This window comes from Candidatus Vicinibacter proximus (assembly GCA_016713905.1).
In the GTDB taxonomy this organism is placed as follows: Bacteria; Bacteroidota; Bacteroidia; order Chitinophagales; family Saprospiraceae; genus Vicinibacter; species Vicinibacter proximus.
The window spans coordinates 1038085-1499457 of record JADJOE010000003.1; the positions used below are offsets into that span (position 1 = coordinate 1038085).

General features: G+C 36.1%; 369 protein-coding genes, 13 tRNA genes, 1 other RNA gene and 2 pseudogenes (2 of these 385 cut by a window edge). 149 read left to right on the plus strand and 236 right to left on the minus strand.

Annotated elements, in window-relative coordinates:
• The 8 genes in view from IPJ83_12615 to sppA are tightly spaced (at most 52 nt apart) and all read left to right on the plus strand, a layout consistent with a single transcriptional unit that may run on beyond the window.
• A protein-coding gene (locus IPJ83_12615) for a TlpA family protein disulfide reductase (GenBank protein ID MBK7881390.1) crosses the window boundary here: on the plus strand, positions 1-384 show its 3' end. 972 nt of this gene lie to the left of the window's left edge; 384 of the gene's 1356 nt are visible here — the last part of the coding sequence; its start codon lies beyond the left edge, outside the window; the stop codon is at positions 382-384.
• Positions 381-1166 carry an SDR family NAD(P)-dependent oxidoreductase gene (locus IPJ83_12620; GenBank protein ID MBK7881391.1) on the plus strand — a complete coding sequence of 262 codons (786 nt, stop codon included), beginning with the start codon at positions 381-383 and terminating at the stop codon, positions 1164-1166. The genes IPJ83_12615 and IPJ83_12620 overlap by 4 nt, the downstream gene beginning before the upstream one ends.
• 52 nt (positions 1167-1218) lie before the next feature.
• Entirely contained in the window at positions 1219-3048 is a 1830-nt protein-coding gene (locus IPJ83_12625) for a UbiD family decarboxylase (protein ID MBK7881392.1), read from the plus strand.
• Positions 3041-4393, plus strand: coding sequence for a hypothetical protein (locus IPJ83_12630; protein ID MBK7881393.1), 1353 nt, complete (start codon positions 3041-3043; stop codon positions 4391-4393). The genes IPJ83_12625 and IPJ83_12630 overlap by 8 nt, the downstream gene beginning before the upstream one ends.
• Positions 4394-4403: 10 nt before the next feature.
• Positions 4404-5954 carry a M28 family peptidase gene (locus tag IPJ83_12635; GenBank protein MBK7881394.1) on the plus strand — a complete coding sequence of 517 codons (1551 nt, stop codon included), beginning with the start codon at positions 4404-4406 and terminating at the stop codon, positions 5952-5954.
• Positions 5936-6445 (plus strand): 2-amino-4-hydroxy-6-hydroxymethyldihydropteridine diphosphokinase, encoded by a 510-nt coding sequence (gene folK, locus IPJ83_12640; protein MBK7881395.1) that lies wholly within the window; start codon positions 5936-5938, stop codon positions 6443-6445. The genes IPJ83_12635 and folK overlap by 19 nt, the downstream gene beginning before the upstream one ends.
• Complete coding sequence (locus tag IPJ83_12645) at positions 6445-7095, plus strand: deoxynucleoside kinase (protein ID MBK7881396.1); 651 nt, start codon at positions 6445-6447, stop codon at positions 7093-7095. The genes folK and IPJ83_12645 overlap by 1 nt, the downstream gene beginning before the upstream one ends.
• Positions 7096-7105: 10 nt before the next feature.
• Positions 7106-8893: a signal peptide peptidase SppA gene (gene sppA / locus IPJ83_12650; protein MBK7881397.1), complete on the plus strand. Its 1788-nt coding sequence runs from the start codon at positions 7106-7108 to the stop codon at positions 8891-8893.
• A gap of 36 nt (positions 8894-8929) precedes the next feature.
• Here sppA and trxB read toward each other — a convergent pair whose 3' ends face one another.
• Together trxB and IPJ83_12660 are read right to left on the minus strand one after the other, a co-directional pair.
• Entirely contained in the window at positions 8930-9862 is a 933-nt protein-coding gene (trxB, locus tag IPJ83_12655; protein ID MBK7881398.1) for a thioredoxin-disulfide reductase, read from the minus strand.
• A gap of 38 nt (positions 9863-9900) precedes the next feature.
• Positions 9901-10398, minus strand: a complete 498-nt coding sequence (locus tag IPJ83_12660; protein MBK7881399.1) for a shikimate kinase — start codon at positions 10396-10398, stop codon at positions 9901-9903.
• A 46-nt stretch (positions 10399-10444) separates the two neighbouring features.
• Here IPJ83_12660 and IPJ83_12665 point away from each other — a divergent pair, with 46 nt between their 5' ends.
• Complete coding sequence (locus IPJ83_12665) at positions 10445-10927, plus strand: DUF1573 domain-containing protein (protein MBK7881400.1); 483 nt, start codon at positions 10445-10447, stop codon at positions 10925-10927.
• 61 nt (positions 10928-10988) lie between these two features.
• Complete coding sequence (yajC, locus tag IPJ83_12670; GenBank protein MBK7881401.1) at positions 10989-11279, plus strand: preprotein translocase subunit YajC; 291 nt, start codon at positions 10989-10991, stop codon at positions 11277-11279.
• Between the two features lie 69 nt (positions 11280-11348).
• Here yajC and IPJ83_12675 read toward each other — a convergent pair whose 3' ends face one another.
• The 7 genes from IPJ83_12675 to IPJ83_12705 all read right to left on the minus strand — a co-directional run bounded on the left by IPJ83_12675 (position 11349) and on the right by IPJ83_12705 (position 20259).
• Positions 11349-12278 carry a hypothetical protein gene (locus IPJ83_12675; protein MBK7881402.1) on the minus strand — a complete coding sequence of 310 codons (930 nt, stop codon included), beginning with the start codon at positions 12276-12278 and terminating at the stop codon, positions 11349-11351.
• A 98-nt stretch (positions 12279-12376) separates the two neighbouring features.
• Positions 12377-13525, minus strand: coding sequence for a CHASE2 domain-containing protein (locus IPJ83_12680; protein MBK7881403.1), 1149 nt, complete (start codon positions 13523-13525; stop codon positions 12377-12379).
• A gap of 126 nt (positions 13526-13651) precedes the next feature.
• Entirely contained in the window at positions 13652-15115 is a 1464-nt protein-coding gene (locus IPJ83_12685) for a hypothetical protein (protein ID MBK7881404.1), read from the minus strand.
• A gap of 118 nt (positions 15116-15233) precedes the next feature.
• Positions 15234-16064, minus strand: coding sequence for a tetratricopeptide repeat protein (locus tag IPJ83_12690; GenBank protein ID MBK7881405.1), 831 nt, complete (start codon positions 16062-16064; stop codon positions 15234-15236).
• Between the two features lie 5 nt (positions 16065-16069).
• A complete protein-coding gene (locus tag IPJ83_12695) occupies positions 16070-16657 on the minus strand; it encodes a sigma-70 family RNA polymerase sigma factor (GenBank protein MBK7881406.1) in 588 nt (195 codons plus the stop codon).
• A 20-nt stretch (positions 16658-16677) separates the two neighbouring features.
• The gene (locus IPJ83_12700; protein ID MBK7881407.1) at positions 16678-18222 is read right to left on the minus strand and encodes a hypothetical protein; all 1545 of its coding nucleotides are present in this window, start codon (positions 18220-18222) and stop codon (positions 16678-16680) included.
• 9 nt (positions 18223-18231) lie between these two features.
• Positions 18232-20259 (minus strand): caspase family protein, encoded by a 2028-nt coding sequence (locus IPJ83_12705; protein MBK7881408.1) that lies wholly within the window; start codon positions 20257-20259, stop codon positions 18232-18234.
• Between the two features lie 587 nt (positions 20260-20846).
• Between IPJ83_12705 and IPJ83_12710 the strand changes: the two genes are divergently transcribed.
• From IPJ83_12710 to IPJ83_12800, 19 genes are all read left to right on the plus strand, one after another.
• Entirely contained in the window at positions 20847-21455 is a 609-nt protein-coding gene (locus tag IPJ83_12710) for a hypothetical protein (protein MBK7881409.1), read from the plus strand.
• 82 nt (positions 21456-21537) lie between these two features.
• Positions 21538-22143: a hypothetical protein gene (locus IPJ83_12715; protein MBK7881410.1), complete on the plus strand. Its 606-nt coding sequence runs from the start codon at positions 21538-21540 to the stop codon at positions 22141-22143.
• Positions 22144-22208: 65 nt separating this feature from the next.
• Positions 22209-23918 (plus strand): tetratricopeptide repeat protein, encoded by a 1710-nt coding sequence (locus tag IPJ83_12720; GenBank protein ID MBK7881411.1) that lies wholly within the window; start codon positions 22209-22211, stop codon positions 23916-23918.
• A gap of 199 nt (positions 23919-24117) precedes the next feature.
• Positions 24118-26565, plus strand: coding sequence for a caspase family protein (locus IPJ83_12725; protein MBK7881412.1), 2448 nt, complete (start codon positions 24118-24120; stop codon positions 26563-26565).
• A 3-nt stretch (positions 26566-26568) separates the two neighbouring features.
• A complete protein-coding gene (locus IPJ83_12730) occupies positions 26569-27657 on the plus strand; it encodes a caspase family protein (protein ID MBK7881413.1) in 1089 nt (362 codons plus the stop codon).
• The gene (locus tag IPJ83_12735) at positions 27639-29234 is read left to right on the plus strand and encodes a tetratricopeptide repeat protein (protein MBK7881414.1); all 1596 of its coding nucleotides are present in this window, start codon (positions 27639-27641) and stop codon (positions 29232-29234) included. Before IPJ83_12730 ends, IPJ83_12735 begins: the two co-directional genes overlap by 19 nt.
• Before the next feature lie 18 nt (positions 29235-29252).
• Positions 29253-32297: a tetratricopeptide repeat protein gene (locus IPJ83_12740; GenBank protein ID MBK7881415.1), complete on the plus strand. Its 3045-nt coding sequence runs from the start codon at positions 29253-29255 to the stop codon at positions 32295-32297.
• Between the two features lie 33 nt (positions 32298-32330).
• Positions 32331-34628 (plus strand): caspase family protein, encoded by a 2298-nt coding sequence (locus tag IPJ83_12745; GenBank protein ID MBK7881416.1) that lies wholly within the window; start codon positions 32331-32333, stop codon positions 34626-34628.
• Between the two features lie 9 nt (positions 34629-34637).
• The gene (locus IPJ83_12750; protein ID MBK7881417.1) at positions 34638-36803 is read left to right on the plus strand and encodes a caspase family protein; all 2166 of its coding nucleotides are present in this window, start codon (positions 34638-34640) and stop codon (positions 36801-36803) included.
• A 12-nt stretch (positions 36804-36815) separates the two neighbouring features.
• The gene (locus IPJ83_12755; protein ID MBK7881418.1) at positions 36816-38978 is read left to right on the plus strand and encodes a caspase family protein; all 2163 of its coding nucleotides are present in this window, start codon (positions 36816-36818) and stop codon (positions 38976-38978) included.
• Between the two features lie 66 nt (positions 38979-39044).
• On the plus strand, positions 39045-41528 hold the full coding sequence (locus IPJ83_12760) for a tetratricopeptide repeat protein (GenBank protein ID MBK7881419.1): 2484 nt from the start codon (positions 39045-39047) through the stop codon (positions 41526-41528).
• Between the two features lie 158 nt (positions 41529-41686).
• Positions 41687-44683: a CHAT domain-containing protein gene (locus IPJ83_12765; protein ID MBK7881420.1), complete on the plus strand. Its 2997-nt coding sequence runs from the start codon at positions 41687-41689 to the stop codon at positions 44681-44683.
• Positions 44684-44824: 141 nt separating this feature from the next.
• A complete protein-coding gene (locus tag IPJ83_12770) occupies positions 44825-45196 on the plus strand; it encodes a hypothetical protein (protein ID MBK7881421.1) in 372 nt (123 codons plus the stop codon).
• Between the two features lie 200 nt (positions 45197-45396).
• The gene (locus tag IPJ83_12775) at positions 45397-47067 is read left to right on the plus strand and encodes a caspase family protein (protein ID MBK7881422.1); all 1671 of its coding nucleotides are present in this window, start codon (positions 45397-45399) and stop codon (positions 47065-47067) included.
• A complete protein-coding gene (locus IPJ83_12780; protein MBK7881423.1) occupies positions 47064-47390 on the plus strand; it encodes a hypothetical protein in 327 nt (108 codons plus the stop codon). Before IPJ83_12775 ends, IPJ83_12780 begins: the two co-directional genes overlap by 4 nt.
• Before the next feature lie 281 nt (positions 47391-47671).
• The gene (locus tag IPJ83_12785; GenBank protein ID MBK7881424.1) at positions 47672-49306 is read left to right on the plus strand and encodes a hypothetical protein; all 1635 of its coding nucleotides are present in this window, start codon (positions 47672-47674) and stop codon (positions 49304-49306) included.
• A 97-nt stretch (positions 49307-49403) separates the two neighbouring features.
• On the plus strand, positions 49404-50258 hold the full coding sequence (locus IPJ83_12790) for a protein kinase (GenBank protein ID MBK7881425.1): 855 nt from the start codon (positions 49404-49406) through the stop codon (positions 50256-50258).
• Positions 50259-50329: 71 nt separating this feature from the next.
• Positions 50330-51175: a caspase family protein gene (locus tag IPJ83_12795; protein ID MBK7881426.1), complete on the plus strand. Its 846-nt coding sequence runs from the start codon at positions 50330-50332 to the stop codon at positions 51173-51175.
• Positions 51176-51219: 44 nt separating this feature from the next.
• On the plus strand, positions 51220-52608 hold the full coding sequence (locus IPJ83_12800; protein MBK7881427.1) for a hypothetical protein: 1389 nt from the start codon (positions 51220-51222) through the stop codon (positions 52606-52608).
• A 21-nt stretch (positions 52609-52629) separates the two neighbouring features.
• Here the strand turns inward: IPJ83_12800 and IPJ83_12805 are convergent, their stop codons facing one another.
• From IPJ83_12805 to IPJ83_12815, 3 genes are all read right to left on the minus strand, one after another.
• On the minus strand, positions 52630-54843 hold the full coding sequence (locus IPJ83_12805) for a caspase family protein (protein ID MBK7881428.1): 2214 nt from the start codon (positions 54841-54843) through the stop codon (positions 52630-52632).
• A gap of 3 nt (positions 54844-54846) precedes the next feature.
• A complete protein-coding gene (locus IPJ83_12810) occupies positions 54847-56691 on the minus strand; it encodes a hypothetical protein (protein MBK7881429.1) in 1845 nt (614 codons plus the stop codon).
• Positions 56692-57608: 917 nt separating this feature from the next.
• Positions 57609-58331: a caspase family protein gene (locus IPJ83_12815; protein ID MBK7881430.1), complete on the minus strand. Its 723-nt coding sequence runs from the start codon at positions 58329-58331 to the stop codon at positions 57609-57611.
• Positions 58332-58562: 231 nt separating this feature from the next.
• On the opposite strand from IPJ83_12815, the gene IPJ83_12820 reads away from it, so the two are divergent.
• Both IPJ83_12820 and IPJ83_12825 read left to right on the plus strand, forming a co-directional pair.
• Positions 58563-58991, plus strand: coding sequence for a TonB family protein (locus IPJ83_12820; protein MBK7881431.1), 429 nt, complete (start codon positions 58563-58565; stop codon positions 58989-58991).
• A gap of 353 nt (positions 58992-59344) precedes the next feature.
• Positions 59345-60829 carry a T9SS type A sorting domain-containing protein gene (locus IPJ83_12825; GenBank protein MBK7881432.1) on the plus strand — a complete coding sequence of 495 codons (1485 nt, stop codon included), beginning with the start codon at positions 59345-59347 and terminating at the stop codon, positions 60827-60829.
• 343 nt (positions 60830-61172) lie between these two features.
• Here IPJ83_12825 and IPJ83_12830 read toward each other — a convergent pair whose 3' ends face one another.
• The 3 genes from IPJ83_12830 to IPJ83_12840 form a co-directional block, all read right to left on the minus strand.
• Positions 61173-61535 carry a hypothetical protein gene (locus IPJ83_12830; protein ID MBK7881433.1) on the minus strand — a complete coding sequence of 121 codons (363 nt, stop codon included), beginning with the start codon at positions 61533-61535 and terminating at the stop codon, positions 61173-61175.
• Positions 61536-61828: 293 nt separating this feature from the next.
• Positions 61829-61901 (minus strand) — tRNA-Lys (locus IPJ83_12835).
• Between the two features lie 97 nt (positions 61902-61998).
• Positions 61999-63171, minus strand: a complete 1173-nt coding sequence (locus tag IPJ83_12840) for a saccharopine dehydrogenase NADP-binding domain-containing protein (protein ID MBK7881434.1) — start codon at positions 63169-63171, stop codon at positions 61999-62001.
• A gap of 256 nt (positions 63172-63427) precedes the next feature.
• Between IPJ83_12840 and IPJ83_12845 the strand changes: the two genes are divergently transcribed.
• The gene (locus IPJ83_12845; GenBank protein ID MBK7881435.1) at positions 63428-65899 is read left to right on the plus strand and encodes a DNA translocase FtsK; all 2472 of its coding nucleotides are present in this window, start codon (positions 63428-63430) and stop codon (positions 65897-65899) included.
• Positions 65900-66049: 150 nt separating this feature from the next.
• Entirely contained in the window at positions 66050-67315 is a 1266-nt protein-coding gene (locus IPJ83_12850) for a replication-associated recombination protein A (protein ID MBK7881436.1), read from the plus strand.
• Positions 67316-67404: 89 nt separating this feature from the next.
• Here the strand turns inward: IPJ83_12850 and IPJ83_12855 are convergent, their stop codons facing one another.
• Together IPJ83_12855 and lipB are read right to left on the minus strand one after the other, a co-directional pair.
• Entirely contained in the window at positions 67405-67926 is a 522-nt protein-coding gene (locus IPJ83_12855) for an acyl-CoA thioesterase (GenBank protein MBK7881437.1), read from the minus strand.
• Positions 67923-68654, minus strand: a complete 732-nt coding sequence (gene lipB, locus IPJ83_12860) for a lipoyl(octanoyl) transferase LipB (protein MBK7881438.1) — start codon at positions 68652-68654, stop codon at positions 67923-67925. The genes IPJ83_12855 and lipB overlap by 4 nt, the downstream gene beginning before the upstream one ends.
• Positions 68655-68699: 45 nt before the next feature.
• Here lipB and IPJ83_12865 point away from each other — a divergent pair, with 45 nt between their 5' ends.
• Entirely contained in the window at positions 68700-70421 is a 1722-nt protein-coding gene (locus tag IPJ83_12865; protein ID MBK7881439.1) for a redoxin domain-containing protein, read from the plus strand.
• Positions 70422-70469: 48 nt separating this feature from the next.
• Here IPJ83_12865 and IPJ83_12870 read toward each other — a convergent pair whose 3' ends face one another.
• Positions 70470-71915: an ABC transporter substrate-binding protein gene (locus tag IPJ83_12870; protein MBK7881440.1), complete on the minus strand. Its 1446-nt coding sequence runs from the start codon at positions 71913-71915 to the stop codon at positions 70470-70472.
• A gap of 145 nt (positions 71916-72060) precedes the next feature.
• Positions 72061-72618 carry an NAD(P)H-dependent oxidoreductase gene (locus IPJ83_12875; GenBank protein MBK7881441.1) on the minus strand — a complete coding sequence of 186 codons (558 nt, stop codon included), beginning with the start codon at positions 72616-72618 and terminating at the stop codon, positions 72061-72063.
• Between the two features lie 75 nt (positions 72619-72693).
• Here IPJ83_12875 and IPJ83_12880 point away from each other — a divergent pair, with 75 nt between their 5' ends.
• The 4 genes from IPJ83_12880 to IPJ83_12895 are packed head-to-tail and all read left to right on the plus strand — an operon-like array spanning position 72694 to position 75642.
• Positions 72694-73377, plus strand: a complete 684-nt coding sequence (locus IPJ83_12880; GenBank protein MBK7881442.1) for a metal-dependent hydrolase — start codon at positions 72694-72696, stop codon at positions 73375-73377.
• The gene (locus IPJ83_12885; GenBank protein ID MBK7881443.1) at positions 73378-74139 is read left to right on the plus strand and encodes a ParA family protein; all 762 of its coding nucleotides are present in this window, start codon (positions 73378-73380) and stop codon (positions 74137-74139) included. It abuts the gene before it with no gap.
• Between the two features lie 14 nt (positions 74140-74153).
• The gene (locus IPJ83_12890; GenBank protein ID MBK7881444.1) at positions 74154-75041 is read left to right on the plus strand and encodes a ParB/RepB/Spo0J family partition protein; all 888 of its coding nucleotides are present in this window, start codon (positions 74154-74156) and stop codon (positions 75039-75041) included.
• A gap of 10 nt (positions 75042-75051) precedes the next feature.
• Complete coding sequence (locus tag IPJ83_12895) at positions 75052-75642, plus strand: hypothetical protein (GenBank protein ID MBK7881445.1); 591 nt, start codon at positions 75052-75054, stop codon at positions 75640-75642.
• 16 nt (positions 75643-75658) lie between these two features.
• On the opposite strand, the gene IPJ83_12900 is transcribed toward IPJ83_12895, so the two are convergent.
• Complete coding sequence (locus IPJ83_12900; protein MBK7881446.1) at positions 75659-75976, minus strand: SCP2 sterol-binding domain-containing protein; 318 nt, start codon at positions 75974-75976, stop codon at positions 75659-75661.
• Between the two features lie 259 nt (positions 75977-76235).
• On the opposite strand from IPJ83_12900, the gene IPJ83_12905 reads away from it, so the two are divergent.
• Positions 76236-77138: a methionyl-tRNA formyltransferase gene (locus IPJ83_12905; protein MBK7881447.1), complete on the plus strand. Its 903-nt coding sequence runs from the start codon at positions 76236-76238 to the stop codon at positions 77136-77138.
• 69 nt (positions 77139-77207) lie between these two features.
• On the opposite strand, the gene IPJ83_12910 is transcribed toward IPJ83_12905, so the two are convergent.
• Both IPJ83_12910 and IPJ83_12915 read right to left on the minus strand, forming a co-directional pair.
• Entirely contained in the window at positions 77208-79019 is a 1812-nt protein-coding gene (locus tag IPJ83_12910) for an OmpA family protein (GenBank protein ID MBK7881448.1), read from the minus strand.
• Positions 79020-79140: 121 nt separating this feature from the next.
• On the minus strand, positions 79141-80367 hold the full coding sequence (locus IPJ83_12915) for an amino acid dehydrogenase (protein MBK7881449.1): 1227 nt from the start codon (positions 80365-80367) through the stop codon (positions 79141-79143).
• A gap of 114 nt (positions 80368-80481) precedes the next feature.
• Between IPJ83_12915 and IPJ83_12920 the strand changes: the two genes are divergently transcribed.
• On the plus strand, positions 80482-81519 hold the full coding sequence (locus tag IPJ83_12920; GenBank protein ID MBK7881450.1) for a hypothetical protein: 1038 nt from the start codon (positions 80482-80484) through the stop codon (positions 81517-81519).
• Here IPJ83_12920 and IPJ83_12925 read toward each other — a convergent pair.
• The 3 genes from IPJ83_12925 to IPJ83_12935 all read right to left on the minus strand — a co-directional run bounded on the left by IPJ83_12925 (position 81505) and on the right by IPJ83_12935 (position 85464).
• Positions 81505-82836, minus strand: a complete 1332-nt coding sequence (locus IPJ83_12925) for a UDP-N-acetylmuramoyl-tripeptide--D-alanyl-D-alanine ligase (GenBank protein ID MBK7881451.1) — start codon at positions 82834-82836, stop codon at positions 81505-81507. The genes IPJ83_12920 and IPJ83_12925 overlap by 15 nt on opposite strands.
• 16 nt (positions 82837-82852) lie before the next feature.
• Complete coding sequence (locus tag IPJ83_12930) at positions 82853-84355, minus strand: SUMF1/EgtB/PvdO family nonheme iron enzyme (protein MBK7881452.1); 1503 nt, start codon at positions 84353-84355, stop codon at positions 82853-82855.
• A 77-nt stretch (positions 84356-84432) separates the two neighbouring features.
• Positions 84433-85464: a PorP/SprF family type IX secretion system membrane protein gene (locus IPJ83_12935; GenBank protein ID MBK7881453.1), complete on the minus strand. Its 1032-nt coding sequence runs from the start codon at positions 85462-85464 to the stop codon at positions 84433-84435.
• 82 nt (positions 85465-85546) lie between these two features.
• On the opposite strand from IPJ83_12935, the gene porU reads away from it, so the two are divergent.
• Positions 85547-89389 carry a type IX secretion system sortase PorU gene (gene porU, locus IPJ83_12940; GenBank protein ID MBK7881454.1) on the plus strand — a complete coding sequence of 1281 codons (3843 nt, stop codon included), beginning with the start codon at positions 85547-85549 and terminating at the stop codon, positions 89387-89389.
• A gap of 92 nt (positions 89390-89481) precedes the next feature.
• Positions 89482-90690: a type IX secretion system outer membrane channel protein PorV gene (gene porV, locus IPJ83_12945; protein ID MBK7881455.1), complete on the plus strand. Its 1209-nt coding sequence runs from the start codon at positions 89482-89484 to the stop codon at positions 90688-90690.
• A 3-nt stretch (positions 90691-90693) separates the two neighbouring features.
• Here porV and rnpB read toward each other — a convergent pair.
• Positions 90694-91072, minus strand: an RNA gene (gene rnpB, locus IPJ83_12950) — RNase P RNA component class A.
• Between the two features lie 84 nt (positions 91073-91156).
• Between rnpB and IPJ83_12955 the strand changes: the two genes are divergently transcribed.
• The gene (locus IPJ83_12955) at positions 91157-94486 is read left to right on the plus strand and encodes a HAMP domain-containing histidine kinase (protein ID MBK7881456.1); all 3330 of its coding nucleotides are present in this window, start codon (positions 91157-91159) and stop codon (positions 94484-94486) included.
• Positions 94487-94597: 111 nt separating this feature from the next.
• Positions 94598-95071, plus strand: coding sequence for a sterol desaturase family protein (locus IPJ83_12960; GenBank protein MBK7881457.1), 474 nt, complete (start codon positions 94598-94600; stop codon positions 95069-95071).
• A gap of 48 nt (positions 95072-95119) precedes the next feature.
• Here IPJ83_12960 and sucD read toward each other — a convergent pair whose 3' ends face one another.
• The 37 genes from sucD to IPJ83_13145 form a co-directional block, all read right to left on the minus strand.
• The gene (gene sucD / locus IPJ83_12965) at positions 95120-95992 is read right to left on the minus strand and encodes a succinate--CoA ligase subunit alpha (GenBank protein ID MBK7881458.1); all 873 of its coding nucleotides are present in this window, start codon (positions 95990-95992) and stop codon (positions 95120-95122) included.
• 3 nt (positions 95993-95995) lie between these two features.
• Positions 95996-96322, minus strand: a complete 327-nt coding sequence (locus tag IPJ83_12970) for a septum formation initiator family protein (GenBank protein ID MBK7881459.1) — start codon at positions 96320-96322, stop codon at positions 95996-95998.
• Between the two features lie 34 nt (positions 96323-96356).
• Positions 96357-97643, minus strand: a complete 1287-nt coding sequence (gene eno / locus IPJ83_12975) for a phosphopyruvate hydratase (protein ID MBK7881460.1) — start codon at positions 97641-97643, stop codon at positions 96357-96359.
• 4 nt (positions 97644-97647) lie between these two features.
• Positions 97648-98778: a glutamine-hydrolyzing carbamoyl-phosphate synthase small subunit gene (gene carA, locus IPJ83_12980; GenBank protein ID MBK7881461.1), complete on the minus strand. Its 1131-nt coding sequence runs from the start codon at positions 98776-98778 to the stop codon at positions 97648-97650.
• A 164-nt stretch (positions 98779-98942) separates the two neighbouring features.
• Positions 98943-99455 (minus strand): 50S ribosomal protein L17, encoded by a 513-nt coding sequence (rplQ, locus tag IPJ83_12985; GenBank protein MBK7881462.1) that lies wholly within the window; start codon positions 99453-99455, stop codon positions 98943-98945.
• Positions 99456-99500: 45 nt separating this feature from the next.
• Positions 99501-100499: a DNA-directed RNA polymerase subunit alpha gene (locus IPJ83_12990; GenBank protein MBK7881463.1), complete on the minus strand. Its 999-nt coding sequence runs from the start codon at positions 100497-100499 to the stop codon at positions 99501-99503.
• A gap of 35 nt (positions 100500-100534) precedes the next feature.
• The gene (gene rpsD, locus IPJ83_12995) at positions 100535-101146 is read right to left on the minus strand and encodes a 30S ribosomal protein S4 (GenBank protein ID MBK7881464.1); all 612 of its coding nucleotides are present in this window, start codon (positions 101144-101146) and stop codon (positions 100535-100537) included.
• A gap of 30 nt (positions 101147-101176) precedes the next feature.
• Positions 101177-101563 (minus strand): 30S ribosomal protein S11, encoded by a 387-nt coding sequence (gene rpsK / locus IPJ83_13000; GenBank protein ID MBK7881465.1) that lies wholly within the window; start codon positions 101561-101563, stop codon positions 101177-101179.
• 30 nt (positions 101564-101593) lie between these two features.
• A complete protein-coding gene (gene rpsM / locus IPJ83_13005; protein ID MBK7881466.1) occupies positions 101594-101971 on the minus strand; it encodes a 30S ribosomal protein S13 in 378 nt (125 codons plus the stop codon).
• 10 nt (positions 101972-101981) lie between these two features.
• Positions 101982-102098 carry a 50S ribosomal protein L36 gene (gene rpmJ, locus IPJ83_13010; GenBank protein MBK7881467.1) on the minus strand — a complete coding sequence of 39 codons (117 nt, stop codon included), beginning with the start codon at positions 102096-102098 and terminating at the stop codon, positions 101982-101984.
• Between the two features lie 5 nt (positions 102099-102103).
• Complete coding sequence (gene infA, locus IPJ83_13015; protein ID MBK7881468.1) at positions 102104-102322, minus strand: translation initiation factor IF-1; 219 nt, start codon at positions 102320-102322, stop codon at positions 102104-102106.
• Between the two features lie 41 nt (positions 102323-102363).
• Complete coding sequence (gene map / locus IPJ83_13020) at positions 102364-103158, minus strand: type I methionyl aminopeptidase (GenBank protein ID MBK7881469.1); 795 nt, start codon at positions 103156-103158, stop codon at positions 102364-102366.
• Between the two features lie 18 nt (positions 103159-103176).
• Entirely contained in the window at positions 103177-104538 is a 1362-nt protein-coding gene (gene secY, locus IPJ83_13025) for a preprotein translocase subunit SecY (GenBank protein MBK7881470.1), read from the minus strand.
• An 8-nt stretch (positions 104539-104546) separates the two neighbouring features.
• Positions 104547-104993 carry a 50S ribosomal protein L15 gene (rplO, locus tag IPJ83_13030; GenBank protein ID MBK7881471.1) on the minus strand — a complete coding sequence of 149 codons (447 nt, stop codon included), beginning with the start codon at positions 104991-104993 and terminating at the stop codon, positions 104547-104549.
• Positions 104994-104995: 2 nt separating this feature from the next.
• Positions 104996-105175 (minus strand): 50S ribosomal protein L30, encoded by a 180-nt coding sequence (gene rpmD / locus IPJ83_13035; GenBank protein ID MBK7881472.1) that lies wholly within the window; start codon positions 105173-105175, stop codon positions 104996-104998.
• A gap of 10 nt (positions 105176-105185) precedes the next feature.
• On the minus strand, positions 105186-105707 hold the full coding sequence (gene rpsE, locus IPJ83_13040) for a 30S ribosomal protein S5 (GenBank protein ID MBK7881473.1): 522 nt from the start codon (positions 105705-105707) through the stop codon (positions 105186-105188).
• A 17-nt stretch (positions 105708-105724) separates the two neighbouring features.
• On the minus strand, positions 105725-106063 hold the full coding sequence (locus IPJ83_13045; protein ID MBK7881474.1) for a 50S ribosomal protein L18: 339 nt from the start codon (positions 106061-106063) through the stop codon (positions 105725-105727).
• A gap of 16 nt (positions 106064-106079) precedes the next feature.
• Complete coding sequence (gene rplF, locus IPJ83_13050) at positions 106080-106631, minus strand: 50S ribosomal protein L6 (protein MBK7881475.1); 552 nt, start codon at positions 106629-106631, stop codon at positions 106080-106082.
• A 22-nt stretch (positions 106632-106653) separates the two neighbouring features.
• Positions 106654-107058 (minus strand): 30S ribosomal protein S8, encoded by a 405-nt coding sequence (gene rpsH / locus IPJ83_13055; protein ID MBK7881476.1) that lies wholly within the window; start codon positions 107056-107058, stop codon positions 106654-106656.
• Between the two features lie 23 nt (positions 107059-107081).
• Positions 107082-107351, minus strand: coding sequence for a 30S ribosomal protein S14 (gene rpsN / locus IPJ83_13060; GenBank protein ID MBK7881477.1), 270 nt, complete (start codon positions 107349-107351; stop codon positions 107082-107084).
• A gap of 8 nt (positions 107352-107359) precedes the next feature.
• Complete coding sequence (rplE, locus tag IPJ83_13065) at positions 107360-107917, minus strand: 50S ribosomal protein L5 (protein ID MBK7881478.1); 558 nt, start codon at positions 107915-107917, stop codon at positions 107360-107362.
• Complete coding sequence (rplX, locus tag IPJ83_13070) at positions 107917-108222, minus strand: 50S ribosomal protein L24 (GenBank protein MBK7881479.1); 306 nt, start codon at positions 108220-108222, stop codon at positions 107917-107919. Before rplX ends, rplE begins: the two co-directional genes overlap by 1 nt.
• A 26-nt stretch (positions 108223-108248) precedes the next feature.
• Positions 108249-108614 (minus strand): 50S ribosomal protein L14, encoded by a 366-nt coding sequence (gene rplN, locus IPJ83_13075; GenBank protein ID MBK7881480.1) that lies wholly within the window; start codon positions 108612-108614, stop codon positions 108249-108251.
• A gap of 11 nt (positions 108615-108625) precedes the next feature.
• Entirely contained in the window at positions 108626-108880 is a 255-nt protein-coding gene (gene rpsQ, locus IPJ83_13080) for a 30S ribosomal protein S17 (protein MBK7881481.1), read from the minus strand.
• 44 nt (positions 108881-108924) lie between these two features.
• The gene (rpmC, locus tag IPJ83_13085) at positions 108925-109119 is read right to left on the minus strand and encodes a 50S ribosomal protein L29 (GenBank protein MBK7881482.1); all 195 of its coding nucleotides are present in this window, start codon (positions 109117-109119) and stop codon (positions 108925-108927) included.
• Between the two features lie 5 nt (positions 109120-109124).
• Positions 109125-109559, minus strand: a complete 435-nt coding sequence (gene rplP, locus IPJ83_13090) for a 50S ribosomal protein L16 (protein MBK7881483.1) — start codon at positions 109557-109559, stop codon at positions 109125-109127.
• Positions 109560-109619: 60 nt separating this feature from the next.
• Positions 109620-110360, minus strand: a complete 741-nt coding sequence (rpsC, locus tag IPJ83_13095; protein ID MBK7881484.1) for a 30S ribosomal protein S3 — start codon at positions 110358-110360, stop codon at positions 109620-109622.
• 23 nt (positions 110361-110383) lie between these two features.
• Positions 110384-110737 carry a 50S ribosomal protein L22 gene (gene rplV, locus IPJ83_13100; protein ID MBK7881485.1) on the minus strand — a complete coding sequence of 118 codons (354 nt, stop codon included), beginning with the start codon at positions 110735-110737 and terminating at the stop codon, positions 110384-110386.
• Positions 110738-110762: 25 nt separating this feature from the next.
• Positions 110763-111026, minus strand: a complete 264-nt coding sequence (rpsS, locus tag IPJ83_13105; protein MBK7881486.1) for a 30S ribosomal protein S19 — start codon at positions 111024-111026, stop codon at positions 110763-110765.
• 30 nt (positions 111027-111056) lie between these two features.
• Positions 111057-111884 (minus strand): 50S ribosomal protein L2, encoded by an 828-nt coding sequence (rplB, locus tag IPJ83_13110; GenBank protein ID MBK7881487.1) that lies wholly within the window; start codon positions 111882-111884, stop codon positions 111057-111059.
• Between the two features lie 11 nt (positions 111885-111895).
• Complete coding sequence (rplW, locus tag IPJ83_13115; GenBank protein ID MBK7881488.1) at positions 111896-112192, minus strand: 50S ribosomal protein L23; 297 nt, start codon at positions 112190-112192, stop codon at positions 111896-111898.
• Positions 112193-112197: 5 nt separating this feature from the next.
• On the minus strand, positions 112198-112824 hold the full coding sequence (gene rplD, locus IPJ83_13120; GenBank protein MBK7881489.1) for a 50S ribosomal protein L4: 627 nt from the start codon (positions 112822-112824) through the stop codon (positions 112198-112200).
• Positions 112824-113453 (minus strand): 50S ribosomal protein L3, encoded by a 630-nt coding sequence (gene rplC, locus IPJ83_13125; GenBank protein MBK7881490.1) that lies wholly within the window; start codon positions 113451-113453, stop codon positions 112824-112826. Before rplC ends, rplD begins: the two co-directional genes overlap by 1 nt.
• Before the next feature lie 89 nt (positions 113454-113542).
• On the minus strand, positions 113543-113851 hold the full coding sequence (rpsJ, locus tag IPJ83_13130; GenBank protein ID MBK7881491.1) for a 30S ribosomal protein S10: 309 nt from the start codon (positions 113849-113851) through the stop codon (positions 113543-113545).
• Between the two features lie 27 nt (positions 113852-113878).
• Entirely contained in the window at positions 113879-116032 is a 2154-nt protein-coding gene (fusA, locus tag IPJ83_13135) for an elongation factor G (GenBank protein ID MBK7881492.1), read from the minus strand.
• A 12-nt stretch (positions 116033-116044) separates the two neighbouring features.
• Positions 116045-116512 carry a 30S ribosomal protein S7 gene (rpsG, locus tag IPJ83_13140; GenBank protein ID MBK7881493.1) on the minus strand — a complete coding sequence of 156 codons (468 nt, stop codon included), beginning with the start codon at positions 116510-116512 and terminating at the stop codon, positions 116045-116047.
• A 29-nt stretch (positions 116513-116541) separates the two neighbouring features.
• Positions 116542-116916 carry a 30S ribosomal protein S12 gene (locus IPJ83_13145; GenBank protein MBK7881494.1) on the minus strand — a complete coding sequence of 125 codons (375 nt, stop codon included), beginning with the start codon at positions 116914-116916 and terminating at the stop codon, positions 116542-116544.
• Between the two features lie 178 nt (positions 116917-117094).
• On the opposite strand from IPJ83_13145, the gene IPJ83_13150 reads away from it, so the two are divergent.
• Both IPJ83_13150 and IPJ83_13155 read left to right on the plus strand, forming a co-directional pair.
• Positions 117095-117550 carry a GNAT family N-acetyltransferase gene (locus IPJ83_13150; protein ID MBK7881495.1) on the plus strand — a complete coding sequence of 152 codons (456 nt, stop codon included), beginning with the start codon at positions 117095-117097 and terminating at the stop codon, positions 117548-117550.
• On the plus strand, positions 117547-119946 hold the full coding sequence (locus IPJ83_13155) for a sulfatase-like hydrolase/transferase (GenBank protein MBK7881496.1): 2400 nt from the start codon (positions 117547-117549) through the stop codon (positions 119944-119946). Before IPJ83_13150 ends, IPJ83_13155 begins: the two co-directional genes overlap by 4 nt.
• A 148-nt stretch (positions 119947-120094) precedes the next feature.
• On the opposite strand, the gene IPJ83_13160 is transcribed toward IPJ83_13155, so the two are convergent.
• From IPJ83_13160 to IPJ83_13170, 3 genes are all read right to left on the minus strand, one after another.
• Entirely contained in the window at positions 120095-121915 is a 1821-nt protein-coding gene (locus IPJ83_13160; protein MBK7881497.1) for a sulfatase-like hydrolase/transferase, read from the minus strand.
• Positions 121916-121990: 75 nt separating this feature from the next.
• Complete coding sequence (locus tag IPJ83_13165) at positions 121991-123649, minus strand: sodium:solute symporter (protein MBK7881498.1); 1659 nt, start codon at positions 123647-123649, stop codon at positions 121991-121993.
• 103 nt (positions 123650-123752) lie between these two features.
• Positions 123753-126218 (minus strand): PIG-L family deacetylase, encoded by a 2466-nt coding sequence (locus tag IPJ83_13170; GenBank protein ID MBK7881499.1) that lies wholly within the window; start codon positions 126216-126218, stop codon positions 123753-123755.
• Between the two features lie 102 nt (positions 126219-126320).
• Between IPJ83_13170 and IPJ83_13175 the strand changes: the two genes are divergently transcribed.
• From IPJ83_13175 to IPJ83_13210, 8 genes are all read left to right on the plus strand, one after another.
• A complete protein-coding gene (locus tag IPJ83_13175) occupies positions 126321-127406 on the plus strand; it encodes a bifunctional 3-deoxy-7-phosphoheptulonate synthase/chorismate mutase type II (GenBank protein ID MBK7881500.1) in 1086 nt (361 codons plus the stop codon).
• A 151-nt stretch (positions 127407-127557) separates the two neighbouring features.
• On the plus strand, positions 127558-128433 hold the full coding sequence (locus IPJ83_13180; protein ID MBK7881501.1) for an ABC transporter ATP-binding protein: 876 nt from the start codon (positions 127558-127560) through the stop codon (positions 128431-128433).
• Complete coding sequence (locus IPJ83_13185; GenBank protein ID MBK7881502.1) at positions 128430-129197, plus strand: hypothetical protein; 768 nt, start codon at positions 128430-128432, stop codon at positions 129195-129197. The genes IPJ83_13180 and IPJ83_13185 overlap by 4 nt, the downstream gene beginning before the upstream one ends.
• A 1-nt stretch (position 129198) precedes the next feature.
• Complete coding sequence (locus tag IPJ83_13190) at positions 129199-129558, plus strand: GntR family transcriptional regulator (protein MBK7881503.1); 360 nt, start codon at positions 129199-129201, stop codon at positions 129556-129558.
• A gap of 46 nt (positions 129559-129604) precedes the next feature.
• Positions 129605-130348: a DUF2807 domain-containing protein gene (locus IPJ83_13195; GenBank protein MBK7881504.1), complete on the plus strand. Its 744-nt coding sequence runs from the start codon at positions 129605-129607 to the stop codon at positions 130346-130348.
• 105 nt (positions 130349-130453) lie between these two features.
• Positions 130454-131596, plus strand: coding sequence for an acyl-CoA dehydrogenase family protein (locus IPJ83_13200; GenBank protein MBK7881505.1), 1143 nt, complete (start codon positions 130454-130456; stop codon positions 131594-131596).
• A gap of 64 nt (positions 131597-131660) precedes the next feature.
• On the plus strand, positions 131661-132101 hold the full coding sequence (locus IPJ83_13205; protein MBK7881506.1) for a hypothetical protein: 441 nt from the start codon (positions 131661-131663) through the stop codon (positions 132099-132101).
• A gap of 86 nt (positions 132102-132187) precedes the next feature.
• Positions 132188-134422, plus strand: a complete 2235-nt coding sequence (locus tag IPJ83_13210; protein ID MBK7881507.1) for a TonB-dependent receptor — start codon at positions 132188-132190, stop codon at positions 134420-134422.
• A gap of 71 nt (positions 134423-134493) precedes the next feature.
• On the opposite strand, the gene dnaK is transcribed toward IPJ83_13210, so the two are convergent.
• Positions 134494-136392, minus strand: a complete 1899-nt coding sequence (gene dnaK, locus IPJ83_13215; GenBank protein MBK7881508.1) for a molecular chaperone DnaK — start codon at positions 136390-136392, stop codon at positions 134494-134496.
• Positions 136393-136529: 137 nt separating this feature from the next.
• A complete protein-coding gene (locus IPJ83_13220) occupies positions 136530-137504 on the minus strand; it encodes a hypothetical protein (GenBank protein MBK7881509.1) in 975 nt (324 codons plus the stop codon).
• Positions 137505-137612: 108 nt separating this feature from the next.
• Here IPJ83_13220 and panB point away from each other — a divergent pair, with 108 nt between their 5' ends.
• Complete coding sequence (gene panB / locus IPJ83_13225; GenBank protein ID MBK7881510.1) at positions 137613-138428, plus strand: 3-methyl-2-oxobutanoate hydroxymethyltransferase; 816 nt, start codon at positions 137613-137615, stop codon at positions 138426-138428.
• Positions 138428-139462 carry an endolytic transglycosylase MltG gene (gene mltG / locus IPJ83_13230; protein MBK7881511.1) on the plus strand — a complete coding sequence of 345 codons (1035 nt, stop codon included), beginning with the start codon at positions 138428-138430 and terminating at the stop codon, positions 139460-139462. The genes panB and mltG overlap by 1 nt, the downstream gene beginning before the upstream one ends.
• Position 139463: 1 nt before the next feature.
• Here mltG and IPJ83_13235 read toward each other — a convergent pair whose 3' ends face one another.
• Complete coding sequence (locus IPJ83_13235) at positions 139464-140003, minus strand: hypothetical protein (protein MBK7881512.1); 540 nt, start codon at positions 140001-140003, stop codon at positions 139464-139466.
• A 96-nt stretch (positions 140004-140099) separates the two neighbouring features.
• Here IPJ83_13235 and tilS point away from each other — a divergent pair, with 96 nt between their 5' ends.
• A complete protein-coding gene (gene tilS, locus IPJ83_13240) occupies positions 140100-141428 on the plus strand; it encodes a tRNA lysidine(34) synthetase TilS (protein MBK7881513.1) in 1329 nt (442 codons plus the stop codon).
• Between the two features lie 6 nt (positions 141429-141434).
• On the opposite strand, the gene IPJ83_13245 is transcribed toward tilS, so the two are convergent.
• The 3 genes from IPJ83_13245 to mdh form a co-directional block, all read right to left on the minus strand.
• Positions 141435-142328 carry a hypothetical protein gene (locus IPJ83_13245; protein MBK7881514.1) on the minus strand — a complete coding sequence of 298 codons (894 nt, stop codon included), beginning with the start codon at positions 142326-142328 and terminating at the stop codon, positions 141435-141437.
• Positions 142329-142456: 128 nt separating this feature from the next.
• Positions 142457-142981, minus strand: a complete 525-nt coding sequence (locus tag IPJ83_13250) for a redoxin domain-containing protein (protein MBK7881515.1) — start codon at positions 142979-142981, stop codon at positions 142457-142459.
• A 34-nt stretch (positions 142982-143015) separates the two neighbouring features.
• The gene (gene mdh / locus IPJ83_13255; GenBank protein MBK7881516.1) at positions 143016-143951 is read right to left on the minus strand and encodes a malate dehydrogenase; all 936 of its coding nucleotides are present in this window, start codon (positions 143949-143951) and stop codon (positions 143016-143018) included.
• 108 nt (positions 143952-144059) lie between these two features.
• Between mdh and IPJ83_13260 the strand changes: the two genes are divergently transcribed.
• The 5 genes from IPJ83_13260 to xseB are packed head-to-tail and all read left to right on the plus strand — an operon-like array spanning position 144060 to position 149700.
• Complete coding sequence (locus IPJ83_13260; GenBank protein MBK7881517.1) at positions 144060-145586, plus strand: T9SS type A sorting domain-containing protein; 1527 nt, start codon at positions 144060-144062, stop codon at positions 145584-145586.
• Between the two features lie 16 nt (positions 145587-145602).
• Positions 145603-147081 carry a T9SS type A sorting domain-containing protein gene (locus IPJ83_13265; protein ID MBK7881518.1) on the plus strand — a complete coding sequence of 493 codons (1479 nt, stop codon included), beginning with the start codon at positions 145603-145605 and terminating at the stop codon, positions 147079-147081.
• A 4-nt stretch (positions 147082-147085) separates the two neighbouring features.
• Complete coding sequence (gene sucC, locus IPJ83_13270; protein ID MBK7881519.1) at positions 147086-148291, plus strand: ADP-forming succinate--CoA ligase subunit beta; 1206 nt, start codon at positions 147086-147088, stop codon at positions 148289-148291.
• 7 nt (positions 148292-148298) lie between these two features.
• Positions 148299-149516: an exodeoxyribonuclease VII large subunit gene (xseA, locus tag IPJ83_13275; protein MBK7881520.1), complete on the plus strand. Its 1218-nt coding sequence runs from the start codon at positions 148299-148301 to the stop codon at positions 149514-149516.
• 4 nt (positions 149517-149520) lie between these two features.
• Positions 149521-149700 (plus strand): exodeoxyribonuclease VII small subunit, encoded by a 180-nt coding sequence (gene xseB / locus IPJ83_13280; protein MBK7881521.1) that lies wholly within the window; start codon positions 149521-149523, stop codon positions 149698-149700.
• 25 nt (positions 149701-149725) lie between these two features.
• Here the strand turns inward: xseB and IPJ83_13285 are convergent, their stop codons facing one another.
• The 9 genes from IPJ83_13285 to IPJ83_13325 form a co-directional block, all read right to left on the minus strand.
• Positions 149726-151198, minus strand: a complete 1473-nt coding sequence (locus IPJ83_13285) for an LptF/LptG family permease (GenBank protein MBK7881522.1) — start codon at positions 151196-151198, stop codon at positions 149726-149728.
• 42 nt (positions 151199-151240) lie between these two features.
• On the minus strand, positions 151241-153034 hold the full coding sequence (locus tag IPJ83_13290; protein MBK7881523.1) for an acyl-CoA dehydrogenase family protein: 1794 nt from the start codon (positions 153032-153034) through the stop codon (positions 151241-151243).
• A 3-nt stretch (positions 153035-153037) separates the two neighbouring features.
• Positions 153038-153946: a prohibitin family protein gene (locus IPJ83_13295; GenBank protein ID MBK7881524.1), complete on the minus strand. Its 909-nt coding sequence runs from the start codon at positions 153944-153946 to the stop codon at positions 153038-153040.
• Between the two features lie 108 nt (positions 153947-154054).
• Entirely contained in the window at positions 154055-157666 is a 3612-nt protein-coding gene (locus IPJ83_13300) for a gliding motility-associated C-terminal domain-containing protein (GenBank protein MBK7881525.1), read from the minus strand.
• Positions 157667-157692: 26 nt separating this feature from the next.
• Positions 157693-160119 carry a hypothetical protein gene (locus tag IPJ83_13305; GenBank protein ID MBK7881526.1) on the minus strand — a complete coding sequence of 809 codons (2427 nt, stop codon included), beginning with the start codon at positions 160117-160119 and terminating at the stop codon, positions 157693-157695.
• Between the two features lie 17 nt (positions 160120-160136).
• On the minus strand, positions 160137-161162 hold the full coding sequence (locus IPJ83_13310) for a PorP/SprF family type IX secretion system membrane protein (GenBank protein ID MBK7881527.1): 1026 nt from the start codon (positions 161160-161162) through the stop codon (positions 160137-160139).
• A gap of 320 nt (positions 161163-161482) precedes the next feature.
• Positions 161483-165097 (minus strand): gliding motility-associated C-terminal domain-containing protein, encoded by a 3615-nt coding sequence (locus IPJ83_13315; protein ID MBK7881528.1) that lies wholly within the window; start codon positions 165095-165097, stop codon positions 161483-161485.
• Positions 165098-165122: 25 nt separating this feature from the next.
• Positions 165123-167588 (minus strand): PD40 domain-containing protein, encoded by a 2466-nt coding sequence (locus tag IPJ83_13320; protein ID MBK7881529.1) that lies wholly within the window; start codon positions 167586-167588, stop codon positions 165123-165125.
• 17 nt (positions 167589-167605) lie between these two features.
• A complete protein-coding gene (locus tag IPJ83_13325) occupies positions 167606-168613 on the minus strand; it encodes a PorP/SprF family type IX secretion system membrane protein (protein MBK7881530.1) in 1008 nt (335 codons plus the stop codon).
• A gap of 375 nt (positions 168614-168988) precedes the next feature.
• On the opposite strand from IPJ83_13325, the gene IPJ83_13330 reads away from it, so the two are divergent.
• Genes IPJ83_13330 through IPJ83_13340 form a run of 3 tightly spaced genes read left to right on the plus strand, consistent with a single transcriptional unit; the run spans position 168989 to position 170796 of the window.
• Positions 168989-169372, plus strand: coding sequence for a hypothetical protein (locus tag IPJ83_13330; GenBank protein MBK7881531.1), 384 nt, complete (start codon positions 168989-168991; stop codon positions 169370-169372).
• A gap of 1 nt (position 169373) precedes the next feature.
• The gene (gene fdhD / locus IPJ83_13335) at positions 169374-170225 is read left to right on the plus strand and encodes a formate dehydrogenase accessory sulfurtransferase FdhD (protein ID MBK7881532.1); all 852 of its coding nucleotides are present in this window, start codon (positions 169374-169376) and stop codon (positions 170223-170225) included.
• A 16-nt stretch (positions 170226-170241) separates the two neighbouring features.
• Positions 170242-170796, plus strand: coding sequence for an NTP transferase domain-containing protein (locus IPJ83_13340; protein MBK7881533.1), 555 nt, complete (start codon positions 170242-170244; stop codon positions 170794-170796).
• A 1363-nt stretch (positions 170797-172159) separates the two neighbouring features.
• Here IPJ83_13340 and gldC read toward each other — a convergent pair.
• From gldC to IPJ83_13380, 8 genes are all read right to left on the minus strand, one after another.
• Positions 172160-172501: a gliding motility protein GldC gene (gldC, locus tag IPJ83_13345; protein MBK7881534.1), complete on the minus strand. Its 342-nt coding sequence runs from the start codon at positions 172499-172501 to the stop codon at positions 172160-172162.
• Between the two features lie 2 nt (positions 172502-172503).
• Entirely contained in the window at positions 172504-173439 is a 936-nt protein-coding gene (locus IPJ83_13350) for a DUF4249 domain-containing protein (GenBank protein ID MBK7881535.1), read from the minus strand.
• Positions 173436-175787, minus strand: a complete 2352-nt coding sequence (locus tag IPJ83_13355) for a TonB-dependent receptor (protein MBK7881536.1) — start codon at positions 175785-175787, stop codon at positions 173436-173438. The genes IPJ83_13350 and IPJ83_13355 overlap by 4 nt, the downstream gene beginning before the upstream one ends.
• 31 nt (positions 175788-175818) lie before the next feature.
• Complete coding sequence (locus IPJ83_13360) at positions 175819-176625, minus strand: TraB/GumN family protein (protein MBK7881537.1); 807 nt, start codon at positions 176623-176625, stop codon at positions 175819-175821.
• Positions 176626-176658: 33 nt separating this feature from the next.
• A complete protein-coding gene (locus IPJ83_13365) occupies positions 176659-177132 on the minus strand; it encodes an Lrp/AsnC family transcriptional regulator (GenBank protein ID MBK7881538.1) in 474 nt (157 codons plus the stop codon).
• Between the two features lie 160 nt (positions 177133-177292).
• Positions 177293-178714: a Glu/Leu/Phe/Val dehydrogenase gene (locus tag IPJ83_13370; protein MBK7881539.1), complete on the minus strand. Its 1422-nt coding sequence runs from the start codon at positions 178712-178714 to the stop codon at positions 177293-177295.
• Positions 178715-178968: 254 nt separating this feature from the next.
• On the minus strand, positions 178969-180030 hold the full coding sequence (gene ccsA, locus IPJ83_13375) for a cytochrome c biogenesis protein CcsA (protein MBK7881540.1): 1062 nt from the start codon (positions 180028-180030) through the stop codon (positions 178969-178971).
• 3 nt (positions 180031-180033) lie between these two features.
• A complete protein-coding gene (locus IPJ83_13380; protein ID MBK7881541.1) occupies positions 180034-180684 on the minus strand; it encodes a heme exporter protein CcmB in 651 nt (216 codons plus the stop codon).
• A 199-nt stretch (positions 180685-180883) separates the two neighbouring features.
• Here IPJ83_13380 and IPJ83_13385 point away from each other — a divergent pair, with 199 nt between their 5' ends.
• On the plus strand, positions 180884-182278 hold the full coding sequence (locus tag IPJ83_13385) for an N-acetylmuramoyl-L-alanine amidase (protein ID MBK7881542.1): 1395 nt from the start codon (positions 180884-180886) through the stop codon (positions 182276-182278).
• A gap of 446 nt (positions 182279-182724) precedes the next feature.
• Here IPJ83_13385 and rpoC read toward each other — a convergent pair whose 3' ends face one another.
• The 22 genes from rpoC to IPJ83_13495 all read right to left on the minus strand — a co-directional run bounded on the left by rpoC (position 182725) and on the right by IPJ83_13495 (position 204635).
• A complete protein-coding gene (rpoC, locus tag IPJ83_13390) occupies positions 182725-186987 on the minus strand; it encodes a DNA-directed RNA polymerase subunit beta' (protein MBK7881543.1) in 4263 nt (1420 codons plus the stop codon).
• Positions 186988-187007: 20 nt separating this feature from the next.
• Positions 187008-190826 carry a DNA-directed RNA polymerase subunit beta gene (rpoB, locus tag IPJ83_13395; GenBank protein ID MBK7881544.1) on the minus strand — a complete coding sequence of 1273 codons (3819 nt, stop codon included), beginning with the start codon at positions 190824-190826 and terminating at the stop codon, positions 187008-187010.
• A 144-nt stretch (positions 190827-190970) separates the two neighbouring features.
• Positions 190971-191351, minus strand: coding sequence for a 50S ribosomal protein L7/L12 (gene rplL / locus IPJ83_13400; protein MBK7881545.1), 381 nt, complete (start codon positions 191349-191351; stop codon positions 190971-190973).
• 62 nt (positions 191352-191413) lie between these two features.
• Positions 191414-191950: a 50S ribosomal protein L10 gene (locus IPJ83_13405; protein MBK7881546.1), complete on the minus strand. Its 537-nt coding sequence runs from the start codon at positions 191948-191950 to the stop codon at positions 191414-191416.
• Positions 191951-191967: 17 nt separating this feature from the next.
• Positions 191968-192660: a 50S ribosomal protein L1 gene (locus IPJ83_13410; protein MBK7881547.1), complete on the minus strand. Its 693-nt coding sequence runs from the start codon at positions 192658-192660 to the stop codon at positions 191968-191970.
• A 60-nt stretch (positions 192661-192720) separates the two neighbouring features.
• On the minus strand, positions 192721-193164 hold the full coding sequence (gene rplK, locus IPJ83_13415; protein MBK7881548.1) for a 50S ribosomal protein L11: 444 nt from the start codon (positions 193162-193164) through the stop codon (positions 192721-192723).
• Between the two features lie 11 nt (positions 193165-193175).
• Positions 193176-193724: a transcription termination/antitermination factor NusG gene (gene nusG, locus IPJ83_13420; GenBank protein ID MBK7881549.1), complete on the minus strand. Its 549-nt coding sequence runs from the start codon at positions 193722-193724 to the stop codon at positions 193176-193178.
• A gap of 17 nt (positions 193725-193741) precedes the next feature.
• Positions 193742-193930, minus strand: coding sequence for a preprotein translocase subunit SecE (secE, locus tag IPJ83_13425; GenBank protein ID MBK7881550.1), 189 nt, complete (start codon positions 193928-193930; stop codon positions 193742-193744).
• 13 nt (positions 193931-193943) lie between these two features.
• A tRNA-Trp gene (locus IPJ83_13430) sits at positions 193944-194016 on the minus strand.
• 50 nt (positions 194017-194066) lie between these two features.
• Positions 194067-195263 carry an elongation factor Tu gene (gene tuf / locus IPJ83_13435; GenBank protein MBK7881551.1) on the minus strand — a complete coding sequence of 399 codons (1197 nt, stop codon included), beginning with the start codon at positions 195261-195263 and terminating at the stop codon, positions 194067-194069.
• Positions 195264-195319: 56 nt separating this feature from the next.
• A tRNA-Thr gene (locus IPJ83_13440) sits at positions 195320-195391 on the minus strand.
• 68 nt (positions 195392-195459) lie between these two features.
• Positions 195460-195532, minus strand: a tRNA-Gly gene (locus IPJ83_13445).
• Between the two features lie 245 nt (positions 195533-195777).
• A tRNA-Tyr gene (locus IPJ83_13450) sits at positions 195778-195860 on the minus strand.
• A 21-nt stretch (positions 195861-195881) separates the two neighbouring features.
• Positions 195882-195954: transfer RNA gene (locus tag IPJ83_13455), tRNA-Thr, on the minus strand.
• A gap of 94 nt (positions 195955-196048) precedes the next feature.
• Positions 196049-196354, minus strand: a complete 306-nt coding sequence (gene raiA, locus IPJ83_13460) for a ribosome-associated translation inhibitor RaiA (protein MBK7881552.1) — start codon at positions 196352-196354, stop codon at positions 196049-196051.
• A 42-nt stretch (positions 196355-196396) separates the two neighbouring features.
• The gene (locus IPJ83_13465) at positions 196397-197290 is read right to left on the minus strand and encodes a tyrosine-type recombinase/integrase (GenBank protein MBK7881553.1); all 894 of its coding nucleotides are present in this window, start codon (positions 197288-197290) and stop codon (positions 196397-196399) included.
• A 60-nt stretch (positions 197291-197350) separates the two neighbouring features.
• On the minus strand, positions 197351-197545 hold the full coding sequence (locus tag IPJ83_13470; protein ID MBK7881554.1) for a 30S ribosomal protein S21: 195 nt from the start codon (positions 197543-197545) through the stop codon (positions 197351-197353).
• Between the two features lie 241 nt (positions 197546-197786).
• Complete coding sequence (locus IPJ83_13475) at positions 197787-198434, minus strand: hypothetical protein (protein ID MBK7881555.1); 648 nt, start codon at positions 198432-198434, stop codon at positions 197787-197789.
• A gap of 11 nt (positions 198435-198445) precedes the next feature.
• Positions 198446-199090: a DUF5011 domain-containing protein gene (locus tag IPJ83_13480; protein MBK7881556.1), complete on the minus strand. Its 645-nt coding sequence runs from the start codon at positions 199088-199090 to the stop codon at positions 198446-198448.
• Positions 199091-199113: 23 nt separating this feature from the next.
• Positions 199114-200577 carry a SusD/RagB family nutrient-binding outer membrane lipoprotein gene (locus tag IPJ83_13485; protein ID MBK7881557.1) on the minus strand — a complete coding sequence of 488 codons (1464 nt, stop codon included), beginning with the start codon at positions 200575-200577 and terminating at the stop codon, positions 199114-199116.
• Between the two features lie 11 nt (positions 200578-200588).
• Complete coding sequence (locus IPJ83_13490; GenBank protein ID MBK7881558.1) at positions 200589-203729, minus strand: SusC/RagA family TonB-linked outer membrane protein; 3141 nt, start codon at positions 203727-203729, stop codon at positions 200589-200591.
• A 189-nt stretch (positions 203730-203918) separates the two neighbouring features.
• Entirely contained in the window at positions 203919-204635 is a 717-nt protein-coding gene (locus tag IPJ83_13495; GenBank protein MBK7881559.1) for a pyridoxine 5'-phosphate synthase, read from the minus strand.
• 5 nt (positions 204636-204640) lie between these two features.
• Here IPJ83_13495 and IPJ83_13500 point away from each other — a divergent pair, with 5 nt between their 5' ends.
• From IPJ83_13500 to IPJ83_13510, 3 genes are read left to right on the plus strand one after another with little or no spacing between them, the layout of a single operon-like run.
• Positions 204641-205528, plus strand: a complete 888-nt coding sequence (locus IPJ83_13500; GenBank protein ID MBK7881560.1) for a CPBP family intramembrane metalloprotease — start codon at positions 204641-204643, stop codon at positions 205526-205528.
• Complete coding sequence (locus IPJ83_13505) at positions 205521-206342, plus strand: phosphatidate cytidylyltransferase (protein MBK7881561.1); 822 nt, start codon at positions 205521-205523, stop codon at positions 206340-206342. The genes IPJ83_13500 and IPJ83_13505 overlap by 8 nt, the downstream gene beginning before the upstream one ends.
• Before the next feature lie 5 nt (positions 206343-206347).
• On the plus strand, positions 206348-207004 hold the full coding sequence (locus IPJ83_13510) for a phosphatidylserine decarboxylase family protein (protein ID MBK7881562.1): 657 nt from the start codon (positions 206348-206350) through the stop codon (positions 207002-207004).
• A 670-nt stretch (positions 207005-207674) separates the two neighbouring features.
• Here IPJ83_13510 and IPJ83_13515 read toward each other — a convergent pair.
• Positions 207675-210155, minus strand: a complete 2481-nt coding sequence (locus IPJ83_13515) for a T9SS type A sorting domain-containing protein (GenBank protein MBK7881563.1) — start codon at positions 210153-210155, stop codon at positions 207675-207677.
• A gap of 865 nt (positions 210156-211020) precedes the next feature.
• On the opposite strand from IPJ83_13515, the gene IPJ83_13520 reads away from it, so the two are divergent.
• Positions 211021-212484, plus strand: coding sequence for a hypothetical protein (locus tag IPJ83_13520; protein ID MBK7881564.1), 1464 nt, complete (start codon positions 211021-211023; stop codon positions 212482-212484).
• Between the two features lie 11 nt (positions 212485-212495).
• Positions 212496-212981, plus strand: coding sequence for an acyl-CoA thioesterase (locus IPJ83_13525; protein MBK7881565.1), 486 nt, complete (start codon positions 212496-212498; stop codon positions 212979-212981).
• On the opposite strand, the gene IPJ83_13530 is transcribed toward IPJ83_13525, so the two are convergent.
• Positions 212961-213491: a hypothetical protein gene (locus IPJ83_13530; protein ID MBK7881566.1), complete on the minus strand. Its 531-nt coding sequence runs from the start codon at positions 213489-213491 to the stop codon at positions 212961-212963. The genes IPJ83_13525 and IPJ83_13530 overlap by 21 nt on opposite strands.
• 86 nt (positions 213492-213577) lie before the next feature.
• Between IPJ83_13530 and lpdA the strand changes: the two genes are divergently transcribed.
• The gene (gene lpdA / locus IPJ83_13535; protein ID MBK7881567.1) at positions 213578-214975 is read left to right on the plus strand and encodes a dihydrolipoyl dehydrogenase; all 1398 of its coding nucleotides are present in this window, start codon (positions 213578-213580) and stop codon (positions 214973-214975) included.
• Positions 214976-214989: 14 nt separating this feature from the next.
• Positions 214990-215727 (plus strand): hypothetical protein, encoded by a 738-nt coding sequence (locus IPJ83_13540; protein ID MBK7881568.1) that lies wholly within the window; start codon positions 214990-214992, stop codon positions 215725-215727.
• A 10-nt stretch (positions 215728-215737) separates the two neighbouring features.
• On the opposite strand, the gene IPJ83_13545 is transcribed toward IPJ83_13540, so the two are convergent.
• Positions 215738-219004 carry a gliding motility-associated C-terminal domain-containing protein gene (locus tag IPJ83_13545; GenBank protein ID MBK7881569.1) on the minus strand — a complete coding sequence of 1089 codons (3267 nt, stop codon included), beginning with the start codon at positions 219002-219004 and terminating at the stop codon, positions 215738-215740.
• 139 nt (positions 219005-219143) lie between these two features.
• Between IPJ83_13545 and IPJ83_13550 the strand changes: the two genes are divergently transcribed.
• Positions 219144-219512: a DMT family protein gene (locus IPJ83_13550; GenBank protein MBK7881570.1), complete on the plus strand. Its 369-nt coding sequence runs from the start codon at positions 219144-219146 to the stop codon at positions 219510-219512.
• A 12-nt stretch (positions 219513-219524) separates the two neighbouring features.
• Positions 219525-221969 (plus strand): primosomal protein N', encoded by a 2445-nt coding sequence (priA, locus tag IPJ83_13555; protein ID MBK7881571.1) that lies wholly within the window; start codon positions 219525-219527, stop codon positions 221967-221969.
• A 20-nt stretch (positions 221970-221989) separates the two neighbouring features.
• Here priA and IPJ83_13560 read toward each other — a convergent pair whose 3' ends face one another.
• The 7 genes from IPJ83_13560 to IPJ83_13590 form a co-directional block, all read right to left on the minus strand.
• The gene (locus IPJ83_13560; GenBank protein MBK7881572.1) at positions 221990-223747 is read right to left on the minus strand and encodes a dynamin family protein; all 1758 of its coding nucleotides are present in this window, start codon (positions 223745-223747) and stop codon (positions 221990-221992) included.
• A 21-nt stretch (positions 223748-223768) separates the two neighbouring features.
• Positions 223769-224353, minus strand: coding sequence for a phosphoribosylglycinamide formyltransferase (locus tag IPJ83_13565; protein ID MBK7881573.1), 585 nt, complete (start codon positions 224351-224353; stop codon positions 223769-223771).
• 27 nt (positions 224354-224380) lie between these two features.
• On the minus strand, positions 224381-225289 hold the full coding sequence (locus tag IPJ83_13570) for a DUF4835 family protein (GenBank protein MBK7881574.1): 909 nt from the start codon (positions 225287-225289) through the stop codon (positions 224381-224383).
• Between the two features lie 10 nt (positions 225290-225299).
• The gene (gene coaBC / locus IPJ83_13575) at positions 225300-226496 is read right to left on the minus strand and encodes a bifunctional phosphopantothenoylcysteine decarboxylase/phosphopantothenate--cysteine ligase CoaBC (protein ID MBK7881575.1); all 1197 of its coding nucleotides are present in this window, start codon (positions 226494-226496) and stop codon (positions 225300-225302) included.
• A gap of 31 nt (positions 226497-226527) precedes the next feature.
• Complete coding sequence (locus tag IPJ83_13580) at positions 226528-226872, minus strand: DNA-directed RNA polymerase subunit omega (GenBank protein MBK7881576.1); 345 nt, start codon at positions 226870-226872, stop codon at positions 226528-226530.
• Entirely contained in the window at positions 226859-227668 is an 810-nt protein-coding gene (gene bamD, locus IPJ83_13585; GenBank protein ID MBK7881577.1) for an outer membrane protein assembly factor BamD, read from the minus strand. Before bamD ends, IPJ83_13580 begins: the two co-directional genes overlap by 14 nt.
• A gap of 185 nt (positions 227669-227853) precedes the next feature.
• Entirely contained in the window at positions 227854-228618 is a 765-nt protein-coding gene (locus IPJ83_13590; protein ID MBK7881578.1) for a triose-phosphate isomerase, read from the minus strand.
• Between the two features lie 56 nt (positions 228619-228674).
• Between IPJ83_13590 and IPJ83_13595 the strand changes: the two genes are divergently transcribed.
• From IPJ83_13595 to IPJ83_13605, 3 genes are read left to right on the plus strand one after another with little or no spacing between them, the layout of a single operon-like run.
• Entirely contained in the window at positions 228675-229523 is an 849-nt protein-coding gene (locus IPJ83_13595) for a DUF72 domain-containing protein (protein ID MBK7881579.1), read from the plus strand.
• A complete protein-coding gene (gene ppk1 / locus IPJ83_13600; GenBank protein ID MBK7881580.1) occupies positions 229504-231597 on the plus strand; it encodes a polyphosphate kinase 1 in 2094 nt (697 codons plus the stop codon). Before IPJ83_13595 ends, ppk1 begins: the two co-directional genes overlap by 20 nt.
• Positions 231594-231962, plus strand: coding sequence for a divalent-cation tolerance protein CutA (locus tag IPJ83_13605; protein ID MBK7881581.1), 369 nt, complete (start codon positions 231594-231596; stop codon positions 231960-231962). The genes ppk1 and IPJ83_13605 overlap by 4 nt, the downstream gene beginning before the upstream one ends.
• On the opposite strand, the gene IPJ83_13610 is transcribed toward IPJ83_13605, so the two are convergent.
• Positions 231934-232587 carry an ABC transporter ATP-binding protein gene (locus tag IPJ83_13610; protein ID MBK7881582.1) on the minus strand — a complete coding sequence of 218 codons (654 nt, stop codon included), beginning with the start codon at positions 232585-232587 and terminating at the stop codon, positions 231934-231936. The genes IPJ83_13605 and IPJ83_13610 overlap by 29 nt on opposite strands.
• A gap of 213 nt (positions 232588-232800) precedes the next feature.
• Between IPJ83_13610 and IPJ83_13615 the strand changes: the two genes are divergently transcribed.
• From IPJ83_13615 to ribB, 3 genes are all read left to right on the plus strand, one after another.
• Positions 232801-234024 carry a glycosyltransferase gene (locus IPJ83_13615; protein MBK7881583.1) on the plus strand — a complete coding sequence of 408 codons (1224 nt, stop codon included), beginning with the start codon at positions 232801-232803 and terminating at the stop codon, positions 234022-234024.
• Positions 234025-234117: 93 nt separating this feature from the next.
• Complete coding sequence (locus IPJ83_13620; protein ID MBK7881584.1) at positions 234118-235248, plus strand: glycosyltransferase; 1131 nt, start codon at positions 234118-234120, stop codon at positions 235246-235248.
• A complete protein-coding gene (gene ribB, locus IPJ83_13625) occupies positions 235248-236345 on the plus strand; it encodes a 3,4-dihydroxy-2-butanone-4-phosphate synthase (protein MBK7881585.1) in 1098 nt (365 codons plus the stop codon). Before IPJ83_13620 ends, ribB begins: the two co-directional genes overlap by 1 nt.
• A gap of 1 nt (position 236346) precedes the next feature.
• Here ribB and fsa read toward each other — a convergent pair whose 3' ends face one another.
• Together fsa and IPJ83_13635 are read right to left on the minus strand one after the other, a co-directional pair.
• Complete coding sequence (gene fsa, locus IPJ83_13630) at positions 236347-237009, minus strand: fructose-6-phosphate aldolase (GenBank protein MBK7881586.1); 663 nt, start codon at positions 237007-237009, stop codon at positions 236347-236349.
• Positions 237010-237146: 137 nt separating this feature from the next.
• Positions 237147-237839 (minus strand): RluA family pseudouridine synthase, encoded by a 693-nt coding sequence (locus tag IPJ83_13635; GenBank protein MBK7881587.1) that lies wholly within the window; start codon positions 237837-237839, stop codon positions 237147-237149.
• Here IPJ83_13635 and IPJ83_13640 point away from each other — a divergent pair.
• The 3 genes from IPJ83_13640 (at position 237838) to IPJ83_13650 (ending at position 240668) form a co-directional block, all read left to right on the plus strand.
• Complete coding sequence (locus IPJ83_13640; protein ID MBK7881588.1) at positions 237838-238683, plus strand: 1,4-dihydroxy-6-naphthoate synthase; 846 nt, start codon at positions 237838-237840, stop codon at positions 238681-238683. The genes IPJ83_13635 and IPJ83_13640 overlap by 2 nt on opposite strands.
• 533 nt (positions 238684-239216) lie before the next feature.
• Positions 239217-240329 (plus strand): alanine dehydrogenase, encoded by a 1113-nt coding sequence (gene ald, locus IPJ83_13645; GenBank protein ID MBK7881589.1) that lies wholly within the window; start codon positions 239217-239219, stop codon positions 240327-240329.
• Positions 240330-240416: 87 nt separating this feature from the next.
• Positions 240417-240668 carry a DNA-binding protein gene (locus tag IPJ83_13650; protein MBK7881590.1) on the plus strand — a complete coding sequence of 84 codons (252 nt, stop codon included), beginning with the start codon at positions 240417-240419 and terminating at the stop codon, positions 240666-240668.
• A gap of 51 nt (positions 240669-240719) precedes the next feature.
• Here the strand turns inward: IPJ83_13650 and IPJ83_13655 are convergent, their stop codons facing one another.
• On the minus strand, positions 240720-241679 hold the full coding sequence (locus IPJ83_13655; protein ID MBK7881591.1) for a DUF3810 family protein: 960 nt from the start codon (positions 241677-241679) through the stop codon (positions 240720-240722).
• A gap of 183 nt (positions 241680-241862) precedes the next feature.
• Between IPJ83_13655 and trxA the strand changes: the two genes are divergently transcribed.
• The 11 genes from trxA (at position 241863) to IPJ83_13710 (ending at position 251211) form a co-directional block, all read left to right on the plus strand.
• On the plus strand, positions 241863-242180 hold the full coding sequence (gene trxA / locus IPJ83_13660; protein MBK7881592.1) for a thioredoxin: 318 nt from the start codon (positions 241863-241865) through the stop codon (positions 242178-242180).
• A gap of 70 nt (positions 242181-242250) precedes the next feature.
• Positions 242251-243177 (plus strand): DUF58 domain-containing protein, encoded by a 927-nt coding sequence (locus IPJ83_13665; GenBank protein MBK7881593.1) that lies wholly within the window; start codon positions 242251-242253, stop codon positions 243175-243177.
• A gap of 25 nt (positions 243178-243202) precedes the next feature.
• Positions 243203-243943: a polyphosphate kinase gene (locus IPJ83_13670; protein ID MBK7881594.1), complete on the plus strand. Its 741-nt coding sequence runs from the start codon at positions 243203-243205 to the stop codon at positions 243941-243943.
• On the plus strand, positions 243925-244350 hold the full coding sequence (locus IPJ83_13675; protein MBK7881595.1) for an RNA-binding S4 domain-containing protein: 426 nt from the start codon (positions 243925-243927) through the stop codon (positions 244348-244350). The genes IPJ83_13670 and IPJ83_13675 overlap by 19 nt, the downstream gene beginning before the upstream one ends.
• An 81-nt stretch (positions 244351-244431) precedes the next feature.
• A tRNA-Ala gene (locus tag IPJ83_13680) sits at positions 244432-244505 on the plus strand.
• A 64-nt stretch (positions 244506-244569) separates the two neighbouring features.
• A complete protein-coding gene (locus IPJ83_13685; GenBank protein MBK7881596.1) occupies positions 244570-245229 on the plus strand; it encodes a murein L,D-transpeptidase catalytic domain family protein in 660 nt (219 codons plus the stop codon).
• A 124-nt stretch (positions 245230-245353) separates the two neighbouring features.
• On the plus strand, positions 245354-246940 hold the full coding sequence (locus tag IPJ83_13690) for a L,D-transpeptidase family protein (protein MBK7881597.1): 1587 nt from the start codon (positions 245354-245356) through the stop codon (positions 246938-246940).
• A gap of 228 nt (positions 246941-247168) precedes the next feature.
• Positions 247169-247549 carry a LysM peptidoglycan-binding domain-containing protein gene (locus IPJ83_13695; GenBank protein MBK7881598.1) on the plus strand — a complete coding sequence of 127 codons (381 nt, stop codon included), beginning with the start codon at positions 247169-247171 and terminating at the stop codon, positions 247547-247549.
• A 116-nt stretch (positions 247550-247665) separates the two neighbouring features.
• Positions 247666-249453 (plus strand): OmpA family protein, encoded by a 1788-nt coding sequence (locus IPJ83_13700; protein ID MBK7881599.1) that lies wholly within the window; start codon positions 247666-247668, stop codon positions 249451-249453.
• A gap of 95 nt (positions 249454-249548) precedes the next feature.
• Entirely contained in the window at positions 249549-250442 is an 894-nt protein-coding gene (locus tag IPJ83_13705; GenBank protein ID MBK7881600.1) for a class I SAM-dependent methyltransferase, read from the plus strand.
• Between the two features lies 1 nt (position 250443).
• Positions 250444-251211, plus strand: coding sequence for a class I SAM-dependent methyltransferase (locus IPJ83_13710; GenBank protein ID MBK7881601.1), 768 nt, complete (start codon positions 250444-250446; stop codon positions 251209-251211).
• Positions 251212-251235: 24 nt separating this feature from the next.
• On the opposite strand, the gene typA is transcribed toward IPJ83_13710, so the two are convergent.
• From typA to IPJ83_13725, 3 genes are all read right to left on the minus strand, one after another.
• Positions 251236-253050 carry a translational GTPase TypA gene (typA, locus tag IPJ83_13715; protein ID MBK7881602.1) on the minus strand — a complete coding sequence of 605 codons (1815 nt, stop codon included), beginning with the start codon at positions 253048-253050 and terminating at the stop codon, positions 251236-251238.
• Between the two features lie 425 nt (positions 253051-253475).
• Positions 253476-254369, minus strand: a complete 894-nt coding sequence (locus IPJ83_13720; GenBank protein ID MBK7881603.1) for a sterol desaturase family protein — start codon at positions 254367-254369, stop codon at positions 253476-253478.
• Between the two features lie 7 nt (positions 254370-254376).
• Positions 254377-256446 carry a tungsten formylmethanofuran dehydrogenase gene (locus IPJ83_13725; protein MBK7881604.1) on the minus strand — a complete coding sequence of 690 codons (2070 nt, stop codon included), beginning with the start codon at positions 256444-256446 and terminating at the stop codon, positions 254377-254379.
• A gap of 369 nt (positions 256447-256815) precedes the next feature.
• Here IPJ83_13725 and IPJ83_13730 point away from each other — a divergent pair, with 369 nt between their 5' ends.
• The 3 genes from IPJ83_13730 (at position 256816) to IPJ83_13740 (ending at position 260813) form a co-directional block, all read left to right on the plus strand.
• Positions 256816-257628, plus strand: coding sequence for an MOSC domain-containing protein (locus IPJ83_13730; protein ID MBK7881605.1), 813 nt, complete (start codon positions 256816-256818; stop codon positions 257626-257628).
• A 114-nt stretch (positions 257629-257742) separates the two neighbouring features.
• The gene (locus tag IPJ83_13735) at positions 257743-258921 is read left to right on the plus strand and encodes an acetyl-CoA C-acyltransferase (protein ID MBK7881606.1); all 1179 of its coding nucleotides are present in this window, start codon (positions 257743-257745) and stop codon (positions 258919-258921) included.
• A gap of 122 nt (positions 258922-259043) precedes the next feature.
• Positions 259044-260813 carry a hypothetical protein gene (locus IPJ83_13740; protein ID MBK7881607.1) on the plus strand — a complete coding sequence of 590 codons (1770 nt, stop codon included), beginning with the start codon at positions 259044-259046 and terminating at the stop codon, positions 260811-260813.
• A gap of 2 nt (positions 260814-260815) precedes the next feature.
• On the opposite strand, the gene scpA is transcribed toward IPJ83_13740, so the two are convergent.
• The 13 genes from scpA to IPJ83_13805 all read right to left on the minus strand — a co-directional run bounded on the left by scpA (position 260816) and on the right by IPJ83_13805 (position 277665).
• On the minus strand, positions 260816-262900 hold the full coding sequence (scpA, locus tag IPJ83_13745; GenBank protein ID MBK7881608.1) for a methylmalonyl-CoA mutase: 2085 nt from the start codon (positions 262898-262900) through the stop codon (positions 260816-260818).
• A gap of 32 nt (positions 262901-262932) precedes the next feature.
• On the minus strand, positions 262933-264414 hold the full coding sequence (locus IPJ83_13750) for an acetyl-CoA carboxylase biotin carboxylase subunit (GenBank protein MBK7881609.1): 1482 nt from the start codon (positions 264412-264414) through the stop codon (positions 262933-262935).
• Positions 264415-264436: 22 nt separating this feature from the next.
• Positions 264437-265183, minus strand: coding sequence for a hypothetical protein (locus IPJ83_13755; GenBank protein MBK7881610.1), 747 nt, complete (start codon positions 265181-265183; stop codon positions 264437-264439).
• 274 nt (positions 265184-265457) lie between these two features.
• Positions 265458-265940 carry an acetyl-CoA carboxylase biotin carboxyl carrier protein subunit gene (locus tag IPJ83_13760; protein ID MBK7881611.1) on the minus strand — a complete coding sequence of 161 codons (483 nt, stop codon included), beginning with the start codon at positions 265938-265940 and terminating at the stop codon, positions 265458-265460.
• Positions 265941-265986: 46 nt separating this feature from the next.
• Positions 265987-267210, minus strand: coding sequence for an L-2-hydroxyglutarate oxidase (gene lhgO, locus IPJ83_13765; protein MBK7881612.1), 1224 nt, complete (start codon positions 267208-267210; stop codon positions 265987-265989).
• Positions 267211-267239: 29 nt separating this feature from the next.
• Positions 267240-269378: a helix-hairpin-helix domain-containing protein gene (locus IPJ83_13770; protein MBK7881613.1), complete on the minus strand. Its 2139-nt coding sequence runs from the start codon at positions 269376-269378 to the stop codon at positions 267240-267242.
• Positions 269379-269397: 19 nt separating this feature from the next.
• Positions 269398-270573: an amidohydrolase family protein gene (locus IPJ83_13775; protein MBK7881614.1), complete on the minus strand. Its 1176-nt coding sequence runs from the start codon at positions 270571-270573 to the stop codon at positions 269398-269400.
• Between the two features lie 22 nt (positions 270574-270595).
• Entirely contained in the window at positions 270596-271705 is a 1110-nt protein-coding gene (locus tag IPJ83_13780; GenBank protein ID MBK7881615.1) for a DUF1015 domain-containing protein, read from the minus strand.
• 53 nt (positions 271706-271758) lie between these two features.
• Positions 271759-272871, minus strand: coding sequence for a glycine cleavage system aminomethyltransferase GcvT (gcvT, locus tag IPJ83_13785; GenBank protein ID MBK7881616.1), 1113 nt, complete (start codon positions 272869-272871; stop codon positions 271759-271761).
• 17 nt (positions 272872-272888) lie between these two features.
• On the minus strand, positions 272889-274898 hold the full coding sequence (locus IPJ83_13790; GenBank protein ID MBK7881617.1) for a peptidylprolyl isomerase: 2010 nt from the start codon (positions 274896-274898) through the stop codon (positions 272889-272891).
• 110 nt (positions 274899-275008) lie between these two features.
• The gene (locus IPJ83_13795; protein ID MBK7881618.1) at positions 275009-275449 is read right to left on the minus strand and encodes a TraR/DksA family transcriptional regulator; all 441 of its coding nucleotides are present in this window, start codon (positions 275447-275449) and stop codon (positions 275009-275011) included.
• A gap of 201 nt (positions 275450-275650) precedes the next feature.
• On the minus strand, positions 275651-276586 hold the full coding sequence (locus tag IPJ83_13800) for an NAD-dependent epimerase/dehydratase family protein (GenBank protein MBK7881619.1): 936 nt from the start codon (positions 276584-276586) through the stop codon (positions 275651-275653).
• Positions 276587-276684: 98 nt separating this feature from the next.
• Positions 276685-277665 carry a hypothetical protein gene (locus IPJ83_13805; protein ID MBK7881620.1) on the minus strand — a complete coding sequence of 327 codons (981 nt, stop codon included), beginning with the start codon at positions 277663-277665 and terminating at the stop codon, positions 276685-276687.
• 95 nt (positions 277666-277760) lie between these two features.
• Between IPJ83_13805 and IPJ83_13810 the strand changes: the two genes are divergently transcribed.
• Both IPJ83_13810 and IPJ83_13815 read left to right on the plus strand, forming a co-directional pair.
• On the plus strand, positions 277761-278474 hold the full coding sequence (locus IPJ83_13810; protein ID MBK7881621.1) for a 3'-5' exonuclease: 714 nt from the start codon (positions 277761-277763) through the stop codon (positions 278472-278474).
• Between the two features lie 180 nt (positions 278475-278654).
• Complete coding sequence (locus IPJ83_13815; protein ID MBK7881622.1) at positions 278655-279548, plus strand: T9SS type A sorting domain-containing protein; 894 nt, start codon at positions 278655-278657, stop codon at positions 279546-279548.
• Between the two features lie 59 nt (positions 279549-279607).
• Here IPJ83_13815 and IPJ83_13820 read toward each other — a convergent pair whose 3' ends face one another.
• Positions 279608-281521: a RecQ family ATP-dependent DNA helicase gene (locus tag IPJ83_13820; GenBank protein MBK7881623.1), complete on the minus strand. Its 1914-nt coding sequence runs from the start codon at positions 281519-281521 to the stop codon at positions 279608-279610.
• A 4-nt stretch (positions 281522-281525) separates the two neighbouring features.
• Positions 281526-282359, minus strand: coding sequence for a hypothetical protein (locus IPJ83_13825; protein ID MBK7881624.1), 834 nt, complete (start codon positions 282357-282359; stop codon positions 281526-281528).
• A 350-nt stretch (positions 282360-282709) separates the two neighbouring features.
• On the opposite strand from IPJ83_13825, the gene IPJ83_13830 reads away from it, so the two are divergent.
• Positions 282710-284410 (plus strand): S8 family peptidase, encoded by a 1701-nt coding sequence (locus IPJ83_13830; protein MBK7881625.1) that lies wholly within the window; start codon positions 282710-282712, stop codon positions 284408-284410.
• 87 nt (positions 284411-284497) lie between these two features.
• On the opposite strand, the gene IPJ83_13835 is transcribed toward IPJ83_13830, so the two are convergent.
• The 3 genes from IPJ83_13835 to IPJ83_13845 are packed head-to-tail and all read right to left on the minus strand — an operon-like array spanning position 284498 to position 287126.
• The gene (locus IPJ83_13835) at positions 284498-284995 is read right to left on the minus strand and encodes an asparaginase (GenBank protein MBK7881626.1); all 498 of its coding nucleotides are present in this window, start codon (positions 284993-284995) and stop codon (positions 284498-284500) included.
• A 21-nt stretch (positions 284996-285016) separates the two neighbouring features.
• Positions 285017-286114: a hypothetical protein gene (locus tag IPJ83_13840; protein MBK7881627.1), complete on the minus strand. Its 1098-nt coding sequence runs from the start codon at positions 286112-286114 to the stop codon at positions 285017-285019.
• A gap of 19 nt (positions 286115-286133) precedes the next feature.
• The gene (locus IPJ83_13845; protein MBK7881628.1) at positions 286134-287126 is read right to left on the minus strand and encodes an SPFH domain-containing protein; all 993 of its coding nucleotides are present in this window, start codon (positions 287124-287126) and stop codon (positions 286134-286136) included.
• A 273-nt stretch (positions 287127-287399) separates the two neighbouring features.
• On the opposite strand from IPJ83_13845, the gene IPJ83_13850 reads away from it, so the two are divergent.
• Complete coding sequence (locus IPJ83_13850) at positions 287400-288608, plus strand: T9SS type A sorting domain-containing protein (GenBank protein ID MBK7881629.1); 1209 nt, start codon at positions 287400-287402, stop codon at positions 288606-288608.
• Positions 288609-288626: 18 nt separating this feature from the next.
• Here IPJ83_13850 and IPJ83_13855 read toward each other — a convergent pair whose 3' ends face one another.
• Positions 288627-289100, minus strand: coding sequence for a hypothetical protein (locus tag IPJ83_13855; GenBank protein ID MBK7881630.1), 474 nt, complete (start codon positions 289098-289100; stop codon positions 288627-288629).
• Positions 289101-289326: 226 nt separating this feature from the next.
• On the opposite strand from IPJ83_13855, the gene IPJ83_13860 reads away from it, so the two are divergent.
• The gene (locus IPJ83_13860; GenBank protein ID MBK7881631.1) at positions 289327-291432 is read left to right on the plus strand and encodes a thioredoxin domain-containing protein; all 2106 of its coding nucleotides are present in this window, start codon (positions 289327-289329) and stop codon (positions 291430-291432) included.
• 4 nt (positions 291433-291436) lie between these two features.
• Positions 291437-292216 carry a 1-acyl-sn-glycerol-3-phosphate acyltransferase gene (locus IPJ83_13865; GenBank protein MBK7881632.1) on the plus strand — a complete coding sequence of 260 codons (780 nt, stop codon included), beginning with the start codon at positions 291437-291439 and terminating at the stop codon, positions 292214-292216.
• On the opposite strand, the gene IPJ83_13870 is transcribed toward IPJ83_13865, so the two are convergent.
• Together IPJ83_13870 and msrA are read right to left on the minus strand one after the other, a co-directional pair.
• The gene (locus IPJ83_13870; protein MBK7881633.1) at positions 292205-292573 is read right to left on the minus strand and encodes a methionine-R-sulfoxide reductase; all 369 of its coding nucleotides are present in this window, start codon (positions 292571-292573) and stop codon (positions 292205-292207) included. The genes IPJ83_13865 and IPJ83_13870 overlap by 12 nt on opposite strands.
• A gap of 73 nt (positions 292574-292646) precedes the next feature.
• Positions 292647-293279, minus strand: a complete 633-nt coding sequence (gene msrA, locus IPJ83_13875) for a peptide-methionine (S)-S-oxide reductase MsrA (protein MBK7881634.1) — start codon at positions 293277-293279, stop codon at positions 292647-292649.
• A 135-nt stretch (positions 293280-293414) separates the two neighbouring features.
• Between msrA and IPJ83_13880 the strand changes: the two genes are divergently transcribed.
• Positions 293415-293487: transfer RNA gene (locus IPJ83_13880), tRNA-Met, on the plus strand.
• Positions 293488-294036: 549 nt separating this feature from the next.
• Positions 294037-295005, plus strand: a complete 969-nt coding sequence (locus tag IPJ83_13885; GenBank protein MBK7881635.1) for a hypothetical protein — start codon at positions 294037-294039, stop codon at positions 295003-295005.
• 277 nt (positions 295006-295282) lie between these two features.
• On the opposite strand, the gene IPJ83_13890 is transcribed toward IPJ83_13885, so the two are convergent.
• The 4 genes from IPJ83_13890 to IPJ83_13905 all read right to left on the minus strand — a co-directional run bounded on the left by IPJ83_13890 (position 295283) and on the right by IPJ83_13905 (position 302577).
• Positions 295283-296458, minus strand: a complete 1176-nt coding sequence (locus IPJ83_13890; GenBank protein ID MBK7881636.1) for a T9SS type A sorting domain-containing protein — start codon at positions 296456-296458, stop codon at positions 295283-295285.
• Between the two features lie 191 nt (positions 296459-296649).
• Positions 296650-297978, minus strand: coding sequence for an agmatine deiminase family protein (locus IPJ83_13895; GenBank protein ID MBK7881637.1), 1329 nt, complete (start codon positions 297976-297978; stop codon positions 296650-296652).
• 157 nt (positions 297979-298135) lie between these two features.
• Entirely contained in the window at positions 298136-300397 is a 2262-nt protein-coding gene (locus tag IPJ83_13900) for a CotH kinase family protein (protein ID MBK7881638.1), read from the minus strand.
• A gap of 8 nt (positions 300398-300405) precedes the next feature.
• Complete coding sequence (locus tag IPJ83_13905; GenBank protein ID MBK7881639.1) at positions 300406-302577, minus strand: aryl-sulfate sulfotransferase; 2172 nt, start codon at positions 302575-302577, stop codon at positions 300406-300408.
• 495 nt (positions 302578-303072) lie between these two features.
• On the opposite strand from IPJ83_13905, the gene IPJ83_13910 reads away from it, so the two are divergent.
• Positions 303073-306264, plus strand: a complete 3192-nt coding sequence (locus tag IPJ83_13910; GenBank protein MBK7881640.1) for a PKD domain-containing protein — start codon at positions 303073-303075, stop codon at positions 306262-306264.
• A 986-nt stretch (positions 306265-307250) separates the two neighbouring features.
• On the opposite strand, the gene IPJ83_13915 is transcribed toward IPJ83_13910, so the two are convergent.
• Positions 307251-309641 (minus strand): choice-of-anchor B family protein, encoded by a 2391-nt coding sequence (locus IPJ83_13915; GenBank protein MBK7881641.1) that lies wholly within the window; start codon positions 309639-309641, stop codon positions 307251-307253.
• A gap of 118 nt (positions 309642-309759) precedes the next feature.
• On the opposite strand from IPJ83_13915, the gene IPJ83_13920 reads away from it, so the two are divergent.
• The gene (locus IPJ83_13920; GenBank protein ID MBK7881642.1) at positions 309760-310530 is read left to right on the plus strand and encodes an enoyl-CoA hydratase/isomerase family protein; all 771 of its coding nucleotides are present in this window, start codon (positions 309760-309762) and stop codon (positions 310528-310530) included.
• Positions 310531-310953: 423 nt separating this feature from the next.
• On the opposite strand, the gene IPJ83_13925 is transcribed toward IPJ83_13920, so the two are convergent.
• The 5 genes from IPJ83_13925 to IPJ83_13945 form a co-directional block, all read right to left on the minus strand.
• Positions 310954-311172 (minus strand): AtpZ/AtpI family protein, encoded by a 219-nt coding sequence (locus IPJ83_13925; GenBank protein ID MBK7881643.1) that lies wholly within the window; start codon positions 311170-311172, stop codon positions 310954-310956.
• Positions 311173-311180: 8 nt separating this feature from the next.
• On the minus strand, positions 311181-311615 hold the full coding sequence (locus IPJ83_13930) for a polymer-forming cytoskeletal protein (GenBank protein MBK7881644.1): 435 nt from the start codon (positions 311613-311615) through the stop codon (positions 311181-311183).
• A gap of 120 nt (positions 311616-311735) precedes the next feature.
• Positions 311736-312824, minus strand: a complete 1089-nt coding sequence (locus IPJ83_13935; GenBank protein MBK7881645.1) for a PorP/SprF family type IX secretion system membrane protein — start codon at positions 312822-312824, stop codon at positions 311736-311738.
• Positions 312825-312927: 103 nt separating this feature from the next.
• The gene (locus tag IPJ83_13940) at positions 312928-314007 is read right to left on the minus strand and encodes a trypsin-like peptidase domain-containing protein (GenBank protein ID MBK7881646.1); all 1080 of its coding nucleotides are present in this window, start codon (positions 314005-314007) and stop codon (positions 312928-312930) included.
• A gap of 4 nt (positions 314008-314011) precedes the next feature.
• On the minus strand, positions 314012-315325 hold the full coding sequence (locus IPJ83_13945; protein MBK7881647.1) for a hypothetical protein: 1314 nt from the start codon (positions 315323-315325) through the stop codon (positions 314012-314014).
• A gap of 231 nt (positions 315326-315556) precedes the next feature.
• On the opposite strand from IPJ83_13945, the gene corA reads away from it, so the two are divergent.
• Positions 315557-316600, plus strand: a complete 1044-nt coding sequence (corA, locus tag IPJ83_13950) for a magnesium/cobalt transporter CorA (protein ID MBK7881648.1) — start codon at positions 315557-315559, stop codon at positions 316598-316600.
• A 15-nt stretch (positions 316601-316615) separates the two neighbouring features.
• Here corA and IPJ83_13955 read toward each other — a convergent pair whose 3' ends face one another.
• Both IPJ83_13955 and IPJ83_13960 read right to left on the minus strand, forming a co-directional pair.
• The gene (locus IPJ83_13955) at positions 316616-316789 is read right to left on the minus strand and encodes a hypothetical protein (GenBank protein ID MBK7881649.1); all 174 of its coding nucleotides are present in this window, start codon (positions 316787-316789) and stop codon (positions 316616-316618) included.
• 103 nt (positions 316790-316892) lie between these two features.
• Positions 316893-317849 carry a TerC/Alx family metal homeostasis membrane protein gene (locus IPJ83_13960; protein ID MBK7881650.1) on the minus strand — a complete coding sequence of 319 codons (957 nt, stop codon included), beginning with the start codon at positions 317847-317849 and terminating at the stop codon, positions 316893-316895.
• Between the two features lie 406 nt (positions 317850-318255).
• Here IPJ83_13960 and IPJ83_13965 point away from each other — a divergent pair, with 406 nt between their 5' ends.
• Both IPJ83_13965 and IPJ83_13970 read left to right on the plus strand, forming a co-directional pair.
• Entirely contained in the window at positions 318256-318840 is a 585-nt protein-coding gene (locus tag IPJ83_13965) for a GNAT family N-acetyltransferase (GenBank protein MBK7881651.1), read from the plus strand.
• A gap of 46 nt (positions 318841-318886) precedes the next feature.
• Entirely contained in the window at positions 318887-319153 is a 267-nt protein-coding gene (locus tag IPJ83_13970; GenBank protein ID MBK7881652.1) for a hypothetical protein, read from the plus strand.
• A 128-nt stretch (positions 319154-319281) separates the two neighbouring features.
• Here IPJ83_13970 and lysS read toward each other — a convergent pair whose 3' ends face one another.
• The 4 genes from lysS to IPJ83_13990 all read right to left on the minus strand — a co-directional run bounded on the left by lysS (position 319282) and on the right by IPJ83_13990 (position 325247).
• Positions 319282-320796, minus strand: coding sequence for a lysine--tRNA ligase (gene lysS / locus IPJ83_13975; protein MBK7881653.1), 1515 nt, complete (start codon positions 320794-320796; stop codon positions 319282-319284).
• Between the two features lie 77 nt (positions 320797-320873).
• Positions 320874-322088 carry a porin gene (locus IPJ83_13980; protein MBK7881654.1) on the minus strand — a complete coding sequence of 405 codons (1215 nt, stop codon included), beginning with the start codon at positions 322086-322088 and terminating at the stop codon, positions 320874-320876.
• 72 nt (positions 322089-322160) lie between these two features.
• Positions 322161-324794, minus strand: a complete 2634-nt coding sequence (locus tag IPJ83_13985) for an AAA family ATPase (GenBank protein MBK7881655.1) — start codon at positions 324792-324794, stop codon at positions 322161-322163.
• Positions 324795-324872: 78 nt separating this feature from the next.
• Positions 324873-325247: an activator of HSP90 ATPase 1 family protein gene (locus IPJ83_13990; GenBank protein ID MBK7881656.1), complete on the minus strand. Its 375-nt coding sequence runs from the start codon at positions 325245-325247 to the stop codon at positions 324873-324875.
• A gap of 218 nt (positions 325248-325465) precedes the next feature.
• Between IPJ83_13990 and IPJ83_13995 the strand changes: the two genes are divergently transcribed.
• From IPJ83_13995 to IPJ83_14005, 3 genes are all read left to right on the plus strand, one after another.
• Complete coding sequence (locus IPJ83_13995) at positions 325466-326335, plus strand: sigma-70 family RNA polymerase sigma factor (protein MBK7881657.1); 870 nt, start codon at positions 325466-325468, stop codon at positions 326333-326335.
• A gap of 143 nt (positions 326336-326478) precedes the next feature.
• A complete protein-coding gene (locus IPJ83_14000; protein ID MBK7881658.1) occupies positions 326479-327942 on the plus strand; it encodes a glyceraldehyde-3-phosphate dehydrogenase in 1464 nt (487 codons plus the stop codon).
• 40 nt (positions 327943-327982) lie between these two features.
• Positions 327983-329485: a hypothetical protein gene (locus IPJ83_14005; GenBank protein ID MBK7881659.1), complete on the plus strand. Its 1503-nt coding sequence runs from the start codon at positions 327983-327985 to the stop codon at positions 329483-329485.
• A 2-nt stretch (positions 329486-329487) separates the two neighbouring features.
• Here IPJ83_14005 and IPJ83_14010 read toward each other — a convergent pair whose 3' ends face one another.
• A complete protein-coding gene (locus tag IPJ83_14010; protein ID MBK7881660.1) occupies positions 329488-330081 on the minus strand; it encodes an L-threonylcarbamoyladenylate synthase in 594 nt (197 codons plus the stop codon).
• A gap of 72 nt (positions 330082-330153) precedes the next feature.
• Here IPJ83_14010 and IPJ83_14015 point away from each other — a divergent pair, with 72 nt between their 5' ends.
• Positions 330154-332415: a gliding motility-associated C-terminal domain-containing protein gene (locus tag IPJ83_14015; GenBank protein ID MBK7881661.1), complete on the plus strand. Its 2262-nt coding sequence runs from the start codon at positions 330154-330156 to the stop codon at positions 332413-332415.
• A gap of 241 nt (positions 332416-332656) precedes the next feature.
• On the plus strand, positions 332657-333010 hold the full coding sequence (rplS, locus tag IPJ83_14020; GenBank protein MBK7881662.1) for a 50S ribosomal protein L19: 354 nt from the start codon (positions 332657-332659) through the stop codon (positions 333008-333010).
• 108 nt (positions 333011-333118) lie between these two features.
• On the opposite strand, the gene IPJ83_14025 is transcribed toward rplS, so the two are convergent.
• Both IPJ83_14025 and IPJ83_14030 read right to left on the minus strand, forming a co-directional pair.
• Positions 333119-334768 carry a M1 family metallopeptidase gene (locus tag IPJ83_14025; protein MBK7881663.1) on the minus strand — a complete coding sequence of 550 codons (1650 nt, stop codon included), beginning with the start codon at positions 334766-334768 and terminating at the stop codon, positions 333119-333121.
• Positions 334768-335616 (minus strand): SDR family NAD(P)-dependent oxidoreductase, encoded by an 849-nt coding sequence (locus tag IPJ83_14030; GenBank protein ID MBK7881664.1) that lies wholly within the window; start codon positions 335614-335616, stop codon positions 334768-334770. Before IPJ83_14030 ends, IPJ83_14025 begins: the two co-directional genes overlap by 1 nt.
• 67 nt (positions 335617-335683) lie before the next feature.
• Here IPJ83_14030 and IPJ83_14035 point away from each other — a divergent pair, with 67 nt between their 5' ends.
• Positions 335684-336037 (plus strand): hypothetical protein, encoded by a 354-nt coding sequence (locus IPJ83_14035; GenBank protein ID MBK7881665.1) that lies wholly within the window; start codon positions 335684-335686, stop codon positions 336035-336037.
• Between the two features lies 1 nt (position 336038).
• On the plus strand, positions 336039-337487 hold the full coding sequence (locus tag IPJ83_14040) for a GWxTD domain-containing protein (GenBank protein ID MBK7881666.1): 1449 nt from the start codon (positions 336039-336041) through the stop codon (positions 337485-337487).
• 53 nt (positions 337488-337540) lie between these two features.
• Here the strand turns inward: IPJ83_14040 and smpB are convergent, their stop codons facing one another.
• The 9 genes from smpB to IPJ83_14085 all read right to left on the minus strand — a co-directional run bounded on the left by smpB (position 337541) and on the right by IPJ83_14085 (position 346864).
• Complete coding sequence (gene smpB / locus IPJ83_14045; GenBank protein ID MBK7881667.1) at positions 337541-337990, minus strand: SsrA-binding protein SmpB; 450 nt, start codon at positions 337988-337990, stop codon at positions 337541-337543.
• Positions 337987-338481, minus strand: coding sequence for a hypothetical protein (locus IPJ83_14050; GenBank protein ID MBK7881668.1), 495 nt, complete (start codon positions 338479-338481; stop codon positions 337987-337989). Before IPJ83_14050 ends, smpB begins: the two co-directional genes overlap by 4 nt.
• Positions 338468-340570 (minus strand): DPP IV N-terminal domain-containing protein, encoded by a 2103-nt coding sequence (locus tag IPJ83_14055; GenBank protein MBK7881669.1) that lies wholly within the window; start codon positions 340568-340570, stop codon positions 338468-338470. The genes IPJ83_14050 and IPJ83_14055 overlap by 14 nt, the downstream gene beginning before the upstream one ends.
• A 92-nt stretch (positions 340571-340662) precedes the next feature.
• A complete protein-coding gene (locus IPJ83_14060; GenBank protein ID MBK7881670.1) occupies positions 340663-342093 on the minus strand; it encodes an aldehyde dehydrogenase family protein in 1431 nt (476 codons plus the stop codon).
• A 44-nt stretch (positions 342094-342137) separates the two neighbouring features.
• Positions 342138-343316, minus strand: a complete 1179-nt coding sequence (locus IPJ83_14065; GenBank protein MBK7881671.1) for an NADP-dependent malic enzyme — start codon at positions 343314-343316, stop codon at positions 342138-342140.
• Between the two features lie 70 nt (positions 343317-343386).
• Positions 343387-343647 (minus strand): acylphosphatase, encoded by a 261-nt coding sequence (locus IPJ83_14070; protein MBK7881672.1) that lies wholly within the window; start codon positions 343645-343647, stop codon positions 343387-343389.
• Positions 343648-343655: 8 nt separating this feature from the next.
• Entirely contained in the window at positions 343656-344138 is a 483-nt protein-coding gene (bcp, locus tag IPJ83_14075; GenBank protein ID MBK7881673.1) for a thioredoxin-dependent thiol peroxidase, read from the minus strand.
• A 13-nt stretch (positions 344139-344151) separates the two neighbouring features.
• Positions 344152-345861 (minus strand): M23 family metallopeptidase, encoded by a 1710-nt coding sequence (locus IPJ83_14080; GenBank protein MBK7881674.1) that lies wholly within the window; start codon positions 345859-345861, stop codon positions 344152-344154.
• A gap of 10 nt (positions 345862-345871) precedes the next feature.
• Positions 345872-346864 (minus strand): methylmalonyl Co-A mutase-associated GTPase MeaB, encoded by a 993-nt coding sequence (locus IPJ83_14085; protein MBK7881675.1) that lies wholly within the window; start codon positions 346862-346864, stop codon positions 345872-345874.
• A 235-nt stretch (positions 346865-347099) separates the two neighbouring features.
• On the opposite strand from IPJ83_14085, the gene IPJ83_14090 reads away from it, so the two are divergent.
• Genes IPJ83_14090 through IPJ83_14100 form a run of 3 tightly spaced genes read left to right on the plus strand, consistent with a single transcriptional unit; the run spans position 347100 to position 349096 of the window.
• A complete protein-coding gene (locus IPJ83_14090; GenBank protein ID MBK7881676.1) occupies positions 347100-348320 on the plus strand; it encodes an IscS subfamily cysteine desulfurase in 1221 nt (406 codons plus the stop codon).
• Between the two features lie 43 nt (positions 348321-348363).
• Positions 348364-348753, plus strand: coding sequence for a Fe-S cluster assembly scaffold IscU (iscU, locus tag IPJ83_14095; protein MBK7881677.1), 390 nt, complete (start codon positions 348364-348366; stop codon positions 348751-348753).
• Between the two features lie 16 nt (positions 348754-348769).
• Positions 348770-349096, plus strand: coding sequence for an iron-sulfur cluster assembly accessory protein (locus IPJ83_14100; protein ID MBK7881678.1), 327 nt, complete (start codon positions 348770-348772; stop codon positions 349094-349096).
• A 175-nt stretch (positions 349097-349271) separates the two neighbouring features.
• Here the strand turns inward: IPJ83_14100 and ruvB are convergent, their stop codons facing one another.
• Complete coding sequence (gene ruvB, locus IPJ83_14105; GenBank protein MBK7881679.1) at positions 349272-350297, minus strand: Holliday junction branch migration DNA helicase RuvB; 1026 nt, start codon at positions 350295-350297, stop codon at positions 349272-349274.
• A gap of 276 nt (positions 350298-350573) precedes the next feature.
• Between ruvB and icd the strand changes: the two genes are divergently transcribed.
• The 6 genes from icd (at position 350574) to maf (ending at position 354508) form a co-directional block, all read left to right on the plus strand.
• Positions 350574-351791 (plus strand): NADP-dependent isocitrate dehydrogenase, encoded by a 1218-nt coding sequence (icd, locus tag IPJ83_14110; protein MBK7881680.1) that lies wholly within the window; start codon positions 350574-350576, stop codon positions 351789-351791.
• A gap of 97 nt (positions 351792-351888) precedes the next feature.
• Positions 351889-352230, plus strand: coding sequence for a 2Fe-2S iron-sulfur cluster binding domain-containing protein (locus tag IPJ83_14115; GenBank protein ID MBK7881681.1), 342 nt, complete (start codon positions 351889-351891; stop codon positions 352228-352230).
• A 32-nt stretch (positions 352231-352262) separates the two neighbouring features.
• Positions 352263-352514, plus strand: a complete 252-nt coding sequence (gene iscX, locus IPJ83_14120; GenBank protein ID MBK7881682.1) for a Fe-S cluster assembly protein IscX — start codon at positions 352263-352265, stop codon at positions 352512-352514.
• 6 nt (positions 352515-352520) lie between these two features.
• Positions 352521-353015, plus strand: coding sequence for an HAD-IIIA family hydrolase (locus IPJ83_14125; protein ID MBK7881683.1), 495 nt, complete (start codon positions 352521-352523; stop codon positions 353013-353015).
• A 7-nt stretch (positions 353016-353022) separates the two neighbouring features.
• Positions 353023-353916 (plus strand): UbiA family prenyltransferase, encoded by an 894-nt coding sequence (locus tag IPJ83_14130; GenBank protein ID MBK7881684.1) that lies wholly within the window; start codon positions 353023-353025, stop codon positions 353914-353916.
• Positions 353909-354508, plus strand: coding sequence for a septum formation protein Maf (gene maf / locus IPJ83_14135; protein ID MBK7881685.1), 600 nt, complete (start codon positions 353909-353911; stop codon positions 354506-354508). Before IPJ83_14130 ends, maf begins: the two co-directional genes overlap by 8 nt.
• Before the next feature lie 8 nt (positions 354509-354516).
• Here maf and prmA read toward each other — a convergent pair whose 3' ends face one another.
• The 7 genes and pseudogenes from prmA to IPJ83_14170 all read right to left on the minus strand — a co-directional run bounded on the left by prmA (position 354517) and on the right by IPJ83_14170 (position 364235).
• On the minus strand, positions 354517-355344 hold the full coding sequence (gene prmA, locus IPJ83_14140; protein ID MBK7881686.1) for a 50S ribosomal protein L11 methyltransferase: 828 nt from the start codon (positions 355342-355344) through the stop codon (positions 354517-354519).
• Positions 355345-355369: 25 nt separating this feature from the next.
• Complete coding sequence (locus IPJ83_14145) at positions 355370-356239, minus strand: bifunctional 5,10-methylenetetrahydrofolate dehydrogenase/5,10-methenyltetrahydrofolate cyclohydrolase (GenBank protein ID MBK7881687.1); 870 nt, start codon at positions 356237-356239, stop codon at positions 355370-355372.
• A 50-nt stretch (positions 356240-356289) separates the two neighbouring features.
• Positions 356290-357507 carry an alpha/beta hydrolase fold domain-containing protein gene (locus IPJ83_14150; GenBank protein MBK7881688.1) on the minus strand — a complete coding sequence of 406 codons (1218 nt, stop codon included), beginning with the start codon at positions 357505-357507 and terminating at the stop codon, positions 356290-356292.
• A gap of 32 nt (positions 357508-357539) precedes the next feature.
• A pseudogene (locus IPJ83_14155) lies at positions 357540-358523 on the minus strand (aldo/keto reductase).
• 168 nt (positions 358524-358691) lie between these two features.
• On the minus strand, positions 358692-360281 hold the full coding sequence (locus IPJ83_14160) for a T9SS type A sorting domain-containing protein (protein ID MBK7881689.1): 1590 nt from the start codon (positions 360279-360281) through the stop codon (positions 358692-358694).
• A gap of 29 nt (positions 360282-360310) precedes the next feature.
• Entirely contained in the window at positions 360311-363136 is a 2826-nt protein-coding gene (locus tag IPJ83_14165; protein MBK7881690.1) for a TonB-dependent receptor, read from the minus strand.
• Between the two features lie 148 nt (positions 363137-363284).
• On the minus strand, positions 363285-364235 hold the full coding sequence (locus tag IPJ83_14170; GenBank protein MBK7881691.1) for a glycosyltransferase: 951 nt from the start codon (positions 364233-364235) through the stop codon (positions 363285-363287).
• A 65-nt stretch (positions 364236-364300) separates the two neighbouring features.
• Between IPJ83_14170 and mqnE the strand changes: the two genes are divergently transcribed.
• From mqnE to IPJ83_14210, 8 genes are all read left to right on the plus strand, one after another.
• Positions 364301-365494, plus strand: coding sequence for an aminofutalosine synthase MqnE (gene mqnE / locus IPJ83_14175; protein MBK7881692.1), 1194 nt, complete (start codon positions 364301-364303; stop codon positions 365492-365494).
• Between the two features lie 3 nt (positions 365495-365497).
• Entirely contained in the window at positions 365498-366115 is a 618-nt protein-coding gene (locus IPJ83_14180; protein MBK7881693.1) for a histidine phosphatase family protein, read from the plus strand.
• On the plus strand, positions 366093-366866 hold the full coding sequence (locus tag IPJ83_14185; GenBank protein ID MBK7881694.1) for a menaquinone biosynthesis protein: 774 nt from the start codon (positions 366093-366095) through the stop codon (positions 366864-366866). Before IPJ83_14180 ends, IPJ83_14185 begins: the two co-directional genes overlap by 23 nt.
• Before the next feature lie 201 nt (positions 366867-367067).
• Positions 367068-368477, plus strand: a complete 1410-nt coding sequence (gene dnaA / locus IPJ83_14190; GenBank protein ID MBK7881695.1) for a chromosomal replication initiator protein DnaA — start codon at positions 367068-367070, stop codon at positions 368475-368477.
• 1177 nt (positions 368478-369654) lie between these two features.
• A tRNA-Ser gene (locus IPJ83_14195) sits at positions 369655-369746 on the plus strand.
• 225 nt (positions 369747-369971) lie between these two features.
• A tRNA-Pro gene (locus IPJ83_14200) sits at positions 369972-370046 on the plus strand.
• Between the two features lie 627 nt (positions 370047-370673).
• Entirely contained in the window at positions 370674-372254 is a 1581-nt protein-coding gene (locus tag IPJ83_14205) for a GH3 auxin-responsive promoter family protein (protein ID MBK7881696.1), read from the plus strand.
• Positions 372235-372861 carry a LysE family transporter gene (locus tag IPJ83_14210; protein MBK7881697.1) on the plus strand — a complete coding sequence of 209 codons (627 nt, stop codon included), beginning with the start codon at positions 372235-372237 and terminating at the stop codon, positions 372859-372861. Before IPJ83_14205 ends, IPJ83_14210 begins: the two co-directional genes overlap by 20 nt.
• A 34-nt stretch (positions 372862-372895) precedes the next feature.
• Here IPJ83_14210 and IPJ83_14215 read toward each other — a convergent pair whose 3' ends face one another.
• From IPJ83_14215 to IPJ83_14230, 4 genes are all read right to left on the minus strand, one after another.
• Entirely contained in the window at positions 372896-374362 is a 1467-nt protein-coding gene (locus IPJ83_14215; GenBank protein ID MBK7881698.1) for a sigma 54-interacting transcriptional regulator, read from the minus strand.
• 1 nt (position 374363) lies between these two features.
• On the minus strand, positions 374364-375461 hold the full coding sequence (locus IPJ83_14220) for a hypothetical protein (GenBank protein ID MBK7881699.1): 1098 nt from the start codon (positions 375459-375461) through the stop codon (positions 374364-374366).
• Positions 375462-375853: 392 nt separating this feature from the next.
• A complete protein-coding gene (locus IPJ83_14225) occupies positions 375854-376405 on the minus strand; it encodes an acyltransferase (GenBank protein MBK7881700.1) in 552 nt (183 codons plus the stop codon).
• Between the two features lie 93 nt (positions 376406-376498).
• On the minus strand, positions 376499-378736 hold the full coding sequence (locus tag IPJ83_14230) for a bifunctional (p)ppGpp synthetase/guanosine-3',5'-bis(diphosphate) 3'-pyrophosphohydrolase (GenBank protein MBK7881701.1): 2238 nt from the start codon (positions 378734-378736) through the stop codon (positions 376499-376501).
• 231 nt (positions 378737-378967) lie between these two features.
• On the opposite strand from IPJ83_14230, the gene IPJ83_14235 reads away from it, so the two are divergent.
• From IPJ83_14235 to truA, 6 genes are all read left to right on the plus strand, one after another.
• A tRNA-Leu gene (locus IPJ83_14235) sits at positions 378968-379049 on the plus strand.
• A gap of 78 nt (positions 379050-379127) precedes the next feature.
• Entirely contained in the window at positions 379128-380549 is a 1422-nt protein-coding gene (locus tag IPJ83_14240; protein ID MBK7881702.1) for a hypothetical protein, read from the plus strand.
• A 44-nt stretch (positions 380550-380593) separates the two neighbouring features.
• Complete coding sequence (locus tag IPJ83_14245) at positions 380594-381283, plus strand: ATP-dependent Clp protease proteolytic subunit (protein MBK7881703.1); 690 nt, start codon at positions 380594-380596, stop codon at positions 381281-381283.
• A gap of 1 nt (position 381284) precedes the next feature.
• A complete protein-coding gene (clpX, locus tag IPJ83_14250) occupies positions 381285-382523 on the plus strand; it encodes an ATP-dependent Clp protease ATP-binding subunit ClpX (protein ID MBK7881704.1) in 1239 nt (412 codons plus the stop codon).
• A gap of 178 nt (positions 382524-382701) precedes the next feature.
• The gene (locus IPJ83_14255) at positions 382702-383067 is read left to right on the plus strand and encodes a DoxX family protein (protein ID MBK7881705.1); all 366 of its coding nucleotides are present in this window, start codon (positions 382702-382704) and stop codon (positions 383065-383067) included.
• Positions 383068-383149: 82 nt separating this feature from the next.
• Entirely contained in the window at positions 383150-383923 is a 774-nt protein-coding gene (truA, locus tag IPJ83_14260; GenBank protein ID MBK7881706.1) for a tRNA pseudouridine(38-40) synthase TruA, read from the plus strand.
• Here truA and IPJ83_14265 read toward each other — a convergent pair.
• Together IPJ83_14265 and IPJ83_14270 are read right to left on the minus strand one after the other, a co-directional pair.
• Positions 383900-385186, minus strand: coding sequence for a serine hydroxymethyltransferase (locus tag IPJ83_14265; protein ID MBK7881707.1), 1287 nt, complete (start codon positions 385184-385186; stop codon positions 383900-383902). The two genes, truA and IPJ83_14265, sit on opposite strands and share 24 nt — an antisense overlap.
• Before the next feature lie 183 nt (positions 385187-385369).
• A complete protein-coding gene (locus IPJ83_14270) occupies positions 385370-386560 on the minus strand; it encodes an HD domain-containing protein (protein MBK7881708.1) in 1191 nt (396 codons plus the stop codon).
• 146 nt (positions 386561-386706) lie between these two features.
• Here IPJ83_14270 and IPJ83_14275 point away from each other — a divergent pair, with 146 nt between their 5' ends.
• Positions 386707-388272, plus strand: a complete 1566-nt coding sequence (locus IPJ83_14275) for a PglZ domain-containing protein (GenBank protein MBK7881709.1) — start codon at positions 386707-386709, stop codon at positions 388270-388272.
• A gap of 13 nt (positions 388273-388285) precedes the next feature.
• Here IPJ83_14275 and IPJ83_14280 read toward each other — a convergent pair whose 3' ends face one another.
• A complete protein-coding gene (locus IPJ83_14280) occupies positions 388286-388738 on the minus strand; it encodes a hypothetical protein (protein ID MBK7881710.1) in 453 nt (150 codons plus the stop codon).
• 4 nt (positions 388739-388742) lie between these two features.
• A complete protein-coding gene (gene tatC, locus IPJ83_14285; GenBank protein MBK7881711.1) occupies positions 388743-389594 on the minus strand; it encodes a twin-arginine translocase subunit TatC in 852 nt (283 codons plus the stop codon).
• Positions 389595-389690: 96 nt separating this feature from the next.
• Here tatC and IPJ83_14290 point away from each other — a divergent pair, with 96 nt between their 5' ends.
• The gene (locus IPJ83_14290; GenBank protein ID MBK7881712.1) at positions 389691-390896 is read left to right on the plus strand and encodes a gliding motility-associated C-terminal domain-containing protein; all 1206 of its coding nucleotides are present in this window, start codon (positions 389691-389693) and stop codon (positions 390894-390896) included.
• 38 nt (positions 390897-390934) lie between these two features.
• Here IPJ83_14290 and IPJ83_14295 read toward each other — a convergent pair whose 3' ends face one another.
• The 3 genes from IPJ83_14295 to IPJ83_14305 all read right to left on the minus strand — a co-directional run bounded on the left by IPJ83_14295 (position 390935) and on the right by IPJ83_14305 (position 396896).
• On the minus strand, positions 390935-394735 hold the full coding sequence (locus IPJ83_14295) for a gliding motility-associated C-terminal domain-containing protein (protein ID MBK7881713.1): 3801 nt from the start codon (positions 394733-394735) through the stop codon (positions 390935-390937).
• A 116-nt stretch (positions 394736-394851) separates the two neighbouring features.
• Positions 394852-396084 carry an imidazolonepropionase gene (locus IPJ83_14300; GenBank protein ID MBK7881714.1) on the minus strand — a complete coding sequence of 411 codons (1233 nt, stop codon included), beginning with the start codon at positions 396082-396084 and terminating at the stop codon, positions 394852-394854.
• Entirely contained in the window at positions 396084-396896 is an 813-nt protein-coding gene (locus IPJ83_14305) for a thioredoxin family protein (protein MBK7881715.1), read from the minus strand. The genes IPJ83_14300 and IPJ83_14305 overlap by 1 nt, the downstream gene beginning before the upstream one ends.
• A 259-nt stretch (positions 396897-397155) precedes the next feature.
• On the opposite strand from IPJ83_14305, the gene IPJ83_14310 reads away from it, so the two are divergent.
• Together IPJ83_14310 and IPJ83_14315 are read left to right on the plus strand one after the other, a co-directional pair.
• On the plus strand, positions 397156-398145 hold the full coding sequence (locus IPJ83_14310; GenBank protein ID MBK7881716.1) for a ketoacyl-ACP synthase III: 990 nt from the start codon (positions 397156-397158) through the stop codon (positions 398143-398145).
• Positions 398146-398159: 14 nt separating this feature from the next.
• Positions 398160-399107 (plus strand): nitronate monooxygenase, encoded by a 948-nt coding sequence (locus tag IPJ83_14315; GenBank protein ID MBK7881717.1) that lies wholly within the window; start codon positions 398160-398162, stop codon positions 399105-399107.
• 62 nt (positions 399108-399169) lie between these two features.
• Here the strand turns inward: IPJ83_14315 and IPJ83_14320 are convergent, their stop codons facing one another.
• From IPJ83_14320 to IPJ83_14370, 11 genes and pseudogenes are all read right to left on the minus strand, one after another.
• Positions 399170-401263: a PQQ-dependent sugar dehydrogenase gene (locus IPJ83_14320; GenBank protein ID MBK7881718.1), complete on the minus strand. Its 2094-nt coding sequence runs from the start codon at positions 401261-401263 to the stop codon at positions 399170-399172.
• 11 nt (positions 401264-401274) lie between these two features.
• Positions 401275-405102 carry a T9SS type A sorting domain-containing protein gene (locus IPJ83_14325; protein MBK7881719.1) on the minus strand — a complete coding sequence of 1276 codons (3828 nt, stop codon included), beginning with the start codon at positions 405100-405102 and terminating at the stop codon, positions 401275-401277.
• A 200-nt stretch (positions 405103-405302) separates the two neighbouring features.
• Positions 405303-406307, minus strand: coding sequence for a UDP-N-acetylmuramate dehydrogenase (gene murB, locus IPJ83_14330; protein ID MBK7881720.1), 1005 nt, complete (start codon positions 406305-406307; stop codon positions 405303-405305).
• 9 nt (positions 406308-406316) lie between these two features.
• Positions 406317-406868 carry a hypothetical protein gene (locus IPJ83_14335; protein MBK7881721.1) on the minus strand — a complete coding sequence of 184 codons (552 nt, stop codon included), beginning with the start codon at positions 406866-406868 and terminating at the stop codon, positions 406317-406319.
• Between the two features lie 150 nt (positions 406869-407018).
• Positions 407019-408806 carry an ATP-binding cassette domain-containing protein gene (locus IPJ83_14340; protein MBK7881722.1) on the minus strand — a complete coding sequence of 596 codons (1788 nt, stop codon included), beginning with the start codon at positions 408804-408806 and terminating at the stop codon, positions 407019-407021.
• A gap of 126 nt (positions 408807-408932) precedes the next feature.
• Complete coding sequence (locus IPJ83_14345; GenBank protein ID MBK7881723.1) at positions 408933-409472, minus strand: T9SS type A sorting domain-containing protein; 540 nt, start codon at positions 409470-409472, stop codon at positions 408933-408935.
• A complete protein-coding gene (locus IPJ83_14350; protein MBK7881724.1) occupies positions 409456-410571 on the minus strand; it encodes a PKD domain-containing protein in 1116 nt (371 codons plus the stop codon). Before IPJ83_14350 ends, IPJ83_14345 begins: the two co-directional genes overlap by 17 nt.
• A 99-nt stretch (positions 410572-410670) precedes the next feature.
• Positions 410671-413100: a T9SS type A sorting domain-containing protein gene (locus tag IPJ83_14355; GenBank protein ID MBK7881725.1), complete on the minus strand. Its 2430-nt coding sequence runs from the start codon at positions 413098-413100 to the stop codon at positions 410671-410673.
• 23 nt (positions 413101-413123) lie between these two features.
• Positions 413124-414355, minus strand: a pseudogene (locus IPJ83_14360) (TCR/Tet family MFS transporter).
• A gap of 96 nt (positions 414356-414451) precedes the next feature.
• Positions 414452-417715, minus strand: coding sequence for a M36 family metallopeptidase (locus IPJ83_14365; GenBank protein ID MBK7881726.1), 3264 nt, complete (start codon positions 417713-417715; stop codon positions 414452-414454).
• Between the two features lie 171 nt (positions 417716-417886).
• Positions 417887-423193 carry a T9SS type A sorting domain-containing protein gene (locus IPJ83_14370; GenBank protein MBK7881727.1) on the minus strand — a complete coding sequence of 1769 codons (5307 nt, stop codon included), beginning with the start codon at positions 423191-423193 and terminating at the stop codon, positions 417887-417889.
• A 307-nt stretch (positions 423194-423500) separates the two neighbouring features.
• On the opposite strand from IPJ83_14370, the gene IPJ83_14375 reads away from it, so the two are divergent.
• Positions 423501-423848, plus strand: coding sequence for a 4Fe-4S dicluster domain-containing protein (locus IPJ83_14375; GenBank protein ID MBK7881728.1), 348 nt, complete (start codon positions 423501-423503; stop codon positions 423846-423848).
• A gap of 76 nt (positions 423849-423924) precedes the next feature.
• Here IPJ83_14375 and IPJ83_14380 read toward each other — a convergent pair whose 3' ends face one another.
• The 19 genes from IPJ83_14380 to IPJ83_14470 form a co-directional block, all read right to left on the minus strand.
• On the minus strand, positions 423925-427947 hold the full coding sequence (locus IPJ83_14380; protein ID MBK7881729.1) for a S8 family serine peptidase: 4023 nt from the start codon (positions 427945-427947) through the stop codon (positions 423925-423927).
• A gap of 3 nt (positions 427948-427950) precedes the next feature.
• Positions 427951-428493 (minus strand): hypothetical protein, encoded by a 543-nt coding sequence (locus IPJ83_14385; protein ID MBK7881730.1) that lies wholly within the window; start codon positions 428491-428493, stop codon positions 427951-427953.
• Positions 428490-429152 carry a hypothetical protein gene (locus tag IPJ83_14390; GenBank protein ID MBK7881731.1) on the minus strand — a complete coding sequence of 221 codons (663 nt, stop codon included), beginning with the start codon at positions 429150-429152 and terminating at the stop codon, positions 428490-428492. Before IPJ83_14390 ends, IPJ83_14385 begins: the two co-directional genes overlap by 4 nt.
• The gene (locus IPJ83_14395; protein ID MBK7881732.1) at positions 429145-429681 is read right to left on the minus strand and encodes an archaeosortase/exosortase family protein; all 537 of its coding nucleotides are present in this window, start codon (positions 429679-429681) and stop codon (positions 429145-429147) included. The genes IPJ83_14390 and IPJ83_14395 overlap by 8 nt, the downstream gene beginning before the upstream one ends.
• Positions 429671-430084, minus strand: coding sequence for a hypothetical protein (locus IPJ83_14400; GenBank protein ID MBK7881733.1), 414 nt, complete (start codon positions 430082-430084; stop codon positions 429671-429673). Before IPJ83_14400 ends, IPJ83_14395 begins: the two co-directional genes overlap by 11 nt.
• A complete protein-coding gene (locus IPJ83_14405; protein ID MBK7881734.1) occupies positions 430077-430286 on the minus strand; it encodes a hypothetical protein in 210 nt (69 codons plus the stop codon). The genes IPJ83_14400 and IPJ83_14405 overlap by 8 nt, the downstream gene beginning before the upstream one ends.
• 21 nt (positions 430287-430307) lie before the next feature.
• Positions 430308-433652, minus strand: coding sequence for a VCBS repeat-containing protein (locus tag IPJ83_14410; protein MBK7881735.1), 3345 nt, complete (start codon positions 433650-433652; stop codon positions 430308-430310).
• Between the two features lie 330 nt (positions 433653-433982).
• Positions 433983-434822, minus strand: a complete 840-nt coding sequence (locus IPJ83_14415; GenBank protein ID MBK7881736.1) for a hypothetical protein — start codon at positions 434820-434822, stop codon at positions 433983-433985.
• Between the two features lie 746 nt (positions 434823-435568).
• A complete protein-coding gene (locus tag IPJ83_14420; GenBank protein ID MBK7881737.1) occupies positions 435569-436363 on the minus strand; it encodes a hypothetical protein in 795 nt (264 codons plus the stop codon).
• A 120-nt stretch (positions 436364-436483) separates the two neighbouring features.
• On the minus strand, positions 436484-437821 hold the full coding sequence (locus tag IPJ83_14425; protein MBK7881738.1) for a hypothetical protein: 1338 nt from the start codon (positions 437819-437821) through the stop codon (positions 436484-436486).
• The gene (locus tag IPJ83_14430; GenBank protein ID MBK7881739.1) at positions 437794-438513 is read right to left on the minus strand and encodes a hypothetical protein; all 720 of its coding nucleotides are present in this window, start codon (positions 438511-438513) and stop codon (positions 437794-437796) included. The genes IPJ83_14425 and IPJ83_14430 overlap by 28 nt, the downstream gene beginning before the upstream one ends.
• Positions 438514-438679: 166 nt before the next feature.
• A complete protein-coding gene (locus tag IPJ83_14435; GenBank protein MBK7881740.1) occupies positions 438680-439318 on the minus strand; it encodes a hypothetical protein in 639 nt (212 codons plus the stop codon).
• 25 nt (positions 439319-439343) lie between these two features.
• Entirely contained in the window at positions 439344-440225 is an 882-nt protein-coding gene (locus tag IPJ83_14440; GenBank protein ID MBK7881741.1) for a hypothetical protein, read from the minus strand.
• A gap of 1092 nt (positions 440226-441317) precedes the next feature.
• A tRNA-Ser gene (locus tag IPJ83_14445) sits at positions 441318-441402 on the minus strand.
• Between the two features lie 65 nt (positions 441403-441467).
• A complete protein-coding gene (locus tag IPJ83_14450; GenBank protein ID MBK7881742.1) occupies positions 441468-442400 on the minus strand; it encodes a DUF4249 family protein in 933 nt (310 codons plus the stop codon).
• Between the two features lie 121 nt (positions 442401-442521).
• Positions 442522-445179 carry a TonB-dependent receptor plug domain-containing protein gene (locus IPJ83_14455; protein ID MBK7881743.1) on the minus strand — a complete coding sequence of 886 codons (2658 nt, stop codon included), beginning with the start codon at positions 445177-445179 and terminating at the stop codon, positions 442522-442524.
• Positions 445180-445209: 30 nt separating this feature from the next.
• Entirely contained in the window at positions 445210-446220 is a 1011-nt protein-coding gene (locus tag IPJ83_14460; GenBank protein ID MBK7881744.1) for a FecR domain-containing protein, read from the minus strand.
• Positions 446221-446258: 38 nt separating this feature from the next.
• Complete coding sequence (locus IPJ83_14465) at positions 446259-446810, minus strand: RNA polymerase sigma-70 factor (protein ID MBK7881745.1); 552 nt, start codon at positions 446808-446810, stop codon at positions 446259-446261.
• A 262-nt stretch (positions 446811-447072) separates the two neighbouring features.
• A complete protein-coding gene (locus IPJ83_14470) occupies positions 447073-447576 on the minus strand; it encodes a hypothetical protein (GenBank protein ID MBK7881746.1) in 504 nt (167 codons plus the stop codon).
• 538 nt (positions 447577-448114) lie between these two features.
• On the opposite strand from IPJ83_14470, the gene IPJ83_14475 reads away from it, so the two are divergent.
• Positions 448115-448188: transfer RNA gene (locus IPJ83_14475), tRNA-His, on the plus strand.
• A gap of 177 nt (positions 448189-448365) precedes the next feature.
• On the opposite strand, the gene IPJ83_14480 is transcribed toward IPJ83_14475, so the two are convergent.
• The gene (locus IPJ83_14480; GenBank protein MBK7881747.1) at positions 448366-451179 is read right to left on the minus strand and encodes a VCBS repeat-containing protein; all 2814 of its coding nucleotides are present in this window, start codon (positions 451177-451179) and stop codon (positions 448366-448368) included.
• A 57-nt stretch (positions 451180-451236) separates the two neighbouring features.
• Here IPJ83_14480 and IPJ83_14485 point away from each other — a divergent pair, with 57 nt between their 5' ends.
• Positions 451237-452049: a class I SAM-dependent methyltransferase gene (locus IPJ83_14485; GenBank protein MBK7881748.1), complete on the plus strand. Its 813-nt coding sequence runs from the start codon at positions 451237-451239 to the stop codon at positions 452047-452049.
• A 215-nt stretch (positions 452050-452264) separates the two neighbouring features.
• Positions 452265-453533: an adenylosuccinate synthase gene (locus IPJ83_14490; GenBank protein MBK7881749.1), complete on the plus strand. Its 1269-nt coding sequence runs from the start codon at positions 452265-452267 to the stop codon at positions 453531-453533.
• 126 nt (positions 453534-453659) lie between these two features.
• On the opposite strand, the gene IPJ83_14495 is transcribed toward IPJ83_14490, so the two are convergent.
• From IPJ83_14495 to IPJ83_14535, 9 genes are all read right to left on the minus strand, one after another.
• Complete coding sequence (locus IPJ83_14495; GenBank protein MBK7881750.1) at positions 453660-455093, minus strand: outer membrane porin, OprD family; 1434 nt, start codon at positions 455091-455093, stop codon at positions 453660-453662.
• 21 nt (positions 455094-455114) lie between these two features.
• Positions 455115-455570, minus strand: a complete 456-nt coding sequence (locus IPJ83_14500; protein MBK7881751.1) for a DsrE family protein — start codon at positions 455568-455570, stop codon at positions 455115-455117.
• A gap of 16 nt (positions 455571-455586) precedes the next feature.
• Entirely contained in the window at positions 455587-457281 is a 1695-nt protein-coding gene (locus tag IPJ83_14505; protein ID MBK7881752.1) for a 5'-nucleotidase C-terminal domain-containing protein, read from the minus strand.
• Position 457282: 1 nt separating this feature from the next.
• Positions 457283-458341 (minus strand): c-type cytochrome, encoded by a 1059-nt coding sequence (locus IPJ83_14510; protein MBK7881753.1) that lies wholly within the window; start codon positions 458339-458341, stop codon positions 457283-457285.
• A 21-nt stretch (positions 458342-458362) separates the two neighbouring features.
• A complete protein-coding gene (locus IPJ83_14515; GenBank protein MBK7881754.1) occupies positions 458363-458776 on the minus strand; it encodes a YeeE/YedE family protein in 414 nt (137 codons plus the stop codon).
• Positions 458777-458802: 26 nt separating this feature from the next.
• Positions 458803-459363: a YeeE/YedE family protein gene (locus tag IPJ83_14520; GenBank protein MBK7881755.1), complete on the minus strand. Its 561-nt coding sequence runs from the start codon at positions 459361-459363 to the stop codon at positions 458803-458805.
• Positions 459364-459373: 10 nt separating this feature from the next.
• Positions 459374-460207: a universal stress protein gene (locus IPJ83_14525; GenBank protein ID MBK7881756.1), complete on the minus strand. Its 834-nt coding sequence runs from the start codon at positions 460205-460207 to the stop codon at positions 459374-459376.
• A 118-nt stretch (positions 460208-460325) separates the two neighbouring features.
• Positions 460326-460640, minus strand: coding sequence for a rhodanese-like domain-containing protein (locus tag IPJ83_14530; GenBank protein ID MBK7881757.1), 315 nt, complete (start codon positions 460638-460640; stop codon positions 460326-460328).
• A gap of 112 nt (positions 460641-460752) precedes the next feature.
• Positions 460753-461373: the final stretch of an MBL fold metallo-hydrolase gene (locus IPJ83_14535; protein ID MBK7881758.1), read on the minus strand. The gene runs 795 nt beyond the window's last position; the window shows 621 of its 1416 coding nt (coding positions 796-1416); its start codon lies beyond the right edge, outside the window — the gene reads right to left on this strand; its stop codon occupies positions 460753-460755.

Here is a 461373-nt window from a genome sequence, read left to right on the forward strand (position 1 = left end):
TGGTGCCCGAATTGTCGTGATGAAAGTGAATTTCTCAAGAGTTATTTAAAAGAACATCCGAATCAGGAGATTGAAGTAATAGCTATAGCTTTTGAACGAAACCCTGACAAAGAAAAGGCACTTAAAAGAATTAGAGATTATAAATCTAGTTTATCACTCCCTTATCAGGTACTTTATGGAGGACAGGCAAATAAGGATTCTGCCAGTATTGCCCTACCTCAAATCGATAAAATAAAATCTTTTCCAACCATGATTTTTCTGGACAGAGCAAATCGAATCGTAAAAATTCATACAGGCTTTGACGGTCCGGCTACATCGGTTTATTATATGTTTAAACAAGATTTTGAAAGCACAATTTCTGACCTATTAAAACAGAAGGATTGAAAAAAAATATTTTAATCACAGGGGCCAGCTCTGGAATTGGTTTTGCCACAGCCATAAGATTTGCAAAGACCAAGCTTTATAGATTGATCATTTGTGGCCGAAGATCTGACAGAATAAATCTGCTTGCGGAGAAGCTGCACTCTGAATATGAAACAGAGGTAAGTCAATTATCTTTTGATGTGCGAAACTATGAAGAATGTGCCAAAGCAATTGCCTCACTCAAACATCCTTTTGACAAAGTGGATATTTTGTTAAACAATGCCGGATTGGCACTTGGCTTAGATTATATCCAGGATGGAAATCTAGAGCATTGGAATACCATGATTGACACAAACGTAAAGGGGCTTTTACACATGACGCAATTGATTTCTAAAGGCATGATCGAAAGGCAGAATGGGCACATCATTAATATTTGCTCAACTGCGGGAAAGGAAGTATACCCAAAAGGAAATGTTTATTGTGCATCCAAATTTGCTGTTGAAGCTCTTACAAAAGGAATACGTCAGGATTTAGTTACACACGGCATCAGAGTCGGTCAAGTAAGTCCTGGACATGTTGAAGAAACTGAATTTGCAATCAACAGATTTGAAGGCAATCAACAAAAAGCCGACATCTACAAGGACTTCACCCCACTAAATGCATCAGATGTTGCAGATGCGATTTTTTATATGGCAAATTGTCCGCCACATGTAAACATTCAGGACATTCTGATGACTGGCACACAACAAGCTTCAGCGAGTCTTGTGGACCGAAGTGGCCGAAAATATAAGGATCAGAAATAATGCAACAAAAGGATAAATCCCACAGCAAAATTTGCTCCGCAATTAACTTGAAATGTCCTATAAAAATCTAAATTCATGCCTGTCTGATCTGGAAAAAACCGGACAGCTTCTTAGAATTCCTGTGGAGGTGGATCCTGATCAGGAAATTGCAGAAATACACAGAAGAATTTATCAAAAAAAAGGGCCTGCTATTCTCTTTGAAAAAGTAAAGTCAAGCCCTTTCAAAGCGGTGTCCAATCTTTACGGAACCAATGAAAGATCCGAATATATTTTTAGAGATTCTCTTTCAAAAATGGAGCATCTCATAAGACTTAAAGTAGATCCTTCAGAATTATTAAAATCTCCTATAAAAACTCTGCGTGTATTGCCTTTTCTGGTGAATGCGCTTCCCAAAAGAATAATATTTAATAAACGAGTATTGCAATTTGAAACCAAGATCAGTCAATTACCTTTGATAAAATCCTGGCCTGAAGATGGTGGTGCATTTATCACTTTACCGCAAGTTATAAGTTTTCCGCCAAATTCAAAATCACTTAAAGAGGCTAATGTCGGTATGTATCGTATACAATTGACAGGCAATCAATATCATCTGGATCAGGAGGTCGGTCTGCATTACCAATTGCATAGAGGAATTGGAATACATCATAAAGCTTTTAATCAGACGGATAAAGAATTTAAAATAAGTGTTGGCATTGGTGGGCCCCCAGCCTACTCGCTGGGCTCAATTTTCCCTTTACCTGAGGGTTTAAGCGAGATTCTTTTTTCCGGATTGCTAGGCAATAGAAGATACCCATACACTTGGCAGGATGGCTATTTTATTCCTGTAGAAGTAGATTTTTGTATAACCGGAATTGTAGAAAAAGACCTACTTAAACCAGAAGGCCCCTTTGGTGATCATCTAGGTTATTATAGCCTTACGCATGATTTTCCAGTAATGAAAATACATAAAGTATTTCACAAGAAAGATCCAATCTGGCATTTCACAGTAGTAGGAAGACCCCCTCAGGAAGACTCCGGATTCGGACACCTTATACATGAGATGGTTAAAGAACTTACCACAAACGAATTTCCTGGAGTAAAGGAAATTCACGCAGTGGATGTTGCAGGAGTACATCCGTTATTGCTGGCCATTGGCTCTGAAAGATATATGCCTTTTAGGGAGAAGAGCCCTGAAGAAATTCTTACCCAGGCCAATCACATACTTGGTAAAGGACAAACCTCTTTAGCTAAGTACCTCATTATCACAAGTAATGAAGATGCCCCAAATCTAACCACAAAAAATATTCCTGAATTTTTTAATTATATTTTAAAGAGGGTGGATTGGACAAATGATCTTCATTTTTATACTAAAACCACCATCGATACACTTGATTATTCCGGTGAAAAATGGAACAGTGGATCAAAATTAGTAATTGCAGCAAATCGAAAAATCCAAAGATCACTTTCCTCTGAATTTATTGGTTTCCCAACTATTTCAAGTATTGAAAAAGTAAAATTGATTTCACCTGGGATATTGGCATTGGAAATGCCTAAATACCAAAACGCTTCGCAAGCCAAAACAGAAATAATTGAATTAAAAGAAAGACTAAAAAACTATGACACAAGTGGTTTTCCACTCATCGTAATTGTAGATGATGCAGAATTTGTTTCTATCGATTTTAATAATTTTTTATGGGTAACTTTTACCCGAAGCAATCCATCCCATGATATTTTTGGCTTAGGGGAATTTATTGAAAACAAGCATTGGGGTTGTCGTGGAGCCTTAATCATTGATGCGCGTAAAAAACCTCACCATGCTCCTGAATTAGTTGCCGATAAAGAAGTTGAATCAAAAGTGGACCATTTATTTCATTCTGTGGAAAGTTTAAAACCTTATGCCTAAAATGAAGGTTCATCCGGAATTTAAAATCATTATGGAAGAAATTCTGGGTGATGACTACACACTTTTTGCCGATTCCCTGAGTGAAAAGCCGCCTGTCAGTGTCCGATTGAATCCATTAAAACCTTATAACAATCTATTTTTGGGAAATAAGGTCACCTGGGCCAATCATGCATTTTATCTCCATGAAAAACCAATTTACACATTGGATCCATATTTTCATGCAGGACATTACTATCCGCAGGAAGCCTCATCCATGATTATTGAATCGTTGGTTAAACAACTTCACCTACCTTCTAGTCCTATTGTTTTAGATGCTTGCGCAGCGCCAGGAGGAAAGACAACGCAACTTTGTACCTTATTTCCTTTTACTTCTTTGATACATGCCCATGAATTCAATCCACACAGGAGCGAAATTCTCAGACAAAATATTGAAAAGTGGGCTTACCCAAATTGTTTAGTAAGTTATGGTCCATTACAAAACTTATCACGAAGTGGGCTAAAGTATGACCTGATCCTTATAGATGCTCCTTGTAGTGGAGAGGGTATGTTTAGAAAAGAAAATGAGGCCGGAATTCAATGGAATAAAAGTAAAATTGAAGGTTGTGTCCACATGCAAAAAGAGATATTAAAACAAATGGCTGACTTGGTAACTGATGGTGGCTATATAATTTACTCAACATGTACATTTAATAAATTCGAAAATGAAGACAGAATTAAAAATTTTATTCAAGAAAGAGAATTTGAATCCATTAAAATTCAAGCTGTTGATGGAATGAATTTACTGCATTCCAATGAGGACAATGTACATGTTTATAAAAGCTTTCCCCATAAAAACAAAGGAGAAGGATTTAGCTTTTCGATTTTGAAAAAACATGGAATTAATCCGGAACGAAACACGCCAAAAACCCGTATATCAAAAAAACAAACTGAACAAAAAGGAGCCGAATTTCTTGAACTTTCGAATGAGTATTCTTCCATTACCCATCAAGGCATTGAAGTGATTTACTCATTAGATATTGAAGAATCCATCTTAAAAATTTATCATTCCGGGTTAAGGATTAAACATCTGGGTATTCCTTTAGGTCACTTTAAAGGAAAGGATTGGTTTCCTGCGCATGGATTGTCCCAATCCCCTTTTCTCAATTCAAAATTGACTCATGTTAGTTTAGAAAAAAATGTAGCTTTGGATTACCTTCGGGCCAACCAATACCAATTACCCCAAGCGCAAAGCGATCAAATTTGGCAGATTGCCCGATTTGAACAAGCTAACCTCGGGTGGTTAAAACAAATTAATGGAAAATTTAAAAATTATCTTCCTAAAGAAATTAGAATTCATTCACTATAATCTTATTTCTATGCGTCAAATTTTGATTTTCATTTTGTTTTTTGTTGGCAAAAGTTTGTGGTCTAACTCAATACCTGAATTAGAACAATGCCTTATTAAACGCAACGGGGCGGATAAAATTGAGGTCTTTTATGAGCTTAAGGATCTGGATAATCAACAGCTTGAAGTTCGCTGCAAATTATTTTGGGCAACCGGCGATCAAATCCATCAGGAAATCACGGACATTTCCTTTTCCGGAGATATAGGATTTCCAGTGTCTACCGGCATCGACAAAAAAATAACCATCCAAACATCCAACCCGAATGGGTTCCAAGGAGAAATAAGGCTGATTCTAAGCGCTTTTGACCGCGAAAATCTAGATGTTGCAGAAATCCTCAACCAGATTAATCTTAAAAGATACGAAAGTGATTTACAGGTCTTGCAGGGAAAACGAAACGCAGTGACCGATCCGACATTTTTACAAAAATCCAGAAACTACCTCACAGAACAACTTAATATGCACCTTCCGGTCACTGAGTTAAAATCCGTTGTTCCCCAGTATACTTGTATAAACTATGAATCCAATCAATGGGGCACTGAAAAACCCGGTAAAATCCAAATAGTAGATGCCCATTATGATAGCTTTGGTCAATCCCCGGGGGCAGATGACAATGGTTCCGGGACTGCGGGCGTTTTGGAAATTTTGAGGGTTCTTTCCAAATACGCAGCAAAAAAGACAGTCCGTTATTTACTTTTTGATCTGGAAGAACAGGGCTTAGTTGGATCTAATATTTATGTCAATAATCAATTGAATAAAAAAGATTCCGTGGAGGCTGTTTTTAATTTTGAAATGATTGCATATTATACAGAGAAGGAAAACACCCAAGATTTACCTACCGGATTTAACTTTCTTTTTCCGGATGCATATAACAAAGTCATTGCCAATAAGCGCAAAGGAGATTTCATCACCAATGTTGGAAACACTAATTCAAAGAAACTAATTGAGACATTTGAAAATTCATGCAAGAACTTTGTAAGCGGACTTAAATTTATTTCGTTAGAAGTTCCTGGAACAGGCAGTATGGTTCCCGACCTTAGAAGAAGTGACCATGCAACTTTTTGGGATAAAAATATCCCCGCACTTATGTTGACAGATGGTGCGAATTTTAGAAATAAAAATTATCACACACCGAAAGACAGCCTTAATTATCTTGATCTTACGTTTGCTACCAACACATTAAAAGCTACTGTTGCAAGCATAATTGAAGTTGCGGGAATAGAGCATGGCACCAGCAAAAGTTTCACTCTAAGCCCACAGACTAACAATGAAGATTTGGGGTTTAATCAAACAAGATTGAATATTTTTCAGAAAAAACTTTGGATTGAATGTCCTGCCATTTGTGAAAACCTTAAACTCACCTTAACCAATCAGCAAGGTCAGATATGTTTTGAAAAAACATTGAAAGAAGACGGCAGCAGTCAAAAAATGGTGGATTTAACTCAACTGACAGGTGGCTTGTATTTTGCAACACTATCTAAAGGCAATCGAACGAAAACCGTTAAATGTCTACTCTATCATTAAATACCAATAAACCGTGTATTTATCTTCTTCTTGGATCAAATCTTGGAAAAAGAAAATATCAAATAGATAAGGCTAAAGCTTTAATACAAAGTTTAATTGGTGATATCATTTCAGAATCGTCCATCTATGAAACCCAACCATGGGGAAATCTTGATCAAAAGAGTTTTCTAAACCAGGCTGTTGGAATCAAAAGTCAACTTACTCCTGAGCAAATGTTAGAGAAAATTCATGACATAGAGAAAGAAATGGGTAGATCGAGAAAGGAAAAGAACGAGCCAAGAATAATAGATATTGATATACTTTTATGGGAAAAAACGATGATCCAAAATGTAGATTTGGAAATTCCTCATCCTAGATTACATTTGCGAAATTTTGCCTTAGTCCCTTTAATGGAAATAGCTGGAAGTCAAATGCATCCGAAGTTTCATAAAAGCATTGAAGCACTGTATGAAGAATGTGATGACCAGTTGGAAGTTTATTTGAAAAATTAATGAAAAAAAAAATACCATATAACTATATCTGTATTGAAGGCAATATCGGGGCCGGAAAAACAACATTAACCACCAAATTGGCTAATGATCTGGGCAGTAAACTCATACTCGAACAATTTGCAGAAAACCCGTTTTTAGAATACTTTTATAAAGAACCAGAACGTTATGCCTTAGCGGTAGAGTTGTTTTTTCTTGCCGAAAGACAAAAGCAACTTCAAGCAACCATTATGAATAAGGACCTTTTTGCTGAGTTTACTTTGGCAGATTATTCATTGATTAAAAGTATGTTGTTTGCAAAACACAATCTCGCTCCGGATGAATTTGCGTTGTTCCAAAGAATATTTACCTCATTGAGTCAACAAATACCCAAACCTGATTTAATGCTTTACCTGCATCGACCGTTGGAAAAAATCAAAAAACATATTACGCAAAGGGCACGACCTTATGAAATGAATATTTCTGATCAATATCTCGAGACTGTTCAAAATTCATATTTTGATTTTTTTAAAGCGCAAACTATAATTCCTGTCCTTGTACTAGATGCGGAGCATTTTGATTTTATAGATAATCCTATACATTATGATGAAATCAAGAACATCTTAACCAACAAGTATAACCCTGGTCTTCACCACATTCGAATAATGTTTTAAAAAATATAAAATGAGACAATTTTTTAAATTTGTTTTTGCTTCTTGTTTGGGAACCATTCTTGCAGGCTTTTTACTTTTTCTAATATTGATAGCTATAGGCACAAGTATGGCTACAAAAAGTATGGATGGAGAAGGAAGCACTTCAATTTCTGATCCATCTGTGTTAAAAATTAAGATACCTGATTTCCTTCCAGAACAAACCAACAATGTTCAATTTTCCAGTTTTAGCTTAAAAGAGCAAAAGGTATTGGGCGTGCATGACATTGCACAATGTATTATAAACGCTGCAGCTGATCCAAAGATTAAGGGTATATACATTCATGGTTCAAACTATGCACACGGGTATGCCACATTAAAAATACTTAGAGATGCCTTGTTAAAATTTAAGGAATCCGGGAAATTTATTATGGCCTATGTTAATTTCACTGACCATAAAAACTATTTCATAAATTCTGTAGCAGATCAAATTTATATGCATCCACTGGGCTTTGTGGAATTAAAAGGATTTGGCGCATCCATTCCTTTTTACAAAGAAATGATGGAAAAAATTGGTTTAAAATTTAACATTTATTATGCTGGAGAATTTAAATCGGCAACAGAGCCTTTCAGACTCAGCAAAATGAGTCCTGAAAACAGGCTCCAATTATCCGAATACCTGAATGGACAATTTGCGTTGTACACTGAACAGGTGGCGAAAAGCAGAAATCTAGAATACAACAATTTAAAAAATATTTTTGATCAATTTCTGGCTTCTTCTCCAATGAAGGCCCTGGAATATAAATTGATTGATTCTATAGCTTACGAGATAGATGCACAGAATAACTTAAGATTTAAGCTAGGACTGCAATCCGGGGCTAAAATTAATTTTGTAAACTTAAATGATTATTTTCTGGCCAACGGAAAGTCAAAACAGGATTACAGCGCCAAAAATAAAATCGCCGTTGTTTTTGCAGAAGGAAATATAATCGATGGCCCGGGACAAGAAGGAGAAATTGGTCGAAAATACGTAAAAATCATTAGAGATATCCGCGATAACAAAAATATAAAAGCCATTGTGCTTAGAGTAAATTCTCCGGGTGGATCGGCCATGATGTCTGATGAAATATTGCGTGAGATAGATTTGGCACGTGCTGAAGGCAAACCGGTTGTAGTCAGTATGGGCGATTATGCTGCTTCAGGTGGTTACTACATCGCATGTCATGCAGACAGCATTTTTGCCAGTCCCCATACATTGACGGGTTCAATTGGTGTGTTCGCAATGATTCCGAATATAAAAACCATGACAGATGAGAAGCTCGGAATTGATTTCGATACCATTGGCACCGGGCCAATGGCCAGCAAATTCAACCTCACTCAGAATTGGGGAACTGAAGAAGCAAAGATCATTCAAGAAAATATAGACCATACCTACCAGACCTTTTTAAAAGTAGTATCTACCGGAAGAAATATGTCTACAGATCAGGTCAATGAAATTGCAAGGGGTAGAATCTGGCTGGGTTCCAAGGCTCTTCAGAATGGCTTAGTGAATAAAATTGGAGAATTGGACGATGCTATAAAATCAGCAGCTGCTTTAGCTTCTGTGGATCGTTATAGAATAACCGAATATCCATTGCAAAAGGACCCTGTCCAAAAATTTATCGATCAAATCAAGGGAGATGAGGAAGATTTAAGATCAACGTTAACCAAGAAGATCCTTAAAGAAAATCTTGGCACTGTTTATCCATATTACGAAGAATGGAATAACATTCAAAAAAATACCGGAGTTCAAATGAGATTACCCATTAGAATCCTGTATTAATAGAAATGACTGCATGTAATTTTCTACTAATAAGGATTAAATAATCCCTTGTTCTGCCAGATACCTTTCTGCGTCAAGTGCTGCCATACAACCACTTCCTGCTGCAGTAACGGCCTGACGATATATTCTGTCCTGCACATCCCCACTTGCAAAGACCCCTGGGATTTTTGTTTTGCTGGTTCCGGGAATAGTTTTAATATATCCTTGATCATCCATCTCCAACCAATTTAAAAATGGATCGGAATTTGGCTGATGTCCTATAGCCACAAAAAATGCTTTAATTGGGATTTCTGAAATTTGCTTGGTTACATTATTGATAATTTTCATACCTGTAACCTCTTCTTCACCTAAGATATCGAGTGTTTCGGAATTGTAATGAATTTGTATGGCAGGATTAGCGGTTACCCTTTCTTGCATAATTTTGGATGCTCTCATTTGATCTTTTCTCACCAGTAAGTGTACTTTTGGACAAAGTTTTGCCAGATAACTAGCCTCTTCGGCTGCAGTATCTCCACCCCCAACCACAGCAACTTCCAAGCCTTTAAAAAAGAATCCATCACAAACTGCACAAGCGGAAACCCCTTTATTCATAAGCTTTTGTTCTGCTGGCAGGCCAAGCCACTTAGCACTTGCACCCGTAGAGATGATGATTGCATGAGCCAGGAGCACCTCTCCGGATTCTGTCCATATCTTATGTACGGGACCTGTAAAATCTACTCCGGTAATCCGCTCATATCGTATATCTGTTTCGAATCGCTCAGCCTGATTCTTAAAATCTTCCATCATTTGAGGCCCATGAACCCCCTTGGGATATCCAGGATAATTTTCTACTTCAGTGGTTATCATCAACTGTCCACCAGGCTCACTGCCAGTAAATAAAATTGGGCGCATATTAGCTCTTGCTGCATAAATAGCTGCAGTATAACCGGATGGCCCTGAACCGATGATGATACAATGATGAATTTGCATGTGTGAATATTTAATTTGAAAAGGTAAAATTAGTCTTCTTATAAGATTCTTCTCCCCAAAATGTTCACTAATTCTTCAATATTCTTCCCAGCACTCACTTTTAAATTTGCTTGATTATAGTAATGCTTTCTTGAAATTAAAAGATTTTTTAAGCTTATAATATTAAGTAAATTGTTCTTAAACAAGGGTTTATTTAGGTTTTTAATTCGATTTAGTATGAGCTGTTCTTCAGCTTCAAGATATATTGTGTCATAGTTCCGCAATAAATACATATGGTTAAAATGGCATGTTAATCCCCCACCTGTTGAAACCACTCCAGGTTCCATATTTAAAATATCGAACAATACCTTACGCTCCATTACCCTAAAATTGAACTCACCAAAGGATTCCCATATTTCTTCGATGGTTAAATTATATTCATTTTCAATTATTAAATCCGTATCGTACCAGGGCAAATTGAATTTTTCTGATAAGGCACGTCCAAGGGTAGACTTCCCTACCCCGGACATTCCAATAATTACAATATGCTTATTCATGGGTATACACTTAAATTAAATGGCCAAATGTTCTTTATTTTGTACTATGAAACTATTTTTTTTAATTATAATATTTTGTTGGGGGACCTATTCTTGTGGACCCAAAAGTAAGGATTCAGAGATACAAAAAGAGGAATACCTTGATCCATATTTAGATGCAATCAGAATTTCAGCATCTGCAGACAAACCTACTAATAAAGACCATCAGGCCAAAATAGAATTTCATGAAAATGAATACGACTTTGGCACAATCACAGAAGGCGACAGTGTTTTTCATGATTTCATGTTTGTCAACAAAGGCAATGCAAGGCTCCTTATCAATGATGTTAGTTCATCTTGTGGATGTACATTTCCAATGTGGCCCAAAGGTTTTATCCGACCAAATGACTCCGGCAAAATCAGCATTATTTTTGACAGTCATGAAAAAGTAGGTTGGCAACTAAAAACCATTACTGTGGTAGCTAACACCAGCCCTACACAAACAGAAGTTTCTATCAAAGGCTTTGTTCAAAAAAATAAAAGAAATTGAAACCAATTAACAAAAGCAATTAGCTTTGCATTTTAACTGAATAATTTTTAAAATTTCTAATATGGATGGAATGATCTTACAATTGTTACCCTGGATTTTGATTTTCGGAATTATGTACCTTTTTTTCTTAAGACCTCAGATCAAAAAACAAAAAGAACAAAACAATTTCTCAGCAAACCTTAAAAAGGGCGATCAGGTATCCACAGGAGCCGGTATGATCGGTAGGATCACAAAAATTGAAGATTTTGTTGTGGAGCTTCAAATTGATTCCAAATCCTTTGTGAAAGTTTTAAAATCCTCTATCTCCAAGGAAGCAACTGAGTCATTAAAAGACAAAAACTACCTTGATTAAACTTTTCTTTTGAGTTGTAAACCAAACGAATAAGTCCCAATCAACTTAGGCCTTAAAAAACTAGAGTTGTTATTGTTGAAGTCTATTACTTAACTCAGTGTAATAAATTTTATCCAAATAATCAGCCAACAATTTATCTTTTGGATATTTGCTTTTAGAAATTGAAGCAAACTGAAAAGCATAATTGATCATTTCTTTATCTCTCAAAGCACTCATAACCATTAGCGTGTGTGGCAAGGATTGTAATTTTAATTTCTCCTTATTTAGGTTATTTTCGACCTCTGTAACTTTAAGATTAAAATCTCCCTTCTTAGATACTGTGAAACTTGAAGAAGTAGATTTTACAACACTTTTATCCAGTTGAATATTCCAAAAATACTTTTTACCAGGAAATAGATATTTTAAAGGATTTTTGAGTGTATAGTTAACGGAATTAACATAACTCTGAAAAACAAGAGCCTTCGACTCAAAATCATATATCTGGAGAATAAAATTACAAGAATCGCATGGGTGTGTCCATTTAAAATCTATTCCTGTCAAATCTGCAGAAATCATTCCTGTCATAGGGAAATTCAAAATAGGAACAGCATCCTCCCCTCTTGAAAATGCCAAAACAGTGTTGCTGTAATTTTCTTTTGTTTCGGAGGAGGTATGGGATGTAAAAAAAGAAAGAAAATAATCGCCCAATTTACTAAATATCGAACTCTCCGGAACTGCAATAAACTTCAAAGAATTTATTGTATAAGTTCCAGCATTTGAAATCTCACAAACCTCACCATTCGATTTTAGCAATTTAACTTTGGAATTCTGTGCCACAATAAGCTTTTGATCAGGTAATAAAGGGCCATGTACTAATGCTTTAGCCATGTTGACATTTTCGCCTTGCTTAAATACTTTGACATTACCTTGTATAAAAACTGCGGCAACAGACTGGGCCCTTAAAAATCCACAAAAAACAGTTAAAAAAACAATTAATATAAAAAAAACTCTAAGTGCCATAAATTTTAATTTAAGTATACTATGTACTTAAGTACATTTATTTTTAAAAGGTTATCACCAAGACTTTGAAAATATTCATAATGTGGTTTCACAATTCATCAATAAGTGGACAATATTTTATTCACCCTATGTTTAAACCGATGCTGATAAAATTCAAATAACTCAAAAGATAGAATAACCGCTGTAATAATCAGAATAAATCCAAGCTTAATATTCAAAACACATAATAACAAAATACAGACAGAATATAGAAAAATGAATTGTAAAATCTGAATTAGTCTTATGAACGCAACTGTGAAAAAAAACTTTCTTTCAATAACTCTTAAAAATATAAAGTAATTGACAAAAAATATAAGGAAAGCAAAAAGATATAATAAAAATTCAGGTACATCATCAATAAAGTCTGAATCCAACAACATAGAAATTATATTCGCATGAATGATTACACCAAACATATCCGGAACTGATCTACCTGAAGATCTTTCATTTAAGGGTGTATAATACCTATCCTTCATAGATAGTGACCCATCATGCTCTCCACAAAATCCAATCAGCACAATTTTATCCTTGAAATATTCTTCTTCATACGCACTGGTATCTGCAAGAAATTGATCTATATTAACTAATGCATAATGAGAATTCTGACCACTGTTAATGGGAAAAATCATGTTGGATATCCCAGGCTGCACTCTTCTGAAATTTATCCATTCCTTATCCACTCCTCTGGATTTAAGTCTGGCTAACACTTCAGGTTCATACTCCATTGCAATCTTTGTTGAAAAAGAAGGCATTTCAGTATTTTCAACCATATGAAAAGGCTCAAAAGTACGCACAGAGAAGCCATCATTTGTAGCCAGATTGAAATAGGCTTCTTTAACATTATTTGCAAAAAAAGGATGACTATGCATTTCCATAGTGGAATGATAAGGTATCTTTGCTTCTTCAAAGGAGAACCCAAGTATTACTCTTGAAGAATTAGCAATTGCAATACTTAAGAGTGTATCATCAGGAGTTGAATACAAGGTATCAAAGAGTAAATCCACACCAATCACTTTAGTTGATCTACTTGAAAGAAAATTAATGGTCTTTGCAATTTTTTTCCTGTCCGTAATTCCAGTATTTATTACAAAGATTCTGTTATCAAAAAGTTTAGGGTCATTATGATCTCTAAATTTTGAGAATGAAACATCTATTAAATCCTGATGCTTTATCGCCTCACTAAAAGGGTCGATAAATAATTGATTCACGGGCAAATGATGCAATAAGTATAAAAATAATACAGAAATTATTGAAAAAATAAAGCCGTGATAATACTTAAACTGATTCAAAAAATAGTAATTAATTCATCCATAAAATTGGAGTAAAGAAAAAAATCAAAATTGTTTGGTTGTAATTCTTTCTTTTAAATCTCCCTTCCGATCTAGCAAATATACTAATTCCGTTTGCTTACAATACAAATAATTTCCATAGGTTGTTTGCGCATAAAAATGATTGGGATTTCCAATTGCCTGTTCCATCAAGGACTTAAAATTAGTCTTTTTATTGGAACGTTCCATCTGCCTGCGAATACTCAGCACCGGTCCAGTTGGCGCTTGAAATTGATATCTAATCAATTGATCGTCAATTTGATATAAGAATCTAAATCCTCCATTACGTTCATCCAACACACAATTTTTAACTTTAATATCATTCAAACTTAAAAAAACATCTTCAGATGACTGAACAGTTTCCAATTGGGTGCAAGGAAGAGAAGTAGCAGCATTAATGACACATTTGTTAAAAACATCAATATTGTAATACGTTTGAATTTTTAAGTTAGATGCTGATGACTTTATGATTGAATTAAAGTAAATCATGCATTGACTGTTTTGCTGTAATGCATAGCTAATGCCTACAGCCATTTTTAATTTAAGTAACTTTTCTTTTTCAACTAATGTATTCGATTTAGCATATTTATCAAAAAAGTTAATCGCATCCCTATATTCTCCTCTTAGATTCAATGCACAAATCAAATTAATTGCAGGAATAGAATATTCGGGATTAATTTCCAAAGCTTTTTTAAATAATTCAATTCCTCGATCCAGGTATTGCTTTCTGATGAGCTTGTTTTCCTCAGAAATGGGACCTCTTGCTTTTTGCAACTTAGACAAATTGGAATTAACATCTAGTTCAAAAGGATATGCATAAATATCCTTTTCTTCATCATATAACTGGGCAGCCAAATATACATTAACCAAACCAAGATTATTATAAATTTCAGCGCCTTGATATCTATTCAAAATATATCTATAACATAATTCAGCCAATGTATATTCTGTATACATAACCAGTATATTGGCACATTCATACAATTGAATTAATTCGTTTGCCATTTCCAAAACCGTTTCTGAACTTTTTATTCGTTCTGACTTTGGAGGATAGCCGTTAAGATGTGCGCTATTCAAGCTATACTTTTCATAAATTGAATTGATCAAACTTTTGATTATAGATGATGGTTTAAAACCAGCAAGGTAACATATAAAAACTCCTTGCAGATCGGCTTCCCTTTCCTCCAGATATTTATGCTTACCAACATCATTGGTCATCAAAAAGTTAGAAGACTCATTATTGGATTTCTTGTGCTTCTGAATGGCGTGACTTAATTCGTGGGCTATTACAAAAGCTAAAGCATTCAATGAGTCCTTCTTAAATTCCCTACAAATATTATAGAGTTTTTCCTCTACCCTAATGAGATGCTCTCCAGGAACGTAGACAGCACCAATGCTTGAGCTTTTAACCAATGCAATCTTTGGCTTATAGATCTGGGGAATGGAGGCTGCATGATACAATTGCACCAAAACCTTATGTATAGTATTTAGCTTATAATCATTTTGTTTACCATGACTAATACCGATACTCCAAAAAAATAGAAGAAATATATAAAGATAAAATTTATTGCAAGTCCCCATTCCGGCTTTAATGTTCCAATTTGCTTAATAAGTTTTTTGCCTCTGCAGCCCTATTATATGTATCCCTTGAGGACAAATCGGATAAAATTGATTTGGAAAGTTCCACATCAGCATTATTATGAATCAACTGCAAAGCATAATACCAGCAAGCATCGCTTGCCAATTCAAAACTCTTCTGACTACACAGTGATTTGAAAATGGGCCCAGACTTATCGAACCTACCTAAATTTAAATGATTAAGTCCCAAGTAATATTGAACTATTGGAATTCCAGGTTTATCTACATTAAAATTTTCAAGAAGTTTCAAAGACTCGGTAAAATTACCACTTTCCAGATAGATCAAAGCTTGTTTAATGGTATCCTCAGCTTGCATACCTGAAATCAAACCAGAAACATTAAATCTTTCTATATCCTTCTTTAATTGCTCCCTGTCAAGCTTATTGTAATTAGCAAACAATTCAGAACCATTTAACTTATCCGGTGTCAACCAAATGAATACCGTTGTAGATACAGCAATTAAAATCGCTGCAGCAATTAAATATTTAAAGCCATTCATGGAGATTAAATTCCCACCAGATCTCCCTCCGCTAGAAACAGATTTTCCATTTTTAAAGAAATTCTTCTCTTCCAAGTCTTTTTGAATTTTATTTATGGAAGCTCTTACTTGTTCATCCCCCCAATATTCAATTCCCTCAATAATAGTTCTATATTCGAGCAATAATTTCTGAAGCTGAGGTTCAGATTCCAATCTACTTTCGAAAATTTTGCATTCTTCCTCATTCATATCTCCCTCCAAAAACCGGACGATATCTTCTTCCATTTGTATATTTTTATCCATAACATTTAAGTTTGAAGATTTTGAAAATCAGTGGACCCTGACACCAACCTTTTGAGTCCTTGTAAACATCTATACTTTTTTACTTTAATAAAGCTCTCACTATATCCTGTAGTACTCGCTATTTCAACAGCAGATTGCTTCAAATAAAACGCTCCATAAATTATCTTCCTGCACTCATCACTAATTTCATTTAATTTATTCAAAACGATATCAATAAGTGCATTTGTCTGAATTAATTCAGGCATTTCATCAATGGCTGCAATGGAATCGTCATGATCGTTAAATTCTACATTAACATATCGTCCTTTTTCTTTGATTTTTTTCAACCAAATATTTTTTGCCATACCTAGAATATAATACTTTTCATTGACGATCTGACTTGACGTTGGTTTTTGACACATCTTAAAATACAATAAAGCCACTTCCTGAAAAATATCTTTGGCATCATCTGAAGTACCGCTATTATTCACTATATACTGCCTTACCAGTGCAAAATAGGATTTATATAATGCGGTAATTTTTATATCTATTTGTTCATCCATTAGATTTTCAGATGACCCTCTTATCTCATTCATATCACTTACCTGATTCATGATTTCTTTAATTATTTTGACTATTTACCGCCCAGATTGTATGAAATCCCAAGAAAATATCCGCTTTCTAACCTGCCTTCAGTAGGTATTATGCCATCTCCTATTACAATTTCATCCCCTACTTGAAAATTTTTAGATAACCGCTTCACCTTCGAAAACATAAACCCACCTGAAATCACAAGATCCTGTGATTTGCCAATCATAATACTTGGGCCAACAAAAAATGCCAGCTTATCGGCAGCCTGCTGATTGGTCAAAGGTACTCCAAAACCGAGTGACAGGGCAGGTGTTACAGTAGATTTCAATTGATAACTTAAATTAACCATAGAACTTATCAAAGGCACATACTTATCAGCATCTTCAGCGGTCAAAACATTGTTTTGAACATAATAAGTTTGAGGAGTATTATTGAATGCGGCCCCTTGAATGCCCATTGAAGTGGACACTCCAAAATTTCCATAGGTGTTGATTTTAAGTTTTAGCGTTTTGTAAATTTGAAGACTGCTCTCAGGAGCAAGCGTAGAACTTACAGTTGAATCTCTTAAATAAATTTTCAATTCATACAGGATGAACTTACTGGTAGCTTCTGTATGATAAGTTATTGAAAAATTATTGTTGATGGTTTCCATATACTTGATATATACTTTTTGGATGGCACTCAAATGATCAATTTCCCCAATATTTTTAACCATTGCAACCTTGTTTTCTAATGTGGCTACCGATCCGGAAATTGCATTCTGTTGTTGATCGTATTGCTTTAGCAAAGGATAAAGGGCTTCTATCCCGTGATCCGAATTCTTGAGTTTATTATGCAATCTTCTTAATTCCGATAACTTCTTATTGTAATCTCCAACCTTTGAGGCCACGTTAGACTGCAATATTGGCAGCTCTTGTAATTTCAAATTTAATTCTGAAATATCTTTTATTGCAAAGGATGCACCATCTTCAATCATAAGCGCTTCATTGAAATAGGTCATTAAAAGTTCTTTGATCACAGAAGGTGCAATATTGGGATTTACAGAAAGACTATTTACAAAACTCATGTCTCCCAATAAAAGACTGGAGGATTTAAGTCTTTTATTTATCTCTGTGAGTTGACTATTTATTTCAAAACTCTCTGACTCCATTTCCCTTAACAGGTCTTTGTACTCTTCCAAATCCTCTTGATCGCCCCTTGCCTGGGTCAAGGCATTAGGTGCTGTCATGGCAGATAAAATACTGCCAAATACCGGCATATTCATCATGGGCAATCCAGCGGCTCCTCCAGGGATTAAACTTCCAATCAAACTTGGCATTAGACCTAGGAAACTATTGGACTCATTCTCAAAACCGGGAGGCGGTGTACTATGAAAGGTCGTTACAATTTCTGATTGATAAATGTAATTATTGTATTCTACAAGGTGGAGATACACTTGCTTTCCCTTCTTTACGGCAAGATCTTTTGTTAGCTTACCATTTTTCTCGTACCATATACTATCTCTATATAGATTGTAATATATATGTAGGTCTTGTGCCTGAGACAAATGAATAATCAGATAAAAAAAGCTAAATAAAAAGTATTTCATATAAAAATTTTATTTTACGATAGTAAATGAATCAGAATAAATATTTATGTCAGAAATTGGAATACTCACTGGTCTTCCACCTCTGGTTTGCATTAAATCTTCGGATTTAGTTTCGTTAAACAATTTTTCAAATGGACTTTGTTGAACTCCACCTCTTGTCCCTAAGGTTGCTTTAAGGTCAATAGGCTTATCAGAGCTTATTAGTTTGAAGACCTCATTACCCAATGGCACACCTATTTCAAATTCAACCGGGAATAATATTTTCTGATCAGGAAGAATCCGCATCTCTTCTGGTGTAGCTGATCCCGTAGGCAGTAACACATGGATTACATTATCTGGTTGAACATCCAGCAGTGTAAAATATGCTGGTTTAATCCCTTCATTAATGATTAAAATTTTCACCTTCGCATTAAGAGATAATTTTTTTGAACCTGAATCATCTATATTAAGACTTCTTAAATTGTCTACATCTTTTTCGTCAATAATACTATCAACAGGAATGATTTTAAAGCTAACTTTTATATCAGAACCTTCCAATTCAAGCTTACGAATAAAATCACCGTGTAAATATTCTTTTAATTTTTTGTGCACTTTAAAAGTAAAACTCTTTGGTAGTTGAATTTTATTCACCAAAATACTGTCTAGTGTATAATTATCAAAGGTCTTCAACACAATTGCGCCTTCAGCATTTGAATGGGATACATAGTGCACACTAATTTTGGGTGCCAGCTGATCTTTTTTAATATAAGGTTTAGAAAAAACGATATCTTCTATTTGTTTGGCAAGGTCTATGTCATCCACAAAAACACCCAGACTGATGGAAATAACGCCAAGATTTTTTTGAGTAACATATATCCATGAAGATTTAATGATGGATTTATCGATTGCTGAGTCCAAGGTTACGGTAGAAACGGTTGGAAAGCTTTTGGTTATTTTCCCGGTAGCATAAGGTTTAGCATGATCAATATCCCTTGTGTCTGGTGGAAATAAAGCGACTTCAGATCCTTTGAACACGCCATTTAGTTCGCCAGTGTTGATGCTACATTCAGTTTCTGAAAAAATATTGGTTGCCTGAAAATACGAAGCCTTACCTAAGAGCTTTCCATTTGCAATTTCAAGATCCAACTCCCCTTCAGCCTGCGGTTGTTGAAGAGGAGCAATTACACTCATTTCAACTCTTATTTTATCATAAAGCGCTCTGTAAGACTCTTCGGGCTTTGCCTTTACTAACCATTTTGAAAGTGCATAAGTAAGTGAACCAAAATGCTCACCGGTTTCGGTAGTCATTTCATAGTTCAACTGATTCTGTGCAGAACCAAAGAAAGCAACCATCGGTGAAAGTTTGGCGGAACTACCTGGAGAGGTAGCCTGATGCTGCAAATCATTGTTGTCCTTTTTCAGAACTACTTCTTGATTTTTCTTCAAATATTCATCACTTGCCATAACTTCAGTCGTTCCACGGGCAAGAACAGCTCCTCTGGTACCCGTCCCTGAATGACAAGCATCCAATACTACTAATAGTTGACCATTGGGTCCAATTTTTTCTCTGATTTTTGTGAGATTCTGATTAAGTTCATCATCGGTAATTAAATTCTCTCCTTCGTAAACTCCTGCTTGGAATTTTTTAGGGGAATCATAAGGCACAATGCATTCATCTAATCCATCAATTTCATCTCCGTCTTTGTCTGGTCGTTGCTGACCATGCCCAGAAAATTGAAAATAAACCATATCCCCAGCTTTAACTTTTGGCAACAAATCGTTTTTTATTGAAGATAAGATTCCCTGACGGGTTGCTTTTGAGTCACTGATTTCGGCTATGTTCTCAGCAATAAAACCTTGACTTTCCAATGCAGTTTTAACCAGCTTTATATCGTTGGCAGAATTAATTGAAGCCCAACCACCAGTTTCCGGATAATTTCCTACCCCTATGAGCAGAGCCTTCTTAACCTGGCTTTGTCCTAAAAGACTGTTGGTGAGCAGTGTAAAAAGCAGGACTGCAGAGCTTAGAAAAACGGTTAGTAAATTAAACTTTTTCATATTTCAAATATATACATCTATTGTCGCTCATGTATACCTTATTTAGTGCAATGGTTATCACTTTTGGGACAATAATTTTAGTAAAGAATAAATAGAACCACCCATTTAATGGATATAGAGTTTAAAATTAGCCTATTTCATGGATTTATGGTAATAATTGCAAGCCTCCCCTGAATTAATTAATGATTCGGCAAAATTCGATTTTTTCCAAAAAAGATTTTAGATTGCATCTATAATAATCAAATTTAGTTCTAAGAAAAAATAAAATGACAAAACACCAAGCTAACAAATTGATTATTAGCAATTTAATAAAACATTTTAAAATATAAACTAATTTATTGACACGTCTAATGAAAATTCTTCAAATTTCTAAAACCTACTCACTCAATTAATGATAGCAATTATTAAATTCAAATAAAGTTGAATGAATCCAATTAAATATAAATTCAAATAATATTCTTAAATTAATATTAGCATTTAAAATAAAAGTACTTTAAAGTGATAACCTGACACCAAAAACAAACACTTCTTAAATATTGGATTCAAAAGTCAACAACGATTTTACTTTAAATTTTAAAACATAAAATATGAAATTCAATTCCAAATCAAGTTCCTTTTTTCTCATTGCATTTGCAATGCTCTCATCATTCTTTTTCCATGAAACTTTTGCTCAAGAACAAAAAATTACCCCCCTTACAAAAGAAAGCAAATCTGTAGAAAAACCAAAAAAAGGAATACTTCGTAATGAGGTGTCTCTTAATCCAGATGAATTAGTTTATACAGGATTCATCTATGTAAAATGCGGAAAAGATTTGCGAGAAGTAAAAAGAGCGGCCTTGCCAAGAAAACTTGTAACTTACGGAACAGATCATAAAGTCAGCAAGGTAGATGTGGCAGGATTTAAGACTGCCATGAATTACAAGCCATCCAGCTTATGCAAAGAACCAGAAGGTGCAGGAAAAGAATATTTCTTTATCTCACTTTCAAAAGAAGCTAATGTGCAAGGCAAACTACAATCCCGAGCAATTCCTACCAATTGCACTTATGAAATGACCAAAGATTGCAACTTAGAAAGATATGCAAAAAATTGCAACAGTGCCATTCTTTGCTCTTGCGAAGGACAAACCTATGGAGCGTGCGGTAACCCCGGTTGTAAAGATATGATTATGATTTGTCCCGACTATAAGGAAGATTAAATCCACTAATAACTCTTCATTCAACAAACAAATATTAAAAAATAAATCCATTTTTTTTAAACCTTTAATTCATTAAATAATTATGAAAATTTTATCGTTTATCAACTCAAAACATTTATTCTGTCTAATCCTACTTGCTAGTGCCGGTGGTCTCATGTCTCAAGACTTAAAAAAGAATCCTCCACAGACTCAAACCACCAAACCAGGAATGAAGGCCAGCAAACCAAAAGTCATAGAGGCTTCCAGTTCTGCAAATCCCGAAGAATTAATTTACACAGGTATTATTTATTCCAAATGTGGAAATGAAATCGTGGAAGTAAAAAGGGCCTTGATGCCCAGAAAATATGTAATTATTGGTGCCAATAACAAAATTGAAAAAGTAGATGCAGATGGTTTTAAAAAATCTATAAAATACAATGCTACTCAGGCGTGTAAACTTGGTTCCGGCACAGAATTTTTTGCCCTGCAAAGAAACACAAATCTGCCAAAAGGAGAAAGTCTAAATAAAAAACCTTCCGCTTGTGTGGTTGAACTCATCAATGATTTCTGCCACAGTATGAGCAGTGCCGATCCTTGTAATGCCGCAAAATACTGCGCTTGTGAAGAACAATTGCAACCAAGGCAAGCTTGTAGAGAAACTGCTTGTAAAGATATAGTGATCTGGTGCAACAACCAGACTTCCAAATAAACTGAGGCCTTAAAAAATTAATTTGCGTGTACACTTTTTTTTAAAAGACCCAGTCCTATCACTATATGAAAAGCTTCTTTTTCCTTGTATTCAGTATCTGTTTTAACATAGCAATATCTGAATGCAGGGAAAGAGATGCTTTATTTAATAAGCAGAAGCAAATTGTTCAAACTATCAACACCTACGCCATTGTCGTGGGTATTTCTAATTATCAGGACCCCGCAATTGCAGACTTAAAAGATGCCAGACGAGACGCAGAAACTTTTGCTGCCTGGCTTTATTCCGATGGTGGTGGAAATCTTCCACAGGAGAATGTAGTTCTACTTACTGATGAACAAGCAACACTTTCAAGAACGGCCCACGCAATCAATAGAATAGCCCAAGTCATTACAAAAAATGATAAATTAATATTGTATTTTTCAGGTTATGGCGCCGGAAATTTACGAGTGGACAGACTTCCGGATTTCTTCTATTTTAATGACACTCCTTCTGATGCAATAAGAGCAGGTTCCTACCCAATGATGCAACATTTTGCACATCTGATTAAAAGTAAAAAAAATCCTTACCTGATTATTAATCATCTTTATTCCCGTAATAACCATTCTACTCATGAAAGTTTAAGTCCTCAAGTCTATAGAAAAAAACTTTTTAAGAATGAGATCTTTTACGACCACATGATTAATGAATCTGCAGATTTATTATTTGGACTTAATTCCCTAAAGTTAAATTTAAACCATCACCTGATGGATGCATTATTGGGATTAGCAGATCAAAATAAAAATGACCGGGTAAGTTTTGAAGAACTTGGCAATTATTTTAACTTTTTAAAAGTGCCTAAAGAGACAGGGCCCGGTCTACTTTTCCTCGCTTGTTCAAAATCAAATGATGAGATTGCCAAGGTGGATGTTGCGTTAATTAAAACCATTAGGAATCATAAAGACCCTAACTTTCCTTCCATATTAAAATCAGAAGGCACAGAAAAAGAACAAAAAATCATATCTCTATTAAATCAAAACATTCAAGACTTATACCAAAATTTTCTCATCTCGATAAAACTTGGGCATTTAATGGCGCCCGATCTGCCAAACGCCACACTAATCCTGGATTCCATGGCTCTGTATGAAGAATTGAAACCATTGATTTCTGATTTCAGAAGAAAGCTAAGTGCTGCATTGCAGGATGAAACACAGCAAGCTATAAATGCCTATCTGAATGCAGATTCAAAAGAGCTGCTTAGGCGAACTAATTTTAAAGATAAATATCGGAAATATCCGGAATATCTGGAGAAATCTATTCAGTTGACTGGAAAGCCAAATTTTATGTATAATATTTTGGAAGCAAAAAAATACTATTTTTTGGGTTTGAATAAAAGATTTGAAGCTATTGATTCTAAAAAGAAAAAATTATTTGACGAGGCATTAGAATTGCAATTAAAAGGATTGGAGTTTGAACCTGAGGCCTCTTTTATTCTGAATGAAATTGCCAACATATATGCCAGCACGAATAAACCTGAATTGGCTAAAAAATATTTCCATGAAGCGATAATTCTGACTCCGGGTTGGAGTATCCCCTATTCCAATTTGAGTAAATTAAGCATAAACAGTCCTGTTGAATCCATCAAATATGGCAAGATGGCAACCAGGTTAAATGAAACTAATGTTTTTGCATGGAACAGTCTTGGGACTGCCTATTTAAGAAACAACAATTTGGAAGATGCTGAATCATGTTTTATTCGTGCCATCAAACTGGAACCAAAATATTCTGAAGCCTTTTAAAACTTGCCTGCATCAGATCCATTAAAAATGAAATTCCAGAAGCACTTAAGCTACTTGAAAACGCTTGTTTTTTAGGATTTAATGAACCGGAATATATTTATCGTGATTCGGACTTTATAAATCTTAGAAAATCCAACCAGTTTGATCAACTGATGTCAAAATATTTTTCAAACTATAATAAAGATAAATAATTCAACCCATGAAATATTCTTTACTACTATTTAGCATTTGCTTTAACGGTTTTCTATTTTCACAATCGAATAAAGAAATTTCAAAGGGAGTATCCCCAATTCCATTAATTGATGATAAACATTCAACATTAAAAAACACCTACGCCGTCGTCGTCGGCATCTCTGACTACCAGGACAAAGACATTCCCGATTTGCGATTTGCCGATAAGGATGCTGAGGCGTTTGCTAACTTTCTGCGATCTCCTTCAGGAGGATCGTTAAACGGTGATCACCTTCAAGTGTTGACCAATACCCAGGCTACCGCAGGTCGTTTAGCTGAAGCGCTGGATGCCCTTATCGAGAAAGCCAAAAAGGACGATCAGGTAATCATCTACTTCTCCGGGCATGGGGATGTAGAAGGAAAAAAATTGACCCAACCAGGCTTTCTGCTTTGCTGGGATGCGCCGTCGCGGGTGTATATGGGAGGCGGAACTTATTCCTTATCTTTTTTACAAGAAGTTGTCTCTACCCTATCGGTGCAAAATCAGGCCAAAGTCATAGTCATCACCGATGCCTGTCATGCCGGAAAATTATCCGGTAACCAAATCGGTGGCGCGCAACTCACAACTGCAAATCTTGCGAAACAATATGCTAATGAAGTAAAGATCCTCTCTTGTCAACCTAATGAATTTTCACTCGAAGGTCCTCAATGGGGTGGTGGTCGTGGGGTATTTAGTTATCATCTTATTGATGGTTTGTTTGGATTAGCAGATCGTAACAATGACGGCCAAGTTACCTTAGGTGAAATTGACCGCTATCTGGAGGATCATGTCACTGGAGAAGCTGCTCCGCAAAGTCAAATCCCCATTTTACTTGGAAGCAAAACAGAGCCATTGGCGAAGGTAGACCAAAAAATTATGGCGGAAATAAAGAAGAACAAGTTAAATGCAATACCAGTTTTCGCAGAAATTGATGGTAAAGGAATTGAAGGTAATTTGTTACACAACCTGGATACAACTATCCATAAAATATACCTGGCTTTCAATTTGGCGATTAAAGAAAAACGATTTTTTAAACCCAGGGGTAATTCCGCCGAAGGTTATTTTGCAGCTCTCATGAGGGAGGAATCTTTGAAACCTTTCTATGGTCTAATCAAAAGAAACTACGCTGCAGCGCTGCAGGATGATGCGCAGCAAGTCATAAATATTTGGTTGGCAGCTGATGTTAAGCAATTAGAATGTATAGGTAAAACATTAAATCTTAACGCCATACCGGAGCAACTTGAAGAAGCAGCCCAACTATTAGGTGAAACTCATTATATGTACCCATCTATACAGGCTAGAAAATTTTTATTTCAAGGGATTTTGGCACAACGAAATTTAATCTCTGACGCGACGCTTACTAGAAATTGCATGAAGCTATTTGAAAAGTCAAAAGAACTGGAGCCACAGTCTCCCTTGCCTTGGTATTGTTTGAGTCAAATCTATGTCTCAAAACTGAAACTATCTGACTCAGCCTTTATAGCTGCACAATTTGCAAAGAATCTTGCACCAAATTGGGTACTGCCATTTGCCGATCTCGCCCACTATTTCAACAACAGCAGACAAGGTATTTTGGCAAAAAAAGCTTTGCAAGAAGCTGAGGCCATCGATTCCTTGCACCCTTATGTGATCAATAGATGGGCGGATTGGAATTTGATTCAAGGGAATAAAATGATAGCATTGGATTTATATCTAAAATACAGATTGTCAGGAGGTAAATTATACACCTGCTGGCACAACAATTTAGCTATGATTTTGCAAGATTTGGGAAAATTCAAAGATACTGAAGTAGAATTGCTAAATGCACTTGCTTTAGACTCAACTAATGCAGTAGTTTGGGTTACATTGGCCGAAAATTACAGGAAACTCAAGACTTTTGACAAAACTGAGTCAGCATTAAAAAAGGCAATTTCTCTGCAACCCAATTTGGTCGAAGCATGGGTGAATTTAGGTCAGCTCTACATTCAGACCCAAAAATTTAATGATGCGGAGTATGCGCTTAAAAAATCCATAGCACTTGATTCTAGTATGGTAATGGCGTGGGGAAACCTAGGTGATCTGTATAGACAGACCAAACAATATGTTGAGTCAGAGATTGCGTTGAAAAAAGTGATTGCCCTTGATTCAAACTTTTATCAAGCCCATTATATGCTTGGTATGGTTTGTTATAGAACTTTGAGAATGGAAGAGGCTAATAAGTATTTTTTAAAAGCCAGAGCAATAAATCCAAAATTTAGAAGCTCATTTATTGGTTTGGCCTATGTCCTAGTTGCAAATGGCAAGGCTATCGATGCAATTGGCTATGTTGAACAGGCAATCAACCTCGGTGTTAAATTTGAACAACTCGAGAATGATCAAGATCTAAAACCGCTCCATGCATTTCCTGAATGGAAAAGTATGTTGAAAAAATATTTTCCAGATACAATGAAGGAATAAGTTATGAAGTACTGTATCATTTATTTTCTGTTTCCATTTTTGGTGTATGCGCAAAATCAAAAGGGTGCATCCCCAAAAGCCAATACCCAATCCCGAAGCCTCGAGACCAACAGCGCCACCTATGCTGTCGTGGTCGGTATCTCCGACTACCAGGACAAGGATATTCCTGATCTGCGCTTTGCCGATAAGGATGCCGAGGCATTTGCTAATTTCCTGCGGTCACCTGCGGGTGGCTCTCTCAACACTGATCATTTGAAAGTATTGTTAAACAAACAAGCCACCATGGCTCAGTTTGCCAATGCACTGGATTGGCTGATGGAAAATGCCAAAGAGAACGATCAGGCAATAGTTTATTTCTCTGGTCATGGTGATGTAGAAAAGAAGACTTTGACTCAACCGGGGTTTTTGTTATGTTGGGATGCACCTGCCAGAGTTTATATGGCAGGTGGAGCATTTGCGCTTCCGATGTTGCAGGAAGTCATTTCTACATTATCTATACAAACCAAGGCTAAAGTGGTAGTGATCTTAGATGCTTGTCGCGCAGGGAAACTCGCCGGTAGTTCTGTTGGTGGTGCACAAGCTACTGCAGCTAATTTATCAAAGCAATTTGCCAATGAAGTCAAGATGTTATCCTGCCAACCAAACGAATACTCCATAGAGGGCGAACAATGGGGTGGAGGTCGAGGTGCTTTTTCTTTTAATTTGGTCAATTCTTTGTATGGATTGGCAGATGCCAATCAAGACCTAGTGGTGACTCTGCAGGAAGTTGGTCGTTATCTTGAAGACCACGTAACTGCCGAAGTTGCCCCAGTTAACCAAATGCCAATGGTTTTGGGCAATCGGAATGAAAAAATAGCTATAGTTGATCCGTCCATTTTAGCTGCCTTTCAAACTGTAAAGGCCAATCAAATGGCAATGTTGTCGGCCATAGATACAAGAGGGATTGAGGAGGATGTTTTAGGCACATTAGACTCAACTACCTTAATGATTTACAAACTTTTCAAAAAATCGCTTGAAGATCAAGTTTTTTGGAACCAGCTACGCAGTGTTCCGAGGCTTATTACCAATTACTTATGGCCGAACCTAGAATGAAACGCCTCCATTCGACCATCACACGCAACTATGCTGCAGCTTTACAAGAAGAAGCACAGCAGACTTTAAATTTTTGGCTAAAAGTCAATTTGACTAAAAACATGCAGCCCGGTTCAAATCAAAAAACTCCTTTTAGTAAAGTTAAAGTAAGAATTCAGAGTTTCAGTAAGTACCTGGAAAGAGCGGCTGAACTGTTAGGTAACAAACATTATATGTACAAATCCTTAATGGCCAGAAAGTATTTTTTTGAAGGATATCTGTTGGCAAATACACATAATAATCCGGATAAGAACTTGGGAGAAATGGCATTGGCGCACTTTCGCCAATCTTTAAAATGGGAACCTGACCAACCACATGTCTATTGGCAGATGAGTAGGGTATTTGGACATAACCTACCTGAACCCGATTCAGTTGAGCATTATACTCAGGCGGCAATTAATTTGTACCCATCGTGGATAAAGCCAAAAGTTGAAGGCGCTTTTTTACTTTTTGAGAATTTTAATCGATGGTCAAAAGCACAAGTTCTTCTGGATCAGGCAATCCAAATAGATTCAACTTCAGATGAGTTATTTAATGTTTTAAGCTTGTATAATCTTAAACAAAACAAATTTGAAACAGCGGAACATTACATCAAAAAGGCTATTTCTCTTGATTCCACTGATGGTTTTTATTGGTACAACTTTGGGGCAACATTGAAAAGTAAAGGCGAATGGGAAAAAGCGATACATGCAGTTAAAACTGCCATACAGCTGGATTCAGCTTTTGCCCCCGCTTGGCGCCTCCTAGGAAATCTGTATACAAAAACGAATCGTCTTGCAGAAACGGAGCAGCCGTTATTAAAATCTGTAGCACTTGACCCAATGCTGTATAATGGGTATGTAGATTTGGGAAAATTGTACTTTCAAACCAATCGCATCAATGAGGCGGAAACATCCTTAAAAAAGGCAATCTCATTAGACGAAAAGGAGGGACAAGCCCATTTCGAATTAGGGTTTCTCTATTCGCGTACTAAGCGCTTTTCAGAAGCAAAACAACAGTATGAAAAGGCGATAAGCTGCGATACCACCAACAAATTCTATTGGCTAGATTTCGGAAGTTTGTATCTTGAATACCAACAATATGACAAAGCAATTGAAATCTACAAAAAATCCATTTCTATAGACTCTACCTATAACCTCAGCTATAACCAACTGGGGTATGCCTACTTGGCCACCTCCAATTTTATCTTAGCTGAACAGGCCTTAAAAAAGGCCATATTTTTAGATTCAACGCTTGCTAATCCGAATAAGCACCTTGGCATGGTTTACTATAAAACGAACAGAATGGCAGAATCAAGGAAATGCATTCAGAAAGCGCTTTCCCTTAACCCCAAGTATGCAGCTGCATATATTGCTTTGGCTTGCCTTGACTTTTCTGAGGGAAAATTGTCAGAATCACTTGAAAACATCGAAAAGGCCATCGCGAATGGCTTAGGCTATATGCAATTGATTAAAGATGAAGAGCTTACGTTGCTGCGTGAAAAACCGGAGTGGAAAACCATTATGAAAAAACACTTCCCCGATAAATTTAAAGACTAAAAAAAAAAAATCAAGACGATGAAATACTTTATCATCTTTTTAGCAGTACCTCTTTTATCTTTTTCTCAAAACAAAGGAGTATCACCAAATTCAACCAATTCGACCAGTTCATCTGGCCAAACTTACGCAGTCGTCGTCGGCATCTCGGATTATCAGGACAAAGACATTCCTGATCTGCGATTTGCCGATAAAGACGCGGAGGCCTTTGCAAATTTCTTAAGATCAAACGCAGGAGGAAACCTGGATCATGACCATCTTAAATTGTTGGTAAATGAAGAGGCTACAATGGCACAATTCGCCAATGCCCTGGATTGGTTGTGGGAAGTTTGTAAGGAAGGGGATCAGGCCATTATTTATTTTTCGGGACATGGCGATGTTGAGAAAAAGAGTTTGACACAACCCGGATTTTTATTGTGTTGGGATGCTCCTGCACGAGTGTATATGGCCGGTGGAGCATTTGCATTGCCTATGTTGCAGGAAGTGGTTTCAACTTTATCTATACAAAACAAAGCCAAGGTCCTTGTCATAACCGATGCTTGTCGTTCGGGAACCCTGGCAGGAAGTTCAGTAGGAGGTTCACAAGCTACAGCAGCAAATCTTGCAAAACAATTTGGAAATGAAATCAAGATCATGTCATGCCAGCCGAATGAATACAGTATAGAAGGCCAGCAATGGGGCGGAGGGCGAGGTGCTTTTTCTTATCATCTTCTAGATGCACTTTATGGTTTAGCAGATAACAACAAAGACTTATTTGTGACTTTACAGGAAGTGGGAAGATATCTTGAAGATCATGTAACCAATGAAGTCGCGCCTGTCAGTCAGATGCCAATGGTAGTTGGAAATCGCAATGAACAATTAGCTAAAGTAGATAAAAATATATTAGCATCTATTATGTCAGGTAAGTCAAATCAAACTTTAATGTTGTCTGCAATTGAATCAAGAGGAATTGAGGAAGAAGTTTTGAAAGACCTTGACTCTTCCATTCATAAAGTGTATCATCTTTTTAAAAATGCTCTTAAAGAGAAAGTTTTTTTTGAACCAGTGAATGCTTGTGCAGATTCATATTATGAAAAATTAATTAAAGAACCAAAATTAGAACGATTGCATTCGACAATTAAACGAAATTATGCAGCTGCTTTACAGGATGATGCGCAACAAGTAATTAATATTTGGTTGAAAGCCGATGTAAAACAACTAGAATGTATTGGCAAAAGTATTCCATTAGAGCCAATTTCAAAATTGCTGGAAAAAGCAAGTTCTCTACTTGGTGAAAATCATTACATGTCTAAGGTTCTAATTTCAAGAAAACTTTTATTTGAAGGTGTTTTATTAAGTCAAAAAAATAGAAATCCTAATAAGAATTTGGCAATCAAATGCATTTCAAAATTTAATCAAGCAATTCTACTAGAGCCAAGTTCTCCAATTAATTGGCATCAAATGAGTTTGGTTTATTTGTACAATTTAAATCAAATAGATTCTGCAATTCAATGTATCAAAAAGGTAAAAGAGCTTGCTCCAAATTGGTTGCTTCCATTAGTTGATGTAGGCTTTGGGCTAATTGGAAAAGGAAATTTTAAATGGGCAAAATATTTTCTAGACGATGCTCGCTCGATAGATTCGTTACACCCCTATGTAATTCAATTTGAAGCAGAATGGTATTACTCCCAAGGAGGCTCCATCAATAACTTGAAAGCAATTCAATTATATGAAGAGTACTTAAAAAGGAATGGCCCTCAATTTCCATGTTGGTATTATGGATATTCAAATATTTTGAAATCAAATGGAAGACAAAAAGAAGCATTACAAGTATTGGAAGTAGCCTTGTCCATGGATTCAACAGAAGTTTTAATTTGGAGTTCACTTGGTAGATTCTTAAGTGAAATGAAAAATTATGAACAAGCAGAAACTGCAATTTTAAAAGCTATTTCCTTAGATTCGACAAACTTAAGAGCGTGGTTTGATTTAGGTCTTACCTACCAAAACCAAAATAAGTTTAAAGTAGCTGAAATTGCTTATAAAAAGGCAATTTCCTTGGATTCAAGTATCTGGTACCCCTGGTCTTATCTAGGCCTATTGTATTTAAATAAAGGAAGATTTATTGAAGCTGAGAGTACATATTTAAAGTACCTATCTCAAGATTCAACGGATGCATTAAGTTGGTCTAATTTAGGTCTAGTTTATAGTAATTTAAACAAACTTGAGGAGTCCGAACAAAGTTACAGAAAGTCAATTTCTTTAGATTCCACAAACACCACAACCTGGTCAAATCTTGGATTATTATATAGTAATATGAACAAACCTCTGAAATCAGAAAATGCTTATTTAAAGTCAATTTCTTTAGATTCCACAAACACCACAACCTGGTCGAATCTTGGATTATTATATAGTAATATGAACAAACCTCTGAAATCAGAAAATGCTTATTTAAAGTCAATTTCTTTAGATTCCACAAACACTACAACCTGGTCGAATCTTGGATTATTATATAGTAATATGAACAAACCTCTGAAATCAGAAAATGCTTATTTAAAGTCAATTTCTTTAGATTCCACAAACACCACAACCTGGTCGAATCTTGGATTATTATATTTCGATTTGGCTTGGTACGAAAAAGCCGAACATGCTTGTAGAAAGTCGATTTCTTTTGATTCATCAAATTACACCTGTTGGTCCAATCTAGGACTTTTATACAGTAAAATGAAAAGATTTCAGGAAGCTGAAGGGGCATTAAAACGATCGATCGCATTAAATTCAAAGTTCCCAAACCCAAATAAACACCTTGGGATAGTTTATTTTAAAATGGGTCAAATGGAAACTGCTAAGAAATTTTTACAAAAAGCTATTGAATTAGATCAGGATTATTTAAGTGCTTATCTTGGAATGTCATACGTGTTGATTTCAGAACACAACTATACTGAAGCAATACGATATATAGAACTTGCTATACAGAAAAAAGCTACACAAGAACAATTGGAAAAAGATGATGAGTTATCTGTATTGCGTAATGTAGCTGAATGGAACTCCCTGATGAAAAAGTATTTTCCTGAAACATTCAAAAATTAGAATTCTAAAAGTAATCTAAATTATTTGGGAATAATGAAAATGAAATTTGCAATAAAAAATAGACTTCCTAACCATGGTAAAATAATGTCCTTCTATACAAAACTTGGAATCTTCATATTTCCATTTTACATTTTTAGTCAACAACCTGTCCCTTCTGGAAAAGGGGCAACACCCATCTCAAAAATACAGATAAATGAGAACCAAAGAAAAAACACCTACGCCGTCGTCGTCGGCATCTCCGATTACCAGGACAAGGACATCCCAGACTTGCGTTTTGCAGATAAAGATGCAGAAGCATTTGCCAATTATTTGAGATCAAATGCCGGAGGAAACCTGGATCATGACCATCTTAAATTGTTGGTAAATGAAGAAGCTACAATGGCACAATTCGCCAATGCACTGGACTGGCTATGGGAAAATGTGAAAGAAGGTAATCAGGCTATCATTTATTTTTCCGGACATGGCGATGTTGAGAAAAAAAGTTTAACCCAGCCTGGCTTTCTACTATGTTGGGATGCTCCTGCTCGCGTCTATATGGCTGGAGGAGCATTTGCCTTACCGATGTTGCAAGAAGTGATTTCCACACTCTCTATTCAGAATAAAGCAAAAGTAATTGTCATTACAGATGCATGCAGGTCCGGAAAACTAGCAGGTAGTTCTGTGGGTGGGGCTCAAGCTACTGCCTCCAATCTTTCCAAGCAATTTGCGAATGAAATCAAAATATTATCATGTCAACCCAACGAATACTCCATTGAAGGAGAACAATGGGGCGGTGGCCGTGGTGCTTTTTCTTATAACCTCGTTAATGCCTTGTATGGTCTTGCTGATGTCAATAAAGACTTATCGATTACCTTACAGGAGATTGGCAGATACTTAGAAGACCATGTCGCTGCAGAGGTGGCACCGGTGAGTCAGTTACCGATGGTATTGGGTAATCGCAATGAAAAAGTTGCAACGGTAAATCCTATGATTCTCGCTAATGTGCAATCCGGCAGAGACCATAAAACGACGATGATTTCGCCAATAGAAGCACGAGGAATGGAAGAAGATGTTTTGACTCTAGTGGACAGCAGCACACGAACAGTATACAATCTGTTTAATAAAGCACTCAAAGATAAAGCATTTCTAGAACCTGTCAATCAATGTGCAGAGTCCTATTATGCTCTGCTGATCAGTGAGCCGAGGTTAGAACGTTTGCACTCTACTTTGAAAAGGAATTATGCAGCAGCACTGCAGGATGGAGCACAACAATGGTTAAATAGCTTTCTAAAGGACCCCAAGTTTCATGGTAAACGCAACTTAGACTTAGTGAGGCCATTTCCGATTTGGTTAAAAAGGGCAGCAGAATTATTGGGTGAAAAGCACTACATGCATGCTGTGCTTAGGGCAAGACAATATTTTTTTGAAGGAAAAATCTTAGCACCGTTAAGTCTGGGACCGAATAAGTCACTTGGACAAAAAGCGCTTGAAGCATTGAACATTTCGCTGCTTTGGGTGCCAAATCAACCTCATGTTTTTATGCGTTGCGGACAGATATACCAGTATATGTTTTTGAATGCTGATTCAGCTGAATATTATTTCAAAAAGGCAGCTGAATTTGCCCCAAACTGGGTTCTGCCATATACCCAATTAGCAACCCTTAACTTTGGTCAAAAGAATAAGCTTAATCAAGCTCAACGGTATTTAGAATATGCTGAAAAATTGGACTCCAATTCGGTGGATGTTTGCTATTGGTTTGCACAATATTATATCCATATTGGAGATTTGAAAAAAGCTGAAGCCACTTATAAAAAGTGTATACTGCTTGATGTTGAAAATCCAGAATTTCATAATGCTCTCGGGAATATCTTCCTTGATGCCAATCGGTTAGTGGAGGCAAGACAAGAATTTGAGCGTGCTGCATTGATGGATTCAATAGACAGTGAACCGGTAAGGCAATTGGGAATTACATTAGAGCTTATGCAAGACCATGATGGCGCAGAAAAGACTTTTTTGAGGTCCATTCAAATCGATTCTACTGACGCCCTGTCTTATTTTCAACTAGCCCTACTATATACTGCCAAGTTGCGCCATTTGGAAGCCGAGAAGCTTTATCTTAAAGCAACACAAATTGATCCATCATTTTCAGCTGCATTTTACAACATTGCATGTTTGAAAGCCACCGTTGGTCAGACAAATCTGGCATTTGAATATTTGGAGAAAGCCTTTGCCGCAGGCTTTATTGATTTTGAATTTGCCCAAAATGATACTGACCTAATGTCGTTAAGATCCCAAACCAAAAGATGGAATACCCTAATGAAAAACTACTTTCCGGATCAATTCAAAGATTAAAAAATTTAAATGAAATACATTTTCATCTTTTTAGCGATACCTATCTTGTCTTTTTCTCAAAACAAACCTGCCTTGCCGGCAGGCAGGGGTGTATCGCCAATTTCAACCAATTCGACCAGTTCATCTGGCCAAACTTACGCCGTGGTCGTTGGCATCTCCGATTACCAGGATCCCGGAATTCCGGATCTTCGATTTGCAGACAAGGACGCAGAAGCTTTTGCCAATTATCTGAGATCAAGCGCAGGTGGCAGATTAGATAATGATCATTTAAAATTGTTACTCAATAAAGATGCAACGGTTGCACAATTTGCCATGGCATTGGATTGGCTCATGGAAGTGGTAAAGGAAAATGACCAGGTCATACTTTATTTTTCGGGACATGGTGATGTAGAAAAGAAAACAATTACACAGCCTGGATATTTATTGTGTTGGGATGCTCCATCCAGAGTTTACTTAGCAGGTGGGGCCTTAGCCCTCCCTATGTTTCAGGACATCATCTCTACCCTATCCACACAAAATAAAGCTAAAGTAGTTGTGATTACCGATGCCTGCCGGTCAGGAAAGCTAGCCGGCAGCACTGTCGGTGGGTCACAAATTACCGGAGCCAATCTTGCTAAACAATATGCCAATGAAATAAAAATACTCTCCTGTCAGCCCAATGAATTCAGTATTGAAGGAGAACAATGGGGAGGAGGAAGAGGCGCCTTTAGTTATCACCTGATTGATGCACTCTATGGCTTGGCAGATAACAACAATGACCTCATTGTTAACCTCCAGGAGGCTGGAAGATATATTGAAGATCATGTCAGCGCAGAGGTTGCGCCGGTAAGTCAGGTACCCTTGGTTTTGGGAAATAGATCCGATGCTCTTTCAAAAGTGGATTCAAAGATGCTGGCCTCTATAAAATCAGGAAAATCAAATCAAATGAGTTTTTTATCTACAATTGATTCAAGAGGAATGGAAGACGATGTTTTAGCCACTGTGGACTCGTCAATGCATTTGACCTATAAATTATTTAAACAAGCGCTCAAGGATAAAATATTTTTAGTACCTGAAAATGCTTGTGCGGAAACCTATTATGTGCAATTAATAAATGAACCCAAATTAGAAAAGTTGCATTCGACTTTGAAAAGAAATTATGCAGCTGCATTACAAGATGATGCACAACAAGTCTTGAATAAATACTTAAAAGCAGACAAACTTGAAATTAGTCTTTCTCCAAAAACAAGGATTGACAAGTATCACAACTTTCCCCGACATTTGGAGCGTGCAGCGGAACTCCTGGGTGACAAACATTACCTCTATAGAATATTACAGGCAAGACGATCATATTTTGAAGGTTTTCCTTTAGAATCTATTGGTGGTTTCAACAGGACCACAGCCGAACAAGCTATGGCACATTTCAAAAAGGCACTCGAATGGCAACCCGATATGCCGAATGCTTTTTTGGGTATGAGTAGAATCTTTGGTTGGCAATTCTTTCAAATGGACTCTGCGGAATTTTACGCTCATAAGGCAACAGCAGCCGCACCTACCTGGATAATTCCGTATGTTGGAATTTCTGAGACTTACTCCCTAATCAAGAAATTCGATAAAGCAAAACAATTTCTTGACCTGGCTAACCAGATTGATTCCTCTGATGCATTGGTTTGGCAAGCATGGGCGATTTATTATTTCCACAAAAAAGAATACCCGGAAGCGGAGCGTAAATTAAAAAAATTGCTTACATTCCTAGACAGTACGATTTGCATGCCATGTACTTATACTCAATTGTGTGAGATCTACATGGTAACCGGTCGTAGCACGGAGGCTGAAGAGTTCTTAAAGAAATTAGTTGAATACGATTCCACCAATTATTCTTACCATTTGATGTTAGGAAAAATTTTCTCCTCCACTGGTCGTTTTGAAGCAGCTGAACAGGAATTTAGAAAGGTCTCGATCTTGGCTTCTGGTTACTCAAACCCAGACGATCTTTTCTACTATAATATGGTCATCGTTTATATTGCTCAAAATCAAATCGACAAGGCTTTCCAGTCTTTGGAAAAATCATTGATCGCTGGAAATGAAGATTTCGAATACATGCAGGAAGACAATGACCTTGCACCATTGCGGGTAAAGTCTGAGCAGTGGAAAGCATTAATGAAAAAATATTTTCCTCATAAATTCAAAGATTAAACGGATCACTGCATGAAAAATAAATCACCGCTTACCTTTTCGATTCTATTTGCTGTTGCAAACCTGTTTTCTCAGGGTCAAAAAGGCGCTGCACCAATATCCTCTGCAGAACAGAAAAAAGCAGGCAATACCTACGCAGTCGTCATCGGTATTTCCGACTACCAGGACAAGGACATTCCAGATCTGCGATTTGCAGACAAGGATGCTGAGGCATTTGCTAATTTCTTGAGATCCAATGCCGGAGGAAATCTGGATAACGATCACTTAAAACTGCTCTTAAATGAAAAAGCTACCGTCGCACAATTTGCCATTGCATTAGACTGGTTAATGGAGGTGGTGAAAGAACAGGACAAGGTAATTATTTATTTCTCCGGACATGGTGATGTAGAAAAGAAAACTATTACACAACCGGGTTATCTTTTATGCTGGGATGCTCCCGCAAGGGTGTATCTCGCAGGTGGAGCATTAGCTCTTCCCATGTTCCAGGACATCATCACTACCCTATCCACTCAAAACAAAGCAAAAGTTGTAGTCATAACCGATGCATGCCGTTCCGGAAAGCTTGCCGGCAGCACTGTCGGTGGATCACAAATTACCGGCGCCAATCTTGCTAAACAATACGCCAATGAAATAAAAATACTTTCCTGTCAGCCGAATGAATACAGTATTGAAGGGGAACAATGGGGTGGCGGCAGAGGTGCATTTAGCTATCACCTTATTGATGCGCTTTATGGTATGGCAGACCACAACAATGACCTCATTGTAAACCTCCAGGAGGCAGGAAGATATATTGAAGATCATGTCAGCGCTGAAGTTTCACCTGTAAGCCAGGTTCCAATGGTTTTAGGCAATAGAACGGATGCATTATCTTTTGTAGATTCTAAAATACTGACTTCTTTAATATCCGGAAAGTCTAGTCAAATATCCTTTTTATCTTCTATTGATTCCAGAGGAATGGAAGAGGATGTTTTATCTATGGTAGATACTTCCTTACGAATTATTTATAAACTATTTAATCAATCTCTTAAGGATAAAGTTTTTTTGGAACCGGTGAATGCCTGTGCAGATTCTTATTATGAACAATTAACCAGAGAACCTAAATTAGAGCGGTTGCACTCAACGTTAAGACGAAATTATGCAGCAGCCTTGCAGGATGATGCACAGCAGACGATAAATAAATACATGAAAGCTGAAGTACATGAGATGAGTCTCTCGTCTAAAACGAAATCCAACCGTTATCAAGACTTCCCGCACCAATTAGCCCGCGCAGCAGAATTGCTTGGACATAACCATTACCTCTATCGAACTCTACTTGCACGAAAAGCCTATTTTGAGGGATTCCCTTTGATTCACGGCGGTGAATTTACCCAGGAGATGCTCAGAAAAGCTGGTGAAAAATTCCACGAAGCTCTTTCATGGGAGCCTGATATGCCTCTTGCATTATTGGAGCTGAGTTGGATACATGGATTTGGCTTGGCAGAAGCTGACTCCTCAGTATATTATGCACGCAGAGCAACTGCAAATTCCCCCACTTGGATACTTCCCTATGTAAAGCTTTCGGAAATCTTTTCATCCATGCTTAATGATTTTAACAAAGCAAAAGAATATCTAGATCTGGCTGCCCAAATTGACTCTACCTCTCCTCTTTATTGGGAAGCTGAGGGTGCTTATTATTATTATCAAAATCGTTTCTCCGAGGCAGAGCCAGTGTTTAAAAAAATCATAGCTACAGCCTCAGCAGCCAATTGCTTGCCTTGTTCACAAAACTTGTTGGCCGACATTTACCTACAAATTGGGCGATTGGATGAAGCATTGGATGTTGCTCAAAATATGGTAGCGGCGGACAGTTCGAATTTTACTGCACATTCCACTTTAGGAACTGTTTTAACGAAAATGGGAAAATATAAAGAAGCGGAGCAGGAATTTCGGATAAGTTCTGATCTATCCGCCCTAAAAACAAACCCGGAAATTAACTTTACTTATTGGATGGCATATATCTACCTCAATCAAAATGAAATAGAAAAAGCATTTATGTCATTTGAACAATGCATCATGCTTGGTTACGACGATTATACTTGGATGCAAGTTGATCCAGATATTGCCCTGCTGCGTGCAAAAACAGAAAGGTGGAAGGCTCTTATGAAAAAGTATTTTCCTGAAAAAATAAAGGATTAGAATAATAAAATGGTATAATTCTAAAAAAATCTAATTAAATTGGGAATAATAAAAATTAAAATTGCAATGAATATTACACAACCTAACTATAGTAAAACATTATCATTTTATAGCCTACTTGGAATTTTCATTTTTCCCTTTTACCTTTTTAGTCAACAGCCTGTTCCTTCGGGAAAAGGTGCTGCGCCAATTGCAGAAATATTGACAAATGAAAAGCATGTTAAAAACACCTATGCAGTTGTTGTCGGCATCTCCGATTATCAAGATCCAGAAATAACTGATTTGCGCTTTGCGGATAAGGATGCTGAGGCCTTCGCTGGATTTTTGCGGTCTGAATCTGGGGGAAAATTGGACAAAGACCATCTAAAAGTCCTTTTAAACCAAGATGCGACCATGGCCCAATTTGCCATCGCGCTGGATTGGTTGATTGAAAATATAAAAGAAGGTGACCATGCAATCATTTATTTTTCCGGTCACGGTGACGTGGAGAAAAAAACATTGACGCAACCCGGTTTTCTTCTTTGTTGGGATGCTCCTGCTCGAGTGTATATGTCCGGTGGTGCATTTGCTTTACCCATGTTGCAAGAGGTGATTTCAACCTTATCTATTCAAAACAAAGCAAAGGTAATCGTCATTACGGACGCTTGCCGTTCCGGAACATTGGCTGGCAATGCTGTCGGAGGCGCTCAAGCAACTGCTTCCAATCTAGCCAAACAATTTGCCAATGAAATCAAAATCCTTTCCTGTCAACCCAACGAATACTCCATCGAAGGCGAACAGTGGGGCGGCGGCAGAGGCGCATTTTCTTTTAATTTGGTAAATGCTTTATATGGTCTTGCTGACAACAACAAAGATCTTTCTATTACTTTGCAGGAGATCGGAAGATACCTAGAAGATCATGTACCTTCTGAAGTTGCTCCGGTCAGCCAATTACCCATGGTTCTTGGCAATCGCAATGAAAAAGTAGCTACAGTTAATCCTACCCTTCTGGCAGCCCTCCAATCCGGCAAATCCAGCCAGATGGCTATGCTTTCTGCAATTGATGTAAGAGGGATCGAAGAGGATGTGCTGACAAGCATGGACTCCACCACCAAAAATTTATATGGTTTATTTAAAAATGCCTTAAAAGACAAAGTGTTTCTTGAACCTGCCTCAGCGTGCGCTGAAGTTTACTACCAAAGACTATTAGCTCAACCAAAGATGGCAAGACTGCATTCTACTTTGACCCGCAACTACGCCGCAGCCTTGCAGGATGACGCACAACAGGTTTTGAAAACATTTTTGAATACAGGTTTAACCAAAGAGGTTTTGTCCAAAGTTCGTTCTTCAAAAATCTACCAATTGTATCCTTCTTATCTCAAGAGAGCTGCTGAATTATTAGGCAAGGAACACTACATGTATAAATCTTTAATGGCTCGAGCTTATTTTTTTGAAGGCAAAATTCAGAATACGCGTAAGGAAAGAGACAAATACTATAGAAAAGCTTTGGAATGGCAGCCGGAAATGCCACATGTCTGGGCTGATATGATTACCGTTTTCTCCGCATCACAGGAAGATTCCGCAAGATATTATGCTACAAAAGCGGCCTCACTTGTACCCAACTGGATAGTGCCCTATGCCCTGCTTGTGGATTATTATCATTTTGTTCTAAAACAATCAGACAAAGCAGATTCAGTATTGAATTATGCAAGTAATTTAGATTCCAATTCTGTTTATTTATGGTATGTAAAGGGTTCATTTTATGATGATATCGGTAAGTTTGAAGAATCTGAGAAATGGTATTTGAAAGCTTTACATGCAACAACAAATGAAGTTTGCTTTCCCTGCTTGTACAATGCTTTAGGTATATTATATATTCAAACAGAACGAATTCCTGAGAGCATACTGGCATATAAAAAAGCCCTACAACTTGATTCCACATTTATCATGGCTTATACCAATTTGGGATTTGCAAATATCAAGCTACAAAAATTCGAAGAGGCAAGAAATTGGTTTAATAAAGCATTGAAAATAGATCCTGATTTGGTAGATGCCCATCTGGGTTTAGGGGAATTGAATCATATTTTAAAGAACTACGATGACGCCATTCAAAACTTGCAAAAGGCCTTACAGTCTAATTACACTGCACCAAAAGCCCAGGCACATGCCTATAATGGAATAGGCATGGCTTATCTCGAAAAAGAAATGCTCGGGCAGGCTGAGCAGGCATTGCTAAAGTCCATCGAGATCGATTCCAATCAGTTTGATGCACACAGTAATCTGGGCATTGTCTATCATATTACAAACCGTTTTCCTGAAGCAGAAAAGTCATATTTTAAAGCGCTAAAATTCAATCCCAAGCACAGTGGTACTTATTATAATCTAGCGAGTTTAAAAAGTAAGCAGAATCTGGTAGATGCAGCTTATATTTATATTGAAAAGGCATTCCAACTTGGCTTTCAAGATTATGCGTGGCTAATTGAAGATCCGGATATGGAATTACTTCGCAAACAAAGTGATCGATGGAGGTCCCTATTAAAAAAGTTTTTCCCTAAAGAGTTTAAAGATTAATATTTATAAGCATATCTTAATTATTTATTTAACCCAGATTATGTTTTCCTTTTTATTCTATAAAAATGTAGACATTTTTTTACATAATCAACTATTGCTGTTGATGGTTTTTTTTAGAATAAACAGCTGATATAAATTTGATGAGACGAAAGCAGAAAATGAAATTTATTATTTTCTTAGGAACCATCCTATTATCCACTCTTGCTGGAAACACACAAGTGTTGGACACTTTAAATCACTTCAATACAATCAAGGAAAATTTGGATTCAGCCAATTCAATGAATGAAAAAGAATTCAATCCAAAGGCACTTTTATGTATTCAAAAGGCAGAATCTTTAATCCGTTTGTATCCTGGTCAAAACTCTCAGGAATACGCACTTCTTAATCAAAATTATGGTCAATACTATGAAAACGAAGGTAATTTTATAAAAGCTGAAAACCATTACAGCAGCGCCATTGTAACGTATAACAAATTAGGAGATAGCCTTAGTTTAAATATTGCTACAACGTTCAATTCATTGGCAGGAATTTATATTGATCTTGGACGAGATGAAGATGCAGAAGAACTATATTTAAAGGCACTTTTTATTCGGGAGATAAAGCTGGGTAAAGATCATCCGGATTATGCTGGTGTTTTAAACAATCTGGCCGGTATCGCTCAGTTTAAAGGGGAATATGCGAAAGCAATCGAAATGTTTCAGCAGGCGATCAAGATATTTGAAAAAACCTTCGGCAAAGAAAATGTTAAGTATGCAAGGAGCCTTCATAATCTTGGCAATGTATACTTTGATACAGGTGAATATGACCAAGCAGAGTTACTTTACAGCGAAGCGTTAAAGATCCGTGAAAAAATATTTGGAAGAAATAATCCTACCTGTGCAGCAAGCATAAATTGTCTGGGAAACCTATATTCAAATATGGGTTTACTGGAAAAAGCTTTGGGGTATTATTTAGAAGCTTTATCTATCTATGAAAAAACTTCAGGTGAAAATAACTTGTCCTCAGCAGGTTGTATGACCAACATCGCCAACATTTACACCGAAAAGAAAAAATACAACCAGGCTGAAGAGTATTTCTTAAAATCCGAAAGCATTTATTTACAAACAACAGGCAAGGAACACCCTGATTATGCCATGAACTTGGACAATATGGCCAATATGTATGTTTCCATGAAAAACTTTGAAAAAGCAGAAAAACTATATAAGGAAGGTTTAAAAATTCGCGAAAACATTTTTGGAACCGAGCACCCTGAATATGCAAACAGCCTGAACAATCTGGGCAGTTTTTACAGTAATACGGACCAATTCTCTGAATCAGAATTATACCTGACCAAAGCAAAAGAAGTTTGGAAAAAAATATTTGGCATTGAACATCCAGATTATATACTCGGCCTGAACAATTTGAATAATATTTATTGGCTTACCAACAAATTTGAGAAGCTCCACAGTAGCATTGTAGAATCTATAATCCTTGAACAAAAACTAATATTAAGAGCTTCAAAACATTTATCAGAAAATGAACTTGCCATCTATATTAAAACATTTTCTGCAAATCTTAATAGACTTTATTCCTTGCAATATAATACAGGAAAATTGTCCGGAACTTGTTTCGACAATACATTATTTTACAAAGGATACTTGTTAAATGCAGTATCAAATTTTAATAAATTGGCTATTCAGGATACCCTGCATTTTGAAAAATTCAATCAACTCAAACAATATCACATTAAAATCGCAAATGAACTTGCAAAAACAGCTTCTGAAAGATCCATGGAAAACATAAAGATTTTAGAAGAAAATGCAAATAATTTGGAAAAAGTATTAGCTGGTTTAGTTAAAGGTTTGAGTGAATCACGAAAAAATTTGAATTTCCAGGAAGTAAGAATTAAACTTAAACCGGAGGAAGCTGCTATAGAATTTATTCATTTTAATTATGTTAATCCACGAGCCACAGACAGCATCTTATATGCAGCCTTAATCATAAAACCCGGATTGGATGAACCTCTTTTTGTCAGACTATTTGAAGAAAGAGAATTGGCTCTCTTGTTGTCAAACACCACAGATCGAAGATCTGAATATGTTAACTCATTATATTCATTAAACATAAGAGGCGCTGCTGCAAGAGGTGCATTTAGAAAAAATCTAACTGATCTCATTTGGCAGCCATTGGCTGCCAATTTAGAGGATGTCAAAACCATTTATTACTCACTAACAGGAATGTTGTACAGAGTAAATCTGGATGCTATTCCAATAAATGATTCAGAAACGATTGCGGACAAATTTTCTCTTGTTGCGCTAAACAGTTCTCGGCAATTAGCCTTACCCATTGAAATTGATGTCAAAAACAACAAGTCAGTATTATTTGGTGGAATTCAATTTGCTGAAAATCCTATGGCGAATGAACAAGTTGATTTGTCAACCCCAGATGGCACAACACCTAAAACAACCCCAGGCAATATTTCTAAAGAAACATTAAATAGCTGGGAGTTCCTTCCTGGAACAGAAAAAGAAGTTAATGCAATCGATAGGATAATTAGATCAAATGGGGCTGAATCTATTTTACTTTCAGGAATAAATGCGAGAGAAGAAGAATTTAAAATGCTTGGATTATTTGGCAAACGTTCACCGAGAAACATACACCTCGCTACTCATGGTTTCTTTTTTTCAAATAACAATATTCCAAATACCAATTCAATCCCTGATGAAAATAATCCTGAGCCCTTTTATAAAACTTCTGACCACTCCATGCTGAGATCAGGACTTATAATGGCAGGCGGCAATAACGCGTGGAAAGGAGTGCCTACATCTGTCGGAGAGGAGGATGGAATTCTTACTGCCTATGAGATTAGCCAAATGAATTTATCAAATACTGAATTGGTTGTTCTCTCAGCTTGTGAAACAGGCTTGGGTGACATCCAAGGCAATGAAGGAGTTTACGGATTACAAAGGGCTTTTAAAATTGCGGGCGTTAAATACCTCATCATGAGTTTGTGGCAGGTCCCAGACAAACAAACCTCTATTCTGATGATCACATTTTATAAGAAATGGTTAGAGGACAAAATGGAAATCCCACAGGCTTTTCATGCTGCGCAAAAAGAATTGCGAGAGTTAGGTCTGGATCCTTACCAATGGGCCGGATTTGTATTAGTTGAATAGATACATTAAAAAAATACTCAATCCACTGATAACCTTTTTTAGTTTGGTCCTACCTTGACACATGAAATATTTGGTGTACAAAGAAATTTATTTAAATTTTTAACTTAATCTTACTTTATGTTACGAATGAATTTAATTTTTATGTGTTTAATTTGCGCAATGGTTACCTATGCTCAATTTAAACCTATTACTGCGTTCCCAAAGAACCATATAGCGCCACAAAACTTAAATTTTAAGAACTCTAAAGTTGCCCTAAAATCAGCAGAAACACCTAAATTAAAAGCATTGATTGTCCCCCTCGATGCCAATACAACATCCAATATTGAAATAAACAGTTCCACAAATATAGAAGGCCAATCTGTCGAAACTCCAAACCAAAGTCTCGCAAGCCAATTGATTAAACAAATTTTAATGGATAATGCTGACAGTGTAAACCTTCACCAAGTTCAGGCAATTAACCAATTATTGAAATCTTCAGCTCAAGTAAAAAGAAAAGAATTCATTTTTTATTAATTAAATTCTAAAAATGAAGATTATAATTTGCCAAAAATAAAACTTAACTTTGTTTGAATAGTTTCACTTTTGGGTTTAACTATTTAAAAAACCATTTAATTAAATAGCTTTTACAATACCAGCACTAAACTTTTACACATTGTACACGCTCTTTAATTCCGGAAGCTATGACAACCGCAGTGAAAAAATATTAATCCAAAATGACCTTACCTGCTTACCATACAAAAATTAGATTTTGTGTTTTTATTATATTGGCCATTTCCACAATTGTAATCCAAGCCCAAACAAAGAAAGCCCTAATCGTCGCCGTAGGCACCTACCCTACTTCTTCAAACATAACTTCTCTCCATTCATTAAATGATATACCATTAATTCAAAGTGCTTTAAAAAAACTTGGCTTTGAAGAAAAAGACATACTCATCCTAGCGGATTCACAAGCTACTAAAGAAAATATTTTAAATGGGCTGGAATCTCAATTACTAAAAAATGCAAAAGAAGGAGACATTGCCTATTTTCATTTTTCCGGGCACGGACAGCAAGTTCAGGATTTCAACGGGGATGAATCAGATGGTTACGATGAGGCCCTCGTCCCCTATGATGCACTGATGGAATATGAACCCGGAAAATATCAGGGAGAAAAACACATTACCGATGATGAATTAAATAATTTATATAAGAAAATTGTAAATAAACTTGGCGCAAAAGGACACTTTCTTATAACCGTGGATGCCTGCCATTCCGGTACTTCAACCAGAGGTTTTGGCTTGGCTAGAGGCACCGATATTCCAATGGCTCCAGCAGACTACCGGGCACAGTCTGAAAATAAACCCAAAGATTTTGGACCGTCCGATGCTTTGCAAATCAAAGAAAATGCGCTTGAAACTTTAGTTGCTTTCTTTGCCTCCATGGCCAGCCAAAAGAATTATGAAATCCTGGCGGAAGATGGGAAGTATTATGGATCACTCAGTTATGCGTTCAGCAAAGCAATCAATAAACTTCCAAAAGATGCAAGTTATTTACAACTGTTTGATCGCATCAGATTAACCATTGGAAACTCAATCAGCAATCAGATTCCTGAAGCTTCCGGAATTCTCACCCAAACAGTACTAGGCGGAAAATTCCAAAGCACTCCTGAATACTATTTAGCAAGAGAATGGGTCAGTGACAGCCTATTGGAAATTGAAGGCGGATTTCTGAATGGCTTGAATACTGGGACAGTAATAGGATTCTTTCCTCCGGATACTAAAAATGGCAGTAACGTAAAACCTTTAACAAAGGGCACCATAATTGAAGCGGGTTCACACACCAGCGTGGTGGAGCTAAAAGAAGATTTTGACAAAAATATATTGGATCATTCATGGGGAATAGTATTGGAAGAGAATTTTGGCAATGTGTTAATCCATTTAAAAAAACAAGGAAACTTGAGCATTGAAATAAATGAAATATTTCAGAATTTAATTAAAATTCCCTTTATAAAAAATACTGAAAGTGATGCAGACCTCCTCTTTGAAGAAAGTGGAATGCAGATTAAATTGACCAACAAATTTGGGCTAGAAATTGATTCCTGGAAAAACTCTTCAAACAAACAAAACTTGTTCGAATCCATAAAAAAAAGCATCACGAAATATGCACAAGCTCAATACCTACGAAAATTAAATCAACAAAATAGAAAGATAGACCTAAGACTGGATTTTATTTTAGTAAGCCGCAAAGGAATTAAAATTCCTGAAAATTATCCATCTGACAGCTTAAAAAATGAACAGGGAGAAATCATTTTAAAAAATGGAGACACCATCAGATTAAAGGTCAGCAATTATGGTAAGGAAGAAGCCTTTTTACCATTATTGATATTCAACCGGACAATAAAATGAACATACTTTATCCAAAAGCAGAAGAATCTTCGGTGAAACTTGCCAGCGGGAAATCAGAAATTATACCCATAAATTTTAGAATAAGTCCTCCATTAGGAGTCGAACTATTCAGGCTTATAGCCAGTAGGAATCCAATCAATCTAAGACCGCTTGACCAAAGAAGGAGCATCAGTGATCAACCAAATACACAAAAAGATCCTTTTGAAAAGATATTTCTCGAAACATATCATTTGGATAGCATCTCTACCCGGGGAGGCAACACCGCCTCACTTCCTCCGGGACAGGTTAACATTTCTTCAACACAGTTCCGGATAATTGATTGATTGATTGATCGGTTTGATCAATTTACAAATTATTACTAATCAACACTTTACATTCTTTTTCACCCAACAGATCAATTAAATATTTCAAAGAATGATAACCTCAATCTAAATTCTTATATTTATGTGCATAATCACATGCACAAGTATTTTTTGATGCCTTTCTGATCTACTTTTGTGTTTCATGCGTAATGATGACAATTACCAAATCATATATGATCTTTAATAAGTTAAGCTTTCAAGGTTGGCAATTATTTCGCAAATCAATTATTGCTCCTTTATTCATGTTGCATTTCGGGCTGAATCAACTTCAAGCACAAGAACCTATGCCTTTGACAACGCCTCCCATTGTCAATGATCTGGAAGCTGCCCCAACATCCGGAATAAATGACATAGAAGGCACAACTGATGAAGAACGAGTTAAAACTATTTATAACAAATTGGTAAAAGCAAGAGGAGATTACAGGTTTCAAATTCCGGAAGTTTTTTTACGCAATGAAGTAGCAAGAGCCGCCTCCATTGATTACGAAAATTTAGAAATTGTTTTGGAAAAAAAAGCTTACGACGCTTGTCTACCCTATGGAGATGCAGCAATTGCATTTCTCTTAGGACATGAGCTGACTCATTATTACGAAAAGCATGCCTGGCGGAGTGGCTTTGCTGGAAATAATTCGGATCTCAAGGCGAGCCGAAGTCTTAAAGTGGACAACAATGACTTGGTATCAAACGAAATCGAAGCCGATTATTTGGGCGGTTTTCTTGCCTACTCAGCTGGTTTTGGACTTTTTGATAAGGGAGGAGAAATTATTAAAAGTATCTACAAGGATTACAAAATGAAAGATGAGATCGATGGATACCCATCCTTGCAAGATCGTGTAGAATTTTCCAAAAGAAGCGCTGCTAAATTAGAATCACTGATTGATGCCTTTGAAATGGCCAACATGCTAAATGCAACCGGCAAATTTGAGGAAGCAAAATCCTACTATAAGTACATTCTGATGCATTATCAAAGCAGAGAAATTTACAACAACATAGGTGCTGCCAATTTGTATGAAGCCCTTAGCTATTTTGATCAAAAGGATTTAAAATTTAAATACCCTGTACAACTGGATCTAAAAACTCAGGGAGCCCGAGATGTATCTGTTAAAGAAAAGCGGGAAGCACTTTTGAGAGAAGCCATTAAACATTTTAATTATGCCATTGGGTTGGATGCTGATTATGCTCCTGCCTATTTGAACAAAGCAATAGCCTTAACTATATTGGGGGAATATGATCGTGCACTTTTTTTATGCGATAAAGAGGCCTTAGAACTTGCCGTCAAAAAGAAACTCACAAAACTTATTACTGATGCCAAAATCCTTAAAGCCATCATTTTTACTAAAACCAAAAAAGAAGCAGACGCCAAAAAAATTTTAACAGACCTGGCAAATAACAATAAAAGCAAACTGGCAAAAATAAATCTGGATATCATAACTACCGGCATTATACCAAAGGATGTCCTGCCCAACCAAGCCAATGAGGTATTTGACACCATCCAGAGTTTTAATTTAAAATCAATTGCAAAAAACAGAAGCCCGAATTTTAATACTGAAAAAGTGTTACAGATTAACAATTCAAATATCTTTTTTCAGTGGACAGAAGATACTTTGAATTTTAAAGTATATTTCAATCAAATCAGTGAGCCTAAATTTAGAAATTTTATAATGCTGACCAAGCCGGGTAACGAAGTTAAAAACTCTAAAAATATTGGACTGGGAAGTCCACTCTCTTTAATTACGCAAACCTATGGCCCCGCTAAACAGACTTTGGAAACCCCCCTGGGAAGCATACTTATTTACAGCAATACAATATTTATTCTAAATGAAAAGGACAAAGTGGAAAGATGGGGGAATTTTTCTTACAATAACAAATATTTTTAGTACAACTGACGTAACCGGATTTTTTAAATAATTCTATAAATGGTTCACAATAAAAGATAACCAAATATAATAATCAAGTATAGTTGATTGAAAAGTCATGAAAATCTTTAAAAATAAAGTATTCGGAAATTACACTACGCTGGACTATCTTGGCAAAGGTAGTTTTACATCCGTCTACACCGCCGTACATAATTTTACAAAGGAGAAAGTTGCACTCAAAATAGCCCATACCAATGATAAAACCATCATTGCTGAATTCAATAAAATTGTAAAAAGTGGCCTGAAAGGGCTTTTAAAAATTGACCACAAGGACATCATTGGGATCCGGGAATACTTTGTTGTATCGGAGGGTAACACTGAGTATTTTATCTTAGTGCTGGATCTGGTCAAAGGAGACTCCCTTGACAGAACCAATGTAGTAGATACTTGCAGCTTACAGGAAAAACTTGTAATGTTTGGAAAAATTTGTGATGCTATAATTTACGCTCATGAATTCGAGTATGAGGATCAAAATGAATATCATTCGTACAGGATCAAAGGAATATTCCATGGGGACATAAAGCCTAATAATATTATGATCTCTCAGGAGATGGATCCGAAAATTATAGACTTTTCTTTCCTAAACTTGAAAAAAGCCGCGGGTGAATCAGAAAACTTTATAAGTGAAAAAGAAGTCAACACCGGAGAATTTGGAACTAAAGGATATATGCCTCCGGAACAGGAAAATTTTGGAATTATAAATGAGAAAACGGATATCTATGCTTTGGGGGTAGTTCTAAAGCAACTCATATATGGTTTTAAATTTGAAAAAGAAGCGGAGAAAAAACCCATTTTTCTAAAACTTGACAAGATTATTGAAAAAGCAACCCAAACAAAACCTGAGTTGCGACATGAATCTGTAAGAGCCCTTAAATTCGAAATTGACAAACTTTTAAAAATAAACTTCGTATAAATCCATGGCTATCGATTGCCGCAAGTGTATTGATCGTCGGTGTTTTCGGTTTTATCTTTTATCAGAAGAATTTGAAAAGCACTACAGAAACTTACAATTCTACGACCTATCACAATAATTCAGAGGAGAATCAAAGAGGTGTGAAGGCTCGTGACACCACAAACTTTTCAGTTGATTTAAATAAGAACAAATATTACGCGCTACTTATTGGAAATAATGATTACAAACATTGGAAAAAATTAAAATACCCCGTCACTGATGTTGACAACATGAAAAACACCCTGTTGGAACATTATACTTTCGAACCCGAAAACATAAAGGTTATTACAAATGGAACATACGAGACCATCTACAAGGGGTTTGAATCATTTACAGACCATGGTCCCAATACCTATTTACTTATTTATTATGCAGGCCATGGGAAATACGATAACATTACGGATAAAACTTCACTAATACCTGTGGATGCAGAAGAGAACTCTGATTCAAAAAACATCACAAGTGACATCATTAAGGACCTTTTAAAAAAGTGTAGAATTCACAACATCCTCTTTATTTCGGATGCATGTTACTTGGGAGCGATGGCTTCAAGGGGACTTGACAAGGACAGTGTGGAAAGACATGACATTAATACTTTTAAATCTTTTGCATCTAAACAATCCAGAAAATTCATTTCAAGTGGTGCTCAGGAAACCGTTCCAGACAAATCATACTTTAATGAATATCTGATCAAGTATTTAAAAAAAAATTCACACGACATTACTTTTGAATATACATTGTACAATGACATCATAGAACCGATTCGGAGAAACTCAGCAACCACACCTGTTTTTGGCGTGTTTTTTGACACCCGTGATGAAGGTGGTCATTTCTTCTTTGTCAAAAGAAAAAAAATGGAAGATCCCAGAAATCAATAATATGGGATAACTTTATGAATATAACATTACAAAATCAATCTATTATGTTCCGGAAAATAGTTTCTGTATGTATTACAATACAATTTGTAAGTCTGATTTATGCCCAGGCGGATTTTCCTGTTGTAGTGGTGAGTACTCATGGGAAAGTTAAAAGCAAACTAGAATCAGGTAAATGCTTGAAGACATCGGCAGGAGCTTTGTTAAAAAAAACAGCTACCATTCAGCTAAAGAAAAATGCAGATGCCATCATTTATGTAAACAATCGATTTGTTTCATTAAATGATAAAGGAAAATATAAAATTGAAGAATTGGCCAGCAGCGGTATGCGCAATGCCAAATTAAATTTTGACCCTTTGTTTGGAGAATATATTAAATCAGCGATAACGATCACCTCTCAATCCGGTTGGAATATGAAGAGCAACAAATCTATGGGTGACGGATGGAGTGAATTATCAGGCTTGGAAAAAGGTGGATGGGGTACCACTGACCCTAAAGAAAAAGGTGGCTGGGGCACTACCAATCCTAAAGAAAAAGGTGGCTGGGGAACTACCAATCCTAAAGAAAAAGGTGGCTGGGGCACTACCAATCCTAAAGAAAAAGGTGGCTGGGGGACGACCAATCCTAAAGAAAAAGGTGGCTGGGGGACGACCAATCCTAAAGAAAAAGGTGGCTGGGGTACGACCGATCCTAAAGAAAAAGGTGGCTGGGGGACAACCGACCCTAAAGAAAAAGGTGGCTGGGGTACGACCGATCCTAAAGAAAAAGGCGGTTGGGGAACTACCGATCCTAAAGAAAAAGGTGGCTGGGGAACTACCGATCCTAAAGAAAAAGGCGGTTGGGGAACTACCGATCCTAAAGAAAAAGGCGGCTGGGGAACTACCGATCCTAAAGAAAAAGGCGGCTGGGGGATCAACGACATGAATATTGAACCTGCTTGTCCGGGAGGAATTTATAAAAATGGGGCAACTGTTTTGCGATGGTTAAAAGCCAAAGATGTAGAACACTATATGATTTGCATTTTTGATGAAGATGTGAATTTAATTACCAATTATGTGGTTCATGACACATTCGTTTGGGTAGATCTGAGTAAGTTTAATCTAGATCCCCAAAAGACATATTATTGGCAAATAATTGCATATGGCCAAAAGCTAGTTTCTCCACCGGTAACTTTTGTAATTCTGCCTATGGAAGATCAAAATGAAATTCTGGAAACGCCAAAAAATTCAGACATCTATTCAAACACAGGTCCAGTTGTGCAGGGTATGATGGAAGCTGTTGCATTTGAAAGCAATAAAATGAATTTGGAGGCTTTAAATACTTATGACAAAACTTTATCGCAATATCCAGAGAATAAACTGCTCAGTATGCTTTATGCCTCATTTTGTGTAAGAATGGGCCAATACTCCAAAGCAAAAATGATCATGGAAAAATAAGAATTAAAAACCTTGGATGATTCACTTAGAAAAATATTGATTTTTCAAGATTTTGAATTCCTTCATTTGGATTACTTTCTTAAAATTATCATCGGTCAATATACTGTCCAGATCCTTAAAACCTTCTTTAAAGGCTTTTGCAAGGGACTCACAGCATAAGACATTTCTACCCGTTTGGGCATAAATAGAAGCCAACAGGTAATGGGCGAAATGATCCTTTGGATATTTAACAACGTAGTTTGTCAATTCATTTTCAGCATTTACTATGTCGTTGGTATACATATAATACTCTATCATTCCTTGAAAGGTGTATTCAGATACTGGCAAAATAGATCTACCTTTCTCATAATAAGTCTTTGCCTCCTCAAGTTCGTTCAGTTGAAGAAGCGCGTAACCTAATGCATTCAATTCCGGAACATTATTAGGTTCAAAAATTAAACCTGCCTTCTTCATTTTGACCGCTAAATCATATTTTTTATCGTAAACATAATTGCTACCCAATCTAAAATATGCATCTGAAAAACTCGAATCAATGCTTATAGCTCTAAAATATAGTTCATTAGCTTTTGAGAAATTTCCAGTATGTTGGTAAGTGTGTCCTAAATTATAAATCCCTAAAACAAACATACTGTCCAGCTCTACCGCTTTTTCACCACTGATCAATCCGTTTTCGTAATCCCCCATCCTATTATAACTTCCGCACAAATTTGACCACAACAATGGCCAGGAGGGTGCATATTGCAAGGCCTCTTTATACTTAAGCACAGATTCCTTATAATCTTCCTTTAGGAAATTTATATATCCTATTTCATTTAAAATATGGGCCGATTTAGGTTCCAGCTTAAGTGCTTGTTGCTGCTCTACAAGAGCCATCGTCAAAAGTGTATCTAAATTTTCTCTTTGCGCCTTTAACCTATAATTTAATCCTGTAAAATAATGAACCCTGGACAATAAAGTCTTATAAAAAAAATGTTTTTCCCCCAAGAGTTCAGCAGCTTTTAACAATTGGTCAGGAAATCGATCATACTTTGAATCAAAACTCCATCGGCTTTTTAACTCTTTGGGATCTGCCATCAAATAATCGTTTATGGCTTGCTGAGCACCATCTTGCAGTGCAGCAGCCAAATTCCTTCTCATCAAACCTGAAACTTTTTTAAGCTCTTCACGATTTTTAATTTCTTGAAAAATACTCCAGGCAGAATTTTCCGCAGGAAAATCCAAATGACCTTTTGAAATCGCTTCATTAAACAAACTTACCTTTTTCAGTAAGATAGAGTCATCAGATACTATTGAATTTAATTCCATGGAACGATTGCCAGACTCATAAAAACCTCCATCCAGATCAACTTTTTTTAAGGCTTCCAGCACTTTCGGATCTACCTTTGAAATGATCGTGTTTTTATTTCCAATGGTCATAGGAATCTGACTATGAGGAGCAACCGCAGTTGGAACTTTATCCCCAAGATACCGCTCAATTTCTGCCAGATTTACCGCACCATCATTATTTTTATCGGCCAACCCCTGTACCCCTGCAAGAAAATAATAAGAAAACACACCTCGTCCACCTCCCCAGGATTTTCCTTCCAGTGACAATTCATCCGGCTGACACGACATAATCTTTACTTCATTTGCATATTGTTTGGACAGATTAGCCGCTGTGGCTTGTGATCCTCCTATTGAACTTCCAGCAAGTTTTCCTGCCCTGCAGGCATCGGTAATGACCAATACTTTTGCTTTAGTGGATAGAGCCAGGGTTGATATAACTTCCTGCAAATAGCTTAGTCCAAATGTTCCTCCTCCCATGTACACTCTGGCTGGTGCATCCCAACACAGAAGAAATCCGGGTTGACTGATCGTGGTACTTTCCACATCCCCATGACCGGAAAAATAGATGATCACAAGATCACCCTCTTTACTTTCTTCCATCAACCCATAAAGAGCGGAGACAAATTGACCTGCAGTTGCCTTTTCATTGAGCAATAAAGTAATGTGTGTGCTGTCCACTTTTCCTCCGGCTGGACTTTTTAAATAATTTGCAAATGCGAGAGCATCCCGATCAGCAAACTGCAAATCAGTGATCTTTACATTTTGGTAATCGGAAATTCCTACAATTACTGCGCGCGTAACACCAGTCTCTTTAACCCCGTTTGGCACAACAGGAGTCATACCTTTTTCTTGCCCTCTTGCAATTCCGAAAGCCAAAATAGAACATACCAACAGAAATAATAATCTCATAATCTAATTCAATCTATTCTTAAATTCATCCCAACGTTGATCATTTCGTAAATCTGATATCATTTCATCACTATTTAAAACGAAATTCAAATTAAAACCATTGTCAAATGCATGTTTTAAAAATTTAAACGCCTCTTGGTGATCATTCATTTTCGCATACAGTCTGCATAAAGTGTAGGTTGTACTCAAATCCTTCGCATTATGCTTCCATTCTTTTAGATAATATGGCAATGCAAGTTGATAATCACCGGACATAAAATTTAGCTTAGCCAATAACTCTTCTATTCTATGATCTTTAACACCCATGATGGTATCGCATGTTAAAAGCAAATTACGCGCAGATTCAAATTGACCGGAAAGTATTTGAAAGTTTGCAAGTTTCAAACTGGATTCATAATTAATCTGATTCTTCTCTTGCAGAAGAAATAGATTGGACAATGAGTTCTCATACTGGTGCTGACGCTCTAATCCATCTGCTAATTTCACTCTGACATTTGCTTGTTTGTCAGAATAACTTAATGATGTTTGGTAAGATTTCAAAGCTTCATTTTCGCTGCCCGACCAATAATATAAATCACCTGTCTTTGAATACACATCAGACAACAGGCTAGAATCCTTTGAAAGCGTACAAAATTGTTCCAAATGATGAATTCCACCTTGGATGGGTGATTCAATGCTTTTGGCAGGATTAATCATAAGATCAACTTCAATCGCACCGTTGATTTCTGTTTGCTGCATCGTCATAAGATCAAAAGGTTCGTCAATCATGCCAAATGGCTCGTTTTTAGACTCAGGTTTATCCCATGGGTACACACTGTAAGCAATTTTTTGGTGCAAATCCATGTGAGTTTCTGCATAATGGAATAATAATAATCCGGCTTTATAAAAATATTCTTGCTTAGGATGATGATTGAGCATTCTGACATAAAATGCATACAATTCCTTTTCTCCTTGTATTTTATTTTCACATTTAAATTCTTGTATCACCTGCTCACTGGCATCATACCTCCCTAGTGATTCCAACATATTCCAAAGTTGATAATATCCATTCATTTGACTTTTGTTTGTCTGTATGATACGACGATAATAAATGAGTGCATCTTCATAATACCCCCACTTTTCATACAATTTACCGGCATAGTAATCTAAATCTAGCTGATCAAAATGTTTCCCCTTATAAAATTCAGCCATATTCACCCCGGGTTTAAACAAAGCTCTATCAGTAGCGGTCGCTATATGGGCTTTAACCAAACTATCAGAATACTTATTAAATGTTCCTTGAATTAAATAATTTTCTCTTGCTTTTTTTATCATAATTTCAGCTTCACGATATCGACCTTGAGCGTACATTAACTTTGTTAAATACTTAAAGACCAAAGGATCTTTTGGACACTGCTGAACCAATTTACTAAAATAGTTCTCAGCAACCTGGAAATTTGATTGATCCAAGTTCTGCATCCCCATATAGAAAAAAACCAAAGGATCTTTTGGTTCAGGCCACTCGAGGTATCTTGGCGGTGAAAGAAATTCCTGATCAAGAAAATCAACAACTCCATCTGCCTCAGAATCCATTGTAATACCAGGCATACCAGTAAAAAAACCTTTTCTCTTATAGTCTGCCTCTTTTAAACACTCTTCTGCATATTCGTAATCCATTGCTTTTAACTTAATATGGCCCAATCGTTCGATAGGAAGAAAATGATTGGTATTTAAATGAATAGCCTTTCGATAATGTTCCTCTGCAAACAATAGATTTCCGGAGAGCTCATAGTTTCTACCCAAATTAGTATGCGCACCTTGCATCCGATCCTGCAGGAGAACTGCCCTTTTCCCTGCTTCGATTCCCAAACTAATCTTTTTTGAAGCGCATAAAGACTGCTCATATTTGACCAGGGAATGGCCCAACTAGGTGCAATTTCTGTTGCTTTTAAATAATGCTCTAAGGAAACATCATAATGTTTTTTATATTTATATAAGTTACCCAATTCATTGTGAATATAGGCCGCATTAGCTTCCAGCTGATAAGCTTTGAGCTGCTGACCAAGTGCCAAATCAACCAAACTATCCGGATTGGTGGATAATGGAATTTTCAATTTCAAAGCAACTCCCGCAAAATAATATTTCTTTACTTCCAGGATATGGTACAACGGCTGATCTTTATTCAAAAATCTCAACGCTGTTTCAATCATGATGGGATACAGATCGTACTCATTAGATCCACTGTTGTAATATTGCCTTCTCTCCAATTCTTCTTCATCACCTTTCAAATATAGATTAATCAAATGCTGAATTCTATCATGAATGACCGCCGCAAGATTCAATTTGAATTGAATATTAACCTTCGAAATCGAATGAATTTCTTGCTTGAATGTTTCGGCTTCCTGCGGTTCCAAAGTGGATTGAAAATGATTAAAAACCAAATCAATCAGATCGCCTTCTGGCATACTGCTCGTTTGACTAAATTCAATTTCCTTTTCAAGTTCACTCCTCCTGATTGAATTGAAGAACTTTTCCATAGGCGTGCTTTCCCTAGGCCCGGTAAAACTTATTGAACGTGAACCCTCCGAGGCTGAACCCGTTGTTTGACCGGTCGATTCTAAAGCCAAAGTTTTTAAAACAGAATCATTGACTATGGCCATTAATTTATTAGGCTTTCCAAGTGAAACCGGATTTTGATCCTTCTGTGTAATTTTGGAGACTTCATCTGGAACTTTCTTGGCAAGGTATGCACTCAATTCTTGCAAGGTAATGACTCCATCTTTTTCTCAATCATCTGCCAAACCTTTTAATCCATTTAATAAAAAATAGGAAAAAGCCCCTCTCCCATTTCCCCATACCTCGTTCTCTTCTGAATCCTGGTCCGCTTCACAGGAGGCCATTCTAATTTCATTTTTTTCTACCTTGTTAAGTTGTTCACCAATTAAAGTTTTCCCTCTGTTGTCACTTCCTGCCAACTTCCCCGATCTGCATGCATCTGTGATAAGAATTACATTGGCATTTTTTTCAACCGAAAGTGTGTTGGCCATAATATTGAAATCTTCAATTCTGATGGCATTGTTCAGATAATTTCCAAAGGGGGTGTCGAACGCTAATAAATATCCTAATTTATAAATACTCCCCTCTACATCTCCATGACCGGCAAAGTAAAAGTAAACCAGGTCATTCTTCTTGGCTTCTGTTTCTAACCACCTTTTCGCCAGGTAAATATTGGAGACTGTAGCTTGCTCATTCACCAAAAGTTTAACCTGAGATTTGGGAACGGATCCTCCCGCCGGAGAATAAAGATATTCGGCAAACAATTCTGCATCTCTGTGAGCAAATTTTAAATCAGTAAAATCTCCATCTTTGTATTCTGAAATTCCAATTACCAATGCGTATATCTTCCCCTTGGTGATGGACTTCTGAGCTGATAAGTCAGTCTGATACAATAGAAACAAAATGAAATAGCCAAAAAGACAATATGTTAAGCCAACATTTGAACCTGTCATAAATTTTTCTTAAATCGTTCAAATATAGGGAAAACAAAAGATTAAATATGGAATTGAATATTCAGAAAAGAGGCATTGCTTGACAATAAGCTTAAATCAAGGAGTGCATGCTACCAGACCGCAATATTGTATGATCTTTCATCATCCAATGACTTACTACAATTGTACAGATCAGTTGGAATTGATATTTATTACTGAAATATTCCTAATTTTGAAATTATACAACTTGACATGTCCAAAAAACATTTAAAAGAAAAGAATTTCATCCCACAACCACAATATCCCGGCGGCCCTAAAGCCATGAGTAAGTTTGTAGAGGATCAACTTAAATATCCCGATGAGGCGATCAAGAATCAGATCGAAGGAACAGTGGTTGTAAGAATTGAAATCAACTACTTGGGAGAGGTAGTAAATGCGCACATCATAAGTGGACTCGGCCATGGCTGTGATCAGGAAGCGGTCAGGGTCGTGAAATTATTAAAATTCAAAATTGCAAAAATCCATCAGCTCAAAGTAAGTTTTTTCAAAACCATAAACATTGGTTTCCAATTGCCTAGGCAAAAAGAAATGACAATAAATTACCAAATCATACCTGAAGAAAAGAAAGAAAATAAATCCGAAAAGCCTCCAATAACATATTCTTATAAAATTCAGATTTAAATAATGCCGATTGCCCATCAATGGGCTACAGTTAAATCTTTTCGATTTTTTTTGCTACGATTGGAAAATCTCCAAGGTGTATCGCAATTATATATTAGCCATAAGCGTGTTAGGAAGCTATAGGTTGGCTTTTTGAACCGGTATATAGAAGATGACCTGATATATATAATAATGCGTGTGTAGGTCTGTGATGGGTAGACCTTGGAGATGTGAAGGATGAATTTCGGTTAGAGTACAAATAAATAAAATCCAGTGAAACACATTGACAGCTTCGATCTCTCCTCGTTACTTAGAAATAAATTATACGATTAAATAAGTATTTATTACTTTTGAATAAATAATATAGCTTAAATATGAAAATAACTAAAAGTCTCTTATTATTTTTATCAATCATCCTTTGCAATGCAGCGATAGCTCAAACATTAGTCATTGATTCAAGTTTCGGAACGAATGGATTAATTGAACAGCGCACAACTGTATATTTTGACAAATTACTAAATACTGATTTATTAAACAATATATATTTCATAGATGATAATCAAATTTATTATTTTGACAGTCATGGAAATACAAGAAAAGATATACTTCATTCTTCTCCGGAAACTTATGTCAATAGAGAAAGTTTCTATGGTGGAAACATGTTAACTATTCTTCAAGATAGCCTTTTAATTATTTCATACATTAAACTGGTAACTGGTAGCTTTGCGACCTATGTTAGACAGATTAACCTCAACAATCCATTAGATTCGAGTTCCTGGAATAAAGGCTTATTAAGAATTAATGAAATTAATTCAAATAAGAGACCTTTAACAACAGATTTAAAGCAGAATTTATTTTTCGTATTCCCAAATTTTAGTGCAGGAATAAATAATTATGACTTCAACTTAGTGTCAGTTGATCAGACTGGAATAAACGGCTCACTAAAGTTCAATAAACCTACATCTTGTAATCAACTAGTCAATTATTATGATATTTCAACTCCAATCGTAGATTTAAATAATAATATTTATTTCAGAATATCTTATTTCTGTGACCAAAATCTAGCTGACTACCTTATCAAGCTTAATTCGAAATTTAAAATAGACAGTACTTTTGGAAATAATGGATTTTTGCAAATAATTGATACTTTTTGCAAACCACCTGTCTATGCATTTATTGACAATAGAGTTGCAATAGATGAGCTTAACAATTTATATTTGATTTATTACAATGGAACTAGTCCTTCAACACCTTTAGAATGCAGAAAATTCGATAGCAATGGAATTGAAGATGCCAATTACAGATTCAATGCAAACAAAAATATTATAAAATTTAGAAAATTTAGCGCTGAATTTGCTTCATGCTTTGATGATAAAAAAGCTATATTGTACTTTGTAACTTATGACGAACAACTAAATGAGTCTACATTACATAGCATTAGCAAGGATGGAAAATTACTTGATCAATATTTACCAAATAAACCTCTAACATTTACTGGAAAAGTATTTTCTTTCTTGGCATTAGATTCTGGTGGATTTTTATTAGGTATGAATTACAAGGATAGTTCTACTATTTATAAGTTGAATTATACAGAAATAGCAAATGCAACATCGAATTACTCTTCCTTGAATGCTCCAGTCAATATAAATGCAAAAAATGCTATTATCCAGATTTCAAACACACATAAAAACATTCGATCTTTGACTATTTATGATTTTCAAGGACGTTCAGTACTTCAGATCAATAATAAAGAAGAGATCGCTGATCCTATAGAAATTCATTCATTGACTTCAGGCATTTACTTCCTTCATTTGGAATTTGCAGATAATTCGTCATACGTACATAAGTTTTATAAATAGATTCAATTTGCTCTCAATTACTGCATAGCAGAAATTACATTAGTATGGTGAGGAACTATTTAAAGTAATCTTTGGTCGTTCTCTTACACGTGAAGTAAGTACAGTTGGTAATATCTAGTGAAACTTATCGATTCACTTAATCTGCTTAAACTGATAGATTAAATTATCTTTGATTACCTTTTGATTTACAAAAAAAATAAAGTTTTCATCTTTAAACAATTTAACTAGAAGGATATCAAAGAAAATATTTCTCTTCTAAAACAGCGCAATCCAATTATTGTAATTTGTGCTTGCGCTCCTAAAGTGTTCCAAAAAAGTATACACCCCTTTACCAAGGCAACAGTTAAGCTTCAACTGCAATGCCATTGGAACTAAAAGTCTTGATGTCTGCCTTGACTTTTCTTTCCTCACCCTCTGGAACATAAGTCCATCTGTGAGACATCTCTACAATTTCTCCTGTTTCTGGAACTAAATAGTCATAAGCTTCACAATCCTCCTTTACAATTCTGGCTGGAAGTTGCTTTCCTACCATTTCCGCAGCAATCAGTTTACTAAAAGTTGACGTAATGGTACACTTCTTTGCTGTTGCATAGAAATTACCTGTTTGCTGAGACCTGACCATTTCCAGATCTCCTGGCAGAATAAGTACTACAAATTCCTCACCCTGCTGATTTTGCCTTACGGCATAGCCACTAACTGTTACCATTTTAAAAAATTAATAAATTAAAAAATCCCCATTTTGAAGGGGGGAGGATATTTTACCCTGCCAAGGTTTATGGGGGGTGTGGGATGCCAGGTAGTAAGGGGGGGGGCCCTAAAAGAGACATTGAAAAGAGGGGTAAAAAAGAGGTTGGCAGTATATAGAAAAAAAATAAAAAATCAATTACTACCTTTGATTTTCAGTTTATTAAGGTTCATTAAAGTTCTTCAAAAGTGAAACCCTAATGAGACCCAAAAACAAAAAACCCCTGCAAATCATTGACTTACAAGGGCTTTATGTGATCTGTTTGGGACTCGAACCCAAGACCCACGGCTTAAAAGGCCGTTGCTCTACCGACTGAGCTAACAGATCAGCTGTTTCTTTTCAAAAACGAAGTGCAAAAATAGGTTTACAGACCATTTTTTCCAAACATTTCCGCTTATTTCACAAATAATATTTTTTTATCATATCAGGCATCCAGTTTCACCCTTTCCCTTTTCTTGTTGGAATGGAATGCCATTTGGATAAATGGACCACGCATAAACTCTTCTGGATCAATACTCGACTGCAATATTGGACCCTTATATTTTCCAGTTAAAAGCATCCTGGCACATTCTAGCATGGGTGCCGCAGTTGTAAGTTGAATGCCCTTTAATAGGTGAGATCCGACTTTTACTGGGTCAATACTCATACTTTTCTCCTTTTTCCTAAGAACTCCTTTAGAATCCTTTCCCTGAACACTTGCATAAAGAACAATAAGATCATCCTCTACATGTGGTATGTGGTCTTTCATTCTTTCTAGCAAACGGTTCTCTGCTCCCTGACTTTCGCCAACAATCTGCAACTGACTTCTCACCCAGTCAAAATGCCCCGGATAACGAATGGTCTTATAATCCAGATTAGTTACCTTTTCCTTAAAGAAGTCAGGCAAGTCAGCCGCACCCCCTGAGGTGTAGTCATCTTCATAAGGTATCCCATCAATGATTAAGTGCGTTGTTCCGGACAAAGAAGGAACTCTTAATTTCTCATGATTTCTGACCACAACTGCATCCTTAACATATTCTGTTGCCACGCCAATTGGACTCCAGGTAAATCCATAATAATGAGGCCCGGTCACTACTCTTGTCAGTGCCCCAACTTTCATGGCCATATAATCTAACCTGTCAGATTGAAACTCTTCAGAAAACTCCTTATATAACTGATGCGCCAATACGTTGATAAATCCTGGAGCAAGACCAGCCTGCAGAACAAATCCGGTTTCGGCACCTTTGGCCATTTCTAAGATTTGATTGGTTTCCGCCACATATTCCGTCAGGTTTACATAGTGGAGCTTATATTTTAATGCAAAGGCAGCCATCCTGGGAGCTTCTCCTCCCGGCAAACAATCAAGAAGGATGTCCCCAGAACTAAAAACATACTCCATTTGATCGGTAAGTAAGTCAGGATGAATATGAAATGGCTCAATTTGAACAATTGAGGATGCGCCCTCCTGAATCCATTGAGAAACTTCCTTTGCTGCCTCATAATTAATGTCTCCTATATAAATATCGGCGGCCATATCAGGTACTTCTGCAAGGATCAATCCAACAGCTTTTCCTATCCCCCCGGCACCAGCAATAATAACTTTATGTGATCCCACCATAATTTTTTTTTAAAACACAAAATTAAGACCTGAAATTGCAATAGAGGCTAAAATAGCCTAATCTAATAGCATAAAGATATGTTAATAAATAAATTACATATTATACTAATTTAAATAAATATAAATATTTTCATATTATGATATTTTATAATGTGTATTTTGCACTCTTTCAAGTAAAAATAATTTATAAAAAATTATAATATTATAAAATAGTCATACATTAGCGCAGGTTTTAATACATAATCTACTATTTATCATGGCAAGGTCAAAATCTGCAAAACGTTCATTTTGGGATCAATGGGTCAAGTGGCTGAAGGATGAGAGGGTCTCAAAAATCGCTGCTATGAGCTCTTTTATGGGCGCTATCTATTTACTCATCTCTTTTATCTCTTATTTGTCCACATGGAAAGCCGATCAGGACAAAGTACTCGCATTATCCTGGCGTATTCTATTCAAGTCCGGTTCTGAAGTTGGGAATTGGTTAGGAAGACTTGGCGCTCTATCCTCTCACTTCTTTTTTTATTATGGATTTGGTATCGCATGTTTCTTGCTTATTCCTGTAATCGTACATCTTGGTTTTAGATTCCTGAAAAGGTCAGGATGGCTTGGTCTATTGAGATACAGCACACATACTTTAATGATCATGGCCCTGTTGTCTATGATTCTTGACTTTATCCTGCAAGATCAAGGGTTTCCATACGGTGGATCTTTCGGAAGCAGAACTAATGATTTACTCAGCAATTTTGTTGGGGAAGTTGGTCTAGGAGTGACTTTGATCTTCTCCCTGATAAGTTTCATTATATGGTTCTTTAACCCAAGTCTCCAAAAATTGCAATTTCAGACGCTTGGAGGTTCTGAATCAGATAGTTTTTTGGACTGGTCTAACGCCTTTAAATGGAATAATAATTCAAATCCTTCTGCGGATATTGCTTTAACACCCAATGAAATCTATCTAAAAAACAAAGCAGCCGCTAATCAATCTGCCGGAATTGAAGTGGACTTTGGAGATTTTGCCGAAAATGCCGGTCTGGCGGCAACCATTGGCTCCAAAGCCGATCAAATAATTAACCCCTTTGGCCCAAGCCTCGAAATAGAAACAATCGCTCCTACGGAATCCATTACTACAAAAGATCCAGAACAAAGCGAATCTCGACCATCATACCAGCCTGTCCCCGATGACGAGGACGGCTGGCATGACGAGAGCCATACGGGTCCTTATGATCCAAGAGCTGATCTAAGTACTTATGTAATTCCGAGTTTGGATTTGCTAAATGACTATAGCGACCAAAAATTCGAAATAGATCGAAGTGAATTGGAATCTAACAAAAACCAAATCATCGCTACTCTCCTGAATTATAAAATTGAAATTCAAAAAATCAAAGCTACGATTGGACCAACCGTTACGCTTTACGAAATCGTACCTGCTCCGGGTGTCCGAATCTCACGCATCAAAAGTCTCGAAGATGATATTGCCCTTAGCTTATCCGCTCAAGGCATAAGAATCATTGCCCCCATACCTGGAAGAGGAACCATAGGTATTGAAGTGGCAAATAAAAATAAGCAAATGGTTCCTCTCAAAGAACTCCTTAAGTCTGACCGATTTAACGATCAGAAAATGGAACTACCTATTGCTTTAGGTAAGAATATTTCAAACGAAGTGGTGGTTGCTGATCTGACTAAAATGCCCCATTTGCTTATCGCAGGAGCAACAGGTCAAGGAAAGTCAGTGGGCATTAACACTATTTTGATGTCCTTACTTTATAAAAAACATCCTGCTGAAGTTAAGTTGGTTCTAATTGATCCAAAGAAAGTAGAACTTCCAATTTACTCTGTTATTGAAAAACATTTCCTCGCACAACTTCCAAACCAGGATGAAGCAATTATTACCGATACATCCAAGGTAATTTATACACTGAATTCTCTGTGTATTGAAATGGACCAGCGCTATGAATTACTGAAAATGGCAAGGGTAAGAAATCTATTGGAATACAACGACAAATTTGTAAACAGAAGACTTAATCCTCAAAAGGGACACAGATATCTGCCTTATATCGTCTTAATTATCGACGAGTTCGCAGACTTGATCATGACTGCAGGAAAGGAAGTGGAATTACCTATCGGCCGTTTGGCACAATTAGCACGTGCAGTTGGTATTCACCTTATCATTGCAACTCAACGACCATCTGTAAAAATTATTACCGGTTTGATCAAAGCCAACTTTCCGGGAAGAATAGCTTTCAAGGTTTCTTCAAATATTGACTCAAGGACCATCCTTGATTGTGGCGGTGCAGAAAGGCTAATAGGACGAGGAGACATGTTGTACAGCGTTGGCTCGGATATGATTAGACTACAATGTGCATTTGTTGATACGCCTGAAGTCGAAAGGGTAATAACGCATATTGGTAATCAAAGAAGCTACGGCGAGCCTTATTACTTGCCGGAATACAAAGGGGATGAAGCGGATGGAGCAGAGAATTCAATCGTCGCAGATGATTTAGATGAAATGTTCGAAGAAGCTGCCAGACTAGTGGTACAAAGCCAACATGGAAGTACCAGTATGATACAGCGTAGACTAAAACTTGGATACAATCGTGCCGGAAGAATCATGGATCAAATGGAAGCGCTTGGGATTGTGAGTTCCGGGGAAGGAAGCAAACCGCGTGAAGTACTCTTATTTAACGAAATAGAACTTGAAAACCTACTTCAAAAGTTCAAAAGAAAAACCTAGTCTTTTTATTTTTTTTTCGTCTTAGACCAACTGAGATTGATAGTAGATTACTGCCCCGGCCGACCTCCGGGGCTTTTTTTTTGTTTAAATTCAACAAATTAAGTCCTTGATAATTGAAATCTAAATTCAAATGTCGACTTTCGCACAGTTATGTTACCTCTCGCAGAAAGAATGCGTCCTCAAAGTCTGGAGGACATCCTCGGACAAGATCACTTACTTAGCTCAGGAAAGCCTCTTAATTTAGCATTGTCAGGTGGACATCTACCTTCCATGATCTTTTGGGGTCCTCCGGGTGTGGGTAAAACCACTTTAGCACGGTTGTTAGGAAAACAATTTAATCGCAAATTTTTTACCCTAAGTGCAATCTCAGCGGGTGTCAAAGATCTGAGAGAACTGATCAATGAGGCCAAAAGCCAAAAATTCTTTAACAGCCCCTCTCCTATCTTGTTTATTGACGAAATCCATCGTTTCAATAAAGGTCAACAAGATGCTTTGCTGGCGGCCGTTGAAGATGGAACGATTGTTTTGTTGGGTGCCACAACTGAAAATCCAACTTTCGAAGTGAATGCAGCCCTTTTGAGCAGAATGCAGGTTTATGTGCTGAAACACTTGGAAGAACGGGATCTTGTCAAACTTATAGAACATATTGCAGATAAGGACGAACTTTTCCAAAACAAAAAAATAATAGTATTGGAAACCGATTCTTTGGTTGAATTATCCGGTGGAGATGCCAGAAAACTATGCAACATCATGGAGATTGTTGGCAACTTACCACTATCTGAAATAAATATTACCAATGACCTTATCCGCCAACTAGTCACTCAAAACATGGCTATTTATGATAAGTCAGGAGAAATGCACTACGACCTCATTTCAGCTTTTATTAAATCAATACGAGGCAGTGATCCCCATGCAGCCTTGTATTGGCTTGCCCGGATGGTGGATGGTGGAGAAGACCCACTTTTCATTGCGAGAAGATTACTGATTCTGGCAGCAGAGGACATTGGACTGGCAAATCCAAACGCACTCTTGATGGCCAATACTTGCAAAGATGCCATTCACTTTGTGGGGTGGCCTGAATCCAGAATAATCCTTGCAGAAACCGTTATTTACTTAGCTTGCTCTCCCAAATCCAATTCTGCATATCTTGCTATAGAAATGGCTATCAGTCTAGCCCAGTCAACAAATACCGCTCAAGTTCCTTTGCACTTACGCAACGCTCCCACCCAAATGATGAAAAATATTGGCTACGGAAAATCTTACGAATACAGTCATCATCACCCTGGTCACTTTATCTTTCAGGAATATATGCCGGAACAGTTGAGTAGTAAAACTATCTTTAAACCAGCTGAAAATCCCAATGAGCAAAAAATGAAAATGAGCTTGTTGGAATGGTGGGGTGAAAAATATAAATAAAGCTTGTAGTTAACCCTTTACCCAATTTTTATTTTATATTTTTATTGGAAGATCAATGATATCAACTGACTTATTCCGACAATAAAACGCTATTTTTCAGTAACTACATTGAAAATATCCTTGCTGAATTTTGCTTCTTCCGGCTTGATTTTACCACTTACAATCAATCTGAATTCACGACGGATTTCTGCTTCGTTGAATAATTTCTTCTCTTCCTCTGTTTCCGGAACTATAGCCGGGATAGGTTTTGGCCTCAGAGTCCTGTCATCCAATGCCACAAAAGTAAAATAGGCCTGATTTGATTTCCTGGGCTCAGCCACTAGTATACTTCTGGTAAAAACCTCCATAAATATTTCCATGGAAGAATTAAATGTTCTGGAAACTTTTGCCCGAATGGTTACAATATCTCCTAGTTTTATAGGCTCATGAAAAGTCATGTGGTCTACTGAAACGGTTACAACGTGCGCACCGCAATGCCTGCTTGCGCATATTGCGGATGCTATATCCATCCATCTCATTAAATTACCTCCCATTAAATTTCCTAGAACATTGGTGTCATTTGGTAAAACCAATTCTGTCATTTCCGTAATGGAGTCACTTACTTTTTTCATTCGTATATTTTACTCTTTATTGTTTTTTCAAGCCCAAATGTATGTAGAAAATGGTTCGTAAAGATTTGTTTAATTTCTCCCATTTCAACTACCATTCCCAATTCCCTTTGAATAGATGTAACTGTCTTATTTTCTTCTTGTATCCCACAAGGAATGATGTGGTTAAAATAATTAAGGTTCGTATTCACATTTAAAGCCAATCCATGCAAACTAACCCATCTGCTCAAGTGTACGCCAATCGCACAGATTTTGCGTGCCCGGTCACTTTCTGGATCAAGCCAAACTCCTGTATATTGAGGTAACCGTCCACCAATAATCCCAAATTCTGAAAGTGTCAAAATCACAGATTCTTCGAGACCTCTCACATATTTGTGTACGTCATTAAATATTCTGTCCAAATCTAAAATTGGGTAAGCCACTAATTGTCCTGGTCCGTGATAAGTAATATCTCCTCCCCGATTAATTTTATAAAAACTTGCTTGAATATCTCCTAGCTCCTCATTATTAATCTTTAAATGGCTCTCTTCTCCTGATTTACCCAAAGTATAAACATGAGGATGTTCACATAATATCAAGACATGTGGGAACAAATGCTTACCCGATGGATTCCTTTTTTCGGAAATCAACCTGTTGTGAATCTTTGTTTGATAATCCCAGGCCTCCTGGTACCCAATTTGACCTAAATCATGAATCTCTATCTGATTTTCCAAAAGTTTATTTACTTGAATCTTAAGATTTTGTCCTAACTTTGAATATAATTAAACAGCGTTTTCATGAGACAGTTTACTTTTTTCCTTTTTTTACTCCCTTTTATTTGTTCCGCTGCCAAGGCCCCGGATTTTACGATTACGGATTACAACAATAAGACCCACACACTCTATTCAGATTATCTGAAAAAGGAAAAGGTGGTGGTGCTTAAATTATTCTTCGTTGCCTGCCCTCCCTGCAATGCCATAGCACCTTATGTACAACAAGCTTATACTCGCTGGGGTGCAGGGAATGGTCGTGTCCAGTTCATTGAGCTCAGTACTCAAAATTATGATCTGAACAACGCTGTAAAGGGATATGCGCAAAAACATGGAATTACTTTCCCAGGCGCCGGTGTTGATGGAGGGGGATTTGCAGCAGTCGCTCCATATAAATCAGGAACTTTTGGACCTTTTTATGGTACACCCACCTTTCTTGTAATAGCTCCAAATGGTGAAGTGGAATTTAATATAGACTTCGAAAGAGATGATCAGGTAAAATTAGATTCTGCTATTGCCAGAGCACTAAGAGTCTCAAGCGGAGGCACCGGAGGTGGTCCAACACGTTGCGTTGATTCCTTTGGAGTGAAAATTATCTCTCATTTACAACCTGACAAAATGATTGTCAAAGACATTTTTAATGGAAACAATCCAATATTCGAACTCGCTGACAATAAATACAACTGCGAATATTTTTTTCCAGCAATTAGGGATAATTATTATGTAACTCCTTTTAAATCACAAACCGGAGATCCATTAGAATATGTAACCACTGCTGATATCGTTTTGATACAAAAACACATCCTTGGCATTGCACAACTAAACAATCTCCAATTATTAGTAGCAGATGTCAACAAAACTTATTCGGTTACTGCATCCGACATGGCAGAAATTAGAAAACTAATTTTAGGTATCAATTCCAGATTTAAAGCTGTAAGTGATCTTTATGGATTTGCAAATAATCCTGCCGGTAAGAATGGCATTATCTCGGATAAGGTAAAACTTAATGATCTGATTAAAGGGACCGCGAGCAATGAATTTGGCGTGGGAAAATATGGTGATGTCAATGGCGCTGCAATTAAATTTCAGGGAGAACAGCAGGAAAGGTCAATTTGCATGGAAGAATGGATCATAAAGTCTGAAAAAACATCCAACGGTTATTTATACCACATTATCCCTAACACAAACGCAAGCGTTGTTGGATTCCAATTCAGTCTTGCATGTGACATATCATCCATAACGGATGTAATACTTAACCAAAGTCTATCCAATTTCAACAACAACAACTATAAACTTAATGGGCAACGAAATGAATTCATTTGTCTTTGGAGTAGTCCAGACGGATTAGGTGTCAAGTTCGATCTGAATGATCCATTGATCACATTCTCTTCATCGCAAAATCTAAATTTTAAACAAGGCAAAGTACCTAATGAAATTGTTTTAGAGAACGATATTTGTGGAATCTTTTTTAACCACATTTATAATTCAGAACCTGGTGCTCCTAGATTTAGAGTCAATCAAACAGCTACGCAATATGAAATTGACGTCGAAGCCTCTTCCGGAATTGTTGCATTAAAGTTTTTTGATCAATCTGGAATTCATGTTTCTGATGCAAAAATTAAAATGGAAAAAATTAATGAACAAAATATTAAGGCAAATATTTCCAAATTAAATCCCGGGCTTTATTTTGTGCAGGGACAACTAGCAGATGGTTCCATAAAAACAGAAAGATTTTTCAAAATTGATTAGATTTTGGGCAGAAATATTTTAAATTATTTTTTTGCCTTTTATACTTGGCTAATTTATTTCATCTACTTGTTCGAGTTTCAATAAATTTATTGGATTTCCTTTAAGTTGCCTTAAATTTCTCTGTCCAAATAATGCTGTTTGATCATACAGCAGAAAAACTACCGGCGCTTCTTCAATTAAAATGCGATCCATTTCTTGATACAGGTTTATTCTTCTATTCATATCAATCTCCTTTACAGCAGCTTCATACAGCTTATCAAATTCAGCATTTTTAAATCTGGTATAATTTGGTGGTGCGCCATTTTTACTATAAAATACAGTCATAAAACTTTCTTCATCCGGATAATCTGCTATCCAGCTGGCTCTGAAAAATCCAATACTTCCATTTCGCATTTTCTCCCGCAATGTACCTGTCTCCATTAATTCTATTCTCAATTCAATGCCGACTTCCTGCCACTGGCGCGCAATAAATGTCACCAGATCTAAATAATCCTTATTGGTATATATAACTATTTCTTTTTCTAATTTAGGCTTGTTAAAATAACCTGAGACTTGAAGCAATTCTTTTGCCTTTTCTACATTAAGTGAATATCCCCTTACAGTTTGAGGATCATAAGCCATTAAACCTTTCGGAATAAATCCTGCATGTGCAGCGGTACCAATACCATATCTATAAGTCTTTGCCATCAAATCTTTGTCTAATGCTAAATTCAATGCTTGTCTGACCCTTTTATCTCTTATGGCATGTTCCTGTGGAAATGCCTCCAGATTTATTCCAAGATACTCTGTATTTAAATAATCTGATTTTAGAAAAATAAATTGATCCTTTAATTCAGGCCGTAAATTTCCTTCCACCGTTATTAACTGAGAAGCAAAGGAGGATTGGATCCCTGAAAAAAAATCAATTTCTCTTTTAATAAATTCAAGATACGCCGTATTTCTATCTTCAATAAAACTTACCCGCACTCCTTCAAGAAGAGGTAAATTCTTTTTAAAATATTCCGGATTTCTAATTAAAAAGATTCCTTGTCGGTCTATCCATTTATTTAACTTAAATGGACCCGTCCCTACCGGCATTTCATTAAATTTTTTTTGATAAAAATCTACAGCCTCATGAGGAACAATACTACAATATTGCATGGTGAGCAAACTCAAAAAAGGAGAAAATGGCTTTTTCAAATTTACCTCTATTGTAGAATCATCCACTATGTTGAAGGGCTTGATGGAATCAAGTTTATCGATAAAAATCCATCTTCCTGGCGCACTCAGAGCTGGATCTAACAACCTCTTAAAACTAAACTCTACATCCGAACTATTCAATTTTCGTGTACTATCTACTCCAAAACAAATATTCTTATGAAAAAAAATATCATTCCTTAAGTGAAAAATATATTTCATGCCATCATCACTCACGTCCCAATTTTTTGCGATTTCAGGAACCAACCTCATGGAGTCATCCAAATCGAGTAATTGATTATAAATATGGTCGATCAACCAAATGTTATTTTGACTTTTGGCAAAGGCAGGATCTAAGGAAGTAACTGGATTGGGTTGATTGTAATGAAAAACCCTGTTTTTTTTTGGCAGGTTTTCGGGTCTACAATTTAATAAAAACGAAATTGCAGCAAAAAAGCAAAACTTAGAAAGCCTCGAATTCATTCAGAAAAGTAATCATTCTCCTCTCATAATCCTCATCAGATGGCCAATTTTTTAAAATTTTATTGACTCCGGGAATAAGCAAATTGTTTGGAAAAGCTATCATTTGCAGGTACCTGGCAATTCCCATAAAATGATCCAAGCCCCGTTGGTTACTAGATTTTCCCTCTGAGATGCCTACAAGCCCATACTTTTTAAATTTAAAAGTCTCACTCCTTTTTCGGACACTCAATACGTCAATCCATAATTTAAGAATTCCGGGAAAACTACCATTATATTCAGGAATGATAAAAAGAAATTTATCACTTGGAATAATCACTTCTTCCTGATAATCAATCATTTCGATTGACCAGTTTTCCTCATGATACAAATTGGGATTTGAGAGGTCCTTACTAAATTCCTCCAGTTGAATAGTTTTAAAATCAATTTTAAAGGATAAACACAAAGTTTCAACTTTTTGAATCAATTGGGCTGTTCCGCTGTTGTTCCTGTTGGTAGAATTGATGATAAGCAAACTCATATAGGTTAAATAAAACCACATCCCTCGACTTTGGTTCATCACCGACCCACCAGAAAAATGGGAGGAAATGCTTAGGTTTGCATAAATTTTGAATATATGTTGTTAAGTTACTATGGACATTCATGCTTTTACGTGTTTTTTGAGGGAAAGCACTTGCTCTTCGATCCCTTTATTAAAGGAAATCCATTAGCTCAACACATTGATATAGAAAGCATTAAAGCCGATTATATTTTAATCTCTCATGGTCATGGGGACCACGTTGGGGATGCCATAGAAATTGCACAGAAAACCGGCGCAAAAATAATATCGAATTTTGAAATTGTAAGTTGGTTGGATAATCAAGGAGTAAAAGGTTATGCATTAAACCAAGGGGGTAAATATTCATTTGACTTTGGTATGGTGAAAATGGTAAGTGCGAGCCATTCCGGAACATTGCCTGATGGGTCGAATGGTGGCAATCCCAATGGATTTGTCGTTTGGTCACATAATCATTGTTTTTATTTCGCAGGAGATACTGCTTTGAGTTATGACATGAAACTGATCCCCCTGACATGCCCTAAACTGGATTTTGCAATTCTACCAATGGGAGATGTTTTCACAATGGGAATAGAAGATGCTTGCATTGCTGCAGAGTTTTGTGAGGTAAAAACAGTTGTGGCAGCACATTTTGACACCTTCGATCCAATTAAAATAGATCATCAGGCTGCAGTTTCTACTTTTTTAAAAAATGACTTAAAACTGGTTATCCCTGAAATAGGAAAAGCAGTAAACTGGGAATAAATGGGAAAAATAATTGCAATAGCAAATCAAAAAGGTGGGGTTGGAAAAACTACTACAGCAATAAATTTAGCTGCCTGTCTATCCATTTTGGAAAACAAGGTACTGCTTGTGGATGCTGACCCACAGGCAAATAGCACATCAGGATCTGGCGGGGATCTGCAGGATTTTGAATACAATTTATACCATTGTATGATCAATGATGTAGATCCACAAAAAGCCATTATTTCCACAACTACGCCCAACCTGTTTTTACTACCCTCCAATATTGACCTTGTTGGTGCCGATATCGAATTGGTCAGTATGCCGGATCGGGAATTTGTAATGCGAAAAGTGCTTCATAAAATTAAAGCTGATTTTGACTATATCATTATTGATTGCCTGCCTTCACTTGGATTAATGACAATAAATGCATTAGTTGCAGCAGATTCTGTTATTATTCCGGTACAAACTGAATTGTTTGCTTTAGAAGGACTTTCAAAAATAAAAAACACTATTGAACTCGTTAAACAAGGATTAAATCCGGATTTGAAAATTGAAGGGGTTCTATTGTCCATGTATGATAAAAGATTAAGAATGTCCACTATGGTAATTCACGACATGAGAGAGAATATTAAAATGCCAATATTCAACACCATAATACACAGAAATTCAAAAATTACAGAAGCCCCTTTGGTTAAAAAACCTGTTGTCTTATATGATGCAACAAGTAAAGGCAGCATTAATTTCCTTAATTTTGCACAAGAGTTTATCAACAATCAATAAAATCAGGATACCCAATGAGTCAGAAACAAGAACTAGGGAAAGGTCTCAAAGCCCTATTATCCAATATTAATAAGGAAGAAAAAAAAGTTCCTGAAAATTTTTTAAAGCAAGAAACTGAAACTTGGTTAATAGATATCAATAAAATTAAACCTAACCCTCACCAACCAAGAAATACTTTTGAAGAAGAAAGTCTTGACGAATTATCCAGGTCTATACAGACCTATGGCCTAATTCAACCGATAACGGTAAGAAGGCTAGCAGATCAAGAATATCAGATCATCTCCGGTGAAAGACGATACAGAGCCGCTCTTAAAGCAGGAATTAAATCTTTGCCTGCTTATGTACGGTTGGCAAATGACCAGGAAATATTGGAAATGGCTTTGGTAGAAAACATCCAAAGAGAAGACCTTAGTCCAATTGAAATTGCCATCAGCTATTCCAGGCTTATGGAAGAATGCAAATTGAATCAGGAACAACTTTCAGACCGAGTTGGCAAAAAAAGAAGTACCATCAGTAATTATACAAGATTGTTAAAATTACCTCCAGAAATTCAAAACGCATTGAGAGATCGTCAATTATCTATGGGGCACGCCAGGGTGCTTGCCGGCATTGAAGACCTCATGCTGCAAATGCAATTATACAAAGACATCCAACAAAAAGAATTATCTGTCAGAGATGCCGAAAGACTCTCCCACTCCATCTCAAAGACAAAAGGCAGAAAAATACTAAACCCTAAACCTTCTTTGCAAGGACCTCTGATTAAAGCCCTTGAAGATAGAATAAGTGGCATTTTGGGCACTAAAGCAGTAATTCAACGCAAAGAATCAGGTGAAGGACAAATTATTATCAAATTCAATTCTGATCAAACACTTAATGACATCATCGACCGTTTAGATGATTAAAAAAGAAAGGGTGAAATTTTTGTATTGTTTCTCGGCACTTTATTTGCTTTTTGGATTATTAAATTTAAAAGCACAAGACAGTACACAAATCCTTCAAGATAAGGATACAACTAGTGTAAGTTCAAATTCAAAAAAAACTACCGGCACTTTAAAAAACATTTTCAAAGGAAAACCTGGAAGAGCACTAACATACTCGCTTTTATTACCTGGAGCCGGCCAGATATACAATAAAAAATATTGGAAACTACCCTTGGTATACTCTGCCTTAGGTTTTCCAATTTATTTAATAAGCTTCAACAAATCTGAATATGACAGGTTTGATAAAGCCTATAGAATGAGAATAGATTTAAAAGAAAACTCCACAGATGAATTTGTAGGAATACTTGAACCAAGTGCAATTGATTCTTACAGGAGTTTATATGATAAAAACTTACAAAGAAGTTACCTTGCGCTCGTAGGTGCTTATCTGCTCATCGGAATAGAAGCATTTGTGGACAGACACCTGATGGAATTTGATGTTTCTGATGACTTATCTATGTCTATTTATCCATCTGCCGGATTTTATGCTTCAGGAATTACCATGCAGATAAAATTAAAATAGATTTAATACTAGTTTATTACATCCATCCAAGCAGTTTGGCAAATTTCATCATTTCAATTTGATTGACGATCTTCATCTTTCCGGTAAGAATCGCCATCATTGGATTAAGCTCTCCTTTGACAATTTTTTTAAAATCTTCTGCCTTTGCTTTAATTACACAATTGGGTTCTCCGACTAATCCATCCTCCACACGCATCTCTCCTTTTTCAACAATAATAGTAACTAAACCGCCTCCTTCTCCTTCAAGATCAAAGTGGAAAACTGTATTCATTCCCTCAATAGTCAACAAATTAACCTTCTCAGGCACTTTAAATAAAAATTCTTTTGCAGTCATGAACATGATTTTATGTCACAAAGTATTACAAATTTCTCATTATAATCTATATTCTTATTCAATACTCAGGCATCTGCGTTTTGAACATCCATAGAATTGGTTCAATTGTCTTACAACTTATTTTTCTAAATATTTAATTCATTTAGATATATAATGATGCTTTGTAAACATTTTTATTTTCAGCTGATTTAACTACTTTTAATATTTACTTTTGTGAGGTTTTACCTTCCTCGTATTATTTGCTTATGATAATTAATTTATGAAAATCGTCTTCTTGGGAACTCCTGATTTTGCAGTGCCCTCTCTAGAACTAATAAATCAAAAATTTGACCTGGTTGCTGTAATAACCGCTCCTGATAAAAAAGGCGGAAGAGGACATGTTTGGATTGAATCTCCAGTTAAGAAATGGTCACTTTTGCATGATAAAAAATTGCTACAACCAAAAAATTTAAAATCCAAAAAATTTCTTAATGAACTGGAACAATTATCGGCTGATGTGTTTGTAGTTGTGGCTTTCAGAATGTTGCCGAAAGAAGTCTGGAATATGCCAAAACTTGGAACTATAAATCTTCATGGCTCCTTATTGCCTAAATACAGAGGTGCCGCACCCATTCAAAGAGCCATTCTCAATGGAGAAAAAATTACAGGCTTAACTACTTTTCTGTTAAAAGAAGAAATTGATACCGGGGATATCTTATTACAGAAAAAAATCACCATAGAACAAGACGAAAATTTTGGGAGTCTTTATGAAAGAATGAAACATATTGGCAGCCACCTATTGATTGAAACTTTGAACATATTACAGGCAAAAATTATTACTCCTATCAAACAAGTAAATGAATTAGCAACACCGGCTCCAAAAATATCAACCCAAGACCTAAAAATAAATTGGAATCAACCTGTAGAAAATATTTATAATCAGATAAGAGCTTTTAGTCCTTTCCCGGGTGCATGGACATCACATGAGAACAAGGTGTATAAAATATTCTCCGGAAAAAAAATATTGAGTTTACCTGACGAATCCCCGGGAAGCTGGGTTATTGAAAATCGCAAATCATTGAAAATTGCATGTCAAGATGGATATATAGAAGTAACCAGTATCCAACCACCTTCAAAAAAATGCATGAATATCTCAGATTTTTTAAACGGATTTCAAATCTAGAATAACTGCTTTTTATTAAACGCTTTCAAAAAAAAACTACAAAACTAAACGATCCACGAACTATTAACCCTAGTAACCTGATTTCTTATCGGCATCTGTACCATCATCAGTTTTTACTTTAGCAGCTTTTTTAACTCGCTTTTTATTACAGTCTCCAGCTTCAGGACCAGGAGGTCTTTGCATTTCTACATCATCCTTTTTACTTACCCTAAACTCTACCCTCCTATTGATATAATGCAGATTTGATTTTTTTCCAAAAGGAGACTCTTCTCCTCCATACATAAGGATAAATCGCTCCCTTGGGATTTTATATTTATCCATTATGTATTCAATCGCATTTTTTGCTCTATTATAAGACAACACATTATTATAACTGTTGGAATTACGGACATCCGTATGTCCTATTGCAGTGATTTTTAAATCCGGATAAGTGATCATTACTTCAGCTACATGGTGCAACTGAGGGTAGTATTGAGGTTTTACACAATATTCATCCAAATTAAAATGCACCATTGGCAAAAACCAATCAGGTGGGCAACAAACCATTTTTCCATCTGGCCCTACTAGTCCTGAGGATGCAAGTTTATTGTCCACAATCTTATTCACATCCCCTTCTGTTAGAATGGGTTGAACAGGAATTTGAGCGACTCCAAGACTATCCGTTTTAAATCCAGGTGGGGAATAAGGTTCTTTATCTTTAAAGTCCTTAATTCCATCATCATCACTATCAACAGCAATACCTCGGGTATCTACAGGAGCCCCGGGAACACTATTCACCTCTTGATCTAATATATCAATGACTCCATCCTGATCTGTATCTTTAGGATCAAAAATTGCCCTCTGCTTTAGGGCTGCGATATCGTCATATACAGCATCAATAGGATTTAGCCAGTATAAAGGTTCGGTCTTTTTCTTGAGGTTGCCAAGGTTTATTCCCAACCTCAGATTCGTATAATGTGCGATGTCGTTGTTATTGGTTTGATCGGTGCTGGATCTCCATTTTATACCATCAAGATAATCATTATCTGAAGTAATCAATTGATGTTCAAGGGAAATATTGAATCTTCTGTTTATTTTACGGGACACACCCACTGCCCCAGTAAATTGAAATAGAACATTATACTCATCTGAAATTCTAAAAATGCCTCTCTTCTGATATGCCTCTGTTTCATAGGTTCCATCATATAGATTCTTAAGGTCGGATTTTATTTCTTTTCTACCCTGACGAGTATTGAATTTATCATTGGTGAAGCCAATTTTATTAATAATGTTTTGGTAATCAAATCCATTTTGATCTCTCAAATCGAGCATGGTCCTGTTATGATATGCTCCAAATCCAAGCACTAAATACCAATTCCATTTATTTCTTTCTTTGTGAAAAAGCAAATTCCCAAGATTTAATACTCCTTGCAGTGAACCACCAAAATAATCCGTACGGTAGGAAGGAAACCATGGATTGTTGCGATTGTATCCATCAAAAACTCTTCTGTTTTGCCCCCCTGGCTCCACATAAAACTGTTCAGGTTCTAAACTTTCACCATAAGGTTGAGTTTCAAGACCCTTTGATCTGGAATACGTTGCATCCAATCGAATCGAAAAAACATAATGTATCGCTCTCCTTAGATGTAATCCAACACCAAATCCCGCAAATGGGTTTAAGGGGTCAACATCTCCATCAATAAGAAAATGACCACCATGAATTCCCAATTCCCAAACATCTTTTGGCTTTGGTGGGTATTTTGCTTTACCGGATTTCCACATTGCTGTTTTGTCAATCTGGATTGCCACCTTATCGTTAGAAGCCTTTGTCGAATCCATTTGTGCATTCACCAGGCCAATAAAAAACCAGGCAATGGTTAAGGAAACTAAGGCTTTTGACATAACATATAATTTTACGTTCTGCATTGTTAATAGTACAATCCTTGCAAATTTATACAAAAACCCAGCCATTTTTAAGATTTTAGATATAAATATAATAAAATATTTATATATGTTTGATTGTCTAGTATTTAATATAGTATTTTAAGGCCTTCTGAAATAAATTTACCTGGTCAGAATCCTTACCTTTTATTTGCTCAAGTGCACTTTTAATTGTACTTGAAACATCTTCAAAAATAGATTTTTCATCCATTTTTGCCCCCTCTTGCATGAGATAATTAAATGTCCTCGCCATGCCACAATTAGCAATAAAATCAGGAATTATTGCCAATTCTGTATCCACTGCCTGACTTGTGTCCCCAAATATAATTTGGTCTTCTATAAAAGGCACATTTGCCCCACAGCTAACTACCTTGGTTCCGTGGTCTATCAACGTTTGAAGCTGCACATGGCTAACAATCCTTGAAGCAGCTGCAGGTATAAATATATCACAACCCATCTTCCAGGCAACCTTATTAATTTCATCCGCTGGCAAAGTTTTTTCAGAATTCAATTGATTTCCTGTTTTATTCAAAAAAAGTTGCCCAATTTCCTCTTCTGTAAACCCGGATTCATTTATCAATCCATATTGTCTATCCAATATAACCTTAATTTTCACTCCCTGACGAGCTAAATACAAAGCCGCGGCAGAAGCAACGTTTCCCCACCCCTGAATAAAAGCTGATTTCCCGGATAAACTTTCTTGTCCAAATATTTCATAATAATGCCTTACGGATTCTGATACACCGTAACCAGTTATCATGTCAGCAACAGTATATTTTCCAATTCCGTTATCCGGACTATATGGAACTAAGCTTACCGGTAATTTGCAGCCTTTATCCAATTGGTTTAAAGCAACTCTCTTTCCGGCTTCTGAATAATTAAAATGCCCTGTTAAAACTCCTTCCTGTGGATGAATTATGCCCAACGATTCCGTAATTGGAAATACATCTTTGACCTCATCAACATTTAAGTCCCCCCCTGTACCATAATAGTGTTTCAAAACTGGTCGGACCACTTTAAACCATCTTTCCAAAACCTCCATCTTCCGAGTATCCCATGGATCAAAATCAATTCCTGATTTGGCCCCGCCAATGGAAGGACCACAAACACTGAATTTTATCTCCATAACTTTTGCCAGCGAAATAACTTCTTTTTTAGTGAGACCTTTCCTCATCCTGGTACCACCTCCTGCCGCACCGCCTTTCAATGAATTAATAACCAACCATCCCTTCGCATCTGTAAATTCATCATTCCATTCGAAAACTATTTCAGGATGTTTGGCCAAATAAGCCTCCAATTTATTTTTCATCTTTTTAAGTTTGAATGGTAAAATTAAGGGCTATCCATGGTTTACCATGGAATAATAGAAATAAAAATCATATTAAAATAATAAATAATATGTATTTTTGCTCAAATATTAAGTATGGAATTCAATCTCTCTCTGCCAGATCAGCAGCAAATTAATAACTGGAATACACAAAACCATTCTGTTATTTTCAATTTGGAGCAAACTCCAAAATTAGCTGGAATAGATGTGGCCATTCTTGGTATTGGGTCCTCTGTTTCAAAAAAATTCAGAGATGAATTTTACCAAATGAATTTGTCCGCATTTAAAGATTTGACAATAACTGATTTAGGAGACTTAGACTCATGCAATCCAATTGAAATATCTAGAATATTGTTTTACTTATTGGACCAAAACATCATTCCTATAGTTTTTGCATGTCCAAAAGAAATCATTGACACTATAGCTAAATATCAGGAAAATCGATTAGAGCCTTTTAGTCTGTCACTAATTTCTAATTTTATAAATAAGATTGACCTAGATTCAATTACCAAAAGCTTATTCCTTAAAAAGGTACATTTAATTGCTATCCAAAGGCATTATACCAAAAAAGAAATCTTGTTTAATACTCAGGATCAAATATCTACTTTGTACCTGTCTGAATACAGAAAATCAAATTCCACTTTTGAACCATTTGCAAGAAATTCCGAATACGTTTTCTTTGATTTAAATGCAGTTAGAAGCAGTGACTTTCCGGCGAATAAAATGCATACAGCCAGTGGATTATTTTCTGAAGAAGCTGTTGGGATATGCAAAATGTCTGGTTCTGGCGATAAAAATAAATGTTTATTTATTTCTGATTGGCATTCAACAAATCAAGCCCAAAATGAAAATTTGGTTGCCCAAATGGTATGGTATTTTATTGAAGGTATTGCACTCAAAAAATTTGATCATCAGGATCAAACTCGTCATATGACAGAATATGTTGTAGAACTTCAGGATTCGGAAGCCCAAATTCAATTTTATAAATCTGAAATCAGTGGCAAGTGGTGGTTTAGAACCCCGGGAATAGACAGCGACATAAATCCTGTATTAACACCATGCACTTATGAAGAATATTTGATGACAGTTCAGGCACATGCCCCTTCCAGGATTCTTGAACTATTCCAAAAGTAATTTTTCAAGTTGCGAAGATCTCGATCCCTTTATTAAAATTAATTTATTGATGGGCCTGTATTGATTTAACCACTCCTTAGCCTGGTCAACATTTTCAAAGGCTAGCATATTTGATTGAATAATATCCTTATTATAATCTTTGCCAATAAGCAAAACCTTTTCAAAATCACAAGTAGCTAATAATTTTATGATATTTTGATGCTCTGCTTCACTTGAATCTCCCAATTCTGCCATCTTTCCTAAAATCACCCATTTGGCATTATGGTCAAATTGAAGCAAACTTCCAATTGCTGCAGACATGGAGGATGGGTTGGCATTATATGCATCCAAGATAACTTTATTTTGATGCCAGTTTGTTATCTGAGATCGCATATTATTGGGATGATATTCATTGAGACCTCTATTAATTTGATCGATATTCAAACCTAAATATCGGGCAATTGTAATCGATGCTATTACATTCTGATAATTGTGAACCCCAAAAAGATGTGACGAATATTCAATTTTTTCCTGATTGTAAACAGCTTGCAATTTGATTTCGGGTATCTGTTGAAGCAGATCATATGTATAGTCTGCGTTCGTGTCTGTATTTCCAAAACTCAATCCATCTTTAAATTCACCATAAAGTGTTTTTATCATCGGATCATTGAAATTAAAAAACAATGTACCTCCCCTGCTAGCAACATTATCAAAAAGCTCTCTCTTTGTTCTAATTACACCTTCAAAGCTGCCAAAACCTTCAAGATGCGCTTTACCAAGACTCGTAATCAATGCCAAATCTGGCAGTCCTATTTCAGCCAATTCGCTAATATCTCCAGGTTTATTGGCTCCCATTTCAAGGATAAGGATTTGATGTCTGGGTTCTAATTTAAAAATGGTCAGAGGCACGCCAATATGGTTGTTTAAATTCCCTTGTGTTGCCAATGTTTGAAACTTTTCTTTCAAAATTGAGAAAAGCAACTCTTTGGTGGTCGTTTTTCCATTTGAGCCGGTTATGCCAATGACCTTTGCGTCCATTTTTTTACGGTGTATTTTAGCCAAATCTTGCATACACATCAAGACATTATCTACTTGAATTACTCGTTTATCCTCCTTGATATTTTCATCCACAACAACAAATCTAGCTCCCATTTCTAGTGCTTGAATGGCGAACGCATTTCCATTAAAATTTGCTCCCTTCAGAGCAAAGTAAATATCATCCTGTTTTAATGTTCGCGTGTCTGTGACAATCTTATCCACACAACCACCAAACAAATCGTAAATAGTTATAGCATCCATACAAAAAAAAATCCCCACAATATGTGAGGATTTTTTCAATTGATTATATTTTAAATTATTTAAAACTTCTTTTTTGCTTTGGCATCTTTCGTTTAAATTCTAACCCTCCGGCATCTTCATTTCCTTCCGGTCCTCCTGTTCTGGTCATCGCACATCTGAAGCCTATGTTTCGGTCAGATTTATCCTCATCCTTAAATCTTCTTGAACCCGGTGAAAGCCAAAACAATCGATCAGACCATGATCCACCTTTTACTACCCTGGACTTATTGCTGATTAATGAATATTTACCATAGGCATATTCTACAGATTCAGAATCATCATCTCTAAAATCTTTAACTCCACCTTTATTGTAATTCTCCCTGTCGGTTACCGCCGAATCAGTCACCATTTGGTAACGCAACATACCTAAACTATCTTTTTCAACTGGAACACCTGATTCATCCAATACCAATTCCTTGAATTCATTACCTCTGAATGGGTTCAAATCATGATTCTCAACATCTCTAAGTGTTGTTGCTGTCAAAGGACGAAAAACGTCTTCAACCCACTCGGATACATTCCCTGCCATATTATACAAACCAAAATCATTTGGCCAAAATGTCCTAACTGGACCAGGAATATGGGAATGGTCATTTAACTTTCCTGCCATACCCATATAGTCTCCACCGGCCTTTTTAAAGTTGGCCATGATATTACCCATGTACTTATCTCTCCTTTTATATCTTGCAGTATTGCCATCCCAAGGAAAGAAACGCTTATCTGTATATAATTCATCCCCATTAACAGATTGCTTTCCTTTTAGAGCCAAAGCAGCATATTCCCATTCTGCTTCAGTGGGCAATCTGTATTCAGGTAACAAAATACCATCTTCAAATCTGACAGATCGTTCACCACCTGTAGTTATATCTGGTAAGTTCTTTCTTACGTTACCCTGATATTGGCCAGCTAAGTAAGACTTGGTGTCAAAGTTTTCTGCATCCACTTGATCAGGATTGGGATTAAATATACCCTTCTCAATAAGAATCATCTCATTAACCCTGTCAGTTCTCCATTTGCAATAATCTTTTGCTTGCAACCAGCTAACTCCAACAACCGGGTATTCATCATAAGATGGGAATCTAAAGTAAGTCTCAACGAATGGCTCATTGTAGGCTAATTCTTCTCTCCAAACTAATGTATCCGGCAAAGCCTTTCTAGCAACGTCTGGATAGGATTTAAACACCCTGCCCAACCAGAAGACATATTCCCTGTAATTAATGTTTGAAACTTCGGTCTCATCCATATAAAAGGAAGAAACTGTAACCCTTCTGGGGATATTGTTCCACTCATAAGTCACGTCTTCCTGAGTTAAGCCCATTGTGAACGTACCCCCTTCGATGAGAACAAGATTGGGACCTGTGGGCTGTCCGGCATAATCTACCTTTTCAAAACCCCCGTATTCTGGATCGTTATACTTCCAACCAGTGGCTGAAGAGCGATCATTATTCTTTTTGCTACATGCGCTTACCATCATTAATAAGCCCAAGAGCCATACCATAGAAAATACATTGACTTTCATCCTACTACTGTCTTTAATTTTTAGGAGAACAAAATTAGCTAATTATTTATTGTGCGGAGACAACTTTTTAATAAAAATTAATTAAAAGCTTCAAAACAGTCCTGAATGTTCTTCTTTTTCCGATTATTTGTCACTTTGTTAAATAAAATACTGATCTCATGACTCCCCCCCAAACCTATTCCGAGGCTTGAAAGGGTATAATCAAAACTGTAAGCCAACTTCCAGGAATCTTTTCTAAATCCCAGTACCCCGATCAGCGCATCAGCATTCTGCCTTGCATGTCGATACCAAAGTCCTGCAAAGACCGTGCTAAATTGATATTGCGTGCCTAAATTAATCTGAAAAAATGAAGATTGAGAAACAATTTGGATACCGGGACTTAATAAACCCGCGGTCCCTCTGCTGTTCCTGTCTAACCGAAAAGAATACCCTCCATGTACGCCCCAGCGAACTGGCAAGCCTCCAAACCCATTCTGATTAACCTGCAAAATGCCTATATCCGGACTATTAAAATGCTTTGCAGAAATTCCCAAATAATACTCCGGAGAATAATACAATAACCCCACCCCTGCATCAAAATAGGACTTATTGGTTTCCAAAGGTCTTGACTCTTTGGATAAAATTGGTAAGCCTCCAGGTGAAAGATAGCCTGTTGCTGGATCGATTTGATCTCCAAAAATGAACTTATCCCATCCATAATTAACCTGCACAAATCCGAGTTCAAGACCTCCTTTGATCACATGACCGTTATCATTTAGCGGTATCTTATATCCGTACATACCTGCAACCTTGATCGTCTTAATTAGACCATCTCCTGCATCATCGGCCGTCAATTCCAACCCAAAACCACTTCTTAGTTTCGAGAAGTATTGGTCATAAGCCAAATTATAGGTAACATAGGTTTTAAAGCTTTGGTCAACAAAAGGCCATTGATTCCTATAGATTAAACCCAATCTAGGGTTTTCACTCAATCCTGCAAAAGCTGGATTTATCTGCAATGGAGCAGAATAAAATTGACTGAATATTGGATCCTGAGCCAACAACACTTGCAAATCAATTAAATACACAAGGATTATAGGGAGGATGTAACTTGCTTTTCTAAAAAACATATTGACAATAAGTATGTTAAAACTACGTTAAGTATCCAAATTCCGAACTATTGAAATAAATTGTACCTAATTAAACCCTCTTATGAAATCAATTGTAAAGGTACTCCTCGGATTATTTCCATATTTTTTATTTGCTCAACAAAGTTATACCAATACCTTCAACTTTGAATGGATAAACTTTGATAAATCTAACAATCGGCAAATTCTTAAAGGACCAATCGATCTTTTTAAGGGATCTCTTAGAGATAAATTAAATCCCGATATTCCTGTATTGCTTTATGATATCCCTCTTACATCTGACGGCAAACTGGAAATTAAATTATCTGTTCTCCAAAGTGAAATTGTAAGCTTTAACTCTTCTACCCTTGTTAGCCAAATTCCAAATTTAGAATCCGACTATATAACTCGGTATTCTATCTTTAAAGCAAGAGGCGAATTAAAGGCCATTATAGAACTGATTCCAGTAAAAAAATCAGGCAATGAAGGTTATGAGCGAATACTATCTTGCGATATAAAAGTAAATTTTATTCCCAACATTTTATCCAGGAGTCCAAACAGTCCACCTTACACATATAATTCAATATTGAAAAGTGGAAATATTTATAAAATTGCTTTATCCGGTAAAGGAATCTATAAACTGGACAAGAATTATCTTGAGAAAAATTTAAAAATAAGTCTTGCGGGTGTCAATCCAAAAAACATCCATATTTATGGAAATGGTGGAAATCCACTACCAGAATCTAATGCTGTATCAAGAATAGATGATCTTAAAGAAAACAGCCTATTTATAAATGGGGAGGAAGATGGTGTGTTTAATGAGAATGATTACATCCTCTTTTATGCCAATGGACCTGATTCCCAAACTTATAGTGAAGGGAATGAAGATTTTTCTTACACTAAGAATCCTTACAGTCAAAAGTCATATTATTTTATTAAAATTGATAATACCCCAGGCTTAAGAGTGTTGAAAAAGAATTTTATTGAAAGTGGTAATTATGTTTCAACATTCGGTCTTTCAAGCATTCACCATGAAAAAGAGTTATACAATTTACTTGACTTAGATGAGTGTAATCATGGTTCAGGTCAAAAATGGTATGGGGAAGATTTAGGAAATTCCAGGAGCCTTGATCTAAACTCCATCTTTTATTTTCCGGGTCTGGATCAAAGCAGAAAAACAAAATTAAAAGCTTTGTTTGCGTCCAGATCAAACAGAACTTCTACCCTGAATATTAATGTTGATGGGGAAACCGTTTCCAAATCACTTTCTACAATAGGATATAGTTGCACTTCAAACTTTGCAGCCAATAACTACATCTTCTCTGATTTAAGTCTAAAAAATGAATGGCCTAAAATAAAAATATCATTTCCGGATAATGGAAGTAGTTCAGATGGGTGGTTGGATTGGATACAACTTACTGCATGGAGAAAGTACGATTATTTGGGTAAACCAATTTATGTCTTTGACCCTGCATCAAAGCAACAAAGTTTAAGTACCTATAAAATTGCAAATCCGGTATCAAATTTATTTTGCTGGGATATATCATCTGATTTGAATCCAATCGAAATACCTTATAAAGTAAATAACGGAAACTTGGAATTCACAGATGAAAGTTTTGGCAAGTTGTCAGAATATTTGGTATTTGATCCTACTGCTGTTTATCCGGCACCTGAATTCATTGGCAGTGTAGAAAATCAAAACCTACACGGTTTGGAAATCTATGATTTTTCAATCATTTATTACAAAGATTTTAAAAATGAAGCAGAGAGATTATTGCAACACAGACAAAGACACAGTAACATAAAAGGAGTAATTGTAGATGTAGATCACATTTATAACGAATTTGGTTCCGGATCCAAGGATCCTACTGCCATAAGAGATTTTCTAAGAATGCTTTATATCAGGAATCCTCAATTCAGATATGTAACATTACTTGGTGCTGCCAGCTATGATTTCAGATATTTGAATACAAAAGTTAAAGACCAAAATTTGGTAAGCACATATGAAACTTCAGAATCGCTTGACCCAATTAATTCCTTTCCTACAGATGATTACTTTGGTTTGTTAGATGAAAATGAAGGCGAAAATCTTGCTGGGTTATTAGATCTTTCCATAGGTAGAATTTTGGCCCGATCCCAGGAAGAGGCAAGAGATTTTGTGGATAAAATTATTCGTTACGATACTGATCCTAGCACCTATGCAGATTGGAGGTTAAACCTGATTTTTTCGGGGGATGATGAAGACGGAAACATCCACATGTCAGACATGGACCGAATTGCTCAGTCTGTCAAAAGTCAAAATCCGCTTTTCAATCAACAAAAAATTTATCTAGATGCGTATGAACAAATCACCACTCCTGGTGGTGAAAGATATCCGGATGTAAATAAAGCGATTAATACATCTGTATTTGCAGGAGCATTGGTTTTTTCTTATATGGGTCATGGAGGTCCAACAGGTCTTGGCCAGGAAAGAATCCTGCAGGATTTTGACATCAGGCAATGGGACAATTTAAACAAGATGTTTCTCATGGTCACTGCTACTTGTACTTTTACAGGATTTGATGACCCAGAAATTACAAGTGCAGGACAATTAACAATGTTACAAAAAGGTGGAACCATAGCTATGTTTTCAACGGTTAGAGCAGTTTATGCAAGTGAAAATTATCAATTGACTAATTCTGTTTTTAATAATTTCTATGGAAAAGAAAATGGAAAATTCTTAACCATGGGAGAGATTCTCACGCGTTCAAAAAACTCAAACTCATCACCCGGAATTCTACAAAATTCAAGAAAGTTTTTATTATTTGGTGACCCTGCCCAGACTTTAGCATACCCGATTTTGGAAAACGAAGTTTTATCGATAAATGACCGTCCCCTAGGCCTGGATACTATCCGTGCATTACAAACTGTCCGAGTTAAAGGCCGGGTTAAATTACCGGATGGACAAACTGCAGCCGATTTCAACGGGCTTTTATACACTACAGTATTTGACAAGCCTATTGATTTAAAAACTAGGGCAAATGATCCATCGAGTCGTGAGCAAACCTTCAGTATTCAAAAGAACATTATTTTCAAAGGAAATTCAGAAGTAAAGAACGGGGAATGGGAATTTACTTTTATCGTTCCAAAAGACATAAACTTTTCGATCGGTCAAGGAAAAATTAGCTTATATGCCACCAATGAAAAAAATCTGGATGCCGCAGGGTATTCTGACAAATTTTTAATTGGTGGGTTCACCTCAGATACCACAACCAAGGACCTTCCTCCAATTGTCAAATTATACATGAATAACGATCAGTTTGTTAATGGAGGTATCACAGATGAGAATCCTAAAATTTTTGCTCGAATTTCTGATGACATGGGTATAAATATTTCAGGAAACAGTATAGGTCATGATCTCAGCGCAGTTATTGATCTAAACACTGAGTCTCCTATCATCCTGAATAATTTCTTTAAATCACAATTAAATGATTACCGGTCAGGAGAGATAACATATCCTCTGAAAAATTTAAAACCAGGAAAGCATACCTTAAGTCTGATTGCTTGGGACATCACCAATAACCAGGGAAGTGCGAATCTTGAATTTAACGTCATAGATAATGATAACATTAGCCTGGAAAGAGTGCTGAATTATCCAAACCCATTTAATAGAAAAACAAATTTTCAGTTTGAAACCAATTTAACTGGATTGCCTTTGGAGGTGACCATTTATATTCAATCCATAAGTGGAAAAATGGTGAAAACCATTCAAAAGAACATCAATATGGATGGATACCGATCATCTGAAATAGAATGGGATGGGACCGATGATTTTGGATCAAAGTTGGCTAATGGCGTTTATTTATACCAAATTCGTGTCTCCGGTGATACTGGTACATCGATCATTAACAAGCGTAGTAAGCATGAAAAATTGTTAATTCTCCATTAACTGATTTCTATACAATTATAACAATTTAGTACTTATCTATATTTATAATTAACTGAAAAAACATAACTTTGCAAAATATTCATCATTTTTATATGACCAAAATACTTTTTACCTGCATTTTCTTGAACATAGCCTTCGTCTTAAATGCACAGATTTGGGACCCAAGAAAAAACTGTGTTGTGGATGTCAATACAGATCAGTGCATCTCGAATACTCTTCTAACAGCACTTCCATTTCTCAGGATAACACCTGATGCTCGTTCAGGCGCACTAGGAGATGCTGGCTTGGCATTAAGTGCAGATCCCAATGCAATGCATCATAATGCCGCAAGGTTGGCCTTTGCTGAAAATGACCTGGCAATTTCTGCAACATATTCACCATGGCTTCGAAACTTGGGAATCGATGACATCTACCTGTTATATTTATCCGGATACAAGAAAATTGACGATAATCAAACAGCTGGAGCTTCCATTAGATTTTTCTCATTAGGCACCATTGAATTTAGAAATGAGGCAGGTGTAGATGAAGGAACAGGACAACCAAACGAATTAGAAATTACAGGAGCCTACAGTCGAAAACTGTCTGATAAACTATCCGCAAGTTTGAGTGCTAAGTTTGTTTATTCTAATTTGGCCACAGGACGCTCTGTGGGTGGAGTTCAAATTTTTCCTGCAAAAACTTTTGGGGCAGATATTGGCGTCTTTTATAAAACACCAATGGGTGCCAGCGGAAGAAGAAATTATTTAAGTATTGGTTCCGCAATTACTAACATTGGTGCAAAAGTAACCTACACGAAATCCGTGGTAAAAGATTTTATCCCAACAAATTTTGGTATCGGAGGAAATTATGAAATGAATTTCGATGATTTTAATACCTTAAACATTATTCTTGATTGTAATAAGTTGCTTGTGCCCAGTACTATTCCATTCGGTCATCCAGATTTTGATAAAAACCAAAATACTATTGCAGATACCCGTGAAAAATCCTTGTTTGAAGGAATTCTTGGCTCATTCGGGGATGCTGTCGGCGGTTTGACTGAAGAAGTACAAGAAATAACTTTTTCTGGGGCATTGGAATATTGGTATGACAAACAATTTGCGGTAAGAATGGGATATTTTCATGAGCATGCACTCAAAGGCAACAGACGATTTTTCACATTGGGTTGTGGTTTAAAATACAATGTTTTTGGAATAAATCTCTCCTACCTGGTACCGGTAAATATCAACAGAAGCCCATTAGCCAATACGCTGAGATTCTCCTTTGTATTTGATATGGCAGCATTTAAGGACGACAATAATTAAAAAAAAATAAGCCAGTATAAGCCGGATTCTGTCATCTATAAGATGCGCTGTCATTTATCTGGATTCGATATCACTATCGAATTCTAGCTGCCTACCCTTCCATCTGCAAAATTGCACAATTGAGGCTTTGAATCCTTTCGGATTAATGGATTTATTTGGCATTTCAACACACAAGGTTTATCCGAAACCCACATTACTGTAAGCTTCTGTGTGCTCTTACCACACATTTTCACCCTTACCTTTACCAAAGTAAAGGCGGTAATTTTCTGTGACACTATCTGTTTCCACTCTTTAGTGGAACCCACCAGTTAGGTGGTGTGTTTCCTCACGTTGTCCGGACTTTCCTCTTGCCTTTAAAGGACAAGCGACAGACACTGGCTCGTACAAATTTACGGAAAGCAAAACTAAAGTTGGGATTTTTTCGCATTATAATTAAATACAATGTATAATACATTAACTTTATGCTGTGAATTTGGAGGATTTAAATCTGAAGAAGCATAAGCATTGGTTTTACCTATGGCTTATAGCCCTTTTGATGGTGGCGCTGGGTAAAATTTATGAGATTTACTATCCTGAATTTAAGCACGACAAAGGACACCAGTTTCTTAAAAACTGCCAACAGAAAATAAATCAGGTCGAAGCCGGGAGTAAAGAGTTAGAGGCCCAAATAAAAGGCATATACTACTCCAATCAAAATAAGGATGAATTTATTGCGGAAATAAGTAAAAGACTTAGCAATCATAGTCTTTTTTCAAAATTTTCCATCCTGTTTTGTGAAAACGAAAAACTCATCTATTGGAATCGAGATAATGTCAGATTCGACCCTAAGTGGTGTCCTTGTCTTGAAAATGAGGGTAGCGGGATTTTTGATTTTGAAAATAGTTATTATTTTGGAATTAACAAGACACTGAATTCAGAAAAATTCGGTTTATGCTACATAATTTATTCAGAACTTTCTCCAAACGATATTAATGGTAGGGAGTTTCATATTTCAGAGGAGAGAAATTCCAAAGAATCCCTTTCACTAAAAAATGAGAAAGGACAAAACATAGCTTTCATCAGTAATATCGGATCGAATCTGTCTTCTGAATTTTCAAACTTCATACTTATATTTTATTTACTTCTTCTAATAATATTTTACTACCCTACTCATTACTTCGGTAAAATATTTTTTAATATGGGTATGAATTCATGGGGATTCCTAACTCTTCTTATTGGAATTATAGCAACAAGCAGTTTGGCGAATTGGCTCGTCTCGAATCCGGATTATTTTGACAGCATTTTTACCTCATCTAAATTCAAAACGAACTATTTTCAGTACACATTATTTGAATTAATCGTATTGTCAATACTGGTATTCCATATAGCTTACTTTTTTCACAAATACTATATACTCAAAGTCAATCAACCTGCAGGAAAAAATTATGTTGACCTTATAATTCCTCTTTTTAATTATGCAATAACTTTTCTAGCCTTATTAGTTTATTGTAACTTGTTTAAAACAGTATTCGTAAAATCTGAATTCAGTTTTAATTTGGATAAATCAATCTTCCTGCCCCTTGAAAATTATCTACTTCTAATTTCGTTATTGTTGATTTTGATTTCTGTTTTTCTCATTGCACATAAACTCTGTTTAAGTACGATTAGCTATCAATTACCGATTAAAAGAAGAATTCAGCTTTTTACAATTGCGTTTGCCATTACAATACCTTTGCTTTATAAACTAAATCTAGAAATAACACTTATTTCATTCTTCCTTAGTTCATCAATCATAATTTGGCTGCTGGACTATTTTGTGGATTACAAACAAACCAGTGCATTATGGCTGATTAGTTGGATTTTAATTATCAGCTTCCTTACTTCAGGTTTGATTTTTCATTACCAAAATATCCGAAAAAGATATGAAAAAATAGCACTGCTCAACTCAATTACCACAATCGGTTATTCAAAATTAGACTCTAATACAACTTCCATTTCATCTGATGTAGGTATACTGATTGAAAAAAGCAATCAACTTGGTTATGACCTATTTATTTATGAAAATGAAACACCAAGGTATAGTTCCAATTTTAAAAAGCCTGAACTTATTCAATTAAAAAATGATCTAGGCACAAAGAGCAAGACCATAGTGGTAAGAAATTCAGAAGAATGGTTGGTTCAAAAAATAAAACCAAATTATTTGATTTTAATTTCACATCCAATCCCTTCAATTGTTAAGGCAATTTCTCTCTTCAGCTATTTATTTACGATACTGATAATACTTTCATACTTGGTTAGTTTGGTCCACCAAAAGTACCCTATACTTCCCGATGGATTGAATATTCAAGTAGATGACAAACCATCTCTAAGGACCAAAATCCAATTTTATATCATCCTTGGAATTGTATTTAGTTTTTTAATCATAGCATTGGTTACTGTTTTTTTTACAAAAAGGTCTGAACAACAAATTACAGAAGAGACACTATACAATAAAATCAAATATTTAAGCACTTTCCTTGAACAGTCTATTTCTTCTACTAATAATCTACAGGACGCCCAATTTGTTTTAACAGAACAAATAAAATCTACCTCATCCCTGTTTGACTATGGTGTTGAATTTTATGACAATAGAGGTTTTGAAGTTAACTTATACAAAAACCAATCAAGCACAAACACAAAAATAAAACTTTGCAATCCTTCATTTTATTTTTATTACCCTTTTGGAATTTCTGATATTGTCATTAAAGTGAATGATGACTTTAATAACCAAATTAAAATTTCTGGGTTTAAAAATATTTTTTTAAATAATCTCAGATTGGGAACCCTTGAAATGGTTAGCTACATTAATAATGAAAAAGCAAGAGATAATAGGTTGAATAACCTAATTAATACCTTGCTTAATATTTATGTATTCCTGTTTTTGATTGCAGCAAGTCTTGCTACCATCTTGGCCAATTCTATAACTTCACCTTTGGAGGTATTGAGTGATAAATTAAAATCTATGCGGCTTGGTAAAAGAAATGAAACACTTGATTGGTCAGGGCAGGATGAAATAGGTGAACTTATTCAGGATTACAACAGAATGGTCACTCAGTTGGATGAAAGCGCGGGTTTATTGGCTAAATCAGAAAGGGATTCAGCTTGGAGAGAAATGGCTAAGCAAGTAGCCCATGAGATTAAAAACCCATTAACTCCAATGAAGCTCAACATTCAGTATTTACAACAGAAAATAAAAAGTGGAGAAAAGGATCTTACCGAATTGATTCAAAGAATATCCGTTACCCTATTAGAGCAAATTGATGGATTGACTCAAATTGCAACGGAATTTTCAAATTTTGCAAAAATGCCAAAAGCTGAAAATGAAAAAATTCTAATAAATGATCTTGTCTCCTCTGTTCATGATCTATTTCGAAAAAGAGAGGATGTGGATATATATCTGATTGTTCCAATCGATGAACTATTTGTATTTTGTGACAAGAACCAGATGATTAGAGTATTGAATAATTTAATCAATAATTCTATACAAGCAATCCCTGAACACAGAAAAGGAAAAATTGATATCCAATTGGGTCAAAAAAATAACTTTGCATTTATCTCTATAAAGGATAATGGGGTTGGAATTGATGCAGAAATGAAAGAAAAGGTATTCTTACCCAATTTTACCACAAAAAATTCAGGTACCGGTCTAGGATTAGCCATGTGTCGACAAATTATTGAATCTGTAAATGGAAAAATTTATTTTATTTCCGAAATAAATGTTGGCACAGAGTTTATTGTAGAATTACCACTTATGCGTTTAGAAAAAAATACGAATTAACTTAAGATTAGATGTATTAAAGTATGCTTTCTTTCATTTGTAACATGATTATCTAGAATACGTTTAAACCGAACTCATCCTAACTTGTTTCACTATAAATAATCAGAATATATGGCAACTTGGGTAATCAATACAGGGCTGGTTTTCCTGGCATTCATAGGAATGGAATTTATGGCTTGGTTTACACATAAATATGTAATGCACGGCTTTCTTTGGACCTGGCATGAAGATCATCATAAGCCTCACCAACTAAAAGAAGGGTTCTGGGAAAAAAATGATCGCTTCTTTCTTGTTTTTGCAGTTCCGAGTTTCCTGTGCTATTTGTTTGGAAGTTTGTACCCTGATTTAAGATGGCTATTGTTTATCGGAATTGGCATTTCTATATATGGCATATGTTACTTTCTAGTACATGATGTATATATTCACAGAAGGTTTGAATGGTTTAAACCACTTGACAATACATATTCCAAGGCAGTGCTTAAAGCGCACGGTGCACACCACGCCAAGCAAACTAAAGAAGACGGGGAATCCTTCGGAATGCTTTTTGTAAACCCTAAATACTTTAGAAAGAAAAAAGCAATTTAATGATTAGGTAAGGATTACCAATCCAAAGATTCAAAAAGATTATTTGTATTACTTTTTTAAAACCTCTTTCATTTTTAAGCCAATTTGAGATGGGGATTCTACAACATGAATTCCACATTCCTGCATAATCTTAATTTTAGCTTCTGCAGTATCTTCTGCGCCCCCAATGATGGCTCCAGCATGTCCCATTTTTCTGCCCTTAGGTGCAGTCTTTCCGGCAATAAATCCAACTACTGGTTTGGTACCATAATCTCTGATCCACAATGCTGCATCAGTTTCCATACTTCCTCCAATTTCACCAATCATCACAATACCATCTGTCTCATAATCAGCCATAAGCATTTGAACTGCTTGAAGAGTTGTTGTGCCAGGTATTGGATCTCCACCTATTCCAATACACGTAGATTGTCCAAGACCAACCTGTGTAATTTGGTCTACAGCTTCATAAGTCAAAGTTCCTGAACGAGATACAATCCCTACCCGGCCTTTTCTATGAATAAAACCAGGCATGATTCCAACTTTAGCTTCCCCCGGTGTAATTACACCCGGACAATTAGGACCTATTAATGTACAAGGATAATTTTTAAGATATTCCATGACTTTTACCATGTCTTGTACAGGAACACCTTCTGTTATGCATATGATCACACTAATCCCTGCATCAGCGGCCTCCATAATTGCATCAGCAGCGAAAGCTGGAGGTACAAAAATGATACTGGTGTCTGCTTGAGTTGAATCAACTGCTTCATGAACCGTATTGAAAACAGGTAAATTCAAATGTGTTTGCCCACCTTTACCTGGCGTGACACCGCCTACAACGGGAGTTCCATAACTTACCATTTGCTCCGCATGAAAGCTTCCTTCTTTTCCTGTAAATCCCTGAACAATAATTCTGGAATTTTTATTTACCAATACACTCATGGATTATTTATCTGTTTTCTTTTTGGTTTCGATAATATAAATGTCTTCATCTTGTCTTGCCATAAAGTACTTCTCCCTGGCAAACTTTTCATAATTCTGTTCGAGGTCCTTTTTATCTTGTTTCGCTTCAGCGATCAATTGGACGTAATTCTCTCTTTGAGCTTTTAAATCAGCTAGTGAACCATAAATTCTAAACTGAGTAGCTAAATTAAACTTATCAAAAAAACACAAATAAACAATAAAAATCAGAATTGTTAACGGTGCTTTTTTCTTCCATGCATACCTTGTAATCCTGGAAGGTATGTGTAAAATATGCCTTTTATTCTCCATAAGAATAACATTTAAAGGCAAATATACATATCATTTATCTTTTAAGTATACTTTTACCGTAAAATTGAGCCTGATCACCCAACTCTTCTTCTATTCTAATTAGTTGATTGTATTTGGCAGTCCTGTCTGATCTGGATAGGGAACCGGTTTTTATTTGACCACAATTTAAAGCAACAGATAGATCTGCTATAAATGTATCTTCAGTTTCTCCTGACCGATGACTCATCACAGTGGTGAAGGAATTTCTTTGCGCCAATTGAACAGCATTGATAGTCTCCGTAAGTGATCCTATCTGATTAACTTTTATCAGAATTGAATTTGCTGCCTTTAGATTAATCCCTTCCTGCAACCTCTTTTGATTTGTAACAAACAAATCATCACCTACCAGTTGGATTTTACTACCAAGCATTTTATTCAAATTCACCCAGCCAGCCCAATCATCCTCTGCTAAACCATCTTCAATCGATATTAGAGGATATTTGGAAGTCCACCTATCCCAAAAGTCTACCATTTCATCCGAAGTTAAAGATTTAGAACCTGATTTATGAAAATGATAAAGCTTATCCGTCTCGTTATACATTTCCGACACAGCTGCATCCATGGCTAGCCAAACATCTTCTGCTGGCTTATATCCAGCACTCTCTATTGCTTTCAAGATAAGCTCTATAGCTTCCTCATTCGATCCCAATGATGGGGCAAATCCACCTTCATCTCCAACATTGGTTGAATAGGATTTTGATTGTAGAACTTTTCTTAAACTATGAAAAATCTCTGAACCAATTCTAATGGCATGACTTATGGATTCCGCTCCAACAGGCAAGATCATAAATTCTTGAAAATCAAGTTTATTGTCTGCATGCAAACCCCCATTTATAATATTCATCATCGGAAGGGGCATCAGATGCGCATTGGTTCCTCCTATATATCGGAACAAGGAAAGGTCTGTTTCCTCAGCAGCAGCCCTTGCGCAAGCCATTGATACGGATAAAATTGAATTCGCGCCCATTCTTGACTTATTCTCGGTGCCATCTAACTCAATCATTAATTGGTCAATATACCTTTGATCTGTAATTTCAACACCAATTATCCTGTCTGCTATTTCTTCTTCAATAAATGAGCAGGCATTTAAAACACCTTTACCCATGTATATGCTGTCATCCTTATCTCTTAGCTCGACGGCTTCATGTTTACCAGTAGAAGCCCCTGATGGAACTGCAGCACGACCAATAAATCCATCATAAGTCACCACTTCAGCCTCAACCGTTGGGAATCCTCTGCTATCCAAAATTTGTCTGGCGATTACATCAACTATTTCACTCATACAATTAATTTACAGTTTGACTAATGCCCAATTCTTTATTGATCATATTAGAAAATTGTTGAAATAAATATCTGGAATCATGTGGCCCTGGACCTGCTTCAGGATGATACTGAACACTGAAGACAGGACGGTCTATTATTCTTATACCTTCCACACTTTTATCATTCAAGTTAATATGGCTAAGTGAAATTCGGCTCTTATTTGCAAGCACCTCATTTGTATCCAAGGCAAACCCATGATTTTGGCAGGTAATTTCGCCTAATCCAGTTTCCAGATTCAGTACCGCATGATTTGAACCTCTATGACCATTTAGCATTTTTATAGTTTTTACACCCATTGCTAGGCCAAAAATTTGATGACCCAAACATATTCCAAAAGCAGGTTTCTGTGATTCTAATATCTTACTGGCTGTGTTTATGGCATAATCCATTGCAGATGGATCTCCGGGGCCGTTAGATAGGAAAAATGCATCCGGTTTCCAATCGACCATAGTCGCAATATCAGTTTGTGCAGGAAATACCCTTACATTAAAATGATGTTTGTTTAGTTGTTTTAAGATGCTTGACTTAATACCAAAATCCAATACAGCTAGCCTAACAGAATCCTCAGTATTAGGGAGATCATAAATTTGATTTGTAGTAACTTTTGAAGACAATTCCAATCCATTCATGTCGGGAACTGCATCTAACAAATCTTTAAGTTTATTAAGGTCAAATTCTTCATTTGAAATGATGGCATTCATCGCACCATGTGTCCTGATATGTCTTACCAATGCTCTGGTATCCACATCATGAATACATAATAAGCCATTGAGTTCTAAATATTCCTGTAATGAGGAGTCTGCATTCAACCTGCTGAAGTGATCAGAAAAGTTACGACACACAAGACCTGCTATTTGTATATTCCCAGATTCTACTTCCTTTTGATGCGTACCATAATTTCCAATATGAACATTGGTCATCACCAAAATCTGTCGAAAATAACTTGGATCGGTAAATATTTCCTGATAACCAGTCATCCCGGTATTGAAACATATTTCTCCGACAGTGGTACCTGTGATTCCTGCAGATTTGCCGTGAAAAACTGTGCCATCTTTCAACATAAGCACAGCAGGATCACGATAATTTTTAGACATTAAATTAAGTTATATAAAATAATTGCAAATATATACTCTCTCATCCACAGAACATAAATAAAATATCAAACAGGTTGACAAAACACTTAAACAATATGCCCCTTTTGCAAACGTTCTTTACAAATTTTATTGCAAAAAAAAAGCGGCAAAAAGCCGCTTTATAATTATTCTTTAGTTTCAGAATCTGGAGAATTAAATTCTTCAGAGTTGTTTTCCACAACACCCTCAGCTTCCGATTTAGTTTTCTTGGACGATCTTCTTGTTCTTTTTGCTGTTTTGGCTACAGGAGATTCTGCTACCGATGTTGAAACCATTACAGTGTTAAAATCAACAAGTTCTATCATGGCCATTTCTGCCCCATCTCCTTTTCGGAAGCCGGTTCGAATGACTCTCGTATAACCTCCAGGTCTGGTAGCTACCTTTTCTGCAACTTCTCCAAACAAGGAAGCTACGACATCTTTGTTTTGCAAATAACTAAATACAACTCTCCTTGAATGCGTTGAATTGTTTTTTGATTTTGTGATCAAAGGTTCAATATAAACCCTCAGTGCTTTAGCCTTAGCTACTGTGGTGCTAATTCTTTTATACTTTATGAGAGCACCCGCCAAATTTCTCAGCAAGGCCGAACGATGTCCCTTTTTTCTACTTAGATGGTTAAACGCTTTACCATGTCTCATGACTTAATCTTTTAGTCTATAATAAAATCAATAATACCGGATCAATTATTCTTCGTCCAGTTTATATTTTGAAAGGTCCATTCCAAAACTAAGGTTCTTTGATTGTAAAAGTTCCTCAATTTCGACAAGGGATTTCTTTCCAAAATTTCTAAATTTCAATAATTCGTGGGTATCAAATTTTACCATTTCCCCGAGCGAATTTATTTTTGCAGCTTTTAGGCAATTATAAGCTCTAACAGAAAGGTCTAGATCTTCCAAAGGTGTCTTCAATAATTTTCTCATGTGTAAGACATGTTCATCCACTATTGTATCTTCCTTACGTACCGCATCTTCAAAAGTGATATTTTCATCTGTGATGAGGAGTAGATGTTGTATCATTATCCTGGCTGCTTCTTTAACCGCCTCTTCAGGATGAATGGTACCATCAGTTTTAATGTCCAATAGCAACTTTTCGTAATCGGTTTTTTGTCCGACCCTAGTATTTGAAATACTGTATGATACTTTTTTGATAGGTGTATAAATAGCATCTACCGGAATTACACCAATTGGCAAATCCTTTGTCATATTTTCATCAGCAGGAACATAACCTCTTCCTTTTGCAATAGTAAGTTCAATCTCAAGATTCACAAAAGGCTCCATGTGACAAACCACCTGATCAGGATTTGTTACTTCAAAAACATTTGTAAATTTTTCGATGTCCCCTGCAGTAAAGACTTCTTTCCCACTAATGGTAATATATATTTTCTCTTCCTTAATCTCATCTTTTTCCAATTTGCTCTTCAAGCGAATTTGTTTCAGATTAAGAATGATCTCAATAACATCTTCTATAACCCCTTTGATAGTAGAAAATTCATGTTCAACACCTGCGATTCTAACATGGGTAATAGCATAACCTTCTAACGAGGAAAGGAGTATCCTTCTTAGTGAATTGCCAAGTGTTTGTCCAAATCCAGGCTCTAAAGGTTTGAATTCAAAAGATCCATCAAACTCCGTAGCTTTTTGAAGAATGATTTTATCGGGCTTTTGAAAATTTAATATACTCATATCCTATTATATTACTTTTAGTAAATGAATTCTGATTACTTAGAATACAATTCCACAATCAATTGTTCGTTGATATTCTCAGGGACTTGGTCTCTTGATGGGTATTGCAAAAATTTACCCTCCATTTTATCAGTATTCCACTCCAACCAACCAAATTTTCTTACATCCGATTTTTGAGCAACCTTATGACTTATGAAGTCGAGGTTTTGAGAATTACCTCTTACGGCCACGGTGTCCCCAGGTTTTAACCTTAATGAAGGTATATTGGCAACCTTACCATTTACGGTAATATGTCTGTGAGAAACTAATTGTCTTGCCCCCTTTCTTGTGGAAGAAATACCCATTCTATAAACGGTATTGTCCAACCTTGCCTCTAAAAACTGAAATAAAACCTCCCCTGTAACGCCAGATTTTTTGTGCGCATCATGGAAAATATTTCGAAACTGGCGCTCTAACACACCATATGTGTATTTTGCCTTTTGCTTTTCTAGCAATTGAAGAGCGTAATCGGATTTCTGTTTTTTCTTACGTGAAGGACCATGTTGGCCAGGAGGATACTTTTTCTTTTCAAAAGATTTGTCAAAACCTGTAAGGGACTGTCCAAATGCTCTGGATTTTTTAGTGACGGGTCCGGTATATCTTGCCATAAAATAGATTCTAATAAATGATTAGGGAAATTAGATACGTCTGTGTTTAGGAGGTCTACATCCGTTGTGAGGAATTGGCGTTAAATCGGTAATCTTCAATACTTTAATTCCTGTTGCATCAATGGCTCTAATTGCAGCTTCCCTTCCAGAACCAGGTCCTTTTACAAAAACTTCAGCAGATCGCATTCCTGCTTCAAAAGCAACGCCGGCAGCATCATTCGCTGAAAGTTGTGCGGCATATGGAGTATTCTTTTTTGATCCTTTGAATCCAGATTTACCTGCACTGGACCAACTGATAACCTCTCCAGCTCTATTACAAAGTGAAATGATGATATTGTTAAAAGTAGCTTGAATGTAAACCAAACCGTCAGCATCGACTTTAACTTTCCTCTTTTTAGCCTTTTTGCCTTTTGCCATTTCCTAATTTTTAACCGATTAGATGATTTATTATTTAGTTGCTTTCTTTTTGTTGGCAACAGTCTTTCTTTTTCCTTTACGTGTCCTTGCGTTAGTCTTGGTACGTTGACCTCTTACAGGAAGTCCCTTACGATGTCTAATACCCCTAAAACAAGCTATATCCATAAGTCTTTTAATACTTAACTGAACCTCAGAACGTAGCTCTCCTTCAACTTTTACCTCATCCTGAATCATTTTAGCAATCGACTGAACTTGATCATTTGACCATTCATTCACCCGAACACATTCATTAATATCTAATTTAGACAAGATATTTTTAGCCGTGGTGCTACCAATGCCATAAATATAAGTTAGGGCAATAACACCCCTTTTATTCCTTGGAAGATCTATACCTGCAATACGAGCCATTTGTTAAGTTTTAACCTTGACGTTGTTTAAATTTTGGATTTTTCTTATTAATGATATACAATCTGCCCTTTCTCCTGACAAACTTGCAGTCTACTGTCCTTTTCTTTATCGATGCACGAACTTTCATCTCGTTTATTTATATCTATATGTTATACGACCTCTTGACAAATCATAAGGACTCATTTCAACTGAAACTTTATCCCCAGGAAGAATTCGAATGTAATTCATTCTCATTTTTCCTGATATTGTGGCAATTATAAGATGATCATTTTGCAGTCTTACCCTAAACATGGCATTGGAAAGAGCTTCCTCTATAATTCCATCCTGCTGGATAAGATTTTTTTTGGTCATCTTTTGATTTTCGGAGTGCAAATATCTAACTTTTTTGGGATTTATTTTAATAATTCAGGATTATTTTTAACGGCATTTTTAATAATTTCATGATCTGAAAGAATCTTGGGGCCGTCCTTACAGATCGCAATGGTATGTTCAAAGTGTGCAGATGCCAATTTGTCTGCTGTTATCACAGTCCAACCATCCTTACTCTGTTTGACTTTCCTGGTTCCAAGATTGATCATAGGCTCAATTGCTATGGTTAGCCCCTCTTTTAACATAGGTCCTTTTCCAGCTTGACCATAATTTGGAATTTCAGGAGCCTCATGTAAAGATTTTCCTATACCATGTCCAACCAACTCCCGAACTACACCGTAATGATGAACTTTTTCAGCATGATTTTGAATAGCCCAACTAATATCCCCGACCCGATTGCCAACCACTGAAGCATTTATTCCAAGATACAGGCACTCTTCCGTGACCTGTATGAGTTTCCTTATTTTATCTGAGATTTGACCAAGACCAAAGGTATAGGCCGAATCCCCATAATATCCGTTCATTACAACCCCACAATCCACCGAGATTAAATCCCCTTCTTTAAAAAATACATCATTAGGGATTCCATGAACTACAGCCTCATTTATTGAAATACAAAGAGATGCAGGAAAACCATGATGACCTTTGAAAGCTGGAATACCTCCATGATCTCTGATGAACTCTTCCGCCCTTTTATCCAGAATATTTCCGGTACCTCCAACTTTTATAAGCTTTGAAACCTCTGCAATAGTTTCACAAACGAGAATGCTGCTTTTTCGAATGAGCTCAATCTCCTCATCATGTTTTAAATAAATCATGTATTTGGAGTAAAGGTTTTAACCGACAACAGGACCCATTCCGGTTGAACTCCTTCCTTCTATTCTACCGGACTTCACTAGTCCGTCGTATTTTCTCATTAATAAATAAGACTCAATTTGGGCTAAGGTATCCAGAACAACGCCAACTAAGATCAGAATAGACGATCCTCCAAAAAATCTGGCAAATTGCTGGTTTACACCAAACAAAACTGCAATCGCTGGAAGGATAGTAATTATTCCAAGAAAAACAGATCCAGGTAATGTTATTCTTGTTGTTGTTGTATCAATATATTCTTCTGTATCCGGACCAGGTTTGATCCCAGGAATGAAGGCATTATTCCTTTTCAAATACTCCGCGTAATTTTGGGGATTCACTATTAAAGCTGTATAAACATATGTAAATCCAACAACTAAAACAAAGGTTATAAAATTGTGCCAAAATCCATACGGGTCAGTAAGTGTCCTCATAACACCTGAACTTCCGACACTTGGATCTCCCGTAACATATTGTACAGCAGTCAAAGGAAGAAACATGATCGCTTGAGCAAAGATTATAGGCATTACTCCAGCGGCATTAACTTTTAATGGAATATAATCCCTGTCCGTTTGAACAGGCATGGCGCCACCGCCTCTTCCGACCATTCTTTTAGCAAATTGAATTGGAATTTTCCTTACACCCTGTACCACCAAAATCGAAGCAATTATTGTCAAAAACAAGATCACCAATTCGAATATGAAAAGGATCAAACCATTATTAGACAATTGGGACTGGATTTCAAAACTGAAGGCACCAGGTAGTGCAGCAATAATCCCTATCATAATGATCATGGAAACCCCATTGCCAATACCCCTGTCCGTAATTCTTTCACCTAACCACATTGAGAATATAGTTCCGGTTGCTAGAATAATACTATTGGAGAACCAAAAGATAAAGGGACTTACATCAGGCGCTACTGCACCAATAGATTGGATATAGGTAAGATAACCCCCACCTTGAACCAATGTAATGAAAACTGTAAGAATACGTGTTATTTGATTCAACTTACGTCTACCCGATTCCCCCTCTTTTTGTTGAAGTCTTTGAAAATAAGGGACCGCAAAACCCAACAATTGAACTATAATAGAGGAGGTAATATAAGGCATAATACCTAATGCAAAGATAGAAGCTTGATTAAAAGCTCCTCCTGTATAAGTGTTGATCAAACCAAACAAACTATTACTGCTATTAGATGCATTTGAAAGTACACCTGGTATCACACCAGGTAAAACGATAAATGATCCTGCACGAAAAACTGCTAATAGAGCAAAAGTGAAAAGAATCTTATCTCTTAATTCCTTTATACTCCAAATATTTTGTAAGGTTTCTATAAATTTTTTCATGATTTATATTATATGAGTTCTACAGAACCTCCTGCGGCTTTAATTTTATCCATCGCTGCTTGAGAGCATGCATGAACTTTTAAATTTAAATTTGCAGCAGCTTCTCCCCTTGCCAATAGTTTTATCTTTTCACTAGGCTTACAAACACCAAGTTGGTTAAAAATTTCTGAGTCGAAAGTCTTTGTATCATTCAGTTGTGCATAATCGGCTAACTGATCAAGATTTATAACCCTAAACTCAATACGAGAAATATTTTTAAAACCAATTTTAGGTAACCTCCTGTGCATCGGAGTCTGTCCACCTTCAAAACCACGCTTGACTTTAACACCAGAGCGAGACTTTGCCCCTTTGTGACCTTTTGTAGCAGTTCCGCCGTGGCCAGATCCTTCTCCTCTTGCAATTCGCTTTTCTCTGTGAATTGCTCCTTTTGCTGGTTTAAGATTGTGTAATTCCATGATCAGATCTTTTCAACTGTGACTAAATGTTTTACTTTCTCTACCATACCCATGATGGCAGGATTCATATCCAATTCTACTGCATCGTGTACATTGCGCAATCCCAAAGCCTCGATTGTTTGCTTTTGTCTAGCACTTGTCTTGATAATGCTCTTTACTTGAACTATTCTAACTCTTGACATAATTACCTGATTAAATACCTTCAAAAACCTTTTCTACTTCAAGTTTCCTTGATTTTGCAACTTCGTAAGGACTTCTAATTTTGGTCAAGGCATCAATAGTAGCCTTTACAACATTATGCGGATTAGAAGAACCATTAGACTTCGCCAAAACATTGTGCACTCCAGCGATTTCCAGAACTGCCCTCATTGCACCTCCAGCAATTACGCCAGTACCGTCGGAAGCCGGTTTGATAAACACCTTTCCTGCTCCAAATTTACCATGCTGGTCATGTGGAATTGTGCCTTTGTGGATGTAAACTTTTACCATATTTTTCTTGGCATCGTCTACAGCTTTAGAAATGGCATCTGATACCTCACGAGCTTTACCCAACCCTTGACCTACAGTGCCATGGCCATCACCAACTACAACCAATGCAGAAAAACTAAAAGTTCTTCCCCCCTTGGTTACTTTCGCAACACGGTTTAATGCGACCAATTTATCTTTTAGTTCAGTTTCTGCAACTTTAACTCTGACAACATTCGTTTTAGCCATAAAATTTCAATGAATAATTAAAAATTAAGTCCACCTTCACGTGCTCCTTCAGCCAAAGCTTTTACACGACCGTGATAAATATAACCGTTTCTATCAAACACAATAGTGTTAATGTTATGCTCAATTGCTTTTTGAGCAATCATTTTACCAACTTCCTTAGCTTGTTCAGTTTTGTTTACTGTTAATCCTTTAGATGTGGCTGCACAGATAGTATGGCCCTTTGTATCATCTACCAATTGACAATAAATTAATTTATTGCTTTTATAAACAGACAACCTTGGACGTTCAGGAGAACCGTTGATTTTCCTCCGAATCCTAAATTTTACACTCTGCCTTTTTTCTAAACTATTTTTCATACAAAAGGAATTATAATTATTTACCAGCTGACTTACCAGCCTTTCTTCTCAAAATTTCTCCGGCAAACTTGATACCTTTTCCTTTGAAAGGCTCAGGTTTTTTGAAGGATCTAATTTTAGCGCACACCTGACCTAAAAGCTGTTTGTCAGATCCCTTTAAAATAATTTTAGGATTTTGTCCCTTTTCAGTTAATGTTTCTACTTTGATATCATCCGGAACATAGAACATTATTGGATGTGAATATCCAACGGAAACTTCAAGCAGATTTCCTGTATTGGAAACACGAAATCCCACACCGACTAACTCCATTTCTTTAGTAAAACCATCAGAAACACCGGTAATTAAATTACTAACCAACGCTCTGGTAAGTCCATGAAGTGATTTGTGGCGTTTTTGTTCAGTCGGACGAGTAACATTTAGTATCCCCCCATCAATACTGAGACTCATATCAGGATCTATCACTTGAGTTAACGAACCTTTCGGCCCTTTTGCTGTGATCCTGTTTTTTTCTATACTTACTTCGACCCCACTCGGTATCGAAATGATTTTTTTACCAATCCTTGACATATTGATTTAACTTTTATCAACCTTAACAAACGTAACACAATACTTCCCCTCCTACATGCTGTTTTCTGGCTTCTTTGTCTGTCATAATGCCCTTCGAAGTGGAGATAAGTGAAATTCCTAATCCATTTATAACTTTAGGTAAATCATCGGCTGGCTTATAAATTCTTCTGCCTGGCCTGCTTACTCTAACCAACTCTCTAATTACAGGTAATTTAGTGATGGTATCATACTTCAAGGCAATCTTGATAGCACCTTGTTTGTTTTCAGTTTCAACAAAGGTATATTTCAAAATATAGCCATAATTGTATAGAATCTCTGTAAGTGTCTTTTTAAGTGCAGAAGCAGGAATTTCCACTACTCTATGTCCAGCTGCCTGGGCATTTCTAATTCGTGTAAGAAAATCTGCAATAGGATCTGTAACTATCATAATAAACTATTCTTATTAAATTTTTACCAACTTGCTTTTGTAATTCCAGGAATCTTTCCATCCAGAGCCATCAATCGAAATACGTTTCTTGAAAGACCGAATCTCCTCATATATCCTTTAGGTCTTCCTGTCAATTGACATCTGTTTTTTAATCTGACAGCTGAACTATTTTTTGGAAGCTTATCCAAAGCATCCCAATCACCTTCTTTCTTCAGTTTTGCCCTTAAATCAGCAAACTTTGCGACCATTCTTTCTCGCTTATGTTGCCTTGCTATGATTGATTTCTTTGACATATTCGATATTAATTCTTAGCGTTTTTAAATGGAAGTCCCAATTCTTTTAACAATGTATAAGCCTCTGCATCTGTTTTAGCAGTAGTCACAAAAGTTATATCCATTCCGGCAATCTTATTGATTTTATCTAGATCAATTTCCGGAAAAATTATCTGCTCAGTAATTCCTAAAGTATAATTACCTCTACCATCAAAACTATTGTCATTGATCCCCCTAAAATCACGTACCCTTGGTAAGGCTACGGTAATAAACCTGTCAAGGAATTCATACATTTTTTGAGACCTCAAGGTTACTTTAACACCAATTGGCATCTTTTCCCTCAACTTAAAATTTGAAATGGCCTTTTTAGAATAAGTAGCAACCGGTTTTTGGCCAGTTATGATACTTAATTCGCCCAAAGCAACATCAATTAGTTTTTTATCTTGAGTGGCTGCACCGATACCTTGATTGATGCTGATTTTGACCAATCTTGGAACTTCCATAACTGATCCGTACTTGTACTGCTCCATGAGCGCAGGAACCACATTCTTTTTATAAAATTCTGCTAATCTTGGTACGTAACTCATTACTTAATGATTTCATTGGATTTTTTAGAAAACCTAACCTTAACTCCCTTTTCCTCACGGTAACCAACCCTGGTTGGTTTTCCAGATTTGGGGTCTAATAAGGATAAATTAGAAATATGCAAAGGGGCTGACATTTCGACAATCCCACCGGGATTGTTATTTGTAGGTTTCATATGTTTTTTCACAATATTTACCCCCTCTACAACTGCCCTGTTTACTTCTTTCAAAACAGAAACAACGGTACCCTTTTTTCCTTTTTGGGAACCTGCAATAACCTGTACGGTATCTCCTTTTTTAATTTTCAGTTTCATCACCTGGATCTTAACTTTAATTATAAAACTTCGGGTGCCAAGGAAACAATTCTCATATAATCCTTTTCCCTTAACTCTCTGGCCACAGGACCAAAAATCCTGGTTCCTCTAGGCTCATCATTAGCATTCAAAAGAACAACTGCGTTATCATCAAATCGGATGTATGAACCGTCTCTCCTTTTTACTTCCTTCGCAGTTCGAACAATCACTGCTTTTGAGACTGTCCCCTTTTTTACCCCACCTGGTGAAGCTGATTTTACAGAAACGACAATTTTGTCTCCTAATGAGGCATACCTTCTGGCAGTACCTCCCAAAACCCTAATACACAAAACTTCCTTTGCGCCACTATTATCTGCTACCCTAAGCCTGCTTTCTTGTTGTATCATAACGCTGTTTTTTATTCACCTTTCTTAATTATTTCTACAAGTCGCCAGCATTTTAATTTACTAAGCGGCCTCGTTTCCATGATTTTTACCAAATCACCAACATTGCATTCATTTTTTTCATCATGGGCATAATACTTCTTGTTTTTCTTTACGTATTTGCCATATTTTGGATGCAAAAGTCTTTGCTGAATGGTGACTGCAATTGTCTTTTCCATTTTATTGCTGCTTACTACACCAACTCTTTGTTTTCGAAGATTTCTTTCCATGCTGGAGATTATATTAATTGTGTCTTCTATGAGTGACTTGATAATTATTTTCTTTTCGTTAACTCAGTATTCATCTGGGCAATTTCTCTTCTTAAGTGCCTGATAACTGAAGGATTAGATAATCCTTTTACCTTATGTTCAAACCTTAACTTATGAAGGTTATCTTTTGCCACCTTAAGATCTCTTTCTAGAGTCTCAAGGTCGGTATTTATGATATCGGAATATTTTTTAAGCCCCATAACAATTATGAATTTGATACTACATTTTGATAATCCCTTCTAACTACCATTTTAGTTAAAACCGGTAACTTTTGTGCTGCAAGATTAAAAGCCTCCTCCGCAACATTAAATGGAACACCATCCATTTCGAACATAATCGTGCCCGGTTTAATGATTGCAACATAATGATCCAAAGCTCCTTTACCTTTACCCATCCTTACCTCGGCCGGTTTTGCAGTTACTGGTCTATCAGGAAATATCCTGATCCAAACTGATCCTTCTCTTTTCATGTGACGAGTCATAGCTATCCTCGCAGCCTCAATCTGTCGGTTAGTTAATCTTGCTCCATCAAGGGATTTCAAACCAAAAGAACCAAAAGCTATAGTATGCCCTCTATGAGCATCTCCCTTGTTTCTACCCTTTTGTTGTTTCCTGTATTTCAGTCGTTTAGGCTGTAACATGACTTTAAACTATTTGTCTTTTTAAAAAAGAGTTGCAAAATTACAACAATTTATTGAATATTATCTCCTTTTATCCCTTCTACCTTCACCTCCTCCGGGTCTTTCTGGCCTGCCTCCACCTTTAAATGGTTTTGTCTCTTTTTTGGTAACGCCCACCAATGGTGAAAGATCTCTCTTGGTAAATACTTCTCCCTTACAAATCCAAACTTTTATTCCAATTTTACCATATACAGTAAGGGCCTCCTTAATTGAATAATCTATATCGGCTCTGAAGGTATGCAAAGGAATACGTCCTTCTTTATATTCTTCTGATCTGGCCATTTCGGCTCCGTTCAATCGACCGGAAACACGAATCTTTACTCCTTCAGCACCAGCCCTGATGGTGGATTGAATAGCCATTTTTATAGCTCTTCTATAATTTATCCTGGATTCAATTTGTTTTGCAACAGAGTCCCCAACAATAGCTGCATCTAATTCTGGCTTACGGATCTCAATGATGTTGATTTGAACATCTTGATCGGACAACTTTTTAAGCTCCTCACGAATTCTATCCACTTCTGTTCCTCCCTTCCCAATAATAATACCTGGTCTAGAAGTTTGGATGGAAACAGTGATGCGCTTTAAAGTACGCTCAATCACTATCCGGGCTATTCCTCCCTTAGGAATTCTGGCATTGAGATAGTTTCTGATTTTTTCATCTTCGACTACTTTTTGTGCCATATTATGTCCACCAAACCAGTTAGATTCCCATCCTCTGATGATTCCTAATCGGTTACCAATTGGATTTGCTTTTTGACCCATTAATTTGTTATTTAATAAAGCTATTAATTTGATTTGTTTTGAGAAGCTACAATCAATGTCACATGATTCCTCCGTTTTCTGATCCTATGTGCACGTCCGTGTGGCGCAGGCTGAAATCTCTTGATTACTGCCCCTCCATCCACAAATGCGGTTTTAACAATAAGATCATGATTATCTGCTTCACCTTCCCCATGTTTTTGCTCCCAATTGTTTATGGCCGATAAAAGAAGTTTTTCTAACCACCCTGAAGCTTCCTTTTTAGTATACTTGAGAATGCTTAAAGCCTGATTTACCTTCTTTCCCCTGATGAGGTCTACGACCAGTCTCATCTTTCTGGGAGACATCGGGCAATTTCTTAATTTAGCTACTGCTTCCATATTCTTATTTCCCTTGTATTTAAAATTAACGGTTACCGGAATGCCCTTTGAATGTTCGAGTAGGAGAAAATTCACCTAACTTATGTCCTACCATATTCTCAGAAACATACACTGGTATAAAAGATTTACCATTATGTACAGCAATCGTTTCTCCAACCATATCCGGAATAATCATAGATGCTCTGCTCCATGTTTTAATTACAGATTTTTTATTGGTTTCCTTAGCTTTAAGAACCTTATCCAGTAATTTATGGTAAACGTAAGGTCCTTTTTTAATTGATCTTGCCATATTTTTTCAATGGTGGTTTAATAATTAACTTTATTTCGTTTTTCTCTTAGAAACTATAAGATTGTCAGAATGCTTATGAGGACTTCTAGTCTTGAGTCCTTTAGAAAACTGACCATTTCTTGATCTAGGCTGACCTCCGGAAGATCTACCTTCCCCTCCACCCATTGGGTGATCTACTGGGTTCATCGCAACACCTCTTGACCTGGATTTAAATCCAAGCCATCGGTATCTACCTGCTTTTCCAATTGCTTCAAGCGCATGGTCAGGATTGGATGTAGAACCAATAGTTGCCTTACAAGACATGAGAATTCTTCTGACTTCACCAGATGGCATTTTAACCACTGCATACCGATCTTCCTTTCCCATCATAGTGGCTGCAGTGCCGGCTGATCTTACCAACGCCGCTCCCTGACCGGGATGTAACTCTATAGAGTGAATGCTAGAACCAAGTGGAACTTCAGCCAGCAACAAAGCATTTCCTATTTCAGGAGCTGCTCCAGGACCACTGATTACCTTAGTCCCTACCTTCAAACCTTGTGGTGCTAAAATGTATCTTTTTTCACCATCGGCATATACTAAAAGAGCAATAAATGCAGTACGATTCGGATCGTATTCAATGCTCTTCACAGTAGCATGGATCCCATCTTTATTTCTTAAGAAGTCAATCAATCTATATTTTTGTTTATGACCTCCTCCTCTATGTCTAGTAGTACGACGCCCTTGATTGTTTCGTCCTCCTGTTCCAGACATAGGAGCCAACAAGGATTTTTCAGGTACATCCGTAGTAAGCTCTTCGAAGGTATTTGCAACCCTAAATCGGGTACCCGGAGTAACAGGTTTTAATTTTTTAACTGGCATATCACTTAGTTTTACTCTTCACTAAAAATGTTAATTTCTTCACCGGCTGCAAGCGTAACTACAGCTTTCTTGTAAGCAGGTTTCCTTCCTTTTAAAACAGCACGCTTAGTATTTCTTACTACTGACTTGCCAGCAATGACCAAGGTATTAACTGATTCAACTTTTACATTGTATGTTGCAGCAACACTTTTCTGGATTTCAATCTTATTGCTATCCCTATGGACAATGAAGGTATATTGGTTGCGCTTACTCGAAAGCTTTTCTGCTTTCTCAGTAATGACTGGTCTCACTAAAATTTGTTTGGTCATAACTATTAGCTTAAAGTTTCCGTAATTTTTTGAATACTAGACTCTGTTAACAACAAAGTCTGACAATTTAATATTTCATAGGTGCTGAGGTCAGCAGCTACTTTTAATTTGGTTTTTGCCAGATTCCTTCCAGAAAGGAAAGTTGTTTCATTATGGTCAGGAGTAACTACCAAAGTTTTAGAAGTCGATAATCCAAGATTTTTAAGAATGCTCAAAAATTCGCTTGTCTTTGGCGCAGCAAAACTAAAATCTTCAACAACTTTTATTTTGTTATTGGTAAGTAACTGGGAAAGTGCAGACTTTCTTGCCAATATCTTTACTTTCTTATTTAGTTTTTGAGAGTAATCCCTTGGATGTGGTCCAAAAGCACGTCCTCCTCCTTTAAACATAGGATTTTTTAAGGATCCTGCTCTGGCTCCACCGGTACCTTTTTGCCTTTTGAACTTTTTAGTGGTACGGTGTACATCTCCCCTTTCGGTTGAATCATGGGTACCCTGCCTCTGATTAGCTAAGTATTCCTTAACTGCCAGATAAATAACATGAGTATTTGGCTCAATTCCAAAAATGGATTCGGGAAGATCGATACTTCTTCCTGTAGTTTGCCCTTGAGTATTTAGAACATCAATCTTCATTACCTAGTGCTTTTTTCGATAACAACAATAGAACCCTTGTGACCAGGAATAGCTCCACGGATCAACAAAAGATTTTTTTCTCCTAATATTCTGGCTATTTTAAGGTTCTTAACTTTTACCTGTTCAACACCTTGACGACCAGCCATTCTTAATCCTTTAACAACTTTTGATGGGTAGGATGAAGCACCAATTGAACCTGGAGCTCGTCCTCTGTTATGCTGACCATGGGTAGCGTTCTGAACTCCACCAAAACCATGTCTCTTTACAACACCCTGAAAACCCTTCCCCTTCGTAAAACCAATTGCATGAACAGTATCTCCTTCAGTAAAAATATCTGATATACTTATCTCATCGCCAAGGTTCTTATTTCCTGGGATATTTTTAAACTCCAAGGATTTTTTCTTTGGGGTTGTATTAGATTTTAAGTAGTGACCAGTTATCGCTTTGTTCGCATTTTTTGCTCTGGCCTCCCCATAAGACACCTGAAGCGCAGAATATCCATCTGAATCTTCTGTCTTAACTTGGGTAACGATATTAGGTGATGCCTCAACAACTGTACATGCGATGGCTTTGCCATCTGCTGCATAGATGCTTGTCATTCCAACCTTTGTTCCGATTATTCCATTCACGGTAAATAAGTTTTATTGTTAATTCCTAGCACCTGAAGTCTTAAAAAAGAATTCAGATACTAAAAAATAATTTTTAGTACAATAAGAAATTAGGATAACTTAACTTGTATGTCAACGCCGCTAGGCAGTTCGAGTTTTGATAACGCATCGACTGTCTTTGGAGTCGGTGTGTAAATCTCAATCAAACGCTTGTGTGTCCGAAGCTGAAACTGCTCACGAGCTTTCTTATTTACATGTGGAGAACGTAACACTGTAAATATTTCTTTCTCAGTTGGCAGCGGAATCGGACCGGCAACAACTGCACCACTATTGCGGACAGTTTTGACAATCTTCTCGGTACTTTTGTCCACCAAATTGTGGTCATAAGACCGGAGCTTTATCCGAATTTTTTGATTCATGCCTTATATTTAATTTATGTTAAAATTTTAAACTTTTATATTTCCTTTAGCCTTAGCAATTACCTCTTCAGCAATCTGCTTTGGCACAGGGGAATAATGAGAAAACTCCATTGTCGAACTTGCTCTACCAGAAGTAATGGTCCTCAATTGAGTTACATAACCAAACATCTCTGAAAGTGGAACCTCTGCTTGTATTGCAACAGCTCCCCCCATCCTTGGCTCTTGTCCTTTTGGGAGTCCTCTTCTTCTATTTAAATCGCCAATCACCGGACCAACATAATCTTCTGGAGTAATTACCTCCAATTTCATGATCGGCTCAAGTATTTGTGGATTTGTTTTTGGCGCCGCTTCTCTAAAACCATCTTTTGCACACAATTCAAATGCCTGTGGTTTGGAATCGACAGCATGCATCGAACCGTCATAAACCCGGATTTTCATACTTTCAATGTTGTATCCGGCCAATATGCCTTGATTCATCATTGACTCAAATCCTTTGGTTATGGCAGGCATATAAGATTTATCAATTGCACCACCAAAAATATCCCAAACGAATTGCATTCTGGATTTTCCTGCTTTAAATTCTTCACTGTTTACAAATTCCTCATCTGCAGGGCCTATGCTGAACGCCATATCGGCAAATAAACCAGATCCTCCCGTTTGCTTTTTTAATCTTTCTCTGTGCTCTATTGTCTTGGTAAGAGATTCTTTATAATTAACCTGAGGCGCTCCTTGGTTACATTCCACATTGAACTCTCTTCTCAACCTATCTACAATGATTTCAAGGTGTAACTCACCCATTCCACTGATAATGGTTTGACCGGTATTTTCGTCTGTAAATACTCTGAAAGTAGGATCTTCTTCAGCCAATTTAGCCAAAGACATTCCAAGTTTGTCTTGATCTTTTTGAGTTTTAGGCTCCACAGCAATTGAAATTACCGGTTCCGGAAAATTCATTGCTTCAAGAATAATAGGATGGGCTTCATCACATAATGTATCTCCCGTCTTAATATCCTTAAAACCTACTGCAGCAGCGATATCTCCAGCTTCGACATACTCAATAGATTTTCTATCATTTGCATGCATTAAAAACAACCTGGAAATTCTTTCTTTGTCTGTTGTAACCTTATCTTTTTCGGAACGAACCTTCATCACATAAGATCCGGCATCAAGTCTTCCTGAATATACCCGTATAAAGACCAAACGTCCTACAAATGGATCGGTAGCTACTTTGAATGCAAGGGCAGAAAAAGGTTCATCTACAGATGGTCTCCTAATCAATTCCTCATCATTTTTTGGGTTGATACCTTTGACAGCCTCAACATCTAGTGGACTAGGCAGAAATGCACATACTGCATCAAGTACTGCTTGTACACCTTTATTTTTAAAGGCCGAACCGCACATCATTGGAACAAACTTCATGTCGCAAACTGCGGCACGAATAGCATTAATCATTTCCTCTTCTGTAATAGATTCCGGATCGTCAAAAAACTTAATCAATAAATCATCATCGTATTCAGCAATATTCTCAATCAATTGCTGACGATACTCCTGAACTGTATCTTTAATATCTTCTGGAATTGGGATTTCCTTATAAGTCATTCCCCTCGATTCCTCATCCCAAATAATCGCCTTGTTGGTTATAAGGTCAACCACTCCGGTAAAATGTTCTTCAGCGCCTATTGGAACCTGAAGTGGAACGGCATTTGATCCCAACATCTTTTTTACCTGATTTACCACCATAAAAAAGTCAGCCCCTTGCCTATCCATTTTGTTCACAAATCCCAACCTGGGAACTTTGTAATTATCTGCTAATCGCCAGTTTGTTTCAGACTGTGGTTCTACTCCATCCACAGCACTAAATAAGAATACAAGTCCATCAAGAACCCTTAAGCTACGATTTACTTCTACTGTGAAGTCAACGTGCCCCGGGGTGTCAATAATGTTTACAATATAAGGTTGATTTTTCCAACTCCAATTAGTTTGCGTAGCAGCAGAAGTAATTGTAATACCTCTTTCCTGCTCCTGAGCCATCCAGTCCATTGTAGCAGCGCCATCGTGCACCTCTCCAATTTTGTGGGTCAAACCTGTATAGTACAAAATACGTTCAGTAGTAGTTGTCTTACCGGCATCAATGTGAGCAGCAATTCCAATGTTTCTGAGGTATCTTAAATCTTTAGCCATTATTCTTGAATATTAAACTTTAAAATGCGCAAAGGCTCTGTTTGATTCAGCCATTTTATGAGTATCTTCTTTTTTCTTTACTGCTGCACCTTCACCTTTGGCAGCAGCAATTACTTCGGCAGCCAATTTATCGGCCATACCTTTTCCTGCTCTAGCCCTGGAATATTTAATTAACCATTTAATTCCAATGGAAAGCTTTCTTGAAGGTCTCATTTCCATTGGTATTTGAAACGTCGCACCTCCAATCCTTTTTGGCCTTACTTCTATATGTGGCATTACATTACCTAAAGCCCTTTTCCATACTTCATGAGGATTTTCAGTGGTTTTCGCTTCCACTTGATCCATGGCAGAATAAAATATACTGTATGCAGTACTTTTCTTCCCCTGCCAAAGCATATTATTCACAAATTGGGTAACCATGGTATCCCCAAACCTAGGATCCGGTTCCAAAATTCTCTTCTTTGGTTTATGCTTTCTCATTATTTTTAAATATAAGCTTAATGGTTGACTTATTTTTTAGGTCGTTTAGACCCGTATTTTGATCTACTTTTCTTTCGATTATTAACTCCGGCGGTATCCAGGGCCCCACGTACTATAGTATATCGTACCCCAGGAAGATCTTTTACCCTTCCTCCTCTTACCAACACGATGGAGTGTTCTTGCAAATTATGCCCTTCTCCTGGAATATAACAGATCACCTCTATCCCATTAACCAATCGCACCTTAGCCACCTTTCTCAGTGCTGAGTTTGGTTTTTTAGGCGTTGTCGTATAAACACGTGTACAAACTCCCCTTTTCTGAGGATTTGACTGAAGAGCCCTTGATTTGCTCTTGTATTCAACTATTTCGCGTCCTTTTCGGATTAACTGATTAATTGTAGGCATACTTTAATATCTCTTTATCTTTTGGTATATAAACTTATTAAGTTCAAAATCAATACCTTATAGACATACCTATTCCATAAGGAGACGCAAAGGTAATATACTTTTCAATATTCACAAAATCAGTTAAAGATTTTTATCAATAGCTTTGCAGCTTAACAACAAATTAAATAAAAAAGACATGATAACCCTCCGAAAAATGCAGAAAGGAGATTCTTTCAGTATATTTGAATTGGTAATGGAATTAGCTGTATTTGAAAAGTCAGCAACTTCAGTAAAGACTTGTCCTGAAGATTTTGAGGAGAATTTTCAAAAAGGAGTATTTGATGGCTATGTGATAGAAGTTCCGGAAAAAGGCATTGTAGGTATGGCCTTGTATTTTTCCTATTTTTCCACCTGGAATGGCTACACTATCTATTTGGAAGATTTCTATGTAAAAGAGGAATACAGAGGTAAAGGTCTTGGAAAAATTCTTTTTGAAGCAATTTTGGATCAGGCTTGTGTTTTGGGCGCAAAAATGTTAAAGTGGCAAGTATTGGATTGGAATGAATCGGCTAAAAAATTTTACAATAAATATGGGAGTATTTTTGTCAAAGGCTGGGAAAATGGTGTTATCTATCTAAATATGAAGCAGTGACGAGCAAGAGGTATTTGAAACTCAAAGACTCCCTTTCGAAGCCAATAAGGAGATTTAAACCGTTAAGAACTTCACAGGCGCTTCATTCTTATGAGGCATTTATGGCATTGTGTCTTATGGTCCTGTTCTTCTTAATCTCCTTAAGGATCTATGAATCATTGGTTGTCAACTATTTATTTAATCCTAACAAACTTTGGAAATCCGAAGCCCTTGGGATGATTATGGACTTGATGCTAGCGATTGGGATTTTAGGATCATCCTATCCACTATATAAATTTCTTTTTCGGCAGAAAAACAAGCTTGGGATTAGGATTTTTGAAAATACGGTATTCCTTTTCATCATAGGTCATTTGATCATACTGGAGTATTTTTTCTACCAAATGAGACCTTTGGATATTTTTCTTTTTAACCATCAACCAAGTGAAGTAGCCTTTTCGTATGCAACTTCAGGTGTCACCTTAAGAAGAGTATTGATTGCCTTGTTCTTGAGCATTTTGCTTTGGACTGTACTTCAATATTCACTTAAATCCATTAGATGTTCTTCAAAATGGTTTAAATACTCCTTATTAATAGGTATAGCCTTCATAAGTCTATTTAGTATATATAAAGAATTCGCCAAAATTCCAGTATCGAGGGATTTGTTTACCAATAAGTCTTTCCACTTTTATTCAAAAATTGTCTTATCAAAGACATCCAGGTATTTTGAACCACCAGTTGAATCGTCTTCACTTCGTTACCAAGAACAATTTCCAAGGGAAGGGTATATAAATTCTCAATACCCGTTCTTGCATCAATTTAATGATGAGGACAACTTTGGCCCATTACTAAATAAATTCAAATCACCTCCAAATATTGTCATTCTAATTACAGAAAGTTTGTCAGAATATTTTCTCCACCCAATTCGTGGAGTCCACTTTATGCCCTTCCTGGATAGTTTGTCGAAAGAAAGTTTATATTGGAGTAATTTTCTAACGCTTGGTGAAAGATCTTTTGCAGCTAACCCTTGTCTTAGTGCCTCATTGCCATACGGAGAAATGGGATTTACCTTAATGCAAACTTATCCATACCATTTTTCATTAATGAATGTTTTAAATAAAAATAATTATCTAACTAGTTTCTATTATGGACAAGGGGCATGGTTTCATAATAAAAAACATTTTTACCAATTCAACAATACTGGTAGAATAATAGACAAGGATCAGTTTCAAAAAATATTTTCACCTATTTCGGTTGGCGAAGAAAGATATGTTTGGGGCTATAATGACATAGATCTCTTCAGACAATATCTTATTTCCACTGACAGCTTGATTAACAAACCCAGACTTGATATATTATTTACTGGCACCTCACACTCACCATTTATAATCAAAGATTCAATGGGGTATCATGAAAAATATACTAATGCTGTGGCAAAGCTTAAAAACAAAAGTGATAAAATTCATTTCGAAAAATACAAACGTTTTTACTTGACCTTATATAATGTGGACGATGCATATAAAATATTATTTGAAGAGTTTAAAAAAAGACCAGATTTTGAAAACACTATCTTTATTCTTACTGGAGATCATCCTATGACAGAATTGCCAATTGAGAATGCATTTACCAAATACAAGGTGCCAATGATTATTTACTCCCCAAAATTAAAAGAAAAGAAACACTTTGAAAGTTTTAGCTCACATTTGGATATATATGAAACAATCTTAGCTTATCTTAAGAAGAACTATAAATTAGAGACCCCACAATATTCTACAGCCCTTGGATCCAAAATAAATTTTAGTGAAAGCTTTGATACAAAAGGGGAATACGCTTTCATGAACGATAATCGTCAAATAGTGGATTTTTATTCAAATGGTTATTACCTCTATAATGAAAAGTACCTTTTTAAGGTAAATAAGGATATGCGAATTCGTGAAATATATGATAAAGTTCTTTTAGACAAAATGAAACAAAAACTTATCATCTATAGAGCAGCAAGTAAAAATGCCAGTTTAAATTTCAAATTAATGCCTGACAGTTTGTTTTTCAATTTTTTTAATCAGAAGGTATTATTAAATCAGTATCGGACCGATACAATTAGAAGCAATAACGCAAAGTTTCCTATCACTGAGATTGATGTTGACAATAAAAAAAGCCTTTTTCTTGATTTGTCTTTGAACAGAATAAGCGATGCCGAATCATTCCCACAAATCAGCTACGAGTGGAAAGATAGCTGTGACAGCTGTTTCAACAAAACAAGTCTTTACTTTCCCTACGACCAAATCAATTTCCAATATCACATAAAAATTGATTATCCAGAACACCAAGAGCATGGTTCCAAACTTCACCTTTACTTTGAAAATCCTAAGAAAAATCATTTTGAATTTGCAAAATTAAAATGTGTCGTGTATACCCAATAGCCAGGTAAAACAATTATATCAATATTGATTGATTAAAATTCAAGGCCAAAATTAAAATGCAAGATTATTTAGTCTCTGTGTTCACATTCATACAAACACGATCTATCATATATATTAAGCAAGTAAATTTCAATCTATAATTTTGCAACTATTTATTATCAAAATCATCCAATAGTTTTTGAAAATAAGATCTTTGATAATCTATAGAATAATGACATTGACCCTGATTTAATATGATTTGATTGTCATCATGTGAAATAACTCGTTTTCCACCCGAATCAATCCACCCGCTTCCATTATTAAAGGAATAAAATGCAAATCCTAAAGAATCAGATCGAAAAGAATTGTTACTAAAATAAAATTCTTTTGAATCAATATTCATTTGATTCAATATTGTTGCTACTATATCGGTTTGAGAACAAACATTATGCAGAACAGTATCCTTATTAACAACTCCTCCAGTATATAGAATAGGAATGTAAAATTTATCCGGTGAAGAATAACTTATATTTAAAGGGTAACGCGCACCATGATCTGCAACAATAACAACTAATAAATTCTTCCAAAGTGCACTTTGCTGCAATGAATCTAAAAATAAAGTTAAATATTTATCTGTATAATGGGCTGAATTAACAAAAACGGAAGCGTCGTCTTTCTCACTCCAATAATCATCTTCAGGCACATCGTAAGGAGGATGGCTTGAAAGAGTTAATATGCTCATTATAAAAGGAGATTTTTCCAAAAATATATCTTTCCACACTCTTTCCAACAAAATATGATCATGAACTCCCCATTTAGCATTGTAAGTAGAAGGACTAAAATCACCTTTGCTGATAATTTTATCCACACCACATGCAAGTAAAAAAGTTTTCATTCCGGCAAATTCTATATCTCCTCCGTAATAAAAGGAACTATGATAATTATATTGGCTTAGTGTCTTCATTAATGAAGGAAGCTTTTCCGCTTTAGAAGGAATTTTAATAATAGAACTTTGAGGTTGTGCCGGGTATGCACTAAATATAGCAGCAAGACCTTTATCGGTTCGGTCCCCGGAGGAAAACGCATGATCAAAATAAATTCCCTTTCTGATCCAGCGGTTTAACCCTGGTAGAATTTCTTTTCCGGCATGTTGTTGATGGATCATATTGGCTGTAAAACTCTCCAATAATAAAAAAAGAATATTTGGTCTTTCTGTACTTATAAACTTTGTGGCAGGTGTATCTATAAACTTTATTTTTTTAAATAAACTATCTGCAAGAACAGGTTCTATGATATTCTTTCTAGGTTGTATACTTCGATTGTGTGAATAAGTATAAAGAATATTCCAAATCGGATGCAATGAAATATGATTAGCGTACATATCCTTAGAATGGTAAACAGTGCCAGGATTAAGCGGACTTAATCCAATTCCTCCACGCAAAGGAATAATTAACAATGAAAAACCTAGTAAAATAGTTACTATGGATAATAAATTGAGTTGAGGAAGTGATTTCATTCGAAATCTAAAAAAATAATAAAAAACTATTGGCAAATTAAATAATATAACAGCAATTACAAATTTTGCAACCATGTTTAATGAAATAAAATGAATTCCCTCATTTGTCCTATCCAGGTAGGTAAAGAAAGAATAGTCAATTCTAAATCCCCACTCAGGATAAAGCACCGAATCAATTGAATAAATCAATGAATTTAATCCTAGAAAAAAAAATACTAACCCGTTTAGAATTTTAAAAACTAAGGCTTTGCAAATAGAATAAAATAAAAGTAAAAATATAAGCAGAATGGCAACCTCAATAGACCATACTGAAAAGTCCATATATAATCCATATCCAAGGGATCTTCCAAATTCTTTAATTGAAATTTTAAAACCATTGTAAAATTCCAAAATCACAAAAATAATACGAAAGTAGCTTAGACTTAAAACCAAGAACAATAAGATCCCATAAAATTGTCGCCAGAAAAGGTTCATACTAATAAATAAATGTTCATATAAAATTGGGCAAAATAAATTAAACAATAATTTAAATCATTTATTCTAATATAATTAAATCGACATTTTTGTAGATTTAAAAAAACTTAGTATTATGCTTACCAAAGTTACGATCCCAGAGGCAATCACATTATACCAAAGAAAGCCAATATCTAGAGTAAAAAACAATACAAAAACTACAGACTGTGCTAAACAAGCAGCAAAAAAAACTATATTTCCATTCACTTTTGGGAATAAAAAAGCAACTATAAATATACCTAATACACTTCCATAAAAAAGAGATCCTATTATATTAATAAATTGAATTAAATTCTCAAATAAATTCGCATAAAATGCGAATGAAATTGCAAGTATTCCCCAAAAGACAGTAAATAACCTAGACCATTGAAGATCACTTAGCCATCCAGAAGTGGATTGAAAAAGTCTTTTTTGAATGTCAACTGACGTGGTTCCAGCCAAAGCATTCAACTCTGCGGATATACTTGACATAGCAGCACAAAATATCACTGCAAGCAATAATCCAATAAATCCCTTAGGTAAATATTTGAGAATGTAATATAAAAATATGTAGTCTTTATCATTAGCCTCTACCCTCTCTCCAGAATTTCTTATAAAAGTTTGCACTGTGTCCCTAATCTTTTTTTGAGCCATATTAAGTGAAACGATTAAATCTTTATTCAGATTGATCTCAGATTGCAGTATATCAATTCTCTGATTATGGATTTCATTCAAATCTTTGGTCCACAGATTGTATTTCTCGGGATGATTTAATTTTAAGGCCTGCTCTACTTTGGCATTATATGAAATAGGTGTTTTTTCAAATTGAAAAAAAACAAATAATAAAACGCCACACATCAAAATAAATATCTGCATTGGAATTTTAAGTAATCCATTAAATAACAATCCAACCTGACTTTGTCTGACATTTCTTCCACTTAAATATCTTTGAACCTGAGATTGGTCGGTCCCGAAATAAGCCAAAGCAAGAAAAAAACCACCTGTTATGCCTGCCCAAAAATTGTATCTCTCCTGAAAATTGAAATTAAAATCTACACCTTTCATTTTACCATTCCATCCAGCCAACTCCAGAGTTTTGTCTAAAGTGAATCCTGCCGGCATAGAGTAAATAAGAAATCCAAAAATAAAAGCCATTCCTAATATAATGATTGCCATTTGATGTGTTTGGGTTACTGTAACGGCTTTTGAGCCCCCGCTTACCGTATAGATTATTACCAATACTCCGGTGACTAATTGGGTCAATTGCAAGTTCCACCCAAGAACAGTAGATAAAATAATGGCAGGAGCATAAAGCGTTATACCTGCTGCCAAACCTCTTTGGATCAAGAAAATAAAAGCAGCAAATAATCTGGTTTTTAAATCAAACCTTTGTTCAAGATATTCATATGCAGTAAAAACTTTGAGCCTATAAAATGCCGGGATAAAAATTACAATGATTACAAACATTGCCAGTGGTAATCCAAAATAGAATTGTACAAATCTAAGCCCATCAGAAAATCCCTGTCCAGTAGTGCTTATAAATGTTATGGCGCTTGCTTGCGTAGCCATAACACCAAGACATACTTTCCACCAAACTGAATTTTGTTCACCAAGAAGATAACTGTTTAAATCTTGCTGAGACCGGGATTTGTACCAACCATAGATCACAATAAATGAAATGGTAATTGTCAATACCAACCAATCAATCCAACTCATAAATCAGGCTGAATAAATATTTGAAAGTATGAAAAGAAAAATTACTGCAACCATTAAACCTAAAATCAGAAGAAATCCATATTTAAGAAACGACTTTTCCATGTTAAAAAGAAATTAAATTGGAAAATATTCTATAGGCACCAGGAATACCTGCCGGCAATTGCCTGAACCATGCAAGTGATGTATAAATCATGTATCCTTTTCCGGTTTTTTTACATAACAACCCAGATTTCAATGGAGAATCCCCAGGATCATTCATAGCTAAAATCTCCTCAAATTCCTTGGGATAACTAGCAGGAAAGTATAATCCACGTTCCTGAATCCAATTTTTAAAATCTAATTCACTGATTTTGTTTGGATTTAATAGAATCTTATGTGCAGGGTTTATAAATTTGACTTCTGCAGATTCATCGGTCACACGATTTCTAGAAATTTTAAAATTTTCCCCTAAAAAATTTTGATTAACCAATTCATTTGAAGTGTTGTATTGAATTATTACTTTACCACCATCTTTGGCAAAATTTTCTAAGAAATTATAGGAATTTGCTAATTCTTCCTGGGTATTGAAAGCGCGTATTCCAAATACAATTACATCATAATTTTTTCTATTGATTTTAGTTAAATCCCTTGCTTGCAATACATCCATTTTAAAACCCATTTTTAATATTGCCTCATCAACATTATCTCCGGCACCATCAATGTACGCTACTCGTTTATCATTAATTTTAAAGTCACAAACTGCCACTCTAATTTTTGCGGGTATTAGTACATTAATCCAGGGAATATGGCTGTACTTTATTGTTCGCTGCGTGCAAATGGGGTGTTCACCATTTACCAAACTTATTTCATTTATTTCGTTTTTAACACCATTAGCCTGTATCTGTAACTCAAATATTTTTTCTTCCCCTGGCACACTAAATTGATATTCAATCTCAGAAGGCAAAACAGTTATTCCTTCAGTATTCCTGAATTGTATTTTACCGGTTTGATTTGGTGCATTTGACTTTAAAGTAAAATTAAATTTTACTGGCTTGTCATTATTAATTAAGACCAAATGATCTGTGGGAAGGATTACTAAAGAAGGTAAAACATCAACCGGTTGTCTTACTTCACCTAAAACTGGGTCATCATTCTTATAAATAACCCTCCTGTAAATGTCGTAAGATTTATTAAAAATTACAATTTTGAATCTAACCTCAAAATCTGGTGGTGAGACTGGCAAATTTCTTAAAGCTACTTCATCCACTCTGTAAATCCCCTTGCCTCTTCCATGCTTGAGCCAAAATGGTGCACTCAAGGGAATATCACTTACAATGATGTCTTTATGCCAATACGTTGGGATATTACTCAACAATAATTTTTGAAAAGAAGAATCTCCAAAACCTGGTAAAAGCTCTATTCTATCCAATGTAACACCGATAGAACGTGAGATTATTTCTGTGCTTAATCTAACCCCATTACCTCTCGAGATTGTTTGCCTGTCAATAAAAGCCTCCGCATATATACCTGCACATTCAAAAATTAAATCCCGAATAGCTTTTAGCTTAGACTCCTTATAAACACCTGCATTTATAGCTTCAAGGTATTCTTCTGCTTTTTGGAGTAACGGAATGCTCTTGAAAGGTGCAGACACGTCAAATTGATTAATTAGCTCGTCCAAAACTTTATCAAGATTCCCTCCTCCATTAAATCTAGACCAGCTAAAGTTCAATCCATCAAAAGGAGATATTTCCCCGTTCCCCTTTTTGGAATCAAGTCTTTCGAAATATTCCAATTGAGAGCCTCTGACAGAGTTTATTCCAAAACCTTGGGACTTATGCATACTTCTGCTTTGGGCGGAAATTTCCCCATTGGAAAATCCTGATGCTGGATAATAACTACCTATATCCAATGAATTTAAGTTAGATTTGTCTGCAGCATCAAACTTTTCTTTAGATCCAAAAAAGAAATAAGAAGTATTGAAAAATATTCGGTCTACCCGGACAGGCTCTGGCAAATCCAACAAATCTCTTCTGTACAAACTATTTCTGGCTAAATCAAAAGCCTCCATCCCAAGCATAGCAGATGCAGTATGATGGCCATGGGTTTTACCACTTGTCCTATGGTCAAATCGATTTATGATTACATCCGGCTTAAATGTTCTTATTAGGCGCACCAAATCCAATAAAACGGAATCTTTATCCCAAATGGTAAATGTTTCTTCGGCATTCTTGGAATACCCAAAATCATTGGCTCGTGTAAAAAACTGAATCCCTCCATCAATTTCTCTAGCTCTCATCAACTCATGGGTCCTTATTACACCTAAAAGTTCATCCAGCTCAGGGCCAATAAGATTCTGCCCTCCATCACCACGGGTCATGGACACGTATGCAGTTCGCAATTTGAGATCGTTAGAAAGGTAGCTAATTAACCTTGTATTCTCATCATCCGGATGAGCCGCAATATATAACACAGAACCTACTACTTTTAAAGCCTTCATTTCCTCAAGGATCAAAGAAGCTGGCCTGGTTTGACTTTCTACCTTAAGAACCAATAGAAACAAGCTTAATATAATACAAAATTGACGCATAGATTAAATTTGATAAATGGCGAAGATCAGCATTTGAATTGAAAAACATTATAAACAAATGATGGCATTTTACATTTAATTTGTAGAACTAAATAAATCATATTGCAAACTAAACCGGTAATTGAAGTTCCCAAAGATCAGAAAATTCTCATTCTTGGGCCGTGCAGCGCTGAATCATACGAACAAATGTCTAGCGTTTGTAGCCAAACAATAGACTTTAAGCCTGATTTAATAAGAGCAGGTGTATGGAAACCAAGAACTCGACCGGGATCTTTTGAAGGAAAAGGAGAAGAAGCCTTGGAGTGGCTGGTCCAGATAAAAAAAGATTTTAATGTTAAGGTGTGTACCGAGGTGGCTAACCAGGACCATGTTGAAAAATGCCTTAAGGCAGGGATTGATGTAGTGTGGGTTGGAGCAAGAACCACAGTAAATCCATTTTATGTCCAAGAAATAGCTGATGCATTAAAAGGAACGAATATGCCTGTCATGGTAAAAAACCCCCTTAACCCAGACCTTTTCCTTTGGTTAGGTGCCATAGAGAGGTTTTATAAGGTTGGGCTTGAAAAAATTGCAGCAATTCATCGAGGATTTTCTTTTTATGGAAATTCAATATATCGAAATGTACCTCGTTGGCAAATTCCAATTGAATTAAAGAGAAAAATACCGGAAATCCAGCTCATTGCAGACATCAGTCACATAAGTGGAACGCCAGACCACTTGCAAGAAATCGCCCAAATAGCAATGGACTTAAATTATGATGGCTTAATGGTAGAGGTACACCCAAATCCAGCATTAGCCTTAAGTGATTCTGACCAACAGGTAACTCCTTACTTTTTAAAGAAATATGTACTTGATTTGCTTATCCAAAGAAAAACTCAATCTAACAACCTACTCTTTAATGAGAAAATATCAGCAATCAGAGGAAAAATTGATCATATCGACAAAGAAATCATAGAATTATTAGCAAAACGAATGAAATTGGCTGATGCCATTGGCGAAGAAAAAAGAAAGGAGGAAATATCTATTTTTCAACCTTCGAGATGGGAAGAAATAGTGTCAAAGCTTCTTGTTGAAGCCCAAAAAAATAATCTCAGCCAAGAGTTTATATTATCACTAACGGAAGCAATCCACATTGAATCTATCCAACACCAGAGTGCTAAAATGAATAATTCTCTGGCACAGCAGTAATAATATTTTATATTTATATTATTGATTAACTGCCACTTAAATATTATATTAAAAAATATTTTTTAATATTCATTAAAAATATTTGGAAAATATAATTCAGGACATATACCTTTGTAGTGTATTAGTTATTTAATACACTAAATCAATAGTTATGATTCATTTGCAAAATGTAAGTTTTCAATACAGAAAAGGCAAAAGTATTTTTAAAGATCTCGAACTCAATTTAAATGCAGGAAGCATTTATGGCCTTCTTGGAAAAAACGGAGCAGGAAAAACCACCTTACTGCGACTAATTAATGGGTTGATCTTTCCCACATCAGGCAGTGTGGATATTCTAGGTTATCCTGCTGAAGAAAGACATCCAGAAATGCTTGCAGATATATGCTTTGTTCAGGAAGAACCATATATCCCAAATCTTTCCATTATCGCTTTCTTGTATACCTATGCCCCATTCTATCCAAATTTTGACTTTGATCAATTTTTCAAACTTATTACTGAATTTAGTCTGGAAGGAAGTTTGAAGTTGGACAAACTATCTTTTGGGCAAAAAAAGAAAGTAATGTTGAGTTTTGCCCTCGCCAGCAATGCCAGAATTGTGATACTCGATGAACCTACAAATGGATTAGACATACCTTCAAAGTCTCAATTTAGAAAGCTCATCACGGAAGCCATGCTAAATGATAGAATGATCATTATTTCTACACACCAGGTGCGTGATATGGTTAACCTAATAGATCCAATTTTAATTATTGATGAGGGCCAGGTAGTCTTCAATTATTCTTTAGAAGAAATAGCTGAGGCTCTTGTATTTGAAGTACACAACACGTTGACTGAGCCAAAAGATGTTTTATTCAGTGAACGTATTAGTGGCGGGTACATTACAATTAGAGAAAATACGCATGAGGAATTCTCGAATGTAGATGTAGAAGCTCTTTTTAATGCGATCCTGATCAAAAAAGAAGAGATTGTAAAAATTCTAGAAAAGCATAAAACAAGTCACTCAACCACACAAAAATTATCAAAATGAAATCAAGTATATTCATGTTCTCCCCTACCAGATTCATCAATTTGTTTAAAAGGGAATGGAACTATAAAAAAAATACAATTCTAATTGTTTTTATCAGTGTACTGGGAGGACTTTCTGTGCCGCTGATTTTACAAATCTTAACACAACATAATCCGAAAAACTTATTTACAACTGAAACATTAATAGTAAATCTGGCTATTATGGGTGTAATTTTTGCAAGTCTTTGCTTTTCCGAATTCATTCAAACCACCAGCAAGCAAAACTACCTAAGTATCCCGGCTTCAGCTTTAGAAAAGCTACTTTCAAAATGGTTTTTAATATCTTTGGTCATCCCTATAATATATATTATTTCCTACTATGGGTATTCCAAATTAATTACTTTTTCTGCCAATCTATTCATAAAAGATAAGTTAGAATACTCTACAATTGATTTAAAAGTTGTTTGGCAATTTTTACTGAATATAATCTTAGTGCAAAGTGTTTATATACTTGGTTCGGTTTGGATGCCAAAAAACTCAATACTTAAGACCTCTTTCGGACTGTTTGCCATACTTATATTTATTGCAATCTTTTCCTTTATATGTTTTAGAATAACATTTCATGAATATTTTACAGGATTGGTTATGACAGGTTCGGGTCCTAACATCACCATAAATGGAGACATATTTTTTGAATCTCCAATCATAAGAAAACTAACAGGTATAGTTATTTTCCTATTCATTATGACCGTTAGTTTATTCAAGTTAAGAGAAAAACAATTATAACATGGACTTCCACAAACAACAACCTATATATCTACAAATAGCCGATGTGCTGTTAGAAGATATTCTTCAAAGAAAAATATCTGATGGAGAGCGTGTTCCTTCAGTTAGAGAATTGGCGCTTTCTGTTCAGGTCAATCCAAATACTGTTCAGCGAAGTTATCAATGGCTTCAAGATGAAGAAATCATCATTCAAAAACGAGGAATTGGCTTTTTCCTATGTGATAAAGTATATGAAAAAACTCTTCACATAAAAAGAGATGAATTAATAAAAGTCACTATACCTGAAACAATTAAGCAAATGAAATTATTAGGAATAGGAATTCACGAATTTGAAGAGATTTTTCAAAGCATGCACAATTAATCAAAATTACTTAAAGATTGAATATAAATAACAGATTCCAACCAATATGAAAACCAGCAACAAATTATTATCCTCAGCCTTGTTTATTATTTGTGCCTCAATTTTAGGCATGATTCAATACAGCAAATATTTTATTAAAGATCAAGTAGAATTAGAATCGGGTCGTGAAATTCTAAAAAACAAACAATTAGAACGATTTACTAAAATTAACCTAGCTTCTAATTTTGATATTTCCATTTTCAAAGGACCTGAATCTATTATTCTGGAAGGGGATTCAATTTTAATAGAAAATTTAACGATGGAAATAAAAGATTCTGTTTTAACCCTAAACTTAAATGGTGAGATTAAAAATTATAGTTCATCAGGTCTAAAAATAAAAATATATTGTAACCAGTTGAACGAAATCACTCTTCTAGGTTCTGGAGATGTAACTATGCAGGACACCTTCAAAAGCTCTCATGCAGAATTAACACTGACTGGCAGCGGGAGTATAGTCGGTAAATTTTCGTCAGAAATTCTTGATGTTTCCTTATTGGGTTCTGGTGAAATTAGAAATGTTGGAAATTCAAATCACACCTCAGCGACTTTGTCTGGTAGTGGGGACATTGACTTATCTAAAACAATTGCACAAAGCTGTACTTCAAATCTCTTGGGGTCCGGTAATATTGAGATAAATTGCTCAAAAACCCTTGACATTGACCTGACTGGAAATGGTGAGATTAATTATAAAGGAACTCCAAAGTTAAACATTAAGAAATTAGGAAATGGAGAAGTTCATGCCATGGATTAAATTAAGAATCTGTTAGTTTCCTGTTTTGGAGTAATTATTTAAGATATCATTAATCCTTTGTCTTTTAGAAGACAAAGGATTATCCTATTTTTGCAAAAAAAATAAATGCCCATCCAACATACAGATCAAATAGACCTTATTAAACAAAGTGCTCAAGACTTTGCAGAGCAATACATCAGACCCTACGTAATGGAATGGGATGAAGCCCAACATTTTCCCATCGAAACAATGAAAAACCTTGGCAAACAAGGGTTTTTAGGCGTTTTGGTACCAGAAAAATATGGTGGAGTTGGTTTAGGGTATCAGGCATATATCACTGTAATCGAAGAAATCACTAAAGTTTGTAGCTCCATAGGCTTATCGGTAGCAGCACATAATTCTTTGTGCACCGGCCATATTTTAGCTTTTGGCAATGAAGATCAGAAAACAAAATATCTCCCTAAATTGGCAACGGGAGAATGGATTGGTGCTTGGGGCTTGACCGAAGCAAATACTGGGTCAGATGCCATCAGAATGCAATGTGTTGCTAAAAAGGATGGAGATTATTGGATCCTAAACGGTACAAAGAACTGGATTACACATGGCATTAGCGGGGATGTAGCAGTGGTGATCGCAAGAAGTGGTGAACTTCTGGACAGTAATGGAATGACTGCCTTTATTGTAGAACGAGGAGTTCCAGGATTTTACGGTGGAAAAAAAGAGAATAAACTCGGGATGCGTGCTTCAGAGACTGCCGAGATGATTTTTGATAATTGCCGAATCCATGAATCACAAGTTCTTGGTAAAGTCGGAGATGGATTTAAACAAGCAATGAAAGTGTTGGATGGAGGCCGGATATCAATTGCTGCTTTGGCCCTTGGAATAGCAAAGGGAAGTTATGAGGCCGCAGTCAAATATTCAAAAGAGAGACAGCAATTTGGTCAACCTATCTCTCAATTTCAGGGAATAGGATTTAAATTGGCCGATATATGTGTTCGAATTGAAGCAGCAGAGCTTTTAACTCGTCAAGCAGGTAAAATGAAAGATGAAGGAAGGCCAATGTCTAAGGAATCAGCAATGGCCAAGTACTATGCCTCTGAAGTGTGTGTACACGCCGCAACAGAAGCAATTCAGATTTTTGGAGGATATGGTTACACAAAAGATTTTCCGGTGGAAAAATTCTTTAGAGATTCTAAACTTTGCACAATTGGTGAGGGCACCTCTGAAATTCAAAAATTAGTAATCTCAAGAGCAATACTAAAGGAATAATATTCATTAAATATACATGCTCGATTTCAAATTGGACTAGTTTAAAATAATATAAATTTCTAAGTTGTTTAATAAAGAAAAAATAAAGCTGGTTCTTCTATACCTGATCGCCAATTTAATTCTGGCACAGATAGGTTTTAATGTTTTTAGCCTATCATGTTATTGTAAAAAGGAAGTAAGCTTTTCCATTCTTCCTAAAAAGGATGATTGTCATGGTTCGAACAATGAAGATAAAGGCTGTTGCTCTGTAAAAAAATGTGCCGCTAAGCCACACAAAAACGAACAGCCTTGTGGTAAAAACAAAACCGAGTATAAAACTGCTCATATTCTAGCCAGCAACAAATCTCAAAAAGGTCAGGATAAAATATTTTTTATAACACTACCCCAAGTTCTAACATTAATCACATTTTTACACTATCCAATTCAATACTGGCCAATTCCTCCTGTCAAATATTTTGTTTCCGGAAACCAAAGAAGACTCCTCATGTCTTCTTTGACGTGTTAGCTCTAGTTTTATTTTATTGTATTTTATGCGCATTTAAGGCATTCTGTAAATGCTTGCATTAATATTATTTAATTAAACTTATACTCATGTTTATAAAATCTATTTGCTTCATAAGCTTATACTTATTAATCTATCAAACACACGCACAAATCCTGAGTGGCTCCGTAAAGAACCAAAAAAATGAAGGCATTGAGGGTGCCATAATTTATTTTTTAAATTCAGAAAACGGAACTCAATCTGATCATGAAGGAAAATTTGTTTTGGCACGGAATCCAAATCAAGATACCATTTTGGTAAGTTACCTTGGTTTTGCAACGGACACCATTGTTTTAAATAAAGGGCAATTAAATTTAAATCTAATACTAAAAGAAGGGGTGCAACTTGATGAGATTTCAATTAATTCGAGTCGACCATCTCACAGTTTCTCTCTCCTTAACCCTTTAAATGTGGAGACCCTCAGTTCCAAAGAATTTAGAAAAGCTGCCTGTTGTAGTCTTGCAGAAAGTTTTCAAACAAGCAATGCTATTGACCTTTCCTACAATAATGCAGTAGTGAGTAATAGAGAAATTCAATTTCTTGGTCTCCGAGGTGCATATACTCAACAATTAATAGAAAATCGTCCAGTTTTTACTGGCATTCTAAATACTTTTGGATTTGATATGATTCCTGGCACTTGGCTAAGTGAGGTAAATATATTAAAAGGTGCAGGAAGTGCAATTTATGGGGCCCAAAGTATAACCGGAGCCATCAATACCAAATTAGTTGATCCTGAAAGTGATGTCCCGTATTACCTGAATTTATATGGTGACTATCATGGTAGAATGGAGGGCAATTTGCACATAAATAGAAAATTTAGTTCGCAAATGCAATCTGGTATATATATGCATGCGTCCAGACACAGTGGTTTTAGAGATCATAATAAAGATGGATTTTATGATGATGCCAGGGCCACCCGACTAAATGCCATGATTAGGAATCACTATGCTTCAAAAAACTGGGAAGGCCAGCTGACTTTGCAGGCACTTAGGGACACAAGAAATGGTGGTCAGAAAATTACTGAAAATCCTTACCTATCCTCACAAACCATAAATCACATAAACCTTTCCAGTAAAATTGGATACTTGGGTTTTACAAACCCAAATAAATCCATTGGATCCATTTGGGATTTTTCATATTCCAAATTGGATGGGAGCTATGGAAAAAAATTTGGTTTAAATGCTTTTGAATACCATGGTTTAGGACAAATCATATTTTCCTGGAATTCTACCAGTACGCATCATAAATTTGATTTTGGCCCTGTAGCTAATATAAATTATGCCAGGGAAAATCTAATCAGTTTATCTGATACAAATAAAGTTCTTTACAATCAGTTAACTGGAGGCGTATTTTTGGATTATCAGCTAAAACTGGGTCATGTTGGCGAGTGTGAACTTGATCGGCTTGTGCTCACATTTAGCCAAAGAATGGAGCGTATTGAGCCTAAAAAAATGTTTTGGTCACCAAGAGTAAGTGCCCGAATAAATATCTCAGAGGTGGTAACACTTAGAGCTTCTATTGGAAGAGGTTACCGCTTCTATCGACTTTATTCAGATCAAATTAATTTATTTTCCAGTAATAAATCATGGAATATAATCAATACTCCAAAGTATGAATCTTCATGGAATACAGGAGCCAACTTAGTTGCCAAACCAACCCTTTTCAATAAAGAATTGGAAATAAATTTTGATGCCTATCTGACCTGGTTTGATCAGCAATTGATTATTGATTTAGAACAAAACCTTCCGGAAAATCCAATAGTCACCATTTTTTCTTTAAATGGAAAATCAAGAACCGGAATTTTAGGTGCTACTATTTCCTATCCAATTATTGACCAATTCACCCTTAAAGTTGGATCAAGACTTCAATCTAACAAGGTCCAGTTTACTAAGGATTACAAAGATCAGATTTTTATTCCAAAATGGCGGGGGATGGCATCTCTTGACTGGGAATCAGGTCAAAAGAAATGGCTTTGGAATTTTACAACGCAAGTTGTTGGCCCAATGCGTTTCCCAGATAAAATTAATTATCCTCATGAGTTAAGCCACAATCGTGAAGGCTGGAGCAAACCATATTTACTGGCTCAGACTCAGCTAAATTATAAGATTAAGAAAATTGATTTTTATATAGGATGTGATAATTTAACAAATTTCACACAGCACGATGCAATTATTGCGGCTGATTCTCCACACAGCAACTACTTTAATGCGGTGGAAGTCTTTGCTCCAATAAATGGTATTAAACCATACATCGGCTTTAAATGGTCCTTCTTGCGTAATTTATAAACACCCAAAACATTTCAAAAAAAATAGCCCGAACAATAAACTTGTACGGGCTATTTTCTTGTCAAAAATGATTATCCCTTGTTAACTTCCTCAAACTCGACATCCGTAACTGGTTCAGTCGATCCAGTATTGTTTTGTGCTCCTGCGTCATTGGTTTGACCCTCTGCTTGTGTAGCACTATACATATCCTGGGAAGCTGCCATCCATGCTGCATTCAGAGCTTCTACATTTTTGGATATAGCATCCAAATCCTGTGCCTGATGTGCTGCTTTTAGATTGGCATGTGCATTTTCAATTGCAGATTTTTTCTCTGCCGGAATTTTATCTCCGAATTCTTTTAGTTGTTTATCGGTTTGGAAAATCAGTGAATCCGCTTCATTCAACTTATCTACTTTTTCCCTGGCTTGTTTATCTGCTTCAGAATTTGCCATTGCTTCATTCTTCATACGCTCAATTTCTTCCTTGGACAATCCTGTGGAAGCTTCAATTCTGACATTTTGACGTTTTCCGGTTCCTTTGTCCAGAGCGGAGACATTAAGTATACCATTTGCATCAAGGTCAAAGGAAACTTCTATTTGAGGGATTCCTCGTGCTGCTGGCGGAATGCCGTCCAAAATAAATCTACCTACAGATCTATTGTCTTTTGCCATGGGCCTTTCACCTTGAAGGATATGAATTTCAACGGAAGGCTGATTATCTGCAGCTGTTGAGTAGAGTTTTGATTTCTTGGTTGGAATTGTTGAGTTCGATTCAATAACTACATCATAAACACCTCCCATGGTTTCAATTCCAAGAGACAGCGGTGTTACATCGAGCAAGAGAACATCTTTCACCTCCCCAGTCAATACACCTCCTTGAATTGCTGCACCAATTGCCACCACCTCGTCAGGATTAACTCCTTTATTAGGCTTTCTTCCAAAAAACTCTTCTACAACTTGTTGTATTTTAGGAATCCTCGTTGATCCTCCGACAAGTATCACCTCATCTATGTCATTTTTTGTGAGCCCAGCATCCTTAAGTGCGTCTGCACATGGTTTTAAAGTTCTTTGAACTAACACATCAGCCAATTGTTCGAATTTAGCTCGTGATAACTTAAGGACAAGATGTTTAGGAACACCATCTGTAGCAGTAATATAAGGTAAGTTAATCTCTGTCTCGATTGAAGAAGAAAGCTCAACTTTAGCTTTTTCAGCTGCTTCTTTAAGACGTTGCAAAGCCATTGGATCCTTTCGCAGATCAATATTCTCCTGAGATTTAAATTGGTCTGCCATCCAATCAATGATCACATGATCGAAGTCATCCCCTCCCAAATGTGTATCTCCATTGGTTGATTTTACTTCAAAAACACCATCTCCTAATTCCAAAATAGAAACGTCAAACGTACCTCCTCCCAAGTCATACACGACTATGGTCATATCCTTACTTTTCTTATCCAGTCCGTAAGCTAATGCTGCTGCTGTTGGTTCATTTATAATCCTTTTAATGGTCAACCCAGCTATTTCTCCTGCCTCTTTAGTGGCTTGACGCTGAGAGTCATTAAAATAAGCAGGGACGGTTACTACCGCCTCGGTTACTTCGTGTCCTAGAAAATCCTCTGCAACCTTTTTCATTTTCTGAAGAATTATTGCAGATATTTCCTGAGGAGAATACATTCTGCCATCAATATCTACTCTACAGGTGTTGTTATCGCCTTTGGCAACTTTATATGCCATCCTGGTAATTTCAGTTGCAGACTCATCAAATCTTCTACCCATAAATCTTTTGATAGAAGCAACCGTTTTTTTAGGGTTGGTGATGGCTTGCCTCTTAGCTGGATCGCCCACCTTTCTTTCACCATTATCAAGAAATGCCACGATAGAAGGGGTTGTTCTTCTCCCCTCATCATTTGCAATTACTACAGGCTCATTGCCCTCCATTACGGATACACAAGAATTTGTTGTTCCTAAGTCTATTCCAATTATTTTTCCCATTGTTAAATGATTTATATCAACTCTTTATCAATTGATGTGCCAAGGGAAAAAAAAGAAAATTTGTCAGATTTTTTGCAGATAATATGACAAATAATGACAGATAAAAGACATAGTATATGTCAAAAAGTCATTAGAATTTAAAAGCCAAGCAATCTGGTTTGGTCAACGGTTCTTAGTAGTGACTTAGTTTCCAGACTTATCCCAAAACTTCTCTCTGTCCTATGTATGCTACTGAACAAGCCAAATCCCTCACTCATATTAGAATAACGCGGAATTTCCTGTGAGGCAGTTATCCCGGTGTTCGCATTGACGATTGTGTTAAAATCATAAACTTCGGGCCCCCCTGCCCTTACCATGAAGTCAAGTCTTAAAACCTCTCTTTTAAGAGCGGGATCAACAACCAGATTCTCTTTTAGAAAATTATAAAATTGCAATCCTCCTACCGTCACACTGTTGGCTAAATCACCTTTTTTTAAGACCCAACGAAGTGGTTTTACCAAAACAGACCCGGAGACTGTGTTGGTTTCCTGCACAACCACAATTATGTCAAAATCAAAAATTTGGGAAGATTTTGGCTTTTGCCAGCTGAAGGTTTGCGGAAATTCAGGTTTAAATTGAACTTCTCTATTGGTAGATGGTGGTGATGTAAAATCAAAATCACGAATTAGTTGTATTCTACTGGTTATCAAAGCCTTTCCATCCCCTCGATCTATCTTCAAAAGAATACTGTCACCCCCCGACATAGGTAGTTGAGTTGTTTTCAGCTTGTATAAGAAATTGGGAACCTGAACAAATGGCCCGGGATTTCTGACATAGCCTTCAGAAGTTCCATCAACCTTCAAAAGTTCAACTTCTCTTTTAGAAGTTAAGTTTATCAAGGAGACTTTTACATTTTGATAATAGATGGAATCCGCTACCTTAGCCATCTCCACGGCCGGGATATCTTCATCCACAAAAAGCTTTTCAACCCTTATATATTGCGCTGAATCCACCCTGTTAATCAATCCATACACCACCGGAATATCCTTCCAAGGCTCTGTAAGCACGAAATCCTCTGAACAAGCGAAAATCAATAAAAATCCACAAAAAAGTATAGTTAATTTAATTTTCATGCCACAAAATTAAACAGTTTAATCCTCTTATAACGATGCAAATGATATTTTGATAACACAAATAGTAATATTACCAAAAAATTGTTTTTGAATTTATAATTTTGAGCCATGTCTGTACATAAAGAAATCAGGAAAATAACGACCAGAACTCTTCAGGAAATGAAAGCTGCCGGTGAAAAAATCGCCATGCTTACCGCATATGATTTTACGATGGCTAAAATCCTTGATGAGGCTGGAATTGATGTTTTGCTAGTAGGTGACTCCGCCTCTAACGTGATGGCAGGACATGAGACAACACTTCCAATCACTCTAGATCAAATGATTTATCATGCACAATCTGTTGTCAGAGGAGTGACAAGAGCATTAGTAATAGTAGATTTGCCATTTGGATCTTACCAGGGTAATTCCAAACGTGCTCTGGAATCATCTATTCGGATAATGAAAGAAAGTGGTGCACATGGGGTGAAATTAGAGGGAGGCTCAGAAGTCGCCGACTCAATTAAACGGATACTTACCGCCGGAATTCCGGTAATGGGACACCTTGGCCTTACCCCACAATCAATATATAAATTTGGAACCTACAATGTAAGGGCTAAAGAAGATCAAGAAGCTGAAAAGCTCAAACACGATGCCAGAGTATTGGAAAGAGCCGGCTGTTTCAGCCTGGTACTTGAAAAAATACCTGCCTCCCTGGCGAATGAAGTAAGTCTTTCGCTCTCCATTCCCACAATTGGTATTGGTGCGGGCAATGGGGTCGATGGTCAGGTCTTAGTAATACACGATATGCTTGGATTAAACAAAGAATTCAATCCTCGTTTTTTAAGAAGATATTCAAATCTTGCAGAGAACATCCATCATGCTGTCACTCAATATTCAGCTGATGTCAAATCCAAAGACTTTCCAAACGATAAAGAACAATATTAATGCAGAAACGTGGATGGCTGCTGCTTAGTGTAGCAGCCTTGGGGCTGATCATTCTAATAGGGATCAGCATTTTCAATCAGGCTTTCAAAAATAATATCTTATATTCTGAAATACCTCATGAAATAACCATTAGGGATTATGAATCTTTTGATCAAATTCTGGAAAAGATTGCAATCAAAAAAATTTTAATCGACACCTCATCCTTTGCATTAACTGCAAAAATTATGGGTTATGCTAAGGGTAAAATTCGCCCTGGAAGGTATCTTGTAAAATATGGTTTGAGCAATTATAAAATAATTGCAAAACTTCGCTCAGGCCAGCAAGATCCAGTGCAATTAAAAATCAATAATGTAAGAGACATTACTCAATTGTGCAGTAAATTAAGCAATTATATTTCTCTGGACTCAACGACACTTCTTAACAAACTTAGTGACAGCCTTTATCTCCATTCTATAGGCTATACAAAAGAAGACATTCTTTGTTTATTTATACCAAATACTTATGAAATGTACTGGAATATATCATTTGATAATTTCATAAAGAGAATGATTACAGAAAATGAAAAATTCTGGTCAAAGGAGAATAGAAAGTCAAAAGCAGCGGAGAGAAATTTGAAACCCAATGAAGTTTACACGCTTGCTTCCATTGTAGAAAAAGAAACCACAAATGCTGATGAAAAGCCGACCATTGCGGGCGTTTACTTAAATCGTTTAAAAATAGGAATGAAACTTCAAGCAGATCCAACCGTTGTTTTTGCGCTTGGGGTATCTGGAATTCAAAGAGTTCTGCTGGAACATTTAAGTTTTAAATCCCCATTTAATACTTACCAGATTGAGGGACTTCCTCCAGGACCCATTTATATGCCTTCAGTAAATAGCATTGATGCGGTATTAAACTCTGAAAAACACGATTATATATTTTTCTGTGCAAAACCCGGTTATGATGGTAGTCATTTGTTTGCAACTGGAATTGATCAGCATTATCAGAATGCAAGAATTTATCAAAAATGGCTGAATGCTGAAAAAATCAGATAATCTATTTAACTTCTGATGAACTGGGCTGCCCTGTTTTTCTTAATAATTTCATCTGCCATGGATTATTCCCATATTTTGCAGTCCCAATCAAAACCATAGCATCAGGGTCCACCTTAACGGTCCATTCAGACGAACTATCTCTGGTAGATCTGAGCTCAAGTGTTTTTGAACTTTCAACATACAAAAAGCGTCCGGAATCAGTCGTCTTATCATATATCCCCTTCTTGTATTCCCCATTTTCCAATAGATCCAACCAATGACCTGCGTATATATTTTGCTTTGGAACCTCATCTTTTAAGGAGAGGGCAAAAAAGATATGCCAAACTGAATCCGTTATGTCATAATTTACCTTTTGACTGGACGAGGCTTGAATAAAAGCATCATCCAACTTTCCGTAAACTACTTGAGGCGTAGAAACAGCGGATGATTGGGACAATTTAGTTTCATTGGTAAGGCCTGTATCCGCTTCCTTTTTGACATCGCGTTTGCAAGCATCAAATAAAAACAAATAGACAACTAAAAGTACGTAAACTGGTTTCATAAGCTTAATTTTTTCAAACTTGAATACAAATAAATTAATTTTGAGCGATCCGTCAACTATTTTTTTGTTAAACTCACAATTAATTAACTTTTAGTCTTGAATTCTATCGATTTGGAGTGTTTGGTCTATTCGAAACTTGCTGACTACCAAGAGAACAAATTATTATTGGCAGTAAGTGGAGGAGTTGATTCAATGGTTCTGGCTTCTATCCTAAGAAAAAAGAATTTTAAAATTGGGCTAGCACATTGTAATTACCATTTACGGGGAAACGATTCAAACTTGGATCAAAAACTAATTGAGGATTGGGCTAAAAACAACCAAATAAGCCTTCATATTAAATCGTGCCCAATTCCAAAAAATTCTTCCAATATACAAAACACTGCACGGGAACTTCGATTTTCATATTTTGATGATATAAAGCGTGATTTTGGCTATCAGTTCCTGATCACTGCCCACCACATGGAAGATATGATTGAAGGTTTTTTTCTAAATCTTATTAGAGGAGCCGGAATAAAAGGACTAAACACAATGCCTGTCTCCTATAAAAATTCTTTAAAACCTTTAGAAAATCTAAATAAAGATGACCTTTATAACTATGCTGAAACAAATCAAATTTTGTTCAGGGAAGATATTTCTAATATGGAGGACAAATATGCGAGAAACCTGATTCGTCATCAGGTAATTCCGGTTTTTAAATCAATCAACCCAGCCTTTCTCAAGACTACCAATAGGAGTTTAAAGTTATTAGGAGAACTAGATGTACTGTTAGATTATTACAGGACTATTTGGAAATCAAAAAATGTACAATTTTCTAATACATTTACTAAAATTAATTTTTGCTTAAATGAAGAAGACTATTTTTTGCATGAATATCTCGCAGAAAATGGATTTCATTACAATGAAATACAAGATATAAAAGCAAATCTTGGTTCTCCAGGTAAGCAGTTTAAATCCAGGACTGACCAAACTCTGTACATTGATCGTGGTTGTCTATATATCGTGAAAGTTAACACCGCGGATAGTTTTGAGGAGATTGTTATTCCTGACGAAAAAGAAAATTTTATAAATAAGAATGGAATTTGCGTAAATATTAAGTTGTTTAGTGTTGACAATTTTGACCTGCGAGTTATGGTGAAAAACCCATTGATCATTTATGTGGATTTCGATAAAATAAAATTTCCATTGGTAATTCGCCATTGGACTAAAGGAGACAAAATGAGTCCTTACGGAATGCAAGGCAAAAAAAAGAAGGTTAAGAAAATTCTTGCTGACAATAAGTCCATTTCAGCTTTTAAAAAACAAGAACTCGTATTGACCTCTGGAGATGAAATATACTGGTTGGTCGGGCATACAATTGCGCATGAAATTAGAGTCACCGAGCTAACTAAAAAAATAATGGAGATCAGTATTCTTAAAGAAAACTAAACACAATCATTTAGACCTTTTAGGATTTCCGAAAAGATCCTTGGGTCTGTCATCTAATATTTGTCGCTCACGAGGGGCTTCCTCCATTTTAGTTGTAGGAAGGTAAGGATCAAACTTCCACTTACCTGATTGATAATTGAAGGCCTCATAGGTTCCGTCAGGAACAAGCATAAATACATTCTTTTGATTGGGCGTCTCATACTTTGTGATATGATCAAATACAATCATCTTACTTTTGGGCTCATAGGTTAATGTGCAATTAGACTGTTGAGAGTATCTTATCACATGTCGATTGGTCAAAATCTCATCGCCATTTTCTTCTTTAATTTTAAATTCCTTAGAGCCAAATATAATTTGATCATTTTTAATATGAAATGTTTCAATTATTTTAAATTTTTCCAACCTGGAATTCTGTGCAAACCCAAACAGCATGAAATAATCCTCTTTGCCAAAGGTTTCTGGAAGCAAATGAAAATATACCGCTCCATACCAATTCTCAGGTGAAAATTCTTCAAACCTGATTCTATCGTAATCTCTTTGTTCTCTCGAAAGGACATAGACCTTTCCGCTTTTTAACCTTACTAATCCATCATAATTCCAAACATTATTTTCACCCTCATACTGCCAGGTAAACATTTCGAAGGAAAGATCCTCAGGCGCAAGTCGCACAATATTTGAATTTAATTCGGAGGCCATAATGCTACCATTTTCCACAACTCTTTTGAAGAGATCAGAAACCTTCCCAGCTGCCAAAATCCTGTGCTTAGGAAATCTTGAATTAAACATTACATCAGACCAAAAACCAAGACTATCTTTATCCGTTACAATTACATTCTGACCAAAGCTATAATTATAGATAAAACAAGAAAAAACAAATATTTTGAAAAAAATTTTGGACATATGATCAAATAACGCAAAAGATAAACTCATATTATTTTTAGACACTATACATTGATGGATGCCCGTATTACCCATTCTCACCAGGACTGATAAAAGTGCTGTCTAAGTTCTGGTTAAAATAGGGAGATCTAGCTAATGGAGCAATCTACCATACTTTTGTAATCAGGCTTATCAGAAACAAATCGATGTCTAAACTCAGAAACTACCTTGCCTTCCAAAATAGTAAATACTCCAGGCATTTGAAAGCCATCTCCCAATTGAACCCCCCATCCATGGCCCTTAATAATCCCTGCATCCAAACCCCTGATCCAGGATCTAAATCCAAACAATTGATTAAAATTCCCTTTCACCAAACCAAACTGCTTATACAATAGGCACTCTGGGTCTGAAATATGATCTAAATGTGAAATTTTGTATTTCTGAAAATAACGCTGAGCAACCTCGTTGGTCGCCATATGTACTAAAACAATGTCAACCTTATTATGATCTACCTGAGCATCCAATTCAGCTATTTCTTCCATTGCCTCACGACAAAAAGTACATCCAAAATGCCTAAGAAACACCAACAGAACTTGCTTTCGACGACTTAATTCATCAATATTTACACCTGAAACGGTAAGAACCTTTTCTAAACTTACTTGGATTCCAAACATACCAATTAAACCAAGAAAACCAAGTGATGTTCAATTAGTTTTTAGGAAGTTTATCATAAACCTCCATCATGCTCCTTACTTCAATTGCGGATTGGTTCAAAAGTTCTTGCTCAGCTGGATCCAATCTAATTTCTAAAATTTGTTCTATGCCCTTAAATCCCAATTTTACAGGGACACCTACGAAAACATCATTTAATCCATACTGCCCATTCAAATGCACACAACAAGGAAAGATACGGTTTTCATCTTTTAATATAGACTCTACCATTTGAGCTGCTGCTGCTCCCGGGGCATACCATGCTGATGTTCCCATTAATTTCACCAGTTCGCCTCCACCATACTTAGTTCTCTCCACAATTTTATTAAGAATTTCACTATCTATCAATTCCGTAACTGGAATTCCAGCAACAGTTGTAAATCTTGGAAGTGGAACCATAGAATCACCATGCCCGCCCATCAATAATGCTTGAATATCCTTAGGGGAAACATTAAGCGCTTCAGCTAAAAAAGCCCTATAGCGTGCAGTATCTAAAACCCCTGCCATTCCTATTACCCTTTTGCCATCCAATCCGCTAACTTTATAAGCCGCATAAGTCATGACATCCAAAGGATTTGAAACCACTATAATGATTGGATTGTTTGAATATTTCATTACATTGGAAGTGACACTATTGACAATCCCTGCATTGGTACTTATTAAATCATCTCTGGTCATCCCTGGTTTTCTCGGCAAACCAGCTGTAATTACAACAATATCAGACCCTTCTGTATGTCCATAATCATCCGTACCTATTAATTTTGTAGAATAATAGTCTACAGGAGCCTGTTGCCAACTATCCAAAGCTTTTCCCTGAGCCATTTCAGCTTTAATGTCAACCAATACAATTTCTTTAATAAAATCGCGGTGAGCCAAAACATTTGCAACGGTTGCTCCAACATTTCCGGCGCCTATTACAGTAACTTTTTTCATTTTAAAACGTTGTTTGGGGTAATAAACTTGATTTCGACGCAAAACTAATGATTGAAGATGTCATTTTGTTTTAATTTTGAACCTTAATTAATTAACAAAAATCATTGAATGAAAAATTTTTACCTCCTCTCACTCCTGACCTTAATCTCAATGTCCTTTGCCAATTCGCAATCTGCTATAGGTCATTGTGGAACTTCGATTGAGGATCAGTATCAAATAAGGGATAGAATGTTCCAAAATCGTGAAAAAATGGAGCATTTAGTTCTTCCTAGGTCTGGGGTTATAAGGTATATTCCTGTAAATGTCCATTTAGTGGCTAAAGCAGACGGGACTGGAAGGAGTAAAGTCACCAGTGTTTTTGAGAGTTTATGTGCGGTAAATGAGATCTATTTGGATCAGGAAATTCAATTTTATGTAAAGACCATAAATTTTGTTAACAATACAAATTTATACGACAACCCATCTAGTGATTTGGGCGCTTCATGGGCGCGAAGTATAAGCAATAGCTACAGAAACGGGTTAAACTTTTTTGTTGCTAAAGTAGCTAGGGCAGATGAACTTGGTGTATTGGCGTTTTATTCTCCAAATGGAGATTATGTCGTAACCGGAGTTCATCAAAGTCAATTACTTGCCCGCGAGGCACATAAAATTGCTCATGAATTCGGTCACTTTTTTAGCCTAGCACATACATTTTTTGGATGGGAAGCTACTACTTACACATGCTCAACACCCACACCAAAAACCGTGTCTTATGCAGGTTCAACATTTGAGGTTGAATATGTGGACCGAAACAAAAGGGTGAATGGTACTTTGAATTGTAAGATTGCTGCTGATGGATTTTGTGACACGCCAGCGGACTATAACTTAGGGTATGGTTGGTCTGGTGGCTGTAATTATGTAGGTTGTGCGAAAGATCCAGACGAAGTCCTTTTGGATCCAATGGAAAGTAATATTATGGGTTACTTCCTAAATTGCCTGGATACTTTTACTACAGAACAAAAAGCTGCGATTAACAGAGATTATTTATCTTCAAACAGACTCTATCTAAGACCGGCTTTCACCCCACTTGGCCCTATTTCAGGAAATCCAGTTATCGTTGAGCCTCTTGCAAATTCAACTACCAGCGGATACAACTCTGTAAAATTAGATTGGGAGCCATTAGCTAATGCGACCCATTACTTTATTGAAATTGGAGAGACCGTCATAACAAATAAAAATAGAAATTTCCTGACTAGACGCACAGATACCACCCTTGTGGATCTTTTACCTGGGAAAAAGTATGCTTGGAGGGTTATTGGTTATAATGCCAATAATTTCTGTATAACTCCTTCAAATGCACTTTTTTTTACAACTGGCCAATTTCCGGTTGCCTCAAATGATCCTCATGCATCCCTTATAGCAATCAATGCTTATTCTACACAGCCAAGTCAATTGGTTTTAGAAATTAACATAGACCGGCATTCAGACGCACTTCTTGAAATCTTTAACCTTGAAGGCAAAAGGATTACATCTACAAACATGCAACTGCAAAACGGAAGCAACCAAACCACGCTTTATTTAGACCAAAAAGGTGTTTATCTATATAGGTTAAGCACATCAGATCGAGTTTTATCTGGCAAAACCTTAGTGCAATAAAGTTTAATTTTTCAACATGAAAAACGTATTCTTACTGTCGTCATTGGCATTAGGGTTTTTATTTAAGCTTTGTGGACAAACTGCCCCTGCAAATTTTTGCGGGACTAATGCAAGTGATCAGCAAAAATTAATTAATATCAGACAATCTAATAGTCTATTGTCATATCCCGAATCTGGCGTTATTTATATCCCTATTCAAGTCCATATACTAAGATCGGATGTTGGAAACGGTGGTTATAATTTAGTATCTCTTAAAGAATCATTATGTACTTTAAATAGTGATTTTGAAAAAACTGGCATGCAGTTCTATTTTGAAAATGAAGTAAATTATATAGATAATTCAAAATGGGATTCACACCCAAAATTTGAAGCTGGAATCGAAATGATGAAAGCTAATAATTTTAAGAATGTTATTAATTGTTATATTGTAACAGATCCAGCAGGAAATTGTGGGTATTTTGCTTATGAAGGGGACGCCGTAGCTTTAAGTAAAACATGTCTTGGAAAGAGTTCTCATACATGGGCTCATGAACTGGGGCATTATTTTTCATTGCCACACACCTTCTTCGGATGGGAAGGAACTCCTTATAATTACAACAAACCAACGATTGAATATCAGGGCCAAGTATGGAGAACCATTGAAAATGTCTCAAGAAATAATTGTCCCATGGAAGCCGATGGATTTTGTGATACTCCTCCTGATTACATTAGCAGTCGTTGGAGTTGTAATGAAAATTCACAAAGCACATCTGTGCAAAGAGATATTAATGATGAAGAATTCCAATCAGATGGCAGTCTTTTTATGTCTTATGCAAATGACGCTTGCATGAACAGGTTTGCATCAGATCAATCAAAAGCAATGCTTGATTACCTGATGTCTACCAGATCAAATTTACTTCGCCCGACTTCAAATTTTTTAAAGATTAATGAATTTAATCAAGATTCATTCTCTCCACTCGATTCCAGTTCAATATCTTCACGAGATGTGATATTTAGCTGGGACAAAGCAAATGGAGCCGATTCATACTTATTTCAACTTTCAAGAACAGCTGCATTTAGCCTCTTAGTTTATAATATCCGAACTGAAAATAATTTTGTTAAGTTAGATTCTATAGCTTCTGGCAAAAACTTTTTTTGGAGGGTGATTCCAATGAATAAATTTGATTTCTGTGCTCAAAATTCAAAATCATTTTATTTTAATACAAATGTTCTAAGTAGTTCTGATAAAATATTTGAATCTGAACAAATTAGAATTTATCCAAATCCGGTGAGACAAAATCAAACACTTTTTGTAGTTTCATCAAATCAATCATCACCACTCGAATTTAGTTTATTTAATTCAGTAGGAAAGAAAGTAAAAGTCATGTCAACCGGCATTCAAAATGAGGATATTACGACTATCAATTTACAGGAATTAAATGCCGGTATTTATTTCCTCCGTCTTAAAAACGGAACTTCGGAAATTATTAAAAAAATTATCATATCTAACAATTGATTAAATGAATATTCACGAATATCAAGGTAAGGAAGTATTAAAGAAATTTGGAATCAATGTGCAAAAAGGAATTGTTGCAACAACTGTTTCTGAAGCCGAACAAGCATTTGAACAAATTCAAAAAGATACTGGAACTCAAATTGCGGTAGTTAAAGCTCAAATTCATGCCGGTGGAAGAGGCAAAGGAGGAGGAATAAAACTTGCAAAATCAAAAGAAGATTTGAAGCAATATGCAAGTCAAATCTTGGGAATGTGGCTAAAAACACCACAAACTCCAGGGGGTATGGAAGGCCCAGGCAAACTAGTAAATAAAATTTTCATTGCAGAGGATTCTTATGCCCCGGATTTTAATGCATGTAAGGAATATTACTTTTCCATCCTTACCGATCGTGCATCACAAAAGAATGTAATTATCTATTCTAGTCAGGGAGGCATGAACATCGAACAAGTAGCGGAAGAGACTCCACATTTGGTGCATAAAGAGTACATGGATGCTGCATTGGGAATTCAAGAGTTTCAGTTGAGAAAGATTGCATTCACTTTAGGATTAAGTGGTAAGGCTTATAAAGAAATGTGTGATTTTGTTAAAAAACTTTACACAGCCTTTCTAAACTCAGATGCAACTTTAATTGAAATAAACCCTTGCCTGCTTACAGGGGACAACAGGATAGTAGCCGTGGATTGTAAATTTGCTTTAGATGATAGTGCCTTATACAGACATCCTGAACTTGAAAGCATGCGAGATGAAAATGAAGAAGACGCTACAGAAGTTGAGGCTCGTAATAATAATCTTAATTATGTAAAATTAGATGGAAATGTTGGTTGCATGGTAAATGGAGCCGGTTTAGCCATGGCAACAATGGACATAATTAAAATGGCAGGTGGAAGTCCTGCAAACTTCCTTGACGTTGGAGGAACTGCCGATGCGGCTAGAGTTGAACAAGCTTTCAGAATTATTCTTAAAGATCCTTCAGTAAAAGCCATATTAGTTAACATTTTTGGGGGTATTGTTAGATGTGATCGCGTAGCACAAGGTATCGTGGATGCATATAGAAATATGGGTAATATATCCGTACCAATCATTGTCAGACTTCAAGGCACTAATGCAGAGATAGCCAAAAAAATTATTGATGAGTCTGGATTGGAAGTTCATTCCGCCATACAACTTCAAGAAGCGGCAGATTTGGTAACAAAGCTCCTTAAACCATAGAGATAATTTGGAACAAACTATCACACTGAGTAGATTAAATGAATTTATTCAAAGGGTAATAGGACTGAATTTTGAAGAATCTTTTTGGGTAAGTTGTGAAGTTATACAGGCAAAAGAAATTCGCGGCCATTTTTATATTGAGCTTTCAGAAAAAGGAAATAATGAAGAAATAGTCGCTCAAGCTTCTGCGGTGATTTGGAAAAATCAAATATCGCTAATTAAGAAAAAATTTCCACACAATATATTTAGCATATTAAAAGCAGGAAATCAAGTTAGGCTAAAAGTCCTTGTTGATTTTCATCCCAGATACGGGCTTAAATTAGTAATTCATGACTTGGATTCATCTTTTACGCTAGGGCAAATTGCTCAAAACAGAATACAGATAATATCAAAATTAAAAGAGGCTAACCTTTGGCAACTTAACAAAAATTTAAAACTCCCCAAGGTTATCCAAAAAATTGCTTTAATCAGCAGTCCAACAGCCGCAGGATATATTGATTTCACTGATCATTTAAAATCGAATCCGGCTGGATATTCATTCAAGATTTCACTTTTCCAAGCAAGTATGCAAGGAGACAATACTGAATATGAAATATCCAATGCATTTAATAAAATTAATAATGAATCATTTGATATTGTAGCAATTATTAGGGGCGGCGGAGCTAAATTAGACTTATTAGATTTTGATAGTTTCCTCATTTCAAAATCCATCAGTAATTGTCCTTATCCGGTTTTAACTGGAATTGGCCATCAAATTGATGAATCTATTGCTGATCTAAATGCATTCAATGCTTGTAAAACACCCACAGCCGTTGCCGAATTTATTATCAATCATAATGCTATATTTGAAACCCAATTAATTGAAATTTTAAATGAAATAAAAATTTTGAGTAGACGCAAAATTTCTGTAGAAAATTTAAGACAAGAAAACATGAGAGCGAAAATCAATAATGCTTCTCAAAATAAAGTCTGGCAATCATCTTCAAAGCTTAATGAAATTTTTACAAAAATTATCAAAACGAGTAAAGAAAACATACATAGTGAATTGATTGGTTTGAAAAATATGGAGGCAATTTTGAAAATCAATGATCCTTCATCCATTCTATCCAGAGGTTACACAATAACTCTTCAAGGTAACCGATGGGTAAAAAAATTAAGTGACCTTGATACCAAATCAGAATATACCACTAAATTTAAGGATGGGCAAATAACCTCAAAAACCTAATGAGATGGCAAAACAAAAATTAAAGTACTCAGAAGCATATGAGGAATTAGAAAAAATCCTTCAAAAAATTCAATCTGAGGAGACACAGTTAGATGAAATTCTGATCAACATTAATCGGGCTAAGGAATTACTTCTCCATTGTCAAGAAACCTTAAGAAAAATAAGCGAAGAAATTGAAAATTAAAACAAAGTAATATTTTTCTTTAAAGTTACTTTTTAAAAATATTTTTAACTAAAGTTATTGGATTGGCGTCATTTTGTGCAGACCATGTAAGCAAAATACCTGGAATTAATATTACCGCACAAGGAATCCACGCAGCAGTAAGAGCGCTCAATGTTAATCCCTCAGAAAGTCTTTTACAGAAAGTATTGAGCAATATATAAACTATAAATACAAGGATACAAATTATTAAAGGATATCCATACCCTCCCTTTCTAACAATTGCACCTAATGGAGCCCCCACAAAAACAAACAAAAAACAAACTAAGGCAAAAGAATACTTGATATACAACTCATAAGCAAACTTAGATTTCTTTTTTTGCAAATTTTTCTCACTCTCTTCAAAGTTTCTCTTATTATTCAATTCGCGCTCCAAATTTAGTTTAGCTCTATGGTAAGATACCATACTTGACTCATTGCCTGAATCACGGTATTGCAAAAGCAGTGAGTCAATTTTATTGTTAGCCGAATATAATTTGTTATACTCTTCTTTAAAATTCTTTAATAATTTACTTTCAGGCGATTTTTGAATTCCTTTAGATTTATTTAAATCATTTATTCTGCCACCCTCTCCCTTAGCCTGCTCAATAAACCTTGAAAATATAGGATGATAAAGATTTGATCTCTGCTTCGACAAACTATCAAGCTCAATCCGCAACTGTTTAGAATTCTTCATCCTCTGGTTGCTTTTAAACAAATCTTCGTCAGATCTTTCCAACTCAAATTCCTCCAAAGGAAAAACTTTAGTCAATTCTTTGAATTTAGTTTTAACAAACGGATAAAGCGAATTGCTGACAGTGGCCCGATCAGGAACCTGATAAATTTCACCATTTTCCAATTGCATGACAAGAAACTTTCCACCCGGAGTGACATACATTTCTCCACTTTTCGCCAAAATAGTTGCTTTTGTGCTGGTATTACTATGGTCATCAATCAGAATATTCTGGATAGTTTTTCCATTACTTAATTTTTTCTCGATTCGTATTACATAACCATAAAAATCCTCGTTAAAAACACCTTCTTCTAAACTTAAAGTTGGCTTTTGTCTTTTTAAATCATGTAACCGACTCAAAAATTTTAAATTGGATTTAGGTATTACATAATCTGAAAAAAACCAGGACACCAAGCCAATTGATGCGCATAACAACATTATAGGCACCATAATTCTTACCAGTGAAACCCCAGCTGACTTAATGCTGGACAATTCATATCTCTCCCCCAGGTTTCCAAAAAGAAATACGCCTGCCAGCAAAACACCAATTGGCAAAGCCATTGGCACAAGAGATAACGACAAGTAACTTAAAAACTCAATTATCACAAAAATTCCTGCCCCCTTTCCAATGATATCATCTATGTATAGCCAAAGGGTTTGCATAACCAAAACAAACAATGCAATAAAAAATGAAACGGCAAAGGGGCCAATAAACCCTTTAACAAGCATTAAATCAAGCCGCTTTACCATTCTTATGGATTAAAATTAAGTGCCGCAAAATTAATAGACAATTCAATAACAATACGAATTGGCTTTTATGATGTGTTGGGCTACGATTCTGCGATACTCCTTTGCATTAATAGTTTCATATCTTGAAAAACGTTTCAACCCCATGAGCATAACCTTAAGTTCATCGCCCAGTGCAAAGGAAGTCAACGCATCCTGAGCATTTTTAATAATTCTTGATTGTGCATCGTTTATAAAGACTTTTAACATTGCAATAAATGGAGAAATCTCCTCTTGATTCTTATTCTCATTTAATTTTTGAACACGGAGCAACAATGACTCAGAATTGTATAAATCAATAACAATATCTGCTATATTCATCAGAACTTCCTGTTGTTCCTTTAAGTCATGTTTGCCATCCATTTGATATTTAACAGCGGCTCCTGCTACCATTAATAGAATTTTCTTAAAGTCTTGCAAAGTCCTAATTTCAATACCGAAAGCCACTTGTGGGAATTCAAATGATGGAATTCCCGTTAATTCCTTTTGGACTGCCCATGCGGGGCCTACTAAGTCCAACTCTCCTTTCAATGCCCGTTTTAGTATCATGTTGATACACAACATCCTATTTATCTCATTAGTCCCTTCATAAATCCTATTAATTCGGGCATCCCGGTATAATCTGGCAGGCAGGTATTCTTCAGAATAACCATATCCTCCATGAATTTGAAGTAATTCATCTACAACATAATCCAAGACTTCTGAGCCATTAATTTTAATAATCGCACATTCAACAGCATACTCTTCTGCAGCTTCAAGCATAGCCTTTCCAAAATCCATTCCATTGGCTAATTCTTCATTCTTCTTTTTCTCCATCAAGTCACTAACACGGTAGATAGTGGACTCAAGTGCAAATACCCTGATTGCAGATTCAGCAATTTTGTATTGAATGGCCCCATAATTCGAGATGGCTTTTTGAAACTGAAATCTTTCATTCGCATACTTTACACCAAGACTAATACACCTTTTGCATCCACCCATGGCCATTGCCCCTAACTTGTATCTTCCAATATTCAACACATTGAAAGCAATAAGGTGACCTTTACCAATCTCTCCAAGAACATTTTCTGCCGAAACTTTAACGTTCTCAAGAAAAACCTGCCTGGTCGACGATCCTTTAATACCTAATTTATGCTCTTCCTGACCTAAAGTCAATCCTTCAGTGCCTTTTTCTACAATAAAACCTGTGAATTTATCTCCATCTACTTGAGCAAAAACAATAAATATATCCGCAAATCCTGCGTTTGTGATCCACATTTTCTGCCCATTTAGAACATAAAACTCTCTTGAACTATCCAGAATTGCTTTGGTTTTAGCACTTAAGGCATCACTTCCCGAAGATGGCTCAGTTAGACAATAGGAAGCTTTAAGTTGCCCATTTGACAATCCTGGAAGGAACTTCATTTTTTGTTCTTCCGTGCCGAAATACAAAATTGGTAACATTCCAATTCCAGTATGGGCTGCAATTGTTGTATTAAATGATGCATCCCCCGCTCCTAACTCTTCAGAGATAATTGTGTTTGAATGTGTGTCAAGCTCTACCCCTCCATACATAGTCGGAATGTGTGCGCCAAGAAGCCCCAGATTAGCAGCGATCTCTAATAAAGATTGTTGATCCTCTAGAACTGCTCCCCTTTTCCAAATTTCGTATTCTACAAAATCTCTTACTGTATCGCGAATTAACCTCTGGTCTTCATTAATGTCTTCAGGTATAAAATTGGTTTTGTAATTCGTTTCCTTTACTAAAAATTCACCCCCCTTTAATACTTTGGTATTATTTTCTGATATCATACGATCCATAAATTAATTTCCATTAAGCATTAACGGGGTATTTTTGCCATTAAGTACAATGACCTTAGCATTTTGTGACAAACTAAGTTCTTTATATGCCTTTATTAATTCATATTCGAGTTGTTTATCGGTCAATCCTGTATTAATAATTCTTTGGTAATCAGCAATGCCTTGAGCTTCCACCCTTTTTCGTTCTGCTTCTTGTTTTTCTTTCATTAAAACAAACTGCATCTTCTGTGATTCTTGCTCTGCTCTTATCTTTTCTTCAATTGAAGCTTTTACACTATTTGGCAATCCAATGTTCCGAATCAGGAGCTGCTCAAGTATCAATCCTCTTGCTAAAAAGTCTTCTTCGACTGTTTTGAAAATTTTCATTTGAAACTCATCTCTTTTACTTGAGTAAAGTTCTATAGCTTCATATCCCACTGAAAAATCTCTAATTCGAGATCTGGCAAGTGGTCTAATAACCTTATCTTGGTAATCTTTACCAATTTCATTATAAATTTTTGGCGCCGAGGTTGGCAAAACTTTATAAAGCACGGTCACATCGATCACTATTTCAAGTCCATCCCTAGTCAGTGCTCTTATAGCATCATCCCCTTTAACATTACCTTCATCCGTTACCCCCGACATTGTGTAGTTTTGCGTACGCACGTCCATTTCATGAATTTCCAATAAAGGATTTACAATGTGAAGTCCTGGATATAATATATCATTCTGCACTTTACCAAACAATGACTTAACCCCTATTTGACCTGCATTAATCTGAATAAAACATGAACTAAAAACCCCGACCACGATCAAAACCAAGGCAGCAATTCGGAATATCTTCGATAATTTTCTAATCGATGGATGTTGATTATCCTGATTGAGAAAAAACTGAACTCCCAACCCCAAAAGGCCAATAATTATAAGTATCATAAAATTAAATTATGCATCTCCCTGTACTCTCGTTCTCAATTACTTAACTAACACAAATAGAATCAACTCGGTTCAAATAATTTAATTCAAACAGGTTGCATATATGTATTACTTTATAATTGACACGTTTCCCTTTTTAGTATATTCCAAATTTTCGAAACACTGGAACTTTAATAAATAACCAAAAACATCAGGCCCCAATCTTTCTCCCTTAAATGTGCCATCCCAGCCAGGATTTTGCTCAGAAGTTTCGAACAACTTTTGCCCCCAGCGATTATATATCACCATATTCATTTTGGTTATAAATTGTGACCTGGGAAGGAAAAAATCATTTTTTGAGTCTCCATTTGGACTAAATGCATTTGGTATAAATACAGCATCTGCACAGGATTTGACCATTATGGTCACGGAAGCGGTAGCAGTACATCCAGCTTCATCTGTTACCGTTACTACATACGTTGTAGTTTTAAAAGGCATTGCAATTGGATTAAAAATTTCACTATTATTTAAAGACCCATCATCAGGACTCCATTTGTATTTGTAACCGGCCATATCTACTGTGGTCAATTGGGATTTATAACCTGGCACAATCATTATAGGATCTGCATTCGCAAAAACTTTATTTGATGGATCATTGACGTTTATGGTATGTGTTAATATCCAATTACATCCTGAAGAATCAATAATTTTTACAGTATAGCTTGTATTAACTTTGGGATTTACGGTAATCTTTGATTCGGATGAACTACCAATTATTCCTTCTTTTGGAGTCCAATCATAGGAATATTTAGAAAGTCCTTCACCAACAACAGTAATCATTGCAGAATCACCCAAACATATAACCGAAGGCCCGCGTAATTCTGCCTTAAGCAATACGACTTCAACATGAATGGTATCCAAGATTTTACAGCCATATTCATCTTCAGCTTTAATCTGGTAAAATTGAGTTATTTTCGGTTCAACAGTAATGCTATTTCCACTCCCAATCTCCTTTCCAGCCTGATCACACCATATTATCTTGACTAAAGGATTCTTTGACCTAGCATTTAAAATAATCCTTGCAGGTTCACACAACAAAGTATCCTTGCTTACTTCCAAATCTATTCTCTCTGGTACAAAAACTGTTAATGTATCTTTCTTTGAACAACCTGGAAATTTCGGATCTGTAATTTCGACATAGTATGTTGTAGTTCTGGTAAGTTTTGCTTTTGGATTTGACGATTTCGGATCATCCAATCCATCAACTGGGATCCAATTGTATATAAATTCATTATTTCCTCCAGGATTTAATTCAACCACATCACCATAACAAGCCAATACTGTGTCCTTTAAATTAACATTAATTTCAACGAATGTAAACTCTTTTGTAAGACTTCTTGTGCAAACACTATCCACTGTCAATGTGATTTTATAATTCCCAGACTTACTATATGTGTACATTGCTATGGGTGTATTCGCCTTCCCTATTCCATCACCGAAGTCCCAATTCACGATTCTATTCCCAGAAGTGGTCACAGTAACTTTTAACGAACCGCACTCGGATTCAATTTTGAAATCCGCATCAGGTGGTGCAACTGCCTGAACCAATATTGAATCAGACAACATACAATTAAATTGATTAGTTGCTTTAAATTTTAAAACATAAATTCCAGGTTTGGAAACATAAATAATCGGCATTAATGGATTTGCAGAATTAATAATTATAGGATTTGGTTCCCAATTAATTGTAACAATATCAGAAGCATTAACCTGCTCAATTTTAAAACTTGTAGTGTCTTCTGCACAAAGCACCAACTGTTTTGGATACTTTAATTCTAGACTACGATCTAATAATTGAACAGCTAAAATCACTTGACATTGATCTTTTGATCCAGCCCTAACAAATACGATCTTGTTTCCAACAATTTTTGTTTTAAAATTGGAGCCCGTAAATTCAATCGGATTAAAATTTCTATTAAAAGACCACTCAAAATAAGAGGTAGAATCAGAACTTGCTGTCAAGGAAATATCGCCATCACAAGTTGTGGAGTCTCCCTGTATTTTCAAATTCACAAGATCCCTCACATTAATCAATATCTCCTTTTCAACAATACAATTGCCATCAGTTATGGTAACACGATACTTTGTAGTTGTTTGCGGCTTGGCTAAAGGATTGGAAGGAATGGTTAAATCAAGTCCTGTGGTTGGGCTCCAGGTATAAATAAATCTTGGATTAGGATTTTTCACCAATCTAACTGAATCTCCCTTGCAAATATCTTTTTCATTTCCAATAAGCTCAATGTCAATGCTGCTAATCTCTAAAGTTTTGGATAACATTGAAGTACATCCATTCACATCTGTTATTGTCAATTCAATTGTAATGCGCCCATCGTTAGAAAGCTTAAAGACAGGATCTTTCAAATTAGAAGTTAAATTATTTCCGTTTCCAGATAGGCTCCAATAATAATTGGAAATTGTATAATTTGAACGAGAAGAGTCCTTTACGATTAACGTCAAATCTGCTGAACAATCAACTGTGACGTTAAAATCAGGAATTAATCCCGGTTCTATAATTACAATTGTTTGTCTGGCAGTATCGGTACATTCGCCATTGCGAACAACAAGAACAACTTCATACGTACCTGATTTTGCATATTTAAAACTTGGATCTTGATCACTTGACTTTAAATTCCTATTGTTGTTAAAATCAAAAAACCATTCATAAAAGTTAGCATCTTTGCTGGCACTGGTAAATTTCTGATTCAAACCATCACAAATTGAACTATTCCTTATAAAGGAGGCGATAGGAGAAATACCACAGGGCACAATATTTAATTCAAAATCGCGAGTTGCATAAGATAATAATTTGCCATCCCTATATTCAAGCACACACACTCCAACAAGAAATTGGCCAAGAGTATTGGGATTCGCAGTTAGTAGTCCTGTCTTAGAGTCAATTTTTAATGGAACACCTCCGGATCCACCATTCATTAAATCATCCAATGAATATGGAGATTTAAAAACAACACTATCAAAGGGAGGAGAATCAGGTCTGCCGGCTGGTGTAAGTCGAGTTTTGCCAAGATTTGGTTTACACAACATGTATACTAATGAATCTCCATCCAAGTCGGTGGCACTATGGTCAAATACAAAAGGCTTATTAACACAAACATAAATTGGTGGAAAATTTCCAAACTGAGGATTTGAATTACAACTTAACAAATCAATGGCACTAAACTTTATTGCATAAGTAGTTCCTGTTTCAAGTGGCTCAACTACATTTGTAAGAGATGTATTGCGGCAACATCTCTGATAAGCTAGGATATATCCCCTCTCATCAAAAGGCAAGTAAATCTTTTTAGTATAAATAGCTTCGTGCACGCAAACTTCCTGGTTCTTCCCAACACAAAAATTATCCACTTTCTCTCTCAATGTATCATTTTTAACATAATCCATTTCAAACACCCCATCAATCCCTACCCTAAATGCTTTTTGTCCATTGCCATAAAACGCCCCTATAACAGCTGGATTATCAAAAAAAACGGTATCGGCTCCGTTCAAACAATCACGCCTTACCACCAACCTTATTTCATAATAGCCATTTCCAAGGCATTTATAACTTAGCTGTCCACCTACCAAATGTGTTGAAAAGGAGAATTGTTGAATTGCAAAAAAGATAAATAACGTTATGGCTATCCTAATGAATTTTTTACCAGTTATATTAATTTGATCCTTGTTCATAATTTTCAATTGTATTAACCAGTTCACTACTCTTTAATTTCAACTATTTCAACTCTTCGTTCCCGAGAAGCATTGATGTGATATATAGAATTAGGATCTTTTGAATTATCACTTATCCCCTTCGGAGCCGTATCCTCCCCAAATGACTTTTGACTGATAATAAGTTTTCCTGATTTAATATACTTTTTTAATGAACCTTGATTATACCTATTAAATTCATTTTTTACACTTTGAACTCTTCTTTGTCCAAGGTGCAAGTTATAATGGTTATTTGCCAATGGACTTGCATAGCCCTTTAAGAAAATCTCATACTTCTTTCCTTCTTTAAGGTCTGACTCTAAAACGGAAAGAAACTTTTCAAACTTTTCTTTACCTGCCTTCACTTCCAAATCAAAAAAATTATCCATGACACTCTTTTGAACTTCTCTTTCTTGAACAGGAAATGTATTTGAAAATTTTAAACCAAAAACTGACTTGCGAGTATAATAATTCTCATAAGTCTGCTGATAAGATAATGTCGTAGTTTTTGACATTGTGGCTGGATTGGGATGATCATTATCAAAATATAAGGAAACAGGTAATAAACTATATAAAAGTTTATCTAAATATATTTTTTGCAATACCGTTCCAATCTGGTTGCAATCCACATGAAACTCTTTCATTGAGGTGCCATACCCTAATTTTGTTGCAACAATCCTGTACTTATGACATCTGTCTAATTCAAATTGAGATAAATTTGTTTGTAAGTTTGTCATGACTATAGGGCTATTATCAGGATGCTCAAGGTCAAACAAACTTACTGTTGTTCCATTCAAATCTAAACCGGTTTGTTTGTCATATGTAAGGACGTCTAAAGTGATTTTGGATTGTTTAAGATATAACTTTTTGGTAATCTCTTTAAACTCACCTGGCTTACCACTCAAGAATATGACTGATTCCATAGAATATCCGGGTCTCGATGCCTCAATGCGATATTCTCTTTCGCACTCAATTGGAAATTCAAACAAATTGGTTAGATCATTTGTAATAATTACTGCCTCTTTCGAAACATCCTTGTTGTCAAATAACTTAACCGTTGCGCCATTCAATTCCATCAAGGTTCCTGCATCATAAACCAATGTCTTTAGTTTTATTTCACATGGTTGAATATTAGCCATAAAAATATCTAAACAACAAGCTTCATTGATATCATCAATATATTGGGCTCCGGTCCTGTTACTAGCCAAATAACCAACAGTTCCTGAGGTTAACCTTACAAAGTACAGGTCATCAAAACTTGAATTTAAGGGAATTCCACAATTCTTGATTGTACCCCATCCATCGGCCTGATCCTTAACTTGATAAATATCAAATCCACCAAGCCCCAGGTGGCCTTTAGAACTATAAAACAATGTACTTGTAGGTATATGATAAAATGGAGTTACATCATCTTGAATCGTATTAAGTCCGGCCAAATTCATGGGTTCTGAAAAATTACCATTTCCATCAATCATTGAGTACCAAATATCCAACCCTCCTTTTCCACCAGGTCTGTCAGATACAAAGTATAAGACTTCCTTATTATTAAGTTTATTATACCCAACATTAGGTTGTGTCTGTGTACTAGTAGGTATATTTATATAATCAGGAAGTTTTATTGGTTCCGACCAAAATTGACTTGAATCTATATTTGCTTGATATAAATCACATCTTTTGTCGTGGTCATTAAGATCTTCACAAACTGTAAAATAAACTTTGTCCGCTGTCCGATTAACTGCTGTATTTGCTATGTTTTTCCCAGGAAACAGCGTGTTAAGGTATTTTAATTGAACTGGTACCCCCTCACTTTTTGAACTAAGCAAACCACTCAGATAGCGCTTTGGCATAATAGTATTCACTCTATTTTCAAAACGACTTGAGGAAAAAACAAATTCCTGTTTTAATTGCATTGGTGCAAAATCTGAAAAACTGGTATTTACTCTTTCTCCCATAGATACCACTGTTGTACTTTTCACAGGATTATTAATCATTTCTATAGCCCATTCACAAGCCTTGATCTCCTTATCTGCATAAGCAGAATAATAGGAATCCTCTCCAGCATGCTCTGAACTATATGCAGTGTAAGCAGCCTTAGCTGAATTATAATCTCCTTGTATTTGCTTAAGCATCCCTAACCAAAAACCACTCAACGGATACTGCGAGCCATCGGGATGATTTAAAACAGCTTCATAATATCCGACTGACATTTTATATGCTCCATGAAGACGAGAAGCTTCAGCCGCCTTATATAAAAAATCAATATTGTCACTTTCGAATTGCAATAATTCCTGATACTTTGCTAATGCATCATAAAAATTTTTACTAGAAAAGGATTTTTCAGCTGCCTCAATGACAGATTTTTTACTGGGACTCTGAGCACTCACTAAAAAAGTACTCAGAAAAATGATGTATATAGATAAAAATAATTTTCTCATTTTAAAAATCAAAAAGTTTAGAAAATTGGACAAGCTTTCAGTTGACTCAGAGGTCTTGATTTTACATAAGTATAAATCAAAGAAAACTCAGGCCCGCCCCTTCCACGTGTTGCTAAATCAAATGGAGAAGTATTCACATCATAGCTAATTCCACCATACCAATTATTATATTGGAAGGCAAGCTTTGGGATAATAGCATCTTCACTTCTGGCAGACAATCCTAAAAGCAAAGCAAACTCCCTTCCTCGTTTCAAAGACAAATAAAACTTTCCATACCCTCCAAAAACAGTCTCTTGATAATTTTGCTGTTTTTGAAATTGAGCATGAAACAATACATCCAATCGTTCAAGTAATTTGACAGACGGAGTTAAACTTAAATTAAATCGAATAGGTAAATTTACACTTTCCGTTTGACTAAAGAATTGTTGCTCAGGTTGGTTAAGATGAAATAACCCAAGACCTGCATCAATTTTAGTCCTTGTATTTTTTTGCCACCTGTAATTTATCCCGGCTGATAAATCTAAAAATCCATTAGACGTCCTATCAAAATTTTCCTGTGGAGATAAGTTTGGATCAAAGTTTGTCCCATTCCACTGTTCATCCCAGGTTAATTGATCTTGTTGAAACCTTCTTTGAGCACCACCAATTAATCCTCCAATGGAGAATATGTTGTTTTTGTTAATAGGGTATGCATAAGATGCACTTATTCCAATATAGCCTAAACTTAGCTTTGAATCCCCTGCCCTGTCATAATTAACCAGGAACCCTGCAGACCATAGCCCTTTAGTAGTCCATTTTTTGGGATAAAGTCTAATATCATAACTCCCGGTAAATGTCAAATAATTCACTAGGTTGTCCACAAACCATTGACTCCGATAATTTCCTGCTGCTCTCCAATCCCCATTAAAAACTCCAGTTAATGCGGGATTAGTATTTAGGGGTGATGTATAAAATTGTGAGTGGTGAATATCCTGTGCCAGCATAATATTAATCTGGAAACTAAATATCAACACTAAAACTACCAGAATTTTGAGTTTTTTCACAGGCTTGGTTCTTAAATTAACTAATACATTTCCATAGATCTAATACATAAATCTATAAATATCAGTCAATCAACAGTAACTGGCAGGAAATTTTTCAATATATTCGGCATTGGTACCTGCCAAGCAAGCTGGTTGATTTCATGAAATTGGTTCACAAATATAATCAACCAAATGTTTAATTCAAAATTTATATAAGATTTAATCTTATGCTTTTCAACCAACTATCCATATAAATTTCTGTATGAACCAATTTACCCCAATGCATTAATGGCATTGCATTTAAGAATCAATCACCCAAATAAAAAAAATTTGTTTTTATACTACCTGATTAGTGTAACATTTCCCTTTTTAAAATAAGTTTGACCATCAACACATACTACTTTAAAATAGTATCCATATACATCAGGAGGCAGTTCCCCACCTTTATAAGTTCCGTCCCACCACAAATTCTTGTCTTTGGTTTCAAAGATTTTTTCACCCCAACGATCATATACATATAATTCAACTTGATCAAGGAAGTTACTCCTGATTCTAAATTCATCATTATTATTATCCCCATTTGGTGAAAAAATATTTGAAATAAACACATCCGTCTCATCACAATTTGGTCGAATCACAATTACCCTTACCTCAGCTTCTCCAGGACAACCATCATCATTTATTGCAGTGACCTTGTAAAGAGTGGATACTTCAGGTGTAGCTATAGGGTCAGTGCATTCTATACAACTCAACCCTTGCGGGTTCACCCAACGATACCCTGAAAAATCGCCATTGACATGCAGTACAGTGGATTGCCCAAGATATATGGTATCGTCATCTGCATAAGCATCTAAGGGCGGATCGAATTTACTGATGTTGACTTGAAAACTATCCTGATATCTGCAACCATACTCATTTTCAAAATCAACATAAAAAATTGTAGTATCGGAAGGCTTAACTAAAATACGATCACTTTGCTCTCCAGAAACGATGAATCTTGAAGGGCTCCAACTGTATTTATATGTGTGGTTACTCTTTGGAATAAATTCAACAAAGCCATCTGCACCAGGACACAAATTTTTCTTACCAATAATTTCATACAAAGTTTTTACAGGTATTACTTTAAAGGAATCAACATCCGTACAACCGTAAAGATCGGTTGCGTATGCACGAATATACTGAGAGTCTGAAAAACTTCTTACAAGCTTGTAACCGTCGCCAATAAATTGACCTACCTCATTTAGCCATTCAACCTTTGCAGAAATACCTCCATCTGTATAGGCCTGTAGTAGTATGGTATCACTATAGCACAATACAGTATCATGGTTCACCCGCAAATTAATAAGCGGTGGCACAAAAACCGTAACATTCCTTTCTATATAACAATCGGCCACATTGGGATCTGTAACTCTTACCGTATATGTTTTTGTAGAATTTACCTTGGCTAATGGATTCGGACTATTTGGATTATTCAGATTATCTGAAGGTGTCCAATGGTAATTATAATTTAGGTCAGGGTCAGGGTTTATGTGAACTGAATCCCCATTGCAACTTAAAATTGTATCGTTGAGATTTACTTTGATGAAACCAACATTTATAAATTTTGTAATTTCATTGTTACATTCTCCCTTAACTCTGAGTGTAACAATGTAACTACCTGTGTCTTTATAATTATGTACAGGATTAATATCTGAACTGGTACTATTATCCCCAAACTCCCATGTATACTGTCCCTGATCACTTTCATTAATAAAACTCACCAAAGTATTATCACAATTTTTATCTACTTTAAAGTTCACTCTTGGCTTACACCTGATGTCTACATCGATTGTATCCATCGCCCTGCATCTAAATTGATTTTCTACATTTATCACAAATCTTTGATCTTCGCATGCGGGAACGTACCCTTTAATTTTATTAGTTCCTTGACCGGAAACCACATATGTATTTGGTGTCCACACATAAATTAATTGATGTTCAGGCCTGGAATTATTAAGTGTCAATTCGAAAGTATCTTGCTCACAAAATTTATAGGATTGATTAGGTACATCGGTTATTATCTTTTCATTTCGAACTGATATACTATCAGAGCCTGGGCAATTGGCACCAGACTTGGCTCTAACATAGAAAGTAGATCTCCCAGTTACAACGGTAGAAAAATCAAAGTCACCATTCTTTAAGATATTCGAAAAATCATTTTTGTCTGACCATTCGACAGTCGATTCAACCCCTCCATTAGCTTTCAAATTAATTAAATCCTGACAAATAATTGTGTCTCCTTGAATATCGATATCGAGCAGTTTTGCCACTTTAACTGTGATCGTATCTGATTCCTCACATTGGCCATCCGTGACTGTTACAAAATAAGTTATTGTGCTATCAGGCTTGGCTATTGGATTTGGGCAGTCATCACAACTTAGCCCAAGTGGCGGTGACCAAGTATACTTAAATCGCGAATCCGGATTGGAAATTAATGCAGTGGATTCACCGATGCAAATTGGTACAACATCACCAATAAACTCTGGCTTTAACCGGTTTAAATAAAAATCTTTGGATAAAGAATCTACGCAACCACCGGCTGATTCTATTCGGAGTCTGATGTGAGCCTGACCCGTATCTACAAATGTGAATTTGGGATCCATTTGTGAAGAATTATAAGTTTTAGAACCAATCTCAACTTCCCACGAATAATTTTTAATATTTAATAAAGAATCAAACGATCTATCCTTAATAAGAATATTAATAGAATCATCACATGAGCCAAAACTCAAATCAAATCTTGCATCAAACTGAGTAGAATCATAGACTAAAATATCCTGATAACTGGTATCAATACAATCTTTCGCACGTTTTGCAATTAATGCAACACGATATTTACCAGGCCCTAAATAAGTAAAACTTGTAATGGAGTCTTTGGAAGTGTATAAAGGTGAAGGGTAATCAAAAAACCAGGTATAATCCTTAGCATTTACGCTCTTACTGGTAAAATTAACTTTTCTGTCTTCCGTGCACAAAACTTTGTTATCTGCATCAAAATTAGATACAGGGTTAGTGGTACATATTCGTACATTGTATTGAAAATCTCTTCTTAGTTGAGAAAGAAGACGACCATTCCGGTATTCGCTTATACAAACACCAACCAAATACTGACCAATGAGATTTGGTTGTCCTTTTAGCAAACCAGTATTTCTATCAATTGTAAGTTCAGGAAATCCACCAAGAAGATTAAAAAGTCCATACGGGGCTTTGTAAGTCACCGGAGTATATGGTGGTTTTTTGGGGGTAGATGGTTTTGAATTTGCAGTATCCGCTCCTGAATAAGGTATACATAATGAATAAACCAGAGAATCCCCTTCAATGTCTTTGGCTGAATGGTTAAATAAAATTGGTCGGTCTCCACAAATATATACCGCTGGCCATTCACCAAATGTTGGACTCACATTGCAGTATCTTAATGCATCTTCTGTGATAATAACAGTATAAGTTGCTCCAACTAATTCAGGATCGACTATATTGGTAATTGTCTTGTTTCTGCAACATCTCTGGTATACTAATTGATACCCCCCATTTCTGTAAGGGAGGGTTACATTGCCAATGTAAGTAGTCGTGTGCACACATACATCTCCTCCAACAACTTCACATTCAGTTTTCAAAATCTCATTCAAGGTATCGTCTTTCCTGAAAGGCATTTGGATTACACCAAATTTACCCAAATCCCGCAGTATAACTCCGTTACCATCAAAAATTCCAATATTTGCAGGATCATCAAATTCCGCCTCTGGACTTCCATTAAAGCAATCTCGTCTTAAAGTCAATCTTACTTCATACCTATTCCCTCCTAAACACCTGTAAGTCATCTCTCCGCCAACAATATGACTTGCATTGCCATGTTCTGAAAGGCATAAGAAAAACAGAACGGATATAAATTGCAACCAATACTTATGTTTCATCTTCATATAATAAGATTTCTTTCAACTAAACTTATAATTTTCCTTGATCATCTACGCCCTTAAGAATTTCCAGAATTTCAACCCGCCGCTCATACGCTGCCTTTAAACTATATATAGAATTACGTGTGTCTTCTAAACTATCACTAACATCATTTCCAGACATGGATTCTCCAAAAGGAATTTCTTTAATTTTCAAACTCTGGCTCTTAATAAAAGGGTGAAATGATGAATTGTTATAAGTATCAAATTCATTACGTATTGAATTTACCCTTCTGGAGGACAGCTTTTGATTATAATCAGATTTGGCCCGAGGTGATGCGTATCCCTTCAAGAAAATATCAATATCATGACCTTCTTCTAATATAATTTGAAGCTTATCCATAAATATTTCGAGTTTATCCCCGTTTGCCTTTACACCTAATTCAAAAAATGTATCAATTTCTAAAATTGTTCTTTCCTTAATTGGACCTTTCAAAACATGCGTAAATTCATACGTATATTTACCTTTTTTTGCCACGTAATCATTGTATATTTTTGAAAATAATACATTGGTAGTATCAGATTCTGATCTTGGATTAGGCATATCATTATCAAAAAAGAGTCTAATAGGTAAGAGTTTTCGTAATTCAGCAATTGCACTTAGCTCTAAAAACATTTTTCTATTCAAAATCTTTTCTGCAGCAGTTTCTTTGGCAGAAATTGTAATCATATCTGATTCATATTTCTTCTTAGATGCTATAAGTTTATAATTTCTACCCTTCAATAATTCAAAATTAAAAAAATTACTATCAGGATTCGTCATCTCCTTTAAAAGTTGGTTCTTATCTGTATCCCATAATTCAACCTTTACTCCTTTAAGCCAAATATTCGTTGTACGTTCGAAAGTAGAAACGTTCAATTGTTTTCTTTCAATTAAAAATATCTCTCGTTTGATTGGATCAAAATTTGGCAAATCAATCGTTGTAAGCTTTATAGAATCACTTTCATAACCTTCTCTTGATGCTACTATCTTGTAATTTCTTCCTTCCACTAACTTAAAATTAAATTGAGCCCTATCATCAAAATTCAGGGTAGTTACTAAACTATCAGATTCAGTAATATCTATCAATTTTAGTTTTACTCCATTTAATTCAAGGGAATCAAAAGCGTCTTTTGTCCATACCAGAAGTTCAACAGTTGCAGGTGTAATATTCACTTTATAAATATCAAAACAACATGCCTGTAACAACTCATCAACATATGCTGATCCGGGCTTATTGGAAACTAGATATGCTGTTTTTTCATTAATAGCCGTATTATAACTTAACTCGTCATAACTTGAATTTATTGATGGCCCAAGATTGATTACTTTTAGTGAATCTTTACCTTTCCAACTGTACTTAAAAACATCGAGCCCTCCAAAACCATTGTGGTAATTACTACTGAAGTAAAGACTTTTTGTTCTGCCTGAATAGTATGGTGAAAATTCATCTCCCGGGGTATTGATCATTTCCAGATTTTCTGCTGCAGAACAGCTACCATCATCCTTAAATAAAACTGTATAAATATCATAGCCTCCCATACCATCAGGACGATTACTGGCAAAATATAAACGATCTAGTCCCGATATGGGATCTTTAACCAAACTTGCCTGGGTAGAGGATGAGTTTTTTTGATTTACCTCTTCTGGTAATTTTATTGGACGGCTCCACTTTCCATTCTCAAATACTTTGAAATACAATTCACATTCAATATTTGTTGAGCCTTCTTTGTAATTACATTGACTGTAAATGAATTTTGTTCTATCAGAAGAAAAACTAGGATTTGCAACAAAAATATCTTTTTCCAACAATCCAGTTTCAAGCGTATCTGTAACCCCATTTTTTTCATCATATTTAAATATCTTTCCTTTTGGTTTAGTCTTTTGAGCAGATTTCTTTTTAGGATCTGTTCTTAAACCTGAAAAATATAATTCTCCATTTGAAAGCATTGGACCAGATTCACTTTCCTTGGTATTCACTCCACCTTCCATTTTTTTCATTTTAATTAATGGATCTTTAGTGTTCAAGTGACTTTTTGCCCATTTAACTTGATCAAGTCGATGTAAAGATAATTGATGATTCCCCTCTTCAATTTCAGATTTTGCAAGATATGCCTGATAAGAAACTAAAGATTCAGTATAACGTCCTTGACTATATTGTAATTCAGCCAACAAAAAATCAATTTCTGGATGGCGTTCTTCAAACTCAGAATTACGCAAAGCTTTAAAATGAGATTCGGCTTTTGAATATGCATTCAACGCCATTGCAGATTTACCAGCAAGAAAATTTAACGTATCTTGGCTTTGCTGATATTTTAATGCTTCATTAATTAAATAATAAGCCTCATAGTGATTGTCTTCCTGAATATTTTTGGTAATTGGCTCCCAATAAGCTTGAAATGAAGGATAATTCTGTCCTTCACAATAACTTCCAAAAATTAAAGTAAAAATGAAAAATATAATTATTTTGTTGAGCACAGTCTAATTATTTAGTTTTAATAAATCGGGCACTTTTTATAAATACCTATAGGTTTTACTCCTTTAAATACATATTGAACAGCAATTTCAGGTCCTCCCCTCTTATTAGTAGCTGACTTAAATGCTGAGGTATTCATGTCATAACTTCCGGAAATCAACCAATTTTTCCATTCCAAACCGAAATTAGGGATAAGGGCATCGTCCACTCTAACATTACAACCTAAAAGCACATTTAAGACCTGGCCGGGTGTTCTGTTTAAATAAATTCTTATCAAGCCTGACCCTACCATTTCCTTATAATCGGCCTGTGATTGATAATTTGCTCCTAAAATTAAATCTAGAAATCCTCCAATACCAACATTAAACTGACTGGATCCGGAATACCTAAAAGGCAAAAGGGACTTTGTTCCATTTGATGAATAAAAACTTTGATTTGGTTTATTGATATGAAAAATATTCCCGTTAATCATGAATCTGGTTCTTTTAGTTAAAGCAAATTCATACAAAACACCTGTACCTAGATCCAAAAAGAAATCTCCGCTGGTGGAATAAGTTTCACGTGAGGAAACATTTGGGTCAAATCTGTCACCAATCCATTGGACATCCCATCTCAATTTCTCATTGCCAAATCTTCTTTGGGCAATAGAAGGACTAATTCCAATGTTTACTAGATGGCGTTTACTAAAACTCCTTGAGTACCCAATATTTGGGACTAACTTATTCATGTTGAGTCTGGAATCACCAGCTCTGTCATAGTCAAATCCAATTCCAAGATTAATTTGGCCAGCATTCTTGGGTAATTGAATCTTGGTATCATATAAAAAACTTACAGTCATATATGGCACAGGTACCGAAAGCCACTGATTTCTATAATTGACTGTCAATCGATGGTCACCATCAAAATGACCAATTAAAGCAGGTGAAAGGTTATGGTAGTTATAATAAAATTGGGAAAAATGAACATCCTGGGCTTGAATTCCTATCCAACCAATCATAAATACCCACAAAAAACATTTTTTCAACATAAAAATCATGTTTATAAAATTCTAAATAAAGGGAAGATGGAAATCCGAAATATGGGACCTTGGTCGGGTGAACCAAATGTGTTGACCAAAGGTACAAAATTATTCATAATTCACATATATAATAAACTTTTATATGAAAAAAAATCATACAACCGAATCTTAATATATATAATCATCTGTATATCTGCAATTTAATATATTATTTGAGGCATAAATTTAAAAAAATAAATTAAAGAGTATCTCAAGTACCTATCCTATCATAAAACCTAAAATCTGGGTTTTAAAAAATAGACTATTCTGGCACTTTTGGGACAATGGTTATTTATGTTTAACTTGAACCTTTATTTAGCTAATTTTGTAATCATAACAAAGTCAATGAAACTCAGGATAAATACCAATTCAATTAGATTCCGTCTTAGCAGGGAAGATATGGACAGTTTTAATAAATTAAAGGTAGTTTCCATTTCCATTCCCTTTGGCCAAAAAAGTGATGAATTGTTCACCTATTCCATTATCCAGACAAAAAATGAAAAAATAGATGTAAGTTATGTAAATAACCACCTGAGACTTTTTATTCCCCAATCGCTTGCGGATGAATGGATCCAGACGGAAAAAGTTGGTTTTAGCGAAAATTTAATAATCAATAAGGACTGTGCGCTTTTTGTATTGGTTGAAAAAGATTTTCAATGCCTTAAACCCAGAGAATTTGAAGACGAGTCATTAAACTTCCCAAATCCTCTTGCTAACAGCTCCATTTAAGATGTACTCCCCTGGAATAAATCAAAAAGAAATAATTTGTTGGGAAGATGGTAAAACAATCCAAAGGTTAGACAAAGTTGTTGCCGAAGAACCTTTAGAAATAATTATACGACTAAAAATAGACAAGAAAACTATTTTTAAGACTATTTCAATTACGATGAGAACTCCCGGACTTGACGAAAAACTCTGTCTTGGATTTCTTTTCAATGAAGGTATTATTGATTCCAAAGACGACGTGATTTCTATAGACCATAGAATGAATTGCTCCGACCTAGAAATTACCAATCAATCTATAATATTAGAGCTAAAACCAAATTTGAATCATAGAATTCTAAATTTGAATCGGCACTTTTATACAACTTCCAGTTGTGGCGTATGTGGGAAAACAGCCATAGATCTTGCCATCACAAGTTGTCACTATATTCCCAAGAAACTGGAGCGCTCGATAAATCCATCCACCTTAGGAAAGCTTCCTGAGCTTTTAAAAAAAGAACAAATTCTGTTTCACCTAACAGGAGGCATACATGCATGTGGAATTTTCAATTTAAAAAATGAATTAATTTACTTCGCAGAAGATGTTGGACGCCATAATGCCTTAGACAAAGTAGCTGGTTGGTGCCTTGAGAACCAATTGCTTCCAATGTCTGATCACATTTTAATACTTTCGGGTCGAGCAAGTTTCGAACTAATTCAAAAAGCAATGTGTATGGGAATCCCCGTAATTTGTTCGGTTGGTGCTCCAAGCTCTCTTGCCATCGAATTAGCAGAAAGTCAAGGAATAACTTTGATAGGCTTTCTAAAAAGTAATAAAATGAATATTTACTCAGGATATTTTAGATTAGAATCCGAATAAAATGACTGGCATTGTATTGTGTGGTGGTTTAAGTTCAAGGCTTGGTAAAGACAAAATGATAATCGAGAAGGATAATCAACCAATCTTTCAATACTGGAATAATATTCTTCGGACCTTTTGCTCTGATGTCTTCATTTCTTGCACCCTTGATCAAAAAAATAAATATAAAATAGAAAATACAATTCATGATAATGAAATAAATCAGGGGCCTTTAGCGGGTATTGTTTCTGGCATTAAAATATTTCCATTTACCCCTTTATTTGTAGTAGCTTGTGACCTTGTATATTTGAATAAACAAGATCTCTTGACATTACTAACATTAAGAAATGAAAATAAAATGGCCACATGTTATAAAAACTATGAAAACAATTTACCCTTTCCATTATTTACAATTTATGAACCAAATATTTTCAAACCGCTTATTGATGAGTTACAATTTGGAAGAAAATCTGCCTTAGATGTTTTGTTAAAAAATGAAATAAATTTGATTGAAAGGCAAATAAATTTTAAAGGCATTAACACTGGACAGGAATTATTAGATTATCAAAATAATGAATTGAATTCAGCATAAACTCAATTTTCTATAACAAATATATTCAATCCATTTTTTGATTTGCGGTTTCGTATTAAAAGGTTTAATTCTAAATCTGAATAGCTGTTCCCATTAATTAATAATCTTCATTACGATCACAAAGTACTAAACGGTAGTTTAATAAGTGAATCCCATGGCCAACCATCGGCGGAACTTTATTTGAATGTATCCAACTGGCAGGACTTCTACCTAGATGGACTCATGCAGGAGCGCACGCATAAAATCAAAGATTGGAAGATATTCTAAATGGGAATAGAAAATATTATGCAAAAATAAGCAGAATTAGTAAAATGCCATAAACTAGTAAAAAACAAGTATTAAGAAATTAAAGCTATTTGGAATAAATAACTATAACGAAAGCTCTTTTGATCAGTCTAAGCAACCTCTTATAAGAAGGCAAACCAATTGATTCATTCCAAATATAAAATAGATGATTCTTCAACTTTGGTATAAAGTCTATAAACTTATCTATTTCAGATTGTTGGCTAACTAATTTTTTATTCAAGAAATATGAAATCAATTGATTTACTATTGGAATAATCACTATAAACCACAAAATAATAACTAATACTGTCCTTAGGAGGTATCCAATATAAAAATATATACTCTTGTGCTCTGGAATGAAATAAGTAAAAACAGACAAAATGAAAAATATTATAAAAACAAAATAATACTTTTTAATCTTAGAGGAATAATTAACCGGCTCCTCATGATTTGCGCTTACCTCCTGAAGTTCAATCAAATCAGAATCGGTTACATTCCTATTATTTTTCCATAAACGAAAGATAAAAATCGAAATAAAAAAGGCAGAAATTGAATAAATCGCAAAATATAGAGATACCAAGTAAAAACTTCCATTAACTACCTCCAGACTAAAAATACTTGAAAGTGTTTTATTAATAAAGATGTTCAGAGCTTCCCATAAATTCATGCCATAAATAATAGTAAGAATTAGTACTTTCTGAAAAGCCGATTCCAGAAAGGATATCGTGGTAACAAGAAAGATAGAAAACCAATTTATAGAAAATATAGAATAAACAAAAATAGATATCAATGCTTGAAAGAAAATAGCCAAATAGGCTGTTGGAGGGGTATGGGGACTTAATAAGAGTTTTATTATTGCTACCTGAAATAAACTGACGATTATGGTTTTGCGAGGGATTCTAGAATAAAAAAAAATAAAGGTCAAAATACTAACTGAAAGACCATTCAAAATAATTCCTGAGAATGGTAATTTGAATGCATGCAATATACCTCCCAAGCCAGATTCAACTAACCCCCAAAATGCTGTTAATCTAAAAATAATTTTATTACGATTTGCTTCCGACAGCATTAAAATAGTCTAATTACCAGGAGGTATAATTTCTGTTTTTTCACCAAAATATTGCACAAATTGCTTAAAATCGTCGGCTAATTGTTGATTGTTGGTAGATTTAAGATAAGTGTCTCGGAGAGCATTTAACGTTTGAAACATAAATCTATCCATTTCTACAACTTGCATTTCCTTGGTCCATAGATCTAGTTTGAGTGTATCCAAGCTATCTTTCTCAAAAATTGATAGCAAGATTCCCTTAGCTGAAGAAAGTGCACCTCCCCCTGAATCCTCTGCACTCCATTCTATTTCTGATGGTATGTTTTCTTGGTCTAGGGTTACCCTAATGATGATTTCAGACTTCTTTGCCATGTTTAATTTGGAACTACCATTTTATAATATTTGCAATTTTGGACTCCAAAGATACCAAGGCCGTTGGAAATATTTCCATCAATTCTGACATAAGAAGAAAAGGGGCCCTGACGTGTACGACTGACCTCCAATGTATTCCAGAAATCAAACTGACTTTTATCTATAACACACCATTTGATTTCAATACTATCACCCTTTCTGAAATACCCAGTTGTTTCATTGAAATCTTCGCCGGGAGCACTGGCTTTTTGTAAAATAAACTTGAAGGATTGCCCATTAAAAAAGTAATCATCTGTGACTGAACTAAAGTTAGGTATTAATGCTTCACCCTCCCCTGCTGTGAAATATCTGTAATAATCCTTTTCTACTGGTCTATCTACAATTTTACAAAATAATTGCAAAAAACTATCAAGAGGTTTTCCCGGTACGTCTTCAAACCAAATGGAATCTATTGGAACAAGGGGAGGTATGACTCCTGTTGACATTACTGAATCATTATCAGCATATACATTAAGTCTATATTCAATTCCCTCAGAGATTTGCAAAAGCCCCTGAATATCAACATACACACAAAAATTTACAGATACACTATCTAGGTTTAAGCCAAATCGTTTTGCTAAAGATTCACGAAGCTCAGCCGGCACTTCATTAAGGCATATTTCTTGTAATTCTACCTTTTGATTATTAGTGTTTATAAAGACTTTCGCATCATGAATAAATAGCTGATCTAAAATATTTAATCCGAAATCTGTATAGAAAGGTAAGGATTTTGTTAAGATAACGTATGGAGGTATTCCTTCTTCAGACTTTTCAATATAAGCCTCCACAACAATTTTTTGCAGATCAGTATTGGTTATGGGAATATATTCCTCTTCACACGAAGTTAATAAAACTGCAATAAGCCCTATCAAAATCAATAAAAAATGAAGCGTTCTCATCTCAATTCTCTTTTAGTATTATCCCAATAAAAATTCCAAACAATTGAAGGAATCAATGTAAATATGGAAACCTTTACAGCCCTAGCTTTAGCATTTCCAGTTAAAATATTTGAGTTCAAATCAGTATACAAGAAAAATGGGTTCTTTCTGTTGTAAATATTATAAATTGAAAAAACCCAACTACTGTAAAACTGCTTTTTATGATTAGCTCTGTTATCATAAGTAATGGATAAATCCAGTCTATGGTAATCATCTAATCGAGAACTATTTCTTGGTCCATATTCTACATTTGGACGACCGTTTATGATAAATAAACTTTGAATCGGCGTGTAAGCTCTACCTGTTGCGTAGATAAAATTAGATGAAAGTTGCCAATTTTTATTTATTTGGTAACTGCCTACAATTACCAAATCATGCGGCCTGTCAAAGACTGCCGGATAAACGCGACCATTCTCAATACCATCATACCACCTTTCAGTTTTGGACAAGGTATAACCAATCCAACCATTTAATCTCCCCTTCTTTTTTCTAAGAAAAAACTCAATACCGTAAGCACGCCCCTTCCCGTAAACAAATTCATTTTCAACTTCTGCTGAAAACATTTCTACATAGCTCTCCCTATAGTCAATTTGATTTCTCAAATCCTTAAAATAGACTTCTACTGAAGTTTCAATATGGTCGTTAAAAATATTCTTGAAATAACCTAAAGCATACTGCAATCCTATTTGAGGCTTGACAACTTCTGTGCTTGGGACCCAAATATCAGTAGGCAAAGTGCTTCCTGAATTGCTTACCAAATGCAAATACTGACTTGCAATCGTGAATCCACCTTTTAGGGAAGAATTTGCATCCAATTTTTTATTAAAAACAATTCTAGGTTCTGGAACAAAATAAGTCTTTACTACTTGCCCTTTACTAAAATTAATATTACGAGAAGAACTAAAATATGGCCCCATAAAAACAAATGCAGAAAGACGTATTCCATAATTTAGGCTTAATCCAGAATTGAATTTCCAATCATCAGAGACATAAATTTCTGCCTCATGTGCATATTTCTTTTTAAGGTTTGAAACAAAATCAACTTCACCATTTGTAGCATTTACAATATTAGGAGTAAGCTGATGGTAGGTGTGCCTTAGCCCATATTTCACATGGTGTGTCGGATTTGGATAAAAATCAAAGTCAGTTTTAAAAGAAAAATCTTTAACCCCAGAATTTAATCTAACTTGAAATTCTTCCTGCCCACCCTTTAATTGAAAATTATAATCGTTATAAATAAAGGAAACATTTGCAAACAAGTTTTCTTTAATTATACGATTCCATCGAAGTGTGCTGGTAGCGTTTCCATACGGCAACTCAACAGAGAATGCTCTATCCCCACTATTAAATTTAAAAACATCTCTTCCAAAGTATCCACTTAAATATAATCTGTCTTTTTCAGAAATACGAAAATTAATTTTGGTGTTCAAATCATAAAAATAATAATTTGTTCCAGCATAACTAGTTTGATTAATAAATGGTTGTGCAAGGTCTAAAGCATATGTTCTTCTAGCTGAAACGATAAATGAACTTTTATTTTTTTGAACAGGCCCTTGCGCTGTTATTCTTGAAGAAATTAATCCAATCCCTCCTTCAATGCTGTAATTCTCATCATTACCTTCTTTCATTTGTACATCTATAACAGAAGAAATTCTGCTTCCATATTCGGCTGGCATACTTCCCTTTATTAATTTTGTATTTCTAATTGCATCTGAATTAAAAACGCTAAAAAAACCAAGTAAGTGACCAGTATTATAAACTACTGCTTCATCCAATAAAACAAGATTTTGATCTGGACCGCCTCCTCTTACATATAATCCTGCTGTACCTTCTGTTGCAGAGGATACTCCGGGTAAAAGCTGCAAAGCTTTAAGTGCATCAATTTCTCCTAACAGCGCGGGGAGTCTTTTAATACTCTCTACATCCAAATCTATAGTACCCATCTCATTACTCTCAACATTTTTCTTTAGTTCATCAGATGTAATAACAATTTCATCCATTAAAATACCTTGATTAAGTTTTACATGAATGGTTGTATCTGCATTCAATTCAAGTGAAAATTCAACATTATTGTAACCTGTATAAGAAAAAACAAACTCATAATATCCCTCACTTAAAGTTATGGAGTAAAATCCATAATTGTTAGAAATTGCACCAACTGTAGGATTCTTCTTTAAATAAAGATTTGCTCCAACAAGCGATTCTCCTGTTGATTTTTCAGTTATGTATCCATTTATTGTATACTTTTTTTGAGCATGTGAAGTATACAATAAACTAAAAAAAAATAATAGTAAAAATATTCTATACATGAACGAGCAGATATGGTAATTAAACCAATACCTACATGGTTTGTTCAAGAATTATTGGATTTAACTTATAGTTTTTATCCTTCAATAACTTTAGCATCCCAAATTGTCCATCAAAATGAGCTACTCCGACTGAAGCAAAAACGCGTCCACTTTTAACCAATTTATCCAATGCGTTTACTAAAGTAAAATTCCTCTCATATAAAAATGGTCTGCGTAATGAACCGAGTTGCCGTTTCGTTGAATGATATAATTTAACAGTTTCCTGATGCTTATATAACTCAACCATATTTAATAATTGCCTTCTCCACATTTTGGAATTCCTAAAGGCCTTATTTAACATTTTGAATTGGTCTTTAATGGTCACCTTTTGCAAATGTTCAAAATGATAATTTAAACTCTCCAGACCAAACATTCCCTTTCCTATACCTTTTGAATACGTCCATATCATTTCATCAAAATTTGATGAACTTAGATTGCCCTGAATCATCTTTAAGGACAACAAATTGAAAAGTATTATTGGGTTTAAGTGTTCATGTGCACGCAATGACACTCCAAGAATTTTTTTGATTAAGAATTCATACTTAATCATTCTTGTCCTGGACCAATGTTTTTGATATGAATCACCTTCTGGAAGATTAAAATATTTTTCTGGAAAACTTTGGTCTACTTCATCAAGGTGTATTTCAGCTGCAACAATATCAGCGGTGATTATATATGGTTTGATCTGGGTAAAAATAGATTGCACCAATTCATTATTAATATGAATTGAACCAAACAGATAACCCGAACCTGATTCTTTATGATTGAACTCCCAAAGTAAAGAGTGTTTGGAAGTCATATTTAGAGTTCGTGAAAACTAAAAATAAAATACTTATTCAATTTCGATAGGAAGAAGATGATTTTCCTTTATAATGGATAAATTCATTAATGTTTTTAGTCTTTCGACCTCTTCAATTTGAGACAGTTTTTTAAATAGTAATGCCTCATAACTTTGCATATCCTTACAAACCACCTTCATTAATATGTCAGCATCCCCGGTTATCACAAAACATTCAATTATTTCATTAATACTCTTTACCCGTTCGATAAAACTTGCCAATGCATTTTCTTTGCTCCACTTCACATTAACAAGAACAAAAGTACTAATAGACAAGTCCACTTTCTGAGGGTTGATCTTGGCATGATAACTTTCAATTACACCAGTCTGTTCCAACTTCTTTACTCTTTCCAAAGTCGGAGCGGGAGATAATCCAATTTTTTTTGACAACTCCAGGTTAGTAATTTTACTATTCTCCTGAAGTAAATTGAGGATCTTTACATCTATTTTATCAAGTTTTTCCACCATTGTAACAATCTTTAGAATATTTCACTGAAATCATCTTAATAACGATGCTAAAGTAGAATATTATTTTGAAAAACCTTTAAATTAAAGAAATATTAACAATTAGCTTTAACGTTTTAAGTCAAACATTGGCTAAAAATAAATAAATAAGAAATAAAAAGATCTAAGGAAAAATGCCAAGATTGGCATAATCATTTGAGATCTTTTCAAGCGCAACAACGAAAGCCGCATTTCTTAAGCTGCCAATATTTGGCCTACTGCTATAAACTTCCCAAATCTGTTGAAAAGAGGTAACCATAGTCTCTTCAAGGCCAGATCTTACCAAATCAATTTCATCAGCTCCATGAGTGAGGAATTGTTTTTCTTTTGCACTTATAGTCTTACCGGAAAGATTTTCAACAGTTTCTACTAGCTTTGAATATAGATTGGAATCAAAGCGCTTCTCCATCCTTCCAAAACGCATATGTGAAAGATTTTTTAACCATTCAAAGTATGATACTGTAACACCACCTGCATTTAAGTACATATCGGGAACAATCAAAATTCCTCGTTTTACTAATTCCTCTTCCGCATCTGCAGTTACTGGACCATTGGCAGCTTCGCCAATTATTTTGGCTTTGATTCTTGAGGCATTTTCTATAGTAATTTGGCTCTCTAGCGCCGCAGGAATTAAAATGTCACATTCAAGCTCTAAAGCAGAATCTCTGCGTTCTAAAGTACTTGTTCCTGGAAAGTTTAAAATAGAACCGGTTTCTTTCCGGAACTCTAATAATTTTTTAATATCAATTCCATTTGGATCATGAATGGATCCCTCATATTCAGCGACACCAATTACCTTTACCCCTCCTTCTTCTTGCATTATAATTCCTGAAAATGACCCTACATTCCCCATTCCCTGGATCACAACTGTCTTGCCATTCAAACCTTTGGTAAGGCCTAACTTGGTCATCGCTTCTTCTGTCTCACAAAGTTCTCTCAAACCATAAAAAACCCCCCTTCCTGTGGCTTCGTTTCTTCCCCTTATTCCGTTTTGGTTGACAGGTTTTCCTGTAACACAGCCAGAAGCATCAATTTCACCTCCTTTAAAAGTGACATAAGTATCTAAAATCCAAGCCATTTCACGAGGTCCTGTACCATAATCAGGAGCAGGAACATCAATTCCAGGACCAATAAAATTTTTCTTGATTAATTCAGTAGTATACCTTCTCGTTATACGTTCCAACTGATCCTCTGTGTACTGCCATGGATTGATTTTGACCCCACCCTTTGCGCCACCAAAAGGCACATCAACAATAGCACATTTATATGTCATCAAGGCTGCTAGAGCCTCCACTTCATCCTTATTGACATGCTGACTATAACGAATCCCACCTTTGGTAGGCAATCGGTGATGGCTATGCTGTGCCCTATATGCCTCTATTACTTGGATTTCATCCCCAATTCTCACAGGAAAACGAATCTCATAAACAGCATTGCAGGCACGAATCTGAGCCAATATTCCTTTTGGAATATTGGTAAAGCCGGCAGCACGGTCAAAATTTCTATTAACGCTATCTAAAAAAGAATTTGCTGAAATATCACTCATGATTTATTCTATTTTCAAGTTTACTAAGCTTTCTATCAAGTACAATTAGAAAAATAATTATCCCAGAAAAGATAATAAAAATAACTCCAAATACCACATTGATTTTTCCTGTACTTCTCATAAAATCCTGACTTTGTGCATGTCCTGAAATCAGAAAAAAACAAAAAAATAACTGTGTAAGGAAGATTCTAATTTTTTTCATAAACTAAACGCGAAATTGAGTTTAAAATTCTAAATAAAGAAATATTTGGAAATTATTTATCTTCATGATCATCTAAAGCAGTTTTAACACGTTCCAATCTATATTGCAATTGTGCAATCCAAAAGCCTAAAATGCTAAATCCAACAACTGCTGGATAAAATACCAGTCTTAAAGCATTATCCATGTCATCAGAGCCAAAGGCTGGATTTCCTCCATTCCCAGGATGCAAACTGTCGGTAAGCCTGGGCAGCACAAAAATCAAGGGAACTACGGCTACCAAAGCAAAAATGTTATATGCCCCGGAAATCCGAGCCCTTCTATCTGGGTCTTCAATGCTGGACCGTAAAATCAAATAAGCAAAATAAATAAGCATAGATAATGCTGACATGTTCAATTTAATATCGTTAGTCCACCAGGTATCCCATGTATTTCTAGCCCACAGTGAACCTGTAGCTAAACCTAAAACTCCAAATAACATGGCAGTTTTCACCAAAGCGGAGGACCGTAAATCAAAATCTCTGTTTTGGGTCTTTAAATAACGTATAGCATAATATACCGAGACCATTAACATGGAAAACATAGCGAACCACAAGGAAACATGAAAAAATGTGTTTCGGATGGTCTCATAAAGAATATTTCTGTAAGGAAATCTGTATGTGTGGATAACATGAAACCCAGGACTCTTGGAAATTGTCCAGGATAAGTCTCCTTCAATCTCATTAATGGAATCCTGACTTAAAACGATCTTTGATGGAAGTACACTTGTTCCATCAAAATCCGAATCAACTATAAAGGAACATTGTACTAAATTGAGTTTACCAGGTAAATGTTGTGGCAAGTTAAAAACAGCATCTAACTCCGTATCATTGATTATCGCAACCTCCTCCGCTTTGAGTAAAAATGAATTACCTGTTTTAAGATAAGTGCTTACATTACCCTTTGTATAATTAGTATTGTAACCCTTCACATTGATGTTTACTTTCTGGTAGGTCTTAAATCTGTTTGGCTTAACATCAAAAATCCCAGGTTTTAATGGGGTTAATAAACCAACTATAAGAACATAAACCATCAGCAATACCCCTAAATATTTCCACCAATGAATTTTATAAAACATAAATTAGTTTTTCCAAGTTAAAGGGACCAAAAAAACAATCATAGCTAGTACAAACAAATTAATCCCAACAATGATTCTTAAACCGGAAAAAAAACTCTCAAACTCATAACCGTTTAGAATTTTTAATCCTGTTTCATAAGCTGTCCCCAATAATGGAAAGCTTAATGGTAGCACCAACACAGTAAGCAACAATGTCTTTCCTTGTCCCTGGCTTGCTAAAAACGAGGAAAAAGTCAAAATCAATGCCATCCCTGTGTTGAAGAATAGCAACAAAATCATCCAACCCCTCAATTCTGATTTCACCAGCGGAATAAGAATACTTAATACACCCCACAACAAAATACCAAGAACATTTAATAGAATAAACAGGTAGGCAGATTTGGCAGCAAAAAGCTTGAATGGATGTAGTAGTTGATAGCTAATTATCTTAAACCTCTGGGTGTCATCTTCAAACACCCTTGATCCTGTAAAAAAACATAAAAACATAAAAACAAGCCAGTACAATAAATTCCATAATTCGGGACTACCTCCTCCAGAAAAAAAATAAATCAAATAACTGACCCCAAAAAGGAAAGCAATCACCCCACCTAATTGATAAAGAGATCTCCATTCGTAAACCAACTCCTTCCGCACCAAACTTATGAAAGATTTCATTTGAATGCAAAAGTAATCTAAATCTGACCAGTTAAGGTAAATGGAAACCCTATTGTCCTCAAGAATAAATATTAAATTCAGTCGTATAAATCATTGAAATTCAAAATAATACATTATTAAAATAATTAATTTATATGTAGCTATATAATAGAGTATTACATATTATATAATAATCATATATTTGTGATAAATACTTCGTATGTTTCATAGGCTGTTTATAGTTGCAACCCTTCTTAGTCTTAGTTTTATCGTTAATGCACAAAACAAGAAAAAAGAATACTTAACAGTCAAGGCCGCAAAAGGTCAAGGTGTTTATAGTTTACTTAGAACCTATAATCTATTGGACCAAAAATGCAACCTGGATATGTTTTATGAAATCAATAAGCTATCACCTGCCTCAGAGTTAACCAAAGGTAGGACTTACAAACTACCTGTAATTAAAACTCAATACGATGGAAAAAGCATTAGAACAAGCCTTGAAATAGTGGATTATGAATCAGCAAAAGCCATCCAAAAATTCAACCAGGAATTGGTTAAAGCCAAGCTAAGGTCTACTGACTACAAATCAACAGGAGAATTATTGGTTCCAATATTTTATAATGGTTGCGAAGCTCAGGAAGTTGGTCAAAAAAAAGTACAATCATCCGTAGATAAAAGTTATGCGGCAAAATTAAAGTCATCATCACTTGAACCCATTCAAGCGCTTAATTCCACTCCACAGCTCAAGAACAAAAGGATTCTGGTTGCAGACACTAAATTAGATGAGAAAAATTTTGAGGATGAGATGGGGAAAATCCAAAATAATCGTAGAACTCTAAAAATCACCTCTGAGAACGACAAACCATTTACGCGACAAGTGTCCAATAAAATGGTTAAAGTTTCCTTATTTGGCAAAGAAAAAAGTGAGGTTCCCATTGAATCAGATGAACTAAAAGACCAAATATTTTATATAGTTCCTGGGCATGGTGGCCCTGACCCCGGAGCTTTGGCTAAGTTACCCAACAGCCATACAATCTGTGAAGATGAATATGCTTATGATGTTAGCCTCAGACTTGCACGAAATCTAATTATTCGGGGTGCGACTGTACATATAATTGTACAGGATAAAAATGATGGCATCCGGGACGATAGATACTTAGATTGTGATGAGGATGAAAAAGTGATGGGAGGTCTTGAAATGCCCACCAGTCAAAAGAAAAGATTAAGACAAGGGATGGTCAAAGTAAATCAACTTTACCTTGAACATAAATTAGAAGGATTTAAAAAACAATGGATGGTTTCAATACACATCGATTCACAGCCTGAAGAAAACAGACAGGATGTATTCTTTTATTATCAAGCAGACAGCAAGAAAAGCAAAAGAAAAGCAAAAGATCTTCAAAAAGTGTTTACCGAAAAATACCAGGAAGTTCAAGGGAGAGATTACAATGGAAGCATTTCTACAAGGCCACTTTATGTTATACGAGCTTCACAGCCTGATCCCATATTTATTGAGCTGGCAAATATTCGAAACCCTAAAGATCAGGAAAGAATCCTTTCTCCCAAAAATCGTCAGGTACTTGCTGACTGGCTCTTACAAGGCTTTTTAGATTAAAGCCATCCTTGCATAAAAGAGCTTTGTTTTAATGTACAAATTGGGAAAACCAGAAACACATCAAACTGACGGCAATGCCTATAAGTAATTGCATTTTTTGAATACAGTAGTGACAATATATTTCATTAACAACACTTTCCCTAAAGATAAAAGACTCCTACACTTTTGATTCAGTGAGAATTTATGTAGAATGGCTAAAGTCCAATAAAGACAAACGCTCCCGAATAGGTAAGTCTTTAACTACCATCCAAAGTAAAAGACGGAAGTTCATTAAGTGCATTATACCTTCCTAACAGTATCAAGTTGGTAGGCATGCACCAATGCGGTATACTCGGTAATTGAAGTTATTTTGACTTGAAATAGAAATTCTAAGAAATAAAATGGATTGAAATAAAAAAGGGACAATGTATGCATTGCCCCTTTTCCAATTTTTTAAATAAAATTTCTTACAATTCAGAAGAATGCTTTCTCCTAAAACCTGTATTAACCAAAAGATCTTTGTAAATCTTTTGACCAGTACCAGCAGGTATTTTCTTTCCAATGATCACATTCTCTTTCAAGCCTGATAAGTCATCAGACTTGGCAGCTATTGCTGCTGAACTTAATACTTTTGTGGTTTCTTGGAAAGATGCCGCTGAGATCCAGCTACTTGTTCCAAGGGATGCCCTTGTTATACCCAAAAGCAGGGAGCTGGATGTGGCCGAAACTGCATCTCTAAATTCACAAATTTTCTTGTCGTTCCTTTTTAGAAATGAATTTTCTTCTCTCAACTGTCTGATGGATACCAATTGACCTCGTTTAAGTTTAACTGAATCTCCTGCTTCGGTGATCACTTTTTTGTCAAAAATATTATCATTCTCTGCAATAAATGTCCACTTATCAACTGGTTCTCCTTCAAGTAAAGTAGTATCACCTGGATCTTCTATTTGAACCCAACGCATCATTTGCCTTACGATTACCTCAATATGTTTATCATTGATGTTTATCCCCTGAGAACGATAAACTTCCTGGACACCATTCACCAAATAAGATTGTACTGCGAAGAGACCTTTGATTTGGAGGATATCACGAGGCGCAATAGTTCCGTCCGAAAGTGGTAGACCGGCTCTGATAAAATCACCTTCTTGCACGAGAATATGTTTGGATAATCCTATCAAATATTTTCTTCTTTGTCCTGTCCTTTCATCTTCTACGAAAATCTCTCTATTTCCTCTTTTGATTTTTCCATAAATAACGATACCATCAATTTCTGATACAACAGCTGGATTTGAAGGATTTCGAGCTTCAAATAATTCTGTAACCCTTGGAAGACCTCCTGTAATATCTGATACTTTACTTACGTTTCTTGGAATTTTTCCAATTTTTTGACCTGCTGAGATTTCTTCATTATCCTCTATGGAAATATATGCTCCCACAGGCAAAGAATAACTTTTTAGTTCTTCTCCACTAGGACTCACAATAAAAATTGCAGGAATCTTTTTCTTATTCTTGGATTCAATTATAATTTTTTCGGAATATCCGGTTTGATCATCCCTTTCCATTCTGAAAGTTACGCCCTCCTCTATCGAGTCAAATTTTACAATTCCCGAAAACTCTGACACTATCAATGCATTAAAAGGATCCCAGTTACACAAGATTTCTCCTTTAGTAACCTTCTGGCCATCCTTGATTAACAAAGTAGCTCCATAAGGTACATGTGCGCTGGTAAGTAATTTCCTATTATCTGGATCTAGCACTTTTATTTCACCCGAACGAGACAGCACAACATGAGATTTAACACCACCTTCATGCGATTCGGCAAATTTTACACCATCAAATTCAATAATTCCATCAAACTTGGCTGTAACTTCTGATTCGGCTTTTGAAACCGCTGCAACCCCACCCACGTGGAACGTCCTAAGGGTTAACTGTGTTCCCGGCTCTCCAATACTTTGGGCTGCAATTATACCAACAGCATCTCCGGTCTCCGTAATTCTACCGGTAGCCATATTCTTGCCATAACATTTGGTGCAAACTCCCTTCCGAGCCTCACAAGTAAGCACAGAACGAATCATTACGTATTCTACACCAGATTTCTCTATATAATTAGCAGTTTTCTCATCAATATATTCTCCTGCAGCAATGATAACTTCATCTGTAACCGGATGATGGACATTATTCAAGGTAAATCTACCTTGAATTCTAGAGGATAAATTCTCTATAACCTTGTCATTGTCAATCAAAGCTGAAGTATCAATACCTCTAAGCGTATTACAATCTTCATCTGTAATAACGACATCCTGAGCTACATCCACCAACCTCCTGGTAAGATACCCGGCATCCGCTGTCTTTAATGCTGTATCTGCTAGACCCTTACGCGCACCGTGGGTGGATATAAAATACTCAAGAACTGAAAGTCCATCCTGAAAATTGGAAAGAATCGGATTTTCAATGATTGCACCTCCTGTATCTCCTGATTTTCTAGGCTTTGCCATTAGTCCTCTCAACCCACAAAGCTGCTTAATCTGTTGTTTGGATCCTCTAGCACCGGAATGCAACATCATGTATACTGAATTAAACCCTCCCTTATGTAAGGCTAATTCCTTCATCAAATTGTCGGTAATTCTATTATCCGCATAGGTCCATCGGTCAATAATTTGATTGTAACGCTCATTATTTGTGATTAAACCCATATTGTAGCTATCCCACACTTCATCAACTTCCTTTTGAGCATCAACAAGGGTTTTGGCTTTAATGGATGGCGTTATTAAATCCCCAAGATTGAATGAAAGTCCTGCTTTAAAAGCCCAAAAGAAGCCCATATCCTTGATATCATCCAGGAATTTGGCTGTAACAGCAAAATTTGTTCGCTGGATAATTTCCCCAATGTATTGTTTCAGATGTTTTTTAGTCATCAATTCATTAACAAAAGGAACACTCAGTGGTACAGCTTCATTAAAGATCACCCTTCCTACCGTGGTCTTTACAATTTTTTGTACCATTTCGCCATTATCATCCTCAGCTCTTGCCTTTACCTTTATTGGATCATGTAATGAAATTTTACCTTCATTAAATGAAATAATTACCTCTTCAGAACTGTAAAATACCGGCTCTTTAATTGTTTTTTCAGTTACTCTTTCTTTAGTCAGATAATATAGCCCCAAGACCATGTCTTGAGAAGGCAAGGTTACAGGAGAACCGTCCTGTGGATTTAACATATTGTGAGGAGCAAGCATAAGTAACTGAGCCTCAAGAATTGAAGCGTTACTTAAAGGTACGTGAACTGCCATTTGGTCACCATCGAAGTCCGCGTTAAATGCACCACATACCAATGGGTGTAATTGAATTGCTTTACCTTCTACAAGAGTTGGTTGGAAAGCCTGTATTGAAAGTCGGTGAAGTGTTGGGGCACGGTTCAACAATACTGGATGACCTTTTAAAATATTTTCAAGAATATCCCAAATAATTGGATCCTTTCGGTCTACCAATTTTTTGGCTGATTTAACTGTTTTAACAACTCCTCTTTCAATTAATTTTCTAATAATAAAAGGCTTGAATAATTCAGCTGCCATCCCTTTAGGTAGACCACATTCGTGTAACTTTAAAGTAGGTCCAACTACAATTACTGAACGACCACTATAATCTACCCGTTTTCCGAGTAGGTTCTGTCTAAAACGCCCTTGCTTTCCCTTTAGAATATCACTCAGTGATTTTAACGCCCGACCACCTTCAGCTTTTACCGCATTAGATTTTCTGGAATTATCAAATAAGGAATCTACCGCCTCTTGTAACATTCTTTTCTCATTCCTGAGGATAACTTCAGGCGCCTTAATTTCTAACAATCTTTTTAGACGGTTATTTCTAATGATTACCCGACGGTACAAATCATTTAAATCCGAACTAGCGAAACGTCCACCATCCAAAGGCACCAAAGGTCTTAATTCTGGTGGAATCACTGGAAGGTATTGTATGATCATGTAGTCCGGCCTATGATTCTTATTGTTTAAGCCCTCTCTGAAAGCTTCAACCACCCTCAATCTCTTGAGTGCCTCGGATTTTCTTTGTTGAGATGATTCATTAGAAGCCTGATGTCTTAATTCAAAGGAAAGATCGTCCAAGTTTATCCTTTGTAATAAGTCAAAAATGGCTTCAGCGCCCATTTTTGCTACAAACTTGTTTGGATCTTTATCATCCAACATTTGGTTCTCTTTTGGAAGGCTTTCCAAAGTTTCAAAATACTCTTCCTCAGTTATGAGATCCAATAGATTCCTTCCATGCTGGGCAGCCAAACCTGGTTGAACGACGACAAACCTTTCGTAATAAATGACGGACTCAAGTTTCTTCGAAGATAGTCCAAGTAAGTAACCAATTTTATTAGGAAGGGACTTGAAAAACCAAATATGAACAACAGGTACAACAAGTTTAATGTGCCCCATCCTTTCTCTTCTTACCTTTTTCTCAGTAACTTCAACCCCACAGCGGTCACAAACTATCCCTTTATATCTAATTCTTTTGTACTTCCCACAGTAACACTCATAATCTTTAACCGGACCAAAAATTCGTTCGCAAAATAACCCATCTCTTTCTGGTTTATAAGAACGATAATTAATAGTCTCTGGCTTTAAAATCTCACCATAGGATCTTTCGAGAATTTCATCCGGAGAAGACAAACTCACGGTGATTTTTTCAAAATCCTGATCTTGTTTGAAAGTTTTATTCTTAAACGACATCGTATCCCGGTTTTAATTTATTATTCAAATTTTACATCAAGTACAAGACCTCTTAATTCATGAATCAACACATTAAATGATTCAGGAATGTTAGGTTCAGGAAGGTTTTCACCCTTGACAATTGCTTCATATGTCTTTGCCCTACCAATAATATCGTCAGACTTTAATGTTAGTAATTCCCGCAAAATATTAGAGGCTCCAAAAGCTTCAAGAGCCCAAACCTCCATTTCTCCAAATCTTTGACCTCCAAATTGAGCTTTACCACCAAGAGGTTGCTGTGTGATCAATGAGTATGGTCCAATAGACCTTGCGTGCATTTTATCATCCACCATATGGGAAAGCTTCAGCATATAAATTACACCAACCGTTGCCTGTTGATGAAATCTATCACCTGTTTCTCCATCGATCAGATAGGATTGACCAAAGGCTGGGAGGTCTGCTTTTTTGATATAGTCATCAATGTCATGAATTGTGGCACCGTCAAATATAGGGGTTGCAAAATGCATCCCTAATTTCTTACCTGCCCAACCCAAAACAGTTTCAAAAATCTGGCCTAGATTCATCCTAGATGGTACACCCAAAGGATTCAAAACAATATCCACTGGCGTGCCATCTTCTAGAAATGGCATATCTTCCACCCTTACAATCTTTGAAACAATTCCTTTGTTACCATGTCGACCGGCTAATTTATCCCCTACCTTTAGTTTCCTCTTCTTGGCAATATAGACCTTTGCCAATTTTAATACTCCAGAAGGTAACTCGTCCCCAATGCTGATGTTAAATTTCTCACGTTTAAATCTACCTATCTCCTCACTAACTTTAATATTGAAATTGTGAAGTAAGGTTGCGATCATTTTATTCTTATCTTCATCTTTAGTCCAATTGGCATAATCAACTTTATTAAAGTCAATCTTCTTCAATGAAGTGTTTGTATACTTTGTTCCTTTAGAAATTACTTCCTCACCGTAAATACTTTTAACACCTGCAGAAACTTGATCTTTTACTATTTTGAGCAATTTGTCTACCAAAATAATCCTCAATTCATTAAGGATAACATTGTGTTTATCTTCAAGTCGCTGCAACAAATCTTTTTCCTGAACTTTTTGAAATTTATCCTTCTTAGCTCTGGCATAAAGTTGTTTGTCAATTACAACTCCTTCGATTGAAGGTGGAACCTTCAAAGATGCATCCTTAACATCTCCAGCTTTATCCCCAAAAATAGCACGAAGTAATTTCTCTTCTGGCGTTGGATCTGTCTCTCCTTTTGGTGTAATTTTACCTATAAGTATATCTCCTTCTTCAACGTTAGCACCAATTCGGATAATACCATTTTCATCTAAATCTTTGGTGGCTTCCTCACTGACATTTGGAATATCGTTGGTCAGCTCCTCTTCTCCTAATTTGGTATCTCGAACTTCTAATTCAAAGCTTTCAATATGTATGGAAGTAAAAACATCTTCTTGAATAACTCGCTCTGAAATAACAATAGCATCTTCAAAATTGTAACCTTTCCATGGCATAAATGCTACTTGAAGATTTGTTCCCAATGCTAATTCTCCTGACTCTGTTGCATATCCTTCACTAAGGATCGTACCAGCAGTTACCCGATCCCCTTTCATTACAATTGGTTTTAGGTTAATGCAAGTAGCCTGGTTAGTTCTAGCAAACTTTGTTAATGGATACTCTTTAACACTGTCTTCAAAGGAAACTAATTGTTCATCTGCTGAATGATCATATCTAATGACAATCTTATTTGCATCAACAAATTCAACAGTACCATCTCCTTCTGCGTTTATCAACATCCTGGAATCAAGTGCCACTTTTCCTTCCAATCCGGTCCCAACTATTGGTGCCTGAGGTTTAATCAAAGGAACTGCTTGACGTTGCATGTTGGATCCCATCAATGCTCTATTTGCATCATCATTTTCAAGAAAAGGGATCAAAGATGCGGAAACTCCCACAATTTGATTTGGTGCAACGTCCATGTAATTAAGATCTCCAGGTTCAAATATTGGAAACTCACCATGTTCGCGACCTTTCATTCGGTCAATCTGAAATTCTCCTTTTTTATTAACTGGCACATTGGCTTGTGCAATTTTTGCATAATCCTCTTCTTCTGCCGATAGAAACTTTATCCCATGATTCAGGTTAACTTTTCCATTTTCAACTTTCCAGTAAGGGGTTTCTAAAAAGCCCATTGGGTTAATTCTTGCGTGTACGCAAAGTGTTGAAATTAGCCCAATATTAGGTCCTTCAGGCGTCTCAATCGTACACAATCGCCCATAATGTGAATAGTGTACGTCCCTGACTTCGAAACCTGCCCTTTCCCTTGAAAGTCCCCCGGGGCCTAGTGCAGATATTCTCCTCTTATGGGTAATCTCAGACAAAGGATTTGTTTGATCCAAAAATTGTGAAAGTTGGCTGGTACCAAAAAATGAATTAATCACAGAAGAAAGAGTTCTTGCATTGATCAAATCAATAGGCGTAAACACTTCATTGTCGCGAACATTCATTCTTTCACGAATAGTTCTGGCCATTCTGGCCAATCCAACCCCAAATTGCGCAAACAATTGCTCCCCTACGGATCGTACCCTTCTATTGGAAAGGTGATCTATATCATCCAGTTCTGCTTTTTGATTTATAAGGGAAACAAGATATTTTACGATGGAAATAATATCTTCTTTAGTTAGAACCAGAACAGCATCAGAGGTATTTAATTTGAGACGATTATTTATCTTATAGCGACCTACCTCTCCAAGATTATATCTTTTATCTGAAAAGAATAATTTGTCGATAATTCCTCTCGCAGTTTCCTCATCAGGAGGATCTGATCCTCTTAGTTGTCTATATATATGAGTAACAGCTTCTAATTCAGAACTGGAAGGGTCTTTTTGTAGCGTATTGTAAATGATTGAATAATCCTCCTCAATATCTTCTTTTTGAAGGATAATGGTATCTACATTCGCTTCTTGAACTTGTTTGATATTATCTTCATCAAGTATGGTGTCCCTTTCCAGAATAATTTCATTTCTCTCTAAAGTTACCAACTCACCAGTATCCTCATCTACAAAATCCTCAGTCCATCTTCTCAGAACCCTTGCTGCCAGCTTTCTGCCAATTGCTTTTTTGAGTTCTTTTGCAGAAGCTTTAATCTCCTCTGCAAGATTGAACAAATTCAAAATATCTTTATCTGTATCAAATCCAATAGCCCTCAAAAGAGTGGTTACCGGAAACTTTTTCTTTCTGTCAATATATGCATACATCACCATGTTGATGTCTGTAGCAAACTCCATCCAAGCTCCTTTGAAAGGAATTACTCTTGCGGAGAAAATTTTTGTACCATTAGGGTGATAAGACTGACTAAAAAACACACCCGGTGAACGGTGTAATTGGGAAACTACAACCCTTTCTGCACCATTAATAACAAATGTGCCTTTTGGGGTCATATATGGTATGTTTCCTAGAAACACATCTTGCTCAATTGTCTTGAAATCAACGTGCTCTTCATCATTACACGAAAGTCTGAGACGAGCTTTTAAGGGAACACTATAAGTCAAACCTCTTTGGACACATTCATCAATGTCATAACGGGGAGGATCCACATAATAATCCAAAAATTCAAGCATAAAAATGCTCCTGGCATCTGAAATTGGAAAGTTTTCCTTAAAAACCTTAAACAATCCTTCATTGGTTCTCTTGTCAGGAGTGGTTTCCAATTGAAAAAATTCTTTAAATGATTTCAATTGAATTTCCAAAAAATCAGGATAAAAAGTGCTTAGTGAAGCTTTGGAAAAACTGTGTCTCGATCTTGAGTTCTTGTTAACAACGCTTACAGCCATCTATTTAATTATTTGGGTAGATACCCATTAAAAAAATCAAAATTATCTAAAACACTAAAAGGCTTAGGTCATATTGATAATATGACCTAAGCCAGATCAGTTGTATTCCTTTTTCCTAAAAGGCATACTTCGACTGGGATAGAATTATTTTACTTCAATTTCTGCCCCGGCAGCTGTCAAAGTATCTTTCAAGGAATTAGCTTCTTCTTTTGAAACTCCTTGCTTTAACACAGATGGAGCTCCGTCAACTAAATCCTTAGCTTCTTTCAAACCTAAATTAAGGATGTTTTTAACCTCCTTAATAACATTAAGTTTGTTCGCTCCTCCGGATTTAAGTATTACGTCAAATTCAGTTTGTTCAGCAGCAGCAGCGCCTCCTTCAGCGGCAGCAGGAGCAGCAGCAACAGCAACAGCTGCAGCAGCAGGCTCAATTCCATATTGATCTTTAAGAACTGAAGCAAGCTCATTAACCTCTTTAATGGTTAGGTTCACCAGTTGTTCAGCTAAAGCATTTACATCAACCATGATAAAAAAAATTTTCTTTGTTAGTTAAATAATATTTATAGCGCAAAGCTTGGAAGCCAATTTTATGAATTTCCTTCAGACCTTTCCTGCAATGTTTTTACCAAACCTGCAATAGTTGATCCACCGGACTTTAAAGCACCTATAACTCTTGTAGCCGGTGATTGTAACAACATCAATACCTCACCAATCAAATCTTCTTTAGATTTCAGTTTTACTAAAACCTTAATCTGATCATCCCCTGTAAATACATCTGTGTCAATATAGGCTGCTTTTAGTAAAGGTCTTTCATGAGTCTTTCTGAAAGCTTCAAGAAGGTGTGCTGGTTCTTTTGCATTTTCTGTAAAAAGAATTGCACTTGGGCCTTCAAGGGAGGAATATATTTCAGAATATTCTCCATTCTTTTCAATACCTTGAAGTGCTTTTTTTGCAAGCTTGTTTTTTACAACCTGCATCTCGATCCCTTTGTCAAAACACAATCTCCTAAAATTATTGACCTGTTCTACTGTTAAAGTAGAAGAGTCCGTTATATAAAAGAATTGAGCCTGGGAAAATTTATCTTTCAATTGTTCTATTGCCAATGTTTTTTCTTCGCGAGTCATTGTTGTAATTTTTAAAATTAACGAACTACTTTTGGATCAATCTTCAGTCCTGGACTCATGGAAGAGGCCATGGAAATTGATTTAAAATATGCACCCTTGGATGAAGAAGGCTTCATTTTATTAATAGCCTGAAGTAATTCTTCAGCATTTTCTTTTAACTTAATAGGAGAAAAAGAAACCCTGCCTACAGATGCGTGAATGATTCCAAATTTATCCACCCGAAATGCAATTTTACCACCTTTCACTTCATTAACGGCATTTGCAATATCCATGGTAACTGTACCAGTCTTGGGGTTTGGCATGAGTCCTCTTGGTCCCAAAATACGACCAATTTTTCCCAATTTAGCCATTACAGTTGGCATCGCGATAATAACGTCGATATCTGTCCAACCACCTTCAATTTTTTGTAAATATTCATCTAGACCTACAAAATCAGCCCCAGCTGCAGTAGCTTCTGCTTCTTTATCGGGAGTACAAAGTACAAGAACTCTTTTTGTCTTACCCGTACCATTTGGTAAAGTTACAGTGCCTCTTATCGCCTGATCAGGTTTACGAGGGTCAACACCAAGCCTTACATGAAGGTCTACCGATGAATCAAATTTTGTAGTGTTAACTTCTTTTACCAAACCACAAGCCTCCTCAAGGTTGTAGAATTTGGCAACATCAACTAAGGCATTTGATTTTTGCCTTTTCTTAGAAACTTTTGCCATATAATAAATTTGTGAGGTCAACGTAAGATTAACTTACTCCCTCGATATAAAAAAAAAATTTTAACTTTCCCAAGGTGGGGTTCCAGATACTGTAAGCCCCATACTTCTTGCTGAACCTGCAACCATTTTCATGGCAGATTCCAAAGTGAAAGCATTCAAATCCGGCATTTTAATTTTTGCAATTTCTTCAACCTGACTCCAGCTCACAGAACCTACTTTTTTTCTATTGGGTTCAGGTGAACCTTTAGCTACCTTTGAAAGCTCAAGTAATTGAATAGCTGCAGGTGGTGTCTTAACCACAAAATCAAAAGACTTATCTTTAAAAACTGTGATAACTACGGGAAGTAACTTACCTGGAGTGTCTTGTGTTTTTGCGTTAAACCGCTTACAAAACTCCATTATATTTACCCCCTTGGAACCTAAAGCCGGACCTACAGGTGGTGCCGGGTTAGCCTGACCGCCTTTTACCTGAAGTTTAATAAAAGTTTCAATTTCCTTAGCCATACGACTTTTCTTTAATTATTTTTTTCAACTTGCATGAAGTTTAATTCAACTTCAGTGCCTCGTCCAAATATTTTTACAATTACTTTCAATTTCTTTTTTTCTTCATTAACGTCTTTCACATCTCCAATGAAATCATTAAATGGTCCATCTATAATTTTGACAGTTTCTCCGACAATGAAAGGCTCAATCATTGTCTCTCCTGCCTCCTGTGACTCATCTACCTTACCCAACATTCTGTTGGCTTCAACGGATGTCATTGGTATCGGATTATTCTTACCCAAAAAATGAATAATATCTGGAAGATTTGCAATGTGTTGAATAATCTCTCCACTAAATTTTGAAGGGACTGCTTCCACCAACAAATAACCTGGAAGGATATTCCTTTCCATGATTACTTTCTTGCTGTTCCTGATTTTATAGACTTTCTCTGAAGGAACTATCACCTGTGTGACAATTTCACTCCAACCCGATCTAAGAATGTCTGCTATCAGCCTCTCCCGGATTCTCTTTTCTTTTCCGCTAATCACTCTAAGCGAGTACCACCTTTTGTCGTCAGCCATTACAGAGTGATTAATTTTTAAGCATTATAAACGAATCCTAATAAACCATTAAAAACCAAGTCCATAATAAGTATTACTACAGCAATTATGGAAGAGGCAATGATTACCACCCTAGCGCTGTCTAAAAGATTAGGCCAAGTAGGCCAAGTCACTTTATCCAGCAACTCATTATAACTTTCCCTTAAATATAATAAAAGCTTATCCATCTATATTCATTTGCACGGGCAGAAGGACTTGAACCCTCAGCCTACGGTTTTGGAGACCGTCGCTCTGCCAGTTGAGCTATGCCCGTAAATCCCGCAATCGGTTACAACCGATTGCGGAATTACAAAACAAGTTTTTTTATGCAATAATTTCAGTTACCTGTCCGGCTCCAACCGTACGGCCACCTTCCCTAATCGCAAAACGAAGACCTTTCTCCATTGCGATTGGGCTCAATAGCGTAACTTCCAAAGAAACATTATCTCCAGGCATCACCATTTCTACTCCCTCAGGAAGTTGACACTCTCCTGTCACATCTGTTGTACGGAAATAGAATTGTGGACGATATCCTTTAAAAAATGGAGTGTGTCTTCCACCTTCATCCTTCGACAAAACGTAAACTTCACATTTGAATTTTAAATGCGGCTTAACTGACCCCGGAGCGCAGATAACCATACCTCTTTTGATATCGTCTTTTTCCACTCCTCTTAAGAGAAGTCCTGCATTGTCTCCAGCTTCACCACGGTCAAGCAACTTACGGAACATTTCCACTCCGGTCACTGTTGATGTGAGAGGCTTATCTTCAGGTTTCATCATTCCGACAATCTCAACAGATTCTCCAACCTTAATTATACCCCTTTCAATTCTACCAGTTGCAACAGTACCTCGGCCCGTGATGGAGAATACATCCTCTACAGGCATTAGGAAAGGTTTGTCAATCAAACGCACTGGTTCTGGAATTTGGGTATCTACAGCCTCCATCAAATCATAGATAGCTTGTTTACCTGTAGCATCTCCTTCAAGAGCTTTCAGAGCAGATCCTTTTATCACTGCAGCTGTATCTCCATTGAATTGATATTTATCTAGCAATTCACGCACTTCCATTTCGACAAGTTCCAACATCTCAGGATCATCAACAAGGTCTACCTTGTTCATGAACACAACAATTGCAGGAACACCTACCTGACGCGCAAGAAGGATATGTTCTCTTGTTTGAGGCATTGGACCGTCCGTTGCAGCTACCACAAGGATGGCGCCGTCCATTTGCGCGGCACCTGTTACCATGTTTTTAACATAGTCAGCGTGACCCGGACAATCTACGTGTGCGTAATGCCTGTTTTTTGTTTCATACTCTACGTGAGCAGTGTTAATCGTAATACCCCTTTCTTTTTCTTCAGGAGCGTTATCGATTGAATCATAGTCTTTTTTCTGAGCCAACCCCTGTTCTGAAAGAACTGAAGTGATTGCAGATGTTAATGTGGTTTTACCGTGGTCAACGTGGCCTATCGTGCCTATGTTAACATGGGGTTTGGACCGATTAAAACTTTCCTTTGCCATTGGATACTATTTTAAAAGATTGTTACAGTTATTGAATAATAAAAAATACTTGTTTGAGCCAATGAAGGGAATTGAACCCTTGACCCCTTCCTTACCATGGAAGTGCTCTACCCCTGAGCTACATTGGCTAAGTGTAAAGAACCCCTTAATAAGGAGGATCTCTTTAATTTACCCTCTACTTTTAGAGGTTTTTATGAGCGGGAGACGAGACTCGAACCCGCGACCCTTAGCTTGGAAGGCTAATGCTCTACCAACTGAGCTACTCCCGCCTAAAATATATTAACCCAATTCCCTCGAATTGACTTTTACCATAACTATGGGCTAATTCCTTAACCCAGCCTTTATTTTATAATTTAAACATAGAAGTTTAAAGTCGCAGAAATGAAAATGAAGATCATCTCCGTGACATTTATTATAAAACTACTGTTCAAAACCTCATCTTTAAGTATTCGCTGTTGCAAACCGAACGTCCAATTAACTTACCTACTTTGGTACCCACACAAAAAAATTTGTGTGGGGGTGATTGGACTCGAACCCATTCAGTCATAGACACCAGATTTACAGTCTGGCCCGGCTCTCCAACTCCGGCGCACCCCCTCAGTAAATAAATTAGATCAGAGCCAGTGGACGGACTCGAACCCCCGACCAGCTGATTACAAGTCAGCTGCTCTACCAACTGAGCTACACTGGCAAATACTAAAACAAGGGCACACTTTTCTACCCCTTCTTAAAATGAGTTGCAAAGATAAAACTTATTTTAATTTGCCAATATATTTTTTTTGATCTTAGTGTTTTTTCTGAAGCTTTTCTTTAAATCTTAGTAATTGCCTTTTAAGGCTGTGTAGCACCATATAGAAGGCCTTCTCAAAGCTTTTATCTTTAGCTTTCACCACCAAAGGATGGCCTGGAAGATTAACAATTATTTCAACAATCTTATCACTTACCTGTCCAACCTTCTCCATTTTAAGGATTACTTTGGCCTCTGCTTCCAACTTGGTAAGATATTGATCAAAAGTTTGCAATTTCGATTCAATAATCTGTAAAAGTTTCTGATCTGCATCAAAATGGATGGACTGAATTCTTACTTGCATAAATTAAATTTTTTAGTTATAATTTAATGAGAACATAATTATCTATTTGATTTTTAGTGCTTTAGGGTGACATCTGGAATAGGCCTCTTTAATTTTTGCCACGGTATTATGTGTGTATATTTGGGTTGCATTAAGACTTGTATGACCTAAAAGTTCCTTTATAGCATAAATATCTGCACCACTTTCTGCCAAGTGAGTAGCAAAACTATGTCTCAAAACGTGTGGACTCTTCTTTTTTGTTGAAGTGTGTGATGAAAGTTCCGCACCAACGATATTATAGATTAATTTAGGGTAAGCCTTATCCCCACTCTTCGTGCTAAAAAGGAAATCATGTCTATCCCCCACCAATTCTGACCTTTTAGGTAAATAACGCAGAATATCTTTCTTTAGTTCTTTTCCGAAAGGGATAATTCTTTCTTTTTGTCCTTTTCCCAATACTTTAATCTGCTGCTGTGACAGGTCTATGTCAGAAAGCCTTAAATTCATCAACTCTGTCCTTCTGATGCCGGTCTCGTAAAACAACCGAACAATTAAGAAATTTCGAATATTGATTGCACCGTTGTTCCCTTTCTCCTTAAAATTTTGCAAAAAGTTTAATTCAGTAGACTTTAATACGGTAGGAAGTCGTCTCTTTAATTTAGGACTGACTATCTTTCTCATAGGGTTTTGCAACACAACACCCTTCCTTTTTAGAAATTTAAAAAATGTTTTAAGGCAGGAAATTTTACGGACAACGGAACTCGGGTCAAGTTCTTGGGCATTCAGATTAACCAACCAAGATCGAATCTGAAAATGATTAACCTCTTCAAAGACCTCTAAATTGAAATCTTTCTTAATAAATCTATAAAATTGATCTAAGTCGGACTTGTATGCTAGAATGGTATGTGTGGAGAATCTCTTTTCACATTTTAGATAATTAATAAATTCACCAATCATAGTCTTAACCAAAATTTTGGCTAAGTTAGTGAATAATAATCTAAAATATATTAAAGAAAACTATAATTCGTTCTTTGCTATATAAAGACCTCTAAATTGTGCTTTAAGTACTTCAGATCTTCTCTCAACAGAAGGTTTAGTGAAATGCTTGCGTCTTCTGAGTTCTTTTAAAGTACCAGTTTGTTCGAATTTCTTCTTGTACTTTTTTAGAGCCCTATCAATTGATTCTGAATCTCTTACATCAATTACCAACATAAATTATGCTAAATTTAGGGTGCAAAGATAATCGCTTTTATTTATTTACACATTTAGATTTAAAATTATTCATTATTAAACATACTTAAAAACTAGACTTATAAAAGCTTAATTTTTTTGATCTTCACAAAAATATATGCCTAGCTTAATATTAAAAGATAAAAAAGAATCTAATCAGCTGAATAAAAAAGGGCTGGAAAATATTCCAGCCCTTCAAAGAAATTTCTAAAAATTAATTTTATCAATGTTCATCCTCCAAGAACCCTGTTCTCTTATACCCTGCCATGATATAAGGGCCATCCGCACTTTCTGAAGTTCCTGAAAGTTTCCAAACTACTGAAGTGTCGACACCATTAATGGTGTATGAATCTGCAACATAATTGAAAGATTTGTACAACCCAGTTATTCTGCATTGCAAAAAATCTGTTTTTGTCTTAGAAGGTGGTGTAAAGCTATTTTTTGAAATAGATCCACCTTCAATGGTCATCTTTTCCGGAGTAGCAGATAAAACTGATTTAGTTGTTCCCAATGCCACAACTGGTTTAGCGGCAGGTGGGTTGTGGGTTGAACTAAAATTTAAGTTATCTGCTGCTGTTGCACTAAAAGTTAGTGCAGCTTGATTGGTATTAATTAAGCATTGGTAATCAAAAATATGAGCGCCATCGTTAAACCACATTTTATCTGCAACATTAGCTGCAGTGTTTGAAGTGGTGGCCAGGCTATAATCCACATAAAGCGTACTATCCACAGCATCCATTAACTGTAGATACCACTCTCCAGCCATTGCCTCGGTATTAGAACCTTCTATTGCAGGATTGTCAGTTAAATCACAGGAACTGAGAAATGCCACAACAAAGAGGCTACAAAAAACTATTTTGATATTTTTCATCGTCATTACTTTTATTGTTTAATAAATGTCCTTAATGCGGTACCATACCCTGAGTTTATAACGACCCACTTATAGCTGGTTCCGAGTTGCACCGTAGAATTAATGCAAGAGAATGTCGCACCTGCAACCAATTGTTCTGGAACACCAAGCTTATCTCCTTCGTAATGGTAAAAATAAACAGTAGTAGCAGGACCTGGACTAGCAACCCCTCCTACGTTATCTGATTTGTAAAAGTTGTCTGAAATTTTTGTCACCGTACTAATGCCTTGTGCTCCTGCATTTCTTTTATAGGTCCCTGACATATCTGTCCCTTTTACATTAGGGGCTATTACGCCAACATATCTATATTCAGTTGCAGAAAATCCATCTTTATTTAATGCAGTGTAGGTAATCGTGTAAACACCAGGTTTTTGTGTATCCACAACATCACCTCCAACTTTAACTTGAATTTCAGAATCACCTTCTTTAGCGATTACTCCCTCATCTTTGAAGGTACCTCCTTGATCTACTGTATTCCATTGCGCTCCTTTAAGAGTAATGGTTGGATAGTAGGTAATTCTCGAAACATTTGCCGTTGTATCCTCCAACTCACAAGAAGAGAGGGACACAAAAAACAGCGCTAATACTAATATTATGCTTGCTGAATAATTTTTCATTTTTGAATCTTTTTTATTGTGAATTATTTTGCCCACCAAACTTTTTCAGTTATTGCTACAAAAGCTGGTGTATTAGGGTTTACTCTCCTTGATAAATCAGGAAAGATTAACCGTTTAGGAAACTTGCCACTTGTTACTCCTTCTATTGAATACGTGTATCTACCAGGCACATAAGAAGGATCGCTTGCAGGCACATTTGAAATCCTAGGATATCCGGTTCTGTTTTGATCAAAGAAACTCTCATACCCTTGATTAATGGATCCAAGCCATTTTTGTGTAATTATTGCCTCCAATTTTTCAGCAGTTGTTCCAGATGTTGGAAACTTATAAGCATTATCCAATAAATTTTGAGGTGCTGTCAAACCAAACTTGGCAAAGGCATCTTTTATCCCATTATAATAATGATTTTCAGCACTTGCTCCTGTTCTAAGCGAGGCTTCTGCTAACATAAAATCAACTTCATCAGCTGAGAAAAAATAGAATGGAGTTGTTGCAGAAAACTTAGCGGAAGAAGGTCTGGCTCCTGGTGTTACTGATGTCAATTCGTTAAAATCACCCTGGGCCAAGGCAAAATGTCCCGTACTCCCGGGAACAAAATAAGCATCCAACCTTGGATCATTATTAGCTTGCAAAAAAGACATCAAGGTATAAGAAGCCCTGATGTTAGTAGCTACGTTCAACTGACGAACGTTATTTTCATACAGTGGATTTGACCTGTTTGCCTCATCTATAAAAATAGAAATTGCTGCATGACCATTGAGAAAGGTAGCTCCTGAACTTAGCATAGCAGAAATTTTTTGAGTAGCATCTGCTGCACGGGCACTTTCAGTCTGTCTTAAAAGCATCTTCAATTTTAAAGTATTTGCAAACCTTTTCCAGCTATCAATTTGTGCGGCTTTGTCTTGATTTCCAAAGATAAGATCTGAAGTAACTTTTACTACAGTTGCCGCATTGAAATCCTTAGCTAATGCAGCATTAATCCTTGTCAATAATTCATCGTAAACTGCTGCTCCATCATCAAACTTCGGCGTTAGATTTGCAGATCCCTGGACAGCCTCAGTGCATGGTATCTTGTCATACAAATCGGCAAGAATCTGATATGTGTATGCTTCTAAACAAGTAGCTTGAAGGAATGAATTCCACTCACCAGCTGCTGAAGACTTAGTTTTTATCTCTGCTAAATCTACCAATGCATCGCTATATAACTCCGACCAATCAATTTCAAAATCCTTATCTGTCAAATCATAAGAATCTATATCCTTATATTGAGAAGCAATGTGACTTTGCGTCCAATGTTGGGACCAAAGCCCTCCTAAAATTGCATAGTCACCACCAATAGAACCAGCTATTTGCATTTGAGCATTTGGTAAGACCAAATCTGCTGGAACCTCAGTGGGGTTATTGGGATCAGTATTGACATCCAGCCACTCATTACACGAGGTGCCTGCCAATAAAACAATAGTGAATAATATTAAAAACTTTTTCATGTTGTCTTCTTTTAATATTTAATATTTAAAGTAATACCATAGCTACTTGTAGATGGACCAGTAGAGAATTCTCCCAACTGGCTTGCTAAAGAAGTACCAAAAGTATTTGATTCTGGGTCTACAAAGTGATTATCTGAAGGTGTCCATAACAATAAGTTTCTACCCCAGGCAGTCACTGAAACATTATTTATTGAACCTTTAAACCATCCAGATGGTAGTGCATAGGTTAATGATACGTTTCTTAGTTTGAAGAATGTTTTATCCAAAATATGGTTATATTCATAAGATGGTGTCGCACCATAATAAGTAAACACGTCAGCTCTAGAAATTGGCGTAGTGTTTTCTGAAAAGGTTCCATCTCCATTATCTACAACAGAATTTGGAACAATCCAAGGTTGTCTGTCATTGTATTGGGTATTCCAGGCATTACCAACGAAATAATTCAACCTTGCAGTGTATGAATAAAACAATCCACCTTTTCTGTAATCTGCATTGGCATTCAATGTCCAATTCTTGAATTTCAGATAAGTTCCAAAACCTGTTGAAAAGTCTGGGTTAATTGAACCTCTTAATACTTTAGCAGCGGATTGAAGTGGAAGACCAGTAGCTGGATTCACTACAATCTTACCATCTGCAGTTCTTTGAACATCAGGTGTATAAATTGTTCCAACCGGTTTTCCAACTTCGGCTCTCAATTCAACATTGTATGCATCATTTAACAAGATGGAAGTTCCTTCAGAATCACCTAATGACAAAACTTCATTCCTGTTTCTGCTGTAATTGAAATTAACACCCCACTCAAAATTTGAAGTTCTTATAGGTACTAAATCCACCATTGCTTCGAACCCTGCATTTTTGATTTCTCCAAGATTGATTACCTGTGATCTATAACCACTTGTAGGATCTACATCGATTTCAATAATTTGATCCTTTGTTCTCTTGTCATAAACTGAGAGATCCAATCCAATTCTTCTTTTGAACATTTGAGCTTCCACACCAAATTCCAATTCAGAAGTTAATTCTGGTTTTAAACTCTTATTTCCGATTCTGTCCCCTATTTCAAATGAATTAAATCCTCCAATTGGGAAATTAATAAACCCAAAGCCTCCTGCTCTAGCTTGTGCGGCCCCATATACACTATTAATTCGGTAAGGTTGAGCATCATTGCCGGTAAAAGCATATCCAGCCCTTAATTTAAGAAAGTCGAAATAGTTTGAAACGTCGAATGCATCTGATAGAACTGCACTTACCGTTACACCAGGATAAAAGAATGAGTTGTTATCTTTTGGAAGTGTACTGGACCAGTCATTTCTTCCCTGTAAACCAAGGTACAACCAATCTCTAAAACCTAAAGTTGCCATTCCGAAAACACCAACCAATCTTCTTTTTGTACGAGCGGTTGCGGTAACCGGCTGCGTTGTTGTATTGGATAAATTGTAGTATCCAGGAATAGATAGATTTGTAATTTCCGTTGAAAAACTCTTAAAAGTGGTTTCATTTGCATTTTGACCAACCAATAAATCCAAATCAAAGTCTTCTGACAAATCCAACTTATAAGCCAATGTAAAGTCAGAATTTATTTGTCTATTAGTGATTGTAGCTTCCGCTACTTTTCCAACAACATCATTTGCCGGATCATTAGGTGCACCTGCAGTAATTTTAGATACGTTTCCATATTCAAAAATTGAACCGTTGGCAAAATCACCTCCAACATTCCATTTTGCTTTCAATCCTTTCACCAATTCATATTCTAGGCCAATATTTCCAATGGTTTTATTCTCATTGTAATTGTTACCAGTTTCATTAAGTATGAAATAAGGATTCTGTGCATAAAGGGTATGGAAGTTATCCACATTGTAGAATTTGTTCTTGTAATCTGCGTAATCAACAATGGAATGATCTCTAGGCACCTGAATAATTTCTTGCCAGATTACCTTTCCTGCTCCAGCGTCGTCACCTTGACCAGTAGCCACAGCATCTAAATCTTTAACACTAAATATAACCCCTGTATTGACAGTAAGCTTGCCAAATGAGGTTCCTCCATTAAATGAAAGTGAATTCCTTACCAATTTATCGCCATCCAATGGTACCACTCCATCATTGTTCAAATAAGTATAGCCAAGTCTGAAATGTGAATTTCCATTAGAACCACTGATTCCAATTGAATGGGAGGTTTCGCGACCTAATTCAAAGAAATCTTTTAAGTTGTCATCCAAAACTTTAAAAGGTTTTAGCAATTGTGAGTTATCCACAACATTTCCCCACAATCTGTCAACTCCGTCAGCCCGAGGTCCCCAGGAACCATTTTCTTCATAAGCGAACAAACCGCTCCATCCTTGCCCATAAGAATTCTGTAAATGTGGAACTCTTAGAACTTGGGAGACTCCAATATTTCCAGTGTATTCAACGCCTAATTTATCCTTAGTCCTTTTTCCCGATTTTGTAGTAATCAGGATCACCCCAGCAGCTCCCCTGCTACCGTATAAAGCTGTCGCGGCACTACCACGCAAAACAGTTGCAGTTTCTACATCCGCAACATTTAAATCAGAGAACTGGTTACCATAATCTGCAGAACGATTAAAATCATCATTAGGATTATTTAAATTAGTAATACCATTTATTGTTCTATTGTTAACCGGGACTCCATCAATTACAAACAATGGTTCTGTTCTACCTGTAACTGATGCAAATCCTCGGATATTTATAGAAGATGAAGCCCCAGGAGAACCAGAATTTGTTTGAATTGACAAACCAGGGACCCTCGAGGATAAAGCGTCCAACACATTAGCATTCCTTGTTTGACCTAAAACAGAATTATCTACCTCTGAAGCAGCATATCCCAAGGTTTTTTTCTCCCTTGAAATCCCCAAAGCGGTTACTATTGTCTCGTTAAGTAGCACCCCTTCAGCTAAAGAGACATCAACCATATTGCTTGCCCCCAAGGCAATTTCCTGAGAAACATACCCGGTATAGGTAAATACCAAAGTTGTAACACCTTCAGGAACACTTAAGGCATAAGCCCCGTTTTCGTTTGTTATCGTACCAATGTTGGTGCCTTTAGCCACAACATTTGCTCCAATAACGGCAACACCTTCTTTGTCAGTAACTGTTCCTTTCACCAAGCGTTGTGCTGACACAATACTCATGGACATCAGGAAAAATACTGACATGAACAAAAGTTTCTTCATGTTAAGTAGATTTTATAAAATGGGTTAAAAATGATTAACTCGCAAATTTATATGCTTCTTTGAATTAAAAAAGGAAATTATTAACTTTATTTTAAGCCAAGATTAACATAAAATAAATATATATATAATTCAATATATGTATAGTACATGTTTTTAATTAGATAAGCGTAAAAGGTACATTTGAACGACATTTTGAAGACCAAAGTATAAGGCATCACAAACTAGAGCATGGCCGATAGAGACCTCCATTAATCCTTCTACATGGTCTTTGTAAAATTTCAAATTTTCAAGATTAAGGTCATGACCGGCATTAAGACCAAGACCAAATTTTAAAGCCTCTAAACCTGTTTGGATATGTGGGGTAACAGCAGCTATTGGGTTTTTTACAAATTGTTTAGAATATAAACCTGTGTATAATTCTATCCTATCGGCACCTGTTTGGGCAGCATAAGTAACCAATTCTGGTTCTGGATTAAGAAACAAGGATACTCTAATCCCTTCATTTTTAAATTTATGGACGATTGACTTTAGAAATTCCAAATTACTGCGAGTATCCCATCCAGTATTTGAAGTAAGAGCTTCCGGCGGATCAGGAACGAGGGTAACCTGGTCAGGTTTGCAATCCAGAACCTCCCTTACAAAATATTCTGAAGGATATCCTTCAATGTTAAATTCAGTGGTAACAATATCTTTTAATAAAGGCAAATCTGAAAAACGAATATGTCTTTCATCAGGTCTGGGATGAACAGTAATGCCTTGGGCTCCAAAACGCTCCAGGTCTTTGGCAACCTGACATAAATCAGGTAAATTCGCCCCTCTTGAATTTCTTATTAAAGCAATTTTATTGATATTTACGCTTAACCTGGTCATAAAACATGGATTCTTTGCATAAAAATACATTTAAAAATCTTCTTGGGCTTTTGGCTTTGGTTTTCTTTGGGTTCCTTTTGTTTCAAATCATTTTACTTGTAATTGAAGTGATGAAAGGTCAATCATTGGAAACCTTGACTAAAAACCCCCAAAATATTGTAGATCATTACCAGGGAAAACAGTTATTAACGCTGCAAATGTTAAGTCATATATTTGCATTAATTATTCCAGCTGCAATGTTAAGTCTTTGGAGGAAAGATGTATCTTCCGGCTTATGCCCTTCCAATCCCACTATTTCCAGTTTATGGCTAAGCCTGTTCTTTTTCTTTGCCTGCATCCCCTTAGTTTGGTTAACTGCTCATATCAACCACCTCATTCCTTTACCGGAATGGATGAGTCAAACCGAAGACAGATTAGGCGATTTAATTAAAAAGATGTTAACCATGAATTCCCTAGCAGACCTTACCGTTGCAATTATAGTCGTAGGGCTGATCCCTGCTATAGGGGAAGAATGGATCTTTAGAGGAATTATCCAAACACAGCTTAGTAGAATTTTGCCAAATGCATGGATACACATCTTATTGAGTGCATTTATTTTTTCTGCCATCCACCTACAATTTGAAGGATTTTTACCAAGATTTCTGCTGGGATGTATATTAGGATTTGTCTATCGAATTACCGGTCACTTACTATATCCCATGTTCTTACACTTCGTCTTTAATACCAGTCAGGTTATTACTGTTTTTGTTGTTGGGCCGGAGGCAATTGACCAATTTGAAAAACCATCTGGTTCAGAAGATATGATTTGGGTTTATGGAGCAATCTCTGCTGTTCTCACGTCTTTGATTGCGTACCGGATGACAAAGTCACAAAAACTTAACCCTCATGCTTAAGCGAAGTATCACAGGACTAATCCTTGGAGTTGTGGTGATATCCACTATTCTATTTAACTTCTGGAGTGCATCAATATTGCTGTTGATCATTCTCCTTTTTAGTATTGGAGAATGGAATCGGCACTTTAATAATAGTTCCAATTTTGCTAAAACATTCTTAATGATTTTATCCATATCCACATTTGTTGGAATGGCCTTTCTAGTGAGTTTCTTTCCGGATTTCAGACACTTTGCCTTTTGGATTTCTGGAATTTCTGTTTTTTATATTTTTCTGGTTTTGTTTTTGGTTTTTTGGAAAAAAGAAAATGCTATTTTATGTGCGACCCCAACCAATGGATTTATTTATATTGTTTTGCCTTTAATTGCTGTAGTTCTATTTCTTAGCAAGGATTATTATCTATCTCGGTATTGGATTCTTGGTTTTATAATCATGAACTGGAGTAACGACACTTTTGCATATTTCACAGGTAAGGCCATAGGAAAAACACCCTTAGCGCCTTCCATTTCACCAAAGAAAACATGGGAAGGTTCTGCTGGAGGATTGATTGGATGCATCCTGGCTGCTTTCTTATGCAATTTCTTCATGATTCATTCAGGTTTTGAATTTTGGAAAATCTGCTTAATCGGAATTTTGATTTGTATAAGTGGATCGTTTGGAGACTTATATGAATCCTCACTTAAGCGAGCCGTAGACATTAAAGACAGCGGAGCAATCCTTCCGGGGCACGGGGGGTTTTTAGATCGATTCGACAGTTTCTTTTTCATCATTCCAACTGGTATATTTCTTGTAGGTTTGCTTACTCATTTAAAATAAATATCATGTACATTCATAAGGAGGGATTTAATTGGATTATTGGCACACTCATTTTTTATATTGTATTAATCTTTTGCCTCAATTATTTTTCCAGTATTTTATTGTGGCCGTTAGCCATCTTATTTGGGATTTTATTTTTACTGATTGTTAATTTCTTTAGAAACCCTGAACGAATTATTAAGGTAAAAAACAATGCACTTGTATATGCTCCCGCAGACGGGAAAGTAGTTGTTATTGAAGATACTTTTGAAGGAGAATATTTTAAAGATCAACGAAAACAGATTTCTGTTTTTATGAATCCTCTGAATGTTCATGTCAATCGCTATCCTATTGGAGGTGTTGTAACTTATTCAAAATATCACAAAGGAAAATATCTTGTGGCCTGGCATCCTAAGTCCTCTACCGAAAATGAAAGAACTACTGTAGTTATTAAGCGAGAAGACGGGACTGAAATTCTAATGAGACAGATTGCAGGAGCCCTGGCAAAAAGAATTTGCAACTATGCTAAAGAAGGAGATCAGGCAGAACAGGGAGGAGATATGGGATTTATAAAATTTGGATCGCGAGTTGATTTATACTTACCTCTGAATTCTAAAATCCTAGTTGACATAAACCAAAAAGTAGAAGGGAACTTGGATATTCTTGCAGAAATTATTGGGTAATCACCATTATTTGAGTGTTTTAGAATGACGAGTTAACCATTATTATTAAGGTCTTTTGAATTCTCAGCAGCCTGCACGACAAAAAAATCTTCTTGGTTTAAAATTGCATTTTAAATGATTATTATTGCTGTACTTGCTGTTAAACAAGATTTAATATAGGGGTATTTGATCCCTATTGTATATCACGCAAATATTAAGAAAATTAAATACACTCTTTCTTGTACATTTATAGATAATGGTGTATTAGATTTTGTCTTAAAAATAAATCCTGATTTATAATACAACGCTGATCTTTTAAAAAGTAGATTTAAGTATAGCTTAAGACCTATGAGTCAATATTTAGATATAGAGAATTTAATATTTGAAAATTAACCATCTATAAATATTAAACTCTCCCTTGGTGCGTAGTTAAAAAAATGCAATGTAGCTTCCGATTACAAATTAATTATTCTTAAAAAAAGTATACACATCCTTAAAACTACACATAAAATTCAATGACTAGTACTGTGTATAATTACCATCTCATTTCCCACACAATAAAAATAAATAAGCCGCTTTACGCGGCTCATTTATCTAACATTAATCAGAATAAAACGGGTTATAATAAAACAGGGATTAATTCTTTAACTTCTATATTTTTTTTAGTGTAACTACTTTGCCTCTAAAAAAATTAATTTTGAACAAGTATTTTTTTAGTAATTGGCCCAAGTAATGTTTCAGTTTTAATTAAATACAAACCATTTGCCAACCCTGTCAAATCAATCAACTCATGCTTAGGGTCAATTGCAGATTTTTTGAACATTTCCTTTCCATCCATACTAATTACGCTGTAAGAAATCATGCCATTTTTTCCATTGAGATGCAATATAAGATGGTCAGAAGCGGGATTTGGAAATACCAGTAACTGGGCTGGATCCAATACAACTTCTTTATTTTTTCTTTTGTCAATTTTAAGAACCAGGGTTTTATCCTCTAATTGCTTCAAATTTCCTTCTTCATCCTGAATGATAATTTCCTGGAAGTAGAAAGGCACTTCAATAATTCCATCATCATCACGGAAGGGATCAATATTGTCTTCCACAATAAAAACAAGAACTTCCGTCCCACCATGCCCACTGACTTTTTTACCATTTGCCCTAACAAATCCACTTTCAAGCCTGCCATCAAAAGGCTTTTTAAACATATTGAGCGTGTTACAGGAAGAAGCAAACCATCCATCATTGTAAAAGTCAACATATAAAGATGATTCGTTCACCACATCTTTATTGTAGTTTAACACATAGGAATAACCTGCTAAGTTTATTGCGGGATTGGCATCTTCACCCAATTGAACTTCAATCATCATCCAATCTCCAGAATCTACCTGACCAGAAAGATTTTCTAATAGAAAAGGAAAATCTCCCTTAGAAAAAACCTCTTTGGATATTAAAGAGTGGGTCTTATGATAAGAATTTGAAATAGCTAAGGTGTCTGAGGCAGTCACCTTACCGTCACCATTGGTATCGGCATTTTTTATATCTATTGATCTTCCAACCAACTCTTTACCCCAATTACTTCCACTATAAGACCTGAATGTTGAACCCTGATATGATCTAACAGGTCCTGATTGGCCCAATTCATAACCAATGTGCAGCAAATCTTTCATGTCCACACAACCACTTTGATCAACATCACCTGGCCATACACAGTCGCCAACACATTGCTTTGGACAATTCTTTGCTTCATAATAAACATCAACATCAAAATCCGCAGTCACACAACGGTTTGTGCCATTAATGCAATATTCAATTGTAAAATTATCAGGTGAAACGTCATTTAGTTTTGGGTAGTAGATCAGGCTATTGTACCCAATTACCTGACTTTGACACCCATTGTTGTAACTCACATTGATGGTATCCCACCCAGGATAAAATTTTACAGAATCGGAACTGGAAGAAAAATTATACGCATTTACAGGTACCTGATAATTAAGTAAAATTGGGGTGTTTCTTGGGGTGGCAATTTGATACGTATTTAAAGTCTGAGGTTCATAATCGCCAATGAAAATTCTTACCTCGGCAGTTTCACAGTTTTGTGGACAAACTTTGTAAGTAAAGGTTTGAACTCCTTTGTAATCTGTTTCGGGAACATATTTAAAGTTCCCAATATTGTCTAATTTGGTTAATGTTCCTCTGGCAGGGTCCTTATCTTTTAATACTGAGAATTTAGAGACAATGCTTTGCACATCATTGGCCGCAACATTAAATGTTATTTCTTTATTTACAGGGGTATATACTATATCCGGGACCAATATACTGTTTGGTTCCGCCATCGGATAAACACGCATAAAAACTTTACGACTCAATGTACCATTAACAAGGTTAAAGGTATCTTTACCATTAAAATTATTGAAAGGTTTGTAAATGAACGAAGCTCCATCAATTTTAACGGAACCATTTTTTGGATTTTGATTTAAGCTAAAGCCCTCTTTTGGCAAAGATTTTTGAACTGACTGATCTTCAGGAGTACCCAATAAAAGAGTATCCGTATTAGGCAGCTGGTTGGTGTCAATTACTGAGATATAAATGGTATTACTTTCACACAACCCAAAAGTATCGCACACTTTATGAACAATAGTGGCCGGGCCAATGTAGTCAGCTATTGGCGTAAACCTTATTACAGAATCATTAAGTTGACTGTAGGAAGATAAAAATTTGGTACTCGAAATACCTGAGATAAGAATTCTATTGGCTCCAGGAATGCTTGTAGAATCATTCCCCATAGGTTGAATGTCTACATTGGTTTGATTTTTATAGACAGTATAGAAATCAGATATTACTTCGAGATAAGAGTTTACATAACAATAAATGTAGGACTTCCACAATTTCTTGGCACCTTGACCGGGACCGTCAGAGTATTCAATAACCACTGTATCATTTCCAACAAAATTGAGTTCCGGATCATAAAAAACCTCATAGGAACTCCCATTCTTTATCAAGCTTAATTGACCGTGAGAAGAAGAATCCAGTACAGAAGGGAAATAACACCAGGAAATAATTTCAGAATGGTCGGAATTTTTTAGTTCTTTGATATGTTTGTAAACACCTTGACCAAAAAGATTAACCCCTGCCATGAGGAACAGAAAAAATACAATAGGCAAGGCTTTTGGCATGAACTACTTGTTTGACTGCAAATTTAACGCAAGATTTCATATTTCCAAATATTATATTCATATTTTTTTATTTAATATAACAATAATTTTCAATATATTAGATTATATTTTGATATACAAATAATTAAATATTATATATATTCATAATGTATAAAATAGAAAATCTGCCAATTATAATCCGTCAAAACACAAAAGAACCAAAAAACTCGTCAACATTTTAAATTTATTTCTTTAAAAAATTGCTAATCAATAATTAAAATATTAAACTAAAGTATTTTTTATATTTAATTGTATTTTAGTAATTTAAATATTTATAAATATATAATGCGTAAATTACTAAGATAACAATATGAAAATAAACCCAGACACAGCAAATACTTTAACTTGTATATGCTTAATATTCTGATAAATAGTTTAAAATGTTGATCTTCTTTAAATTAGCAGAATTTGGCTAAAACTATCAATATTGTAGTCTTAGGTTAAAATAACAATGCTGGCGTCCATATTTCCTCATCAAATCAATCCTGTTCATAAGCAACTATTACATTCGACATGGCTATGACCCAATTCAATCTTATAGCTTATATTTTGTGTAATTAATTAAAATTTTGATGAGTCCAATAGGTTGAACCTAATTAGTTTGATGGGGTTTCTAAGTTGAGGCTTGCCTTTGGCAGAAATTCAAAATGTGAATTCCGAATTAGCTTAAAATTTTGCATTTTAGTCTATAAGTCAGGGCATGGCTATCCCTGGATTGTAGTTTAGACAGTGTTTAATTTTTGTAATGTGAAGAGTTATATGCCAGAAAAGTATGGGCTGCAATCATTAACTGTTATTTTTTCTCTAAATTTGTCTTCTCCTCATCATGAAGGAAACAAAAATTTATCTTTTCCTCAGTAGTTTGACAGCAGTCCAACTAAATCGACTCACGCGTTATTTGGAATCTCCATATTTCAACCGAAATGAGAAATTATTAAAAATATACTATAGATTAGAAGCTCTTATACGTGAAGGTGCTGAACTTGATGTGAGTAAAAAAGAAATTTGGGAACTTATATATCCAAATGAAAATTATCATGACGAAAAATTCAGAAAACATTGTTCAGAACTTCTGGACTTAGGAGAAGCATTCCTTGCCCAACAAGTTTACGACGAAAACCCGGTACATCAAGCCAATTACTTATTACAAGCTGTTCATCAAAAACAAATAGAAAAATTATTCAACAGCTCTCAAACCAAAGCCATTTCTCTGGCAAAAAAACAATTAAATAAGGGTTCTTCACATTACTATTACCTCTATGAAATTGAAAAAAATCTATACAAACTAAATAATCTGGAAACCACCAGGGTACATAAAGGAACCATCAGTAAAATAAATCTTGCAGATATAGTAAACAATCTCGATTACTTTTACATTTCCGAGAAACTTAAATACTATTGTAGTTTGTTAAGCTGGAATAGAATTTCAGCTCTTGATTCCAAACTTTTGTTTATAAATGAAATAATTGAAATTGCCAGAAAAGATGAATTTAAGGAAATTCCCCCCATTGCCATATACTTAAAAATATACGACACTTTTATTGACAATGATAATATCAACAATTACTGGGAACTTAAAGAATTGATTGAAAACCATCTTGATCTGTTTCCATTAGACGAAGCAAAAGAAATTATTGAATCAGCCATCAATTATAACATTCGAAATTTAAACAAAAGTGTAGATTTTCAAATTGAGTTATTTGCATTGTATAAAAAATCATTGGAGAAGGAAATCATTTTTGTAAATAATGAAATTTCACCATGGACATTTAAAAACATCATAACGCTTACATTACGATTAAAAGAATTTGATTGGACGGAACAATTTATACAAGATTATTCGGAAAGACTCAACCCGCTGTACAAGGAGAATTCGGTCAATTACAACATGGCCCTTTTATATTATCATAAAAAAGATTTCAATAAGGTTATTCCATTATTGCAAAAAGTCGAATATGAAGAGTTATTTTATGGTTTGGATTCAAAAGCTATTATGATTTCCACATATTTTGAGTTAGATGAGATTCAAGTATTAACATCTTTTTTAGAAAGTTTTAAAAATTTTTTGAGCAGGGACAAGAGTTTAAATCAAAGTCGAAAATTGTCTTATTTGAATTTAGTTAAGTTTACTAAAAAATTGATTGATACCAACTTAAACAATGAAATAAAACTGGAAAAATTAAAAAATGATATCCTTAATGAAAGTACGGTAGGAAAACCTTGGCTTCTTGAAAAAGTAGAAGAATTGAGGCTATCTTTCCGCGTCTCCACCAGAAAATCAAACCGCTAATAAAATAATTTATGCAATTACTCCATCCGGAAAGTCGCGTACGCGTGCGCTTCAAAGATTGTGATCCACTGGGTCATCTCTATAATACACGGTTCTTAGAATATATGCTTGAGGCCCGAGAAGACCATGTCATTGATCATTACGATCTTAACCTTGAAGAATATGCCTCTCAAAAAGGTTTGGCGTGGGTGGTGGTTGGTCATCAGATTTCTTATTTTAAGGAAGCCAAAAGAAATGAATTTGTAAGAATTCGATCTGCCATGATATATTATGACCAGAAAACAGTTTTGAATGAATATCAAATGTGGGACGATGGTTTAAAAGAAATTAAATCTTTAATGTGGACACGCTTTCTACATATTGACTTAAACACCAAAAAGGTGAGTCCTCATGGAGAAGAGATGATGCATAAATTGTCTGAAATAAATATGAAAATAGATCAATTAGATTTTGAAGAAAGAGCCAAATATTTGCGTCTATTCCCCCTCTCGAAGTAAACTAAAAGAGTTAAAAAAACGCTCGGCATCATCGCTTAGTCGTTGATTGTAATCTGAGAAATATTGAAGACTTACCAAATGGTTTTTAAAAGGAATAACCGACATTTTTAAAACCGAACTATCTTCTCCATAACGAATTAAAAAAATTCTTGAAGGAATTCCTCCCATTTTGGTAGCGCTGCTATAAATCAATTCACCTTGAAGTTGTTCAGTCAATTGATCTTCTATTGTCTGACAAATGTGGTAAGCGCTTGAGTCACTCTCATCATTGAAGTTAATTTCAGGTGGATACTGAGTATGATTAGCAAGGTAAATTATTGAATGACTCCCTTCTCCAACAGTCACCATAAAAGATTCCAAATAGATGATTCCCAAGTCAGTATTCAAACTATCCATTGATATTTTGGGAGTGGAAGGCAGTTTAAACTGGTAGCCTGCAAGAATATCCTTATGAACGTACCACTCAAAAACTGAATAAACAAAAGCCAATAAAACTACCAAAATTTTCATTGCTCAATTAACGTAAGAAAGGTTAGGATATTATCCTCCAAAAATCCAATTCGAAACTGCTATATTTGCCAAAAATAAAGAGAAACATGAAATTTGATGTATTGGTTATTGGTTCAGGACCCGGGGGATATGTAGCCGCAATACGTGCTGCCCAATTAGGAAAAAATGTTGGCATAGTGGAACGGGAGTCCCTTGGTGGTATTTGTCTTAATTGGGGGTGTATTCCAACAAAGGCTCTTTTAAAATCTGCTCAAGTATTTGAATACATTAATCATGCATCAGATTATGGAATTAAAATAGCCGAAGCCAGTGCAGATTTTGGACAAATTGTCAAACGTAGTCGAAACGTAGCAGAAGGAATGAGTAAGGGCGTTCAATTTCTTATGAAAAAAAATAAGATTACTGTGATTATGGGAAATGCCAAACTTACCAAAAACAAGTCCGTAGAGGTAAAAGACGATACCGGCAAATCAACTATTTATACGGCAGACCACATCATTTTGGCAACGGGCGGACGCGCAAAACAACTCCCGAATCTTCCAATTGATGGTACACATGTAATTGATTACCGAAAGGCTATGAGTCTTGAGTCCTTGCCCAAAAGAATGGTTGTCGTGGGCGCAGGAGCTATTGGGGTTGAATTTGCATACTTTTACAAAAGTCTCGGAACAGATGTTACCATTGTAGAATTTATGGAACAGGGCCTGGTTCCACGTGAAGATGTTGACATCAGTAAAGAATTAACTAAAATATTCAAAAAGAAAGGAATACAGATTTTAGCTAATACTTCGGTCGAAAAAATTGAGCGCAGCAAAACAGGAGTAACCGTTTACGCAAAGGATCGTAAAGACGGAAAAGAGCACATTCTTGAGTGTGAAATAGTGCTTTCAGCGGCTGGAGTAACCCCTAATCTTGAAAATATTGGCCTTGAAGAAGCCGGAATTATCCTCGAAAAAGGCATGGTAAAAGTAGATGCGTTTTATCGTACCAATGTCCCAGGAATTTATGCGATAGGGGATATTGTTCCGGGACCAGCACTCGCACACGTAGCAAGTGCGGAAGGTATTACATGCATTGAAGCAATCTGCGGTCAGCATCCTGAGCCAATTGATTACAATAACATTCCTGGTTGTACCTATTGTTCTCCCGAGATCGCCTCAGTGGGTTTTACTGAAGCCGCTGCTTTAGCCGCAGGATATGAAATTAGAATTGGAAAATTTCCATTCTCTGCATCAGGCAAAGCCAGCGCAGCAGGTGCAAAAGAAGGATTTGTAAAAGTTATCTTTGATAAAAAGTATGGTGAATTTCTCGGGGCTCACATGATAGGAATGAATGTCACTGAAATGATTGCTGAAGTGGTTGTGGCGAGAAAACTGGAGACAACAGGGCATGAAATCATTAAATCCATCCATCCCCACCCTACCATGTCAGAAGCAATTATGGAAGCTGCTGCTGCTGCATACGGGGAAGTTATACACCTGTAAATCGGGATTTCAAAATGTTGAGAAGACTTTTTCCAGAAGACCTCAAGGAAAAGGAATTGAGTTTTACAAAACTAAACCTTCAGAAAATTGAAGTAACCTGTCATAAGTTATGTAATAGAATTGAGGAACGATTTCCTGAATCAGGATTATTTAGAATTTCTCAAGAATTATTGTTAATCACCCAACAGACTGAAAACAACATACGTAATATTGTTAAACCAATTTGGTGGTTACGATTTTTTTCCTATACCTGTTTGCTTATTTTTCTGACCATCCTTGGCTATGGAATGTTTTTAATTATTAACAACTTCACTTTAGGAATTGAGAATATTACCGAATTAATGCAAGGTGTTGAAAGTGGCACCAACGAATTAATCTTCATTGGAATTGTTGCCTATTTCTTATTTAACCTAGAAGGAAAATTCAAACGAAATCTTGCAATTAAATCACTACATCAGTTCCGTAGTCTGGCGCATGTTGTAGATATGCATCAACTTACAAAAGACCCCTCCGTCCTCATGAATAATAACAAAACAATATCTTCACCCGAGAGAACTTTTACCAAGTTTGAAATGGTGCGGTATCTGGACTATTGTTCTGAAATACTGGCATTAGTAGGTAAACTATCAGTAGTTTATGCACAGAATATGAATGATGAACGAGTTCTAAATAATGTTAACGATATTGAAAACATCACACAAAACCTTTCCAGTAAAATCTGGCAAAAAATAATGATCTTAGATTTGTCATAAAATAATATAACTATCTCATTAGTGTAACATCCCCTGACAACAAGAAAACCTTTCCCGTCTTATCTCTGAACTTAAACAAATAAACATAAACTCCCGGATTCACAGGTAATTCGTTAGAATCTCCATGCCACGCACCATCAGAACTATTTGGATGCCCACCTTTACTTTCAAAAATCCTTCCTCCCCACCGGTCATAAATTTGTAAAAGGTCAATCGTTTCTATACTAGGGTCACTGTGCAAATTGAAATAGTCATTCTGCTGGTCACCATTTGGACTAAAAACATTGGGCACATAAAAGTTTTGCCTGGTCGAAACAATGAGTCTATATTCGTATTCACAACCATTGGCATCTATTGCAATTACCAGATATTCGTTGACCCCAGGTTGTGCCAATAATGCAGTTTTCTTGCAATCCAGACAATTGATTAAACCATTTCCTCTCCAATTAAATTCAATTCCATTCGTATCCAGATGATAAAATTCAGGAAAAACGCTATCCCCGACAAAGACCCACAGGCTGTCATTCGGATATTTTATCCTGTCTTCAATATTATATTTTATATTAAAATCCTTCTTAAATAAGCACCCGTTTGCATCTACAATATTCATTTGGTAATTTCCTGAATTCAGATCGCTAATTTTATTATTGATTGGAAATTTTGGAACTGAATTTAGAAAATAACTCAAAGGATACTTTCCCCCACCAATCTTTTCAATTAGCAAGTTACCTTTTGATTCATTTTCGCAATTTCCATTTTCAGTTATCAGATTAAAACAAAAACATCCTGAATCAGGCAATTCAAATTCCTTCAATATACTACATCCAATGGCATCCGTGATTGTTACTTGATAATGCCCGGATTTAATATTCAGAATATCTTTTCCAATACTTTTATCATTCCATTGGAAATTATATGGTGGCTTGCCACCATCCACAGTAAGCCGGATACTTCCACTTGAATCACCCGGACATATATTCTGTCCCAATGAATCGAGCACGCTTAGTTGAGTTAAAATTTCCAATTTCAATTCAAATATTGAATCACATCCTCGAATACTTTTTCCTTTATAGTTGTAAATACCACTTTTATCGAAAATCTGGTTATAAAGCTTAAGCTCTGTTCCAAAACATATGATCGTATCTATTTTTATATTAATCGGTAAGGCTTCTGTCAATGATAAGTTGATCAAACTGTCACATCCATTTGAATTAATCAGTTTAATTTGATAATTACCAGATTCAAAAATATTTTGTGTCCCTATACTCAATGTTTCACCATTACAAATGCTTCTATTTACATCAGATGAAGTGTTTATGTAATTCTTCAATTGAAGATCAATTATACTGTCGCAACCCAATTGGTTTACTAAATTGATTCTATATGTACCAGGCCTACTGAAATTTGTTTTACCAACTGAAAGAAAACTACCTTCGCATATTCCAGTATCCAATTTAATATTTTGTACTGGAATTATTTGTAGATGTAATTCAACCAGGCTGTCACATCCATTAATATTTTTAAATGGGACAGTATAAATACCATTAGTTCCATAATTGACTCCTCCGATTTGAATAAATTCTCCTGAGCAAAGAATGGTATCAATTTTTACGTAGTTATTTGAATTTACAAGCACATTAAAATTGACCAAACTGTCACATCCATTGTAGGAAGCAAAAATGGATTGGTAAAGACCAGATTTTTTAATAAGCTGATTATTGATTAAAAGTGAGTCTCCTTCACATAACATATAATCAACATTGGTAACCTTAAGGTTATTAATTTTTATGTTTAGATCTAAAACACTATCACATCCTTGCGCAGACAAAAATTTAATTAAATAATTTCCCTCTTTAGAATAATTAATTCCATCAATCGATAAATAATCCCCTTCACATAATGTTGTATCCAGTTTAGTTACAAATTGACTTACCACCTTTAGGTTTAAGACAAGTACACTGTCACATGATTTATAGGAAATCAACGGCACTCCATAGGTTCCTGATTGATTGTATTTTACTCCTTCAATCTCAATATAATTGCCGATACATATAGTAGTATCCAAGTGCCCAAAAGCTGTGGATATTACTTCAAGTTCTAATTTTATTATACTATCACAACCTCTGAAATTCGGGATTACGATTTCATACACTCCGGAAGTATCAAATACACGCCCTGCTACATTAACAGAATTGCCGGAACAAATTATGGAATCAATAAAAGTAAAAGAAGTATCGTTAATATAATCGTAATAATTACTAAGTTCACAATCTTTTCCATCAAATGCTCTTAACTGATACCTGCCTTCTTCACCTTTCGGTATGGACAAATTAATATCCGTTGCACCCGGAATTGCAATACCGTCCTTATACCATTGGTGAGTAATTTTTGGAAGCTTGGCTCCATTTGACTTCAGGATAATAGTATCTGAGCACGGACTTCCACTTATGTCAAAATAAAGTGAATCAAATTTGGTAGATTCCTCAAGAATCAACTCATCCAACCAATAATAATAAGTCCCATCTGTTGCAGCGCATGCAGGCCCCAAAACAAGAGTTTCCACTTTTACATTTGGCTTCAATTTAACAGTCGTTTTTATCCAAGCGTTGCGTCCTGTAAGACTTACTCTAGTCATTTCAAACCATCCAGCATAAGCGGTAGGACAAAGCCAATTTCCAAATGGCCCACCAAAAGGCAAATTTGTGCAATCACTACTTGCAAAAATACCCATATTGAAAGTACGTCTTGGTCCTACAAAAACATTTCCAAGAGCTTGAGTTCCGGGTGTTCCAAAGCCAATCCAAAAGCTCAATGTATATTCCTTCCCTGGCAACATTGGTGTTGTAAGACAAGCACCTACATATTCTTTATATCGTCCCCGCCCGGCAAAATCCTGAATATCAAGGAACCCTACATAACCATTTCCTGCTGGAAGTGGCTGTGGAGGTTTGCCACGCACTACATCTGAAGTAAAACCGCAGGTGTGAAAATAATCGGAAGTTGCTGAAGAAGCTTGAATCCATGAGCGGCACCGGTCTAATTGGGCAACTGTATCTGGGCAAATGATGTAATCTTCAAAAGAAGGATTTGGAATTAAAGAAGAAGGAATAAATATCGTATCCTTAATTCCTGAACATTTACAATCTGGGTCGTTTAAATCTATAAGTCCGTCACCATCATCGTCCAAGGAGTTATCACACACCTCCGGCAGGTTAACTTGTACATTAAAAGTTAAATATAGGGAAAGAAAAGAATAATAAAAAAATGAAAAAATCATTTCTTTTGTTCAATTGAGGTGGTTGCCAGAATATAAAATTAAATATTATTTTGATAAATCCTTATCAAAATAGAATAACTCCATCTTAATTTAACAAAATTAAAGAGTAAGTATTAATTTTGAGCTAATTACAAATTAAATGAAATCTTTATATACTGTTTTGCTCCTTACCCTCGCTAATATTTTTATGACAATGGCTTGGTATGGACATTTGAGACTTAAGGAGGTGACCGGAATTCAAAAGTGGGGAATTCCAGGCTTGATTTTGTTTTCCTGGGGAATCGCATTTTTTGAATATTGCCTTCAGGTTCCTGGAAATAAAATTGGTTTTATTGGCAATGGAGGCCCATTTTCATTATTTCAATTAAAAGTAATTCAAGAAGTCATTACTTTATTTGTATTTGTTTTATTCACTTTAATATTCTTTAAAACAGAGACCTTTACTAAAAATCACATCATTAGTTTTTTATGCATTATTGCTGCAGTCTATTTTGCGTTTAAAAAATAACCCTAAAGTACAATGGAACAAGTCTACGCAGAAATTATTGTACCTCTAGCTGCAGAAGGATGCTTCACTTATATTGTACCAGAGGAATTTAAAGATCGTATTGCAATTGGCAAAAGAGTGGAAGTGGAATTTGGTAAAAGAAAGCATTATGCTGGCATTGTAAAAAGTCTTCCATTGAAGACAAACTGGCCAAACCCAAAACCAATATTAGATATATTGGATGAAGAGCCAATAGTGGATAAAATTCAACTGGATTTCTGGATATGGATAAGTGAATATTACTTATGTAGTATTGGAGATGTGATGAGCGCTGCTCTACCCTCTGCATTTCGATTGGCCAGCGAAACACATTTCCTTAAAAAAGAAGAAATTAATTATTTAGATTATTCCTTAAGCAATGATGAATTTTTAATTCTTGAAGCTTTAGACATTAGGAATGAACTAAGTGTTCTGGATATCAGAAATATTCTTCAAAAAAAATCTATTCTTAAACCCATTAAGAAATTGATTGATGATGGACTTATCTTGGTTACTGAACGACTATCCGACCAAGAAAAACTACCAAAAATTAAATGGATCCGGTTAAACCGAAAGTTAACTGAAGATTCTGAAGAGATGAACAGGTCATTGTTGTCTATACAAAAATCTCAAAATCAAAGTCGTCTAGTTTTATGCTATCTAAATGAGCGCAGAGATAAAAGTTGGATTAAACTTAAAGAACTACTCAACATTAGCGGATGTTCCTCAACAGTATCTAATTCACTTTTACAAAAAGGTATTTTCGAACAAATTGAATTAGAAAAATATTCATATCCTGAAACGACGAATACTATTTTACAATTCCAATTATCCGCTATTCAGCAGACCTGTTTAGAGGATATAAAAAGTACTTGGTTAAAGAAATCTGTGGTGTTGCTTAGGGGAATCACAGGAAGTGGTAAGACCCAAATTTATATGGAACTGATCAAGGAAAATATTCTCCTTGGCAAACAAGTTTTGTACCTTGTTCCGGAGATTGCATTGACTTCACAGTTGGTACAAAGAATTAAAAAATATTTTGGAACCCAATTAATTGAATACCACTCAGGCCTGTCCCAAAAAGACAGATTAGCTGTATGGGAGGCGTGTAAATCAGGTCACCCACTCATAGTAGGTGCAAGATCTTCCTTATTCCTTCCCTATCAAAAACTTGGTCTGATCATCGTTGATGAAGAACATGATCCATCTTATAAACAAAATGATCCATCTCCGAGGTATAATGCAAGAGATTGTGCATTTATTCTGGCACAGGACCATAATGCAAAAATATTATTAGGGTCTGCTACACCTTCGCTTGAATCCTATTCAAATGTAATCAATGATCGATTTGGCTCAGTCGTGTTAGACCAAAGATTTGGAGAAAGTCAATTGCCTGAAGTTAAGCTAGTCTCTTTAAAGGAAGCCTCTCAATTTGGAAAACTAAAAGGACATTTTACTGAAGAACTTCTTGAAGCAATTGAATACCAAATTGAACGTAAAAAGCAAATTCTCATTTTTAGAAACAGAAGAGGTTATAGTCCTTTACTTCAATGTGGAAATTGCAATTGGGAAGCCTATTGCGATCATTGTGATATTCACATGACTCTTCATAAATATCAGCAAAAATTAAAATGTCACATTTGTGGTTCTAAGCGAAATATTCCCACCAAATGTCCTCGATGCGAACAACACACACTGAAATTTATGGGGTTTGGCACAGAAAAAATAGAAGAAGAATTAAAAGAATATTTTCCTGATTTGATAATTAAAAGATTTGATCAGGAAATAGCCCGAAGCAAAAGCATTCAAACAGAAATATTAGAGGCTTTTCAAGATAAAGAAATTGATATTCTTGTAGGCACCCAAATGATCACAAAAGGTCTGGACTTTGAACATGTGGGATTGGTAGCGATAATTCAGGCGGACCAAATTTTACATTATCCGGATTTTCGCGCACAGGAAAGAGCATTTCAACTGATGACTCAGGTTAGTGGGCGATCTGGTAGAAGAGAAGATTTGGGACAGGTAATTATTCAGGCTTATGCAATATCCCATCCTGTAATAAATGATGTGATGAATCACGATTTTAAAAATTTTATTGAAAGAGAATTATTAGAACGTAAGAGATTTAACTTCCCTCCATTTGTTAGGTTGATCAGAATTGAATTAAGGCATTTAAAGTCAGAGACGGTAGATCAGGCAGCAATTTGGCTCATAAACCGCTTATCTAAATTCTTGGGAAAAAGAGTATTAGGTCCATCCGAACCACCTGTTGCTAGAATAAAGGGAGCTTATGCCAGAGAAATATACCTTAAGTTGGAACGAAAAAATGAAATAATTCTTAAAGGAAAACAAAAAATCAAAGAATATACTCAAAAGATAAAATCAGAAGAAGGCTGGGGATCTATCAGAGTTATCATAGATGTAGATCCATATTAATTTGGATTTGAAGAAAATAGTTATCCCTGCTTCACAATCCTTGAAAACATTCTTTCAACTATCGATTTAACTTCTCCTAATCGTTCAAGTATACTGGTATGTTTCTGGTTTAACTCCACTATTGCTTTTTTTTCATTAACCAGATGTTCATCAAATTTGGAAAAATTATGATCTATTTTTGTTTTGATCTCCGTAATGTAAAAACCCAACTTATGTCTAAGCTCCTCTTCCAATCCATTTTTACCTTGAATCAATTCATGTTCAAACTTTTGTAAAATTCTTCGTCGGTTAAACCCTAAAGTAATTCCTGCAAAAAGCAAACCAAGGGACGTTAAAACTCCACCTGTTATATCAAAAACCGCTCCATGGGTCAATGCAGTAATGATGGTACCTATGATAGCAATTCCTGTACCGGTGGCAACATTTGGAGCCAATTTACTCTCAGACTTTAACAATTCACTGCTATAATAATTTTCGGAATTTCGGATAAAATCATTGAATGTTTGTTGCAAATCACTCATAACTCCGGCACGCTTATCTGCAATTTCGGAAAATATTTCGTGATCATTTTTCAAAACTGTTCTGCTTCCTTTAATCTTTAGACTGACAATCTGAGCCATTTGCATTATGGAATCTGAAATATCTTGTACATTCAAATCCAGCTTTTCCCTCAAATTTTGCTTTAGTGTTGATTCAAATCTTGACTTAAAATCTTCCAACCACGCATGCAAATTATTATCCTTATTAAAAATACCTGTTATTCCTTTCTTTATTACGTTTATAAAACCAAGCCCATTTTCCAATTCCTTTTTGTAGGTTGCTGAACTATTTTGATAAGCTGAAACAAGATTTTCAATTAAGAGGTTCACATTATTAAAAGAAATGCGCTCATGCTCCTTCAAAGTTTTACTAATGTCATTTCTAAATTCAATATCATAATCATATTGATCTTTTCTTAGTTGGATTCCAGCCTGGAGTTTTTGGCTGATGTTAGTGCAATTATCAATATTGTTCAGCAACTTAAGAAAAGCCGCCTTTCCTCCGGTAATATTTTCTTTAATAAAATGCCTTAAATCGATAAATCCACTAGATTCTGAAAGTCCTTCCAACTCCATTTTTGCAGATACAGGATATATCAATGGCTCTTCAATACCCTTTTGTATTGCAAATTGTCTTAAACCATTAATATTAACTAGTAAATCTTCGTTAGACATTAAATCCTTTTGTTGCAAAACAAAAATGATTTTCTTTCGCCAGTCTTCCTTGATATAGGTAAACAGGTCCCAGGCCGACTGCCGATAAGGATTCTTTGCTTCAAAAACAAACATTACTAAATCGGAAACAGGGATAAACTTTTCTGTGATTTCTTGATGATGCTGAATGATTGTATTAGTTCCGGGTGTATCTACAATTGCAATTTCTTTTAAAATTTCTTCTGGATAGGTAATTCTTTTTAAAACAGAACTTAAGGCTATTTCCATATACTCTGGCCCATAAACTATTTGTTGAATAGTATCGGTCATCGGACTTGGTGCAACTTTACAAATTTCAGTTGTTGTTTGAAGCAAAGCGTTTATAAAACTACTTTTCCCTACCTTAACCTCCCCTACAATTACAAACATAAAGGGGTCTCTAATTCTATTTCGCAAATCGCTTACCGTATCAACCAATGATTGATTGTCGATAGAGATGGTAAGTGCATGCAAATCCTTTGCTATTTCTTCAAATAACAGATAAGGCCCTTGTAGGTCTTTTTCTATTAGGGCGCTTTGTGACATAAATATTTTTGTTTTGAAAGTTTAAAAATATCTCATTTGGGATATAAGTTTTTCAGTCCATTCTGGAAGATGTTTGTGCTCGAGTTCCTGAACCTTTTTAGACAGCTTTTCAGCATTATCTTTTTTATCAACCTTGCACTTAGCTTGAAAAATTATTTTTCCTTTGTCGTACATTTCATTTACGTAATGAATTGTGATGCCTGACTCTGGATCTCCAGAAGATATTACTGCCTGATGCACACCTAGGCCATACATACCCTTGCCGCCATATTTCGGTAAAAGTGCGGGATGAATGTTTATCATTCTTTGGTCATAAATTTTTACCAAAAAAGGTGGAACCAACATCAAAAAGCCAGCCAAAACTATAAAATCAACATCGTATAAATTCAGTAATGATGTCATGTAACTATTGTTGCTCAAGAGTGATTTATTGACTACGGAATATTCTATACCGTTTTCCTCTGCAACTTTAATTACATTTGCTTTTGATGAATTAGTAATGATCAATACCACCTGAATATTTGGGTGATTTTTAAAATGTTTGATTAGCTGACTTGCATTACTTCCCTGGCCTGAGGCGAAAATGGCAATTTTCTTTTTCTTCATATGCTTCGTTAGAGTATGTAGGTTGGATTATGATTTTAAAACCTTGTATTGACTGGAATTTGATGGATCTATTGCGGTCATTGCCCTGTATACCTCATCTTTTTCCTGAGTGGTTCCTTTTTTAAAAATTTCTATTATTTCTCCACTTTTGGAATTAATAAAAATCTGCATTAAGTAAGTATTTGGATAAGATCTATCGGTTTGCGCAATGGCATTAATTGCGGCAACCATATCTCTCCGCGCGACATTCATATCTTTAGTGCTTTGATCCAAACACAACCTATGATATTCATAAAACGCTCGTCTAAACGCCTTCATTCTGGGATTTATAAGATTCTCCATCAAAAAATAGCGGCTGTTTTTTTTACTTGAGGAAGAACTCCAACTCTGATCAAATCCACGCGCTCCAGAAGGTATTGTATTGACCATATTTTGTAAAATATTGACATAGGGCTCTCCACCTTCCAGACTAAAACTGTCGTAATCAAGGCTAAGTATAAAATATGCATAAAATGTCAATACACTGGACAAATTGTCAAAAAACGTTTCTTTACTGTTTTCCAATGGCTTAAAAGGATCAAAATTAATGGGCACATCCTTTTCATTCAAAATAAGTATTGGCGTTTCATAAGTTGATTGATATACAGGCCTTGATGCCTGGATTGCAAAATCACAAACAAATGAATTGTTCCCACGATCTTCCCTAATCGTTATTTGAACGCTGCTTTTAATTCGCTCATACAATTCAAACTTATCCCCAGTCCACTTTTGGTTGTTCATGAACTCCTTAACTAGTTTTTCCATTTGTCCCACAACAGCCTTGTCACTAGTGCCCAGATTGGGCGCAATCACTTTAACTGTCATATCCAATTCCTGAGCACTGCCTTGCAGCAACATTATCATGGCAATTGCCAACAGGATTAGTCTCTTGTGCATATATTTAAAATCAAAGTTTAATCATCTCTTCCAAAATATCAATGGCCACCTTTTCTTTTGATTTAAGCTCGAAAGATATCAATTCTCCTGATTTTTTTAAAATCTGGATTTTGTTCGTATCAAAACCAAAACCTGCGCCCTCATCTTTTGGTGAATTGATAACGATCATATCCATGTTTTTCTTATCTAATTTAGTTTGTGCGTTATTGACAATATTTTGTGTTTCCAATGCAAAACCTATCAGCCTTTGGTTTGGTTGCTTCTTTTCACCTATGAAAGCCGCTATATCTGGATTTTTAACAAGTTTCAAGGTAATACTATCTTCAGTTTTTTTAATTTTTTCTAAAGACGGATTTTCAGGTTTGTAATCTGCTACTGCCGCTGCTAAAATGAAATAATCAAAATGATTAATTTTTGATGAAACACTACTTAACATCTGCTCAGCTGAGACCACATGAATTACCTCTATTTGAAAGGATGGATCTGGTTTTTGGTTGGCTGGACCCAGAACCAAAGTTACTTCTGCTCCCATGGATGCAGCAACTTCAGCGAGTCTAATACCCATTTTACCTGAAGAAAAATTTCCGATAAATCTTACCGGGTCAATTGATTCATAAGTTGGGCCGGCTGTAATTAAAATTTTCTTGTGCTTAAGCTTGGCTTTCTGATCAAAAAACGCCAGAACGAGCTCCATTATTTCTTCAGGTTCAGCCAATCTCCCAGGTCCACTTAATCCACTGGCCAAAATACCTTCGGCAACCGGTACAACCTTGACTCCTCTTTGTTTTAATATTTCTAAATTATTCTGAGTTGAAGGATGCTTCCACATATCCAAATCCATTGCTGGAGCTATCATTACAGGACATTTTGCAGAAAGAAAAACCGCAGTTAATAAGTTATCAACCAAACCCAAAGTAAACTTAGCCATGGATTGGGCACTAATTGGAGCAACCAGCAACAAATCTGCCCATAAACCCAAATGGACATGATTCTGCCACTCTTGCTCATTAGAGAGACTATTCAATACTTTTTGGCCGGAAAGGGTAGAAAAGCTTAAGGGACCAACAAAATCCATGGCCGAATTAGTCATAATAACTTTAACCTCAGCACCTGCTTTCGTCAATAAACGAAGCAAAATCAAAGATTTATAAGCGGATATACTTCCGGTTACCCCGAGGATTATCTTTTTTCCAGTTAATGCGTTCATGCATTATCCATTATAATCTTAGGGACTTGTGCTATTCAGAATCAGATGGTTCTTGAGTCCTTAAGGTATAATCAATTTGTCCATTTATGAACTCTTCGATTGCAATCAGTACTGGATTTGGCAATTTCTCATAAAACTTAGAAATCTCAATTTGCTCTTTATTTTCGTGCACTTCTTCAATAGTATCAGAGTGCGAAGCAAATTCTTCCAATTTGTCGTGCAGTTCGGTCTTCAAATCATTAGATAATTGATTGGCTCTCTTTGCGATAACATTAATCGTTTCATAAATATTTCCTGTAACTGCAGCTAAAGCTTTGATGTCCCTTGCCTGAACATTTGGATTGATTCCTTGAACTTGTGTTTTAATATCCATCATAAATTGGGTTGTTGAATTTAATATTGGCCTGATTTTTTATTTGTTTGACTTCTTGAGAAACTTTCCCACTTGGAAACTTCACAAGGTAATAATTACAGAGCTCGATTGTTTTGTTAAATCTCTCTTTTTGCTTTTCAAATACACTATTTACTGCCCACTCATAGGCGGATTTGACCTGAAGGTATCTGATTTCACGTTCATTTTTTGTTTCAGGAAAATCGGTAAGTAGATTTTCAAGACTTGTTAAACAGGCCTGAAAAGACTTCAAATCATAATATAACAAGGCTTGTTGATATGCTTTAGTTTCTAATTTAAGCCTGAGTTGATCAATTAATTTATTGCATTCTGCCAGTCGATCTGACTCAGGATAAACATTTACAAACGATTGAAATCCATCAATTGCTTTTTGAGTAGAAGTTTGGTCGAGTTTTATATCCGGAGAAGTCCTATAAATGGCATAAACAGCCATAAATTCCGATTCTTCCTTATACTTACTGGTAACAAAGGTGTTGGCAAAATTTTTAAAATACTGACTAGCAGTTTCAAAATCTGAAAGATAATAATGGGTATAGGCGTACTTAAAATACAAATCTTCTGCCTGTTTTTGCCCTCTGAATGAACTTATCACCAATTCAAATAATGTTTGTGCTTTAAGGTACTCCTTCTGAGCATAATATTGGTTGGCGTTTTTTAATATTAATTCTGGATCTCCACTAGTCCTAACCTTCTCATAAGTTGACTTACAAGAACTTATCAAAATGATTAAACCAAAAAAAGTTAAGTAAATATTTCTCATTTTAAGGCTGCAAAGTTACGACATTAAACGCGATGTTGCGCAAGATGTTGCTCTGAAAAAGATAATGTTGTAAATGCCTTTTTAAAAGAGGATGAAATTATTTCATTTTTTTGACTTACAGCTATTTACATATATAAATTAAAATACATTTTATAGATTATAGCAATATTCTGCTCCCGTTGATTCTACTTGAAGTTGTTAAAAATTTGTCCAATAGAAATAAATTCCTGAATATTCAGACTTGCACCACCTACTAAGGCCCCATCAATATCAGGCTGTTTTGCCAATTCTTCAGCAATGGAACCTTTTACACTGCCACCATATAGAATTTTAACAGATTCTTTGTATTCAGCACCATAGTTTTCCCCAATCCATTGTCTAATATGGCTATGCATTTCCTGGGCCTGAATAGGAGTCGCTGAATTTCCGGAACCTATTGCCCACACAGGTTCGTAGGCAATTATAATGTTGTTCAACCCATCTTCCAACCCATCCCCCAGATCCTCTTCTAATTGATTGATAATATGCTCTAAATGAAGGCCTTCCTCTCGCAATTCTTTGGATTCTCCACAACAATAAACAATCTTTAATTCTTGAGAAAGTGCTGTTTTTATTTTTTTCGAGATCAGCATATTTTCCCTAAAATTCATTTCTCTCCTTTCGCTATGGCCAAGAATTACATAACTGACTCCAAGATCCTTTAACATACTGGCTGAAACTTCACCAGTATAGGCTCCAGACAATTGTTCGTGACAATTTTGAGCCGCCAATTTTAAACCCTTTGGGATAAATTGACGGAGGTCGCACAGATGTGTAAAAGGTGGGGCTATGACATAATCATGATTATTATCACGCAGAGTTAGAAATTCCTCGATAAAGGAGGATGCTTTCGTTGGCAACATGTTCATTTTCCAGTTTGCCACAACTAAAGGTTTTCTAAAGGGTTTCATTAAAGACCATTTTGTAAACCAAATGTATTGCTTTGTAACAAATTAAATTTGAATGAATGAAATTTGGCAAAGAAAGTCAAACCATAAATGAAGATTTTAACCTATTAATTCCCAGAACATGGTTCCAATCAGATGCTAATAAGCCTCTCATATTCACCGGGGGCACAGGATTTAGCAATCCTGCATTAAAGGCAAGCTTATATCCGAAAAACTGCAAATCGAAAGATTTCCTCTTTCAATATAGTCAGATTTTCAATGGCATTGAATATAATGGAAGTTATTATAAAATCCCTGATGAGGATAAGGTTCTCTTTTGGAGGAGCCAAATTCCACCGAATTTTAAGTTTTGTTCAAAATTTCCTTTAAGTATTTCAAACAGCAAAAACCTTGGCAATGCTTCTATTTGGCAAAAATTTGAAAGGTTTCTTACAAATCTGGATATCCATAGAGGGCCTGCTTTTCTTCAACTACCAAGATACTTTGACATAACAAAAAAGGCAACTCTTTACGCTATTCTGGATACAAAACCAATTTGTTACCCTTTTCTAATTGAGCTAAGACACGAAACTTGGTTTAGTGACAAGCATGAATTAGAAGATTTGTATGCTTGGTTGGCACAGCTAAATATTGGCCTAGTCATAACTGACACACCTGGAAGAAGAGATGTTTGTCATATGGAAGTTTGCAGCCCATATCTATTCATCAGATATCTGTCAGACGGAAAAGCTAAAAATGACGAGAAGCGTATTAATTCATGGATCTCGCAATTTCTTAACATAGGAAATTTTGGAATTAAAGAGTTCCATTTTTACCTTCACCACCCGGATGCTGTCCAAATGGTCAAATTCGCTAATTATTTACAAAAAAACATTGAGTCTCGGATAGATGCAAAAGATACAGCTTAAACCCCATTACGAATACATCGATCGGGATATCAGTTGGTTAGATTTCAACTATAGGGTCTTGCAGGAAGCTAAGGACCCTACTGTTCCATTAATAGAAAGAATTCGCTTTCTTGCAATATATTCATCAAATCTGGGTGAGTTTTTTAGAATCAGGGTGGCTCACCACAGAAACATAAAAATGCTGGGAAAAAAAACCAAAAGTCAACTTGAATACAGACCTGGAACTTGGCTGAAGGAATTGTACAAGATAGTCAATCAACAACTCGATGAATTTAATGAAATTTTTGACAACCAGATTCTTCCTGAGCTTAATAAGGAAAATATTTTTCTGCTGTCTCACCGAGAATTAAGTCAGCAGCAGGAATTGTTTATTGAATCGTTTTTCAAAGAAAACTTACTTCCATTTGTACAACCAGTATTACTTGTAGGAAATAAAATCAAACCCTTTCTAAACAACTCAGAATTATATCTTACCATAATTTTAAAATCAAAAGACGAGCCTGAGGCTGCAGAACAATATGGTATAGTAAAAATTCCATCAGACCATTTAAAAAGATTTATTATTCTGCCTTCGGAGACAGATAGACATAATGTTATACTTCTGGATGAGATAGTGCGATTTTCATTGAAGTGGCTATTTCCTGGGTATGATATAATACATTCCTATTCTATTAAACTTACACGAGACGCTGAGCTGTACATAGAGGACGAATTTAGTGGAGATTTATTAGAAAAAATAAAAAAAGGACTAATTAAGAGAAACATAGGGCCAGCATCAAGATTGGTTTATGATCAGGCCATGCCAAAAGAAATGCTAAAATTTTTCCTTGATTTGTTGGAAATCCAAAAATCTGACCTTACTCCTGAAGGCAGATACCATAATAATTTTGACTTTTTCAATTTTCCTGATTTTGGCAAAAAACATCTGAGAAATAAGGTATTAAAACCTCTTGTCTACCCACCATTTCATCAAATCTCGAATCTTTTTGATGCGATAGATGAAAAAGATCATTTACTCAATTTTCCTTACCATGAATATGAACCAGTAATTAGATTTTTTGAAGATGCGGCTAGAGATCCTGATGTTACACAGATTAAGATTACACAATACCGAGTTGCAAAAAAATCCAGAATCATGGATGCTCTTATTACTGCTGCCGCCGAAGGAAAAAACGTATTTGTGTTTATAGAAGTAAAAGCTCGCTTTGATGAAGCCGCTAATCTTAATTGGGGTGAGGAGATGGAAAAAAACGGAATAAAGGTGAGATATAGTTTCCCTGGACTTAAGGTGCATTCAAAGGCCGCTTTAATTACAAAAAAATCTGGAAATGAATCAAAGAATTATGCCTATCTCAGCACCGGCAATTTCCATGAAGGTACAGCCAAAGCATATAGTGATTTTGGTTTATTTACTTCTGATTCTCGCATTACACAGGAAATAAACAGGATATTTGGTTTTTTGGAAAATGTTAAACTCCCAACTACTTCCTTCAAACATCTTCTGGTCGGACAATTTAATTTAAATGATGAGCTCAAAGCGTTAATAGCTTTTGAAAAAGAACAAGCAATAAAGGGTTTACCCTCCGGCATCATACTTAAAATGAATAGCATTCAGGACCCAGAGATGATTGATTTACTTTATGACGCCAGTTTGTCAGGCGTCAACATCAAACTAATCATTAGAGGGATCTGCTGCATAATACCAGGCAAACCAGGTCTCAGTGACAATATTGAAGGCATTAGTATTCTTGATCGTTTTTTGGAACACACACGAGTTTACTTTTTTTTACATGGTGGAGAAGAAAAGGTTTTACTTTCTTCAGCAGACTGGATGGTAAGAAACCTTCATTTCAGAATAGAAACTGCATTTCCAATTTACGAGCCTGAACATAAAAAACTGATCCTTGATATACTTAAAATACAATTAGAGGATAATGTTAAAGCAAGAAGTTTAAATTATTTAACCATTAATCAATTTAGAAAAAATAATGGAGGCCGAAAAATAAGGTCACAGTTGGAAACTTATAAATATTTAAAAAAACGCAATACCCAAAATTTAAATGATTTGACATGAAAAAAAGTAAACATCGGCTAATCTACTTTCACGTTCCATGTCCTAATGATAAAAGTGCAAATGAACTTGGAAGATTATGTATTCTAAACAGATTAGCTGCTTGTGTTCATATAATACCTGTAATTTCAATTTTCGAATGGCAGGGAAAATTAAATCCGGAAGATGAACTTCTATTAATATTAAAAACTACTAAAAAAAGATCTGATCGACTTGAATCTTTTATAGAAAAAAATCACAGCTATGAAATTCCCTGTATTTTAAAAATAAAAGGAGAATGCAATTCAAGCTACTATGATTGGGTCAAAAAACAAACAAAAAAGGATCACACTAAACCTACTAAAAAATTATCAACCCATCCTTCATAGTATAAGTCTTTTGGGTTTTTGAAGCAATATTAGGATCATGGGTGACGATCAGCATAGTCATGTTCAATTCATCCCTCAATTTAAAAAGGAGTTTTAGTACTTCGCTAGAATTTTCCTGATCCAAATTTCCTGTAGGTTCATCTGCCAATAAAATTTTTGGATGATTAAGTAATGCTCTAGCCAGTGCGACTCTTTGTTGTTCTCCTCCAGACATTTGACCCGGTTTATGAGACATGCGTTCACTTAATCCCAAATAATCCAACAATTCTTTTCCATGATCAAGTATAGCCTTCTCCGTTCCACCTGCAATAAATCCAGGCAAACAAACATTTTCCAATGCCGTTAACTCAGCCAAGAGATGATGAAACTGAAATATAAAACCTATGTTTCTATTACGAAAATCTGCCAATTCCTTCTCTGACCAATTAGATGTACTTAGACCATTTAACACTAGGTTTCCACTATCCGGCCTATCCAATGTGCCAATTATGTGCAGCAAAGTACTTTTTCCAGCACCGGAAGATCCTACTATACTGACCAGTTCTCCTTCCTTAATTTCCAAATTAACTCCTTTAAGCACTTTAAGCTTTTGATAGTTTTTTTCGATTCCTTTACAATAAATCATTGATTTTCTAGTAGTTATAATTTTTATCAAAAACCAAAATAATCACAATGTATGATATCCGGGCTATGCCAAATCAAGACAAATATCTAAATTTGCGCTGTTTAATAAAATTCTTACTTAAGAAGGCACAATTATTGGCACTCTTTCGTTCTACATTTGACCACTTTTATAAAATTCTGACCAATAACCGTTTAAATTCCACATCACAGTTTTATGAAAATTCTACTTCTCTGTAAAAAGTTCCCCTACCCACTTAAGGATGGAGAAGCTATTGCAGTGAACCAATTAAGTAAGTCTTTAACTGAAAATGGTTGCGAAGTGACGCTTTTGGCAATGAATACAAGCAGACACCATTATAAAAGCAAAAGTAATCTACTACCTAAGGAACTGAGTCATTTTAAAGAAATTCACTCGGTGGATGTGGACAATAAAATTACAACCTGGGGAGCTTTAAAAAATTTATTCAGCGCAGAATCTTACCATATCTCGAGGTTTGTTTCAGATGAATTCTCAAAGAAACTTATAGAAATCCTGAGCAATAACCAGTTTGATATTATTCAATTGGAGACTCTTTACTTGGCACCCTATTTGAAAATTATTAAAGATAATTCGGATGCTACTGTTGTAATGCGAGCGCACAATATTGAACATGAAATCTGGCATAGGATTTCCAATCAAATCAAATTTATTCCGAAGAAAATTTATTTGAGCTATTTAGCAAAAAAACTTAAAAGGTTTGAAATAGAAAAATTAAACGAATACGATTTTCTCGTTGCCATCACGGAAAGAGATTTGGAAATGTTCAAATCTCTTGGATATAAAAATGGATGCTTGGCTACTCCCGTTGGCTTTGACCTAAAAGAATACCAACCCGAATACTCCGCATTCAACAAAGATTTGAACCTTTCTTTCATTGGGTCATTGGATTGGATGCCTAATATTGAAGGTTTAAGGTGGTTTCTTAATGAGACATGGCCAGTATTGCATAATAGATTTCCAAATTTGAAATTCCATTTTGCAGGCCGGAATGCGCCTAAAGACCTTGCGAACATCCAAATGCCTGGTGTTACTTTTTATGACTCTGTTTCCGACAGTAAGGAATTTATGTTGGGGCACCAAATATTAATTGTCCCAATATTTGCAGGATCTGGCATCAGGGTCAAAATTCTAGAAGCAATGGCTCTTGGTAGAGTTGTCATCACTAGTTCCATTGGTTTGGAAGGGATACCTGCAAAACATTTGGAGCAGGTTATTTTAGCCAATACTGTTGAAGACTATATCCAGATTATTCAAATGTGTTATGACGGAAAAATTAACCTACTGCGGTTAGGTCAGTCTGCCAGAAATTTTGTACTAAATAATTTTGACAGCTCAAAGCTTGCGGTGAAGTTATTGAACGCTTATCAAAAAGTCATTGATTCCCCGAGCCACATTTAATGGTGTCTGATACAGATGGTGGCTTTGTTAAAAATAACATTCATATTAAGTCTTATCTTGTTTTTGCACAGTTATTTATTTTATCCAATTTCCTTGGAAATAATAAATTTTTTTAAAAGGAAGAAAAACCCGAAGCATGAGACTGATGAACATGGCTTACCAATAATTTCCTGTATCACTTCAGTGTATAATGAATCTTCGATTATTGAATCAAAATTGATATCTCTGCTGGAATCGGATTATCCGAAAGATAAATTAAATGTGTTTGTTGGTTCAGATTGTTCTGCTGATGGCTCAGATGAAATTATTCATAAATTAACGCATATATATTCTAACCTAAACTTTTTCCCATTCAAACAAAGAAGAGGAAAGGCAAGTGTTATAAATGATTTATTAGATGAAGCCTTGAAGAAAAATCCAAAATCACCAGATCATATTATCCTTTATAATGATGCAAATGTGATCCTTTGTAGAGATACCATAAAAAAATTAATCAGAAATTTTCAAGACAAAGATATTGTTTTGGTGGATTCAAGAATTATCCCGGAAAATCTAAGAAAAGATGGCATTTCAAAATCCGAAGATAAATACATGAATTTGGAAATACGGATCAAAAATCTAGAAGGCGAAATTTGGGGTGCAATGATGGGCGCCTTTGGAGGATGCTTTAGTATTCGATCAAACTTCACCACCAAAGTTCCGGTTAATTTTCTAATGGATGATTTTTATATTTCTATGTCTGCCATGCAAATGGGTGGCAAATGTATTAATGACCTTGATGCTGTGTGTTATGAAGGAATTCCTAATCAAATTCAAGAAGAGTTCAGGAGGAAAACAAGAATTTCTGCTGGAAATTTTCAAAACCTGACAGTGTATTACAATTTTTTAATTTCAAGGCCTGTATCTAGGGCATATGCCTTTTTTTCACATAAAGTGTTGAGATGGATTGGTCCTTTCTTATTGATTTCAATTTGGTTATCCGCATTGGGACTGGCTTATAGTATTCCAGATCCATACCTTTATGTTTTTTACATAATCAATATATTTTATTTTGTACTTCCCATAGCCGACTGGATTTTAAGTAAAATACATGTGCATGTGAAGGTTTTGCGTGGTATCAGATATTTTATTTTGATGAACTTTGCACTGTTAAATGGGTTTATTAAATTTATTAAAGGCATTCAAAATAGTGCCTGGCAACCACCAAAAAGAACCGTTAACTAATGATAAAATTTAATTCCATTGAAGATGCCATCATAGATTTTAAAAAAGGTAAAATCTTGATCGTAGTAGATAATGAGGATAGAGAAAATGAAGGAGACTTTATCTGTGCTGCTGAAACCATTACGCCTGAAATTGTAAACTTTATGGCTACTCACGGAAGAGGTTTAATTTGTGCTCCCCTGACGGAAACTAGAGCAGATGAATTAAACCTGCCTTTAATGGTTCGTTCAAACACCTCTCTGCATGAAACTGCTTTTACTGTCTCCGTAGATTTAATCGGACATGGTTGCAGTACAGGAATTTCAACCTATGATCGTGCTTTAACTTTAAAAGGTCTTGCAGACCCAAATTTTATTGCCGCCGATTTTGCTCGACCTGGTCATATTTTTCCTCTTAGGGCTAAAGACGGGGGTGTTCTGCAAAGAGCTGGACATACTGAGGCGACAATTGATTTGGCCAGGATGGCAGGTATGCATCCGGTTGGGGCATTGATAGAAATCCTGAATGAAGATGGTAGTATGGCCAGGCTCCCTCAATTAATTGAAAAAGCGAAAATATTTGATCTTAAAATAATCTCAATAAGCGATTTAATAGAGTACAGACTTAGAAGTGAACGATTAGTAAAATCTGAAGAAAGGTGGTCTCAGGAAATTATGGGGCATAATTTTGAAATCATACAATATAGCCAGATAAATTCAGGGGAGAAGCATATTGCACTTGTAAAAGGCAAAATAGATCCTGAGAAAACCGCTTTAGTTCGTGCCCAATATTGTGATAGTTTGGCTGAAATCATTGACTTATTGATTCATAAAGATCAAAGCCTGTTGTCAAAAGCCTTCAAAAAAATTGAAGAAAGTGAAAGTGGTGTACTGTTGTTGATTACAAATGACAGTAAGGAAAAAGACCCAATGTCTAAATTATTCTTAGAAAAGCCTAAAGTTTTTAGGCCAGAGCAAGATCAAAGGGAAATAGGCATTGGGAGTCAGATACTCAGAGATCTGGGCATTAGAAACATGAAGTTGTTAAGTAATAAACCTAAGAAAAATATAGCTTTAGAAGCTTATGGACTAAATTTAGAAGGATATGTTCCTTTTTAGATTACAATGTTTTCTGAGCCTTTTTATGATCATCTAAAAATTTTTGCAAACCAATATCTGTAAGTGGGTGCTTAAGCAAGCCCAAAATCGCATCCAAAGGACATGTCACTACATCAGCACCGGCTTTTGCAGCTTCAACAATTTGTCTTGAATTTCGAATTGAGGCAGCTAAAATTTCTGTTTCATAGCCTTGCAAAGTATAAATTTCAAAAATATCTGAAATCAACTGCATTCCATCCCAATTGGAATCATCAATTCTCCCGATAAAAGGAGAAAGATAAGTGGCTCCGGCTTTTGCTGCCAAAATTGCCTGTCCGGCACTAAACACCAAAGTGCAATTTGTTTTTATTCCCAATGTATTGAATTCACAAATTGCTTTTATGCCTTCCTTAATCATTGGTATTTTCACCACGATATTGTCTGCAATCTCAGCCAACTCCTTCCCTTCTCTCAACATTCCTTCCAAGTCAGTGGAAATTACTTCTGCGCTAACATCTCCATCCACTAAATCACATATCTTTTTATAGTGCGTGTATATATTTTGTTTGCCGGTTATCCCTTCTTTTGCCATAAGGCTTGGGTTAGTTGTAACCCCATCAAGAATACCTAACTCTTTAGCTTCAGCTATTTGAGCAAGATTAGCCGTATCTATAAAAAATTTCATGTTTTAGAGAAATTGAGGTGTAAAAAAAAGGTAAGAGCCCATCGCACCGCTCAACCGCATACCCTTGCTGCATTTCTGCCCTGGGGGATTAGAAGGAGCTGGTCGTGAACCCTTACCGGACGCAAAAATAGATTTTTCTATTTTAATAACGGAAAAAATTCATCCATACCTTTCCAATAACCTGTTGGGTCAGGAAAATTTGTCCAAACCATCCTTTCCTTGAGTACCGGATGGGTAAATGCAACCTGATAAGCATACAGACAAAGTTCATATGCCGGTTTCGGTAGACTTTTGCCATATTTGACATCGCCTAACAAAGGACAACCAATGTGGGCCATTTGGGCTCTAATCTGATGTGAACGACCTGTAATTAACTTAATTTGAAATAAAAACTTTCCGTCCTTACTGCCAATCAATTTATAGTGTAACCTTGCATATTTTGATCCCGGAACCTCATTTTCATACACTTTTGAAAGATTAATTTTTTCATCCTTCACCATATAGTGTATTAGCTCGTCCTCAACTTTTGGTGGCCGACAGTCACTAATAGCCATGTAATACTTGTCTACCGTGCGTTCTTTAATCTGGTCATGAAGTCTGGTAAAGGCTTTGGAAGTTTTTGCCAAAATCAATAATCCCCCTACCGGCCTGTCAATTCGTTGGAGCAATCCAAGGTATACCTCACCAGGTTTATGGTACTTAACCTTTAAATAATTCTTAATGATATCTATAAGGTTCGGGTGTCCGGTTTCGTCACCTTGAGATAGGAGCCCTGGATATTTCTCAAGGACAATTATATGGTTATCTTCGTAAATTATTTTGGGAAGCATGTCTGGAAGCAAAAATAGGATTAAGCTAGCGATTTCACCTTGTCCAAATGATACCTTTATTTTCGGACCAATGATACTGGGGTTAACTAACCAAGCTAAAGGTATAGAAAAAAAAGATATTTTAACAGAATACTATGATATTCAAACACTTAATGAAATTGCATTATTAAATACCCATGATGTAATTAAAGTAAGTGCAGCACATGCAAATTCAATCTCGGACCACTATGATTTCCTTACCTGCGGGGGAGCAATGGGATTAAATTGCGGGCCATTGCTGATTTCTAAAAATGAAAGAAATCCTCATTCAATTGATTTCAGTCCTGTGATACTACCCGGCAAAAATACTACAGCAAGGTTTTTATTTGAGTACTCATTCCCAAACGCTAAGTCTAAATTCTACGGCACTTTTTCAGAAATAGAAGAGCTTCTCATCAACGAAGTGTATCCATATGGCGTAATCATTCACGAAAACAGATTCACTTTCGAATCTAAGGGTCTGGTCAAAATTATGGATTTGGGTGAAAATTGGTATCAAAAAACCGGATTACCAATTCCTCTTGGACTAATTGGTATAAAAAGAGATCTTGAAGACAGTCTAAAAATTAAAATAAAACAGTTAATCCTCTCGTCATTGGAATATGCGACTAGATATGTAGAACAAATATTCCCTTTTATTAAGTCCCATGCTCAGGAATTAGATAGAGACGTGATTTTTCAACACATTGAGTTGTATGTTAATGAATTTAGTTTTGATATAGGAACGGCCGGTAAATCTGCAATCGTTGAATTATTTAAATCTTCCCAATCGGGAGAAAAAGTTGCACAAATAAATTTTATATAATTTATAGTCGTACACAAATTTATATATTTATAATAATTTATATGTTTGAAATTATTATAAATTAATATATTATATATTAAAAAATATTAAAATATATTAATTTCGCGTTGTGTAAGTTTTGGTTATTAAATGTAAAAACATTCTAGCCCATGAAATGTCATGGGCTTTTTTATTGATTACAACTTAGTTTATTGAACATTTTCCTTCACGCAGACAATCGTAAACCAATGGTTTTCTGAAGAATTTTAAATTATTCAAAATCCAAACTTTATTAAATCATTGATTATCTAAACTTTATGAATCGATACAATACAAAACAAGTAATGTCTTTAAATTATTAGGATGAAATATTGTACAGTTTTCAATTTCTAGGAAAGAATTGGCATGATAATTGGATACATCTTAATCGAGTTTTGAGTTTTGGTTATTAAATGAAGATTTGCCCGTATAACGTATGCGGGCATTCTTTTTTTAAGAGAAATCCTTCCCTGTTCACTCAAAATCGTAGTTTTGTGGGAACAAAACGAATGGTCATGGTCATAGGAGTTCCAAAAGAAATTAAATCTAACGAAAACAGAGTTGCATTAACCCCTGCAGGAGCGCTGGAGCTCACCAAACGCGGACACCAGGTTTATGTTCAAAGCACCGCTGGTGTGGGCAGTGGTTTTACAAATGATAATTACATTAATGCGGGAGCTAAAATTTTGGCAACTATAGAAGAAATTTATGCTATCGCTGATATGATTATTAAGGTTAAGGAACCTATCGAGTCAGAATATAAACTTATAAAAAAAGATCAATTACTCTTTACCTACTTTCACTTTGCATCCTATGAACCTCTGACAAATGCCATGATTGAAAGTGGGGCGGTTTGTCTTGCCTATGAAACCGTAGAATTGCCTGACAGAAGTCTTCCACTATTAATTCCAATGTCTGAGGTAGCCGGACGTATGGCCATACAGGAAGGAGCCAAATACCTTGAAAAACCTCAAAAAGGCAAAGGGATTCTATTGGGAGGTGTGCCTGGAGTTCCACCTGCGAAAGTACTCGTGCTTGGCGGAGGTGTTGTTGGTACCCAAGCGGCTAAAATGGCAGCAGGATTGGGCGCCCAAGTGACTTTGATGGATATAAGCCTAAATCGATTGAGATACTTGGCTGATGTGATGCCGGCAAACGTAAATACCATGTTTTCAAATGAATTAACCATTAGAGAATTGGTTAGAAGTCATGATTTAATTGTTGGTGCGGTTCTCATACCGGGTGCAAAAGCCCCTAGCCTCGTTACCAGAGACATGCTTTCTACTATGCATCCTGGCACTGTATTGGTAGATGTTGCCATTGATCAAGGTGGTTGTATCGAGACCTCTAAACCTACAACGCACGATGATCCTATTTACATAATTGATGAAGTAGTGCATTATTGTGTTGCTAATATGCCAGGTGCTGTACCTTACACCTCAACTGTAGCACTCACTAACGCTACCCTACCTTATGCCATCCAATTAGCCGATAAAGGTTGGAGAAAGGCTTGCTCTGAAAATAAATCCTTGATGTTGGGATTAAATGTTGTTGGTGGCAAAGTAGTATATGAGGGTGTTGCAAAAGCATTCAATTTATCTTACACCAAAGTGGAAGATGTAATTTAAAAAATTTACAAAAAAATTTGTTTGCAATGATAAAATCATCTTAACTTAAGGTGTTATTTCATTGTTCACATTTCAAACCTATAAAATATGTATATTACTTTGGAAGAACTTCGTCAAATCAAACACCTTTTACCCAGTGGAAGTATCAAACGGATTGCGGATGAGTTAAATATTGACGAACAAGCAGTTAGGAATTATTTTGGAGCAAATCATTTGGAGAATTCAGGGAACCATCTGCAAGCTGGTCCCAATGGGGGTATTGTACAAATAGAAAATTTGGAAATTCTCAATTTGGCTAAGAAAATATTAGATGAGGAGAATATCGCTCATTCCAACTGATAAAAACTAAACTTTACAGGGCCTGAAAAAATCAGGCCTTTTTTATTGAATTTATATGCGTCTTTTGCGATAATTAATAACCCATTTAATGATTCCAGTATAACTTTGGCTCCCACCCTTCACTCCATTGAAAATCAAATATTTATCATAAAACCAATCCCTTAGTTCTGGTAAAATTTTCGGAAACTGATTATTATGGTAATCAATAGATTTGAGATCCCTTTGAATGGGGATAGAAATCTCACTTAAATACTTCTTATATAATTCAGGGTATATTCTAAATGCATTGCTCATAAGATATCTCCAATAACTCAACTCAGCACTGTAACGGATTAATCCTTTATCACTTTTTCTGCAGGCCAGTAAAGCAATAAAATTGCATTCCCCTTCATCTGTCCAACCAAAACCATGAGCAAATTCATGCGCCATTGTAAAAGGTATCACAAGAGAATCCAAACCACTATCTACATAGCCCTCCCCTGAAAATGGCCAAAATATACCCGCAGTCCCAAAAACCAACAAACACCCCGCTGGTTCTAAAACACGCACTCTTACACGGTTATTGCCAAAGACAAAAAGTTCATTAAAAACATCTGCAACTCGAATTCTGAGTTCTCGTTCTATTTCTAAAAAAGTAAAATTATTATTCTCAATATTTAATTCGACTCTTAAATTACATAGCTCATCAGTAATTTCATTTAGCTCTCTTTCAAATTCAAAATAAGCTATATCATGATTCAGGTCAAGTCGGTCCCTTAAAGGAATTTTAAAATAATTGAAACCCCAAGACAGGTAGAAAAAAGAAACGTGCAATAGGATAAAAGCCAATACCTTTTGAATTAACTTCTTTATTCCAAGATTTTTACGCATTCTGAGATAACCCAGATATATTCCGCAAATGAGGAGAATAAAAAACCACCAATACAATAAGGGGATGGGGCTAATAAATGACAAAGTACCCCAAAAATATCTACTGGACGAATAAACAGAAGTCACAAAATATTTTTCCATAATCTCTGGTGGAAGCGCATACAAAATCACTCCATACCCCAAACAGCACAGAAATATTAAACTGCTAATTATCAAGAACTTATCTGCAATAAATTTCATTCAAATTCCTCAAATGTAATGTCTATTTTTGACTGATGAACCAAATAGCAATTATTCTTGTTTTCTCAGTTAAAATAAATAAAGATGGCATTTGAATTTACAGACAGCAACTTTCAGGAGAGTGCTTTAGCAAAGGACGGTGTGGCCGTTGTAGACTTCTGGGCAGAATGGTGTGGACCTTGCAGATTAGTTGGTCCTATTATTGATGAACTTTCAAAAGAGTATGAAGGGAGAGTCACCATCGGCAAATTAAACGTTGATCATAACCCACAGGTATCTATGCAATTTGGCGTAAGGTCAATTCCAACCATTCTTTTCATAAAAGAAGGTCAAATTGTTGAAAAACATGTTGGTACAGCAACTAAGGCAACTTTAAAGCAAAAAATTGATTCCTTAGTTTAAGTTTCTTGACACAAAGCAATAAAGAAGCCCTTATCTTTGTTACGGTAGGGGCTTCGTTATTTAAGCAAATATGAATTTTTTTGATCAATTTCCTGTACAGGCATTCAACCATCTTGAGCTTTTAGCCAATCAGGTGGTTGAAGGCTTTATAATAGGTAAGCATAAATCTCCATTTCATGGATTTAGTGTTGAATTTGCCGAACACAGACTCTATAATATAGGTGAAACTACAAAGGACCTGGACTGGAAAGTATATGCTAGAACAGATAAACTATTTGTTAAAAAATTTGAAGAAGAGACAAATCTAAGATGCCAAATTGTTATCGACACTTCTTCATCCATGTATTTTCCGGAAGAGAAATTAAACAATGGACTCATACTGAATAAGTTAAAATTTTCTGCTTTAGGGGCTGCATGCATTATGAATATCCTGCGTAAGCAACGAGATGCTTTTGGCATCAGTTTGTTTGATGAAAAACTTAATTTTCAATCTCAGACAAAATCAAGCACGACACATTATCAATTACTCCTAAGCATCCTAGAAAAATGGATCAATGATTTCGATTTAAATAGAAAGAGTTCTACTGCACAGGCTTTGCATGAAATCGCAGATCAAATCCACAAAAGATCCATGGTTGTAATCTTTAGCGACATGGTTGACGACACGGAAAGAGTAGATGATCTTTTTGGTGCACTTCAACATCTTAAACATAATAAACATGAAGTATTACTTTTTCATGTAGTTGACAGAAAATTGGAAATTGAATTTGGTTTCGAAAATCGTCCCTATCAATTTGTTGATATGGAAACAGGGGAGAAAGTTCGCCTTCAGGCACATCAGATAAAAGAAAGATACATTGAAAAGATGAAGGAATATCATTATTCAATTCAAAACAAATGTATTCAATATAGAATAGATTATCATGAAGCTGATATTAATCAGGGATATGATTATATTCTCCAATCCTTCTTAGGCAAAAGAAAAAAAATGCAATAAATTTTTGGTCAACAAAATAAAATTTATGAGTAAAATTATTCTTAGTAAAATTTCTACTGATGCTCCAGCCAAGGCAGATAAAGAGAAAATGGTAAAGGAAACTGAAAAAATGGCAAAAGAAATTGGTGAATTTGCAGATAAATTTTATGCAGAAAAAAAACACAGTTTACTTGTAGTACTACAAGGAATGGACGCAAGTGGTAAAGATGGGGTTGCCAAAAGTGTTTTCACATACTGTGCACCATTAGTAGTTGATGCCCACCCTTTTAAAAAACCATCAGAGGAAGAAATGCAACATGATTTCCTGTGGCGGGTTCATAAGTTTTCACCTTCAAAAGGGCAGATTAAAATTTTTATAAGATCTCATTATGAAGACATATTAATACAAAGAGTACATAATTGGATAAATGATGATCGTGCACACTTAAGACTGGAGGCCATTAACAATTTTGAAAAACTTCTACAAGAAGACAACCAAACTACAATACTTAAATTTTATCTTCACTTGTCGCATAAAAGACAAATAGAAAAACTTGAAGAAAGAAGGACCGCTTTAGATAAACAATGGAAGTATAATCCACAGGATTTTGAAGAAAGTAAACTGTGGGACAAGTACATGAGGTACTATGAATCCGCCATAAACGGTAGTGAAATACCTTGGATTATTGTACCATCTGATCAAAGGTGGTATCGCAATTACTTCGTTGCAAAGAAAGTTTTCGATACTTTAAAAAATTTGAACCCAGAATATCCCAGACTAGAATAAGACAAATGAGAATAGATAAATGGCTTTGGACAGTCCGTTTTTATAAATCAAGAACATTAGCTTCCTTGTCATGCAAATCTTCGAAAGTTAAGATTAATGGCCATGAAGCCAAAGCATCCAGTTCTATTAAAATCGGAGATCTGATAGAAATTAAGAAGAATGGCTTTTATTTAAAATACCAGGTCCTAGGATTACCTGAAAAAAGAACTAACGCCACACTGGCCAGTCTGGCATATACAAATCTCACGCCTATTGAGATTCTTAATAAATATAATACAGCTTATACGGAATCATCTTATTTTAATTTGAGAAGTAAAGGATCTGGGCGACCTACAAAAAAAGAAAGACGAGAAATGGATATCCCGCTTATAGAATCCAATGAATGGCCGGATTTTGACGATTTATGAATAAATTTTAAAAAATATATTACCTTTGCCGGGTCACTAAAAATGCCCTAAATGAGAGGGCATTTACATAAAATTTAATCTGGGGGTTTAGCTCAGCTGGCTAGAGCGCTTGCATGGCATGCAAGAGGTCGTCGGTTCGACTCCGATAACCTCCACTTTTTTTTGTTAATGAGGGAACCATTTTGAGACATATTTTGATTTACCATTAAACGAGATTGTATGCTAAGACTTTTCTTCTTGATCTCCTCTCTTTTAGTTCTACTTTTTCTCAAAAACCATTCATTTAATTACCCTCCAGTTAATAGTGCAAGTGTCGGAGATGATCATTTGGTAAAATTGTATCAAAAATGTGAATTGACCGGAATATTGAGCTTTGAAGTATTTTCAAAAGCTGTAGAAGGCATACGAAAATTCAATCCTCAAAAAAATATTATCTCAATTTGTGATTTCACTCTACCTTCTTTCAAGGAACGCTTTTTTGTAATAGACCTAGAACATGCCAAATTAATAACTACCAGTTTAGTTGCACACGGAAGGAATTCTGGACTTATTATGGCAAATTCTTTTTCAAACAAACCTAATTCACTTCAATCCAGTTTGGGTTTTTTTCGTGTTGGTTCGAAAATAAAAAGCCCAAAACATGGAGATGCACTTTTGCTGGAAGGCTTGGAAAAGGGTCTAAATGATCAAGCCAGAAACAGAGAAATAATCATTCATGCTGCTGAATATGTTAGTAAGGACTATATTGAAAAAAATGGAAAATTGGGTAGGAGTTTTGGATGCCCTGCTTTACCAAGTTCCATTCTTAAAACAATTTTACCAAAAATCGGTAATGGAAGTTTGCTATATATTCATGGCCAACAAAATATTAAAGCATAAAATATTTTATTGTTGAAAACTAAAAATTACCAGATATAAACTAATGTTTAAATACTTGCTTGAAAAAGTTTTCTGCCAAGTTTTTTTAAGTTTAGTTTTTATATTATTCACAAGCCATTTTTTGGTGTATACTTCTTGTGTCCATAAACACAACAAAAAATTTCTGATCCAGGACACTACATTATATTCCCCAACAAAATTTACAGATTTAACCATAGACAGAAGTAAATTTGTTACATATTTAGAAAAGTTCAATATAGATTCAAATATTTGTGAAGACATCCTGTCTTTTTATGAAAGAAGAGAAAATCAATTTGCATGGTTTACAGAAAATGGAATTTCTGAAGCAGCTGTTAACTTTAGTAACTTAGTCGATTTATACAAACTTCAGCTTGGAGACAGCACAATAAAATTAGACCTATTAGATCAAATTTATGAAAAGCTAAACCATGACTCTAATTACTTTTATAAACATCCCGAAGAAATCTATAATGTAGAATTTTTTCTCACCACATCTTTTTTCAATTATGCACATAAAGTATATTCCGGAATTTATAAAAACCCAAAAGATCTTGAATGGTACATTCCCAGAAGAAAGAAAAACTATGATCATTTATTAGAAAGTATTGTTAAAAAAGATAAGGATTTTTCAAAATATGAACCCATAAATCCATTTTATCAAAGCTTAAGAACGAAGCTGATCTATTTGAAGTCAATTTTTCCTCAACTTACAGAACTACATGAGGAAATAAAATCACTACAATTTTCTAATTTACCTGTAGACTCAATCCCAAAATCGATAATCAATTATCTAAAATTATTAGACGAATATTCTTATGATCAATATGACTGTCCCCTATTTTCAAACTACATTCAAAGCTATCAAAAACATCATGGGATTAATGGTTCAGGTCAGCTGGATAGCATAACATTATCCACACTTCAAATTTCACCAGATGACATTTTAAAAAAAATAATTATTAACATGGAGCGGATGCGCTGGTTAACAGACACCATTCCTAACCGCTTCATTCTTGTAAATATCCCTGACTATAAGCTTTTTGTTTTTGATTCTTCAAAATACCAATGGGAAATGAAAGTCGTTGTTGGCAAAAGCATTCATGCAACAAATATTTTTGCCGGAAATATGGAATACCTGGTTTTTAATCCCTATTGGAATATACCTCCAAGTATTATTAAAAATGAAATCCTTCCATCTTTAAAAAAGGACCAAAATTATATTAATCGTAATGAAATGGAGGTTTTGTCCGGGAATGAAGTATTAAATTCAAGAAGTATTAATTGGAAAAAATACAAGGACAATGTTCCTTTTACTATTCGCCAAAAACCTGGACCAAAAAATGCATTGGGAAAAATCAAATTCATTTTTCCAAACAACTTTAATATATACCTTCACGACACCCCAGCTAAATCACTATTTACTGAGCAAAAAAGAGGATTTAGCCATGGATGTGTTAGATTGGCAGAACCTCTTAAGTTGGCCGAATATTTATTAAGCTATAATTCTAGTGAATTGAAGAAAATTTACAATTCCGACAAAGAAATGAAAGTCATTCTCCCTCATCCTATTTCGGTTTTGATATGCTATTTCACTGCCTGGGTTGACATCAATGGGAATCTTAACACCAGAGAGGATCTATACAGGCATGATGAAAAGCTTGAAAGGGAAATTTTTGGAAAGGTGAAATAAATTACTTGTAGTATTTGCTCTATAATTACTGCTTTCTGTTTCAAGGAAATCCTTCCTATATTTAAACTTAATATTATATATAATTAAGTTTTTTTGCAGGAAAATATTTGCAGCATTCTTGTTTAAGCATGGTTAATAATTAAAAGCTAAAGTTTTAACCCGCTCATAAGGAACTATTTTATTCAACAATTTGTTCTACAGTCATTATTTCACAATTAAAATTGTTTTATGAGTTTACAGAATAAGTATAAGCCAGTTTTGGATCTTGGTGTTGAATTAGGAATCCAGGACGGATTTGTTCAAGAAGAGAATGGCGTTTTAAAAATGGGTGGTGTTGCTGCGACCCAATACCAAAAAGATCAGATTTGGGATAAGATAAAGTCAATAGGTGGTGAAAACCCAAGTGATTTAATAGCTGATATTAACGTAAGTAATACAGCATACTACACCAAACATACTGTTGCTAAAGGAGAAAGTCTGAGTTTAATCGCCAAAAAGTATTACAAAGACCCAATGAAATACAAGGCTATTTTTGAAGCAAATACAAATATCCTTAAAGATCCAGATTTAATTCACCCTGGACAGGAACTTGTGATTCCAAATTTATAAAAAATCCTAAACATAAAATGTGGCCTTGGCATAATTCCAAGGCCTTTTTTTTGTATTTATTAAAGCTTTAAAATTATATTGTCCAAAATATCGTTATTTGCCTAAATCTCAACATAATGCTTCAAACCAGGATCTTTTTAATAGGAGTATTTTTATCAACTTTTCTACTCATGCTAGCGCAAAATCCTCAGACAAATGCCGTTGTAGAAAATTATAGCAAACTTGATCCGGGAGAAGCTGTACGGGCGATCTTAATTGATAAACAGAATTTTAAATGGTTAGGTACAGACAAAGGATTATATAGACTAATCAGTATAGATTCAGACCCAGAATTAATCAGTTCAGATTCCATTACGGGGCTTACTGAAGACAAGAAAGAGTTAGTCTGGTATGGTAACCGAAAACAACAATTAACCACGGAGGATCAAGCTCAAACCATCACACTTGGAGCAACCAATGCAAAAATAAGCTGTATGACCTATTACAAGGGAGACATTTGGGTGGGCACAGACCAGGGCTTATTCAGGGTTTCAGATGATCAGGGTAAAGTTTTACAACATCACAAAACCAGTAATTCCAAACTAAAATCCAATCAAATAAACATGCTATTTGCTGATCCTGAAGGAAAGCTTTGGGTGGGAACAGATAATGGCGTAGTTATTATTGAAAAAAATGACTGGGATGCTTATGAAAAAGAACATAAAATAACAGGTGCTGTTGCAACAAAAGAAGGAATTTGGCTTTTGGCAGAAAAGAAAATGTGGTTAATTTACAAGGAGGAAGGTAGAGACAGATGGCAAGATGCCGCTGTTAAAAGAGGATTAAGTTCAGGACCAGTAAGAGCAATTGTTGCAGATAGCAAAGGGCAGATATATGTTGCATCGGAAATTCTCGTAAAATTTGATCCTTATACCGATAAAAGTCTTCAGATAGATAAAGATTACGGATTTGTATCTGCACAAACCCTCTCCTTAGCATGTGATAAGAATGACGATTTATGGGTAGGAACCGCGGACAGAGGTTTATTCAGAATTGATATCATTGAAGGAGATGTTGAAGAGTTGTCCGTGGTGGCATTTTCCAAAGGCGAAATAAAATGTCCAGGGGTAAAATCGGCATCTATTACAGTCATTGCGCGTGGGGGAAAAACTCCCTACAGTTACCAATGGAATAAACCTGAATTCTACGGCAGTAAGATCGATTCTGCAGGGGCTGGCAATTATTCTGTAACCGTAACTGATGCGGAAGGCGAGGAATTCGTGGCAACAGTTCAGATACGAGAACCAGAGCCAATAGACGTTGAAATATTATCTAAACAAAGGGTGTCTGAGATCAACAAAAAAGATGGAAAAGCGACAATCAAGGTAAAAGGTGGGTCTGCTCCTTACAGAATTATTTGGGACAATGGAAGGACCGGACTATCCGTATCTAATTTATCCGCAGGAAAACATGTGGTTAAAATTTATGACCAAAATCAATGCTTCCAATCATCTAACCTCTATATAGAAGCTCCAAAGGCAATTCCTGAACTAGAAAGAGAAAAATTAGCTGTTGGCCAAACATTAAGGATAAACGAACTTTATTTTACCGCTGATTCTGCTATTATTTCTAGTGAATCATACCCTGTAATTGATGAAATCTTTGAATTTCTCATAAAAAATAAAGACATTGTAATTGAAATTGGTGGACACACAAACGGGATTCCTCCACACGAATATTGTGATAAACTGTCCGCTCAAAGGGCCAAAAATGTAGCGAATTACCTGTATGAAAAAGGTATTCCTTTAGATCAGATTTCACATAGAGGATATGGAAAACGCGTTCCCATTGCATCGAACGAAACCCTTTCCGGCAGGCAAAAGAACCAACGTGTGGAAATGAAGATTATAAGTTTGGCAAAATAAACTATCCACAATATTGATTGACCTTGAATTCGAACAAATATATATGATAAATTCATATATATTTGTATTTTATTTATGGTTTTAGAATTTTAGATATGTCAAATTTGAATTTAACTAAATGTCCAATTTGCGGTTCAGATTTGATCATCAAAGGAATAGAGTTAAAGGATTATAAAATTTCGCAAGAACAATTTCAACTTGCAAGTTGCGCTCAATGTGATCAATTATTTACCCAAAATCCACCAACAGAATTAAATTCAGGTGATTATTATAAAAGTGAGCGTTACATTTCTCATTCCAATTCGAACAAAGGAATAATAAATTATCTGTATCATATCGTGAGGATATACATGCTTCGAAGGAAAAGGAAAATAATTTCCAATATTACTTCAGCTAAAAATCTAATTGATATTGGTTGCGGCACCGGGTACTTCTTGAATGAAATGCAAAGAAATGGTTATCGGGTAAATGGAATTGAACGCAGTCCTGAGGCCAGACAATTTTGTATTGAAAAATTTAAATTGGATGTTTTCTCACCCGATTATATATTTAATGATCTAATTCAAAATAAGTTTGAAATAGCAACGATGTGGCATGTTTTGGAACATATATATGATCCCAACAAATATTTGAAAGCAATTCACAAGATTCTCCAAGATGAGTCTTATCTCTTTATTGCTGTGCCAAATTACAAATCCAATGATGGTGAACATTATCGAGATTATTGGGCCGGATATGATGTTCCCAGACATCTATGGCATTTTGATACCTCCACAATTACCAACTTAGTGGAAGGTGTTGGTTTTCAATTAGTGTCTTTGCACCGTTTGCCGTTTGATTCCTATTATGTTTCACTACTGAGCGAAAGTTATAAAAAGAATCGTTTTTTTGTGTTCATGGGTTTGTATAGAGGGCTTATATCTCATATTGTGAGCTTGTTTAAGATTAAACGGACAAGTTCAATTTTGTATGTTTTTAAAAAAAAATAAAATGATAGGAACTGCAGAACGTGTATCTGATCATGACCAAACAGACAATTACGTATATCAGCGCTGTTTATTTGCCTACCATGAGGCTGTAAATAGGATTTCCGGAAGGGTACTTGAAATTGGAACAGGCAGTGGTCTTGGCGTAAAGCTGATAGCAGCACAGTGCAATGAATTTATCACAGTGGATAAATATGCCAGCGATATTGAATTTTCCCAATTCCCCAATGCAAGATTTCTTCAAATGGAAATCCCCCCCTTTAAAGGCTTTGAAGATAATTACTTTGATTTTGTAATATCTTTCCAGGTAATAGAACATCTGGAAGATGATTCTTTATTCGTGAAAGAAATATTAAGGGTGCTTAAGAAGGGAGGAAAAGCGATTCTAACTACCCCAAATCGAATTCAATCTCTAAGCAGGAATCCTTGGCATGTAAGGGAATACCTTGGTTCTGAACTTGAAGAATTACTATTAAAGCAGGGATTTAATTCAGTAGAAAAACTTGGTACATTTGGGAATACAAAAGTCTTAGAATATATTGAATCAAACAAAGCATCCATTAAAAAGATAACCAGATTTGATATTTTTAATCTTCAGTATAAACTACCAAGAAAACTTTTGCAAATCCCATACGATTTTTTCAATAGAATGAACCGAAAAATGATCGCAAAAAACATTACACAAGTAAACGGTTCTATAAAGGTTGATGACTTTTACGTTGGTCTCCAAAATGAAGATAGCCTGGACCTCTTTTTTATAGCAACTAAATGAGCTTAAAGCAAATTGAAAAAGAAATTATTCAGCCATTTCAACTTGTCTGGATGCTTTCTTTCTTTCATTTTCATCGAGGATAACCTTTCTTAATCTTAATGACTTTGGTGTAGCCTCTAAATATTCATCTTCCTGGATATATTCCAAAGCTTCTTCCAAAGAAAAATTTCTTTTGGGTGTTATTTGTGTAGTTCCATCACTTCCGGAAGCACGCATGTTGGTAAGCTTTTTACCGGTTATTACATTTACTACCAAATCTCCTGGACGAATATGTTCGCCAATTACTTGTCCGACATAAATCTGGTCTCCCGGGTCGATAAAAAAGGATCCCCTATCCTGCAAATTTCCAATTGAATATGCAGTGCAAGCTCCCATTTCTTTTGAAACGAAAACACCCATCACTCTTGAAGGAATCGCACCTTTCCAAGGTTCAAAATCTTTAAATCTATGCGCTATAATCGCTTCTCCAGCCGAGGCTGTTAACAACATATTTCTTAAACCAATTAAGCCTCTTGAAGGGATGTTAAATTCTATATGCGTCAAATCACCTTTTTGTTCCATAACGGTCATTTCCCCTTTACGTTGGCTGATCAATTCTATAACCTTACCACTAAAAGCTTCCGGGACATCAATGGTCAGAAGTTCAATTGGCTCACATTTTACCCCATCAATTTCTTTTACAATTACCCGAGGTTGGCCTACTTGTAATTCATAACCTTCTCTTCTCATGGTCTCAATAAGGATCGAGAGATGTAATATTCCTCTACCATAAACCAGGAAAGCATCCGGAGTATCTGTTTCTTCCATTCGCATAGCTAAATTTTTCTCTAGCTCTTTTTCCAATCGTTCTCTAATGTGTCTTGAAGTAACAAATTTTCCTTCTTTTCCGAAGAAAGGTGAATTGTTAATCGTGAATAACATACACATCGTAGGCTCATCTACTTGAATAGGAACCATACCTTCAGGATTTTCAAATTCTGCAATGGTGTCTCCAATTTCAAAATTCTCTATTCCAAATACACCACAGATATCGCCGGCGACAACTTCTTCTACTTTAATTTTGCCTAATCCCTCAAAAGTAAACAACTCTTTAACCCTGGATTTGAGAATAGAACCGTCGCGCTTGACTAATGAAACTGGTTGATTTACTCTAATTGAACCTCTTTTAACTCTTCCAATGGCAATTCTGCCAATAAATGATGAATAATCAAGAGAAGAAATCATAACCTGAAGACTACCTACATCAATCTTAGGTGAAGGAATATGTTCAATAATCATATCCAAAAGGTAAGTAATATCAGCGGTTGGATTTTTATAATCCGGCCCCATCCATCCTTGCTTTGATGAGCCATATACTGTAGGAAAATCAAGCTGCTCTTCGTTGGCATCAAGGTTGAAGAACAATTCAAAAACTTGATCGTGCACTTCATCCGGCCTACAATTTGGTTTATCTACTTTATTGATTACTACAATGGGCTTTTTACCCATGGCCAATGCTTTTTGCAAAACAAACCTGGTTTGAGGCATAGCACCTTCAAATGCATCTACCAACAATAAAACCCCATCAGCCATGTTTAACACACGCTCCACCTCTCCACCAAAATCGGCGTGACCTGGCGTATCTATGATATTAATTTTGACATCCTTATACCTAACGGAGACGTTCTTTGCCAGAATAGTAATACCCCGCTCACGCTCTAGTTCGTTATTATCCAAAATCAATTCGCCAGTTTCCTGATTTTCTCTGAAAAGTTTTGTCTGATGAAGAATTTTATCAACCAAAGTGGTCTTACCATGGTCAACGTGCGCGATGATTGCGATGTTACGTATCTGAGTCATATTAATATAATTATCGCAAAATTAAGACTAATGCGGCAGCTTAAGGTGTTAAAATCTCAGAATAACAAATAATTTACAATAATAATCTGATGATTATATATTAATATAATCTTAATATTAAATTCAGAATGAAACATTTTCAACTCAAGAAAAACTTTAACTACACTTTGCTTTCGCTGTTTTTTACAAAAAGCACCGTTCGAATTCCTTAAGTCTTTCTCTTTAAAATGTAAGCTATCTGTATAAAAATTAAATAACACCAAGGAAGTGCATGCATTATAAAATCAAACCAATCGATGTACTTCATTCCAATTGCTCCTCCCAGAATCCATTTTATTTTCCCATAAATATGTGGTTCAGGAAAGTAAGGCGTCAACCCCAATGTAAGACATAAAACTACAGCAAATATTAGCGATCCATTATTTTTAAGCATTTTTATCTCCTTTCAATGGTTGAATCATTTGAGCAATAAATCCATTTGGGTAATTTTCAGAATTTTCAAATCCTAACTCTGCGTTTCTACCATCCGATGGTATATATGCAGTTTTAAACAAATAGTCCCATAAGCTTAGACTTATTCCATAATTAACTCCATAAATGCCTTCAGGTAATTTTTTTGCATGATGCCATATGTGCATTACAGGATTGTTCAGAATGTATTTAAATGGTCCGTAGTTGATATTTATATTGGCATGGTTGATATGGCCGATCAACAAAGCAATCATATGAACTATAAAAAAGTCTTTTATGCCAAAGCCCAACATGGCTAAAGGTAAATATTGTATGGATTTATAGATAATAGTTTCCATAAAATGAAATCTCAAATGCGCTGCAAATCCCATTTGCTCGACGCTGTGATGAATTTTATGAAATTCCCAAAGTGAAGGAAAACGATGTAACATTCTGTGGACATTCCATTGGATAAAATCAGCCAGGACAAACTGGATAAGAAACTGACTCCACCATGGTAGTTGCCCCAATTCAATAGCCACCAGGTTTGTTATTCCAAAACTTCCCAAACACTTATTGAAAAGGTCAACAAATAAATTGGATAATGCATTATAAGCAATCAATGAAAACAGGAAAAAATTAAAAAACATATAAAAAGCATCTAGAAAAAAGTCTTTTCTAAATATTCGTTGATGCTTTCTCCATGGAAAAAGTATTTCAATTATCCATATTATTAATGAGATCAACAATAATCCATAGAAATAATTTTCAAACCACGGGAGTCCTGAAGATTGGAAAAAAATCTCATTTTTTAGATAATTCCAATATCCCGTATAAGAATTTTTTATGATTTCAATAAAACTTTCCATCTTGAGTTTAATATTTCAATAAAAATTCCAAACTTTTAGAAATAATTTCAGGATTAGGAAGCATCTCCATTTCCAAAGCAGAATTTAATGGAATTGCGGGTAAGTTTTTTGCTCCAATCATTTTAACCGGAGCATCCAAAAACTCAAAACAATGATCAGAAATTCTCCCTGCCAAACTTTGGGCGAAACTATTTTCCAAAGTTTCCTCTGTCAATACCAAACAACGATGATGTAATTTTACCTGATTGTAGATTAATTCTTCATCCAGTGGAACCAATGTTCGTAAATCTACAATGGAGATTAGCCCAGGGAAATTTTTTGCTGCATTAAGTGCCCAATGAACCCCCATGCCATATGTTATTATGCAAACAACAGGTTCTCTTTTTTTCAATTCCTCGTTAGCTTCCAGGACTAATTTACCCTTGCCCAAAGGCAAGATGTAGTCTTCATCTGGCATAATGCATTTTGCTGCATCAGTCCCGGGAACTTTTGACCAATACAATCCCTTATGCTCAAAAATAACGACCGGATTTGGGTCATAATAAGCCCCTTTTATCAATCCTTTGAGGTCGGCTCCGTTGGAAGGATAAACTATTTTGATGCCCTTGATATTACAAACAACAGATTCAACACTAGAGGAATGATAAGGCCCTCCGCTTCCATAGGCACCTATTGGAACTCTCAAAATCATACTCACAGGGTATTTTCCATTAGTCAGATAACAAGATCTTGCCACCTCGGTAAACAATTGGTTAAGTCCAGGCCATATATAATCAGCAAATTGTACTTCAACAATTGGTTTCAACCCTATGGCAGACATTCCTACCGTACTACCGACAATAAATGCTTCCTGAATAGGTGTATTGAATACTCTATGATCTCCAAATTTTTCTGCTAGGGTCGCAGCTTCCCTGAAAACCCCACCCAATCTCCTTCCAACATCTTGTCCATAGAGTAAACATTCCTGATGTTTTCGCATTAGTTCATCTATGGCAAATAGGGCACAATCCACCATCACCTTTTCAGTACCGTTCAAAGGAATTCTGTTTCCTTGTTCTTCAACAATAGGCGTTGGTGCGAAATCATGCAGATAGAGGTCAGATGGATATGGATCTTCTGCTGATTTTGCGAGATTAAAGTCATCCATCGCCACCTGATAGGCAGAAGTTTCAATTTCTTCAAGCTCGGATGATTTAAACCCACTATTTAGTAAAAAATTTTTTAATTTAGGATAAGGGTCTCTCAAAGATTGTAATTCTAAATCATCCCTATACCATTCTTTCCTTACTCCTGAAGTGTGGTGATTTAATAATGGGACTTTGGCATGTATCAGGAAAGGCCTTCTTTCTTTTCTGATTATTTGAAGTACTGATTCAATAGTATTATAACACAATTCAAAATCAGTTCCATCAATACTTATTGCTTCCAGACCGGGAAATCCCTTGGCATAATCAAATGCATTGCCCATTCGAATTTCTCGGCTATGTGCTGAAATGTCCCATTCATTATCTTGTACTAAGTAAAGTATCGGAAGTTGTTTAAGAGCAGCCATATGAAAAGCCTCTGAAACCTCACCTTCAGTAATACATGCATCTCCTAATGAACAAACAACTATTGGCTTTTCTCCAGATCCTTCGGCTAAACCTGTAATTTCTCTGTATTGCATCCCTAGCGCAATCCCTGTTGTAGGTATAGCCTGCATCCCTGTTGCTGAGGATTGGTGGGGAATCTTTGGTTTGTCCGGATCCTTCAAGCTTGGGTGAGAATAGTATGTTCTACCACCAGAAAATGGATCTGCGCGTTTTGCCATTAATTGAAGCATAAGCTCATAGGGCCTCATTCCGATTGCCAACAAAAGACTATCATCGCGGTAATATGCAGAGAGAAAGTCCTGTGGTTGTAATTGCATTCCCAAAGCAATCTGAATCGCCTCATGTCCTCTAGAGGTAGCATGAACATATTTGGAGACAAACTTAAAATTGGTTTCGTAAATATCCGTCAGGACTTTAGCAGTAGTCATTAATCGAAATGCCTCTTGCAACAACTCGTGTTTTGTCCCTTTTAACTCTAATGCCATAAATCATTCAATTCGTTAGCAAAGTTGCTAAAAAAGATGGGAATTGTCGTAACTCAATTCAAAATAGCAGGTCATACTGATTATTCTGAAGACAATATCATTTTTATATAATCTTAGGTTGAGGTTTAGGTTTTTAGATTAAAAAATGAAAATAACTAACAGATCCGGAAGCCTTAGGGTGCCTTCTAACTTAACTTAATATTACATTCATCCAACTCCCTTAAAATAAATTTAGGAAATATAATTATTGAGAATCATCTGAATCATCCAATAATTTAAAAAAAATGTTAAAAACAGTAAATCAAAAATCCAATATTCAAAATCACATTCGTTAAAATTAGCAGAGATAATAATCTAATTTTGCTCATCATGGTCAAGCTAGAAAAAATTACAATTTTTCCTATTAAATCAGTAAGTGGATTGGAATGCAATACCCATCCAATTATTTCTGAAGGCTTTAAGTATGATCGGGAATGGATGATTGTAACGCCAGATGGAACTTTCTTAACACAAAGAGAAATGCCTCAGTTAAATCAATTAGGAATTGTATCCTGTGATGAGGGTTTTTATATTTTTAATCCAAACGACAAATCGTCCGGTTTTCAAATAAATGCAAATCAAGAATCAGATAAAATCATTGAGGTAAATATTTGGGGTCAAGAATGTCTAGCGCAAACAGGTTTTAAAGATAGTTCAGCTTGGTTAAGCGATTACTTGTGTAAAGAAGTCATACTTGTGAAAATTCAAAAACGATCCAGAATTAGAAAAAGTAATTCTTGGGAATTTAATTTTCCAATTAACTTTTCGGATGGATATCCCATTCACTTAGTAAATCTTAATTCAATAAAGCAAGTTGAAGTTATCGGGAATACTCAAATAGACCCAAAACAATTTAGATCAAACTTACTTATTTCAGGTCTACCTCCCTTTGAAGAAGATAAACTTAAAGGATTTAAAATCGGAAATTTGAGTTTTGATGTAATAAAAAAATGTAGCCGATGTATTATGACAAATTTAAAACCAAACACTTCAAAATTTGGAAAAGAACCATTGAGGACCTTATCCACAATTAGAAAATTTGGAAATGAGGTTTATTTTGGGATATATGCCATTCCCAGAAGAGAAGCTGGAAAAGGTGTTCATTTAATTTCAATAAGTGATGAGTTAATCCTTGAATTTTAAGGAATTTTTATTCCTTTGCAGAACAATTCAAGTGATCAGACATTAATAATATATATGCAAGTTGTCAGTGAAAAGCTCCTTCTTATAACTTGCACAATTACAAAGCATTAAATCATGAAAGAAGTTTTTATCGTTTCTATCGCAAGAACCCCAATAGGATCTTTTGGAGGTTCTTTGGCTGGGTTCAGTGCCACAAAATTGGGTGCTTTAGCTATTAAGGCAGCAATTGCAAAATCCGGAATTGATCCATCGCTCGTTGAGGAAGTCTATTTTGGCAATGTTGTTTCTTCCAATCTGGGACAGGCGCCATCCAGGCAAGCTGCCTTGTGGGGTGGTCTTTCAAATCATACAAATTGTACGACAATCAACAAAGTTTGTGCTTCGGGAATGAAGTCCATCATGCTTGCAAGTCAAAGCATACAACTGGGACAAGCCGACATTATTGTTGCAGGGGGGATGGAAAGCATGAGTAATATCCCATATTATTTACCGCAGGCGAGATGGGGTTTAAAGTACGGCTCAGGGGAGTTGATAGATGGTTTACAAAAAGATGGACTAGTTGATATTTATGACAATATAGCCATGGGCGTATGTGGCGATGAAACCGCGGCACAATATGGGATTTCCAGAGAAGCCCAAGATGAATACGCAATTCAATCTTACAAAAGATCTGCTGATGCGACCAGAGAAGGTCGCTTTAAAGCTGAAATTGCCCCTGTGGCAATACCACAGAAAAAAGGAGAACCCATTATCATGGAAGAAGATGAAGAATTCAGGAAGGTAGATTTTAGTAAAATCCCCGGACTTAAACCGGTTTTTACACCAAACGGAACTGTCACCGCAGCAAATGCTTCTACAATGAATGATGGCGCAGCGGCATTGGTCCTCATGAGCGGAGAAAAAGTTAAAGAATTTAATTTAACCCCGATTGCAAGAATTGTGTCCTATGCCGATGCAGAACAAGCTCCTAGATTATTCGCCTCCACCCCAACTATTGTAGCACCGCTTGCCATTAAAAGGGCCGGATTGAAAACACAAGAGATAGATTTTTGGGAGGTAAATGAGGCTTTTTCTGTAGTTCCATTGGTTTTCGCGCAAGTAATTGGCGTGGATCAAAGTAAACTCAATGTCAATGGAGGTGCGATTTCATTAGGTCACCCTTTAGGTGCTTCAGGTGCGCGTATAGTTTCTGGTTTAAGCCAAATTTTACATCAAAATAATGCACGTTTTGGATTGGCGGCAATTTGTAATGGAGGAGGCGGGGGCTCAGCCTTAATCATTGAAAAAGTGTAATTAATATATAAACAATTTCCTATATATGAATTTGGCTCGGCTTTTGCAGAGTCAAATTAACCTCACCTTCATATTTAAAAAAATCATGATTTGGTGATGTATTTGTCAATAATATGGTAAATATGTTTATTGCTTTCAATCGTGTTTTATTTTTCTTATTTACTGCAACTATACTTTCAGCAACAACCATAATTCCCCCTGAAAACTTGGGGATTTTAGCAAATAATGCAGATGCCGTGGTTCTGGTTACTTGTTTATCCAGTGGACAAAAACAAGTTGGCGAAAAAACTTTCAATCAATATGAACTACAAGTCTCAGAATGCATAAAGGGCCCTCTTAGACAAGAACAAAATATTTTACTTCATTCTTTAAGCTATCAGGCTAAGGAAATGGATTTTTTTGTTTTTGGAGAACCTGAATTTACGATTGGACACGAATACTTAGTTTTTTTAGACAATGGACCTCAAGGCTGGAGATTACAAATGATGGCATGGGGAGTTTTTGAAACTAATAAAAAGAATGAAAATTATTATTTAGTACCAATTGAGGAGTCCAGCGATTTTCAAATTGCAGAAAAAAGAAGCTTTACTCCTCTAAAAGTTTATCCTAAAGAAGCCTTAATCAGAATGATGACCTCTTTTCTAAACAGAAAAAGTAGTTGGAATGAAGCTGCAATAAACACAACTTACAAGATAGAAGACTTTAGAATTAATGATCGGGCCGCTCCGGCACATTGCACCTTCCTTGTTGCCAATGGAATTAGATTCAGATGGACAGGATTTAAAGGCACTGCATTACCTGTTAGATATGATTCAATAGGAGACAACTACTTTGGAGGAGCAAACACTCAAGTACAAAATGCATTGGTTGATCTTAACAATAATTACACAGGCATTAATTTGGCAAATGGAAATACGCATGGATATATTCCCGATTGTTCAACAGGATCTGCTGCTGGTGGAAATTTTATTTCCTATATATTAAATACTTATGGCACCAGCAGAAATGCATTGGTCATATATAATGACCCTTGTGATGAAATTGCCGATCTAAATAGTTGTTCAGGAATTTTAGCTGTAGGCGGATTGTATGGATCTGGAATGCATAGCTTTGATGGCACATCCTGGTGGAGCGGTGCTTATGGGTATGTCATAGTTAATGATTCAACGGGCGCTTGTCTTACAGCCACCCAATACAAAAGAATGGTAACGCATGAATTGACTCATTCTCTTGGAATTGGCCACATCAGTGGAAATGGTACAGCAAATATGAATCCGACATGTTGTATCGCCATCCAAAATTTGGATATTGAATGCTTGAATTACACCTATCCTATTCCTCCTGCACCTATAAGCTTAATAAATTTTGAAGGTGAATTCATTAACGATTATATTGAATTGCGTTGGGAAACAGCATCAGAAAGAAACAATGCATTTTTTACAATTGAAAGATCTTCTGATGGAAGAAATTTTGAGGAAATTGCGATTGTTAAAGGAAGCAAGAATTCCACTTCAGTGGTAGCTTATAAACATCTGGATGTCAATCCAATCAAAGGAATTAACTATTACCGATTGAAACAAACTGATTACGATAGGCAATATGAATTTTTTAATACCATAAGTATATATAACCCAACTAATCAAGAGCATTTTGTTTATTATGAAAGACAAGCAAAGAAAATTTACTTTGTAGCCAATCAAATTTTGCAGGATGCAATAACTTATAAAATCATCAACATGAATGGTGAAGTTGTCAGAAGTGGAAATCTTAGTCCTGCTGATAGCAACTTCAAACAAGAATTAATGGATGCACAAAACACCCCGCCTTCAATTTATTTCATACAACTTGGCACAACTATTGGTGCGGAATGTTTTAAGGTTTTGATTGATTGAGTCTACAAAACATGTTGCGGATAAAATCTTTCAAACATTTTTTCAAGCACAACTCTTGCCGACTCAGGCAAAGGAGTGCCAGGACCAAAAATTGCCGAAACACCTTGCCGGTATAAAAAATCGTAATCCTTTTCCGGAATAACTCCTCCAACGACAACAAGTATATCTTCTCTTCCCAGCTCTTTTAATTTTTGAATCGCTTTTGGAACAAGCGTTTTATGACCAGCAGCCAGAGAAGAAATGCCAAGCACATGAACATCGTTATCAAAAGCTTGAAAAGCAGCTTCTTCAGGGGTTTGAAATAATGGCGCTATATCTACATCAAAACCAAAATCTGAAAAACCAGTAGCAATGATGTGGGCTCCCCTATCATGACCATCTTGTCCTAATTTAGCAATTAAAATACGTGGACGTCTTCCATCTAATTTCGAGAACAAATCGGAAAGCATTTTAACTTTCTTGGTTGCTTCAGAATTACCCATGGTTTTATTATAAACACCAGATACAAATTTATAATTTGCCTGATATCTCCCAAAAACTATTTCCAATGCATAACTAATTTCTCCCAAAGTTGCTCTTTCTCGCGCTGCATCTATTGCCAGTTGCAAAATATTTTCAGATTTATCTTTTGCTGCACTAGTCAATCTGGACAGACATTGATCAACTTTTATCTGATTCCTTGTAGATTTTATTTCTGCCAGGCGATTAATTTGCTCTTGCCTTACCGAAACATTATCTACTTCAAGGAGATCAAAACTTAGAGAAGAATTTGAGCGGAAGACATTGACCCCTATAATTTGATCTGTTCCTGAATCAATTTTTGCTTGTTTCTTTGTGGCAGCCTCTTCAATTCCCAATTTTGGTAAGCCCATTTCAATTGCCTTAACCATTCCCCCATGGGATTCAATATCCTTAATGTGGCTTTTGGTCTTTTCGATTAACTCTGAAGTTAATTCTTCCAAATAATATGATCCTCCAAAAGGGTCTACAGATTTGGTTACCCCAGACTCATTCATGATGTATAATTGTGTGTCACGGGCAATCTTTGCAGAAAAATCTGTTGGCAATGCGATTGCTTCATCCAAAGCATTTGTATGAAGTGATTGTGTTCCACCTATAACTGCAGCCATTGCCTCGATTGCTGTGCGTGTAATATTATTATATGGCTCTTGTTCTGTCAAACTCCACCCTGAAGTCTGGCAATGGGTTCTTAAAGCCAAAGATTTGGGATTTTGAGGATTGAATTTCTGCACCAATTCAGCCCAGACAACACGTGCTGCCCTCATTTTTGCAACTTCCATAAAAAAATTCATTCCTATCCCCCAGAAAAAAGAAATTCTGGGTGCAAAATTGTCAATATTCAGTCCTGCATCAATTCCGGCTTTTATATACTCCACCCCATTGGATAAAGTGTATGCTAATTCCAGGTCTGCAGGAGCTCCTGCCTCGTGCATGTGGTAACCACTCACACTAATACAGTTGAATTTTGGCATGTGCTTAGAGCAATAAGCAAAAATGTCAGAGATCAGTCTCATGGATGGTTCTGGAGGATATATATATGTGTTCCTCACCATAAATTCTTTCAAAATATCATTCTGAATGGTTCCAGAAAGTTTGGATGGAATTACTCCTTGTTCCTCTGCAGCAATTATATAAAATGCAAGAATAGGAATCACTGCTCCATTCATTGTCATGGAGACTGAAATTTCATCGAGTGGAATCCTATTGAAAAGAATTTTCATATCCTCAACTGAATCTATGGCTACTCCGGCTTTTCCAACATCTCCTTCCACACGAGGATGATCAGAATCATATCCACGATGTGTGGCAAGATCAAATGCAACAGACAACCCTTTCTGGCCCTGGGCTAGATTTTTTAGATAAAATGCATTACTGTCATGAGCATTGGAAAATCCTGCATACTGCCGAATGGTCCATGGCTGTGATACATACATTGAGGCGTAAGGACCTCTCATAAATGGAGGGACTCCTGATACAAATCCTTCCAGGTCTTTTACCTTCCCAGAATGAAAATACTCCTCATCAATTTCGATGCCCTCTGGGCTTACCCATTTCATGTTAGACATAAAATTTAATAATTAAGGATTTAATTAAATTATTATAACCATCTCCTATTTTGAACCCAATGATCGCCATTATCTTCATATGTATTGGTTCTACTTTTTTCTTTAAGATATGCGTACAATCCAATTATACAGGCTGCTTCCTCTTCGAGCGAATGAGATTTATAATTTAGGAATTCTTCGTAATGAGCGCCAACAAAACCGGTATCAAAATTTCCTTTTCTAAAATCCTGGTGATTTAAAACAAATTCACAAAATGACAATGTTGTTTCAACTCCCTTAATTCTATATTTAGCAATAGCATCCAACAATTTATTAATGGCATCCATTCTGTCTTTTCCATGGACAATAAGTTTCCCTATCATAGGATCATAATGTATTGGAATTTCCATTCCCTTGGAATAACTATCATCAACCCGAATATGTGCCCCAACAGGTGGATCATATTCCTCTAAAGTTCCAATGCTTGGAAAAAATTGATTCTTTGGATCTTCTGCACAAACCCTTACTTCCATAGCGTGTCCATTTATAGATAAGGCGTCTTGGGAAATACCTAATGGCAGTCCTTCTGCAACTTTGATTTGCAGTTCTACTAAGTCAAGTCCAGTGATCATTTCGGTCACTGGATGTTCAACCTGCAATCTGGTATTCATTTCCAGGAAATAATAATTCAAGGAATCGTCAACTAAAAATTCGACAGTACCTGCACCAACATATCCGCATGACAATGCCAGTTTTACGGCATCTTCTCCCATTCTCTTTCTTATGACCTCATTTAAACAGGATGATGGCGCTTCCTCTACTAATTTCTGATGTCTTCGTTGAACACTGCATTCCCTTTCGAATAAATATAATCCATTGCCATGCTTATCACAAAATATCTGAATCTCAATATGTCTAGGCCTATGAACAAATTTCTCAATAAAAACTGCTCCGTCTCCAAATGAAGCCAAAGCTTCACTTGATGCCTGACGCATTTGTTCTTCCAATTCATTCTCCTGATTAACCAAACGCATACCTTTCCCTCCTCCACCGGCACTGGCTTTAATCAATAAAGGGAATCCAGTTTCTAATGCAATCTGCTTTGCCTCCGCAAGAGTTGAAATGGCGGTATCCGTTCCTGGCACAAGTGGGACACCAATTCTGGTAGCAGTTTGCTTAGCCGCAATTTTGGATCCCATTTGAATCATCGCGGAAGCTGGTGGCCCAATAAATATCATACCTTTCTGATGGACGAGGTCCGCAAAATCTGAATTTTCACTTAAAAATCCATACCCAGGATGGATGGCATCACAATTAGTATTTATTGCGGCCTCTATTATTTTATCCATCCTTAAATACGACTCTCTGGATGGAGAAGGTCCAATATAAATCGCTTCATCCGCAAATAATACATGAGGAGCAATTTTGTCTGCATCACTATATACGGCAACGGTAACAATGCCCATTTTTCTTGCAGTTCGCATAATGCGTAATGCAATCTCACCTCTATTAGCTATTAATAGTTTCTTAATCATTGAATTAAATTTCAAATGGACATCAATTTTTTATGAACAAAAGATTGAATATTTTATTGGATAAATCTTCAATGTAATATGAACCACCTAAAGGGTCCCATACTAAATTCATTTTTGCCTCCTGCTTAAGAATATGCTGCTGATGCAATGCTAGTTTTAACCAAAATTCACTATTTTCTGAATGAAATGAATCAGCTGGTTTGACCCAGATTGCATCCGCATTTGCCAAACTGGCTGACAAACTTGTTAAAGACAAATGGATAAGATTTGAATTCAGATCTGTATAATTTTTCTTATCAACAAAACTTAAATAATAAACAGGATCAATAAAATTAAAAGACTTTAAAACTTCCTTTAATGCCCTGAATGATGAAATATTTGTTAAAAAATCATTATCAAAATCAACCTTAACGACAACTTTTAATGGTTTTGAGAAATTAAAATTAATCAAATTTTCATGAAGATTATTTAGATTTACTTGCCATTTTTCGGTTTCATAAACACCAAAATTAAAACAGTACAAAAGGGTTTCATTCTGTAGTAAATCCTGTTCATTTTTGCTTTTTGCCGTCTTCAATAAATGATCAATACAAATTTCCAATTTTATTAAATGGTTCGAAAAATAGTTAGTGTTAATTTCATTTTTTATTTTCACTACATCCTCTATAATCATATCATCCCAACTGATAAATATGTCAACAACATCTGTCAAAACATTAATTAATTGAACTTTTATTGAATCTAAACTTGGTTTATTTTTAAAATGCAACCTTATTTGTTCCACACCATGTTCAAGACTCAAGGGTATTAACGGATTCTGAGTGGAGTAATCTGAAATTTCCAATAAGCACGAAATTTTCCAATCTGCGCTTCCATTTTTTAGTCTCTCAAAACCTTGATAATCTCTTAAATCATCCTGATGCGCAAAAGATAAACCTTTTATTTGTGGGTCAACCAAGTGGGTACTCTCAATCCCCTTATCCAAGGAGAAGGATTCCATCCATTCACTTTTAGAATATTTCTTAAAACCAGTCATTTAAAAATTAATTTTCAAAAGCAACAAGAATTTGGCCCTTTTCAACTTTATCACCTTTTAAAACACTTACTGACTTAATCACTCCATCATGGTGTGCTTTAAGTACATTCTCCATTTTCATAGCTTCCAGTGTTACCAAACTATCCCCCTTTTTAACTTCTTGTTGAGGCACAACTAAAACATTCAATACTAAGCCAGGCATTGGCGCCCTCAATATGTCATCTATTTTCTTTTGACTGATTCTTAACCCAATGGAATCTATTAACAATTTTAATTCATCCTCTATTGTAAGCTCATGTACAATTCCATTAATTTTAAGCTCAACCTTACCATTTACTAGATCAATAAGATTTACTTTTGCCTGAAGTGATAAATTTTTATACACTAAGTGGTATCGGTCCACGGCAATTTCTGTAACCTCATATGCATGGAGTTGATCCTCAGTTAAACTAAATGAACCATTTTTTGATTTGATTTGAAATAATCCCATAAACTTAAGACTTGCTAGAAAAATCCATGTAAAGCTACAAAAAAGCTTAAAAATCAGGAGTTTGACCTGAGAGATACCTTTGGAAAAGAGACTCAGCTATTGCGAGACTTGCTGTTGCTCCTGGCGAAGGAGAATTTAATAGATGAAGGCAATTGATATTTTCAGATATAATAAAATCATCATTTATATAACCCTGATTATCTACTACTAATGCTCTTATTCCTGATTCAATTTTACTCAAATCTTCTTTTTTTACATCAATTCCAAAAGCACAACCTTCTTTTGCAAATTTTGCTTTATTTACAAAGAGAATCATTTCCTTCAATCCCGTACGCCAATATCTTAGGATAAATTTCCAAAAACCAGGAAAGTTGATAATCGCATTGAGATCACTCATATTAATGCTGCGGTGTTTATAATCACTACGATTGAGAGAAAGGGTCGCACTTGGTCCGAGCGAGATAGTTCCGTCGACATGACGGGTAAAGTGAATCCCTAAAAATGGAAACTCAGGATCAGGAATTGGGTACAGCAAGCAATTAATTTTTTTAAAAGATTCCTTTTTTAACGCATAATAATCTCCTTTAAACGGAATTATTCTAAACTTATTTATCAAATTTTGATCAGGTATCAGGCGATCAGCTTGTAATCCTGCACAACTTATTAAATAATTACACTTATAAACACTATTCCCAGCAGTTACGGTCCAATCTTGATTTGAACCAAGTTTTAAACTATTTACATTTTGTCCAAGAAGAATTTTTCCTCCCAGCTCTTTCACATCTTTTTCTAAACTACGAGCAACATCCTTATAACTAACTATTCCAGTATAAGGCACCCACAAACTTCTGAGCGATTTGAGTCCGGGTTGCAGCTCAGATGCCTCCACATCTGTTAAAATTTCAACCTTATCCAAGCCCACTTTTCTGCCATTCTCAAATAGCTTATTTAAGGGAACTAGTTCCTTTTCTTCCTTTGCTACAATTAATTTGCCACACAGTTCATGAGAAATTTGCTTTTCATTAAGATAATCCAACATTAAAGAATAGCCTCTGAGACAATTCTTTGATCTCAAAGAATCCGGCTGATAATAAATACCTGAGTGAATAACTCCGCTGTTGTGTCCGGTTTGATGAGTACCTATCTGATCCTCTGCTTCCAGTACAAGGACTCTAACATTTCTGAGTTTTACTAAAAACTCCCTTGCAGTTGCCAAACCAATTATCCCAGCCCCAATTATTATAAAATCATATGTCAAATCAGAGTGCAAAACAAATTAAATATGTTGTGATCTAAAATCTAAATTTTAAAATCAAGGTCTTTTATACTCAATTGAATCCGCTTCCTTTCATAATCAACTAAAATAACCTTAACTAAAATTTTTTGCCTTAAACTTAATATTTTTAATGGATCCTCAATAAATTTAGCACTCATCTCAGAGACATGAATCAAACCTGATTCTTTAATACCTATGTCTATAAATGCACCAAACTTTGTAATATTTAAAACAATTCCAGGTAAAATCATTCCTTGAACTATATCATTAATGGTTTTGACTGTGGGATCAAAAGAAAACAGTTTGATCTCTCCTCTCGGGTCTAGGCCAGGCTTGGAAATATCGTTTATAATATCCTTGAGCGTATCAAGATTTGTGCTATCTGATATAAATTTTGTCAAATCAATTTTTTGAATAAAATTTTTAGAGGAAATTAATTCTTCCAAAGTGTGATTCACAGATACCGCCATTGCATCCACCAATTCGTATCGTTCCGGATGAACTCCAGTATTATCAAGTGGATACTTACCATCTCTTACTCTCAAAAATCCAGCACTGTGTTCAAAAGCCTTTTGTCCAAAGCGTGGAACATTAAGCAATTCACCTTTTGTTTTGAACTCATAATTCTTGTCACGATATTCAACTATATTCTTAGCTAAGGTTGGGCCTATTCCGCTAACAAAAGATAAAAGCTGAACAGAAGCGGTATTTACTTGTACCCCAACTGCATTTACACAACTTATAATTTCTTGATCTAATCGATCCTTTAAGATCTTTTGATTAACATCATGTTGATATTGGCCTACACCTATTGATTTTGGGTCTATTTTGATTAACTCAGACAATGGATCCATTAATCTTCTCCCAATTGATATTGCCCCTCTAAATGTCAGATCCAGTTCAGGAAACTCAGATCCCGCCAATTCAGATGCAGAATATATGGATGCCCCACTTTCACTAACCACATGAACATTAACATTACTGGATTCCAATATTTCTGACAACCATGCGCTAACTTCCCTTCCTCCAGTTCCATCACCAATTGCTATATCCAAAATTTTATAAGAATTTATTGCAGACATTAATTTTTCCTTGGAGACAGACTTTTCAAGAACCGGTTCCAAAGGAAAAATTACAAAATGATTTAACAAATTCCCTGTTTCATCAATACACACAACTTTACAGCCTGATCTAAATCCTGGATCTATCGCTAAAATTCTTTTGCTTCCCAGGGGAGCTTCTAAAAGAATTTGCCTGAGATTGTTTCCAAAAACATCAATTGCTGCTACATCTGACTTTTCCTTTAATCGATGATTAACTTGTAAAACCAATGATGGGAAAAGCATTTTGCTCCATGCTTCTTCTACAGCTGATTTCATTATTTGACTCAGCTTACTCGATCCATCATTAAAATACTTACGTTCAATAATTTCAATGAAGTCGATTTCATTCAATTCTACATCCACTTTTAGTAATTTTTCTTCTTCACCTCTTCTTATAGCCAGGTAACGATGAGAAGGAATCTTCTTTACTAATTCATGATACTTAAAATAGTCTTTAAATTTTTGTGCTTGATTTTCTTTACCCTTTGAAAGTTTAGAGACAAGTATACCTTCGTTCCATATCCTGTTCCTCAATCTAAGCCTTAATTCATCGTCCCTGTTAATAATATCAGATATAATATGCTTAATGCCTTCCAGTGCATCGATTTTTGATTGGTAAGGAGTTGGGATAAATGGAATCAATTCAGCATCTAAATTAAGTTTAACCTTTTGGATAATTCTCATGGCTATTGGTTCAAGCCCATTCTCTATAGCGATATCTGCCTTGGTTTTCCTTCGCTTCTTAAAAGGTAAATACAGATCTTCCAAGGTTAGCATATCCTTAGCCTCCAAAATTTTTCCCTTTAATTCACTGGTTAGAACTCCTTGTTCGTTAAGTGTATCTAAAATGAAATTTTTCCGATTCCATAAATCCTCAAAAAGATCGGAGGTACTTTTAATTAGTCTTATCTGATGTTCATCTAAAGATTGGGTTCTTTCTTTTCGGTATCTTGCAATAAATGGAATACTTGCGCCCTCCTTCAACAAATCTAGTGTGCTTTTTATTTGTCTGGGAGTCAAACCCGTATGTAAAACAATTTGCTCAAAAACGGATTCCATCATATTGGCAATTTTCAAATCATAAAATTTTCTTGACCCCTGCGGATTGAGGCAATATTGCAATTTCATCAATCCTTTTAAATTCTTGTATCCAATTTAGTCCAGGACTTTTGTGTATTTCAAAACTTCCAAAACAATCATCCATTTTCAAAGCTCGGGCACCATTTATGGTTGCCCATGAAAATATAGATTGAAGAGGTATCCATTGGTTATATTTATGTATTGTCTTAATCTCATCAAGAATCGACAGGCTCCAGTTTGATGAAAGCGAATCAGTTCCTATGCACATTGTTGAACCCGTTTCAATAAAATATTTATAGTCAGGCAGATTATTTTCAATATATAGGTTAGCATTCGGACAGGTTACAAAATATATTTGAGAAATTCTGTTCTTAGCCTCTATTATATCATCTAAACCCATCATTGTGTTGTGTACAAGAAGAACATTATGTTTTAGATCAAGATGACTTAAGGTGTAATGAATAGATGTTTTACCGGTAGGGAGAAAAGTATCCAAATTAAAACCAAAATGTTGGTAAAAATCTAAAAATCCCCCCTGCTTACTAAGAAACAAAAGGTCCTCATCCATTACTTCCTGATTGTGGATACTTATTACAGTTGGATCGCAATTCTGATGATTGATCAATTTAAATAATTGAGGAGTCACAGAATATGGCGCATGAGGTACCATTGATTTAGGTAGATTTCCATATTTTTTAAAAGTCTCAAGATAACCATTAAAAAAAAAGTTGGTCAAATGCTCTTGCATGAAATCAAAAGACTCTATGAAATTAAAATATTTTATTCTACTCTCTGATTTACATACAATGGTATCAGGCTTATTAGAAATGTCCCCTACAGCCACGATGCCCAATTCATACATTTGAGCGTCAGCATTTCTTATTGCTACCTGGATCTCTTCTTCAGAAGTTTCTCTTAGACCCACCACATTTTTTAGAAATGGAAGCAATCCAATTCCAGAACCAACTTTATTGCGGAGATGAGATAACTCAAGATGACAATGCGCGTTAACAAATCCAGGAACTAGCAATCCCGGATAATAATTGAATTCACTTTTATCAAAACTACCAATAGGGCATATCTTTACGATCTCTGATTTATCATTAAATATTAATCCTGTTTGTTTTAAAAACTCAAAGCCATTAAAAATATGGTCACTATATACTTTTAGCATAAAACTTGAAAATTATTAAAAACTATAAGTTCTGGACTATAATACCGTTTCGGATCCGTGGTTCAAACCAAGTACTTTTAGGAGGCAAAATCTTTCCGGTATCCGCTGTTTTTACAAAATCACGTGATTTCACAGGAAAAAAGCTGAAGCCGATAAGCTGCTCATTTTCTTTTAGACTTTTTACTATTGGCTTTACCCCTTTTATCCCTTCAACATATTGAATTCTTGGGTCAGATCTAACTTCCAGCACTTTAAAAATCTTTGTTAATACATAATCATTAAACAAGTCAATATCATAAACTATATGATTTGACTTCCTATTTTGTGCAACAATTTTTTTATTCCAGGTTACAGAATAATGACCCTTGGAAGTATACAAAATAAACTCATGCTTTTTCATTGGGAGCCTGATACTTCTTAACTTTTTAACATCCGACCAAGTCCTTAGTTTTTTCAACAATATAGAAATCTCGTCAATATGAGATAAAGAAAACATTCGGTTGTATGACATGATGCTCAATTCATCCAAATCGAATAATGCACAAAGAATATAATTTAATCCATGATTTTTTAATTCTGGCTTTTCATCCAAAATATAGCTTACCGCAGCCATACGGTGATGTCCATCAGCTATATATGATTTTTTAACGTGCTTATCGAATAGTTTTTGAAAAGACTTTATTTCACTTTCATTGGTGATTGCATATAATTCATGGGTTTGCTTGTCCTTAGTAAATTCCAGTGCAAACTTTGGTTTTCGATTATGAAACCCATTTTTTATCAGTTTACTTAACTCGGGATTAGATTTATAGGTGAGCAGTACAGGTTTTATAATCGCATTGCGTTCCAAGGTTAATTTAACTATATTCTCTTCCTGCTTTAATAAGGTGTTTTCGTGTTTCTTAATATTTCCCTTCAGATAATCCTCTATATCTACCCCAGCGAGAATTCCATGAAATACACGTTTTTTTGTTTTAATCTTATATAAGAAAATAGTACTTTTCTTACCCTGTAAAAAAATTCCTTCCTCATTTTTTTGAGGAAAATTTTCCTTTATAGTATCAAAAAATGCATCGGAATTTTCTACTCTCTCTAGATCTGGAAATAAGTATTTTATGGGTTTTATTTGCACAATAATTTTTTGGAGGCATTTAAATTACAGCAATCTATCACTCAATCACATGTTTATTTATTGCCTTTATAAAATGGCAACTTAACTACTTCTGCTTTTAGGTTTTTTGAACCGACTGATACATATACGATACTTCCTTCTTTGGATAATTCTGTTGGAACATAACAAAGTCCTATAGAACAATTCAAAGTAGGCGATGAAGTGCCAGAAGTAACCACGCCAATTTCCTTTCCTCCCTCATCAACAACAGCATAGCCATGTCTAGGCACTCTTCTGTCCTCCAATTTGATAGCTACCAACTTCTTTTTTATACCATTTGCCTTGAGTTCTAGCATTAAATCTCTGCCAATAAATTCTCCTTTATTCAATTTTGTGATCCAGCCTAAGCCTGCTTCTAAAGGAGATGTAGTATCATCGATGTCATTTCCATATAAGCAAAATCCCATTTCTAACCTCAATGTATCCCGCGCACCTAAACCAATTGGTAAAAGTCCTTTTGGTTTACCAATTTTAAATACTTCATTCCATATATGGGCTATCTTTTCGTTTTCTGCATAAATTTCAAACCCTCCACTCCCCGTATATCCAGTCGCTGATATTAAAACATTGTCAACTCCTGCAAATGATCCCTTTTTAAAAGAATAATATGGTATAGATGCTAAGTTTACCTCCGTAAGTTCCTGCAATAATCCGACTACTCCAGGTCCTTGAATAGCAAGAAGACCTGTAATATCTGAAATATTTATTATCCTGGTATCAAATGAATTATGACTATTAATCCAATCCCAATCTTTTTGAATATTGGATGCATTAACAACCAACATATAGGCCTTTTCACCTTCAGCACATTGGTCTTCCGCTAGACGGTAAACCAATAAATCATCCACTATGCCCCCAGTTAAATTAGGCATGCATGAATATTGTGCTTCTCCAATTTCAAGTTTGGAGACATCATTAGAGGTTACTTTTTGTATCAAATCAAAAGCTTGCTTACCTTTCACGATGAATTCACCCATATGAGACACATCAAACATTCCGGCAAAATTCCTTACAGCATCATGTTCCTCTTTGATTCCTGAATAAGAAATTGGCATATTATAACCAGCGAATTCAGCCATTTTTGCTCCCAAAGCAATGTGCGTATCAGTCAGTGCAGTATTTTTCATATATTAGTTTTGGTTAATTAAGTCTTCAATTTTACGGACAGGATTTTATCTCCAACATTAATTATATTTAAGACATCAACTCCTCTGGTCATTTTTCCAAAAATTGTATATCGTCCATCTAAATGCGGTGCTGGAGAAAAGCTAATAAAAAACTGACTACATTCCGTATCCGCACCTGAACTAGCCATTCCCAAAATTCCATCTTCGTGAAAATTTAATAATTTGGAAGATTCTGTCCGAATAGAATAATCTAGACTTCCATACCCATCCCCCCTTGGGCATCCAGCCTGGATCACAAAGTTCGGAACAACACGATGGATAATTTTATCTTTAAAAAAATCTTTCTGAATCAGATCCATGAAATTGGCAACTGTACCAGGGGCAAATTTTGGATACAATTCTAACTCACAAACACCTTTATCTGTCTCTAATTCCACTTTTATTGTATCCGTCTTTCCTTCCAGTAATTTCCAGTTGATAGGATGATTAAAATCCGGATTTTTTGTATTTGCTGCTCTTTTACCACTTTTTGCCAGAAACTTTTCTAAGTCATTGTAAGTTTCAATATCTCTTGGGAGAGACAAAAGTTTCATAGCTTCTTTAAATGAGGAATCAGGCTTAAAGTAATATTTCAACATTCCGGATTCTTGTTGAAATTGCTCTGCCATAATAGAAATGCTACCCACATCAGATTTTGTCACCAACTCATGAAGATGTGCTGAAATCATTTTGTAGATAGGATTTTTTGCCCCTCTGTAAATCGATGAAAAAGATGATTGTCTGAGGCTTTTGAATATAGCTTCAGTGGTGGTTGTCTTAATGATTGCATCCTTACTTTGTTCTGCTGTTCGGATGAAGTAAGGAATTTCCTTAGGATCTCGCCACAAGCATTTAAGATAAGCTGATTTTTCATATGGATTTCTTGATGCTGTCACCAATCCTTTAATCTGATATTTTAACGATTCATGAGTTAACTTTTTATAAGGGGGTACAATTCTTAAAAGTGCGTCATACACAATGCTCTTAACTTGCCAGGACAGACCACCTTGTCGAAGTATATTTCCAAGTGCTTCTTCATGAGTCTCATTGCCATTTTCTAAAAAATATTGTGCTCCTAAACTCGCAACATGTATCGATGGATTTTGAATAGCTTTTAATGCAAGGCCAAAAGCATTTCCTGATTTAAAGTTTTGAAGACCTTTGACAATATTTACTTGAATCCTTTGATCTAAACCCCTCCTGTACAATTCCTCCAACTCTGTCAAAGCTGCTTGATTTCCTACCCGAGCTAATGCTGTAACCAAACACATTCTAACATTGGGATTTTTTTCTTCATAACAAGCCGTTTTAAGCAAATCAAAATAAGGTTTAGATTCAATTTCTTTAAAACGTTGGAGACAATGTGCTGCCATTAATCTGGCTTCATCTGTATATTTTCTTTGGGTGGCATATTCAACCAGTCTGGGAAAAGATTCTAAACAAAATTTTCCTCTCAATCCAAATCTATAAATTGCCAAGATTTGTCCAAGTAAATAAGCGGTGTCTTTAGGTTGATATGATTTCACATTACAAATCATTCTTAAAGTTGAATCCCCTCCACATTTACCTAAGGCCTCAAGAATCATCCTATTTGTCTTGAGAAACTGGCCACTCGAATCCACAGGAATGAAAGCTTTTATTAATTCCTGCTCAGCTGACTGGTGACCAATTTGTCCTAAGGACCATACAGCAGCTTGTCTGACTTCCTGAATGGGATCCGACAATAGTCCTATTAAAGCATTGACGACAGTTGAATCCTTGAAAGATCCAAAAGATTCCGCAGAAAGCAGTCTGTATTTACCATGTTCACTGTTCAAAAATAATTTGAGTGAATCTGAATTTCTTCTATCCCTAGCTTCGAAAATTTGGTGAACTATTGGATCTGAGAGAGAATAATCCAAGGATGAAGAAATGTTTTCAATCGGGGGAAAACACGAATTCAAGGAGCATACCAGCAATGCGTAACCTAGAATTCTAATCTTCATCATATTTATCTATCAATTGGCTTTTGGCCAAGATCATTTTCCTAAGAAAGTTGAAATCTCAAATAATTTACACAATTAAGAAATGAATCATAATGTATAAATCATTGCATGACTTATTCTTCAATTATACGCTCTTCGTTGTCCTCTTCTTCAAATTGAGAACTTGGCCTGGCATCTTCATTTTGAACCGGAGCTTCTCGTTCTTTAGCTTTTACGCTTTTAGTAGCATGAGGAACCAATAGTAACCTTTGTTTATCAATCAACTCTCCGGTAACTGAGCAAATACCGTAAGACTTATTTTTAATCCTCACCAATGCCAATTCCAGATTTTGAACAAATTGACGTTGCCTTTCTGCCATTTTAGTCAAAAATTCGATTTCTGTGTGAATGGAACTGTCATCAAACCAATCGCCCCCTTGTTCGTCGGCCATATTCTCCCTCATTTCCATTATCTGTTGTTCGATACCTTGTAACTCGGATTTGGCACTCACTAATTTTTCATCAATCAGGGCCTTGAACTCTTCCAACTCTTCATCAGAATATCTGGTCTTCATATGTTTAAATTTGCCCGCAAAATTAAGTAGAACTCCAGTCTTAATTGCTTTTTTAAGAGAATTAATAACATTAAATTATTATTATATATATAAAATAAAATATTATCAGTTAGTTATAATATGAATAAACAAAACAGATGAATACAAAAACAAAATTGTATTGATTTCATTGTTAGTCTTTTAAGAATAATTCTGATATGGTTATACCATTGGCTTAAGTTTTTCCAACATTTCCATTGTCATGGATTCAAGGTTGTATTTAGGCTGCCAATCCCAATCCTTTCTGGCTAAAGAATCGTCAATCGATTCTGCCCAGGATTCTGCTATATTCTGGCGGAAGTCGGGTTTGTATTCGATCTCAAATTCAGGTATCCTCTTCCTTATTTCTGCAGCTATTTCTCCCGGAGTAAAATCCATTCCTACCAGATTATATCCTGATCGAAGACTCAACTTGTCCCCATCCGCTTCCATCAATTCGATCGTAGCGCGGATTGCATCATCCATATAAATCATTGGTAGTCTCGTATTTTCTTTTAAAAAACAACAATATTTACCTGAGCTTAATGCTTCATGGAAAATTTCAACTGCATAATCAGTTGTTCCTCCTTCCGGAAGTGATTGCCAACCTATAACACCTGGATACCTGATTGACCTAACATCTAGGCCAAATCTATTGTGATAATATGCACACCACATTTCACCAGCAATTTTACTGATTCCGTATACCGTTGTGGGCATAAAACTGGAATATTGAGGAGTATTTTGCTTTGGGGTGCTAGGTCCATAAATGGCTATTGAACTAGGAAAAAATATTCTCTCCAATTTCTTTTCAACGCCAATATCCAAAACATTTAAAAGTCCTTGCATATTGATTTCCCAGGTAATGGCAGGTTTCTTTTCACCACTTGCTGAAAGTATTGCAGCAAGATGATAAATCTGGTTGATCTCATATTCATCCACCACTTGAGCTATTCGGTCCTTATTCAAAACATCAATATGGACGAAATTTTGTTGCTTCTCTTTTGGTTCCCGGACATCCGAAGTAATTACATTGTCTGATCCATACTTATCCATAAGCGCTTTGGCCAATACAGTGCCAATTTGCCCATTTGATCCCAGCATTAGAATTTTAACCATACTCTGGAAAATTTAGTTTTTAAAGTCACAAACATAAAAAAAACCATATGTAATTTAACAAAATCACATATGGTTCTTATAATTGTAGAAAATCGTAATTATTTAAGCTTAAATGTACTGGTACCTACCAGAAAGCCCTTATTGTAAATTTCTACTTGATAGACTCCTTTTTGGAAGGCCCCGGAATTTTCATATTTTCCGCATACCTCCTGAACATCATTCTTGTAATTTACATTTGCTTTTGCACTAAACTTAACCTGTTCTCCAGTCGCTTCATTTTTAATTATCCCTGAACCAGAAGATTCTATGGTTTGTGTTTCACCAATCGGATTTATAATTCTTATGTAGAAAGTTTCATTTCCAGCATCCGCATTCACATTATTGGTAGTTTTAAAACATACCTCAACGAAGTCTACATCCTTAGCCTTAGATTTTGAGGAAGGCTTTTTTCCTTCTCTATTTTGGTAACCTTCAGCCGATATCTTTGTAACTGCAATGGATGCAGCCCTATTTACCTTGCGGCTTAAATTCTCTCTTTCTTTACTGAGAGATTCTTTATCTGACATCAATGAATTCTTTGCTTCTGCCAGTTGCTGATTTTCTGCACTTTTGGTTTGGAGGTCTTTTGATAAATTTTCCTTTTCCTCAGTTAAGTTTTGGTTTGAGGCTGTTAATGATTGGTTAGCCTCCTTTAATTTATTTATTTCGGCAACATATTCCGTTAGTTTAGCCTTCATCCCTTCCATTTCCTTTCTAGCAACTCTCAAGTTTTTACTGTCCCCCAATAAAAGGGTTATTTTTTCTTTCTGAAGCCTTAGTTCTTCCTTTTGAACTTCAATACTTTTGTTCAGTTCTTCATTGTCTGTTTTCATGGTATTGAGCTCTGCTACAGATTCCTGGTATTGTTTTTCAAGTTCCACTTTGGCTTTGTCCAGCTCAACAATTTCTGTTTCTTTGGCCAAATTATCCTTTTGAAGTCCCCTGTTATTAACAAATTGATATACATTAGCCCCAAAAAGGGCTAAAATTGCCACTAGTACAGCAGCTTTTAAATTTTGATTTGATCTGTTATCTGTCATAATATCCTATTGGTTAAGACGTAAATTTACCTATTAATGAAAAAACAATCAAAATTATTGTCAATAAATTATTAAACACACTAAATCAATACATTATGGAAACCAGAAAAATACTTTTTTTAGACATCGAAACGGTGAGTTCAGTAGCTTCATTCGACCAGTTGAGCCCCGAGTGGCAGGATTTATGGATCTCAAAATCAAGGTATTACCTAAACTCAGAACCACAAAAGTCCCCATCTGAGATTTACCAAGAAAAGGCTGCAATCTTTTCAGAATTTGGCAAAATAGTTTGTATTAGCATCGGCTTTTTCAACGATGAAGACTTTCGGGTTAAAAGTTTTTTTGGATCAGAAGAGCTTATAATTTTAAAGCAATTTTTTGAATTGGTCAATAATCACTTCAATCATCCTGAACATGCAGGATTTTGTGGACACAACATTAAAGAATTTGATATTCCATACATCTGCAGAAGAGCAATCATTAATGGTTTGAATCTTCCCACAAGTTTTCATTTACACAATAAAAAACCATGGGAAATTCAGCATATTGTAGATACAATGGAAATGTGGAAGTTTGGCGATTACAAGCATTTTACTTCCCTTGACCTCCTGGCATCCTGCCTTCAATTGCCAACCTCAAAATCAGATATTAGCGGTAAAGATGTAGGAAGAGTCTACTGGGAAGAAAATGATTTAATTCGCATCTCAAATTACTGTATGAAAGACGTTATTCTAACTGCAAGAGTCTTTTTAAAATTAAAATCAGGGAATCGTTTGGATGATGAAAATATAATATTTATTAAAGACTAATCCCCTTAATTGGACATCATCCTTCATGTGTAATTTAGTCTGAGGCTCACTTCCTGTTTCCCATAAAACGCAGTTATACAATTACATTAAACATATAAATTAATTATATATTTAAATGATTTGCTCATACATAATAATTGAATTAACTTTACATCCATACCATAAACCAACCAATTGAGGATGAAGCGATTATATTTAGCACTTGTTTTTCTTGCCATTGCACAGGTATCTATTTCCGCCCAGGATTGCATCGAAACTGTAAATAATAGCCTATCGATAGTTTCCAAACAAAATTTTGGTGGTCCAGATTGTTTGTTTACCATTCGGTTTTGTTTAAAAAAATCTACTGCAGATGCAAAAACCGTAGAATATGCAGTGAACCATACCTATGGGACCATGACCAGGGTAAAAAACATTGAAAACTTTCCTGTGGGAACTGTTTTTTGTGAAGATTTTACTTTTGTCGCTGAGTGTAACTCTACTGCATCTTTTTTAGCAGAGGGGAAAAGACCTAATACCACCACCTGTGGCGTAGTGACGGATTTTTTAATATTGCCAATTAAGTTAGTAGATTTTATTGCTGAGGTTAGCACATCAGGAAGTATTGCACTCAAATGGCAGACTGCTGTAGAAGAAAATACTTCCCATTTTATCGTTCAACAAAGTTCAGACGGCAGAATGTTTAGAGATGCGGGAAAAGTAAGAGCTGCTGGAACATCCGTTGAATTGAAAAATTATTTTTACGAATTATTTCTAACAGATGCACGTGCAATATCCTATTTTCGGTTAAAGATGGTTGATAAAGATGGCACCTTTTCTTACAGTAAAATTGTCAGTTCCAAAAATGATCGATCCAGGAAAATTCGTCTGTTCCCTAACCCTGCTTCAGGTATTTTACATGTTGATCAGCAAGAGGCATTAACCTCCAGCAATTATAAGATTTCAGATTTGAATGGAAGATTTATTCAGTGTAATTTATTGAATAACCAAAAAACCCTTGATGTCAGTCATTTACAACCCGGCGTATACATTATAAGAATTCAAGACGAAATTTTAAAATTCATTAAAGAATAATGTAAATTTAATTTGTTGAGTGTAGTTATTTTTTAGAAAACTTCATTTTTTGCTTTTGTTTATTTTGGATTTTTTAGAAAAATCTGGTCAAATTTTCTAGTAACCAGTTCTTCCCCTAGCATCTCATCTAAGATTAATTCCACGAATTTAATTTTATTGCTTGGAAATAAATGATATAACTCATTTATCAATAAAGGAGATTTTTTTTGTAGTTTTTGGAGAATAATTCTTCTCCATTCGCTTACAATATTTGAATTTATTGGTGCATCATTATTTTGAAGGCAATTGTCACAAATTCCACAAACCTTCGTCCCTTTTTCACCAAAATAATCCATTAAAAATCGCTGCCGGCATATACCTGTAGATAAATAGTTTAAAAGGGAATCTGACCTTTTTTTAAAAACTGATTTTCTATGTTTAATCCATTTTTCATCAAGTTTAATTTCTTTGGAAGGAATTCGCTCGTTTAAAAATTGGATTCTAGGATTATCGGACTGAGGCAAATATTTAATGATACCAATTTTATGTAATGAACTGAGTATATTAAGCACTTTGCCATAAGGGACACCAGAGCTTTTAGCCAATTGTGACTCCTGAATTCGTACCATAACACTAAAGACCCCCTCATAAGATCGAAGGATGGATTTAATTAATTGTTCAGCCTGTGGTTTCTCTTTATAGTATTCAAATAATTCTTCAGAAGAAATTAGAATCTGCAATTGACTGGGATGGTGAAAAGCTTCTGATAAATATACATAGCCTGCTTGTTCCAAAATTTTAAAACAACTCAGAGTTTTATGTATTTCCAACTTATATTGGGTGCAAAATTTAAAGAGATCAAAATCTACACTCTCCAACATAATTGAACCAACTGCCACATCTAAGGTGTAACCCAAACATTGATAAACAAAACGAATTTCATCCATCCCCGGAAACGCAATTTCAAATTGCTTTACAATTCGTTTAATATCTTTTTGATGATAAAGCATTACTCCATATGATCTCGAACCATTTCTCCCCGCTCGTCCTACCTCTTGAAAGTATTCCTCCAAACTATTAGGCAAGTCAGCATGCAATACTAAAGACACATCAGACTTATCCACACCCATACCAAATGCATTGGTACAAACCATTACGCGAATATGATTTTCAATCCAGGCTTTTTGTCTTTGGTCTCTGGATTCCATGGGCAATCCTGCATGATAAAAGTCAGAAATGATTCCCTCTCTTTTCAGTTCATTACTGATCTCTACCGTCTGCCGTCTGTTTCTTACATAAATTAAAGCAGATGAATTCAATTTTTTAAGTACATGTATAATTTCGGATGTCTTATTTTCTTGTTCCCTCACAACAAGAGCCAGATTTTCTCTCAGAAAGCTAGTTTTAAATACATGAGCTTCAGGAATTCCTAATTGCTGAAGTATATCTATTTGAACCTCTGCAGTCGCTGTTGCTGTAAGTGCCAAAACCGGACTATTAAACAATAATCGAAATTCATTTACTTTTAGATAGGCCGGCCTAAAATCATAACCCCATTGAGAAATACAATGTGCTTCGTCCACTGCGATAAAGCTTATCTTAAGATGAATAACTGAGCTTCTGAAATTTTGATTTAAAAGCCTTTCTGGTGAGACATACAATAATTTAATTGTTCCTCCAGAACATTGTTCAAGTATTCTTTCTACCTCTTTTGCTTTTAAACCCGAGTGAATGAACTCCGCAGAAATGCCTCTTTTCTTTAGTTGGTTCACCTGATCTTGCATTAGAGCAATTAAAGGGGAAATAACTAAACAACAACCTTCAAGACATAAAGCAGGAATCTGGTAGCATAAGGATTTTCCTCCTCCCGTGGGCATCAACGCCAAAGTATCCACAGATGAAAGAACAGATTCAATAACTTCACTCTGTATGGATCTGAAATCATCGTACCCCCAATATTTTTTCAGGATTACTTTGGGATCAGAGATTAACATGAAATTATTTGAATTTCGGGCAATTTACTGCCTTCCTGTTGAATTTCAGAGAACCTCCTTTAAACTCACCACCAAAATGATAACTAATCCCCAAAGTGCAAGATTGAATCCAGTCATTGTCAGATGAATTGGCTCTTTGACTTCCCCCTATGGCTTTAATCTTATTCCCTAATTCGGCAGCAAGCAAACCATTATTCTGTTTCAAAGCTTCATAATCCACGTAATTTGTTGAAGCATCGTCCAGATAATCCGTTTTGGTTTGTCTCCAAAGAAATTCGAGAGTTAAAGAAATATTTGAACTCAAAAAGAATCTGTTTCCAAATCCAAAAGTCAACGCTCTAGAGTTTAAATTGTATGGTTCTGGATAACCGGGCATTCCTTGTCCTTCTGTCCCTAATGGCTTAAGTTCAACCCACTGGTTGTTGTAATTTGCCTTTGGATTAAACTTAAAATAACTTACACCCAATGCCAAAAAAGGATTCCATCTCCTTGGCTCATGGAAGAGTATTCCACTTAAATTGATTTGACCCAAAAGATCAACATTGTGTATTGCTGTTCGAAATTGAAGATTTCGCTTAACCTGCCATTCATTTTTTGATTTTGCGTCTGCTCCTTCAATTTGCATAAATAAATATTGAACCTTTATCGCTATTAGATTGCTTAAATCATATCTGATGCTCGATCCAATCCCCAGCCTGGTTTGGCTTATGGCAACTCTGGAGTTTTCGGTTAAATCTCCACTGTAATTTGAACCTGCCAGACATAATCCTAAGTCCCAAGATTGTGCAGAAAGATTGAAACCGTTCCATAAAAAAGCAAGAATAATAATTCGTGTCATTACTGAGAAAAATTGAATATAACAATTATTTTCAATAGATTAAATATTATATATAATGCAAATATATAATATTTTAATTTATTATCATCAACATATAATAAATGGTAAAGAATTTTATAATTCTCTGCCCTTCAAGGTTAATATACATATCTTATGCACATATTTATATAACATTGTTTATCAATCACTTATATATGCCTATATCAAATAATAGTTTGAGGGGTTAATTGAGATTGAAATTAAAATCAAATTCTGATTATGTTTTTTGTGTTAAAATCTACAACTTTTGTGTCCAAATTCAACAAGCTGAACAATTTTACGTTTCATATGAAATACATTCATAAACAACTATGCATTTCAAATTTTTTAAACGGTTTTCAATATTAATTCTGCTATGTGGATTATGCCTAGCTGTAGGTGCACAAACCGAGATTCCAAAAAATTGGTTTCATTTAGATCCAACCCAGGACGGTTATAATGGAGTGAGTTCTCAAAAGTCCTATGAAGTGCTTTTAAAAAATAAGACCGCAAAACCAATAATTGTTGCTGTCTTGGACTCAGGTGTTGACCCCGAACACGAAGATCTAAAATCTGTGATGTGGATAAACCATGGAGAAATCCCAGGCAATGGTCTGGATGATGATGCAAATGGCTACATAGACGATATCCATGGCTGGAATTTTATTGGCGGAAAAAATGGAAACGTGGGTGCTGATACTTATGAAACAACAAGATTGTTTGCCGCCCTTCGATACAAATATGAAAATGCAGATCCGGATAAACTTAACGCTAAGCAAAAAAAGGAATACAGCAAGTTTTTAAAGTACAAGGATAATGTAGAAAGCAGAAGAGCGACAGCAAAATCAAATTTAGAAGGAATGTTGGCATCCCAGAATCAAGTAAAGTCTGGCTTGGATGCTGTTGCCAGTGCTTTAGGATCAAAAGCTTTGACTATAGAAAATCTTAATAGCATTGAAGACAATGATTCAAAAAAATTGGCAATTGGCTTGAGCATTGCCAGAAACATACTGGAAGATCAGCCCCACCTAAAGACTGCAGATGAATTGAAAAAATTTGTTGAAAATGAATATGCAGAAGGAATAGGTCAATTTTCCAAAGAGCTTGAATTTAATTTTAATCCGGAATTTGATTCAAGAAAAATTGTTGGAGATGATTATAAAAATGTTGAAGAACGATTTTATGGCAATAATGATGTCCGAGGCCCTGATGCCAAGCATGGCACACATGTAGCAGGATGTATTGCTGCAGTTCGGAATAATGGCAAAGGAATGGACGGCGTTGCAGACCAGGTAAAAATTATGAGTGTCCGATGTGTTCCTGATGGCGATGAAAGAGACAAGGATGTTGCCAATGCTATTCGTTATGCGGTGGATAACGGTGCCAGCATTATCAATATGAGTTTCGGCAAAGGAGATTCTCCAAATAAGGATGCGGTCGATGCTGCTGTTAAATATGCAGAATCAAAAGATGTTTTAATTGTACACGCTTCCGGAAATGGCTCAGCTGACATTGACAAAGTGGATAACTTTCCTAATAAATATATTAAAAAAAGAAGTCTCTTCGGTTCCCGGTCCGTGTCTAATTGGCTTGAAGTTGGAGCCCTATCTCCTATTCAAGGAGAACAAATGGTAGCCGGATTTTCTAATTATGGAAAGAAAAATGTTGACCTGTTTTCACCAGGTATGGTGATTTACTCTACAATCCCGGACAATGGTTATGAGAATATGCAAGGAACATCTATGGCTAGTCCGATTGCCGCAGGTGTAGCCGCACTAATAAGAAGCTATTACCCAAATCTTACTGCAAAACAGGTTAGAAAAATCTTAAGAGAATCATCCATAAAGAGTAACGTAGAAGTTACTCGACCTGGAAGGGGAAGCTCCATTAAATTTTCAGAACTCTCCAGCACCGGTGGCATGATAAATGCTTATAATGCTTTACAGTTAGCTGCAAATACGAAAGGAAAGAAAAAGAAAAAAGATGTAAATGGGTATCATCAAAATTCCAACGAAGGCATTCCCAGAACGTAAAAAAGTAATTTCAATCTCAAAAAACTGATGTCCATTTTCTCTTGAAATAGTGTATTCAGTTTTTGGTTTTATGGTAAATGCTTTGCATTACTTTTCTTCAAAAAATCCTGTTTTGGTATTTTTTTGGACTTTATTCCAATCAAAATATCTTCCATTCATGACAATGTAAATCCCAGGCTTAAGAGATTGGACGAAAGCCAGGGCACTTCCCAGATTAAAGAACCCATCAGAAGAATTTCCAAATGCATATGGTATCATCGCACCGGTAAGCACAATTGTTTTTCCGGATATTTTTTCTTTTGCAATGGCTTCAGCGGTTTTCACCATCGTGTCTGTACCATGTGTAATTAAGATGTGGTTTGAAGTAGTTTTTTGACAATTGTGAATTATAATTTCTCGATCCGAGTCGGTCATCTCAAGACTATCTACCATCATCAGTGTCTTTACATCCAGATCTAATGAACACCTTCCTCTCTCCAGAATTTCATTCAGATGGGTATCCTTGAAAAAAAGTTGGCCTGATACAAAATTGTATTCTTTGTCAAAAGTTCCGCCGGTAACAAATATTTGAATTTGTTGTGTCATGATTTTTTAATTATAACTCGTTTATAAGCGGACTATTCCACTTTCTTTAAGCCACCAAATGACAAAAATAATGAGTAAAAATGAAAACACAAGTAAACTGATTTTCAACCATGACAGTGGCTTGTCTCCAATTACCTTTCCAGTTTGCCCATTTATTAAGACATGATAAATTTTTCCATTATAGTTATATGAACTTAACCATAAGGGAAGGTATATATGTTTAAAGGTTTGCTTGGATAAGTTTGTTTGGACGCTAAGGTTTCTTTGGACATTTCCTCCGAGTTGGGCCGCACACATGTGTCTGACCTGTTCATAGACCATTTCTTCAGCAAGCGGATAGGAAGTTTGGATATCCTGATTGTAAACCTCTGCCTGCCAGCCTAACAAGTAACGCTTATCAAAATTGAGCATTTCCGATAATTTGTAACCCGAAACCTTTTCTCGGTATCGGGAATCAATTCTGTCAGAGGCGGCAACCAAAACATCATCAAAAAAATGATTTAAAATTCCTGAGCGGTATTCCCATCTAATTTTGGTAACTGGTTGTGATTGCATTTTACCATTTACAAATACTGTTTGATAACTTGTGTATTCATATCCTGCTTCTCCACACCACTCTGCATTGGCTTGGAAATCGAATGTCCAAAATGGAATATAAATTCCTTGTAAATGATCCAAAGTTGCAGCGTTTTTCAAACCCGCGGGATGGAACCAACCTTGTCCTAGCCAAATCCCAAATTTTTTCTCCGCTTCCCTTTTTCCAAGATAGAAGGGAATAATTCCAACTGGTTTTATTAACTTTTGTAATACAGCTTCCTCATGGATTTTTTCAGAATTGCAGAATGGGCAATTCACCTTCAATTGCTCATGGAAAATTGAAAATTGGGCCCCACAGGAAGAACATTGCAATAATTTCTCAGTGGTTTTATCCAAATCAAATTCTTCATATTGATTTTTTTGAAGATCTAATTTGGTTTCTACTATTTGATCTTTTTCCGATGGTAGATCTTCAGAAAATCCACAGTACTCACAAGTCAAATGCTTTGAGTCTGGAGAATAAATAATTGTCCCCCCACAAGAAGGACACTTTGGGCTATATATGCCAGGTTGTAATGCCATTTAATTTGCTCATCATCAGTTACAACCTTGCTAAAAGCTCTTTCTTTTTTTGTTCAAATTCTTCCTCTGACAACAAACCCTCAGTTTTTAGTTTTCCTAGATCTCGAATGGTTTCCATTATTTTCTCTTTGTCTGTTGGCACAATATTAGACGATTGGGCGGATTGCATTTGGTTGTTCATTGCATTTCCAAGATTTGCCCCCATATTCATTCCAATAAAAGCCCCCGCTGTTCCGGGATTCTCAGCTGCTTTCTGAATAGCCTGACTGGTTTCAAATTGTGTCAATCTGTTCAGATCCTGTGCCATATTCATATTGGTAATTTTGTCATAAAAAGCCTCAACCTCTTCGGGTAAACTTATGCTGGTGACAACATATTTAGTAAGTGTTATGCCAAATTGATCAAAGTCATCTTGTAATAAGGGTAAAACCCTATTACCAATTTCTGAATAATTGGAAACCATATCCATTACTGAAACATTTGATTCGGCGAGTGCTTCGGCAAACTTTGGAGCGACAAAATCTCTCATTGTCGCTTCAATTTCCTGTTGTCTTACTATTGGTTTATTGCCTGCAAATTCTTTGTAAAACATCACCGGGTCCTTAATTTTAAGCATGTATGTGCCAAATGCTTTAACCCTAACCTGTCCAAACTGAGAATCCCTCATGATTATAGGATTTGGGGTTCCCCATTTAAATTGGGTAAAACTCTTTAAGCTTACAAAATAAATATCACACTTGAATGGTGAATTGAAACCCATTTTCCAATTCCTCATTTTGGTAAGAACCGGAAGATTTTGAGTCTCTAAAGTATACAGACCTTCCTGGAATACATCGGCTATTTGACCTTCATTTACAAAAATAGCTATCTGACTTGGCCGTACTGTAAGAGCCGCCCCATACTTAATATCCGCTTGTTTATCCGGAAATTTATAAAGAACAACTTCTCCATCAGAATCTATCCAGTCAATAGATTCAATAAATTCATTTTTTAAAAAATCGAAAATTCCCATCTTTTGAATATTTGAATTAAAGATTGTTAAACACAATTTCAAAATCAATCGTTCCAATAATTATAGTTAAAAGAACTTTGATTCAAATCAGGATGTTGGACATAAAAGCATATAACGATTAAATTATTTCAAAACTTAAGAATTTGGATTAAGTATAAAATATTGTTCCTCATACATTTAGTATATCTATTTGGCATGTTTTTTGGTTCGTAAGTGTTGTTCTGTCCCTAGACTGGGAACAGCAAAGTTTATTTAACTAATTATCAAGCTTTTATGAAATATTTCAACTTGGTTTGGTTGGTACTCTCTCTCACCATTTCGTCGATACATGGTCTACAGGGTCAGTGTGCCAAAGGAAACGTATACATCACCAAGTTTATGGCCACATCTGGTCTGGGGACTTATGAGAGTCCGGCCCAGGGGACAATCGATTTTGAATTCTGCTTCACTTTGGATGGCTTTTTTGAAGCTTCCACAAATTGGGTGCATGGCATTTTTATAGCTTTTGATGATCTTCAAACAGGAGTAGAGTATTTAGAAGGTCCGACCGGCACACAGAATACTCAATATGGAAACCGGAGATGGATTTATATAGATTCCGTAAAGGCTCGAAATTATGACTTACCTGGTCCTGGTTTTTATGTTGATGACAATGATGGTAATCCCAGAACGAATTATGGGGACAATGGAGTAGGTACACCAAATGCAAAATTCCCCGATTTAGATCCATTCTGTTTTAAAGCCCAATATAAATGTGGTTCAGCCAATTTACTCAGACCTGTGATTCGTGTAACTGGTGATGGAACAACTGGTGGATGGAAGAACCCTTCTTGCCCTGGCGACATTTTTAAAGCTACCAGCGGAGGACCAAACGGAAACGGAATCATAATTGTATGTGGACAAGTTCTACCACTTGAATTGATTTCTTTTAAGGTATTGCAGGAGGACGGGAATAATATTTTACAATGGCAAGGTATCGCTGATCATAATTTTTCACATTACATCATAGAAAAAAAATCTAATTCGGAAATTGAATTTTCACCTATACAAATGCTTGCACTCCAACCGGGCACATCAGAAAACAGCATACATACTTTGAGTTTTGAGGACGATCAAATAATCGAGGGGACCACATATTATCGCCTAAAAATGGTTGACAAAGATTTAACCTTCAGCTACTCCCAGGTTATTAGTGTAAGAACCTTAGAAACAGGCGCATCGTTGAGTTTAAACCTTTATCCAGTACCCGCTTTTGATTATTTAAATCTGGATATTTTGGGGCAAACAGAAAGATCTGATCATTATGTGGATATTTACAGCTTGAACGGGAAGAAGTTAAAAAGTCAAATCTTTAGAGCCACAGAATCAAAAACCTCTTACAAAATTAGCATTCAAGATTTACCGAAAGGAGTCTATTTTGTCAAAATTACTTCCAACCCCAACACTGCAGAAGAAAATATTTTTAAATTCATTAAAGGGTAATTAAGTTATCTGGATGACTTAATGTATCAAATGATCTGCACAATAAGTTGAGGCGAAGGCTTCCGGCTTGGCCTTAAAAATAAAACCCATGGAAAGTATGTACCCTGTAGCTTCACGCAGTGCTACATTAGATTTAAAATTTGGGTCAGTGTTAATATCCGCGTGAACTTCAAGTGGAATTTGGTAAGTATCCAGCAATTCACACATGGAGTAAGCCACTTCAACTGATTTGGACACCTCTGTCATCATCCTTTGATTCAACCCCATTTTACGGTAATCCTCTGTCAGGGCCACCAACATGAATCCTCCCTTCCCTTCTCTCAAAAACACTACCACTGTGGCAAATTCAATTTTTTCAACACAAACCCTGGAATCTGTTCCAACACAAACTTTAAGTTTAAATCCAAGATCTATCTCTCTTTGAATTATTTCTTCAACTTTTTCTAAAAGAGGTTGTTTAATCACATCACCATTGAAACTTCTCCATTCCATAGCATATATTTGCAACTTAATTAAATCGGGATTTCAACATTTTGTAATTACGCTACTTTTTTAAATAATCATTTAGGTTTACCATCCAAAGTACTCCACCTCAAATTAAACCATCCTGTTAAGAACGGACAAAATATGTTGATCTAATATATGACAATAATTAATACATAAAACTATTATATATCCAAATTTAAGATTCTTAATGATCATGGACAATATTTATAAAATGAAACTATTATTAATTTTTACTGCAGTTCTACTGATAAATTTTACTTCTTGCAAGAATACAAAAGAAAGCACCTCACATAAAACATCAGGCAACCACCTTAGTGGTGAAATTTCGCCTTATCTTCTCCAACATGCGCACAATCCTGTAGATTGGTATCCATGGAAAGATGAAGCGCTTAAAATTGCTGCGGACACCAGAAAGCTGATGATCATTAGTATTGGGTATTCTTCATGTCATTGGTGCCATGTAATGGAAAGAGAATCATTTAGTGACACTGCAGTCAGTAACGTCATGAACGCACATTTCATTTCTATTAAAGTTGACCGTGAAGAACGTCCGGATGTGGACCAAATCTATATGAACGCCTGCCAAATTATCAATTCCGGCGCTTGCGGATGGCCATTAAATGCCATTACGCTTCCGGATGGCAGACCGGTATGGGTAGGGACTTATCTTACCAAAGATGAATGGCTGAGATTGCTGAAAAATATGCAGGATGTTTATGCTGAAGATCCAAATGAATTGGAAAAAATGGCGATGCAAATACAAAGTCATCTTAGTGTGGATTATTCGCGATTTGGCACTACAACCCAAACAGTTGGTTCAGAAAAAAATTTAAAAAATCTTTATGACAAAACTATTCAATCCTTAGATTTTGTCCATGGCGGAAAGAAAAGCAGTCAAAAATTCCCACTACCTCCGTTGATGAGAAGTTTGCTTGAATATCAGCTCTATTCCAATAATGTTAATTTAGATAAATTCAATACCACAACTTTAAATAAGATTGCAGACGGGGGAATTTATGATCATTTGGAAGGTGGCTTTAGCAGATACACAGTGGACCCGGAGTGGAAAGTACCTCATTTTGAAAAAATGCTTTATGATAATGCCCAGCTGATAAGTTTGTATGCAATGGCATATCAAAAGACTGGTAACGAAAAATACAAGAATGTGATGGATAAAAGCCTTAGTTTTATCAAGAAAAATTTAACGCATCCTGATGGTTCTTTTTATTCTTCACTGGATGCAGAAACCGAAGGCGAAGAAGGTAAATATTATGTTTGGACAGAAAAGGAAATTAACGAAGGATTAGGTGAAGGGCCTGATCTGGAAATTTTCAAGTACACTTATGGTATCCGGGAAGGGGGAAATTGGGAGAAAGGAAAAAACGTATTGTTCACCATTAAAGATGTAAAATCTACTGCAAAAAAATTCAAAAAACCGGAATCAGAAATCACACAATCTCTCAATAATTCCAGAAATAAATTGTTACAATTAAAATCCAATCGCAAAAAACCAAAACTTGATGACAAAATATTGACAGCTTGGAATGCTCTAATGATACGTGCATATACTGATGCATCCGCAGCTTTAGGAAATGAAGAGTATTTGAATTCAGCAATAAAAGCTGCCGACCTAATCAGGAATAGAATGTGGGATCCTCAGAAAGGTTTATTTCGTAATTATAAAGATGGTCAAAAAAGTATAAATGGTTTTCTGGAGGATTATAGTTTTACCATAGATGCATTTATTCGACTTTACGAGTTAAGTTTTGATGAAAGCTATCTGTTGTTTGCTAAACAACTGGCAGATATTACTATCCAAAATTTTTCTGATCCTAATAATTTATTTTTCTATTTCAATTCAAAAGAAGACAAACAATTAATTTCCAGAAAAATGGATTTTGAAGACCAGGTTACCCCATCGGCAAATTCTGTCATGGCAGATAATTTATATCGGCTTGGTTTATATTTTTACAATAATGAATTCCTGCAGCGAAGCAAAAAAATGATCTTAAGTGCTTGTGAAAATTTTGGTGAAGGACAAACTGAATTTTATTCAAACTGGACAAGACTTTACATTACGCTGTTAAAACCATACTATGAAGTCGCAGTTGTCGGAACAAACAGTAAACAACTCAGAAATGATTTAGCAAAATCTTATCTCCCGTACATCATATTACTTGGCGGAACAACAGAAGGGACTCTTGAATTATTGAAAGATAAATTACAGGAAGGAAACACGTTTATTTACGTCTGTCGGAATAAAGTATGTAAAATTCCGGTACAGGATGCGAAGGAAGCATTGAAGCTAATAAACTGATATAGTGATTCAAAAATTATTTGGCTCAGCACTTGCGTTAATACGCTTATTCTTTCTTGTGATAACCATGGCGATTTTTACAGGTTTTGGACTTATCTTGGTTTATACAAGAATTTTTAAACAAAATCATGCTTTTCAAATCAGAACTTTCTGGTGCAAACTGGCATGTATTATTCTCGGCATCAAAATATATAAAACAGGGCATCTTGACTTATCTAAAACCCAACTTTATATTGGAAATCATCGCTCTTTAATTGATCCTGTGATTGTTTTTTCATTTATAACCAATGGTTACGCCGTAAGTAAATCGGAAGTAGAAAATTATCCTTTGATCAGTCAGGGTGCAAAACTATCCGGCGTAATTTTTGTCCATAGAACCAAAGCGGAAAGCCGCACAGAGGCAAAAAATGCAATACTTGAATTTCTGAATAAAAATTACTCCATTTTGATTTTTCCTGAAGGGACCATAAGTACTACCCGAGAACTTCTACCCTTTAAAAAAGGCTCAATTGAATCTGCGGTTGCCGCTAACAAACAAATTTCCAGTTTTGCATTGGAATACATGAACCCTAAAAAAGATTTCTGGTGGAATGAAAATTTGATTAGGCAATTTATTTTGACATTTTCAAAATGGAAAACTGAAGTTAGAATACACTTTTTTGATCCCGAATATGCCTCAGATCCTGTTGCGTTTACAGCAAAAATAAAAGATAGAATTCAGTCTAAAATAAACGATTTCCAAACTCATTGGAAAGATGAAAATCTTCCTGATTTACTCAGATAAAAAATCCAGTGATACCGAATTGACACAATGCCGGACATTTAACGGTGTGAATCCTTCACCTTCAAATACATGACCTAAGTGGCCTCCACATTTAGCACAAACTATTTCAACCCTACTTCCATCAGCATCGGGCATTCTCTTAACCGCCCCAGATATTTCTTCATCAAAACTTGGCCAACCGCATCCAGAGTGGAACTTTGCAGATGATCGGTATAGGGGTTCAGCACATTGCCTACAAGTATAAACTCCTGATTCAAAATGGGACTCATATTTTCCCGTAAAAGGATATTCTGTTCCTTTATTAAGGATCACTCGCTTTTCTTCTTCATTAAGAATATTGAATTCGGAGGCCTGCATACAGCGATATTTTATTTTAATGGATATTTACTACATTTTGTAAATAAGAGACAGATTCTAATCTGACTATTGGCTACTTTTTTAAAAGTCCCTGATATTTTTCCCGTAATTTAACCAGTTTAGGTGTTATTACAATTTGACAATATCCTGCATCTGAATTCTGCTTATAGTAATTTTGGTGATAATCTTCTGCCGGATAAAATATATCGGCTTTTGTTATTTCAGTAACAATTGGATCATCCCAAAATTTGGTTGCAACCTCAGCCTTAGACTTCATAGCCACTGCTTTCTGTTCTTCATTTTGATAAAATATTGCAGATCTGTACTGGGTTCCCTTATCAGCGCCTTGTCTGTTCAAGGTTGTTGGGTCATGAGTGGACCAGAACACTTCCAACAGCTGCTCCAAAGAAATTATTTTAGGGTCAAACAAAACCTCAAGAGCTTCAGCATGCCCAGTCATTCCACCACAGACTTCGTGGTAATCCGGATTTTTAGTTTTGCCCCCTGTATAACCAGACTTTACTTGATAAACCCCTTTCAAATCCTGAAAAACCGCCTCAACACACCAAAAACATCCTGCAGCTAGTATAATCGTATCCAAGCCAGAGGGATTTATTTTTTCTTCTGACAAAACTTCTTTGTTTTCCATGGTTGGTATAGGGTTTTGAACTTCTTTTCCAGGCTGCTGAGTGCTACAGGCCTTCATCTGAAAAAGGAGGGCGGTGATGGCAATTAACTTAATCATGGGAATAAAACGAAAAAGTTTGATTTTAGTTTAAGCATGAAATTTAAGAAAATCTTTGAAAATTAAGAAAATAGTCTTACCTTTGCGGCCTCATATCGCGGAGTGGAGCAGTTGGTAGCTCGTCGGGCTCATAACCCGAAGGTCGTAGGTTCGAGTCCTGCCTCCGCCACTAAAAAAGCCTGTCGGAAGACGGGCTTTTCTCATTTACAGGAAATTTGTTCAAGTGTCGACGAAGCTTTGCTTGTCGGCATGCTGACAATTCCGGAAATGGGACTAAAAGTGAATTTATGATTTGAACGGAATTCGTCAGCATCCAGCCTCCGACATTAAACAAAAGCCATATAATTTATTATTACTCGGCTTTTTTATTTTGGAGAACCCCTTTACTGTATACGTCATCTATTCCAAATCCTACGATAAAATTTAGGTGGGATTCCTATAAATTAAACATTATCACGCTAATAAAGAAAAAGTTTTTTCGGATATTTATATTTAAAGAACACTATAACACATTTGATATTACAAACAAATCTTCAATTTCGGCTTTCTTCTCTAAAATGAACTTTAATAGAATTGCTCAAATTGAGTTGTTATGTCCCTTATTAAATTATAAGGGATATATTTGTATTCTTCAATAAAACCAAACCGATTGACTTACGAAAAGACAAAATTGACCGGGTTCTTAATCTACATGAGTATTGCTTTTTTTGGGGTTCCTTTGTCCTTAATTTTTCAATGCTGCAAAGAAGTTATTAATGGCACCATTAAGGCAAAAAATCTTGTAGATACTCTGCCTATAAAAACACCCCTCTTAGTTTTGGATACCCTGGATTATAATTTTAGACTCAATTTATTATCTAATGGTGACGATGCAGGGAAATGGCCAACAAAAGGTCCCTACCCTCTTCCGGGTGCAATTTTGCCATTCTTTCGCATAGTAGCCTTTTATGGGAATCTTTATTCAAAAAGAATGGGAATTTTAGGCGAATATCCTGTAGATGAAATGTTAGAAAAACTTAAAAAGGAGTGTCAAAATTGGGAAGCTGTTGACTCAATTTTTCCAGTAAAACCTGCCTTGCATTACATTGCAGTTACTGCCCAAACGGAAGGCATTAATAAAAACCTTCGAATGCCCTTTCAGCAAATTGAAAAAATACTTTCTCTTGCAAAAAAAATAGATGCTCTAGTATTTCTGGACATTCAGGTTGGTTGGAGCAGTCTTGAAGTAGAAATTCCCAAACTTGAGAAATTCTTAAAATTGCCTAATGTGCATCTTGGTATAGATCCGGAATTTTCTATGAAATCAGAGATTTTGCCTGGCAAACAAATTGGCACTTTTGATGCAAAAGACATTAATTACGCTTCCAAATATTTAAGCAAACTTGTAAAGAAACATCAGCTTTCACCAAAGATACTGGTGGTCCATCGTTTTACAAAAAACATGGTTACCAATGTCGGATCTATAAAAATATTTCCTGAGGTGCAATTCGTTATGGATATGGACGGATTTGGAACGAAAGAATTAAAAAAGAGTACCTACCAAAGACACATCTATGCAGAACCTGTACAATTTACCGGATTCAAAATATTTTATAAGAATGATACCAAAATAAGTTCAAAAGAACTATACACCCCAGAAGAACTTTTGAAATTTATTCCCCGCCCAATTTACATCCAGTATCATTAAATTTAACCAGATCGCTCGGTAAATACCGATATTTGAATTTTTGCATTTAAATCTCTGTACAATTTTGGTGTCCTGATTAATCCTCTTTTAGTAATTAATTTTGTATTCGATTTACATATGGATAAGTAAGTTTAACAACTTATGGATATTACGATCAGAATATGAAAAAGGAATCAAGCATGTAATATAAAGCAAAATGCTTGAATACCAGCGAGAATGGTTCTAAAATAAATTAAAACACAAAAGTGAAAGTTTCAGTGCAATTAATTTTTCCCACCTAATTAAAAATTACTTTTTGTGAATAAGAATAAGAGTTGTTCTTTATGTGAATAAAAAAGAGCCCTTCTCCCAATTCCTTTTTATAAATCGATATTTTTGAATTTTCCATCAACTTCCTTGTGTACACAGATTGTCCATAAGCATTAAAAACTTTAATTGATATTGGCCAGTTTGTATCCCAAGTGGAGAAATCAATTGTAATTAATTCATTGGATGGATTAGGATACACCGAAACCTTGTATTTCTTATCTTCAATTAATTCGTTTCCAACGGTAATAGAACGCTTAAAGAATTCCCAAAATATTTTTGGACCATTTAGTGGGTAATTTAAGCCGTTCGGATATTCATGTATCATATCTTTTACTAAGGTAAAGATATATGGCTTAGCCAATTCGCCAGGCTTATTATCTAAAAATTGATAAGTGTGGGTGATTGGAGTTTCGGACTTAATAAAATTGTCAGTTAGTCCCTGAGAACCGAGAACTCTCCCAATTGGTATTTGCAGATAGGTCAAAATGGAATCCCCCCCAAAAGGTAATTCTGTATAAGGCGAAAAAATAAAACGATCATCTAAAGTTCCAACTATTGTCCAGATTGGAATCCTATTGATAGGTCTAGCAGAATCTGACATGGTCAAAATTGAACTTCCTCCGGTTACTGCTGCAAAAACATCTCCCGCATCTACGGCCAATTTATGAATCATAGAACAACCATTAGAAAAGCCACTGGCAAAAATCATTTTTCGATTGACCGGTAAACTATCTGCAATTTGAGTAGCTAAAAGCTTTAAGAACTTTACATCATCAACGTAATTCTGAGGAGGACCAGAACATGGAAATTCAGTTACATTGCCATTCACCCAGCGAGTATTATGCTTTTCAATATTATCCTCTACAAAACACCAAGTTAGAGAAGATGGAAATACAGTGATAAAATTTTCTTCTTCGCCCAATTCCTTCCATCCTGAAATATTATAAAATTTTTCTCCATCCCCACTTGTTCCATGAAGCATAAACACAACCGGATAACCATTTGGGGGTGGCAACTTCCCCGGTATTACTATAATGCATTCTCTTTGATGTCCATCAAGAATAAATTTTAAATCAATTCTTTTTTGGCTGAAGAGTGACACGTAATTTAAAAACAACAACCCAAGCAGTAATTTATAATTCATTAAGATTAATTTAGCCTACAAATATAAAATTCTAATTGGAATTCATACGTTTATTTAGCCCAAACCTTTTAGTTTAAACATTTGCATTTTGCTATCCAATTCCGAAAAAAGTATAACAAATTAAATTAAAGATTATACAGCCCAAATCTGAGCTAATTGCAATCACTTTTTTCCCAACTGATTTTTATGAACTATGGTTTGACTAAAGATGCTGGCTGATTTAACGTTACGCAATGAAGTCCTCCACCTCGCCAATTCAACGGCAAGGCATTGACCGAAATGATACGCCTACCCGGAAAAACAGATTTGAAAATACTTTTCACCTCCTCCTCCTTTTCTTTAGAAGTTCCTGCATGAATGTAACTGGGAATTACTACTTCAGAGTTTGTTAAAAAATAATTGAGATAACTGGTTGCTGCGACTCTAAATACAGAATCACCGGCATTCCATCCATCAGCAGGTTTAAACATCATTTCAGGGATATTCAAAGTGGTATCCCACTCATTACCTTTATTTATTCTAATTTTTTGCATAACTGTTTTTGGAAGTGGCACCTTTAGAATTTTAAATTCTTCACCTTGTTCATTTCTGGAGGATTTTAGGATTTCATAATTCTTTGACATCCTTTGAAAATTCAATCTGGTAATAGGATTTAAATTTTTTTCTTCTTCAGGAATCCAAGCCAGCAATATTGTCTTTGGGTCAACAAACCGTACAAATTCATCTGTATGTCCACCCGTTCCAATACCAATAAAATTGTCCACTATAGTTCCAAAAATATGAGGATCTTCCGCAATGCCATCATAGAGCCAAATAATATTACTAACTCCCAGAACACGTTTAAATTCCTTTTCCAGTTTATCTTTCGATACTCCTGGATTTCTGTTCAAGGTAAGTTTCTCGTTTAGTATGATGGTCCCTGTCCCGTTTGATTCAATTGCTCCACCTTCAATAGTTATCCAGGTCTTTTCAATAGGAATTCCGGTTCGGACTGCCATTAAGCTATCAAACTGTCCTTTTTTGGACTGTAAAATAACTGACATTACTTCTTCGACCAGCACTTGGTTTCCGGAATAATAATCATTTAGCCATTCTCTGTAGCCATATTGACTCCATTTAAAATCAACAATTTTCAGAAGACCTTCTTTGTTTTTAACAAACACTGCACCATGATCTCTAATCCAAAGATCGCTATCTGTTATACTCCTATATTTAATAGGGAAAAGATCATTATCATTGCTACCGAGATACCTTCTGCAGTCTTCCAACAAAGAATCTGATTCAGTAACAACATTAATCCTGATATTGGATTCTATAATGTTAATGAGTTCTGCATTTATTTTGTTAAAAGGAGGCAATCCGATACAAGACATCCAAACCATACCTTGCGATTCAAATTCCGCAGGCATAGTATATCGGTCATAAGCATAATTTGCAATTCTTGTTTGATTAACAAACACAAAAGTCAATAATAAGAAAAACAAAGCTATGAGAAATGCTTCCCGCTTTCTGACATTCATATTTTACCTTTTTACCGTCTTATTAAATCAAATAGACCATTTTTTGAAATGTTCTTTCAATTCTATGCAAACCCTAAACCTTAACCTAACTACCTTAATTTCAATAACAAACACCTAATATTGAGAATACGATTCTCTATTAGTTCCCTGTTTCACGTCACAATTTAGATATTTTTTTAATATATACCTTATTATCTTGATCAATTATTTTTATAACATAAATCCCTCTTGGCAATTCAGACAGATCAGACTTTCCAATCTTCAAACCTCTTATAAATGTACCCTGAAAATTAAACAACTGAATTTCTGTAATCACCTTATCTGAATGTATCTCCACATTTCCATTCGTAGGTATTGGAAAAACATGGACTTTTTCTTTAGGTGTTTCATCAATTAAATTCAAGCATTGATTTGCAGCTCCGGGCGTAACTTTAGAAAGCAATTGGAACCCTCCTGTTAAATCGGGACATCGGGCAGAAGAATAATCAACCTTTACGGAAGAATAGGACACTTGGTCAAAAATCAAATCGTTAGAACTGAGTATTAAATTTCCAGCAGATCCTGATAATGAAAAGTTTGTGTGATAATTAAGGTAACTTCCATTTTCGCCATCCGCCCAAACCAATAGATGCTCATTTGGTGAAATAAATGCATCTTCCGGAAAAGCCCAACTGATAAAATTTTGAGGATCATCACTCACTTTAATTCCATTTAGTGATAAATATCGATCGGTTGTATTCCCTAATTCAAACCAGTCTTTTGCCTTACCTTTTTCATTAAATATACCCGAATTGTTAGATGGCACTAACTCATTAATTACCAATTCTCCAACTTGCGGCATTTGGATTTTAGCTTCTAATGTATAATATTCATGTTCTGCTCTTTCAGGTAAAAAGCTACCAGCCTGACTATTTTCTGCATAAAAATAAAATTGCGTGAATGGCTTTACAACTGGAATTGACACCCCAAATATGGAATCTCCTGCAAGCCCGTCCCCATGCAGGCCATCATCATACATTTGCACTCTTACAAACCTATCGCTAATTTGTGTTCTGTAAGATAAATAAGCTTTGTTACTGTTGGATATTTTTGCATAGATGTTCACCATCGTCCCAATCTTTACTTCCAATGGAATTTTAGTCCATTCTATTAATGGTGGAGTGGCGGACAAAACATTTTTTAAAAAATTGGCACGGCCATCCATAAGTGGAAATATGCCTGGTGAAGTTGGTGCACCATTTGTTCCAGGAGTATTTGTTTCTAGTGCAATTTTAAAATTCTCATACGTGGATAAAAAATTGGAATCATTTTTTACTTCCTGTTCAACCAACAACTGAAGCTTTTTTGCCCATTCCTTGTAATTACCGGTAACAAAATTCTCCTGGTTGATTGTTCTCATGTGCGCGTAATACATCTTCACATAAAAAGGGTCATTTAACAATTTAAAGATTAAAGGCCATCCACTCTCTGATTTATGCAAGTTATGTGTCATCGTTTGCATGGTAGTTGGATTAAGTGAACTTGTAATGCCCCCGGGTAAAGCAAAACCACCAAAACACATATTAAGGTCCCATACAATCGGGTTCCAAATTCCTTGATGATTTCTATACAAGTAATAATTCTGTCTAAAATTACCTGTATAACTATCTAAATTAACCAGTACATTATTGAATGCAAGCATCCAAATAAATTTATCCAGATCAGCAAAATCATTGAACTGTTCAAAATGATTATTCAAACTATCGCATAACTGTACCAATTCATACCAACCGGTATCTGATTCCAACTCATATTTCCCTAAATAAGAACTTATATTATCTCCCAAATATCCCAGGTTAGGTCCGTTCCCAAAATTAGAACCAATGGATTCGGGATTGCATTTGATAAAACTATACGCAGAACTCAAGAAATTTCTGAATAAAAATCCTTTATCAATGCTTTCTGTGTTGTTCATTAATCCATAATATTGGTTATTGATGAAGACTTTTGCAAAATTACTTTTTGGTGCAAACATATATTGCCTGAGAATTTCATATGCCAATGGCTCACGAATAATCGAATTATCACTCCAGGCGTTGCCTAATTTTATATCATCATAGCCTTGATAGTCTGCACTTTTCACCAGATCAAGTTTAATATGCAAAGGGTTTTTATTTCTGGATGGAGAATAGCTGCTGTTCCCTTTAAACTTAACACCTGCAGATAAATATTTTTTATTATTAATCCATACTGAATCTGCCAATAAATATCCATCATTCCCTGTCTTGGCAGAATCAAGTCTATATTTCCAATTGTCAAAAGAAAAATAAATTTTTATTTCCTGTATGGTTTCGCGATCATAAAAATCCTGCCCAAATACTAAATATGGTACTGTTAAAATTATAAGGAAAAAAAAGTATCTTAAACTTTCATATTTCATGAAAACCGTTATTGTGTTATGATTAGTTTTTTACAACTTGTTGACTTTTCAGTTTTCAAAACAAGATAATACACTCCTTCATAAAGGTCTTGCAAGGACAAATAATTTACGTTTGAAACTTGTTTTACAAGTCTGCCCAGTTGATCCACTAAAATCAAACTAAAGTTTGAATAAGGTTGCAAGTTAAAAATCACCAACTCATCTTTAGCCGGGTTAGGAGATAAAAACCAGGCCTCTTTCCAACTTAAGTCATTTATTGCTGTTTGGATAAATTCGTATGGGTCGGACAAGATAGATGCACAACCATTACTATCCAAGACTTGTACCTGATAAGATCCGGTTTCCTTTGGTAAAAAATACTTTCCTGTTGCCGAATCTATTGGATTTCCATAGAAGAACCACTGATTTCCCAAATCAGCAGATGAAACAAGAACAGAATCTTCCCTGGTAATTGAAGGCTGTTGTGGAAGTGGGTTAACTTGTATAAGAATACTGTCCCAGGCTACATTTCCATTTTCCGTCACTTTTAAATGGTACCATGTATTTTTTTCAGGATTGATGTAAGGATCAGGTAAATTAGAATTAAATCCGGATGGATTTGAAGACCAATCATATTGAGGAGTTCCATTACTTCCGATCAATTTGGAATTGAGTTGTGTAATTTCACCTAAGCAAATTATGGAGTCCAGTGCTGAAACTTCCACCTCCAAGCTTGCAGATTTCACTGCAATGGTGATGGATGCGGTTGCTGAACAACCTGCTGCAGATGTTACAGTCACGGTATATGTCGTAGTCAGATTAGGCTTTGCAATCGGGTTCGGAAGAGTAGAATCTGAAAGCCCTTGAACAGGGGACCAATTATATTTTAATCCAGTGGCAGCAGTAGCAACAACAGAACAATTTAGGTCTACGCTTTCGCCCGGATTAACAAACATTGTACTAGCAGAAACAGATGCCTGTGGATTTTCAATAAAACACTTTGAATGTCTAAAAGCTTGAGGTATGGGAGCATTACCTTGATAAACCCAAAGTTGTTTTCCTGTTGAATCTACTTCGTATACTTTGGAGGCTGTGGCAAGACATATTAACAAATTCCCATTGGGTAATTCCTGACAACTTCCCATGTTGCTTGTATACCCATTAGCAGAATGACGAAATGAATAATTCACAGGTAAATACGCTTGACCAGGGGATTTGACATATTTAGTTCCGTCCCAACTGGATTGAAAATAATCTGCAGCAGTTTGATTATTGCTCACGCCTTGATTGTTAACTGCAGTTAAAAACCCAGCTCTTGGCGCATCTTTTGGCACCCAATGTGCATCATGCATCACTTTAAAAACAGTGGGACCTGATGCACCATAAGCCGCAGGATTGCCCCACCGATATAGAAATCCTCCACCTACTCCATATTTTCCTCCAGTATTCTTTGAAGTTTCAGATTTGTTTAAGCTATGGTCAATCACCCACATTTCATTTAAAAAATGAGAACTAAGTACTATTTGATCGAGCCCTTCGTTATAATCAACCCCATTCATATGAACCCAATCATTCTTATTGTTTTGGTAGTTAATATTCAACATATGGGGATTATTCACAATCGAACTCACATAATTAGATAAGGCAGCATTTGTGTTTTGACATAAATGGTCCCACAAATGCCATTCCCAAACGATTTCTGCAGTATTCACACCGGTCGGCTTTAATTCAATTAATTTTTCAGAATATCTTGATGCATTAGGTCCACCTTTGGCGGTGCTTTCTGCTGCTGTTTTTATCACATACACTATAACCAAAACATTACCATTTGGCAATGGGCAAAAATCATGATGTGCACATTGAGTATTATCTGAAATGGTATAATCAAACAGGATTTTTCCATTCCAATCTACTTTTTGAATTCTGCCGGTTATTCCACCTCCTCTAAAAATTGCATTTGGTGCTCCTACCGACCTCCATAAAATTCCGCCTGGCATTAGATGCGAAGAATACGCTGTCTGGCCACTTAAATTGGTCCAGGACTTGACTACTGAACTATTAGTATCCAGCAAGTTTACTGAATTGGAATTTCCGGGAGCAATCAAAGTAACATATCCCCACTTTTGCGCAATTAATTGATTTACAATTATTTGCAATATAAATAAAAAAATAACAACCCGAAAATTTGTATTCGAAATCATGGTAATTTGTTTGTTTTTAAAACTTAAAAAGGAAGTCGACCTAATTGTGTACTGTAAAAATGTAACATTTTATGTAAATCTAGTTTATTGACATAAGGATACTTTAGAATATTTTTCAAATGTTAAAATATTGACAGTGATTTATTTACGAAAGGATATGAATTTTTGCAGGAGACTTAAGATAAAAAGCCCCCAGAGTGTACTTTCAACTGCATACTCTAAATTTTAGAAAAATACCCAAGGCTATCAACCTAATTTAAAGTCCACATAACATTAAACAAATTAACACATAATGTAAATATTTATTTTATTAAACGTTTATTTTCAATATTTTATACATACATATTTAACTAATTTAATTATAATTTTCTAAATAATAATTGTAACCAACTCCTTGAAATTAAAAAGTTAAAATTCAGCAGATTAACACACATTCTATATAAAAATGCTGGAATACCCGTATATTGTAGCGTCTAAATGCTAACAATTATCAATATGAATAAATTATTTACTTTAATCATTTTTGCCATCACCTTCCCTTGGCTATCGGCTCAGGATGTAATAATTAACAGTAAGAAAATTCCCGTGAATCAGGAATTGTTTCAAAAATTCAAACAAGTTGAGGAATATGAAATCAATGTTGAAGACATTCGGAAAAAGCTAGAGAATGTTACCAAAGTTGGAGTGGAAATAGAACTTAATCTTGGCTCAAGAAAAGTGGTTTTGCAACTATTTGAATATGACATGTTTAAAGGGAATGCCATTGTCAAGATTCAAACTGCCAACGGCATTATTTCACGCAACCCAAGCAAAGAATTAAAAACTTTCAGAGGGATTTCTTCTAGTTTTTCTGGGGGCAATGCTGGAATGACTGTGGCTAAGGATTTTTTGGCCATTATTTTCAATGAAAACGGCCAAACATATTATTTAGAACAAAAAAATCGAAGTTTGGATCCAAATTTGTCAAATCAGTTCATTTTATATAAAACATCAGATGTTTTACCCGTTAATGGAGTATTATGCGGAGCTGATTTAGTAAATAAGTCAAAAGAAGATCACAAAAAAGATTTCGATGGTAGGGAAATTGAAAACAGGAATAAAAGGTGTTATGAAGTTGATTTAGCTTTAGCCTGTGATTGGAGTTATGCCAGTTTTTATAAGAGTCCCCCTGCTGCTGAAGCAGCCATGGTCAATGTTGCTAACTTTATGCAATTGGATTGGGCCACCCCCTTGTGGGCAGAATACGTTTATGCAATTACTGACATTTGGATCTCTCCAGATTCTCTTTTAGATCCGTGGAGAAACTCGAATGACATATTTACTCATTTGGATTTATTCACAACACTCCAATTTAGTATATTTACAAATGCTCATGATGTTGCAACTTTGTGGACAACAAAATTCACAAGTGGTGCTGTTGGGGTGGCTTGGCTTAGTTCTGTTTGTTCTGTAGCAGGTGTGAACGTTTGCAGTGAATTCACTCAGGGAATTTTTCTTTTAAAGCAATTACAATCTCATGAGATCGGACATAATTTTTCTTGTACTCATGATCCACTGGGGCCAACAATCATGTCACCTGTGGTTAATGGTTCCGGAACGTGGTCATTTCAGTCGTTAAATCAAATTTCAGATTATACAATCAGAAATGGAGGTTGTTTGGCAGACTGTAGTGGTGGTAATATTCCTATTGCTGAATTTGATGCAGATCCACCTTATGGGTGTATCCCATTATCAGTCCAGTTTAATAACCTTTCTGTAAATGGAGTTTCTTACAAGTGGACATTCTCCGGAGGAAACCCAGCAACTTCCACAAGCGTTAACCCAGTTGTATTGTACAATTCGATTGGAAAATATGATGTTACGCTTGAAGTTATGAACCCCAAGTGTACCGTAAAGGTTACAAAGCCCTTATTTATCGAAACAAATGACCTTCCAACGGCTGACTTTACCGGCGGAAATGTAGATTTAGTTGTTTTATTCGTAAATAGGTCACAACGGGGAGTAGAATATTTCTGGGACTTTGGAGATGGTGAAACCAGTGAAGAATTTATGCCGGAACATGAATATGCCAAGGATGGACTTTATAAAGTTTGCTTAACCGTTACCAATGACTGTGGTAGCAAAACAATTTGCAAAAACATTGGAGTCTATACATATCCAATTGCGGAATTCACCTCTGATACTACCTGGGGCTGCGCACCTAAAACTATTAAGTTTTTTGACCGATCATCCAGTAACGTTATCAATTGGACCTGGTCATTCCCTGGTGGAACACCATCGGGTTCATTCCAAAAGGATCCAGTAGTTAAGTATACGAATCCGGGTGTTTATAAAGTAAAACTTTCAGTTAATACGCCTAAGTTTTCAACATCCATTACGAAAGAGATGTATATCCGCATTGATAGTATCCCTGATGCAAAATTTAGTTATCAATCCAATGGACCTAACGTTGATTTTACCAATAAGTCTGTGTATGCAAATACTCATTTTTGGGATTTTGGTGATGGGACCACAAGTGTAGAAGAAAGTCCAAGTCATCAATACAGAGATGGTCGTTACGAGGTGAAATACACCGCTTCTAATGCCTGTGGATCTACCACTGTAAAAGATGTGGTCATTATTGGAACCAAACCAACTGCCGGCTTCAGAACCCAATCTCCAATTGGTTGTGTACCATTTACAGTCCAGTATGAAAATACATCTACAAGCAGTGCAACAGACTTTATTTGGACCTTCCCTGGTGGAAATCCTTCAAGCAGTACTGATCGCAATCCAATTGTTACCTATAATGCTAAAGGTAAGTATGATGCAAAACTGGTTGCTAAAAACTTTCTTGAAAGTGACTCATTGACTTTGACTGATTTCATTGAAGTGAAGGTAGCGCCTACTGCAGAGTTTCAAAACAGCATTACTGGCTTTGTTTCTTATTTTACAAACTTAAGTACAGAAGCGACAAATTACTATTGGGATTTTGGTGATAATAAAACCAGCACAGAAGCTAACCCAAGTCACAACTACGGCGTGGAAGGAGAATTTAATGTAAGACTTATCACTGAAAATGAATGTGGAATTGACACCTTTGACAAGCTTATTGCAGTTTACCTAATACCAAAAGTCAATTTTACAGCAGATACCATTAGAGGTTGTGCTCCTCTCAATGTGATGTTTACAGATCAGTCTTCTATTGACGTTTTGGAGTGGAACTGGCAATTTGAAAATGGAATGCCGGGTGTATCCAATTTAAAAAATCCGATTGTAAGATTTAATATGGCCGGAACATATACTGTAAAACTATCTGTAAAGAATAGTAATGGAACTAACTCTGCAACAAAAGTTAAATATATTGAAGTCCTTTCACCTGTCCTTTGCCCTAAAAAGCCGGGAAAGAAAGGGCCTAAATCACTTCCTAATGATGAAGCACTTGTTCAGGTAGACATGTCTCAAAGAGCTTACGGAATTTTGGAAACCAAAATTTTCCCTAACCCAACAAATTCAAGTCTGCATATACAAACAAAGGAAAATACAAATTATTCTTTGGTAAATATGACAGGACAAAAAATTGTTTCTGGTAAAACCACCAGCATTACTACCACGATTGATGTTTCAGACGTTCAACCAGGAACTTATTTCGTAAGATTGGAGAATAGTCAAATAAATTCTATTCACAAAGTGATTATTTCTAAGTAATCACTTTCAAAATAAATTTAAAAAAGGCTGCATTTTTTGCAGCCTTTTTTTTTTGAACTGAATGAGCAATAAAAAGTTAGACATCAAAGATTATTGCATTATCAAATTTTATACTTTACAGTTTCTATATCAAAGTAAAATACCTTCTAATACAAACAAAAAATAGTACAATACTTTCGAACCTGCCTGCTAGACTCAGTCATAAGGACAGCCTACCAGCTGGACGCAGTTAGATAAAGTTGATCCAATTAGTTGCACACTTACACCGGTGGGCGTAGACCACCTTCTCTTGAAGCACTGTCGTGATTCATTCCCCCCATTTGTCGGATGTCGATCACTCTCTAGAACCAAAGAAACCCCTCTTTCTATTCAAAAACCTAAACAACACTTTTGATTGCGCTCGATAACTAGTTCCAGCTGTTAGGCCTGGCAGAAAGAAGCTTTTAGGTAGACCCAACAGTTTGATTCATTCAGGCAGGCATTACAAGCTTATTATTGCAGACAGATTGACGCTGTGTGGTTGGGGGTATTCACTTAGTGAACTGATGCTCATCATTTAGATGGTAATCAAAGATATCTCATTCATTAGAGTACTTTGGTCTATTCGTCTTTTTCCTTTCATACCGAAATTTAGTGCACAAAATTGATTAAGGAATTTTAAGTTCAATTTTTTGACTGTGTTCGTCCAGTATTTAAAAGATGAACCAATAAAGTAATAATATGATTGTTATCTCCTTTTATGAGTCTATGAATATTGTAGATTAAAATTAAATATGCTACTCAAGAAAATTGAAAAATAAAAAGTAAACAGAATTCAGAATTAAACATCCTAATTTAAATATTGTAATTCTGGATTCAAAGGTTAATTCGTCGAATCAAACAATATTATCAATCCGCCTATAGAGGGCAATATGAAAAATACAAACTAAGTGTTTGTTCAGTTTTTAAAATATCATCCAATTATCTAAATGATAAATGGTAAAAATTTAGAATTTTATTATCCTAACAGTATTACTCAAACCTTGTTCACTGACAAATCTTACCGAATACATACCGGGATTTAATCCCTGACCAACTGAAATATTCTGTATACCATCAGGAATTTGAATTTTGCTAACTATTACCCCGTTGAGATTAAGCACTTCCAAAGCGCTATTCTTTAGCCCAGGAATTAAATTTAATTCAATGGTTGTTTTATCTAAAAACGAACTTGGATATGCCGCAATGCGCAAGTTTTCGTTAAACAGGTCAATAGAACCTACCGGACGCCCTTCGGTTACCAAAAAACCATCGAACCCACCTTCTAAGACATGCCCCGGATTGTCATCTGCAATATCTACTGTAAGTACCATACTGTCAGTCAAAGTAATCATGGATTTGAGATCGATTTTGGATTTAGTTGTCCACTTTGGATCTGGGGTGACAATTTCATCCAAAACTACGGTTTGAGAACCGTTATTTAATCTGACCACCATTTTGTCATTTGGTATTCCACTTCCCCCCTGATTTGCAAACCATGTTGAATAGCTAAGCAAAGGCAGATTGTAAGTAACCAAATTCATTACTGGGGAAATTAAAACTGTTCCTCCATTGTCAATATCGTCATCCGAAATAGTTGACCCCTCGTTTCCTGTTATAAAACACTCTACCCCAAAATCATTAGGTAGATCAAGTTCAGGAGCAACAACTACCCCACCTTGGGAAGTACCTTTGGGTTCTCCTCTGGTCCAAGTGCCAGACGATGCGGTAGATGTCACTTTCCACCCCTGATCAAATAGAAAATCATCCTGATATCCTTTGTTAACTAAGATAACAATCTCAGAAACAGGATTTTGAGAATCAAAAATCACCTTCTTATGCAAATAGCCCCATTTACCTACAAATAAATCATAAGGGAAAGTATCTTGAAACACTTGAACGACCACCATCCCGGTTTGATCAGTGATGGAATTTTTATCCCTATTGTGGTTCGAAAATAAGACTCTAGCATCGGGTATGTTTTGTAAAGTTTTAGCATCTTTAACAGTTACCTTTATGTTTAAAAGCACGTTTCGAGGCTTTAATTTGACATCTTTAATTGTTACAAGCCCATTTTTCAACTCAATACTGATGGTTTCAGGAAAATATTCAGGATGGTTATAGACCACACTATAGGTTCCGGAATTAGCATAACCTGTTTTATAATCTCCTTTAAGATCACTTGTCTTTCCATTTTTTCTAGGTGCTAAAATTTCAATCGTTGTGTTGCTGATTGGCAAGCCTGTTAATGAATCAATAACCTTACCTTCCAAATAGCAAGCCCTAATGTAGGTAGGCTTTATAACAAATAATCCGCCCTGAATGTCAGATGCAACAATTGTTCCGCTCGGAAGATAAGGACTCACCCCCCAACATCCATTAAATCCACCATGTGGCCCAGACCAAGTATCCACACTTCCTACTTCAACCATATTATCAGGTCGATGGACGTCTGTAATTTTTACCCCATCCGTGTAATAAGCTGTAATTAAAAATCCATTTAGATACCTTGTATTATGTGGGATTACGCCGTTTCCTTCCGTATCCTTTGGACGGTATTTATCCAACAATTTTATATTTGCCAAATCCTGAATGTCATACGATGCAACAAAGGCATTTTCCTTTTCATCCGTTGTAAAAACATATTTGCCATCATCAGAAGGCCAGGCATTGTGTGTAAAGGCAAAAGGTGTTGTCACAGCTGCCAATTCTTTTACTGCAGAAGGATTTTTTATGTCCCATATACTCAATACTCCGTCCAAAACATCTGCGGACCAAATAGTATCATTTCTACCAAAATTATCATGACAGTATCTTTTAGTCTGTGCTCCCAGGTATTCAGGATTCTCAGGCTGCTTGGTGATGTCAAAGATCAAAGTACCCCTCCATGGTGAACATCCATTCAAATATAACCTACCCTTATCGTCTACAAAGACCGTATGACAAGTATTTAATTCGGCTGTTTGTCCGTTAGCAGTAATATTGGCTTTCCAAAATTTTCCCGTGATGTTCAACGGCGCATTCTTCATGTTGATTATGATCAAACCGTTTGCTTGATTATCATTCACCCCATAAATATAGTCCCCATAAATATATACCTCTCTCCAGATTGTATTGACCCCTGGCAATCTAAATCTTTCAATTGGTTTTGCAGGATCCTCCAAACTATAAATTATAACCGCGTCTCTACTACCAAAGACTGCATACTCTATTTTATTTTTATCAACATAATGCCAAATCCCTGATCCTCCTTCCGGAACCGGGACGTGGGCAACAATTTTCATATTGAGGTCACCATCCTGCGCATTTAGTGAAAACCAAAAAAGGCAAAATAAAAATGTTGAAAAACTGTATTTCATAAAATAATTTTCGCTGCAAATTTACTTAAAATAAACCAAAAAAGTGACAAAATTCAAGGCCTAGCTGAACTTAATATGCCATTCCTTAGCCATCTTTGCAGTCTGACAAAATTTTAAGATGGAAGTTTTAAACAGCCTCGAAAACGGCATTCAAATTATTACAATCAACAGGGAATCAAGCCTAAATGCATTAAACAAAAATGTCATTCAAATTTTGACTGACCTGTTTCATGAAATTCAAAAATCAAAAAATTCCTTTAAAGGTGTCATTCTGACCGGTGCCGGTTCCAAATCTTTTGTTGCAGGAGCCGATATTACAGAATTTCAAAATATAAGTCAAGCAGAAGGGGAAGTTTTATCTCTTAAAGGACAGAAGTTATTTTCCTCTATTGAAGCTCTCGAAATTCCGGTTGTTGCTGCAATAAATGGATTCGCTCTTGGAGGAGGTTGTGAACTGGCGATGAGTTGTCATCTTCGAATCGCAGGATCACATGCCCGATTTGGGCAACCTGAATTAAATCTTGGACTCATACCTGGATACGGAGCAACCCAAAGATTGACTAGATATATTGGTAAAACCAAAACGATGGAATTACTATTAACAGGAGACATGATCAACGCAGAAGAAGCCTTGAGACTGGGTTTAGTGAATCAAATTTGTGAACCTGGTTTTGAGCTTTCCAGGTCAATAGAGCTTTTAGAAAAAATTGGTAAAAAAGGACCAAAATCTATTGCTGCCATCATCCGAACTGTAAATGCCTATTATCTAAATGAGGAGAAAGGATTTGCACTTGAAGCTTCGGAATTTGGGAAAATTATGGAGTCATCCGAGGCAAAAGAAGGAATTTTAGCATTTTTAGAAAAAAGGAAACCAAACTTCAGACCTTAGGCTTTTGTATTGTACCAACAAACCAAAAAAATGATGTGTTACTCGATCAAGACACTTTTTGATGACTGATCTTCATTAAAAAATAGGTTTCGTAAATTGTGAATATCAAATAGATAAAAAGAGCAGGAATAATTATTTCCTTTTTTTCATAGCCAAACTTTCTTATTGCAAGTATGACAATAAATACAAACAAGGTTATTTTCAATAAAACAGAAATAAGAAATATCTGACTAAATAGGTATAGATTTTTTGAATAGCTGGCACGAGTCGAAATCTCGTACACAATAATTCCAAAAAACATAAAAAAGACACCCAGCAAACTTAAAAAGAACTTTGACTTTTCTTGTATTGGGAAAATTAAGTTACCAATCAACCACGAAAGGAAAAAACATAAAAACAAAAAAAGAAAAAACTTCGTTCGGTTCATTCTGATCTTGTCTTTTGCAAATCCATATAGACCCATACCATGGCAGCGAAAAAGAAAATTGCTACAAAAAGAATGGTAAAATAAGGCTTTTCTGTATTAAGCTTTTGATCGATCCATCGACCAAGAAATGCTCCAGCAGCCATGGTTCCGAATAATTGAAAGGCCAATCCTGAATATTTAAGGTAAGCGTTTACCCTTGTTTTATTAGGACGCATTTTCTTTACTACTTCAGATTATCCTCAGACCGCACCGGTGGCGGTGTATTTCTCCCCGTAAATTGGGAAGCCATTTTACTGACCACATTAAATTTTGCACCGGGACTGACAGAAAGTTTATCTGTATTGATCTCCCCTTCAACATGGGCGGTTTCTTTGATTTGTAAAAGATCCTCTATAATTAGACTTCCCTTAAATTGACCTTCTATCACTGCATTTTGAGCCTTAATTTCACCTTCAATCTGACCTTTAGGCCCTATAATTACCTTCCCCTTACAAATCAATACACCTTTTAGGAGACCATCGATTCTAATGTCGTTGTCTGCATTAATAGTTCCTTCAATTATTGTACCCATAACAAGGCTGTTTAGAGCACCCTGGGTAGGGGCTCCGGAAACGCCTTTAACTGGTTCCTTTGCTTGAGTGTTTTTGTTTCCGAACATAAGTTTACCTTTTTGAGAAGATAAAATTACAAAAAATCCACCAGCAAACTGATTTGCATTAAAAAAGAAAGAGCATCCATTTCTGAATGCTCTTTATATGTTAAGTTTATTATAAGTGTACTAGAAGTTAGGGCAATAGATTCCGCGCTTTTCAGGCCCACAAATATTGTAAATAAAAGAAAACTCAAAGGAGTTGTTTGCAGCACTTGCTTTTCTGAGCCCGGACACATTCACATCATAGCTTAAACCAACTCCAAATTTGTTATAATCAAATCTTGTTGAAAGTATCAATGCATCCATCAATACTCCATTTGAATAAGTTACTGGTGTTGTTGTTGCATCTTTTACTTTTTCTGAATTGGCAAGACGTCCCCATAAACCAAGTTGGAAAGATTGCTCATCATACCTAGATTTACTCATGTTAAATCGGAAGCTTGTACCTCCGTTAACTTGCCAGTGAGGACCTTGAAAAAAGCTGACAATGCCCGGCACTATACTGTTCTTGCGATCCAGAGCAAAAACCCCGCCACCGTGAACAGTTAATTTTGGATATAAAGGAGCGGGACTAAAATTATTACCTGGTGCATCCACTGAATTGTTTTGTAGCGGCTCATTCAAATGGCTGTAGGAACCTCCGAAATAATAATTATTGTTTTTATCCAACACAGAGAACCACAATAATCCAATAGTCATGTCTGCAAACAGGAAGCCAGGGTCAAAAATCGTCGGATCTCCGGGTAAATTTGTGTTAGGCCCACTTGAGGTAATCTGATTTCCCCAAAGCGCATTGTGAAAATTTATACTTCTCTGATTTAGGGATGCATCGGCTCCAAAAACTAAATATTGGGCTGAAGTACGGGTTCCAGCCATCCGTTTGCTGTAAGATCCGGAAAGCTTGAATTGAATGGTTGAAAAATCCAACGACCCAGCCTTATCTCCCCAAAAGGTTCCCCCAAAGCCAAAATAATCATACCTGCCAACGGGTATTTTTTGGTCAAAGGACATGTTGAAAGTATTGAAAGATTTTGACTTAAGTACAGGAGCCCACTGGTTCCTGTAATTTGCCACAAACCGCATCTTACAATTCATAACGCCTGTCAAAGCAGGGTTTAGATTTAAGGGAGACATATAAAACTGAGAAAAATGGATGTCCTGAGTGAATACACTCAATGGAGCAATAAAAAGAATCAATTGTATAATTCTACGCATACCTACTATTTTAGCAAAGGTTAAATATAGAGCTATTCTGACAAAAAACATTCCCATTTCGAAGCACTCTACACATATTTATTTTTTAATAATTCGTAAGGATCTAATCTTTAGTTATTAACACACCATATTTCGATACAAGTAAATTGTCATATTCATCTGCAGTATGTATCAGACTTTGGATCAACTTATCCAGAAATTCTTGTTTTGAATACTGATCAAAGACTACAAAGGAAAGGACTATATCATTTTTTCGTACCCCTAAGACAAGACCCCGCAAATGATAATTCTGCTGCAAGATGAACTCGTAAATTGATTTTATATTTTCTTTTGGTAAACCGGCAAGGACTGCATCCCCAGCTATCATTCCCGATTCTTCATGATAACTGATCAAAATCTTGGCTGAACCTTTTATGATCTCCCAGTTGAAAGGCCCCCTCCTGGTTAATTTTATATCAAACCCCAGCTTGGTGATCGATTCCTCAAGAATCCTGCGAAGACCTTTGGGTTCGTAGTCTTCAATTTCGGAGATCATACGGATCCTGGCGCCACAAAATGGACAATATTTCTTTTCTTGATTGGGTTCGAAAACCAGGTTTGAACATGATTCGCATCTTACTGCAACAGGATTCTCCCTTTTTTTAAAATCTTTTATGCTTTCAAGAAGATATTGACTTGGCAGGGAAAATCCAATGTTTTGCCCATCCTTAATGATAAAGGTATTGACCCCGATAATCTCTCCATCTACATTTACAAGTGGCCCCCCACTATTTCCAGGATTTAAAGCTGCATCATGCTGAATGTATTGTATGTCGTCTTGCTGATGTAAGGTATTCGAAATTATTCCCTGTGTGGCTGTATATTTTAACCCAAAAGGATGGCCTACTGCCAATACCTGGTCTCCCTCAACAGCTTTTGTTGAATCACCAAGTTGAATGTTAGCCAAATTGTGCTTTGCAGGTGATTTAATAAAAGCAAGATCAAACTTTAGATCCAGGTATATCACAGGGCTAACTACCCTATGCAAGCCATTGCCATCAATAACCACTTCTTTATTGTTTCTAACAACATGTTCATTGGTGATGATAAGATCTGCGTCTTTTAAAAAAAAACCTGTCCCAATTGAAAAAGGAGTAGCGATTTGTATCACTGCACCCTTATATAATTCAATTATATCTTTCAAGTGTTTAAACATTTAAATCTTTAATCAGCTGGAGCAAGGAAATTGAAAATTCAATTCTAGAATCAAAATTCAGTTTGACTTCTGAATTTATTTCCGGATACTTGGTAGCAGATGCTTGAAGTATATCTTTAATAGAAGATTTAATTTTGGATTCAATTTTTTTTATTTCAATGTCTTTCGGACCAAAATGTTTGGTATAACCCAAGTCTTTGAAAAAATCAGGCTCTTCAATTTCATAAAAAAGATGAAACAGTTTCGAAACAGGTTCTGCAAGAGCAAAACTGAACAGACAATAACCAACTATATAGGAGCAAATATCCTGGCAAATTTTTACATGTTTATTGGAAAGATACCACTCCAATGCCTGCATTTCGGTATCTATAAACTGGGCGATTGTAGAATGAGGGACGTTATTGTTTATCCCAAATGTGTGGTTAACAATATATAATTCAAGCGCAAATTTATCTTCACCAATGGCATTAAGCTCTTTCAGGCTTTTGGATAAAGATTGTACCTTTTCATGAGCATCTAGGTCGCCTTGTTCAAAATAGGCACTATGGGCTTCTTCGATAAGCTCCATACTTTTCCCCTCCGGGCATAGCAAGTAGTCAATTTTATAAAGGGTGTGTAAATAAATGTAGGTCATGGCTCCGGGATATCTGTCCAAATTAAGATTCCCCATGTCTTCCATCGCTATTGCCTTTCTAAGTGTCTCCTTGAGGAAATTGAATTTTACTTTCTTTATTTCAACATCCTGTTGTACAATATGTGTGGTGTTAATTGCCTCCAGCTCGGTAAATTCATCCAACAGCAAATCATCTTGCTTATCTGCTTTGACAGCAATCTCTTTGAGGCCAAAAAACAATTTATAGGGTGATGCTTCTTCAACAAAACTTTCAAAAATGATACATAGATTTGAATTTGGATCCAGAGCATATCTTCCATACTGAAGGTCAAAATTTGATTCTACCAATTTCCTCAAAAACCCGATGCTCAGACTTTTACATTTGGCAAGCTTCGATTCTGCTCTCAACCAGTTATTATCCACTAACCCTTCAATAATTTTTGATCCTTGAACCAATGAAAATTCAAATCCTCCGGATACCTTTCGGTAAGTTAGATTCTGCAATTCAGGGTTGTTTAAATAATTAAAGAACTGTTCAAGAGATTGAAAATAATCACCCTGATTAAAAGATTCATTAGCTTTATCCCATAGCTCTAGTTGAGATTTATCTTTAGGCAAGTCAGTTGCTCGACCAAAACACAGATTAGGGCCTTTCAATTGAGAGCCCCCTAAAATTCTATCAAAAAAGCCCATTAAAGAGATTTAGAAAAAATCCAATATTCAAATATTAAAGACCTAAAATTAGTATTTAACGGGAAAACTAAATCTAAATTTCAACTATACTCCGGAAATTTGGACAACTCGTTTGTTCTGCCCCATTTAAACCTATTACCCAATTAATAGGAATATAGTTAAAATGATCAGAAATGCCATACTTTAAAGAGAATGCTTAATTTCCTTAGATTTGCGTAAACTTAAACAACCATGTCCAAAAGAAAAAAAACAGGACTGTCACCTGGGACTTTAATCTTTGAAAGAAATCAAACTATAGAAAAACCAATTGGTCAATTTCTATGCTATAATACAAATAATATTTTAGAATTGGACATTTCTGACATTAGGAAATCACAAGCTTTACCTGAACATAACTTATGGTTGGATGTCATGGGCATACATGATTCGGAATATATACTTAAAATCGGAGAAACTTTTAACATTCATCGGTTGATTTTAGAGGATATCCAAGAATTGAGTCAGCGTACCAAAATAGACATTTATGAAAATGGAATATTTTCCATTGTACAAAACTTAAAATTTGATCCAAACACAAAAACCATTCTGAAAGAACAAGTGTCCACCTTCTTTGCTGAACATGTTTTAGTCAGCTTTCAGGAAAACCCTGATGATAGCTTTGCTATTATACGAAAAAGAATGAGATCCGAGATCTCTAGAATAAGAAATAAGAATTCCGACTACTTGTTCTATGCCATGATGGATTACCTGGTAGATTGTTATTTTTTAGTCGCTGATGCCATTGACTTGGAAATTGCAAACCTCGAAGAAAGAATCCATCAAAAACCTGGGGAAGACATTATTTTAGATATTTTTACCATCAGAGGAGCTCTGCTCAAATTCAGAAAATACATTTATCCATTAAGAGACGAGATTGGTAAATTAAAGAGGTCCGAAACTCAATTTCTTGAGGAATCAAACATGATTTTCTACAGAGATCTTGAAGACCACATTATTCAAATTATTGAAATCATCGACAATCAAAGAGAATTGTTGAATGGGATGAAAGACCTCGCGCTCAATCAAACTTCGATAGCCCTGAACAAGGATATGAAATGGTTGGCGGCCATATCTACAATATCCATACCAATCCTGTTCATGACAGGAATATATGGGATGAATTTTGAATTCATGCCAGAGTTACATTGGAAGTATGGCTACCTAATTTGGTGGATGACTATCGGATTCTTTGTTGTGGGATTGATTATATACTTTAAACGAAAAAGAATCATTTAAGAATATCAAACCACTTTAGCAATAGCCCAAGTCCTCATCGTTGTTGTAAAAGCCAGTAGAAGAGTTAGATTCTTCATGACTGCTTTTGTCGTTATGACCTTTGCCTTTAGCAATCATTTCTTCTTTTTTTGCCTTCTCTTGTACTTTGCTTTCTTTGTTGGAGCTTTTTAATTTAAAAATGTTACGCATTGAATAAGCCAGTTAAATGTTCATGGATATAATTCACAAATATAAGGATAAAATGTAATACATTATTGCGCCTTTAACAATAATTTAATTCACATTTTTTGATTTATTTACTTCTTGAGGTTCTTAAAATAGAATAAACCACACCTGCTACTAAAACAAATAAAATGATTAACAAGTTCAGACTTCCTGAAATATGTATGTGATCTTCCAAGAGTATCTTAAATCCAATATAAATCAGTAAAATTGCCAGAGCATGATGGATAAATTCCAATTTTTCAAGGGCTCTTGATAGAATAGTGAAAAAAGACCTCATATTCGCAATTGCAAGAATATTAGAGGACAATACAAGAAAGGGATCCGTTGTAATGGCAAAGATAGCTGGAATTGAATCAATTGCAAATAAAATATCTGTTAATTCTATGGCGACAAGAGTTAACAAAAGAGGGGTAATTGCCCATTTTCCCATTTTTTTAACCATAAATTTTTGACCATAGTAGCCTTTTGTTATGGGTAAATATCGACGAATTAATCGGATCAATATACTTTTATTTGGATCTGATTGGTCTTCAGGTGACGTACCGTAGATTTTAATCCCAGAATAGATGAGGATTATACCTAAAAGATAGATAAGCCAGGAGATGGATTGAATTAACCAAAGTCCAATAATGATCATTATTCCCCTGAGTAAAATTGCCGTCCAAATTCCAATACTAAGTAATCCAGGTCGATAGTTTACAGGCACTTTGAAGTAATTTAATAGGAAGGCCATTACAAATATATTATCTATACTCAAAGACTGTTCGACAATATACCCCGATAGAAATAAACTCCCTGCTTCCCATGCAGTCAAACTTTGGTCATGCGATAAATAAGATTGAAACCAATCTCTATCGTATGAAAGCATTATAAGACCAATTGTAAACAGGGTTATGGCAAACCAATAAATAATAGAATGCCAAGCTTTCTTCATTCCGTCAGCTTCTCCGGAACCAGCAAAAAGTTTGTAATCTAAAAATACAACCAATATTAGAAATAAAACATATGACCAAAAAATCAGCATGGTACTGCAAATATATGTTGAAATGGGAACAAGAATCTGACTCTATTGTACAGATCTATTGCCATACTCTAAAACTGTTAATTCCAAACATCCATCCGAGCATGCAATGGATGAATTTACCATAAAATTTTTTGAACAACCCAAGATATAATTAATAAAAAGTCAAACAAATTTTGATCTGCTTGAAAGATAATCTAAATTCAACCCGTAAATTGCAGAAGGTTTGGATATTTATAACAGATATTAAAATCATTCATTTATTATCCAATTTCTGATTCTTCATAAAACGAAATCATAACATGGTATGATTCAAACTGCAATTCTAAGAAAGGAAAACTTAATCATCTCTGTCATTTGAATCGTGGGTATATTAGAATTATTCAATAAATGCTAAATACAAAAAATAATGCATAAATCTATACTTTCTGTAAGAGAGATTACAGCTCATGACATACCCCATATTGCAGATTATTGGCTTCAGACAGACCCGGAATATTTTTGTTCCATGGGATGTGACCTAACAAAGTTTCCTTCAAGATCTGAATGGATTGATATGTTGAATGAACAACTTAAAACGGAATATGAACATAAAAAATCCTATTGTATTATTTGGCTACTCAATGATGTTGCGATTGGCCATTGTAATGTAAATCAAATAACATACGCTGAAAAAGCAAATATGCATTTGCACTTATGGAATCAGGAGTATAGGAAGTCTGGTTTTGGGCGTATTTTTGTTAAACTTAGCTTACCTTACTTTTTCAAAAACCTCAAATTAACAAATTTAATTTGCGAACCATATTCATTAAATCCGGCGCCCAATAAAACATTAGCTAAAATAGGTTTTGAATTCATTAAAACATATCGTTGCATACCAGGCTCTCTTAATTTTGAACAAGAGGTGAATCAATGGCAATTGAGTTATGAAAAATTTCAAGAACTCTTTAATTCAGGAGAAATGAAGTTTGATAATGTTCATAAAGACCTATAGCTTTCATCCATTATTTAATCCAAAGGATAAAAAAAACTAATTATACATGAGTTTTAACTTACTCTCTCCCTCAGATTTGCTCGGCACATTGGGTGTTTTTCAAATTCTATTGGCTTATTTTTTGAACCTCTACGGCAAACTTAAAACAACGGATAAATATTATCTATTTCTGAATTTGTTTGGGGCATTATTGGCTTGCTTATCCTCCTATCTTATTAATTCTATACCGTTTATCTTATTGGAAGGAACATGGGCTGTAGTATCCGCTTTAGCGATCTTTAATAAAAATAATCCTCTAATAAAAGATAAATAGCGTTTTAGAACCCACTTGAATTTTACACACAATTCAGCAGTGTAAAATGAGGTACAAAGTATTTCCTCGAATCAATGGTATTTGCATTTCTAACAAAAAGGCTGTAAAACGCTTAACTACTCCTCGTTTTATAGGCCTTTTTCAGGTTTCATTTGAGGAAAAAGCAAAACTTCCTGTATGGCCTCCTGACCCGTGAGCATCATGGTTAGCCTATCAATTCCGATTCCAAGACCGGAGGTCGGAGGCATACCATATTCTAGTGCTTGTAAAAATTCTTCATCCATCGCCATGGCCTCTTCGTCTCCACGATCAGAAAGGGATAACTGATCTTCAAATCTCATTCTTTGATCAATTGGGTCATTCAATTCGGAGTAAGCATTGGCAATTTCTTTTCCATTGACATAAAGCTCAAATCTTTCTACTAAACCTTCTTTGTCCCGGTGCTTTTTAGCCAGAGGAGTCATTTCAATTGGATAGTCCGTTATATAAGTAGGTTGAATAAGATGGTGCTCAACCAGATCCCCAAATATTGAATCAATCAATTTACCTTTACCCATAGTCCCATCTACCTCAATATGTCTGCTTTTACAAAAGGTAAGTAGATCTGATTCAGACATATGTTGAACATCTACTCCTGCATATTCTTGAATTGCATCATACATTGAAATCCTTCGATATGGCTTTTTGAAACTGATTTCTTTTCCTCCCACTATTACCTCAGTAGTTCCATTAACTTCAGATACTACTTTGTCCAGCATTTGCTCTACCATTTCCATCATCCAGAGGTAATCCTTGTATGCTACATAAATTTCCATGGAGGTGAATTCAGGATTATGCGTTCGGTCCATCCCTTCGTTTCGGAACATTTTACCAAATTCATAGACTCCATCGAACCCACCAACAATTAACCTTTTCAAATATAATTCGTTGGCTATCCTTAAATAAAGCGGAAGGTCCAAAGCATTGTGATGCGTCTTAAATGGTCTTGCTGCAGCCCCTCCATGGATCCTTTGTAAAACAGGTGTTTCTACTTCCAGCCATCCACGTTCATCAAAATAATGCCTCATTCTTGCAATGATCCTGGATCGTTTGATAAAAATTTCTTTTACATGCGGATTTACAATGAGGTCTACATACCGCTTTCGATATCTTGCTTCCGGGTCCAAAAATGCATCATGAACTTTTCCTTCTGCATCCACTTTGACAATTGGTAAGGGATGTAAAGATTTTGCCAAAAAATAAAACTCTGATACATGAATACTTATCTCTCCGGTTTGTGTTTTAAAAACATAACCTTTAACGCCCACAAAATCACCTATGTCGCACAATTTTTTAAAGAGAATATTATACTGATCCTTGTTTTCTCCGGGACAAATTAGATCCCTATTGATGTAAGCCTGAATCTTGCCCGTGCTATCCTGAATTTCAGCGAAAGAGGCTTTGCCCATAACTCTTTTCATCATCAATCTTCCGGCGATACTTATGTTGGAAAAATCATTTGGCCTTGATTCAAATTCCTCCTTAATTTCTTTGGCTGTTGTATTTATGTCATAAGCTTCCGCAGGATATGGGTTTATGCCCATTGCCTGAATTTCTTCTAAATATTGTCGCCGAATAATCTCTTGTTCACTGAGATGATGCATATTATATATTTTAAAAGCACAAATTTACATTCAATATGCCGAAATAAAAAACGGAATGGACTTGTGCTTTTAAACACTTAAAAATTCACTTGCGCCTGCAATCTCAGCAAATTTCCTTTCTGATAATTATCTTGTAATGAAAAATCCTCGAACCTTCTTTTTGAAATCGTATACATAGCTACAAGTTCGAAATTTTTAAACGGCTGCCATTCAACTCCAAATTCCAAGTCATTTACTTCATAAGATCTTGCATCTTTTTCGTGTTTCTTACCTCCATCATAATATTGATATCTAAGGAAAGGAATAATTAGTTGAGTTTTACTTTTAAGCATGTAATTCAAGGTAACGAAACCTCCTTGAAGCGAATGCACTTCAATGGAATCTGTTTCTTTGTTAAACTCAGGACCTTTACCAAAATTGTATTCCGCAAGAATCCCTATTGGTTTCGAATACAAAACCAAAGTTCCCGCTATCCTTTGATCAAGATAGGACAAATCCTTGTTTCGTTTAACCCCATTGGAAAGTTGGTCTGATGGGATTACAAATTTTCCAGAGTATGCCTGAATGGAGGGTTCAATAATTTGTCCCTTAAATTTGAAAGGGTAACTTACCCTTGCTGCAATATGAGGTTCGTCATTCAACTCCGGTTTGTTGGCAGTTTGTCCATTATAAGCACCAAAACCAAATACCCCATAATCTCCTGATCCCTTTAAGCCATCTTTAACCAAGGATGAAAACAATTCACGCTGTTTTTTAGGAGCCCAATAAAAAAACACCCCTAGATCTCGCTCATTGGAAACAGCACTATTTAATGCATCGGCTCTATCAAGAGGTAGGCGATTTTGACTGGACTGCATATTCTCAAACCCAAAAGGGACTTTACTTTGTCCAATCCTAAATCTGAATTCATTTTCCTTATCCACGCCAACATCAAAGTATGCATCACGTATTTGTGCGAAATGTAGGCTTGTTGTACTGACGCTACTCGCCAAATCTGGCTGCACATAGAAATAAACTTGCTTGTGTATCTGTCCATAAAAGATTAAACGCATACGACGTATAAAAAAACCGCCCTTGTCTCCCCAGGATTTATCACATTGTTCGCATTTAAGATCTGGATTCGTCTCTAATAGCCGATTGTATCTGACCTGAGCATAGCCTCGTAACTGAATAGATTCAAACCATTTTGGACTATGCTTTAAAACTGGTTTTGCAGTGGTGTCCATCATTTGGGCATAGGAATAGCCCCATAGAGTGCACAATAAGATTGTGCAGAGCAATCTGTATTTCATTTCAACACTTTAATAAAATTGCCTGAATGACAATTTCAGAGCAAAATTATTTAACCCAATATTAAGGGAATATTAAGTTTTTCTAAATCCCAACCTTGGTTTATCAAAAGCTTTTCTTCGGTCATTTTCAGGGTGAATGTCTTTTAAATCTTCCAACAATATCATGTTTCTATCCACACCCTCCCATTCTGTTGTGGACATTTGAGATAATCGGATGTTTTGATATCGAATGATCTCCTGTACAATGGTTCTAATTGTACGGGCATTGCCAAAATACTTATCCTTAGTTGCATAGATGTATTCCAAATAATTCAACAACTGTCCCTGGGCCAGATGATGAAGAGTAAAATTTTGATCTGCAAACATTTTTATTGAAATGTCCATCAGCTCTTGAGGATTATAGTCCTCGAACTTCAGAATTCTGTCAAATCGGCTATTTAATCCAGGGTTTGATTTTAGAAAAAGCTCCATTGGCTCCGTATAACCTGCAACAAAGACAAAAAACAACCCACGCTGATCTTCCATTCTTTTCAATAAAGTCTGGATGACCTCACCACCATAATCTCCCTGCCCCGAAGTGTTTTGAGTCAAAGAATATGCTTCATCAATGAATAGAACACCACCTATCGCCTCTTCCACTTTTTCAGCAGTTTTTATCGCTGATTGCCCGATGTACCCTGCAACTAAACCTTGCCTGTCGGTTTCAACCATATGGCCTCTTTCTAAAATTCCTAAAGCCTTGAAAATTTTAGCAAGAATTCGTGCGACGGTTGATTTTCCAGTTCCAGGATTGCCAAGAAAAACAGTGTGTAAAAAAAATTGATTAAGCACTTCCTTGCCTGCCCTTTGAAGGTATTGAACAATTTGTACTAAATCATAGATGTCTTTTTTTACCTGAGATATTCCAATTAATGAATTCAATTCTGCCAAAGCTTCTTCCAATAATTTGGAATCGACCGGTATTTTAGGTCTTTGTTTATGTGGTTCAATTTGGATACCATTTACATCCTCAAGACTCACCTCACTTAAACTGCTTACTTCGATGTTATCTGTTTCTCCAGCTGAAATAATTCGAATCCCAAGGTTAACTTTGGCTTTATCCACCAAATCAAATACAAATCTGGCGTTACCAAAAGTATTGTCGCGATCTCGGTAGGCATTTAAAATCAAATGATGCAAAGCCTCTAAAGCTTCAGGTAAAAATATCAAGGCTTTTTCCTTTGCAGCATATTCTGCAATCTGATATAACTCCTGTGGCAGATAATCCGGAAATTCATAGTACAGTTTAATTCTACTTTTTAACCCCGGGTTAGAATCTAAAAAATAACGCATTTCTTTCGGATATCCAGCCATGATCACAGCAAGATCTCCCGGACCATTTGACATTTCCTTGACCAAAATTTCAATAACTTCTCTACCAAAGTCCTTTGAATCATCGTTAGTCCTTGCCAAGGCATATGCCTCATCAATAAATAAAACCCCTCCTCTGGCTTTTTCAATCACCTCTTTAACCTTTGGGGCTGTCTGACCAATGTACTCTCCAACAAGTTCGGCTCTATCTGCTTCATAAACATGGCCTTTACTCAAAACGCCCATCTTTTTATAGAGCTGCCCCATCATTTTTGCTACGGTAGTTTTACCAGTACCAGGGTTACCAAAAAAAACTGTATGGAGAACGATCTGGTCTTTTTCCGCGATACCCTTCTCTTTTCTTAATTTTAGAAATTGTATGTATTGTGCATGCTCTCTTACTTTTTTCTTCACCTCTTGTAATCCAACCATTTTATCCAACTCTGCCAAAACCTCTTCAAAATTCTTATAATCACTCTCCAAATCCGGTAGTAAGATTGGCTCCGCAGAATGCGGCAAAGTAATCATTGGAACACCCTCAACAAATTCGTCCTGAATTTCAAAGGACATCATGCCTAATAACTCCTCCATGAAAACAATCTCTACTGTGTAGATACCATCCCACCAGGAGCCTTTGACATTACTTCCCCATCCAGCAGTAATAAAGATTTTATCTTCTTCTCTACGGACCGGTACCAATCTTACCAACTGGCCTTTGAGCTCTCTGGCCTCATTATGAAATTTGATAAAAACCTCACACTGCCAATTTGCCTGAGTGCATTTATTATTTAAAATTAACTCTGCATAAATGTAACGAGTTTCTTCTCCATTGAAAGAAGTGAAATAAGTACGTTCATTTTCCGGAATATCGTCAAAAGGCCCCTCGTACAACCGAAGACTTTGTAGCTCTACATAAGGGTTTCCTTCTACATCATGAGCCATCCCCGGATCTTCTACATAAAAATACTTGGTGGCGATTTTTTCTCCATCTACCCAGGCTTCCCAATAATAAGTACCTTTTTTCCAAAACGAACCTTCCTTTTTATTGCCCCAACCCTCTCTTATATAGACCAGATGATCATATTTAGAAATGTTTCGTTTAAAACTTAGATTACAAACTTCTTTTTTTGATTTAATCAGGCAGAAACACCTTAACTCAAAATTGGCTTCCCAGAAATCCCTATCAAACCACTTATTGTAAAAGGATAATTCTGCATAAATATAAGTGACATCAAACCTATCGAATACCTGTCGATACTTCTTCTTATTGTCCGCAAGCCACTCAGTTGAGGAATAAACCTTTAACTCTTTAAATTTGTACTTCTTACTTTCCGGAGGTTTAACTGATTCTTCCATGGGCATCAAATTTTAGTGCAACAGTTATGTTTTAAAAAAGGATAACGATTGACCCAGGATTAGGAACAATTGATCACATCATCCTCCACAGAACGTTTTAAACTTCTTAATATAAACCTCCCATATGTCTTTTTGTTCCTGGACTTCATCGTCATCGCAGAAATCCGTAATCTCCAATATGGTTTCATTGGTAATGTCCGTTTTGTAAATTCTGAATTGAAGAAACTCTTCCTCCCGATCTACCCACTGATACTTAACCATTTCGTCTTCGATGTCCACAATCAGAGTTGCCTCTTCTGTGTCACCATCCCATGAAAAAGTATAATGGTCTCCCACATTATCCACCTTATCACAAAACCAACGAATGATGGTAGTTGGTTGTGTTACAAAAAGATAAATAATCGATGGAGAGGCCTTGAACATAAATTCTGTCTGAAATTGAACTCTTGCCATGTTTATTTTTTATTGGTGGGATTGATGTATTTCGGGCAATATTAAATGGTTTATTTATTTTTTTATGTTTTTATGAACTTTTTTTATTGAGATTTCATTTATCAGTATGGTCTCAAAATGACTAATTCGGTGTAATTTCGTGACTTATTTCAATTGAAAAATGATAACAATTAATTTAATTAATTGTTTATCAATAACTTAGAAGCTTACAACTACCCATGCGGCAATTAAAAATCACCAAATCAATTACTAATCGGGAGAGTCAATCTCTTGAAAAATATTTACAAGAAATAGGAAAAGTTGACCTGCTGACTCCTGAGGAAGAGGTTGAATTGGCCAAACAAATCAAACAAGGTGATCAAATTTCTCTGGAAAAGTTGACAAAAGCAAATTTGAGGTTTGTAGTTTCAGTAGCAAAGCAATACCAAAACCAAGGTTTATCCCTATCCGATTTGATCAATGAAGGAAATCTGGGACTTATTAAGGCTGCCCAACGTTTTGATGAAACCAGAGGATTTAAGTTTATTTCCTATGCTGTGTGGTGGATACGTCAATCCATCCTGCAGGCGCTTGCTGAACAAAGCCGTATTGTAAGACTTCCTTTGAATAAGGTTGGATCGTTGAATAAAATTAACAGGGCATTTTCTGAATTGGAACAAGAGTTTGAGCGGGAACCTTCTGCCGAAGAATTGGCAACAGTCCTTGAGATTCCTACAGAAGAGGTTGAGACAACCTTAGGTGTTGCAGCACGACACGTTTCCATGGATGCCCCATTTGTGGAAGGAGAAGACAATTCATTGCTGGATGTTTTAGAAAATGACAGCACACCTGCCACAGATTCTGTACTAGAATATAAGGATTCACTTAGAAAAGAAATAGAACGTGCTCTTGGCACTTTGACAGACAGACAAGCTGATGTAATCAAATTGTATTTTGGTATCGGTGTAGAGCATCCGGAATCATTGGAAGATATCGGTGACAAATTTGGATTAACCCGTGAAAGAGTTAGACAGATTAAAGATAAGGCCATCAACAAGTTACGCTCCACTACAAGGAGTAAATTGTTAAAACAATATTTAGGTAGCTAAGGATACGGCCTAGGTTTATAGCTCATAATTTGATCCCATTCGTTATAATTTTAAGAGCGATTTCTTTAAATTGTTTTTGACATATTTTGAAGGATTTTGCCTTTGCCTGAATTCTTTTTGTCAACTTTGCAAAAATTTTTAAAATGAATGCAAATCCGCTGGACCATCAATCCGCTCTTCAGGAATGGCGTGAAAAAGAAAAACAAGCTTTAGAACTCAGCAAACTAGTAGGTGAACTCCGTTTTGACCGTTCCATTGAAATTGTACTCTTCAGAAGGGATCTTTTTGACATTAGACCATCTGAAATCATCAATATTCATCTTTTTTCAAAAAATTATATCGACAAACCCATTACGGTAGATTTAACCCTTTCTATAGTTAAAGTAATTTCACATATCCCGGATTTAAATCCATCTAAAATAGATATTGGCAGATTAGCCGCTGAATGGGAAACAGATAAAAATGAAAATCATAAGTTGGAAGATTTTATCCGAAATAAACTTTCGAAGGGGATTGGTGCTGAAAAAGACAAGGATCCGCATAGGGATGTTGTGCTTTATGGTTTCGGCAGGATTGGTCGATTGGTGGCTAGAAGGTTAATCAGTTCGACCGGTCGAGGGGAACAGCTTTTACTTAAAGCAATTGTGATACGACCAAGTATGAAAGAACGGAAGGAGGAAATTTTCAAAAGAATGTCCCTTCTTGAAACAGATTCCATACATGGAAATTTTCCCGGAACTATTGAGATTTTTCATGAGGAGTCGTTGGTTAAAATTAACGGTAACATTATACACATGATCTTTGCAAATGAACCTTCAGAAATCAATTATGAAGATTATGGTATTAAAAATGCATTATTGATTGACAACACAGGAATGTGGGATACGAAAGAGAAACTAAGCGCACACCTTAGACCTGGAATCGCACAAGTTATACTCACCGCTCCGGGCAAGGATATTCCAAATATTGTAGTTGGCGTCAATCAAGATATTGTAGATCCTCAAAAGGAAAATATTTTTTGTGCCGCTTCCTGTACCACAAATGCCATTGTACCCATTATTCAAGTTATGGACCATAATTATGGAATAACGAAGGGACATATAGAAACAGTTCATGCATATACCAGCGATCAAAATCTATTGGACAATTTCCATAAAAAACCAAGAAGAGGCCGAGGTGCGCCAATAAATATGGTCATAACAAGTACCGGAGCAGCATCTGCAGTTGCAAAAGTCCTTCCTCATCTAAAAGGAAAATTAACCGGAAATGCGGTTAGAGTCCCAGTACCGAATGTGTCACTTGCCATACTTAATTTAAGTCTAGACAAGGAGACCAATCTGGAAGAAATTTTGTCTACACTCAGAAAAGCAACATTGGTTGGAGAATTGGTTGAACAACTTCAGTATTCCAATTCGAACGAATATGTATCTAGTAATGCAGTAGGATCAACTGTTGCCTCCGTAATTGATGCTCCTTCCACCATTTTGAGCAACGATGGGAAAACAGTAACCATTTATGCCTGGTATGATAATGAATATGGATATACCTGCCAAGTGGTAAGACTTGCCAAATATGTAGCCCAAGTAAGGCGCTATACTTATTATTAGTATGGAAAAATCAGATATTCCCTATTTTAAATATCAACCTTTGCTCCTAGCAATTTGTGCTGTTATCGGTATGTATGGTGGTTATAAATTAAAACTGCCGGAGCAAAAAAATAAAGCTACCAAAGATTCCAATTCAATTCATTATTCCGCGAATCAAAAACTAACTGATGTATTGTCTTATCTTGATTCAAGGTATGTGGACAGTTTAAGAATTAATGAGGCTTCAGATTATATGATCCAACAATTGTGTTTGGCTCTTGATCCCTATTCAGAATACATTCCAGCGGACCAGGTTCAGGAATATTTGGATGATTTGGATGGAGGTTTTCATGGCGTTGGATTAACTTTTTTTGAATTCGAAAAATCTTGGTTGGCAAATAATGTGGTTAAAAACAGTCCTGCGGATATTGCAGGTCTTGAACCCGGGGATGAAATTTTATCCATCAATGGAATCCAAAGCGATGATTTAGATTTCAAACCTGAAAATTTAACTAAATCAAATTCTTTTGAAGTCGAAATTAAATGGAAAAAACAAGCTAGTGAGGACGTCTTTGTAAAAAAAATCAAAAAGGAAAACTTAGAAAACAGTACACTCGGCCCTGTTTTTCCAATTGATCAAAATATATTCTATCTGAGATTAAATTCTATTGGGGAGCGATCGTACAGAGAATTTATGGATCAAATCGAACAGTATACTTTTAATCAAGGCAGGAAAAGGTTAATATTTGATCTCAGAGACAATTCCGGTGGATTATTGAATATTGCAGCAGACATATTAAATCAATTGGTCCCAATTCGAAATGTTGAACTTTTTTCGACTATAAACAGATCTGGTCAAAAAAAATCTTTTAATTCATTAGGGAAGCCTTTTTTTAAGCTGGATAAAATTATTATTTTGATCAATGAACATACTGCATCTTCGGCTGAAGTCATTGCAGGTTCAATGCAAGAATTAAAGCTTGCAAAATTGATGGGCTATCCTAGCTTTGGAAAAGCCACCGTACTCGAGCCATTTAACCTCGCAGATGGGTCACAAATTCTTTTGGCAACTTCCAGAATTCTATTTCCTTCTGGACGTTGTATTCAAAGACCTTATCATACTTACAATAAGGATTCCATCACCAATTGGCTTAGTCCTTTTAGTCCACTTATTGACAGTTTTGGAAGATCAACTTACAAATATGTTTCAGCAAATGGCTTGAACCCAGATTATAATTTTGAAAATGAAAACACCAATCTGGAATTATCAGATGACATGGATTTATTGCTAAGAAAAATAATTCTTTCGCACTACCAGGAACTAAAAATTGCCATTGGTGGAAAAGTAGAAAATATTTCAAACAATGAAGTGAATCAAAAGATAGATGGCTATCTTGCAAATCATATTAAGCCTGCAATAAATTCATTGAATACAAATCAAATTAAGGAGCATTGTAAATTCATTTTAGCCGAGTTAATGTTTGGTACACAAGCGATGCAAAGACTCCAACTATTAAGTGATCCGGTATTTGAAAAAGCGAAAATGGAAATTTCAGCAGATTGATTTTATCTGATAAATTCCAATTCTCCTGATTCATCAAATTTTGCCATAACGCTAGGAACATTTTTAATTTGTTCCCCTCTCCTATGATAGGAAACAAAGTCTGAATTCTCTATCCAAAATGAATCCAATTGGTGGAATGAAGCAGGGACATTTTGACCTATTTTGTTTACTGTAGTCGAAACAATTGGCTTCCCCAGCCTTGATATTATTTCCAAACAATATGGATCAGTGCATACTCTAATGGCCACAGTTCCGTCAGAAGCAGTTACCAAATGATGAACATCAGGACCCGCAGATGAAATAAGGGTTAGTGGTTGTTTATGGTATTGCAGGAGAGTTTCTACTCTTGGATGAATCCGTGGTGAATACTTTTTCAACATTTCAATAGAATCCACCAATAGAATAAATCCTTCGGTATCAGGTCTTCCTTTTAGACTAATCAATCGTTCTAAAGCATCTTTATTATCGTGCACACAGGAAATTCCCCAAACCGTATCTGTTGGCAAGATTACCAGCCCCCCTTTGTTAAGAATTTCCACAATTTGGGCGATTTCATTCTCACTATCAAATGGACCGCTGAATATAGAGTTTACCATTTTGCAAAAAAAAGATATTTTTACTTAATCAAAAGGAGTTTTTTTTCGTTATCAATGCATTACAAATTCTCCATGGGTAGATCTTATCTGATTTTTGCAATCCTTTTCTTAAATTTTGGTGCGTTGTGTGCAAAACACATTATTGGCGGTGAGATCTATTATTCTTGTCTTAGTGTCAATTTAGCCAATAATACTGCAACCTACGAGTTTACCTTGAAAATTTACAGGGATTGCATCAGTCAGGGTGCCATACTGGATGATCCAGCCAAGCTAGGTATTTATGAAAAATTGTCTAATAGTAATTTCAGATTTGTAAATTCCTATTCTGTTCCTTTGATTTCTTCCAGAAGATTGGCGTCAGAAAATCCATGTATTATTACGCCACCCTCTGTTTGTGTGGAAGAAGGTATATATGAGTTTACAGCAACTTTACCAATTATTCAAAATACCTATACGATTGCCTACCAAAGATGTTGCAGGAACGAAACCATTTCAAACATTATCAACCCAGGGGATCAGGGAGCCGCGTATACCATTGACATAAGTCCTGAAGCTCAAAAAATTTGTAACAATAGCCCTAGATTCAAAAGTTTCCCCCCCATTATAATTTGTGAAGGGAGACCACTAAATTATGATCATTCCGCTATTGATCAGGAAGGAGATATTATAACTTATGAATTTTGTGCGCCTAGTTCGGCAGGAGGCAAACAAGGTTCAGCTGAAGGAAGACCTGGCGGAAGACCCGAAGATTGTGATGGGGTGACACCAAATCCAAATGCCTGCCCTCCTCCATTCACATTGGTGCAATTCAGAGCTCCATTTTTTACAGCATTGAATCCACTTGGTGGAAACCCTCAGGTAAGTATAGATCCCTTGACCGGACTCATCACAGGTACACCTAACACTTTAGGCCAATTTGTGGTCGGGGTTTGCATTAAAGAATACAGGAATGGAGTTCTTTTGAGTACAGTAAGAAGAGATTTTCAGTTTAACGTAATAACCTGTGAAAATACTCTTAATGCGAGAATGCAATCCGATTCAGTTCAAACTAATGATCGTTACATCCTGAATTCCTGTGGGGATTTAACTGTAAATTTGATCAATCAAAGTACCATCGAATCCAACATTAAAACCTATGATTGGGAATTTTTAATTAATGGACAAACCCAAGTCTTTAATACAAAAAATGCATCTGTTACCTTCCCTGGACTTGGAAGTTATAGTGGCAAACTCATTTTGAATAAGGGCGCTTTGGATTGTACAGATTCTGCGGACATTACCATTAATATCCTACCAGATATTCATGCGGACTTTACATATAATTACGATACATGTATTGCCGGGGCTGTAAGATTTACAGATCTATCTACCACCGGCTCCGGCCAAATGACTGATTGGATCTGGACTTTAGAGCAAAATAAATCAGTTTTTCTTCAGAATCACGATTATATCTTTAATACTCCCGGGATTAAAGCCACCAAATTAGTAGTAAGGGATATTAGTGGCTGTAAAGATTCGATCATCAAAGATTTTTCTTACTATCCAGTACCTCCTCTGCTGATAATCAACCCAAATACTTTTACAGGATGTAACCCTCTATCTGTTTTTTTTGAAAATTTGTCGGTTCCTATTGATGAAAGTTATGATATACTATGGGACTTTGGAGATGGTAAAACCAGCAAGGAAATATCTCCTAGTCATACTTTTAAAGACCCTGGTATATATTCTATAAAACTGGAAATCACGTCGCCAATAGGATGTTACACTATGGCATCCTACCCAAATTGGATCAACGTAATAGAAAGTCCAGTTGCAGGATTTGATTATAACCCCAAAAGTTTGAGTACTTTCCAAAAACAAGTCAATCTTACAGATCAGTCCAAAAGTGCCGAATTTTTAAAATATCTGATTAACGATCGATTTATTTTATTTGACCGAAATGCACAATATACCTTTAAGGATACCGGTGTACAAAAAATCAGTCAAATTGTATCCAGGCCTAATGGTTGTACAGACACACTAACCATTTTTATTGATGTGGAGCCGAAGGTGACTTACTTTCTGCCCAATGCTTTTACCCCGAACGGAGATGGTAAAAACGAGGAGTTCGTAGGCGTTGGTTATATAGAAGGACTTCAAGACTTTCAAATGAGTATTTGGGACCGATGGGGTTCCCAACTTTTTAATTCTAGCGATCCTTTAACAGGCTGGAATGGGCGGGTAAATGGTTCAGGAGATTTTGTTCCACCAGGAGTTTATGTGTATGTTATCCAATACAAAGAACCCAGAGGCAAGATCGTGTACCTTAAGGGTTTCGCCACTGTGGTAAGGTAATTTTTAGATTAAGATATTATTATTTAATATTTTATATATATGATTTATAATATATATAATTATTTTTTTAGACTTTGGGAAAACACCCTCTTTTATCAGCCATCAAATTACCCGGCCTAATTATTTAAATCTTTACTCTAAAATTGGCTAAAATCTTTACATTTTCTGAAGATTTCTTACCATTATTATCTCTTTTTAATTACCTTTGCAACTCTTTTTCGAAGAGTTAAAATTAGCAGCCATGGATTTGATAAAATATGTTGAAGATCAATTACTTGACGTAAGCCGTATTCCCAGTTTTGAATCCGGAGACACCATAGTAATTAGTTACAAAATTATTGAAGGTAACAAAGAGAGAATCCAGGATTTCAGGGGTGATGTAATCAACATTCGTGGAGAAGGAAAAAACAAGTCCTTCACAGTGCGTAAAGTTTCAAATGGTGTTGGTGTTGAACGTATTTTTCCATTTTCTTCTCTAAACATAGTGGAAATAAAGGTTGTGAAGAAAGGCCATGTAAGAAGGGCTAAGTTATTCTACATCCGGGGATTATCCGGTAAGAAAGCCAGAATCAAAGAGGCTAACATTTCAAAATAATTTCATTTTCGGTTCTAATACCTAGAGCCAGGACAGTTTGACTTCAGTTCAGGCTTGCTAAAGTATTTCACGGAGATAGTTGTTGAACCTTATAACAATGGTTTACAGTTATACCTTTTCAACATCCAACAATATTTCTTTGGTTACCGGTTTAACCTCTTTGAAGATTCTATTAAACTCTATGTACTTCCATTCGTTTTTAGGCTCCAGTTTGATTTTCTTTCCATCCAAACTGAATTCAATTGGTACATAAAACTCTCTTTCCAAGCAGTCCAGTTTGTATTTGATTTGAGTATAATTATCCCTTACGCTAACAGAATATACCAATTTCGGCAATTCCTTATACTTTAAATATTGCCTTAAAAAGGGAGTAAAATCCTTTTGGGTTTTAACGTTCACCAAATCAACGAAATCCTTGGTTTCTGCGAAACCATATTTGTGTTGATTGTAGAAGGTCCTGAATATGTCAAACCAGATACTGTCGTTGCCAATAGCATAACGTAATGACTGGAGTACCCAAGCTCCTTTTGAATATATATCCCTTGGATTATCTGTGTAATTAACCGATTTCGGCCCGAGTAAAGGCTTGTCATTTTTAATTGCCTTTTTATTGGATTCAAGATATCTCAGTGCGGCTTCCTTGCCATACAAGTATTCTATATATAGATTCTCCATATAGGTAGCAAAACCTTCATGAATCCACATTTCTGCATGATCTGTACAAGACACACTGTTGCCCCAATATTCATGGGCACTTTCATGAAGTATGATATAATCCACTGGAAACTCTCCAGGAATTCTTCCTCCCAAATACCCCATTGTAAATTTATTGCCATATGCTATGGCACTTTGGTGCTCCATACCTAAATATGGAGATTCTACAAGTGCATATCCATCCTTTATAAATGGGTAGGGTCCAAGATAATGCTCAAAAGATTCCAGTACTTTTTGTGTTTGCTTAAAATGCTCTTTAGCTTTTTCTAGATTTGGGCGAAGTACAAAGTAATTTAAGAGCAATTTTTCCTTTGAAATTGTCGTAAATTCTTCTTTAAAATTTACATAATCTCCAACATACAAAGTCACATTATAATTATTGATCGGGTATCCAACCTGCCAATGGTATTTCACATCCTTTTTTCCAGACTTTTCAGTACCAATAAGTCTTCCATTAGAAACAGCAACGAGATCCTTTGGCACTGTTATCCAAATATCCATACTCTCAGGTTCATCTGAAAGATGATCTTTATTAGGCCACCAAAGACTTGCCCCTATCCCCTCACAAGCAACTCCAATCCATGGGTTCCCTACACTGTCGTTTTTCCAAACAAATCCACCATCCCAAGGTGCATTTTTTGCCACTAATGGATGACCTTCAAAATCTATCTTAATCTTGGCGTTTTCCTCAGGACTCAATGGACACTCAATAAAAACAGCATCAAAAACTCTTCTGAATTTTAATGACTTTTTTCCAAGGGTGATTTTATTTATCTTCATATTCTCGAATAAATCAACTTGGATCTCCTTCAGGGCAGATCTGCTTATAAAAGTAATTTCATTACTTCCGCTGATGAATTTATCTTTCGGGTCGAGTTTAATATCCAAATTATAATGGAGGACATTATAATCTCTTTCTGTTCGTAAAGCCCCCCTTAAGGAATCCTTCAAACTATAAGTTTGACTGAATGCATTATCGGTACAGAATAAATAAGAGGCTATTGCCCAAAAAAACAATTTTAAAAAAATGGAGATTTTTGTCATTACACGGGTCGAATTTTATGCTTACCTGATTTTAAGTTATTTAACACCATATAGTCCAAATACTTGGATGGCAAAAAATATGCCGCAAGCCTAACGAACAATGGCTTTTTATGCACAACATATCTGTTCCTGGGTCTATTTGATTGAAGTGCATTTAAAATTGGTTTTTTAATAGCCGACAAAGGTAGTGCATTTTCTTCAGTGGCTTTTATGAGTTCATCGGCCTTTTCCATGTATTTGTAGAATGGAGTATGTTTGAATGAATCTGCAATTCCAAGATTTTTTTGCCAAATCAGTGTTTTAATGGGCCCGGGCTCAATTATAATAACCTTTATGCCAAGAAGGGCACATTCTCTTCTCAGACTATCAGACATTCCCTCTAATGCAAATTTTGATGCCACATAAGCACCTAAAAATGGGGCTCCTATCATTCCGGAAACAGAGCTTATGTTAATTATTCTGGATCCCTCGGATGCGGAATTTAACAAAAACGGAAAGGCTTTTTGGATTACTCTCAATTGACCAATTACATTGACATTCAATTGGTATTCAAATTTACTCATTGAAAGATATGGCAGCGGACCAGGAATTGCAATACCAGAGTTATTGATCAGACCATATAACTTTTTACCTTGAAGTATTAGTCCTAATTCTACGAATGCTGATGCAATAGAATCGGGATCTGAAATGTCCATGATGATGATTTCAAAATTGGCGCCCTCCGCTTCCAGTCTGGATTTATCGATATCTGTACGAACCGTTCCAAAAACTTTAAAATATGGACACAACTGGTGAGCCAGGTAATGCCCAATACCGGTACTTATACCTGTAATTAATATGGATTTCATGAGGTTCATAACTTAAGAATTCTATTTAAGCCAAAATAGTAATATCTTTGATAATCATTATAGGAATATGGGCCGGATTGCCATTTTTTGTTTCATTACATTCTTTTTCTGTCGATGTAAAACTGAGCCAAGTTTATCCGTTGATTTTCTCCATGGAAAATGGAATATTATCAATGCTGCCAGAAATTCAAAAAAAACAGAAACACTAAATGGAGCATATTTCATATTTAAAGACAAAGTTCTAACCACTAACTACATGGGATCAGAACTTCAGACCCCTTTTGACTTAAATAAAAAAAAGATCATTCAATTACAACCAGAAAGAATTGAATTTGAGGCAAAAATTGAAAAAAACAATACTTTAACCCTGCAAGCTACCATCAAAGGCACTTTATTTTCGTTTACCATGGTAAAGGAATAGTATGAAAATTCAATTGTGTCTTTGGTTAATGTTATTGAATATAAACAATGCATTTGGAATCAATGCGGACGTCCAACATTACAATTTTTATATAGATGGTGTTCATTATACCGAAGTAGTCTATTATTTACCCACTACAGGACTAAAATCTACATATTATTCTGACAGTAGTTTTCATAACAGCATAGGGCTGACACTACTTTTAAAAAAAGGTTCCCAGATCATTAAAGCTGAAAAATTGCATCTGGAAAGCCCAAGGTATCACCAACGAAAACCATTAATACATGTAATTAGGTGGCCATTACCTCCTGGTAACTACTTATTGGAAAGCACCATTTATGATGCTCAAAATTCTTCACAAGAGATCACCCTCTTATCCTCAGTTGATGTTCCTGATTACCAAATTAGCGTTGCATTATCAGACCTTCAATTGTTTTCAATTTGTCGAAATACAAAAGACACTAGTTTGATGAATACAAAAAACGGCTTTTATTATGAACCCCTACCCTATCAATTTGTAGACAGGAATCAAAATGTCTTATATACTTATTTGGAAAGTTATCACACCAATAAGATTAAAAGGGAAAATTATTTTATTAAATATAAATTATTCGAGTTGGATAGTAACTCAAATAATAAATTAGTGGATGAATGGATTTACCGCAAAGACCATAAAGAGCGAGATATCATTTTAAATACAAGAGACATTAGTCAAATTCCTTCAGGCAAATATCTTTTAAAAGTCTATTTAATAGACAGGAATGATTTTATCTATGATTCAAGTGCTGCTGAATTTGATCGATACAATCCTTTTTGGGATAAGTTAATCTATTTGAGCTATGCTTCAAAAAAGGATGAGCAATATTTTAGTCAACTCTCAGATGACAGTGTATACATTTCCTTAAAATCACTTTACCCGATTATTTCGAGTAATGAACAAGGCTTTATTGATTATTTAATCAACAATAACCGATTGGCAGAAAAGCGGAACTATCTGTATAGTTATTGGCGTGAAAACTATGCAGATTCTGCCTATTATGCATATTCCATGTATATGGAAGAAGTAAGAAAAGTGGATCAGATGTTTCGATCAGGGTTTGGAAGAGGATTTGAATCAGACCGTGCGAGAATTTACCTAAGGTATGGAAAACCAATTGAAGTATTTAAAGAAGATCAAGATAGTGGAGCATTTCCTTATGAAATTTGGAAATATGACAAAATTAAAAAGACCGGACAAAATAATGTAAAATTCATTTTTTACAATTCTGATCTTGGAGGCAGCAATTACAGGTTACTTCACTGCAATGCATATGGGGAAAGGAAAAACGAAAAATGGGAACTTGAGTTATACAGAAAAGTTAATGATGAATATGAAGGGGAAAACCCGTTTGATGCAACAGGCGTAAAAAGAACATTTAGTAGAAGAGCCAGAGAATACTTTGAAGAATAAGAACTTGTTGTTGTCAGAAAATCAGATCACTTATATTACATTTGGATATTGGTTCAATAACTTTTAATAGCCCTGTCCATATCTCTTTTTTGGTCTTTCTCTTTAATTGACTCTCTCTTATCAAAAGACTTCTTACCTGTTGCAAGGGCAATTTCTACTTTTGTAATTCCTCGTTCATTAAAATATATTCTGTAGGGAACTATGGCCATGCCTTTTTCGGAAACTCGCCTTTCCAGTTTTCTTAACTCAAGCTTATTCAACAAAAGCTTTCTGCTTCTTTTCGGCTCATGATTGTTATGCGCTCCCGCATCATATTCAGAAATGTGGAGGTTTTTAATCCACAATTCACCAGATTCAAAAATACAATATGCATCGCTGAGATTGGCCCGTCCATCACGAATGGACTTAACCTCTGTCCCTTTAAGCATAATTCCGGCCTCATAACTCTGAATGAACTGATATAGGTGAGTTGCTTTTCTATTTATTATTTCAGGGCTTTTCATTTCATCACAACTTTATGGAATATAAATTCTTTTATTTTCTCGCCCTGCAATGTACTGATCTGTGCGATTAGAGAACTATCTTCGGTAATCCGATATTTTACAACATTTGGAAAATCATTCTTGTCATTTATAAACTTTAAAGGCCACAAAGGATCAGGGCTCCAGACAAATTGAACAGCCCGATAATTATTCTCATTTGTCTTTACTTCAAAAAATAACCAATTGTCATCTGATTTATATACTCTCATGCTCTTGTTTATTTGCGCAATCCCGGTAGACATGTCATATGAAACACCCAAGTAGTCAGTAACACTTATTTGTGCCCACTTTTCAAAAATACTGGCATCTTTAAGCTGCCACACTCCTAGTAGAATTGCTGGATTAGGCTCAAGCCTGTTTACAATCTTAGTCTTTGATGTTTTACAGGTTGTAAAAACTAAACAAAGTCCTAAAACAGAAATAAATAAAATATAATTACTAAATTTTCTCATAAATAAACTGTGTAATTTTGGTAAACAAATGATAAGCTGACATTTCATTTGCTATAGAATGTTTACTGTTTGGATACAAAGCTGAATCAAACTGCTTATTATTTATAATTAAAGAATTCATTAATTCAGCTGAATGTTGAAAATGCACGTTGTCATCTGCCAATCCATGAATCAATAAAAAAGATCCTTTTAAACCATAGGTTAAATTAACCAGTGAACAATCCAAATAAGCCTGCTTATTTTCTACTTCTGAACCCATATACCTTTCAGCATAAACACAATCATACCACCTCCAATTACTAACCGGAGCCCCTGCGACAGCAGCTCGAAAAATATTACCGTATTTAAAAATACCTAATGAAGACATAAACCCACCATAACTCCAGCCAAAGATACCAATTCTGGCAGTGTCGACATAGGTTTTCGTTCTCAAGAACAAAGCTGCATCAACCTGATCTTCCAATTCCAACCTACCTAGTTGTCGATGGGTCAATTTCAAAAACAAATCTCCTCGCCCCGGAGTGCCCCGATTATCCACTAAAAAGATAATATATCCATTCTGTGCAAGAAATTGAAACCACCAATAATACCTAAACGAATTCCACTTATTCAACACTTCCTGTTTACCTGGAGCTCCATAAACATACATTAAAACGGGATACTTTTTATTCGGAGAAAAATCCAATGGTTTAATCATAATAGAATTAAGTGAGTCCCCATTTCTATTGGATATGACTTGATGCTCTACCATGGAAAGATTATATTCCTTCATGATGTTGAGTAACTTTTCATTTCTTTCCAGCTTTGCAACAAAAGCCCCAAGAGAATCCAATACCCAAAATTCAGGTGGCTTATTAAATTCGGAATTAGATACCAATATATATCTACCCTTCTTATCTATAAATGCTTCATGATATCCAGGCTTAGGGGTCAGACATTCAGATTCCGCATTATTCAAATTAACTTTATAAATTTTTCTGTCAATTCCCAAATTCTCAGATCTTTGACAATAAACTTCACTTGACAAAAAATTTGTGTATAAAACACTTGTCACTTCGTTGACACCTGAAGTCAATTGACTTATTACTTTACCATCCAAATTATACTTATATAAATGATGATAACCATCGCAATTATCCCTGAATAAAAAATACTGCAAATCCGGACTAAATACTAACGGATCACCAAGCAGAATATAATTAGTGCTTTTCTTATTCAGCAATAACCGAGAAGAGCCATTCCCAGCATTACCAATCAAATAGCTAATTTGATTTTGAGCCCGGTTCAAAAATGCAAGACAAACATTCTGATTGTCGGGTAACCATTGTATGCGCGGTAAATAATAATCGCCCTTTATCAAATGACTAAAATTTAACGAATTGGTTTTATTTCCTTTTAGCTGATAGTTCCAAGCTGTTACCAGAGAAATTCGACAACCGACTTTTGGATATTTAAACGTTTGGACACGAGGATAAAGATCTTCTTTGTATAATAATGTAGAAAACTCCTCAACCTTAGACTCATCAAATTTTAAATAGAGAATTTGATCTCCTTTAGGAGACCACTCGTAAGCTTTTGTAAGCATAAATTCCTCTTCATAAACCCAATCAGAGGATCCATTAATAATTTGATTAATGCGCCCATCATGCGTTACCCTTATTATATTTCCAGTAGATAAGTGTTGATAATAAATATCGTTTTCCAGAACAAATGCGACTTTGTCTCCTGATGAATTAAATGATGGATATTTGATTTTTGACTTTGGATTAACTCTGGAAATTTTCTTTGTATTTAAATCGTAAACCCATACTTCAGACTTAAAGGAATGTCTGTAAATTAGTTCTTTAGCACAAATCAATATTATCTTCTGTTCATCGTCAGAGAATATGCAATCTGAAACCCTATCTTTAATTCTTGCATCCAAAATTTCATCTCCATTAAAAATTGTATCCAAAGGAACTCCATCTGCAATGTTAAATCTGATAATTTTATTATTCCATAAACGAGCATAAGAAAATCCGTCCGTCAAAAATTTTAAACCTTGAATTTCAGCTTCCTTGAATTTTTTTTCTTGAAAAATTTCATTCAACGTTAAAGATTTGTTTTGTGCTATAATTCTTGTCCCGAGAACTAAACAAAACAAAATCAGAAAAATAGGTTTGTTCATGAATTTAAAAAAAATCAAGAAAAATATTTTATCAGTCTATTCAACAATTTTTTCTTAAGCGTTGTATAGGGCGGGTAAAATAATTTAAGTGTTGAGGGTAAAATTCCTTGTTTAGCAATCGCTCTTTGGTGGGAAAATTCTAAAAATCCATAATAACCATGCGTAAAGCCCTTTCCACTTTGATGATCTCCTCCAAACGGTAAATTTGATGCGCAAAAATTCACCAGACAATTGTTCCATGTAACCCCTCCCGACCTGAGGTTATTTAATAAATTTTTTACCAGGGATTTAGTGTTACTGAATATATACAAGCTTAGCGGCCGATCCATCGATTGAAGTAAATGTATTTCTGACTCCAAATCATCATAAGCAATAATTGGGAGGAGTGGGCCAAAAATCTCATCCTGCATGGAGGTATGATTTAACTTAGAATTCAATAACAAGGTCGGTTTAATCTTTAAAAAATTAGAATTTATCTCCATTTCTTCTGCAAGTTCAGCACCTTCAGAAATACTTGCGTCAACGATTGCTAAAATTCTATTAAAATGATTTTCATGAATCAATCCACAATAATTCGGGTGATCTGTCATATTGCTCCCGAACCATTCTTTAAGTTTGAGCTGCCAAAGCACAACAAATTCTTGCACTTTACTTCGGTGGATCCATACAAAATCAGGTGCGATACATGTCTGACCCGCATTTAATATTTTGGCATGTGCAATTCTCTCGACCGCTAATCCCATATCATAATTCACATCCACGATTGCCGGACTTTTCCCTCCTAATTCCAGGGTAACCGGGGTCAAATTGTGGGCAGTTAAACTCAAAATTTTTCGTGCCACCTTTTTGGATCCCGTAAAAAAAATGTGATTGAATGGCATTGACACCAACTCACTTCCGAGGTCAGCGCCACCCAAAAAACAAACCACTTCTTCAGCCTTAAAACTGAGTGCAATAATTTTTTGGATAACTTGAGAAACATTGGGTGAAAACTCAGAGGGTTTGAGAACAATTTTATTCCCAGCAGCATATGCAGAAATCAAAGGTAAAACTGCTAACAGAAGTGGGTAATTCCAGGGTGAAATAATCAAAACCACACCCTTCGGTTCAAATTTTATATAATTATGAGTACCTACCAATAATATATCGGTATCCATAGGTTTGTCCTGGGCCCAGTAATTTATGTTTTTGAGGGTTAAATTTATTTCTCTTATACAGACTAGAATTTCGGAGGCCTCCACCTCAAATGCAGGTTTTTTAAAATCCAATTCGAATGCCGAAAGAATCTCCTTCTTAAAATTAATTATATTATTTTTTAATCTTACAAGACCATCCTTTCTTTCCTTTAATGATGGATTTTGATTGGCGTGAAAAGATTTTTTTAATATTTCAAAACTGTCAAGCCTAAATTTTATGGTTGAGTCGCTTGAAAGTACCTCTGACATTCTCTCAAGAAAAAGAGTTGGAAAATATTAATTTTTAAGCAAAATTAATGTGCACGGTTAATCCAAATATTGCTTACTGCATCGGCCACTCGATGTGCTATGGATTCATCCATTACAGGTGGAATCAGCTGATCTCTTGTGACATTTTGAATGCCGCTTGCAATGGCCTCTGCTGCAGCAAATTTCATGGCTAAATTAATTCTTGGCGCTCTGGCCCTCATCGCACCCAAAAAGATACCAGGAAAAGCCAATACATTATTCACCTGATTAGGAAAATCAGATCTTCCTGTACCCACAACCAAAGCTCCGCCTGCATATGCTTCTTCCGGTAAAATCTCAGGAACAGGATTGGCCAATGCAAGAATCAATGGATCTTTTGCCATAGTTTGGATATCTTCACGATACAATAATCCGGCTTTGCTTACTCCTATAAATACATCTGCTCCTTTAATGGCGTCATGCACGGTTCCTTCAATTGCTCTCGGGTTAGTATAGGACAATAATTCAATTTTAAATTCATTCAAATCCGACCTGGATGGAGCCAAAACTCCTGTCGAATCACACACAATTATTTCTTTCGCAATTTTTTGGTTGGGTGTATGGGGATCTTTCCTGCCGAGGTATCTGCTTATGGCAATGCCAGCAGCGCCGGCACCATTGATTACTATACTTAAGTCTTCCATTTTTCTGGATGTAAGTCTACAGTAGTTCATAATTGCTGCAAGAACCACTATAGCTGTGCCATGTTGATCATCATGAAAAACAGGTATTCCTATATCCTGTAATCTTTTTTCTACTTCAAAACATCTGGGGGAAGAAATATCTTCAAGGTTGATTCCTCCAAAAACCGGAGATATATTTTTTACAATAGATATGATCTCCTCCGTGTCCTGGGTTTGAATACAAATTGGAAAACCATTAATGCCAGCAAATCTCTTAAACAACATTGCTTTTCCTTCCATGACAGGAATTGCTGCATGTGCCCCAATATTTCCCAAACCCAAAACTGCTGAACCATCTGAAACGATTGCCACAGTATTTCCTTTTATGGTGTAGTCATATACTTTAGCAGGATCTGCATGTATAGCCTCACAGGGCGCTGCTACGCCAGGCGAATACACTAGAGACAGATCTTCTTTGGTACAAACATCAAATCTATTTTCCACAGAAAGTTTTCCTCTTAATTTCTGATGGAGTTCTAAAGCACTTTGAAAGATATCCATAAATGGAATTTGGGTTTAATGATCAAATATACTGCCACATTGACAAATCAAATTGAATGAAATCAATCTGCTATCTTTTTATTATAAATTCTTGACATCCAATACTATCTACCAAAGATAATTCCAATTTTTCCACATGACTATGAACCGGACCAATCTTTAACTTTTCAATCAAAACATTAAGCCCGGCATCATTGCCTTCGACATGCACCTCTACAGTACCATCGGTAATATTTTGAACCCAGCCCTTCAAATCCAATTCTAGTGCCAGGGAATTAGTATACCGCCTAAAATTGACTCCCTGTACTTTTCCATATATTTTTATGCTCATGGCTTTGGTCATGACAATATAGAATGGATGATTTGGTTTGTGTGTTCTCCTGCCTTTACAGGATAAATATAATCGTGCAGTTCATGCTTGCTATTTAAAATTAAAGTTACCCTATGAATTCCATCATAAACTTTACCCATAAATTTTTTTTGTCCCCAAATACCTAGAAAAGAGGCCAATTTATGATGTTCATCCACAACCAGGTCATAAGGTAATTCATATTTATTTATAAATTTCTGGTGACTTTTTTCATCATCCGGACTAACCCCCAGAATAAAAACCCCCTTCTCTTTCAGAATGCTAAAATTCTCTTTAAGATTACATGCTTCCTTTGTACAAGTTGGGGTATTGTCTTGTGGATAAAAAAACAATACTACCCATTGACTTTGGATTTGATTAAGGTGTATCCAGGTCCCATCTTGTTTTTTTAACTTAAAATCAGGAACTTTCGATCCCTTTTCAATGGTAAAAGTGGGTAGGTATAGATCCATAGGTTTGAAAAAATTAACGAATGAATGAAGCATGATAATTTTTCGAGTTGCCCCTTTCATCGGAAGCGGAAATCAATAGTTCATGTTTACCCTTACCTAACCAACTTTCGAATTCATGTCTAATGGAATGAGTTTTTTTATCGTATTCCATTAGGACCCATTGGCCATCAATGTATGCATTGTATTTCAAATTATCGACTTTTGCTGGAGTCGATAGATTGTCATATAATTTAAAACTCATTGACCTGCTTTTGGTCATATCATTGCGAAACGATAACGGGGTAATTGTTGGGGGTACAGTATCCACCATAATTGAGAAAAAAGTTAATTGGCGATAGCTGCTCACCATTTGATCCCCCTCCCATTTACTTTTACCAGTATTGATGATTTGATTTCCTCTTTTTGCAGCAATGTAGCATTTTGATTTTAGATGATCAGGGATGGTGCGTGTAGGATAAATTTTAACTTCAAAAGACTTGTGCACCGGCTCTGGCTTGGATAAAATCCCAATCCAGGGACTATAAGCAAGCTTTGATGAATTTGTCATACTGTCAAACTTGCATTCGAGATTATCATAAAATGCCCCTTCACAAAAGTTAATTCTTGCTGACCCAAAATTGAATGTGTAAGGCTGATCATATTTTATTAAATCTGGAAGAGTATTTGATTTAACAGGTAAACTATAATTAGATTTTTGGACCTTAAAACTAAATTCTGAAGAGTTTCCTTTGGCGTCTAAAACTTCCAATTTAACATCATGGGTAATACTGTCGGTCATATAAAAAAGTCCATCATTTTGAATGGTCTTATAAAGCCCAAGTTTGTTTCCTGCAATTTTAAAACACCTGTGAAAATTGCCAAGGGCTTTTGATTTGTTTTTATAATCAATATGCGCATTTACATATAATGCATCATCCAATGACCACCTGTCTGTTGCGAAGTGATAAAAAAGGCCTCCGTCCACAAATAATTTTATGGATTTGATGCCTGTGGTGTTCCAGGAATTGTTGCTTTGATCGGAAGCATCTACACCTAATGCAAGAATATCCCCAGGAACCATGGCTTTAGAGGTAAGTCGGGATTTAGTATAAATTTTTTCTGAAATCAGATCTCCATCAATACCGAAACCATACACTTTAATCCGTCTGATTACTGGTGCAATAACATCATCCACTGGCAAACCATAGTCCACCGGATCCAGAACTTCATTGGTGCCGGTAGCTCTAAGTTCGAAATGTAAATGAGTGCCTCTACTGGCACCAGAATTTCCCATAAAAGCAACCGAGTCCCCTTGGTTTACCGCAAAATCATTAGGCGTAAAATTAAGTTCAACCTCAAATTGTTGCTGTTTGTATTGCTCCATTTTAATCCGAGCTTCAATATCCGGTCTGAATTTCAAAATATGGGCATACATGGTTGTAAATCCACCAGGATGCTGTATGTAAAGAGATTTTCCGTAATTCTCGGATTCGATTTTAATTTTGCTGATAAAACCTTCACCGGTTGCTAATAATTCATCGGGGGAAGAACCATGACTAGATCTAATGTCCGTGCCGGCGTGAAAATGGTTGTTGCGTATTTCACCAAAACTACCTGTCATTGAGATTTTTTGACGGACAGGGGACCCAATTCGAAAATTAATGTCTGGACATTCTATTGGAGTATCCACATCTATGCTGAACGCAAAACAAAAACAAATAAAAACCCAAATACCCTTTTTCATCCCCTACTGTCTAAAAATGCCGTGCAAAAATAAACCTTATTAGCTTTTGGATGGCATTTTCAAGATCAAGTTTACTATTTTCTAAATTAAAAGTCAATTCATCAATAAAATGGATTGTTTTCTCATCCTGCATTAGATAATTCTGAAGCAATCTTGGCCACTCCAGGTTAAAAAATTGGGCAAGATGCTTTCCACGAAGTACCTCCATTTGATTATTAGCAACTAATATATTAAAACATTCTTCAATATGATTTTTTAATACTGCTATGCTATTTTGATTATGTACAGATACTTTCATTACTTTTTTTTGAACAAACCCGTTTTCCGAGTTATGAAAGCCCAGGCCGGTCTTCACGTCTTTAAAAGTCAAAGAAGCCTTTGACGTAAATTCTCCATCATCTTTAGTTACCACAAAAATATCGGCCCACTCCATGATCCCTTTTTTTATAGCCTGTAAATCATCCCCTGAACCGGGTTGTATGAGTAACAAGGTGATGTCACATAAGGAAAAAACAGAAATTTCGGATTGACCAGTACCTACCGTTTCAATAAAAATGCGGTTAAAGCCTGCTGCTTCGCACAAGAGCAAGGATTCATAAGTATGACTTGCCAACCCACCGAGAAAAATACCTGCAGAACTAGGTCTAACGTATGCTTCGGGATGTGCTGACAGAGCCACCATCCTTGACTTATCTCCCAAAATACTCCCTTTAGTCAACATGGAACTTGGATCAATACTTAGTACTGCAGGTTTATTTCCGGATTCTATTTCAGCCATTCCTAAAGCTTCTATTAAGGTACTTTTACCGACACCAGGTGCTCCGGTAACCCCAATGCGTAGAGATTTATCTTTGGGTGTTGAAATGAATTTTAAAATCTCTCCCGCCATTTTTTTGTCCTCAGGGCGGGTTGATTCCATTAGGGTAATTGCCTTTACCAATGCTAACCTGTTACCCTTCATAATGGCCTCAGACCATGATTCTGCGTTTGCTTTAAAATTCAATATTATACAATTACTTAATTTATAAATTATTGATTATAATTACTTTATATGTTTTACTAAAAATATATTTTAGTAATTTCGCATAAAAAGGAACTTAAAATTAAGTTTTATATGCCAATAAATTGTACGGATTCAATTTTGGTTAAAAATTCTTTTCCAAAAATGTTTTAGTTATCTAAAAAAATCCTGAACATTACATCGAAATTATTTGTTAGGCAATCCAAACATGCATATTATGTCATTGAAGAAAGTATATCTTGATAACAATGCTACCACACCGTGTGATCCAAGAGTTGTTGAGGCGATGCTGCCCTATTTCTTTGAGCATCATGGGAATGCGGCCAGTCGTAGTCATCCCTTTGGATGGGAAGCCGAAGATGCGGTAGATAAAGCCAGAAAGCAGGTTGCGGAGCTTATTGGCGCAGATGAGAAGGAAATTATTTTCACTTCAGGTGCAACAGAAGCCGATAATTTGGCTATCAAGGGCGTATTTGAGATGTACAGCAGAAAAGGGAATCACATCATTACTGCTAAAACGGAGCACAAAGCAGTGTTGGACACGTGTAAAGCCCTTGAGAAAAAAGGTGCAGAAATTACCTATTTGGATGTGCAGGAAGATGGATTAATTGATTTGTCAAAATTGGAGGCAGCCATAAAGCCAACTACCATTTTGGTATCCATCATGTGGGCTAATAATGAAACCGGTGTTATTCAACCGATGAAAGAGATTGGAGACATTTGCGCAAAAAATGGGGTTTTGCTGATGTCAGATGCAACTCAGGCAGTGGGTAAAATCCCGGTTAATCCTAGAGAAAATGGAATACATCTCATGGCCTTTACTGCCCACAAAATGTATGGCCCAAAAGGAGTTGGCGCACTTTATGTAAGCCGTAAAGAACCTCGTGTCAAAGTCACTGCCCAAATGGATGGCGGAGGACATGAAAGAGGCATGAGAAGTGGAACATTGAATGTTCCTGGTATTGTAGGTTTTGGTAAAGCTGCCGAAATAGCACATGCAGAAATGGCAAAAGACGCGGAACGATTAAGCAAGTTGAGAGACAGATTAGAATCAGAACTCAAAAATAGTCTGGAAGAAGTTTATATAAATGGAAATCCAGCCCATAGAATGCCTCATGTGACGAATATGTCATTTAAGCATGTTGAAGGAGAAGGACTGATGATGACATTCAACCAGAACATCGCACTTTCTTCAGGGTCAGCTTGCACTTCCGCTTCGCTTGAACCAAGTTACGTTCTAGTAGCGCTGGGATTGGGAGATGATTTAGCACATTCATCTTTACGTTTCAGCCTTGGACGTTTTAACACTGATGAAGATATTGACTTTGCTGTTGAGGCTATCCGAAATGGGGTAAATCACATGAGGGATTTGTCACCAATATGGGAAATGTATAAAGAGGGAGTTGATTTAAGCTCCGTAGTTTGGTCAGCGCATTAATTGTTTACTCAATAAATTTTCACAACCAATAATAATTCAATATATGGCTTATTCTGAAAAAGTTTTAGATCACTTTAAACATCCAAAAAATGTAGGCACATTGGATAAAAATGACCAAACTGTTGGTACGGGTTTGGTTGGTGCTCCTGAATGCGGGGATGTCATGAGATTACAAATAAAAGTAAATCCTGAAACACAAACTATTGAAGATGCCAAATTCAAAACTTTTGGATGTGGATCTGCAATAGCATCTTCATCTCTTGCAACAGAATGGTTAAAAGGAAAAAACCTTGAAGAAGCTTTGAGAATTGACAATATGGATATTGTCGAAGAGCTTGCATTACCGCCTGTAAAAATCCATTGTTCGGTATTAGCTGAGGATGCAATTAAAAGTGCAATTAAGGATTATCAAAGTAAAAATGGATTAGTTTAATTTTAAACGAAACACCATGATTTATGTCGCTGATTCTGCGCTGGAGAAAATAACAGAACTTAGAAAAACTGAAAATCTTGGTGCAGATCATTTCATAAGAGTATCCGTAACCAGTGGAGGCTGCAGTGGTCTTAGTTACAATATGGAATTTGACAATGAAATACTTCATAACGATCAAATTTTTGAAGACAAGGGTGTGAAGGTGGTTACTGACTTAAAAAGTTTTCTTTATTTGTTTGACTCCACTCTTGAATTCTCAGGTGGATTGGACGGAAAAGGTTTCCACTTTACCAATCCTAATGCTGCGAGAACTTGTGGTTGTGGCGAAAGTTTTTCAGTTTAATTTCAAATCTGAACAAAATTATTCTACCTACAATATGATATAAATAAATTGATTGCAAAAAATTCAGAGCACTCAATTAAACTGTTTGTATTTTAGAAAACTAGTTTGCATAATACCATCAGTGAATGCTTGGTAAAGTAAATTTGAACGCATCCAAATTAATAGTCAATCACTATTAAAATAAGCTCCCCGGTTGTTGGGTGTAAGGAATTCTTAAATGAGTATATGCCTTTTGAGTAGCAACTCTTCCCCTCGGTGTTCTTTGTAAAAAGCCTTCCATAATTAAAAAAGGTTCGTGTACTTCTTCGATTGTTCCAGCTTCTTCCCCTACTGCAGTTGCGATAGTTGTTAATCCCACAGGGCCACCATTAAATTTTTCGATAATTGAACTTAGAATTCTATTGTCCATATCATCGAGTCCATGGGAATCCACGTTCAAAGCTTCTAGACCATAACGGGCAATCTCCAAGTTAAGCTCTCCATCGCCTTTTATTTGTGCAAAATCTCTGAGTCTTCGTAATAAGGCATTTGCAATTCTTGGTGTACCACGACTTCTGCCTGAAATTTCATGCAATCCTTCTTCTGTAACCTGCATTCCTAAAATTCCGGCAGATCTTTTGAGAATACTTAGCAGTGTTTTATTGTCGTAATAATCCAGATGACAATTAATACTGAATCGGGATCGCAATGGCGCAGTGAGCAATCCAAGCCGTGTTGTTGCCCCTACCAAAGTAAAAGGCTGAAGGCTTAATTGGACAGATCGTGCACTGGGTCCGGAGTCAATCATAATGTCAATCTTATAATCTTCCATAGCAGAATACAGATATTCTTCGACTACCGTATTTAGTCTATGAATTTCATCTATGAACAAGACATCCCCTTCTTGCAAATTAGTCAACAGTCCTGCCAGATCTCCAGGCTTTTCCAAAACCGGACCAGATGTCATTTTCAGTGAAGATTCCAGTTCATTGGCAATGATATAAGAAAGAGTAGTTTTTCCTAAACCAGGTGGCCCATGTAACAGAACATGATCAAGTGCTTCCTTCCTTTGCTTTGCAGCTTGAATAAACACTTTAAGGTTTTCAACTACCTTTGGTTGTCCAGAAAATTCTCCTAAGCCCTTAGGCCGAAGGGCCTTTTCAATTTTCTTTTCTTCCGGTTGAAGTTGATTTGGGTCTGAATCGAGAACAGGATTTCGCATATTATAAACAAAGGTAATATATTACTAGGTAGACAACTTGAAGAAACTTCTATTGGTGTAAAGGAGGCATGATAGATCGGATTTTTTTTAAAGAAACTGCCTTCCGCGAACTATTCCAATAATTAAGTATATATTACATAATAATAATATATATATATATATATATATCTGTAAAACAATATAAAAACAAGAGTCTATTTATTTGTTCAGGAATATCATTATATGTATTTTTGCGGCGCATAAATCAATTATTTTAATATTAAAAATAACTCATATATGGATGGTCAAAAAATAACTTGTCAAAACAATATACTAAATGTTCCCAACAATCCTGTGATCCCATTTATTGAAGGAGACGGAACAGGTCCTGATATTTGGGCTGCATCGGTTCGCGTTTTTGATGCGGCAGTTCAAAAGGCATATCAGGGTTCCAGAAAGGTTGAATGGAGGGAAGTTCTTGCCGGGGAGAAAGCTTTTAAAATGACCAATAGCTGGCTTCCTCAGGAAACCCTGGATGTCATCAAAGAATATCTTGTGGCCATAAAAGGGCCACTTACTACGCCTGTTGGGGGTGGAATCCGATCCTTAAATGTTGCTTTAAGACAGCAATTGGATTTATATGCGTGTATTCGTCCGGTGCGTTGGTTTGAAGGTGTCCCCTCCCCTGTAAAAGAACCAGGCAAAGTCGATATGACTATATTCAGGGAGAATACAGAAGACATTTATGCAGGAATTGAATTTCAATTTGGCACTGAGGATGCAATAAAATTTAAGGAATTACTTGCCGCAAATTTTCCAGATAAGTATAAAAAGGTCAGATTTCCTGAAACTTCAGGGTTTGGCATAAAACCTGTTTCCAAAGAAGGCACAGAAAGATTGGTACGCGCAGCAATTAAACATACCATCGATCAAAATCAAAAAAGTTTAACCATTGTTCACAAAGGAAACATCATGAAGTTTACCGAGGGTAGCTTTATGGATTGGGCATATGAACTTATTGGAAGAGAGTTTGGTGGTGAATTAATTGATGGAGGTCCTTGGATGAAACTTCCAAATGGAATTATTGTAAAAGATGTAATTGCAGATGCATTTCTGCAACAAATATTATTACGTCCTGAGGAATATGATGTAATCGCGACGCTCAATTTGAATGGTGATTATATTTCAGATGCTTTGGCTGCTCAAGTAGGAGGTATTGGCATTGCACCCGGAGCAAATATTAATTACATCACCGGGCATTCTATTTTTGAGGCAACGCACGGGACTGCGCCTAAATATGCCGGATTAGATAAAGTAAATCCTAGTTCAGTAATATTGTCCGGTGTGATGATGTTTGAGCATTTGGCTTGGAACGAAGCTGCAAAGCTGATCGTAAAAGGATTAGAGAAGGCTATTGCCAACAAACGTGTCACTTATGATTTTCATCGATTGATGGAAGGAGCAACACTTTTGAAATGCTCTGAGTTTGGAGATGAAATAATTGCGAACATGTAATTTTGTTTAAGAGTAATATTAGATAATTACTTTTACGAAATACAAGAAGGAATGAACCTCGACAGTAAATAAGCGTTTATAAGCTGTCGCTAAGCTTATGGCAAAAATAATTTTTAATTTTGAAGACAAGAGCCTGGCCACCAAGGTTGTGGAGGTAAATGCTTTGGACCAGTCCATTCTGGAACTGACAGAAGATCATGATATCCATTTAAATCACAATTGTGGTGGTGTATGTGCTTGTTCTACCTGTCATATTTACGTTCAAAAAGGTGAACAATTCCTGGAAGAAATCTCTGATAAAGAAGAAGATTTTATTGACCGTGCGATTAATCCAAGGTTGGAATCAAGGTTAGCATGTCAATGTATCATTTTAGATGAACAGGCCATTGTTGAAGTTGAAATCCCGGATCAGAAAAGGATCATTGGCCATGAACATTAAGAATTCAAATATTCAAGTTCAATAAATCAAGTATGTCTTTTAAAGATATTGAAAATATGCCAATCTATTGGCCAGACCATGAGGATATAGCAATGGCTCTTTATGATCGTTTTGGCATAGAATACAATGAAAGTAAAATTTACAGAGTAAGATTTACAGAGTTGATTGAGTGGGTTCTTGAAATCCCAAATTTTGCAGGAAAAAGAGAAGATTGTTCTGAAGCACATTTAGAGCAAATTCAAGCGAAATGGGTATATGAATGGCGAGACAATCAAAAGCCCTAAAGGATTATGGATTATCTAGCAACTTTAACAAACATCAAAGCCATCATACTTGATATTGATGGTGTGTTCACAGATAACAAAATCTTGGTAACAGAGGAAGGGCATTTTTTGCGCACAATGAATGTTAGAGATGGATATTCTTTAAAAAGAGCGATACAAGTCGGCCTTAAAATAGGTATTATTTCCGGCGGCAAATCAATTGGCACAAAAAAAAGAATGGAAGTTTTAGGTATAACCGATGTCCATTTAGGCATAGATGAAAAGCTTCCAGTAATGTTAAAACTCCTTGAGGATTGGAATATCACAACTTCAGAATGCGCCTACATGGGTGATGATATTCCGGATATTGACTGCATGAGGATTGCAGGTTTAGGAGCATGTCCTAATGATTCCGTTGCAGAGGTTATTAACATTGCTCAATACATCTCGCCAATAAAAGGAGGAGAAGGATGCGTGAGGGATTTAGTAGAAAAAATCCTTGAGGCAAAACATTTATGGTAAATAATAAATGGGCGCCTGGTTAAATCTCTGTCGTTGGAAAAACCTGTCTATTATCAGCATTACACAAATTTTAGTTTTCTTTTATTTAAATAAACTAACCCCTGGCATTAGTATTGAACAAGATTCAAATACAAATTTCATTTTACTCATTTTCTGTACTGTTCTTCTTGCAGCTGGTGGTTTTATCATTAATGATTTGTTTGATGAAGTATCCGACCACTATAACAAGACAGATACTAAAATCATTGGAAATAAAATTTCTTTTAAATCTGCTCAAGTATTTTATATACTAACTGTTCTGACAGGTAATATTATTGCATTGGTGCTTTCCATTCGTCTTAATTCCTTAGTAGAATATTTTATTTATCCAACAATCGTTTTCTTACTTTGGGTGTATTCGTATAAACTAAAATGCACTCCTTTGGCTGGCAACTTGTTTGTATCTATTTTTACTTCAGGTGTAATCTTAATTATTCCGTATGCCTTCAGAAATGAATTTAATTTAAATTCCACCAAACCATTTCTAACTTATCTGCAAGAAAACAAAAGTATTCTTCTGATGTGTTTATTTACTTTCAGTATAAATTTCTATCGGGAAGTTGTCAAAGATCTAGAAGATTTAGCAGGAGACAAAATACAAGGTTGTCAAACAACCGCTATTTATTTTGGTGAAGCAAAGACCCGAATTATTTCCGGGATCATACTTTTAACTCATTTCCTTTTAACCATTTTAATTATTCAGATAACTATTCCTGGTATTATTCTAATTTCAATTCCAGCATTAATTTTGTTTATTATGCCTTACACCAGCTTAGGTTGGAATTATAAGATTTTAAGTTTAAGTTCTAAATTATATATGATTCTTGGGTTAATTTATTTTTTAACAAACTACCATGTGTAATAATTATATCAACAGGAGAAAATTAATACTTGCTTCATCTTCTCCAAGGCGAAAACAACTTTTAGAAGAAGCGGGATTTTGGTTTGATGTAAGACCTATTGACATTGACGAAACATTTCCAAATGACATGGCTTTAGAATCCGTTGCTTCTTATATAGCAGAGAAGAAGGCAAATGCGGCGCAAAACTTTATCCAGGAAAATGAAATATTGTTGACGGCTGATTCGGTTGTTGTTCTGGGGGATAAAATATTTAACAAACCTTTAGATTTCAATGATGCCTACCGGATGTTGGCACATTTATCGGGAAAAACCCATATTGTGTACACAGGTGTTTGTTTGAGAGATCAAAAGCAAGAGTTAATTTTTACCGGAAAATCAATGGTTAGTTTTCGTGAACTAAATGATTCCGAAGTACGCTGGTACATAAATAAATACAAACCTTATGATAAAGCGGGATCATATGCTGTTCAAGAATGGATTGGACTTTGTAAAATTTCTGATATCGAGGGCTCCTATGCAAACATTATGGGATTGCCCACTGATTTGGTGTATGAAGCCTTGCGTAATTTTGATCAAGCCATAAATACTTAAACTCAAGGTCAGTTTCTGCAAGCCAAAATGGCTAACCAATCCTTGTCTTTAAATGTCTCCATGGGTGACAATCCATTAAAGTTAAGGAGGTTTTCCATAAATTCTTTGTCCTCCATGAGAAATCCAGATACGATCATCAACCCTTCTGAATTCAACAAAGAAGCAAGAGCCGGTAAGGTTTCTTGTAAAATATTTCTTGTTATATTGGCTAGAATTAAGTCAAATTTCATTCCTTCAATTTGTTCTGTAGAACCCAAAAGAATTTTGTCCACATTAACATGATTCAAGCCTGCATTCTCTTTGGAATTTTCAATGGCCTGTTCTTCAATATCTACCATAACAAGATGGTCACATCCCTTTTTCTTTGCATAAATTCCCAATATTCCGGTGCCACAACCAAAGTCCAAAACAGACTTACCATGAAAATTTTGACCGGTCATCCAATTTAAAATCATAAAAGTTGTAGAATGATGTCCAGTTCCAAATGCCATCTTAGGAGCAATCAATAGTTCTACTTCAGCGTTCTTGTCAGCTGGATGAAAACTAGCACGGATATGAAGTTTTTCTTGAATTAGAATATCCTTAAAATTAGACTCCCAGACTAAGTTCCAATCCTGAGGATCATGTTCTATAATTTGATATTTAATTTTAGATTCTGATAAATAATTTGAAATCAGCAATGCTTTCTCTTCGTCCCAATCTTTACATGCAATAAATGCCTGAATCTGATGCTCCTCCTCAATAAATGCTTCAAATCCGAGGTCATAAAGATCTGCAATTAGTAATTCCTGATTTTCGGCCGGTACATGCACTATAAAACCCAAATATTTATCCATCCACAGTTATTATGATTCTATTAAATCAATCCTTTTTAAAAGCCTTCCAGGTGTTATCTAACAATGCAGTTATGGTCATTGGTCCAACACCTCCAGGCACTGGGGTGATGGCTGAGCAAAGGGGGCTAACTTCATCAAAATCCACATCTCCAACCAAGCGATAACCTTTAGGATGATTGGGATCTTCAATTTTATTAATGCCAACATCAATAACCACTGTACCTGGTTTGACCATATCTGATTTCAGGAATCTTGGAATTCCAAGTGCTACAATGATAATATCTGCAGTCAGCGTAAGGTCCTTAATATTTTTGGAACGACTGTGCGCAATAGTAACCGTTGCGTTACCTGGCTTGGTTTTCTTAGACATTAAAAGCGATATTGGGGTACCAACAATATTACTTCGACCTAGCACAACACAATGTTTTCCCTCTGTATCCACTTGATAACGATCCAGCATCATCATGATGCCTTTTGGTGTGGCAGGCAAAAATGTAGGCATACCCAAAGCCATTCTTCCGAAATTATTTGGATGAAATCCATCGACATCTTTAGCTGGATCAATAGCAAGATTTATTTCTTCTTCATTTATATGTCTTGGCAAGGGTAACTGGACAATATAACCATCTATATCCTTATTCTGATTTAATCCTTGTATGAGTTCAATCAATTGTTCCTGCGTTGTGTTTTCAGGTTTTTTGATTAAAGTTGAAGCAAAACCAACTTCTTCACAAGCTTTAATTTTATTTCTTACATACGCCTGGCTAGCAGGATTTGCACCAATTAAAACTGCAGCTAAATGAGGTGGTCTTGTTTCATTACCGCAAAATTCAATAACTCTTTCTGCAATTTCGCGGCGAATGATTCCGGACAATTGTACACCATCTAATAACATAAAACCAATTGATTTATATAAATATCTATTTTAAAAGGGCCCAGTCAGAATTAAATCTTACTGAGTTTAAATGACCTTAATTTATTCTGCTCCTGGAAAGTAAGGATGTATAAACCCTCAACAATTGTTTGGGAAGGTATTTTCATTGAAGGAGATAAAATTCCTTTAATAATTGTTTTTCCATTTATATCGGAAAGTTGGTATTTACTTCCAGAAGCTACCCCATCCACCACTATTTCATCGTTGAAAGGATTTGGGTATACATGAATATCGGCACTCTGATTCAGATCATCAGATTTGGAAACTAAATTGCATAAGATTGGATTTGCACCTTCAAAGAAAAAATTTAAAACCTCCACCTGATTATGTATTCCATGTTCCGTCCCCTTATAGATCCAGGTCTTGTGTAATTTTGAGTCCACATTCAAATCCTTTAATCTCTGTTCAATCACACAACTTCCATAGGCTGTTGGATAGTTATTGGCGACAAGAGGTGTTCCATAATATGGTTTTTTAGCGCCACATGGAACTACAGGATCTTCCGTCTGGTGATAGGACATTACGGCAATCTGGTTTCCTGCTTCAATATTTTCAGGATTTAGTAATGCTCCGAAAAGATTAAAAACTCCTTGCACTTTGGAGTCGTAAGTGCCTACAAATCGTGTACCTTCAATTGGTCCAAGATCAGGCCTCATTCTGCCTCCTACGGGATTGATCATTCCTGCTTCATTCGGTTTTTCTTCATCTCTGCTAAGAAATGCAGTAGCCAATGCTACAATACTTCCAGCACTTACGCCACCTACCCATACTCTATTTAAGTCAATTGAATCTTCGAGATGTCTAGATTTTAAATATCTGAGGGCACATTTCCCATCCTGGGCCCCGCGAAATCCGGCTCTTAAAATTTCTGCCGAATCGGTAGCCAAAATCGAAATACCATCAAATCCAATTCTATAATCAATAGTTGCTGCAACAAAACCCCTCTTTGCAAATTCCTCACACAATGGAGCCAAATCTTGTCTTGCCCCACCAATAAATCCACCGCCAAAAGACAGCATCACCAATGGTCTTTTTGCTTCAGGATCGCCGACCGGATAATAAATGTCTACAAAAAGTGAATCCGGTAGCAAGCGATAATCCAACTCAGTACCCAAGAAAATATTCTTCACATTTCTTACCCCAAATCTTGGGTTTACATAATCACAATTCTGGCTTTGTCCCCAGAATGAAATAAAAAAGAATGCAACCAGGTAAATATTTATTTTCATCATTAAAATTTAAATCAAAAATAGTCAATATCTCAATATTGCGGTGGAATAGGTTTGTTGGCCAGAATATCTTCTATTTTCATCAGTACGTCCTGATTCAGCAAATGCAAATAATCAATTGCTTTAATACTTTCCTCAAGTTGGGAAATTTTGGAAGCACCTAATATTGCAGTGCTTACATTTGGATTTTTAATTACCCAGCAAATTGCTAAGGTGGCAAGGCTTATTCCAAGTTCATGAGCTAGGAGAGAAAGCTGTTTGACTTTCTGAAGATTTGATTCATTCAATGTTCTTTCTCTTAACCAATCCAATCCTTCCATATATAATCTGGTATCGGTAGGTACAGAATCCGCATACTTGTCCGTGAGAATTCCTGAAGCGAGAGGAGACCATATTGTTGTTCCAAGCCCGATAGTTTTATAAATCTGCGCATATTCCACCTCTACCTTATTTCTAGTAAACATATTGTATTGGGGCTGTTCCATGGTAGGACCGATAAGATGCAAGGAGCGTGCAACCATGTGGGCCTCCATGATTTCCTGTGCAGACCATTCAGAGGTTCCCCAATATAAAATTTTGCCTTGTTGGATCAGATGGTTCATCGCCCATACGGTTTCTTCAATTGGCGTTGACTTATCCGGGCGGTGACAGAAAAACAAATCCAGATAATCCAGCTTTAGCCTAATAAGTGCATCGTTACAAGCATCAAAAATGTGTTTTCTGCTTAGTCCGGTTTGATTTGGCTTTTGCCGACCATCTCCAAAAAAAACCTTACTGGATACCAGATAGCTGCTCCTGTCCCAGTTCATTTTTTTTAAGATGTTCCCCATTACTATTTCTGAATGCCCTTTCGCATAGATCTCTGCATTATCAAAAAAGTTAACACCATGATCGTAGGCGTATGTCATCAATTCTGTTGCGGTATTCTCCTCTATTTATTTGGCAAAAGTTAACCAACTTCCAAAAGACAATACACTTACCTGCAATCCTGATTTACCTAACCTTCTATACTCCATAAAAAAATTGCATTTACTTTAACTACCCATAACAATGAATGAAATCATATTTGTGTTGTGAGAGTTACTAACTATTTTCAATAAATGTTGAACAGTTAACGAATAAAAAATAAAAAACTGCCCCCAAGTGCTGGGGACAGTTTCCATTATGATTAAAATCAATTTAAATTAATCCTGAAAAATCACTTGTTTAGTGACTACTTTATCCTTAGTTCTTACTTGAGCGAGATAAATACCTGCATTCAAATTATGCCTAGGAATATTTGTCTGGTTAGCATTGATGTTCGTATGTGCTTTTACCAAACGTCCTTCCATATCATAGAAATAAACAGATTCAATTGGATTTTTGTCGGATGTTTCAAATCTCATATTTTCCCTTGCAGGATTTGGAGAAACAACCAGACCAATTTCTTCTTCAGTGACTTCTTTTAATCCAACAAAAGTACATCCTAATTTTAGGGCAACACAAACTCTAGGCATAACCAATGCAAATACTGTATCCAAATATCTATGAGCTTTTGCAGAAGACATATCCGGATTGGTTCGAAGTCCACTCAAGTGCAATGAATCTGCATTAAAATTTGTTCCTCTTGCTGCATTAACAGCTGTAACAACTGCCTTTAAAGTATTCAAATCCCACCAATCCCAAGGTGAGCCTTGTGGAACAACCGCATTGTTATAAATCAAAGGAATATCAAAACCATAAAAATTATCTGTACCCTGTATGATTCTTTGCATTGTAAGAGGTAAAACAATGTTGTTGGTTTTTTGAGCGGCAACCAAATCCTTTAAAGGATCGTGATCAGGATCAACCGATTTCAAGATATCATTACTGCCATATCTGTTTGCTAATTCAATACATTTTCTAGTACCGGTTGCAAAAATCACAAATTGGTTGGTTGTAGGAACAATTACAGCCCCTTCATAGTAAGGCGCAAAAAAGTCATTTTGACAATGAACGCCAACATATGCTGGTTCAACTGCTTCTCCATCTAACCATGAAGAATCCCCAAGCGCACCTCCCAAGTTAACACTCAATTGAAAATCTGAAGAGTAACCTGGATGGTTTGGAAGACAAATAGCAGCTTGAGACGTTCCATAGATATTTCCAAGTATGGTACTATCAATATAAGGAGTTAGTGTCGTGGTATTGATAAATTTATCTAATACTACTTCGCCGAAATCATTCAAACTACCTGCACCTAAAGCTAGATATCCACCTGTTCCAATACCCCAAACACAAATTTTAGACGGGTCAATTCCATATGGATTTCCTGATTCAGCTACAGATTTTTTAAAAAATCGGATACATGATCTAGTATCTTGAATTCCTCTGTAAGCTGCTTGCAATAGTGATGAGGTTCTCACATTTTGATCGGTGGAAGTAGGTAACCATCCAAGTCGGTGGGTATATGTTCCAACTACAAAACCTCTTGAGGTTAGGTATGCTGCAGTAGCTGTGACTGTAGAATCGGAACGAGATCCTGTAATTTGACCGTTGTATAAGGGAGGAAGAAAACTCCCAGTATGTGCTATAAGGACCAAAGGCCGATCTGTCTTTGTGTCTCCTACCGGAGTGTAAATATCCACTTTCAAATCTTCCGGTGCGGGGGCACCGGTAATAATACCAATGTTCTTACCATAATCCACATTTGGTGTCCTTTGTACCCCAAACATTGGATCAAGATACCTGTTCTGTGCAAATAAGAAAGTCAATTGCAACAGAAAAGCGAATAAAACCAAGTAATTTTTTTTCATAATATTGATTTAAAATTTTCTAAAATAATTTAATTTTTGAATTCATATAAAACGCTAAAATAGGCAAGTCTTCCTACTAATGGTCCCCCATAGGTTTGATAAGATTTTTGATTAAAGACATTTGATGCGCCAATTTTAAAAGTCAAATCTCTGGGCTTCCAATTCCAATTAATTTGTGCATCCGTGAGATTGTAGCTTGGTATGTATCCAGTAAATTGCGGAGAGCCTTCAAATTGAAAACCTTGAATCCATTTATAGTTGACATTAAATCCAATGTTTTTTACACCAAATAAAACTAAATCCCTGGCACTGATTCCAATGTTGTATTTATTTTCCGGTGTGTTAAATGCAGGAATAATCGGATCATCAGATTGTGTATTCAAAACATTCCAGGAATAATTTCCTTTGAGTACATATTTTTCTCTGAAAAAATAATTTGCCCCAATTGAAAAACCCTGAGAAGTTACAATATCTGAAGCATTTGATGAAATACGATATGCCTGCACTGTTGTTGGTAAAGCAGAACCTTGAGGAATAAAGGCATCTACCCCAAGTTGATAACCAATAAAATCCTTGTATCTGCTAAAGTAGTAACCCATGTCTAAAAACAAACTATTGAATAATGTGGTACGGTAACCCATTTCAAATGTTTTAACTTGTTCTGGACGGATAGGAGGTACATCAAAATACACCAGTGTGTCTCTTAATCCACTATTCAGGAAATCCACAAATGACGGTACGGTGATAAGATTATTGATTCCATTGATGTTTCCCCTGAGAATAGCTCTACCTACATTATAATTCAAATACTGATCTGTCAATGTAGGATTTCTAATTGCAGAAGAAAAAGAAATGCGTAAATAATTATTTCTTGAGGGCTGATAAACTACTGAAGCTGCGGGAGAAAATAAATAATTAAAATTTTGATGCTTATCCATTCTGGCAGTAATATTCAGCTTTAATTTGTTCTCTAAAAAAGAAAAAGTGGGTCCAAAATAAATCCCCCATTCATGTGTCTTTATATCTGCATTTCCAGTGTCCAACAGAATTGATCCTTTGGAATTTGGCAAATACAGTCGGCCGCTAAACCCTGCAGTTATGTCAAGATCTGATACCCAATCATTGGTAAGTAAATCCTTGAAAACATATTCTCCTTGACTATGCACCAATGCAGAATGATCGTAAAATCTAGTACCCCCTTCAGAATTTGCAAGTCGAGAAGTGATATCCGCAAATGCCGAATCAAAAGCCCCTGTACCGGGTTGATAAAAAGCATTTGTTTTGATGATTGCATTTGGCAAATTAGCGACATCTTGCGCTTGCGCGTGCCAAACGACTAAGGAATCGGTAATTCCTGAAGTAAAATTATCGATCGCAGATTTATATTCATTCGGTCTACCAAGGTAATCTGATATTTTTGGATAACCTTCCATTGCACGTATCTTGGGGGCAATATTCACAGACCAAAAATTGCTATAGGCAGTTAACCAACTAAAATTATTACTAGCTCTTTGTTGAAGTTGCAAAGCAGTGAAATAAGGATCATAAGAATCACCAGCATCTTCATGTGTTGCGTAAAATCTTAAAAAATAATTGTCTTTTTTTATCAACTCTAATCGATGTTGGTAAAATTTAATATTTTTCAAACTAAATCTGTTATCCCCCTGAAAAACTGTTGTGCCACCGCCAAAACCTGAAGACAAAATAATTTCAGGTGAATCAAAACTACGGCCCGGATTTAATCTCCAATGAATTGCCAGATTTGTCTTAATATTATAGGAATTATAATCCACCAAATCTTTTTCCCGGTAACCTTTACGATGAAAAATATTTAATCCCGGATAAGTAATTAAAGCACTTCTAAAATCAAAATCAGATTGATATTCATCCCCATAGATATTTACTGCATCGTATCCCCCCGGATTACTTTTTTTGGAAATAGACTCATAGACTGGTTCTGTATTGTCGGCTACCCAATCGTTTGCTCTGAAGTAGAAAAAATTAAGTTTATAGGCAAATACATCTTTTCCTTTTTTATTTCTAAAAGATTCAGCCCATCTAACTCCTCCCTCAAATAAATTTCTTTCCCCAATTTTGCTAAAAGCAGAAAGTCCTTTGTGAAGAAATGGACTTTTAGTCTCCATGCTAATTACCCCATTAAAAGCATTAGGCCCATAGAAAGCAGAACTCGCGCCGACTATTAAGTCTACTTTTAAAACATCCAATTCGGAAGCGCCCAAAAAGTTTCCAAGTGAAAAATTTAACCCTGGGGATTGATTATCTACGCCATCGATCAATTGCAAAGAACGCACTGGATTCGTGCTGTTAAATCCCCTTGTATTAATTATTGTAAAGCCAAGACTGGCAGTAGTCAGGTCGACATCTTTGAGGCTTCCCAAACCTGAATAAAAATTTGCAGCGGGTGTTTCCTTTATTGCCAAAAGGTCCATGGATTCAACAGTAAGTGGCGAGGATTTTTGCTTATCACTTATTCTCTGGCCCGTAATTTCAACCACTTCAATTTGAATAGACTCTTCCTCCATATTAACGTTTACAGATTTATTTGCTTCTGCGTATTGAAACTCGATTGAAGCATAACCACTATAACGAAATTCGAGAATCAGTGGAAGCGTTAGTGAAGTCTTCAAAACGAAAGCACCCTCATAATCTGAAATAGTTCCCTCCGATGAGCCTTTAATGATCACTGTAGCACCTATCAATGGTTCTCCGGATTTAGCATCCCGCAACACTCCTTTTACAATATTTTGACCTTGAAGTGAATCTATAGAATTGATTAATAACCCAATAAAAATTAAATATAATTTTAATATTTTAAAATTATTCAGATTGGCCATTTCGTTGATTTGTAGAATATTATTGGTTTCTAATGCAAATTGAGAAAATTAAGAGAAACCACCAAATCTTTAAGTTAAATTTTTAAATGTTTATCCAATTAAACACATTAAACATTTAAATAATATATAAAAAGCAATAAAAAACAAATCATTTATGTCTATTATGCCGAATGTAAACCGCAATTTTCATAATTTGCAAGAAAAACAATAATGGATTTCTACCAATTAGGTTTTTGGTAATCATTCTCTCGCAAATTGAATATAAAAATAAATAAACACGATCCAACTTAAAATGCTCTAACCGGACAATCATTTTTTCTAATGGAGTGCCAATTCCCTGGCCTATTTTTTTTAAATATTGAAGGTTGCTAATAGCCTGATTGGATTTACTCAGAAAAACAATCGATTCTTCAAGTCCATTGTGGATTACAGGATTATCCATATGGCTGATATTAATTCTATTCTGCAGCAAAAGCCTTGCCCATAAAGTATCTTCATGGCCATACTTATGTAAAGATTGGTCGAATGGAAATTGTTGGATTATGACTTTCGGAACCAAAAAATTATTAGAATGAAAGGAAAGATAAGGATTTAAATTTCTAATTTCGGATGATTTTGATTCTACTCTTGTGCCATATTTCCAATGTAATAAATAGTTATAATTTTCAGGTGGAGATTCATTGTACGTTCTACCTCCTGAATAAACTATGGCAGGATCCAGAAAAGGCAGGTAATTTAGAACAAAATCAGAATTCAATAAAAGGCTGTCCCCATCCAAATAAAGCAAATAAGGATATTTTGCCATCTGTGCCAAAGTATTCCTCACCAAAGATCTGCCACCATTCTTTGGGAGCATTACATATCTAATTTTTTGATCATCTTCAATGGTTTTATTTATTTCCTGATAATATGCACTTGATCCATCGTCCATGGCAATAATTTCAAATTCAATACCAGCTTTTAAAAAAGCAGAAGTTAAGTCAGACACCAATTTTCTGACATCTTCATTATAAACCGTTATTAATCCCGAAATCACTGTATAAAAGTAGTAGATTTTATCATAATTCCGAAAACAAGATTTACTATTTCCAACATTCAAATGTTCTTCTTTCGTTAACCAAATTGCGTTAAATCTGTTTACTTTGCATTTGCTATATCATTTCTATGAAACCAACAGAAAATTATCAAAACCACATTGTTGAAGCTGAGGAGGACAAAAGATTGGCAGACATTGCCCGAGATGTATATTCACAAAAAAGAATTTCCACAGAGGATGCGATTTACCTTTATGAAAATGCTTCACTTTCCTTTCTCGGTGTATTGGCAAACGAAATCAAATCCAAAAAACATGGAGACAAAGTTTTTTTCAACCGAAATTTTCATGTGGAGCCTACAAATATTTGTGTTTATTCCTGTAGTTTTTGTTCTTATTCAAGGTTAATAAAACAACGAAGCCAGGGATGGGAATATACTCATGACGAAATCATGGATATAATAAAATCCTTTGATGATAAGGAAGTTACCGAGGTTCACATTGTTGGGGGTGTTATGCCTCAATATGATATGGCTTTTTACACAAAGTTGTTTCGTGCCATAAAAAAACACCGACCAGGTCTTCATCTCAAAGCCCTTACCCCGGTTGAATATCACTATGTATTTAAGAAAGCTAAGCTTTCCTATGAAGAAGGAATGGCTGAAATTAAAGCTTCCGGAGTTGATTCCTTACCAGGAGGAGGTGCTGAGATTTTCAATGAAGAAATCAGGGAGCAAATCGCCGGGGGAAAATGCAGCTCTGATGAATGGCTAAAAATTCATGAAATTTGGCATCAACTTGGGATGAAATCCAACGCAACCATACTTTATGGGCATATCGAAACCTACACACACAGGGTGGATCACATGGACAGGTTAAGAAAACTTCAGGACAAGACTGGTGGCTTTCAGACCTTTATTCCTTTAAAGTTCCGAAATCAGGACAATGAGATGTCCCATTTACCAGAGGTTACCATTATAGAAGATTTACGTAATTATGCCATTTCGAGAATTTTTCTGGATAATTTTGATCACATTAAAGCATACTGGCCAATGTTAGGGAGAAATCAGGCGCAGTTATCTTTAAGCTTTGGTGTTGACGACATTGATGGCACCATAGATGACACCACAAAAATCTATTCTATGGCCGGATCAGAAGAAAAGTCGCCATCTTTATCCACCCATCAACTGGTAAAATTAATTAAATCGGTGCATAAAACACCAATTGAAAGGGACTCACTTTACCATGAGCTTAAGGACTACAGTGAGATACAATTTGAAGCTGAAAATGAATTCAGAGGATATTTAGATTTACCTGTTTTGTAATTCATGCATCCGAAGGAAGTATATTTTATCAGACACGGGGAAACCGAGCAAAACAAACTTGGTATTGTTCAAGGCAGTGGTATAGATTCCGATTTAAATAAATTAGGATTAATTCAGGGAAAAGCTTTTCACACAAATTTTCTCGATAAAGAATTTGATGTGGCAATTTCTTCTGACATGAAAAGGGCATATCAGACCATTCAATTTTTTGAAAATCATAAACTGGTTATTGAAAGAGACCCCAGAATAAAAGAAATTTGTTGGGGTGAGCATGAGGGAAAACAAGGCGATCCGGAATTATTGACCAAGTATTATAAAATTATTGAAAGTTGGAAATCGGGTGATTATCATGTCAGTGCACTATTTGGTGAAAGTGCAGCTGAAATGGAAGCTAGATTAATTGAATTTCTAAATGACCTTGAATTCAGAGAAGCCAGAAGAGTGCTTGTTTGCACACACGGGAGGACATTGCGAGCGTTGGTATGTAAATTAAAGAATTGGCCATTGTCCAGAATGGAAGAAATAGAACATTCCAACACAGGCTTGTACCATTGTATTTACGATGGAAAATCATGGGAAATAATTAAAGAAAACTATCTTGGACATCTTAATGGAATCTAATCATACTTACAGATTAATATCGGTCGAATATCTTAACGCACTTCCATTTATTCATGCGTTTAAAAATCCATCCATTATTAATCGTTTTAACATTCAAACAGGAACACCAAAGGAATGTGCTGAAGCTCTTTCAAATGATGATGTAGATATTGCCTTACTTCCTGTAGGTGCTTTGCAAGAATCTAGTAAGCTAAATCTCGTTTCCGAATATTGCATCGGTTGTGATGGTGAAGTCAGAACGGTTTGTATTTTCTCTAATCTTGAATTTGATAAAATTAAAACAATTAATGAAGATCCAAATTCAAGGACATCAAATCTATTATTGCAAACATTGAATAAACATTTTTGGGCTTCTAATGGAATTCGAATACTTTCACCTAATATCCCTAACCAAACAGCTGATGGATATTTAATTATTGGCGATCAGGCATTTGAGGCAGAAAATAAATTTCGATTTAAATATGACCTGGGAGAAATCTGGAAACAACAGACTGGATATCCATTTACATTTGCTATTTGGGTAAGTAAATCTGAAATACCCAAAGAAATTATTAAGACATTTAATCAAAGTATTAAGGATTTTCTCTCCGATGAAAATAATTTGGAAAAAATCTTATCAGAATACCCTGCAAACTTAGGTTTGAAAGAATATTATTCAAAAAATATATCCTACGAGTTTGATCAAAAGAAAAGAGAATCGCTGCAATATTTCTTTGAATTACTTGGTCAAACTCTGCCTATAAATATTTAAGAAAACAGAAAAACAATTGCCAAATTGCATATTAAATTTTAATATAATATGTAAAATTTGCACTTTCAAAGGCATAACTTTAAAAATTTCAGATTTTTAGTAAAAAAACTGGATATATTAGGGAATCCAAATATTTTTTAACATTTTTGCAGCATATCCTAAACTGGTTCAGTTTTAATTATTTTCATATTTACTTTTATTATGAATCAAGACCATGTTGCTACTTGGAACCAGGTACTGGAATCGGTGCGCAGGTCTTTATCTCCAAAGCATTACAACACGTGGTTCTCCCCTATTAAACCCGTAAAACTTGAAGGCAAGGTCCTCACCTTGGAAGTTCCTAATGAATTTTTTCTTTCACACCTAGAAAACCATTATCTAAGCATTCTTAAAGAGGCTTTAGTCGGTACTCTTGGTCAAAGAGCTAAGTTGGAATACCGTATTGCTGTAGATGATTACAAAAAACCGGGAATAGAGCGAAAAGAATTAAAATCAGATCATAAAGACCCGAAAGATACCGGACCTTCAGGGATTACCAACCCTTTTGTCATACCCGGGATTAAGAAGCATCATGTAGATTCTAATCTAAATCCACATTATCAATTCGAAAATTTTATTGAAGGCCATTGCAATCGTGTAGCTCGTCAAGCTGGCATCCAGATTTGCCAAAAGCCTGGAGATCTATTTAATCCATTGGTCATCTTTGGTGATGTTGGACTGGGTAAAACGCATTTGATGCAAGCCATCGGCAATGCCATTTTAAAAAAATATCCTAAACTACAAGTCATTTATCTTACCTCTGATAAATACACTAATCTTTTTATTCAATCTATCAGAAACAACAGCATATCGGATTTTTCAAATTTTTTCAATTCTGTTGATGTATTAATCATTGACGACATTCAATATTTTGCAGGTAAGGCCGGAACCCAGGAAATCTTTTTTCATTTATTCAACCAGATGCACCAAAATAAGAAACAAATTATTATGGGATCTGACCGTGCTCCAAAAGATCTAAAAGAAATTGATGATCGGTTAATCAGCAGATTTAAATGGGGTGCTTCACTAGAACTTATGAGTCCGGACTATGAAACTTTAATGGCCATTCTTGAATCCAAACTGGAAGAAAAAGAATTAAGTCTTCCCAAAAATATCAAGGAACTGATCTGCCATAATATGAAAAGCAGCATCAGAGAAATTGAAGGGCTTCTTGTAAACTTAAAGCTACATGCTACCCTGAATCCACAGGAAATTACTGTCGAACTTGTAAAGGATATTCTAGCCAGTTTTTCAAATAAAGTTTCACAGGAAATTACCATTGAATCCATTACCAAAATTGTTGCAGAACACCTTAAAATTCCAATTGCTAGCATTCAAGGAAAGGGCCGGCAGAGAAACATTGTACAAGCCCGGCAGCTCTCCATGTATTTTTCCAAAAGGTTAGCCAATAAGCCGCTTTCTGTGATTGGTGAGGCTTTTGGAGGAAAAGACCATAGTACGGTTATATATTCCTGTGAGACTGTTGAAAATTTGATGCAGACCGATAAAAATTTTGAGGACCTGGCCCATAAACTTGAAAAAATAATCATTAAAAGCCTTGGGCTTAAATAAGCGACTTTTATGACTATTCTTATTCTATTTAATTAAATATTATAGATTTATATATTAAATCTTTTTTACACATCTACTGTAATTTCTGGCATTTTAATAGCCTCCCCTAGAAATCACTCCTATTTCAAGGATAATTTTTGTGATGTAGATAGAATTTTATACTTTTGCCACTCATTTTTGCTGGCTTATTTACCTTAAAGAGTTATTATTTTATCTCAAAAGAGTGGATTAATAATCCGATTTTATTTTAGGCTATAAAGAGCGATGGAAGATGAGATTAGGTTAAATCTCAATGGAGGTTTAAGTTATAAATTTAAAAAAACGCTAAAATTACAAGTGAGGCGGGTGATTGGCTGAAACCTATTCCCAACGAGTTGGGGACTAAACCGTCGTACCGCCCTCGTCTTTTTTTATTTGTTTTTCATTTTAGGACTCAATGGAGTTTCTATTTTAATATATAGTATTTTTTAGCATTTACAGGTGAGGCGGGTGAGTGGCTGAAACTAAACCGTCCTACCCCATTTTAATGCTTAAGAATTTTTTATAATTGGGACTCAATGGAGTTCCGAAGTTTTCAAAATATTACTTTTTAGTATTTACAGGTGAGGTGGGTGAGTGGCTGAAACCAATCCCCAACGAGTTGGGGACTAAACCGTCGTACCGCCCTCGTCTTTTTTTATTTGTTTTTCATCTTAGGACTCAACGGAGTTTCTATTTTAAAATATAGTATTTTTTAGCATTTACAGGTGAGGTGGGTGAGTGGCCGAAACCAATCCCCAACGAGTTGGGGACTAAACCGTCGTACCGCCCTCGTCTTTTTTTATTTGTTTTTCATTTTAGGACTCAACGGAGTTTCTATTTTAAAATATAGTATTTTTTAGCATTTACAGGTGAGGTGAGTGAGTGGCTGAAACCAATCCCCAACGAGTTGGGGACTAAACCGTCGTACCGCCCTCGTCTTTTTTTATTTGTTTTTCATTTTAGGACTCAACGGAGTTTCTATTTTAATATATAGTATTTTTTAGCATTTACAGGTGAGGTGGGTGAGTGGCTGAAACCAATCCCCAACGAGTTGGGGACTAAACCGTCGTACCGCCCTCGTCTTTTTTTATTTGTTTTTCATTTTAGGACTCAACGGAGTTTCTATTTTAATATATAGTATTTTTTAGCATTTACAGGTGAGGTGGGTGAGTGGCTGAAACCAACGGTTTGCTAAACCGTCGTACCTTGAAAAGGGTACCGAGGGTTCGAATCCCTCCCTCACCGCCAATGATCTTAAATGAAAATTTAAGCCCAAAAGCGGTAGGAACAATCCAGAAAACAGGCCAACTTTCATTTCTCAAATACTTAATTGCTAAAAAATATTTCAAAATTGAATTATCTCCCATAATATAGTATTAATATTGCGGGGATTTTCAAAAACACAGATTGTGTTTACCGAGTTTTTATACTTGTCGATAAAATTATTGGGAAACACAATTTGAATATTCAATTCGGGGCGTAGCGCAGTCCGGTTAGCGCACCTGCTTTGGGAGCAGGGGGTCGAGAGTTCGAATCCCTCCGCCCCGACTTTATAAAAGTCTTTGCATCATTTGCAAAGACTTTTTCATTTTAGGTAAGTATGAATTTATCAGATGAACACATAAGTTCGAATGCTGACGAAGGAAAGCTTGTCAGCATGCGGACTTCTCAGTAAAACTTATAGTTTATTCAATATTTTGTTCATGCTGAGAACGTCAGCATCCCTCCGCCCCGACTCTATAAAAGTCTTTGCATCATTTGCAAAGACTTTTCATTTTAGGTAAGTGTGAATTTATCAGATGAACTCATAGGTTCGAATGCTGACGAAGCAGATCTTGTCAGCATGCGGACCACTCATCAGGAAGTAGTGATTATTTTGATACTTAGTTAAAGCTGGGGTGTGCATATTCCTCTACCCCATCCAAAAATGGCGAGTTATGACTTGTGCCATAATTTTATTTTATATTGATTACCAATTAAGATCAGATCCAGCTACTTACTTTATTGTTTGACTCTTTTATGTCTACTTCTATTAATAAGTCTGTTCAGATATTTAATGAAATAATAATATAGATAATAATACAATAAGTAAATCTAATTCAATAGATTGTACTTTTTTCAATATTTAAATTAATCAATTATTTCATTTTTTTTTAATTTCTAATGTAGGAAATCATGGTAATCGTCAATGAATTGATCAAGCAAGGGATGTCCCTTAGGACAAGGACTAATAAAATGCTATATTCAGATTATTCTAGACAGAATAAACAATTGAGAAAACTTATTAAGAGTGCTGAGAAAACAAAATTTGGGGAATGCTACAAATTTGATGAAATCCTTAATCATTGTGATAAAGAAACAAATCAATCACCAAACTGGTATCAGGAATTTAAGGAAAAAGTTCCAATATTTGATTACAATAAAATATTTCAAGAATGGTGGCATAAAACAATTGAGGGAGAGATGGATGTATGCTGGCCTGGTGAAGTTAAATATTTTGCATTAAGTTCTGGTACCTCCGGCGCAAGCAGTAAAAGGATACCATTAACCGGCAGTATGCTAAAATCATTAAAAAAAACCAGTCTTGATCAATTGAGCTCATTGATCAATTATGAATCTATACCATTCTCAACATACAGCAAATCTTGGCTGATGCTAGGAGGAAGTACACAGTTACATAAGATTGGTAATTATTTTGAAGGTGATCTCAGTGGAATTGCAGCAAAAAAAATTCCATTTTGGTTTCAAAATTTATACAAACCAGGTAAAAAGATCTCTGAAATTACAGACTGGGATCTCAAAATTGAGGAAATAACTAAGAATGCTCATAAGTGGGATATTGGATTCCTGGTAGGTGTGCCATCATGGATACAAATATTACTTGAAAAGATTATTCATTATTACAACCTAAATAGCATCCACGAAATTTGGCCAAATTTAAATGTTTATATACATAGCGGAGTTTGTATTGAACCCTACAGAAAAAACCTGGAAAGGCTTTTTGGCAAACCGGTTACAACTATTGAAACATATTTAGCATCTGAAGGATTTATTGCTTACCAAAGCCATCCAAAAGAAAAATTGAGACTAGTAACAAACCATGGTATTTTTTTTGAATTCATTCCATTTAATTCAAATAATTTTAATGAAAATGGTGATTTAAAATTAAACCCTGTCACCATGATGATAGATAAGATTGAAGAAGGAATAGAATACGCCCTATTATTAAGTACTTGTGCTGGTGCTTGGAGATACTTGATTGGTGATACCATCAGAATAATAAATAAGGAAAAAAGCGAAATTGTTGTCACCGGCAGAACTAAGCATTTTTTAAGCCTTTGTGGAGAACATCTTTCTATGGAAAATATGGAAAAAGCAATAGAATTAATTGCTGAAGAATTTAAAATTGAAATTCCGGAATTCACTGTAACTGGTTTATCTTCAGGAACTTTGTTTGCCCATCATTGGTTTCTTGGGTCAAATGACACACTCGATGAAAAAATTGTTTCCGAAAGACTAGATGAAATTCTTTGTGCATTAAATGACGATTATAAAGTGGAACGTCAATCGGCTTTGAAAGAAATCAAAGTTAAATTTTGTTACCCATACATATTTTATAGTTGGATGAAAATTCATGGAAAGTATGGGGGACAAGGCAAGTTTCCCCGTGTATTAAATAGTGAAAAGTATTCTAAATGGATTGATCATCTAACTCGTTCTGCACAGTTAACCATTAATGATGGATCTTTATCATAATATTGGAAGAGGTATTGCAATTGGTTTAATGTTGAGCTTTCTGGTGGGGCCAGTTTTCTTTGCTCTAATCCGTATCAGCATTTTAAAAGGTTTTAAATATGGATTTTATTTTGCTGCCGGTATTACCATAAGTGATGCCTTCGTTTGCCTTTTAAGTTTACTTCTAATGGAAGTATTAGAAATAGATCCATTTCTTAAAGATGTATTAGGTTGTATCGGAGGGGCATTTATGGTCTGTTTCGGGATTAATGGTTCTGTAAAAAGGAATAAACTAGAAGATTCAAACAAAGCAATCCCAAGAAAAAGTCTACCAATAGGGCTTCAAGGATTTTTATTTAATAGTATGAATCCTTTTGTTTACTTTTTTTGGATCGGTACAAATGCAACGGTTTCGTTTGATAAAAATTATTATAATTTTGAAACTTTAAGTTTTTATTGCAGTATATTCATTACCGTTTTTTCTATAGATCTGTTGAAGGTATATCTAGCTCAAATATTAGCTAAATTTTTAAATCACAGAACAATATGTTATCTCAATTTATTATTGAGCTTAGGGCTTATTTTGTTCGGTTTGTATGTGATTTATTTTATTGCAATGATCAAGTGACAATCACATTTCTTTTAATTAACTGGTATGACTTTTAACCCAAACCCTTTAATGCAGAAAATAGATAATCCTGGAACCTACTGGATCCTCTAATTATTTTCCAATCGATAAGCCCGTATTCAGATAGCACATATAAGAGGTATTCCATCATCAGTAATTCGGATTCCTTTGATAATATTACTGCTTCCTGAACTGCTTCCTTTAGTCCCTGAACTCTTTGGAGTTCCTTCTTGTAATGTGCTTCAGTGTTATTGTATAAGAGGTCTACCGCATTTCCTTCTTCAAACCATGAAATAATTTCTTTGTATTTTTTTTTGGCCTCTGCAGTAGATTTTCTTTGCAGTTGATCAATTCCTTTAAAATATTCCGTAGCCATACTTTTCATGGCTAAACGAATTAATTTATGTGCAACTACTTCTGCACCTTCCTGTTCGCCTTCATAAACCATTTCTATCTTTCCGACAATTGCGGGTATTGCTGCCATCAAATCGCCTATACGCACAGCAGCTTTACTTTCATGAGATTGGAGCATTCTCATTTCTGCAGCACTTACCACACTCTCATAGGCGGATATTGCTAATCTTGCAGACACCCCACTTTTTTCATCTACGTATTCACTTTCTCGTGCTTCAAATGCTATCTGCTCAATCAGGTTTTCAATTAAATTCGGAACTTTAATTTTCTCCTGTTCTTTGGAAATTTTTATTTCTTGTTTAGTAATTTGCTTTGCTATTTCAATAGTCTCCGGGTAGTGGGTAAAAATCTGCGCCTGAATTCTATCCTTTAATGGTGTGATGATCGCCCCCCTACTGGTATAATCTTCAGGATTGGCAGTAAATACAAATTGTACATCCAATGGAAATCTTAATTTAAAGCCGCGAATTTGTACATCACCTTCCTGAAGAATATTAAAAAGTGATACCTGAATCCTCGGCTGCAAATCTGGTAATTCATTGATCACAAAAATTCCACGGTTTGACCTAGGAATTAATCCAAAATGGATTGCTTCTTCACTTGAATAATTCAATTTTTGATTAGCCGCTTTAATTGGATCAATGTCCCCTATCAGGTCAGCAATGTTTACATCCGGGGTTGCGAGTTTTTCAGTGTACCTGTCGTCCCGATGCAACCAGGAAATTGGTGTGTCGTCACCTAGTTCCTGTACTATGGTGCGCGCATATCTGGATAGAGGATGAAAAGGATCATCGTTTATTTCAGAACCTTTAACTACCGGAATATATTCATCCAGCATTTTAACCAATAATCTGGCCATTTTGGTTTTGGCCTGTCCCCTCAATCCTAAAAAATTTATATTGTGTCCACTTAAAATAGCTCTTTGCAAGGAGGGAATTACCGAGTCTTCATAACCCTGGATACCCTCAAAAATTGTTTCTCCAGTTTTTAATTTTTGGATCAAATTATCGCGCAATTCCTGTTTTACTGATTTGGACTTATACCCGGCGGCTTTCAACTCACCAAGCGTATGAATTTTATGATGCATGTTAATTTTTTCTTTTTTTACTGTTCTGGTAATCGGCAAAAATATATTGCCCCAATCCTTGCAAGCCAGAGTAAAAGGCTTTCCCCTGATTGGCTTCTGTAAAATCTTCGACAAATTTCTGGAGGTATGGGTCCTGTGCAATCATGAACGTTGTCACAGGAATGTTCAATTTTTTACATTGTATCCCCAGATTAATTGTTTTATTGATTATTTTAGGATCATGCCCTGCACTGTTCTGATAATATTTCCCATTACTCAATTTGATACATGTTGGTTTCCCATCCGTTATCATAAATATCTGACGGTTTCTTGTTTTTCTTTTCCTGAGTAATTCCATAGCCAATTCGAGACCGGCGACAGTATTGGTGTGATAAGGCCCGACTGACAGGTAAGGCAAGTCTTTAATTTGAATTTGCCAGGCATCATTTCCAAACACCACTACATCCAGACTGTCCTTAGGGTATCTTGTAGTAATCAACTCTGCTAATGCCATGGCTACTTTTTTCGCCGGTGTGATGCGGTCTTCACCATACAAGATCATGGAGTGAGAAATGTCAATCATGAGCACTGTTGCCATTTGGCTTTTGTGTTCAAGCTCATGTACTTCAAGATCATTTTCTTCCAGATTGAAATCTTCTAACCCATTTCTAATTTGGGCATTTCGTATACTGGTGTTGAAATCAATGGATTGCATGGAATCTCCAAATTGGTATGGCCTTCTGTCCTCCGTTAGTTCTCCCCCACTTCCAACATGCTTGGAATTATGTCCGCCTTTTTTATCCTTTTTTAAAACTCCAAATATTTGATCCAGTGCTTTTTGACGGATCAATCTTTCTGATTTTGGTCCCAACTCTGTTCCCTTCCCATCTGCCGTAGGCAAAACAAAAGCCTGCCTCTCCAAATCCCTTTTAAAATCCTCCAATGTATAATCTGGTGTAGTTATTTTATGCTCTTGATCAATCTGCTCCATCCATTCAAAAGTCTCCTCCACATCTCCGGAAGTATATACCATGATTTCCAGAAATAAATCCAGGAGCTTCTCAAAGACAGTCCTCTTGTCTTCTTCCGGAGTGAATTGAGTAAATCTAGCACCAATCATGCAACATAAACTTAGATATGTTACAATTGTTCAGAAACTCGTAAATAAAATCAATTTTTAGTTTTAAATTTTGCTTGATTCAGCTTTGAAAAAATCCTGATTCAGCCCAATTTATAAACTAATATTTTTGCATCACGACCTATAAGAAAAATTCAAAAAGAAATTGAATTCAGCATAATGCAATGGTGAAATATTTAGTTAGGGGTTCTAGCGAATTTAAAAAGTCCAACAGTTTCCTAGTTTATTTTTTTGAGATGTATAAAAGTAGTTCAAACTAACCACCTTATGAAATACATACAATTAAAACACTGATTATTTGGACTACATTTTAGCTTAATTTTATTTGAACAAAATCAAATTTTATCCACCTGACCAAACCCACTGGTGTTCGTTCAATGTTCTATTGTTCGGATCAATCTTGCAGGAACTCCCGCAATCAGACTGTAATCAGGAAAACTTTGGGTTACAACAGAACCTGCGGCAACTATGCAACATCGCCCTAATTCTACTCCATGCAACACGAGTACATGCGCACCCAGAAAGGTTCCTTCCCGTATGACAATGGGTCCTGTTTTCCTGGGATACAATGCCGACATGGGCATTTGACCAAGATCCATATGCGTCATCAACATAGAGTGTGCGCCAATGCCTACCTCCTTTTCCAGGTAAATTTTATCTACTAAATCAAAGAAAACACCTTTACCAATTACACATCGATCTCCAATTGAAAGCTTTGAAAAATCGTTGGTTGCAGATTCATCTCCCGTAACATTGTCCATTCTGTAGTAACCCTTAAAATGAATTTTCTTCCCTAGTTTAGCGCCATAGTTCATCAAAAGTATGGGAACAAAATATTTGTGACAGGATTCTAATTTTCTAACCACATATTCCACACCAAGAAAAATTGCGAAAAATCGAATTTTTAATATGTATAAATTTGACACCAGAAATTTAAACAAATTCTTCAACATTGGTTCATACTAGTATTCATATTTATTTCGGCAAGCTTTATCTTCTTTTTTGATCTAGCTTACATTCTAATGTATTACTCTCGACACATTTGAAATGCCAGGCAGTTGACTGAGCGATTGAATAATCTGGTTGATCTGATCTTTGTTGGATACAATAAGTCCTACTTTTCCTTCAAAAGTACCTTCATGACCAACGATGCTAAAGGATTTTATATTGACCCCCAGAATACTTGAAATATTGTGTGTCAATCTTTCAATCACACCCGGACCATCATCAATGCCAGTAATATTCAAGTCAACTGTATATCGTGAACCCGATATGGAAGTCCACTCAGCTTTAAGAATTCGGTAACCATAGTTTACCATTAGATTTTCCGCATTTGGGCAATTGATGCGATGGATTTTCATTCCGCTGTTGGCGGTGACATAAGCAAAAATATCATCTCCTTGTACCGGATTACAACAGTGGGCAAGCGTGTATTGATAATGATCTGCAGGCTCGTTATTGATGAGTAAACGCCCCGGTTCAAAGTGATGCTTTTCTACGATCTCTTCCTTTTCTTCACGCACAGGATCTTTATCGACAGGTTTTATCAAGCATAGTTTTGATCCTTCGATGGTAAAATTTTTTATCATGGAAGACCACTCCAATTGCTGGGTGGCAACTGCTGCAAAAAGTTCGAGTTTGTTTTTAAAGTTAAAAGTTTTCAGTAGGATTTCAATATTGTCTTCCAGAGATATTTTCAGATTTTTAAATTTTCTATCTAAGATTTCCTTTCCATATTCGCCCAGAATTTTTTGTTCCTCTTTTAAAGCAGATCTGATTCTTGACTTCGCTTTTCCAGTTGTAACTATTTTTAACCAATCTTCGGTGGGCTTTTGTTTGGAATTGGTGATTACAGTAACCTGATCTCCACTGCTCAAAACATAACCAAGCGGGACAAGTTTATTGTTGATCTTACAAGCACTGGCTTTTACCCCCAAATCACTGTGGATACTAAAGGCAAAATCCAGCGCAGTGGCACCTTTTGGCAGCACTTTCATATCTCCGTTTGGCGTGTAGATATAAACCTCTTCGCCATATAGATTGGCTTTAAAATCATGCAGAAACTCCATTGCATCATTGTGTGGAGTTTCCAACATATCTTTAATCGTATTAAACCAATGATCATAAATACCATGGATATCCGCAACTCCTTTGTATTTCCAATGTGATGCATATCCTTTTTCTGCTATGTCGTCCATACGGGCACTACGGATTTGGATTTCCACGTATTTTCCACCCGGACCTATCACAGTAGTGTGCAAAGACTCATAACCATTGGACTTTGGTGTAGTAATCCAATCTCTTAGACGTTCCGGAATAGGTTTATGCACATCCGTAACGATGGAATAAATCTGCCAACAAATTGATTTTTCTTTTTCTTTTGGACAATCCACCACAATACGTACCGCGAACAAGTCAAATATCTCTTCAAAATTGACTTTCTTGGTTTTGATTTTGTTGGCAATGGAAGATATGGATTTTGGTCTGCCATAAATTTTATACGGCATATCCAACTGGTCAAGCTTCATTTTAAGCGGTTTAATAAATTCATTGATGAACTTATTTCGCTCTTTGTGGGTGTCTTTAAGTTTTGAAGATATGTCACGATATAAATCTGGTTCTGTAATCTTAACGCAGATGTCCTGAAATTCAGATTTAACATTGTACAAGCCTAATCTATGCGCCAATGGTGCATAGATGTAAGAAGTTTCTGCGGCAATCTTTAACTGCTTGTGTTTAGGCATTCCATCAATGGTACGGAGATTGTGCAACCTATCTGCCATTTTGATCAAAATCACCCTAACGTCATCCACCAGAGTGCTTAATACTTTTTTAAAATTTTCAGCTTGTGGGGATTCCACATTGTACAATCCATCCAGTTTGGTGAGTCCATCTACAATCCTGGATATTTTTGGGCCAAACATTTCATTGACCTGTTGGAGTGTTACGGGCGTATCTTCCACAACATCATGGAGTAAGGCAGCAATAATTGACTTATAACCCAGACCTAATTCCTCAAAGCAAATTCTTGCTACTTCAAGGGGATGGGTAATATATGGTTCTCCGGATTTTCGTCTTTGGTCCCCATGGGCGGCAAAAGCCAGCTCAAATGCTCGGCGTATTTCTTGTTTTTCCTCAACAGTTATATTTGCATTCCTGATGGCACGCAAAAGTCTACGGTAAGCAGCTTTTATGAGTAACTGGTCTTCTTCGGGCCAGGCGTAAGGTGCAATGGATGTAGAATCTGTAGATAGCATATCGTTGAAAGCAAATCTAATAATTTCTCCTTGATTAACAATTAAAGTCGCCTTTTTCCATTAAAAAGCTCAAATAAATTTTTACATTACAATAATTTATATATTTATAATATTAATTTATAATACTATACAGTAATTTATATCGCTAAAAGATGGCCAAATAATAATCTTTAAATATTAAAAGAGTATTCTTGGGTTTTTTCAAAAATCCAAGTAAATTTGCACCGTTTTGCGGATGTGGTGAAACTGGCAGACACGCTAGACTTAGGATCTAGTGCCGAAAGGTGTGTGGGTTCGACCCCCTCCATCCGCACTTTCTTCAATCTATTGTTCTTTTTCTTAGAACAATTTTAGTGGTCAATCCTTTATTTAGTTTACTAATTATTACTTCATGAATGTTAGTCTGAAGACTTTAGCCCCTCAGCATGGGCAGTTGCACATCTCCATAGAGCAGGGAGATTACTTTCCTAAGGTACAGGAAGAATTAAAAAAAATACGAAAGACTGCCCATATTAAGGGTTTTCGCCATGGTGCGGTACCGGAAAGCGTAGTTAAAAAGCTATATGGGCCAGGTATTGAGGCAGAAGTATTAAATAAAATGGTAAATGAGCTGATCGAAAAATATCAGAAGGAGAACGACACCAATTTTCTTGGTGATTTGCTCCCACTACCTGAACTCAGCAGTCCGGCTGACGGATCAGTCACAAATCATGAGTTCTTCTTTGAAGTTGGCATTGCACCAGTCGCAAATGTTGAAGATGCTCTGGCGAAGATTCAGTTAAGTAAGAACAAAATAATTCTTGAAGATACAGTTGTTGAGGACGAACTCAATCATTTGAAAAATCAATATGGGTCTCTAAGTGAAATTAAAGGCCCCATAGAAAGAGGCGATTTAATTGAATTAGAGGTAGCGGAACTCCTTGATGGCACTGCCAAACAAGATGGCATTCATTCTAGTTTTTCGTTGATGGTGGACGATACATTAACCGATGAGGTACTTGAGGAACTGACCGGTAAAAATGTTGACGAACTTTTAAGGTTCAACATCAGAACCGTCGAAAAAAATCTGGATGAAAAAACCATAAGAAAGTATTTTTTAAAACTGACAGATGACGATGAAAAGGCGTTTGAGGATATGTTTGAAGGTAAGATCAGTAAGATATCCAGAAAGCAAGCTGCAGAATTAGGACCAGATCTATACACCAAAGCCTTTGGGCCTAATCACACTATTCAATCCGAGGATGATTTGCGTGCAGAACTAAGAAAAAATCTATCTGCTTATTATGAAAAAGAGTGTGATAAAATTTTGGAAATTGAATTAATTAAAAATTTAAATTCAGAATTAAATTTACAGTTCCCGGATGACTTCTTAAAAAAATGGTTGACACTTAGCTTTGAAGAATGGTCAAAAAAATCTAAAAGTCAGTTTGATCATGATTTGATACATTTTAAAGAAGGACTAAGCTGGCAGATGATTCGTAATAATGTGATTCAAAATCAGCAAATTCAGATTCACTATGAGGATTTAGTTGAGGCAGTAATCAATCAATTCAAGTCTTCTTATCCGGGTCTTAATTTCTCTGATGATCAATGGAAGGACATTGCAGCAAACACTTTAAAGGATAAAGAAAAGGCAAATGAGTTTTATACCAATGCATTAAATGACAAAACTTTTCAGTGGCTCAGAGATCATGCGACGATTGCTGAAAAAGAAATTAGCCTTGAGGATTTCCGAACGTTGGTAAAAAAACTGAACGAACACAATCATGAACATCATGAGCATCATCATGAACATGAGCATCATGATCATTAAAATTGTTGGGATCTTTTTTTCAAAATAATAAACAGATATAAACTATGTTTCCTAAAGATGAATTTCAAAAATTTGCAACCAAACACATGGGAATGTCTTCCATGCACCTGGAAAAATATATGCAAACCAGCGTCCCTAACATTACAGGATTTACACCTACTGTAATTGAAGAAAGGTCCATGAATATTGTTGGAATGGATGTATTTTCCAGACTGATGATGGACCGTATAATCTTTATGGGTGTACCTGTAAATGATTATGTAGCTAATGTTATACAGGCTCAACTTCTGTTTTTGGATTCTGTGGATGCGCGGAGGGATATACAGATGTACCTGAACAGCCCAGGCGGTTCAGTAATTGATGGATTAGGCATTTATGATACCATGCAATATGTAAATCCCGATGTTGCCACAATTTGCACAGGATTGGCAGCATCCATGGGTGCTGTTCTCTTGTGCGCCGGAACGAAGGGAAAAAGGACTTGCCTAAAACACAGCAGAGTTATGATTCATCAGCCATCCGGTGGCATGCAGGGACAGTTCACCGATATGGAAATTTCTTATAACCTTATAAAATCCATGAAGAAAGAGCTGTATGATATTATGGCACACCATACAGGTCAAACTCCGGATCAAATTGAAAGTGATTGTGATCGTGACAATTGGATGTCTGCTGAGGAAGCAAAAGCATATGGAATTGTGGATGAAGTTTTAGTAAGAACTAAAACTAAATAAAATGGCTAAATCGGTTAAAGAACAGGAAGAAAGCTGTTCATTTTGTGGAAGAGCGCGCAAAGAAGTTTTGGTTCTGGTTCAGGGAGATGAAGTAGCAATCTGTGAATCTTGCGCCATGCAGGCGAATAAGATCATTGAAGAAGAATTGGGTTCCCCGTCCAAGGGTAAGAAAAAGAAATTTTCTCTTCCTAAAAATTTTAATCCAAAACGAATTAAATCTTTTTTAGATCAATATGTTATTGGTCAGGAAGCAGCAAAGAAGATCCTGTCTGTAGCCGTATATAACCATTATAAGAGATTAAGCATAACCGGTCAGGATGATGTTGAAATAGAAAAATCGAATGTGCTTTTTGTTGGACCAACAGGGTCAGGAAAAACTTTAATGGCAAAAAGCCTTGCAAAACTTTTGGATGTACCATTTGCCATTGTTGATGCAACTTCCTTTACAGAAGCAGGGTATGTTGGTGAGGATGTGGAAGGTATGCTTAGCAGATTACTTCAGTCTTGCAATTATGATATAGAAACCGCTGAACGTGGGATCATTTATATTGATGAGATGGATAAGATTGCACGGAAAGGAGAAAATGCATCCATTACCCGAGATGTTTCCGGGGAAGGCGTTCAGCAAGCCATGCTCAAAATCCTGGAGGGAGCAGATGTAAATGTTCCCCCAGCCGGTGGCAGAAAACATCCAGAACAACAATTCCTAAAAGTCAACACCAGAAATATTCTGTTTATATGTGGTGGCGCATTTGACGGCTTAGACCGCATTATTTCACGAAGGTTAAATACCAATGTCATTGGATATCAACAGACGGCGGATAATGAAAACATTAAAGATCATCTTATAAGCCATGTTACCCACCAGGATTTGAAAAAATTCGGTATCATCCCTGAGCTTCTTGGGCGTTTGCCAGTGCTGGCATATCTGGAAGAATTGGACAAGGCTGCGTTTATAGAGATATTAACCAAACCTAAAAATGCTTTGCTGAAACAATACAGCAGATTAATGGCTTTAGACCAAATAGAGTTGGAATTTACCCAAGATGCTCTGGAACTGATAGCAGATTATGCGATAGAACATAAATTAGGTGCTAGAGGTCTAAGGACAATTTGCGAATCCATTTTACGCGATGCAATGTTTGAACTTCCAAGTGAAGGAGAAGCACAAAAGCTTGTAATCAATAGTAATTTTGTAAATACCCAATTGAGCCATTCTATAAACAAAAAATCAGCTTAGTTTCCATTTATCAGTTTTCAATTATATCTTGAAGTATAATTTTTCAAAGATTTATATATTATATTTTTATTATATATATAAAACTTTATTTAAAATTAATATTTTAAAGATTGTATATATTTTGATTTCATCATATATTGCATAAACTTATTTCTTCAAACATTTAAAAATCAAAATTATGCAAGCAATTACCGGACTAGGCAAATATTTATTTGCCATCCCCATGCTCGTTTTTGGGGTCTTTCATTTTCTAGGTGCTGATGCCATGGCGGGTATGGCCCCATTCGGAGGGAAAATTATCATTTACATTACCGGAACATGTTTGATCCTGTTTGCCGTCAGCGTATTTCTTGGAAAATACGACAAACTAGCCGCAGTATTACTTTCGGTAATGCTTTTTTTATTTGTATTTCTACTTCATTTCAGTGGCTTTACCAACCAGGAGCAACCTGCGACCTCCATGTTTTTGAAGGATCTGTCTCTTGCTGGGGCGGCGCTTATGTATGCGCATTCAGTTGCTAGAGATAACTCAATTATCGGTTAAAACTAAAATCAATTAATTTTAAAAGGAGCGGATTTTTCTGCTCCTTTTTATTTTATTATTGATTAATCTTGCAAAAAATAATTTGAGAATCGGATTAGAAATTTCTTATGATGGGACATCATTTCTGGGTTGGCAAAAGCAAACCGGAGGTGGAACGGTACAACAAGTATTGGAAGAAAAATTAAGTATTCTCACCGGCACGAGCATGAATATAATAGGCTGTGGAAGGACAGATACCGGAGTACATGCAAAGCAATTTTATGTGCACTTGGATTTAGAAGATTCCGCGCTGGAAAAAATAAATTTATATCATTTAAATTCTATATTACCCTGGGATATTTCGGTCAACAGAATGTTTCAGGCCGGGGCAGATTTTCACTCAAGATTTGATGCAAATAAGAGGAAGTATATTTATCGACTGCAAACCCGAAAAAATCCATTTTTAAGAAATTATTGCTATCATTTTTTAAACGAAAGTCGGATTCAATTTAACAGACTGGATGAAATAGCAAGACTTATTTTACAGACGCATGATTTTTCATCTTTTACCAAATCAAATTCAGGTTTGAATCATTTTGAATGTAAAATAATTGAATCCAAATGGCTCAATCCTGAGCCAGGAGTTTATGAATATCACATTGCAGCAAACAGATTTGTACGGGGTATGGTACGACTGATTGTAGGTTGTTGTATGAATTATTCTTTAGAGAAAATCAATCGTGAAACCATACTGTCTCAGATACAAGCCAAAAAGCAAATAGACAAGAGCTGGAGTGTACCGGCACAAGGTCTGACTTTAGAGGAGGTCGGATATCCTGAAGAAGTTACTTCTTCATGGATTGATATCGGGGTATAAGGGAAAATTTGTCACAAATTTATTGATTTCCACTTTTAGCTTTTCAATAAAGCCCGGGTTAGATTTATTAGAAAGTATTTCATTCATCCAATGTGCGACCTGAATGAAATCATGTTCTTTAAATCCTCTTGATGTCATGGCAGGAGTTCCCAACCTTATCCCTGAAGTGGTCATCGGTGGCTGAGGATCGAATGGAATCATATTTTTATTGGTGGTAATGGCCGCATGTATTAACAATTCTTCTGCTTCCTTTCCGGTTACTCCTTTGTTTCTTAGATCCAAAAGAAATAAATGATTGTCCGTACCACCCGATACAATCTGATACCCCAGATCCACAAATGTTTTCGCAAATGCCTGCGCATTGCGGATGACCTGCTGTGAATAAGCCTTGAAATCAGGTTCAAGAGCTTCTCCAAAAGCAATCGCTTTAGCAGCAATGATATGTTCCAGGGGGCCACCTTGAGTGCCTGGGAATACCCCACTATTCAATATGGTGGAAAACGGCAACAGCTTGCCTTTTTTATCCGTTTTACCAATCAGGTTTGGAACGTCCTTTCCAACCATAATGATCCCCCCTCTTGGACCACGCAAAGTTTTATGTGTGGTTGAAGTTACAATATGACAATGGGGAATGGGGTCATTGAGTAATTTACTGGCAATTAGTCCTGCCGGATGGGCAACATCAGCCATTAGGATGGCTCCAACTTCATCCGCGATTGCCCGGAAAGATTTATAATCCCAGTCTCTGGAATAGGCCGAAGCCCCACAAATAATCAGTTTAGGTTTATTCGCCAGAGCTGTTTCCCTTACAGTATCCATATTCACTCTCCCGGTCTCTTCCTCCACCCCATAACTTACTACTTTATAGTATTTACCGCTCATATTCACGGGTGATCCATGGGTAAGATGCCCGCCATGCGCAAGGTTGAGTCCCATAATGGTATCTCCCGGATTTAACAAGGCAATTTGCACAGCAGCATTTGCTTGTGCACCTGAATGTGGCTGAACGTTAGCATATTCCGCTCCAAACAACTGACACAATCTTGTTCTGGCCAAGTCTTCTACTTCATCTACCACCTCACAGCCTCCATAATACCGTTTACCAGGGTATCCTTCAGCATACTTATTGGTAAGCCAGGATCCCATGGATTGGACTACCTGCAGGCTTGCAAAATTCTCAGATGCGATTAACTCTATGCCATTTCTTTGTCTGTGGAGCTCTTTGTAAAGCAACGACTCGACCTGTTTATCCCTAAGTACCATAATTAAATTGTTCAACCAAAAGTAAAAGATTATATTTAATCAGTCTCTAAAAGAAGTTGGTATTATTTATGGATGTCAACAAATTATGAAAATTTATAATATGTTAGAACTTAAATCACAATTCAACCCAGTAAGCAACTCAGAAAATGAAAAGGGTTTTCGGCCCAATGAATTTAGTTTAATTTAAAAATGAGGTATGGTAACAAAGTACTTTTTTACTGGAGTTTGAAGGTGTTGCATATTGGGAATACTTGAAAAAGGAACTAAATTTCCCTCTTTAGTTTTGATTAAAATTTCACCATCATGCTGATTGTATGGGATGAATTCAAAAGAATCTTGTCTGACCTCAAATAAAGAGGAGCTATTCCGGTAATGCTCTTGAATGTCCAATCCACTTGAGCCTAAAATACCTTCTAATGGGGCATCCTGTATTCGAATTTTAAAAAGACGACGGTTAATCAGTCCTTTTGCCAGATTTTTAATATCCGAATCTTCTGAATCCAAACAGGATTTAAGAAGAAACCAAATATCCACATCATCAATATTGGTATAGTTTTCAATCAATATTTTTTGCCCTTCTAAAGTGCTGTCAAATTCATTATTTTGTAAGAAAAAATTAAGTGCGGCTGATACGTTTGGTTTATTTTTTGATTTTCTAATTAAATCTAAAAATAAAATAAGCATGCTCTCAGCAGACAAGGCAGTTTTATGCATATATACCTGTAGATACATGATCTTTCTTGAGGTTAAGAATTTTTCAATGGAATAAATTGCTTTTTCCTCAATGACCAACTGATTGTCTACCACATCCATCATCAGTATCAACCGATCATAACCTATGACCCCTTCTGCCACTCCGGTAAAAAAACTATCCCGGTTCAGATAATCCAATCGATCCATATCCAATTGACTACTGATTAATTGTTGTAAAAAAGGTCTGGGATACTCATTCTTAAACAATTTAATGGCAAGATCCAAAGCGCCATCAAACTCAAGATTAAGTTCTTCCATCATTCTTAAAGTCATTTCCTCATGGGGAACAGACACAATGGTATGTTCCAGTACGTGAGAAAAGGGACCGTGACCGATATCGTGTAAAAGAATAGCAATTTGAGCCGCTTGAAATTCTTCCGTACTGATGGGAATGCCTTTTAATTTTAAATTATGCAAAGTACTGGTCATCAGATGATAGGCTCCAAGTGCATGATGGAATCTGGAATGGACTGCACCCGGATAAATATAGTGCGACAAGCCCAATTGCCTTATCCTTTGAAGTCTTTGAAAATATGGATGCTCAATTAAATTAAGCACAATACCTCTTGGAACTGTAATAAAACCATAAACCGGATCGTTGAAAATCTTAATGGACGACAATTGCTATTTTTATAATTTAGAGTAATGTTTATTCAGCATGCGTCAAACACAGGCATTGCCAGTCAAAGATGCCTAAATTCGTGAACTATACCAAATGCCATTGCTTCTTTTCTTCTAATTAACCAGTATTCACCACATTAAAAAACATGGACAAGATTAAAATTTTATGGGCTGACGATGAGATGGAGCATTTAAAACCACAGATTTTCTTTCTAGAGAAAAAAGGTTACAGTATTAAAACGCTCTCCAATGGATTTGATGCATTAGAACATCTTAAAGAAGATCCAAACTACGACATCATTTTTCTTGATGAGTCGATGCCAGGGATTTCCGGTCTTGAGACCCTGACACAAATAAAATCGAAAGGATATTTGATGCCTGTGGTTATGGTTACAAAGAACGAAGCAGAAAATATTATGGAGGAGGCTATTGGTAGCCAAATTGCAGATTATTTAATCAAACCTGTAAATCCAAATCAATTGCTTCTGACTATAAAAAAATTAATAGACAATAAGCGCTTGGTTTCCGAAAAAAACAGTCTTGATTATCAGATTGCTTTTCGCCAATTATTTATGGAGATTTCTGAAAAACAGAATTATGCCAGTTGGGTGGACCTATATAAAAAATTGATCCATTGGGAATTAAAATTGGACCAATCCAATGATCCACATATTCAAGACATCATGAACCAACAAAAGAAGGAGGCAAATGTAGAATTCTCAAAATTTATTCTGAATACCTATACCTCCTGGTTTAAAAGAGATGCTGACGCTCCCACTATGTCACACAATTTGATGTTGAACAAAGTTTTTCAGCATTTGAATGACAAGCTGCCAACTTTTTTCATTTTGTTGGATAATTTAAGATATGATCAGTGGAAAATTATAGAACCCATAATTTCTGAAAAATTCAGAATTGAAGAAGAAGATTATTTCTACAGTATTTTACCGACAACGACTCAGTACAGCAGAAACTCAATTTTTGCAGGGATGTTGCCATCTGAAATCGAAAAATTATATCCTGATTGGTGGCTGAACGATAATGATGAGGGAGGTAAAAATCTTAAAGAACCCGACCTCATGAATTCGCAAATTAAAAGAATGATCAAACGGGATTTAAAGCATGAATACATTAAAATAACCAACACCACAAAAGCCAAACAATTACTGGATCAATCCATCAATATGTTGAATAATGATCTTACGGTTATCGTATATAATTTCATAGATATGCTTTCCCATGCAAGGACAGAAATGGAAGTTTTGAAAGAACTTGCGTCTGATGAAATTGCCTACCGTTCCTTAACTAAAAGTTGGTTCCTTCATTCGCCACTTTGGGCTGCATTACAAAAAATTGCTGAACTACCGGTACAACTAATCATTACAACCGATCATGGCACCATTAGAGTTCAAGATCCTATTCGCGTAATTGCAGATAAGGAAACCACATCGAACCTACGGTATAAAGTTGGCAAGAATTTAAGTTACGATAAAAAAGAAGTATTGGAAATCAGGGAACCTCAACTGGTTGGTCTTCCAAGACCAAATTTATCTTCTACTTTTATTTTTGCGAAGGACAGGGGCTATTTCCTCTACCCAAACAATTATGGCCACTTCTTGAATTATTACAAAAATACTTTTCAACATGGGGGCATTTCAATGGAAGAGATGATCTGTCCAATTATCAGATTAAAAAGTAAAGTAACTGTATAAATTCAGGATATAATTAATCGTGCACAGTACTTTTAAAACTTAGCTTTTCAATTTGTGCTTTCAAAAAATCGAAGTGTTCTGTGTTACATAAAAAATAAACTTTCCTGCCAAAGGAAGATCTATAATTAAATGTAATTCTTCCCACTGATCTGAAAAAGAGTGATTTTACATGTAGTTCACTTACTGCGTGCAATGGAACTTTAATTGTTTTTAAATAATTTGTTACGTATAGAAAATTGGCATCCATTTCTATTCGCTTAAGGCGTAATAAAGTAAAATAAATAATTAAACCAAAGCCAATAAAAAATACCAAGTAGGTAATCTTGAGTAAAGAGGCTGAGGTAAAACTAATATCTTCTGCAGAACTCATCATCAGCCCCAGACCAAGACTTCCAAAAAAAACCAACCAAAATGTCGGTAAAAAAATAACAAAAAACAAAGTGGCATTTGAAGATATCCTGTTCATAGCATCATTTAAAAGAAGAATTGTCAGAGTAATTGGTGACTTCAGTTTCTTTTGGATAAACCCTTTTGGCTACAATGATACTGACTTCGTATAACAAACAGAGTGGAAGACCAACCAAAACCATGGAAGTTACATCCGGTGGTGTAATTATAGCTGCAACAATAGAAATTACTACAATGGCATGTCTGCGATATGTTCTCATAAATTCGGGTCCCATGATGCCCAGCTTTGCTAAAAAATAGACGCCCATAGGAAGTTCAAAAACCAAACCCGTCGACATGGTAAACATAATCATAGAGTCTACGATTGAACTCAAAGTTGCCGATGCCTGAATGGACTCACTTACCTGATAAGAGGATAAAAAGCTTATGGAAAACGGAGCAATAATAAAATATCCGAATATGACTCCAGTGAGAAAAAGCAGAGAACAAACTTCAACAACTCCTCTGGTAGCTCTCCGCTCTTTTTCGTATAAACCGGGCTTTACAAAAAGCCAAATCTCTCTAACGAGTAAGGGGAAAGCAATAATCAAACCTAAAAAAAAACTAACCATTAAATGGACTGTAAGTTGCTCTGATAATTCCCTTGTGAATATTTGTGGCGGAATAACTTTAAAACAAGTCCATTCTGATAGCCAGCAAAAAAATCTGAAAGTAGGAAAATCTGACCTTGTTGGACCAAGAATGATGGTATCAAAAATAAATTTCTTTTGGAAAAAGATCAGGACGGTTGCAGTGATTACATAAAAAGACGCTCTGAACAAATGCTTTCTCAAAGCATCAAAATGATCTAAAAAACTCATTTCAGCCTGCTCCTCTTCAGGATTCTTAGGTCTCGACAATATTTTACTTAACATGCTGAAAGCTGTTTTATAACCATTTGCAAAGATAAGTGAGTTTTTAATGAAAGGGCCAGACCAAAAGATAATAATATTTGACTTAACTTTGGCCTTATGAGAAAGTATGCAGGAGTTTTCTCCCTATTTATCGGGTTGTTACTTATACCATTCAAACCCAAAGCACAACAGGTATTGGTTAAATATGCTTTTAAAAATTGTGGATTAACCGCAAATCAAAGCAATGCGGGAGATTTAAAGAATTCCGTTGCGCTGAATTGTGATTGTGGAATAGAAGATGAGGCGGTGATCCTCAATGGACAGAAAATTGAATTGCCTGTGACATTGGATTCATTTTTCAGAAATGATTATTCTCTTTGCTTTTCGTTTCTTCCAGGGATTTTCAGCGGGGAAATGGACCTTTTCAGTAAGGCAGCACAATGCAATGCAGATACTAACCTACGCATAAGTTATCGGGCTAAAGATTCGGTTTTCCAATTTAATGTAAGGGAAGGTATCGATGAAAATATATTTCTAGAAGCAAAAGCCGACCCGGGTAGTTGTTGGCAAACAATATGTCTCAGTAAAAATGGAATTGATTTCAGGGTATTTGTAAATGGCGTAGAAAAAGATCGAGAAATAGCACCAAACCTTATCAATCTGGAAAACAAATATCCACTCACTATTAATGGATCTGCATGCGTTCCTTCCAATCTGGTTAGTGCCTCAGGTAAAATGGATAACATTATTCTAGCTAATTATGGGTTCAATGGCCCTGCTGTAATTTCTATGTACAAGCCTCAACAAAAAATTCTCACAGAAGATACTTTGATATTTTTAGGAGATCAATTTTTACTTCGTTCGGAGAGTAACTGTCCGGGCAATATCAATTGGATGCCCACAGTTTCACTTGACAACCCTAGTATTCCCGGCCCATTGGCTTCTCCTGTGGTTGAAACAAGATACCAGGCAAGATTTGATATTTCCGGGTGCAGTATTACCGATAACGTGCTGGTGCGAGTGGTTGATAAAGAAAAATTGCAATGTGCAGAAATCAGGTTTCCAAGTGCATTTACGCCAAATCAGGATGGTTTAAATGAGGGATTTGGAATCAGCAATTATTACCTCATTGAAAAACTTTTCACTTTTGATATTTTGGATCGTAATGGTTCCATTATCTTTCACACAGAGGACCCTGAAGTAAAATGGGATGGCACCTATAAAAATAAACCATTAAATCCCGGTAGCTATTATTACCGTATTTCCTATCAATGCAAAGGGGAAAAATACCAGTCCAAAGGAGCCTTATTTTTACTTAAGTAAATCGTAGCTTAAGAAAAATCAAGTTAACTCATAATGGATTACCTAACTATGGTAATGTCTCCCCGGTAAACCAACTTATAACCGTCCTTAAATAGGACTCCGACAGAATAAACATAGACTCCTGGATTCATTGGCTTTGACTTAAATGTTCCATCCCAGGTGCTTACAATTCCGCCACTGATATTAGGATTCTCAAGATGATAAAGATTGGCACCCCAACGGTCGAAAATATCAACGAATTCAATTTTATCTACATCCGGGCCGGCGGTAATATCAAAATAATCATTCACCCCATCATTATTAGGACTAATTGCATTTGGCACAAACAGCTTTCGGTTATTTTCAACAATTACAGTGATCTTATCACTTGCCGTACAGCCATTTTCATCGACCACTACCAATGTAAACATGGTATTTGCATTTGGAGTAACAAAACTTACTTCAGAGTCAGGAGTGCTCACGAAATTTCTCGGTGTCCAAATGACAGAGTCAATGCGGGCTTGAGAATTTATTTTACCGATAAGTCTCAGACTATCTCCAAGCTGAATGGTATCGAAATCTTGTCCAAATTCAACTGATAAATTATTATAAGGATTAGGAATGACAATCGTCGTATCTATTTTACATCCATTCTTATCGTACACAGAAATGGAATAAACTCCTGAAAACAATGGAACCAATTCGCCAATTTGATTAGGCGCGCCATTCTGAATGGTGAACCTGTATTGAGGTCCTGCACCACCTGTGGCGGACAACACCGTAAAAAGCTGCTGGTCATCTGCACAAAAAGGAGTATCGATGGGCATAAAATTAGCCACAATTGGAGAAGGTTCAAGAATGGTATAGGATACTGTTCCTGTACAGTTATTCGCGTCTATAACGGTAAGGTTGTAAGTTCCGGCAGAAAGACCGGTAAGCACTGAGTCCTGACCAACATTGGGACTCCAAACAAAGGTTCCTTTTCCTTTAGCTCCACCGCTCCACACAGTTGTAATTCGGCCATCGTTTAAACCTGCACAGCTTACATCAAGTGTTGATCCCTGAATTACTTGTACTTTTATAGAATCCGGTTCTCTCAGCCTTATTGAATCCAGATGTATACACCCCTTGTTATCTGTGATGTTCACATAATAATAGCCATCCCTTATTCCCGCCAATACCGGACCTGTGGTTCCACTATTCAACCATCTGAAGGTATACGGTCCCATTCCACCTTTTGCTGCAACGGTAATTCTGCCATCGCTTAGACCATAGCAACTTGGAGGACTTAACACCAGTTTAGTTGAATCTATACTGATTGGGACTGCAGCCGGCACATTGAAGTAAATTGTATCTGAACAAAGATTATTGATGGAAATTATCGCAAATTGCTGCCCTGAACATAATGCAATTGCCGTGTCTCTGAAAATCCTCTGATTTGAATTGTACAACGTTTGTTCACCGCTGGACCAGTTTACCGTGACCAATGTATCCATGGTTGTCACAGTGACAATGGCTTGTCCGTCGCAAGAAGCAGATCCCGAACAATTAGGACTGACAAGCCCAGAAATTTGGATCTGAGGACGTGGGGGATCAACCAGAGTAAAGGTATCCGTTAGAGGAGGACAGCCACCAATATCATCAATAGTAACAATATATTGACCAGCTTTAAGGTTGGTATTTACCTGTGAATTTCCGCCGATATTCCAACTGTATTGCAACAAACCAGAGCCTCCTCTAGCAAAAACAATAATAAGGCCATCTGCCTTATTTGGACATGAAGGATTTTGAAGAACAACAGAATCAATGGTTATTGGGTTTCCGGATAGATTAATTCTCGTGGATGCAGTATCACTACAGCCATTCTGGTCAGTAATGGTTACATTATAATTTCCTGCTGGAAGCATACAGATTCTTGCTGCGCTTCCTGGCACATTCCATTGAAATGAATTTACAGCTGCAGAACCTGCTGTAAAAAGGACTTCAACACAACCGGAAGAGTCCCCAGGGCATATGACATTCACATTGTTGAATCCTGTAACGGTGGGTCCTGTTGGCTTGGTTACGGTATAAACCTTCGATACCCTGCATCCCTTAGCATCTGTGAGGGTAACAGAATATGTACCTGCACTTATACCAGTAAGTCTGGGAGAACTGGATCCCTGGAAATCCCATAAAAAACGGTAAGACATTGTACCTCCAAAACCCCGAAGGTCTATTAGAGCGTCCATTCCAGGGCTACATGATTCTGTAGTATCCAAAGCATTTTCTATAATTTCTAATACATCAGGCTGGTGAACAAACAAAGTATCATTTAGCATACAGCCCAGACTGTCGGTAATATTAAGATAATAAGTACCTGCAGCAAGCCCGGGACTTGTATATTGATTTAGTACTGTTATGCCTCCAGGTATCATATTCCCTCCACTATTGATCAAAGTAAAAGTCAGGGGTAAATTTAATTTTCCTTTAGACTTGGCGAAAACAGTAATTCTGCCATTTGCTTCGCCAAAACACCGAACACTATCGATAATTGATGAATCGGATAATTCACCAGAACTGGCTACAGCAAACTTTATGGTATCGGAGCAACCATAGGTATTTAGAATGTATTTATGCCTGTCCTGTACAATTACAATTTGTGAATCGCAAACCATATTGTTGGAACAACTGACACCCGGCAAACAATTTGCAGCCGGGTTTGACGGCCAAATATAGTTATACCTTCCACCAAGAAAAGGGGTCCCTCCTCTTGCAGTTACTGTAACCTGTCCATCACAACTTCCAGCACATGTAGACTCTTTGTCTATTGCAATATTGGCAAAAAGGGTGTCTGCCCTTAAGAATGTATCCAATGTTGCGGTACAGCCAAAACTGTCTGTGACTGTAATTGTATATTTACCTGCGTACAAGCCTGTTTCTCTGGTTTTTCCATACGAATTAATGGGCTGGATGCCTACAAATAAATTCCCAACCCCACCGCCAAGGATCAAGCCTATCCTTCCATCATTTTTATTATAACAACTGGGTTCGCGAGTATAGGTGATGTCGTTTCTTATGGTAATGGATGGAGCTGCCAAAACCCGAACAACGAGATTTGTGTCTTTACCTGAAGCATCTTTAACATTAAAATCATAAGTCCCCGGTGGCAAATTGTTTACAATTAAACAATCCCCTCCCATTGCTAAAACGCCATTGCCATTGGGCGCATTGGTAGAGGTAATGGTATACGGAGCTTGACCTCCCCATGCCTTTAAAGTAATAGACCCAGTATTATTCAATGTTCCACAAGCATTATGAATCACACAAAGTCCGGTGGGAATTTGAATTTTTATCTGATCGGAAGGATCTTTATCTGCTACGCAATACACTACGTCATCTACCCCAATTTTTTTAAGGAATTCAATGGATGTGGGTCTGTTGGAAAGAAAAACCGGGGAACAAGCTCCGGGAGCGCCTATTAATTTGAAGCAAATTTCAAACAAAACAGAACCATCCGGCAAAGTTTGTCCTTGAGCGTTTGGGTCATCCCATAAACAAATGATAGCCGCCTTTGCTGTATCGATTCGAGCGTTTGTTTGTCCGAAACCCACTAAGGTAGGGTTTAAATTTCGAATACTGGATGGGACAACTACTTTTGGATCGTAATTTACAGAAAACTGAAAAGCACTAATGTCCTTAAAATTAAATAACCTGACTTCTATGCAAACTTCAGCTCCCTTGTCCCCATTTTTGGTTACCATATCCACTAAAACACAACTGTCTTGCTGGGCATTTAAAGTACCTGACCCGAACCACAATAAGGTGACATTCAGTATCAAAATAATCGAAGGGTATAGATATAAACGGTTAAGACGCATCGTTTTACGAATTCAATTTGGCAAAGATATAACAACTAAACTTGAGGTGAATAGGGAAAGGTTACCTTAACAACGCATTAAGAGCATGAATATTCTGCAAGTTGCTAAAAATGTGCTTAGGCCCTTCCTAAAATGACGCGGTTTATCCAGTTTGACGAAATTCCGTATGGAATCTGAGCCAAAGATACGCCAGGTTTGGCAATTATCAACTGAGCCAGCTTTCCTTTTTCTATACTCCCGACGATATCCTGAAATTCAAGTGCGCAAGCGGCATTTATGGTCATGGCCGTTAATACCTCTTCCGGTAATAAACGCATCTTTATGCAGGAGAGTGCAAAAGTGAGTGTAGGATCTGGACATGGTGATGTTCCGGGGTTGTAATCAGTTGCTATAGCTAAACCCAAGCCAGATTCAATCATTTTTCTTGCAGGAGGGTATTCGAGATTCATAAAAAAGGCTGCTGCAGGTAAGCCTACAGGTATAGTCCGAACATTTAGTAATTGGTTAATTTCAGAATCATCCAATACCTCCAAATGATCCACAGAAATAGCCTGGTGTTTTAAGGCAACTCCTATCCCTCCCGAATGGGTAAATTGATTCGTATGAATCCTCGGTTTAATTCCATATTGTGATGCAGCTTTTAATATTAGGTCAGTTTCTTCCGGGCTAAAAAATCCTTGTTCGCAAAAAACATCGCAATAATCTGCAAGTTTATGCTCAGCAATATATGGAAGCATTTCGTCCACAAGGATATTCAAGTAACCCTGATGGTTGTTTCGGTATTCCAGTGGATACGAATGTGCGCCAAGAAAAGTAGCCCTGATTGGAATTTCAAACTCTTCTTTCAATCTTTTGATCACCCGAAGAATTTTAATTTCCTGGTCAAATGAAAGACCATAGCCACTTTTTATCTCAATACATCCAGTGCCTAGATTCATGGCGTATTCTAATCTGACTTTTGACTTTTGAAAAAGTTCTTCTTCAGACATAGCTGCCAATTTGAGCGCAGAGTTGAGAATACCCCCTCCCCGTGCGCTTATTTCCTGATAAGTTAAACCTCTGATCCGATCAACAAATTCGAGTTCTCTTGTCTCTGCAAAAACCAAATGGGTGTGACAATCCACGAATGCGGGAAGAACCAAAGCACCCTCAGCATCTATTACATGGATATTTTTTGTTTCAAATTTATCCATGGAACCATAATCTTCTATTAGGCCGTCACTCACTTTGAGCCATGCATTGGCAAAAGATGGTATAACAGACATATCCTGCCCCTTTTTAAAAAGAACAGGATATTCACTGCACATCAGCAGATTGCCGATGTTTTTTATGATAAAATGAGCCGTCATTAATATTCTATTTTACGGATCAACCCTTTCACAGAATGTTTTTCCAAATTTTGAAGGAACAAATTAGCTTCCTCTTCAGTGATGAAAGAACCCAAAGCAATTTTAAAAATTGTTTTTCCACTTTGCAGTTGTTCTTCAAGAATACTGGCATCCTGATTAAATAATTTATCCAGTCTGTTTGCTTCAATCTGTGCATTTTCAAATCTGCTATAAGCCCCTGTTTGTATATAAAATTGGCCAGTAAGACCATAACTGGATGCAGGTTCAGATTCTTCTTTATAATCCACATTTTCTTCACTTTTGGCGGACAATGCTTTATCCCTTTGAGCGAAAAAAGCCTCTTCATCCTGGACAGTGGAGGATGTGTTAATTTCTTTATTAACCACAACTGGATTAATATCAAACTGATCAACCAAGTCATTTATCCACTCGCCAAATTTTTCTACGTTAAGTGATTCTTCCCGTCGATCTATTATTCTTCCATCCGGATGAAAAACAAGGATGGTTGGTAATAATTTGACATTAAACTTTTCTTTCAGAATTATTCCTCCGGCGTCATCGATGTCTATATCCATGGCCACTGAATTTTTAGTTAAAACTTCTATGACTTGCTGATCTGTAAAAACATTTTTATCCATAAAACGACATGGTAGGCACCATTTTGCACCAAACTTAAGCATCAAAATTTTGCTTTCATTTTTTGCCTTTTCTTTAGCTGCCTGGAGACTACCTTCAAAAAATACTGTTGCACGGAGTTGTGTATTGGTAAGGAACACAAACGATAAGATCGAAAACAAAAGTGAAAATTTCATATTATAAATTTTTATAATTTGTATAATGTTGATTACAAACAATGATATTCTCACAAATTGCATGCCAAAAGAAAAAATTGTAATTAAATATAATATTATTTAATATTTTAATTATTGTATTACTGTGTTTTATATGTTACAAATTTATTTAATATAATAATGTTTTTCTGGGCTTTTATACTAGGGAGACAATTGGGTGATCCACAACTTGCCCAAACAATTCTGGCACATTAGTTATCTTTGCGGCCAAATCCTTACCATGCAGAAAAGACGTGCCGCCATCAAAGGAATCCAGGGCTATGTACCGGATTATATCCTGACCAACGCAGAGCTGGAAAAAATGGTAGATACAACAGATGAATGGATTACTTCCAGAACCGGTATAAAGGAAAGACATATTTTAAAAGAACCCGGAAAGGGCGCATCTGACATGGGAAAAATCATGGTGGAAAAACTTTTAAAAAAAACGAACACTTCCGCGGATGAAATTGAGTTGGTCATTTGTTGTTGCATTACAGGTGATATGGTTTTCCCGGATACAGCAAATACAATATGTGACAAAGTCGGAATCAAGAATGCTTTTGGTTTTGATATCCATGCAGCTTGCTCAGGTTTTTTATATGGTCTGACCACTGGTTCAAAATTCATAGAATCTGGGACCTACAAGAAAGTAATAGTGATAGGAATGGATGTCATGTCCTCTATCATTGATTATACAGACCGTGCTACCTGCATTATTTTTGGAGATGGTGGAGGTGCAGTCTTGTTAGAACCTGATGAGGAGGGAAATGGGATTATAGACAGTATTTTTAGGGGAGATGGTTCCGGTCGTGAATATCTTCACATGAAAGCCGGAGGTTCTCTTCGCCCCGCAAGTGCAGAGACCGTTGCGCGTGGTGAACATTACGTTTACCAGGAGGGCAAGACGGTTTTCAAAGCTGCCATTACCGGGATGGTAGATACTATCAAACGTGTATTGGAAAGAAACGAACTCACCATTGATCAGATAGATTGGCTTGTACCGCATCAGGCAAACATCCGAATCATCAACGGGGTTGCAGATGCATTGAATTTTGACCCTGAAAAAGTTATGATCAACATACACAAATATGGCAATACTACTTCAGGTACATTACCCTTATGTTTATGGGAATGGGAGCCGAAATTAAAAAAAGGAGATAACATACTTTTGACCGCATTTGGCGGAGGATTTACCTGGGGGACCACTTATCTCAAATGGGCCTATTAAGCTAATTTAATTTTATGGAAACCAAACTTACCATGATGCTCGGAATTCAATATCCGATTATTATGGCACCGATGTTTTTAGTATCTAATGTAGCTATGGTAAAGTCTGCTGCGGATTCGGGAATTGCAGGTGTAATTCCTGCGTTAAATTACCGCAGCGATAAAGAGTTTAGGATTGCTTTAGAGGAATTGAAATCCATGAATAAAGCGTATGGTATTAATCTAATCGTAAACCGTTCTAATTATAAACTACCGCAACAACTTAAAACCTGTTTAGAATATAAGGTTCCTTTTATCATTACTTCTCTTGGTAGTCCCGCTATCGTTATAGATGCCTGTCGCCCTCTCGGCATTAAAGTTTTTTGCGATGTTTCAGACATGGAATATGCATATAAAGCTGCTGCTTTCAAACCAGATGCGTTAATTGCAGTCAATAATCAGGCAGGGGGACATTGTGGAATTTTAAATCCTGAAGATTTTATCCCTCAGTTGGTCAAAGCTTTTCCATCTCTTCCTATCATCAATGCAGGAGGTGTAGGTAATGCTGATGGAATCAAACGAATGCTTGCGCTTGGCGCTTGTGGTGTCTCTGTAGGAACTCCATTTATTGCTTCTGTTGAGTCTCCGGTCAGCAAAGAATACAAAAAAGCATGTGTAGAGTATAGTTCTAAAGACATTGTAAAAACGACCAAGTTAAGTGGTGTACCCTGCACCGTGATTAATACTCCGTATGTGCAAAAAATCGGAACCCGTCAAAACTGGTTGGAGCAAATATTAAGTAAGAATAAAACTCTGAAAAAGTGGTTTAAGATTTTAGTTTACAGGAATGGTATGAATAAATTATCCAAAGCTGCATTTTCTGCAAGTTATCAAAATGTCTGGTGTGCCGGCCCTACAATAGATTTCATTCATGAGATCCTTCCGGTCAAAGAGATCATACACAGAATGGTCAAAGGGCTTTAGCGTTAATAAAAAATATAAAATATCTGACTGGCTGATTTATTATTCCAATAGTTAGATATAATCTAATTTTTAAACACCCTCACACTTCCAATTATTTTACCGAAACGGTCTTGAACTTTTAGGAAGTAGATTCCTGATGGTTCTTTCGTCAATTCAAAATTAAATTGCTGTGTTTTTTCTAACAAATTCACTTTCTGTCTCACCGGTTTTCCCTGGGCATCCAAAATTTGATAATTAAGGGGAAACTCGAGATCAGAATTTACCAAACATACGAAATGATTCTTTTCTCCTGATGAGAATACACCAATTGGTTTTTCAAAATTATTCACCACTCCGAGAGGAATGATGTACAAAGGTTCAGAGGATAGAGATTCACAATTATTTGAATCAATTACACTTACACGGTAGCTTCCTTTTTGGGTGATAACCCATTGATTGACCGTACTTCCGCCAAGCAATTGTTCATTTAAGAACCAACGGTAAGCATTATAACCTGATGGGGCAAACAAAGTATCTCCGGATTGGATTATTATAGGTTTGTCCGGTGATGGGTGTACAATTATTTCAATTTCTCCTGAATGAAAAGAGATACAACCATTAGTATCTACAAATTGGACTGAATATTTTCCGGAAGCATTTACATAAATTCTTTTACTTAGCTTGTCCCTAATTACTACACTGTCTTTTTCCCAGATATAGCTGGCAGCATTGAGTGCATCACAGGCGATCAATATGGCAGAATCATTTTCACAAATCTCATTGACAAAAACAGGAGTAATGCATGCTGTATCAGGTATTGGGCTTTTAAGTTCTACGGCACCTTCTATGCTGCAGATACCACTTGTGATTGTCAATGAAAATTTTCCTGGACCTAAACCTTCCAGAACAGCACTGCTGTCTCCGGTACTCCATTTATATGTGTAAGTTGGGTTTGGGTTAGATATGGTAATTTGTCCATCCGTGCTGGTCGGACATAATGGGTTCTTGGTTAAAAATTGAATTGCAGGTAGATTACAGGTATCTGCAATTTTATACACTGCACCTTCAGCAATTGCAATCAAATACAATTCTCCATTTACATCTTCTCCAAAAGATGAAATCTGACTTCTGTTGAATTTATAAAGTGTTTTGTTTTCAAAGGTTTTGTCTGCTTTTTGGTTGATTCCCCAAATGTAACCACTACAATAATCTCCATAAATGTAGGTTCCATAAAGTGAAGGATGTTTGCTACCACGATATACATAGCCACCGGTAACTGAACAACCTAAATTATTTTCATCAGAAAAATATTCATGGATGGGAAAAGTAAATTTGTTTTTTGGGCTGCATCCTGTTGTATTAAAATCTTTGTTTCCTTCATAGCAACGCCAACCATAATTTCTGCCTCCTCCTGAACCACTTTCTTCAAAATCCACTTCCTCCCAGTTACCCTGTCCTACATCGCCAATCCACATATCTCCAGTCAATCTATCAAAGCTGAATCTCCACGGATTGCGGACTCCTATTGCCCAGATTTCGTCCAAAACATCAGGATCATTCACAAATGGATTACTTGGTGGAATCTGATAAGTAGAACTTGTTCCAATTTCAATTCGCAACATCTTACCCAACAAACTTTTTGGATTCTGGCCGTGGTTTTGAGGATCTCCACCATTGCCCCCATCTCCCATTCCGATGTATAGGTAACCATCTTTTCCAAAATGCATACAACCACCATTGTGATTGGAATATGGTTGATCAATGGTAAGCAGTATGCGTTCACTTAAACTATCCGCTTTATTCGGGTTATTGGAAAATACCTTATACTCCGCTATTACAGTCTGCCCCACTGAAATTTTATTATTATAATTCACATAGAACAAACCATTATTTTTAAAATCAGGATGAAATGCCAAGCCGAGTAAACCCTGTTCATTTCCACGTGAATTTACCTTATTTACGATATCCAAAAATGGAACAGGAGAAACAATTCCATTGTTAAGAATTCTAATTTTTCCGGCTTTTTCAATGACAAAGAGCCGGTCATCACCTGCATGACACAAATAAACCGGAATTGAAAGTCCGCCGGTTAATTTGGTGAGCTTAATTGCATTTTGTGAAAAAATGGAAACCAAAGGAAACACTAATATCATCCATACGACTAAAACTCTCCACATAATTCTTCTATTTATTTATTTATTACTGCTAACTTTTTAAGTCTTCGGTACCCGTCATTTGAAGTAAAGCGCAAAAGGTAAACTCCCGAATCAAAATTAAAGTTTAAATTATAAGGAGTTAATTCTTTAATGTATGAAAATTGCTCTTTGTAAACCATCGTACCATCCGTTTTATAAACCTCTATTGTTGCTTGTGAAAAAGGATACCTGGATTGCCAAAAAATTTCTTGCCCCAAGCTAGATGGGTTAGGAAAAACTATTATTTCCCTGTCTAATGAAACATCCTGTGAAGCTGTTTCTAACCGGACTGTAAACCTAAAAACACGAACACAGTTTTTGTCGTCCCTGACAGTGAGTACATAGACTCCTGAAATTAAGTTGTTGATGCTGGAAGTACGATCACCTGTGTTCCATAAATACCGATAAGTTCCTACACCCCCTTTGAGCGTGACAGAAATTGAACCATTTCCGGTACCTTTGTCATGTTTGATTATGGAATCTTTTATTTCAATCACAGGATAAGCAAAAAGATTTAATCGAATGACGCTGTCACAACCTCCTCGCCCGGCACCAGGATAAATGATTTCATAATTTCCTGGTACTTTATACGGTTTAGAACCGAATACATAATCTGTATCAAAGCATGCGGAATCTGACAGGTTTTTCAAGGTTCTTGGCAGTGCAGTGATCTGGATGCAAGCTGTATCTCTACACCCATTGTCCGCAGTAACGGTAACACAATACATGCCTCCGGAATCTATCCGGACTTCTTGATCAGTACTTCCATTACTCCACGAATAAGTTGAAAAGTTCTCGTTCACTTTAATCGCTGCGGTTATTCCAGTACATAGAGAATCAGGTGCGGTCACCGTTGCTGTCGGTGCATCAGATGACAGTATTTCAAGACATGAAACTCCGACACAATTATTGAAATCTGTTACTGTAACACAAAAATTACCGGGAGATGAAACCAGCAATATTCTATTGGTATCCCCATTGGACCAGGTGTAGGTTTTATAGCCACTTCCAGCATCCAAACTTGTTATTTGTCCAGGACAATGAAATGGTTTTCCTGAAATATTAAATCTAATGGAATCCAGAAACTGCATTTTAACTTCATCACTGCGAAGACAGTATAAACTTTGACCATCAAATGCAAAGGTATAAGTCCCTTGAACGTCTACCGTAACTGTTGAGAAAGAGCTGTCTTTACTTTGGAACAAAGCATTCCCTGGTCCAGAAACTAAACGCCAGTTGCCTTTGATAAAATTTCCACTAGCCATTAACGCACCGCCAAATCCACAAAAAGAGCGATCTCCTCCTGCTGAAACTATAGGTCTTGGAAAAAAATAAATTACCTGAGAGTTTGAAAGGCTGAGACAAGGATGTAGAAAATTGATATTTCCCTGACTATTGGTTCGGCTGATGGCATGTGCTAAATAATAGGGCGTATTGAATTTAAAATTAATAGGATCGAATGGGAACACACCATTTTTACTTGTTTTAATGATGCTTCCAACAGGGTTTTGAAAATTAGTATATAGAACAAAAATGGCTGCATCCCCTGAGTCTTTTTTCTCATTTCCAAGCGTTTTACCTATCAAATTCTGACTTTCGCACAAGCGCATAGTATCATTCGGCAAATTTCCAGCAAAAGAAGTACAATTGCAATTTTCAAATCCAGCTATTTGGGTTATGCATCCTCGTCGGTCAATTATTTCAACCAGATAGGATGAATTACATAAAATAAAGTCCGAAACAAATTTACCAGTGCTGCTATCGATCACACCGGAACCTTTATTCACATTATAAGGTTTTGTTCCACCCTGAATGGTAAAACTTATCCGATATACAGAATCATTGAAAAACTTTTTTACTTCCTGATTTGTAGTAATTAACTTTGGAAAAATCTGAAAAGTCGTAAATATTTCATCCGTTGTATCACATTCGTTGGTTGCTCTTACGGCTATCTTATAAATTCCTGAATTAAGATTCTTCAGTCTAACAATAGTATCTGTTGTGATTTGATTTAAAGTATCATTTAAAAACCAGCTGTAAGAAGTTGCACCAAAGACGGGACTTAAAGAGAACAAATGTTCCAGCGTGTCAGGACAGAATGCACGTACCCCGGACACTCCACCTGATATACTTAGGTTTAGATTTGCCTTACCTTTAACTACTTTAATCAGAAAATTGCAAAAATTACCTTTGCAACCATCCAGCATCAATAAGTATCTATCGCCTTTTACAAAACCTCCACCCCCAATTAAAAAAGGTCCATTCATACATTCAGGCATACAATAAAGCACTCTTTCGCCAGTGGCATCACAAGCTTTGTAAATGCCCGCCTGCAATCCATTATACAGCTGTCCACCTACATTGATTTCTTCACAAGTCATAGGAAAAATTTCCAACACTATGGAATCCGTTGGTGCTGTAAAAGAAATCCAAACAGGATTCTCCAGACTACCAAGACTATCGCAAACAAATTCTCCCAAATGACTGGAGTCTGCTGACCGAAAACTTCCGCAATAATTATGCAAATCCAATGTATTGCAAAAGTGAGGAGCTTCTTCACAAATTGTTCCACTTGCCGGATTGTCACACCTTCCCGGAAGAGTAAATACCACTCTGGTTTTGCTGATCTTAATATCAAATTCCGCAATGGCATTGTTGGTTACAGACCCGGAATAATAACCTTCGTCTTCTTCCATCATGTTAATCAGTGGATAGTAGTTTTGGTTGGTGATAAATACGACTGCGGTGTCTTTAAACCATTTGTAATTATTATCCGGAATTTGCGGATCAGTAAACAATCTGATGTTGTAATTAGCTGCCTTAGGAACAAAAATTATTGAATCCAATGGAATTGGATTCTGAGGTTTAAAACTGAAATAAAAATTCTTTGGTAATTTTTGTAATGGAATTAAATCTTCAAATGTAAAATTATTATGATGTATCACTAACCCAAATGGTTCACTGTTTCCCCATGTTCTCAAACTACTATAATCAGGGATGTCTGTAAAATTATTGTACTCCAATCGTAAACTTAAAAGAGGCGCAAGTGTCAAATCAGGTACCAGGCCGGTAAATTGATTATTGTTTAACCAGACGTTACGAAGATTGGTAAGCAATGACATGGAACCAGGAAGTTCGCCGGTAAATTGATTATTCGAAAGATACAATTCCTTCAAAGTTCTAATTAAACTAATGTTAGGAGGTAAATTTCCGGAAAACTGATTATTACTAAAATCAATTAAGTTAATTTGATTCCACTTAGAAATTCCGGGTGGAATAGTGCCTGTGAAAAAATTATTGGATAACCGCAATTGATTCAAAGTGGTTATATCGGTAAGCACCAATGGAAAATTACCAGATAAATTATTATCAGAAAATGATGCTTGTTTCAGTGCTGTTAGACCTAAGAAACTGGATGGGATAGTTCCAGTCAATTGATTGTTTTCCAAATTCAATTCTTCAAGCTGATTAAGCCCTCCCAGGCTAATCGGAATAATGCCTGTTAAGTGGTTATTAAATAGGTTTAACACCTTAAGATTGGTAAGTAAACCTAATTCGGGTGGAATGTTCCCTGTAAGGTTGTTATCACTTAAACTGAGGTTTCTAACACAACCTATTCCATCCAGATTTATGCCGTACCAGTTATCCATGCCCTGGTTAAAATTCCACTTAATACTCCAGTTTGCGCCATTGGTGGACTCAAATAACTTTACCAGAACAAGTGAGTCTGCCATCCTGCTGCATGCACAGGTTGTGGGCTGGGGTTGAGCCGAATGGATAGCCGCTGTTAAAAAACTGAACAGGTAAAATAGAATTGACATGTCAGGTGGTTATTTTATCCAAAATAATAGAAATCTTTTTTAAAAATATCGAAACCAAAATTGGATAATGCTATAGATTACAATATAAAAATAACCTTTTCCTTCTGAATGCAACAATAATTTTTGATATTAAACAAATTGTTTATTTGTATAAACATGATATACAAATTACTAGATAACTTTTTGAGGATTTTTTGCATTTATGATAAAACATTCACCTCTCTTTCCAATTGAACTCCAAAACGTTGTTCAATAGCATCCACAATTTTCTCAGAAAAGGCTAAAACCTCTTCCCCTTTGGCTGATCCATAGTTAACAAGAACAAGTGCCTGTTTTTCATGGCAACCGACATCACCTTCTCTCTTACCCTTGTAACCGCAAGATTCTATCAACCAAGCTGTGGGGATTTTATAAGTGCCATTCTCCTGTTTAAAAAATGGCATTTCCGGAAAGCGTTCATGCAATGCATCAAATTCATTTTTAGTCAGCAAATTATTTTTAAAAAAACTCCCAGAATTTCCAAGGATTTTGGGGTCCGGAAGTTTGCTTTGTCGAATAGAAATGACTGCATTACTTACATCTATTGGCGAGGGGTGTAAAATTCCAGCTGCATTAAGATTAGATTTTAAATCCCCATATTCAAACTTTGGATTAGGTGTTTTTGATAGTTTTAAATGTACATAACTGATAAAAAAAACATCCTTTAAATCATGTTTAAAAATACTGTCCCTATAACCCAATGCACAAGCTTTTTTATTTAAGGACATTCTTTTTCCTTCTTTTAAGTGAATGCCCTCAAGACGTACAAATACTTCCGATATTTCCACACCATATGCACCAATATTCTGCACCGGTGCAGCTCCTACACTGCCGGGTATAAGACTTAGATTTTCAATCCCAAAATAATTGTTTGCCAATGCCCATAATACCAATTGATGCCAATTTTCTCCAGCCCCGATACGCAGGGTAACATCTTCAGGTCCATCGTGAATAATTTCGATCCCTTTGATTTCATTTTTTAAAATGACCTTACTGATTTCAGACATCATCAAAACATTACTTCCTTCTCCAAGTATGTAATATTCATCAGGATTTCTTCCATAAAAAGGAATCAGATCTGCCTCAGATTTTATAAAATGAATTTCTTTTCCAAAAGATTTTATTTGAAAGCTATTGAATTCTTTCAAGGATATAGATGTTGGCATATTTCAAGGTTAGCTTTGTTGAATTGATTTTTTCTTAGGGGAGGATTTGGTTTGAAATAAATTTGTTTTGGTAACCAACCCGGAGTTAAAGGAAAACGCCTCTTCTTTATTCAATCCAATTTTTACATAAAAAATGGCATTAAATCCTCCAACCCCTCCGCCAAATCCCACTTCACAAACATAAGTAGAGAAGAAGCGTCTGTTTAATTCTTTGTAATTATCCGTCAGTCCAAATAATTCTGTTCTATTCAATTGAACACCCCCACCCAGGGAATACCCTATTAGTCTATTACTGCTGTGACCAGTCAGCGCACCAAAATTTATTTTTGCCATCAGTGGAAAGGAAACTGCCCCCAGTCCTTTATATTCGCTTACATCAAAAGCCAAAGGAGATATGTTAGCGCCAGCCTCTAATGCAACAGATGCATTGTTTCTACCATAGGAAAATTGAATGCCAAAAGGAATGGAGAGTAAAGCTGCACCGGACGAATTGCTTGCACCTTTGTCAGAAACGTGTGTGGGATTTTTATATTGTTGATACATATCAATTCCCAAAATCATAGATGAAGTCCATTGAGCAAAGCAGGAATGAGAAAGAAAAATAAAAAGTACAAATGCTGAATAAATTGTCCGCTTCAAGTGATTTAAATTTTTGATAAAGATATATCAAAACCTTCACAGGAATAATTCCCATAGTCAGAATCGGCACAATTAATTCATCTGAATATTTTCCGGTTCAAGTTGGAGGCTAACCAGGTTGCGGTAGATACCGTTGGGTAGCTCCAGTAATTCCACATGCTTGCCGGATTCCACTATGCTTCCTTCTTTTATTACATAAATCCGGTCTGCTTCCCTAACCGTAGATAAACGGTGCGCGATGATGATTGATGTGCGATTTAGCATGAGTCGATCTAAGGCATCTTGAACAACTTTTTCTGACTCCGAATCCAGGGATGAAGTTGCCTCATCCAAAATTAGTATTGCAGGATCCCGTAGAATTGCTCTTGCGATGGCAATGCGTTGTTTTTGACCTCCGCTCAATTTAATTCCTCTTTCCCCTACAATGGTTTCAAATTGGTCTGGGAAGGATTGGATAAATTCCAGCGAATTAGAAAGCCGTGCAGCTTGGATAACTTCCTCTTCTGTCGCAGAAGGCTTTCCATAAAGTATATTTTCTTTTATGGTGCCCCCAAAAAGAAGAATTTCCTGCGGGACGATGGCTATGTTCTTTCGATATGCAAGCAAATCGTAAAATTCAATGGGTTTATCGTCGATATATATCTCTCCCGACGTTGGTTCATAAAACCTCATGAGTAATTGGATTACGGTTGATTTTCCGGCACCACTTTGACCCACTAATGCGATTCTTTGTCCTTGATCAACTTTGAAGTTAATCTCTTTTAGCACTTCCACATCTGTTCTTGAAGGATAAGAGAAGTTAATATTCAAGAACTCTATTTTTCCTCTTAATTTTATTTCAGGATTTTCGTGCAATTGCTGATCCGCAATTTCAACTTCCCGAGCAATTATGTCCTGAATTCTTTCCGTTGCACCGATGGATCCGGCCAAAGTGGAATATAAATTACCCAAGCCTGCAATTGCACCTCCTATTATGCCGGTATAAATAATAAAAGAAAATAAATCCCCGGCTTGCATCTCTCCAGCCTGCACCATCATAGCACCTCGCCAGAGAATAAAAAACAAACCCCCAAATAAAACAGTAATGATGAAAATAAAAAATATACCGCGCATCCTGGCATACTCCATGGATATCCCAACCATTTCCATAATTGATTTACTGTATCTGTTTATTTCATATTTTTCATTCGTAAATGCTTTTACTGTGGAGAAGGACTGAAAACTTTCTTCCACAATTATATTCGTACTGGCCAGACTATCTTGTCGCTTTTTAGACAAGGATCTGATGTATCGTCCAAACCACATAGAACTGATAACAATGAGCGGAAATGTCAACAACATAATGAGGGAAAGATGAGGAGCCATCCATGCTATAATGACCACACCAAAAACCAAAACAACGATCTGACGGATAAATTCAGCAAGGGTAATGGAAAATGCACTTTGCAATTGTTCCACATCAGCAGTGATCCTGCTGGTTAGTTCACCAACCCTTTGACTTTCAAAAAATGAAATATTCTGGGTGATCAATTTTTGATAAAGAGCCTTCCGCACGTCGGCTATGCCCTTTTCGCTGACTCGGGCAAAAAAAAGTGTTCTAAAATAAGACAAAATTCCCTGAAATATAAGGATCACCAGAAAAAGCAAACCAAACTGAGAGACTTTTAAATTCCAGGTACCTTTACCTATTGCAGTATTTGCCATTTCTCCTGCAGCTGCGGGAAACACCATAAACATGGAGCTTGAAATAACAAGACACACCATGCCCAAAATAAAGGACCATTTATACGGTTTGATGAATCGAAGAATACGATAAGCCTTTAGAAAACCTTCCTTGGTTATTTTGTTTTTTTCTGCCATGATATTCTTCAACAAGTCAATGCCAAAAGAGTTCTAAATCTCAGAATTCCATCCCTACCATTAGTAAAACAAAAAAGCCATTCACAAGGAACGGCTCTTCTGTATCTAAATGTGGTAATGAATAAGTTAATTCTTCTGAAACTTATATCTTGAAACAATCGTATTCTCGTGATAAACATAAACCAGGTAGGTTCCAGTAGCAAGCTCTGCAACATTCCAATCCACCACATTTTCCCCTACTTCCAGAGCTACCGGAATTTTCTTAAGGTTAACTCCGGTAACATCAGCCACAGTAAGGGTAACGTTAACTTTTGAACTGCTTTTAATTTTTACCATCATATTCTCATCTACCGGATTAGGATTGATGTCAACAATTGCAATTCCTACAGGAGGATTTTGAAATTTAGAGATTTTCAAATCTTTTGTCACCTTACAAGGAACCCCGTTAAAAAATGCAACCAATGTAACCTGATAAACACCTTCATTAGCATAGGTATGTACCGGAAATTCTTCTTTGGATTCCGCTCTGTCCCCAAAATACCAAATCAGGCTTTCGTATTTTTGCTGGAAGGAAGGTCTGAATTTTACCGTCAACTGGTCGGCGGAAAAGTCAAAATCAAACGGACATGGGCCTACATTGTTGCCCACTTTAATGGGTTTTTTCAACTTTACAATATTCACCATTTACCACTAACTCCAGGGTAACTTTATATTCTCCTGCTTTACCAAAAACATGAGATGGATTTAAATCATTTGAATTCGTTCCATCCCCAAAAGACCACTGGATTTTATCCGGCACCACTCTTGAATTTAAACTAAATGACGCATTTAGTCCATTGGTTTTATAACTGAAATCATAATTACATGGTGAAGGAGGACTTACTTTCTGATTTATGATTACCCATAAATTTAATTCCACTTTACATTCTTCTCCAATTATCAAAGCAGTTACCCTATACTTACCAGGTGCCTTATAGGTATGTACCACTTCAACTCCCTTGCCAAAATCGCCATCACCAAAATTCCATTCCACATTAAGGACTTTAAAATCTCCCTTTGCATAAAATTTATAAGAATTTCCGCCCGCAGTAGTAGATACAGGTGTTGGAAGTATTTGGATGGCTCCACAGCAATGTGCTTCAAAACTTGTCTTTGGAGGATTAGGTGGGGGTGCAGTCAACAGTTTCACTTCTACTTCCTTAACCACATCTCCGATACAAGCCGGAGAGGAAACTTTAAGGGTAACTTTATAAGATCCTGAATTTGCATATTGATGCTTAATGCTGGCTCCCTCACCTCTTTGACCATCCCCAAAATCCCAATAATATTTAGCATCTTTCAATTGTGGCTGAGCTATAAATTCAACCCACAATTCATTTGCTGCTTGTTTAAAAGTGAACTCAATTTTACAAGGGTTTGGTGCACTTTGCTTGCAAATTATAAAGTCGTGCTGCTCAGATCCATTGGCACCATTTGCTTTCTGAACCAAGGCAGGACGGGCACAAGGGTCAATAACCTGAATTAAATAAACAGAGGATGGGTCTTTGAGAAAAGGAACCACCTGTGAATAGAATCCATTTTTATCCGTTCTGATTTTCCATGCTGCATTCTGCTCTCCGGTGATCAAAACATCCCAACCCGAAACCACTTCCTTGTCTGTATTGTATACGGTACCGTATATTTTAAACCCGGTGTTGCCCGGTTGTGTGATCCCAATAAATGGAAGGATCATCATTAGAAAAAAAACGGGGAGAAAATTTTTCATATATAACTTTTACAATTTTTGTGAAATAATATATACAAATATATATTAAAATAACCTAATTGTCTCAATTATCCAATCAAATTGATGGTTATTTAAAAATCAACGAATCTCTAATTGCGTACAACCGATAGTAATCCCTGATTTATCCAAAGCTAAAACCTGATATATACCCGGCAAATAATTTAAAATATCAAAAGTTTTTTCTGTTATTGGATCCTTAACCTCCAGTGTTCTTATCCACCTTCCCTGAATATCCACTAATTGAAGTGCGGCAATCCCTGACTGCTCAGGCAACTTGACATTTACAATTCCATGTGCAGGATTTGGGAAAATATCCAATTTCACAAATCTCTCTTCAGAAACTTTAGAAAGTGATGAATACCCATTGGCGAGTGCATATTCTCCCGGAATTAAAACATCTAATCTCATGAATCCTCTGCGATCATTTGGTGTAACTTTTAGCCGGGTATAATCTGAGTATTCTCTCCATGGTTCAGTCCAATCTTTTCTATAGACCAATATTACGCTATCCTCAGAAGTATAAATAATATCTGCATCCAGTCCTTGGGCATTTGAACCATTATAATCCAACCTACCGGTTAATTTCAACTTCCCAAATGGAAGTGTATTTACTTGCCAGAAATGGTTGGTAGAAATTTTCAGAACATTGTCCAGTTTTCTATCGGCAGATGGTCCTACGAGATGATGGACGATATGCACGAATGCACTGTCTGTTATTTCTGCTACATTGGGTGACATACCGGAACCACTCAGACTTATCCCACCAGTTTTACTCACTATTGTCTGATCTTGAAGACTGGCAAGATTTAATTCCTGGCCATCATTCAGTAGGATAAATGCAGTTTGGAAATTATTGGGTAATTCAATAGTACGCCAGGAAGAGGATCCACTGAGCACGAGAGAATTTTCAAATCTATTCAAGTTACGATCATAAAAACTAATTTTCAAAGGTGCCTCAGTAAATATATGATCAGCATGATGTCCCTTTTGTTTGATATTGACATCCGCATAATTTTTCCCATTCACAGTCTTAAACTCAAAACTATCCACAAAAAAAGCGCAATAGCCCCGATTAAAAATATGATCGTTAAAAAAATTGGTCATATCCTTTCCACTATTCCTGTTGAGGAAATCGCGAAATTGAAAAGCATTCATCGAAGTACCGCTTAAGCTATCAAAAATCACATGACAAACTTTTCGATATGCTGAATCACCCAGATACCCTCTTAAGTTATGTATCATTGCTGCACCTTTTCTGTAAGTATGGGTTCCATAAGTACTTTCATAAGGCATTGGGGACAGTGGTAAATAATCGCCATCGTTCAAGTGGGCATTAAAAATAATATTAGCCAAATTCTCTTTTACCACTTTCACAAACCGTTCTCTTCCGTAGGCAAATTCAAAAAATAAATGTGCGCTGTATTCTGCATTTCCTTCTTTGATCCACATGTCTCTGGCATCATCTAAGGTGGTTAAATTTCCCCACCATTGATGACCAAACTCATGTGCAAACAATCTTTCATTTTGAGTGAGATCCCCTCCCGTAATGGTTCCTACCGGGTAGGCAGTGTTTGTAGGATGTTCCATAGCACCCTGAGTCGTTGCTACAAATCCAACCCTCTCAAAACGGTATGGCCCAAACCAAAATTCAAAGGCATCGATTGCTTTTGGCAGTTTGTCAAACTGGTTTTTCATTTGGTTGATTTCCGTTTTACGTGCAATCAACTCAATAGGTACGTTTCCAAATACACCCGTATGATTTGATTTTTCAATAACATATTCTGATACTGCAATACTTGAAAGGTAGGTGGGGATTTCATCCTTCATGCTGTAATGTCTGTATATACGATTGTCATCTAAAGAATCTTCAGAAACAAATGTCCCTACACAATACGCCCTTGCAGGTGCCACTGATGTCACATAATAATCATAAGTACTTCTTTCCACAAAATTATCAAAGCAAGGAAACCACACTTTTCCAAAATTAGGTGGCGTAGTCGATAAACCTATGCCCAGATTATAGATGTAAGGATCTGCAAAATAAAAACCACCCCACACTGGATCTCTTGATGGTACTCCATGATAAAATATATCCAGGGAAGCAACCAAATCTAGGGCCAACTTTTCACCAAAATAAGCCTGAATCAATTGGTCTCTGTAATTAAAATTCAACTTCCGGCCTTTATAATAAATTGAATCTACTGTCAAGTCCTTTAGATCAAGAATAATCCATTCGAGCTCCGGCAATTTTGTTTTGAAGGTAACTGTAGTATGCGCAGTTATACTTTTATTTTTTGCATCCGTAACGTCAATATAAATGGAGTAATTGAGTATATTAATTGAATCACTTCTTCTATTTGAGTTTTCTATTATTTGCAATTCCTGGATTGTTGGTTCTTGCTTTATTACAGGTCTTTCCGCATGATGACAAGAATATTCATGAATCAAAGGCTGTGCAGATAAGCTCCCTATTAAAAATGTAAAAAAAACGACTTGACTAAATTTCATATGAAGAGATTAAAATAATTTAGCTAATGATTTTTGGCACTAAGATTTGACTTGATTTTTTTCAGAGGTGCAATGACTAAAAACAAGGCGGTGGAAGTTAATAGAAAGGCCATAAAAAAAGAAGCGCCGGGAAATACAATTGGGCTGGAAGTCTTTGTAAAATAGTTAAAAAGAAAAGTCATTAAAAGCGGACCAAAAATTGCAGTTATGCTCATCAAAGAAGTCAACCCACCCTGAAGTTCACCCTGTGCATTGGCGGGCACCTGATTTGCCACCAGGCCTTGAATGGACGGCCCTGCAATACCACTCAAAGAAAAAGGAACCATGATTAAATACATATAAATTCCAGAAGGTGCAAAAGCATAAGCAAGATAACCTAAAATGGCCATACTCATCCCGAAATATATCGAATTTACAGGCCCAAATTTTGGTATTAAAATTCGACTTAAGCCACCTTGTACTATAGCCATCATTAATCCTACAAAAGCAAGTGAGTACCCAACGTGTACTGCATCCCATTTAAATTTTTCCATCGTATAAAACGCCCAGGTGGCTTGTAAGGAGTAATGGGCCAAATACACCAAAAAAAGTATGAGAATAAAACTTCTTAAAACAGAATACTTAGTAAGTACTTTGAAGGTTCCTATCGGGTTTGCCCGCCTCCAGGAAAATTTTCTTCTATTGGCTAAATTTAGGGACTCAGGGAGTACAAATAAGCCAAAAACGACATTGGCCAATGCCAAGACTGCTGACCCGAAAAAGGTACTCTAAATCCAAACTGCCCTAAAACTCCACCAAGTAAGGGTCCAATAATAAAACCTAAACCAAAAGCTGCCCCGATTAAACCAAAGTTTTGTGCTTTTTTCTCTGGCTCACTCATATCTGAAATATAAGCAGCTGCTGTGGAATAGGACGCCCCTGTAACACCTGCAAGTATTCTACCAACAAACAACCAAACGATATTAGGAGCAAATCCCTGTATAATATAATCCAGCCCAAAACCAAAAAGTGAAAGTAGTAATACCGGTCTCCTTCCGTATTGATCACTTAGCGCGCCCATAATCGGAGCACATACAAACAACATGATGGAGTAACTGGCCGACATCCAGCCTGAGTAATAGGATGCTTCACTAAGATCTCCTCCGGTAAGATGCTTTATCAAATCAGGCATTACAGGAATAATAATTCCAAGCCCAGTTACATCAATTAAAACCGTAAGAAATATAAATACAAAAGCTCTTTTCATTCCATTCATACCAAATAACGGCCACGAAGATAGGACATTATTGCACTATGTATAAATTGAGAGAATTGAATTGATGTTGTGTTAAATACGAGGCCAGGTTCACATCTATAGTTTTACAAAGCGTTGGTACTGTTTTTGTCCATTGACTTCCATACAAATCAAGTAAGTGCCGGGGATCAAGTAGGACGTATTATAACTAATAAAGTCTCCTTCGGTCAATCGAAAGTGATTAGCATCCAATTCTTTAAGATTTAAATCCAATAACCGAACATAGACCTCGATTGAACCTTTTATTTGGTGGGAAATCCTTAATTCTGAATTTACAGGATTAGGGGATAAAGTCCAATCCTTTTCAGAACTCTGAAAATTAATCGTAACCCAATTACTTGCCATTTCCTTACCATCAATACCCTTTGCAATTAATTGGTAATAGAGTTCTCCATTCCCTGATATTTTAGCATCTACATAAGTATTTGTTGATGGAGACAGTTTAGCAACTGTTTCAGTGCCCAGGAATTTAGATTTGCGAATAAGTTCGTATCCAACCAAATCTTCATTGTGGATAACTGTCCAATTCAACCATGCGTCCTTCCCCTTCTTTTCAACAAATAACGCCAACTCTTCCAGAGCGAGCGGTCTTTGTCCAAATAGCTCAGCCTCACTCATCAAACCACAATTAGGTGGAAGATTGTATGCATGCACACCATCATCACGTCTCAAAGAAGAACCCTGATTAGCGCTATAACCTAAACCACGTCTGGCAAACACATTCCATATTTCACATACATTTGCGCCACCAAATAAAATGGAATCCGCCTTCAAAATTGCATTTCTTGCATCAACAAACCCGGGACTGCATGCTTGCAATTTAAATCCTTCCATGATTAATTTATTGGCTTTAATGTTTCCGGCGGAAGAATTAGATTTGTAAATATCCTGCTCAAATCCGTATTTAGTCACCAAGGCCCAATTCAAATCCCAAATCATTGCACACCAAACATAACCTATCCCGTGTGGTTGAGATATGTTGATCAGGTCTCGCAACATTTTATAATCCGCAGGACATGCATTCAAATCTACCGAATAAACAGAAGGTCTGACCCCTACACCATAATATGGTTGCCCACTAGGCCATGAACCAATGCCTCTTGGTTTGTAAGGATGATCAATGACCTTCTGGGTCATTACCAAACCAAAATAATCACTCCAACCTTCTCCTGCTTGTTCTGCATTGGAAAGGCAATTTGAATTATTAGGACCACCAGTCAATCTGGTAGATATCCCATGTCCATATTCATGCGCAATTATTCCGGCATCAAAATCCCCATCAGCCAATGCAGGCAGTGTATTCGTTAATGTAGCCTGAACGGGTAATAAATTTTTTATTTTTATGCAGTCTGCTTCACTTAAACCAAGCACAGGAATATTCACTAAAGGCCCATAAGTTCCATTTTGTAAGGAATCCGGGTAACCTGGCCCTACTTTACAAACCAAAGCTGCAACAGCCCCTGATTGCTGCACCTGATATGCCTTATAAGAAACTTCACAGTTACCTTCTTCAATCAATGCAAAAGAACCATTAATTGCTGCACCGTTTATCAGACTTTGGCAAGCATCATTTATATTATTTACATTATCCAATGCTAGCTCACACTTGGCAGTTAACCCGGCAGGAATTTTTCCGCCAAAACTTGCTTGCGAAAAAATTAAAGATTCATTATTTACTTTTAACTTAAATGCAGAACTTGGGAGAAGAGTAATAGATACGCCTGAAGCTATTGCATTTTTAATTCTCTCACCATCCAATTTACCGATCATTACAACTGGAATGTTAATACCACTTTTGAAACCACCTATTACAAAAGGCTCGTGTGGCTCGTTGTTTATCATTACGACTGCTTTTGCTCCAGCGCTTTGGGATCGGATAATCTTACTATAAAGCGTACAACTTCCCCTATCCACCAATGCAATGTTTCCATTCACCTGCGCACTATTTATAAAATTTGCACACCCCAGAGAAGGATTACTTGATCCATCATTTACCAAGATCAGCTGACCATTAAGAGGTGCTTTAATTTCAGGGCTAATAGCTGAAGCAACATACATTATTTTTCCAGCGATTTGAACAGGCGCTTCAATAATGATGGTATCCTGATTTGGTTTTTGCCAGACATACATCTGCATGTGTGCAGGATAACCATCCGGTGGAGTACCAAAATTTGCATTATTTCTTGCACCATCAATAAAATCCAAACCCTCTGCAATGACATTGTCCAAATCCAAACCACCGCGCCCAAAATTATTGTATTGAAAATTTCCTGTCTGTTCATTAAAACCATACTGATACCAAACATCATGCATGATATTGTTCCAATAAAACAAATTTGTAATGGCAGAATTTTTATTATTTATTGGTGGCAAAGATGGGTTGTACGGAAAATCATAATCTATTTGAGGGCCACCCACAGCTCTGGCAGCATCCCCTCCTGTGGGATAGTTGTCATCATCCATATCCTCATAAGCATCTACATTATTACCCTGGCTGGAATAGTAATTTATAAATCCATCATGATGCCAGCCAATTGGACTTGCATTACCTCCCTTTATCCAAGGACTGTACACAATACTTCTAGATCCATGAGAAGGACTTTCAATCGGCAGAGAAAAAACATTGTAACATGAATTACAAGAAGCTGCACTTTGAGCAAAAGAAAATTTACTAAAAGCACTTTTCTCCGCGAAATGAAAATGATCAAATGAGCATGATTTCATTTGATTATCTTCAAAAAGAATGTTCCCGGTTGTTGCATCTATAATGCTATTCCACCATTCTAAAGGTTGATTTCTTTGCCAATAAATATTGTAAGCTGCTGTCAATTTATCATTCTGAAAATAATATACCTTTTTAAACTTAAGCAAGTCATTTTTACTTTTCATTAAAGCAAAATGTTGCCATTGCGGCTCTGAAGAATTTCTATCCAACTGTTTAAAAGGTTGTTCAACACACTGATGACTTCTTAGAAATTTTTGAATTAAATATTCTGTTCTATGTTCAAAATGAAATTCTCGATCTGCCAATTTAAGATGAGTTGGAAATCCTCCCGTTCTGTAAATCAAATTACCTTTATCATCCAAATGAATTGCTAAATCAAGACCAAACACAGGAATTTGATTTAACTCCATATTAAGATACACATGTGTTATTCCGGTTTGAGCATCCCGATATTGAGAGGATATTTTAATTTGTCCAAGAGGAGGATTCAGTTTCTTTGAATCAACTATACCCAAAATGTATTTTTCAGATAATTGAGCATTAAGCTGAAATGAAAAAAATGTTAAAAAAGTGATTAGAAACAAAAAAAATCTCATGATTACTTTTCAATATTTCCAATAAAAATTAATCATATACGAATATTGTTTTTAAATTATTCTTGCAAATATACTTGGAATAAACTAGCATTTAACCCATGTGAACTAAAATAAAAAGAGGATAAAGAAACCTGAGTAACTTTATCCTCCAAATCATTTCATTTGCTATGCTTAATCCAATATTACCATCTTCCTGGTCTGGGTATTGGTATCAAAATCTACCTGGTAGTAATATACCCCTGATGTAGATAGCATGGACTTTTCTATGATCCATTCCTGATAGCCTTTACTCATTTCCTTTGTACTGCGGAAATACACTTTTCCGGTCACGTCGTAGATCGTTAATTTTACTTCTCCCTTCTCCGGTAGTAACATACCGATTACGGTCGTTCCATTCCATGGATTCGGCTCATTCTGCAACAACACAAATTCATTCTGCAATCTACCCTGCGATCTCAACTCTATCCTGCCCTCTTCCAATCCTTCTCCTATACTCATCGCTGGGGTTATGCTGCTGCCCAGGTGCATCACATCGGATACCCGTGCATCTGCTTTGGCTCTTACTTTCACCGTAAACAATCGCTCTCCACTCTTTGAACTGCCATCCCAGCTGAAGGTGATTTTTCCTTCATTGGCCCTGTGCATACTGTAATGCTCTTCTCCAAAATGGTTACCTCTGTTGCCCGTAACTTCCATCACTTCCATCATCTCTGCATTCCACTCCATCGTCATCTGGAAGCCTCTGAACTGGTCTATGTTGCTTGAGTTGAATTCTATCTCGTACACATTTCCTTTCTTCATCTCCTCATCTCTGTAGCTCAGATCCATCACCTTCCCACTTCGGCTGGTCGTGTTCTGGTACCCTCGCGTCTTCGCCGACTCATTTACATCTCCTATCTTGATGCCGATGAAGTTTCCTACGGTATTCGATGACATCGTCGGTATGCTATACACTTCCGGGAAATTCTCCGTCAACGCACTTTCCGCACTCGCAAAACTATAATACTCATCCACAAATCTCCAGCTGGTATTGCCACTGATTTCCTGTGTCAATCCCAATATCAGTTTTCTAAGATCTGCAATGTCTCGTGCGGTCACTGTCTTGCTTCGGTTTACATCTGCCGCTACCATTTTGTATGGTGAGGTGATCGGCTCTGTTCCCAATATATGCTTCTGTATTTTTACGATATCCGCTGTACTGACGCCATTCAACCAGTCATCGTTCTTACCAGGTTTTACTGCATACGATCCGCCTGTAGCGATTGGTCCAAATGCATACTCTCCTTCAAAGTTTGTACTCGTCGCAGGCATCGTGGATTGTTCCAGCAATACCCCTACTTTCTCTACTTTACTACCTCCCTCTGTTTTGATCTGTCCATTCACCGTCACATTCAAGGTCTGTGGACATTGTGGCTCACTCTGCGGATTGTCCCAGATGATGATCACTGTCTTACACACTGATGTATTGCCATTGATATCTGTTACCCACAGTTCCACATTTCTAGGTCCTATGCTGTCGCAGGTATACGTTCTGGATTTATCACTCGTATCCGCACTGAAACTAAAGGTCACCGGATAGCCGCAGCTGTGGCCTGAGTTTACATTCAGGTCACTGGCCCATACCACTGCCATCTTCGTGTCCGGTGTTCCGTTTCCATCTGTATCCATACCTGTCAATCCAATGGACAAATCACGGTGACAATAAGCCGTCGGTGATTTGCAATTCAACAAATTCACCTCTGACTGACACTTCGCGGTATTACCGCATCGGTCTTCCACTTCCCACTTGATGATGTGTCTGCCTAATGGCCATGTGCCACTTGCTGTATTGTCTCCTATGGTTGCTCTTTCTATATCGATCGTACCGTCGCTGTTCAAATCTACTTTGTATCGGTACAACAATTCTGATACATCCGTACAATCGTCTATGGCATCTATGCTCAGACTGATCGGTATCGGTCTGCATTGTACATCGTAGCTGCAGATCGTCGTATCCCGACACAATTTGGTAATGACCGGATCTATCAGATTGCTCACTTTGATGATCTGGGTATCGCTGAAGATGACTATGTTTCCTAATCTATCCCGCTGACACCAGTCGATCAGTTTCCATACTCTGAAAATTTTAAAACATGGATCTCCGGGTACGGTTTGTGAAAACACATGGTCATGGTAACTTAAGCCTACCAGACTGCACTCATCGTCCACATACGTTGGAAAATTATATGGTGCACTCAATCGCTCCGGGATCAACAAATCAGGATTACATATTCCACTCGTATCCAGATCCGCTGGCCAGGTGATGGACAGATAGGTCATTGGATGGTGATTGGATATTTCTATTCTCTGTGCACAGCTTGCACTGTTGCCTTGTCCGTCCGTTACTGTAAATTCTCTGATGATCAGACCCATTCCACACTGATTCATCCCACTTGTATCTATCCGCTCACTTACTCTTGGACTACAATTGTCATACGCTATGCCATCCTGTGGATGTCCGTTTATGTAATGCCAGTAGATCGGATCTATTACTATTTTCTCACGATCTGCTTCATTGTCCACTACTTTACCAAATGAGGTGCCCAAATTATTTAAGTCTATGTCAAATCTGCAATCCACTGAGATATCCGGTGGACAACTGATCAATGGAACATCTTTATCCTGTACCTCCACGCTCACCATGCACACACTTTCGTTTCCGCTTGCGTCTATTGCTTTGAAGGCTACCATGATCGTCCTGCCTACATCCTCACAACAAAAGCCAACTTCAGGTCCCCAATCGTCTTCTCCTACTATGCCACAGGCATCCGCATCCATTCTCCTCACTTCAAAATGATGTAAGTGACACTCATCAAAACTTCCATCGTCAAATACTTCTGCAGGCACCCAATTGATTCCTGCATCGTTCAGTGCCACCACTGTCCTTCGGTCGCATATCGCCACAGGTTCTGTATCGTCTTTTACTGTAACTATCAATGTATCGGTCGTAACATTATAACAACCATCATAGATTCTGTATATCACCGTATCTCGTCCAACAGGTAAAATTACTTTTCCTCCATTCTTTCCTATCAAAGATCCGCCCGGATAGCTGATGTCCACCCGCAATTTGTCATGGCATATATCGTATGCATCTATCGCAGGCAACAATACATCCGCCTCGCAATCTCTGTGTCCTGTCGTAGCATCAAAATCATATGGACGGTGGGTTATGATTGGGCCTTCGGTATCTCTGATCTGGATAAATTGTATACCCAAAACCGTAAACTCCTGATTGCACCACCACTCTCTGGCTCGCCAGGTTCGCATGATCTTATGTACAGATCCGATATCTCCAAGATCCTGATCTTCATAATCTACATACATGTTGCAGATGAAGTCTATATTCGGCCATATCTGATATCCTTCCAAGGTCGGTATCCCCGTAATGCTCGGATGTGGATTACCATTTGCATCTAATCTCGATATTCTGCTGCACTCCAGATCTACTATCTGATCCGGAAATACTATCGCATTGATGTCCGGTCTTTCTACTCTGATCAACTGTACACAAGTGTCGCTAATGTTACCATAGGTATCCGTAGATATCCAGGTTCTTCTTACTTCTTTAATGTATTCCGGATTGCAATCCAGTTTCGTCGTCAACTCATCCAGTAAAGTCACCGTGTATCTGCTGCAATCTTCTATCACAGCAGGATTCGCCGCATTCAGATTGAACTGGATGCAACTCATGTCCTGATCTCTGCAGATGATTTCCGGGGCCAATTTATCTTCTACCGTTACATAGGACCAGCAAGAATTGCCGGTCAAAGTATCTGTTACTTTTGCGACAATTGTTTTTCCTAAATAATGGGAATCGATAGGATTAGGTATAGGGTGGTTGTAATGACTCAATTCAATAATTTTATAATCCGGACAAATCCCTCCTGTTAACAACATCTCCGGAGTGATGGTCACTTCACAATTCTGATCTAAGGAAACGTTGACATTTTTGCAAGAAATCGAAGGGTTAGGGAGTATATTAATATTAAAACTGCAAGTACTTACTGCACAACAAGTATTGGCACTGTACTCTACAGTATATGTACCCGGAGTCAAAACCGAAAATGGAGTTGGCCCTGCAGTCTGGGTAACCGTTACTGGATCAGGTGTAAAAGTAAAATTTGTAATGGTCAGAGTGTTTTCAAATTCCTGATTATCTGAATTTACATTAAAAAGGAATTGATCGCCGGCAACTACCGGAATGGTAACTGTGCCATTAGCAATATTTTCATCCAATGGTAAAGACAAAGTAACCCCTCCTCCACTGGTAGTATAATAACCTGCATCATCAGTCATAAAAGTTCCACCCGTAACTTGAGATTGCCAATCAAAACTTATAGTTCCATTGCAAGGAATCAGATGTTCAACAGAGGTGGTTTGGGCAAATCCTGGAAGACCGTTGTTTGCTCCGGTGATATAAAGTGATGATGCATCATGGCTAATGATTGCATCTTGTCCAGCGCCAGGAACCTGTGATACAAATACATTATTGTTAGTCCAAGTGTAGGGGGCAAACTGCCCTATAAAACCAGGGTTATATAAACAAGGATCAAAGGCGTTTGGAATATTCCAACTAACAATTATATCACAATTTTGTCCTTCTAATTGGATATTTATGTCATTTGGACAATTTGTTATTACAGGTTTAGTACTATCTACTACCTGTATTTCAAATTCACATAAAGTGGAAAGATTCATGCAATTAGTCGCATAAAACGCTCCAAAATAAGTCCCACATGATAATTCATCCCCTGGTCTTGGCCCTACAACAGATATTGTTGGCAAACCGGAACCAACTAAATTGAAATCACTGATGGTTAAACTGTCAATCCCTTGGATGTTATCAGAATAAACTTCAAAACAAACGCGGTCTCCTGCCCCAACATTATAAAATCGTGATCCTTGCGAAAAACTTCCTCCTGGAGTCAAACCATCTACTACAAAAGCACCTGTCAAAGCATTTTCAATTCTTAGCACTACCCCATCGTCAAAAAAATTATCATTATTTGACATTCTTGCCCTAAAGTCAAAGCTAAGTGTACCTGCACAAGGGATATAGATGCAGTAACTGTTTATTGAATATGGGCCTTGTGACCCATCGGAAACTCCTATTAAAGTTATAGAATCAGTACCATGTAATATTAATCCAGGGAGTGTGCCACCTTGATCACCCGCAAGATAATTTATCTTTAAAATGGAAGGAAAACTTAAAATGGACACTTGGTCGCACTCTTGAACGACTGTTGGTGAAATAAGTGGATTTTGAATAGTGCACACAGTTGGGTCATTAATTTCCAATAGTGTTAATACATCAGGACAATTATTTAATAACGGTGGGAGAGACCCAGGAAGACATTGTGTTTGTGCAAAACAATAATTTGCAAAAACAAACAATAGTCCTGTAAATAATTGTGTAGTAAATTTTATAAAAGTCATAGCAGAAACGTTTTAGTATACTTCTTGTACGCTATAACACGCTATGAACTAAAGACTTATATTATTTGGGGTACTAATTAACAAGGCAAATATAACATTTATTTTAAATATGTATATTTTATTTGCTTTTTAGCTTAGATCGAATTTAATAAATTGGTGAACCAAAAAAATAATTTAAAAAGGTTGTTTAACCTTTTGAATCTTCAAATGTTAACTTTCTGTTTCCTCTAGCAATAAACAATTTAAAAAATTTACCTTTGTTTGCTAGTAATTTATATATTAATATATTTAATAATATTATTTAGATATGGCCATTATCATTACCGAAGAATGCATTAATTGTGGCGCGTGCGAACCTGAATGTCCCAATCATGCTATTTATGAAGGGGGTATTGAGTGGGCAATGGCAGATGGCAATACTCTAAAGGGTAATTATACTCTTGAGGATGGGTCTGAGGTAGATGTTCACCAAAAAAATCAGCCAATTTCAAACGACTATTATTTTATTGTTCCTGATAAATGTACGGAATGTGTAGGCTTCCATGAGGAACCCCAATGTGCCGCAGTTTGTCCGGTGGACTGTTGTGTTCCTGACCCGGATCGAAAAGAGTCAGAAGAAAAATTATTGCACAGAAAGAGTGCGCTACATCTCTAAAGGAAACTAAATTAGAACTTGAAGTAATATTATGGTTTGTATAGACCTCTATGTTTATCCAAGAATTTATCTTGGACTACATTTTTGCAAACTTTTTTCTTCCTTTTCCTTCAGCAAAATTCAACTCAATCAAATAAACTCCTGATGCTAATGCATCCGTTTGTATGTCTATGCTTTTTACTGCAATCCTGAATATGGATTCGGATTGAATTTTTCCATTCAAGTCAATAATTCTCCAAGCTGTAAAGGCTACATCAGATTTTACATGCAGTAGTTGTGTGACCGGATTTGGAAATAGCAGGAATTGATCTTCAATGATATTCTCTGTGGAAGTATTAAGTAGATCCACCTCTCTTGAATTGGCGTTAGTACCACAGATGTTACTGACCGTTAATTTTACATTGTAGATTTTTCCTGAATCATACTGATGTACCGGATTAATTTCTGTACTGGTTTGTCCATCTCCAAAATCCCAAAGTAAATCTTTAGAATGACTGGACTTATCCTCAAAACTGACCGTTCTGTTAGGACCTATATTAAAATCAAACGATGGGCCGGGTTGATTATACACATAAACTGAGGATGTTTTAACTACATCAAAATCGGTACCCTGAACGCGCAAGCTAATGTTGCGCTGTCCCGAGGAAGAAAATCTTACATTATGTGGACCAACCCCGGTTGCTGTTCTTGGCAAAGATAAATTTCCAAAATCCCATTTGTAGCTAATCCCAGATCCAACCAAAGCAGAAGTTGAAAATTTTACGGTTTTTGTAATACAAATTTCATCCGGATCAATGGTCAGCTGTAGTGAAGGTGTTTCTGTCAATCGTTCTTTAACATGTACATTATCTAAAAAGAAATGTCCATTTACTCCTCTTAATAATCCTAATTGAACTACAATTTTCTTTCCTTTAAAATCCGATAAATCAAATGCCTTATTCTTCCAATTTGATCCTGATAATGGCACCCACCTCAGATCAGAGGATGTATCTACAGTATATAAATCAGTAGAACCATTCATATAGATTCTTCTGGTTTTGTTTACACCTTCACAAACGGTTATAACATCCACATAAAAAGAGTCCGGATAACTTGTGAATCTGGTGTCCTTATGGTAGGCATAATCAAAATATAAGAACGGTTCAACAGATTTACTCAAATCTATCGTGGTAGAATACAAATCAATCGGATAAGAACTGTAACTGTAGGCTGAACTGGTAAATCCAAGCATTTTGCTAATCTGTCCATTTTTATCAATTTGATTTTGTTGTATCCAGTTAGAAACCGGTATCGGGTTGGTCAATTTCCAATTCGTTGGAACAACACTACCTTCAAAACCTTCCAACATTGGGTATACTCCTTGTTCATCCGCTACTTTTTGATTTTCAATTTTTATAAAACTGGTATCGTTAAATACATTTTCATCCGTATTTAAAGAAACCCAAACCGGTATGAACTGCACCCCTTCAAAATCTAATCGCAATCCTTGTTTGAGTTCGATGATTACGGAATCTTTGTATTTTAAAGGAGTATTATATGTTTCTGTAATTTTATTTATACCATCAAAATATTGAATTGAAAAACCTTGGACCAGATTAGAATTTCGATTATGTACAATGACTTCCGGTCTGACATAGGTATCGTCCCCACATGAAACAAAACTTCTAGACAACCAATTATTTCTTGTCTTCATTGACAAATCATTTTTAATGGAACAACTGATTAATGTGTCCGACAGACCAATTGCTTTCAATCTTCTTCCCAAGACACCTTTTTGAAAACCCGCCACAGAAAACCACCAATCATTTTTTGGATTATCAATTGGGATTGTTGCCTGATTGGAATAAACTATAGAGTGGGCTTGCATATAATTACCCTGCAAAGTGTAAATCTGAAAACTATCCTTCACAGATGCATTCCAACCTAGTGTCACTTCATTCGGACAGTACTTAAGAATTCTTAAACCTGTGAGGGTGCTTGAAATCGTAAAGAAATTGCTGGTCTCCACCAAAGTACCCTGTTTGATTTCAATTAAACATGAGTCGGAAATGATATTATTTGGTACTGTCCAACTTACCAACCGACTGGTACCCGGCACACCCCTGACGTTGGTCCAAGTCCTGCCTCCGTTGGGAGAAAATCTTATAAAAACAGAATCTGAACTAAGGCTTTTGTAATGAATTTGTGTGACTTCAAGATTGTTGTATTTTTCTCCGCCGATTGGAGAAGTTAGTCTTAATACTTTTTCATCATAATGGCTAAGTAAGATAAACGGAACTTTATTATCCGGAAGAAATTTACCTTTTATTCTGATGATATACTTCCCAGGAACAGGAAATGGGATCGTTACTTGTTCAAAATTATTGAGGCTATCCATCCCAGGTCGAGCCCCAGCTGCCAATATTGCAGGATCAGGAGTAGGATCCAATACCCATGGCAAAATTGTAGTACCGGAAGGATTTATTACCTCCATGTCGATGTCGTTGATCAAAACTCTTTCGGCAATCAAGGAAGCTTCTTTCTCCGCCCAATAGATCATAAAATTGGCTTGGGCAATTCCTTCAGGGATATCGACTATTATTTCCTTTAATTCTGATTGATTGATTTCCAGATTTTTAAAATTTTTCTTTTCGAGACACTTGTATGCGCTATAGGCATCAATTACTCCAAATCCAAATATATAATCAGGTCCAGGTGTCCCAATATCTGAAGCAGTATTCATCAAGACAGACTTAATTAAAGCAGATGGGGGATTTACACCTCCATTAAAATTCTTGTAAGCCTGGTAAAGCAAGGCTGCTGTCCCTGCGATACCTGGGGCGGCAGCAGATGTGCCACCTCCAACCTGATATATATTGCCATCCTGCGTACTCAATTGACCATTCCCTCTGGAAGCAACATCAGGCTTTAACCTGCCATCTTTAGTCGGGCCTCGGCTACTCGATGCATCGATCAGTCCATTGATTTGGACATTTGCAGCAGTGATTACATTTTTTCCAATTTTATGACCTCCGGTAATATTTCCCCATTGATTTCCAGCACCATAACCACAGTCAAGGTTATTGGAGTTGCCCGCTGAAAAGACATGTAGCAAACTAGGGTTCTCATAAATTTGTTTGTCCACTATTTGGGTAATGGCTGTGTAGCCCAAATTACATCCATTGGAATAGGATGAATTGGTAATCACTACACCATTTTGCTGATGAAGATCCAGGGTAGCATCCAAAAAATCATCCTGATAATTAATCCCAAAAAGTTCTGCAGCATTAGCCATGCCGGATATTACCGGATCTATATTTCCTGCCCCGCACACTATACCGCTAACCATATCCCCATGGGTCCCATTGGAACCATACACCTGGTTGTTTATTCTACCTTTAAAATCCACATGCGGCCCAACAAAACCATCATCTCTCACACAAACTTTCACGCCGGATCCATCTAAAAAAATATTCTCTTTTGTATTTGACGTGATTTGATTGACCCTATGCAAGGTCTTGCCTTCTCTATCCTCCGGTTCACCGGGTTCCGGGGCGCATGAAACGTACTGAATCCAGTACTGTTTAATCAAATCTTGCATTTTATCGATTTCACATTCCACATACAGCAACCGATAAGCTTCAGCATATTTAAGATTGTTCATGCCAAAAGAGGATACAAGAGCAAGAACTTTATCTCGTGGAATCATGGGCATATGCTGAATCAACAAAATTGCTTTAGACCCATTTGACCTGGAGCAGGGTTCTCCTTGAAAAATTTGCTGACTGCATTTATTTTTTAATCCAATTTTGGAGATTTTCTCCAAACCAGGAAGATTGCTTCTTAAATCAATTCCTTTCTTAATGAGGGCCAAATAACTGGAATGCCCTACATAATCGAGCAATTGAATTCCCTGGCGAGACAGTTCATTCTTCTCTTGTGCACCAGGTAGCGCCGAGAATTTAACAATCCTGTATACCTCATCGTGAGGCTCTCGATCGATCTCTTCAAAAGAATTTATGGTCAAAATATTATTTTGTCCAAACATCGAAAAACTAAAAAAAAGATAAAAGAAAAAAATAATTGATCCGATGTTTTTCTTTGATTTGATTGATGTCATGATCTAGTCCTTTTTTTGATCCGGTGTAGAGTTTTGAGGAAGCAAGCTAACTGCTTTAATACAGGGGTGATTGCAAAGTTCAATAATATTTGACATGGAAGTCTCCATTTTTATAAAATCATTTCTTGCAGATTCTACTTTACCATAATCATCAAACTCATCTAAGGGTACCGAACCTACTGTTTGAATAAGCAAGATACAACGGGAATTGTCATTTGGCTTAATATCTTTTAAGATTACACCCCCTGCAAGTTTTTCATCCGGTGGAATTACGGTTAATTTTGAAATTACGGTTTTGTCCAAATTTTTCTCCGACCAATTATTTTTCCAAATTCCCAAATAGAGATTTTCGAAAACAAATTCCTGAATGACAATACCACCGGACTTCAAATTTAATTTATCTCCATCTGTCAGCATTCTTTTTGTCTCAATCTTCCCATATTCAAATTTTCCACAAGAATCCCTGTTAAGATTATCCAACTTTATGGTACTGCTGCAAGATCCAAAAATGATCACCAATAAAAAACTATATAGAAAAACCTTCATTTACTTAAGTTTGAAAATATTTGATTCAAATAATGTATAAAACTACTTTTTCGAAAACCCCATATCAGCCACAAGATAAGTGCCAGACTCATGCTAAAACCAAGAGAAAACATAGAGATCAAAGTATTTAGGCTGGACATACTAGCATCTGTAAGCTCGTACACTCCGATCCTGGCATTTGAGATATTAAACAAGGCCAACAAGAGCACCTTAAACAGCAGAAAAACAAGTAGAATGATAGCACTCCAAAGCAAGCCTTTTAGCTTTTGACGCACGGCGATAGGTGTTGCAATAAAAATGGAGATCAGAAAAAGAAGTGGAATGGTAAACATTTCAAACAACTTGAACTGAATAGATTTGGTAGGCATAGTAGCATATCCTTGTCCGGAGGCCCGGGCTTCTTCAAGTGCTTTTTTCATCAGGAAAGGATTTCCATAGACCAGATACATCATGGTTTTATCTTCCTTTTTGGTAATTGGATCAACAAATTTTTGTGCTTCAATTTCACAGGATGGAAGTGCAGTGGAAACAACAAATTCTACAGAATTTCTAAAAAATGCGTGAAATGAAGTAAAGATACCCAACTTTGAAAACGCATAAGCCCCTAAACCATAAGTTACGATAAAAAGCAGTATGAAGCGAAGTAAAGATCTAAGCATTCTTATGAGCAGTTTTTTTCATCACCCATTGCACCCAGAGTAACCACATGATGACACTAATCAGAAGAAATGCAATTACCCCTCCATGCAAATGAAAAAATTCGAAGAATGCTGGCCAGTGAATACCCGCAAGATACAATCCCCCAATGCGAAGGATATTTAAAAGGAACAATATAGACAAGCCTACAATTAACCCTGAAATTTTATATTTTCTTGCAACTAACGGAAGGGAAATAACTGCAATCGCATATAAGGCAGAAGCTTCAATACCATCGCAGCCACCTTTTATACTCACTCTAAACTGATCTCCCTGGATTAAATCTCCTTCAATGGATGTTTTATAACCCATGACAGTTAGCAACATACTCGCAAGATTGGCCTGAAAATTCAAAAGTGCAGGCATTATATAGAGTTCATAAATTGGTGAATAGTAGAAAGCATAAAACAACACTATCAAACCAATAAAGCTGGACAAAAATTTTCCAATAGGTGGTAAATTTTTCCACCAATTTGCTATTTTACTGAACATGTGTGGTGTCGGTTTTTCTTTTCTCTGCTTCTAAATTCTGAATTTTTTCGAGGGAATCCCTTAGATCTTTGTTTCTGATAAACTTAAGACTGTTATCCGGTCGCACCAATTCCACAGAACCAAGGTTCCAGCCATCTACCAACAAGATTGCATCTCTGATTTTCAAAACAAATGTATCCTGACCATGATAGATCCATCCATCGACTGCCAATCTGTAGAAAGGTCTTTTCCCATTAAAGTAATTGTTAAAATCTACTGTATCAAATACAAATGGTTTAAGACCAATGCTGTCAAATTTGCGAACCAATTCACGATACTGAAAAGACATAGAATCCCGATAGATCTTCATTTCTGATTCATTGTTTACCAAAGCAGTTTCCTGTTCAATGACGTAATCAGACAATTGTCCCAATTTTAATGTTTGCAAACTCCCTCTCCTTATTAAAAAGCCTGTCTAAAAACAATGTTGAATCTTTATCAAATACAGACTTAAGAATTATGTTGGCCAAATTTGTTGGCGTCATGATTTCCTTTTTGGACTGACAACCATAAAGGGCAAGTCCTAAAATAATAACAACAATAGTAAAATTTAAAAATTTCTTCATAAAATTCAAAAGATATATAATTTAGTTACGTACAAATAATTTCATTGGTTTATTGTTGATGGCCACCAGCACACCTTGCTTCTTTTCTTTTCCAATTTTTACAGGAACAATATTCCGTACATCATAAGGAATAAAAAAACCACTTTCCAAAACGGACATAGATTTAAAATTTCCTTTTCCGTCTCCACTAAATAATTGTCCTATTGATTGATCTGCTCGCTGTGTCTCATATTCTGAGGCATACCAATTTCCTCCAATCAATAAGTCTTTCTTTCCATCTTTAGTAAAATCATCATAGATCATGCCTTGTACGGCTGAAATTTGTGCTTCGAATGGGAGCAACTGTTCGGTAAAAGTGTTTCCGTGTCTAAGAAAAACTACTGATGCAAACTGATTAGCCTGCAAGTGAACTCCCTTATCCTTTTGTTCACCAAGAATTTCTTCAATGTTTGCATTTGCAAAATCTCTGTAGGATGGAAAATTCTTGACCACATCCGGTAATTGTTCTGAGGAACATTGTCTTCCGCGGATTGGCACAACTCTATCCTTAAGGTGTTTTGCAAGGAATACATCAAAGGTAGTATTGCCATCAAAATCGTTGGCATAAACCTCTAAAGGTTTTTCTACGGTTGGTTGAAATTTATAATTCTGTCCTATGTTGCCAACAATGTAATCCATTTCACCATTTCCATCTACATCTGCTTCAACGATTCTGTTCCACCATCCGGTAGATTGCGGCACATTATACATTGAAGTATCCCTTATGAATCTTCCATCTTTTTGAATCAAAAAAGTTAATTTCATCCATTCACCGACCACCACTAAATCTTTAAATCCATCTTTATTGACATCCGACACCACTGCATCTGTGACCAATCCCAACTTAGAAAATCCCGGACCTGTCTCCACTGAAACATCTTTAAATTTGCCTTTGTCATTGCGCAGTAAAAAACTATTTCCTGGCAATGGATAATAATTTGGAATAACCCTGCCACCAACAAAAATATCTTCATCTCCATCATTGTCATAGTCAAATGCCTTTACACACAATCCACTCACGCCGATCTGTGGCATGTCTTTCATTTTTGTAAAATCTCCTTTCCCATTATTCAAATAAATCCGATCTTGATAGTAAGAATAATTGACTGGTTTTTCTGTACCTCCACTAACCACGTATAAGTCCTTATCCCCATCGCCATCTGCATCAAAAAACTCAGCTCCGGTATCCTCATATGCTTTATCGTCTACCAATACTTTTTGTTTTCTTTCGATGAATTTCCCCTCACTATTTTGGAGATATATTGCTCCCGGCTGATCTTTAGCTCCGCCGATAAAAAAATCTTCCAGGCCATCCGCATTGATATCTGCGACTTCAATACACGGGCCATTCATGGATAAACGATGAGGTAATAATACCTGGGGTACAAAATCATTAAAAACATTCTCCTGATGGGTAAAAACGGGACTGATTAACTCGTTGGTACGCTCTATAAAAAGTGCTGTCGCTTTTGCATTAGAAACATTTGAATTTTTTGAATCCCGGTAAGCAATAGTCAGCAGCTGATTTGTTTTAACGGTGCCCATTTGACTCATTTTACCATCCGTCCAAAAAACTTTAACACTGTCCACATTCTTTTTTTGCCCACATCCAAAGTGAAGTATTGGTTCAACTGAGGACTGATAACCTCTGACCGTTTTAAATTGCTCTATTAATTTTTCTTCTCCAAGATAAACTTCGACTTTCGCACCTAAGCCAAATTTATTACTCTCAGGACCGTCCAATTTAATCCGTAAATAGTTATTTCCTTTTAAATCATTTCTATACAAAAATGCTTTTTCGTCTACATTGCTTACGACCAAATCCAGATCCCCATCATTGTCCAGGTCAGCAGTAACAGAGCCGTTGGACCAACTTGGTTCTTTGATTCCCCAGTCGTCCATTTTTTTACTAAACTTAAGGTTCCCTTCATTTTTGAAAATATAATTCACCAGTTTTACTTCCGGATAATTTTCCAGAAGACTTAGCATAGGAGCCAGTGTGGTGTTATTGTTGTTCTTTTTTATGGCCTCATTTAATTGGGCATCTGTTTTTAAAATGGCATCATTGTCAAAGACATCGCGTCTATAACCATTGCTTATAAAAATATCTCTTTTACTGTCGTTGTCAAAATCAGACATTAAAACTGCCCAGCTCCAATCTGTGCTTTTCACTCCAGCGAATTGTGCCACGTCACTAAAAAAACCATTACCTCTGTTCATTTGCAACATATTTTGCATGTATTGCACATGTACTCTTCCAGAAGTAAAGTACTCATCCCATTGCGCTCCCCTCACCATTGGGGACATAGACACTTTAGCCCGCCAATAATCATCCGGCAACATTTCTACACTCATGATGTCTTCCAGACCATCGTTGTTGATGTCAGCTATATCCGTACCCATGGCATAAAATGCGGTATGGTTGGTAACCTCTTTAATTGACTCTTTAAAGAATTTTCCCTGTTGGTTAAGATAGCAATAGTCGTTCTCGGTAAAGTCATTAGAAAAATAAATATCCTGAAATCCATCCCCATTCAGATCTGCCACAGTAACCGCTAGACCATAACCGTAGGTCTCCCCCAGCCCCATCTCCTTGCTCACATTCGAAAAAGTATTGTCACCATTATTTCTATAAAGACTAACTTTATTAGCTGGATTGCCATTTTTTCTACCCTCCAATACGTCGAAAACCGTTAGCGAAAATCTATCAGGGCGATTGGAAACGACCAAATCCAGATCATTGTCATTGTCATAATCAAAGAAATTAGCCATGATGGAAAATCCGGCATCGTCGATTCCATATTTTGCACCTTCCTCTTTAAAAGTATTGTTCTTTTGGTTTACAAAAAGTAAATTCTTCCTTAATTCAATTGGCTCAATACTGGCACCACGACAAACGTATACATCTAAGAATCCGTCGTTGTTGATGTCCACCATCACTACTCCGGTATTCCAACCCTTTGTGCCATCAAGAATCCCGGAAGATTTAGAGATGTCTTCAAACTTGAAATTGCCTTTATTCAAATACAGTCGGTCATCCACCTGATTCCCGGTGAAATAAAGATCCGTAAGACCGTCATTATTGATGTCCCCCGCTGCAACTCCCCCTCCGTTATAGATATAGTGAAAAGTTAAAAAGCTAAAATTTACATCCTCTTTTAAATTGTTGGAAAAATCAATTCCGGACTCTTCAGATTCAATTTTTACAAATTTACCAGAAGCTGAACTTGAGGATGTCTCACTCTGCTTTTGATCTGCATTATTGCAAGATTGAAAAGTAAGCAACAGACAAAAGGTAAATAAAAGCGAGAAAAGACACTTTTTCATGAGGAGATATTTAAGTCCGCAAAGATAATGCACTGTGTATAAAAACCCTTAAAAATCAGGGTGCTAAGCACTATAAAGCAATAAAAAATGCCCTCCACAAGTGAATGTGGAAGGCATTTTTATAAGTTTGGAAACTAATCTTTTTTGTAAAAAGCATCAGGACATGTATCAGGTAGGCTATAACGGGAACTGCAACCAGCATTCCTATAATATCAGATGTAGTGAATTCACCCCAAATCAAATAGATAAGGATCCATCCAATTATCGCCAATACAAAAGAAATCCAAAACGCCTTTTCAAAAACTTCTTTTAAAAAAGGAAAATGCATGATTATTTTGTAATCGTAACATTTTTACGTGAGAAGTTATAAACAGTTACTACTGCAAGAGTCAACAATACTAAACCGAATAGGAACAATCCCCACTGAGTCATAGTTGGAACCGGAGTACCACCTAGAGTAAGGAAAGCGTTACGGCAAATGTTGAAGTTCATTGCCTGGTTAGGAGGACCAGAAGTAGCTAAGAATGCACAGCTAGCTTTTGGAGTCCAGTAAGCACAAGCAGCTCCACCCCATGCACCAGCTGGCTGATATCTAACATAAGCAGGATCAAGAGTAGTAGCACTGTTGTTAGTACCATCCCATTCCCATCTGTTTGTTGCAGTTTGAGTGATTGCGTTAACACCTACACAAGAAGTCCAATAGTGTACTCCAGGAGTAAGGCTGAAAGAAGCAGGAAGTTCGTAAGTTACGATACCACCTGTTTTAGTAACCTGAGTTGAAGTACGTAGATTAGCACCAGGACCGTTACCAGCACCTTCTGCCCAAAACGCAACTTCGAATCCATCAGGATTACCGAAAACTTGCTGACCAAGATAGTCAACAGATACAACACGCTGTCCGCTTACATTGTAGTTAGGAATGTTGAAGTCATTACACAACTCAACTGAAGCTCCAGTTTCTACGAAGTTAGCATTACGGGTTGAAACCAACCAGTTACCGTTAGCTCCGAAACCGTAAGCAGGTAATTGTTGATCGCAACGAACCGCAGGCTGAACACCAGCAGGCGTGCTGAAACCAGAAAGTTGGTCACTGGCCTGACCGAAAACATTCAAAGCTACAAAAGCTTGAACAACAAATAAAAGTAATAATTTGGATACCTTTTTCATCATGATTTGGTTTTATTATTTTAAATTAATTTTGGTTGCTTCGTTAAAAATCAACACCAAATCAGATAAACACATGTGCCATGATAAAGGCAGTATGAGTATAAACTGTTTTGGTTATTTACGTTATAGACATTTCTATCTATGAGGCGAAAGTAGTGTGTGCTGAAACTATAATATATACTGCTAAATGGGTATTTTTTATATATTAATTTATAATAATGTTATATATATTGATTTTCAATTAATTACTATCAAACTTTTTGGACATTTTGGATTTTATATTGAAAAATAATTACGAATGTCGGTAAGTAATGGATGAAAATATTGGTCGTCCGAAGACTTTCCACACTTCTGCAGAAAAAACTGATCTTGGATTCTATTCGTTTATACCTCCTAACATCAACCGTAGGAACCTTGATACCTTAATTATAGTGTGTTTGAACTCTTCAAGCCTTAAGTTCCAGGAGGTGATTCCAAAATATTTAGTAATATACTATAATTATCTGATTGTATTACACTTATACATGGCTTATTGAATAATTCCATCACATATAGTGAAATAAACGGGTATTGGTCTTTTGTTCAGTGTCTTTGCTTTGAAATTCTTAATCCCTTTCCAGATATTAAGATTATATGCAAATTGAATGAAGATAAATCTTACTGACCAGTGATTTAAGTCTTCGGTGTAGAGAACAATATAATTTTGAACTGTGCGCCATTTTTCGGTTGAAAATGCACCAATGAGGGGCTTAATTGGTTTCCACTTTTTCCGGACACGAGCGTCCTACTTCCCTACCGGTTGGATCTTTTAATATTTTAATGAGATAGCCCATATCCTCAATACATATATACCTTTCCGGCATTTCCATTCCTTTTATAGCTTCTGCAAGCTCCATATCGCGTGACTCAGGGGTTCCAAAGCCTTCGCTGCGCAATCGAACAGATCCGTCCGACTTATAAATTACAAAGTAGTATCTTCCATTGGTGTGTCTGAAAAGGGACACATTATTTACCTTATCATTGATGTGATGGCCCTTATATTCTCTGCATGGCAAATATTTATCCAATCCGCCCAGGTCATTGTCCGGGTTATAGCCCAAAGCATCTTCATTCATATTAATATTTTCATTAATATGTTTGACGTACTCAACTATGGGAGCTTTACCAGGATATTCTTCATGGCTGATCAAAGCCCAAGCTTCCTCAGTGGTTTTCTTTGGACATGATCTGGCAATTTCCTGATTATTATCAGCTGTAAGGAGCAGGAAGTAAATACCATGACTTTCCTCAATCTTAAATCGATTCCGGTGACTCCTGTTTCGAATCACCGTCTCGATGCCATGATCCCTTGCAGGAATGGTAGGATATCCCTCGCTTCGCATCAAGACATTCCAGGAGGTATCCATCCAGGCAAAATAAAACTTCATGGTCATCTCATGGTAAAAGCATATAAAGTCCGGATGCATACCCGACAATTGATCTGCGCGTTCTGCATATTCCTGACAAACTAAATAGTCATCTTCCTTTTTCAATAAATGATTCATGTATCCTGTTTTTGAAACAATGAACTGATCGATTTAACTAAAGTAAATCTACAATATATGATTCTAATGAATACTCTTTTAATATCTTGATCTGACAAACAAAGTTTGTTATTTTTTCACTTAAGGTTTTGGGATGGTAAAAAATACAAAGGAAGTTTCATCACAACCATACTTGGCTGGCTGCCCGGCAACAAAATAATCTACCCGAGTTAAGCTGCTACATGCAGCCGGTCCATATGCACTAAAAACTAAATTGGTGCCTTCAGAAGAGCTTAACGGGAGATTTACACCATCCAAGGATATGATTACCCCTTTTGTTGAACCCTCAAGCGTCCATAACTCAATATTAAAAGAATTAATTAAAGTCCTATTTGAATTACAATTAGCAGTGTATTTGGCGAAAACGGTACCATGGCGTCCATCTATATCAAAGTCTTTTTGATAATCCACTTTATAAGTTGTGCCTAACCATTTTCCAGCAAATTGACCCTGCATGGTTTTATATCCAAAACTAGCGCCAAGTGTATGATCATCTAATAACTGTTTCAACCAGTACCCAAAACCAGCTTTAGGTTCTTTTTTGATCACCGGCATTTTGAAATCAAGATACGCCCAAGAAACCCCATCCGGAGAACCAAATATTTCAAGTGGCAGCAAATTTTCTCCAGGCACCAATGGAATATGAAGGTAACCTTTCTCATCTGTTAACACAGAAGTTTCACCATTCGTTTTAAGCAATTTCATAGTAGTGAGGTCTCCCGGGTATTTTCCTACACACTGAAAACACCTTGCTGCTATTATAATTGAATCATATTCAGTACTCAGTGTATCAGGTAGATCTACCCACTCTTTCCCATCGTAATAAATGAGTTGGGATGGTGGAAAAAAATAAGGAGGTTGAGATCCTATCGTCCCTGATAACATTTCAGCATAATGTGCTGCAACACCTTCAGAGGTAATAAGAGCGGATTTTGCAAAATATTTTATATTTTCAAATAATGTTGTAGGAGCAGTTGCATTTTGTTTGGATTCATAAGGCAAAAATTTGCCATTAGACAATGTAATCGAGTGTGCGTATTGACTCGGGAAATTTGGATCCGCAATGGATAACACATTAAGATTTGTGCGATACACAATCATAGCATGTGCCAATCCTGTATTACTTAGAATATAAACGTATTGAGGCTTTTTTGTCAACCTTATAGAATAGGCAAATCCCAAATAATGCAAACTGTCATAAGAAATAAGATTTTTGGGACCCTGATTGTTAAATTTAACATCAAAAACATTGACCGGACCTAATCCTTGATTCCATAAATGGGATCCATCAACATGTACCGCAGAAACAAATCTGTAAGCTTTCACATTGTCTTGCCAGATTGGACTTGTCACAGTACTGAATCGGCCGAACAAGGGCGCTTCATTCAGATTCAATTTGTGAACACTGTAATACCACATTGCAGCAAGGGACTGACCTGAGCAGTGACCTTTTGGAGCAATGTATGAACCTCATTTGGAAACTCCCAATCGTCTATGCCCGGTCGAAAACCAGACTCCTGCAATTCAAATAATTTATCTTTTTGCATAGAACTAATCAAAATATTTGTCCAAATTTTAGTCCGTGCAGTTAAACTTCCAGCCCCTTCATTTAAATGTTTACCGGAAAAATGTCTAGTAGCCAATACAACAAAGTTATCAGTGATAGAAAGCACAGGAATTCCCTCCAATTCCCCTGTCTCCTCGTCATAAAAGAAGCCCATGGCAAAATGATCCTTGGATACTTCGCAGTGGATAGTTAAAGTAAGTATTGAATCTGAATATCCACCTCCGTTATTGATGCGGATCATCGGTGTAATTGGATTAAAATCAGGACCAAAAGTGTGGCTTTTAATTTCAGCTACAGAGATTGTAAAATTTTTATTTGATGGATAAGCGTCCTTGGGTATTTCAAGCGTCAAACCATCTAATAAACTTCCTTGAATGCTTAACAATTTACCTGAAGTTCCGACTTGATCATTTAACACTTCCGAAAATGCTCCGGTTTCAATTTTACCGGTGCCGGGATTGGGTGAATTATCGTCTTTACTACATGCAGAAAGAAAAATAATTAGAAAAACAGATAGCATGCCATTTCTACTTCTTAACATCATGATTAAGTTGAATTAATTAAATGATTAAATCGGAAACTAACTCTTTAACCAAAAAAATACTTTGTAAAGAATCTATTCTAATGCATATCTCCCAAATTTATGTAAAGGAAATACCGAGCACTTTCCCTGACATTTATTGAACAATATTTTACGGGATTTATAAATATTACTGTAAACAAGAATCATCCACAAAAGTAGAAGCCTCTGTATATTCACAATGATAATAAGATATGTCAAGCGCTAAATCGCCTATTAACTTTCCAATAAAAACTGCGTTTGGCCCACCGTCCGCTTGTAATTTACCAAGTATTGCACCATAAAATTTTACATTCGGCAAAAATTCCTGAGGATCAAATAGCCTGGTAAGTAACCCGTTCAAATTTGCAATTTCACTAGCTTTTAAATTAATCGTTATCGGACTTGGTGCGCCTAAAAATCTGGTCACTTCATATGAGCTCAGTCTCAAAAAATTATAATATTCCTGACCCTGCGGAGCGAATACATTCATTGAATATTCTACAAATGGTGCATTTTTTGGATTTGCGTCCGGTTCAATTTTTAATTTTATGGATTTTAAAGTAACCTTAACCTTTTTAGCATCTGATGGAATTTTTAGTGCTTTCTGAACATCTATTCTATCTACGTAACTCTCCCATACTTTCTGGTCAAATGTATTTATGTTTAAACTTAATGGAAAGATCCGAGTTTCGGATTCATAAACTTTAATATAACCTTTACAACCAGAAAAAGCGGTAATAAAAAATGTTGTCAGAACTAAGGTAAAATAATAATTTGCTGTTTTCATGTCAACTGATATTTAAGATTAATGATTAGAATTTTAATATTATCCCTGTTTCGGCCATAGGAAATTTTGCATAACTGATGCCTAGGTTAAATCGAAGGACTTTACCCAATTTAACTCCTCCACCTAATCCAAGAAAAAGTGGAAAATCATTTTTATTTTTAAACTCAATCTTAGTCCCTCCTTCCTCCAAATCAGGTGTATAACTCAAATCCATGTTGCCTAACTGATAGGCGATTCGACCGTAATAATAAAAATTTTTTAAGTCTTTCCCACCATCTAAACCGATCAAATGATTGGTAACCAATATCCTGCTTCCCAACATTATACTCTGGAATGAATATCCCGCATTTACAAAATAATTATGGAGTCCAAAATAATGCCCAACGTCATGCCTAAGCGCAGCGCCAAACAACTGAAATTTTCCAAAATCCTTGCCGAAATCATAAGCAAGGAAGCGCAGATTAAGCTCGGAGTGCAAAAGCCCCCCAACCGTTATCTGAGGCAAAGCAAATGGAACCCATTTGGCGTTAATTCCGGCCGGAAAAGTATAGGACAAGCCATTGGTATCTGTAACCACTGTTATTTCAGAAGGTCCAAAAATAGTGGCAGCCTTTACTGTTTGGGAAGGTGAAAAAGGGTCTTCTGTACTGGCGGAAAACGTCTTTAGATTATCTGTAATCCAAGCTCCCGAGCCAATTAAACTGATTGTAAAATAGAAACCGCTGTCGATTCTTGGTTCTGTAATTAAACCCGTATTGAAAATCCCTGTCAATACATCCGAAACCGGTTGAACATAGCCATTCTTATTCTCCCCCAGATAATTGTCTAAGTAGTCATCCACATCCTGACCAGAAAGAAACATCTGAGGCAACACTAACAGCAACGATACCAATAATACATTTTTCATAATCTGATTTTCCGTAAGTTTAAATTTCTTACAGATGATTTTAAATGACCAAAGGCATTGTTAAAAATGATTCCGATCATGCATGGATCAAATAAGCAATCTTCTATTATGAGAAAAATTTGGATTGCTCGAGGCTGTAGAGTAATAAGTCAACAGCTAGACGATCTTAAGTAGAAAATTAAAGAAAAATTGAAAAGTCAATTTCTGTTTTGAACACAAATGAAATCGCTTCATCTAAGAAAGAATTGGGAACTGAAAGACTGAATAAAATAATATGTTCACTTATTTGAACAACAAATTGAAAAGTAATTTCTTTTAACTTTCGTTTAACCTAAAAAATCATATAAGTTTAGGATTATCCTCTAGTTGTATTGTCCCTTCATAAAATAAAAACATTTAAAATCCTAGGTTCTTGTGTTTAAAGGTTAAAGAATTGAAGAAATGAGTCCACGTTCTCCATGTACCCATGGAGATTTTCGCCATACAAAATGGCGAAAAAGTGGACGAACTGACCCCTCCGCGGGTCAGCTAGTAGGAAATTATAAATAGCGTCTTTTCACTTTTAATTTTGTATATCCAATCCCACCTTGGAGATTTTCGCCATACAAAATGGCGAAAAAGTGGACGAACTGACCCCTCCGCGGGTCAGCTAGTAGGAAATTATAAATAGCGTCTTTTCACTTTTAATTTTTCATATCCAATCCCACCATGGAGATTTTCGCCATACAAAATGGCGAAAAAGTGGACGAACTGACCCCTCCGCGGGTCAGCTAGTAGGAAATTATAAATAGCGTCTTTTCACTTTTAATTTTGTATATCCAATCCCACCATGGAGATTTTCGCCATACAAAATGGCGAAAAAGTGGACGAACTGACCCCTCCGCGGGTCAGCTAGTAGGAGTTTTAAAAATGCTTGTTTCTTCTTACATTTAGCTACGCCGCAAGGCAATTATAATTCAGCTTAACAAAAATAAGCTTCCTATTTACTCAAAGCCAGATTCCGTACTTCCAATGTAATAACGGTCAAATGTCTCTGAATAGAGCACATATACATAATAACTCATAAGGTAAGGTGTTCATAAATAATAGGGGCGGAAGAGGAGGGATTCGAACCCCCGGACCTTTAACAGTCAACGGTTTTCAAGACCGCCGCGATCGACCACTCTGCCACTCTTCCGTATAGGCCTGCAAAGATAGAAAGTGAGCTTGATTATGCAAGAAATTTCTTTAAAAGCCTGAAACTTAATTAAACCTTACAATGGCAAATTGACTACTATAGGCACCAAAAAGGCCATGCCCTCCGATAAAATTGGTATAACTGCTCACTGTTTGAAGGCTGGGGAGACCACTTCCGGTATTTTGTAATTGCAAGGCTAATGCTTTATGAAAATTGTAATATTCCTTACTGACAGACCGTAATTCCAATTGCAGTTCCTTGAAAATTTCTTTTTCAGGATCTACTGGCAGTTTTGTTTTTACTTGAAGAGCGAGGTTAATTTCATCCTTAGGATAATTCTCTCCGGCAAGTAACAGACCTGGTTCATGGGTCAACAAAACCACATTTTTTAAGGTCTCCAGTTCCTCAGCCACTAAATCGACCTGAGAAATCGGGTTCACATTATCCTGGATGTATTTTCCTGCGCCATCATATTTGAAATTTACTTTTCTAATGATTAAGTGATAGAAATTTTCGTAAGTAGAGTCCAAGTTCCATTTTAAGGTTAATTTGAGGCTCTGAACCAGGTTGGGTACCAGAAATTTATCGGTACATTCAACTTGTGTAAAAGCAGGTACTGAGATTGGAATTTTGGTAGAGGCAGAAAGTAGAGTGCCATCACCAATTTTAATTTTCAATTGATATTTAGCATTGCTTACTGGAAAATCTTTCAGTTGATATATGGGATTGACTTTTCCTGGTACTTGTATAGGTTCCAATTTAAACTCCTGAGACTCTAGGTTAAGAAAAACATCCACATCAGATTGTATTGTGGCATCAATCCCTCCTACTGGGTCTGATAATTGATTTAATTCCAAATTCAAAGGAGCGTTGGGCTTTAAATAACCAAATGCAACATAACTGTTTATTGAATCATCTGTATCCAATATATATGCTGATCGACAACCTACAACCAGCATAAAAAACAGCAATGCCTTAAAATTTATATATTGAATCATGGAAAACAAAGATAATTTTTATTTACACTGTTAAAGCTAAATCATTAGTTTTTGGTCTTGAAAATATAAAGTTCTTCATTGTGCAAAATCCATAAAATATAATTGATAATTAATAAGATGTTTACCTTGTTGTCCATCGAATTTTATAGCTAAAGGATGGCAAAATAGGCATCAGGCTTACTTGTTGAAATTGATCCAAGGAAGGGTTGTCGGGGCGTGGGCTTAATTCAATATAAACCGGATTTCTCCGATTGAGAATATTATAAATTCCAAAACTTAACTCCTGATAACCCCACGATTGCTTGATATTATAATTCAAGGAAACATCTAACCGATAAATATCGGGAAGGCTGCTTTTATTGATATTATCATTTACCAAAATAATTTTATTAGGGATTCCGCTTTCCAGGGAAAGATATTCATATTTACCGAGGGGAAGGCTTACCGGACTTCCACTGCTATAATCCATCAAGGCATTCAATTGGAGTTTTCCGTTTATTTTGAAATTAAGCTGAAGCCTTAATTGGTGAGGTCGATCATAGAGAAATCTGAAGGATTGACCTCTATTGATTTCATCAAATTTACGGGATGTCTTTGAATACGTATAATTCAATGTATATTCAAGATTGTTAATGGCAGAGTGAAATCCACTTTCTATTCCATAGGAAGTACCCATTCCTGAAGTTACCTGGGATTCCCAATTTTCGGTAACCCCAAGTCTAAAATCAGCACCTTCTTTAAGATGCAGCAAACTATCCATTGTTTTAAAATAGGTTTGTATGTTCCACGAAGTATTATGCCACGTGCCAAGATAACCCAGATTCCACTGCCTCATACTTTCAGGTCCTAAATTCTTTGTTGATGGAACCCATAAATCGGTTGGCAAACCAACTGCATTTGCACTTAATAAATGGAGGGATTGCAATTGTTGGTCATAGGAGCAAAAAAATTGATGTTGTTGATGTGGTTTGAACTCTAATCGACCTCTTGGCAGGATAAATCCCTTATTCTCCTGACCATAGGATAAAAGTCCCATTCTTACACCAAAAACCAATGAAAAATGAGTCCCCAATTTTAAATAATCTTCAGCGTAGGCATTGAATTCTACATTAGATCTTTTATTCAATCCTGAAATACTGTCAATTGGTTTTGGTTGAAAATAAATAACATCCTCCAAAGGATAATTACCAAGGTTGTAGGAAAAAATATTAGGTTTAAATTGTTGATGTGCAATTCTAGCACCTACTTTCAGCCGGTTGTTTGAATTAAAACTGTAGTCTGTTATGAATTGAGCGCCATTCTCAATGATGTTAGAATAAAAAGATCGACCTACCAAACTTGAATCATTATTTTGCGAATTGATAATTGACCTATAAGATTCATATTGTTCAGAACTACTTTTAAATATACTTTGGTATACACTCAGATTGGAAAAAAAGTTTTTGTTCCATTGAAAATTATATCGACCTGAAAACAAAAAATTTTGCCAATGTAACTCATAGAATTTTTTGAAAGAAGTTGAGTTTTGGGCTATAAGATTGAACGCCAGATCCTCGTCATGGAAAAAATCTTTTCCACTGTAATAACTCAAATAAAATCTTTGTTTGTCGTTTATTCGCAAATGTAGTTTTGTAGTAATGTCGTAAAAATAATACGTGGAATTACCCAATTTTTGGTTTTTATCTTTAAAGTACTTTGTAGCTTCTTTGATAAAAGGATCCAGCAAAGTCCTTCGACCTGCTGCCAAAATAGAAAGACGATCCTTTACCAACGGTCCTTCCACCATTAGTTTTGCACACAAAAGACCCATTGAACCAGAGGCCTCCCAATTTTTCAAATTGCCTTCTTTGGTATGTACATCTACCACTCCGGATAATCGCCCAGAATAATTGCTGGGAATGGCATGTGTGTAATAATTCACATTTCTAATGGCATCCGTATTAAAAATACTTAATAATCCAATGGCATGACTCGGGTAATAAATTGGAATATCGTCCAACAAATATAAATTTTGATCGTAACTGCCACCACGTATGGAAAGTCCACCGAATCCATCTGCTCCGCTTTGAGTACCCGGTCTTACCAAAAGAGTGCGGATAAGATCGCTTTCTCCAAAGGCAGGCGGACATTTTTGGATGTCAGAAGCATTGATTCGGTTTAAGTACTGATCGGAAGTAATATTTTGTTTGGAATCTGTTACAACCACTTCCGGCAAAGCGTGGTAAACATTCAAAGAAAGATTTAGAATATTCTTTCGTTTCGTTAGAGAAAGAAAACGGACAGATAATTTTTTGGATAAAAATGAAAAATGCAATTCAGCAAAATCATGATGACTTAACAAAGCATAGTATCCATACTCGTTTGTAGAAGTAATTGCACCTGAAATACGATCGTAAACCAAAACTCCGATGGCAAGCTCTCCACTGGTGCTGTCCGCCACTCTACCACTGATCCATTTTTCCTGTTCTGTTTCAGCTTGAGGTACAACAACCAATTGATCGGGTGAAATAATTCTGTAGCTGAGTTTTTTTTCGGACAATAACTTTTCAAGTATTGCTTTAAAAGAATTTAGTTCTGCTATACTAGGTCCTTCAAATGGTTTAATCAGCTCACTGTTGAAGGAAATATTAATACCAGACTGCTTAGCAAGCTGAATGAGGCTGAGATCGAGACTTTGAGCTGGGATTTCATAATATTTGACTATAGATAAAGAGGACTGGGCAAAACCAGCATTAGTGCAGATGAGCACCAAGAGTAATACTTTGCTTATTGAATTCAAGTAGTCCGGATATGGACCCAAAGATAATTTCTATTTACATTCTCCGCTGAGAGAATATGATCTCCCATCAGCTGAGGCTTTGTATTCCAATTGCAGGGAGGTGCTAATCACATCCAGAGCTACAGAGAGACTACTTACAGATCCTAAATCCAAGGGAGAGGTATACCTTAATAAGCCCAGGCATGGAGAACTTAAGGTAATTTCAGCATGAAAATAACGAGCCAGATCAACAATCACCTGTGAAAGCGGAACATCAATAAATTCAAGTTTCCTGCTGTGCCAGGAAATGTCATTGGTCCCGGAAGGACGGACTACGGATATTTCGTGATTTGATTTATTATACAACATTTTATCCCCTGCATTCAAGGTTTTGGCAATGGTTCCTTCCTGATTAGTGAATTGAACCGTTCCAGAGATTACAAAAACCTCCATGGTTTTTTCTGAGGTCAAATCACGAATATTAAAACTTGTTCCTATTACTTTTATTTCTCCCTCCCCAGTTTCTATAATAAAGGGTTTTTGAGCATCCTTCGCAACGTCAAAAAAGGCTTCTCCGGTTAATTTAACTCTTCTGACTTTTGTTTTGAATGATTCAGGATAGCTTAATTCTGCTCCTAAGTTCAAATTTACCACTGATCCGTCCTTTAAATTCAAAGGTTCAGTAGAGTTGGTATATTTCAAAAACTGGTTCTGATTATTACCTACCAGACTAATCAGGTAATAAGCTAGAAAAACAACAATAAACAAACCTGCTGCAATAGACCATTTGCTTAAAGACAGTTTTAAACCTTGTGTCCCCTTCTCCTTTGCAGGTCGCATCTGGGACTTTACTTCAGGTATATTCTTAAATCTTTTTAATGCATCCTCAACATTTACCTCCATGGTAGATTTTGAATCCAAAGAATCAGACCATAGCTTGCTGTATACTTCATATTCTGCCAAATTATTGGCTGAAGCTTCAAACCAGTTGTTCAATTCAAACTCTTCCTCCGGACTTAATTGTCCGGTGAGTTTTTTATGAAAAATTAATCCGCGGTCCATAAATTACACTAATATGACAAGATTATTGGGAAAAACCCCTATGATACCTTTAAATATTTTGCATTTTCTTTAAGTATTCTGAGCGCCTTTGAAATATGATTTTCTACTGTTTTTATGGAGATGTTCAACTGGGCTGCTATCTCGGAATAGGTCATTTTCTCATACCTGCTCAGAGAAAACACCACCCTACACTTTTCCGGTAATGAGGCGATACTGTCTCTCAGGTTTTCAAAATATATTTCCTTCTGTGCAAGCTCATCTTCATCCTGAGCATCCATTTGCTGATCATCCCGGTCTAAATCGATTTCAGAAAAGCTTAATTTTTTTGCTTTCAGGTAATTAATGGCTCTATTGGTACCTGCCCGCATAATATACGCTCTGAAGGATTGAACGATATCAATAGACTGCCTTTTGTTCCAGATTTCTAGAAAAATTTCCTGTGCTAAGTCTTCGGATGCATGGATGTCAGCCAATAGCTGGTTTATTTTGAGGACCAGATCTTTATAATAGTGCCTGAACAAAAGGTCTATACCTTCTTCACGTCCCTCCTTGAGCAGGAGCAAGACATACTGTTCTTGCGAATGATCCAAATTAATGCAAATAGGTTTCGGTAACAAATTTGGGATATTTACCCGGTTTTTTAAGCCTTTTGGATAAATTAATAAATTCAAATGTGTATGGCTTTCATCCTGACAAATTTAGGGAAATTCATATGATTATTTTATTGCATATGAATTGATAAATTCATATGGTTAAAATTTTTGTTGAATGTTAATTGGCAAGAAGTGTTCTTATAATAATTAAATTAAAAAAAATGAAATGATTATAGGCATAGCTGGCTTTCAAAAGTAATTATTGAAGTATTCTATAAGCTAAGATTATTGACCATTCAGCAGAATAAGCTTTGTATGTATAAGCATGATCAATTGTGTATGATTTGTAAAATGGGTTCAAGTCTGCTTTCCCAATACCATAAATTGAAACATTGTGAAAATCGACTCCTATTAACAATCCCAGATGGTAATAAAAACTGGGACTTTTAAAATTAAGTGAAGAATTTATATACTTTCCCCTGTATTCAATTCCGAATCGAGGTCCTATGAAAATAATTTCATTTAAATGATATTGAGCATTTATTGCCAAGCCAACTCCATGTAACAAATATTTATTTGGAGGCTCTATGATTCCCAAAATTCTTCCTAAACCGGAAACACCCTTCCAGGTGGTTAGTTTTGCATGCCCCCATGTTCCATATAATTCAACACAATTTTGGAATTTCTTGTAGGTGCGTTGGTAAGCTAATCCTATATTTACCCCTAGCCCAGGATTAAATTCATCTTTAAGAGTTAATGGCAAACCACTTTCATATATTTGTTTACTATTGAAACCTAAAAAAAAAATTCAAGGTTTGAGCTTTTAGAGCAAGGGAATAGCAGAAACATAAATTTAGGAAAATAAATTGCAATCTAAATACTTGTTTCATCCGTTCCACATTGATTATTTTATTCCTTTTATTAGTTTTTAAAATTAAACAAATTTTACAAACTATCACAGAAACTATCTATAAGGTTTAACCATCACTATATCAACTAAATTGAGGTCTAACAAAATTGATGTTGGCACCTATTTTTAAGAGAAAAAATAATCCTTTCGGTAAAGATAACTTTCTTGCTACCTTATAATTCAGGCAAGCCAAATCTTAATTTAAAGAGCTAAACACTGAAAATTCTTGCCTAATTTGAGATTGGACCCAAAGGCAGTTAGTCCATTTGCATCTATTGATGGAGATTCAGCTTTTAAAATACATTGGCGATTAAATGCTTTAAACAAATTAGGTTATATTGATACAAAATTTATAATTTTGCGGTCCAATTCGGCTTTTTGCTGACATATGGTGGTTGTAGCTCAGCTGGTTAGAGCATCGGATTGTGGTTCCGAGGGTCGCCGGTTCGAACCCGGTCATCCACCCATGGTCTGGAGATTTTATCTTCAGACCTTTTTTTTTTGCATGAATCCAATGCAATTGAACAAATAATACCGTTCAATTCTCACTTCGTGGTTTTTGGACTATTTATGTTTTTATACCGGTATTAACCAATGTCTTATTCTTGATTGGTTTGGATCAATTTTGTAATACCCCGGACTTTACTTCAGAATTTTCTTGAAAGTTCTGGTGTTCCCATGGAGATCCACCCCATAAAAAAGATAAACCGAAGATGGCAGATTTGATAAATTGATACTTTCTCCATCCTTTACCTCTCCGAAATGCAACAGCTTGCCATGGAGGTCATAGACCTTCAATCTAACAGATGTCCCACCGGCATGGCTCAATCTAAATATTCCGGATGAAGTTTGATCGAATGTCCAGTTACTGTGATGAAAATTATTAGTGAAAACAGGCTGAATGACAATCTTTACCTCTTGTTTTTCTCCAAAACAGAGCTTATCTGCGGGCCGTACTGCCCAATCAAAAAAGTGGTAGAAATAACTGTCCCCATAATCCGAACTGGTAATTCTGCACAGATCTTGTATGAAAAATGGATAGATAAAGCCTTTGTTGCTACGCTCCAACCTAGGACTAATGTTTCCATAATAAAGCTTGTTGGTATCCGGATTGGTAGTAAGCGCGTAATTTACATTAGAACCTTTACATAAAAACCCAAGATGCACCCGATTGAAACCTGCCTCCAGAAAAATCTGTTTGGTTGCCAAGGTCGCTCCACTGGCGCTTAACAATACAATTTCCCTCTTTCCTTTCGTATCGGTATAGAGACTTACACTATCCAAAACAAAATCCTGATAGGAGGTAAACAACATCTTTGGATTCAAAAAAGCAGCCGGGTAGGCTCCCCCTTCATAAACAGGACTTTTCATGCCCCCGTACGAATGTTTAAATTTTCCTATTTGGAAGGCCTGTGCCCAATATGAACGTGATTTGTCAACCAGTGGCGTCTGGTATTGAGGTCCTGTAAACACCGGAACAGAATCCTCCAAAGTATTAAACCAGAAGGTATTCGGATTGTCTGAGGTGAGGGTTGCAATTCCGGGTGAAGTCAAAGTATCACCTTTAAGTTGTAGTAATTCCACCGGATCCTGTACCCATACTTCCAGCGTATCTGAATCATAGGTCTGACAAACGCCTTCTACAGAAGCAAAGTATAATCCAGATTCCCGGATCAATCGGATCGAATCCTGGTTACCATCCCACCACACTTTTTGTTCAAATTCCGGAACCGACAGTTCAATCACATCGCCTGCACATAAGATTTTTTGATAATTGAGGTTGAGCCTTGGTTTTTCTACCGGATCAATGAGTAAAGTAAAATTTTCCGACACTGAATAACAATCGGAAGAATCTGTATGAGTATAGAAATAAACTCCGGCAGAATCGATGTTTAATTTTTGTGAATTGGCTCCTATGTTCCACCGAATGTTTTGAAGACTTGACGAACCGTATATTTCAATAATCTGGTTACTGCATAAAATACTGTCTTTTGCTGGAAATATTTCTGGTTGTTGGCGGATGCATTTGCCTTCCGTGATCAAATAGAATTGATCCGCTTCTAGTTGGTTAAACACTTGTCTGATTCCCGAAGGCCAATAAATAACCAGGCTGTCAATGGACTTTGAATCATTTAATCCAAAATGAAGATTCAGGCTGTTCTGAATTCCAAAAGACTCTCCACTCTGAACTTCGCGGTATTGTTGTTTTCCACCTGAATAAAGAAAAACTCTGCTTCCGATGCCATTCAGGTTTGAGCTGACTCCTTTCAAACCAAGTTGCACATAATGATTTTGTCCACCGGGGTTCAACCAAATCCGGTCCACTCTATTGTTGGGCTCATTTAGTAAGTAGGCATAAGAAGAATATAAATCCAGATAACCATCCTCGTTCAAATCCCCCACTGCAAAGGAGCTTAAGGGTTTATCTGCGAGATTAATTGTTGCTTTGTCAAAATGTCCCAATCCATCGTTTATCCACAATTCGGTACCTGATCCAGAGAGCAGAATGTCCAGATCTGCATCGTTGTCCCAATCCCTTAGGGCAAATTGGATAACGACCGCCTCCGGCTTGAATCCAGATGCATTGGTAAAATCTTCAAAGCTGTGATCAGCTTGCTGCATGAATACTTTGGAGGGTCCATAGTGATTGCCAACCAACAGGTCATTCAGCCCATCGCCATTCATATCTCCGGTGACCGTCATCCAGCTTTGTTCATGATCATCCACACCCAATTGCGCTCCCCTTTCTGAAAAGCTGCCATTTTCATTCACATAAAACAAGTTGATTCGTCTGGGATCATTGGGGTCTGTAACGCCGGCACGACATTTTGAAATGTAGAGATCACCGTCACCATCCTGATCATAATCACTCCATAGAATGCCATAATTACCGGCCTCATTTGCCTTGACAGGCATCGATAAATCTATCCAGCTTTCATTGTTTACCAGCTTACCGGAAATGTTTTCAAAAACGCGACTTTTCTCATTGTCATTGCAGATGCTAAAGTCGACCCAACCATCCTTGTTGATGTCATAAAGACTGGCTCCCTGAGAAAAAAAGGAAGAAGCATCCACCCATTCCTTTTTAAATATGGAACCATCGTTGTAAAGTACAAAAACCCCTAATTGATCGGCACCCAAAACGATGTCATTGAAACCATTTCTATCCAAATCGGCTGCAGAGACGGACCACAAGGCAATGTTGGATTTTACCTGCAGGTCTTTCCAAATAAAAACAGCCTTTCCCGAATTGATTCCGAGCCATATTTTTTTTGACTGATCGACCACCAGCAAATCATCCACAAAATCACCGTTAAAGTCCGCGACGCAAACCGGAATGCCTGAAAAAAACTGTTGCTGAAATGGCTTTTCAGTAAACTTAAATGTCACTTGCCCTGATACAGGTAGCATTGACAAAAAAACAATTATTGCAAAAACTAAGATCCTTATTCCCATGGTTAGAGGATTTAGTAAAACACAAATATAAATTTTTTATATATATTCGCCGTTAATATGTCAGGCATTTCGCAGTTTTTGCAGAAAATAGTGGTTTATCTCCGCTATTATTTCAAAGCAAATACAAGATATCGATTTCACAGCCCCTATCTTTTTCATTTGATTGAATCTTGTTTTGATGCAGAGCGCAATTATTATGACTTCTCTACCCTGGGTGAGAATTATTTACACCTGGTCAACAGAAATGAACTGATCAGTGTGGATGAATTCAGTCAAAAAAGGAATCAAGGCGGCTTGCTTATTGGCGCATTTGCAAAAAAAGCACTGCATCCGCCTGCACAATTGCATGAGTTATACCGATTAGTAAAATACCTGAAGCCTGTATCTATACTAGAACTAGGAGCCTGCCTTGGTTCCAGCAGTGTCTGTCTGGCGCTGGCCTCCAAAAGTTTACAGCAAGACAGTGTAGAAGGAAATGGCCAGTTCGTTGATATTGCAAAGAAGCTGGCTGCCAAATCAAATTGCAGTCATATTCATTTTCATCATCAGGATTTTAGAAAATTTTTATCAGAAAATCGGGAGACGAAATATGATTTCATCATGCTGGATGGAGATCATTCAAAGGCCGCTACGTTGGAATACGTACAGATATTGCTCCAAATGCTGAATGACAAAGGGGTGTTGCTTTTGGACGACATTCATTGGTCTAAAGGGATGCATGAGGCCTGGCTTGAACTTACGCTGCTTGATTCCGTGCCTTGCAGTCTGGAAACCTCACGATGGGGACTGCTCTTTAAAGACAAAACACTGAGCCAGGGTCGATATAGCTATATTCAGGCAGGTTTTAAACCTTGGCAGCGCTACGTTTAAAATATTCAAGACAAATTGATGTCCAGAGTGGATAAAATTCAAATTAGCGTTTGGTGATTTCAATGTAATTGACCTCGGCAAATAATTTAGGATAAGTACCTGTGTTAAATCCTGCAAAAAAGGAAAATTGATATAAATGTGGACATTGCAGTTTTCAATTACCGTGGCTTTTCTGAGGATTTGCCTAACTTCGCGCCTTATCAAAGCTTTTAACGATGCCAGTTGATGTTATACTTGGATTGCAATGGGGAGACGAAGGGAAAGGAAAGATTGTAGATTTTCTAGCCGATCAATATGAGGTGGTGTGCCGATTTCAAGGGGGCCCAAATGCAGGTCACACTCTATACATTAATGGGACCAAGTATGTTTTACATACCATCCCATCAGGAATTTTTAGAACCAATGTTCAAAATGTAATCGGTAATGGCGTGGTGATAGATCCCACTACACTGGTAAAAGAGATTGACCAAATCAAACATGCAGTGCCGGATCTTCATGATAGGTTGCTGGTCTCACACAAGGCGCATCTGATCCTTCCAAGTCACCGTTGGATTGATCTTGCCTCAGAGACTTCCAAGGGCAAAGAAAAAATAGGTTCCACGCTTAGGGGCATCGGTCCCTGTTACATGGACAAGACCGGGCGCAATGGATTGAGGGTTGGAGACATTGAGCAGGCAGGTTTTGATCAAAAATATCAGGTACTCAAACAAAAACACCTTCAATTCATCAGACAATTTCCTGAAGTGGAATTTAATATTGAAGCAGATGAAGAAGCATGGATGAACAGCCTTGACAATCTTAGAAAATTAAGAAAAGTAAATGCAGAATACTGGCTGGCAGAAATGCTCGCCAAGGGTAAGAACCTGCTGGCAGAGGGGGCTCAGGGCACCATGCTGGATGTGGACTTTGGCACTTATCCTTTTGTAACGTCATCCAATACCATTACTGCCGGCGTTTGTACCGGACTGGGAGTGCCTCCCAATCAAATTCGTAAAGTCATAGGCATTGCCAAAGCCTATTGCACACGGGTAGGCTCCGGGCCGTTCCCTTCAGAATTATTGGATGCTACCGGTGAAAGACTGAGGAAGGAAGGAAAAGAATTCGGTGCCACAACAGGTCGGCCGAGACGTTGCGGATGGTTGGATTTAGTACAACTCAAATATGCCATTATGGTGAATGGAGTTACCGACTTGTGCATCACTAAAATTGATGTGCTGAATAATTTTGAAGAAATTTCTCTGGTAGATGGATACCAGGTAGGTAATGAGTTGACACATGAGATTCCATTTGACCTGAATTCAGTGACTTCCACCCATACCAATAGTTTCAAGGGATGGGAGACGGCGTTGAAGCATGACAATAACTTTGATTCACTGCCAGAATCTCTAATCTATTATGTACAGCAAATCGAAAAGCTTTGCAATCTGGGTGTAAAATATCTATCAACAGGACCGGGAAGAGAAGAGTTGATTGTGAGGGAATAATACTTGTATTATATAAATTTCCAAATCCAATATAATACTATTGGGTTCTTTAAAAAGAATCTAAACCATTATAATTACTTTGCACGAAGTGGATATTCATTTAAAACTTTTTAATTTAGAAAGTATTTAAAATCGATAATTCAGTACCAAATTATAAAGGTTCATCCCTACTTTATTAATGATGTATTTTGGATTGTCATACGTTGTATCATTTTTAATTTTTGATACAAAAAGTGCGTACAATTCAAAGCCCTGTAGCTTACCACTGAACAGATAACGAACCTCTGCGTTCAATTGAAAATAAGAAGGCATACCGTATTTATTAAGCTTAAAATCTTTTACATCCGGCAATTCAAAATAACCAATTGCTAAACCAGTAGTAAAACGTTTTGATTTCGAAAAATAATTAATTTTAGCAACCGAGGCATGCACATCACCATAGCCTTCATTTCTTTCTCTGGGCATGAATGTATAAAATGGGTCCCTACCCCATTCTCTGGGGAAAAGATATCGGCCATGACTGGTGATTCTTGTATAATTCAGGGAGGTCTCCAGAAAGGAATTTTTAAATACAATTCTTCCGCTGAACACCATCGATTTACTGCCCTTCTGAATATAGGTTTTTAATGGATCTGTGTTTCCTCCATTTTGAATGGCGTCTTGCCTGATTAGCTGAATCCCGCAAGATAAGGTTGATTTTTTTTCTTTAAAAATGGTGAAATCGCTTTGCAGCAATGCCGAGTTCAGAATGTTATCTATTGTGTAATTCCAAATAGAAATTTTGAACCTTGCATTTCTGTTGTAGCTTATCCCCAAAACACCTGCGCCATTACTGTTTAAATTATTAAAGTAGTTGCTCTGCATACCACCCGTCTGCACACCGGATGGGTACAATCCTATTGATTTGACCCCTGAATACCATTTGGTGGTAGATCGTGGAGAGAAATTATAGAGAAACCCTCCTTCAATTTTAAATAATTTGCCGGAAAATAATTCCATCCAAATCCCCTCCACAACTGATGGTCTCATTCTTCCATCCTGCAGGTTGATCAATGGAGAATTTAAAAGAAATTTTCCAAACTGCAAATAAGATTTTCTGAAATGATATTTCAAATAAAATTCCTCCAACCGGTTGATGTCATTTTTATTTTCCGGATTCTCGACATCAAATAAACCCAATTCATAACGACTGAGTTGGTTGGTTGCACTGTCTTTTTTTGTTAGATCGCTTGAACCAAGATTAAAAATATAGAAACCGCTGACACCAAATTGAAATCCCTTAAACTTGTCTGTTTCGTAACGCAAACCTCCACCACCGGCATTCGCAAAATAGTCTGTCAATCCGGATTCATTATCTGTCGCCATAAAAAAATAGCGAAAGTGACCGTTGAATTTTCCACGTCGAAATGCGCTCAACAAGTTGTTTGTATCCGTAGAATCCAATTCGGAACTTTTCCAGATACCTGGTTTCTCCTGTAAGTCCTGATGCTGTGCCTGAATATTTGAAAAACATAAAATAACCAATAGGGACACTATGAGTGTAAACCAGACGAAATTCATAAAACAATTGTAGATCTATTTTTAAAAACCGGCTTTGATGTAGTACCAACCTTCAGATTGTTTTTTCACAATATGATAAATACCTGCCGGGACGGTAGCAATCCCTGGCAAAAGTTGCTCTTTTGCCACTTTGCGTTCTTTCATTGAAAATTCACAAGCGTCAAAAACTATTCCTCTTACCAACATTTCCTGAATTCCATTTGCAAACTGACTCTTGTCCTTATGCAGCAGATCTAAACCCGGTCCATGACAGACAACTTCAATTTTTATTTTTGGATCTACTGTCAACAGATTGTTTAACTGCCGCATAAGAGCCTTATGTGCTAATGTATCTCCACTTACCAATTGAAAAATCACTCTATAGGATTTTGCTTCCATACTATGCTGATCGATTTTTTGATCCTGCTCTTGTGCATTCACCGCAGGAAAAATTTCAAACATCAATAATGCTGCAAGTAATACTTTAATGTTGTTCATGGTATAATTTTATCTATTATTTAAACTCATAATCAACTCCCCATACCTGTGTAAGAAGGGACTTAGGCGCATCCAATGCAATCGCATTGTTATGTGGTACAGGGGTTACCGGAGAGCTTACTTTTAAATAATCTCTGAGCATTGTATGAAGCGTATAAGGAGTATTTTTTGGATTTTTTACGCCTTTAATCCGACACAACATATCCTCCGGATCGCCATCGCGTTCACAGGCGCAAATTTTATAAATTCTGTCTGCTTCCAAAGCCCTGTTGTTGATTAATACTTCCTGCACCCGCTTTCCCTTTTCTCCAAATGCCTTAAAGCTGACTTTCATTCCATGGAATTTTATGACCCAACCACCAAAACGCTCAGATGCATTTTTTGCAAACACATTATTCAATTCTTTTTCTAACCATTCACTGATTTGTTTGCCTGTAACTTCTGCCTGTCTGACAGTACTGTCAACAGGTAACATATCGTAAATATAGCCATTGGTGATGGGAATATTTCCGGTGTAGTCAGGAGTTACCCTTGGCGGACAAAATCTAAATCCATTGGACAATACAACATCCATGTCCGGCATTCGCCAACGCAGAGCATCTAAAATTAAAGTATCCATTGTATTTTCGATTACAAAATAACGATACAATGGAATGGTACTGTAGCCTACTACTTGGGTAATGTCTTTCTTAAACGGCAACTCCTTTTCATCAATAATTTTCTGAACTGATTTATTTGGTTTTATTTTTTTAGTATTGATTTCAACCAATTCATATTCATCTTTAATTACTTTTCCATTTTGAATCGTGAGCTGCAGTTTGCCAACGAAAGAACCAAAAGCACCCGGTTCTACCACTTTCGCATATTTGCCGACAATAGGTTTTCTTACCCTTTCATGCGTATCCCCGCCTAAAATATAATCCACTCCATTGCAGATTTCCTGATTGGAAAGATTGAGTTGTTGGGACAAACCCAAATGTGAAAGTAAAATTACATAAGTACATTGTTCCTGATTACGAAGCAGATCAATATAGTATGGCAAGTTGAATTCAGGGTGTGAATAAATAATTCCTTTGCTGTAGTTTGGTGATTGTCTGATTGGGACCAATGGGTCAGTATAAGCGATAAAGCCAATTTTTACTCCTCCCACATTCCACACATGGTAAGGTTGAAAAATAAGTTCCCCTTTCTTACCATCTCCAAGATCGTGGAACATGTTTGTGCAAATCTTTGGTGCGTTAAGGGAGCCTAAAAGTTTCTGCATGGCTTTTTTATAATAAATAACCTCCCAATTGCCCGGAATATACAAGTTATAATCTAAAGCATTTAAAATCGGAACCAATGATTCTCCGGTAGTTTTAACAGACAACTCACTACCCTGAAACATGTCGCCAGTATCTAAAATGAAAGTGTTTGGATTACGCGATCTTTCATTTTTAAAATAGGTCGCTAAATAGGCATAGCCCCCCGTTTTTCTAAATACAGATTGGTTGTTTTCCCAGAAAAGTTCATCGTGCGGATGCAACTGACAATGCACATCCGTAGTCTGTAAAATATTTAATACTAATGGCTTATCCAAAGCAAAATCATCAACTGTTTTTTCTTCACTTTCCGGATAAAGTACATCCGTCATAGGTACTGTGCCAACCAATCCAGTTGAGGCACCAAGAATCCCTAATTGTTTGATAAAATCCCTACGTTTCTGAGTCATTCTAATGCTTTTTTTCGTAAAAATCCTGAATCGGTTTAAAAGGACCGAATTTATGTTGTTTTTCAGAAAATCCATCCGCATAAGCGCCGAAGGGATGATCGATTGGTTTCTTTGAAATATCAGGCCAATCTTTTGATGCGTTTTTATGGGGTCTCGATTGAGCATTTACAAATGCAGCCACATCCCAGGCTTCCTCATCGCTGAGTTGAGGATTTTCGTGGGTGGCACCAAGAGGCATATTGCTCTTCACATATTTTGCAAAATTACTTATCCTGTACAATCCTGCTCCATCGTTATAGCTATGATTTCCCCAAAGAGGCGGATAAGTATATTCCGTTTTATCCACGGTCAAAGTCCCTTCACCATTTTTCTGGTGACAACTTTGGCATTTTGTAACATACACTAGTTTCCCATTTTCGGGATTTGCTGCTCTACCCAAATATTTAATTTCTTTTAAGCCTGAACCTTCTGCCTTTTCTCCTTTATTTACATTAGAGCCAATGAATTCAATATATGCTTTAATCGCTTGCATCTCGTTGCTGTTGGTATCCAAGGACTTTCCATTGAGACTGCGTTCAAAACAATCATTTATACGTTTATAAATATCTTCTACTGAACCACTTCTCGCTCTGAACTTAGGATAGGTGGATGCCACAGATCCATAGTTGTTGCCAAAAGTCGCAGTTCCTGCATCCAAGTGACAATTTTGACAATTCATTCCATTACTTAGTTTGGCAATGGTGCCATTAGGGCCCAAAAACTTAGCAGTATGGGCAATAAGTTCCTTGCCATATTCAACCTTTACACGCAACAACGAATCTTCAATTAAAGATGTATTTGCTGCTTTCCAAAAAGGTTTTTTAATTTTTGGCAATTGCTTTAACCTTTCCACCACAATACTGTTGGAACCAAAATTAGCAGTCTCATTTACTGTATCTTCATGATGGTAATATTTTGGAAGAATCACCAATAGAAAAACCCAAAATATAATTAAAACCAAGACGACCAGAAAAAACAAGACCAGACCTTTCCTTACGTTATCCTTTGCTTCAAGGCTCATTCCTGTATGTTTAAATTCGGTCTAGTGAGGAAGCTTATTTTTCACTATACCATATAGGTAAGTGCCAACAATGGCAAAAAAGAAAACTATGGTGAGGGTATAAAATCCGTAACCAATATTTACAACCATTGGCCCGGGGCAGGAACCACTTAGTGCCCATCCCAAACCAAATATGATTCCACCTAAAAGATAACGCCATACAGACTTTTCTTTAGGAGGAAATAGAATTGGGTTTCCGTCAAAGTCACGTATGGAATACTTTTTAATCAATAAAACACCCAACACACCAAGGGTAACCGCGGTTCCTATAATCCCGTACATATGGAACGCCTGAAATCGAAACATTTCCTGAATGCGATACCACGACATGGCCTCAGACTTAGCCATCACAATGCCAAAGATCATTCCTACCAATAAAAATTTTAAAAGCTTCATACCTTTAATTGTGATTCAGTGATTATTTATGAAAATATCAGAGGAAAAATTAAATAAGTCATCAACAAACCTCCTGCAAAAAATCCAATAACTGCAATGAGGGAAGGAATCTGCAGATCTGACATTCCACTAATAGCATGTCCGGAAGTACAACCGCCAGCATAGCGTGATCCAAAACCAACCATTAACCCTCCTAAAGCAAGTATTAGAAATCCCTTTAAAGTAAAAGCATTTTTCATACTGAACAATTCCTCCGGCTGAAGTGAAGTTGGGGGTTGAAAGCCAAGTTCGCCAAGATCTTTAATGGTCTGCTCTGAAATTTGAACGGGTTCTCCGGAAGAAAGCATCGTTGATGCTATAAATCCGCCCAGAATTGCACCCAACAAAAAAGTTAAATTCCACATTTGGGTCCTCCAGTTGAAGTCAAAAAATTTGACAAATTTGCCGCCTCCTGCAGCCGCACATATAGTTCTCAGATTGGATGAAAACCCAAACGATTTACCAAAATACAGCAAAAGAAACATGATGGCCGAGATCAAAAATCCTGAAATCCACCAAGGCCATGGTTGCTTGATAAGTTCTAACATTTTCTATGCATTAATTCAGATGAAAAGAAATAATTGGCTTGTACATGTGGTTGATGAGCTTCTCTGTTGCACTGCTGTGGAATATTCCTCCCTTGGCATGCGTTCCAATGCAAATCAGGTCCATGTTATTCATTTGATTAAAATGGATCACTCCATTCTCTACATCTCTATCCTGAATGACATGTTTTTCATAGCCTTCCAATTCATTTTGTCGGGCAAAAATATCCATTGCCTCATGGATCTTTGAAATCCGACCCTTGTCCTGCGAATCCGTCATTTGGAGAAGGTGTATTTTTGGATGGAAAGCTTTAACAATTTTTCTAAAGAGGTCGAATCGGATTTTAACTTCTTCGAGAAAATTGTGGACCATCAGCAAATTTTTAATTTCCAATTCTGAACGATCACACATTAAAGAGAGTAAAGGAATTCTGGATTTTCGTGCAATCATCTGTGTCTCACTGCCGGAAATTTTCTCCTTCAAACCCCAGGCCCCTTTGGTACCCATTACAATCAATTCAAAATTATTTTTTTCAGCGTACTCAACAATTGAATCTGTAGTTCTGCCAAAAACCAAAGCTGTATTTACATGCGCACCATACACTTCAACCAGCTGTTGAAGTTTACGCTCCGCAATTTGCTTTTGTGAACGGACATAATTTACATCAATTTCACCACAAGTTTCGATCACTCCTGTCGGACTCAGGGTAACTGTATCCGGAACATTCAGTACGTGAAGAAAATGAACCTCGACATCAATGTGTTCATTAAGTTTTGATACCATGATGTATGCATAATCCGATTGTATAGAAAAATCAGTCGGAATAAGAACTTTAATTTTGTCCATAACTGGTTAAACGCTATTGCAATTTGAATAAATACTCTGTAAAAATAAACAAACCCCCGAATTATCAAAGCCCATTTTAGACCCCCGAGTCCTTAAAACAAATGCGCTTAGAACTTTTTTATTTTACGCAAGCTGCGACATCTTGCCAGGTTCCACCATTGGTGACATTCTTAATCCCATTTTGTTCCAAAACCGATTTTGCCATCCCTGATCTGTTGCCACTGCGACAGAAAACTATGATGTTTTTTTTATCTTTGAATTTTGAGATATTTTTCAAAATAAAATCCACCGGAATATTTACTGCACCTTTAACACTACCTGATGCAAATTCCTGGGGAGATCTTACATCTACTAAAAATGCTCCTTCTTCGATTAGTTTGGTTAAATTTGAATTACCCGTATTCGTCCCAAAAAGGCTACTTAAAAAACTCATTTTTTATTGATTTTAGAATTTGATTATATAAAAAATCCAACAGAGATCAAGAATTACTCACTCTTGATTACTAATTATCTACTTGTGATTTTTAACTATGGACTATTAAGCTCTAGATGTTCATTACTTTAGACTGGCATATAAAATTTGTTCTGGGCACGGAGGTTTCTGCTATTGCTTTGAATCCACCTTCTACCTCAGTAAAATTTCTATATCCTCTTGCCTGAAGGATGCTGGAAGCAATCATACTTCTATACCCTCCTGCGCAATGCATGAAGAAGTGCTCATTTGGTTTGATGTCTTTTACCCATTCGTTGATGTAGGCCAGTGGCTTGCTGTAGGCTTCCTCCACATGCTCAGCGGCATACTCAGTTTCTCTTCGGATATCAAAGACAACAGACTCATCCTTTTTGTATCTTTTTGCAAATTCCTCTGCGCTGATTCTATTGACGGTATCCGTTTCCAATCCTGCAGCAGCCCAAGCTTCGAATCCACCTTTGAGATGACCAATTACATTATCAAAGCCTACTCTACTTAGTCGAATTACTGTCTCCTCCTCTTTTCCCAATTCCGTAACCAATAAGATTGGTTGGGTAACATCCACCATCAAAGCGCCGACCCATGGGGCAAAATCACCATTCAGTCCGATGTTAACGGATTGCGGAATAAAACCTTTCCAGAAAATAGCACTGTCGCGGGTATCCAAAATTACTGCTCCGGAGGTTTCAGCAAC

Excerpts from the sequence above, each read along its gene's own strand:
- IPJ83_14210 (MBK7881697.1), top strand. The coding sequence starts at position 372,235 with ATGATGGATCTTTATCATAATATTGGAAGAGGTATTGCAATTGGTTTA.
- rplV (MBK7881485.1), bottom strand. The coding sequence starts at position 110,737 with ATGGAAGCAGTAGCTAAATTAAGAAATTGCCCGATGTCTCCCAGAAAG.
- IPJ83_13805 (MBK7881620.1), bottom strand. The coding sequence starts at position 277,665 with ATGACAGATAACAGATCAAATCAAAATTTAAAAGCTGCTGTACTAGTG.
- IPJ83_13580 (MBK7881576.1), bottom strand. The coding sequence starts at position 226,872 with ATGATGGATATTAAAACACAAGTTCAAGGAATCAATCCAAATGTTCAG.
- IPJ83_13545 (MBK7881569.1), bottom strand. The coding sequence starts at position 219,004 with ATGATTTTTTCATTTTTTTATTATTCTTTTCTTTCCCTATATTTAACT.
- mqnE (MBK7881692.1), top strand. The coding sequence starts at position 364,301 with ATGAAACCAACAGAAAATTATCAAAACCACATTGTTGAAGCTGAGGAG.
- nusG (MBK7881549.1), bottom strand. The coding sequence starts at position 193,724 with ATGGCTGACGACAAAAGGTGGTACTCGCTTAGAGTGATTAGCGGAAAA.
- IPJ83_13965 (MBK7881651.1), top strand. The coding sequence starts at position 318,256 with ATGCATAAATCTATACTTTCTGTAAGAGAGATTACAGCTCATGACATA.
- IPJ83_14420 (MBK7881737.1), bottom strand. The coding sequence starts at position 436,363 with ATGAATCATTTATTGAAAAAGGAAGATGACTATTTAGTTTGTCAGGAA.
- IPJ83_14090 (MBK7881676.1), top strand. The coding sequence starts at position 347,100 with ATGTCATTGAAGAAAGTATATCTTGATAACAATGCTACCACACCGTGT.
- IPJ83_13700 (MBK7881599.1), top strand. The coding sequence starts at position 247,666 with ATGCTTCAAACCAGGATCTTTTTAATAGGAGTATTTTTATCAACTTTT.
- rplP (MBK7881483.1), bottom strand. The coding sequence starts at position 109,559 with ATGTTACAGCCTAAACGACTGAAATACAGGAAACAACAAAAGGGTAGA.
- IPJ83_14485 (MBK7881748.1), top strand. The coding sequence starts at position 451,237 with ATGTCAGGCATTTCGCAGTTTTTGCAGAAAATAGTGGTTTATCTCCGC.
- IPJ83_13615 (MBK7881583.1), top strand. The coding sequence starts at position 232,801 with ATGAAAATTCTACTTCTCTGTAAAAAGTTCCCCTACCCACTTAAGGAT.
- IPJ83_12825 (MBK7881432.1), top strand. The coding sequence starts at position 59,345 with ATGAAAATAACTAAAAGTCTCTTATTATTTTTATCAATCATCCTTTGC.
- tatC (MBK7881711.1), bottom strand. The coding sequence starts at position 389,594 with ATGTTAAGTAAAATATTGTCGAGACCTAAGAATCCTGAAGAGGAGCAG.
- IPJ83_13570 (MBK7881574.1), bottom strand. The coding sequence starts at position 225,289 with ATGCACAAGAGACTAATCCTGTTGGCAATTGCCATGATAATGTTGCTG.
- IPJ83_13495 (MBK7881559.1), bottom strand. The coding sequence starts at position 204,635 with ATGACCAGGTTAAGCGTAAATATCAATAAAATTGCTTTAATAAGAAAT.
- rplE (MBK7881478.1), bottom strand. The coding sequence starts at position 107,917 with ATGAGTTACGTACCAAGATTAGCAGAATTTTATAAAAAGAATGTGGTT.
- rplL (MBK7881545.1), bottom strand. The coding sequence starts at position 191,351 with ATGGTTGATGTAAATGCTTTAGCTGAACAACTGGTGAACCTAACCATT.
- IPJ83_13820 (MBK7881623.1), bottom strand. The coding sequence starts at position 281,521 with ATGTTAATCTCTGATCCCAAAGTAATCCTGAAAAAATATTGGGGGTAC.
- IPJ83_12625 (MBK7881392.1), top strand. The coding sequence starts at position 1,219 with ATGTCCTATAAAAATCTAAATTCATGCCTGTCTGATCTGGAAAAAACC.
- IPJ83_12875 (MBK7881441.1), bottom strand. The coding sequence starts at position 72,618 with ATGTGGTTTTATTTAACCTATATGAGTTTGCTTATCATCAATTCTACC.
- trxA (MBK7881592.1), top strand. The coding sequence starts at position 241,863 with ATGGCATTTGAATTTACAGACAGCAACTTTCAGGAGAGTGCTTTAGCA.
- IPJ83_12760 (MBK7881419.1), top strand. The coding sequence starts at position 39,045 with ATGAATATTACACAACCTAACTATAGTAAAACATTATCATTTTATAGC.
- IPJ83_13380 (MBK7881541.1), bottom strand. The coding sequence starts at position 180,684 with ATGAAATCTTTCATAAGTTTGGTGCGGAAGGAGTTGGTTTACGAATGG.
- IPJ83_14000 (MBK7881658.1), top strand. The coding sequence starts at position 326,479 with ATGAATGCAAATCCGCTGGACCATCAATCCGCTCTTCAGGAATGGCGT.
- IPJ83_14385 (MBK7881730.1), bottom strand. The coding sequence starts at position 428,493 with ATGAAGGTTTTTCTATATAGTTTTTTATTGGTGATCATTTTTGGATCT.
- iscX (MBK7881682.1), top strand. The coding sequence starts at position 352,263 with ATGTCTTTTAAAGATATTGAAAATATGCCAATCTATTGGCCAGACCAT.
- IPJ83_13365 (MBK7881538.1), bottom strand. The coding sequence starts at position 177,132 with ATGGTGGAAAAACTTGATAAAATAGATGTAAAGATCCTCAATTTACTT.
- dnaK (MBK7881508.1), bottom strand. The coding sequence starts at position 136,392 with ATGGGAAAAATAATTGGAATAGACTTAGGAACAACAAATTCTTGTGTA.
- IPJ83_12850 (MBK7881436.1), top strand. The coding sequence starts at position 66,050 with ATGTTACCTCTCGCAGAAAGAATGCGTCCTCAAAGTCTGGAGGACATC.
- rplB (MBK7881487.1), bottom strand. The coding sequence starts at position 111,884 with ATGCCAGTTAAAAAATTAAAACCTGTTACTCCGGGTACCCGATTTAGG.
- sucC (MBK7881519.1), top strand. The coding sequence starts at position 147,086 with ATGAATATTCACGAATATCAAGGTAAGGAAGTATTAAAGAAATTTGGA.
- IPJ83_13925 (MBK7881643.1), bottom strand. The coding sequence starts at position 311,172 with ATGCGTCCTAATAAAACAAGGGTAAACGCTTACCTTAAATATTCAGGA.
- IPJ83_13355 (MBK7881536.1), bottom strand. The coding sequence starts at position 175,787 with ATGTATAGAATATTTTTACTATTATTTTTTTTTAGTTTATTGTATACT.
- IPJ83_14125 (MBK7881683.1), top strand. The coding sequence starts at position 352,521 with ATGGATTATCTAGCAACTTTAACAAACATCAAAGCCATCATACTTGAT.
- IPJ83_12710 (MBK7881409.1), top strand. The coding sequence starts at position 20,847 with ATGAAATTCAATTCCAAATCAAGTTCCTTTTTTCTCATTGCATTTGCA.
- IPJ83_13735 (MBK7881606.1), top strand. The coding sequence starts at position 257,743 with ATGAAAGAAGTTTTTATCGTTTCTATCGCAAGAACCCCAATAGGATCT.
- fsa (MBK7881586.1), bottom strand. The coding sequence starts at position 237,009 with ATGAAATTTTTTATAGATACGGCTAATCTTGCTCAAATAGCTGAAGCT.
- IPJ83_13370 (MBK7881539.1), bottom strand. The coding sequence starts at position 178,714 with ATGAGTGATATTTCAGCAAATTCTTTTTTAGATAGCGTTAATAGAAAT.
- IPJ83_12935 (MBK7881453.1), bottom strand. The coding sequence starts at position 85,464 with ATGTTTTTTAGAAAAGCAAGTTACATCCTCCCTATAATCCTTGTGTAT.
- IPJ83_12830 (MBK7881433.1), bottom strand. The coding sequence starts at position 61,535 with ATGGTAACAGTTAGTGGCTATGCCGTAAGGCAAAATCAGCAGGGTGAG.
- rpsK (MBK7881465.1), bottom strand. The coding sequence starts at position 101,563 with ATGGCAAAAGGCAAAAAGGCTAAAAAGAGGAAAGTTAAAGTCGATGCT.
- IPJ83_12775 (MBK7881422.1), top strand. The coding sequence starts at position 45,397 with ATGACCTTACCTGCTTACCATACAAAAATTAGATTTTGTGTTTTTATT.
- IPJ83_14525 (MBK7881756.1), bottom strand. The coding sequence starts at position 460,207 with ATGGACAAAATTAAAGTTCTTATTCCGACTGATTTTTCTATACAATCG.
- IPJ83_14070 (MBK7881672.1), bottom strand. The coding sequence starts at position 343,647 with ATGAGCATAAAAATATATGGAAAAGTACAGGGAGTCAATTTTAGGCGG.
- IPJ83_12845 (MBK7881435.1), top strand. The coding sequence starts at position 63,428 with ATGGCAAGGTCAAAATCTGCAAAACGTTCATTTTGGGATCAATGGGTC.
- IPJ83_14220 (MBK7881699.1), bottom strand. The coding sequence starts at position 375,461 with ATGATTGGTGCTAGATTTACTCAATTCACTCCGGAAGAAGACAAGAGG.
- IPJ83_14015 (MBK7881661.1), top strand. The coding sequence starts at position 330,154 with ATGGGTAGATCTTATCTGATTTTTGCAATCCTTTTCTTAAATTTTGGT.
- IPJ83_12660 (MBK7881399.1), bottom strand. The coding sequence starts at position 10,398 with ATGAATAAGCATATTGTAATTATTGGAATGTCCGGGGTAGGGAAGTCT.
- IPJ83_12880 (MBK7881442.1), top strand. The coding sequence starts at position 72,694 with ATGTTGTTAAGTTACTATGGACATTCATGCTTTTACGTGTTTTTTGAG.
- IPJ83_14065 (MBK7881671.1), bottom strand. The coding sequence starts at position 343,316 with ATGGATATCTTTCAAAGTGCTTTAGAACTCCATCAGAAATTAAGAGGA.
- secY (MBK7881470.1), bottom strand. The coding sequence starts at position 104,538 with ATGAAAAAATTTATAGAAACCTTACAAAATATTTGGAGTATAAAGGAA.
- IPJ83_13750 (MBK7881609.1), bottom strand. The coding sequence starts at position 264,414 with ATGATTAAGAAACTATTAATAGCTAATAGAGGTGAGATTGCATTACGC.
- IPJ83_14215 (MBK7881698.1), bottom strand. The coding sequence starts at position 374,362 with ATGCATCATAAAATTCATACGCTTGGTGAGTTGAAAGCCGCCGGGTAT.
- IPJ83_13710 (MBK7881601.1), top strand. The coding sequence starts at position 250,444 with ATGATAGGAACTGCAGAACGTGTATCTGATCATGACCAAACAGACAAT.
- IPJ83_13290 (MBK7881523.1), bottom strand. The coding sequence starts at position 153,034 with ATGGATCGTATGATATCAGAAAATAATACCAAAGTATTAAAGGGGGGT.
- prmA (MBK7881686.1), bottom strand. The coding sequence starts at position 355,344 with ATGGATAAATATTTGGGTTTTATAGTGCATGTACCGGCCGAAAATCAG.
- IPJ83_13740 (MBK7881607.1), top strand. The coding sequence starts at position 259,044 with ATGTTTATTGCTTTCAATCGTGTTTTATTTTTCTTATTTACTGCAACT.
- IPJ83_14030 (MBK7881664.1), bottom strand. The coding sequence starts at position 335,616 with ATGAAATCCATATTAATTACAGGTATAAGTACCGGTATTGGGCATTAC.
- IPJ83_12960 (MBK7881457.1), top strand. The coding sequence starts at position 94,598 with ATGGCAACTTGGGTAATCAATACAGGGCTGGTTTTCCTGGCATTCATA.
- IPJ83_12700 (MBK7881407.1), bottom strand. The coding sequence starts at position 18,222 with ATGAAATACTTTTTATTTAGCTTTTTTTATCTGATTATTCATTTGTCT.
- IPJ83_14310 (MBK7881716.1), top strand. The coding sequence starts at position 397,156 with ATGCAGAAAAGACGTGCCGCCATCAAAGGAATCCAGGGCTATGTACCG.
- carA (MBK7881461.1), bottom strand. The coding sequence starts at position 98,778 with ATGTCTAAAAATTATCGTGATCCTGCTGTGCTTATGTTGAAAGATGGC.
- IPJ83_14295 (MBK7881713.1), bottom strand. The coding sequence starts at position 394,735 with ATGCGTCTTAACCGTTTATATCTATACCCTTCGATTATTTTGATACTG.
- rpsS (MBK7881486.1), bottom strand. The coding sequence starts at position 111,026 with ATGGCAAGATCAATTAAAAAAGGACCTTACGTTTACCATAAATTACTG.
- IPJ83_14150 (MBK7881688.1), bottom strand. The coding sequence starts at position 357,507 with ATGAAAATAAATATTTACCTGGTTGCATTCTTTTTTATTTCATTCTGG.
- IPJ83_14490 (MBK7881749.1), top strand. The coding sequence starts at position 452,265 with ATGCCAGTTGATGTTATACTTGGATTGCAATGGGGAGACGAAGGGAAA.
- map (MBK7881469.1), bottom strand. The coding sequence starts at position 103,158 with ATGATTTATTTAAAACATGATGAGGAGATTGAGCTCATTCGAAAAAGC.
- IPJ83_14180 (MBK7881693.1), top strand. The coding sequence starts at position 365,498 with ATGCATCCGAAGGAAGTATATTTTATCAGACACGGGGAAACCGAGCAA.
- coaBC (MBK7881575.1), bottom strand. The coding sequence starts at position 226,496 with ATGAACGCATTAACTGGAAAAAAGATAATCCTCGGGGTAACCGGAAGT.
- IPJ83_12905 (MBK7881447.1), top strand. The coding sequence starts at position 76,236 with ATGAAAATCGTCTTCTTGGGAACTCCTGATTTTGCAGTGCCCTCTCTA.
- secE (MBK7881550.1), bottom strand. The coding sequence starts at position 193,930 with ATGGATAAGCTTTTATTATATTTAAGGGAAAGTTATAATGAGTTGCTG.
- IPJ83_14410 (MBK7881735.1), bottom strand. The coding sequence starts at position 433,652 with ATGAAAAAGTGTCTTTTCTCGCTTTTATTTACCTTTTGTCTGTTGCTT.
- IPJ83_14205 (MBK7881696.1), top strand. The coding sequence starts at position 370,674 with ATGGTAATCGTCAATGAATTGATCAAGCAAGGGATGTCCCTTAGGACA.
- IPJ83_12785 (MBK7881424.1), top strand. The coding sequence starts at position 47,672 with ATGTTGCATTTCGGGCTGAATCAACTTCAAGCACAAGAACCTATGCCT.
- IPJ83_13730 (MBK7881605.1), top strand. The coding sequence starts at position 256,816 with ATGGTCAAGCTAGAAAAAATTACAATTTTTCCTATTAAATCAGTAAGT.
- scpA (MBK7881608.1), bottom strand. The coding sequence starts at position 262,900 with ATGTCTAACATGAAATGGGTAAGCCCAGAGGGCATCGAAATTGATGAG.
- IPJ83_12770 (MBK7881421.1), top strand. The coding sequence starts at position 44,825 with ATGTGTTTAATTTGCGCAATGGTTACCTATGCTCAATTTAAACCTATT.
- IPJ83_13180 (MBK7881501.1), top strand. The coding sequence starts at position 127,558 with ATGATTCATTTGCAAAATGTAAGTTTTCAATACAGAAAAGGCAAAAGT.
- IPJ83_13210 (MBK7881507.1), top strand. The coding sequence starts at position 132,188 with ATGTTTATAAAATCTATTTGCTTCATAAGCTTATACTTATTAATCTAT.
- IPJ83_13170 (MBK7881499.1), bottom strand. The coding sequence starts at position 126,218 with ATGCGTCAATTTTGTATTATATTAAGCTTGTTTCTATTGGTTCTTAAG.
- IPJ83_14500 (MBK7881751.1), bottom strand. The coding sequence starts at position 455,570 with ATGAACAACATTAAAGTATTACTTGCAGCATTATTGATGTTTGAAATT.
- IPJ83_13190 (MBK7881503.1), top strand. The coding sequence starts at position 129,199 with ATGGACTTCCACAAACAACAACCTATATATCTACAAATAGCCGATGTG.
- IPJ83_13640 (MBK7881588.1), top strand. The coding sequence starts at position 237,838 with ATGTCTGGAAGCAAAAATAGGATTAAGCTAGCGATTTCACCTTGTCCA.
- IPJ83_12730 (MBK7881413.1), top strand. The coding sequence starts at position 26,569 with ATGAAGTACTGTATCATTTATTTTCTGTTTCCATTTTTGGTGTATGCG.
- IPJ83_13760 (MBK7881611.1), bottom strand. The coding sequence starts at position 265,940 with ATGGGATTATTTCAAATCAAATCAAAAAATGGTTCATTTAGTTTAACT.
- icd (MBK7881680.1), top strand. The coding sequence starts at position 350,574 with ATGGATGGTCAAAAAATAACTTGTCAAAACAATATACTAAATGTTCCC.
- IPJ83_13845 (MBK7881628.1), bottom strand. The coding sequence starts at position 287,126 with ATGGGAATTTTCGATTTTTTAAAAAATGAATTTATTGAATCTATTGAC.
- IPJ83_14315 (MBK7881717.1), top strand. The coding sequence starts at position 398,160 with ATGGAAACCAAACTTACCATGATGCTCGGAATTCAATATCCGATTATT.
- IPJ83_14380 (MBK7881729.1), bottom strand. The coding sequence starts at position 427,947 with ATGACATCAATCAAATCAAAGAAAAACATCGGATCAATTATTTTTTTC.
- IPJ83_13990 (MBK7881656.1), bottom strand. The coding sequence starts at position 325,247 with ATGGCAAGAGTTCAATTTCAGACAGAATTTATGTTCAAGGCCTCTCCA.
- IPJ83_13300 (MBK7881525.1), bottom strand. The coding sequence starts at position 157,666 with ATGAACAAGGATCAAATTAATATAACTGGTAAAAAATTCATTAGGATA.
- IPJ83_12735 (MBK7881414.1), top strand. The coding sequence starts at position 27,639 with ATGGCCGAACCTAGAATGAAACGCCTCCATTCGACCATCACACGCAAC.
- IPJ83_14035 (MBK7881665.1), top strand. The coding sequence starts at position 335,684 with ATGGGCCGGATTGCCATTTTTTGTTTCATTACATTCTTTTTCTGTCGA.
- IPJ83_14280 (MBK7881710.1), bottom strand. The coding sequence starts at position 388,738 with ATGAACAGGATATCTTCAAATGCCACTTTGTTTTTTGTTATTTTTTTA.
- IPJ83_13405 (MBK7881546.1), bottom strand. The coding sequence starts at position 191,950 with ATGACTCGCGAAGAAAAAACATTGGCAATAGAACAATTGAAAGATAAA.
- rpsM (MBK7881466.1), bottom strand. The coding sequence starts at position 101,971 with ATGGCTCGTATTGCAGGTATAGATCTTCCAAGGAATAAAAGGGGTGTT.
- IPJ83_13285 (MBK7881522.1), bottom strand. The coding sequence starts at position 151,198 with ATGGTAAAGCGGCTTGATTTAATGCTTGTTAAAGGGTTTATTGGCCCC.
- IPJ83_14050 (MBK7881668.1), bottom strand. The coding sequence starts at position 338,481 with ATGAGAAAATTTAGTAATTATATTTTATTTATTTCTGTTTTAGGACTT.
- IPJ83_12790 (MBK7881425.1), top strand. The coding sequence starts at position 49,404 with ATGAAAATCTTTAAAAATAAAGTATTCGGAAATTACACTACGCTGGAC.
- raiA (MBK7881552.1), bottom strand. The coding sequence starts at position 196,354 with ATGCAAGTAAGAATTCAGTCCATCCATTTTGATGCAGATCAGAAACTT.
- sppA (MBK7881397.1), top strand. The coding sequence starts at position 7,106 with ATGAGACAATTTTTTAAATTTGTTTTTGCTTCTTGTTTGGGAACCATT.
- IPJ83_14355 (MBK7881725.1), bottom strand. The coding sequence starts at position 413,100 with ATGAAATTTAGTCAAGTCGTTTTTTTTACATTTTTAATAGGGAGCTTA.
- IPJ83_13870 (MBK7881633.1), bottom strand. The coding sequence starts at position 292,573 with ATGCAGGCCTCCGAATTCAATATTCTTAATGAAGAAGAAAAGCGAGTG.
- IPJ83_13385 (MBK7881542.1), top strand. The coding sequence starts at position 180,884 with ATGTTTCATAGGCTGTTTATAGTTGCAACCCTTCTTAGTCTTAGTTTT.
- eno (MBK7881460.1), bottom strand. The coding sequence starts at position 97,643 with ATGAGTGAAATAGTTGATGTAATCGCCAGACAAATTTTGGATAGCAGA.
- trxB (MBK7881398.1), bottom strand. The coding sequence starts at position 9,862 with ATGCAAATTCATCATTGTATCATCATCGGTTCAGGGCCATCCGGTTAT.
- rpsH (MBK7881476.1), bottom strand. The coding sequence starts at position 107,058 with ATGATAGTTACAGATCCTATTGCAGATTTTCTTACACGAATTAGAAAT.
- IPJ83_14025 (MBK7881663.1), bottom strand. The coding sequence starts at position 334,768 with ATGACAAAAATCTCCATTTTTTTAAAATTGTTTTTTTGGGCAATAGCC.
- IPJ83_14275 (MBK7881709.1), top strand. The coding sequence starts at position 386,707 with ATGGACAAGATTAAAATTTTATGGGCTGACGATGAGATGGAGCATTTA.
- IPJ83_13795 (MBK7881618.1), bottom strand. The coding sequence starts at position 275,449 with ATGAAGACCAGATATTCTGATGAAGAGTTGGAAGAGTTCAAGGCCCTG.
- IPJ83_13520 (MBK7881564.1), top strand. The coding sequence starts at position 211,021 with ATGAAGGAAACAAAAATTTATCTTTTCCTCAGTAGTTTGACAGCAGTC.
- IPJ83_12840 (MBK7881434.1), bottom strand. The coding sequence starts at position 63,171 with ATGGTGGGATCACATAAAGTTATTATTGCTGGTGCCGGGGGGATAGGA.
- IPJ83_14430 (MBK7881739.1), bottom strand. The coding sequence starts at position 438,513 with ATGATGTTAAGAAGTAGAAATGGCATGCTATCTGTTTTTCTAATTATT.
- rpsN (MBK7881477.1), bottom strand. The coding sequence starts at position 107,351 with ATGTCAAAGAAATCAATCATAGCAAGGCAACATAAGCGAGAAAGAATG.
- IPJ83_12665 (MBK7881400.1), top strand. The coding sequence starts at position 10,445 with ATGAAACTATTTTTTTTAATTATAATATTTTGTTGGGGGACCTATTCT.
- IPJ83_13150 (MBK7881495.1), top strand. The coding sequence starts at position 117,095 with ATGATAACCCTCCGAAAAATGCAGAAAGGAGATTCTTTCAGTATATTT.
- IPJ83_13980 (MBK7881654.1), bottom strand. The coding sequence starts at position 322,088 with ATGAAATACAGATTGCTCTGCACAATCTTATTGTGCACTCTATGGGGC.
- IPJ83_13995 (MBK7881657.1), top strand. The coding sequence starts at position 325,466 with ATGCGGCAATTAAAAATCACCAAATCAATTACTAATCGGGAGAGTCAA.
- IPJ83_14320 (MBK7881718.1), bottom strand. The coding sequence starts at position 401,263 with ATGTGGAGAGTTTTAGTCGTATGGATGATATTAGTGTTTCCTTTGGTT.
- rpsC (MBK7881484.1), bottom strand. The coding sequence starts at position 110,360 with ATGGGTCAAAAAGCAAATCCAATTGGTAACCGATTAGGAATCATCAGA.
- IPJ83_13505 (MBK7881561.1), top strand. The coding sequence starts at position 205,521 with ATGCTTAAGCGAAGTATCACAGGACTAATCCTTGGAGTTGTGGTGATA.
- priA (MBK7881571.1), top strand. The coding sequence starts at position 219,525 with ATGGAACAAGTCTACGCAGAAATTATTGTACCTCTAGCTGCAGAAGGA.
- IPJ83_14405 (MBK7881734.1), bottom strand. The coding sequence starts at position 430,286 with ATGAAGAAATTTTTAAATTTTACTATTGTTGTTATTATTTTAGGACTT.
- IPJ83_13970 (MBK7881652.1), top strand. The coding sequence starts at position 318,887 with ATGAGTTTTAACTTACTCTCTCCCTCAGATTTGCTCGGCACATTGGGT.
- IPJ83_14230 (MBK7881701.1), bottom strand. The coding sequence starts at position 378,736 with ATGCTATCTACAGATTCTACATCCATTGCACCTTACGCCTGGCCCGAA.
- IPJ83_13325 (MBK7881530.1), bottom strand. The coding sequence starts at position 168,613 with ATGTTGAAAAAATGTTTTTTGTGGGTATTTATGATTGGTTGGATAGGA.
- rpsQ (MBK7881481.1), bottom strand. The coding sequence starts at position 108,880 with ATGGAAAGAAATCTTCGAAAACAAAGAGTTGGTGTAGTAAGCAGCAAT.
- fusA (MBK7881492.1), bottom strand. The coding sequence starts at position 116,032 with ATGGCTAAAGATTTAAGATACCTCAGAAACATTGGAATTGCTGCTCAC.
- IPJ83_13165 (MBK7881498.1), bottom strand. The coding sequence starts at position 123,649 with ATGAGTTGGATTGATTGGTTGGTATTGACAATTACCATTTCATTTATT.
- lpdA (MBK7881567.1), top strand. The coding sequence starts at position 213,578 with ATGAAATTTGATGTATTGGTTATTGGTTCAGGACCCGGGGGATATGTA.
- tuf (MBK7881551.1), bottom strand. The coding sequence starts at position 195,263 with ATGGCAAAGGAAAGTTTTAATCGGTCCAAACCCCATGTTAACATAGGC.
- IPJ83_12750 (MBK7881417.1), top strand. The coding sequence starts at position 34,638 with ATGAAATACATTTTCATCTTTTTAGCGATACCTATCTTGTCTTTTTCT.
- IPJ83_13525 (MBK7881565.1), top strand. The coding sequence starts at position 212,496 with ATGCAATTACTCCATCCGGAAAGTCGCGTACGCGTGCGCTTCAAAGAT.
- IPJ83_13565 (MBK7881573.1), bottom strand. The coding sequence starts at position 224,353 with ATGAAGAAAAAGAAAATTGCCATTTTCGCCTCAGGCCAGGGAAGTAAT.
- IPJ83_13500 (MBK7881560.1), top strand. The coding sequence starts at position 204,641 with ATGGATTCTTTGCATAAAAATACATTTAAAAATCTTCTTGGGCTTTTG.
- IPJ83_13960 (MBK7881650.1), bottom strand. The coding sequence starts at position 317,849 with ATGCTGATTTTTTGGTCATATGTTTTATTTCTAATATTGGTTGTATTT.
- IPJ83_13910 (MBK7881640.1), top strand. The coding sequence starts at position 303,073 with ATGAATAAATTATTTACTTTAATCATTTTTGCCATCACCTTCCCTTGG.
- IPJ83_13945 (MBK7881647.1), bottom strand. The coding sequence starts at position 315,325 with ATGGGCTTTTTTGATAGAATTTTAGGGGGCTCTCAATTGAAAGGCCCT.
- IPJ83_13775 (MBK7881614.1), bottom strand. The coding sequence starts at position 270,573 with ATGCTAAAAGTATATAGTGACCATATTTTTAATGGCTTTGAGTTTTTA.
- IPJ83_13815 (MBK7881622.1), top strand. The coding sequence starts at position 278,655 with ATGAAGCGATTATATTTAGCACTTGTTTTTCTTGCCATTGCACAGGTA.
- IPJ83_14425 (MBK7881738.1), bottom strand. The coding sequence starts at position 437,821 with ATGTGGTATTACAGTGTTCACAAATTGAATCTGAATGAAGCGCCCTTG.
- IPJ83_12820 (MBK7881431.1), top strand. The coding sequence starts at position 58,563 with ATGTCCAAAAAACATTTAAAAGAAAAGAATTTCATCCCACAACCACAA.
- rpsJ (MBK7881491.1), bottom strand. The coding sequence starts at position 113,851 with ATGAATCAAAAAATTCGGATAAAGCTCCGGTCTTATGACCACAATTTG.
- IPJ83_13605 (MBK7881581.1), top strand. The coding sequence starts at position 231,594 with ATGAAAAAAAGTAAACATCGGCTAATCTACTTTCACGTTCCATGTCCT.
- maf (MBK7881685.1), top strand. The coding sequence starts at position 353,909 with ATGTGTAATAATTATATCAACAGGAGAAAATTAATACTTGCTTCATCT.
- IPJ83_14265 (MBK7881707.1), bottom strand. The coding sequence starts at position 385,186 with ATGGTACTTAGGGATAAACAGGTCGAGTCGTTGCTTTACAAAGAGCTC.
- IPJ83_13705 (MBK7881600.1), top strand. The coding sequence starts at position 249,549 with ATGTCAAATTTGAATTTAACTAAATGTCCAATTTGCGGTTCAGATTTG.
- rpmC (MBK7881482.1), bottom strand. The coding sequence starts at position 109,119 with ATGGGGCTTAAAAAATATTCCGATATCATAAATACCGACCTTGAGACT.
- panB (MBK7881510.1), top strand. The coding sequence starts at position 137,613 with ATGTCTGTACATAAAGAAATCAGGAAAATAACGACCAGAACTCTTCAG.
- IPJ83_14505 (MBK7881752.1), bottom strand. The coding sequence starts at position 457,281 with ATGACTCAGAAACGTAGGGATTTTATCAAACAATTAGGGATTCTTGGT.
- IPJ83_14435 (MBK7881740.1), bottom strand. The coding sequence starts at position 439,318 with ATGAAAACAGCAAATTATTATTTTACCTTAGTTCTGACAACATTTTTT.
- rplW (MBK7881488.1), bottom strand. The coding sequence starts at position 112,192 with ATGACCAAACAAATTTTAGTGAGACCAGTCATTACTGAGAAAGCAGAA.
- IPJ83_13560 (MBK7881572.1), bottom strand. The coding sequence starts at position 223,747 with ATGTCACAAAGCGCCCTAATAGAAAAAGACCTACAAGGGCCTTATCTG.
- IPJ83_13895 (MBK7881637.1), bottom strand. The coding sequence starts at position 297,978 with ATGAATGTCAGAAAGCGGGAAGCATTTCTCATAGCTTTGTTTTTCTTA.
- IPJ83_13635 (MBK7881587.1), bottom strand. The coding sequence starts at position 237,839 with ATGCTTCCCAAAATAATTTACGAAGATAACCATATAATTGTCCTTGAG.
- IPJ83_12805 (MBK7881428.1), bottom strand. The coding sequence starts at position 54,843 with ATGAGATTATTATTTCTGTTGGTATGTTCTATTTTGGCTTTCGGAATT.
- IPJ83_14365 (MBK7881726.1), bottom strand. The coding sequence starts at position 417,715 with ATGAGATTTTTTTTGTTTCTAATCACTTTTTTAACATTTTTTTCATTT.
- rpmD (MBK7881472.1), bottom strand. The coding sequence starts at position 105,175 with ATGTCAAGAGTTAGAATAGTTCAAGTAAAGAGCATTATCAAGACAAGT.
- IPJ83_14240 (MBK7881702.1), top strand. The coding sequence starts at position 379,128 with ATGAATGTTAGTCTGAAGACTTTAGCCCCTCAGCATGGGCAGTTGCAC.
- IPJ83_13515 (MBK7881563.1), bottom strand. The coding sequence starts at position 210,155 with ATGCCAAAAGCCTTGCCTATTGTATTTTTTCTGTTCCTCATGGCAGGG.
- yajC (MBK7881401.1), top strand. The coding sequence starts at position 10,989 with ATGGATGGAATGATCTTACAATTGTTACCCTGGATTTTGATTTTCGGA.
- typA (MBK7881602.1), bottom strand. The coding sequence starts at position 253,050 with ATGACTCAGATACGTAACATCGCAATCATCGCGCACGTTGACCATGGT.
- rpsG (MBK7881493.1), bottom strand. The coding sequence starts at position 116,512 with ATGAGAAAGCATAAACCAAAGAAGAGAATTTTGGAACCGGATCCTAGG.
- IPJ83_13685 (MBK7881596.1), top strand. The coding sequence starts at position 244,570 with ATGCTAAGACTTTTCTTCTTGATCTCCTCTCTTTTAGTTCTACTTTTT.
- IPJ83_14480 (MBK7881747.1), bottom strand. The coding sequence starts at position 451,179 with ATGGGAATAAGGATCTTAGTTTTTGCAATAATTGTTTTTTTGTCAATG.
- IPJ83_13305 (MBK7881526.1), bottom strand. The coding sequence starts at position 160,119 with ATGAGAAAATTATTTTTATCTATATACATCATTTTTCTGAGTACTTTT.
- IPJ83_13670 (MBK7881594.1), top strand. The coding sequence starts at position 243,203 with ATGAGTAAAATTATTCTTAGTAAAATTTCTACTGATGCTCCAGCCAAG.
- IPJ83_14395 (MBK7881732.1), bottom strand. The coding sequence starts at position 429,681 with ATGTTCAGTAAAATAGCAAATTGGTGGAAAAATTTACCACCTATTGGA.
- IPJ83_14460 (MBK7881744.1), bottom strand. The coding sequence starts at position 446,220 with ATGGACCGCGGATTAATTTTTCATAAAAAACTCACCGGACAATTAAGT.
- iscU (MBK7881677.1), top strand. The coding sequence starts at position 348,364 with ATGGCTTATTCTGAAAAAGTTTTAGATCACTTTAAACATCCAAAAAAT.
- rpsD (MBK7881464.1), bottom strand. The coding sequence starts at position 101,146 with ATGGCAAGATATACCGGACCCGTCACTAAAAAATCCAGAGCATTTGGA.
- IPJ83_12745 (MBK7881416.1), top strand. The coding sequence starts at position 32,331 with ATGAAAATGAAATTTGCAATAAAAAATAGACTTCCTAACCATGGTAAA.
- IPJ83_14530 (MBK7881757.1), bottom strand. The coding sequence starts at position 460,640 with ATGAGTTTTTTAAGTAGCCTTTTTGGGACGAATACGGGTAATTCAAAT.
- bamD (MBK7881577.1), bottom strand. The coding sequence starts at position 227,668 with ATGAGAAATATTTACTTAACTTTTTTTGGTTTAATCATTTTGATAAGT.
- IPJ83_14520 (MBK7881755.1), bottom strand. The coding sequence starts at position 459,363 with ATGTTAGAACTTATCAAGCAACCATGGCCTTGGTGGATTTCAGGATTT.
- IPJ83_13830 (MBK7881625.1), top strand. The coding sequence starts at position 282,710 with ATGCATTTCAAATTTTTTAAACGGTTTTCAATATTAATTCTGCTATGT.
- IPJ83_14060 (MBK7881670.1), bottom strand. The coding sequence starts at position 342,093 with ATGTCAGAGGTACTTTCAAGCGACTCAACCATAAAATTTAGGCTTGAC.
- rpsE (MBK7881473.1), bottom strand. The coding sequence starts at position 105,707 with ATGGCTAAAACGAATGTTGTCAGAGTTAAAGTTGCAGAAACTGAACTA.
- IPJ83_12725 (MBK7881412.1), top strand. The coding sequence starts at position 24,118 with ATGAAATATTCTTTACTACTATTTAGCATTTGCTTTAACGGTTTTCTA.
- IPJ83_13900 (MBK7881638.1), bottom strand. The coding sequence starts at position 300,397 with ATGAAATATGAAAGTTTAAGATACTTTTTTTTCCTTATAATTTTAACA.
- IPJ83_13825 (MBK7881624.1), bottom strand. The coding sequence starts at position 282,359 with ATGACACGAATTATTATTCTTGCTTTTTTATGGAACGGTTTCAATCTT.
- IPJ83_13770 (MBK7881613.1), bottom strand. The coding sequence starts at position 269,378 with ATGGAATCCGTTTTTGAGCAAATTGTTTTACATACGGGTTTGACTCCC.
- IPJ83_13915 (MBK7881641.1), bottom strand. The coding sequence starts at position 309,641 with ATGAAATACAGTTTTTCAACATTTTTATTTTGCCTTTTTTGGTTTTCA.
- smpB (MBK7881667.1), bottom strand. The coding sequence starts at position 337,990 with ATGAAAAGCCCTGAAATAATAAATAGAAAAGCAACTCACCTATATCAG.
- IPJ83_13475 (MBK7881555.1), bottom strand. The coding sequence starts at position 198,434 with ATGAAAAATATCAAAATAGTTTTTTGTAGCCTCTTTGTTGTGGCATTT.
- clpX (MBK7881704.1), top strand. The coding sequence starts at position 381,285 with ATGGCTAAATCGGTTAAAGAACAGGAAGAAAGCTGTTCATTTTGTGGA.
- IPJ83_13985 (MBK7881655.1), bottom strand. The coding sequence starts at position 324,794 with ATGGAAGAATCAGTTAAACCTCCGGAAAGTAAGAAGTACAAATTTAAA.
- rpoB (MBK7881544.1), bottom strand. The coding sequence starts at position 190,826 with ATGGCTGTAAGCGTTGTTAACAAGAACTCAAGATCGAGACACAGTTTT.
- IPJ83_12800 (MBK7881427.1), top strand. The coding sequence starts at position 51,220 with ATGTTCCGGAAAATAGTTTCTGTATGTATTACAATACAATTTGTAAGT.
- IPJ83_13610 (MBK7881582.1), bottom strand. The coding sequence starts at position 232,587 with ATGATTTATTGTAAAGGAATCGAAAAAAACTATCAAAAGCTTAAAGTG.
- folK (MBK7881395.1), top strand. The coding sequence starts at position 5,936 with ATGTCTACTCTATCATTAAATACCAATAAACCGTGTATTTATCTTCTT.
- IPJ83_12780 (MBK7881423.1), top strand. The coding sequence starts at position 47,064 with ATGAACATACTTTATCCAAAAGCAGAAGAATCTTCGGTGAAACTTGCC.
- IPJ83_12900 (MBK7881446.1), bottom strand. The coding sequence starts at position 75,976 with ATGACTGCAAAAGAATTTTTATTTAAAGTGCCTGAGAAGGTTAATTTG.
- IPJ83_14305 (MBK7881715.1), bottom strand. The coding sequence starts at position 396,896 with ATGAAATTTTCACTTTTGTTTTCGATCTTATCGTTTGTGTTCCTTACC.
- IPJ83_12705 (MBK7881408.1), bottom strand. The coding sequence starts at position 20,259 with ATGAAAAAGTTTAATTTACTAACCGTTTTTCTAAGCTCTGCAGTCCTG.
- IPJ83_13480 (MBK7881556.1), bottom strand. The coding sequence starts at position 199,090 with ATGAAAAATTATTCAGCAAGCATAATATTAGTATTAGCGCTGTTTTTT.
- murB (MBK7881720.1), bottom strand. The coding sequence starts at position 406,307 with ATGCCAACATCTATATCCTTGAAAGAATTCAATAGCTTTCAAATAAAA.
- rplQ (MBK7881462.1), bottom strand. The coding sequence starts at position 99,455 with ATGAGACATGGTAAAGCGTTTAACCATCTAAGTAGAAAAAAGGGACAT.
- IPJ83_12885 (MBK7881443.1), top strand. The coding sequence starts at position 73,378 with ATGGGAAAAATAATTGCAATAGCAAATCAAAAAGGTGGGGTTGGAAAA.
- rplK (MBK7881548.1), bottom strand. The coding sequence starts at position 193,164 with ATGGCTAAGGAAATTGAAACTTTTATTAAACTTCAGGTAAAAGGCGGT.
- IPJ83_13265 (MBK7881518.1), top strand. The coding sequence starts at position 145,603 with ATGAAAAACGTATTCTTACTGTCGTCATTGGCATTAGGGTTTTTATTT.
- IPJ83_13250 (MBK7881515.1), bottom strand. The coding sequence starts at position 142,981 with ATGTTTGGAATCCAAGTAAGTTTAGAAAAGGTTCTTACCGTTTCAGGT.
- IPJ83_12755 (MBK7881418.1), top strand. The coding sequence starts at position 36,816 with ATGAAAAATAAATCACCGCTTACCTTTTCGATTCTATTTGCTGTTGCA.
- IPJ83_13850 (MBK7881629.1), top strand. The coding sequence starts at position 287,400 with ATGAAATATTTCAACTTGGTTTGGTTGGTACTCTCTCTCACCATTTCG.
- IPJ83_14165 (MBK7881690.1), bottom strand. The coding sequence starts at position 363,136 with ATGGCCAATCTGAATAATTTTAAAATATTAAAATTATATTTAATTTTT.
- IPJ83_14325 (MBK7881719.1), bottom strand. The coding sequence starts at position 405,102 with ATGTCAATTCTATTTTACCTGTTCAGTTTTTTAACAGCGGCTATCCAT.
- IPJ83_12675 (MBK7881402.1), bottom strand. The coding sequence starts at position 12,278 with ATGGCACTTAGAGTTTTTTTTATATTAATTGTTTTTTTAACTGTTTTT.
- rplF (MBK7881475.1), bottom strand. The coding sequence starts at position 106,631 with ATGTCAAGGATTGGTAAAAAAATCATTTCGATACCGAGTGGGGTCGAA.
- IPJ83_12720 (MBK7881411.1), top strand. The coding sequence starts at position 22,209 with ATGAAAAGCTTCTTTTTCCTTGTATTCAGTATCTGTTTTAACATAGCA.
- IPJ83_14450 (MBK7881742.1), bottom strand. The coding sequence starts at position 442,400 with ATGATTCAATATATAAATTTTAAGGCATTGCTGTTTTTTATGCTGGTT.
- IPJ83_14440 (MBK7881741.1), bottom strand. The coding sequence starts at position 440,225 with ATGAAAAATGTATTATTGGTATCGTTGCTGTTAGTGTTGCCTCAGATG.
- rpoC (MBK7881543.1), bottom strand. The coding sequence starts at position 186,987 with ATGTCGTTTAAGAATAAAACTTTCAAACAAGATCAGGATTTTGAAAAA.
- lysS (MBK7881653.1), bottom strand. The coding sequence starts at position 320,796 with ATGCATCATCTCAGTGAACAAGAGATTATTCGGCGACAATATTTAGAA.
- IPJ83_13510 (MBK7881562.1), top strand. The coding sequence starts at position 206,348 with ATGTACATTCATAAGGAGGGATTTAATTGGATTATTGGCACACTCATT.
- IPJ83_12915 (MBK7881449.1), bottom strand. The coding sequence starts at position 80,367 with ATGAAAAATAAATTGGAGGCTTATTTGGCCAAACATCCTGAAATAGTT.
- IPJ83_14245 (MBK7881703.1), top strand. The coding sequence starts at position 380,594 with ATGTTTCCTAAAGATGAATTTCAAAAATTTGCAACCAAACACATGGGA.
- ppk1 (MBK7881580.1), top strand. The coding sequence starts at position 229,504 with ATGCAAAAGATACAGCTTAAACCCCATTACGAATACATCGATCGGGAT.
- IPJ83_13235 (MBK7881512.1), bottom strand. The coding sequence starts at position 140,003 with ATGAAACCAGTTTACGTACTTTTAGTTGTCTATTTGTTTTTATTTGAT.
- IPJ83_12635 (MBK7881394.1), top strand. The coding sequence starts at position 4,404 with ATGCGTCAAATTTTGATTTTCATTTTGTTTTTTGTTGGCAAAAGTTTG.
- IPJ83_12715 (MBK7881410.1), top strand. The coding sequence starts at position 21,538 with ATGAAAATTTTATCGTTTATCAACTCAAAACATTTATTCTGTCTAATC.
- IPJ83_14040 (MBK7881666.1), top strand. The coding sequence starts at position 336,039 with ATGAAAATTCAATTGTGTCTTTGGTTAATGTTATTGAATATAAACAAT.
- IPJ83_14415 (MBK7881736.1), bottom strand. The coding sequence starts at position 434,822 with ATGATGAAAAAGGTATCCAAATTATTACTTTTATTTGTTGTTCAAGCT.
- IPJ83_13485 (MBK7881557.1), bottom strand. The coding sequence starts at position 200,577 with ATGAAAAAGTTTTTAATATTATTCACTATTGTTTTATTGGCAGGCACC.
- ccsA (MBK7881540.1), bottom strand. The coding sequence starts at position 180,030 with ATGTTTTATAAAATTCATTGGTGGAAATATTTAGGGGTATTGCTGATG.
- IPJ83_13160 (MBK7881497.1), bottom strand. The coding sequence starts at position 121,915 with ATGAACCTTTTCTGGCGACAATTTTATGGGATCTTATTGTTCTTGGTT.
- IPJ83_12990 (MBK7881463.1), bottom strand. The coding sequence starts at position 100,499 with ATGAGTATATTAAATTTTCAAAAGCCCGATAAAATCATTCTTCAAAAA.
- IPJ83_14130 (MBK7881684.1), top strand. The coding sequence starts at position 353,023 with ATGGGCGCCTGGTTAAATCTCTGTCGTTGGAAAAACCTGTCTATTATC.
- IPJ83_13720 (MBK7881603.1), bottom strand. The coding sequence starts at position 254,369 with ATGGAAAGTTTTATTGAAATCATAAAAAATTCTTATACGGGATATTGG.
- IPJ83_13650 (MBK7881590.1), top strand. The coding sequence starts at position 240,417 with ATGTATATTACTTTGGAAGAACTTCGTCAAATCAAACACCTTTTACCC.
- IPJ83_14370 (MBK7881727.1), bottom strand. The coding sequence starts at position 423,193 with ATGACTTTTATAAAATTTACTACACAATTATTTACAGGACTATTGTTT.
- IPJ83_14510 (MBK7881753.1), bottom strand. The coding sequence starts at position 458,341 with ATGAGCCTTGAAGCAAAGGATAACGTAAGGAAAGGTCTGGTCTTGTTT.
- IPJ83_13835 (MBK7881626.1), bottom strand. The coding sequence starts at position 284,995 with ATGACACAACAAATTCAAATATTTGTTACCGGCGGAACTTTTGACAAA.
- IPJ83_14115 (MBK7881681.1), top strand. The coding sequence starts at position 351,889 with ATGGCAAAAATAATTTTTAATTTTGAAGACAAGAGCCTGGCCACCAAG.
- IPJ83_13955 (MBK7881649.1), bottom strand. The coding sequence starts at position 316,789 with ATGCGTAACATTTTTAAATTAAAAAGCTCCAACAAAGAAAGCAAAGTA.
- IPJ83_14390 (MBK7881731.1), bottom strand. The coding sequence starts at position 429,152 with ATGCTTAGATCTTTACTTCGCTTCATACTGCTTTTTATCGTAACTTAT.
- IPJ83_14340 (MBK7881722.1), bottom strand. The coding sequence starts at position 408,806 with ATGGCAGAAAAAAACAAAATAACCAAGGAAGGTTTTCTAAAGGCTTAT.
- IPJ83_13595 (MBK7881579.1), top strand. The coding sequence starts at position 228,675 with ATGAAATTTGGCAAAGAAAGTCAAACCATAAATGAAGATTTTAACCTA.
- IPJ83_13905 (MBK7881639.1), bottom strand. The coding sequence starts at position 302,577 with ATGATTTCGAATACAAATTTTCGGGTTGTTATTTTTTTATTTATATTG.
- IPJ83_13930 (MBK7881644.1), bottom strand. The coding sequence starts at position 311,615 with ATGTTCGGAAACAAAAACACTCAAGCAAAGGAACCAGTTAAAGGCGTT.
- rplO (MBK7881471.1), bottom strand. The coding sequence starts at position 104,993 with ATGGAATTACACAATCTTAAACCAGCAAAAGGAGCAATTCACAGAGAA.
- IPJ83_12920 (MBK7881450.1), top strand. The coding sequence starts at position 80,482 with ATGGAATTCAATCTCTCTCTGCCAGATCAGCAGCAAATTAATAACTGG.
- IPJ83_13855 (MBK7881630.1), bottom strand. The coding sequence starts at position 289,100 with ATGGAATGGAGAAGTTTCAATGGTGATGTGATTAAACAACCTCTTTTA.
- rplD (MBK7881489.1), bottom strand. The coding sequence starts at position 112,824 with ATGAAGATTGATGTTCTAAATACTCAAGGGCAAACTACAGGAAGAAGT.
- mltG (MBK7881511.1), top strand. The coding sequence starts at position 138,428 with ATGCAGAAACGTGGATGGCTGCTGCTTAGTGTAGCAGCCTTGGGGCTG.
- sucD (MBK7881458.1), bottom strand. The coding sequence starts at position 95,992 with ATGAGTGTATTGGTAAATAAAAATTCCAGAATTATTGTTCAGGGATTT.
- IPJ83_13200 (MBK7881505.1), top strand. The coding sequence starts at position 130,454 with ATGCCCATCCAACATACAGATCAAATAGACCTTATTAAACAAAGTGCT.
- IPJ83_14515 (MBK7881754.1), bottom strand. The coding sequence starts at position 458,776 with ATGAAGCTTTTAAAATTTTTATTGGTAGGAATGATCTTTGGCATTGTG.
- IPJ83_13590 (MBK7881578.1), bottom strand. The coding sequence starts at position 228,618 with ATGAAACCCTTTAGAAAACCTTTAGTTGTGGCAAACTGGAAAATGAAC.
- IPJ83_12930 (MBK7881452.1), bottom strand. The coding sequence starts at position 84,355 with ATGAAAGTCAATGTATTTTCTATGGTATGGCTCTTGGGCTTATTAATG.
- IPJ83_13465 (MBK7881553.1), bottom strand. The coding sequence starts at position 197,290 with ATGATTGGTGAATTTATTAATTATCTAAAATGTGAAAAGAGATTCTCC.
- IPJ83_13245 (MBK7881514.1), bottom strand. The coding sequence starts at position 142,328 with ATGTCCAAAATTTTTTTCAAAATATTTGTTTTTTCTTGTTTTATCTAT.
- ruvB (MBK7881679.1), bottom strand. The coding sequence starts at position 350,297 with ATGCGAAATCCTGTTCTCGATTCAGACCCAAATCAACTTCAACCGGAA.
- IPJ83_13800 (MBK7881619.1), bottom strand. The coding sequence starts at position 276,586 with ATGGTTAAAATTCTAATGCTGGGATCAAATGGGCAAATTGGCACTGTA.
- IPJ83_13840 (MBK7881627.1), bottom strand. The coding sequence starts at position 286,114 with ATGGCATTACAACCTGGCATATATAGCCCAAAGTGTCCTTCTTGTGGG.
- rplN (MBK7881480.1), bottom strand. The coding sequence starts at position 108,614 with ATGATACAACAAGAAAGCAGGCTTAGGGTAGCAGATAATAGTGGCGCA.
- ald (MBK7881589.1), top strand. The coding sequence starts at position 239,217 with ATGGTCATAGGAGTTCCAAAAGAAATTAAATCTAACGAAAACAGAGTT.
- IPJ83_13530 (MBK7881566.1), bottom strand. The coding sequence starts at position 213,491 with ATGAAAATTTTGGTAGTTTTATTGGCTTTTGTTTATTCAGTTTTTGAG.
- IPJ83_12645 (MBK7881396.1), top strand. The coding sequence starts at position 6,445 with ATGAAAAAAAAAATACCATATAACTATATCTGTATTGAAGGCAATATC.
- IPJ83_13790 (MBK7881617.1), bottom strand. The coding sequence starts at position 274,898 with ATGATGAAGATTAGAATTCTAGGTTACGCATTGCTGGTATGCTCCTTG.
- IPJ83_13185 (MBK7881502.1), top strand. The coding sequence starts at position 128,430 with ATGAAATCAAGTATATTCATGTTCTCCCCTACCAGATTCATCAATTTG.
- IPJ83_13470 (MBK7881554.1), bottom strand. The coding sequence starts at position 197,545 with ATGTTGGTAATTGATGTAAGAGATTCAGAATCAATTGATAGGGCTCTA.
- corA (MBK7881648.1), top strand. The coding sequence starts at position 315,557 with ATGTCCAAAAGAAAAAAAACAGGACTGTCACCTGGGACTTTAATCTTT.
- mdh (MBK7881516.1), bottom strand. The coding sequence starts at position 143,951 with ATGAAAAAAGTTACTGTAATAGGCGCCGGAAATGTTGGAGCAACCGTT.
- IPJ83_12970 (MBK7881459.1), bottom strand. The coding sequence starts at position 96,322 with ATGGAGAATAAAAGGCATATTTTACACATACCTTCCAGGATTACAAGG.
- porU (MBK7881454.1), top strand. The coding sequence starts at position 85,547 with ATGAAATCAATTGTAAAGGTACTCCTCGGATTATTTCCATATTTTTTA.
- IPJ83_13725 (MBK7881604.1), bottom strand. The coding sequence starts at position 256,446 with ATGGCATTAGAGTTAAAAGGGACAAAACACGAGTTGTTGCAAGAGGCA.
- IPJ83_13315 (MBK7881528.1), bottom strand. The coding sequence starts at position 165,097 with ATGAAGATGAAACATAAGTATTGGTTGCAATTTATATCCGTTCTGTTT.
- IPJ83_13260 (MBK7881517.1), top strand. The coding sequence starts at position 144,060 with ATGAAAAATTTTTACCTCCTCTCACTCCTGACCTTAATCTCAATGTCC.
- IPJ83_13145 (MBK7881494.1), bottom strand. The coding sequence starts at position 116,916 with ATGCCTACAATTAATCAGTTAATCCGAAAAGGACGCGAAATAGTTGAA.
- IPJ83_14350 (MBK7881724.1), bottom strand. The coding sequence starts at position 410,571 with ATGAAAAATTTTCTCCCCGTTTTTTTTCTAATGATGATCCTTCCATTT.
- msrA (MBK7881634.1), bottom strand. The coding sequence starts at position 293,279 with ATGAAGGCCTGTAGCACTCAGCAGCCTGGAAAAGAAGTTCAAAACCCT.
- IPJ83_13490 (MBK7881558.1), bottom strand. The coding sequence starts at position 203,729 with ATGTCCATGAGTATTGTGTCAGCACAACGCTTGGTGAAAGGAACAGTT.
- IPJ83_14160 (MBK7881689.1), bottom strand. The coding sequence starts at position 360,281 with ATGAAAAAAAATTACTTGGTTTTATTCGCTTTTCTGTTGCAATTGACT.
- IPJ83_13045 (MBK7881474.1), bottom strand. The coding sequence starts at position 106,063 with ATGAAAAATAGTTTAGAAAAAAGGCAGAGTGTAAAATTTAGGATTCGG.
- ribB (MBK7881585.1), top strand. The coding sequence starts at position 235,248 with ATGATAAAATTTAATTCCATTGAAGATGCCATCATAGATTTTAAAAAA.
- IPJ83_13920 (MBK7881642.1), top strand. The coding sequence starts at position 309,760 with ATGGAAGTTTTAAACAGCCTCGAAAACGGCATTCAAATTATTACAATC.
- IPJ83_13810 (MBK7881621.1), top strand. The coding sequence starts at position 277,761 with ATGGAAACCAGAAAAATACTTTTTTTAGACATCGAAACGGTGAGTTCA.
- IPJ83_14290 (MBK7881712.1), top strand. The coding sequence starts at position 389,691 with ATGAGAAAGTATGCAGGAGTTTTCTCCCTATTTATCGGGTTGTTACTT.
- fdhD (MBK7881532.1), top strand. The coding sequence starts at position 169,374 with ATGTACTCCCCTGGAATAAATCAAAAAGAAATAATTTGTTGGGAAGAT.
- IPJ83_12765 (MBK7881420.1), top strand. The coding sequence starts at position 41,687 with ATGAAATTTATTATTTTCTTAGGAACCATCCTATTATCCACTCTTGCT.
- IPJ83_13410 (MBK7881547.1), bottom strand. The coding sequence starts at position 192,660 with ATGGCAAAAGTTTCTAAGAAAAGGCAAAAATCAAATGCCTTAGTTGAT.
- IPJ83_14375 (MBK7881728.1), top strand. The coding sequence starts at position 423,501 with ATGGCCATTATCATTACCGAAGAATGCATTAATTGTGGCGCGTGCGAA.
- IPJ83_12865 (MBK7881439.1), top strand. The coding sequence starts at position 68,700 with ATGAGACAGTTTACTTTTTTCCTTTTTTTACTCCCTTTTATTTGTTCC.
- IPJ83_12815 (MBK7881430.1), bottom strand. The coding sequence starts at position 58,331 with ATGACAGGTTCAAATGTTGGCTTAACATATTGTCTTTTTGGCTATTTC.
- IPJ83_13295 (MBK7881524.1), bottom strand. The coding sequence starts at position 153,946 with ATGATACTTATAATTATTGGCCTTTTGGGGTTGGGAGTTCAGTTTTTT.
- IPJ83_13540 (MBK7881568.1), top strand. The coding sequence starts at position 214,990 with ATGTTGAGAAGACTTTTTCCAGAAGACCTCAAGGAAAAGGAATTGAGT.
- IPJ83_13220 (MBK7881509.1), bottom strand. The coding sequence starts at position 137,504 with ATGAAAATTAAATTAACTATACTTTTTTGTGGATTTTTATTGATTTTC.
- IPJ83_12690 (MBK7881405.1), bottom strand. The coding sequence starts at position 16,064 with ATGGATAAAAATATACAAATGGAAGAAGATATCGTCCGGTTTTTGGAG.
- IPJ83_14080 (MBK7881674.1), bottom strand. The coding sequence starts at position 345,861 with ATGAAAAAGGGTATTTGGGTTTTTATTTGTTTTTGTTTTGCGTTCAGC.
- IPJ83_12890 (MBK7881444.1), top strand. The coding sequence starts at position 74,154 with ATGAGTCAGAAACAAGAACTAGGGAAAGGTCTCAAAGCCCTATTATCC.
- rplS (MBK7881662.1), top strand. The coding sequence starts at position 332,657 with ATGGATTTGATAAAATATGTTGAAGATCAATTACTTGACGTAAGCCGT.
- IPJ83_14495 (MBK7881750.1), bottom strand. The coding sequence starts at position 455,093 with ATGAATTTCGTCTGGTTTACACTCATAGTGTCCCTATTGGTTATTTTA.
- IPJ83_13935 (MBK7881645.1), bottom strand. The coding sequence starts at position 312,824 with ATGCGTAGAATTATACAATTGATTCTTTTTATTGCTCCATTGAGTGTA.
- porV (MBK7881455.1), top strand. The coding sequence starts at position 89,482 with ATGACCAAAATACTTTTTACCTGCATTTTCTTGAACATAGCCTTCGTC.
- IPJ83_14255 (MBK7881705.1), top strand. The coding sequence starts at position 382,702 with ATGCAAGCAATTACCGGACTAGGCAAATATTTATTTGCCATCCCCATG.
- IPJ83_13360 (MBK7881537.1), bottom strand. The coding sequence starts at position 176,625 with ATGACTTCCAAACACTCTTTACTTTGGGAGTTCAATCATAAAGAATCA.
- IPJ83_13890 (MBK7881636.1), bottom strand. The coding sequence starts at position 296,458 with ATGAATTATAAATTACTGCTTGGGTTGTTGTTTTTAAATTACGTGTCA.
- IPJ83_13695 (MBK7881598.1), top strand. The coding sequence starts at position 247,169 with ATGAGTTTACAGAATAAGTATAAGCCAGTTTTGGATCTTGGTGTTGAA.
- IPJ83_14300 (MBK7881714.1), bottom strand. The coding sequence starts at position 396,084 with ATGACGGCTCATTTTATCATAAAAAACATCGGCAATCTGCTGATGTGC.
- IPJ83_13655 (MBK7881591.1), bottom strand. The coding sequence starts at position 241,679 with ATGGAAAAATATTTTGTGACTTCTGTTTATTCGTCCAGTAGATATTTT.
- IPJ83_13350 (MBK7881535.1), bottom strand. The coding sequence starts at position 173,439 with ATGAGAACGCTTCATTTTTTATTGATTTTGATAGGGCTTATTGCAGTT.
- IPJ83_14100 (MBK7881678.1), top strand. The coding sequence starts at position 348,770 with ATGATTTATGTCGCTGATTCTGCGCTGGAGAAAATAACAGAACTTAGA.
- IPJ83_12630 (MBK7881393.1), top strand. The coding sequence starts at position 3,041 with ATGCCTAAAATGAAGGTTCATCCGGAATTTAAAATCATTATGGAAGAA.
- gcvT (MBK7881616.1), bottom strand. The coding sequence starts at position 272,871 with ATGAAAAATACTGCACTGACTGATACGCACATTGCTTTGGGAGCAAAA.
- IPJ83_12910 (MBK7881448.1), bottom strand. The coding sequence starts at position 79,019 with ATGTCAAAAGCCTTAGTTTCCTTAACCATTGCCTGGTTTTTTATTGGC.
- IPJ83_13860 (MBK7881631.1), top strand. The coding sequence starts at position 289,327 with ATGAAACTATTATTAATTTTTACTGCAGTTCTACTGATAAATTTTACT.
- rpmJ (MBK7881467.1), bottom strand. The coding sequence starts at position 102,098 with ATGAAAGTTCGTGCATCGATAAAGAAAAGGACAGTAGACTGCAAGTTT.
- xseB (MBK7881521.1), top strand. The coding sequence starts at position 149,521 with ATGGCAAAACAAAAATTAAAGTACTCAGAAGCATATGAGGAATTAGAA.
- dnaA (MBK7881695.1), top strand. The coding sequence starts at position 367,068 with ATGAATCAAGACCATGTTGCTACTTGGAACCAGGTACTGGAATCGGTG.
- gldC (MBK7881534.1), bottom strand. The coding sequence starts at position 172,501 with ATGGCAAAGAAGTCTGAAATCATCATTAGGGTAACCCTAGACCAAGAA.
- IPJ83_13665 (MBK7881593.1), top strand. The coding sequence starts at position 242,251 with ATGAATTTTTTTGATCAATTTCCTGTACAGGCATTCAACCATCTTGAG.
- IPJ83_13550 (MBK7881570.1), top strand. The coding sequence starts at position 219,144 with ATGAAATCTTTATATACTGTTTTGCTCCTTACCCTCGCTAATATTTTT.
- IPJ83_12695 (MBK7881406.1), bottom strand. The coding sequence starts at position 16,657 with ATGAATCAGGTAAGTGATATGAATGAGATAAGAGGGTCATCTGAAAAT.
- IPJ83_14335 (MBK7881721.1), bottom strand. The coding sequence starts at position 406,868 with ATGATTTTGGGAATTGATATGTATCAACAATATAAAAATCCCACACAC.
- IPJ83_14010 (MBK7881660.1), bottom strand. The coding sequence starts at position 330,081 with ATGGTAAACTCTATATTCAGCGGTCCATTTGATAGTGAGAATGAAATC.
- infA (MBK7881468.1), bottom strand. The coding sequence starts at position 102,322 with ATGACCAAAAAAAATCTTATCCAGCAGGATGGAATTATAGAGGAAGCT.
- IPJ83_13330 (MBK7881531.1), top strand. The coding sequence starts at position 168,989 with ATGAAACTCAGGATAAATACCAATTCAATTAGATTCCGTCTTAGCAGG.
- IPJ83_12740 (MBK7881415.1), top strand. The coding sequence starts at position 29,253 with ATGAAATACTTTATCATCTTTTTAGCAGTACCTCTTTTATCTTTTTCT.
- IPJ83_13195 (MBK7881504.1), top strand. The coding sequence starts at position 129,605 with ATGAAAACCAGCAACAAATTATTATCCTCAGCCTTGTTTATTATTTGT.
- IPJ83_14145 (MBK7881687.1), bottom strand. The coding sequence starts at position 356,239 with ATGTTATTAGATGGTGTACAATTGTCCGGAATCATTCGCCGCGAAATT.
- bcp (MBK7881673.1), bottom strand. The coding sequence starts at position 344,138 with ATGGATCTATACCTACCCACTTTTACCATTGAAAAGGGATCGAAAGTT.
- IPJ83_12855 (MBK7881437.1), bottom strand. The coding sequence starts at position 67,926 with ATGAAAAAAGTAAGTGACTCCATTACGGAAATGACAGAATTGGTTTTA.